Below are 461373 nucleotides of genomic sequence, written 5' to 3' on the forward strand. Positions count from 1 at the left end.
CATTTTCTGTAAAACCTCGGTATTCTGTAAGATAAATCCCTGGTCCTCTGCAATCTGAGCTGATAATTCCTGGAGAATCTTTTCAATTTCCTGTTTCTCTTCCACCTTTGCCGCCTGCAATTTATTATTTGATTCTACGACTGATTGCGGTTCAATAAATAAAGTTGCACCGGAAGATGACTGGTCGTGGACAATGCCGCCAAATGAACCCCGATATTCCTGTTTAACCGGCAGCACATAACGATCATTACGAATCGTAACGATAGCATCTGACAGCATCTTACTTTTTGATTTTGTATATTGTTCCAGGCGGTCTCTGACACTGTTTTCATGAGAGCGGATTTTGGAGCGGATTGACCGCAGCTTTTCACTTGCTCCATCCATGACATGGCCATGATCATCAATACAGGACTTAATATTTCGCTCCAGTTCGTTCAAAACAACAATCTGCTCTGTTCGTTCTCTAAGAATTGGGAGGGCAAGCTCCTCCTCTTCAATATCTGCTATAAATTGCTTAAGGATTTTGCCGGCTCTCATCGTACTGGCGACATCCAGACATTCAAAAGCTGTTAGAATACCCCCGATATTTGCCCGTTTCACATGGGGGCGGATATCAAAAATTCCACCCAGGGGGATTTGCCCTTTCAGCCGTAAAACCTGTCTGGCTTCATCTGTTTCCTCCTGCCATCTTTGAGCCTCCGGGAGTTGATTCGACGGGTAAAGCTTCGATGCCTCTTCTTTTCCCAGGGACGATCCGGCAAAGCCTATGAGCTGCTCTTTGATTTTATCGAACTCAAGTGTTTTCAAGACTCTTTCATTCATGTTGCCATTTACTCCTTTAACGTTTTTCCGTCCGAAAGAAATTGAGCTAATTCTTCCGTTGACCATGTATTTAATACCGTTTCCGGCTTTAGTTTTCCTTTTCTTGCAAAGCTTACTCCAATCGACATATCCTCAAGCATAGTATAGCTGTGGGCATCTGTATTAATTGCAATACGGACACCCTCCTCCTGTGCTTTCATCAGCCAGTTCCAGGCCAGATCAAGCCGGTTGGGATTCGCGTTTAATTCCAAAGCTGTATTTGTCTTTTTTGCATATTGAATAAGCTCTTCATAGTCTACTTCATATCCGGACCTTTTGCCAATCAATCTACCTGTTGGGTGGGCAATTATATTTACATAAGGGCAATCCATGGCATTTTTCAGTCGCTGCATAATTCTGTCTTTGGATTGTGTGAAGCTCGAGTGAATGGAAGCAATAACAAAATCCATTTCTTTCAGGAAATCCTCGGAAAAATCCAATGTCCCGTCCGGCAAAATATCCATTTCGATCCCTGCGAACACATGAATATCATCATATTTTTCATTCACACGATTGATTTCCTCTCTTTGTTTCCGCAGCCGTTCTTCGTTTAGTCCATTTGCAACTCGCAAATATTTTGAGTGGTCGGTAATAGCAATATAGGAATACTCCTTTTCTCTCGCCCTGATTACCATTTCCTCCAGGGACTGGGCACCGTCGCTCCAGGTTGTGTGCATATGCAAATCCCCCTGGATATCATCCTGGGAAATCAGGGTAAGAGGCGCACGGGCTTCTTCAATTTCACCGGTATTCTCACGAAGCTCCGGGGGTATGAATTCCAGACCAAAATGATGGAAGAATTCCTCTTCACTATCGAAGGTGATAATCTCACCTGTTTCAACATTCTCCACGCCATATTCATTGATTTTTTCATTTTGTTCCTTAGCTAACTGACGCATGGAAACATTATGATCCTTAGAACCGGTGAAATGGTGCAGAGTGGTTGCAAATTCCTGAGGTTCAACAAGTCTGAAATCTACAGATACCTCATAGCCCTCATTTAAAATGACGGTTATCTTTGTTGTACCCGCAGCCTCCACATGCTCAATATGATCCAGCTTTAGCAGCTGTTCCTTCACTTTTTCAGGATGATTTGTTGCGATGATAAAGTCTAAATCTTTAATGGTTTCTTTATATCTGCGAATACTGCCGGCTCGTGAAAATTGAATGATATGCCCGAAAGACGCCAGCTCGTCCTCTATCCTTTCCACAATAGGAAGCATAAACACGATCGGTAATCTTTCAGGTCTTTTGGAGTGATCCTCCAAAGCCTTCAGTATTTTTTCTGCCGTTTTCTTTCCAAACCCACTTAGTCCTTCTACTTTTCCACTCTCACATGCTTCTTTTAAGGATGGGGCATCGACAACGTCCAGCTCCTGATACAGCTTGGCAAGCTTTTTGCCTCCAAGCCCTTGTAAATCCAAAAGCGGAATAAGGCCAGGAGGAACATCCGCTTCAAGCTGCCTCAATGTTTCAGATTGACCATTTTCAACGAACTCCTGAATAACTGCAGCCGTTCCCTTGCCAATCCCTTTCATTTTTGTAAAATCATCTATTTCTGATAGGGAACGATCGTCTGATTCTAAAGCCTGTGCCGCTTTTCGATAGGCTGAAATTTTAAACGGATTTTCTGCTTTTAATTCAAGATACACAGCAATCTTTTCAAGCAATTGAATAACCTGTTTTTTATTCACATTCATTTTTATCACCTACTTTTATCGTGTCCAGTAAAGAAAAAACTTCTCTCAAATTAGGAGAAGTTTAGAAAGCCTCAGAGATATGGTTATCCCATAAATTCGTAATCTGCTCAGAGAATAACGGTGTATGTTCGATCATAAATTGAGCAATAGATGAATCACCCACATATTGCTGAATAAAATCAATGGGAATAAGTGCTGAAAAATAAAGAAGTATAAACAAAATAAAATACGTCTCGAAAAATCCCAGTACAGCTCCCAGAAGGCCATTAACACTATGTAAAATAGGGAGTTCGGCTATGAAATCGAGCATATTTGCGATAATCTGTAAAACAATTTTTACAATAAAAAACAAAATAACAAAGGCTATTCCATTATAAAAGGCTGTTTCCAAAGGCATATTGTCAAAAAATGCCCCGAAGCCCTCCTGTCCAAAATCAGGATAAGGAATCCACATTGTAAGAATTGGTGCCAGTTCGTCATAGTATAGTGCAGCGATGATAAAGGCTATAATAAAACCGGTCAGATGCATCACCTGCATGATAAATCCCCGTTTGAGGCCTACAAGTAATCCAACCAGCAAAACAGCCAGAAGTATGATGTCAACCATTTTTTCTCCGTTCCCCTCTTCTCGTTTGCTCCGTTAGCAATCGATATTCCTCTTGTAATTGTATGTATTCATTCATCGTATTTACCGCCGTTAACACAGCCAGTTTTGCTGTATCCAGCCGCGGATTGTTTTCCTGAATTTCCTTCATTTTCTGATCAACTAAATCTGCTACATGCTCTATGTGATGAGGAGGTTCATCACCAACAATTGTATATTTTCTATTAAGAATGTATACGGTTGTTCTATTCTGATCTGAATGAGACACTTACAAAGCCCCCTTATATAACATCCTAAAAATTATATTAACACGAATTTTCATAGATGGAAATCAAACAATAAAAGAATATGCAGAATGATTTCATTTGATATACTATAGTGAGACTTCAATCAAGGGGAACCCTTGATTGATAGCGAAACTTATCAGGGCATTACGAACTGTTTCTCCTCCCTATTGCCTTCGAGGAGAAATACAGTTCGTTTTAACGTGATATAGTGAGACTTCAACAAGGGAAGTTACCCCTGACTGATAGCGAAAGGAGATTCAATATATGTCACAAAGTGTAATAAAAGCTTCCAAAGAGGTTTTAAAGAAAATGGAAGAATATTATAAAGGTCAGTTAAAGTCCAATCCCCCTGTACATACCCTTTTTGCTGCCAAAGTAAACGGATGTTCCATCACTGCATACAAATCCGGAAAAGTTTTATTTCAAGGGAAAAGCCATGAATCTGAGGCTATGAAATGGGGGCATTCCCCTGATAAAAATCAGCACAGCCAGAATCAATCCCATGCAACGCCCCCTTCATTTGTGAATCAGAGTCACATCGGCTCAGATGAAGCAGGCTCAGGTGACTTCTTTGGTCCATTAACAGCGGCTGCGGCTTATGTAGCCGAGTCAAAAATCCCCTTATTAAAGGAATTAGGGGTTAAGGATTCAAAGGCCATGTCCGATGATAAAATTCAGGAGATTGCCAAACAAATCAAATTAGCTGAAATCCCTTATAGTTTAATGGTCTTACATAACGAGAAATATAACCGTCTGCAGCAAAAGGGATGGACGCAGGGGAAAATGAAGGCTATGCTTCACTACCATGCAATCATGAAGGTTAAAGATAGAACAGGTACAAACTCCCTGGATGGAATCCTCGTTGACCAGTTTTGCCAGCCAAGCGTGTTTGAACGCCATTTAAAGTCTGAACAAAAACGTATGCCTGACAAAATTCATTTTATTACCAAAGCTGAAAGTCATTCCATCGCAGTCGCAGCCGCATCGATTATTGCCCGTGCCAAGTTTGTAAAGGAAATGGATCGTCTATCCGGTGAAGTCGGTTTCCAGCTTCAAAAAGGAGCCAGTAAAAAAGTAGATGAGCAGGCGGCGAAAATCATACGAAGTCGAGGAAAACAGGCTCTTGATCAATATTCCAAAGTTCACTTTTCCAATTATCAAAAAGCAGAACAAATACTGAAACTAAAAAATGAACAAAGAAAAAGGAAGTGAACTGTTAAGACTATTGAAAGAAACCCCATGACAGCTGCTTTGCAGACAAGTCTATGGGGTCTATTCATCAGTCAGAATTAATCTCCTGCAAACATTCTTCAGTGAATTTTAAAGCATATATCATCTTTGGGTTACTTGTATATCATGCGATAATAATAATTTGTCATAAGAATAACAAACAGATGATAAATGTGATGATATCCTTTATCTTTGATTAATTGAAACATGTGAAATTGCTTCATCCCGTAATCCAGGACTTTTAAAGCAAAGAAGGATGATAAATAGCCTGTTAATGTCCCTTTAAAGAACTTAATGAATACAGAACAAATAAAGGAAAGAATCATTGAATATAAGGGTTCCACTTTGAAGTGTTTATGCCATGTAAAGGCTTTTCCCAGTAACAGCGGTAAATGGGATATAAACCACCTGTGAGAGAATTCCGCCTAAAACATTGTCATGATAGGGATTCTTTAAAAGTTTCGGTTTATATTGATAAGCTCTCAAATAATTTAAGATCAAAAATTCAAATAAACAGGCTAAACCAGCACTGGAAAGCAGGAGAATAAAAAGTTGCTTTTTGTTCTTATATTTGTAGAAGCTAAAGAATAACTGAATGAAATGTATCGTTACTAAAATATGATAAGGCACAGCATTCCGACTCATGCTCCGTTTCATATCCACCATCGTTTCTTTATATGTTTTATATGTAGGATAGTATCTGACGAATGAAGTGAATTTATGAGCTATCAAAAAAATGGTCCTGTTAAGGGATATCTCCCCCTTAACAGGACCATTCTCAATTATGACTAACCTCTCAGTTCTGCCTGGAAGCTATTTTCAACGGCATCAACAATTTGTTTTCGCGCTTTCTCTACTTGTTCATCTTTCAGGGTAGCCTCCGGGTCCTGGAACCTTACGTTAAAGGCAATGGATTTCTTTCCTTCTTCCATATGTTCACCCTGATAAATATCAAATACCTGAATATCCTTCAAATATGGCTGACCAGCCTGTTCAATGACATCCATCATATGTCTTGCAAGTGTATCTTCATCAACAACAAAAGCCAGATCCTGTGTAACGGATGGATAACGTGGAATAGGCTCATAGGATTCTTCATTCTCCATGGTGATTTCTAATAACCGATCAGCATCCAGATCAAAAACATACGTGTCTGTCAGGTCCATCTCTTTTTGCACAGCAGGGTGAATCTGACCAATAAAGCCGACATGTTCACCGTTAACCGATATCGCCGCAGTTCTTCCCGGATGCATCTCCTCCATTTTCAGAGGTTCAAATGAAGCATTCTGAATATGAAGGGTGTCCAGCAATCCTTCTGCTACACCTTTCAGCACATAAAAGTCTACCGCTTTGACTTCTTTTTGCCATTGCTGGTTTACCCATGTACCGGTAATGGCAGCACTCAGACGAAGCTGTTCATCTGGCTGCTTTGAAAGGTTTTCTTCTGTATTCACATAAATGGCTCCTAATTCATAAAGGGCCACATCCTGCTGACGTCGAGCTAAATTATATTGAAGACTTGATAACAGCTCAGGCAAAATACTTAACCGTAGATGGCTATGGGCTTCACTCATTGGCATCGCCAGCTTCACAGCTTTTGGCTCTTGTGCACGAATGGTTTGATCCATAAATTTAGCTGTGTTTTCTTCCCGTGTTAAGGAATAGGTCATGGCTTCATTTAATCCGGCACTTTGCATGTAGCGATGTATACTACGTTTCAATTTCTGCTTTTTCGTTAGGCCGCCTGCATTTGACGCTCCTTCAGGGAGTGTATAAGGAAGATTATCATAGCCATAAATCCGGGCAATTTCCTCCAGCATATCTTCAACAATCTGAATGTCTCCACGTCTTGATGGTGCGTAAACCGTAAAATGGGCATCCTTTTCTTCAAATGAAAAACGCAAACGATGCAGGATATGCTTCATCTCATCCACTGAAATATCCGTTCCAAGCCGGCTATTGATGGTTTCTGCATCAAATTCAACAATGGATTGTTCAATTTTCTGCTCATCAAACTCTGCGATGCCTGATAAAACTTCTCCGCCAGCATATTGCTCCATCAGCTGACACGCACGAAGTCCTGCTTCTTTTACACGTTCAGGGTCTACCCCGCGTTCAAATCGAATACTTGATTCACTGCGAAGACCATGATCTTTAGAAGATTTTCGTACAGTTAGTGGGTTGAAGTAAGCCGCTTCTACTAAGACTGTAGTGGTGTCATCCTTCACCTCAGAATCAGCACCGCCCATAACACCGGCAAGGGCCATTCCTTCCTTACCATTTGTAATAAGAAGGTGGTCCTCCTGTAAATCCCGCTCTTCACCATCCAGGGTAGTCATGGTTTCTCCTTTACGTGCTCTTCTGACAACTACTTCACTGGAATTGAAGCGGTCCAAATCAAAAGCGTGCAGCGGCTGCCCGTATTCCATCAATACATAGTTAGTAATATCGACTACGTTATTTATCGGACGGATTCCTGCAGCGATCAGGCGATTTCTCATCCATAATGGAGAAGGCCCAATCTGTATATTTTTGACTACATAGGCCCCATAGTAAGGGTTCAAATCAGGGTCCTCAACCTTCACCTGTACATAGTCAGCAGCACTTTCATCCGTTCGCTCTGCTTTCACGTCCGGCAGATGCAGATCTTTATCTAAAATGGCTGCCACTTCATAAGCCATCCCAATCATGCTGAAGCTGTCTGCCCGATTCGGTGTAATATCTAAGTCTAAAATGGTATCGTTTAGATTAAGCAAATCAACAGCATCACTACCTGTTTCCGCATCTTCAGGAAGGACAAAAATACCATCCTCAAATTCTTTTTGAACAAATTTCTGCTCGACTCCAAGCTCCTGCAGGGAACAAATCATACCATTGGATACTTCTCCACGAAGCTTCGTCTTTTTAATTTTCATGCCGCCTGGAAGTCTCGCACCTGGCTTGGCAACGACTACTTTCTGGCCTGCCGCAACATTCGGTGCACCACAGATGATTTGTAATTCTTCTTCGCCAACATCGACCTGGCACACATTGAGTTTATCTGCATCGGGATGCTGTTCACATGATTTCACATACCCAACAACGATATTTTTTAACCCTTCCCCAAGCTTTTCAACACCATCGACTTCAATTCCGCCTTTGGTAATTTTCTCAGCCAGGTCGTCCGGAGATATATCATCAAGATCTACATATTGTTTTAACCAATTTAATGATAAAAGCATTTTCCATTTCCTCCTTTATGCTTGATGGAATTGTTTTAAGAAACGAACATCATTGGTATAGAAATGTCTGATATCCTCAATTCCATATTTCAACATGGCAATTCGCTCAGGTCCCATTCCGAATGCAAATCCGGAATACTTCTCAGGATCGAAACCAGCCATACGTAAAACATTTGGATGAACCATACCTGCTCCTAAAATTTCAATCCATCCGGAATGCTTACAGACTGAGCATCCCTCTCCATGGCACATTTTACAGGAAATGTCCATCTCTACAGATGGTTCTGTGAAAGGGAAAAAGCTAGGACGCAGACGAATTTCGCGGTTCTGGCCAAACACCTGCTTAGCAAAGGAATTTAGAACACCCTTCAAGTCACTCATTCGGACATTTTCATCCACATACAAACCTTCAATTTGTGTAAATTGGTGGGAATGGGTAGCATCATCCGTATCCCGTCGATAAACCTTACCAGGGCAAATAATCTTAACGGGTCCTCTGCCTTCATGCTTCTCCATTGTTCTGGCCTGAACAGGGGACGTATGGGTGCGCATTAACAGCTCCTCAGTAATGTAGAAGGAGTCCTGCATATCACGGGCCGGATGTCCTTTAGGCAGATTAAGCGCCTCAAAGTTATAATAATCCTGTTCAACTTCAGGGCCTTCTGCTACTTCAAAGCCCATTCCAATAAACAAATCCTCAATATCCTCAATCAGCTTTGTCAGAAGATGAGGGCCTCCTGTAGGCTGGGAATAGCCTGGCAGGGTAACATCGATGGATTCCTCTGCTAACTGCGCTTCAAGTGCCTTCTGTTCCAACTGCTCCTGTTTTGTATCTAATTCCTTGGAGATGACTTCACGAACCTCATTTGCCAGCTGACCAATCACCGGTCGCTCTTCTTTCGGCAGCTTTCCCATTCCTCGTAGTACCTCAGTGATTGGGCCCTTCTTTCCCAGATAGGAAACGCGGACTTCCTGCAGCTGTCTGGTATCGCCAGCTTCAGCAATCTTCGTTAAAGCCTCCTGTTTTAGTTCCTCAAGACGTTCTTTCATTTTCCATCCTCCTTTATTTGCTTTAAACAATGAGACGGTGAACAAAGGCGGAAGCGCCCGTTTAGCGACGTACGGACTGGACTGAGCCGTAGGAGATAAAGGAAACACGACGAACTTTGTGAGTCGATGTTGACTTATCGTACGGAGGTGAAGGAAGTCTCGCTAGTCGCTGGGCGCTGGAGCCGGACGTGGCCAGCGCATTAAAAAAAGCCCCACCCCTTTAAAAAGGGACGAGACTCTACATTCCGTGTTACCACCCTCGTTGACATACGTATTCTGTATGCCCACTTCATTTTCATAACGGATAAACCGGTACACCTTTACTTGCATCAAGCAAGGTCCTGGTGTCAGCTCCAGAGCGAAATTTCAATCATGAGGCGGCAAAAATGCTTTCAGTCTGTGGCATTTCTCCCTGTCTGCCGCTTAGTCATCATTTACTGGACTCTTTCCACGCTTTTTCTCATCTTTAGTTATGATGATATTATAGAAAATCAGCAAAAAAATTGCAAGTTAGAGTTGAATTTTGTACATCATAATTCCTGCAGCAATACTAACATTTAAAGATTCGGCTTCACCTTTAATCGGAATGTAGACGCTTTGATCCGCCTTTTCCAACAAGCTCGCCTGTACCCCATTCCCTTCATTGCCCAGTATCACTGCCACCTTTTCCGGTACGGACTGCTCTTCTATCGACACGGCATTCCGTAATGCTGTAGCCCAGATCGAAAATCCATCTTCTTTTAAAGCATCCATTTCTGAATACAAGTCCTTAAACAAAATAGGAAGATGAAAAAACGAACCCTGGGTGGAACGTATAACCTTATCATTGAACAGATCCACACAGCCTCTCCCTAAAATAATTCCATCGAATCCCAGGGCATCTGCCGTTCGAATCATCGTACCCAGATTGCCTGGATCCTGTATCGCATCCAGCAGCACAAGCTTTCGGGCGTTCTCAGGTACCTTGGATTGCTTCATTTCCACTTCTGCCATAATTCCCTGTGGGGTTTCAGTGCTTGTCAGGGTTGTAAATACTTTTTCACTTACTTCTGTAACAGGAATAGCCTCAGTCTGAAGCAAAGAACGCTCATAATCGTTTTTGATAATGATTTCCTTAACTGTCCAATCGCTGTTTATAGCCTCTTCCAGCAAATGCTCCCCTTCAATTAAAAAAGAACCGTTTTTCATGCGATCCTTTTTTCTTTTCAATTTGTTCCAGTACTTCACCTTTTTATTTTGTAAAGAATCAATCATTGAATTTTTCACCTGCATCTTCAGTACTTTTGCATACGAATCCCCTTTATCATACATACTTTACTAATAAAAGGTCAAACTAAGGTTATCAAAGCTGAAAAAAATGAGGTGACTACGAAATGGATTTAGATTTGCGAAAAGCTGTCCTTCACAACATTTCAGGTAACAGTGCTGATGATTTAGAGGCAACCATTGTTGATGCCATCCAGGGAGGAGAGGAAAAGACCCTTCCAGGCCTGGGCGTCATTTTTGAGGTATACTGGAAAAATGCCGATGAATCGGAAAAAGAGGATGTTTTGCAGGTAATTGAAGATGGGTTGAAAAATCAATAAAAGTAAATTTTATCTTAATGAAACCTCGTTTCGTAATAAGTTGTCGCTTTAATTATGATGTATGTCGTGCCATAAATATTAGTATGACCTAAAATGAGCGTTCGGGCGGCTGGTGAGTCTCCTCATGCTATCGCACTGAGGGTCTCACCTTGCTAGGCCTTCCTCCCACGACGAACAGGACGTTCTAGTGTCGGTGTTTGGGCTTATAAAAAGAAGTATGTGCATGAAAGCTGAACACATACTTCTTTAATTTGCTTATTTTATTTTTCTTCGTTTTCCGGCTGTTTTGTAAAATACGATTGTACTTCTTCCTGCTTGGTTAACAACTGAATTCTCAGCACTTTTATCTGATTACTGCGTTCATCTGTCTGTACATAGGCCTGATTTCTATCATGCTCAAGTTCATTTAAAATAGAGAGTTCAGACAATAACAAACTGACTTGATCTCTTTCCTTAAAACGCTCCCACCAGTTTAAAGCCCCGAAAATGACAATTAAAAATAAAATCGGATCAGGCGAAATAAAAATAACAGGTAACAGAATAAGCAGGCCAATCAGCCAGATTTTCGTTGATAAAACCGTTACAATACGTCCTCCATCCAAACAGGAAATAAGGTGAATAAATTAATAAGTGCTCCTAATTGGAGCAATCCATCCCCATAAACTTTTGTTTGTTTTTGCCTTTGCCTCCAAAATATTCGCCTCCCCTTATATAGCGCATTTCCATAATTTCCTAATCAAACCACCATCTTTCTATCATAATTTGTTCAGCATCTTAACCCTGAAGAAGAACAAAAAGGAAAAAGCATATGATCTTTTAAACAAAGACCACATGCTTTTACATCCTTAGTCAAACTTGATTTCCTTTACAGTATCGGCGTCTAGGCCTTTAATGACCTCCACAATCAGCTTCACGGCATTTTCAAAATCATCACGGTGCAGCATGGCCGCATGTGTATGAATATAACGTGTTGCAATGGTAATGGACAGGGCTGGGACACCGTTAGCGGTTAAATGAATGGAACCTGAATCTGTTCCGCCACCTGCCATGGAAGCAAATTGATAAGGAATATTATTCTTATCAGCAGTATCCACAACAAAATCACGAAGTCCCTTATGAGAAATCATCGATGCATCATATAAAATAATTTGCGGGCCATCCCCCATTTTACTGGATGCATCTTTATCAGAAATACCCGGTGTATCACCAGCAATTCCCACATCTACTGCAAAGCCTACATCAGGCTGAATAGCATGGGTTGCAGTTTTAGCTCCGCGAAGTCCAACTTCTTCCTGAACCGTTCCAACACCATAAACTACATTTGGGTGTTTTTCTTCTTTAAGCTGCTTTAATACATCAATGGCAATAGCTAAACCAATACGATTATCCCAAGCCTTGGCCAGCAGCATCTTTTCATTGTTCATAACCGTGAAATCAAAATATGGAACTACAGAATCACCAGGGACAACACCAAATTCAGCTGCTTCTTCTTTACTGGAAGCTCCAATATCAATAAACATATCCTTAATATCAATTGGTTTTTTCCTTGCCTCAGCTGAAAGGACATGTGGAGGTTTAGAACCAATAACGCCTGTTACTTCACCTTTTTTCGTTAAAATGGTTACGCGTTGAGCAAGCATAACCTGGCTCCACCAGCCACCCACTGTCTGGAAATAAACAAATCCATCGTCATCAATACGGGTAACCATAAAACCAACTTCATCCAAGTGGCCGGCAACCATCACTTTAGGGCCATTCTCATCGCCCGTTTTTTTAGCGATCAGACTGCCTAATCCATCGGTGAATACTTCGTCAGCATATGGGGCTATGTATTTACGCATCACTTCTCTTGGCTCTTTTTCATGACCAGCAATCCCTTTTGCATCGGTTAAATCTTTAAGCATGGTCAGTGTTTCATCAAGTTTTACCATATGTCTGCTCCTCCTTTATATGTATACATCCATTCCTTATTATACCTGTCTTTCATACATTTAACAAAATAGAAGGATTAATATCCTGTATCCTGCCGCTGATGGTTCACTTCGTTCTTATTAACATAAGCCCTTTGAATCATTTCCTCCTCAAAGCCGAGACCCTCTCCCAATCGCAGAAAGGAATCGAACAACTGGTCATAAAGCTCCTGGTTCTGCTCGTTTTTAAACGTAATCGCCTTTTCGTAAACTAGAAGAAACTGGTCTGTTGTACTGGATTCTAATGCTTGTCCGCCTTCATGTAGACCATTATAGGTAAATCCAAATTCAAGACCAAGAGAAATGATAAAATGCAAGCCATCTACATACTCTTCAAGAATAACCGCCTGATCATTCGGACCTTTGTTACTCCAAAACTTAAAGCATCTGGTTTCATTGGCCAGCTCCCCAATTTCAACAAGCAATGCCAGGATTTTTTCCTGAACAATATTCTGATCTTCCAGCTTGTGTTCTTTTTTTATACGCTGATCTAATTCATTTTGCATTTGAAATAACAAATCCCAGTTCATACTTCCAATCTCCTTTTTATGTAGTGATGAGGTTAAGTCTTTTTAAGATAAATTTCTCATGTAATTATAGCAAAAATGAAACCTTATCTGCATACCAGTCGTAAACAAATATAATCAACAGGTCTAAATTTATATATGTAGGAGTCGATTTCACCATGATCATCATTTTATTTCGTTTATTGATCATTTTCGCTATTATCTTTTTTATCTATGCGGCTTATAAGTATATCGTAAATCCTAAACGTAAACTTGAAATCGCTCAGGAAAATCAATCCTTTTACTTCTATGATGAAGAAAATGTAAAAAAGAACTTTTTACTTACGTATAAAGGAGCTTTATTTGAAGGTGAGAAATACTTAGGAACCACAGAGGATGCTTTTGAAGTCGTCACCATATCGGTAAGCACCAGAAGTCCTGATCGTTTAGTAGGGATTTCCCGGGAGGATCTCTATTTCATTGAAAAAGAAATTCTCATCCGCTACCCCCACGCAAAAGTCGAATGGCGCCACCCAATCAAAAAAATATTTGATTAAACGAAAAGCGGAGGTGACTGTGCAAACAGCAGAAATCCCCTGTTCAGAACAAACACTGACAAAGGGGATTTCTCTATTTATACTAACTAACCCTGTTCATGGAGGGGGATCCCTGGCTTACTTGATGATCTTTACGGAAAAATTCCTCCCAGCTGACGACAATCTCTTTTTGTCTTAATAAGTAAATCATCGGAAGAATAACAATTACAGCAGCTGCCATAATTATTGGAGACAGGCTTGCAATCCACTGACCAAACGTTGTATAGACAACGGCTAACGGAACATTAGATAGGAATGATAGCTTAAAATACTCTTTATAATTCCGTGAAATTTCCAAAATACAAAGGGATAATAAATGAAAATGGATAAAGGGCATTAAACGCAACAGAAAAATCTGCCCTTTAGAAATCTGCCTTTTTTCTCCCAATATTTTAGCCTTCAATCTGATTAACCTTTTAAAGGTTTTGGGCATATAAACGAGAAAACGATAAAAGAACAGACTGGATAAAGTAATGCCTATCACCGAATAAATCGTGCCCGAGACCATTCCAAACAATATCCCGCCAGAAATACAAATGAAAGCTACAGGCATGAAAAAAAGGGGTCTTAATAAATGCATGCCAATAAATAGTACCGGAGCAAACATTCCACTGGACTCTACGATTGTAAATACCCAAGAAGTAAGCTGTTCCATGATGGAGCCCCTTCCCTGATGATGTTTGTTTTATGTATATGACATAAGACGAGCCTTTATGACAGTGTTGTTAGAAAAAGAAGTGCAGCTATTATTAAGAATGTTAAAAGCGGGAACCCCACTCTGAACCTCCATTTCTTTGTTTTGTGGCGAAAGACATACATCCCCATCGTACTTCCTAACGCACCACCAATAACGGCGATGAAAAACAGCTTAGCCTCCGAGGTACGCCATTTTCCTTTCATGGACTTCCGTTTATCCCAACCCATAGATAAAAATCCGAAAATATTCATCAACACCAGATAAATGATGAAAACTTGTTTAAGCAATGCTCTCTCCCTCTTTCAAAATCGTAAAAAATTTCTTTCCAGGCTGTAACAAAAACTGATATTTGGGACCAGAACAAAGGCGGAAGCGCCCGTTTAGCGACGTACGGACTGGACTGAGCCGTAGGAGATAAAGGAAACACGACGAACCTTGTGAGTCGATGTTGACTTATCGTACGGAGGTGAAGGAAGTCTCGCTAGTCGCTGGGCGCTGGAGCCGGACGTGGCCTCTCCTGTTTTTCTTATCCACAAATCGCTTATTTTATAATTTCCTAGACCATGAAAAAAGACTGGCATCAAGCCAGCCTTTCTCATTCTTAACCGTTATTATTTAAGTGCGTCTTTAGCTTTAGCAACCAGGTTAGCAAAGCCCTGTTCATCATTTACGGCAAGATCAGCAAGCATCTTACGGTTTACTTCAATACCAGCTTCTCTTAGACCGTGCATAAGGCGACTATAAGAAATATCATTCATACGAGCCGCAGCATTAATACGGGCAATCCATAGTTTACGGAAATTACGTTTTCTTTGTTTACGGTCACGGTAAGCATATTGACCGGATTTCATTACTTGCTGCTTTGCTGTTTTGAATAGTGCATGCTTTGAACCATAATAACCTTTCGCTAACTTTAGAACACGTTTACGACGTCTGCGTGTTACTGTACCGCCTTTTACACGTGGCATAGTTGTTCCCTCCTAATAATCTTATCTATCGTTGTTTTTTCTTACTTTTTAGGTAGCATTGAGCTGATGCGTTTCATATCACTGCTAGAAACAAGAGCGGATTTACGCAATTTACGCTTCTGTTTTGTGGATTTATTCGCAAACAAGTGACTTGTATACGCATGTGCACGTTTTACTTTACCATTACCAGTTTTCTTAAAACGTTTTTGTGAACCTTTATGGGTTTTCATTTTAGGCATAATGTGTGTCCTCCTTTGATTAATTACTGCTCTGCTGGACCAGCTTATTTTTCATTTAAAGGTGCGAGCATCATAAACATATTGCGACCTTCCATTTTAGGCTTCGTCTCAAGGGTAGCAATATCTTTACATTCCTCAGCCATACGATCGAGAACCTCTTGGCCAAGCTCTTTATGGGTAATAGCACGACCGCGGAATCGAACAGCCGCCTTCACTTTATCACCTTTTTGAAGGAATTTGCGGGCATTCCGTAATTTGGTGTTGAAGTCATGCTCTTCAATTGCAGGACTTAAGCGTACCTCTTTAACATTAATGACCTTTTGCTTCTTACGCTTTTCTTTTTCCTTCTTCTGTTGCTCGAAACGGTATTTACCATAATCCATAATTCGGCAAACAGGTGGTTTTGCGTTTGGAGCTACTAATACAAGGTCAAGATTTGCCTGATCTGCAATCTTCAAAGCTTCCTGACGTGATTTTACGCCAATCTGTTCTCCATCTGCACCAATTAAACGGACTTCGCGTGCTCGAATTCGCTCATTAATTAATGTTTCGCCTTTGCTAATCGTAAGCCACCTCCAAAAAATATTTGAGAAAATCAGGTCCGGCATCCGACATTTTTATTTCCATAAAAAAAGCGTCGGTACACATACTGCACCCACACTTCACATATTCTTCGGTAAAGAAGAAAAGTTGTTTTAGCCTGCCAACTGCTAATAAGCGTCGATCAGGCGAGAAGCGGGTGCTTCTACTTTCACATAGACCTTATTTAATTCACTCTTAGTATTATATGACGGACAAGACGTATTTGTCAACACTTTTTAATGAGAGAGGGAAATCCCCCCCTCTCATCTATTATTTTTTAGACATATGCTCGACGTCTTCTTTCATATCCTGAACGAATTGCTGCAGTTCTTTCGTTTCGGAGTCCTGCGCTCCGTATTTACGTACATTGACGGCATTTTGTTCAATTTCCTTATCCCCAACGACAAGCGCATAAGGGATTTTTTGGGTTTGGGCTTCTCTAATTTTATAGCCGATTTTCTCATCTCTTTCATCGACTTCTACACGGAAGCCTTCCTTGCGAAGCTGATCCTTTACCTCTTTTGCATAATCAAAGTGGGCATCCATAGAAACCGGGATAATTCTTGCCTGTTCAGGAGCAAGCCAGGTTGGAAAGGCGCCTTTATATTCTTCAATAAGAAAGGCTACAAACCGTTCCATGGTGGATACAACACCTCGGTGAATAACTACGGGACGATGCTCTTTACCATCCTCACCAATATAGGTTAAGTCAAAACGATTTGGAAGATGGAAATCAAGTTGTACAGTTGAGAGGGTTTCATCCTTACCCATCGCTGTTTTCACCTGTACATCAAGCTTCGGACCATAAAAAGCCGCTTCTCCCTCGGCTTCTACATATTCAAGTTCCATTTCCTCCATGGTTTCCTTAAGAAGTGCCTGTGCCTTTTCCCACATTTCATCATTATCCACATATTTTTCTTTATCTTCAGGGTCACGATAGGATAAACGGAAATAATAGTCGTTAATCCCGAAGTCCTGATAGACGGTTTTAATCAAGTTGACCACACGGATAAACTCATCTTTTAGTTGATCCGGACGGGCAAAAATATGAGCATCATTCAAAGTCATGGCACGCACTCGCTGCAAGCCTGCCAGTGCTCCTGACATTTCATGGCGGTGCATCGTTCCTAACTCTGCAATACGTACAGGCAGATTCCGATAACTGTGGAGTTCATTTTTATAAACCATCATATGATGCGGACAGTTCATAGGGCGTAATACGAGATCCTCATTATCCATTTCCAATGTCGGGAACATATCATCCTGATAATGATCCCAGTGTCCACTGGTCTTGTATAAATCTACACTGCCCAGTACTGGAGTATAAACATGGTCATAGCCCAATCTTTCTTCAATGTCTACAATATAGCGCTCAATGGTACGTCGGATGGTAGCACCTTTAGGTAACCATAGAGGAAGACCTTGTCCAACCTTCTGATTAACGGTAAATAAATCGAGTTCCTTTCCAAGCTTACGGTGATCCCTTTCTTTAGCTTCCTCCAGCATCTTCAAATGCTCTTCTAACTGACCCTTCTTCTCAAAGGCCGTTCCATAGATACGCTGAAGCATTTTATTATCACTATCTCCGCGCCAGTAAGCTCCGGAAATATTTAATAGCTTAAACACTTTAATTTTCCCTGTATGGGGAACGTGGGGACCACGGCACAAGTCAAAGAATTCTCCCTGTTTGTAAATGGTAATCGGATCACCCTCGGGAATATCATCAATGAGTTCCAGCTTTAGGTCATCCCCAATTTCACGGTACATTTCCTTAGCTTCCTCACGGGTAACCTCCACTCTTTGAACCTCATGAGCTTCATCCACAATTTTCTTCATTTCCTTTTCTATTTTTTCCAATTCTTCCGGAGTAATTTTTTCCTCCATATCCAGGTCGTAATAAAACCCATTTTCTATAACAGGTCCCACACCAAGCTTCACATCTTTATATAATCGTTTAATGGCTTGAGCCATTAGATGTGCCGTTGAATGACGAAGAATTTCTATTCCTTCCTCATTTCTTAATGTGACAATTTCAACCTTTGCATCCTTATCAATGGGTCTGCGTAAATCATACAGTTCTCCATTTACTTTACCTGCTACTGCCTGTTTTTTCAGACCAGGACTAATGGACTGAGCAATATCCTCACTCGTTGTGCCCTGGGGAAACTCCTTTACAGCACCATCGGGAAAGGTAATGTTTACTTGTTCTGCCACTGCAATCACTCCTTCTAAATCGTTTATTTATGCTGATAAAGTGAAACTTCCATCAGTGGGGTATTACGGACAGTTAATGCGTGATAAAAAGGAAGGCATTAAAAAAAGCCCGTCCCTCCAAAAAGGGACGAGCTTATCTTCACCCGTGGTTCCACCCTGGTTCCGTTCTTTTCAAAACGGCACTTAATGGGATCCGTAACGTGGATCAGCGCTGATTATTACTCTATTTTCACAATCAGGGTTCAAAGGTGGTAAACAATGACTCGTACTCAGGAAGCTCGCAGCCTTTGACTTCCCTCTCTGTTCAGCCGATTGACATTGTTCATGTCCTTATCCTTACCGCAATCATCTTCTTGTTTTGTAGTTATGAATGAATTATATGGATAATTCCCTTCTTTGTCAAGTCTTTTTCGTAAAGGACGTTAATTCATAATAAAAGGAAGTTTTTCCATTGATTGTACGCTTGCATGCTCCTGAAAAATATTTTGCAGAAAAATCACTTTCGGATCGGAAGGCTTTGATGTGTAAATGACGATTTTCTCTGGTGCAATACCAAGCAGGCAGGATAAAGGAAATTCAGATGATAATAAATCAATAAAATGTAAAGATTCCTTATTTTGCAAAGCCTTTAATTCACTTGTTGTATATGGCTTTCCTGTTTCTCTGAAAAACTGAAATTCATGATGATATGTAATAATAAGCAGGCCGGTCCTCGGCTCTCTGCTTTTAAAGTACCCTCTTAATCGATGAATAAAATCCTGATAATCCTCCTCCCGCTTCCACTCTTCAATGGCATATCCAGTAATATCAATCAGTTGCTCTCTAAAAAACTGCTGATTATCTTCCATAAAAAAGTCAAACGAGACAATCTGATTCCGGCTTACATGGTTCTCAAATATTTGATAAAACTCAGCGGCTGCCTTAAGGTCCGACTGTGTACCATAGCTTTTCGGATTTTGCATCACAGATTGTAATATAGGAATAATATGCATCAGTTCGTGTTCATCCGAGAAGTAGTAGACCTTTTTTAAAATATCCTTCGACAGAACCGGTAAACGGTACTGAATAAACACATAAAGAAGAGCATGAATCATCTTTCTCCACATATCACTTTTCCTGTCCAGCTGAACATCTGCTTTAATAAAATAAGATGGACCTTCCCCCCTTTCAAACTGAATACGATTGATTTCATCTTCACTGTAGATCTTATGAAAATATGCTTCTGCTTCATCTTCTTTAAAAAAGTGAATCACCAAACCCATGAACTTCATCCCTCTTTCCCATCAAACTGTTACATTATATGGGACAAACAAGGATAAAATGAACAAAAAATAAAAGTGAAACAGCTATCATTGGAATTTCCCCGATTCCTATGAGCCGTTTCACTTCTAACATTCGTTATTTCATTTTTTTTATTATGATCTTCTATTCTGACCCAGCATGGCCACTGGCTCACTTACCTGCCTGATACGCTCTATAATACGACGGGCCTTTAATTCCTCTGCTTCCACCTTACTGGCAGAGGCCAGCACCACTTCAAGTTCCTTCAAACTATAGTTGGAAGTAAAGAAAACAGGCAGCTCCTCCATCATGCGATACTGTAATATAGCTCCCAGCACTTCATCACGGAACCAGGGTGACTGATGCTCGGATCCAATATCATCAAGAATTAATACTGGTATCCGCTTAAAACGGTCAATTTTCTCATTAATGGTCGAGTCATTAATCGAGGATTTAATTTCTCTCACAAACTCCGGCATATAAATAAATAGAGTTTTAATCTCGCGCTCAGCTAACGCATTAGCAAGTGCACCTAATAAATAGCTTTTTCCCACACCAAAGGGACCGTATAAATACAGGCCTTTTGAAGGATTATGCTCTGCTTCATGCAGAAAACGTTCAATTTTACGAATAGCTTCGAAGCGCTCCGGGTCATCCAGCTCAACCTCGTCCAGTCGTGCCTCCAATAATCGCTTAGGCATGTATAAGCTTTGTACAAATGATTTTTTTCGAAGCTGCTCATCCTGCTGCATCTTACGGGAACACTTTTCATAGGTTAACTTAATCTGATTCCCTTCCGTAGAAATTTTGGGTGCATAGCCCCGGACGATATTACAGCATTCATTTAACGAAGAACACTTTTCACAATCCTTTGACTGGGATGTATATTCATAAAGCTTAATCAGCTGACGTTCAATGTCACTTCGGGTTAAATGCTGATTTTCATCTAAAAATTGCTTGATCTCAGGCGCCTGTAAAATTTCGCTCTTCATTTTTTCATAGGACTCCTGGAAGCTATTGCTTTCGCTCATCCACCTTCGAAGAGCAGATTGTATGGATTCCATTTCCGATCACCCTTAATGATTAAAAGATTTCGTTGACATATTTTTTAAAGCTTCTTGTAATTCCTGTTTTTCCTTCTGGATGTCCTGCTCACTTTTCTCCGGCTGTTTCGTTTTTTGCTGCTCCGATTGACTTTCTTTCTTGAACCATTCAGGAAGAACTTCTTTTTTCTTATGAGTATTTCTTTTCTTTCCCCATGACTGGTAGAGCTTTGCTTCTGATTTAGCCAGCTGCATGGCCTGTTTGGCGGTTTTTACATTTTTACGTGCCCAGTGGGTCGCTATTTTTTCTATATAATTCCGAGTTAGTTTCATGTCTGATTTTTGAAGGACATAATGAACCAGAACATTTATCACGCTCTGAGGCAGTCCATGGCGAAACATGGCGTTCGTAATCATTTTAACCTCCTGCTCGGATGCAACACCGGTTCTGGAGAAATCCTCCAGTATTTCACGATGAGTAATGTTTTCAAAATGCTGAATTAATTTTCCCTCTTTAGATTGAGGAACAGGTTTTTGATCATTGCTTTGTTCCTTTTTATTATTTATTTTGAGTTGAAGTTCTGGTTTTTCTGTATGGAAAGTTTTAGCATAATAGTCTTTGCAAACTTCATGCAATTCATCTTTTAATAGTTCCATATTTTCATTTACAGACCATAAAATGGCCTTCTCAAGATAAATTGTATCAACCTGATAGATTTCTGCAAGATTATTTATCAATGACCGGTTTTCAGTGGTAAATATTTTTGCGGTATTCATATTATTTTTCCGCAGGCTTTGCTCGAGCCATTCAAAGTCCACTTTCATTTCTTCTTCTAAAGCAGGTTCTGGAGTGCTTTCCTGTTCATGGGTGGAATCAGATGCCGGCAAATCTGCAGCTGGTTTTTGTACCGTCGAAAACACATCTTTAAATGACTTCGTTTGATCAGAGACCTGATCGGGTATAGTTGATGAGATGAGCTTTCGTTTCAAATCATTGTACGGTTTTTGTCCAATATGATGTTCCAGCAGAATAGAAAGCATGGAATCTTCAAAAAAGGCGGCAGTAGAAAATGGTGGGATTAAAACATAATAATAAGTGCGTACATCCGTATCCGCCATATATGTTTTCAACAATCCAATGGCCTCTAATTTGATTCTGGCTTCGTAAAAATCATCTAAATCAATGTTTACCATGTTCATAATATGATGATGGGTTGAACAATCACGATTCATCTTGGCTTCATTTACCATCGTAAGGTAAATGGAAACCGCTTGTATACCTATTAACGGCTGATACAAATGAGTCAAAGCCAATACATAGTCCTCATGACAAGATGCCTGAAGCTTGGTGTAATATCGATCATTGGGCAATAAACTTTTTATACGATCATTCATAAGGAACAGGCTCCTTTATCTCAATTATCATGACCATTTGTCCTTTTTATCAAATCCTCTAATTCCTGCATAAATACGTTTAAATCTTTAAATTGACGGTAAACCGATGCAAATCGAACGTATGCAACTTCATCAATTTCTTTCAGTCGGTCCATAACCATTCTGCCAATATCTTCACTTTGAACCTCGGAATCACCCTGGTTTCTCAACTCGTTCTCTACTTCGGTAACAACATTTTCGATTCTTTCCAGTGCTACCGGCCTTTTTTCACAGGCCTTGATTAACCCTCGTAAAAGCTTTTCCCTGCTAAACTCCTCGCGTGTACCTTCCTTTTTGACAACAATTAACGGAATTTCTTCAATTCGTTCAAATGTAGTGAAGCGATATTGACATTTTTCGCACTCCCGGCGTCTTCTAATCGCTCCACCTTCTTCAATAGGCCTTGAATCCAGCACTTTTGTATTTTTATAATGGCAGGTCGGACATCTCATTTATATCAACTCCGAATTAAATTTCATTCGACATCTATTACAATATTATAACATAAGTAGAAAAGCGGAGGCGACCGCTTAGGTGAGACCGCATAAGCAAACAGAAGCACCTGGACGAATCATCCAGGTGCTCTAAATCTAATAAGCTTCTGAATTTAACTGAATCGGCGCCTTGCCTCTGGGGATTTCTATCTTTTCAACTGACTTAGCTTCCAATGACTGCGTGATAAATTGAATGGCTCTTTTTGGCTGCATTCGTTCTCCACAGGTATATACATCTATGCTCGCATATCCATGTTCAGGGAAGCTGTGTATGGTTAAGTGAGACTCGGATATTAGCACAACGCCGCTAATCCCGTGTGGAGAAAATTTATGAAAGGTTACCTCGCGTACTTCTGCCCCGGCAATTAAAGCTGCTTCTACAAGCATTTTCTCATTAAACTCAAGACTATTTAATTTTTCAATGCTGCAATCCCATAGCTCGGCGATCACATGCGTCCCTATTGTATCCATTACCATTCCCCTGTACCAAAACCATATTTTCAAACTGCTGCGGGATCTATTTTTAATAATCGAACCACCAGCAGATTAAAGTTAAAACAAATAGATTCCATACGTTTTGCATGTTTAAAGTATCAAATAGTATAAAGTGTTCTAAGGTAGATTGCAATAGCTGGGTAACTATTTGTTCTTACCATTTCTTACGATTACACAGAAGGAATGGTTTCATTTGCCAGTCTGCTGCCTACATATTTTGCTAAATCAACAACACGGCAGGAATATCCCCATTCATTATCATACCACGCAAGCACTTTCACTTTATTTTCATCCAGGACGATGGTTGATAAACCGTCGATAATGGAAGAGGCGGACGTTGTTGTATAATCGATAGACACCAGGGGCTCTTCATTATAATCGAGAATTCCCTTCATACGACCTTCTGCTTCCATTTGAAAAGCTCTGTTAATGTCCTCAGCTGTTGCCGTCTTACGGATATCCACTACCAGGTCAACCAGTGAAACGTTTGGGGTAGGAACCCTCAACGCCATTCCGTGAAGCCTTCCGTTTAAATGTGGCAATACCTCTCCAATGGCTTTAGCGGCACCGGTTGAAGTAGGAATGATAGATTGTGTGCAGGAGCGTGCCCTGCGTAAATCTTTGTGCGGATTATCAATATTATTCTGATCGTTGGTAAAAGCGTGAACAGTTGTCATTAAACCATTTTCAACCCCAAAATGGTTATCCAGCACCTTGACTACCGGTGCTAAGCAGTTTGTTGTACAGGATGCATTCGAAATAACGTGGTCATAATCAGGATGATAATCCTCTTCATTGACACCGATTACAAATGTGCCATCGATATCTTTTCCTGGTGCCGTAATGATTACTTTTCTGGCTCCGGCATCTAAATGTAACGAGGCTGTTTCCTTTGTTTTAAACTTTCCAGTGGCCTCTATGACAATATCTACCTCAAGATCCTTCCATGGCAGCCATTCAGGATTACGCTGAGCAATGAGCTTCACGAACTCTCCATCAACTTCAATCCCATTCTCATGGGCTTTGACTTCCTTATCAAAACGTCCATGGGTGCTGTCATATTTTATTAAATGAGCGATCGTTTCAGGGGGATAACTTGCATTTATAGCTACAACCTTAAAGCTTTTATCCATAATTGCATTCCGGAACACCATCCGTCCGATTCTTCCAAATCCATTTATTGCTATCCGATGCTTTTCCATAGGACCCTTTCCTCCCCGACTTTTATTTATGTTACACTTTTTAATAATAGTATAACACAATATTTCAAAAAGTGTGAAGAAAATGTAGCTTAATTAAAGAATTAGAGAAGCTTCCTATTTAGTTAGAAATAATGAAATAAAAAGTTCATTCTATACGAAAAAATGCTGACTCCTATTTATTGAGTCAGCATTCTTTATATAATCTCCCATTTTCTCAGCAATTCATGAACCTGTTCATTCGTCTCCTGTATAGTTCCTTCATTATGAATCACAGCATCGGCCATTTCTGCCTTCTTCTCTGCAGATAGCTGCGAATGGATCCGCTGCAGGGCTTCTTCTCTTGAACTATTATCTCTTTCCATAAGACGCTTTAACTGTGTTTCCTCTCCCACGTATACTACTATCGTTCGATCGACAAAATGGGTAAGTCTGCTTTCAAACAGCAAAGGGATATCCATAACAACTGCCTTATATCCTTTCTTTACATACTCATCCCGCTGTTCAAGCATTTTGCGGCGTACTTCCGGGTGTACGATGGCATTGAGCTGCTCTCTTTTTGATTCATCAGTAAAAACAATCGAACCTAATTTTTTTCGATTCAGCGTCCCATCTTCATATAAAACTTCCTCTCCAAAGGTGTCAACAATCCCCTGATATGCCCTTTCACCAGGCTCCACAACGATTCTGGATATCTGATCCGCATCGACAATGGGCAATCCATGCTCTTTAAGTATGCTGGAAACTGTGCTCTTTCCTGTTGCAATACTGCCTGTTAAACCGATAACAATAGCCACTTTTCCGAACTCCTTTAATTATGATAATTTAAAAAAACCAAGCAAAATTAAAATAACACCAGGAAGAAACGCAAATTTCTCAACCCACTTCCACTTCGATAAAACGTATCCGCTTTTGGTACCCATAAACAGAAACAGACTGGACATAAAGGCAATACAGCCTGCCGTTAAGAAAGGAGAAAAGCCAAATATAGCAGCACCAATTCCGGCACCGAAAGCATCTAATGATAATGCGGTTCCTAAAACAAAGGCCTCAAGCCCCTTAATATCTCCTGAAGAATCCATATCTGCCTGGTTCGGATCCTTTAATATCTGGATGACAATGCCAAGGGATTTTATTTCCCACTTAAACAGATATACCTTAGAATGACTTTTGGCTTCCTTTTGATCACGAAAGAATTGATAAATAACCCATATCCCTATCCCGATAAATAACGTTCCGCCAATAATATCTGCAATGGCAGGAGAAAAAAGCCCAACGACCTGTTTTCCAATCAGCATTGCAAATGTAAAAACAATAGCTGTAACGAACCCTATATAAAGCAGTGATTTTACAGGAATCCTTACTTTACGAAGACCAAACGTAAATCCTGCAGCAAAACTATCAAAACTGACGGCAAAACTAAGCAAACCTAACGTTAACCATTCCGCCATAGGATCGGCTCCCTCCTGCAAATATCTAGACTATTATATGGAGGGAGCCCCTTCTTCGTGCCAATTCTGTTTATTTTTGCTTCTGACAATAGGGACATACATGAGTCCCCCGGCCACCAACTTTTATTTTTTCAATGGAGTGACCACGGCGTTTACAATCCTGTCCTTCTCGTCCATAGACAAAGAGCTGTAATTGAAACAGACCCATTTCACCCAGACTGTTTAAATAGGATCGGATGGTTGTACCTCCTGCAGCTACAGCATCATTCAGCGTATGAACGATTTCCTCGGCTAATACAGAGCATTCTTCTTTCGAGAGCTCTGAGGCAATGGTTAGCGGATGGATTCTGCTTCTGAATAAGGCTTCATCTACATAGATGTTTCCCAGTCCTGCAACAACGGTCTGGTCCAACAAGGTATTTTTTATGTTCCGGGTTGTCCTCTGACATTTCTGGTAAAGGTAGTCAGAGTTGAAATTTTCATCAAACGGTTCTGGACCAAGCTTATTAAGAGGGGGAAGTGACCATTCCTTCCCCTTTTCGTATAAGTGCATCGTTCCAAATTTCCTTACATCTTTATACCTCAGCTCGGTTCCATCCGCAAAATGAAAGATGACATGGGTATGCTTATCTACAGGCTCACCCTGGTCATAAATGGCGTACTTCCCTTCCATTCGTAAATGGGAAATGAGCACGTGATGATCTAAATAAAACAGCAGGAACTTTCCTTTTCGTCCCAGCCCCTCTATCGTTTGACCCTTGATTTCCTCCTGAAACGCCTCAGGTTCTTTTGGGTATTGTACAATGTTTTCCCAGCGTATCGTTACATCCTGTATTTTTTTACCAACCACAATCTGTTTCAGTGTTTTTTTTACAGTTTCTACTTCTGGCAGTTCTGGCATTTTGCTTCGCTCCCTGATTATTTCGCATCAAACCATGTTGTACCATGGGCAAAATCGACTTTTAATGGAACATCCAATTGAACCGTATTTACCATAACGTCCAGCACGGTCTGCTGAAGCTGTTCCACCTCATTTTCAGGTGCCTCTAAGATCAACTCATCGTGGACCTGAAGCAGTAATTTAGCCTCAAACTTTTCCTCTTCCAGACGAGCCGCTAAATCGATCATCGCTTTTTTAATAATATCAGCAGCACTTCCCTGAATAGGTGTGTTCATTGCTGTACGTTCTGCAAAGCTTCTCCGGTTAAAATTACGGCTGTTGATTTCAGGTAAGTAACGGCGTCTGTTCATAAGGGTTTGAACATAACCATTTTGTTTTGCTTCCTTCACAATTTCATCCATATACTTCTTCACGCCGGGAAAGCTCTCAAAGTAGGCTTCAATAAACGCCTTTGCTTCCTTTCTGGTAATGCCAAGACTTTGGCTTAAACCGTAATCACTGATCCCATATACAATTCCAAAGTTTACAGCCTTTGCCTGGCGCCTCATATTGGACGTCACATCATCCTCGCTAACGTTAAACACATCCATCGCTGTCTTTGTATGAATATCCTGGTTATTTCGGAAGGCATCAATCAGTTTTTCATCACCAGCTATATGCGCCAGTACTCTTAGTTCAATTTGGGAATAATCTCCTGCAAAAATGACCCAGTTTTCATTTGAAGGAACGAAGGCCTGGCGAATCTTTCTTCCTTCTTCAAGACGAATCGGTATATTTTGCAGGTTTGGTTCTGTAGAGCTTAATCGTCCAGTTTGTGTTAAAGCCTGATTAAATCTTGTATGAATTTTTTGTTCATCTTCATCAACGACTTTTAACAATCCCTCTATGTAAGTAGACTGTAATTTGCCCAACTGGCGATATAGCAGGATCTTAGGCATAATCTCATGTTTGTCCTTCAGCTGTTCCAGTACATCAGCTGCCGTTGAATAGCCCGTTTTTGTCTTTTTAATCACTGGGAGCTCCAGTTTTTCAAATAGGATAACGCCCAGCTGTTTAGGTGAGTTTATATTAAAGCGTTCGCCGGCTAATTCATAAATTTCCTGTTCCAGGGTGTCCAAACGCTCTTTTAACTCCTCGCCCATTTCATTAAGACGATTGGTGTCAACCTTTACCCCGTAATACTCCATTTCACCCAGAACGGTAGCTAACGGAAGCTCAAGCTCCGTATATAAGCGTTGCTGATCATTTTCTTTCAGCTTTTCTACAATCTGGTCTTTTAAATGAAAAATCGCGTTCGCCTTTCTCACCACATGTTCAGACAAGACCTCAGACTCCGGAACCTTCTGCTTTGCTCCCTTTCCAAATACTTCCTCATCATAGGAAAGGTTATGATAATTCATTCGCTGACTGATGGAGGGAACATCATGATGATTTTCTGCCGGGTTAATAATATAGGAAGCCAGCAGCATATCAAAGCTTAAGCCCTTGATATCAATCCCTTTCCGTTTAAGGGCTACCGTTACCCGTTTCGCATCAAATACAAATTTTTTCTTATCCTTGTTTTCAGCCCAGTTTTTAAATACGTCGGATTCCAATGCTGCCACGGTCGGGATGAAATAATGGCCCTGGTTATTTACCACACCAAAACCTAAAATCGTCCCATAGTAGTAATGTTCCTCAAGCATTTCAACAAATAATGCATCTTCACCTGTAAACATATCTGACTTAACGTCTTCTATAACTGTAAAATCAATATCTTCAAGAGCGTCGGCCTGCTCTTCTGTCTCAGCTTCTCCTCCATCAATTCGGGTCAGCAGTGAATGGAAGCCCAGTTCTTTAAAGAGTCCCAGCACCTTTTGTGATGGATAGCCATCATAGGTAACATCCGTCAATTTCACAGTTACAGGAGAATCCCGATTAATCGTAGCCAGTTCCTTACTCATAAATGCATCATCTTTATGGTTTTCCAGCTTTTCCTTTAATTTCTTTCCGCTTACTTCATCCATGTTTTCATAAATCGATTCTAGAGTACCAAACTGATTTAACAGTTTAACTGCCGTCTTTTCGCCAACCCCTGGTATACCCGGAATGTTGTCTGAACTATCCCCCATCAGTGCCTTCATATCGACGACCTGATCAGGGCGAATCCCCATTTTTTCCTCTAAGAAATCCGGTGTGTAATTTTCAATGTTGGTGACTCCCTTTTTGGTTAATGAAACATTCACATCCTTGTCCACTAATTGTAAAAGGTCCCGGTCACCTGAAATGACTTTCACCTCCATATCATCCTGCTTTGCAGACTTAGAGAGGGTGCCAATAATATCATCAGCTTCAAATTGATCTATTTCATAATGGGAAATCTCAAAGGATTCAAGTAATTCTTTAACTAGTGGAAACTGCTCAGAAAGCTCAGATGGAGTTTTCTGACGACCACCTTTGTATTCTGTATAGGTTTTATGACGAAAAGTTGTTTTCCCTGCATCAAAGGCCACCAGTAAATGGGTCGGCTTTTCTTCCTCCAAAATCCTTAAAAGCATTGTTGTAAATCCGTACACAGCATTTGTGTAAACCCCTTTTTCATTGTTCAGTAAAGGCAAGGCAAAAAAGGCACGATACAAAATACTGTTCCCGTCAATCAATACTAATTTTTGTGACATCTTCCCACTCCTCATATTCAATCAAAAAGACGTTTCTTTCCTTCTATTTTATCACGTATTGGATAAGAAGGAAAAAAACGTCTGTTTATTCATTATTCCCCAAAATAACCGAGCAATGTCCTTGCATATGGTGAGTCGTGAGGGAGAATGATGGTCGTCTGATCATCCACCGTTGTCTTGTAGGATTCAAGGGTGCGATATAAACGGTAAAATTCAGGATCTTTGGAGAATGCTTCGTTATAAATCTGAGCTGCTTCCTGTTCTCCTTCCGCCCGAATTTGTTCTGCATCTGCTCTTGCCTTGGACAGCATTTCCTGTACCTCACGGTCGGTTTCTGCCATGATACGGCTCTTTTCCGCTTCACCTCTTGACAAGTATTCCTGTGCTGTTGATTCTCTTTCAGAAATCATTCTCGTATACACGGATTGTTCATTGGCTTCTGGTAAGTCCGTACGTTTAATTCGCACATCCCTTACTTCTGCACCATAATCACTTAATAACTCATTAACCCTCTCCGTGATTCTGATATTCAAATCACTTCTGGATGACTTTTCATCATTAATGATTTCTTCATAATTCATTTGTCCTAGTTCCGTTCGAACCGTGGAGAAAATAAATTCTCCCATTCTGGACTGGGCCCCTACGACAGTTTTTGCAGTATTAATCATTCTGGTTGGATCAGTGATACGCCAAACTGCATAGTTGTCAATAATAATTCGCTTTTTATCAAGCGTGTTAATCTCCTGCTCTTCCATATCATAACTCATATTTTTGTTTGGCAATGTTGTTGTCGTCTGAATAAATGGAATCTTAAAGTGAAGCCCGGGTTCACCTTCTACATGTACAACCTCTCCAAACTGGCGGACCACTTTATACTCTCCCTCTTTCGTAATCATCATGCTGTTTAAAATCGTTATCAGCAGAATAATCAGTATGAGGATGGAAATTCCAGCCTTCATATATTTTCTGAAGTTCACAGGTTTTGACGTCTTCATGTCAAAAACATTTTCATCACTCATTGCTATTGCTCCCTTCTGCCTCATCTGTATTTTGCGATGTCTCGCTATCGCCCGGACGAATGGTCTGGGTATTTGCCTGATTCGTTAAAGGTAAATATTGAAGTGTATTTCCATCCTCATTCAGAATATAAACCTGTGCATTCGGCAATACATCCTCAAGGGTTTCAATGACCAGGCGATCTCTGGTTACATCAGGTGAGTCTGCATATTCTTCATATAAGGCATTGAACTGGGAAATATCCCCACGGGCCTTTTCAATTCTTTCTACTTTATCCCCTTCAGCGCGCGAAATGATTGCATCCTTTTCCCCTAATGCTTCTTCTACCTGTTGATTTTCATATTTCCTTGCCTCATTAATCTTTGTATTCATCGTTTCTCTGGCATCTGTTACTTTTGTGAATGCTTTTCGTACTTCCTGATTGGGCAAGTCTACTTCCTGCAGCTTCACATCAAGTATGGATATCCCAATGTCATAGTCTGATATGAGCTTCGTCAGTAAATCCCGAACGTCATTTTCTATTTCCGCTTTTCCGGAAGTTAAGGCTTCATCAATTTCAGATGTTCCGATAATCCCTCTTAAAGAAGCTGAAGTAGCGTTCTCTAAGACGCCTTTGGGGTCGGTTGAATTAAACAAGTATTTCTCAGGTTCTATTATTCTCCACTGAACGACCAGATCGGCCAGAACAATATTTTCATCTCCGGTAATCATCCTTATTACATCAGCATCCTCTTCACTGTCAGGATCATAACCGAAGTCCAGGCTAAAGGTTTCCTGTGACAGGGTTTCTACCGTCTGAATCGGCCATGGCAATTTGAAATGCAGACCAGGCTCCGTGTTCGTTTCCTCTGCTTCCCCAAGAGTGATGACCACTGCCTGCTCAGATTCGTCAACGGTATACCAGCTTGTAGCAACTGACAAACCTAGAATGATAATAATGATTACTATTCCGATCCACATATATATCCGACGTAAACTCATGTGGTGCCCTCCTATGTACCTATATATTTTTTTACAATTGTATTACGATTAACGTACAAAAAGGTTTCAATAACAACAAAAAAAAGATAGAGACTTTTAATCTCTATCAAACAGTTAATTCGGATGAAAGGGTTATTATATAGATTATCAGACGATTATTTAGCTGCTATGTATTTAAGATGAAGATTCTGTAAACTTCTTCGGAACCCTGACAGAAAATGTTGTTCCTTCATTAATTGTACTCTCTACCTCAATTTTCCCATCGTGTGCCTCTGCTATATGTTTAACAATGGCTAGACCTAATCCTGTCCCTCCGGAGTTCCTGCTTCTCGCCTTATCCACACGATAAAACCGTTCAAAAATTCTCGGAAGGTGCTCCTGTGGAATGCCAATACCTGTATCTGTTATGTTAATTTGGACCTCATTCCTGTTCTCTTCTGCTCCTATATTTATCTGACCGTCTTCTGGTGTATAGTGAATTGCATTTGACAGCAGATTTAATAATAGCTGTGTAAAACGAGTGGCGTCTGCTTCAAGCTCCAGCGAAGGGGCAACGTCCACTTTTACTTGAATTTGTTTTTCTTCAGCCGAATGACGTACAAGGGAGAGGACATCATCAATCAGACTTTTTAGTTTAATCCTGTCTATATTTAAGTGGAAATCCTCTTTTTCAAGTTTTGACAGCTCCAGCAAATCACTGATTAATAATTGCAGCCTTCCACTTTCCTTATGAATAATAGATAAAAATTTCTCTCGTACTTCAGGATCTTCCTGTGCTCCGCCTAATAGAGTTTCAGCAAATCCTCTTATGGACGTAATAGGTGTTTTCAGTTCATGAGAAACATTCGCAACAAAGTCCTTTCTCATTTCCTCAAGACGCTTCAAATCAGTAATATCATGAAAAACAAGGACAACACCCTTCCATCTTTTCTGGTGGTTGAAAATAGGTGCCCCGGAAATCATAAAAAAGCGTCGTTCAATATCAAAAGGAACAACCAGTGTCCTCTGGATATTCTCTTCAAACATAAATACATCTCTTACCGTATCATGTACCTGATTATAGGAAAGAGCCTCATAATATAAATAGCCTAAATAAGAGGCAGAATCTCCTTTAAATGTGTTAAGAAAAGAACGATTCACTAACTGAATATACCCTTTCTCATTTATTAAAATCAAACCGCTATCCATGTTTTCAACAACAGCCATTAAACGATCGTTTTGTATCTCTCGCTGCAAATTCATCTCATATAAATTTCTGGCCAGCAGGTTGATTGAATTTGTCAGTTTTCCCGTTTCCCCATACTGCGTTTCGTACGTGCGGGCATTGTAGTTTCCCTCTGCAAGCTGGTAAGCCACATGGGATGCACTCCGAACAGGCCTAACATATTTATCCATAAAGTGATAGCCAATAATAAAAATAATAATAAGTACCATAAATAAAACAACACCGATAAGCAGCCATATATTGGCTGTAATCCCACTCACTGATTTTATGGGCAGCACAAATATGAGCGTGCCTTCGTTATTATCCAGAGATTTTTTTGAATAATACAGCCCTTCATGCAGTGAGTGATCCTCGTTCTTTAAATCTGCCATGTTGCCTTGCAGAAATTGAATAATCTCAGATGGATTTTTATCCGTCACCTGTCCAGCAGTATTCAGAACCAATTCCTGTTCATGATTAAACCATAAAATGCCTAATTTCAGCTGATTACTTACCGTTTTTAACAAGTTAGCTTTATTTCCTTCTGCCTGTTCAGTATCATCCAATAATTGACCAATATATTCACTTTCTGCGCTGACTCTCTCATCAACAGCATCCAGCGTGAATTTCTTTGTAATTTGTACAAGCAAAAAACCAATAATGACCATACTGACGACAATTAAAACAGCATAAATCATAAACGTACGAGATGATGATTTATTCATTTATTTAGGAGCCTCCAATTTGTAGCCAAGCCCTCTAATCGTTTTAATATATGCAGGTTTTTTTGTATCAGGTTCAATTTTTTCCCGCAAATGACTGATATGCACATCGACAATCCTGGTATCACCAACAAAATCATAATTCCAGACAGCACTTAACAGCTGATCTCTCGACAGGACTTTTCCAAAATTCCGGGCAAGATATAAAAGCAATTCAAACTCTTTAGGTGTGAATTCCAACAACTGCTGATTCATATAGGCTTCATACTGATCAGGATAGATAACGAGGTCGCTGATAACAATCTTATCAGAACTGTCATCATGATCCTTTTTCTTAAAACGTCTTAAAATCGCTTTAATACGTGCGACTACTTCACGGGGACTGAAGGGCTTTGTTAAATAGTCATCGGCTCCGATTTCAAGTCCGAGTACTCTGTCAAACTCCTCATCCTTTGCTGTCAGCATTAGAATCGGTACTTCCAGCCCTCTTTGACGAAGAGTGCGGCACACCTCCATCCCATCTAATTTAGGAAGCATTAAATCGAGGATAATCAGATCAAAATCTTCCTTATCAGCAGCATTCAAGGCTTCTTCTCCATCATAAACGGCTTCTGCTTCAAAACCTGCCTGTTCAATATTATACTTTAAGAGCGTTACAATAGATTCTTCATCGTCTACGATTAAAATTCGTTTCCCCATTTAACCACCCCAACTTCTATTTACCTCCATCATATACCGTGCGAAAGAAAATAAAAAGAAGTCTAAATAAAAATTTACATGATATTTACATTGGTTCGATAAAGATTAGTTTGTACTCAGAAATCCATCCTATCCTAGTGAAAGTTTTCCAAAGAACGGCTGATGATCGACTCCGGCTGATAAGGGGGACAAACTTCAATTCTACCTTCTATAACGATATCCTGTTCTGAATCTGTGGCATAGATTTGCAGGATGGTACGATGGTTTCCTGTATCAATTTCCATAACTTCCAATTGCAGATGAATTTCATCATCATGATAGACCGGTTTCTGATAGGAAAGATGTTGTTCAGTTATATGGCTGCCAGGTCCGGGCAGCTGATTAGTTACTGCTGTTGAAATAAATCCGTTAAGCATGATGGAAGGAACAAGAGGACGTTTGTATGGTGTCTGCGAAGCGTAATCATGCTGAATATATAAAGGATTAGAATCATTCGTTAATCCTAAATACAGCAATAAATCCTTATCCTCCATTTTAACGTTCGTCTCATAGCTATCTCCTATTTTAAGGTCATTGATTGAATGGCCCAGCTTTCTTTTTTTAAAGAACATTTCAACACCTCCTATGTAAGCGTTTTCCTTAATGGTGTAAAAAGAATCCGGGGTATTTCCCGAATTCTTTTTCTAACGCTATGATAATACTTTTAGTACATTTTTAACCGAATCAGCTGATTTATCTAGATCGGCTTTTTCATCATCTGTTAAGTCTAATTCGATGACCTTTTCAATTCCATTGCCGCCAAGAATGGTTGGAACGCCAAGGTAAATACCTTCGTATCCGTATTCTCCTTCAAGGTAGGCGATGGAAGGCAACACTCTTCGCTGGTCCTTCAAGATGGCCTCTGTCATTTCAGTTAAGGAGGCTGCAGGGGCATAGTAGGCACTGCCATTACCTAATAAACCTACAATTTCCCCTCCACCTTTTCGGGTACGCTCAACAATTGCATTTATTCGATCCTGTGGCAATAGTTTCTCCAGAGGAATTCCTCCTGCATAAGAGTATCTGATTAGCGGAACCATGTCGTCGCCATGTCCGCCTAATACGAAGCCTGTAATATCTTTTACAGAAAGATTCAGCTCCTGAGCAACGAATGTTCGGAAACGGGCTGTATCCAACACACCCGATTGGCCGATGACACGGTTTTTAGGGAATCCTGATTCCTGAAACACTGCATAGGTCATTGCGTCTACAGGATTCGTTAATACCACAATCAGACAATCAGGAGAGTATTTTACAATTTCCTTTGTCACAGTCTTCATAATCTTTGCATTAGTGCTCACTAAGTCATCACGGCTCATCCCTGGTTTACGGGCAATCCCTGCCGTAATAATGACAAGATCTGAATCCTTTGTATCCTCATAATTAGATGTACCGGTGATATTGGCATCAAAACCTTGAACAGGGCCAGCCTCCAGCATATCCAATGCCTTCCCCTTTGTTGGATCTTCCATATCCGGAATATCCACAAGCACGACATCCGCAAGCTCCTTTTGAGCCACCATAAGAGCCGTTGTAGCACCAGTAAAACCAGCACCTATTACAGAAACCTTTTTACGCTTAATTGCCATGACGTATGCCTCCTTACTCCTGATTACTCATCCATATTCTTGATGAGCTCATCTCCAAATTCAGAACATTTCACTTCAGTAGCACCATCCATTAAACGGGCAAAGTCATAAGTAACAACTTTACTTGCAATGGTCTTTTCCATAGCTTTTGTTACTAAGTCAGCTGCTTCTCTCCAGCCAATATGCTCAAGCATTAAGACACCTGACAGGATAACTGAAGAAGGATTAACTTTATCAAGTCCCGCATACTTTGGAGCTGTACCATGTGTAGCTTCGAAAATAGCATGACCGGATTCAGAGTTAATATTTGCTCCTGGTGCAATACCGATTCCGCCTACTTGTGCAGCTAGCGCATCTGAAATATAGTCACCATTTAAGTTCATTGTAGCCACAACATCAAACTCTTTTGGACGAGTCAGTATTTGTTGAAGGAAAATATCAGCAATGGCATCCTTAACAATAAGCTTACCAGCTTTTTCTGCTTCATCCTGCGCCTGATTAGCAGCATCTTTCCCTTTTTCTTCTACAATACGATCGTATTCAGCCCAGGTAAATACTTTATCTCCGTATTCCTGTTCAGCTACCTCGTAGCCCCAGTTTTTAAAGGAACCTTCTGTAAACTTCATAATATTACCCTTATGAACCAGAGTAACACTCTTACGTCCTTCGTTAAAAGCATAGTCAATAGCAGCACGGACTAAACGTTTTGTTCCTTCTTCCGAGACGGGCTTAACACCGATACCTGAGGTTTCAGGGAAACGAATGTTATGTACCCCCATTTCATTTTGAAGAAAATCGATCACTTTTTTCACTTCAGGAGAGCCTTCCTGCCATTCAATACCTGCATAAATATCCTCCGTATTTTCACGGAAAATAGCCATATCTGTATCTTCAGGACGCTTTACTGGTGACGGTACCCCATCAAAGTAACGTACAGGACGAAGACACGTAAACAAATCCAATTCCTGACGAAGGGCAACGTTAAGAGAACGAATACCTCCACCAATAGGCGTTGTCAGAGGACCTTTAATAGCTATTTTATATTCACGAATGGTTTCCAATGTTTCGTCCGGGAGCCATTCTCCTGTTTTATCATAGGCTTTCTGTCCTGCCAATACTTCTTTCCATTCAATCTTTTTCTCACCATTATAGGCTTTTTCTACTGCTGCTTCTAAAACACGGGAGGCTGAAGCCCAAATATCCGGGCCTGTTCCATCCCCTTCAATAAACGGAATTACTGGTTGATTCGGTACATTCATTTTTCCATTTTCTACTGTAATTTTTTCACTCATGTTTATACCTCCTATAATGAATACTTGATGTCCAATTCTATAATATGTTACATCATGCTCCAATGCAAAAAGAACTCTATTTCCTATTTAACACTGAAGCAGAATTCACCATTTTCTCATGACTTTTGCTATAGACCAGCTTTGCTCATGACAAGAAGCCAAACGTGTTTGGCTTCTTGTCAGACTCTTATAAATCCTGTCTATCAATCTTTATCGATGTTCAATAGGCTCATACACCTGGTTTTCAGGACCCACGTATTCAGCACGGGGACGAATGAGTCTGTTATTTTCATATTGTTCCAGAATATGAGCTAACCAGCCAGATACACGGCTTACAGCAAAAATAGGTGTGAATAAGTCGTGTTCAATACCCAGACTATGGTATACAGAAGCTGAATAAAAGTCTACATTGGCTGGAAGGCCTTTCTCTTCCTTTATATAATTCTCAATTAAAACGGACATGTCATACCACTTTGATTGACCCGTAATTTCCGTTAAATGCTCTGACATTTTACGCAAGTGTTTAGCACGGGGATCACCCTGGCGATATACCCGGTGGCCCATTCCCATGATTTTTTCTTTATTTGCCAGTTTCTCTTTAATGTAATCGATCGCATTTTCCGGTTCTCCAATTTCAGTCAGCATCTTCATCACTCGCTCATTTGCTCCGCCATGAAGAGGCCCTTTTAATGCACCAATAGCTGAAGTGATACCAGAGTAAATATCGGACAAAGTAGCTACACAGACACGAGCTGTAAAGGTTGAGGCATTTAACTCATGGTCTGCATGAAGAATTAAAGCCTTGTTCATCGCTTCTTCTTCAATGTCCTCTGGAACTTTTCCATTGACCATGTACAGAAAATTGGCTGCAAAATTCAAATCTTTACGTGGTGCAACAGGTTCCTCACCCTTACGTATTCTTGCAAAAGCTGCAACAATTGCAGGCATTTTGGCCTGGATACGAGCCGCTTTTCTGCGATTTGCTTCTTCATCCATTACATCAGCTTCATCATCATATAAACCAAGCATAGATACGGATGTACGAAGAGCTGCCATTGGATGAACAGATTTTAAATCATAGGACTTTAAGTGATTAATGAGTTCATTTGGAATAGCCATATTCTCTGCTAAATCTTTTTTTAGATTCGTTAACTCATTTGAAATAGGTAAACGTTTGTTCCATAAAAGGAAGATTACTTCTTCAAAACTTGAATTTTCAGCCAAATCATCAATGGAGTAACCAACGTATGTAAGCTGGTCATTAATGATTGAACTGATGGAAGATTCCGTTGCGACGATTCCCTCAAGTCCCTTTGTTCCTGCCATGTAAACTCTCTCCTTTACGTAAAAATTTCCCCACTTGTTTTGAGAAAAGCAAAAAATAAAATGAGTACGTCACAAAAATGACGGAGGTTCATTTTTCTATACTTTTAAAACCTTTAGAGATTTTAAAAAAGTATAATAAAAGAAAACGCTTTTAAATATATCCATAGATGCATATAAAACTATAACAGCATCTATAACTAATTATAAACAAAATTCAGTAGAATGTGAAATTATTTTGTACATTTGAATCAGAATTTTTTAAATCAAATATTTTTTAAGTTACGGATATTTGCAACATTTACCAAAAAAGAACGGACTTCTGTTTTTATAAATAGCAGAATCCGTTCTTTTCTTTACAGATTGATCACTTATTTTTCTAAGCTAATAATTGGATAAAAAAGTCTACCCCTTTTATAACCAGAAATGAAATTCCCGCACCAATTAGTGGTCCTACAGCAACGCCATTAAATAAAACCACTCCTAAAATGGTTCCTATAACCAGCGCAGTTGTTAAATGGGGGTCACTTGATAAGAGTGTAAGACCATCTCTGGCAATATAGGCTACAAACACTCCTGCAGCTAAAGAAATCCATGCATAATAGCCCTTGATGCTTTCCAGCAATTCCTTAAATCCTATCTCTCCTGAAGCTATGGGAGCTAAAACAGCTACCGTAATCACAATGACCCCTATACTAATTCCTTTTGCCTCCAGATAAGGGAGTACCTTTTCTTCAACATTAAATAATTTAATCCCCAGCAAAATATATACAGCAATCATAATTGCCTGATTTTTTGCAATAAATCCTAATAGCAATAATATAAATAAAAATACAGTAGATTGAGATAGCATGTCTTTTCCTTCCTTTCACTTAACGCGATGACTGTCACATTCCAAAAAGATTTTAACACAGTCGTCAACAGGAAAAGGAAAGACATAAGTTCCTGACAAAAAAGGAGGTGATTGCTTGATCCAGAATATCTATGTACAAAGATTGCTCAGGATCTTTGCGGTTATTGGAGTTCTGACCGCCATTGTTGCTGTTTTTATCGTTTTATCCAAATATACATATCCATTCCTGTTTGCTATTTTATTTGCTTTTATTATGAATCCCTTTGTGAACTATTTGGAAAGACGAATGAAACTTCCCCGGCCATTGGCTGTCTTTCTGGTTATATTAATTATTCTGGCAATGATTATTTCTGTCATTACCGTGTTGATCGTAGAAATTGTCAGCGGCTTTGCCTATCTCGCTAAAGAAGTTCCTAAATATTTTGAAGAGCTTATCAGCTTTTTCCAGGAGCTGATAACAGCACAGGTCATTCCCATCTATGAGCGGTTAAGTGAAATGATGGACAGCCTTGATGAATCTTATCGAGCTGAGATTATGTCACAGATTAGTAATATGGGTTCCAGCATTTCAAATACCGGACAGCAGATAATTAAGAGTATACTAACATGGATTCCCAATCAGATTGCCGGGATCCCGAATTTGGCAACAGTCATGATTTTTTCATTGTTAGGGACATTCTTTATCAGTAAAGACTGGAATAAATTATCAGATGTAATCAAAAAGGTCACACCTGAGCGTGTAGCGGTTTCTGCCAAAAATGTCACAAGTGGTCTGCAACGGGCGTTAACCGGTTTTATCCGGGCCCAGTTTATTCTGATTTCCATCACAGCCGTTATCGTTCTCATTGGATTTTTAATTCTGCAAATTGATTACGCCATCACTTTAGCCCTAATCATTGGAGCTGTTGATCTGCTGCCATATTTAGGGACGGGCTTAGTGTTTGTTCCTTGGATTTTATATATGTTTTTTACCGGAAATTATTTTCTCACAATCGGATTGTCCATTTTATACGGAGTCGTTATCCTGCAACGGCAGCTAATGGAGCCAAAAGTATTATCGTCAAACATAGGATTAGATCCATTGGCGACATTAATCGCCTTATTTGTCGGTTTCCAGGTACTTGGCTTCGCTGGTTTAATCATCGGGCCTGTATCTCTGGTCATTATTAATACTTTTTATCAAACAGGGGTTTTCAGAGAGCTTTGGGAGTTTATAAAGGGGGGAAAGACGTAATTGACAAGGTGGAGAAGCTGATTCATGCTGAAGTTACCTCCACCTTCCAAAAACAGTTATGGTTCCTTTATTAAGCATGGTTCGGAATATATCCTTCATCCATCGTTTGATCGGCTTTCTTGTAAGAGGGAATAATAGGATAAATCCAATCGTATCTGTAAGAAAACCTGGAGTAAAAAGAAGGACAGCACCAATCAGAATAGCAAGTCCATCAAAAATCTCTTCTGTGGGAAATCGGCCATATTCAAGGTGTTCCCTGGCTCTTCCCAAGGTTTCCAGTCCCTGCTGCTTTGCTAATAGAGCACCTAAAATCCCTGTAAGAATAATACCTAAAACCACAAACCACACACTGAACAGATTGCCAAGCCACATAAAGACACCAATTTCAAGGGCTGACATTATGACAATAAATAAGAAAACAAAACGGAACATTGGCATCTCATCCTTTATTTAGAATAGAGGAGGAAAGCCCTCCTCTATAGTGCATTATAAAACACTTGCATGTCCTCGGTAAATATCACCGCGTGAAGCATCGATTGTAATTTCATCTCCGGTTTGAATAATTTTGGTTGCCTCACTTACACCTACAATCACAGGAATCCCCAAGCTTAACCCGACAACTGCAGCATGAGATGTTAATCCACCTTCTTCGGTGACAATACCTCCTGCCTTTTCAATAGCCGGCATCATCTCTTTATCCGTACTGTTTGTAACTAATATGTCTCCTTCACTAAGGCTGTTTTTACCTTCAGACGTACTATTTGTTACAAAAGCTCTGCCAAAGTTGTTTTTCTTGCCTACACCCTGTCCTTTTGCCATGACATCTCCCACGATATGAACCTTCATGAGATTGGTTGTTCCACTTTCACCAACAGGTACTCCTGCCGTAATAATTACCTTGTCTCCACGTTTAAACAGTCCTGTTTCAAGTCCACGATTAATTGCACTATCCAGCATTTCATCCGTACTTGATACGGTTTGCCCAGGTATAGCATGAACACCCCAGGCAAGGGCTAATTGGCGCTGAACCGATTCATGAGCTGTAACAGCTATAATCGAGGCTTTAGGACGATACTTGGAAATCATTCTTGCCGTATGACCACTTTCCGTTGGTGTGATAATTGCCCCAGCCTTAAGATTCTCAGCGGCAAAGGATACAGACTGACTGATGACATCTGTGACGGTAACCTCTACTTCTTTAGCCCGCTTTTCTGAAATTTGTTCATTATCTAAAGAACGCTCTACATGTACAGCAATATTGTACATGGTTTGAACAGATTCTACAGGATACTGGCCTGCTGCTGTTTCACCAGAAAGCATAATCGCGTCTGTCCCATCAAAAATAGCATTAGCTACATCGCTTGCTTCAGCCCGGGTTGGACGTGGATTGCGCTGCATGGAGTCCAGCATTTGCGTAGCCGTTATTACTGGCTTACCTGCTTTATTGCACTGTTCAATCAGGCTTTTCTGTACGAGAGGAACCTCTTCTGCAGGAATCTCTACACCTAAGTCCCCTCTGGCGACCATTAACCCATCACTTACTTCAAGGATGGCACCAATATTGTCCACGCCTTCACGGTTTTCAATTTTCGGGATGATATGAATATTCTCGGCTTTATATTCCTCTAACAATTCTCTGATTTCAAGTACATCTGAAGTCCTTCTTACAAAAGAAGCGGCGATGAAGTCAATTCCTTCTTCAATTCCGAAGATGATATCCCGGGCATCCTTTTCTGTTATTCCCGGCAGATTCACACTAACGTTAGGGACGTTTACACCCTTCTTATTTTTCAAAACTCCGGAGTTTAATATATCTGTGACAATTTCACCTGAATCCATCCTGATTTCTTTTACCTCAAGCTCAATAAGTCCATCATCCAGAAGAATTTTTGATCCGGGATAAACATCATTAATCAGTCCTGGATAAGTAACAGAAAAACGGGACTTATCCCCTTCTGTCTCATCCATTGAAACAATCACCTGTTCACCCTGCTCTAAATATACTTCTTCTGTTTTCATATTGCCTGTTCGAATTTCCGGACCCTTTGTATCCAAGAGAATCGCTACGGTTTGATTTTTGTTAGCTGCTGCCTGACGAATATTTTTGATTCGCTGGCGGTGTTCCTCATGATCTCCGTGTGAAAAATTCAGACGAGCAACGTTCATACCTGCATCAATCAACTGTTCAAGTTGTTCTACTGATTCTGATGCAGGTCCTATTGTACAAACAATTTTTGTCTTCTTCATGAATATCCTCCTCTTTCATTGAAGCCAAATCACTATCTTGTTAACAATTATATTAAATCGAAAGCTCTTTAGATAGCTGATACATGGATAGTTCAGGAGTACGCTTTGCATCCAGTATTTCTATAATATCGTGGTCGACAATCTGGTTATTTTGAATCCCAACCATCTTTCCACCTTTACCTTCCATTAGAAGATCAACTGCTTTGGCTCCCAAACGACTGGCCAATACTCGGTCATTGGCCGTTGGAGTACCTCCTCTTTGTGTATGGCCAAGGACGGTTACCCGTGTTTCCATATTTAAGGCATTTTTGATTTTTTCACTATATTCCACAGCACTGCCCACACCTTCAGCAACAAGGATGATACTATGACGTTTGCCACGATCATGACCACGTTTGATACGCTCTACAACCTGCTGGAAATCTTCATTTTTTTCCGGAATTAACACACTTTCAGCACCGGCTGAAACCCCGGCCCAAAGTGCAAGGTCCCCGGCATCCCGGCCCATAACTTCAATAACATATGTACGTTCATGGGAAGTAGCTGTATCCCGGATTTTGTCCACTGCCTGTATCACTGTATTTAATGCAGTGTCGAAACCAATTGTAAAATCTGTTCCTGGAATGTCATTATCTATTGTACCCGGTACTCCGATACATGGAAAACCTTTTTCTGTAAGTTTCTTTGCTCCACGGAAGGATCCGTCTCCACCAATAACGACAAGTCCTTCAATTCCTAATTTATTTAATTGATCGATTCCTTTTTGCTGACCTTCGCTGGTTTTAAATTCAGGACAACGGGAAGTATACAGCTTTGTTCCGCCGCGCTGAATAATATCCCCAACAGAACCCAGCTCTAACTTTTCGATACTGCCATCAATTAAGCCCTGATAACCATAATAAACTCCATATACTTCTATATCATGATAAATTGCTTTTCGTGCCACTGCACGAATCGCAGCATTCATACCTGGTGCGTCTCCACCACTTGTTAAAACTCCAATTTTTTTCATGTTGATCACCTCTGCATAAATTAAGGAGTAAATTGTACTATACTAAATTAGTCCCAACCGATACTATAAACAATTTTTTCGTAAATTTGAAGGAAAAGCTGCTAAAAAACTTATTTTTGTCATATATTCAGGATTTCACAGTCAATTCCTGTTTTTATCTTCAAAAAATAACGTGCAATCTTATGATTGCACGTTATTTCCTTTCTCATCAGAGGAAAAGGTGTACGTTCCAATCTTTTTATATTTTTCCCATCGTCCTTCTAATAATTCCTCCTTGGATAATCTTGATAAGTTTTCTAAGGATTGATGAAGGACTATATCAATCTTTTTCGCCTGTTCAGAAATATCACGGTGTGCACCGCCTCTGATTTCCGGAATAATTTCATCAATAATGTCCAGCTCTTTGAGGTCATAGGAAGTAATTTTCATAGATTCAGCTGCCTTTTGAGCCAGGTTGGAGTCCTTCCATAACAGCGCTGCAGCTCCTTCAGGTGATATTACGGAATAAGTGGAATTCTCAAGCATATGTATGCGATCTCCAACTCCTAACCCGAGTGCACCACCACTTCCCCCTTCTCCAATAACGATACAGACGATGGGAACCGTAAGTCCCGCCATTTCCGTTAAGTTCCTGGCAATCGCCTCACTTTGTCCCCGTTCTTCAGCTGCTTTGCCAGGGTAGGCACCTTTTGTATCAATGAAGGAAATGATGGGACGATGAAACTTTTCGGCTTGCTTCATCAGACGCAGTGCTTTGCGATACCCTTCAGGATGAGGCATCCCAAAATTTCTGCGGATGTTTTCCTTTGTATCTTTCCCACGCTGGTGTCCTATAACCGTTACCGGCTTATCCTTATACTTGGCAATGCCTCCTACAATCGCTTCATCATCACCAAAAGCTCTGTCTCCGTGCATTTCCAGAAAGTCATCAAAAATTTCAGCAATATAATCTAAAGTTGTAGGGCGATTGGCATGTCGTGCCATTTGAACACGATCCCAGGGCTGCATGTTGCCATAAACTTCAGCCTCAAGCTTTTCCAGTCGGCCTTCAAGCTTTTCAATCTCCTGTGTTAAGTCCACTTCACTCTCATTTGTGAATTTTTTTAATTCGGCTATCTTATTTTTCAGTTCCACTACAGGCTCTTCAAAAGGGAGTACCTGGTCTTTCATTCTGTGTCACCTCCCGGCTGATGGATATCCAAAATGGTGGTTAATGTATCTTTTAAATCGTGACGATGAATGACTTGATCCAATTGACCATGCTTTAGCAAAAATTCTGCTGTCTGAAAGTCATTCGGAAGTTTTTCCCGTATGGTCTGTTCAATGATACGTCTGCCGGCAAATCCAATCAGTGCATGAGGCTCCGCAAAATTATAGTCACCCAGAGATGCAAAGCTTGCGGATACACCACCAGTTGTAGGATGAGTCATAACCGAAATCATTAATCCACCTGCTCTGTTCAAACGCTCAATTGCAACAGAGGTTTTCGTCATTTGCATCAGACTGAGAACCCCTTCCTGCATTCTTGCACCACCCGAAGCGGTAAAGATAATAAACGGGAGATTTTCTTTTCTTGCATTCTCTACTGCTCGTGCGATTTTCTCTCCGACTACCGAGCCCATACTTCCCATTCTAAACCTGGCATCCATAACAGCCACCGCTGTCGGAAAACCGTTTATTTTCCCTTTTCCTGTAACGACAGCTTCATTAATATTTGTTTTCAGCCGATCCTTCTCTAATTTTTCAAGATAATCCGGAAAGTCCAAGGGGTTTTCGGAAATCATGTCGTGATCCCACTCTTCAAAAGAATCAGCATCAAATAACATATCTATCCGTTCCCGGGAACTCAATTGATGATGGTGTCCACAGTTAGGACATACCTGCAATTGGTTATCTAATTCCTTACGATAAAAAATCTGTTTACAATGTGGGCATTTCTTCATTAACCCCTCAGGAATATCCTGCTTAGCTTCATCCCGGGGAATGGTAGCGTATCTCTTCTTCTTCCCAAAAAAATTCCCAAGCAAGCCAATACCTCCTTTTGTGTGTAGAAAAGCGGAAGGGCCTTGGTCAGCTCCAACCGGATAAGACGAGCTCATGGAGTGGCGTTCTTTGCCACGCAATGAGTTTGGCTTATAACGGCTTGGAGCTAGGCCCTGCAGCTGGACAATAGAAAAGCGCAGGCGACCGGTTAGGCCCGACAGCATAAGCAAAATTCACGGAGTGGCATGTCTTTGGCCACATAGTGGATTTTGCTTATGTCTGCTTGGGCCTGGGAGCCGGAGCTGGACAATAGAAAAGCGGAAGGGCCTTGGCAGCTCCGACCGGATAAGACGAGCTCATGGAGTGGCGTTCTTTGCCACGCAATGAGTTTGGCCTATAACGGCATGGAGCTAGGCCCTGCAACTGGACAATAGAAAAGCGCAGGCGATTGTAGACGATGAGACAGAATAGACTACTTCTATCATAAAGAAAACATTCGATGAAATTTGTAAAAGCTTGTCTATCTTTCCTATAAAATTTTATAAATGATATAAATTCCCTATAATTAACTGGATTTCGTGCTCATCTTTATTCTCAATCGCCGCTAACAGCTCCTGACAAATCCCGTCACGAAATTCGTCTGCCACATCAACCGTTTTGGAAAATCCCTCTATTAATTGCCAAATATTCAACAGTAAATCATTTTTGCATAATAGAAATAGTTCCTGTATGAAATAATAATAACAATGATGTCCTGAATACTTCATAATGGTTCCATGTAAGCGTTTAATAGAAGTCTGATTAATGTGTTCCATTCCCAATTTGGCCGCATTCAGTTCAAGCAGCATTTTCACTTCAAGTAATTCTTCTTTTGTTCGTGTTCCATTTAATATAAACGTAGATAGAAGTGAAACCGTGTGATAGGGGCGATATGTCTTTATAAACGTTCCTTCACCATGTCTGGTTTCAATAAGACCTAGTAGTTCAATAGCCCTGAGTGCTTCGCGAATGGAGGATCGACTTGCATTCAATTCCTCTGTTAAATCACGTTCAGAAGGCAGGCGGTCACCGGGAGATAGCTGATGCTGCTCAATAAATAATCGTATTTTCTCCAGCACTTCCTGATAGACTTTTGCCTTTTCTGAGTTTGTCACCTGGATACCCCTCCAACTATGTCCAATAACGATGACTTATTGTTTTACTTAATTAGCGATAATTGTCTTGTTTTTTCCGCTACCTCTTCCGGATCTCGCTCTATTCTGGCCACTCCGGATTCCATTCCCGCTTTTGCAACACTGGCAGCCACTGCTGGTGCTACCCGCGGGTCAAAAGGTGCAGGAATCACATAATCCGGGTTAAGTTCATGATCTTCAATCAGGTTCGCGATAGCTTCAGCTGCTGCAATTTTCATTCGTTCATTGATTCGTGTAGCCCGGATATCAAGAGCTCCTCTGAAAATGCCCGGAAATGCCAGAACATTGTTCACCTGGTTAGGAAAATCAGAACGGCCTGTCCCAATAACACGTGCACCAGCTTCTTTAGCATCCTCAGGCATAATTTCCGGCTCAGGGTTAGCCATAGCAAAAATAATGGCGTCTTCTTTCATAGTCTCAACCATTTCCTTAGACAGCAGACCTCCAACCGATACTCCTATGAAAACATCAGCATCCTGGATAACCTCTTCCAGAGAACCATCGATTTTATCTTTATTGGTAATCTTGGCAATATCATCCTTCACTTCATTCATTCCAGTTGTTCGTCCTTCATATATAGCACCTTTGGAATCACACATGATAATATCACGAACACCAAAATGATAAAGAAGCTTAATAATCGCAATACCGGCAGCCCCAGCACCATTTGCTACAACTTTAATATTAGAAAACGATTTGTTTACCAGCTTTAACGCATTGATTAATCCGGCGATCGTTACAATGGCTGTTCCGTGCTGATCATCGTGAAAAATCGGAATGTTGGTTTCTTTTTTCAGTCTTTCTTCTATAATAAAGCAATTAGGTGCGGCGATATCCTCCAGGTTGACTCCGCCAAAGGTTGGTTCCATTGTTTTTACGGTTCGTACAATCTCATTGATATCATGAGTGTCTAAACAAACCGGAAAGGCATCCACTCCTGCAAAGCTTTTAAATAAAGCAGCTTTTCCCTCCATAACGGGAAGAGATGCTTCTGGACCAATGTTCCCTAACCCCAATACGGCTGAACCATCACTAACAACAGCCACCATATTGCCTTTCATTGTATATTCGTAGACGTCCTCTTTCTTATCATAGATAGACTTACATGGCTCTGCTACCCATGGAGAATATGCTAAGCTTAAATCCTGTTTGTTTTTAATAGGTACTTTGGAGTATGTTGCAAGCTTCCCCTGATTTACCCGGTGCATATGTAATGCTTCTTCCTTAAAATTAGCCAACAGAATCGCTCCTTTAATAAAAGATAACTTATAAATGCAAAATGGTCTGACCACTGGATATTCACATTATAACAAATGCTAAACGGGTGTAAAGCATAAGAATGGAATTTTAGAACTAAGCTGGACCGTTTAACGTTTTAAAACTACGGATGAATAGCCAAAAAAATTCTTTAATTTCTTTAGACAGGGACTTGAAGGGTTCAAACGGTATTGACTCGTTAATCGATACGTTTCCTTTTTTCGACTGGAATAAACCAAAATAGGAATCTGACCAGGAAACTCATTCGCCACTTGCAGCAAAAAGTTCAACTGCTTACGTTCATCTTCGTCTTTAAATTGAATATAAATACGCTGGTCCGCTTTTTCGGTCTTCAGAAGATCAGGATCAAATGGAGCGGCCTTTTCAACAATCCATTGTAATTGATGATTACGAGTATCTATTTTTCCTTCAATATAAATCAGCATTTCTTCCTGAAGCCACGGGTTAATTTCCCGGTAAACATTTGGAAAAATGACTGCTTCCATTTCATCGGTTTCGTCTCCAAAAGTAGCAAACGCCATTTGGTCGCCCCGTTTCGTACGAATAACCTTCAGTGACTGGACAGCTGCAACCCCCTTCATCCTTTTCCCTGCCTGAAATTCTTTAAGCCTTGAAATTGGGACCATACCTTGTGCTCTTAACAGCTCCCTGTATGTATTCAAAGGGTGACTGGAAACGTACATTCCCAGAACTTCCTTTTCGAGGGATAATTGCTTTAACATAGGGAAGGGCTCCGTTTCAGTATAAGAGGGTTCAACTAACAGCCCATCTTCAAAAAAGGATTCCTGACCTGTCATGCCACCAAACAATTCGCCCTGCTCCATTGCCTGATCGAGGGAAGCAAGTAATGTTGATCGTTGTTTCCCTGTTTCATCAAAGGCACCTGCCAGTACAAGAGCTTCAATAACAGAGCGGTTCAATACCCTTAGTGGGACACGCTGGCAAAAATCAAAAAGGGATTGAAATTTCTCATTTTTTCTGGCATCTAAAATTGCATCAACAGCCTGCTTCCCCACCCCTTTAATAACCGTCAGCGCCATTCGTATCCGATCTTTCCCTTCTACTGAAAATCCAGCATAACTTCGGTTTACAGAAGGAGGAAGAATTTGAATAGAAAAATTCTTTGCCTCACGGATGTATTGCTGAACTTTATCCTGATCAAAGGATACAGAGCTCAGGATACTGGCAAAAAAGTACGATGGATAATGAGCCTTTAAATAAGCTAACTGGTAGGATATAAGACTATACGCTACAGCATGACTGCGGTTAAATCCATAGTTAGCAAAAGCAACAATCCACTGATAGATTTCCTCTGCAATGTCCTGGCTGTATCCATTTTTTAAGCATCCGTCAATAAATTTTTCCCTCTCAGAAGCTAATATGTCTCGTTTCTTCTTACTTACTGCTCTTCTGAGTAAGTCTGCTTCTCCTAAGGAATAGCCTGCAGCACGGTGGGCGATTTGCATAATCTGCTCCTGATAAACAAGAACCCCATACGTTTTTTCCAAAATGGGCTTCAAATCTTCATGGGGATACGTTACCTTTTCTTTTCCGTGCTTCCGTTTGATAAATGTAGAAATAAAATCCATTGGCCCTGGACGATACAAAGCATTTACCGCTACAACATCTTCAAATTCTGTCGGCTTTAACTCCTGCAGAACATTGCGCATCCCGGATGACTCAAGCTGAAAAATTCCTGATGTCTGACCGGATTGCAGCAACGTAAAGGTTTCAGAATCCTGAAGAGGAATCTGCTCAAGTGTAAACGACCTGTTTTCCCCTTTTCGAATGCGATTGATGATCTGTTCCATCAGCGATAAATTCCTTAGGCCTAAAAAGTCCATTTTTAGTAGTCCAATATGTTCTAAGTCCCCCATTGGATACTGTGTTAAAGCCACCTTATTATCCTCTGACAAAATTGGCACCATTTCTGTAAGATTGCGGTCACTCAGGACAACCCCTGCTGCATGAGTAGAGTGATGGCGGGGAAGACCTTCTATTTTATGGGCAATCTTAAACAGCCTTTTTAATGTATCTGATTGCTTTACATATTCAGTTAACTCCGGTGCCTCCTTTAGCGCTTTAGCTAAAGAGGAGGCCTGCTGGGGAATATGCTTTATTAGAAAAGCTGCATCCTGTTCATCGATTCCCATCGTTTTGATTAATTCCCGTAACAGAGACCTTGGTCCAAAAGTTCCAAACGTAATAATCTGTGCTACACGATGACTGCCGTATTTTTCCTGTACATACTGTATCACTTCATCTCTTCGATGATCTGAAAAATCAACATCAATATCCGGCATATTTCTTCGTTCAGGATTCAGGAACCGCTCGAATAACAGCCCATAATGTATGGGATCAACCTGTGTTATATCAAGTAAGTAGGCTACAAGCGATCCTGCTGCAGACCCACGTCCAGGACCTACCATGATTTGCTGTGAACGGGCAAATTGAATAAAATCCCAAACAATAAGAAAATAATCACTGAACTTCATCCGTTCAATAATGGATAGTTCATGCTCCAGTCGATGCTGAACATCCTCATAATTTTCACCGTATTTATCCGGAATTCGATCATAGCAAAGTTTTCGTAAATATTCTTCAGAAGTTCGACCATCCGGTGTCGGGTAATGAGGCAGCAGCGTCTGTCCCGAGGCAATATCCACCTCACATTGATCAGCAATCACCTTCATATTGTCCAATGCTTCCGGCCATTCTTCTTCAAAGACCATCATCATTTCTTCAGAGGTCATCATATGTTTTCTCTGCTTAGAAAATTGTTCAGTTTGGGGAGACCATTTCTTTCCGGCTTTCATAGATTGTAAACAGTCAAAAGCTATATAATCTTCTGACTGTTCATAACGAACATCCTGCAGAGCGACAACTGCCTGATGATTCTGGTCACAAATATTTTTTAATACACGGTTCATTTGTCTTTCATCGATTGTTTGATGTGGACGTACGCCAATAAAAAATGAGGAAACGGGGAGAGAATTCGAAAAACTCTTTACAATTAATGCCCATTCATCATACTGTTCAGCAAACAGCAGATGATTAAATGCCGGCTGATTGGAAGGTAAAATCGTAATCAGCTCATCAGCATAGTGCTGATAATCTTCCATGGATATCGATTTTTGCTCCTGCCTGGACAATTCCGATGATAGATGAATGAGATTTTTATAGCCTTCTGTACTTTTAGCAAGGACTACCGTTTCATAAAGGGTTCCTTCAGAGAAGATATCCGTTTTCATGCCTATAATCGGTTTTATTCCTTCATTTCGACATCTTTCATAGAACTGAACGGCTCCATGAAGAATATGATCATCCGTTAAAGCAACAGCAGCAAAACCCTTTCCTTTTGCCGCTTTCACAAGTTTATCTATAGATAAAAGACTGTTCATAAAACTATATCCACTATGTACCTCAAGATGGATGATATCCATTTCAACGTCACACCTTTAATGTCTTCTTACATTCTCATTCTATTATATCCCAAACGTGTTCACCAATAAATCCAATCATACTACAAATAGTTCGTCCATAAAATGAATAAGAGATAGACTTCTACTATCAATATGGGGATGATAAACATGGAAGAACGCTTTATTCCAACTTTGGTTCAATGTTTTTTTATTGCATTTGGGGTGTTAGCTGGAGGATCACTAATTGGCAGTATAGGCGCTTATTTCGTTGGAGAACCTCCTTTAACCATTATGGCAAGATTGGCGAAAAGCCTGAGAATCTGGGCTATTGTTGCGGCAATTGGAGGTACTTTTGCAACGATTGAAACGCTCGAAAAAGGGCTTCTCCAGGGATCAACCATAGATATTGTGAGACAGGTTGCCTATATTATTTCGGCTATGACGGGGGTACAAACGGCTGTAACCTGTATTGAATGGCTGATTCAGGAGGATATCACATAATGCACATACCACCATATTATAAACGCAGGGGCTTTCAATATTTTTTTGCAGGTGTGATTACAGGCACAGTGATTGCATACTTGCTCTTTCTGTTTTTTTATGGTGAATACACTGAGATGCGGATTGAGGAAAATATTCGCCTGCGAGATCAAATTGCTGAATTGGAACAGGACCTGGAAAATATTACAGAAGACAAAGAAAATTTATCGAAGCAAAATGAACAAAATTTAACCATTCAGGAAATTCAGGTTGAATTGGAAAATGCTGAGAAATTGAAACTCGACCGGTTTATCCAGCATGAGTTAAAAGAAAATATAAAGGATGAAATGAGTTCTCTAAAGGGCAGAAACATTGAAACCATGCAGGAAAACCTGTCATTAATTGAATCCTCGGTAGAAAATAAAACCTACCATATTTCCGACTTTAGCTATAGCGCAACCATCACACGATTAATCATTTCCAAAACCGTTTACGTAAAAGTAAAACTAAGCATGGCAAGCTCTTTAGCAGCAAAGGCGGAGGCGCACGTTGGTCCAGCTGCGGCTCCCAGGCCCAAGCGGTCATAAGCTGAATACCCTACATGGCCAAAAAGCGGCCACTCCGGATATTCTGCTTATGCCGTCGGGCCTAAACGGTCGCCTTCGCTTTTCTTTGTCAAGCTGCGGCTCCTAGGTCAAGGCGGATATAAGCCAAAGCCATTACGTGGCCAAACCCATGCCACTCCATGTCTTGGTCTTATCCCGCAGGACCTGACCAGTCGCCTTCGCTTTTCTTGTCCAGCTGCGGCTCCCAGGTCCAGGCCGATATAAGCAAAAGCCATTACGTGGCAAAAAACACGCCACTCCATGTCTTTTGCTTATACGGCAGGACCTGACCAGTCGCCTCCGCTTTTCTTTTAAAATTGACGTTTTTCTGAAAAAAACTGCCATTTTATTCATTTTTTGCTGATATTGGGTAATATAATAATAAGAAGACATTTTATGAAGGGGTGAGTACGATATGCTGGTCCTAAGCAGAAAAAAACTTGTTGAGGAAAAAACAAATCAATTATTAAATGGCTATTCCGCTTATTCTGACAATGATGAACTCATCCGACTGCTTGAACGAAATATTTCACGTCACAATCTTGATGTATTTTGCGATAGAACAGATATTGGCTGCTGGTTTATTCCAAAAAATCATGATGAACTCGTTTAATGAGCATGAGGAGGCCATTTTCTCCAATGGCACTCCTTATTAATAAGCTTACGCAAAGCCTTATTTGTCCGAATGGCTCCCCTGGTGATACTCCTTACATACCTCTTCCAACTCACGCACAACATCAGCCGTTTCATCCCAAGTATTGACCGATGCACCAGAAGCCAGTGGATGCCCGCCCCCATTATACCTTGCTGCTATATGATTAATGGTTGGTCCTCTGGAACGTAATCTTACGCGAATTTCGTCCGGCTCTTCAATAAAGAACACCCAGGTAATGATTCCTTCTATATCACCGAGCAGTCCGACTAACTGGGACGTTTCAGCAACAGTTATCCCATACTCTTCCAGAATATTCGTTGTAATTTTAACAGTACTTAATCCATTTTCTGTTACCGTAAAGTTCTGCAGAATAAATCCCTTTAATCGCGCAATATTATGCTTCGTATTATAAAGATCATCATACAGCTTTGAACGATCAAATGGATACTTTACAAGCTCAGACACATACTGGAAAGTTTTTGCGGATGCACTGGGAAATAAAAATCTGCCTGTATCTCCCACAATCCCGGCATATATCAGCCGTGCTGATTCGGCCGTCATCTTAAAGCCATCCTCTTTCCCCTCTAGATATAATTCATAAATCATTTCACTTGCTGAAGATGCCTCTGTATCTACCCACTCCACATCACCATAGGAGTCTGTTTTGGGATGATGATCAATCTTTATCAGTTTATCACCTTGAGCATAACGCTGATCACAGACGCGCTCCTGATTAGCCGTATCACATACAATAACGAGGGCATTTTTATATTGATCATCTTCAATTTCGTCAAGCTCCGCTAAAAAACGTAACGAAGGGTCCTCTTTCCCGGTAATATAAACCGTTTTTTCAGGAAAAGAGGCTTTAATCAGCTCTGCCAATCCTGCCTGGGATCCATAGGCATCAGGATCAGGACGGACATGACGATGGATAATAATTTGATCATATTGTTTAATGGCGGAAATAATTTCTTTTTTAGACAATGACGGATGCCTCACTTCTTCAATTTTCTTATTTTTACCATATCATACTATAAGATAGTAGCAAAATCTATGCTGAACCTTTAAAATGAATAGGGTAAGAAAGTTTTAATGAATATACATAAACATAGGAGCGTAGAATATGATTATTTTTCCATTCATAATCGTCATTTCATTAGTGCTGTACATTTTCTTTAAAGTACGAATCTTCAGCCTTAAAGATGAGCTGCTGATGCGGTATACAAATTCAAAAGCCCGTATTTCTTTAGGGGTACTCTTATTTTTCTTCGGTATTAACCAATATTTATTTTATGAGACAAGATTGTCTTTATTTATAGGGATTATCTTCCTTTTCTTTGGCTTTATCCAGGCCCAATACGGAGTGAAACTATTCAAACACTACCGTAAAGAAATAGTTAGAAGAGGAGAAGTGACCGGATAAACCCAAAGACATTAAAAAACGCTCATTTCCGAGCGTTTTTTAATTTGCGGATAGACTGCACTCTGCTGTTGACCTGAACACTAAGGAATGCTCCAATGAATTATCATCGCAGAAGCAAGTGTACTTTCTTGCTTCGAGTCGCCTCCGCTTTTCTTTGTCCAGCTGCGGCTCCTAGGTCAAGGCGGATATAAGTCAAAGCCATTCCGTGGCCAAGCCCATGCCACTCCATGTCTTCGCCTTATCCCGCATGACCTGAACAGTCGCCTCCGCTTTTCTCTGTCCAGCTGCGGCTCCCAGGCCCAAGCGGTCATAAGCAGAATACCCTCCATGGCCAAAAGCGGCCATTCCGGATATTCTGCTTATGCCGTCGGGCCTAAACGGTCGCCTCCGCTTTTCTTAATCACCGATCAATAAATTGTGCCAGCATAAGTGCTTTTCCCATAAGGACTTCATCCGAATAAATTTCTACATCTATTTTCGTAAATTTACGTCCGATTTCAAGCGGGTTCGGTTTAATTTCCAGCATACTTCCCAGCTGCACCGGTTTCATATAATAAATCGATAAGTTTTCTACGACCAGATCGCCTTTTTTATACTGTCTCAGCATTCTTGTACTGGCCTCTGTTACAAATGATGTAAACACACCATAAGAAAGTGTTCCCAGATGATTCGTCATTTGTGGGGTGACTTCAGAAAAGTAGGTTGTATTCGTTCCATCCTCCAGGAGTTCCATTTGATTCGACACAAGGTCATCGATGGTCTCCCCAATTTGCGGCTGTCTTTGGAGCTGCTGTAACCCTTTAATGACATCCTGACGGGTAATAATTCCCTGAAAATGTCCTTGAAAGTCAACGACAGGAATTAACTCAATCCCTTCCCACACCATAGAGTGGGCTGTATTAGCCAAAGAAGTCTGGGTTTGTACAGTCATTGGATTTTTCGTCATTACCTTATGTATAGGGAGATCCTGGTCCTTTCCGATTACATCCTTAGAGGTTACCATTCCCACCACACGCTGTTCTCCATCAACCACAGGATAACGGCTGTGGCCTGTCTGTTCATTCAACTCATACCATTGTTTCACAGAATCGGATGATCTTAGAAAGTGGGCCTGATCGAGAGGTGTAAAGATATCATCGACAATGATAATCTCTTTTTTGATAAGCTGATCGTAAATGGCACGGTTAATCATAGTGGCAACGGTGAACGTATCATAGGTTGTTGAGATAATCGGGAGATCCTTTTCATTTGCAAGTTCTTTCACATGATCTTCAGTATCAAATCCCCCGGTAATGAGCACAGCTGCTCCTGCCTGTAAAGCCAGTTCCTGCGCCCGAATTCGATTTCCTACAATTAAAAGAGAGTCTGCCTCTGTATACCTCATCATGGCTTCTAACTTCATCGCACCTATAACAAACTTATTTAACGTTTTATAAAGGCCTTCTCTGCCGCCCAAGACCTGTCCATCAACGATGTTTATAATCTCCGCAAACGTTAACTGTTCAATATTATCCTTTTTCTTTGTTTCAATTCGAATGGTTCCAACACGTTCAATGGTACTCACATACCCAATATTTTCAGCCTCTTTTATCGCACGGTAAGCTGTACCTTCACTAACATTCAGTTCTTTTGCAATTCTTCTGACTGAAATTTTACTGCCAATGGATAATGACTCGATATACTCTAATATTTGCTCGTGTTTAGTTGCCATATTGGGTTCACCAAACTTTCACTATCAAATTAGACGTCTAGTCCTATTATACCTGTGAAAGCTGGGACCTTCAATTTTGTTTTAGAAAAATTCGCTTATTTTCACTGTATTCTTCTATATTTATAAATTGTCTTTTCTTTATATCTAATAAAGTCCCGATATTTGCACCTGCCACGAGCAGAAAAAACACGATCCATGCTGCCCAGAATATGGAGCTTGCAGGGGTTGTCATCTCACGAATGGAAGGCAATGCCAGGTACAAAAAATAAAAGGCCATCAACAGCTTTAACAACGCATTCCGCTTGTCCATAATCCATCTCCTCCCTCTGCATTTGTTAATTCATTATATGTACATCTGCACTGAAAAAATGTAAGAAAAATCCCTCCTGCTATTAGCAAGAGGGAAAAGTCCTATAATTCCAGCGCGTCTCCGGCATTCATTACCTTACCAGTACCCGACTTGAGTTTTTCTACATAAGCGTTTGGATCCTGCTGAATAACCGGGAAGGTGTTGTAATGTACTGGAACGATCTGTTTGGCCTGAATCCATTCTGCAGCGATAACAGCATCATCAGGACCCATTGTAAAGTTATCTCCAATAGGTAAAAAGGCTAAATCAATATCGTTTAATTCTCCTATTAATTTTAAATCGGAAAATAAGCCCGTATCTCCGGCATGATAAATGGTTTTTCCTTCTGCATAAAATAATATTCCTGCAGGCATTCCGGTATAGTGGACGGTTCCATTTTCATCCGTATAGCTGGAACTGTGAAAGGCCTTCGTTAATTTAACAGTTCCGAAATCAAAGCTTTGACTTCCCCCTAAATTAGCAGGATGAGTGTTTAACCCCTGTGAACTCAAATAATCCGCAAGTTCTACGGGAGCAAGAACCAGGGCATCATTGCGCTTTGCAATAGACACGGTATCTCCCACATGGTCATTATGTCCGTGGGTAAGTAAAATAACATCGGTTTTTACAGTATCTGCATTTAAATCACACTGGTCATTTCCTGAGATGAATGGGTCAATTAAAATGGTTTTGTTTCCAACCTCCAGTTTTACGACTGAATGTCCATGATATGAAACTTTCATTTTACCACTCCTTCTCTTTAATATCTAAGGAAAACATTCCCTATTAATAGTTTATCCATGCCTCTTCATATTTTTCAAGTAAATGAGGATCAATCAGAGTATTTGGTTCCAATGTAACAGGTTTTCCATTTTCAATGATTTCCTGATCTTCATCCTTGCCAAATCGGGTAAGACTTAAAAGCATATCCGTTGTTAAAAAGCGGGTATCAGCCTTAACCTGGAGCTGGTTCACATCTATATTTTCCCTGCTTGCCATGACAAATCCCCAATTACCAAAGCTTGGAACATCCACATGGAAGTTTTCCACATTCAGCCCTGTAGCCGACAGGGTTTCTGAAATGGTCCAATATACTTCAGGTGCAAACACAGGACTTGTAGCCTGAACCATCATTGCTCCATCCGGCTTTAAATGATTCCGGACGAGTGAATAAAACTCTTTGGTATATAATTTATTTAAGCTCTCATTATTCGGATCCGGCAAATCAGCGATGATTACATCAAAAAATTCCTTTGATTTTTCCAGGTACTCAAACGCATCCCTATGCATGACCGTTACTTTGTCGTCCTTTAATGCCCCTTTATTCAGCTCCAGCAGATGATAGCTGCTGTTGGCTAATTCAACGACTGCCGGATCCAAATCTACTAATGTAATGTCTCCTGTCTCCTCATACTTTAATAGTTCTCTAATGGCTAATCCGTCCCCACCACCTAAAACGAGAATATCATCATGGCGATCTGCCTGGGACATCACCGGATGAACCAGCACCTCGTGATAACGATATTCATCTGCAGAACTAAACTGAAGACTGCCATTAAGATATAACCGGGTATCTCCTTGCTCTTTGGTTAACACAATTTTTTGATACTGGGTATTTTCCATATAAATAATCGGGTCCTTATACATCTTTTGCTCAAACGAAAAAGCTAATTTTTCGCCAAAAAATAAGCCCCCAACCAGCAGTACTCCGATAAAAACACCCACGAATCCATGCTTTTTCCAGCCTTTGATTTCATTTCTGAAAATCCATAAAATATATAATGCTACACCTAAGTTTATACAGCCGACGAAAAATGCACTCTTTACCATCCCTAATCCAGGGCGTAACCAGAAGACAAATAGCAGTCCGCCTATAAGTCCTCCTGCATAATCGGAAAATAGTACTCGGGCGGTACTTTTATTTAATGTTACCCCCAATTGATTGGCTTTACGAATTAAAACAGGGAGTTCGACACCTGTTAACCCTCCGACAATCAGGGTAATTAAATATAAATATAACGACTCCGTTCCATTAGGAAGAAAGGCTGTAACTCCAAACATTGTGAAGCTGGAAAAGCCACCAAATACAGCTACCATAAATTCTATCCATACAAAGGAGAGAATTAAATTTTTATTCAGTCGTTCACTTAAGCTTGCACCAATCCCCATCCCTGTTAAAAACAATGAAATCGTCAGGGTGTATTGTTTTACGCCATCTCCTATGATGTAAGAACCCAGGGCACCAAATATAACCTCAAATATAATCCCGCAAATCGACACGATACCTGATGCCCAATAGATCATTTTGCTCTTTTTTTCTGCATTCAATTGTTCCACCACACTATTACGTAATTGACGCTCCGATGGTAAATCCTAGTCCAATAGAAACGGCTAAGGAAACAATTCCTACAGCCACGTTGCCTTCCTTCAGCTTTTCCTCAACTGAAAACTTACGTGTTAATCCCTCAAAAATAAAGTAAGCAATCAATTGAAGCAGCACACCATAGGCTCCCCAGATCACTGTCTCCCCTATATGTATACTTTCGTAAATCGCAAAGGCTAAAATAATGCATATCCCTATGATTTTACCTGATATAGATAAGGCAACTGCTTTATTTCCCTGCTGTACTTCTTCCCAGTCCTTATATTTTGTGACCAGTTCAAAAATTACAAGACCAACAATGACAACCAGAATTGCAATGACAAAGTATAAAAAAGTGTATAAAAAAGGTTCCATAATGAACGCTCCTCCTTTTATTTTCCTACGCCCGGACCTCCACCTCTTGAAAAGAAGCCCCGGAATGATCCAACATCTCCTGAACGATATTTTTTCGAATTCATATATCCGCCATAGCAGTCTCCCCCAGCACAGCGTCTGGTACGTTTTTTCGCCCAATCATCCACATCTAAAACATCATCAAGTAACCATAAGGCAAAAAATCCGTTGAAAAAATTAGGAGAATAATGATTACGGACAAATTCGGTTGTTGCAAGCTCCATAAGTAATAAACCATCTTCATTTTCATCCATTTGCAGGGTGAGTATATCATCCTGATAAATAAAAATCTGTTTTTGATCCTGTACATCACTGACCTCTTCAGGATCTGATCCCTGCTGTACTAATGATGAAAGTTCATCCATTGTAAATTGTTTGGTCGCATAGATTCTTGTACTCTCATTTGTGCCTTCCGAAATAACATCTACCAGTGTAAAGTTATCCTCTAACAAACTTTCGATATCCGCATATGTTTGTCCTCCTATATTTTCTTCCACCTGCTCCCTGGACTGCTGATCCAGTTCAGCTCCTGACATTCCCCGATTAAGTCCAAGGCTTCCACATCCGGAAAGAAAAAGGAGACTCAGGATAATTAAAAACACATACCGTTTCAAAACATCCCCTCCTTTCTATGAAATAAGTCCTTTCATCACATGAGACAGGTCTTAAGTAAAATTTTGCTTAAATAGAACGTATCACACTGAAAACAGAATAGCCAGACCACTTAAAGTGATCATGGCTATTAAACCTGATGTCTTATTCTTTGCCTAATTTCTTTTTTAAAGCGGAAAGCTCGTCATCAACATCACTGTTCTTTTCAAGCTCTTTGAACTCATCATCCAGCGAGCGGCTTTCTGAGGACAGGTCCTCACTTGTTTCCGCTTCAGCTTCATATTTCAGTACCTTCTCTTCCATTCGCTCAAAGCCCTGTCTCGACTCATCACTCCCCACAGAAGACATGGTTCTGTTCATCTTTGTACGAGTTTTCGCTGATTCTGCACGGGCTTTTAAGGTATCCTTTTTAAGCTTCATTTCCCGATACTCACTTTTCATCTCGTCAAGCTTGGAACGTAAATTGTCGGAATCCTGTTTGGCCCTTTCCCAGGAAGCCTTTAACTGTTCGGCCTGCTGTTCATGATTCTTCTTATCCTCCAATGCCCGGCGTGCTAAATCTTCATTTCCTGACTCAATAGCCGTTTCAGCCTGATTTTGGCGTTTATCCACCATTGCCTGTGCATCATCATATTTTCTTTTCAGCATTTTCTCATTCGCAATCTGTTTCGCAATGGCACTTTCGGATTCCCGAATATCCTCTTCCATATCCCTCATAAACTGATCCAGCATCTTAACCGGATCCTCTGCCTTATCTAACATGGAATTTAATTCTGAACTAACAACGGTTTTCATACGCTTAAAAAATTTAAACATTTCAAGTCCTCCTTCAAAATCTTTATATGACTATATAATCATGATCATTTTCCTAATGGGAACCAGCAATAATTTTAATTTCGTATTCCTTTATTGGATAGCCTGCACTCACTTCGATTTCCGGTCCCCAATTCTCTACACTTAAAAAATTCTCCTCCTCATCGTCAATATAGTCCCCATAATGCACCTGACGACCACTTAAAGGTTCGCTTCTGCCAAAACCTGTCACCTGTGCCTGACCATCTTCACTTAAATAATAAGTCGTTCCTTCATACTCCAATGTTTTTGGAAAAGGTTCCGTCACAGGCAGCTGAATCTTTTTATAAATGCCTACTTCAAGTTCATCATCCATTTCAGCCGATAGCCAGATAGAATCTCTTCCCTTAAGGAGCTGGTAAGCCGTCCATTTATAGCCGGAATCCCGATAATCAATTTTACCGGTAACCTCATAATCTTCCAGGTCATAAGTAACAATATCACCAACCTTCATATTCAGGACGGTTCTTTCTTCAATTTCCGGTTTATTATCTTTTTTTCCAAATAGCTTAGAAAAGATTCCCAAACCTTTCACCTCACTTAACTGTGATCAGGGGACCTTTAACAGTCGTACAATTCATATACGGTTTAAAATCCATCATGGTTTCAAAAGAACTAAACTTTTTATAAAGTGAAACTTCCATCAGTGGGGGGGTTCTCCATCCCCCACTGATGAGTAACAAATCCTGTAACAATTTTCGTTCACCATCGTTCATATTGCAACATAACGTAATCGGCCAGCCTTTATTTTTTAAGGAATCATTGATAAAGTCTAATTAAGAAGGAGGATACACAATGAATAACAGAATCGATCATCTATTGAAGCAAATGAATCAGGAGCAAATAGATAGTACATTGATTACATCAAAAGCAAACATTTATTATTTTTCCAATTACTTAACCGACCCACATGAAAGGTTAGTTGCCATATATGTGGATCAAAAGGGTCATACTCTGCTTATCCTTCCTGAAATGGAGGAAAAGGATGCAATAGCAGCCGGCTGGTCTAAAGATATTTTATCCTATAACGATGACACAGACCCATGGTTACTCTTAAAAAACTATGTAGAAAAAACCGGGCATGTACCTGGAAGTATAGCAGTAGAAAAAGAGAACCTGTCCCTGAGCCGTGGCGAAATTGTTGCCCAATCCTTTCCGAATACTGAAATAAAGGATGCAACCGAACTCCTGAATCAGCTGCGTGTACAAAAAGATCAAAAGGAATTTCAGTTATTGAAGCAGGCAGCACAGCTTGCCGATTTTGGAGTGAAAACCGGAGTTAAGGCCATTGAAGAAGGAAAGTCTGAAATGGAAATTGTGGCTGAGATTGAATATGCCTTAAAACGTGAAGGGGTCAGAGAAATGTCCTTTTCCACACTCGTGTTAGCGGGGGACAAAACCTCATCCCCTCACGGAAATCCAGGCAAACAAAAAATTGAGCCTGGCAACTTTGTCCTGTTTGACTTAGGTGTGGTATACGAAGGCTACTGCTCGGACATCACCAGAACGGTCGCATACAAGCATGCAACTGCTGAACAGGAAAAGATTTACAACACCGTTCTAAAGGCTGAAAAAGCAGCTATTGATGCCTGCGAAATTGGAAAACCCGTCGGTGATATAGATAAAACATCGAGACATTTAATTGAGCAGGCAGGTTATGGGAAGTACTTCATGCACCGTATTGGCCATGGACTGGGAATTGATGTACATGAGCATCCTTCCATGAGCGGAAATAACACTCTTCCATTAAAGGAAGGCATGTGCTTTACCATAGAACCAGGGATTTATATTCCCGAAGTTGGTGGCGTAAGAATTGAAGATGATATTTTCATGACAAAAAAAGGCCCCGAAATTCTAACATCCTATCCAAAAGACCTGCAAATTATTGGGTAGAGGTAGAAAAGCGGAGGGGCCTTGTCCAGACCCGACTGTGTAAGCAAGCCCCATGGAGCGGCTCCAGCCGCGTAGTGGGGCTTGCTTACATCAGCGAGGGTCTAGGCCCCATAGCTGGACAGAGAAAAGCGGAGGCGCACACTCAGCAAAATATGAAGGTTAAAAAGACTGACCTGTTCCCCAGGTCAGCCTTTGTATTTGGTATAGCAAATTATAAATTAGCTGTTTTGTGAATAAGTAATCAGTAGAGGCCACGTCCGGCTCCAGCGCCCAGCAACTAGCCGTGACTTCCTTCCCTTACTTTAATAAATTATCAATATGAGAGTATTCCAGTTGATGTGCCTGTGCTACGGCTTCATAGGTTACATATCCTTTTAATGTATTAATCCCCTTTTGTAAAGCCTGATTATCCTGGCAAGCCTGAACATATCCTTTGTTCGCAATTTGAAGAGCATACGGTACAGTAACATTTGTTAAAGCAATGGTTGATGTTCTTGGAACTGCACCCGGCATATTAGCCACTGTATAGTGCAATACCCCATGCTTCTCAAATACAGGATCATCATGAGTTGTAATCCGGTCAGACGTTTCAGCATTTCCTCCCTGATCAATAGCAACATCAACAATAACTGAGCCGTCTTTCATTGATTTCACCGTATCCTCTGAAATCAATTGAGGTGCTTTTGCGCCTGGAATCAGGACAGAACCAATCACTAAATCAGATTTTGTTACAGCTTCCTCAATGTTAAGCTCATTAGACATCAAGGTCTGAACAGAACTGCCAAAAATGTCATCCAACTCACGTAAGCGTTCAGGATCTAAGTCAAGAATCGTAACATCGGCTCCCATACCAGCGGAAATCTTCGCAGCATTCGTACCTACAACACCACCACCGATAATGGTCACCTTTCCACGGCTTACACCTGGTACTCCTCCTAACAGAATTCCTTTTCCTCCTTTAGGTTTTTCTAAAAATTGCACACCACTCTGTGCTGCCATACGTCCTGCAACTTCACTCATAGGTGTAAGAAGGGGCAGGGACCCATTTTTGGATTGAACCGTTTCGTATGCAATTCCCACGACTTTCTTATCAATAAGAGCCTTTGTTACCTCGGGCTCTGCCGCAAGATGTAAGTATGTAAATAAAATGAGCCCTTCATGGAAATAGTCAAATTCCTCCGGTAACGGTTCCTTTACTTTCATGACCATCTGTTTATTCCATGCTTCCTCTGCAGAAGATACGATAACCGCACCTGCCTGTTCATATTCCTCATCTGAAAAACCGGAGCCTGTGCCTGCATTCGTTTCAATATATACTTGATGGCCGGCATTCTTTAATGCTAAAACACCTGCCGGGGTTAATGCTACCCGATTTTCATTATTCTTTATTTCCTTTGGTACAGCAATTTTCATTTTTTCCTCTTCCTCCTTAAGCCCTTACTTATAGTCCTTTCAGCTTACCATCATGACTTGGAGCGTAAAATGTTTATGTTTTGTAAGCCTTTTCACTATATGAAGTCTACCATTTATTTCTTTGAAAATAAATAGATTATAAATGCCGGTGAATAACGTCCTTTCCGCCCGTTATATCAAAAACAGAGCCTGTAATCATATCTGATGAATCCTCGCACAAAAATAAAATGGCTCTGGCAATATCTTCGCCTGTACCGGAGCGTCCAATCGGGGTATTTTCATCAAACGATTCACGACTCTCCGAAATAGTGGCTTCTTTCATTTTACCCATGATATTTCCCGGACAAATCATATTCGATGTAATTCCGTTTTCAGCCTCTTCGTAAGCAATCGTTTTGGTCAATGAAACAAGGCCCACTTTAGCCGCACTGAATGCAGACCGATAAATCCAGCCAGGTGCATCAGCTGCCCCTTGGAAACCATAATTGATGATGCGGCCAAAATGCTGTCTTCTCATAATCGGCAACACCTCTTTTAACAAATAAAAAACAGCATCAAGATTTCCCCTGATCATCTGATTCCATTCTTCTATCTCATAGTCAACAAGCTTTTTTCGCTCAAATATGTAAGGACCCGCATTATTAATAAGAAAATCAATTCTTCCATAACGCTCCATAGCATGCTGTATCAGCAGGGATAACTGATCAGGATTCTGAACATCTGTCTGCACAATCTGCAATCGATCCTGACATGACTCATATTGCTGAGCTAACTGATTAGCTTTTTCCTTATCATTGCGGTATGTTGCCGTTACAGAATAGCCCTTTTCCAATAGGGATTCTGTTACTTTTCTTCCTAAGCCCTTTGTTCCCGCTGTAACAATGGCATGTCTCATACTCATCCTCCATCACTTACAATTTCTAATTCCAAAATTTACTCTGTATCACTATTTTATCATTATATTGAAACAGAAGAAAACAAGTGAGGCCGGGAAAAGTGTTTTACGGACGGAAATTGAACGATAACTGATACATTTATCTGTCTGTTTTACTCAGTCCACTTTTCGATCTCCTTTGTCCTCTGGTGTTAGTTGTACGTCCTTAAACAAAAGGAATGGCTTACCCTGAGTAAGCCATTCCTATTTCTGTAAATCCAATTTTATTTCCGGGGAAATTTATCATCTTTCCTAAAGATTTGACAAGCGTACTGTATCTCTTGCAATCATCACTTCTTCATTTGTCGGAATGACGATCACTTTTACTGGAGAATGAGGGTAATTAATAAACGTTTCTTTGCCGCGTACATCATTTGATTTCGGATCCCAATAAACACCCATAAATTCTAAACCTTTCAGGACCTTCTCCCTTATGCTTACACTATTTTCACCTACTCCAGCAGTGAAGATAATGGCATCCACACCGGACATTCTAGCCGCATAAGAACCGAGATACTTATGGATACGACCTGCAAAGACATCAAGGGCTAAACCTGCGCGATGATCGCCTTCTTTCTGAGCTTCTTCAATATCTCTTAAATCACTGGAAAAACCGGATAAAGCAAGCATACCACTTTCTTTATTCAATACATTAATGACTTCATCCGCACTTTTTCCTGTCTTTTCCATGATAAATGGAATGAGAGCAGGGTCAATATTACCAGAACGGGTTCCCATAGTTACACCTGCCAATGGTGTGAAGCCCATTGAAGTATCGATGGATTTTCCACCCTCAATAGCTGCTATACTTGCACCATTTCCCAAGTGACAGGAAATCAGACGAAGATTTTCGAGTGGTACATTTAATAGCTCTGAAGCTCGTTGTGATACATACTTATGGGATGTACCATGGAAGCCATATTTACGGATTCCATATTTTTCATAATATTCATAAGGTAAGCTATACAGGTAAGACTGTTCTGGCATAGTCTGGTGAAAAGCAGTATCAAATACAGCCACTGCAGGCGTATTCGGTAAAATTTCCTGAAAGGCACGAATTCCTACTAAGTTAGCAGGATTGTGCAATGGAGCCAGTTCAGATACCTCTTCTATTTCCTTTATCACTTCTTCCGTAATAAGGACGGAATCATTGAATTTTTCACCACCATGTACAATCCGGTGCCCAATCGCCTCAATTTCATCATAGGACTGAATGACACCAGTATTGAGCAGCTTCTCTAATAAGGTTTTTACAGCTACTTCATGGTCTGCAATATCCTTTGTTTCTGTATCCTTCTCATCATCTACTTCAATTGTAAAGACGGAATCGTTCAGCCCGATTCTCTCCACAAGTCCTTTCGTTAAAACCGTTTCATCTGGCATTTCGATTAATTGGAACTTTAACGAAGAGCTGCCAGCATTAATGGCTAACACCTTATTCACAGTACTCAACTCCTCTTGTAATTAGAAATTCACTTTTACCTTTCCCATTTAACCTTTTTCCATTGATGGAAGAAAAAGCTAAATAAGGAATCTATTCTATTCAGGTACCATACATACTTTAAAATACTAATATTCTAAGCACAAGAAAGAACCTTTGTTGAGTACGCTTTCAGCCGAATGTTTTTATTTTCTGTCATTTTTAAACCATTGATCAATTTCATTTAGCTTACGATCCATCGCATGTACATCTTTAAATGACGGCAATTGAGCCATTAAAACCTTGCCTGGATTTTTTGTCTCAATTCCTTTCTTCTGCAGGATAAAAATACTTTTTGCATTTTTTTCACTGGTGAACATGGACATAGGCAATTGTATGATTCCCTGAATATGTGCCTGTTCATTTAAATATTCGTGAAGCTTGTCTGATTGATCACTGTCAAACAGAAAATTAGGGATGAGTAAGAAAAGATACCCACCGGCCAATGTATAATGTAAGGACTGTTCAATAAACAGGTGATGCGCATAGGAATGCTGGTTATCTTCTGCTCTTAATTGAAAGGATTTAGCATTGTCATCGTCAGGATAATATCCTACAGGCAAGTCCGAAACAACGACGTCCACAGGTTCCAGTAACAGGTCTCTCAGACTGTCCTGATGGAACAGCTCAATTTCATGTTCCTGTAAATTTGCATTCATATAAGCAAGTTCAGTTAGTGTTGGGTCCACTTCACTGCCATATGCCTCAATTTTTTGTGAAAGCTGGTTGATGACACCAGTCAGCAGATTTCCGCTTCCACTTGCAGGGTCAAAAATTCTCAGTTCTTTCTTATGGCCCATAAATTTGTTCACTAAATAGCCCATGAATATGGCCACTGCATCCGGTGTAATATAATGCTGCTGCTGTGTTGCTCCTTTCATTCCCTTCAGAATCGCTAATTGCAGTGCTTTTCGAATTTCCTCTTTAGAATAATCATCTAACTTCTCAGCTTGAATTTGTTTAAGCAGGGTCTGTTTAAAAGGCTCCTCGATCTCTTCAGCTACATCCCCGCTAAAGAGCAGCCCGCATGCTTCAGCCAATCCATCTAAATAAGGAATGTTCTCTTCTTTTTCAATGATCGTGGTTGTTTCATCAAACCATTTAAACAGCTTCTCTACTTTTTCCTGATCCATATCCTATCCCTCAATTCACTTCTGATTCTATGTATAATGACAGACCAACTCCCGGCCTTAACCAAGAGCCGGGAGCTATGTATGTTAATGCTTTATTATGCCTTTGCTGCTTTCAAAGCGGATTCATAGTCTGGATGATCAGTTACTTCTGAAACATATTCTACATATGTTACTTTGTTGTTCTCGTCCACAACAAATACTGATCTTGCTAATAACCGAAGCTCTTTGATTAATGCTCCATAAGCTTGACCGAAAGAAGCATCCCGGTGATCAGACAGCGTGATGACATTTTCAACTCCTGCAGCACCACACCAGCGTTTTTGAGCAAAAGGCAAGTCCATACTTATGGTCAGTATAGTAACATCGCCCAGGTTATTTGCCTCTTCATTAAAACGACGGGTCTCTGCATCACATACGCCCGTGTCCAGGGAAGGAACTGCAGTGATAATCTTTTTCCCGGCAAAATCCTTTAAAGATTTTTCCTCAAGATCATTGTTTAACACTGTAAAGTCAGGGGCCTGATCTCCTACTTTCACTTCCTCCCCCAGTAAAGTAACGGGGTCTCCACCAAACGTAACATTTGCCATCTCGTCTCTCCTCCTCATCAAAGTTTCTTTTCAATATTTATTATGAAGGCATGGTTCTCATTTGTCTAATCATAAACTTATAACGTATCTGGCGGTGTATTACTGCCTCCGTCCTCCTTGCTTTTTTCCTCTTCTCCTTGTTTCTTTTCCTCATCTTTTTGTTTATCCTCTTCGCCTTTTTGCTTACTGTTCTGTTGCTTCTTTTTGTCACCCTGTTTTTTATCAGAGCTGCCTAATTGAGACTTTAATAAACTCTGAATTTTGTCAACAGCTTGAGGTGCTAAATCAAGAATACGTTCATAGAGATGTGTCTGCTGATCCAAATGAACCATTTGTGCACCATTTTCATTTACAATGACAAAGGCGATTGGGGTGATTGAAACACCTCCACCACTTCCACCCCCAAAAGGAAGGCTGCCACTGCTGCTTCCACCGCTGCTACTCTCACTATCACTCTCGTCATCAGAGTCAGATTGAGAAGATGACTGTGCATTAAATTCACTGCCACCCGCTGCAAATCCAAAGCCTACTTTTGAAACAGGTAGAATGACTGTCTTCCCATCCGGAGTTTGAATCGGGTCGCCAATGATGGTATTGACATCGACCATCTCTTTTAAATTTTCCATAGCAGTTGTCATGAGTCCCTGAATTGGATGTTCTGCCATTGTTTCGACTCCTTTCTGAACATTCTATTCCTTCATTTGTTCATTCTGATTTTGATTCCGGGCAATTTGCAGTATGGCGTACATAGCTTGCCCAATTCGGAAGGAAAGCATGCATTGCAGGTGAGTATTGATTAAATCCCTTTGAAAATTCGGCTGAATATTAATTTGAGGCGGGGCTAATACGTTCATATGCTGATACATTAAACCGGCTAAACTGCCTTTTACACTCCATAATAACCCTGAAATCACGCCAGTTATGGCAGCATCATTTTCAATACCTATATGAGTACTCCAGTAAAATTCGGAAATCCTGATTTTCTGAACAAACTCTTTTGCAATGGGAAAAGCCTGTTTAATGGATTCAAATCGGTTCTTCACTTTCTGAAAGCGATGAAATACCTTGCTTTGTTCACCATTTTCCTCTTCATCCTGATTCCTTTTCTGAAACGAAGCAGGCTGTTCCTTCACATCATCAAAAGACATCTGACGGTGAATACGGATGAACCTCCAGAATTGCAGTTGTATCGTTAAAAGGTCATTATCCTTCTCATGGGTGTAGCTAATCGAAATGTAAATCCTTGTACATAATAATAAAATCATCAATAAAACCAAAACAGCCAGGATAATCAGGATCAGTACCCACCAGTTCACCATACTCACCTCTTTACTATTCTTTTCCATTCACGACGGATTTAAACGAATACTCGTTTTATTTGGTTTTATTTCATTATTATGGTGTATCATGGAAATAGGACAGATAGAAGCAGGAGGGAGATTTATGGATACACGAAAAAATATTTATTTATTTTATGTAAAGGACAGTTCCGTGGAAAAGAAGCTTGTGCCCTTCGTTCAGATTGCAGAAGAAAATGGATTTGAGATTGTCAAAAATTCTGAGGATGCCAATATAATCATTAGTATTGGCGGGGATGGCGCATTCTTACAAGCTGTTCGTCAAACCGGGTTTCGTCAGGATTGTTTATACATGGGCATAAAGAATGATGATGAAGCTGGACTTTACTGTGATTTTGATTTGAATTCTTTTGACGAAATGGTGCATATCATGATGAACGAGGATCTGGAGGTACGGAGATTCCCGATTCTGAACGTATCCGTAAATAATGATGAGTCACAGTTTAATTGTTTAAACGAATTAAGTATTCGTTCTTCCATCATAAAATCGTTCGTACTGGATGTTTTTATTGATCATCAATTCTTTGAAACATTTCGGGGAGATGGGTTAATTGTTTCTACTCCAACAGGAAGTACAGGCTATAACAAATCCTCAAACGGAGCAGTTATGGACCCTAAGCTTCAGGGCTTTCAAGTCACAGAGCTCGCTTCACTGAACAACAATCGTTACCGTACTTTGGGGGCTTCCTTTATTCTTAGCGGAGACCGCACGTTACGTTTTGAAATTATCCAGGACGGAAATGATTACCCTATTATCGGCCTGGACAATGAAGCCTATTCCATTCGCAACATTAAAACCCTGGATATGTCCCTGAGCAAGAAACACATAAAGACCATCAAGCTAAAAAACAACACATTTTGGGATCGAGTAAAAAGAACGTTTCTGTAAGGCCTTCATACGTTATGAAGGCCCAATAGCATATTATTGGAAGCAAAACAGTCCTTCACAGAGGGTGAAGGACTGTTTCGCTGTGATTATTCATGCCGTTCATAAACGACGGTTTCGTCTATAATGGTCTGCTGAACCTTGGCGTTTGGAATTTCCCTCGGATCAATAGAGAACAGATCCTTATCCAGAACAGTAAAATCTGCCTTAAAACCAGGCCCAATCTTCCCCTGCTGATTTTCCATTCCAATGGCATAAGCTGCCCCTGTGGTATATAAGGATACAGCTTCGAATGGTGTTAAGCATTGCTGTTCACCATAAACCTGTCCATTTAAAGTGGAAACCCGGTTTACTGCCGCAGCCATCCCCTCTAATGGGTCAATTTCTTCTATAGGTGCATCGGAGCCCCCTGCACAGACAATTCCTGCATCTATAAAGGATTTCCATGGATATGCAAAAGGCAATCGATTTTCTCCAATTCTCTCCAGAACCCACGGAAAGTCTGAGGCAACAAAGGTTGGCTGAATATCTATAATGATATTTAAAGCTGACATTCGCTCAATTAATGCGGGATTGACTAACTGAGCATGAATAATACGGTCACGAACTCCTTCAGGTGGCGGGAACTGTTCAATCATGTCCACAACCATTTCAACAGCATGATCGCCAATGGCATGGACCGCAACCGGCATCTCCCGTTTCCTTGCTTTTTTCATCAGTTTTTTCATATGCTCCTCGGAGTAGATTTGAACCCCAAACTCATCAGGCTGATCAGCATATGGCTCTGACAGCCAGGCCGTTCTTCCGCCAAATGCTCCGTCAGCAAAAATCTTCATGGCTCCCAATTCAATCCAGTCTGTCCCCTGGTTAAAACTCAAATGATTTTCATCCATTTCTTCAATAACACCATTATGTACTAATAAATTTGCCCGAAACTTGTGTCTTTCTCCATCAATGGTTCTTGCAAATGAATCATAGGTTCGTTTGAAGCCTCCGTAATAATTCAAATCCTCGCTATGTCCGCCGACAATTCCATGCCTCACCAAATCTTCTACTGCTGCGTGAATGGCTTTTTCCAGATATCCTGTCGTTACTTCAGGAATATGGCTTTTTATTAACTCCTGGGCCGTGTCCTTAAAAAATCCAGTCAGCTCTCCCTGCTGATCACGGTCAATGATGCCACCATCCGGTTCTGGAGTTTGAGATGTAATACCTGCTATCTCCATCGCTTTCGTATTTGCAATAATCGCATGTCGGCAAATCCTCGTCAGCATAACCGGCCGGTCCGGGCAAATTTCATCCAACTCATATCGATGTATGATTCTGGGATCGCTCCAGTTGTTTTCATTAAATCCTTCACCAATTAACCACTGATCTTCAGGAAGTTCCTCAGATTTTCTCTGTACTAATTCCAGGACCTCCTCAGGTGACTTTGCATACGCTAAATCCAGTTGAAGCAATCGTTCACCATGGCCAATAATATGTAGATGACTGTCTGTAAAACCAGGATACATCACATGACCTTTTAAGTTATGCTTGTCAGTTATCTGATTTTTATAAAGTTTCTCCAGATATTCCCTTGTCCCTGTATCAACAATTTGACCTTGCTGGGTGAAAACGGCCTCAACGGTTTCACCTGGATCATGCATGGTGTAAATGGTACCACCAAACCATAACTTTCCCATTCGTGTCTCTCCTCTCCTTCACTTGAATATCCATTAAACTGCTTAAAGTGATAAAACATTGGTTAAAGTATAGTAAAACAATCATAGAAGTCGCAACTTTTAGCTGTTACGGATAAATAATATTCTTATTTTAAACACAAGAAAAGGGCAGTAAACCTGCCCCTTTCGTAGCTATATCCTATTTTATTGTGGTTGTTGTCCGCTAAATTGCTGTTGAGCTACACTTACAAGGCGCTTTGTGATTTCACCACCTACAGAACCATTAGCACGGGAGGTTGTATCAGCTCCCAGCTGTACACCAAATTCCTGTGCAATTTCTGTTTTCATCTGGTTAAGTGCTTGTTCAGCGCCAGGTACAACAAGTTGGTTTGAGTTTTGGCTATTGTTATTTGCCATGATGGAATCACCTCCTTGTCACCCATTATGATGTGAAGGTAAGGTGAACCTCATGCAAAAAAAGTACTGGTATTTATTTCTTACTTTGGCGCCTTATAATAAATCTTCAAACTCTGATTTTGTTTGGTCGTGTTCAGTTAATGTAATGGTCTCTATGCCATCTAACGCCTTCTCAATCTCCGGAGTGAAATCCACATGATGCTCGAACTGATGAATTTTCTCCCGGCTTGGTCTTGTTTTTGGCTGTTTAGGAACAAAAATGGTACAGCAATCTTCATAAGGAAGGATCGACGTTTCATAGGTTCCAATCCTTCTGGAGATATCAATAATATCCACTTTATCCATGGTTACCAGCGGCCTGATAACCGGATAATTGGTCACTTCATTAATCGCATTCATGCTTTCCATTGTCTGACTGGCAACCTGACCTAAGCTTTCCCCTGTTGTTAATGAAAGAATGTTTTCCCTCTCGGCCAGTCGCTCACTGACTCTCATCATTTGCCTTCTCATAACGGTCATTCCGTAATTTTCAGGAACTTCACGGAATATTTTTTGCTGAAGTTCTGTAAACGGTACAACATGTACACGAATTTCATGGCCAAACTTTGTTAATTCCCTAGCCAGGTCCAATACCTTTTGCTTGGCCCGATCACTGGTATAAGGTGGAGAATGAAAATGAATAGCCTCCACTTGTACGCCTCGTTTCATCGCAAGATACCCAGCTACAGGGCTGTCAATTCCACCTGACAGCAGCAAAAGAGACTTACCTGTTGTGCCTACTGGTAACCCACCGGAAGCAGGAATTTTTCCAGCCATAATATACGCAGCGTCGTGCCGAATTTCCACACGTATTTCAACATCAGGGTTATGAACATCAACGGTAAGGTTATCTGTATTGGATAAAAGATGACCTCCCAGAATCTGATTCATTTCCTGTGAAGAAACTTCAAAGTTTTTATTTGGACGTTTGGTAGTAATTTTAAAGGTTTTAGCCTGTTTTTCTTCCCTAAGAGCCCACAAAGCGCCTTCTTTTATTTGGTCTATGGAGTTTTCGACCCGAATCGCCAGGTTCAGGGATTGAATACCAAAAACCTCCTGGCACTTTTCAATCACAGGCTCGTGTTCCTGCCCATTTAATTTTATATACATTCGGTCACGTGTCTGAAACAGTTTTATATTGGAAAATGGCCTTAGCTTTTGCTTTAGATTTTCTCTAAGCTGGCCAATAAATTGCTTTTTGTTTTTGCCTTTTAAGGATAATTCGCCATAACGGATGACGATATGATCATATTGCATTATTATCTACCCCATTACATTGTTTAATTGATCCAAAACATGAATAAATGTTTTACAGAATTCACGGACTTCTTCTTCTGTATTTTGATAGGACAGGCTGATTCTTAATCCGAAATGAGAACGGTCCTCTCCCCATCCACATGCTGCCAGGACTGCACTTTCATCCGAGTGCTTTGAAGAACAGGCCGACTTTGTGGATATAAATATATTTTCCTTTCCCAAAGCATGGATCACTACTTCAGGTTTAAAATTGGGTACCGAAAAGTTTAAAATATGCGGCGCTCCATCCTCTGGGGAATTAATCACAATTCGATGATCCTGATGTAAAGCCGTGCGAATGATAGCTGACAATTTCTCAAGATGCTGATAAGAATGTCTTTGTTTTTCCATAGTTAATCTCATTGCTTTTACCATGGCCACTATACCCGCCAGGTTTTCAGTACCTGGACGTTGGGAGGATTCCTGTCCTCCTCCATGTAATAGTGGAAATAGCGTCGTTCCTTTTTGAATATATAGTGCCCCGGTCCCTTTTAAACCATGAATTTTATGACTGGACATGGAACATAAATCAATTCCGGGATGGGACAGGTCAAGAGGCACCTTTCCTAACCCCTGCACGTGGTCTACATGGAAAAACAGTTTAGGATACTTAGCAGCCAAATCTGCAATTTCCTTAATCGGCTGAATGGTACCCAATTCATTGTTTACATGCATGATTGATATTAAAATCGTTTCACCATCTATGGTTCTTTTCAGTTCATCCAGATCTATCTTTCCCTCATGATTTACAGATAGATACGTGACACGAAAGCCCAATGATTCCAATGCCGCGCAGGCCTCCAGGACGGAAGGATGCTCCACCTGGGACGTAATAATATGGCGTCCACGGTTCTGATGCTTGAGCGCAATCCCTTTTATGGCCGTATTATTACTTTCTGTACCCCCTGATGTAAAAAACAGTTCCTGTTCACTTACTTTTAAAAGGTCAGCCGCTTGTTTTTTAGATGTTTTCAGCAGTTTTTCTGCCTCTCCTCCAAATTGGTGAATGGAAGACGGATTCCCATAGTAAGTTTCTGAAACCTTTCTGAAACTCTCCAGCACTTCAGGATAAGGGCTTGTTGTCGCACTATTATCTAAATAAATCATGAGTCATTTCTCCTTTAAACCAATTTTGCAATCATTAATCTTACCACACCCTTGTTAACAATAAAAGTAAAAAAGGAGTGCACAAAAGCTGAAACTCATTTGTCCCAGAGCTTCAATATTACAATTCCCTAAGCCATAAAAAAGCTGACCTGTGATGTTACAAGGTCAGACTCTTTCATTTACGCTCATCTAAAAGACGTAACACCTGATCGATAGAAGCCACCCGGTCTACTGATTGCTCCTCAACCCAAGCATACGTTAATGCAGGGTTATCAGGAGAGGAATCTTCGCTACCCGCAGCAGACGATTTTAAGGTATTTTGAAAACGATCAGTTATGATTTTATGAGATTGATTCATCTTAACTTTTTCATGGAATGAAGCAAAACGATTAGGTTCCTGATCAGGTGCAGCTATAACCATTATGGTAAATATCCATATGCTAACAGCGAAAATGGAAAGGATGATCATAAGAATTCTTTTCATCTTATTCAATTCCTCGCAGCCGTTAATTCCTCGTTCAGGAACCCTTCTAAGCGTTGCAGTGCACCTGGTTCAATTTCCTCAAGTGCTGTTGAGGCTGTTTCCAGAGCCACTTCATAGTCCCAATTGCGGAAGGCAGACTCTGCTTCTGATAATTTAGCGGCCAGCAGCGGATATTGACTTCTGTACCGGTTCGCATATTGAATAACATACTCAGACAACTTCGCCTGCTCAATTAAATATTCTGTCTGTTCCTTTACCATTTCTGTGTCTTTTTCTGCTTTGCCCAATAGATGATTAATCTTTTCCATATTTAAAGGGTGCTGGTTTAACTGTTTTGAAGTTTCATCTATGTTTACAGCCACTTCACTCATTGCTTCGTAAATATATTCAGGGACACCAGGAAGGTTATTTTTCTGCAGATTTCTCCTTATCTGTCCCATTTCTCCCAGAAGCTGATTTATTTGCTTATTCGCCTGAATTTCATCATGCCTTAAGGACTGAATTCTCACAACAAATGACTCATGCTCCTGACGAATGTTTTCCCATTGAGATAACCAGTTTTCCAGATCCCCGCGAATATTTGCATAAGGCTTTTTATCCTTTTCCATTTCGCTTTGAATTTTATCCGCTAAGAGCTTCAGCTGATTCATTTGATTTTCCAATGAAACCAGTGTTTCCTGTTCTTCCTCAGTAAACTCATAATTCTCCTGCAGGGTCTTCACATCCGATTTGGTTTCCTGCAGGTTTTTGTCCATTTGAAAAAGTTCATTTTCCATAACCTTTAATTTCTTCTCCGTAAACTGCTTGGCTAATGCTTCCTGTTCTAATTGATCATATATTTCCTGAATGCGTTCTTCCACTTCAAGAATTTCCTGATCAACACCTTCAAGATTCCCCTGGTTTAATCGATCCAATAATAAAAGAAGACGTTCCTGATAGTCCTGGATTTCTTTTTCAAACCCATAATGCTGCAATTCATGGCCTGAATCCTTCATTTCTTTTAAACCACTCGTTAACTCATCTAACTGCTGGGGAAGCTTAATTTTACAGGCGTGATATAGTGCAGGAAAACTCTGCATTTTATCATTAAGAAGGTTTAGCCGTTCACTCACCTGTTGCACCAGGCTTTGGGCTTCTATGTAATTCCCATCAACCGTTAAATCGTCGAATTGTGAAATTTCCTCTTCAATTTCATCTAATTCCACATCAAATACAATATCAGCCTTACCAAACTGATAACGGTTTTGTAAAAGGTACTTTCTTGTTTCTTTAATACGCGGACGGATTTCCTCTACCTGTTTATGGCTGTCTTCCTTAGAGCTTACTAATTCTTCCACTTCATCAAACATCTGGTCTATTGATTGTTCCGTTTTTTCTAGGGTTTTTTGAGTATGGTCTAAAATACGTTTTGCTTTACGGAACAAATAGCGGTCAGCAGCCTCTTCAGCATCAAACAGATCCTCTTCCAGGTCAGGCATTTTTCTCGTCACGATATAATCCCAGTCATCTCTCCATTTTTCAAATCGAGTCTGGGTTTCTCCTGACAGATTCAGATCTTTAATCTTTGATAATTGTTTAGTCACATCTTTATTTATAACGGCCAATTTCCATTCTTCTAACTCATCAACACGATCATAGACTTTCTTTCGCAGGATGAGACCTATTATAATGAATATGATGATTAAAAGTATGGCTCCAATGATGTATTCCATTAAAAAGCCTCCCATCTCAGGTTCCACTTTCTATATTTACCGTTCCGTTTAAAAATTTTGTGTTGCTACTATAATATCATGTCTTCGCCTGTTTTTGCTAAATTTTTTCAAATTTCTTTGCCATAAAATCCAATTTTGTCATGAATGAACGATTTCCCTTTTTAAGTGTCCGTAAAATGAACTGAGATGGTGTGTAAGCTGCCCGTAACATCGGCCGAATTTTTACGCCGGAAAAAAGACACTTATGTATCTTTTTCAGATACCATAAGTGTCTCCAGCCATTGTTTTATGGATCGTTTATAGGTGTCTATGTATACGTCTGTAGATCGGTTCATCCCTACTACGTTCTTCCATTCGTATGACATATTAAAAGGAATATGCAGCAGACCATACAATTGAAAGAATAACATTTCTTTTTCTATAGTTGAGCGGGAAGATGAGGTGAATAAACGAAGAAAGACTTCCTCAAGTATAAACTTTTCTTTAGCAAGATAGGTAACCAATAACTCTCTTACTAAAATATTATCTTTAGATAGTTCTCTTTGTATAAAACTTGTAAATTGATGATGTTCATACTTGTAATGTATAATAACATCAATTAATTGATTCAGCTGGTCTTCGGGATAATCTGTTGTGTCGAATTCTGCCTGTGTATCTTCCAGCTCCTGCAAATAGGTTTCATAGTAGTCAATGATAAGGTGCTCCAGGAGTCCCTGTTTATTTTTGAAGTAGTAACTGATCATGGAAACATTCACCTTTGCACTGGAGGCAATATCCCGTACAGAGGTACCATGAAACCCTTTTAAATAAAACAAGTGCACAGCGGCATTCGCAACCTTTTCTTTGGTTTTTTGACTCATCCTATTCCCCCCTGTTTTATTTTTTCTTTTTATTGCCGGGGAATTCCTTTTATGAGTTTAAAAGAAATTCCGACAGAATCTCTTATAAGATCACAAATTATTTTGGGGAGGTCATTGTTTTGTTCCAGAAAGAAGCTTATACAGGGCAAGTTGAAAAAGATTATGAGTTAGTCAATAAACAATTGAAAGCCTTAATTGAAGATGAGTCAGATACTATTGCCAATTTAGCCAATGCATCTGCTCTCCTCTTTCAGTTTTTAGATGACGTTAATTGGGCAGGTTTTTACCTTTACAAAAATGGAGAGCTTGTTCTTGGGCCTTTCCAGGGTCTTCCGGCATGTGTAAGAATTGAATATGGCAAAGGAGTATGCGGCACATCACTAAAAGAAAGACAGACCGTTCGAGTGGAAAATGTTAATGAATTCCCCGGACATATTGCCTGTGATTCAGCCAGTCAATCAGAAATTGTCACCCCTATTTATAAGAATGATGAAATTATAGGTGTACTGGATATTGACAGTCCGAATCTGAATCGCTTTGATGAAACAGATCAGAAAGGTTTAGAAGAATTTGCCAGTATTCTTAGCAATCATTTGTAATTAACCCAATATTTGAAGAAAACGAAATCGTTATTAAAGCACGATTTCGTTTTCTTTTACAACTCGATTTTTCCCTTTTTCTTTAGCCAGATACAAAGCCTTATCTGCTCTTAAAAAGAGACTTTTGGTTTCCCCGTGTATTTTATCATCCCAATAAGAAACACCACAGGATATGGTCACTTTTGGATATGTTTTTTCCGACACTGTATGCACCAGCCGTTCAGCCACATGCTGAGCTTCCTTCATGGTTGTATTCGGTAAATAGATTGCCAGTTCTTCCCCACCCCATCTTGCAGCTATGTCATTTGCGCGAATATTTTTCCGGATAATTTCGGCAACCTGACATATAATTTCATCCCCGGTATCATGCCCATATTGATCGTTAATTTGTTTAAAATTATCAATATCCATCAGAATAAACGTTCCGTGCTTTCCTACTTTCAGATGTTTATTCATCATTTTATCCAAATAGTTGCGGGAATACAGTTTTGTTAAATAATCAGTTCGAACTAATTGTTCTAACTCCTCTTTTAACCGGTAATTAATAACCGTTAAAGCTGAATGCTGGACAAGGGATTGAAGCAGCTTATAGGTTTCAAATGAGAAAAAATACTCATTTGGATGCAGTACTGCAACGAATCCAATCACTTTTTCATCATGAATCATCGGCACTGCCATCACGGACTGATAAGGGATATCATGATCTGAATGAGTGCTGTTAAAATCACCAATAAAAATCGTATGGATGTTTTGTTTCACTTTGCTGTTTAAAAAGGAAAGGAACCATTTTCCCTCTTTAGTCGAGAAGAAGGATGTGCTTTCTTTCAGCACTTTATATTCACGGAAATCCTGTTGATTATTTCTCTCATCATAAAGAATAAACCCTACCTCTTCTGCATTAAATTTACTTATCATTAAGTCTTCCAGATAAGTAAATGTTGCGGATAAAGTCCTTTTAGAGTTAAGGGCCTGCGACGATTGGTTAATTAATTGCAAATCTGTAATGTATCTTTGGGATTGCTGATACAGACGTGCATTTTCCAGGGCATTACCGGCAGTTTTGGCAAGGATCGAAATAAATTCAATATCATTCTCGCTGAAGAATAGCGTATTAGGCTTCAGTACCTGTAAGACGCCATATGTTGCCTGCCTGCCAACTAAAGGTGCATATAAAGAAGCAGTATCACCGGAAATATCCTCGAACTGAATTTGCCCGGTAAGAAAGGCTGTTGTTACGGCATCCTTTTCATACCGATCATAGATGAGCTCTTTAATGGGTAAATCCTCAATCTGGAGGTTGTCCTGCATCAAAAGCAAATAAAAATCAAGCTCAGGATAGAGATCCGTTAAGGTCTTAATGACTTCCCGAAGGACGTCTTCTATGTTCATTGTAGAATGAAATTTAGACGTGACCTGATACAGTCGTTCATATTTGACTTCCTCATCAATGGATTGACAATAGCTCATGAGCGTATGGATAACCGGGCCTGTCTGCTCAGCTATTTCTAAGAAAAAGTCTGAGTCAGGAAAAGAATCATCATCGACAATCAATAGGATAAAACCATCATTTTCTTTTTTGATATGTAAAGGTATAATAACAGTCGAAATGGCAGTATCCGAAGACATTAAAATGGAACCCCCGTTCTTTTGGAAATAAACGGGTACAGACTCGGTCATTTTTTTAAACGTTTCGATAGTGAAGACATCCGTGTTAGCTGGAGCATCAGCATTGGATGAAAATAACTGATATTGCTGTGAAGATTCATTCAAGAGATAAATATTGCTTTCATTAACAGCCAAAACGTCTTTTAGCTGCTTAGATATTTCCAACATCATGGATGGAAAAGATCTATTTTGATGATGAATCATTAGATCATAAAATTTTGCTTTAAGAATGTCTCTAAGTTCGTTGACAGATTGGAATCCCGTCATTACTCATCACCTGAACTTTTTATATCATTAGGAAATTTTACCCATTATCATTCTAACATATTCTCATGCTAAAAAATGAAAAAAGTTCATAAATCGGATTAAAAAATAAAAAATCCACAGTAATAACGGAAGGATGATGAATTTACTTGACTTATTTGTAAATAAATTCTATAATACTCTTTGTGTAAAATAAAAGGTAGCTTAGGTGAACCGGCGTTGTTATCATTTTGTTCCTCTTAAACGAAGAGGTGTATCGCGTAACTCTCGGCTGCTGGGGCGAAGGTACATGAAAACAAAATGAGCATCGTTTAGGAACACAGTTTTATTTTATGCAAAATTTTATATCAAAGGAGAATGTCAAGTGGCTAGATACACAGGTCCAACTTGGAAAAAGTCTCGTAGATACGGCATTTCATTGAGCGGTACAGGTAAGGAATTGGAAAAACGTCCTTACGCACCAGGACAGCATGGTCCAAATCAACGTAAGAAGCAATCAGAGTATGGATTGCAAATGCAGGAAAAGCAAAAGCTTCGTTTCCTTTACGGATTGAATGAACGTCAATTCCGCAGCATTTTTGATCAAGCTGGTAAAATGAAAGGTGTTCATGGTGAGAACTTCATGATTCTTCTTGAATCCCGCCTTGACAACCTTGTTTACCGTCTGGGCTTAGCCAGAACTCGTGCTCAAGCTCGTCAATTAGTTAACCATGGTCACATCACTGTAGATGGTGGACGTGTTGATATTCCATCCTACCGTGTTAAACCTGGTCAAGTAATTGGTGTCCGAGAAAAATCCCAAAACTTGGCTATCATCGAAGAAGCTATGGAAGTGAACACATTTGTTCCGGAATACCTTTCCTTTGATGAGAATAAATTTGAAGGAACTTATAATCGTTACCCTGACCGCTCAGAATTGCCATCTGAAATTAACGAGGCTCTTATCGTTGAGTACTACTCTCGTTAATCTATATAGTTTGCAGGTTAACACACAAAAAACCCTTGAAATGTTGTTAAATCAACGTTTTCAGGGGTTTTTTATTTTTGTTTAATTTGCAAAATAATGCAGGACAATGCACTGATTTGGGGCCAACTGGGGCCAACAAAAATTACTAGCATGGGTGAAGGAATGGAAGGAAGAAGGAAAAACAAATACTACTTGAGATTACGGCCATAAAAATATACCACTGCTGGCATTTTTCTTATCGGTGATTGCCACTTGTTACGGCCTAATAAAGTAAGGGGAGATTAGACTTTTAATCCTTCCGTTATTTTAAATAATACCCTATTGGTAAATGCGGTTCGATTTTCAACAATCGTTACCCGTAACTTGAACAAACTCTAAGTGTTCTTTTTAAAGATACGCTTTAAATCAAAGAAAGTAATCGTTCCACAAATTATCACACTTACTATTAATAACGTTGCCATAAACCAATATTCTCCAAAAGTGGCAACAACACTACATAAGCAACCTATTGCTACAGCTAATGACGCATACTTTACTCTCCATTTTCAAGCTTAGATAGCTTTTTTCTATCCTCCCCTTTTAGGCAAAAGAAACAAGCGTTCCTACTTGTTTCAGAAACGCTCATCTTTACTTTAAGTACATTTTTTCACATAGTTATATACAAATAGATGTCGTTAATTACGTAGTATCCTTGAACTGCGCAGCAAATGACTTTGTATTATTACACTCCGTTTGTAATAAGAATTATCGAATATTACTTGTTGTAAATAACATACCAGTTACAGGATCTAAATAAATTAAGTCAACAGATTCACTTTTAATGTGCTGCAAGAACCGTCCACATGTGCCTATCTCCGTCTGATATTGCTCATTTCAAATCCACTTTTGGGTAGGGTTGGCATTTCATCTAAGCTATAGTTTAAGTCTTGGTTCGGGATGTCGTAATTAATTCTTTTAACTATAAACTCTAACGTTGCTTTCATTACCTCGAGCGTAACACCTTCTCCAGGACAACGATGCCCTTTAGCAGGGTCACCCCCACCCTGTGGAATAAAATTATAAAGACTGCCATTCCAATCTTTGAACCGACTTGGTTTAAACTCGTTAGGTTTTTCCCATAACCTTGGATCATGGTTTGTTCCATACATATCTAAAAATACAACTGTTCCTTTTTTAAATTGAAAGTTTTTCCAAGTAAAATCATTTCGGACCTTAGCACCTACAAATGGGCCAAAAGGATAAAAACGTCGAACTTCGTGAATAAAACTTTCCATGTCGTCACTGGTACTAGTCTCAAGCTTTTCTTTTTCATCTCTATATTGATAAAGAGCTAAGGCAGCGAATGTAATAAACGTTGCATTCGCCACAATTGGTCGTAACACGTTAATGAGTTCTACTGCTGCCATTTGGGTATCCAATTGTGTTCCATCGGGTTGTTTAAAAAATGCCATTTCATAAAGGGCTGTCCCTTTTTCCGATTGTAATTTTCCAGTTCGGACGTTATCGATGACTCCTCTAATCCATACCTCTGCTCGATTACGTGCTCTTCTACCTTGCCAATGTTCTGGCCCAACTTTTCCAAAGGCATAAATCATCGAAATAAAGTCATTGGCACGGTCCGTTATTTCTGACTCAGCTAGAGGAACCCCAGCCCACTGGCATACGACATTAGTTAGGATATTCTTCGCTTCCTCAAAAAGTACAATCCTTTCCGCATTCTCCCATCGTTCTAAGGCAGATTCCCAATGCTCACGAGTAAGCTTAGCAAGCTGTTGTTGGTTAGGCGGAGTTAATAAGGACATAAAAAGTAATTTCCGATGTAGATGCGCTTCCCCATCCATCGTTTGAATACCATTTTTTCCAAACAACGTTTCCTGTACGCGTTTTGGAGCCGCTCCTTTTCGTTGGAACTTTTCTGGATCATAAAACACTTCTGCAGCTTCTTCCCCTCTCATACAAATAGCATTTTTGCCTAGTACACGAGCTTCAAAAATATCTGATTCATATCGTTTTACTCGATTCTCGATAAATAGATAGCCTTCTCTTAATAACGCTAGACTGTTATCTAAACTGTCATCATGCGGAAGCGATTGATTCGTTACCATATTTTCGTTCTCTCCTTCGTGTTATCGTAATGATTCATGATCTTCGCTTAGTTGCTGCTAATGCTAATGCCCCTAATCCAATAACTGCCATGGTAGAAAGGATCGGATGTTTACTAGCTTTCACATAAAGACTCTCTGAACGAATCCAGCCGGTATTCGTTCCCCGTTCATGTAATCCGTAACCAGCTTGATATATGGCACTATTTCTATTCAAAGCTGGTCTGTTTGCGTACTGAGTAGGTGGCATCAAAAATTCAATGAGTCGATCAGTGAGTCTTGGAAGAAGTGTGCCCATCAGTTCTAGAAGTTTAGCTTGCGAGCCTACGTATATATCTCTTTTTGGGTGTTCCGCAGCGAATAGAATTGCTTCTGCAACAGCTTCTGGTGGATAAATCATCCCATTATGTACCGGGTGCTCGTTTAAATAACTGGTGGCATGCTCATTATACGGTGTATCGATTCTTCCAGGATGGATCAACGTAACGGAGACAGGGACATTTTCTTTTTCTAATTCCATTCTTAGACTTTCTGTCCATCCATGCACAGCAAATTTAGTAGGGGCATATGTGGATTGAATGATTGTCCCTCGATCGCCGAAAAGACTACCAACATTGATTAAAGCACCTGTGACTCCTCTTTCTTTAAAGTGATTCACAGCAACTCTACTCCCATAAACGACACCCCAATAGTTGGTATCGAGCATCCGCTTCATGTCTTCAATTGTTACATCCATCGCATAGCCATAGATCGTAACACCAGCATTATTCACCCATGTGTCAAAACGTCCGAATTGTTCAATTGCCTTTTGGGCAATTTTTTGGACATCCTCTTCACGTCCCACGTCCGCTTTTACATAAGTCGCTGGATACCCTTTTTCTCTCAGTTCTTCTGTGACTTTTTTTAATGCCTCTTCATTTCTAGCAGCCAATACGACCTTAGCTCCTTTAGAAGCCGCCATTCTTGCAGTGACCAGCCCAACGCCACTAGATGCCCCCGTAACAACAATAACTTGGTCTTTTAATTGCTTTAAGGGCGAGTTACTTCTTTTCTGAATTGTTGTTGTTTGATAATTCCATTGCTTGTTCTTTAGTTCTGCCATTCCTTTTAAATCTATCACCTTGTCATAATATTCATTTTTTTCATCCATCATCTCAATTCCCAAGGATGTACCCCCTTTTTCTCAAAATCTTAACCTCAGTATTTGTAATCAATTAAGAAAAATACATGGTTCACATACTAAATTTTAGTTAATTTCCATCGGTTTATTTTTTTAAAGGTAGGGGAAGTTATGGACTTTCTAAAATGTCATGAAAATGAAATGTCACGTAATAAAGAAAAAGGAAGTGGGATTAAATTTGAGCTTTCTCCAGCGATATATCATCGATTAATTCGACCTAAATGGATTAATCATATGTATATTCATAATAGAATTCAAAAGCATCTAAAACTACACGACAAAAATGTACTTGATTTTGGAGCAGGAACAGGTGCGAACTGTAATCTTTGTAAACCTGGCAAATATGTAGAAATTGATCCGGGTGGGAGAATAATAGCAATTGAGCCTTGCTTCTCTAAGAAAAGTAAAATTAGCAACAAGGTATCATGGATAAAAGTGATAATGGATTTTTTTATCAAAAACGAAGAAGGGTACTTTGACTACTTTAAAAGAGAAGGATTCCAATGCGAAACGATTCAAATGTTCAGAAAATTATTTCTCTATAATGAACTTTTCTTTACCGCTTATTATCCGAAGTTCATAACAATTATCTCCACCTTAGTTTTGATTTGTAAACTAAGGATTACCTATTCAAACACCAAAGATACCAACTAATTATGGGTGGTTTCTTTATTTCTATACTTTTAGCCTTTGAATAAGAAAAAGACGATTACTTTTGGGGTAATCGTCTCTAAGTTAGCCAGTATCGTTGTACTGCGCAGATTCCTCACTATTTATATAGATGTCTTCATGAATACTTCCTCGATCATATGTTGCAAACACAATTCCTTCTTCAAGGTTTTCTGGGAATTCAACAAGATGAGCTCCAGAGCCAATCTCAGCGAATTCTTGGTTTTGTTCAGACGTTTCTTCTTGCATCTGTTGTGAAGTTTCCATAGTTTCATTATCATTGTTGTTGCAAGCAGTAAGGGTAAGGGCTAGCAGTAACCCAAGAGTCATAATGAATCGTTTCATTTGGTTCTCCTCCTAATTTCATCTTATTATCTTGGTTCTTTCTTTTATTAGACCTTCTAGGCAAGTAGCCGTTCTGTTTTCATGTAAGTTTCTTACCGTTTACTAATGTTTCAATATGGTAATAACAATTCGTTCTCCCATAGCTAGTCTAGTTCAGAAAGCGAAATTCTGTATAACCTGTCATCATTCTCCTGTGGATTACCTCGCCCATCTCTATTATTACTAATGAAATAAAGATAGTTATCCTCAATGTGTACATCTCGAATTCTTCCAAGTCCGGTTATCACTTCACGGTATTCACCTGTTTCAAGTTCAAATTCTAAAACAGCAGATCCCCTTAAAGCGGCAGCATACAATTTGCCATTATAATAATCGATTCCGGACGGTGCCCAGGTTGATGCATCTCCAGAAGTGAATAGAGGTGAAACCATACCATCTTGTTCTTCATAGCCTTCAATAACTGGCCAGCCGTAATTTTGACCGGCTTCAATCCTATTTACTTCATCATTTGCATCGTTCCCGTGCTCACTAGCGTATAGCGTTCCGTCGGGTAACCAAGTAATCCCTTGAGGATTTCGGTGACCATAACTATAGACGTATGAATTCGGAAACGGGTTATCACTCGGAACCGTTCCATCTAAATTCATTCTTAGTATTTTTCCAGCTAATGTATTAGGTTCTTGAGAAATACTGCTTTCATATGCATCCCCGGTTGTCACATAAAGTTTTTCGTCAGGTCCAACTTTAAGTCTTCCACCATTATGCCAGGAGTTACCTGGAATCTTATCGAGAAGCAAGCTCTCCTCTCTCCAAACGTTACCCTCTAAACGAAGTGTTATGACACGGTTAAACTGTCCGGTGTTGTCCTCGTATGTATAATACCCATATGCAAGATTTGATTCTTGGAAATAAGGCGCGAGTACAAAACCCAATACCCCATCCTCTGAAGTCGTCGAAACTTCCTTTTCTAGTTCTACGCTTTGCCTCTCTACTTCTCCATTTTCTATCTTGACATGGTTCCGGGGCGTTCAGTCAGGTAGAATGTGTTGTTAAGTTTTTCAATCGACCAGGGAACATTAAGATCCTCAGCTATCACTTCTAATTCTTCATTCCCTTGTTCATTTCGACTATTTTCTTCATTATTGATTGAATCTTGTTGATTACTTGAAGAACAGCCAGCTAATATGAAACTAACTGCTAAATATATACCCAGAATTTCTCTCACTACTATTCACCTCTAATATTCAGATATTTTAAAGAAATTCACACTTCTAAAAATAACCTTTTCTATAATAAACTTACTAATTATAGTTAACTATAAGTCAAGAAGATTAATCATTTTCTCATATACCTAAAGTTATAAAACCAGGATTTGTCGCTAAGTCCTTACGGCGAAAGCCTAGTATTATGGACTTATAAACTCTTATAGTATAAAAAAGGGTGTCTTAAAAGCAAGCTTTTTAAGACACCTTTAATTCAAATTAAGGTTATATCATTTACCAGTTATTCCACAAAATCAAAACTTATCTTGTTCTCTAAGATTTACATAGTTCTTTTAATTCATGTTATCTTATAAGTATTGCCTTTTCACTGTCCATCAACTCTTTAACATCAATTAAGTTATTCATTTTACATTTTTTCCGTGAAAAATGATTCGAGCTTATCAAAAGGAATTTTATCCACCTGATCATACAAGTCAACATGATTTACATCTGGAACGACATAGATCTCTTTCGGTTCTGCCGCATTATCGTAGGCAGTTTCACTGAAATGTGTAGAATGTGCATTCTCACCCACGATAAACAAAATCGGACGTGGAGCGATTTCATTGATATGTGCCAAAGAAGGAAAATTCATCAGAGACAGCATAGATGTACTTGTCACATTGCCAAATGCATTAGGATGCCAGCCTCGGTCCATTCCATAAAAGGTAAAAAATTCCTCAGAAACCGGATCAAGTCCTTCTGGAATTTGATCTACAGGCTTTTCTGGAAAAGTAGGCTGAAATGCCGGCTTTCCATTTTCAAAGTCCGTCCATCTCTGCTGGCTCAGTTGATCCAACATCTCAAAACGAGCCTCACCTGTCATATCATTCCCCATACTACTAATATCGTACATTACACTTGTAGCAATTGCCTTAATTCGTGAATCCATAGCCGCTGCAGAAAGGGCAAAACCACCACTGCCACAGATACCGACTGCACCAATTCGTTCTTTGTCAACATATGCTTGCGATCCAAGAAAGTCCACTCCGGCACTGAAGTCCTCCGCATAAATATCTGTAGAACCGACCATACGCGGCTCCCCACCGCTATATCCATGATAAGAAGGATCAAAAGCTAGCCGATAAATCCACGCTGTGCCAACTGATTCGCATAAACGCCGGGGCTCTGTTCCTTGACGCCTCCAAATGGAGGACCAATCACTAATGCAGGATACTTTTGTGTAAGATCGGCATCATTTGGCATATAGAGGTCACCAGCAATTTCAATACCGAAACGAGCACTCCTTGCAGATCAGCTTTACAATGCGGACAATTTTCTTTACTGCTCTTCATCCATTCATATCCTTTCAGTTATTCCCCATTTTTCTCCACTATAAAGAATAAATCACATATATTACACCTTTGATGAAGATTATCATATTTGTACTGTGTAATTGCTTTTTATAGGAGTTCTTGTTCAACATAAGCCCCTTTTAGCACAATAAGGCTAAACTTTATTTCTTTCAATCCATTCAGTTTCTAAGATACTCATTTCCCATAAATTCCAATACTCATCACCTATTTTTCTTGCGTCTCTAAATAAGCCCTCTTTATCAAATCCTGACTTTTCATTTCTTCAACTCTCGCACCCGTTAACACAATAAACTCTGAGATACACTTTTGTAAAATTAAATATTTCATAATTAGGAATAAGGCAACTAAAAGCTTACACTAGTTCCGAATGAATATGGCCATTTTATCATCTATCAACTTGAGTAATAATCTATTTTGACTATATTAACTTCCAAAATATATCAGGATATTCTAACCATTATTCTCCAAAAATTTATAAAAATCTAATAATATTTAATCTAATTTTATGGACTAATCTCAAAATAATTCTTGTCTTTATTTAAACAAATGCTGAACAGATTATTTTTTTGTATTTCCTTTAAACTGGAGACAAAATATTGGAAAAATTATATAATTTGAATAAGAGATATCTCGAAAGATTTGTCCAAATCTAAATATCTATGGGAAAAGGTTGATTAAAATGTTTTAATAAACTTGTAGCTTTGACCACAACAATTTTAAAGCTCTCAACGTTATTTGTTACCAGTGCATTTGCTGCTGAAGATTGGCAATACACTAACTTTGTATGAAGATGGAACTTCTGTTGGCTCTGATGATCACTCAGCTTCTAGCCAATCTGAACTTGATTTCGGTGTTCGAGAAGAGTTTTATGAAGCTAATCTTTTTCACACACTTTGATATCGGGCTATGTATCATACGAGGATGGTAGTGATTCTGAAAGTCCAATAGCTGAAACTGGTGAATTGGTTATTTACTCATATTAAAATCTCTAATATCTGCCGTTTACAATTCTAAGATGCCCTGTATTTTGGGGCATTTATCATACATAATCATACAAAAGTAAGGATGATTTTGAATGAAAAAAAATATTATTGTTTTATTAGTGGTAATTGCTTTTGGTTTAACTGTCTATATTACTACAAACAACATGAATGAAAGCGAATCAGCACAGAACGAGAAAAAAGTGTCTGTGGAAGATCATTTAGAGGACCTCAAAGATTATAAAAAAAATGTTTTACAATCTACTGTACGAAAAGAATTTGAATCCTTATTTAATGTAGACATGAAAGATTTTAAATATAGCGATATAGGAAATACATTTCCTAGTGAATTTGTCGCGGAAGCTGTTTCTTTATCTAGTGATGTTGGTGACTATTATCCGTTAGGGTTTACAAAAGAGGATAAAGGATACATATTACTTTTGGAGCATGATGGAACTTATCGGATATGGACTTTACATAAACAAAATGAAGAGTGGGTATTGAAGAATAAAGAAGAAAAACAAGGGACTTATATAGATAATAAAGAAATAATGGATAAAGCCGAGCAAGAATTTCTAGAAAAACATCCAGAAGTATCACCCTCAGATCTATTTATTAGTTAATACAGGGGAATGCTCACTAACTATTTAGTTATGAACATTCTTAACAGCGAAGAGTTGGGGTTGATTTTAACTGAATGTAAATCATCAAAACTATATATTAGGGCAGCCTTTACATCCCTTCCGGATGGTCTGATGTATATTGAAGAAGGTGCTCGCTCTTTAAGGGGGAGTGAATAAAGAGATGCTCCCAAATAGTTTAAGTGCAATATTGACAAGCTTGCCATTTGATGTTGAATAGATAACCTCTATCAATCCACCTAAAATTTCCAATAAATTATTCCATATCTTTTTGGGCTGATACCTTCCGATTAAATTCTCTCGAACCGTTCTTAGGGATACTTAAAACAGTCCAATCTTTGTCCTTTATTTGTTTTCCAATATAAATAATTTGCCCTAAGTGATAGCTTATATGGGCTACTTCAGTCTGAATTGCCTGAAGTACACTTAATGGCTGCTGTCTCAGAAAAACAGTTTTATTTAAATCCTCTTGATTAAGGTTTTCAATTGTATTAAAAAGTAGATTCCAGCCTTCTTCCCAAATTTGCATTAGGTGTTCTTTTGATTCATTATGATCAACGAATTCCAAGTCTCTATTTCTATAAGACTTTTCTCCATCACTAGTTAGAAAATCTACCCAGCGTGAATTCATATTCCCACTTATATGCTTGATTATAATTGCAACGCTATTGGACTCTTCACTTGGCTTCCAGTGTATTTCGTCATCTGTCAATTGCTGTATGCCCTTTTCTGCACGTTCTTTAAAGTGTTTAAATTGCCCTGTTGCTAATGTAAGGTACTCCTTTTCAAAGTTCCTCAAAAATATTCCTCCTTACTAATTCAATATCGATCTGTATTTGAGTGGTAGTCCATCTTGCCGGACATGATTTTAGCTACCGTTTCTTGTTCAAAGCCATTATTCAACAAACTACCAACGTTCCACAGAAGCGCTGTTCTTCTTGAATAATTACAACCTCCCTAATTGAATAAAACTAAAGATAATGTACCTTTAAAATGTTTTCTTAAAATAAGTTGCGGATTCACTATAACCTATCGACCTATAAAACTTATCTGCTCTTCTTGTAGCAAGTGCAACCAATTTAGAAACACGTTCTTTAGATAGCTTCTCTACTTCTTCCATTAAATGCTTTCCGATATGCATTCTTCTATATTGTTCTAACACAAAAAGTTCTTCAACCCAGCTGATTAGTCCGTTTGCATAAAAAGCTGAATGGTGAAAGACCAATACATAACCAATAAGCTTTTGTTCCTTTTCAGCAACAATTAAATCAACATTTTCATCATCTAAAAGTGATTTGAAAACATCTAAAAAATCAAATTCATTTACATCAAAACTTGTTGCTAAACTCTTCGCTAACACATATAAATATTCCTTGTCATTAGTATTTGCCTTTCTGTAAACAATGTCCTTAATTGTTTCTACATTAATATGTTCTTGTCGCCTCACATAACTCACCTCATTTATTTATTCATCTATTTATTTATTCAATCTAATAGACACTTAACCCTTTTAAAATTACGACTTCACTTGGTAAATATGAAAAAGACTGTCAATACAAAAAAGAGATATGCAAGTTTACAAATGACGTAGCATACCTCTTTTTATAATTGCACTCTAAAATTGTATGACCTAATTGAGCATCAAGATCATTTATTCCAAACCACACCTAACAAAACCTTGCCGAACAGTACTATACCCCACTAGACCGTTCTGAACCTGACCGTATTCAGGTTTAACCTGCATGAACCCGTTTCTCATCAGTGATCAAGGAGGTACATATTCCTTGATTAGACTAGGGGAATCCTAGTTTCGAATTTTATACCCTTTCGTCCTCCCAAGTCATTTCTCTCTAATTAGGTGGAATGATTCCTACTTCAATCGCCCTTGCTGTTAGACCACGATGTAAATAGCAACTTCTTAATGCATGACAACTCTTGCATAGTGTTCTTAGTTCAGAAATCTTATTTGAACCCATAATGCCTGCATTCTTATGATCTATATGGCAATCAGTTAAAGCAACCTTTTCCTGACATTTAACACATCTTCTCTTATCCCTTTTCCATATAATAGGGCGAATTTTTTCACCCAAACATTATAAGGTTGACGACTTTTAGGCACTATTGTCGTTCCTTCCTCTCTGAACTTTAAAGGAACTAATTTTAAAACGTCCAAAGCCATTTGGTCTATTATCTCCAATACCAGCGAACAAACCTGCGTTATGACAGATACTTTCCATAAAATTTTGTTTATTAGTGAACCTTCCCAAACAATCGAAAAAATTTCCATTCACTGGAAGTAGCTAGTCTATACCGAATATGTGTTGCCGGGGTTTTCAGACATTTTTACACTCCTTATATTCCATCAACTTTATTAGCAAGGGTCAAGGGATTACATTCTATCACAGATAACACAACAAAATTGTGAAGCCATTCAAGTACCTAATGAATTATTAGGAAACATATTGTTCCAATTATTTATTAAAAAAAAAGGAAAAAGATGATTGGTATCAAACAAAATCAGGAAGTAATCATTAAACCGAAAAATACAATTATTGAAGAGAATGACCAGATTGTTGTACTCACTTCTTCAAGCAATTAGCGAGTCTATTTAACCTAATAACTAACTAAAAGGTATACAATTCTTATTTGAGTTGTACACCTTTCCGCTCTTCTCCATTCACCGTTTGATGTTAAAATAATGTCGAATGAATTTTTAGTTGGTTTAGCATCATTTCATGGATTTTTTAGACCACAGCCTTATGTATAAACATTTAATATTAAATCCTTGTCGCGAATGGTAGCTAAAAAGATGTCATTGAGGCGACGATAGCCCTTATGATTCAATTCACGTTTTAACCATTGTTCATCTATATTAGCAAGATGTAAATGCTGATGTTGAATTTCCCCCTCAATGATCACAGGGACAGCGAGTCCTTTATGATTATTTTGCTTCGATAGGATACTGATTTCCCCATTCGGTTCTAAGATAGCATAATCAATTTCACTGATATCAAAATAGCCAGCCGTACGAATCGCTGACAGTAATTCTGTCAGGGAATAACGACTCCGCTTTAAATTTTCGACTAATATATCCCCTTTCTGAATGATGAATGTAGGTTGTCCAACTAATAGCTTATTTAATTTGTTCCAAAGGGTTAGTTTGGCAATGAGTAAGTAAACGGCAACAATCATAATTCCTGCAATAAGTCCCTCGAATATCCCGTCTATTTTAATTGCACCAAATAGTATATAGGCTAAAAAGAATATGGCTCCAAAATCATGAGGGGTCAATTGAGCTAAAGCAGTCTTACCCAGAAATCGTATCGCACCTATATATAGAAGAAAGAGAAAGACTACCTTACCAATAAAGATAAGCATCAAACCACCTTCCTGATTTTCTACATTACAAAAAAACACATATTTTTAGATTTACACGCCCTGCCCATTTTTATAATCTAATAAAAAGAACAGAAGTCTTAATAAAGACTCCTGCTCTAAACGATACCTATCTAAAATCCATTATAAAAGTTTGAACCTGGTTGCATTTGATTCATTGGGTTCATTTGTTCCATCAGGTTTCCGATACTGTCACCAATAATCATCAAAATAATGACTATGGCGATATTTGTAAGAATAATACCATAAACAACATCAAGTCCAGATTCGCCTGTTTGCTGTGATTTAATGGAGAACAGCGCTGCAATCATGGAAATACTTAAGCTTTATATTAAGAACTGTGACGGATAAGGTAGTATTTTTTCTTTCCTCTTCTAATAATGGTAAATTTACCGTCAATTTTGTCTTCTGAAGTAACCGTATATTTTAGATCCTGCTCCCGTTCTCCATTAATGTAAACAGCTCCATTACTGATATCTTCTCGTGCCTGACGCTTGGATGAGGAGATTTTCGCTTCTACAAGCAGGTCAATTAAACCTTTTTCCTGTTCATCCAACGTAAAGGAAGGTACATCTTTAAAGCCCTGTTCAATTTCTGCTCCATTCAGGGACTTGATATCTCCACTAAAGAGAGCCTGGGAAATTCTCTGAGCCTGAGCAAGTGCTTCCTCGCCATGAATTAAGATGGTCATTTCCTCTGCCAGCCGCTTTTGTGCCACACGTTTTTCCGGCTGTGTTTCCACCTCTTTTTCCAGCTCAGACACTTCATCCTGCTCCATAAATGTAAAGTATTTAATAAACTTAATGACATCCCGATCGTCAGTATTAATCCAGAACTGGTAGAATTCATATGGAGAGGTTTTTTCCGGATCTAACCAAACTGCCCCACCTGCTGTTTTCCCAAATTTAGTTCCGTCAGCCTTTGTTATAAGAGGTACGGTCAGACCAAATGCCCTGGCATCTTCTCCATCCTCTGAGGTTCGACGAATTAACTCCAGACCTGCTGTAATATTGCCCCATTGGTCACTGCCGCCAATTTGCAGTGTGCACCCTTTTTCTTTATATAAAGTTAAAAAGTCAAGGGATTGAAGAATCATATAGCTGAATTCAGTAAACGAAATCCCGTTTTCGATTCTGGATTCAACGGAGTCCTTGGCCAGCATGTAATTAACCCCAAAGTGCTTCCCAATATCACGTAAAAATTCAATGATATTCATGCTGGATAACCAGTCATAGTTATCAGCAGGAATGACATCCGCTTCCTTTTCATTTGTATTTAATACCCGCTTCACCTGCGTTTTAAGTCCTTCACTCCACGCCCTTACTGTATTTTCCTCATTCAACTGTCTTTCCGTATTTCGACCGCTTGGGTCCCCAATCATTCCTGTTCCGCCACCTACAAGTGCAATAGGGCGGTGACCTGCCCTCTGAAACCTTTTCAGCATCAGTAATGGAACGAGGTGTCCGATATGAAGACTGTCAGCTGTTGGGTCAAAGCCGCAGTATAGGGTTACTGTATTCTCCTCCAAATGTTTTTTCAGGGCTTCTTCATCGGTAATTTGGTTTACAAGTCCCCGGTCTTTCAAATCCTGTATGATATCCATACAAATCCTCCTCAAAATTATATTTTAAGTAATGTGTGCACAAAAAAACCCCGTTCCTATCCAATAGACAGGGACGAGGTTTCCCGCGGTACCACCCTAGTTGCAGTACAACAGACTGCCACTTTGCCAAATCATAACGGTTTGGTCTCCGTTTTCTGCTATTAACAGAAAAATGCTCCCAGACGTAATTCGTTAACCTGTCCTGTACTGACTCACACCAGCCGCCAGCTCTCTGCAACAGAAACAGACCACTACTGCATCCTTTCCCAGCATTGATCATTTAGTTGTTGTTAATTATTAATATATAGCACAATAGGAAACATAATGTCAAGTACAGAAAAGCAGCGGAAATGAGCAAAACTTTACCGAACAGAACTAGTAAAATTCGAATCATCCACAAATATTATACTTAAACCCAATCACAAAACATCACTCACATATGCGCTTTTTCAAAATCAAGTAAATGCCATTTGTTTTTTGTATGACAGCATTCCTTCATACGTGCTCCGACCTCGACAAAATCACCATTTTTTCCTCCCTCATTAAAGCAACAGTATGATATAATATTCATGGTATTTTAGGGGGTGTATTATGAACGAGAAATTTAGCCAGTTCGTACATAAAGTTAAATCATGGTGGCAAGCAGGAAAACTGCAGCGGTTTTCACGTATCACCAGTGATGTAACTTGGAATATTATATTGATCATTTTAGTCTTTGGATTAATTGGGGCATTTTTTGTCGGAGGATTAGGAGTAGGATATTTTGCCTCACTGGTAAAAGATGAGCCTATCAGAAGCTATGCAGATATGAGACAGGACATTTATAACTACGAAGAGACGACCGAACTTTATTTTGCTGATAATAACTATTTAGGTAAACTGCGCTCGAATCTGCATCGTGAAGAGGTGGATGTTGAAGATGTATCCGATCACGTGATTAATGCTGTGATTGCCACTGAGGATCAACTGTTTAAAGATCATCAGGGAATCGTTCCTAAAGCAATCTTACGAGCATTATTCCAGGAATTCACGAACTCAACGACCCAATCGGGTGGAAGTACGCTGACACAGCAGCTCATTAAAAACCAGATTTTGACGAATGAAGTATCATTTGAGCGTAAAGCTAAGGAAATTCTGCTTGCTTTAAGGCTTGAAAACTTCTTTAAAAAAGAGGAAATCCTTGAAGCCTATTTAAATGTTGTACCTTATGGCCGTGATTCATCAGGTCGGAACATCGCGGGTATTCAGACAGCGGCACAGGGAATTTTTGGTGTAGACTCCAAGGACTTAAATATTCCTCAAGCCGCATTTTTAGCCGGGCTCCCACAAAGCCCATTCGGTTATTCTCCATTTTCCAACGGCGGGGAGTTAAAGAGTAAAGAAGGTCTGGAGCCAGGGTTTAACAGAATGAAAACCGTGTTAAGCCGGATGCTTGAAACAGGCTATATAACGGAGCAGGAATACCAGGATGCATTAAACTATGATTTAACGAAAGACTTTATTGATCCACAGCCTTCTCCGGTTCAGGAGTATCCTCATTTAACCTTTGAGATTGAAGAAAAAGCAGCAGGTATTCTGGCTGAGCGACTCGCTGAAGAGGACGGCTATACAAAAGAGGACTTAGAAAATAACGATCAACTGAAGGAACAATACAACATTATAGCCAAAAGAAATTTACAGCAGGAAGGCTATAAAATTCACACGACCGTCGATAAGAAAATTTATGATGCTCATCAGGAAATAGCGAAGAAATATGAACACTTCAAACCATCTCACACCATACTTGTGAAAGATCCGGAAACAGGAGAGATGAAACAGAAGAAAATTCAAGTACAGCCAGGTGCAATATTAATAGAAAATAAAACCGGACGTATTCTTTCCTTTGTTGGCGGAAGTGATTACCAGCAAAATCAAAATAATCATGCGCTGGATACCCCTCGTCCAAATGGTAGTACAATGAAACCATTATTGGATTTTGCACCTGCTATGGAAAAGGGAATGATTCAACCCGCTTCACCGGTTCTGGACGCAAAGGGTGAGGATGGCTGGTATCCAAGCAACTATGTGGCAAGCTCTGAATCAGGGATTACAACAGCACGTACAGCACTGACAAAGTCCCTGAACATACCAACAGCAAGAATTTACAAAAAAATGCTCGGCGATCAGCCACCACCAGCAACCTATCTTGATCGTATGGGCTTCTCAACTCTTATTGAGAATGAATACACAAGCGATTATGAAAATCCATCTATGTCTATTGGCAGTATGTCACTCGGGGTTTCTGTAGAAGAAAACGTGAATGCCTTTGCTACCTTTGCCAATATGGGAACGTTTGTGGATGCCTATATGATCGAAAAAATTGAAACCAAAGACGGAGAAGTCATTTATGAACATGAAACGGAAAAAGAGGAAGTGTTTAGTCCTCAGACCTCTTATTTAACGCTGGACCTTATGCGTGACGTAATTTCATCAGGAACAGGAACATACGTAAACAGTGTTCTAAACAATCCTGGTGTTGATTGGGCCGGAAAAACCGGTTCTACAGAAAATATTCAGGATGCCTGGTTTGTTGCTACAAATCCTAATGTAACCATTGGTACCCGTATAGGCTATGACACCTATGACAAAGACGGTGACGGAGACGGGTACGGACATCCAAATGATAACAAATGGAACGATCCTGACCGTCTGATTCATCTGAATTATAGTACAGGATCAGGGTTAAGTTATAGTAATCGGAACATTCTTTTCTGGGGACAGCTTGTCAATGCCGCCACTGAAATCCGTCCTGACTTAATGGCACCGGATCAAAGGTTTGGAAATCCTGGAGGCATTGTTACCAGAAGTGTCTGTGCAGTTTCAGGATTACTTCCTAGCGAGGCCTGTGAAGAAGCAGGATTAATTACAACAGATCTATTTAATGCTAAATATGTCCCGACTGAAGAAGACAACAGCTTAATTAAAGGTGATTACGTTAAGGTCGATGGCAAGTTTTATCCGGCTGCAGAAGGTACACCAGAGGAATTTACAGAGGAAGGCTTTATGTTAAACCCTGAATTTTTAGAAGAAAAGGGCTGGGATGATGTATCTAATTTAGAAAAAATCATTCCTAATAATAAAAAGTGGGAAAAAATACAAATCCCTGAGATGGAAGAGCTTTCTAATGATGGGAAGGTACCATCAGCACCAACAAATGTTTCGATTTCCGGAAAGACATTAAGCTGGAAGGCATCACCTGAAAAAGATGTCATTGGTTATCGTGTTCACATGGCAGGAGAGCCAGGCGAACCTGGTGAAGCGATTGGAAATACAAAGAAGACGAATTTTACTCTTCCTTCTAAGAACCAGGTTTATTATGTTACGGCTATCGATTACTTTGGTCAGGAATCAGCAATTTCAGAACCAGCTGTGCACGGGGATATCAACAACAATCCATTAAATATCAATAATTTATCCGCATCCGTAAGCAAGGACGTGCTGCGACTGACATGGAATAATCCTCAATCAGACGATTTTTCACACGTGAAGGTTACCAAAGATTCCAAAGTTGCAGGGAACCAAATTACAGGGAATTCTTATGTAGATAAAGATATTATGCCTGATAAATCCTATACCTACACCGTTATTGCTGTTGATAAGGATGGAGATGAGAGTCAGGGGAAAAGCATTAATGTAACGACAAAACCCGTGGACCAACCACCTTCAGACAATGGCAATAATGATAATGGAAATAATGGCAATGGGAACGGGAACGGAAATGATAAGGATAAAAATAATGAAGGAACCTGACCTTAAGCTCCCTATTCCTTCTATGAAAAACATTAAATAAGCAAGAGAACCAGCATACCAGCTTCCGTCAACTGGTATGCTGGTTTTTTGTCACGTATTAACTTGCCCTAATACCCCCACTTCAAGTTTTGAGGGTACCCCAACAAGACGAAGTGGGGGATAAACGGCCAGTAATAACCTGATAAGTTCAACTAACCATCAGTGGGGGATGGAGAAAACCCCCACTGATGGAAGTTTCACTTTATCTCTAAGTCCGTTATCTGTTACAAATTTGATGATATTTCACATTTAAAACGTCTCACTTTTCTGTATAATGGGAACTAAGCAAAGACATTTATTATGACTTAGGTGGTGTTGGAATGAAACATGAAAAGACTTATCATTCCACTAAAATTGAAACAGAAAACGAACCCATTACAATAGAAGGGCCAATTTCAAGTGATCAGTTATCTGAATATAAATTCCATGAGGGATTAAAGGCATTTCGCCCTCCCCAGAGGCAATTTGAGGCATTGCTGGATATTGCAGATTTTGAAGAAGGACGAATACTTATTGCACGAACACAGGATACCATCATTGGTTATGTCACCTTTCTTTATCCTGATCCACTTGAAAGATGGTCTGAATTTAAAATGGAAGATTTACTGGAACTGGGGGCCATTGAAGTTGCCTCACCATTTCGCAATTACAAAATCGGTTCAACACTTTTAAAGGTAGCTATGATGGATGACTATATGGAAAACTATATCATCCTGACAACTGAGTATTACTGGCATTGGGATTTAAAAGAAACGGGGTTAAGTGTCTGGGATTATCGTTATGTAATGGAGAAAATGATGGGTGCTGGCGGGCTTAAGCCTTACCCTACCGACGATCCCGAAATCAATTCCCATCCGGCCAACTGCTTATTAGTTTATATTGGTGAAAATGTACCAGAGGAATCGATTCAAAAATTTGACAAGCTTAGATTTCTGGGTAAGTACCAGCAAAGATGGTTATAAGGAGGATTGTTCATGTTAGTGGAAGAAGTCATGAAAAAGGAAGTTATTACGCTTCCTCCAGATGCAAAAATTGAAACCGCTTTAAAGCTGCTGAATAAACATCATATTCGGCACATTCCGATTGTAAATGATCATTATGAAGTGCTTGGCATCGTCTCCGATCGGGACGTACGTGATGCCAGTCCGTCTATCTTTGATCAGAACCATTCCGAACAACTCACCAATGAAATCCAGACCATTATGTCCCGCCCTGTAATCACCGTTCACCCTCTAGATTTTGTCGAAGAAGTTGCAGGAATTTTTTATGAGAATGAGATTGCCTGTGTACCTGTTACAGATAACCAGAAACTCATTGGAATTGTAACCGAAAAAGATGTCCTCTATACGCTTATTCAATTAACCGGCATACATGAACAAAGCTCACAGATTGAATTACGTGTTGAGAACAAAATCGGAACTCTCCCAAAAATTACCAACCTTATTGGAGAACATAAAGTAAATATTTCATCGGTATTCATCTATCCGGATAAACGTCATTCAGGTAAAAAAATCATTGTCTTCCGTATCCAGACGATGAACCCAATCCCGGTCATAGAATCTCTTAAAAACCATGGGTACGAGGTGCTATGGCCAAATATACCAGGGGTGACAAAATGAAGTGTTCAGCTGCCTTTATCTATTCAGATGAATATACACAATATCATTTTCATACTCATCATCCTTTTAATCAAAAACGGGTTCAGCTCACCTTTGATCTCTTAAAGGAAGCAAATGCATTGACGGATGAACAAATAATCCAACCGCGACTCGCTACGGATGAGGAGTTAGCTATGATCCATGACGAGGCTTATATAAAAGCTGTAAAAGCTGCCGAAAAGGGAGAGTTATCAGAAGAAAAAGCGGTTGAATTCGGTTTAGGCACAGAGGATACCCCTATCTTTAAGGGCATGCATCGGGCGGCTGCATTAATGGCTGGGGGATCGCTTTCAGCTGTTGACGCCGTATTAGAAGGCCGCCAGTCAAAGCATGCGTTAAATTTAGGTGGCGGTCTCCATCACGGCTTCCAGAGAAAAGCATCAGGGTTTTGCATTTATAATGATGCAGCTATTACGATTCAGTATATTCGAAAGCATTATAATCTGAAGGTTCTTTATGTTGATACCGATGCCCATCATGGGGATGGGGTACAATGGGCTTTCTATGATGATCCGAATGTTTGTACCCTTTCGATACATGAAACAGGAAGGTATCTCTTTCCAGGCACTGGAAATGTAAACGAAAGAGGTTTACGTGAAGGATATGGGTATTCTTATAATATCCCCCTGGACGCATTTACGGAAGATGAATCCTTTCTTGAAATCTATGAAACTGCCATGAAGGAAATCACAGAGCATTTTAGACCTGATATTATCGTGACTCAAAATGGTGCTGATGCACATGCGTTTGATCCTTTAACTCATTTATGCGGAACCATGCACATTTATGAATCGATCCCCGCCCTGGCTCATGAGTTAGCTCATGAATATTGTAATGGAAAATGGATTGCTCTGGGTGGCGGAGGCTATGACATTTGGCGTGTGGTTCCACGAGCATGGGCGCAAATATGGAACGTTATGTCTTTCAATCAAACCGGTCAAGGTCCGCTGCCGGAAAAATGGCTGGAAAAGGTTCAACAGGAGGCACCTGTCACATTACCACAGAAATGGCAGGATGATAATGATATCTATCAGCCTATTCCAAGGAAAAACGATATTAGTGAAAAGAACCATCAAACCTTAAAAAAAGCCTTGCAGTTTATTGAAAACCAAAAACAATTTAAGAATGGTCTATTTCAATAATCACTCAAGAACAAAGGCGGAAGCGCCCTTTTGTCCAGCTACGGCTCCCAGGCCTAAACGGTCGCCTACGCTTTTCTTGTCCAGCTGCGGCTCCTAGGTCAAGGCGGATATAAGCCAAAGCCATTCCGTGGCCAAACCCATGCCACTACATGACTTCGTCTTATCCCGCATGACCTGAACAGTCGCCTCCGCTTTTCTTATTAGCGACGTACGGACTGGACTGAGCCGGAGGAGATAAATTGAAACTTCAATCAGTGGGGGTTCATCCCCCGCTGATTGTTAGTTGAACAAATCGGGTGTTTACTGGCTTTTGACTCCCATTTATTTCTTACAGGGGGTCTTACAGCCAGTTAACACGCGGAAAAGGAAACACGACGAACAGCGTGAGTCGATGTTGACTTATCGGACGGAGGTGAAGGAAGTCTCGCTAGTCGCTGGGCGCTGGAGCCGGACGTGGCCTCTCCTGTTTTTCTTATCCACAAATCGCTTATTTATAATTTTCCAGACTATCAAAAAGACTCAATGACCTGTTTACCTGTCATTGAGTCTTTCGTGTTGTTATGAATTGTTTTTTGGCTCCAATATAATCATTTCCACCCTGCGATTTCTTTGCCAATTCTCAGGAGATGTGTTTTCTGCTTTCGGTCTCGTATCGGCATAGCCAACAGCCTGAAAGCGATTAGGCTTAACATTATTGTGATCAATAATATACCGAATGACACTGCTTGCTCTTGCTCCTGAAAGCTCCCAGTTGGAAGGGTATCGATAGGTGGCAATGGGACGACTGTCGGTGTGTCCCTCTACCCTTACATGATTAGGGATACGGTTTAACAGTACGCCTATTTTATCCAGAAATGGTTTACCCTCATCTATAATTTCTGCTTCACCTGTTTCAAACAGAACATTCTCCTGGAGGATTAATACAACCCCGCGGTCCGTTCGATTGGCAGAAACGACGTCAGTCAATCCTTCATTCTCCAGATATTTTTGTACTTCATTCAAAACCTTATCAAGCGAATCCTCATTTTCGCCTGATTGTCCAGCGTCACGTTCATCCTCCTTCTCGGATGCTGGCATATCTTCAAGTTCCCCGTTATTACTTTGATTATCCATGTCGTCACCATTTTCAGCCGGTTGATCTGCAGGGATAATGGAAGGCTGCAGGTCAAAGATTGCTCTTTCACGATAGGAGTCAGCCACAGCTTTAAATTTTTTCACATCAATTTGTGACATAGAGAACAGCAATATAAAGAAAACTAAAACTAAAGTGATCATATCAGCATAGGTATTTAACCAGCTGCTTTTGCCTTGGCCCGTGTTCTTTTTTCTGCGTTGAAATTTTTTATAGTCCATTGACAGACTCACCTGCAAATTGCTGTTCTTCCTCTACATCTTCCTCTTCGTCCTTCTCAAGATCATTTCTTTCCTCACTGGATAAGAATGCACTGAGCTTTTCCTCCAGTATTTTCGGATTCTGACCGGACTGAACCCCAATCACACCTTCAATGACTACCTGCTTTAAAAAGGTTTCCTCATCCGTTTTATTTTCCAATTTTCCTGCTAATGGATTAAAGACTAAGTTAGCAAGTAAAGTCCCATAAAAAGTCGTAAGTAATGCGACAGCCATACTTGGACCAATCGTTTCCGGATTGGATAAGTTATTAAGCATCAAAACAAGACCAATTAAAGTTCCAATCATTCCCCAGGCAGGTGCATACTCACCCGCCTTTTGAAATATAGCTCTTCCCCGCTGATGCCGCTCTTCCATGGCAACAATTTCTGCATTCATAATATCATTAATTACTTCTGGTTCAGATCCATCTATCGCTAACAGCACACCTTTTCGAATATATGGATCTTCTACTTTATCCACTTCATTTTCAAGTGCCAGTAAACCTTCTCTTCTGGCTTTTTCCGATAAACCGACAAATAAACGGATTAACTCTTTTAAATCATAGCTCTCATTGTTAAAGGCTTCCTTAAATACTCTTAGTGTCAGCTTCAAATCCTTCAAACTGAAATTAATAAGAATGGCTCCTAAAAGACCTCCTAATACTACAAGTATTGAAGACGCCTGTACAAATGAGGAGACTCCTCCAATCCCTCCATTTGTATATATACCGAAAAGAACCATTGTCAGGCCTAAAAAAATACCGATGGGTGTTAAAATATCCTTACGCTTCATAAAATCATTCTCTCCCTAATCAAAAACTTCTCTTATATTCTTTATCGGCATTTTTTTTATTTTGTTGAGTTTCTTTCAATCAATCGATGAGGAAGAATTACATTTTGTTCATCTACAGTTTCCTCGTTCATAAATTTCGTTAATAATCTCATAGAAACTGCACCAATATCATACATCGGCTGAATAACCGTGGATAGGGTTGGACGAACCATCGTGGCAAGCCGTGTATTATCAAAGCCGACAACCTCTATATCATCCGGAACTTTAAATCCTTTGTCCTGAGCTCCATGTACTACACCCAGAGCCATTTCATCCGAAGCAACAAACACAGCAGATGGCTGCTTGTCCTGCTCTATAAGCTTGGTAAAGCCATCATGACCTGATTGATATGTATAATCTCCCCGGAAAATAAGGTCTTCGTCTACCTCAAGGCCACCCTTTTGTAATGCGCGTTTATAGCCTTCCATTTTCTGATTGTTCATCGCCGTATCTAATGGTCCAGATACAAAACCGATGCTCCGATTTCCATTTTCAATCAGTCTGGAAATGGCTTCAAATGCGGCCTGCTCATAGTTTATATTTACAGAAGGAACCGTATTTGTTGGATCAATGGTTGCAGCCAAAACTACAGGGACAGGTGCTGATTGAAATTCTTTAATATGATCCTCCGTAATATCTCCACCCATAAAGACAATTCCATCTACCTGTTTCCCCAGCATTGTGTTAATCAGATGGAGTTCTTTATTTTTATTCTGGTCTGAATTGCTTAATATAATATTATATTTATACATCGTAGCAATATCTTCTATTCCTCTGGCTAGTTCAGCAAAGAAAATACTTGAGATATCCGGAATTATGACACCAACTGTTGTTGTCTTTTTACTTGCCAGTCCACGTGCTACCGCATTAGGACGATACCCTAAACTTTCAATGGCATTTAACACCTTTGTTCTTGTTGCTGGTTTTACGTTCGGGTTCCCGTTCACAACTCTGGAAACTGTAGCCATTGATACATTCGCTTCTCTTGCTACATCGTATATCGTCACATTCATTTCATTTATCCTCCTTAAAAATACCGATACTCATTTATTATATAGATATCATACGACAGATTAAAGCTTCAAGCAATGAAGAAAGGACAAAGATGCCTATTTATCATCTATTTTGTCAAAAATTTTCCATAAACATTCTCTTTGCACCATAAAAAGTATTGTGTAACAGCATAAAAACCCTTCACTCTCTTATTTAAGAATGAAGGGTTCTTAATAAATCCAGATAAAGTGAAACTTCCAGTGGGGGGGTTCTCCATCCCCCACTGATAGTTAGTTGAACTTATCAGGAATTGTATATTAACGTTGTTCCATTTTCTTCAATTCTGACATAAACGATTCGAATGTAGGGATATCCATTTGCTGCTGAGAATCAGATAATGCCACCGCTGGATCGGGATGAACCTCGGCCATGACTCCATCTGCTCCAATGGCTACAGCTGCCTTAGCCGCTGGCAGAAGCAAATCACGACGACCTGTTGAATGAGTGACATCCACAAATACAGGTAAGTGGGTTTCTTTTTTCAGAATAGGGACGGCTGAGATGTCCAGCGTATTACGTGTAGCCTTTTCATAGGTTCGAATCCCGCGTTCACAAAGGATAATATTTTCATTGCCCTGGGAGATAATATATTCCGCCGCATTAATAAACTCAGAAATTTGTGCAGCTAAACCTCTTTTTAGTAATACAGGTTTATTCACAGATCCTGCTGCCTTTAACAGCTCAAAATTTTGCATGTTTCTTGCCCCAAGCTGGATAACGTCAACGTAATCACAGGCCGTTTCAATATCGGCAGGATTTACAATTTCACTGACTACGGCTAAGTCATATTCATCGGCAACCTGCTTCAAAATCTTTAATCCTTCAATCCCTAAACCCTGGAAATCGTAAGGAGAGGTTCTTGGTTTAAACGCTCCACCTCTCAGCAATGACAGACCCTGCTTTTTAACGGCTTCCGCGACTTCTGCCACTTGCTCGTAGCTTTCAACCGAACATGGACCCATAATATATTGTAATTCACCGTTACCAATATGTTGACCCTTGATGTTAATAATGGTATCCTCAGGTTTTTTCTTCCTGGACACAAGGAGCGCCTTACTATGGTCATCTTCCTGGAGTTCAAGAGCCATTTTAAAGATTTCTTTAAATAAATGCTCAACTGTTGAATATTCAAAAGGACCATCATGTTCCTGTAATATATGGTTAAGCATTTCCCGTTCACGTACTGGATCAAAACGGTTCATTCCGTGTTTTTCCTTGACTTCACCAATTTGCTGAACAAGCTCTCCCCGCTTGTTGATGAGTGACAAAAGATCCAGATTCACCTTATCCAATTCGTTTCTTAATTGGTCCAACTGTTCATTACTCATAATTAATCCCCCATTCTTTACTTTAAATACGCAAGTTCGGTGGTTTTTTGTTAAAATAGAATATAAATAATTAGGCATTATTATAACGAATGTTTTTGAGATTGTCATCACCGTTTTTTGAATTTTTTATAATTAATTTGCATTTTTATACATATTTGCTTCCAGAGAGTAAGGAAAGGAACGGTTATTATGGGAGAGAGAATTTTTGCATTTGATATCGGGACACGCTCTGTGGTCGGTATGATTCTGGAGAAGGAAGAGAACCATTTTGAAGTGATCGATATTGTAACGGAGGAGCATCAGAAAAGATCGATGCTGGACGGTCAAATCCATGATATTGTTGCCGTCTCCAATGTCATCAACAGTGTAAAGGAAAAGCTGGAAGAGAAGCACGGAATCATTAAAAAGGTCTGTGTGGCAGCTGCAGGAAGAGCATTAAAAACACAGCAGACAGAGATTGAAACAGATTTGCGTCAGCACCCCATCCTGACGAATAATGACGTTTCCCATCTCGAATTAAGCGCCGTTCAGCAGGCCCAGTATGAATTAGCAGAACAGGGGGAAGAAACCACCCAATATTACTGTGTGGGATATTCCGTTCTCCATTATCAACTGGACGGGGATGAAATTGGGTCTTTAATTGATCAGCAGGGAACCACAGCCAAGGTTAAAATCATTGCGACTTTTCTCCCGGAAGTAGTCGTCGAATCTTTAATTTCTGCCCTTCAACGAGCCAACTTGGAAATGGATGCATTAACACTTGAACCCATTGCAGCCATCAATGTTTTAATCCCTCCTTCTATGAGACGATTAAATGTTGCTCTCGTTGATGTGGGTGCTGGAACAAGTGATATTGCCATTACTAACCATGGGACTGTTACTGGTTATGGCATGGTTCCTATTGCCGGAGACGAGATTACCGATGCGATCAGCCAGGCTTATTTACTTGATTTTCCACAGGCGGAGGAAGTGAAACGCCAAATAACTGAACACCAAAAAGCAGTTGCAGAAGATATTTTAGGAATGGAGACAGAAATTCATGATCAGGAACTGGTCGAGCGGATTTCAGATACCATCAATCATTTAGCTAATTCCATTTGTGAAGAAATTTTCACTCTGAACCATAAGTCACCACAAGCTGTTATGCTCGTAGGGGGAGGAAGTTTGACCCCTGAACTGACATCACGAATTGCTCATCATCTGAAGCTTCCGGAGAATCGTGTAGCCGTGAGAGGGACGGATGCCATACAGAACCTTAAAAAAGAACATGATCTCATTAAAGGTCCCTCCTTTGTAACGCCGATCGGTATTGCCATTGCAGCCAAGCAATCTCCTATACAGTATATCAGCGTTAAAGTGAATGAACGAAATGTTCGTCTGTTTGATCTTAAAGAACTGACTGTGGGAGACTGTCTGCTGGCTGCCGGGATCAGAGTAAATAAAATTCATGGAAAACCCGGAATGGCTCTTATGGTAAAAGTTAATGGTCGACAGCTTTCCATTCCGGGAACTCTTGGAGAACCGCCTTTGATTAAACGGAATCATGAACATGCGGATGTAAACAGTCCGATCAAACATGGAGATGAACTGACAGTTGAAGCTGGAAACGACGGAAAATCACCGGAAATAAGCATTAAGGAGTTAACAGAAGGATACAGCACCCAAAACATTTCCTTTCAGAATCAGCCTTATAAAATCCATCCCGAGATTATCCTAAATGGTAAGAAAGCAGACCATGATTACATCGTTAACGATGGGGATTCTATTGATATTCAGAGGGTTGAGACGCTGGGTGAGTTTCTGAAGAGCATTCATCAAATGGAATATACAGATAAAAATACTCCTTTTACTGTTTATATCAATGGTCAATTACATATGACGGATGAACAGGTTTGTACTTTATTTATTAACGGTCAAAAGGCAACCCCGACTTCTACGCTCCATGATGGAGATGATGTTTCCATTGAGTTAACTGAGGAACTCCCGTTAAAAGAGCTTTTAATTAAATTAGATTTAACGATGCACGAAGAAATTCCGATTACTTTTGATGCAAAAACCATTCTGTTACAAAAAAAGAAACGGGAATTCTTCAAAGATGCTGAAAAACTGCAGGATAGCAGTATGGTAACAGCCGGTGACCATTTAACAATGAAGGAATTTACACCTGAACCCTTTATTTTTCAGGATATTTTCCGTTATATCGACATTGATGTCACGAATGTAAAGGGAAAACAATTCAAGCTGTACATTAACGATCAGGAAGCCAGTTTTACAGATCAGCTATCCCCCCATGATGAGGTTCGAATTCAATGGATTGAAAGTTATACAAAAAGATAAAGAGCCAAATTATGAATTTGGCTCTTTTTTATTTGCATATTTAGTTTCCGCTTCCGTCAGAGCTTCTCTTGTAACATCCCAGTGAGATGCATCCCAGACCACCTGATTTTGATTAAAATACAGCGCCTGGGGAGATTCATGCTTTATTCCATAAGTATCTGCAATTTCATTTGATAATGGCCTTGCTTCCTGCACATGTAATATATATAAAGGAAGTTCAGTCGTCTCAGAAAATGCTTCAAATTGCTGTTTAGCCTCAGCACTGATTGGACACGTAAGACTATGTTTAAGAAGGAAAAAACGGTCCTGTTTTTGCAGAACCTCTTGAAAGTCCCTGTTATCCTCCAAAATTTCCATACCATCTGCCCTCCCTTTCTATTCTTTAGTATCCTCTTCGATAGCGTCGGCCGCTTCTTCTATTGTATCGGCGAGGGTTTCATCTGCATTTTTCTGACTCCTGAAATCAGTTACCTTGTCCTGAATTTGATCTTTTGTGTTTCGGACACGGTCGGTTAAATCTTTTGTACGATCCGTAAGTGTTGTGGAGAATTCACCTGACTTCTCCTGTGCCAACTGGCGCCACTCAGAGCTTTTTTCATAAGCGGCATCCTTCCATTCTCCTGCACGATCTCTTACCATACTTGCTCCCTCGTTTAAATCCTGGCGCAATTCCTTCCCTGGCTTCGGGGCATATAATAATGCAACAGACGCGCCAACAATTCCTCCAATTAATGTTCCAAGTAAAAAGTCCTTACTGTTAATGTTCTGGTTTTCTTCCTGATTACTCATATGAATCATACCTCCTCAGATTTTAGCAATAGACTTTATTTTTTATATCTTTTCCATAAGTCTAAAATGGCTTGTCCCCATTTAACTGTCTGGGCTGCTGTTTGCTTATGCTCCTCAGATTCCTTTACAATCTCGTCTGATATCTTCTGCAATGAACCATTAAATTGTTTTACGGAATCCCCAACACCCTGAATCCCTTCCACTAAATTGTTCAGTTTTTTTGATTTTTCCTGAACATCTTCAGCCAGTTGATTCGTTTTGTTTAATAATGCTGTCGTCTCGGTTGTTATACCCTGCATCTGCTGTTCAAGTCCCTCCAGCGTATTTGCCACATTGTGCAAGGTTCTTCTTGTCTCTTTCAATGTTCCCGCCAGATAAATGACTAATACAGCAAAAGCAACCGCTGCTATTAGTACAGCAATATAAAGTAGGATTTCCATCTTACCGCACAGCTCCTTACTATGTATTTTCACTATTTGGAAGTTAATTGGGAAATGTAACTTCATTTACCAATGATTCCTTATACATCTAATCTATACCTCAATAAATATTTCGTCAAACATTAGCAAAATTCCTACCTACCATTATATACAATTCACTAAAGATTTATGACTAGTGGTTGAACTTATCAGGAATTTACTAGCCGTTTATCCCCCACTTAAGTCTTGTTGGGTTACGTTCAAGTCTTGAAATACGGCCAGTTAATGCGTGATAAAAAGCTGCTCTTAAATTTTTTCCTTAAGAGCAGCTTCCCTGTTTAAACATTTTCGTATTTCCCCTGGTATTTCTGAACATCTCCGGCCCCCATGAAAATCAATACGCTGTTTTCATGGTCGGCTAATCCATCTGTATTTTCCAGATTCAGAATGGAACTCTCACTAACTTTCGCCTGTAAATCATTAATGGTTAAATTGCCCGACTTTTCCCGTGCTGAACCAAATATATCACACAAATATACATAGTCGGCAAGTTCCAATGCGTCCGCAAACTCCTGTAAAAATGTTTTCGTTCTTGTAAACGTATGAGGCTGAAAGATGGCCACAATTTTTTTATCAGGATATTTCTTTCGTGCAGCATCGATGGTCGCTTCAATCTCCTTTGGATGATGAGCATAGTCATCGATTAATATCTGCTTATGCTTCCATTCCTTTTCCGTAAATCTTCTTTTTACACCTTTAAAGGTCTTTATTGCTTTAATTCTTTCAGAGGAAATATCTTCATAATGACATAAAGCAATTACTGATAGTGCATTTAAAACATTATGCGTTCCATAAGTGGGAATTTCAAAGGTATCATAAAAAGTGTTACGGACAAACACATCAAATTTTGTTCCATTTTCTGTTTCTTCCACACTTTTCGCCTGAAAATCATTGCCTTCCGAAAGTCCATAATAAACAACAGGAACTTTTGGCTGTATATGCTGAAGTTCCTCATCGTCTCCGCAGGCAATAATCCCTTTTTTAACCTTCATCGCCATTTCCTGAAAGGCGTCAAATACATCATCTATACTGGTGAAATAATCCGGATGGTCAAAGTCGATATTCGTCATGATTGCATAGTCAGGTTCATAAGACAAAAAGTGTCTTCTGTATTCGCAGGCTTCAAAAGCAAAGTATTTACTATCTTTATGACCTGATCCGGAACCGTCCCCAATCAAATAAGATGTAGGCTCAACATGCTGCAGTACATGGGCCAGGAGCCCTGTGGTTGATGTTTTGCCATGGGATCCGGTTACCGCAATACTCACATAACTATTCAGCCATTCTCCTAAAAAATTATGGTAACGATAAAAAGGTAAATCTAATTCTTTAGCTTTTTGAATTTCCTCATGATCATCCGAAAACGCATTTCCAGCTATTATTGTTAGGCCTTCATGAATATTATTCTCTGAAAATGTCATAATTTCAATGTTCCGCTTTTCTAAAGCTTCCTGAGTAAAAAAACGTTTGTCAACGTCTGAGCCCTGCACATTCTCTCCTGTATCATGAAGGATCTGTGCTAAAGCACTCATTCCTGTTCCTTTTATACCAATGAAGTGGTATGTTGTCATAAATTGAACCTCCACATACGTCATTCTAATTTACTATATGTATCTGCCTATTCACTTGCTATTCATTTATATCGTAACAATCCAAATTCATGTTACAAAAGATCCTAAGCTCCTCTAAAAGTATAACAGATTCCAATCTGAGAGTGAATGTATGATTTCTATCCAGACTGTAAAACCATTTGAACGAAAAAACCCTTATCTCTATTTATTAGACAAGGGTTCGTATAAAGAGAAACTTCCATCAGTCGGGGATATCTCCATCCACTGATGGTTAGTTGAACTTATCAGGAATTTACTGGCCGTTTATCCCCCACTTAGTCTTGTTGGGGTACTCTCGACACCACCTGAAGTGGGGGTTTTACGGCCAGTTTATGCGTAATAAAAATTATGACTCGTCCTGTGGAATATATTCAACTTTTTCCAAACGTGGGTTGTACTGAAGCTTTCGTCCCTCTTTTGCTTCTGGTTCTCCGTTTAACATGACGCTGTCACCGGTAAATCCGATTTTCATTTTTAATAAGCTCCGGCCGACTCCATACATATCAACAGGTACGTTTGCTTCTTCAAATTTAGTGATTTTATCTTGTGTAAATCCGCCTGTAGCCATAATCTTTACATGATTAAATCCTTCATCATCTAAAGCTCTTCTCAGGGCGAAAATCAACTCGGGGTTTACACCTCTTGGATCAAAGGTTCCCATGACATCTGAGTTACGGAAGAAGTACTGGTCCACCATATTTCCTGATGTATCAACCCGGACACCTTTAAGTTCATCACCAAATTCTCTGGCCACTTTAAGGGCATCCGTAATGACGTCATTATTATAGTCAACAAGAGCCATCAGTTCATCATCCGGGAAGGTCTTCTGATAAGCATAGGTTGCTTTTACAATATCCCCATTAAATAATTGAATGAGTGCATGTGGCATCGTGCCCATCCCTTCTTTTCCCCACCATTCATTCATGGCGTGAGTAGCCTGTGCAGTAGAACCGCCAATATACGCTGAGTAGCCATCACCGGCCTGTTGCGTATAATGATCATCACGGTCCCCCATAAAAATGACAGGCTTTTGTTTTCCTGAGGTTCTTGCTGCTTTCACAACATTATAAACATTCGTAGCTACGGAAGTTCTTCTGGCTAGAATTCCATCAATGATTCCTTCCAGATAGCCAAAGCTCTGATATGGACCTGAAATTGTCATGACTGTTTCAAATGGGCTGATTTTATCGCCATCTTTCAAAGAATAGATTTCGAGTTCTTCCGGATTTTCCGCAAAGGTATGTATAAGAGCAATGGCCTCATCCGTTCCACATAAAACTGCATGCTGCTTTTGGAAAAACTGCATGGTAACCCTGTTCTCGGGCATTTCATTTTGGACAATATCTCTCGTTTTTAAAAAGTATACTGCTGAAAACCAGCCTTCTCCGACTCGTTCATCGAATTTAAAGGTTTTGTTTGTTAATCTTTTGATTTCCCCATTTAATTTACGTGTGATTTCCTTCATATAAAATCCCTCTTTATCACGAAATATGGTTGTTATCTTAATCGGTTTCATCATCCCGACTATTATACCACAAACCGGCTCAGGGAATAAGCAGGGGGCTTCTATATGTCTATTTATTTAAAAACATTTCCTGAGCCTGCTCCTGGTTCATCAATACTTCTCTCGGTTTGCTTCCATTCTGAGCGGAGATTAAACCGATTTCTTCCATGCGATCGATCATTCGTGCTGCCCGGTTATATCCAATACTCATTTTTCGCTGTAACAAGGATGTGCTTGCGCGACCTTCTTCCACGACCAATTCAATCGCTTCATTTAACAGATCATCCTCATGCTCTTCCAGGGAGTGGTGCTGTATTAAATCTTCCTGATCAAACAAATACTGTGGGGATGCCTGTTTTTTCACATAACTTGTTACTCTTTCCACCTCTTCATCAGAAACAAAGGCACCTTGAATACGTCTCGTTTTTCCTGATCCATTTGGCAGGAAAAGCATGTCCCCTTTTCCTAATAGCTTTTCCGCACCGCTTAAATCTATAATGGTCCGCGAATCAACCTGAGAGGATACACTAAAGGCAATACGGGTTGGAATATTTGCTTTAATCAAACCTGTAATAACATCTACAGAGGGTCGCTGTGTTGCAAGAAGCAAGTGAATTCCGCACGCCCTTGCTTTTTGTGCAATACGACTTATCGAATCCTCCACATCCTGTGGTGAAACCATCATTAAATCAGCGAGCTCGTCGATGACTATAATAATATAAGGCATTTTTTCTGATTGCCGATCGTCTTTTTTTATTTTTTCATTAAAGCGGTCAATATCACGTACACCTTCTGCAGCAAACTTCTCATACCGATCCTCCATCTCTGACACAGCCCACTTCAGGGAGGCAGTAGCTGCTTTTACATCGGTTATAACCGGTGCAACAAGATGAGGTAAATCGTTATAAGGTGCTAATTCAACCACTTTTGGATCAATGAGAAGAAATTTCACATCCTCATAAGATGCTTTATAAAGTAAGCTTACCAGCACAGTATTAATACATACACTTTTACCCGAACCAGTAGCGCCGGCAATCAAACCATGGGGCATTTTTTTCAGGTCTGTAACTACAGCCTCTCCTTCGATATCCTGTCCCAAACCAACGGCTAAATGGGATGAATGATTCTGAAAAGTGTCATCCTGCAAAATTTCCAGCATACTGACCATCTTAGGCTGTTGATTGGGGACTTCAATTCCAATTGCACTTTTCCCGGGGATTGGAGCTTCCATTCGAATATCCTGAGCAGCCAGGTTCAGCTTAATATCATCGGTTAAGTTGGTGAACTTATTTACTTTCACGCCAACATCGGGCTGTACTTCAAATCTCGTAACAGAAGGTCCTTTTTTAACATTCGTGACCTGTGCCCTGACTTTAAACTGGTTTAAAGTCGTTTCAAGCTTTTTCTGCTGACTTTCCAGCCATTCTGTATCATCAGCTGCTTTGACTGGGAGATCATTTAACAGATGGAGCGGAGGAGCCCCTGGACCTTGCACTTCCTCCTGATGCTGTTGCTCTTCCTGTTGCTCTTCCTTCTGCTGATGCCGCTGAAGATTTCTTTTGTCACTCGGTGTCATCATTACATTAAAGGGCCTTGCTGACTTTGGTCTTGAAGTGAACTGAAAAGAACCGGATTCTTCTTTTCGTGCAATGTCTTCTTTCTTTTCCTCAGGTTTTCGTGTATGTTCCCAGGGTTGTTCCTCCCTGTTTTGTTCCTGTCTGGTACCTGGTCCATCTTCTGTATCTGTTAAACTTGTCGTTTCTCTATCTTTTCTGGCTTGAAACGGAATTATATTTTTATGTATTTCCGAATTTGACGTTCCCTGCGGCGACTGCTTATCCGAAGCCTTTTCTTCTTTCAAATCCGTATGATCAGAACGATGCTTATTTTTCTCTGCTTTTAATTCATGAACATTTTCATAATTTGTTTCATTCCTTCTTTTGTATGCCGGAATTTCATTTATCTGATCATTTGTATCTTCTGATTTGCGTTTTTGAAATCCATAAATCGGTGATGGTACATCGGTTGGCTGAAAATTAGCCCTGAAATTTTCCTGTACTTTTTTTGGTGTTTCATAATTCTGAGTTTCATATAATTCGTGATTCTTATCTTCCTTCTCATCCATCCGCTTTCGTACAGACCGGTTCTCCTTTCGTGGTGACCGGCCAGAGTGTTCCGGAATCGTCGGAATTTGAATAGAAGTCTGCTCCGGATATTGGAACGACATTTTCGTTCTTACAGATTGAGATGATGAAGGTGATGAATGTATATCCTGATGAGGCAATCGATTTTCTGACATATCTGATTCTGTGGCTGTGGTATCCTCTGCAAAGATTTCCTTCAGCCATTTTTTCAATCGATCTAACATTGATGTATCACTCTTTCTTTCATAGTTTCACATTCTTTATAGATATTCTATCATTCATTATACTTGATACTTATAGAAATCGATAACCCTTATTGGGAAATAAAGATATTTATTTAACAAAAAAACCGCTTGGCAGCGGTTTTTTCTTAAAACTCAAATGGTTCTCCGGTTTTGTAGTCGTTATCCAGTACCAGAATTCCTTTTTCTTTTGGTGCATCAGGCAGTTCCAGTTCTTTTGCCGAGCATATCATACCAGAAGATGGAACTCCTCTTAATTCCGTTTCTTTAATAAGCATCCCACCAGGCATAACTGCTCCAGGCTTGGCCACAACCACTTTTTGACCCTGATCAACGTTTGGTGCCCCGCAAACAATCTGCAATTCCTCGCCACCAACGTCTACCTGACAGACACTAAGTTTGTCCGCATTTTTGTGCGGCTGCTTTTCTTTCACATATCCAACGACAAACTTTGGAGACAAATCCACATCTAATTTATCCTCTAATGAATTATTTTGGAAAATCTCATGAATTTGATCCACCCATTCCTGTGTGACGGATAAAGAGCCCTGTTCATCAATTGTGATATATTGAGATGCCTGAAAAATATTATAACCAAGAACTTCACTAGTTTCTTGCTGATAAATTTTCACAACATCACCATGTTTGGAAAACTGATGATTCAGTCCTGCCGGCTTAAATGAAATCATAAGTACATCGCCAATACCCTGTTTATTATAAAAAATTTGCATCATTTATTACTCCTTTCCAGATTGGTCATCCTTCTTTTTATTTTTCGCCATAATAAATATCGGCTCGAGCTTCTTATCTTCATATAAAAATGATAAAGAAGTAATCGGAATATGACCTTCTGTGAAAAACTTCATTGTCATTTGTGCCAGTACATCATAGCCTGTGGGATTTTGAATATCGGCTAAAATAAACACATCCTGGTGCGGAACAGCTAATGCCAATTCTCCTTTGGAAGTTGCTTTCATTTCTTCAAGAAAGGCTTCATTCAGGATCCGACTGGCATCGTATCCATCGTTAGTTGCAATAAAATAAAACGTGTTTCCGGCAACCTCATCTTTTTTATAATCCGTTGAAAGTGAACGAAGGTTGAATCTTGCTATTTCCTTCAGGCGATCCGCTGACCAATTTTCCGTCTCCATTAAATCCTCATCAATCAGCCGATAGGACTTACCAAGATCCAATGCATAATAAATTCGTGTTTCTGCTGTGTGCTCCTCGTAGATCATGGCTTTTCCACTCTTGGTTTCAGTCGGGAAGGAAGCGGAACGAATCACAGGAAATATGTTCTTTTCCTTCCCCTGTAAATCCTGTTCTTCATGCATAATTCGTAACGCCTCATGGATGTGACCGGACAGCTCATCCAGGGCCTGATCTTTTTTCGCTTCCCATTTTGATATAACCCCTGGTAGTGAGATATTCACCCCCATTTTGTTATCCTTCCACTCAACACGGAACAAATCTTTATCACGATCAAAGGAAGTATTCCACTCAGGATTTGCGAATATTTCCTCAAGCTTCTTTTTCATTTTAAGACTGGTCATTTTCATATTTAATCCTCCTAAAGCAAACACAAATCTGAATCTGCCTCAGCTCGCTTCTGTCATCTTTTATTCGTACAAAATCAAACCAACGTTTATTTTACCATGAAACATGTGTGACAGGAAATAGTCCAAGCCCTGAGCCGGATATACCTCTCCTGACTTCTTAACCGCAAATCAGCTTTCTCCTAATTTCCTGCAGTACAATGAAAAAGGCTGCTTTCAGATAAGCAACCTTTTTCTAATACCTGTTTCCTTAGTTTATTGAGCTCTGGTTCCTTTCATTTTTTCCTTTACACCTTCCAGAAACTCTTCCACTTCTTCTTTTGTTTTACGATTCTTACTTACAAAGTCGTCAACGACCTTTCCATCCTCAAGGGCAACAAAGCTTGGAATGCCAAAAACATTGTAAGTGGCACATAAGTCGATAAATTCATCCCGATTGACATAAACAAAAATAAAGTCCTTCTCATATTTTTCTTCCAGCTCTGGCATGAATGGCTCCAGATAACGACAATCCGGACACCAGTCAGCGGAAAATAGCAAAATTACATGGTCATTTGCAAAGTCTGTATTTAACTGTTGTTCTGATTTTAATTCAATCATGGTTGTTCCTCCTTCATGTAACTGACGACAATATCGTTTACTTATCTTCTCTAATCATAGATATTACCAAATCTCATGGAATAAAACGAATCATCTGCCTAATGAAAGTGAGACTTCCATCAGTGGGGGCCTTCCCCCACTGATTGTCAGCGAAACTTATCAGGAATTTACGCATAGTGATTGTAAATATATCCAAATAAATCTATAATAAAGTTATAATTTTCTACAAAATTCACCATTTTTCTTATTTTATTAACTATTAAAACTTAAGGGGTTATACGGACGATGAAGACAATTAAAGGGAAAGTTTATTTTATTTTGATTTTATCGATTTTAAGTTTATCTGCATTTATTCTTTTTTCTATTTACTACTTCAATGAACAGAGCAAAATGACTGTTGATATGCAGGACATACAGGCCACTCTCGCACAAAGCGAGGAATTAAAATTTGAAATGGCCAATACCCGCTATCAGCAGCAGGTATTTTCCAATCAGCCATCGGAGGAACAGGCTGAAATACTGCTTTCTTCCGCTGAATCTTTAGCTTCCAAAGCAGCACAATATGAAAAAGAAAATCAGGGGAACGAAGATATTGCAGCAAGCTTTGGTGTCATCATGGAAAATATAGATACATATCAAAATCAATTAGAAACATGGATCGAGTTACAAAGAAGGATAGGTTTTACAGAGGCAGATGGTCAAATGCAGGACGTAGCCTCTCATTATAGCAATCTTTATTCTCTGTTACGAGAACTCAATAATCCAGAATTTACACAGACAGCTTTATCCATGAGATTAAATGAAAGTAAATATCTTTCAACCGGAAACGTGATTAACTTTTCAAATTTTGAATCACAAAAAAATAGCCTTCTAGCAAATTTAAACAATGAGAACACAGGAACAAACGCAATAGGGGATATTGAGGAAGTCCTCAACAATTATCAGGAATCGATTGAAAGTGTTAGAAATACACTGAACCAGAGCGAGCAGATTACAGAAGAAATGAGTAAATTAACTGGCAGCATTAATGAAGAGGTACAAGCCATTAATGATATAACGGTTCAGCAGAGTCAGGAAATGATTCGTCAGCAGCAAAAATCCCAGCAACTGATTACTACGATATTTATCCTAACAGGGGTGTTCATCCTTCTTATTATCCTAATCGCTGGCTACATCTTAAATCGATCAATTATTCAATCTATCAATCATTTAAAATATGGAGCCAATCGTATGGAAAATGGCGATTTAACCTATCGTGTTGACATAAAGGGCAAGGACGAAATGGCTGATTTAGCTGAATCCTTTAATAAGATGGCCGATAAAATGAATCAATCCCTTGTTAAAGTATTAAAAGCAGCCAATATCCTAAGTCATTCATCAGGAGAACTAACCGATATTTCAAAAAAATCCTCTGTTCAGACGAATGAGGTAGCAGAAGCCATCAATCAGGTGGCTGTTGGTGCACAGGAACAGGCAAGTCAAATTGAAGAAAGCACAACCTTAATCAATCATGTTACAGAAGCTATTGATCAGACTGACATAGCAAATGGTGAAATATTGAAAGAACTAAAGAAAGCAGAGCAGGATAGTCAATTGGGGATAGAAAAAGTAAAAACACTGGAAGAAACCTCATCTTCGTTTATTGATCTGGCCAATCATTTAACAGATGAAGTACGTGAAGCTGCGGAACAATCCCAAAAAATTACCCAAATAGTCTCTACAATCCAGGAGATTGCAGATAACACCAATCTGTTAGCCCTGAATGCTGCCATAGAATCTGCAAGAGCAGGTGAATCCGGCCAAGGCTTTGCAGTTGTAGCAGATGAAGTCCGAAAACTGGCCGAGCGTTCAAAGGAAGAAGCTGAGGAAATTTACCAATTAATCAACAATATGAACAGACAAATGGCCAATCTTTCTGAGGAGGCAAATCAGTTTGGCGACTATCAAAAGCAACAGACACAATCTGTGCATGAAACAAAAACAGCATTTACAAGCATTACCGAACAGGTATATGGCATAAATGACAAAATGGAGGAGGTTTCCTCGTCTGTCAGTGATATCCGTCAATCCAACGCTGATTTGAGACATAAAATTAACGAGGTTAGTGTGATTGCTGAAGAATCAGTAGCTACTGCTGAGGAAGTCGCTGCATCGGGTGAAAACCAGGCAGAAACCATTGATCAGCTAAATCAGTCATCCCTTGATTTACACGCTCTGTCGCAGGAGCTGAAAGCTGAAGTCCATGAATTTTCAATCCACCAGGAAACAGATGATGAACCGCTTGAACAGGACATCGATCAACAGGAAGAAAAGGAAACCATTGAGGAGCAGTATCAAAGAGAAACTCTTCAGACAAATCTTCATGGACTCAGTGAGTCATCAGATCAGAACGTAAATGGTGAAGTATAAAGTGAAACTTCCATCAGTGGGGGTTCTCCATCCCCCACTGATGGTTAGTTGAACTTATCAGGAATTTACTGGCCGTTTATCCCCCACTTAGTCTTGTTGGATTACCCTCAAAACTTGAAGTGGGGGTATTACGGCCAGTTAATGCGTGATAAATTAAAGAGGGCCTTTGCTTAATGCAAAAGCCCTCTTATTTACTCTTGAGTCTCCTGAACCTTCATATCAACGGAATTTACAATGTCCATCATTTCTGCGGCTTTATTCTCCAATTCTTCTTTTGTTGTCATTGTGGTAATTTTTACGCCGCCAATACCAACCTGTAATTCATATTGTTCCTCTTTTGAATTCGGAAAAACAGCAATGTAACCAAAACGACTGTCAGCTTCAAAGGACTCCTGCAGAAGGCTATCTTCTCTTGCTTTAATTCCATCAAACAGATGCCGGCTTTCTGCTCCTTCAAACTGATTATAAAATAATAAGTATTGCTGATCTCCCTGCTTTAAAAAGACATTATTATTAGAACTGCCTTCAATTTTCACATCATCTGGTAAATGTAATGAAATCACGTCGATTTTCTGATTCGGTTCTGCAGACTCAGAATTAAAGGATTCCTCTGCTGCCTGAGCAGCATTCTCAAGAGCTTTTTCTTCAGATAATAAACAACCACTTAAAAATAAAACGGAACCCAGACTTACTAGAATTAAGAATTGACGTTTAACCTTTCTTAAATTCACGATTTTCCACTCCTGACCATTTTTATGTCGAAATCTCTCTCTTATTATCATACTATGGATATAAAATTTGACAAGTGGTAGTAATAAATGGAAGATATGAGTAGATATATATAAGAGGAGGTATAGGATGGAATTAACTGTCTACTTAGCTGGGGAAATTCATAGTGATTGGCGTGAGCAATTAAAATCAAAAGCAGCGGAAAGCGGGCTTCCTTTAACTTTTGTAGGACCCCAGGAAAACCATGACTTGTCAGATGCTATTGGGGAAAAAATTATTGGAAGTCAACCCAACAACGTTACCAGAGACGATGCCGCTTCCGGTATTAACAATCTGCGTACACAGGTTCTTATGCAAAAAGCAGATCTGGTTATCGCCCTCTTCGGTGAGAAGTATAAACAATGGAATACAGCTATGGATGCCAGCATGGCCTTAACATTAAACAAACCTTTAATCTTAATTCGGCCAGAGTCACTGGTCCACCCTCTTAAAGAATTATCCAATCGTGCAAATGTAACTGTAGAAACCGTTGATCAGGCCCTGGACGTATTACACTATATTTATCAATAAAACAACAAAACGGATGGTTTACCCATCCGTTTTATTATTAAAAAATTCATACTGCCCTTTTAACAGACTTACAACATGTGCAAACATGTCACCTCGACTAACCTGCTGATGGGTAAATATACCGATTGCCCCTTCATTTTTACGAATTTCCTGCTTCTGGGTATATTCATCCATCAAATCGCCCAGTTCTTTTCCCTTCTCAAGGCCTCTTCTTATTTCATCTGGAAGAGGGATTCGTGCACCACCTGCTGTAAATACATTCCCCTGTTCATCAATCAAGGAGCCCCAATTGCATAAATAAATACGATCCTCAAATTCCATGACACCACCTTCCAGACCTATTCCTATGACACCCTTTTCAATTTTTACACATTCTTTAGCACGGTTGATCGCGCCTTCAAGAGTTTCTTCATCTGAATAGGGCTGCGAAGATACACGGGTTTCTACTTCGAACCCTTCAACATCGATGTCTGAAAAAGCTTTTTTTACAGCATTTAATTTAGCCGGGTTCGTGGAGCCTACAATGATTTTCATGAGATCATCCCTTTAAGCTGAAGTATCATTCTAAGTTATTTGTTACTTATCGTATCCACTGTATTTTGGTCAGCAGATTTCACCAATTTAATAATTAACTCTTTGGCAGCTGCATAGTCATCTACATGAAGAATGGATGAATGAGTATGAATATATCTTGAGCAGACTCCAATTACAGCTGAAGGTATCCCGTTATTTGACAAGTGAACACTTCCTGCATCCGTACCACCATTCGATACAAAATACTGATAAGGAATATTGTTTGTTTCTGCTGTATCCAGGATAAAATCTTTCATACCAGGTAACGTAATCATCGAGCGGTCATAAATTCGTAATAGTGCCCCCTTACCAATATGTCCAAATTTACTGTCATCCCCCGACATATCATTCGCTGGTGAAGCATCCAATGCAAAGAAAAGGTCCGGGTTAATCATATTTGCTGAAACCTTTGAACCTCTTAATCCCACCTCTTCCTGCACAGTAGCACCTGAATACAATTCATTTGGTAAATCCTCATTTTGCAATGCCTTTAATAATTCAATCGAAAGTCCGCACCCGTAACGGTTATCCCAGGCCTTGGCTAAAATCTTTTTGTCGTTGGCCATTGGCGTAAATGGGCTAACGGGAACAATTTGCTGCCCAGGTTTGATTCCGATAATTTTGGCATCCTCTTCATCATCTGCACCAATATCAATTAACATGTCTTTCACATCCATAGGTTTTTTCCGCTGTTCCGGTGTCAGATTATGTGGAGGAGTTGAGCCAATCACCCCTGTAACAGGACCATTTTCCGTGATCACTTCAACACGTTGAGCGAGTAAAACCTGGCTCCACCAGCCTCCTAAGGTTTGAAAACGGAGCATACCATTTTTGGTGATTTGCGTGACCATGAATCCTACTTCATCCATGTGACCGGCCACCATCACTTTCGGGCCTTTGGCTTTTTTGACGCCAAATACGCCTCCTAAATTGTCCTGAATAACTTCATCGGAGTACTTTCCAAGTTCCTGTCTCATAAACTTACGTACCTGATGTTCATTTCCAGGTGCTGCCGGAAGCTCAGTTAAGGTACGAAATAATTCCATTGTCTCTTGGTTCATTATGTATCAGCTCCAATTCATCAATCTATACAATCAGAAATTAACCCTTTGTTGATCGTATTATCCGTAATTATGCATATACTTTCACGTTTACAAAAAATCATGAAATGAAATCCTGTGATAAGTATGTAACGATTCCACAACCTAACAGAAAAACCATGTCCCCTATATTCTAACGAAACATATTCAAACTTTCCAATCAAATTTATCAAACCGGAAAAAATCCGTTATAATGAAGAAAAGCGAAGGCGACTGTTTAGGTCATGCGAGATAAGACGAAGACATGGAGTGGCATGACTTTTGCCGCGGAATGGCTTTGGCTTATATCCGTCTTGGCCTGGGAGCCGTAGCTGGACAGTGAAAAGCAAAGGCGACCGGCTAGGCTGAATGACTGACTACAGTTATGGATAAGGAGTGAAAATATATGAATTTCAGGAATTTACTTATAGGCTTTGGAGTCGGCACTTCCATTGGATTTGCTCTGGGGAAAGCCATCCCTGATCCTTCTTTATCACCTGAGAAAGTCCTTAATATGACGAAGAGAAAGTTTAGAGAGGCAGGTACTATTTCAGGTTCCTGGATTTACATGAAGCCTGAACGATTAACCAGAGAAGATGTAAACGACCAGGTTTACAGAGGTGGGATCTCACGGGAAATTGATGGAGAAACGATTCAATATGAGTTTTACGCAGATGCGCGAACAGGCTCTATTATTGATATTTCCAGAATTCAATTAAATACAGAAACCCCCTTGCCTGAAGAAGAATAAACAAGGGGGTGTTCATGACTACTCATATGAATACCGTTGACGGGGTACCTGATTTATCAATTCACCTTTAGTATCAAATTTTAAAGCCCGATAATGTGCGTCATGATAAAACGTATACCAGGCCTTTTTAGCATACCCAGTCTTCATCCACTTCTCTTTTTGATGTACGGACGTTACTGGATAGTCATCGTAAGCTAAAACCCATAATGGATTTTGGTGTGCATGGGTCGGCATAATATCGGCCATATGGATAAACACCTCTTCCCCTTCTTCAAATACAAGTATGGCATGACCATCACTATGTCCACCTGTATGTATCATCATAAGACCTGGTACAACTTCCAACTCACCGGAGAATGTTTCCACTTGTTGCTGTACGGGCTTCCAATTATCTTCCCAATAGGTATTCTGTGAACGTAAATTGGGGTTTCTCATTTCATACCATTCCACCTCTGTAGTGTAAATGGTTGCGTTTTCAAAGGCAGGCACCAAATTCTCCTCCTGCCATTTCGTTAACCCACTCGCATGGTCAAAATGAAGATGAGTCATGAGTACACCATCAATATCCAGTGTTGTCATGGCTAATTCCTGTAAAGACTGCTCAACGTTTGACTGTTCCAAAACACCAAAGTTCCGAATTTGTTTTTCAGTAAATTTGTGAACACCAATACCTGAATCTATCAAAAAGTTTTTCCCATCAATCTGTAATAGAATCGGATCTGTTCGCAATTCAATCTGGTTTTTTTCATTTACAGGATACTTCCTGGTCCATAAAGGCTTCGGTACCACCCCAAACATCGCTCCGCCATCAAGATGATTCACACCACCATTTAACCACGTTAACTTAGCACGACCTACCTCTAACGTTTCCAAAATATCCCCTCCCAGATTAAGTTTAACATATAGTGTATCGAACAAGCAGTAGATGACTGCTTGTTCGTTTTTTTGAGAATAATGAATACTTCCTATGTGTACATAACGTCATGAAAAACGCACACGACAACGGTATATTCTTTGGCCTTTTTCCGAAAACTTCTCTTCATATTCAGTCATAACATTTAAAGGATCTTCAACAGCATGTAAATCCAGTGTTACCTCCTCAAGTTTCATTCCATATTGGGAAAAAGACACGAGGGAATACTCAAAGAACTTCTGGTTATCTGTTTTTAAGACAATCTCACCATCAGGTCTCAGGATATCCTCATATTGCTCTAAAAACGTATGGAAGGTTAACCGTCTTTTTTCATGCCGGTTCTTTGGCCAAGGATCAGAAAAATTCAAATAGATTTGGTCGATTTCATTTTGGGCAAAAAAGTCTCTTAAGTCCTTCGCATTTTCATTAATAAGACGCACATTTCTCACATACGCGGCGTCCACTTTCCTGATAGCACCAACAATGACATTTTTCACCCGCTCCATGCCAATGAAGTTAATATCAGGATGCTGTTTCGCCATATTCGCAATAAATTGCCCCTTTCCAGTGCCAATTTCCAAATGGATAGGCTGGTGATTTTCAAATAGATCCTTCCAGCTTCCTTTATGAGAAAGAGGTGATAATTCTGTTATGTGATGGTTTTCCTTTATAAAGTCATCTGCCCAGGGCTTATTTCTTAGTCTCATTTCTTCACATCCTAATCTGACGGATTTTAATTATGTTTAAAAGTGATAAAGTGGGGGGCATTACGGCCAGTTAATACGTGATAAAAAAATTCCCTATTATTTTGCAGCAAACAATAAGGAATTTATGATGCTTTTCATATAATTTTTAAAAGCCTATTTTACGGAAAAAAGTCTGGAGAGTTTTCATCCAGTTACTGACTTCCTGGAATTCATTTCGTTCAAAGTGCCATTGAATAAATGAGATGGATTGGACGACAACATACCAATTCATACGATATCGTAATTGTTCGTCCAGTTCAATACCGTATATATTCAGCCATTCCTGCCACTCATCCTCAGGTACATAGTTGTGTAATAACAATCCTATGTCCATGGCGGGATCAGCAATCATCGCATTTTCCCAGTCAATCAAATAAAGTTCATCATTTCTTGCCAGTAACCAGTTGTTATGATTGACATCACAATGACAGACCACCTTTTTCTGATTCCGGACATAAGGCAAATATTCCTGTAAAAACTTTAATCCCTTATGAATATCAAGACTTGTATCCAACTTACTCTGATCATGATGAATATCTTTTAAATGCTGTAAAATACTTTCAGGTTCAAGTGGTTTTTTTCCCATTCGCATAAACATGTGAAGCAGCTCTGAAGAATGGTGAATTTTGCTTAACAAAGAGGCAACCCGTTCATGCTTCATTTCTGTTTGCTCTAAATGTCTGCCTTCAAGCCAGTGCTGGGCTGTAATGACATCGCCATTTTCCAGACGCTTTGTCCAAACGAGTTTTGGAACAATTCCTTCCGCAGATAAAACTGCAATAAAAGGAGAAGAATTTCGCTTTAAGAATAGTCGTTTTTCCTGGTGCTGGGCATAGTAGGCTTCACCTGTTGAGCCTCCTGCTGGTGTTATTGTCCACTCTTTACCTAGTATTTGTTCCAATCTCATTCACCTTCTATCAGCAAACCTATCATCGTGCAGACTTGTATACGTTTGCTTTGTTTTAGAGCAATTTTTATGTTTATCGATATTATTTTCAACGATGTGACATATATTTCATTCATATTTCAAAAATAGACGAATTTTTTTAGAATAACGCATATTCATAGCTGATTTCAAGACCCATTTATAAAAATCTATGAATTTGTCTTGTCGAATTTTCTTTAGAAACCGTGCAGTTCGTGCATTTTCCTGAATTTCCGTCAACCTGATAATCAATCTTTTCATTTGTTTGTACCCGAATCGTTTCAGCTTGATAGACTTTCACTTCTTTAAAGGACAAATGTTTTCCAAAAAAGACTGTGAAGAATAAAAAGAGTACTTTTAACTTGGATATGTTTTCAATAATAATGACGTATAGATGATGGGGATGAATGGACGCGTCTGGTACAATTTTCATTCCACCACCAAAATACGGATGGTTGGTAATCGTCACCATAAAAGCATTTTCTACTTTTCTCTTTTTTCCATCTAATTCAAGTTCTAAATTTTTAGGCTGATAGGAAAGTAAAACCTGCAATAGAGCAATCACATATTGAAGCCTGCTCAGCTTTAACAGACTAAGAAGCTTTGTATAGCCTGCCTTATTGGTGGCGCTTGCCACTTCACCATCAAAGCCAAATCCGATACTATTAGCAAAATACAGGGCTTGGTTTTCAGATCTGATATTTTTAATCTTGCCAAGCCAATAAGGTCTCCATGATGGGGATTGTAATATCTGTTTAAAGAGGGACTCATTTTTTAAAGTCAGCTTACAGCCCCTGGCAAAGTCGTTTCCTGAACCAGCGGGGATAAACGCTAATTTCACATTTGGATACCGCTGGAGTCCATTAACTACTTCATGCAAGGTACCGTCTCCGCCTACGACTAGAATAGCGTTCACGCGATCTTTAAACATTTCTGCAAGCTGACTGGCCAAAGAGCGGGCGTGACCTTCATATTCGGTAAAAAATGCACGGCATTCCTTTTTCATATAAAGAGGTTCCTGCTTAATTTTTTCATAGACTTTCCTTCCCCTGCCACTTCCTGACACAGGGTTTACAATGAATAGATACATAACCATTCCCCTTAATCATTCACAATGGAACACGATTATTCTGCAAAACCGTTAAAAATTAAATACAGATGGGTCATCCTCATAAAACCATTCAGGCCGCTGGGTAAATACGGAATGACAATCCTTTAATAAAGCTTCAGCTGTTTTTAGTTGTATATGCTTTAAAGGAGATGTAAATGATCTTAATTGCTCAAACCACTCCTGATATTGTTCTCTGCCTATATATGCTGTTTTATAGGGCTCACTTTGAAATTTTATTTTATTATTTCTGGATAAAATGACTTTTGAAACAGGAATGTCGACGCTGTATTTCTTTAGTATACTTTTCACGATGTTTTCCGTACGCTTCAGACCAATCATCGGACTTAACATCCGTGTCTGAACACCCTCAAGCTCCTTGAACCATGTCCTTCCATCCTCAGGCAGAAATGTAACCTTATCATTTTCTTCGATAACCGTAAGACAAATCACCTGGACAGGGGTAATGAGAATGATATCCGCTTCTACCGATGCTTTTTGAAGCTGAAAAACTGGTTTATACATAACGAGGAACGTATCAGGAAACCTTTGCAAAAAATACCTTAGGCTGGCATCTGTTCTAAACTTGTCATCCACTGTGGAATACTCCCGGATTGTACTTGAAGCCCACTTAAGCTGAAATTTAAAGATATGATCCAGAAAATCATACTTCAATGTTTCTTTATCTTTAGGAGGAAGATAGAAATCCTGATGCTCTTCGGGGAATGGGGTAAAGACATTCTCTTCCTTTTTCCCTTTGAATAAATCTTTAATAGAAAATCGCTTTTTAGTGTGATTCGACTCTTCTGTTTTTTCCTGTTGGAGATCCACTGTTCCGGCAGCATATTCCTGTTCCCATCTTTCCAGAAGCTTCCTCCAGTTCTCCTGCTTTAGCCGGATAAATTGTCCAGGATATCGATATATATCTGTTTCATACCTTGAAATATAATCTTGAAGTTTGATTAATTGTGCCATGATTATCAGACCTTATTCTTTTAATTTTTTCGTCAAAATGGGCTTATATTTCACTTCTTTTTGTGGTTCAATCTGATAGATGTGAAATTCATCAATGAGCATCCTTTGTGTGATCGGTCCTGGCAGATTTCCTTTCAACTCTTCTCTAGAAGGTAAAGAAGAATCAGGATCCGCCCACTTTTTTGCCAGGGTTATATGAGGCTTATACGGCCGGTGATCCTGTTCAATTCCTAATTCGGATAGCTTTTCTTCAATTTGGTTCTGCAGGCCCAGTAACGATGGAGAGGGATCAACACCTGCCCAGACAACTCTTGGCTGAGACTTTTTTCCAAAGAAGCCCAGGTCACCAATTTCGGTAAAAAATACTTCAGGAGGTTCAAGGTTATCAATGAGCTCAGCCACCCGATCGAATTGAGCCGTATTCATCCCACCTAAAAACTTTAAGGTAATGTGAAAGTCCTCTTCGTTCGTCCATGTTTTATACATTGCAGCACTGGAGATTTCCTCCTGCCAGCTGCTCAGCCAGCTCCTTAGTTCTTCTGGAATAGGGATTCCGATAAAATAATGCGGATGTTGTCCCATAATCAAATTCCTTTCTGTATTGTATTTCTCCTTAGTTATCCTGCCTAAGAGAAACCGGTTCATTCTGAGCTATATGCATTTTTACATTATGACTTAGAAATTAATCTATCATAGGTCGTCTTATCACAAACTACGTATAACTTGGCATGATCCCTGATTGGTGATCCTAGCATACGGTTAATTCCTAAATTGTTACCATCCGCTATTAACGTTGCACCTTCCTTTAACAGTTCCTGAAAAGCATCGCCATAAGTATGCCACTCTGGCTTTTTAGGGATTTGATATAAATCGTCTCCATGCTTTCTTTGCAGCAATTGATCATATACCTCGGAAATTCCCCTTGAGAATATACTTCGAACGGCTAATGAGGATATGGTTTCATGAGAAAATATGAAATCATCCACTTGATTATGTTTGAAATTTTTAATATGAGATTCATCCATTACTTCAACCACGGTATGTACGTCAGGAGCAATAGATTCAACGGTCGATGCAATTAACAACGTCTTCCCATCTACTAATTGAGTCTCTTCAATCGAATCATCAGCGAAAATCAGTACGGATTCAGCTTCTTTTATATTCGCCTTATCCAAGGTTTCTGTTGAGGCAGCATATCCTCGAACAAAATAAATATGTTCACTAAGAACAGGGGCTTTTTCCTGTTCATCAATGATTACAATATCGATATCCTCATTCGTTTTCAGCATTTCCTGAAGGGCATAATTAGCTTTCTTTGACCATCCTATAATAATATAATGACCTTTTCCTTTATACATAATTTTTCCCTCCTCTCTTCTTATCCGGAAAGTTGACAGACCATCCACAACTTTTCCTATCACTACTCCAATGAGGCCTATTCCCAATATATAGAGGACCATAGCAAAAACTCTTCCCTCCATCGTTATGGGAGCATAGTCCCCATAGCCGACTGTGGTAACGGTTGTCATCACCCACCAGAGTGCTTCAAACCAGTTTGTAAAGGTTTCCGGATCTAATTTCATAATGAAAATCGTACTAAAGACAACCAGTAAGAAGCTGAACAGGAATAACAGACGATTACTCAAATCTACCATTTTGATAAAAAGCTTGCGCAAGATAAGCATTATTCCTTCCCTCCTTTCTAACGTTTTTTATCGTCTTATCTAAATTTTTTATAAATATTTAGATAAAAATTACGAAAAATTTTTGTGTTTTGGTATAATAATAATACAAACGGACACAACATCGATCCCTAAACAGCACAGAAGATCTTAAAATCCCTTAAGGAGTGGTTATTTGAATCGTTCAACCTCCCGAATGCTAGCGAGGGTAAAAGCTGTCTATCTTTACATAAAGGAGAATGGGACAGTTACAACAACAGATATAGCAGAGGAGTTTGGCATAACAGATCGAACCGTTCAAAGAGACCTTCATGTATTATCCTATAATGGCCTTGTCAGAAGCCCAAGTAGAGGAAAATGGACCACAACAAAAAAGAAAGTAAAAATTTCATAGAAAATCAGAAAAGCGGAAGGGCCTTGCTCAGACCCGACTGTGTAAGCAAGCCCTATGGAGTGGCTTGACTTTAGCCGCGCAATAGGGATTGCTTACATCAGCGAGGGTCTAGACCCTGTAGCTGGACAGAAAAGCGCAGGCGACCGTTTAGACCCGACGGCATAAGCAGAATCTCCGGAGTGGCCGCTTTTTGGCCATGGAGGAGATTTTGCTTATGCCTAAATTATATAATAAAAGATATTTAATTAGAATCAGCCTGTCTTCCAAGCAGGCTGAGCTCTTCATCGGTTAACTCCCTATATTCCCCTGGCTCAAGGTCAGCATCCAGGTGCAGCCGCCCCATTTGCAGCCTCTTTAACTCCAACACTTTTTTTCCTGTCGAAAGAAACATCCGCTTTACCTGATGGAATTTTCCTTCCATAATGGTTAATTCGATTTCCGAAACCCCACCAGCTGACAGGACTTTTAATTCTGCCGGCTTTGTGATATATCCATCATCAAGTTCCACTCCATTTGCAAAGGCCTGTACATCCTCTTCTGATACATTCCCGTCAATTTTCGCCCAATATTTCTTACCGACTTTTTTCTTTGGAGAAAGAAGTTCATGGGACAGCTTGCCGTCATTGGTGATCAACAATAACCCCTCAGTATCTTTATCTAAACGGCCCACTGGAAATGGATCAAAAATCTGGTCTTCCATCTCCAGCAGATCGACAACCGTTGTTTCAACATGATCCTCAGTAGCAGATATCACCCCCTTTGGTTTATTCATCATTAAGTAAATGTATTCTTTATATTCCACCAGTTCTCCATTGATCAGAATCTCCTGCTGATCAGGGTTGACCTGTGTTTTTCCGTCTTTGACTGTGGTCCCATCAACCTGTACGACTCCCTTTTTCATCAGCTTTTTAACGTCTGTTCGACTGCCAAATCCCATATTTGCTAAAACCTTGTCTAGTCGCATCGTTTTTTACCTCCAAAGGCCATTTTCTTATATAAATATGCGTTTTAACTTATTTGCACGACTGCCCAGGACTCTTTCTAAAAGAGTTGATTTGAAGCATAACCATAAGTATAAATATCCACCAATACCTGCACTTATAAACGTAATCATAATGGATGAGAACCGATTATCTTCCATAAAAATGAAGGAAGAAAGCAGCCATTTGATAAGCAGTACCACCAATGCCATAACGGCTGTGAAGATTAAAATTAATAATGTACGCTTATACAGAGCCTTAAATGGCATTTCGGTTGTCCGTTTAATTTTCCATACATTCAGGAAAGATGCAGTAAGCACTGCCAGGCCGGTGGCAAAAATCGCACCTTTAGCTTCAAAAAGGAAAATAAAAGGCATATTTAACACAAGCTTAATGCCAACCCCGACGCTTAATGATATCAGTGCAAAATTTTGTCTGTTAATTCCCTGCAATATGGAAGCACTGACAGTAAATAGGCCAAAAAACAATGAAACAGGGGCATACCAGCTTAATAGCTGTCCCGTAAATTCCGAATACTTATCAATGCCATAGAATGTTCCATATGCTTCGTAGCCCAGTATGGATAAGCCAACACCAGCCGGAATAATGATAAGCATAATAATTTGCAGAGCCTGATTAATTTGCTGAATATATAAATCTCTTTTCTGTGCAGTAAAAGAACTTGTAATAACCGGAAGCAATGCTAAGGATAAGCCTGTGGCCAATGTAACAGGAATAATGACTAATTTATGTCCCAATATGACGATAACGGAATAGGCCAAACCTACATGATCCTCGCCCATACCAATCGCTGACATCGCTCGCGGAAACGTTAACTGATCAATTAATTGATAAACAGGCGTTGCCAGCCCAACCAGAACAAAGGGGCCGGCATAACTAATGAGCTCTTTAAACATTTGCTTTGAATCAAAGTGTCTGGTTTTTACCTTTTGAGTATGAAGTTGCTGATCCAGATAGGGCTTCCTCACCTTCCAGAAGTAGCCTAATACAAACAGGGAACCCAATGCACCTACAAAGGTCGCAAAAGTAGCCATACCAATTGCATTCGTAATGGTCCCATCAAAAACCTTAAGTAAAAGAAAAACACTGCCAAGCAGGAAAATAATTCGGACAATCTGCTCCATGACGGTTGAAACAGCAGAAGGCCCCATAGATCCGTAGCCCTGAAAAAAACCACGCACAATACTCATGGCTGGAATAATTAACAAGGCAAAGCTGACCATTTTAATAACAAAGGAAACCTGGTCAACGGAATAAGGAAAGTTCGTTCCCTCACCTGATATAGCGATTTTTGCTATAAACTCTGAGCTGAAAAACAATAGTAAAAAGGCTAAAATGCCCGTAATCATCATCACTTTAATCGCCAGTCTGAACATCCTGCGTCCGGTTTGATAATCACCAAGCGTATTATATTTGGAAACAAACTTGGACATCGCAAGTGGAATGCCCATAGTGGATATACTAATTAAAATAGTGTAGGGTGTATATGCAAAGGAAAATAACGAAAATGCCGTCCCGCCTACTAATGCTTCAAACGGGATGACATATAAGATTCCTAAAATTTTTGATAAATAATTCGCACCTGTTATAAGCAAGGTGCCGCGTAGTATTTTTGACATGTTTTGACTTCCCCTGTATTTATTTCGTATACATAGACAAATTTATTTTATCACATTTCTATTCATAGTCGATACAGCAGGGAAATAGTACGGAAAGGATGGAATTCATTTTGGCATATGATGTTGTTGTCATTGGTGGTGGACCTGCAGGATTAATGGCGTCCATCACTGCAAGTAAAAACGGAGCGAAAACATTACTCATTGATAAAGGAAATAAATTAGGAAGAAAGCTTGCTATTTCAGGCGGTGGGAGATGTAATGTAACCAATCGACTGCCCGAATCCGAATTGATCGAGCATATTCCCGGTAACGGTCGCTTTTTGTACAGTGCCTTCTCGATTTTTAATAACGAAAGTATTATTGAGTTTTTTGAAAATCTGGGTGTCAAATTAAAGGAAGAGGATAAAGGAAGAATGTTTCCTGTCAGCAATTCCGCAAAGCAGGTAGTAGAAGTTCTGATTAATGAATTGAAAAGGCTTAATGTTGAAGTGAGAATGAACACGCCTGTAGATACCATTAACTATGGAGAACATACCCATCAAATTGCTCTCAAAAACGGCGAGGGCATTGAAACAAAGGCTGTTATTCTTGCTGCAGGGGGAAAATCCGTACCAAGAACCGGAAGCACTGGAGATGGCTATGCATGGGCACAACAAGCCGGCCACACTATTACAGACCTTTATCCAACTGAAGTCCCGCTCACATCCAATGAAAAATTTATAGGAGATCGTACACTGCAGGGCCTCTCATTACGGGATATTAATATCACTGTACACAATCCTAAAGGGAAAGCCATTAAAACACATCGTTGGGATATTCTTTTTACCCATCAGGGAATATCCGGCCCGGCTGCCCTAAGACTTAGTCAATTTGTGGTTAAGGCATTAAAAAAATTCAAAACGGAAGCTGTCGATGTAACCATAGATTGTTTTCCGGATCAGAATGAGGAGGAAGTTTTTCAAAAGCTCATAATGCTGGCTAAGGATTCACCAAAAAAGGCCATTAAAAACGTTTGGAGTGGACTGGTACCTGAACGCTACTTCTACTTTCTTTTATCCAGAACCGATATTGACCCGGGACAAACCTACAGCCACCTGGTAAAAACAGAGGTACGTAAAATGGCTCAGCTTCTAAAAGCATTCCCCGTCAAAGTAAACGGAACACTCTCCATTGAAAAGGCCTTTATCACAGGAGGCGGGGTTTCATTAAAAGAAGTCGTTCCAAATGAAATGGCGTCGAAAAAAATGCATGGCCTTTATTTCTGCGGTGAAATTCTCGATATTCATGGCTATACAGGTGGATTTAACATTACCGCGGCTTTTTCAACCGGCCATGTAGCCGGAAAAAGTGCAGCTGAGTATACTCAATACATGCAGGTTTAGACAGAACCTGGCAAAACGTACAGATCCATAAAACCAAACATCTTTTCTATTAAAAATCCCCCTTCCTATAATTCAGGAAGGGGGTTATGTAACTGGATAAGGAAAGTCTTCATAAATCAACAATACTTTTTTCTACAGCGGAATCCCAATTCGGAAAATAATGTAATGCACTTCTCATTAATTGTGGATTGGTACTCTTTACCTTCTTTTTACTCAAACTATGTCCACTTTCACTTAATTGTCTGATCTCTGACAACACCTCGAAAGAAGTCATATTTACATCCATTCTCCTTACCTCCTTTCCATGGGATTTAACTATATCATTAACCATAATTTGTAATTTATTCATTTTCCATGTTTTAATATAAAAAATTGCTCTGAATAATCAGAGCAATATGTTTTGTTTACAAAAGGGTCAGCACACTTAAAAAATGCATCACACTACCGGCAATAACAAAAAGATGCCACACTGCATGATGATATTTGAATCCCCTCCAAATGTAGAAAACAGACCCTAATGTATATAGTAATCCACCTATAATTAAGAAGTTTAAACCTTTTGGATCCAGATTATCCGTTAGTGGTCCCCATGCCAAAACAATGAGCCAACCCATTAAAACGTATAACCCGGTAGATGTAAATAAAAATCTTTTTACGAAAAAAGATTTAAAAACTGTTCCACCAATGGCCATTCCCCACACAATCCCGAAAATCGTCCACCCCAGCCAGCCGGGAACTGCTGTGAACATATATGGAGTGTAAGTCCCTGCGATAAAAAAGTAGATTGATGAGTGATCAAAGATTTCAAAAATATCTTTAACCTTAGTGCCTTCTGGAAATGCATGCAAAAGAGTTGAGGATGTATACATTAGAAGCATTGTAGACCCAAATATAGTGAAACTTACAACATGCCAGACGGATCCATACATTGAAGAATAGACAATCAATAATACTAATGCCACCATACTAAAAAGAATCCCTATAGCATGTGTAATTGAATTTGCAGCTTCCTCACCTTTACTGAAAGTGTGTGTGTTAGCCAATGGTATCGCTCCTTTTTATGTCTGTCAGCTATGAAGAAAAGAGTATCCTTGAGGAAATTACTGGCCGTTCATCCCCCACTTAGTCCTGTTTGGGTTACCCTCAAGAATTGAAGTTGCGGTATTACCGCCAGTTAATGCGTGAAAAATAAAAAATCCTCAGAATCATTAATGATATCTGAGGATTTCTTTAATTGCCCAGCAGCGTCCTACTCTCGCAGGGGAAGAACCCCAACTACCATCGGCGCTGGAGAGCTTAACTACTGTGTTCGGAATGGGAACAGGTGTGACCTCTCCGCCATCGCCACTGGGCCTACAGGATGTAGGTCGTTCTGCGTTGCTCACACTAGGGAATACTACGGGAGCATTACCTCGCAGAAAAAGCTTTGCTTTTTCGAGGACGTGAGCGCCCTTAGCAGAACTTCCTTATAATTCCTTATCATTATTAGCTTTGGTGACTAGCACCCTCAAAACTAGATAAGAAAGGCAATCATGTAAGCAGTTATTGGCTAGTAGTCCGTCTACGCTTTTCGTATTGTCCAGCTCCGGCTCCTAGGTCAAGGCGGATATAAGCCAAAGCCATTCCGTGGCCAAAACCATGCCACTCCATGTCTTCGTCTTATCCCGCATGACCTGAACAGTCGCCTGCGCTTTTCGTATAAGTTAAGTCCTCGATTGATTAGTATCCGTCAGCTGCACGTGTCACCACGCTTCCACCTCGGACCTATCTACCTCATCGTCTCTGAGGAATCTTACTCATTTAAAATGATGGGAAATCTCATCTTGAGGGGGGCTTCATGCTTAGATGCTTTCAGCACTTATCCCTTCCACACGTAGCTACCCAGCCGTGCTCCTGGCGGAACAACTGGTACACCAGCGGTGTGTCCATCCCGGTCCTCTCGTACTAAGGACAGCTCCTCTCAAATTTCCAACGCCCACGACGGATAGGGACCGAACTGTCTCACGACGTTCTGAACCCAGCTCGCGTACCGCTTTAATGGGCGAACAGCCCAACCCTTGGGACCGACTACAGCCCCAGGATGCGATGAGCCGACATCGAGGTGCCAAACCTCCCCGTCGATGTGGACTCTTGGGGGAGATAAGCCTGTTATCCCCGGGGTAGCTTTTATCCGTTGAGCGACGGCCCTTCCATTCGGTACCGCCGGATCACTAAGCCCGACTTTCGTCCCTGCTCGACTTGTAGGTCTCGCAGTCAAGCTCCCTTCTGCCTTTACACTCTGCGAATGATTTCCAACCATTCTGAGGGAACCTTTGGGCGCCTCCGTTACTCTTTAGGAGGCGACCGCCCCAGTCAAACTGCCCACCTGACACTGTCTCCGAACCGGATCACGGTTCTGGGTTAGAATGTCCGTACAGCCAGGGTGGTATCCCACCGGCGCCTCCACCGAAGCTAGCGCTCCGGTTTCGATGGCTCCCACCTATCCTGTACAAGCTGTACCAACATTCAATATCAGGCTACAGTAAAGCTCCACGGGGTCTTTCCGTCCTGTCGCGGGTAATGCGCATCTTCACGCATAGTATAATTTCACCGGGTCTCTCGTTGAGACAGTGCCCAAGTCGTTGCACCTTTCGTGCGGGTCGGAACTTACCCGACAAGGAATTTCGCTACCTTAGGACCGTTATAGTTACGGCCGCCGTTTACTGGGGCTTCGATTCAGAGCTTCGCCCGAAGGGCTAACTCATCCTCTTAACCTTCCAGCACCGGGCAGGTGTCAGCCCCTATACTTCGCCTTTCGGCTTCGCAGAGACCTGTGTTTTTGATAAACAGTCGCTTGGGCCTTTTCACTGCGGCTCATCCAGACCGAAGCCTGAACGAGCACCCCTTCTCCCGAAGTTACGGGGTCATTTTGCCGAGTTCCTTAACGAGAGTTATCCCGCTCACCTTAGGATTCTCTCCTCGCCTACCTGTGTCGGTTTGCGGTACGGGCACCCTCATCCTCACGAGAGGCTTTTCTTGGCAGTGTGAAATCAGGAACTTCGGTACTCTATTTCCCTCCCCATCACAGCCCGAGCTTACGATGAGCGGATTTGCCTGCTCATCACTCTCACTGCTTGGACGTGCATATCCATCAGCACGCTTCCCTATCCTCCTGCGTCACCCCATTGCTCAAACGGATGAAAGGTGGTACAGGAATGTCAACCTGTTTTCCATCGCCTACGCCTTTCGGCCTCGGCTTAGGTCCCGACTAACCCTGAGCGGACGAGCCTTCCTCAGGAAACCTTAGGCTTTCGGTGGACAAGATTCTCACTTGTCTTTCGCTACTCATACCGGCATTCTCACTTCTAAGCGCTCCACCCGTTCTTCCGATCGGACTTCGCTGCGCTTAGAACGCTCTCCTACCATTGTACCAACGGTACAATCCGCAGCTTCGGTGATACGTTTAGCCCCGGTATATTTTCGGCGCAGAGTCACTCGACCAGTGAGCTATTACGCACTCTTTAAATGATGGCTGCTTCTAAGCCAACATCCTGGTTGTCTAAGCAACTCCACATCCTTTTCCACTTAACGTATACTTAGGGACCTTAGCTGGCGGTCTGGGCTGTTTCCCTCTCGACTATGAACCTTATCACCCATAGTCTGACTCCCAAGCTCAAGTTGTTGGCATTCGGAGTTTGACTGAATTCGGTAACCCGATGAGGGCCCCTAGTCCAATCAGTGCTCTACCTCCAAAACTCGATTCTTGAGGCTAGCCCTAAAGCTATTTCGGAGAGAACCAGCTATCTCCGTGTTCGATTGGCATTTCACCGCTACCCACACCTCATCCCCGCACTTTTCAACGTACGTGGGTTCGGGCCTCCAGTAAGTGTTACCTTACCTTCACCCTGGACATGGGTAGGTCACACGGTTTCGGGTCTGCGACCTCATACTCATATGCCCTGTTCAGACTCGCTTTCGCTGCGGCTCCACATCTTCTGCTTAACCTTGCATGAGATCGAAACTCGCCGGTTCATTCTACAAAAGGCACGCTGTCACCCATTAACGGGCTCCAACTACTTGTAAGCACACGGTTTCAGGTTCTCTTTCACTCCCCTCCCGGGGTGCTTTTCACCTTTCCCTCACGGTACTGGTTCGCTATCGGTCACTAGGGAGTATTTAGCCTTGGGAGATGGTCCTCCCGGATTCCGACGGAATTTCACGTGTTCCGCCGTACTCAGGATCCACTCCGGAGGAAACCAGGTTTGAATTACAGGGCTGTTACCTTCTTCGGCAGGTCTTTCCAGACCGTTTCATCTACCTGATTTCTTGGTAACTCCGTATGGAGTGTCCTACAACCCCAGAAGGCAAGCCTTCTGGTTTGGGCTGTTTCCCGTTCGCTCGCCGCTACTTAGGAAATCGCGTTTGCTTTCTCTTCCTCCGGGTACTGAGATGTTTCAGTTCCCCGGGTTACCTTCCTTACCCTATGGATTCAGATAAGGATACTGCCCCATTACGGACAGCGGGTTTCCCCATTCGGAAATCTCCGGATCAAAGCTTACTTACAGCTCCCCGAAGCATATCGGTGTTTGTCCCGTCCTTCATCGGCTCCTAGTGCCAAGGCATTCACCGTGCGCTCTTATTCACTTAACTTATAACGCACACGGACATCATTGTCCGTTGTCTGCTCTTGATTGCTTTCTTATCTAGTTTTCAAGGTGCTCATTGCACATGGACGTGCAGGCTTCTGCGTTGTCACAGGACGTGACGAATTTAGCAGAAGTTCCTCTGAAGAATCCTTCGATCCTTCAAAACTAAACAAAACAACCGAGTACGCTCTTTTTTGGTCACGAAGTGACCTTATCTTCCTTAGAAAGGAGGTGATCCAGCCGCACCTTCCGATACGGCTACCTTGTTACGACTTCACCCCAATCATTGGCCCCACCTTAGGCGGCTGGCTCCAAAAGGTTACCCCACCGACTTCGGGTGTTGCCAACTCTCGTGGTGTGACGGGCGGTGTGTACAAGGCCCGGGAACGTATTCACCGCGGCATGCTGATCCGCGATTACTAGCGATTCCGGCTTCATACAGGCGAGTTGCAGCCTGCAATCCGAACTGAGAATGGTTTTATGGGATTAGCTTCACCTCGCGGCTTCGCTGCCCTTTGTACCATCCATTGTAGCACGTGTGTAGCCCAGGTCATAAGGGGCATGATGATTTGACGTCATCCCCACCTTCCTCCGGTTTGTCACCGGCAGTCACCCTAGAGTGCCCAACTAAATGCTGGCAACTAAGGTCAAGGGTTGCGCTCGTTGCGGGACTTAACCCAACATCTCACGACACGAGCTGACGACAACCATGCACCACCTGTCACTCTGTCCCCGAAGGGAACCCTCTATCTCTAGAGGTAGCAGAGGATGTCAAGACCTGGTAAGGTTCTTCGCGTTGCTTCGAATTAAACCACATGCTCCACCGCTTGTGCGGGCCCCCGTCAATTCCTTTGAGTTTCAGCCTTGCGGCCGTACTCCCCAGGCGGAGTGCTTAATGCGTTAACTTCAGCACTAAGGGGCGGAAACCCCCTAACACCTAGCACTCAACGTTTACGGCGTGGACTACCAGGGTATCTAATCCTGTTCGCTCCCCACGCTTTCGCGCCTCAGCGTCAGTTACAGGCCAGAGAGTCGCCTTCGCCACTGGTGTTCCTCCACATATCTACGCATTTCACCGCTACACGTGGAATTCCACTCTCCTCTCCTGCACTCAAGCCTCCCAGTTTCCAATGACCCTCCACGGTTAAGCCGTGGGCTTTCACATCAGACTTAAGAAACCGCCTGCGCGCGCTTTACGCCCAATAATTCCGGACAACGCTTGCCACCTACGTATTACCGCGGCTGCTGGCACGTAGTTAGCCGTGGCTTTCTGGTCAGGTACCGTCAAGGTACAAGCAGTTCCTCTTGTACTTGTTCTTCCCTGACAACAGAGCTTTACGATCCGAAGACCTTCATCACTCACGCGGCGTTGCTCCGTCAGACTTTCGTCCATTGCGGAAGATTCCCTACTGCTGCCTCCCGTAGGAGTCTGGGCCGTGTCTCAGTCCCAGTGTGGCCGATCACCCTCTCAGGTCGGCTACGCATCGTTGCCTTGGTGAGCTCTTACCTCACCAACTAGCTAATGCGCCGCGGGCCCATCTGTAAGTGACAGCATAAAAGCCGTCTTTCAACTTCCGACCATGCGGTCGGAGGTGTTATCCGGTATTAGCCCCGGTTTCCCGGAGTTATCCCGATCTTACAGGCAGGTTGCCCACGTGTTACTCACCCGTCCGCCGCTCGTTCCACAAGTTTCATCCCGAAGGAATCAACTTGTTTCACGCGCTCGACTTGCATGTATTAGGCACGCCGCCAGCGTTCGTCCTGAGCCAGGATCAAACTCTCCAATAAGTTTGGATGTTAAAATCCATAATGCTCATATTCAAAATGCTATTTAAATAGCGAATTGACGTACTGGTTGTTTTGTTCAGTTTTCAAAGTTCGAAGTCAGTTGCCTTTAAAGCAACTTAATTAGTATATCAAGTTATCAACTGAAAGTCAATAACTTTTTTAGTTTGTTTTGTTCGCCGTTTAAAGCGACAGATAATAATATAACATGCTTTGTGATTAATTTCAACAGCTAATTTATAAAGCATTGTCGCTTCAAATGCAACATATTTAAATGTAACACATGAACCAATGAAAGTCAAGATTAACTTCAATCAGCTATTATTAGCATTTATACATAATACAAGTATTATTTGCAATTACTATTCTATCACAAACAACTAAAACCCAGTAACAATTTGATGATTTAAATGCCCTTTTTCAACGGCAGAAATAAATATACCATGTGTATGATTTTTTATCAATACATTTAAACAGTCCACTTTTTACCATCTATCTAACGGGAGCCTATATCAAGAAGCGAAACTTTAATTTTCGGAGGGTTCTCGCTTCCATCAGTGGGGGTTCTTTCGTCGAACTTGTCAGGAACGTAATAAAAAAATCCTCAGATCATTATTCTGAGGATTTTTTTAAGGTTTAAAAGGTGACTTCACCTTTCCAATTTAACATGCCACCGGTCATATTTCGTACTTTATACCCTTGTTCCTGTAAATATTGAGATGCATTGTAGCTTCTTCGGCCTGAACGGCATACAAGCACATATTCTTCATTTTTATCTAACTGGTCAAGCGATTCAGGTATCTGTTGCAGAGGGATATGTTTTGCTCCTTCAATCATTCCCTGCTGAACTTCCTCATCTTCTCTTACATCGATAACAGTGTAGTTGTCTGTATGTAAGGTTTCCTCTACTTCCTCAGGGGTGATTTCTTTTATTTCATCAGCCATTTTTAAATCCTCCTTTTAAAAAGTCAAAAGGAAAGGGATAGAGAGAGTAAAAGTCTATCCTTTTCTTATCTTATATATGTTTAATTCGCTACAATATTGACCAATTTCCCTGGTACGGCAATAACCTTTCGAACCGTTTTTCCTTCTATCCACTCCTGAACACGTTCATTTTCAAGCGCCAGTTTTTCCATGTCTTCTTTCGATGCATCTTTCGGTATCATCATTTTTGCTCTTACTTTCCCCATTACTTGAACAGGGATTTCTACTTCATTTTCTACGAGCTTGGATTCATCAAATTGTGGCCATGGTTCATAACTGATGGTTTCTTCATGACCCAGGATGGACCATAGCTCTTCAGCAAGATGTGGGGCCACTGGTGATAAAAGCTTTACAAATCCTTCTGCGTATTCTTTAGGAATATGCGGTGCTTTATATCCATCATTAATGAATACCATCATTTGTGAAATACCTGTGTTAAACCGCAGCCCTTCAAAGTTTTCTGTCACCTTTTTGACCGTTTCGTGATAAACACGGATAAGATCATCATTTGGTTCATCCTTAACCGTTTCCCTAAGCTCTCCATTATCATCAACAAACAATCGCCACACACGTTCAAGGAAGCGACGTGAACCATCTAATCCATTGGCGCTCCAAGCCACATCTGCATCCAGAGGTCCCATAAACATTTCATAGAGACGGAGCGTGTCGGCACCATGAGTCGTTACAATATCATCAGGGTTTACAACATTCCCTTTGGATTTACTCATCTTTTCGTGATTTTCTCCAAGAATCATTCCCTGGTTAAAGAGCTTCTGGAATGGTTCTTTTGTCGGTACAACACCAATATCATACAGGACCTTGTGCCAGAATCTTGCATATAGCAGGTGAAGTACAGCGTGTTCTGCACCCCCTATATAAATATCAACAGGCAGCCATTTTTTCAGTTTTTCCGGATCAGCAAGCTGGTCACTGTTGTCCGGATCAATATAGCGCAGATAATACCAGCAGCTGCCGGCCCATTGTGGCATTGTATTTGTTTCGAGACGTCCTTTTTTGCCGGTGGCAGGATCCGTTATCTCAACCCAATCTTTAATATTGGCAAGAGGTGACTCCCCTGTTCCTGATGGTTTGATTTCATCTGCTTCAGGAAGCTCAAGAGGAAGTTTATCTTCAGGCCATGGTTCCAGGGTGCCATCCTCCCAGTGAATAATTGGAATCGGCTCACCCCAGTAACGCTGGCGGCTGAACAACCAGTCACGCAGACGATAGGTTACTTTTCTTTCACCATGTCCATGATCCGTAACCCATTCAATAGCCTTTTCAATCGCTTCTTCCTTTTCCAGACCGTTCAGGAAGTCGGAATTAATGTGCTTCCCATCTTCTGTATAGGCTTCTTTTTCAATATTACCGCCTTCCACAACTTCTTTAATAGGAAGATCAAATTTTTTCGCAAACTCGTAGTCCCGCTCATCGTGTGCTGGAACAGCCATTATAGCGCCAGTACCATAAGACATTAATACATAATCTGCAATCCAGATTGGCATTTGTTCACCATTAATAGGATTCACTGCATAAGCACCTGTAAATACACCGGTTTTATCCTTGGCCAGGTCTGTTCGCTCCAAATCACTTTTGGTCTCAATTTCTTTTAAATAGCTGTCGACAGCTTCTTTTTGTTCACGTGTGACTATTTTTTCAACCAGTGGATGCTCAGGTGCAAACACAGCATAAGTTGCACCAAATAACGTATCAGGACGAGTGGTAAATGCTTCAAATGTTTCCTCTGAATCTTTTACCGAAAACGTAATCTGTGCTCCTTCTGATCGGCCAATCCAATTGCGCTGCATGTCTTTAATGCTTTCCGGCCAGTCAAGGTCTTCCAAGTCTTCAAGCAGACGATCGGCATACTCGGTAATTTTCAGCATCCATTGTTTCATCGGTTTACGAACGACAGGGTGGCCCCCTCGTTCACTTTTTCCATCAATCACTTCTTCATTTGCAAGAACGGTTCCCAGTGCAGGACACCAGTTTACCGCTACTTCATCAATATAAGCGAGACCTTTTTCATAAAGTTTAAGAAAAATCCACTGGGTCCACTTGTAATAATCAGGATCCGTTGTATTGATTTCACGATCCCAATCATACGAAAAACCTAAAGACTTAATTTGCCGTTTAAAGGTTTCGATGTTCTGATCCGTGAATTCTTTCGGATCGTTTCCTGTATCAAGTGCGTATTGCTCAGCAGGGAGACCAAAAGCATCCCAGCCCATCGGATGAAGCACTTCATACCCCTGCATGCGTTTCATCCGGGAAAGTATATCCGTAGCGGTATACCCTTCAGGATGACCAACATGCAGGCCAGAGCCTGATGGATACGGAAACATATCCATGGCATAGAACTTCTCTTTTTCACTTTCTGTATTGGTTTTAAAGGTTTTGTTGTCCTCCCAGTAGGTTTGCCATTTCTTTTCAATCCTTCTGTGATCGAATGCCATACTCTTTTCCTCCTATCTAGTTTTCCTTCTCTTTATGTATATCTGTGAATATAAAAAACCCCCATCCCAGTCAAACATGGGACGAGAGTTGTATTCCCGCGGTACCACCCAAATTAACACATAGCAGTGTTCACTTGATGCTCTTAACGCGAGCTCACGTCAGATACTACTATGATGTTCATATCTGCAACTTTAAAGGCGAGTTCATGAACATCAAGGACAGCTCACACCAGCCGCTGTCTCTCTGGATTCTTGACCATTCATTACTATTCCTTCTCATCGTCATTTTCCCGTGGTTACTTATATGTATGATAATTGTAATGAAGGAGAGAAAAATTGTCAAGAATCGGCAAAAAATCAGGCAAAAGCCTTAAGCCTTCAGTCTCTTCTCCTCCTGATACAGATGCTCCATCCACTCAAGAACACTCATGTTTAATTCTTCTCTTATTTGTTCAACTGAACTTTTGGCTAAGAGCCTTCCTGCCTTTAACACCACTGCTTCATCCAAAACAGATTCCACTTCCTTTAATTCATGGGTAGTTAAGATAACGGTCTGCCTTGACAAATCAACAAATTGAATTAATCCTTTAATAATCGAAGCACGTACCATTGGATCCAGTCCACTAAAAGGTTCATCCATAATAATATACGGTGCGTTACGGGATATGGTCATTAAAAACTTCACCCTGCCCCGATTGCCTTTGGATAAATGTCCGATTTTTGTACCTGGATCAAGCTGTAAAAAGTCAATCATGTTCTCTGCTTTTGTGATGTTAAAGTCAGAAAATTGACTATGATAATAATTCATTAATTCGCGAATCGTAAAGTAAGGAAAATAATAATCCTGATCCGTTAAATAGGCAATCTTTTCACGTATTTCCCTTGATACATGTTCACCATCTACTGTAATATTTCCTTTACTGGGATTGAGAAGACCAGCGATTAGTCGTAACAGAGTTGATTTCCCGCTCCCGTTTTCACCTATAATGCCTATGATATTTCCTTTTTCTAAAGTAATACTAAAATCCTTTATGGCAACGTTTAGGAAGTACTTTTTATAGACGGCATCAAACTTAATCATTGTTATCCTCCCCCTCACTGGATTGGCGTATCCCATCAATCATCTCATGAACTGAAAATCCCATTCCTTGCATATCAGAGATAAAAGATTGAATGTATTGCCTTTTCATGTCTTCCCTCAACTGATGAAGCCGTTCCTGCTTTTCAGTAATAAATGTTCCCTGTCCTCTTCTGCTCTCAACGATTTCCATTTGCTCTAATTCTCGATACACCCTTTGTATTGTATTTGCATTCACTCCTACTTCCACCGCATATTCCCTTACAGATGTCAACTTATCCCCAGCCTGACGCTCCCCACGAATAATTTCACTGGAAATCCGGTCCATAATTTGCTGATAAATGGGCTTATCCGGTTTAAAATCTATCCCCATGGCTACACCTCCACTTTACGTTCAAGAAGGTACATGGATATCAGGTAAAAGATTAGACACAAAAACGCATAAAACAAAATCGTACCTGACTGAAATTGAATATCGCCACTCGAAGTAAGAGGGAATGCGGAATAGGTACCAAAATCAACGACAGGAAAGCCGGTTTCCCAGGTTACTGTTCCCCAGTTGGTTAAAGCATCATATAAGGCTGTATCATCAAATGCTCGAAACCCTTCATTAAAAACGTATAAAAACAGAATAATGGCAATAATTCCGATGGCTGTATGAAATTTCCGAACAACGTGATAAAGACTCCAAACAAGGAAAATAATCATTGTAGGAAAAACAGTAAGCAAGAGAATATTCGTCACAAGTAAAATCAAATTAATTACAAATTCAGCTGCAGGAATCTGACCATTTATCTGATTTATGATAAAGAGAATGATCCCCATTACAAAAGCATAGGAAACAGTCAATAACAACCCATTCAAAAATTTAGCCAAAATGACGTTATGTAAAGATTTATTCATATGTAAAAACTGCTGCATCTGAAGAGCTTCCGTATTTAAACTAAGCAAAAAATAAGCCGGAAACATAAACACACCAACACCAAGACTGGTAAAGCCTGATTCAAGCTCTGTTGTTACTCCAAACATTCCAATCACCAGTAACATGGCAATAAATAAAATAAAAGCAAAAGAATGCTTCATCATTTTCCATTCTTTTCTCCAAGCTCCCATAAAAGCACGCCTATTCATATCGAACGCCCCTTTGTAAAAATTGTACTAGTTAAATAGTACACTATGACAAAGGTGATGTAAAGTTGAATATATGAAAAAAATCGGAAGTGCCGCTTGCACTTCCGATCAATCTTCTTAGCTGTATTCATTAAGGTCGACTTGATCTAAATACATATCATTCAATACTTGGGAAACCTGGAGGTGTAACCTGTGCAACTGTTCTCTCTGCTGATGATTGGCACTTAACTTCATATGCTCAATCTCTGCTTCCGCCTGTTCTAAATTCGTTTGGGCATTGGTATATTCGCTGTCCACGTCATACCCATTGCGGTTGGTCTCATCCAGTTCCTTTTTTGCTGTATCGATTTTGTCTTTAATCTCTGTGATGAGTTGTTCCATGGAGTCGCGGGTTGCCATCAGCATCACCTCATTCTTAATGTAAACCAGTATTGTACATCTATACCGCAGATCAATAGCCAACTTTTCTCTTTTCTGGAAAGAATGCTAAAATAAATGATGAAAACAATAAGAACAGGAGCATTAGAAAATGGTCAAACAAGCCCTTCAATTCTCACATGAATTACTAAAACAGTCAGTGGAAAAAGGAGATATCGTTGTCGATGCCACAGCAGGAAACGGGAACGATACCCTGCTTCTTGCCAACCTCGTCGGAGAGACAGGTCATGTATTAGCCTTTGATATACAAGAGCAGGCGATTCAGAATACGCGTCATCGTCTTCAGGAGCACCACATTGAACACGCCACTCTCATTCATGATAGTCACAGTCAGCTGGACAGACATTTAAAAACACATATGCACAAAAATATCGGTGGGGCCATTTTTAATTTAGGATACCTGCCCGGCAGTGATAAATCGGTCATTACCATGCCCGAGTCGACAATCCCTGCCATACAGCAGCTGCTGGAAAATTTAAGAGAAGGGAAACTCATTGTTTTAGTCGTTTATTATGGACATCAAGGAGGAGACAAAGAGAAAGAGGAATTGTTAGAAATGGTCAAGCAGCTGGATCAGAAAGAGTTCAGTGTGCTGGAATACAGTTTTATTAATCAGAAGAATAACCCCCCGTTTCTGCTAGCTATTGAGAAGAGAAAAGCCCGCTAATGTTATCTTCGTAACAAAGCGGGCTTAATTTTATGATAAAGCTTCGTATTTACATAAAAGAACTTTGCTTTTGAACCAGCAACCTTTAAAAAGTTTTTGACGAACCGGCTTCCATCTTTTAATTGCTCTACTTTTTTATCGGCTAAATACAATCCCACCAAGCCTTTCTGTACCATTTGATGGAAGGCTTTATTCGGAATCGAATGCAAATGCTCTCCAGTCTGATTAAAAATGTACATGAACCGGGTTTCTAATTCCTGCTCATTTGAATAAAAGCTGCAAAAATTAAGATCACCCTCATTTGCATCCTCTTTTTGATCAATATAATAATCAAGCATAATGTGAAGACCCTGCAAATAAGGAAAATAACCGGAAAAAATGATATCTGCCAGCTCTGCAGAAGATTTACCACTTAAACCATAGGATACAAGACAGAAAACCCCTAATGTTGATCCGGTACAAGCAGAAAATTCATACCAGGTAAGGTCCGGACATTGATCCTGATGCGAATGGAACCAGTTGGTTAATCTGGAAACACGTTCTTCCTTTTTAACATGCTTGTGTACCTGCAAATCACGATATAAGGATGCCAAATGAATCAGGTAGGGGCTAAGCTCGTTGTAATTCTCAATTTTGCCCAGTATATTCTGACAGGTGCGCACCAATTCTGGTAAATAACCGCCGTCGTTTTGTTCCTCGCGATACGCATAATAATTCTTAACCTCTTCACCGGGAGATAATGCATCAAGCATGGACTGATGCAGCCATTCAAAATCCTGCGGGTCAAGTGACGTACTGCGATCACATAAATTATCCAGATAATCGCTGATTGTCTGGTATGCGACGATAAATTGAATAGCCTCCGGACGTTTTTCACTTGCTAACAAAGCATAAATCCCTCCGCCTTCACAATGAAAGGTTTTAGATTCAATACTTGCCAGAGCCTGTGTACGTAGCTCCTGATCAGGGATTTCTTTCGCTATTTGTTTCCATGCATCTAACTCTTTGTTCACATCCGGGAATATTTTTCGATAGACTGTAACCATTAAGGGTAATGGCTTTGTTGGTATATTGTCTTTCAACGTACATCCTCCATTGTCTTATTCAATCTTTTTGTTTACAAATGATTGTGTGAACTGAAAAACATCGTCTCTTTCCGGCTCATTAAAGAGTTCATGAAACAGACCATGCCATTCCATATACTTTTTATTTTGAATCGGAAGTTTTTTAAACCAGCGTTGAACTTCCTGCGCCTGTATAATTAGATCCTTCCCCGCCTGCAAAACTAAAGTAGGGATTTCCGGGTATTGGCTGACCTTTTGGAAAGCCTGTGCAATCGCACGTTCAAACTCATGATACCAGCGGATGGAGACCTTCTTCAAAAATAAAGGATCCTCCCTATTCCGATCATGCAAACGAGTATTTCTGGTAGACATAAAAGGGTGGAGATTGAGCTTAACCTGAAACTTGGGTATTCTTTTTTCCAGCATCCTTGTAAAAAACAAAATCCACTTAGGTGGTCTCGATGCGAAGCCCAAACCAGGTGAGGATAAAATCACCCCATTAAGGTCCGGTCTTGTTTCTTCCAGCATTCGGATTACTGCAAGGCCCCCCATACTGTGTCCAAACAGAAATACAGGCTTCCGATAGGTTTTTGCCTCATTCAGCCAGCCGGATATGGCCTCAATGTACTCATCAAATGAATCAATATGACCTCTTAATCCATCTGTTCTGCCTTGACCGGGCAAATCGTTGCAAATCACATTGAAGCCGGCTTCTTCCCATTTATCCGCCAGCCATTCATAGCGCCCTGCATGCTCAAACGCGCCATGGACAAGAACAATGGTACCTTTGCTTGATTCTTGAATTCTCTTCAAGAACAATGCCTCCTGTTCATTTGATATACTTATAGTAACATACTTTTTACAGGGAGGATTGTACATATGATTGATGAATATAAAGGATGGAACCCAAAGATTGATCCTTCAGCTTTTATCGCCGATGATGCTGTGATTACAGGAGATGTAACCATCGAAAAATACGCAAGCATTTGGTTTAAGACGGTTATTCGTGGCGATGTCTCTTCCGTAAAAATTGGTCAGAATACCAATATTCAGGATCAATGTATGCTTCATCAGAGTCCTGACCTTCCACTGATTATAGAGGATGGGGTAACGGTAGGACATCAGGTACTTCTTCATTCAGCTATAATACGTAAGCATGCCCTCATTGGAATGGGTGCCAAAATTCTGGATGGCGCCGAAATTGGAGAGGGAGCCTTTATTGGTGCCGGAAGTCTGGTTACACCCGGCAAGAAAATCCCTCCTCGTACAATGGCGTTTGGCAGCCCGGCTAAAGTTATTCGTGAATTAACCGATAAAGATATAAAAGAGATGGACCGGGTACGGCAGACCTATGTTGATAAAGGACAATACTATAAATCCTTACAGGAACGAAGCTGATGGTGATATTTTACTCTATTAGCAGAAAATCCATCACGTAAGCAGCCAAACCTTCCATAAGATAAGGGAGAGGAGGGTTCATCTTGTTCAATTTTCTTGTTCTTTTTTGTTTTTTTATGAGTATTCTTTTATGGAAGACAAAAAAATCATTTCCATCCTTTAAAAAAACAGCTGCAGCCTACAGCCGGTTATTTTTCATAACAGCTCTGGTACTTGTTATGGTAACCATTTCTGAATATAAACAAACATGGCCTTCTGGACCGGAAGCAAGCCGGCAAGGTTCAGACAAAGTAAATGCTGTTGCTGTATCAGCACACGAGGAAATCTCTCTTTCCCCTTTCGTTGAGGAGGTGGAGATCCAATCATCCATGAACATAAAAGCGCCGCACGTCCTTCAGTTACCTGAACTGCCCCGCGGCTGTGAAGTCACATCGTTAACGATGCTTTTGCAATATTATGGGATTGATGCTAATAAGATGACCCTCGCCAAAGAAATCACAAGAGACCCTTCTCGTTATAGAGAAGAGAATGGGAAAATCCATTTCGGAAATCCCCATATAGGATTTGTGGGGAATATGTACACGTTTAATGAACCAGGATACGGTGTTTATAACGAGCCACTTGCTGATTTGGCAGAAAAGTATGTCGGCAAGGAGAGAGTACAAAATCTTAGTGGCGAATCCTTTTACAGCGTTCTCAGGGCTTTAAACCAGGAGCAACCTGTTGTGGTCATTATCAATGCTAAATACAAAAAACTCCCAGAGTCGGCTTTCGAAACCTGGTACACTTCCAAAGGACCGGTCGAAATTACAATGAATGAGCATTCGGTGCTGGTAACCGGATATGATGAAGATTATATATACTTCAATGACCCATTGGATAAAAAGCAGAAAGCTCCATTTGATGACTTTGTAGAAGCATGGGAGCAAATGGGGAACCAGGCCATAACCATAAAACCACCTACATCAAAACAGGAAATATAGCAAAGACGGAAGCCCCGCTTGTCCACTTGGCAGTTGGACAACGGGTGCTTCCGCCTTTTTTCTTTATGAAATAGCAAGCTTGCTTTCTGTAAGGTCTTCATTTTGCAGCTGTTCAAAAGAATATTTGCCTTCAACATAAATTTGATGCCAAAGCATAAACATGAGTACAGTCCAGATTTTACGTGAATAATCAGCTTTACCTTCACGGTGCTGATAAAGCAGATCCAGTACAACCTTTTTATGAAGTAAATGGCCGGTCTGGCTCTCCTGAATCAGGTTCTCAGCCCAGTCAAACATTTCCTCCTTCAGCCAATGACGGATAGGAACCGGGAAGCCCAGCTTTTTACGATCTAAAACGTGATCAGGAACAATTCCCTTTACAGCCTCTCTTAAAACCGATTTTGTCGTTCCATTTCCGATTTTGTATTCGACTGGAATTTCACTGGCCACCTTCATGACATCTTTATCCAGAAAAGGTACGCGCAGCTCCAGCGAATGAGCCATGGTCACTCGGTCTGCTTTAAGTAAAATATCCCCACGAAGCCATGTATGAATATCAATGTATTGCATTTGATTTACATAAGGCTCCTGGTCAATTCGCTGATATAAATGTTTCGTTATTTGCTGGTAAGGATTAGCCTGATTGTATTGCTTCAATAGATGCTGCTTTTCAGCTTCATCAAACATTTTTGCATTTCCAATATAACGGTCACTTAAAGGTGTTGTTCCCCGCTCTAAAAAGCTCTTCCCTTTTACTCCTTCAGGAAGGGTTTGGGCCACTCTTCTCAATAAATCCTTTGCAGGTCCCGGAATCGAGTTGAAAATTTTTAAGGATTCGGGTTCCCGGTATATATTATAGCCTCCGAAAAGTTCATCGGATCCCTCACCTGACAGCACCACCGTCACATGCTTACTTGCCTCACGGGCTACAAAATAAAGTGGTACACAGGCTGGGTCGGCAAGTGGATCATCCATATGCCACATAATTTTAGGAAGCTTATTCATGTATTCCTCTGGGGTGATGACATAGGATATATTTTCCACATCAAGTTTTTCTGCTGTTTCCTTCGCTACATCAACCTCCGAATAGCCGTCACGCTCAAAGCCAACAGAGAAGGTTTTAATATTCGGGTTAAATTCTCTGGCCAATGCCACAATGATAGAGGAATCAATACCTCCTGACAGGAAAGAGCCTACAGGAACATCACTGCGCATATGAACATTCACGGAATTGTACAGCACGTTTTGAATCCGCTTCTTCCAATCCTTTTTATCCATCAGAAGAGGCTTAAACTGCACATGGAAATAACGATGAAAGCTTGGACGTTCACCTGGCCTCTGAATAAAGTAATGGCCTGGTTCTACTTTCTTTATTCCATCTGTTAACGTTAATGGCTCAGGGACGTATTGGAAGCTCAAATAATGCTGTAAAGCTTCCAAGTCCACTTTCTCCTGATTCAGGATCATGGAAAGGCTTTTCTTCTCAGAACTGAAGAAGGTACGTTCATCGTCTTCAAAATAAAACAATGGTTTAATACCAAAAGGATCCCGTGCACCAGTCAACATCTGCTCAGCTTTATCCCAGATTAAAATGGAGAACATGCCACGCAGATGCTCGAAGGTGTTTTCTCCATATTTTTGATACATGGCTAATATCACTTCTGTGTCAGACTCTGTCGTAAATTCATATCCTTCCTTTTGCAAGTCTGCTTTCAGTTCCAGATAATTATAAATTTCACCATTGAAGACCATCCAGTAGCGATCATCTTCATAGCTGAACGGCTGCTTTCCACTATCTATATCAATAATACTTAATCGCCTGAATCCTAAGGAAATAAATTCATCATGAAAGTAGCCTTCATCATCAGGTCCTCTATGTGTAATCATATTATTTTGCTGCTGAAACTGATTCATTTCCGCATCATTTAATTGTTTATTGCTGTGCCGAATCATTCCAATAAAACCACACATGATGTTTGTCCTCTCTTTCGTTGTTCTTACCCTTATTATTTTTAGTATATCATATTAATTATGTATTACGGTATACGACAATCCATATAGTGAAACTTCCAGCAGTGGGGGGCACAGGTGGTTAGTTGAACTTATCAGGAATTTACTGGTCGTTCACCCCCACACTCGATAAAACTGATGCTTTATGAAGGAAAGTATAAGAAAGCCCTTGATTTTAAAAATCAAGGGCTCAATCACTAAAGAGAAAATCCAATAAGTGGAGTTACCTTCCCACTGATTGTTAACGAAACACATCAAGGCACTTTCGATTTGTCCCCCATACTCACAATTCGTTTCACAAATCATAAAGGTGGGGGTTACAGCACATTACGGCATGATATAACTATACGCTAAGGGAAGCTTTTAATTCGTTTACTTTATCGGTCTGTTCCCAAGGGAAGGACTTATCCATGCGGCCGAAGTGGCCATATGCGGCGGTGTCCTTATAAATAGGTCGTCTCAGGTCGAGCATTTTGATAATCCCTGCTGGTCTTAAATCAAATGTATTGCGTATCGCCTGGACCATATCTTCCTCATTTACCTTCCCTGTTCCAAATGTGTGAACGGATATGGAAACCGGCTGTGCTACACCTATTGCATAGGCTAATTGAACCTCACAGGTGTCAGCCAGTCCTGCGGCAACAATATTTTTGGCTACATATCTTGCAGCGTAAGCGGCTGAACGATCCACTTTTGTCGGATCCTTACCACTAAAGGCTCCTCCCCCATGTCGCGCATATCCACCATACGTATCCACTATAATTTTACGTCCGGTTAATCCGGCATCACCCTGAGGACCACCAATGACGAATCGTCCTGTAGGATTAATGAAATATTTTGTCTGTTCATCCAGTAAATGATCCGGAACCACTTCATCAATGACAAGCTTACGGATATCCTGATTGATTTGGTCCAGCGAAATATCCTGATGATGCTGGGTAGAAATAACAATGGTATCCACACGAACGGGCTGATTGTTTTCATCATACTCGATTGTCACCTGTGTTTTTCCATCAGGACGAAGATACTCAATAATCCCGTCCTTTCTCACATCAGCCAGGCGTTTGGACAGCTTATGCGCTAAGAAAATAGGGAGCGGCATGAGTTCGGAAGTTTCGTTTGAAGCATAGCCGAACATTAATCCCTGGTCACCTGCACCAATAGCTTCAATTTCCTCATCTGACATACTGCCTTCTCTGGCTTCCAATGCTTCATTAACGCCCTGAGCAATATCCGGGGATTGTTCATCTATAGCCGTTAAAACAGCACACGTTTCTGCATCAAATCCAAATTTTGCACGTGTATAACCAATATCCTTTATCGTATTTCTCACGATGGCAGGTATATCTACATATGTAGTTGTAGAAATTTCCCCTGAAACAAGAACAAGACCCGTTGTCACAGTTGTTTCACAGGCTACTCGTGCATTCGGATCGTCTTTAATAATTTCATCTAATATAGCATCAGAAATCTGATCACAAATCTTATCAGGATGACCTTCTGTAACAGATTCTGATGTAAAAAGCCGGCGTTTTACAGCCATTTTTTATTTCCTCCTTATTAGCATCCAAAACTTAGCTGTACGAAGTTTTCAGACGCTATTCCGCAACAATAATAATAGCGCTAAGGAATCAGAATGTCAACCGCTCGACATAACGGAATCATCCATAAACTGAAACTTCCATCAGTGGGGTATTACGGACAGTTAAGCGTGATAAAAAAGATGCCATAAATTTTTTGCACAAATAGTATGGACGATTAATATAAATATGTTATACTAATTAAAAATAATATGACAGATTCATTCAAATATGTTGATAAAGGGGAAACGCGAAATGAACAAAGTGAGTCAAAAGGCCATGAAAACTAGTCTGGAAGATGTTATGGGCTCTATGCATACCAATTTATCTACTGCTGATTTAGTTGAAAAAATTTTAAATCGTAAGGAAGGAATTCTGACGTCTAACGGTGCGATACGAGCGACTACGGGAAAATATACAGGACGTTCACCTAAAGATAAATTTATTGTAAAAGATTCATTGAGTGAAAGTGCGGTGGAGTGGGGATCCATTAACCAGCCTATTTCTGAGGATATTTTCTTCAATTTGTATGATAAAGTTATGGATTACCTGAAACAACAAAATGAACTCTATTCTTTTAAGGGATTCGCTGGCGCTGATGCTCATTATCGTTTACCAATAGACGTAGTAACGGAACTTGCCTGGCACAACCTTTTTGCCCGGCAGCTGTTCATTAAGCCAAATGACGATGAATTAACTGACCATCAAACTGAATTTACTGTCATTTCTGCTCCAGGTTTTAAAGCAGACCCGAAAACAGATGGAACTCATTCAGAATGTTTTGTAATGATCTCCTTCGAGCATAAAATGGTTCTGATTGGAGGAACCGAATATGCAGGAGAAATTAAAAAATCGATTTTTTCAGTAATGAATTTCTTACTTCCTAATCAGGATATTTTGTCTATGCATTGTTCTGCAAATGTTGGTCGGGAGGGTGACGTAGCCTTATTTTTCGGTTTATCAGGCACAGGCAAAACCACTTTATCGGCAGATCCGGAGCGAAAACTGATTGGAGATGACGAACACGCCTGGTCCAATAATGGAGTTTTTAATATAGAGGGTGGTTGTTACGCAAAGTGTATTAATCTTTCAGCTGAAAAAGAACCGCAAATCTATAATGCCATCCGATTTGGCTCTGTGCTGGAAAATGTGATGGTTGATTTACATTCGCGATTACCCGATTATGACGATACAACTTTAACAGAGAATACCCGTGCCGCTTATCCGATCGATTACATTGATAATATTGTACAGCCAAGTATCGCCGGACATCCGAATACAATTATCTTCCTTACTGCTGACGCATTTGGCGTACTTCCGCCGATCAGCAAATTAACAAAAGAACAGGCCATGTACCATTTTTTAAGTGGCTATACCAGTAAGCTTGCAGGCACAGAAAGAGGAGTAACTTCACCAGAGGCTACGTTTTCCACCTGTTTTGGTGCACCATTTCTCCCTCTTCCTGCTGTGACCTATGCAACGATGCTCGGCGAAAAAATTGATCAGTTTAACGCAAACGTCTATCTCGTCAATACAGGGTGGACTGGAGGACCTTATGGTACAGGAAATCGTATCGATCTGTCTTATACAAGAGCAATGATCCATGCCGCTCTAAATGGAGAACTAAATCAGACAGAAACAGTCAGGGATGATGTGTTTGGGCTCAACATTCCAACTCATTGTCCTGGTGTACCAAGCAAGGTTTTGACCCCAAAGAAAACCTGGGATCAGCCGGAACAATATGATCAAAAAGCCCGGGAGCTGGCTGTGAAATTTCATGAAAACTTCAGGAAATTCAACCACATCACAGATGACATTAAAAATGCGGGACCACTTTATACCCCGCAATAAACTTCGCTTCTCTCATATCCTTTTATATAGATTTGAGGCTGCTTGCATAAATTGCAGGCAGTTTTTTTTGGTCACACAAATATAGGCATTCGCATAGGATACATCTAGATTTACTTAACAAACAAGGAGGATTTAAATACATGAGAGGTCTACGGGGTTTTGTAACGGTCGTATGCAGCCTTTTATTAGCAGCTGTTCTTGGAGCTTGTTCTTCCGATAACAGCCAGGATGAAAAATCATCCATTAAACTGGCTGAAGTCACAAGAAGTATTTTCTATGCACCGCAATATGTTGCCCTTGAAAATGGATTTTTTGAGGAGGAAGGCCTGAGTGTAGATTTAACCACTACCTGGGGTGGCGACAAAACAATGACTTCCCTGGTTTCCGGCAGTTCGGATATCGCATTGGTAGGCTCTGAAACCTCTATATATGTTCATTCTCAAGGTGCGAATGATCCAGTCATAAATTTTGCTCAATTGACTCAAAAGGATGGAACCTTTTTAGTATCCAAAAAAGCACACGATAATTTTTCCTGGGATGATTTGAGAGACAGTAACTTCCTCGGTCAGCGTAAAGGTGGAATGCCGCAGATGGTAGGTGAATTTGTTTTGAAACAAAACGGAATTGATCCTCACCAGGACTTGAACCTATCCCAGAATGTCGATTTCGGCAACATTCCCGGGGCATTTCAAAGCGGCGACTATGAGTACGTTCAGCTATTTGAACCTACCGCAAGTAAATTTGAAAAGCAGGGAGTCGGTCACGTGCTTGCTTCCTTTGGTGAAGCATCCGGGAAGGTTCCGTATACCGTATTCATGGCAAAGCAATCTTTTTTGAACGATAATCCGGAAACAGCTGAGAAATTTACAAGAGCCATTTTCAAAGCACAAAAATGGGTGGAAAACCATAGTAGTGAAGAAGTGGCAGAAGTCATTCAGCCTTACTTTGAGGATACTGATTCAGACATTATTGCTGATTCTGTGGAAAGATACAAAGATTCAGGAGCCTATGCCTTAAACCCGGTACTCGATAGAGAGGAATGGAATAATCTGAAGGATATCATGGATGAAGCAGGCGAACTTCCTGAGGATATCAAGCATGATACTCTTGTAAACACCGAAATCGCCGAAAAAATTATGAATGAGTAGAGGTGAAGATCATTGGCATATCTGACGGTAGAAGAAATCTCTCACTTATATTTTACAGAAAAGGATTATACAAAAGCTATTGAGGAAATCTCGCTGGATGTTAATAAAGGAAGCTTTGTATCAATTATCGGCCCGAGCGGCTGCGGAAAAACAACCCTGCTTTCCATCATAGCAGGGTTAATTAAGCCGTCAAAAGGAAGAATTCTACTGGAAAATGAGCCAATTGATCACCAGAATTCATCAATCGGCTATATGCTGCAGCAGGATTATTTATTTCCCTGGAAAAACATTATGGAAAATGTACTGATTGGCCCGCATATTCAAAAAAATATTACAGAGGAAATCAAACAAAAAGCAGCAAATTTGCTGGAGGAAATTGGCATTGGGCAAACGAAAGATGCCTATCCAGGCCAATTATCAGGTGGTATGAGACAGCGCGTAGCCCTGGCACGAACTTTGATTACAGATCCGAAGCTGTTGTTGCTGGATGAACCCTTTTCAGCTCTTGATTATCAGACGAAGCTTAAACTGGAAAACCTGGTACTGGAAATCCTGAAAAAATATGAAATGACCTCAGTACTTGTAACCCATGATATCGGAGAAGCTATCGCAATGAGTGAGCGTATTGTATTACTGAATTCAAATCCAGGTCGCATTGCACAGATATTTGATGTACCAAAAGAGATTGTAGAAACAACTCCTTTTGATTCCAGACAAAGCCCAGTATACTCCGATTTTTTCCAAACTGTATGGAAGGAGCTGGAGAGTCTTGAGTAATACAGATGATCAACGTCTATACGAAGAATACCGGCAAAAAAAGAAGAAGGAAAAACGTTTTGTGCTATCATGGCAGGGAATCATCTTCATTGTGTTTTTCATTCTGTGGGAGACAGCCAGCAGACTTCATTGGATTGACCCGCTCATCTTCAGTTCACCTTCCAAAGTAGGGCGTTTATTTATTGAAAAGATCAATGACGGATCCCTGCTAAGCCATTTGCAAATTACCGGACTGGAAACGATTGCAGGCTTTATTCTAGGCACCCTGCTTGGGATTATTATGGCGACCATTCTGTGGTGGTCTTCCACCCTGTCAAAAATCCTGGATCCCTATTTAGTGGTTCTTAATGCCATGCCTAAAGTGGCTTTAGGACCTATCCTTATCGTAGCACTGGGTCCTGGTTACACATCCATCATTTCCATGGGGATTCTTGTATCTGTTATCATTACCACTATTCATGTTTATTCGGCTTTTCGTGAAGTGGATCAAAACTATATTAAAGTGCTGCAAAGCTTCCAGGCTACCCGAGCACAAATCTTTAAAGAAGCCATTTTACCGTCCTCCTTCCCAACGATGATTTCCACATTAAAAGTCAATGTCGGTTTATCTTGGGTCGGGGTTATTGTGGGAGAATTTTTAGTATCTGAAAGAGGATTAGGTTATATGATTGTCTACGGCTTCCAGGTATTCGATTTTAACCTTGTCCTGTTAAGTCTTATTGTTATTGCCATTTTTGCCGCAGTAATGTACAAAATCGTGGAAGCCATTGAAAACAAACTTATTAACCATAAATCATAAAGTTAATGCGTGATAAACGAGACCGGAAGTGAAATAAAAAGAGGCTGTTCCTTAAGGTAAGATCAAATCGCAGAGCGAATGTTTACCTTAAGGAATTGGCCTCCATTTTTTTAATCACTTTTAAGCTTTGGGGTAATACAGCATCCTTCATCATAAAACTGAACAGGGAGCTTTCCTGAATATCTTCGGGAAGCGTATCTAAAAGTACAGGACCATCCGTTTCAAAATAAGTGGGCTGCTTTATCAGCTGATCGACCTCAGCGTAATAAACGTTTTTGATAACCTCCCCACCTTTTCCGTCCACAAAATACTGGCCGATATACTTAAGATTCGATATAATACCTCCTGTTTCTTCATAAACTTCTCGTTCAGCAGCGTCTTCAGCCTTTTCTCCTTCTTCCACTTTGCCACCCGGAAATTCCAACCCGCGGTCTTTATGTTTAGTCAGAAGCCATTGGTGTTTATATTTTGTAATGACCCATACATGCTTGGGCTGTTTAGAAAATGGATTTTTTGTAAAAGAAAGCTTAACATTATTTTGATAATAATCCTTGAACGTTATCATATATTATTCACTACCTTTATTAAGCGGGACTTATGAGGAGGGAGTAGCGCATGATGTTCCCTCCTGCACTTTATCAAAGAGCCCTGAGTCTCTTATAACATGTCAGGGGTAATATACATTATGAATAACCCAGCCTTTTTGCTCTTTATATTTGAACTCTATCCTTATCTTATAATTCCCATATAATTCGCTGCTATTAGACTGAACAATGGTGGCTTGTCCATTTTCTGTCTGTATATCATATGAGTTATCCGGGATAAACCAGGGTGGAGTTTCTGTTGGGATGATATATAATTGTTGATTCCGTTCTTTATAATATAAATCTACATACTTTTTTGCAAGCGATAAGCTGGCGATACTTTTAAGTTCCTGCACTAATTGATCCTTTGTATTGTATGAAAGAACCCTGTTTTCCTGATTCGTTTCCTGAACCAGGATATCCATAAATTTTTCTGTTAATCCTTTAATCTGTTCATGTGTTAAGTCATCAGCCTCCTTTATCTCTTCATGCATGGATGATGCATGACTCTCTTCTACTGGAATATTTTTCGTTTGAATTTCTTGTAAAATATTGTCATGGTGAGATAAGCTAATAAATGGAACAAAACTTACGATAAGTAATAGTGATTTTGTACCTAATAAGTCCAAGAAGAATACCTCCCATAAGTTATATACCTTGATTTCATATATATAAACTTTTGTCCAAATCTTTCATGATATTTTTATTTTAAGGAGGAAAATTTGTGAAAAGAATATTTATTCTGACGCTGCTTCTTGTTCCATTGTTTATAACAGGATGTGGAACAGCTGAGATACCGGAAGATGTCTTTCAGCAGGCATTAAAGGAAAGTGAAAATATACAAAGCTTCCAGGTAGATATGGAAATGGAGCAGAAGATCAAAATGTCTGACATGAATCAGTCGCTGCCAATGAGCATGACAAGCAAAACAAAGGTTCAAGTTGATCCGGAAGCCATGTATCAGGAAATGGATATGATGGGTCAGAAAGTAAAAGTATATTATGTAAATGATGAATTTTATTTAAAACCATCCGATGAGGAAAACTGGATGAAGGCTCCGCAAGAGGTAGTCGACCAAATCAATCAGTTAACACAGTCACAACACTCCCCAAATGAACAGCTTTCTCAGTTGGAGGAGTTTGTCGATGAATTAAATATGGAGGAAAAGAAGAACAATTACGTATTTTCCATTACAGCTTCAGGAGATAAAATGAAAAGCTATGTCCTGGAACAGCTTAGGCAAAATGAACTGCCAGATCAACAATTTACCGAAAAACAACTGCAAAATATTACTATTCATGACGTAGAAATATCCTTAGAAGTTGACAAGGAAACATACTATCCTCAAACCTATTCCATGTCAATGAAAACCAATAGCAAACAGAATGGAAAGACAACAAAAACAGATACGGCCATCGATGCTACCTACAGCCAATTTAATCAAATAGGTGATATTAAACTACCGGAAAACGTAAAAAATAATGCAAAGGAATTAAAGCCGTAAGAACAGGCGGAAGCGTAATTTCAGTAAAATAAAACAGCCCTTGTCAGTAATACTGGCAAGGGTTTTACTCTACTTATCATATGGTACTTCAGGTTTCATCTCTAATCATCCGGATTTTCCAGAACACCCATTGAAGCAATATGTTCCCTGGTCTGATCGTCACCTAAACGATAAAGCACTTGCAGAACATTAATGAGTCCATCATCAAAATCGTCATTCACTTCATCATTGTGGTATTCCCTGATTGGGACATGGGCACGCCAGAATGCACCTCGATCCGCGTCGTACATTTCATCAAATAACTCCCGAAGTTCAATGACTTCTTCCGGAGTTGCATATATGACAAAGTCCTCATTATTGAAGGCTTTTAAACGTGAAATTTCCTGAGTTCCCAGGCTTACATAATACTTTTCCTTGTCCATAACTATCCCTCCTATTTATACCTTTTACAATGGCGGGATAATTATGAATCGTTTTTTGCGTGGAATCTTTAAATTTAAATGAGCGCACTTAACCACCGCTGCGGGAATATACTTCGCTTTCACCCAAGGGCACAAGTGCGACATCTATTCAAACTCCCAAAGGTCGTTTTCATAGTGTCTTCTTTGCCGTGGGCGGCTGGTGAGCCTCCTCGCGCTATCGCGCTTGTCCAGTTACGGCTCCCAGGCCCAAGCAGTCATAAGCAGAATCCACTACGTGACAGGAAGCGTGTCACTCCATGGATTCTGCTTATGCTGTCGGGCCTAAACGGTCGCCTTCACTTTTCATTACGGGGTCTCACCTAGGCCTTCCTCCACGACGAACAGGACGTTCTAGTGTCGGTGTTGGCACAGGACGTGCCGCTTTTAACCGACCAGGAGTCTACGTATATTCCCTCCGCTAAGGTAGTGGGTAGTTCAATGACTTCCTAATAGTGGGGATATAAATGATATACGGATTTTCTCGTGCAATGTAAATTCACAGAGGCTTTCTTGTTGTCCAGAATAGAGAGACTTGATGAAATCTCACGTAAAAAAGCCCAAGTACACTAGACCTGGGCTATGCTTAATATCATTATTTATAAGTTACCTTGCTTTTTGCATCTCCTGCTTAATCAAACATCTTCCTTTACCGTGAGGGATGCACATTGGTGTACCGAATAAAGGATCATAGGTTACGTCGCAGGCCATACGGAAAACGTTCTGGACAAAGTCAATCGTTACAATATCTTCAGGTTTCCCCTGCTCCCATACTTTTTTATCCTTTAGGGCAACAATATGATCTGCGTATCGGCAGGCAAGATTAATATCATGAAGAACCATCACAATGGTACGGTTATCGGTTTCATTTAATTCAAATAGGAGATCCAGAATTTCTATTTGATGGGTCATATCCAGGTATGTTGTCGGTTCGTCGAGAAAAATAACATCTGTATCCTGGGCCAATGTCATGGCAATCCATGCCCTCTGTCTTTGACCACCGGATAAGGAATCAACCAGACGGTCCTTTAAATCCAGCATATTGGTGGATTCCAGAGCTTTTTCAACAGCTTCATCATCATCCTTACTCCACTTCTTCATCAGACCCTGATAGGGATAACGTCCTAATTTTACAAGCTGTTGAACAGTTAATCCTTCAGGTGTCGAAGGGCTCTGTGGAAGGATGGCCATTTCTTTGGCTACTTCCTTTGTACGCAAACTGGCAATATCCGTACCGTCCAATATAACCTCACCATTTTTAGGCTGCATTAAACGGGCCAATGAGCGCAGCAACGTAGATTTTCCGCATCCATTGCTTCCGATAAAAACAGTCATTTTTCCCTTTGGAATCGTAATATCCAAATCATCTATAATAATTTCGTCACCATATCCAAGTGTTAATTGATTGGCTGCAAGTGATTCCATTGAAACCTCTCCTTTGAAGTGAGAGAATAAAAATTGTAAAGTCCGTTAGTATTCAGCGTAAGTAGCCGGACTTTTTTTATGTTCGAACAAATTCTTCACAACTCATGTATATGAAAACTCTTCTTACTTTATACTTTAATTGAAAATGATTATCGTTTCAAGAGTTTTCTATCAATAATCACCTTCTTAAAGGGTCAATGTTCGAGTTGTCAAAAAATCTACATATTCACGGTCAATTTTAACACCTGTGCCATAGCCCTCAGGAACCTGAACTTCACCTTCTGTTACTTCAATTTTCTCAGTAATAATATCCCTTTCATAGTAACGATCAGAGGCTGAAATATCTCCTGGTATAGTAAACTGAGGCAAGGATGCCAGGGCAATATTATGAGCCCTGCCAACACCTGTTTCCAGCATACCCCCGCACCATAACGGAATATGATGGTCCGCACAAAGGTTATGAATGCTGAGAGCCTCTGTAAGTCCTCCTACTCTTCCCGGTTTGACATTGATGATTTCCGTACTTTTGAGCTGTATAGCCTGCCAGGCATCATGATAGCTTTCAATACTTTCATCAAGACAGATAGGTGTTTGCATTCGCTGCTGAAGCTGTTTGTGCAAAACGAAATCACCGGGCGGAAAGGGCTGTTCAATCATCAGCAGACCTAAATCATCAAGGGAAACTAAATGGTCGATATCCTTTTCGCCATACATGCCATTTCCATCAAACATTAGCGGTAAATTTGGATTGATTGACAGAACCTGATCCAGCAGATGACGTTCCTTTCCTTTTTCCACTTTAAGCTTATATCGTTTATAACCTGCCGCTTCATACTCTGCCAGTCTTTCCTTTAAGTCCTCACCCAGACTGATAACAACCCCGGCATCTATTTTATCTCTGACTCCTCCTATGCATTTAGCCAGACTCATCTTTTGCTGTCTGGCAAACAGATCCCATATAGCCGCTTCTGCACCTGCTTTTGCCATTTGATTTCCTTTAAAAGCCTTCAGCCGGTGCGCAATATCTGCAGGGTGCTCTATAGGCGCACTTAGGATCATGGGAATCAGTAAATCCGTTAATAACATCCAGGCAGTGTCAATGGTTTCGGCTGTATAAAATGGTGTGGCAAACGGAACACATTCTCCCCATCCGCTTGTCCCATATTCATCAACAGCTTCAATTAAAATAACCTCCCTTTCCTTGACAGCCCCAGCATGTGTAGTAAAGGGCTGTTTCAGAGGCATGGATATCTGATTAAGCTGTATATATTTAAGATTCATCATGGTTATGGATTCCTTTCGTCCACTCCAAAAGGGTTGATCTGAGCAATTTCTTAGATGCATTGCGAGGTAAAGTGTCCACAAAATAAATTTCTTTTGGGACTTTGTAGGAAGCAAGCTTTGTCCCGGCATACTCCATGATTCGGTCCTTATCCATCTTCTGGTTCTCTCTTCCCACAACAAAGGCTACTGGAACCTGTCCCCATTTATCATCTTCAGTCCCTACTACGCCAGCATCCTGAACCTCGTTTATTTCTTTTAATACAGATTCCACTTCAGCCGGGTACACATTTTCCCCGCCGGATATGATTAAATCCTTGCGACGATCCACTACATAGAGGTAGCCATCCTCATCAAGATATCCCAGGTCCCCTGTCTTCAGCCAATTCTGATCAAAAGACTTCCGGTTAGCCTCCTCACGTTTATAATACCCCTTTGTAACCATCGGACCTTTTACCATAATTTCTCCTGTTTCATGAGGTCGATTGCTCCCTTCATCTTCCTGTTGGATCCGAAGCTGTGCCGGGAACAGGGGTTTACCAGCAGAACCAAGTTTTCTCAGGGCATCTTGTGAGCTTAACGTAACAATTTGAGAAGCTGTTTCCGTCATCCCATAGCTCTGAAATACGGGTATATCTTTTGACTTGCATTTTTCCAGTAATGGCTTGGGAGCAGGTCCCCCTCCTAGTAAAAAACAGCGTAATGTATCCGGAATGGACCGATGACCTAATTGATCCACCATTTGTTCGAGCATAATGGTAACAACAGATGCAATGGTTACCCCTTCCTCTGTAATCTCACGGAAAGCCTCCTCCAGATTGAAGCTTTCATGTAAGTGAACAGGCATTCCATAGAGAAGACTTCTTACAAGAATCGAGAGGCCACTGACATGGAAGAGCGGAAGCATCGCGAGCCAGCGGTCATTTTCATAAAGCCCTAAATTTAACGCGGATGAAGCGGCACTCCAATAGTGATTTCCGTACGTAAGCTGAACACCTTTTGGAAAACCGGTTGTGCCTGATGTATAAATAATGGTAAACGTGTCCTCCAGATTCATTTCCTCGGGGATGGCGAAGGACTTGGACTGCTGCTGTTTGATTGTTTGAATGCTGTACATCTGATCAGGGTGTTTCTTTTGAATTTCTGTTCCCTTCTCTTCTAAATCATCCTGGTATAGGAAAAAGCTGCTTTCGGAATCTTCGTATTGATATAATAACTCATTTGCTGTTAAGCGCGTATTCAGTAACACTACGGTCGCCTGCAAATAGGTAATGGCATGGATGATTGTTACCATTTCATAGCTGTTTTTGGATAACAGAGCTACATGGTCATTTTGGGAAATGCCTATTTGATTTAATTTTCCGGCCATCTCAAGGGAATCCTGTCGCAGCTTTGAAAAGGGGATTTTCGTCCGGTCTTTTAATTGAATGGCTGTTTTTTCCGGCGTTAAATCGTAGCGCTTTTCCAGCCAGTGCGGAATATATGTCACTCGTTTGCATCCTTTCTTTGTTTCTGCTTAATTTCATTTTCGGGTTTAAACTTATTCACTTACAAAAACCCTTATCGCTGGATACGACAAGGGTTCTGTAAAATAAGGGAACGAAACCATTAAGGGAAACGCGGGAATTGCTTGAAGTCCGGTTTTCTTTTTTCTTTAAAGGCGTCTCGTCCTTCTTTTGCTTCATCGGTTGTATAGTAAAGAAGGGTGGCATCTCCGCCCATTTGCTGTAATCCGGCTAAACCATCAGTATCCGCATTAAAGGATGCTTTCAGGAAACGAAGAGCGGTTGAAGATTTCTCAAGCATTTCTTCACACCACTGAATCGTTTCAGCCTCCAATTGATCAAGAGGAACAACTGTGTTTACTAAGCCCATTTCATACGCTTCTTCAGCGGAATATTGACGGCACAGATACCAAATTTCGCGGGCACGCTTATGACCTACCATACGGGCAAGAAGACCTGCACCATATCCTGCATCGAAGCTTCCTACCTTTGGCCCTGTTTGTCCAAATACAGCATTATCCGCGGCAATAGTTAAATCACAGACTACATGCAGTACGTGACCGCCGCCGATAGCATAGCCGCTGACCATCGCTACAACCGGCTTAGGAATGACACGAATCAGGCGTTGTAAATCCAATACGTTCAGACGTGGAATCTGGTCATCTCCTACATAGCCTCCGTGACCGCGTACTTTCTGGTCACCGCCAGCACAAAATGCTTCATCCCCGGCACCTGCTAAAATAATCACACCTACGTCAGAGTTGTCACGAGCCCTGGAAAAGGCATCAATAAGCTCATTTACAGTCAGAGGGGTAAATGCATTAAGAACCTCTGGACGATTAATGGTAATTTTAGCAATACCATTATACGTTTCATACATAATTTCTTCATATTCGCGTTCTTTAACCCATTCAACTGCCATATAAAAATCCTCCTTCTAATCCTTAAAACTTATTTATGTAAGATGAAATCACTTACTATTTTACCAAAAATTCGGGGTCTTTCCACATGAATTGTATGGCCGGCATCCTTAATGATCTGATGCTGTGCATTGGGGAGCCTTTCCTGCATCTCATGATTAATGGAAGTGAATTTCGCATCAAGAGCGCCTGTCAATAATAACGTTTGTGCATGAACTTCACGTAGTTCCTTCCACCACGAGGGCTGTGTACCTGTCCCCATATAACGAAGCGAGGCTGCCAGTCCCTTTGGTTCATGACTGAGACGTTCCTGTTTCAGCTGATTTTGAACCCGCTTAGGAAGGGATTTCTGGGTTTCAAATAAAGGAATGGCCGACCAGTAATCCACAAACGAAGCCAGCCCTTCTGTTTCCACTTTTTTGGCCAGCTGTTCATCCCTATTTTGACGCTTCTCCTGCTCTTCCTGCGTCTTTAATCCTGGTGAGGCACTTTCCAGAATCAGGGTATTTATATTTTCCGGATAAAAACGGGCAAAAGATAGAGCCGTCCTTCCTCCCATCGAATAACCAAGCAAATGGACCTTCTTCAGACCAAGTTTTTTCAATACCTGATCTAAATCATCACAAACGCTTTCCATGGAAAATGGTTCTTGAACAATGGTTTTCCCATGCCCTGGAAGATCAAGGTTAATGACCTGAAAATTTTTTGACCATTGCGAAATAAAGGAAGCCCAGGTTTTCGTTGAACCTGTAAACCCGTGGAAAAGAACGAGGGGTTCCCCTGTTCCTTCCTCTTCTACCCAATATTTTTTTCCATCAACGTTCATATACATCAGTTTTCACCTGAAATTTCCAGGGCATACGCTTCGATTTCATTCCATTGCTTACGGTGCCACTCCGCATTTTCCTCTCGGTTGGTCTGAACCTCTAGAACCTTTAATCCTCCATTATTATAGGCCTGATTTAAAGAAGACTTTAAATGTTCCAGAGAGGTTATTCTTTCATAATGACCTCCATACATGGTCACCGCGTGCTGAAAGTCCAAGTCGAGAGGTGTACCGAATAAGACCTCAAAATGGTCCGATGATTCCTTCGCTTGTGGGAGGAAGGAAAATATTCCCCCGCCATTATTATTAATAACAATCACGGTTAAATCAATTCCATATTGTTTGACCGCATGTAAGCCATTTAAGTCATGGAAAAAGGTTAAGTCCCCCAGTAATAATGTAACCTTTCTCCCATGTGCCGCAGCTCCAGCAGCAGAGGAAATCGTTCCATCAATTCCATTTGCTCCCCGGTTGCCCGCAATGACACAATCCCGGTCAATAGCGGTAAAGAATGTATCCACATCCCTGATAGGCATACTATTTCCGACAAACAGAAGATGCTGATCCTTTATCACCTGATTAAGAATGGACACAGCATGACCTTCCGTTAATTCTTCCCCTTCTGCCCATTTCCGTCTTACCATCTGATTCAGTTTTTTCCATTTATCTGTCCAATCGGGATCCATTTCCATACCAGCACTGTAATCAGCGCTCTGTATGCAGAATTGGGCAGGGTCACTGTATATGTAATGTGTGTTTGTAAGGGTTGGTTCCCGATAGCCCTCATATGCCTCAACCACAATGTGAAGGATGTCCGGATTTTCCTCCATAAAGAAACGATAAGGCTTGGAAACAGGCATAGCACCAAAGCGTATAATGAAGTCAGGCTTTAGCGAACTGCGAACCTTGGAGCTTTTTAAAATAGAATCGTAGCTTTCAATCACGAGCTCTTTGGAATGAGGTCCTGTTCTGATCTGGGAAAGGGGATCCGCTAAAATCGGGATATTCCAGGTCTTAGCGAGCCTGGCAATACTCTCACGCAGCCCTGTATCCATTTGCGGACCACAGACTAATAACCCCTGCTTTCTGTCGGCAAGCTGGGTGAGTACTCGATCAAGCTGACGTTCATCCAATGTACGTATACCCGAAACATGGGGAAAATAAACATCTTTTGTCGGACTTTCCCAAATATCCGGAAGATGAAAATCAGGGACGAGAGGTTCGCGTAATGGAAAATTCAACTGTACCGGTCCGGGATTACCTTCATATGCTGTTGCTGCAGCACGGGAAGCCATACTTCGTGCATAATTCAGCATCGATTCATGCTTTTCCGGTAAGGCCATTTCATGAAACCATTTGACGTAATCCCCATACATTTTGATTTGGTCAATTGCTTGAGGAGCTCCCACGTCCCTAAGCTCATGCGGACGATCAGCTGTCAAAACAACCAGCGGAACCCTGCTGTAATAGGCCTCAATAATAGCCGGATAGTAATTAGCGGTAGCCGTTCCGGAAGTACAGACTAATGCGACCGGACGATTTTGTTCTTTTGCCATGCCTAAAGCAAAAAACGCTGCCGACCGTTCATCAAGATTGACCCAGTGTTTGATTGATGAATGCTCAGCGAACGTTAGCGCCAGAGGAGTGGAACGTGAGCCCGGAGAAATGACAACGTCTGTAATCCCACTTCTCGCAAGCTCATCTACGAATTGTGCAATATAATAGGTTAGTTTTTCCTGGTGGCTCATTGTAATCCTCCTAGCGCCATTAGCATAGGTGAAAATTTTATCTGGGTTTCCTGGAATTCTTTTTCCGGATCTGAATCCTTAACAATACCACAGCCCGCAAATAAAGAAGCTTCATTTTTTTGGATTAAACCAGACCGGATGGCTACAGCGAATTCACCATTATCCATCGCATCCATCCATCCAATAGGAGCTGAATACCAGCCTCTGTCCGCCTTCTCCTCTTCTTTTATAAATGATAGGGCTTCTTCACGGGGTACCCCTCCCATAGCCGGTGTAGGATGGAGACTTCTGACTACCTCTAATAAAGAATGTCCTTCCCGTAACTTCCCCTTTACTGGTGTATATAAGTGCTGCAGATTTCGAAGTTTGTACAGTACAGGAGATTCCGGCACTTCTACATTGTCACTGCAGGCTTCTATAGCTTGCTTAATCATATCAACCACAAAAGCATGCTCCATCCGATTTTTCTCATCATAAAGCAGTTCGTTTCCTAACACCTCATCCTCTTGGGGTGTTTCACCTCTCGGGGAGGTACCGGCGAGACAGGTGGAAAGGAGTTCTCCATTTTCCACCTTCACCAATCTTTCGGGAGTTGCTCCAATAAAACAGTCCTCTCCGCTTTCCAATGCAAAAATATAGCTTTGCTTTTGCTGCTCCAGCAGGTTTTCCAGCACCCTGGAAACAGGGATCGTCTGAGTAAAGGATACCCGCAATTCCCGAGCCAGGACTACCTTATTCATCTGTTTATTTTCAATACGTTCTGTTGCAGATCTCACCGTTTCTTTCCATTCCTCAGCACTTTTCGCCTGCTGATTTACACATTCAGGATCCTTAGAACCTTGTTGTGGATGCTGCTTCATTGTCTCTATCATCTGAGTAAATGACGCCCTGCAATTTTCTATATCCACTTGTCCATCGAACCGGATATGACAGGTTAGATAGGCGTCACTGTCATCTATCGTAATAATATACTCAGGTAACGTCATCTGACTGCTCGGATAATTTTCCCAAAGCTCACTGGATTCTTCAGGATCAAAGGAAAAACCACCCATGATGACGGGTCCTGTGCCAGGCTGGTTATATGGGTTATCGATGTAAACGGATTTCAGCAAGTCATTCCACTCAGAGTGGACATGTTCAAAACGGTCTCCGTTAGTTTTATTCTCTTTAAACTGATAGGCCGACCCTAAACCGATAAGGACCATTCCGTCTTCAGGACTTGTCCAGAAAAATCTCGATCCTTTGAAAGACTGTGTATATTGAAAAACAGCAATCGGGTTGATCTCCTCAACACCTGCTATTTTCTCTGTATAGCTAAACAGCTGTGGTGTATCCTTGTGAGCCTGATAATCAAGTGCTTCACTTATAGACTCGGTAAACCGTTGCTGTCGGGTTTCGATCATTTTCACTACCTCCAAAACAAAAGGGACTTCTTACACACACTTTTATTATTTTAACACGGAACTTAAAATCCAATCTTATTTTAATCCCTTTTTCACTGTATCTCAAGCAGTTCCCCTTACAACAGGATTGTGGAACGCTTCAATTGTTGACTGTTAAATTTTTACGGATGTTTCTTTGTAAAGAGTAGCACTTCCCATTCACGCATGGTAAACTAAATTTACGGTCAGTTAATGCGTAATAAAAAATTGCTCCGGGAGGGAAGAAACCATATGGATATGATGCAGACTTCCAATACAATGCTTGAAGCCTTAGATATCGAGATGGTTGAAATGAATCCAAATCGAGTGGTTTTATCCATGCCTGTAGGTCCCAAAACCCATCAGCCTTTTGGTTATCTGCATGGCGGTGCCAGTGTTGCGTTGGCTGAAACCGCTGCCAGCATTGGCGGTGCTTTAAATATTGACATCGAAACGCAAAACGTATTTGGAATTGAAATCAATGCCAATCATCTAAGAAGTAAGCGTTCAGGAATGGTGACAGGTACGGCTGAGCCAATACATATCGGAAGCCGGACCATGGTATGGGAAATTAAAGTTGAGGATGAGAATAACCAATTAATTTCCATATCCAGATGTACACTTGGTGTTGTCTCCAAACGTGACTAGAGCCTACAAAGGACGGAAGCGGCCGTTGATCCAGCTCCGGCTCCACTTCTTTTCTTTGTCCAGTTGCGGCAAGTTTATGAAAAAAGGAGTTATCTCTGAAAGGGAGACAACTCCTTTTTTTGTTGTATAGAAATTTTAAACGGAGGCTTCCACATTAGTTCTTACCTGGCCAGATTCATTTGCTTTTCCTCTATCCATGGCTTGATTTTTACAAATAAAGGAATCAGCAGCAAGGCAACAACTGCTCCCTTAATGGCATTAAACGGTAAAATCCCCACTAATACTGTGGATAATTTCACTGTATCACTCATCGTTTCCCAGCCCATGAACCATGAATAGGCAGGCAGAATGAGAAAATAATTTAAGACCGACATCCCAATAGCCATAATTACTGTACTTGTAACGATACCTGAAATAACACTTTTTACTGACTTATATTTGTGATACAAGATGGAAACCGGTAATACGAACATTGCACCGGCAATAAAATTTGAAACAACGCCTACCGGATCTCCTGCTCCTGAATAAAGAAAATAAATGACATTTTTCATTGCTTCAACAATTACACCGGCTACAGGTGAAAATATAAAGGCTGCTATAATTGCCGGCACATCACTAAAGTCAATTTTCAGGTACCCTGGTAAAAACGGCAAGGGAAAATTGAGCAGCATTAATACCATGGCAATAGTTGATAAGATAGCTAAAATAATAAGCTTTAATAAATTTGATGATTGTTGCATCGATCCTTCTCCTCCCTCACTTTACCATTCAAATCTCAAAAGTGAAGGGAAGCGACCCCCAAAACCTGCCAAAACATAATAAACCCTAAAGCTATAAGGGGCTTTAGGGTTTGCAAGCAGCGGGTAATAAAGTCCGGAGACATATGATGAACGTACTTCCACATAATCGTTTGTCCGTTATTTGCACAAAACTGGACAATTCAGCAATGGCCTGTATTAAAGGTTCTGAACCATATATAGAAGCCGTCAATGAGTACCAAAGCAAGCTTTTACATCCTGCCTTATCGTCTCCGCTTTTCCTATATCGCTTCACATCTTCTCCCATCCAGACTTTACTGTCGGTCCCAGATTCACACTGGCTCAGCCGCTCGGTTATTACCTCACGGGTCACGGACTTAGAACTTCAGTGAAGCTCATCACCGTCGGTCGGGAATTTCACCCTGCCCCGAAGATTGAATGGCTATTCATTTTTTTATTTATCTATATTATAGCGTACTTATCCTCATATGCATAGTGTTTTGCTTAAAGTTTTTAATGTTCGTCCTCCAATGGATTCAACGATTCATTCCCCTTTAATCCTTCAATCATATGAACGATTAAATCAATCTCTTCCTCCATATCCTTCATGCTGGCAGTTTCAACAGGTGAGTGCATATACCGAAGCGGCAGGGAAACCAGGCTTATAGGGACACCTGCACCTGTATAACGCATCTTATCTGCATCGGTACCTGTGTTTCTTGGTGTCAGCTCATATTGAACAGCCATATTTAAATTTTGAGCTGAATGCTGCAGCAGTTTGTTTATTTTACGATTAATAGGAGCCCCTTTCGCGAGTACAGGTCCTTTGTCCAATTGGATATCCCCATGTTTTGTCGTATTTACACCTGGGTAATCTGTAGCAAAGGTGACGTCACAGGCAATGGCCATCGTCGGCTTAATACCAGCTGCAGCAAAATAAGCTCCTCCCATATTGGTTTCTTCATTTACAGTGCTAGCCGCGTAAACCCCTACCTGAATGTCCTTTTCAGATAATTTTCGTAGCACTTCAGCAACCATAAAGGCACCTGTCCGATTATCGAGTCCTCTGCCTGTAATATATCGATCCATCAGTACTTCTGGTTCCCGTTTATAAATGGCCAGATCACCAATTTGTACAGATTTTGCGATTTCATCCTTGGATTTCGCACCGCAATCAATGTACAAATCTTCAAATTCAAGCTTTTCTTTCACGCCACCATGATGCTCGGCATTAGCCCCAATCACACCTGTTAACGTCTGGTTTTCTCCGAGAATATGTACCTTCATCCCAACTGCAATCTTAGGACTTATACCACCCATCTTGCTTATACGAAGAAAGCCATTATCCTCAATTCTTGTAATTACAAACCCAATTTCATCAGAATGACCGGCCAGCAAAACTTTGAACTTTGCGTCCGGGTTTAATACACCAATCACATTTCCGGCATGGTCAGTTTTAATTTCATCTGCATACGGTCTGATGTAGTTCATCCATTTTTTCTGAATTTCCATTTCCATACTGGATGGAGATGGGGTTTTTAATAAATCCATTAAAAAAGATTGATTTTCAAGCATAGGTTTCACTCCTTCATGTATGTATTGAAATGCTTTTAGTCAAACTAGTGCATATGAGAAAAAATAGCACATCTGGCCAAAAAAGTATATCAAACTTAACAGATCGTTGAAAGGTGCGGGGAAGAATGCTTCAAATGTTGTTTCGCTGGTATTTTCAGATTCCTATATATTTACGGCTTTTGTTAACGGTCATTTTCTTCATGTTTTTATTTGGCAGTGTCATGCATTTTGTGGAACCTGTTAATTTTCCCAGCCTTTTTGACGGGCTTTGGTGGGCCTTTGTTACGGGTTCAACGGTAGGATATGGAGATTTTGTACCCAATAGCATTCTGGGAAAGGTTATTGGTATTTTGATGATTCTTGCAGGAGGAGGAATTGTTACATACTACATGGTGACGGTAGCTTCAGGGGCCGTGGAACGTGAAAAAGAGATGGAAAAAGGCAATGTCGCTTATAAAGGAAAAAATCATGTCGTTCTCATTGGCTGGAATGAAAGGTCAAGGCAACTATTAAATATGATTAATGATTTTAAACCAACGGAAGAGGTTGTGCTGGTTGATAATTCCCTGAGCAAAAGCCCTAAACATCATTACCATTTCCATTTTATTCACGGGGACGCCTCTTTGGATGATACGTTAAAAAAAGCAAATATATCTGAAGCAAGACACGTGATTATTACTTCTGATCAATCAAGACCTGAAAAACAAGCCGATCAATTGGCCATATTGTCAACGGTTGCCGTCAGAGGAGTAAACCCCGAGGTACCGATTAGTACGGAAATTTTAACGAAAAACCAAATTCCTAATGCTGAGAGAGCAGGTGCGGATACGGTTATTCGGTCAAATGATTTTATGAGTACGCTTTTTTTCCATGAGGTTTACCGTGAACAGCCAGTCAAACCGTTTGACATTATGCTGGAGCAATTGGCCAGCCAGCAATATAATCAGCATGAACTGCCAGACGAGCAGATAGGACGGACATTTCTGGAATGCTCGAATGATTATGTAAAAAAAGATGAATTATTATTGGGAATCATCCGGAAAGGGGATGTACTGATTAATCCGCCCTTCCAGATGGATTTGGAAAAAGGAGATAAGCTGATTGTTCTCGTTTCCTTAAGAGAGTAATGCCTGTTCCACTGTTTTTATAAGCTCATCACCCTTGCTCTGAATATCCTCAGGTACTTCAGTATCAGGATCAACAGGGGATTGGAACTGGTTCACAATGGCTGTCATATTTCCAATCACAGCATCCTCATCCGTACCCGAAGCATACTGGTGTCCTAACAAAAAGGGTCTGCCTACTCTTACCTGGACACCCGGCTCATCCAATTGACCAATTTCTGCATTAAAGGGAATACGCAAAAAATAATAGGTACCCTCACTTTGCAGTTGATTATCAAAATAACCATGATCGTATTCCCAGTTACTGCCTATTGTAAAGTTAAGGGGTTTTAATTTATTTTCCAATTCATTTAACGAAAATACCTGATTTTCAATAGCTGAATCTAATTGAAGCATAACAACTCACCTTTTCTATAGGAATGTTAGGCATAGTATAACCGTTCCTTCTTGTTCCCATGAATATATGAGTTGCCATATTATGACTGGACCTGCTATTGGGGGTGGGGGCTGGATTCTGGAGTGCTCTGACGGATAAATCCGTATTACTGATTGATTAATCCATAAAACTGACGGATTGATCCATGATTTTGATTGATTAATGGAGGTTAATAACCGATAGGATTCCATTATACTGATTCATGTTGCATTTCAACTGATGTCATTGGAAAATCGGTGGATAAAGGCTTAATTTCGTGGATACCCTTCTACAGGTGACTGATATCAGCTCAAAATCAACTGATGGATTATTTTAAAATTGATCTTTGACTGATAAATGCAACTAGTTGACGCGATTAAAGTGTAAATCGGTCGATACCAAGGAGAAATCGACCGATAGAACTCGTAATTTGACGGATAAAAAATTCCGGCCACTATCAATCAGAGCCGAAATATGAAAAACCGCCATTCCATAAATATGAAATGGCGGTTTTTTAGATCCTGAACAGTCGTCTCCGCTTTTCTTTGTCCAGCTGCGGCTCCTAGGCCCAAGCAGTCATAAGCATAACCCCCTACGTGGCCAAAACCATGCCACTCCGGGGGTTATGCTTATGCTGTCGGGCCTAAACAGTCGCCTCCGCTTTTCTTCTTACTTAAATCGTTTTTCGAGTTTTTCTTTTTCCTCTTCAAAGCCTGGTTTGCCGAGGAGGGCGAACATGTTCTTTTTGTAGGCTTCTACGCCTGGCTGGTCGAATGGGTTTACGCCCATCAAGTATCCGCTGATGGCACAGGATTTTTCAAAGAAGTAAACAAGATAGCCGAATGTATAAGCATCCAGTTTCGGTACTTCCAGAATTAAGTTTGGAACCTGACCGTCTGTATGGGCGAGCAATGTACCCTGAAATGCCTTTTTATTGACATCATCAAAGGTTTTTCCTGCCAGGTAGTTTAATCCATCAAGGTTCTGGTCATCTTCCGGCATGTCAATGTCTGTACGTGGCTCATTTACCTGTAAGACCGTTTCGAACATTTGCTTACGTCCATCCTGGATGAACTGTCCCAGGGAATGGAGGTCTGTTGAGAAGTTGACGGATGATGGATAAATACCCTTATGATCCTTCCCTTCACTTTCTCCATAGAGCTGCTTCCACCATTCGGAAAAGTATTGAAGAGCCGGCTCATAGTTAACTAACAGCTCAATGGACTTTCCTTTGCGATACAGAATATTTCGAATGGCTGCATACTGATAAGCAGGGTTTTCAGACAGATCTTCATGGTTAAGATCTTTCGAGGCCTGTTCCGCCCCTTGCATCATACTGGAAATGTCCACGCCTGTTACAGCAATAGGCAGTAAACCAACAGCTGTCAGTACAGAATAACGGCCTCCGACATCATCCGGAATAACAAAGGTTTCATAGCCTTCATCGGTTGCCAGTTTCTTCAGGGCACCTTTTTCTTTATCTGTAGTGGCAAAAATACGTTTTTTCGCTTCTTCTTCCCCGTATTTATCAATTAAGAACTTACGGAATACACGAAACGCCATCGCAGGTTCCGTTGTAGTTCCACTTTTGGAAATAACATTCACCGAAACATCTTTACCTTCTAATACATCAAACAATTCCTTTACATAAGGACCACTAATGTTATTACCGGCAAAAATCACCTGTGGATATTTGCGCTGTTCACTGGATAGCATGTTATAAAAGGAATGGTTTAAAGCTTCAATAGCAGCTTTAGCCCCAAGATAGGAGCCCCCAATTCCAATCACAAGTAAAACATCGGAGTCCTGCTGAATCTTTTTAGCCGCCTGTTCAATTCTTGCAAATTCCTCTTTATCATAGTTCGTTGGAAGATCAAGCCATCCTAAAAAGTCATTCCCGGCACCCGTCTGGTTATGTAAAGTATGGTGAGCTGTTTTTACAGCATCTTTCATATAGTCAATCTCATGCTCCTGGACATAATCTGTTGCATAATTGTAGCGAAACTTAACATGTGTCATAGCTATTACTCCTTTGCTGTGTTGGTTCACTCTTATTATATCGCGAATAAACAAGGACAAACCGCAAAATTATAACGATTTGCGTAAAATCTCTAAAACGTCATCCTTTTCAAGCTTATGGAAGTTTCCGAATGCGCCGTTAAATATTGCGTGTTCAGCAATTTGATCAAATTTGGATTCATCAATATCATAATCTGCAAGACGATTAGGTGCACCCAGTGAATCCCAGAATTTACGGAGCTCATTGATACCTTCCAAGGCAATCTGCTCGTCCGATTTCTCTGCCGGATCCACATGAAAGACACGAACGGCTAATTGTTTAAAACGTTCTGTATTCACTTCAACATTATGCTTCATCCAATTTGGGAACAGGATGGCCAATCCACCTGCATGAGGAATATCATACACGGCTGATACGGCATGCTCAATATTATGAGTTGCCCAATCCCCTTTGTAACCCATTTGAAGCATGCCATTTAGTGCTATCGTACCTGCATACAGAATGGTCTCCCTATGATCATAGGATTCTAAGTCCTCCAGCAGTTTAGGTGCAGTTTCAATGATGGACTGAAGCACCCCTTCACACATTCTGTCCTGAACCGGTGAATAGGTTGGCTGATGGAAATATTGTTCAAAAATGTGAGTCATCATATCGACAATCCCGTAAACCGTCTGATTCTCAGGCACGGTGTATGTATTCTCCGGATCAAGTATGGAAAACTGCGGGAATAACAATGGACTACCCCAGCCATACTTTTCATTCGTTTCCCAGTTGGTAATCACAGCTCCGGCGTTCATCTCAGAACCTGTTGCCGCCAATGTCAGCACGGTTCCAAATGGTACAGCATCCTCAGGTCTGGCCTTTTTCGTAACGAAATCCCAAGGGTCTCCGTCGTATTTAGCTGCAGCGGAAATGGTTTTGGTACAATCAATCACACTGCCGCCTCCTACTGCAAGGATAAAATCAACATTCTCCCGTTTACAAATTTCAGCACCTTTTTTTACTGTTGCTAATCGGGGATTAGGTTCAACACCAGCTAACTCATGAATATTAAGATTCAGAGATGTCAGCTCTTCTACTACCTTGTCGTAAACTCCATTTTTCTTTATGCTTCCCCCACCGTATACGATCAATATATTTTTTGAGTGAGCAGGGATGAAGGTTTTCAAATTTTCCATTTGTCCTTTGCCGAATACAAGCTTTGTCGGATTATAAAAAGTGAAGTTTTCCATTGTATAAGCTCCTTTCTTAAAAAAAGCATCGATACTGATTGAGAATCAGTCGATGCCGTTTTTTTATCATGTACGAAATAGTACGTCTTAGTTCTTAATGACGATAGGTTTCCTCACGTTCTTTTGATTGCTGAATCCAGTCCTCCAGCTTGTCCTTAAGTGTGTTAAAGCCAACTGCCGCGTTTGTATCAGGCTGTTCTTTAGTACGTGCTGGTTTTTGTTCCTGGACCGGCTGTTTTTTAGGAGGCTCTTCTGTAGCACGAATTGAAAGAGAATACTTCCCCTCCTCTTCATTAATATTGAGAACCTTAACTTGGACGACATCCCCAATTTTTAAATGTTCATGAATATCTTTTACATACCCATGAGTAACCTCAGAAATATGAACAAGCCCCTGTGTTTGATCATTTAGTGCTACAAAGGCACCATAAGGCTGAATTCCTGTCACCTTACCTTCTATGACCTGACCAACTTCTATTTTCTCTTCCATCACAAAACAACTCCCGACTATTTTTTCTCGATTCTTTACGCAATATATGATTTTATCATAAACTGAGGTGGCAGGCAAAAGGACTTGCAGCCTGAATTTTATTTGGTACAGAGTATAATTTAGTTCGATTCACCCACAAAAAATTTAAAAAATCATGTTTAAGAATTGTATAATGCGGTTATATTATATAACGTAAGACTTTCTCGTATTCCCCCTGTGTAGCAAAGCGTTTTAGGCGCTTTGCTTTTTTTTGCTTTGCCTGACTTCTGTATGAATCATTTCTCTTTTTGTTCCTTATTCGTTATGATAATAATATCATATTGTAGTTAGGAGAGGTGATTAAAGTGGAAAAGTTTCAGCAGAAATGGGATCGTAAAGGAACCAGATCGGTGAAATGGGATTTAACGAAAACCTTCTTTAAAGATAAAGATGTACTGCCTATGTGGGTTGCTGATATGGACTTTCCTTCCGTCGATGCCGTTCAGGAGGCTATCACCGAGCGCGCTAAGCATAATATCTACGGCTACAGTGTGACTGACCAGCCTTTAAAGGACGCAATCCATGGGTGGGTGAACAAGCAGCATCACTGGGAAATCAATACAGACTGGCTTCTTTTCAGTCCAGGAGTCGTCACTTCTTTACATATGGTGGTTCAGGCTTTAACAAATGAAGAAGATCATGTTTTAATTCAGACTCCTGTTTATCCACCATTTTATGATGCCGTGAAAAAGCATAATCGTCATGTTGTAAAAAACAGTCTACAGTTAAAAGAAGGAAAGTACGAGATTGATTTTGATGATTTTGAACAGCAGATCATTGATCATCAGGTAACCATGTTTATTCTGTGCAGTCCTCATAACCCTTTGGGACGTGTCTGGACGAAGGAGGAGCTTACGACAATGGCTGACATTTGTTTAAAACATAACGTAACCATTGTTTCAGATGAAATACATGGGGATTTAACCTATAAAGAATATACTCATGTACCCATTGCCTCCCTATCAGAAAAATTCAGTCAGAATGCTGTTACCTGTATGGCACCTTCAAAAACCTTCAATTTAGCGGGGCTGCAGGGGTCCTATTTAATTGTCCCTAATAAAGATAAACGCCAAAAGATCAAGGACCAGTTTTCCAGCCAGGGTCTTGGTATGCTGAATACATTCGCGATTGTCGCAATGGAAGCTGCTTATTTACATGGCGAGGAATGGCTTGACAAGCTGCTTGAGGTATTACATGAAAACAAAGAATATGTACAAAAAGCTTTTCATGACAATACAAATCTCATAAACGTTTTAGATTCAGAGGGTACATATTTGCTATGGCTCGACTGTCGCAGCATGAATTTAAGCTCCAGTGAATTAAAACAGTTTTTCCAATCCAAAGCAAAGGTCGGATTAAACGACGGACTTTCTTTTGGGCATGAAGGTGATGGTTTTATGCGAATGAATATTGCCTGTCCTAAAGAAACCGTGGTAGAAGGTGTAAATCGTATTTTAGCAGCTTTAAAAGATATGTAATTAAATCCACAAAAAATGCTTGGGTAACCCAAGCATTTTTTACTTCCCATTCTTATTTATTCTTCTTTCTGCGGCCCATCATCAGCAGGGTTTGATGGCGTCTCTGATTCATTGCTTTCTCCTAACGTAATTTTTCCGCACGCCATACGCTTCCCAGAATTTCCTGCCGGCTGGGTAATTCCATCGTCCTGCTCTTCGGTAATAATCAAAGACGTCCCTTCGCCTTTTAATAACGATTTCTTTCCATCTTTTAATGTAGCTTCCTGCACAGTGACTTCAACATCGGACAGCTTTCCGTCCGGATCCGCTTCAATATTTGGCATATCTCCCAGATGCGGACCTTCCGGATGCATTAATCCGTGCAGCTTGGAATCAGGATTCAGATGGTTTCCCGCAGACTTAAAATCAGGGCCATCACATTTTGGGAATTCGTGAACATGAATTCCGTGCAACCCAGGTTTAAGACCAGATAAATTAAGCGTAATTTTAACTCCATTTGGATCCTCCGCTAAAGTGGCTTTGCCAAGGGAATCACCATCTGGATTGTACATGTCAATTTCAATAGGAGAACGGCTTTCATCCTGACAAGCAGTTAAAGCCATCAAAATCAAGAACATGAACAAGGTACGTACATATTTCACAACGAACAACTACCTTTCTCATCGTTAGGTTACAAGGGTAGTTTTACCAAAGAGCTGTTAAATTAAACCGGACAAAGAAAAACACCTCAACTCCAGTTTTTGAGTTGAGGTGAGTCATTTATTCATCCTGCTTATTCTGGCGGTTAATGTCCATTTTTTCACCATATTGTTCATCAAACTTTGCTTCTTCTCTCTTGGAAATTTTAATAAACATCCGTGTCACAATAACGGCAATAACACAGAAAAACAGAACAACAATGATTCCGGGGAAGTATTCCATTTTATCTTCAGGGAAATATAAAAATTCCATTCTGCAGTCACAACCTTTTTCAGTACCTATTTAAATGTATTATAACAAAAAACGAAAAAGAGCAAAATTGATTGACCCTTCCTTATTTGTGTTTCGAATGGGTATGTGATAATTTTAACTTAGATTAATCAGGAGGTAGATATTCATGAGTGTACATATTGGCGCAAAAAAAGGTGAAATAGCAGATAAAATCCTGTTACCCGGCGATCCGCTGCGGGCTAAATACATAGCTGAAACCTATCTTAAAAATCCGGTCTGCTACAATGAGGTTCGTGGTATGTATGGATTTACAGGAACTTACAAAGGTGAAAAAGTGTCTGTTCAGGGGACAGGAATGGGTGTCCCTTCCATATCGATTTATGTAAACGAGCTGATTCAGGAGTATGATGTTCAGAAGCTCATCCGTGTTGGATCCTGTGGTGCTTTACAGAAGGATGTAAATGTGCGCGATGTTATTTTAGCATCCACATCAACAACTGACTCCCAAATGAATCGAGTGACTTTTGGGAACATCGATTTTGCTCCTTCTGCAAATTTTCATTTACTTAAAAATGCATATGATGTAAGTACAAATAAAGATATCGCACCAAAAGTAGGTAACGTATTTACCAGTGACAGCTTTTATCGTGACAACGCACAGGAACTAAATCAGTTGTTAGCTAAATATAATGTGCTGGCTGTTGAAATGGAGACTACAGCACTGTATACACTTGCTGCTAAATTCAATCGGGAAGCCCTGTCCATCCTGACAGTGAGTGACCACATTATTACCGGTGAAGAAACGACAGCAGAAGAAAGACAAACCACCTTCAACGACATGATGGAAATCGCCTTGGACACGATTATTAAGTAGAAAAGCGAAGGCGACAGGTTGGGCCGAAAATTCAGTTAATCAATCACAATTCCCCTATCACGGCATGATCACCGTGATAGTTTTTTTTTTAATTAAATTATAAAAAGAGCTAATAATCGATTCAATGAATTTATTGGTCGATTTGCTTATGTATTCGTTCCGTGTCGTGCAAATATCCGTCAGGCAGCAAAATGTATCAATTAATTTCAAGCCTATATCGGCCAATAGTATAGAGGTTTCGGTCTTCAATAAACCTTTGCTATATTCCGGTTTATTAAGCAATAACCATGGAGCATTTTTTATAAATCCACTTTTTTACACACCCGCCTTCCTTCATCATATAGTGATGATAAAGGAGGCTGATACAATGCATTATTTGTTACCCCCTTACTTTTATATCCCTAGCTTTTTTCATACAGATCACAAGCCAAAAGTCTTCAGACAGAATCCCTATCCGGACATTGACACCACAAATTTCACAGAATCAGCTCAGGCATTTCAGGTTCTCATGCAGGATGCTGAAATCATTATTGAGGAATTTGCCCATTCAAAGGAATTTGCCTTTAAAGTTATGGATGCTGCGCAAAAATCAGAGCATGAAAAAGTTAAAAATCTCATTAACAGTCTGGATATTTCCCATCCGGCTGAAGTGGATTTTAATCCCGATAATATTCGGATTACCTTAATTGCACAAACAAAGGATATGGACTGCTGCAGGCTGGTTATGGAATTACACTGGTAAATGACCATTATTGTTAACCTTTTAAAATATGAAGTTGACAATAGGCGTGCTCCCCTTTAAGATATGTTATAAAGGAGTGAGGAGCATGGTTAACAGATCAAAAAATGACTTCCATACAATAGACTTAACACTTGGTGCCTTATTTGTAGGTTTGATGGCAATAGGTGCAAATATTGTTGTATGGTTGCCCTTTTTAAAGGTTACTTTTGGAGGTGCCACCGTAGAAATCACACTTCAGACATTCTTTGCAACTCTCGCCGGTTTAATGTTAGGCAGAAGACTTGGCGCATTTTCAATGTTTGTCTATTGTATGGTTGGAATTATCGGGGTACCTGTTTTTGCTGACATGCAGGCGGGCTTTGCTCAGTTAATGACGCCTACAGGGGGATTTATTCTGTCCTTCATTTTTGTTGCATGGATTGCCGGTTACATTGTGGAAAAAAGCTCTTCTCCCTCATTCGCTACATACATCACTGCAAGTTTTGCCGGACTTCTCGTAAATTATGGAATAGGAACTTCCTTTCTTTATCTTGCTTTAAACACCTGGATTGGAGGAGCTATTTCATACGGAGGAGCCTGGGTGATAATGCTGCCTTTTCTTATTAAAGACACCGGTCTGACATTTCTAGTGGCATCTCTGGCCGTCATTTTAGTCAAACGAGTATCCTTTATTTCAAAGCTGGCCTGATTTTCTTTCTATGATTTTTCAATCTAAACGCAACAAAGCGCTCAGTATTCGGAGCGCTTTGGCTGCTAATGCCACCAATTAAAGTTGTCTGGATACTTCTTTCATCAGTATTCCTTCATGGATTGCCCTTAGTTCTTTTTAATTCTTTCACGAAACACCTGCAGGGCTTCATTCTCATTGAGTTTATTCAGCGTTTCAGAAGTAAGGGTACCGTCGCCTTTTTTGACAACATAAACCTCTACCTTCCTTTTACCCCAGTGATCATAAACGTCTTCAACAGTCTCATAATACAAGTCAATTTTATTTCCCTGAATAGCTCCACCCTTATCAGCGACGACCCCATATCCATAATCAGGGATAAACAAAATCGTGCCAATAGGGAACTTATCCAAATCTGCAGCAATCGTTGAGTATAAGTCCCGGCGCACTTTCACACCTGAGTACGTAATTCCGTACAATTTATGGCCGGGGTTTTTCCCTGTCGATTCTGCACCTGCTGTATATCCTGTAGCCATTACTGTTTCTGTTGGATATTTTGAAAAATCAATAGCGTCACGAAGACTTTCTGGTGCATTTACCTTTTGACTCGAAATGTATCGTTTACTTGGACGTATGTTGTTAATATTCTTTTCCTTAAGGTCCAGTGTCTTCTTCTCATGCTTCAAATCATTCATACTTCCAGAGACTACTATGGTTTCCCCATCATTACGGAACCAGGCTTTTAAGTCCTCTGCAGATAGATTTGCAACGCTCATATACGTTGTGAACAAGGCACTTAAAAGAAGAATTCCAGTAATGGTTCCTCTCAAAATCTTCCTTTTCATGATAACACCTCTCTGGATGTCATCATGTCCACTTTACGTTTTTTTATACAAATTAGAGATTAATTTCTGCATTAAATAGAAAAACTTCGCCAACATTTTCTTAGCGAAGTTTTTCTGTCTGTTAAAACATTTGATAACCTTTTGACCTCAGGGTCCTGATTACAATACCCGAGACAATGGTTCCTATAAATCCCATAGATAGCATCACAATATCCATCATTTTTAATTGCAGCAAGTTCGTACCTAATTCCTGCAGAGCCCAGGCAGTATTTGTAAAATAATTTCCAAATGTAAAATCATCCACAATCAGAAATACAATAAAGGGATAAATAAAAGCCATTACCCAGGTTTTTCTTAAAAGCATATTCAGTATAAAAGCAATTCCAAAGAACAGGACAAAAAACAGTAATGAACCCACGATCAGATGCAGAATGTTAAACTCCAAAGTCTTCTCCCCCTACACATAGGTATGTATACTATAAAAGATATCACAAAAAAATAGCAAAGGCATCCAAAAGCCTTTGCTATTTCATAGACCTTATTTAACGATTAATGAAAAAAGTTAAACTTCCCTTTTTTCAGTAACAGACCAATTCCACCTAATTTCAGTAAATAACGGTTATCAATAATTTTTTTCATTGCGGATGCTGTCCAGCCATAAAGCTTCTTATCCCCAAAGACAACACCGATGGCATCACGTGAGCCCAGGGAAGCAACGGTACCTCGATTGTTAAATTCAAAGGACTCAAGTTCATTGCTGCCACGAACCAGTGCTTTCAGGTTATGAGCAATAACTTCAGCTTCCTGCATAGCAATTTGTGCAGTTGGAGGATAAGGACGGCCTGTTTCTTCATTCATAATAAGAGCACAGTCTCCAACCACAAATACATTATCATAATCAGGAGCACGCATATCATCACGTACTTCCACTTTTCCACGGTTCACTTCAAAACCGGACTCTGCTACGATGGAATTCGCCTTAACACCTGCAGCCCAGATGAAGTTTTTCGTTTTAATCTCTTCTTCCTGACCATCCTTCTCGACAATGATTCCGTCTTCAGTAGCTTCCTTAACAGGGGTACCAATTAAGAATTCCACGCCTTTAGCTTCCAGACGATTCATGGCATATTCCACTAACTCTTCATCAAAGCCTGCCAATGCAGTAGGACCAGCTTCAATAGTAAGGATACGTACCTTCTCACGTGGAATATCATATTCATTACATAGTTCAGGTACACGGTTGGCCAGCTCACCAACAAACTCCATACCAGTAAAGCCTGCTCCTCCAACAGCGATCGTAATCAAATCGTCACGTTTTTCAGGTTCATTGTTATAACGGGAGAAATTATATTCAAGATGTTCGCGAATTAAGCGGGCATTATTAATATTACTAATCATTAATGCATTTTCTTCTAAGCCTTTTATGCCAAAGGTTGCTGTTTCAAAGCCTAATCCTACGACCAAATAATCATATTCCAGTTCCCCATTCTCTAATTGAACCTTTTGAGATTTTGGATCAATAGATTCTACGGTATCCTGTACAAAGTTCACCTTGTTAAAATCAACAACATCTTTAATTGGAATTCTTGTCTGATCATGATGTAACGTACCAGCTGAATTTTCATGCAGCCATGTGGTCTGATAGTGGTAGTCATGCTTGTTCACCAAAGTAATATCTACTTCATTTGTTCCCACCATCTTTTGCAATTTGACAGCTGTCATGATTCCGCCATAACCGGCGCCCAAAATCACAACTCTGGGATTTCTCATTTTTTATCACATCCATTTGCTATTTTTGTTTTCCAGGTATACATAGCCTTAGTCTTATACGACCGCTTGTGACATCATTCACTTATGTAAATGTAAATAAAGATATAAAGACGAAAGCACTGTCACAAAAGTGTTATAATGATTTACCCATGACAATAATAGAACTTTTTTATGTTATTTTCAACCCTTTATAGTTCAATATCCATGTTGAAATTATTCTGATTATTCTGATATATTATAAATTTATATATCTTATTAATAAAATTCATGAATAGACATGAAACAAGAAAAGAATTCAAAATAACAATATGCTACAATATAGGATGTACGTTGTCTTTAAGCTCTTTAGCTCTTTACACTTATTCGGGATAAGTTTATTTTCATACACTGAATTTTTCAGATTGGGGGAATAACCATGTCAGATCAGATTTATGATATAACCATCATCGGCGCTGGCCCTGTTGGCTTATTCACAGCCTTTTACGGAGGAATGCGGCAGGCTAGTGTAAAAATTATTGAAAGTCTTCCACATGTAGGAGGGCAACTGTCCGCACTGTATCCAGAAAAATATATTTATGATGTTGCCGGATTTCCAAAGGTTCGCGCACAAAAATTAGTGGATGACCTGCTTGAGCAGGCCAATCAGTTTGATCCTGAGATTGTCCTGGAGCAATCGGTTGACACTGTTGACCGATTAGAAGATGGTACGATTAAACTGGTAACCAATAAGGAAGTCCATTACACAAAAACGATAATTATTACAGCAGGAAATGGTGCCTTCCAGCCTCGTCGATTAAAAATAGAAGACAGTGAAAGGTTTGAGGAGACCAACCTTCATTACCATGTTCCGAATATGGAAGCCTTTAAAGATCGTGAAGTCATGATTTGCGGAGGTGGAGATTCAGCAGTCGACTGGGCCTTAATGTTAGAGGAAATCGCCAAAAAAGTCACTTTGGTTCACCGTCGGGATAAATTCCGTGCTCATGAACACAGTGTAGAGCGTCTGATGAATTCATCAGTTGCAATTAAAACGCCTTATGCTCCAAATGAGCTGATTGGTGAGGATAAAATTGAAAAAGTCGTACTACAAAAAGCCAAATCAGAAGAAACAGAAACCATAGCTGTTGATGATATCATCGTAAACTATGGATTCATTTCATCATTGGGACCGATAAAAGATTGGGAACTTGAAATCGAGAAAAACAGCATCGTTGTCAATTCAAAAATGGAAACAAACATCCCCGGCATTTATGCAGCCGGTGACATCTGTACATATCCTGGCAAAGTAAATCTCATTGCATCAGGGTTTGGAGAAGGTCCAACAGCGGTAAACAATGCCAAACAATACATGGACCCAAAAGCAAAAATCCAGCCAAAACACTCCACAAGCATGTTCCCGCAGTAGATTTAAAAGCGGAGGCGAGCGGTTAGGTCCGACGGCATAAGCAGAATCTCCGGAGTGGCCGCTTTTTGGCCATGGAGGGGATTCTGCTTATGACCGCTTGGGCCTGCGAGCCGCAGCTGGACAATTAAAAGCGGAGGCGAGCGGTTAGGTCCGACGGCATAAGTAGAATACACCATTTATTGTGATAAAACCCCATTCACATTCTTTTCATGTGAATGGGGTTTTTGTTAAATAATAAATTCTATTCGCTATTACACACTATATTCCAGATTCTTATCTTCATCCGCATGCTTTTTCTCTGTACGATCTACAACTACAGCTCCGGCAGCGTCACCAATGACGTTTATAGAAGTCCGGAACATATCCAAAATACGATCCACACCGGCAATAAGCGCAATGCCCCCAAGCGGTAAATTGATATTCGTGAGTACGAGGGTCAGCATAATCATCCCCGCACCTGGCACCCCTGCTGTTCCAATAGAAGCTAATGTTGCAATAAGAACGACAGATAAAAGCTGTGAGATGCTTAACTCAATCCCATAGAACTGGGCAATAAAAAGCACTGCTACACCTTGATATATGGCCGTACCATCCATGTTTATGGTTGCCCCGAGTGGAAGGACAAAGCTACTGGTTTTCTGAGACACGCCCAGATTTTCCTGTGCGTTTTTCATGGTTAACGGCAATGTACCTGCACTACTGGCAGAACTAAACGCAAATAACCCGGCAGGAGCAATTCCTTTAAAGAAAACGAGCGGATTCATTTTACCGAAAGCTTTGACAACCATGGAATAGGTAATGATGGCGTGAAGAAGACAAGCAATAAGTACACCTAAAATAACTTTTAATAAAGGCAGAATAACACCAATACCATATTCTCCAACTACCGGTGCAATCAATCCAAACACACCAATAGGCGCAAGGAGAATAATCATTCCTGTGATTTTGTACATCACTTCCGCAAAGCCTTCAAAGAATCGGTAGACAGTCTGTGCTTTTTCACCGACGAGGGATATCGCTATACCCACAAAAAGAGCGAAAAAGATTATTTGGAGAATTTCTCCCTCAACCATAGCCTGAAATGGATTCTGTGGAATAATATTCAGAAGGGTGTCCGTCACGTTCTGTTCTTCCGTCACTGGTTCATCCCCAACAGATTCAGAAGGTATGTCAACTCCAGCTCCAGGCTGTAAAACATAACCAATTCCCAGTCCAATAGTGATAGCAATTGCCGAGGTTGCCAGGTAGTAAATAATGGTTTTACCACCCATACGTCCCAGTTTTTTCACATTTCCGGTACCTGCTACACCAACGATTAGTGTGGACAAAATTAACGGAACGATAATAAATTGAATGAGACGGAGAAATAAATCTCCCAAGGGCTGTACAACCTTAATATCCGGTCCTACTATTGCCCCCAAAATAATGGCAATAACAAAAGCCAGTAAAATTTGCGTTAATAAACTTGGTTTTTTCATAAAGTACCCTGCTCCTCTCTCTTCTTGGTAAATCTCCCTAACCTTCTGTGAACAACGATGATCCCGCAGAAATCTTTTGGAAAATACACTTGGACCTGTTTAAAGTTATCTGAATATGTAAATGTTATTAAATCATTCGAGTATGGCTGTTCATTTTTGAGAAGGTATTAACGTTTATTTCCAAATCTATTCATTCGGTTATTCCATTATCCTTATCACCTTGTCCATTTTTTCTAACACGTCCACATTTGTGAAAAATAATCTTTTGCCAAACAACACAAACCCTGTCACCGGAATTTTATTAAATAAAAAAAGTCTGCCTAAATGTGTATTTCATGAACATTCAGGCAGACTTTCAGCGGACATGTATTAGCACTTCTCCGGTGATCCTACATTTGTTTTCGTCTTAAATGAGGAGCCGCATCCGCATGATACAATGGCATTCGGATTATCAATCGTAAAACCGCCGCCCATCATGTTTTGTTTGAAATCAATCGTTGTTCCTTCAACAATAGGGATATCCTCTTTGCGAATGGCAACCGGAATGCCATTTACCTCCATTTGTTCATCTTCATCGGTAATATCATAGTCAAAACCAAGTGCATAGGATAGGCCACTGCAGCCTCCCCCTTTTACACCAAAGCGTAAATTCACACTTTGCTCGTCTTCATTTTTCATCATTTCATTAATTTGCATTTTTGCATTTTCCGTGATGGTTATAGCCATTTACTAAAACCTCCTTTTCTTAGTCAGTATAGTAACATTTTTAAATGGCTACTTCAATTTTCTGGTTCTCTAAATCGAAATAAAATGATGAATTTATCCATTTAACCAGTAATATTCCCCTTTCGCTACGGTTTCAGCAGGTCCTCTCATCCAGACATGACCATCGGCTGCCCATTTGATCCATAAATCTCCTCCGCCTAAATGAACACAAACCTCCTCGTTTTTACGACTGTATCCATTTAATATAGAAGCGACTACAGATGCACAGGCACCTGTTCCGCAGGCCTGCGTCACGCCTGAACCTCTTTCCCACACCCGAAAGTTAATTTCACGGGGATTAACAACTTCAATGAACTCACAATTAACACCTTCAGGGAAACGATGGTCGGTAGAAATAGAAGGTCCTAATTCATATAACGGGCTTTTTTCAATATCATCAACAAAAAAGACAGCATGTGGATTCCCCATTGATACAGCTGTTACTTCCAGCGTTTCTGCACCAATGTCAAAGGGCTCGGAAACAACCTTTTCCCTATTGGTTCCTATCATAGGAATATTCCTTCTATTTAGTTCGGGAATCCCCATATCAACGGTAATAGCAGAAACGTCACCATTTTCCAGCGTTATATAAGCATCCACAATCCCTGCTTTCGTTTCTATCGTAAAATGATCGGAATGGACCAGGTGATGCTCATAGGCATATTTAGCAACACACCGTAAACCATTTCCGCAGTTTCTGCCTTCAGATCCATCCTTATTAAAAATTCTCATGCCGACTTCCGCTTTGTCTGAAGGGGTAATGAGAATCAGCCCATCTGAACCAATACCCGTATTTATATTGGACACATCCACTGCAATGGAAGGGAGATCTTCCTCTTTTAACGTCTCCTGAAACATATTAATGTAAATATAATTATTTCCCAGCCCATGCATTTTGGTAAAATTGATTTTCACGACACCCACTCCATCCTTAAAATTAGCTGCTGGTTTGATTTTCTTTTACATTTTTGGCTGCAGACCTTTTTCCTCCAATTTGGAATAGATCGTTTTTAAGCGAGGATTCCCTTCTCCTGCAATCTCATCGTCTACAAGCACCAGGGGATAAAAAAACTCATCGTCTGCTACACGCCGGGCGAGGTCCTGTATTTTTTCATCTTCTGGAGGAGAAAATATATCCACATAAGTGTAATGAATATTGGCATCCCCATACTTACGTGCAATAGCAGCCTGAAGCCACTCATACGTATCCTTTGAACCGGGTGCATTCACACAGCTTGCACAAATCTGATCCGCACCATAAACCGTAATTGTAATCTCCTTTTCCATCGTTTGCAGTTCCCCCTTCATTCCTGGTTAATTATATTTTACAAAATACGCAGAAAAAGTTAAAATGATAATGATTCTCAAGTAATTTAAGATTCCTGGTCATCAAGAATAGATTTTTTCACGTAAACGTTTTATAATAAGTGTAAGAGTAAGAAAGGAGAAGATGGTTGATGTTTGAAGAAGTAAATGAAGTAATTGGCAAACTCCGTCCATTCTTACTTCGTGACGGCGGGGATGTGGAACTAGTTGATGTGGAAGATGGTATTGTACGTCTACGTTTGATGGGAGCGTGTGGAAGCTGCCCAAGTTCAACCATTACCCTGAAAGCTGGTATTGAACGCGCCCTGACAGCTGAAGTACCAGGCATTCGAGAAGTTGAACAAGTATTCTAAACTAAAAGCAGAGGCGCCCGGGATGAAGGAAGACTCGTCGGGCGCTTGAGCTGGACGCGGCTTTTCCTGTTTTTTATTTTATATTTTCCCAGATTAAACTAAGCTGGTGCTCAATGGCACCAGCTTAGTTTTTTTCGACACGGACTCCCTCGTCTTCCACCTTTAAAATTCTCCATTCCAAATCAGGTAAGTCTTCCTTCCACTTTTGTCCTTGCTCTGCCGGCCATCCTCTTTCGCATATACTAATCATCGTAGGGCCTGCACCGCTCAGAAACGTCCCATAGGCTCCTTCCTTTTTCATGTAGGCTGTTACTTCCTGATAGTGTGGAATCAGCTTCTTCCGATAATTCTGATGAAACAGGTCCTTTTCCATTAACTCTCCAAGTAACACATAATCCTCCTGAAATATAGCCGCTGCACAGACATTTCCGATGGCGCTTCCCTGAATCCCCTGCATAAATGGAAGCTCTGCAGGCAGAATTTCCCGTGCCATTTTTGTTCTCAGTTCAAAGGATGGAATCATGGCAACAAAATCTACCTTCTCCATTTCCTTTTTGTTCATATAATAAAGGTCATCATTATGATAATAAGCAACCACACATCCACCTGCAAAAGAAGGGGTAACATTGTCGGGATGACCCTCTAATTCAGAAGCAATAAGCATTTTATCTTTCAGGGATAGCTGGAGATTCAAAATCTGGTTGGCCATTTCGATTCCTGCAACTGTAATCGCACCGCTGCTTCCTAATCCCCGGGCTATCGGTATTTCACTTTCCACATCTACCTTATAAGGAGGCAAATCATAGCCGAACTTATCGGCAACAAATTTTGCACATTGATATAATAGATGATCCTTTCCCGTCGGCAGATGCTGCTTGGATTCTTCCTTTTGAACAAATCTCCATTCGTCACTCTCTGTACAGTAGATGGTTAAATAAAGATTTAATGCAACACCGATAGAATCAAATCCTGGGCCCAAATTCGACGTACTACCGGGAACTTTAATTTTAAAGGCATTTTTCTTCATGATGACACACGCCTTCTGATATTTTCGTAAATGACATCCGGATCATTAGGCAGTACCTTAGGTTCAAACTGATTGGTTTCGACAGCCGTATCAGGATCCTTGAGTCCATTTCCTGTTAAAACACAGGTAACCGTCGAACCTGGCTTTATTTTTCCTTGTTTGCTGGCCTTAAATAACCCGGCTATTGAGGCACAGGAGGCAGGCTCAGCAAAAATGCCCTCATGTTTTGCCAGCCAATGATAGGCTTCTATGATTTCCTCGTCCGTTACCTCATCAATATTTCCACCTGACTCCTGATAGGCATCTATGGCCATGTTCCAACTGGCAGGGTTTCCAATCCGGATGGCTGTAGCGATCGTCTCAGGCTGTTCCACTACCTGGTTACGGACGATTGCTGCTGCGCCACTGGATTCAAATCCCATCATCTTTGGCAAATCATAGTTAAATTTTTCATGAAACTCCTTAAACCCTTTCCAGTAGGCAGATATATTTCCTGCATTTCCAACCGGAATACACAAATAATCCGGAGCTGATCCCAATTGTTCACATACTTCAAATGCAGCCGTTTTCTGACCTTCAATTCGATAAGGGTTAATCGAATTAACGAGGGTAATCGGCTCTGTATCACTTACTGTTCGGACAATATTCAGGGCCTCATCAAAATTGCCTTCAATTGAAACAATTTCAGCCCCGTGCATGACGGCCTGCGCAAGTTTTCCCTGAGCAATTTTTCCGTTCGGGATCACAATAATGCATTTTAATCCAACTCTCGCCGCATATGCTGCTGCTGATGCTGAAGTGTTCCCTGTTGATGCACAAATGACAGCTTTTGAGCCTTCCTCTAATGCCTTGGCAATCGCGAGCACCATTCCACGGTCTTTGAATGAGCCTGTCGGATTTAATCCTTCAATTTTTGTGTAAACCTCTGTATTCAACTTGTCAGATAAACGATGAAGCTTCACTAAAGGGGTATTCCCTTCATGAAGCGTGTTGAGTGGTGTTTCGTTTCCAACAGGCAAAAATTCTTTATATTCCTGAAGCAATCCTTTCCATGCAGCCATTTTATTTCCCCCTAATCCCGGATGTATACACTTCAAAAGTACATTTGTTTATATATGATAGACATTATAACGCGAATGAAACAATGTATCAATAAGAAAAGTGCGAATTTTTGTTAAAATTTTATCAGTAATCAGGGAGATCAGGAACACTTTCGGCTGATTCCATCACGAGGCTCTTTCACTCAACTAATCTTTTATACAAATAAAAAAAATAGCCTATCAACCACTGGGTGAGTTGACAGGCTATATCCATCGTTATTTTCTAAGGAAGGAAAAACTGGCTTATGCCCATACAGCAGGTTCTTTCCTATTGAACAGGTGTCACCGGTTCTTCGCCTTTTAATATGTGATCAATATTCTTCAGACATAATTCAATCATCTTTGATCTGGTCTCGTAAGTAGCTGAACCAATATGAGGCAGGGCTGTTACATTATCTAATTTTAAAAGCGGGTGGTTTTCAGCAATCGGTTCATTTCTGAAGACATCCAATCCGGCCGCCTGAATATCATGGTTCTTTAAAGCTTGATATAAATCCTCTTCATTGACCACGCCGCCTCTGGATGTATTTATAAAAATGGCGGAGGACTTCATTTTTTTAAATACCGAATCATCAAACATATGTTCAGTTTCTTTCGTAAGTGGCGTCATACTGACAACGAAATCTGCTGTACGGATAAGTTCATCAAAGGATACATACTGTACACCAAGATTGTTTTCAACTTCTTCTTTACGACTGCGGTTATGATATAAAACATTCATTTCAAATCCTCGTGCACGTCTGGCTACAGCTTCACCTATCCTGCCCATTCCAACGATTCCTATCGTCTTATGATGGATATCCGCACCTGCCATAAGAAATGGAGTCCAGGTTGTCCACCTTCCGCTTCTGATAAATGCTTCAGCTTCGACGATTCGTCTTGCGGTGGCCATCAGGAGAGCAAACGTTAAATCTGCCGTTGTATCTGTTAAGACATCAGGAGTGTTGGTTACGACAATCCCTTTTTCCCGTGCATATTCAACGTCAATATTGTCATAGCCCACAGCCAGGTTTGCAACCCCCTTTAGATTTACTGCCTGATCAAGCAGCTCCCGATCCACTTTTTCTGTCAGCGTGGTAAATAAAGCATCTGCTTCTCTGGCATGCTTCAGCAGAACATCCCGTTCCACTACCTCATCTTCCTCCGGCCACATTTCAATCGTCCAACTGTCCTTATATGGCTCAATAAACCGGGAAGGAATTTTTCTGGAAATATATATCTTTGGCTTCATCATTAGACCTCCTGCGCTTATCGTAGCATATTCTTTAACTGTTAAAAATCCAGTCCATGACTTCTAAATCAAAACCGAGACTTCTTTCCATTTCGCGGGCAGCAAACTGAAGTCCTTTCTCATGACGGGATTGATGGTCTAATAGCTTTTGAAAATCATCGTAATCCTGCTGAGTTATTTTTTCTTTGCTTAAAACCTGTTCCGTGTAATCAATAAAATGAATCGGAAACGCCAGCCTGGCAAATAACAGTCTCCATCCAAAGACACTAAGTGAGCGATGATTCTGATAAGTATTCAGCATACCTGATAGATTAGAGTAACTTTCTATGCCTTGTGTAAGGATATAATAACGCATAACCTCAGCCAGGTCCCGGGATGGATGATCATGAACAATTCGATTGGGAAGAACAATCTCCTGATGAGGAAAGGGAGTCATCCGTTCAAATGTAAAAACAGGCTGGTCATACTGGTTATAAAGGTTTTCCTGCTCACTTTCCTGAAGAAACTGAATGGCATTCTCTCCTATGCCAATAAAATAAAAACAGCTTTCCAGCCATAACCGTTCCCAGTCTGATATGTAGGACTTTTCGATAATCACACTGCGAATCCATTCCAGCTGATTGATGATTTGCTCCCAGTTGCTTTTCCATTGTCCATATCGGTTTAAATGAACAGGTGAATACGGAAAGCCATGACCCGCCTGATGAAAGGAAGATAAAAAGGAAATCAGCTCCTGAAGATTCTCACCAGATGAAGGTATTGATTCTACATGACACGTATAAACAGAAGACTCTTCGTCAATCGGCACAATAAATTTTCCTTCATTCGAATACAAGGGCTTGGCAATATGTGAAAATCCACTCTGGTTCAAATAATCTGCAATAACATATTGTTCCGTAATAAAATTCTCATCTGTATAATCAGCGGGAATGACAACAGCATATCCATCTGAACCTCTATAGGCAGGAAAACCCAGCAGATTCGTCTCGGACTCGCTGTGGAATAAAAACTTCTCCTTCAAAAGCTCCCTCATTTTCATTCTCCTTTTTAAACAACAAAAAAATTCTTTCCTAAAGTGGACAAGATTTTTGTTCAAACTGACTATACTAACTATATGCGGAGAAATATTTATGAATGTGTAAGGTGGGTAAAAAATGAGCAAAAACAAGATGAAGCCTTTAGAGCAGAAAGCAAGAACCTGGATGGAGGAAAGAGGCGTAACCATTCACGATATCGGAGAATTAGTGCACTACCTTCAGTCTCCTTACCATGAGGAACTAACAATGGAAGAATGTGAGCGGCACATTGACAAAGTCTTAAAAAAACGCGAAATCCAAAATGCCATCGTTACTGGAATCCAGTTAGATCTGCTGGCCGAGCAAAATAAATTGGAGCAGCCCCTGCAGGATATTATCGAACGAGATGAAAGCTTGTATGGCGTGGATGAAATTATTGCGTTTTCCATTATTAACGTCTACGGGTCAATTGGCTTTACCAATTATGGATATATCGATAAACAAAAGCCAGGCATCCTGAAGAAGCTTAATGACAAATCCTCCGGGGAATGTCACACCTTCTTAGACGATATCGTTGGGGCAATCGCAGCCGCCGCCTCAAGCCGACTAGCCCATACCTATGAAGATGAGCTATTTCAGGATGATTAACCTTATTTATGAAGAACAAAAACCAGTCCCTATTCAGGGTACTGGTTTTTTCCATCTTTTCTATTTCATTTGATCGAGCCATTCCTTAAGATGATTCATCACATAAGTTGGCTGTTTTTCAACATGCTTTAAATCCTCTCTTTTCGTCACTCCTGTTAAAACAAGCAGGGTATCCAGGCCGGCATTCATTCCGGCTGAAATATCAGTCGGGTAGTTATCCCCTACCATTAATGTTTCTTCTTTAGGAAGTCCAAGCTTTTCCAAGGCCTGCTCCATAATAATCGCCTGAGGTTTTCCTATAAATGTTGGCTTTTGTCCTGTCGCAACCTCTAGAACAGAAGTCAGTGAACCATTCCCAGGTAAAAAGCCTCGTTCAGTCGGGATGGTTACATCAGCATTTGTAGAAATAAAACCCGCGCCATCATTAATATTCAAACAGCCCTTGGCCAGTTTTTCATAGGTAACATCCCTGTCGATCCCAATCACAACAAAATCAGCGTCTTCGTCCACAAGCTCGAGCTGATGGTCACTAAGTGCATCCAATAGCCCTACCTCTCCAATGGCATAAACACTGGCATCCGGCTTCTTTTTAGACAAAAACGTTGCTGTAGCCATACTGGTTGTAAAGACCTGATCTGTTTCAGCCGGAATATCCATATCCCGTAATTTTTTTGCTACCTGGTCTGGACGTTTAGAGGAGTTATTAGTCACAAATAAGTGAGGAAGCCCTTTCTCATTGAGGGCATTAATAAACTCCCGAGCATAGGGAATACGTTCTTTTCCAAGATATACAGTTCCATCTAAATCAATCAAATAGCCTTGATAATTTTTCATTCCAATCTCCTTATCAAACGTCGGTTTGTTCATCCGTAGATTTTGTAAAGGCAGTTACAGGGCCTAATTCATTCTCCAGATATGTACGAACCCTTTCACTAAACGTACTAAAAGCATTCAAATTCTTTTTAAGCACATTTTCTATCTTTTCATGATCCACATTTAAATAATCTCTTACCATTGTTTTTCGTAATTGAAACACTTCTTTATATTGATCCTGTTCATCAGCCGGAAGAACCTTTTCATCAACCAGAATATCAATAATGTCCTCATAACTGCCGGGATCACGCATAATAAACCCGTCAATCATCATATTTCCTACGTCAATAACAGATTCTATGAACATTTGAGCCATACGTTCCAGGGCCATCTTTTCCAAAAATGTCTCATAATGATTTTGCTGAAACTGCTGCAGCACCACTTCGTTATATAATAACGTCCGTTCAATTTTATCCCGATCAACAAAATACATGGTTAACCCCTCCAAATTAGTGGCTTCCTGAAGTTATTTCTCCATAACATCTTACCATAAATTAATTTTATTGTTGAATAAAGGAAGTTATATTTCATCTATCCCTTAAATTTGCTATGATAAGGAACAAGATCCAGTTACGAGCTGATAAGCGCCAACTTCACCGTTGTTTTCCACATATCTTGTGGCAAGAATTACAGCTCGTTCATTCGTAATAAAAGGAGTGTACGAACATGGCGGAAGAAAGATTCTTTTTGTATGATGAACAGGAACAGGCGGATATTCGTTATGTCAGTTTTATGGGACAGGATAGCCGTTATGATCTCGCTATTATTACAACAGATCGCTACTATGGGAAAAAGGTGGTCATGGATCTCCAGGGAAGTCGATTTGCCATAATTGGTGAGGATGATTTAAGAGAGAAGGGATACTTAGAGCATGCCTTCCATTTAACCGAAATTGAAGCAGAAGAATTCAGGGAGTTCCTTTTTGAGGTTCTTTGATTACTCATGAAAATCCCCTTCCCGGGCTATAATAATAGTTCAAAGGAGGGTTTTGCATTTGAGTTATAAACGTCGTGATCGTGAAAAGAAGGACTATGATGATTTTGCTAACGCCGAGGTCCAAAGAGAATATGCGGTACCTGAAGAATTACCTGATGGACCTTATGGATCACCCATCCGTAAACACTCAAAAGTTGAAAATAAAGAGATTGTTGAAGGACAAAGGCATTATACCGGCTTCAACTATGAAAATAAACACTTACATGAAGATTTACCAAGACAGTTCCCCCATTCACATCCTACCCACGATGAAGAAGACTGAAATGGATTACAGCAGAAGTTAATAAAACCCGTTGGACAACCACATCCAACGGGTTTTAAACATCCTGCTTTTTCATAACAAAATAGGCACAACCAAAGTTACAGTATTCATACAAGTAATCTTCCAGCGTGGAAATTTTCGTATCAAAGGATGCCTTGGGATTTTGATCATCATAGAAGCCTCGCATTCTCAGCTGTCCATAACCCCAATCTCCTACGATAAAATCATACTTCGTTAAAATATCACTAAATCTTTCCTTAACAGCATCCTCCTGAAAACCGTTTCGGTAATTATCCAGCACTTCATATTGTTTTCCGTAAAACTCTAACATCTTTATCACCTGTATACAGTGTATCATATTTTCCATTTTACAGGAGAGCATAATTCTTAGCATGAACAGAAATTTTTGAAACAAGCTAAGGGATAGTATGAATAGGATGGACCCATTCATTAGAACATTGAATATACAGGAGGTTTCGTCTATGAAAAAAGCCATTTTTTATGGTGGAATGAGTATCTTCATACTGTTTATGTCAGGATGTACCATGCAGGAGGGTGCTGACAATGGCACACTTAAGGGGAAAACACCTGATAATATGAATACTCGAACAACTGAAGAAAAACAGAATTCCCAATATGGATATGTCCGTTACAATGAAAAACAATTGAATACAGAAAGGGAACAGAACTTCGAGCCTGAAATCGATCGGGAGCAGATGGCAGATATGATTACGAAAACCTTACTGCAAATGCCGACTGTTGAAGAAGCTGCGACGTTAATAACAGACAGCCACACATTCATTGCCTATACTCCTTCTGAAGAATCAGAAGATACCGGGCATACAACCGAACAAGTCAAAAAAACAGCGATGTCCTTCCTCCCTCAATGGTACAATATCTACATTTCAACCGAATCTCATACCTTTGATGATTTACAGAGTTTAAGTAACAATACAACAACAGAGGACGGACCCAAGCGTGCAGTTGATGAATTAATTGAACAAATAAAGGAAGAAGCCCCTGAAGAGGGGATCCATGAAACAGAAAATCAAATGTAACAGGCCTAAGCAAAATAAAGTGTCACTTCCTTCAGTGGGGATTTCCCCATCCCCACTGATGGTTAGTTGAACTTATCAGGAATTTACTGGCCGTTTATCCCCACTTAGTTCTTGGTGAATTACCCTCAAGACTTGAAGTGGGGTATTACAGCCAGTGAATGCGTGAAAAAAACGTTCTCCCTTGTCAGAATCAGACAAGGGATTTCCTTTGATTCTAATCGCTTTTCATCTTATGGATCATAAAGGAATCACTGTCAGCCTTTTTATCATTAAGAAAGTTTAAATCCTGAGTTCACATTTCTCAAGGATAAATGTTCCAATTATGTTTTCCTATAACTATCAAATAATAGACATATCATTTGATTTTACGGGGTGAAAGTATGAAATTCGCAGTAAAAATTCTGGCCGTTATGATTGCAATCGTACTTCTTCCGCATTATACAATGGCTGAATCAGATACAGAAGAAAAAGAATTAACAGATGAAGAAAAACAGGAAATGCGCATGGCACTTTATCAAAAAGCAGAGGCCATTTCTCAAATCCCCTGGTATTACTATGCTGCCATAGATCAATATGAACGAAATATCCATGATGAATATGCTTCAGAAAGCGGGATTATCAGTATCACCTTTCCAAAAAATTTATGGAATGGCAAGACCAATCCTTCTGAAAATGATCAACAGCATAAGGCATTCATTGACCTCTTTAACGGAATTGGAGCAGACGGAAACGGTGATAACATTGCTGACAGAACCGATGATGAAGATATTATCCAGACGATGGCAGACTGGTTCTCCAGACGTGGTCATTCAAAACAGGACATTAAAATTGCTATTTGGGATTTTTATAATCGGGAATTATCTGTACAGACCATTATGAATACGGCAAAGGTTTATAAATCTTTTAAAACGCTGAATTTAGAGGAACACGCTTTCCCTTTACCAAAAGGCTACAATTACAGTTACCGTAATACATGGGGAGATCCACGCGGATTTGGCGGGAGACGTATTCACGAAGGTACAGATATTTTTGCCAATTATGGTGTCCCCGTCCGTTCCACCTCATATGGTGTAGTTGAGATGAAAGGCTGGAACCGTTACGGAGGCTGGCGCATAGGAATCCGGGATACACACAACATTTATCATTATTACGCTCACTTAAATGGATACGAGGACAATATTAAGGTCGGTCAGGTTGTTAAACCCGGGGATGTTATCGGATATGTAGGAGCATCAGGCTATGGTCCTAAGGGAACATCCGGCAAATTCCCTCCCCATCTGCACTATGGAATGTACAAAGACACCGGAGAAACCGAACACTCCTTTGACCCCTATCCTTATTTACGAAGAGCGGAGGCGAACGAATAGGGCTCGCGGGATAAGACGAAGACATGAAGTGGTACGATTTTGCCACGTAATGGCTCTAACTTATATCCGCGCAGACCTGTGAGCCGGAGCTTGACAACGAAGAGCGGAGGCGACTGATTAGACCCGACTGCATAAGGAGAAAAAAAGCTGCCTCACAAAAGTGAAACAGCTTTTTTCTCCTTATTTTTTCGTTTTGGCAACCTTTCTTGCGTAAAATACACTTCCAAGCAGGCCGCCCCAGATAATCACCCCACCGATAACGAACATTGCAATGGCGCTTCCTGTCATTATTGCGCAACCTCCTTATCTTCTGATGTTTCTACAGATGAATGGCGTTTATAATCCAAATCACGATTCGGCCATCTCTTTATGGTGATAACCGCTCCTAGCATCATTGCACCTAGAGCAACAATCCAGCCAAAGTTAAACAGGAACTCAATTGGATAGCCTTCATATGGCTCCCCTGTAACTTCATTACGTATGTTTTGCAGCATCATGTACCCCAGTACAATCGGAGTGATGAAACCAAGGCAGAAACGCCACCATCCGCCAAGTTGAATATCTGATACCGAATTGGCGTGGTTTTGCAGATCCTTCAATCCTCTGGCGAACCAGGCAACTGCAACTACCTCAAACAAGCCGGCCAGTGCTACACCGTAATTGTTGATAAAGTAATCAACGGTATCAAGGAGAACCAGACCACCTTGACTGGCATAGGCAATCGAAATAACAGCTGCAATACCGCCGCCAATGAGCACTGAAGCAGTTCTTGAAACATTAAATTTCTCCTGAACACCAGCTACATAGGTTTCAGAAATGGATATTAGCGATGATAAACCTGCTAATGTTAAAGAGGCAAAGAATAAGAAACCAAACAGACCTGACATTACCGGCATTTCATTAATAATTTGCGGGAATACCGAGAACGCCAGCATAACTCCTCCTTGAACTATTTCGGTAAACTCCTGACCAGTAGATTGTGCCATAAACCCAAGGGCACCAAACACACCTATACCTGCCAGTAATTCAAAAGAAGAGTTACCAAAACCTGTAATAAAGGCATTATTTGTAATGTCTGATTTCTTGCTAAGATAAGATGAATACGTAATCATAATAGCGAAACCAATCGATAAACTAAAGAAAATCTGTCCATATGCAGCTACCCAAACTGATCCATTCATGATTTCACTCCAGTTTGGCTGGAAGAATTCATTTAATCCTTCCGCAGCACCTGGAAGTGTTACAGCACGAATAACAATAATCAAGAATAATACCGCAAGTAGTGGGATGAAAATTTTATTAGCAAGTTCTATCCCTTTCTTTACACCTGCAAGCAGAATACCTAATACTAATACCCAAACGATTATGAGAGGTATTAGTATTGTTGGAACTAATCCTCCAAATGCACCCGCATCTGTCATTTGCAGGAAATCACCAGTAAAGAATCCTGTAGTATCATCTCCCCATACTTGCCCAAAGGAATAATAGGAATACATAATTGCCCATGCGATAATGGCTCCATAATATGTAGAGATGACAAAGGAAATTAATACCTGCCACCATCCAATCCATTCGAAGCCTTTACTTACACGGCCAAGTGATTTTGGTGCAGAGCCACGATACTTATGCCCAATTGTATATTCCATAATAAGCAATGGAATACCTGCTGTTAGTAATGCAAATAAATAAGGAACAAAAAATGCTCCCCCGCCATTTTCGTAAGCTGTTGCGGGAAAACGCCAGATGTTGCCAAGTCCAATAGCTGAACCCATGGCAGCAAGTAAGAAACCTAATCTTGTTCCCCATTGTGAACGATTTTGCATGAATAGGACCTCCCTTTATTTAGATTATTACCTGTTTTCAGATAATTTTAACTTGTCTGTATTATACAACAAATAGTCCTAGTGTCAAAGGATTATTTTTGAGTATGCGTTTTCAATGTCGAAATTCTTTTCATCATGACGAATAGAACAAAGGCGGAAGCGCCCGTTTATCCAGCTACGGCTCCCAGGCCCAAGCGATCATAAGCAAAATTTCCTCCATGGCCAAAATATGGCCACTCCGAAGATTCTGCTTATGCCGTCGGGCCTAAACGGTCGCCTCCGCTTTTAAATTAGCGACGTACGGACTGGACTGAGCCGTAGGAGATAAAGTGAAACTCAATCAGTGGGGGTTCGATTGTTAGTTGAACAAATCGGGTGTTTACTGGCTGTTGACCCCCACTTATTTCTTACAGGGGGTCTTACAGCCAGTTAACACGCGGAAAAGGAAACACAACGAACGTAGAGAGTTGATGTTGACTTATCGGACGGAGGTGAAGGAAGTCTCGCTAGTCACTGGGGGCTGGAGCCGGCCGTGGCCTCCCCTGTTTTTCTTATCCAAATATCGTTTATTTTATAATTTCCTAGGCCAAGAAAAAAGAGCAAAGCCTAAGCCTTGCTCTTCAGTATATTATCCTGCTATTCGTTTTAAAACCATAACAATGACAAGCAACAGTAAAATGGAAGCGAATAATGAAATCCATACAAAGCCGGTAAATCCTAAGATAAGATATCCTACCACTGTAACCAGTGCTGCAATGACGGCGTATGGAATTTGAGTGATGACGTGATCGATATGGTGCGAACCTGCTCCTGTAGAAGACAGAATGGTTGTATCAGAGATCGGTGAACAATGGTCTCCAAATACTGAACCAGCCAGCACCGCAGCCAGAGCTGGCAGAAGCATATTCACATCAATGGCAACGGCAATTTGCCCTGCAATCGGAAGCATAATGCCAAATGTTCCCCAGGAAGAACCTGTAGCAAACGCCATAAATCCACAAACGAGAAAAATAATTAATGGTAAATAAGCTAAACTTAATTCAGATTCCTGTACGACCTGTGCCAGATATTCGCCAGTCTGAAGGTTTTCAATAATCGTACCAATCATCCACGCCAGAATTAAAATATAGATAGCCGGAAGCATGGATTTTGTTCCTTCAGCAAGAACTTTAAGGGAAGGAGATTTCTTTCCACCCTGTAAGAGATAAAATAAAAATGCAAGTAAAACGGCTATAAGTCCTCCACTAAATAAAGACTTATTTACATTCGTATTTTCAAAGATTGTAAGCAATGTAGCGCCTGCCCCACTATTTTGCATACCTGTGATAATCATAGCTGAAACCGTGGAGATAACAAGAACAATAATCGGTACAAGAAGGTGGAAAATACGGCCGGACTCAACCTGTGCGAATTGATCCTTAAGGTCACCTGGTATATCTTTTCTTTCCGGATCAACTAAATCACCTGTTTCCTCTGCACGCTGTTCATGTTTTCTCATAGCGCCCAGATCAAGTTCGAACAGGGTGACAAAGAAGACCAATACGATAGCGATAATGGCATAAATATTCATCGGAATCATTTGAACGAAGGAACCTAACGCCTGAAAATTCGTCAATTCATGATCCGCAATGATAATTCCAATCGTACCAATAATATAAGCACCCCAACTTGAAACAGGTGATAATACCGCCATAGGTGCAGATGTTGAATCAATCAGATAAGCAAGCTTTGCCCGGGAAACTTTATGACGGTCTGTAAGTGGACGGGAAACTTGTCCAACGGCAAGACTATTAAAATAATCGTCAATAAAAATAATAATTCCTAAGACAGAAGGCAGTAATTGAGCTCCTCTTTTGGTCTTTATTTTCTTGCTGGCCCACGCTCCGAATGCCTGTGTGCCGCCTGAAGCAGTCATAAATGCCGTCATCATCCCAAGGAAAATTAAAAATAATAGCAAATAGAAATTGCCGATATTAAGGGCGTTTCCATCAATAAAGATTCCATAAAAAGAATTCCAAACTTCTTTCAGTGAATCACCTATATCAAATTGATGAATAAAGAGTGCCCCCAGAAGAATTCCTGCACCCAAGGAAAGGAGAACCTTCCTCGTTAGTAATACTAAGATGATCATAATAAGTGGTGGAATTAATGAATAAATCGTTCCTGTCATGATGTGTATCTCTCCCTTCAAAATTGTCAGGATTGATGAAGGAAGCTTACTGAGCATAAAAAAACGAGGCAATGATTAGCAACCAATCATTACCTCGCAGTAATATGTTGTCCTAATCACGATCAGTAGCGCTTCATGCAATCCATTTCCTTGCATGACAGTATATTTCCTATTTAGAAATATACCAGCGAAAACTCGGTGATCCTCATTTTCACTTCGGCAGACTTCCCCTTTCCTCAATGATCACCGTTTGTCATCCTCCCATTGAGTACTCTTGAAAACTGCACCTCTACCTCATCGTTCTGATAAGGTTAAAGTCATTATTCATTTTTCACTCTTAAATTCTATCATGACCTTTGAACTATTGCAAGGAATCATATGGAACCGTCACATCAGGGCTGCTGCCACCACCTTCACTTCCCCCACCATAAAATTCAGGAACATCTCCATGAATGACTCGTCTGTCCACCAGAACCTTTTGCGTAACCTTTGCAGTATCCGTTGAAAATGGTACAACAATACGGACGGAAACACGAAGTTCTACATACAGACTTAAAATAGCACCATTAATACCTAAAGGCTCGGATTCATCAACGATATCCGACTGCACATCACCTAATAGTTGAAAATGCACAGGTATTCTTGGGCCTAAATTTGCAAGAATCGTATTATTGGTTGCCTGACCAAGAGGGATATCAGCAATAGCAGGATGCTCATTAATATTTTCGGTATTTACACCACTTTCACTTTCCTGCTGGGCTTCAATATCCAGCGATTGCTCCGGGGTTATCTCCCCATTTTCGATTTTTTTTAAATAGTTCTGTACTCTTATTGTTGTATTTCTATGTACTTCATTGACTAATTCAGAATTCCAGCCTGCCCCGACAATATTTCCTTCATCATCAGTTCTATATTCGATCATGTTTTCATTTTCCAATTCATCTGCGGTTCGTTTATCAACTGCTTCATTGATTGCTTCTCTGGCAACCTGTCTGGTTTTTGTTTCTGCAATGTTCATCAGTGTTGGCTCGATGCCTTCATCAATCAGCCATAAAGTTAAGAACACAGTAGCAAAAAAAACTAATAAGGTTAAAATAAAAACTTGACCCACACGAGGCCGTCCTGGTCTACGTTGTAACAGCATTTTTCTCCTCATGAAATAGCCCCCTCTTGAGAAATATATATGCACAATTTCCTGAGGGGTTGACCACATTTTTAAAAAGCATGTTTGACGTTTAATTCCAAATTACAGAAGTATATCCATCAGAAGCGCCCGCTGAATGGCATTCATGAACCATCCAACGGGCTTTTATACGAAATTTATAAACGGAGCAAGGCCTCTTTTGCGTTCATGCCTTCCTCCCAGCCATGCTTCTCCTTAGCTGCAATGGTTACCTTATCAAGAGGGGCTTCAAGAAGCTGATCAATGGTTTTCACTCCTAAAGCCCGGCCGGCAACAATTTCCCTTTCATATAATCGATCACTTAATAAGTCAACATCCAGCGCGCCACACATAATGTACCCGACTTCATTCGAGACCACCAATAAATTTGTTTTCGGTAATTTAACCTGTACTGCTGTAAAAGGTTTATCCTTGATCCATAAAGGTTCAACGGTTACCAACATGCATCACGCTCCCTTCTGCTACAATGTATGAGGAAAGAGCGTGAAGGTGAACTAATTCTTTAATTTTTTTACGGTCTCCCCGAGCAGGTCCCGTATAAATTCCGGAAGATAGTAATTCTTATGCGAGGCTGATGCCAATGGAGGAAGGAGTCTCCCGAGTGTAAACATGTCAGCCGTTGCGACATCATATTCCTTCTTCCTTTCAATGGGAGTGTCATTGATCCAAACCTCATGAATATATTCATTTTCATCTTCATCTGTACTCACTTCAATGCCGGAAAAAATCATCTTTCCAATTACTTTTCCGCGGAAACCTAATCCAATCAGCTTGAATTCAGCGAACCTCTGAGAACGCACCATACGAATCATTTCAATAATGACTTCTCCTGTCAGCCGAACCTTACATGGGTTAATTGGATGAGGACATATCCGATGAAGATCTCCACGAGTGACCTTCCCCTTTGGAATGCCATCCAGAACAATCCCGGCATTAAGCATGGCAAAGTCAGCCTGCGTCCACTCTCTTAACGTGTGAACCAGCTGTTTCATGAGTTCGGTTTCTTCAAACCAATCAATATCATAGTTCTTGTTTATAATAGCAACAGGTTCATTTAAGACCTCGGCAGCCTTGTCTCGATAACGGCGAATCAAGTCAAAGGTTTCCGTATCATCTTCTCTTTCAAGGATATCTATGGCAGAACCCTCTTTTTTTATCAGCCTTTTTTTCTGATGATCCCAGACTAAATTCTTCCGACCCACATAACGTCCAAATTTCCCTACAGCACCTACTAATGTGTTATGGATGTGCTCACCATCTTTAAAAAGGTGATGCGTATGGCCACCTATAATCAGATCGATTTCATCATAGTTCAAACTGATGTACTCATCTTCATTTATACCTAAATGAGAAAGGAGTAAAAGAATATCACAGTTTTCTCTTAATTCAGGAATATACTTATCCAGCGCTTCATAAGGAGAATTCACGTGCCAGCCAATTTCCTCGTAATAAAGATTAAATGGAGCCGTTAGTCCCAGTACTCCAAGTTTTAAACCACTTTCAGCTGTAAGAATTGTATAAGGTTTTAGCCAGTCTGGTGATGGCCGGTCCTGTTTATGTAAATTTGCACACACGACTTCAAACTTGGCTTGATTGTAGAGATTATACAAATCTTCATCAGGTAATGTGATTCCTTCATTATTTCCAATCGTCACCGCATCAAACCGGGCTTCATTGAGAAAGTCTACATTTGCCTGCCCCAGAAAAGCCTCCGTAATAGGGTGGACACGATCTAAATGATCACCATTGTCCAGGATAAAATACGATTCTCCGTTCCGCTTATGTCTCTCGGTCTGTTCCTTTAAATAGTGGACAACCTTAGGCCAGTTTTCAAAATGGCTATGTAAATCACTCGTGAAATATAAATAAAGATGTTCTTTCATAGAGCATTCTCCTTACGTCAAAAACCTATCCTGATGTTCCATCTAAAGCCTTTATCCTTACAGATTTGTGTAACCATTCCATATGAGACGAATGCCTACGATGATCATGAGAATACGTAAGATCCATTCGATTGTATTTCCTTTTAAACGCTGACTTATGATGGCCCCTGCCGTCCCACCTATCCATGCACCTGGTATAAAAAACCAAATATATTCCCATATAATATGTCCCAGTGATATGTGGGCAATCGAACTGACGCTGCTGGAAACAAAGATCATAAACATGGATGTCGGTGCTGCAATCTTTGCCGGAAAACCAAATATCAGAATCATGGCAGGGACCATAAGAGAGCCTCCGCCAATGCCAAATAAACCTGAGCAGAAGCCTACAGCGTAAGAAATAATGAGAGCCAATGAAACAGGAAAACTGTAACGATATGTGACTCCATTTAATATGAACTCACGATTGATTCCACTTCCGTTTTTTATCAGAGGATTCGGATCCCCCTGTTTTCTGAGAAAAAACATAAGGGACAGGACAATCATTAAAATACCGAAATACAGTTGAAAGGAACTATCTTCAACAAAACGGTTGGTCCATACCCCGCTTAAAGCTCCCGGAATACTTCCTGCCAAAAAGATTCCACCGCTTTTTAAGTCTACACGCTTATATTTTAAATATGTATATGTCGATGAGAAACCTGTAATGATCATCACTAACAGGGACATCCCTACAACAACCTGCGGGGAAGCCCATGAAAAAAATGAGAAGTATTCGGAGAGCAGTAACACTCCTGGAACAAAAATCAGTCCTCCACCCAGGCCTGCTATACTTCCTACAAAGGCAGATAGAAATCCTAATGCTAACATTATAATGTATACCAAAATACCATCCCTGCTTTATGTCTATATGTTCTGCAAACAAGCTAAGCCTGCTTGCTTATGCGATCGTGTTCTGATCGGTCGCCTTCGCTTTTCTTATTACCCAGTTTACATGATTTGGTTTGTTTGGAAAAGAAAAACCCGTTTCGATTGGATAACCGGAAACGGGTTTTTCTTTATTTTATAATGTGTGTGAAGGATTAACCAATAGAACCTTCCATTTCGAATTTAATCAGACGGTTCATTTCCACTGCATATTCCATTGGAAGCTCTTTTGTGAATGGCTCAATGAAGCCCATAACAATCATCTCAGTTGCTTCCTCTTCAGAAATACCACGACTCATGAGATAGAAGAGCTGCTCTTCAGATACTTTTGATACCTTGGCTTCGTGCTCAAGTGAAATGTTCTCGTTTAAGATTTCATTATAAGGTATGGTATCTGATGTGGACTCTTTATCCATAATCAATGTGTCACATTCTACGTTGGAACGGGCACCATCTGCCTTTTTACCAAAGTGTACAATTCCGCGATACGTTACTTTACCACCATTTTTAGAAATGGATTTTGAAACAATAGTGGAAGAAGTATTTGGCGCTAAATGCATCATTTTCGCACCCGCATCCTGTAATTGTCCTTCTCCGGCAAACGCAATGGATAGTGTATTTCCCCGGGCACCTTCACCTTTAAGGTGTACAGATGGATATTTCATGGTTAACTTAGAACCAAGGTTTCCATCAATCCACTCCATGGTGGCATTCTCATGTGCTTCTGCACGTTTAGTTACAAGGTTATAAACATTGTTCGCCCAGTTCTGGATTGTTGTATAACGGCAGTACGCATCCTTCTTCACATAAATTTCAACAACCGCACTGTGAAGGGAGTTTGTTGTATAAACAGGCGCTGTACAGCCTTCAACATAATGAACAGAAGCACCCTCATCAACGATAATCAGCGTACGCTCAAATTGTCCCATATTTTCTGAGTTAATACGGAAGTACGCTTGTAATGGTGTGTCCGTTTTTACACCTTTTGGTACATAAATAAAAGAACCACCGGACCAGACAGCTGAATTTAATGCAGCAAATTTGTTATCGGAATATGGAATAACTTTACCAAAGTACTCCTTAAACAAATCTTCATTTTCCCGGAGAGCTGTATCTGTATCTTTAAATACAATTCCCAGGTTTTCAAGATCTTCCTTCATGTTGTGATAAACAACCTCTGATTCATACTGTGCTGAAACACCGGCAAGATATTTTTGCTCAGCCTCAGGAATTCCCAGTTTATCAAATGTCTGTTTAATCTCATCTGGTACTTCATCCCATGAACGCTGTGTCTGCTCGGATGGTTTTACATAATAGGTAATTTCATCAAAATCAAGTTCACTTAAATCTCCACCCCATTGTGGCATTGGTCTTGAATAGAAGTGTTCCAATGCTTTAAGGCGGTATTCAAGCATCCACTCTGGTTCTTCCTTCATTCTGGAAATTTCACGAACAACATTTTCAGTCAGGCCTCGTTCAGTACGGAAAATAGAAACGTCCCGATCATGAAACCCGTACTTGTAATCACCAATCTCTGGTGCCTTTTTAGCCATGTTTCATACCTCCTTTAATTTAGAAAAGAGCTAAACTCTCACTTCTTAAAAACGCAAGAAACCGAACTCCATTGCCAAATCCTATTCCTTACTGTCCTCTCCTACACCCTGTTCCATGGCTTTCCATGCCAGGGTTGCACATTTCACTCGTGCAGGAAATTTGGACACTCCTTCTAAGGCTTGAATGTCTCCTATATCTAAACCATTTGTATCAATTTCTTTTCCCTGAATCATATCAGAAAACAAGTTAGAAAGTGTTAATGCCTCATCTACGGATTTCCCTTTAATCGCCTGTGTCATCATGGAAGCAGATGACATACTGATAGAGCAACCTTCACCTTCAAATTTGGCATCCGTCACTTTTCCATCCTCTACCTGTAATTGAAGATGAATGCGGTCACCACACGTCGGATTGTTCATATCAATGCTCAAGTGATCTTCACCTTCCAAGGTACCACGATTCCTTGGGTTTTTATAATGGTCCATAATGACTTGCCTGTATAGTGTGTCAAGATTATTAAAAGACATCACCAAAAAACTCCTTTGTTTTTTGAAGTCCTGCTACTAGTATATCAATATCTTCCTTGGTGTTGTAAAGGTAAAAACTGGCTCTTGCTGTAGCTGTTACATTTAACCATTTCATTAATGGCTGTGCACAGTGATGACCAGCACGAACGGCAATACCATCCTGATCCAGTACTGTAGCCACGTCATGAGGATGTACTCCGTCCAGGTTAAATGTGACCAAGCCAGCCCGTTCTTTAGGACCGTATACCTCAGCACCTTCTATCTTATCAAATTGATCTAATGCATAAGCAGCAAGCTCCTGCTCATGTTTATTAATGTTTTCCAGACCTATATCTTCCAGATAGTCAATGGCAGCTCCGAGTCCAATTGCACCGGCAATAATTGGTGTACCGCCTTCAAACTTCCATGGCAGTTCCTTCCAGGTGGAATCGTATAAACCAACAAAGTCAATCATCTCTCCACCAAATTCAACAGGCTCCATTTCCTCCAGAAGTTCTTTTTTTCCATATAAAACTCCAACTCCACTTGGACCGCACATCTTATGTCCTGAAAAGGTGAAAAAGTCACAATCCAGATCCTGAACATCTACCTTTTTGTGAGGAGTGCTCTGGGCTCCATCCACAACCATAATTGCACCGTTACGATGAGCAATCTCAGCTGTTTCCTTTATGGGATTAATGGTGCCTAAAACATTGGAAACATGCCCCATAGCCACAATCTTTGTTCGTTCTGATACAGTGTTTTCCACATCTTCTAAACGAATCGTTCCATCAGATTGTAAAGGGAGATACTTCAGTTCTGCACCTACAGCTTTTGCCGCCTGCTGCCACGGGATAATATTACTGTGGTGTTCCATTGGAGTAAGAACAATTTCATCACCTTCAGTCAAATTGGTACGTGCATAACTGTAGGCAATGGTGTTAATGGATGTTGTTGTTCCTCTGGTAAAGATAATTTCCTTTGTACTTTTTGCATGAATAAATTTCCTTACCTTCTCCCTGGCCCCTTCATATCCTTCCGTAGCACGGTTGCCTAAGGTATGAACACCTCTATGCACATTTGAGTTGTGCATAGAGTAATATTCATTGATCTTTTCAATCACAGGCTGTGGCTTTTGTGAAGTTGCAGCACTGTCGAGATAAACCAAAGGATGGCCATTAATTTCCTGATTTAATATCGGGAAATCTTTTCGAATCTCTTTTACATCCATTAGTATACTTTCCTTTCAATAACTTCCGTAAGCTGATTCTTAACGGACTCAATAGGAAGCTGGTTTACTACGGGAGCAAGGAATCCATGGATAATAAGTCTTTCTGCTTCCTTCTTGGAAATTCCACGGCTCATTAAATAATATAATTGAACAGGGTCAACACGTCCGACCGACGCTGCGTGACCAGCTTCAACATCATCCTCATCAATGAGCAGAATTGGGTTTGCATCCCCTCTTGCTCCGTGATCTAACATTAAAACACGGGACTCCTGCTCGGCATTTGACTTGGAACCTCCATATTCAATTTTTCCAATTCCACTAAAGATTGAGCTTGCCTGGTCTTTCATAACCCCATGCTGTAAAATATATCCTTCTGTGAATTTACCATAGTGTGTAATATTGGAGACGAAATCCTGTTTCTGTTTTCCACGTCCTACAGAGACAGATTTTGCTTCAGAATAGGAATTATCCCCCATTAAATAAGTAAGATTTTCAGAAACAGTATTGCCGTCATTCATTTGTCCCAATGCCCATTCAATTTTTGCATCACGATAAGCAACACCACGACGGTTTACATAAGTTGTGGTTCCCTGTGCAAAATTATCAACTGAACCATATAGAACCTTGGACTGATCATGAGCAATAACTTCAGAAATAATATTTGCAACAGCACTCTTCTCATGGTTTTGAGAAAGGTAATTTTCAACATAAGTTACTTCACTGCCCTGGTCAGCTACAAGTAAAACGTGGTTGAACAGGCCGGATTCATTATCCTCCTGCCAGAAAATGGTTTGCAGAGGTTCTTTAATAACTACATTTTTCGGCACATAGATAAAAACTCCGCCATTTAACAATGCCGCATGAAGTGCTGTTAACCGATTGGTATCAACTTTAACTGCATCTTTCATGTAATATTTCTTAACCAGGTCTGCATGTTCAATCAAGGCAGTACGAATATCGGTAAAGATAACCCCTTTTTCCTTTAGCGATTCAGCTACGGATGAAAAGGCTACACTGCCGTTTCTCTGAATGATTACATTTTCAGGATCCTGATCTAAAAAGACTTTTATATCCTCTGGCAGTTCATCGATGGAATTTACCTTATCCCCGGAAACATTATGATCAAAGTTTGTAAAGTTCCAATTCTTAATTCTCGTTTTTTCCGGTTTAGGCATTGGAAGATTTTCAGCTTGCTCCAGTGCTTCTAAACGAAAATCTTTCATCCAATCCGGCTCGCCCCGTCCTTCAGAAAATTGGTTCACATACTCTTTATCGTATGGTAATTTCGTTTCTACGGCCATGATAACCCTCCTATCTGATTACGCTTTTTGTTCTACCGATTCGTCTTCAATTCCTAGTTCTTTCTTAATCCAATCGTACCCTTCAGCTTCCAGACGCTGTGCAAGTTCAGGACCGCCGGATTTCACAACACGACCGTTCATCATTACATGAACTTTATCTGGTGTAATATAGTTAAGCAAACGCTGATAGTGAGTGATGATCAAGCAGCCAAAGTTTTCATCACGCAGCTTATTAATTCCTTTGGCAACAATCTTCAAGGCGTCGATATCTAGACCAGAATCAATTTCATCAAGGATACCAATTTCCGGTTTCAGCATAAGAAGCTGTAAAATTTCATTACGCTTCTTCTCACCGCCTGAGAATCCTTCATTCAGGTAACGCTGTGCCATGTTTTTATCAATTTCAAGATAATCCAATGCTTCATCCATTTCTTTAATGAATTGCATAAGCGGAATTTCATCGCCTTCTTCACGCTGTGCATTAATGGAAGAACGCAGAAAGTCAGATGTCGTTACTCCGCTGACCTCACTTGGATATTGCATCGCCAGGAACAATCCTGCTTTTGCACGCTCATCCACTTCCATCTCAAGAACGTCTTCTCCATTAAGGGTTACACTTCCTTGAGTAATTTCATAATGCGGGTGCCCCATAATAGCAGAAGCTAAAGTGGATTTACCTGTACCATTAGGTCCCATTACCGCATGGAATTCTCCGCTATTTATTGTAAGGTTAACCCCTTTCAAAATCTCTGTTCCTTCAATTTCGACATGAAGATCTTTGATTTCTAATGTTGAACCTGCCATAACGATACCTCCATTTATTGTATTTAATAAAATAACTATTATTCTCAATCTATTCTCATTACAATCTTATAACAAATAGAAACTGGATTCAACAATGAGCACCTGTATTCCTATAAAGAAAACATGGGCAACCGAATCCATACAGGACCTCATTAGCAGAATAGGCGAAATATCCCACTTTTAACCAGGGAGTGAACCAGCGACATTGCATGATCCATGGTACAGGAATTCTCAGTTTGATAACTTGTCCACCATTGATATGTAAGCTTATAGAATTGAGAATTATATCTAAATTAACTATAACACTTTTTCGTTGTAATTAAAAAAATTATGAGAGGATCTAATGAAGTAAAACTTAAAAAGAAAAGGACTGAGACCAAATTCCGCTGGCCCAGCCCTTTTCCTTTAAAGTCTATCTGAATAATTGACGATCATATTCAGCAACAACCTGCCTGCTTTTCTGATAGCTCATTTCCCTTCGCTTTTCAACTAACATTCTTTTATCAAGCTTACGGCTATACTCCATATATCCCATCCCATGGGACTGCTGCATGGCTTTTTCCATTTCACCAGTATACTGTAATCCTAAACTGTCAGAAGAAATAACTAAATCATCCTTTCAATATTATATGTAAGAAGTATACCACTTCATTTCCTGTTAAAACAAAGGGCAGATTCAAATCTTAGAACATATAAAAGGAGATGTAACTTCTTATACGAAAATTACATCTCCTTTCTTTATAAATAGAACGTGATTCTTCCTATAACTCTACTGTTCTTTTTATTCGCTGACAGGAACAATAGCCCCGTTATATTTTTCTTCCATGAAAGATTGAATCTCTTCTGATCGAAGAACTTCCACCAATGTTTGAAGAGCTTCACTGTCCTTATTTTCACTCTTCGTTACAACAAGGTTCGCATAAGGGGACTCAGAACCCTCCAGGATTAATGCATCCTTACTAGGCTGCAGCCCTGCTTCAATCGCATAGTTTGTATTAATGGCAACAAGTACATCCTCTTCACGTTCGTAATATTGCGGAAGAGTAGCTGCTTCGTATTTTGCATCAAATTTCAGGTCTTTTGGATTCTCAGTAATATCATCCAACGTAGCAGATTGTGGATCAACACCATCTTTAAAGGAAATAAGTCCTTCACGCTCAAAAAGGGCAAGGATTCGTCCATGATCAGCTACAGAGTTACTTAAAATAACAGTAGTACCATCAGGAATTTCCTCAACACTGTTAATATTCTTGGAATAAACACCCATTGGTTCGATATGAATGCCGCCAAGGCTGGCAAAGTCATAGTCAAATTCTTCCTTTTGCTGATTTAAAAATGGGGTGTGCTGATAATAGTTAGCATCAATACGTCCTTCAGACAAATCACGATTTGGAAGGATATATTCATCATAGGTTTCGATATTCAGGTTAATGCCTTTTTCTTCAAGTAATGGTTTCGCTTCTTCTAATACTTCCGAATGAGGAATGGCTGTAGCTCCTACCGTAATGGTTGTCGCTTCTTCTTCACTTTCTTCCGCCTGCTCAGTAGTATTCCCTTCCGTTTGGCTATCATCGCCATTTGTGTCTTCCTGTGTACTATCTTGGCCACCACATGCTGCTAAAACAAAAACAAACAAGGAAACAAATAATAATGTGAACAATTTTTTCATTTTTTTCTCTCTCCTTTATCGTTTATCAATTTTTTTAGATAAGAAATCCCCTGCAAATTGGAAAATAAACACAATAATTACAATAAGTACAGTACATGCAAACACAACATCAAAGTCCCAGGCCTGAAACCCTTTCCGATAAGCTAAGTCTCCTAAACCACCGGCACCGATTGCTCCTGCCATAGCTGTAAAGCTAATTAAATTAATGGCTGTTACCGTTAAGCCTGAAATTAAAGCGGGCATAGATTCTGGCAAAAGAACCTTAAATACGATGTGTCTCGTTTTTGCTCCCATTGCTCTGGCTGCTTCAATTACCCCCTTATCCACCTCCTTCAGTGCAATTTCCACAAGCCTTGCATAAAATGGTGCAGCCCCAATGATAAGAGCTGGTAAAGCTGCCTTTGGTCCTCTAATTGTTCCCATCAGCCAATCTGTAAAAGGGAATAAGAGGAGGATCAATATAATAAACGGTATCGCACGAAAGACATTCACAATAGTAGCTGTAATAAAATTCAAACTCCTGTTAAGTATGCCCTGGCGATCCGTCAAAAACAGTAATAATCCAAGTAAAATTCCGAGAATCAATGTTCCAAGGACTGATATCCCTGTCATATAAAGTGTTTGATTTGTCGCGACTTTCAAATCTTCCATAACAACGTTCGGAAACAATTCTCTAAGCATTCTCTTCTACCTCCAGTTCTACCGAGGTTTGCTGTATATATTTAATAGCTTCATTCACTACTTCTTCTGGACCATCCATATGGACATACAAAGTACCATAGGCTCCATCTTTAGTCTGCGTAATGTTCCCCTGTAAAATATTGATTTCAACATTAAACCTTTTTACAAGTTTACTGATTATAGCCTGATTTGCTGTTTCACCAACAAAGTGAAGCCGGAGAACCTTGCCAGATTCATAATTCTTCACGAAATAATGAATGGGGCTCTGCTCCACCTGTTCGCCCATCACCTGCTGTACAAAACGGCGAGTCGTTTTCTCTTTCGGATGCATAAAGACCTCCAGAACCTCACCCTGCTCGATGACTTTCCCATTATCCATAACGGCAACCTGCTGACAAATCTTTTTAATGACATGCATTTCGTGTGTGATGACAATAATGGTAAGCCCAAGCTTTTGATTAATGCTCACCAGCAGATCCAAAATATCATCGGTTGTTTGCGGATCCAGCGCAGAAGTTGCTTCGTCACACAAAAGAACTTTCGGATCATTGGCAAGGGCTCTTGCAATTCCCACTCTTTGCTTTTGCCCTCCACTTAACTGTGAAGGGTAGTAATCTTCTCTGCCTGCAAGACCAACAAGCTCAATCAGCTCCTGAACCTTGCTTTTCCGTTGTTCCTTTGGTATCCCGGCAATTTCAAGTGGAAAGGCGATATTGTCAAATACAGTTCTGGACCACAGGAGATTGAAATGCTGAAAAATCATTCCAATTTTTTGTCTTTCATTACGTAATTCTTTATTACTTAAATTCGTCATGTCCTTTTCATTCATGATGATTTTGCCGTCTGTCGGCTCTTCCAAACGGTTAAGCAGACGAATAAATGTACTTTTACCGGCACCACTATAGCCGATAACTCCAAAGATTTCTCCCTGATTTATCGAAAGGTCTATGTTATCAACGGCCGTTACATCATCCCGGTTTTTACTTTTATATATTTTTGAAAGGTTTTTAATGGAAATCACTTTTACTCACCCTCTTCATGATTGCGTTTTGATTAGAACAAAGGCGGAAGCGCCCGTTTAGCGACGTACGGACTGGACTGAGCCGTAGGAGATAAAGGAAACACGACGAACCTTGTAAGTCAATGTTGACTTATCGGACGGAGGTGAAGGAAGTCTCGCTAGTCGCTGGGCGCCGGAGCCGGACGTGGCCTCATTTGTTTTTCTTATCCACAATTTGCCTATTTTATAATTTCCTAAACAATTATTAAAAAGCTTTTCCGTTCACAAGAGAACAGAAAAGCCTGGATTATCTTCTGTTCTCTTATCTGTCAAAGCTATACGCTTTGCAGGAATTGGCACCTTCTCAAACAAAACATTTTTGTCTGATGGTTGCCGGGCTTCATCAGGCCAGTCCCTCCGCCACTCGTGATAAGAGATCTATTCACTTATTCAATTAAAAATCCCTCTTCCATAAGAAGAGGGATAAACACAAACCGATTATCTCTCTTCTTATCTATCAAAGCCAGCGCTCTAACTTTGAAGGATTTGGCACCGTTTCAAATCATAGACAAAGAATGATTTGAAGGTTGCCGGGCTTCACAGGGCCAGTCCCTCCACCTCTCTTGATAAGACGAGATTCATATTTTTATTGAATAATTGATATATTAGCATAGTCTGTTAGAACCAGTCAACAGTTTTCGCTGAATATCTTTTGTTTTTTCACGTATTTATTTCCCGGGAAATCTGACATATGCTGTCATTCTTTGTCAGCTGTATACTTAAGCAGTTTCTCATACATAAATGGGACAGAATGGAATGCATAGGTTTTATCTAAAATCTGTCCTTCCTGTATAATAGCCAGACATGGAACACTTTCAATTTGATAGTTCTGCATAAAACCAGGGAACAGCGAGGCATTCATCGTATGAAAGTCTGGGAGATTTTCTATATTCTCCAGCGTCTCCAGCATTTTCCCCGCCACTTTACACGTCCCGCAAAAAGGTGTGTATAGAAAAATAAATTGCTTATATTGACTTTCCAGAATAATGGGCAAGTCTTTTTCGTTAATTTCCTGCATGATAACCATACCCCTTTAGAAAATCCGTGTGTACTTTAAGATTTGCGGATGCTAAGACAGAGGCTAATTCATGATTCGGGGTTGTTTCTACTTCCCGAAAAGAACGATCTACATATAAATGAATAGCATGGGGGAGCTCTTGTCTAAGTTGATTTCTGAGCTTATGTCCAGGATCATCTGCATCCACTAAAATATAAACTTCCTTGTCATTCAGGAAGTGTTCGTCTACAAGAGCTTCCAACCGATCCATACTTATCGTACCATTTGTGTAAAGAATCTGCAGAGGCTCGTTGATTATTTCTTTCACTTTTTTATAATCGGAACGCCCTTCGACAATGATGACTTTCTCTACCTCGATCATAACAATCACCACAACATTATATGTAATTATTAATCTTATAGATAGGAAAATTATAAGGCATTTACTGGCCGCTTATCCCCCACTTTGTCTTGTTAGGTTACCCTTAAGATTTGAAGTACGGGATTACGGACGGTTAATGCGTAATAAAAAGGCAGCGTGTGCACACTGCCTGTCTCTTTAAGCCACATATTATTCTTCTTCGTTGACCATTTTTTCATACGCTTCTGCTGACATTAATTGGTCTAACTTTGGCTCTCCGTCCGGTTCAATAACGATCATCCATGCTTTTTCGTATGGAGATTCATTAACAAATTCCGGACTATCATCCAAATCCTCATTAATCTCAACCACTTTTCCTCCTACCGGGGCATACAGCTCGGAAACGGTCTTCACAGATTCAACACTTCCGAATGGTTCATCGGCCTCTACTTCATCCCCCACTTCCGGAAGTTCCACAAATACGACGTCTCCTAATTCAGATTGAGCAAATTCCGTGATTCCTATACGAAGTTTATTCCCTTCCACTTTTACCCATTCATGTTCTTCTGAATAGTATAGATCCTTTGGTAAACTCATTCTATTCCCTCCAATTTATTCCTATATTATGAATTCCATGCTTGTTCAAATGAATCTTCTTTAAAACCTACCGTAACCTGGTCACCATCTGTAACAATTGGCCTTTTGATTAGCATTCCATCTGATGCCAGCCAATCAATCATTTCTTCATTCGTTGCCTCTTTTATCTTATCTTTTAAACCGAGTTCACGATACTTTTTTCCACTTGTATTAAAGAATTTCTTAGTAGGAAGACCGCTTTTCTCGACAAGAGATGCAAGCTCCTCTTTTGATGGTGGATTGTCGACGATATGTATGGATTCATAATCAATCTTATGTTCGTCCAGCCACTTAAGGGCCTTTTTACAAGTCCCGCATTTCGGATACTGATATACTTTTAAGGACATCGTTTTACCCCCTCCAGCTCAATTATCAATATTTTAACATATTCCTGCTCCCATTATCACCTTTCATGAATCAAAAGCGAGAGCGCCCGTTGGTCCAAGTCCATTGCCAGAGACCTAACAAAAAACAGACCCTTTACTTTTAGGGTAAAGGGTCCGTTTATCAGTCAAACAAAGCTTATACGGTATACTTCTCTTCATTAATGGCTGTTTCTGCAATTTCACGTTTCTTTGCAATGACATTCGTAGGGTCATGACGGGTAAGCTTTCTTAAGGCAGATAGCATCATGCGCAGCTGATCCCCTGTTTCACTGGCTACTAATGTTTCTTTTGCATGAGCTTCGATACGGTTAAATGCTTCCTGAGTAAAGACCTGTGTATATAGAAGCTTTTGCTTATTTTGTTCTTCACCTGTATTATTGATCGCTTTTTCCGTACGTAAAATGGCTGATTCCATATTATAGATTTCAGCAGCCATATTCGCAATATTGGCAAGTATTTCCTGTTCATTTTCCAACTTCTCGCCATACTTCTGAGCTGCAACACCTGCTGCAAGCAAGCCAATTTTCTTAGCATTCGTTAATAGATATTTTTCCTGTTCAAGTGTCTCATCGCCTACTTGCTCCGGCATCATCATCATAATTTCTTCCTGAAGGGCGGTTGCCTTTTGTAATAGAGGAAGTTCGCCTTTCATCGCTTTCTTTAATAATGTGCCTGGAACAATTAGACGATTAATTTCATTCGTACCTTCAAAAATACGGTTTATACGAGAATCACGATAGGCACGCTCAACTTCATATTCCTGCATAAATCCATAACCACCATGAATCTGTACCGCTTCATCCACCACATAATCAAGTAATTCTGTTGCACTATACTTGGTCATGGAACATTCGATGGCATATTCAGCTATGCTTTTCGCAACTTCCCCACCATCATTTAATTCTTCCTGAGAAAGATTTCCTAAGCGCTGTTCAAACAGACCCACTGTGCGATATACTGCACTTTCATTAGCATAAATTTCGGAAGCCATTGTACCGAACTTTTCCTTAGTTAGTGAAAACCCTGAAATAGGTGTCTTAAATTGTTTACGCTCATTCGCATATTTAACCGCTACTTCAAAGGCACGCTTGGATCCACCTACACCACCTATGGCAAGCTTATAACGACCAACGTTCAGGATGTTAAAGGCAATCACATGTCCGCGTCCAATTTCACCAAGTACATTTTCCACTGGAACTTCTGCATCCTCTAAAATGAGTGTACGGGTAGAGGAAGATTTGATCCCCATCTTTTTTTCCTCTGGTCCAGTAGACACACCAGGGAATTCTCTTTCAACAATAAATGCAGTGAACTTATCCCCATCAATTTTTGCATAGACAACAAAAACATCAGCAAATGCAGAGTTGGTAATCCATTGCTTTTCCCCATTTAAGATATAGTGTGTACCGGCTTCATTTAATTTTGCTGTTGTTTTTGCTCCAAGGGCGTCTGAACCTGAGCCTGGCTCTGTTAGCGCATAGGCGGCCAGTTTTTCACCAGTTGCAAGGTCAGGCAGATATTTTTTCTTTTGCTCATCATTACCAAAGAATACGATAGGAAGAGAACCAATTCCTACGTGTCCGCCGTGGGAAATCGAGAAACCACCTGCACGAGACATTTTTTCCGTAATGAGTGAGGAACTGATTTTATCCAGTCCAAGTCCTCCATACTCCTCGGGTACATCAGCCCCCAGCAGACCAAGTTCACCTGCCTGCTTTAGCAATTTGACAGATACATCAAATTCATGATTTTCAAGCTGATCAATTTTTGGTACAACTTCACCCTCAACAAAATCCTCTGTTGTTTTAGCAATCATATGATGTTCTTCAGAGAAATCCTCTGGAGTAATAATATCCTCACCAGCTAAATCCTCTACTAAAAAGCCTCCACCTTTAATTAACTTATCCTTCGTTTCACTCATGTTATTTCCTCCCCATTATAAAAGTTCAATTACACCAGCAGCTCCCATACCGCCGCCGATACACATCGTAACAACACCAAATTGCTCGTTTCTGCGCTTCATTTCATGGATTAAAGATAAGGTGAGCTTTGTACCGGTGCATCCAAGTGGGTGACCAAGAGCAATCGCTCCACCATTAACATTCACTTTATCCTCATCCAAACCAAGCTCTCTGATTACACGCAGAGATTGAGAAGCAAAGGCCTCATTTAATTCGAACAGGCCTATATCTGATAGACTTAGTCCGGCGATGTCCAGTGCTTTAGGGACTGCTTTTATCGGGCCGACACCCATGATTTCCGGTTCCACACCTGCAACGGCGAAGGAATGGAACTTAGCCAGAGGTTCCAGGCCTTCTGTGTTTGCCTTTTCACGATCCATAACCAGTACACTTGCGGCACCATCACTCATTTGTGATGAGTTTCCAGCCGTTACACTTCCATTAATGGAAAAGGCAGGTCTCAGCTTCCCGAGGACCTCCGGAGTGGTCCCCGGACGTACGCCTTCATCCTGTTTTAACGTGAATGTTTTTTCCTGAACTTTGTTGTCATCTCCCAGTTCACGAACGGTGACATCAACCGGAACCGTTTCTTCATCAAATTTACCTTCCTGAAGAGCCTTTGCTGCTCTTTCATGACTTCTTGCAGCGAAAGCATCCTGATCTTCACGGGAGATATCAAAACGCTTTGCCACTTCCTCCGCTGTGTGTCCCATTGACATATAATAGCCGGGTGCATTTTCTACCAATTCAAGGTTTGGTTTAATGACATGCCCTCCCATTGGGATAAGACTCATTGATTCAGCACCACCCGCAAGAACGGTATCACTGTGACCAAGCATAATCCGTTCTGCTGCATAAGCAATACTTTGAAGTCCTGATGAACAGTAACGATTAATCGTTATTCCAGGTGTATCAATGGATAAACCGGCAAGACCCGCAATATTACGTGCCATGTTCATCCCTTGCTCAGCTTCAGGCATTGCACATCCAATGACTACATCATCTATATTGCCCTCATAGTTATTTGCACGCTTTAATGTTTCCTTTACAGTAAGCGCCGCAAGATCGTCAGGGCGTGTGTTGGCAAGTGAACCCTTTTTTGCTCTTCCAACAGGTGTACGGGCACCTGAAACAATTACAGCTTCCTTCACATTTCTTCCCCCTCTGCTTATTGGAGTTTTTTCAACTAATTAATTGCGAAGCGGCTTTCCTTTTAAAAGCATGTGCTGCATACGCTCTTGAGTCTTTGGCTCTCCTATTAAACTAAGAAACGCTTCCCGCTCTAAATCCAGCAAATAATCCTCATCTACCAGTGTTCCTTGTTTTAATTTGCCACCTGCTAAGACGAATGCCAGTTTTTCAGCAATCTTAAAATCGTAATCAGACGCATATCCGCCGATGTTCAGCTGTTTGGCACCAAGCAACATGGCTGCATATCCTGCTTCCCCAACTACTGGTACTTTATCTCTCTTAGGTGCTTGATAGCCGGCTTTATCCAGTGACAGAACGTTTTGTTTTGCATCATAAATTAAATGATCCGGGTTGTTACTGATAGCATCCTTACTGTTTAAAATCCCATTCTCTCCTGCTTCCTCGGCAGACGTTGACACCTTAGCCATGGCAATCTTTTCAAATACATCATTGGCCACTTTTTGCAGGTCAAAGTCCACACCCTCAGGAAGTCCTTTTAATTCCTTGATATAATACTCCTTGTTACCGCCTCCTCCTGGGATAAGACCTACACCGACTTCAACAAGACCCATGTAGGATTCAGGAGATGCCTGAATGGAGCTAGCCGGCAGACATACCTCTGTACCTCCACCAAGTGTCATTCCAAAAGGAGCGGCTACAACAGGCTTTTCATTGTATTTGATATTCATCATGGCTTGCTGGAATTGCTTAATAATCATTCCTAATTCCATGAAGTTATAGTCCTGTGCTTCCATTAACATCATGCCTAAATTAGCACCGACACAGAAGTTCTTACCCTGGTTACCAATAACCAATCCTCGGTAATTTTGGTTAACTTCTTCAAGGGCTTTGTTGATCATCTGAATCGTATCTAAACCAATGGCATTGCTCTGTGAATGGAATTCCAGCAAGGCTACGTCATCACCAAGATCTATTAAACTGGCACCACTATTTTTCTTAATGACACCTGCCTGATCTTTGTGTAATTTTAGATTTATTTCCTTTTTATTTACTTGTTTTTCTTTGTATTCACCCTGGTCGTAATAATAGACTTTTCCATTTTCGGTTTTGTAGAAAGACTCATAGCCTTTGTTCAGCATGTCTTCTACCCATTGTGGAACAGATTCTCCCTCTTCCTTCATACGTTCAACAGATTTCCTTACACCAATGCTATCCCACATTTCAAATGGACCGAGCTCCCAGCCGAAGCCCCATTTCATCGCATCATCAATGGCAGTGATATCATCGGCAATTTCACCCAGAAGTTCTGCTGAATAGATGAGTGCTGGCTTAGAGATAGACCAGACTAAGTCTCCGGCACGATCTCCCTTTGCCGAAACAAGCGCTTTCAATTTACGTTTAGGTCCTTTTTCCTGTTTAGCTGCCTCTGTAGCAGAGGTTTTAAGTTTTTTACGGTCTTCGTACTCTAACGTTTCCGGATTCAGCTCATAAATAACGCTTCCATCTTTTCCTTTTTTCTTAAGGAAGAATCCCTGGCCTGACTTTGCACCCAGCCAGCCTTTTTCAAGCATTTGATTCATAAAGTCAGGCACTGCAAATACCTGCTTTTCTTCTCCTTCAACCTGGTCATAAACGTTTTTGGCTACGTGGGCAAAGGTATCCAGACCTACAACATCCAATGTACGGAAGGTAGCACTTTTTGGACGTCCAATTAATGGGCCTGTAACAGAGTCAACCTCACCGACACTGAATCCGCCTTTTTGCATTTCCCGAACGGTAACCAATAACCCGTACGTACCGATTCGATTGGCAATAAAGTTTGGTGTGTCCTTCGCTTCTACTACACCTTTACCAAGGACATCTTCTCCAAACTTTTTCATAAAGGATAATACATCCGGGTCAGTTTCCTTATTTGGAATAACTTCTAAAAGCTTTAAGTAGCGTGGCGGATTGAAAAAGTGTGTACCCAGGAAGTGCTTTTTAAAGTCATCGGATCGACCTTCAGCCATCCCTTCAATGGATATTCCTGACGTGTTTGAGCTGACAATCGTTCCTTCTTTCCGATATTGTTCTACCTGCTCAAATACCTTCTTCTTAATATCAAGATTTTCAACAACAACCTCAATAATCCAGTCCACTTCCCGAAGCTTTTCCATGTCATCTTCCATGTTTCCGGTTTCAATAAGATCAAGACTCTTCTTGCTGGTAATCGGCGATGGCTTCTGCTTTTTCAGCTGCTGTTTACTCTGGTTACTCATACGATTTCTAACTTTTGGATCCTCAAGGGTTAATCCCTTTTTCTTTTCGTCGTCAGTCAGTTCTCGAGGTACAATATCAAGCATTAGTACAGGAATCCCTAAATTCGACAAGTGTGCAGCAATTCCGGACCCCATCACTCCTGAGCCTAAAACAGCTGCGCGCTTGATTGATCGCTCCATGCTATTTCCCCCTATCCCTTTCGAATGAATACTCATTCATTTTTGTGCGAAAAAAATTAGATAGTTTCCTATCCAAGTCTTAATTTAACTATAAAATATATTCAGACTTTTCGCAACGGTTTTTTCTCAAAAATATGTGACATGCTAAAAAATAGTGACATTATTAAAAGGAGGCTATTGAAAATGACTCAGGAACAGCAAAATAATCAATATCAGCAAACCAATCCTATGCCAGCACCGCCAAATATGATCAGTACCAAAGATCAGTCCTACTTATCAGATATGCTTTCATGGAATCTGCTTGCAAGTAAAAAAGCACATTTCTTTGCTCAGCAGTGTCAGAATCAGGAAGTGAAAACAGCACTGGAATCCGCTGGTGAAATGCATCAGCGCCATTATGAGAAAATCCTGCAGTATTTAAATCAGAATCCCAGTCCTCAGGTAAATCATTAAAAGTGAATGATAGAAAGGGTGAATGATATGACAAACGAAGATCAATTAAAACAGCAGGCGCAGCGGAACATACAGATACAAAATCTACAACAGAGTCAAACCATTTCCAATCAGGAAACCCAAGTACCAAAAACCCCTCAAATGAACGAACGTGATTTTGTAAATGATATGCTTGCTACAGAAAAATACATGACCGCATCCTATACCACAGCTATGAACGAGGTCAGTAATCAGAGGTTATATCAGGACGTTTCCTTAATTTTTAAAGAAACTCAGGACTGCCAGCGCAACCTGTTCGATCTTATGTTTAAAAATGGCTGGTATAGCCTGGAAGTTGCCGACCAGCAGAAAATGCAACAAAGCTATCAGCAATACGCCGGTTACAAAAACCAATTGCCCTATTTGCAGTGAAGAAAAGCGGAAGGGCCCTGGAGCTGGACACAGAAAAGCGTAGGCGAGCGGGGAAGGGCTGGTATAAAAAAGATATAAGCCGTGATTGCTCCTATCACGGCTCTTTCTTATTGAATTTATACCTGAATCTGCCGGGACACACCTTCTCTCGGCGGATTCATTCTCCTTTTCATCTGAATCTACCGTGACTCTCCTTCTCTCGGCGGATTCACCCGTCATCCACAGCCAATCAAGCGTGAATCCCTAAATTTCACAAACAAAGCCTACCTAACACATAGCTGGATAGGCTTATCAATCATCTTATTAATTTTAAGAATTTCTTCATGCAGCCCTAATCTCACTTAACTCCCACAGCCTCGTTCTGCTGCAGGTGGGCTTTTTCTCTTCCTTTAAAGTTCACGATAATTATTCCCAGTGCAACCATTGCGATAGCCAATAATATGAAAATATTCAACTGTTCTTCCGGTATAAATATGGAAGAAAGTAGCGTACCGGCAACTGGAACGATGAATTTATACATACTGATAATTCCTGCATTGTTGTATTTCAGCAGTGAATACCAAAGGGTAAAGGCTATAGCTGAAAGGAAGGCAGAATAAATTAGTAAACCCCATCCAAAAGTTGTAAATACAATTGCACCCTCCGCTAATTGTGGAACACCAACGAGCAGCATAAGTATAGAGCCTAAGGACAACTGCCAGCCAGTGACAGCAATGGGATGGATACCTGTCGCGAGCTCTTTGGCCATGATTGTCGCAATTGCACTCGTAACACCTGACAGGATCATAAATCCTTCTCCATCCCATTGAAAGCTGAGCTGAAACTCCTGGCCCCAGTTGGCAATCACAATACCCGAAAAGCCGGCAAGCAATCCTACAACCTTCTTCCAGCTTAACCGGTCATTTTTATAATAAAAGTGTGCCAGAAGTACGGTAAAGAAGGTCCCGCTTGAGCTCAAAATAGCCCCCTGCATTCCTGAAACTTTGGCTAATCCATTATAAAAGAAAAAATATTGAAGGGCTGTTTGTACAATCCCTAAAATCAGTAAAATCATGAAGTGTTTACGGGAAACGAGAATGCTGGATGGATTCATAAAAACTAAAAATAATAACACAATAAGTCCGGCTAATAAGAAGCGCATCCCCGCAAACACAATTTTTGCAATGATATCATCTGCCGCCATTTGCATTTCCACATAGCTTATCTTCAGTACCGGAAATGCACTGCCCCACAGGATGGAACAAAACACAGCTATAGCAATAACCGACCATTTATTTTGAAGTATGCCTTTCATGTTGTCATCTCCTAAATCTATTCTTTTCAAATATAGTTATCGTAGGACATAGAAAGGCTTCAGGCAAGTAATATGTTTATGAACAAAAGCGGAAGCCTCTTCTGTCCAGCTACGGCTCCCAGGCCCTAGCCCTCATAAGCAGAATACCCTACATGGCCAAAAAGCGGCCACTCCGGAGATTCTGCTTATGCCGTCGGGCCTAAACAGTCGCCTCCGCTTTTCCCAATAATAAATCGTAACCATTATGATTTACAAATTAAAAATAGTTCGGTAAAATTAAATACGTTTTATAATGAATGATTTGTGACGACAATGATTACGATAGAGTTATGATCAGGATTCAGCTGATTTAAAACATATCATTTATCAGTAGTCGGTATCACCAGATTAAAAGGGAGGATTGGGAATGGATGCTTCTGCTCCTGTTCTATCAGTACAACAACTAGACTATAAGTACGAACAGCAGAATGTGCTTGAAGGTGTTAACTTTACGATTCAGCAAGGATCCTTTGCGGGTCTGGTCGGGCCAAATGGTTCAGGAAAAACGACACTTATTCAACTCATTCTTGGGCTTTTACGATTGCAGAAAGGAACAATTGAGTTATTCGGGACACCGATTCATAAGTTCAAAAATTGGAACAAAGTCAGCTTTGTATCCCAAAAGGCCAATACATTTAATCGTGGCTTCCCGGCTACGGTGTATGAAGTGGTATCCATGGGTCTGACCGGTAAAGTCGGCTATTTTCGTTTTTTAAATAAAGGACATAAAGCACAAATTTACCGTGCACTTGAAAACGTGGGAATGAGGGAGTATGCAGATCGGAACATCGGGGATTTATCCGGTGGTCAGCAGCAGAGAGTATTTATTGCCCGGTCTCTGGTCAGCCAGCCTGAATTGCTTATTCTGGATGAACCAACTGTAGGAGTGGATACAGAAAATGTGGAGCGTTTTTACAAAATGCTCGCCCGATTAAATGAAAAGGAAGGGATTACCCTTTTATTAGTCTCTCATGATATCGGAACCATCACATCCTATGTTTCGGATTTATTATGTTTAAATAAAACGATTCATTATCATGGAAATCCTTCTGAGTTTCATCAAAAATCAGATGATGAGCTGTCACAGTTTTACGGCCATTCCATGCACTCCATTTCTCATAACCATTAACGGGAGGAACAAAAATGATAGAAAGCTTTTTAGAATTTGAGTTTTTACGGAATACCTTCTATACAGGATTGTTAATCGGTCTGATTGCTCCTCTATTGGGTACCTTTATCGTTGTACGGCGTTTATCCCTGATCGCGGATGGGCTTTCCCATGTGACACTGTCCGGTATCGCCTTTGGTCTGTTTTTAGAAAAGAAAATAGCATTCCTAGCGATATCCCCTTATTATACAGGGATTGGTTTTTCTATTATTGGCGCCATTATCATTGAATATCTGCGGAGTGTTTATCAATCGTTTCAGGAAATTGCCATTCCAATTATTTTATCTGTAGGGGTCGGACTCAGTGTTATTTTTATTTCTCTGGCAGACGGATTTAACACAGATTTATATGCGTATCTATTTGGCTCTGTGGCAGCGGTTAGTCAGCAGGATTTATATTTTATTTTAGGGATTTCCTTATTTATCGTCGCTGCCGTCATCATTTTTTACAAAGAGCTGTTTGCTGTATCCTTTGACGAGGAATATGCCCGGGTTTCCGGAATTCATGCCAAATGGATCCACTTTTTATTTATCCTGTTAACCGCTCTTGCTATTTCGGCTTCCATAAGAATTGTTGGGGTATTGCTGGTATCAGCATTAATGACTCTGCCGGTTGCCTCCAGCATTCGAATGGCGAAAAGCTTTAAACAGGCGATTTTTTATAGTATCCTGTTTGGTGAACTTTCCGTTATTACAGGTCTTATCAGCGGATATTATTTTGAAATACCGCCTGGTGGCACTATCGTAGTAGCGTTAGCCCTTATTTTAGGGATTGTTCTATTTTTAAAATCACGAAAATAAGAGTGGTGTAAGACTTTTGTCAAAACTAATTTGGTTAGGGATTGCGATTGGTGGAGGAATTGGTGCTGCTTTGCGTTATGCATTATCAGTCATACTGGATGCTTCAGCCTTTCCTTGGGCCACATTAATGACCAATTACATCGGATGCCTCTTCTTGCCGTTTGTTCTGTTATTACCCCGTATGCACCCTCATTTAAAAAAGATTATAGGAACAGGTATGATTGGGTCCTTCACCACCTTTTCTACCTTCTCCACTGAAAGCATCGAGCTGCTCCAGAGTGGCAGCACATTGCTCTTTGTTTTGTATATTTTCGGAAGTATAATCGGGGGACTCTTTCTTAGCGGTTTGAGTTATACATGGATGGTAAAACGTATAGGAAGTGAACCATCATGATTGGCTATGTCTTTCTTGGAGGATGTTTGGGTGCCTTTTCCAGAGCATGGATAAGTCACTGGCTAAATAAATATGATTATCCATGGGGGACCTGGCTGGTCAATGTGGTCGGCTCGCTTCTGCTGGGGATTATTCTTGGAATCGATATTCAGCAACAATGGGTACATATCCTTGGTATTGGCTTTTGCGGGGCGTTTACCACCTTTTCAACCTTTAGTTTAGAAACCATCAAACTTATTGAACAGCGGGAATGGGCGTCTGCTTTTCTATATTTAACTACGTCAGTTGGTTTAAGTCTTATCATAGTGTTGAGTGTTTTTTATTTCTTCCAAATCTGAAGAGGAGGGTGACCGGTTTCCTACTGGTCATCCTCCTTCTTCTTTTCCCTGTTCATTAATTCCTGTTTCTTCTTGTCCAGTTCTTTCTTTAATCTTTTTACTTCCCGAGGTGTAGTCTCCTCTTCTCCATAACGTACCTTTTGATAAGTATCGACGGAAGATAAAGGCAAATCAATTCGCGTAAACCAATTCTCTATGGTTTCATGCGGCTTGCGACCAAATCCATGCTTTATGGCAAATTGCTCAAACTGAAAAAACAACCGCCGCGCCTGATGATTCGGTTTTCTGGAAAAGCGCTTTAAAAGTGAGGTTCGCAGACGATCGTTTTCACTACTTTCCAGTATATATTCAACATCAGACGGATTTTGTTTCGGTTGATAGCCAACGAGCTCCCTGCCGAAAAACTTCTTTGCAAGCAAAATAGCCACGATAAACAGCAGAATCATTCCAATCCATAACAATACATTTACGGACTGATTAATGACGGAAGCTGCCCCGTCGTTGACAAATTGATACTGATTTTGATTCATGTCTTCGTTCAAGGTATTCATAGAAGACTGCTCTGAATCCTCCACCTCTAACTCAGTTATGCCTGTTAAATCAATCCCAAGCCCGATAAACTGTAAAACCGCTGTGAGCATAACAGCTACTCCCTCAAGCATTAGCCGAAAAACCGCTCGTACAGGAGTGAAAACCATAAAAACGAGAAGGCCCATGGACAGAAAAATAATACCGAGCAGCCCGGGAAGCTTCATAACCTGCTGAACAGGGACATCCTCCGCTGTATGCCTTTGAATGGATGTATACTGCCTCACATAAAACCCTGCATACAGCAGAAAAAATTGCAGAACCGCTACCCAGATCACTTCAGGTCGGGAAAAAATCAGCACCTCTATAACTGCTAGTGAAAAAGTTATAAGCAAAACGTTTTTTTCGTTTTCGAAACTTCCCTCTTTTAGTTGATGGATAAATAAGAGGATCAGGGTGAGTGCCAGCACGATGGAACTGAACCAGGATAACTTTAATAATTGAGTACAAAACAGAATGACAACCGGTACTGTTAGAATATACGGAGCATACGTTTTAACCCTTTGCCTCATTTCAATCAGAACGAAACCGATGAGAAAAACCATCAGTAAATATTCCGGCAATGGCAAAAACTCATTCAGCAGATATAGGACAGGCACACCTATCAGATAAATCACGAGTGTCTGTTGCAAAAATAACAGGAGAGAGTTCCACTTATCCATACTGTTCACCTGCTTTAAGTGCCGGCTCCAGTTGTGCCCCGGATTCAAATTCCTTTACTTGATAGACATTCATGCCCTGCTTCTGCCATTTAAGCAGATAGAATTGATTTTCCTCATATAAATCCCCAAAGCAGACGACTGTTTGGGGCTGCTCCATTCGCTGGTCCACTTGCTGAAATAACCGGGAAGGATGAATGAGATTTTGTTCTCCCGATATTTTTGCCAATATCTCTAACGCCTTACGTAAATGCTCCTTTCCTATTCCTGATTGAAGTTTTCCCTGATTGGTATTGATACAGAGCTCATAGGAAATTCCCTTCCTCGTCAGGTACTGACAAACATAAGCTACATAAGATAATCGATTTTCCATATTTTCATCCCAATGAATATTTCCCAATCGTGTTCTGGCACTGAGGTTAACGATTAATACCCAGGTGTGATCCCTTGTCTTTTCAAACACTTTCGTCTGTAGATTTTGTCTTTTGGCCGATGCCTTCCAGTGAATCCGATGAAAGGCGTCATTGTGATAATCTCTTGTTCCAATTGGCTGCATTACATCCTCAAACGGTGAAAATCGGGCCCTCTGCTCCCCTATCGTGTCGTAATTGGTTTCCTCCATTCCAGAAACAGGTAGCGTGGCTGGATACACAAGTATTTCTGTCGGATAAAAGGGACGAAGCTTTAAGAAAACGGACTGGAAATGGATAAGATGCGGAAATTCGTATTGAATATTAGTCATTCGAGTAACCCCTCGGTTTACAGCCTTTATGGCGACCCTCAACCTTGTCTCACCTTTTGAAAGAACAGACAACGGAATTTCATAATGATTCTTGCCCCTCACCCTTGTTGCCTTAAACTTAACGACCTCGATAACATCCTCGGCCCGGAATGAAAGCTTTCCATTAACCATAGGAAGCTGGGATTGATGTTGAAAAACAAAATGAATCGTGGACTCCTGCCCGGGAAAAAGCCTGATTTGCTGCTTGGAGTCATCCAGCGTTAAGCCTTTACCTGCAATACGGTCATATCCCTTACTGAGTATGATTAAGGCCAGTAATAAACCTACAAGCAGAAACAATAAAGAACGCTGGAAAATTAAACTTAAAAAGAACGTGAGAACCGTAATAATGGTGAGAAGCTCATAATACTGGCTTTGGCTATCCTCAAACTGTTTGTCCCACTGCATATTACTCGCTTTCTCCAATCTCTACCGGAACTTCTATTAATTCCAGAATATCAGCGATCACCTTTGACGGATTCTTCTGCAGCGATGCTTCCATGGATAACACAAGCCGATGAGCAAAAACGTAAGGAGCCATTTCCTTTATATCCTCAGGTCTCACATAGTCTCTTCCTCTGATAAATGCTCTGGCCTGACAGACCCGCATAAGGGCAAGGGCCCCTCTTGTACTGATTCCGACCTCAACATCTGCGTGCTGCCTGGTTTGCCTTACAATATTTAATAAATATTCGGTGACAGCATCTCCCATACGTATGAGTTTGACTTCCTCCTGCAAAGACAAAATTTCTTCCTTTAATAAACTTGGCGAAACAATATCATTTAAGGGCTCGTCCGTCCGGTATATATGCAGAATCTCCTTCTCTATATCAAAAGAAGGATAATCCATACTTACCTTCAGCAGGAATCGGTCGAGCTGGGCTTCCGGAAGAGGAAAGGTTCCCTGATTTGACTCAATCGGATTCTGGGTTGCAATCACCATAAATGGGGGTTCCAAAACAAGGGTCTCCCCATCTATGGTCGTCTGTTTTTCTTCCATGACCTCCAACAGACTTGACTGAGTTTTAGGAGTCGCACGGTTGATTTCATCGGCTAACAGAACATTGGTCATCACCGGCCCTGCTCGTAATTCAAATTCCTGTGTCTTTGGATTATAAAATTGAATGCCTGTAACATCTCCAGGCAGAACATCCGGGGTGAATTGTACACGTCCAAACCGGCCGTCGACTACTTCGGCAAAGGTCTTCGCCAGCTTCGTTTTACCGGATCCCGGTACGCTTTCCAACAGAACATGACCATTGGCTAATAAGGCTGCAAATAAAAGCTCAATGGCATCATCCTGTCCCATAATTACCTTTTTGATTGCGTTGATTCCTTTGGTTATTTTAGCTTGTACTGAATTCATGATATCCCTACTTTCTTCTACAAATTAAATGACATCATTGCGGTTCTCCAGAATCCCTAAAGTCCAGAGTCTTATGCAGAGATTAATAAGAAAGAGATCATCAGGTTTATCCAGATCACAGTCGGTCAGTGATTCAATCTTCCGTAAACGGTAAAGGAGCGACTGCCGGTGCAGATTAAGCTCTCTGGCTGTTTGACTGACATTTCCCCTGTTCTTGTTATAAACTGAAAAGGTATGCACAAGATTAATGCCCCGCTCCTGATCATAGTTTAATAACGTCCCAATCGTCTGATCTGTAATGTTCTTCAGTTCCTTGTCATGAACAAGATTCATGAGAGCCCGGTCCACCCTCGTATCTGCATACATATTCTGAAAGCCGGGTCCTTTTTGACGACGACCTATTTCCAACGCTTTCTGTGCCTCCTGATAGCTTTCATAAAAACGGCGGAGGCCTGCCGTTTTACTAATTCCCCAGCTAAAAACCAGCTCAGGTATGAATTGATTTAACCGTTTATCCAAATGCTGAAAAAACTGTTCAACGGTTTCTGTAACCTGATGATGGTTTACCTCCAGATAAATAATGAAATGATTACGCTGAAAGGTGATCATCGTTTGACTGGCCATCGACTTTCCGGAATAATAAATTTCATCCTCAATTCTTCTCGTAATCGTCTGCTCCCAATTTTCATAGGTGGATTGGTCCAGGTTTTTCTGAAATACGTCCATAAAATTTTCAGGATAGCCAATGATGCACACATAGGGAAGATTTACATTGTATTTTAAGGACTTAGCCCTTGATAGCACCTGATCCCAGGAGGTATCCTTTTCCTTTGCTAAACTCCACACAAAATCATCTCTTAGCTTTAGTTCCGTCTCTATGATGGTATTTTCCTTTAAAAAACAGAGGGCTATGGCTGTGACGGCGTGCTCCAGCAGGTGTACGGTCTGCTGTCCCAATAAATAATCCACGTCATCATCTGTCAGCCCTTCCACAATGACAAAACCCTGGATTTCACTGGCTGAATGAACAAGAAATTGCAGGACATTTTTTCCTTCAATCGACATTACACGGGCATTCGGTGAAGTACTGTAAGGATGGTTATTTTCAAAAGAAGTGACCATGAAGCGATAGTCCTCTGATTGGAGAAATTCTGTCCAGGTTTTTTCCAGTTTTGATGCACCTCTGCTTTTTCCTTTTACCCGTCCTCTTGTATCCGTAATAATGACACCTTTACCCAGCTTCTTTTCAATATAATCCGCAACATCATACAGGCTGCCATTTTTTAAAATAAGGTTCAGCAGTTCTTGTTGGGTCTCTTTATTTTTTTCGACAAGACGCTCTTCCTCCTGTTTTAATGCATGCAGTACCACCTGGATGGCATCAGCAAACCGAATTTCCCAGGGCAGCAAAATAATAGGAAAGTCCTGCTGATTCGCAAAATGAATAATCCTTTCTGGCAGCTTATGAATGTATCGTCCAATCGCAATCGCGAGACCAGATGCCTCTGATTCAATTACCTCTTTCACAAACTGAAAGAGTAACTCCTCATCATCCTTACATCCCACACCTGTAGTTAGTACAAATTCATTTTTCCGGACAAAATTTTCTACCGGCATTTCAATCACAGATATCCACTCTACAATGGAATCACGAATGGTGTGCTCATCAGTAACAACGGAACCCTCATCAAGCAAATCCAGCTGTAAAATCTCCTCCATCGCCAGTCTCATCAGGATCCCTCCCGTTTCCTTTTGCAAAATGACAAAAGAAAAAAGAATATTTTCATACAAATTTGCGAATATTCAATTTTTTATTTGTATCATACCATAAAAATAAATCGATTCCTATCACATTATCTTTTACAGCAAACATCGCAAATCTCTTTGTTAAAAAAACTTTTTATTTCACAAATATGAAAGGAGAGGTTGACCCATGACAAAGGATCATAACCTGACAAATGCAACAAAAACCGTTTGGGCTGGCGAGAAAGAATATTTGGTTCATGGAGCCACACAGGTTCCGGTTGTACACAGCGTTTCCTTTGGTTACGAAGACATTGACGAATGGTTTGACGTAGCTATTGGAGAAAAAGACGGACATATTTACGGGAGAAATACCAATCCAACCGTGCAGTCCTTTGAGGATAAGGTGAAAATTTTAGAAGGAGCAGAAAGTGCCACAAGCTTCTCAACAGGAATGGCCGCCATCAGTAATTCCCTTGCTACCTTCCTGCAGCCTGGTGATCGGGTTGTAACGATTAAGGATACCTATGGGGGAACGAACAAGATTTTCTCTGAATTTCTGCCAAAGCTGAATATTGATGTCGAACTTTGTGAAACAGCCAACCATGAACAGATGGAAGAAGAAATTGCAAAGGGATGCAATATTCTCTATTTAGAAACACCTACAAATCCAACGGTCAAAATTACGGATATTAGAAGAATGGTTAAAGCGGCTAAAGCCGTGGATGCACTTGTGTTTGTTGACAATACCTTTGCAACACCTATGAATCAGAATCCGCTTGCACTGGGTGCTGACCTAGTGATTCACAGTGCTACCAAATTTTTAGGCGGGCATGCCGATGCTCTTGGCGGCGTCGTTGTTGGCAGTGAGGATTTAGTCGAGCAGATTTTCCATTACCGGGAAATTAACGGGGCCACCCTTGACCCAATGGCTGCCTATTTACTTTTACGCGGTATGAAAACACTTGATATAAGAAATGAACGCCAATGTGCTAGTGCAATGAAAATCGCCAACTATTTAAAACAGCATGATGCCATTGAGGATGTTTTCTATCCAGGACTTGAAGATCATCCGAATCATGACATTGCTAAAAAGCAAATGAGCAATTTTGGAGGGATGCTGAGCTTTTCCCTCAAAGATGGTCTGGATGGAGTAAGGGAATTCTTACCAAAACTTCAATACGCTAATCGGGCCGCCAACCTTGGTGCCGTTGAAACTGTTGTAGGTCCTGCCCGTACAACCAGCCATATTGAATGCACACCTGAAGAACGAAAAGCCCTCGGAATTCCTGAAGGGTTAATCCGTTACTCTGTGGGGATTGAGGACGTAAATGACCTGATTGCTGATCTTGAAAATGCCTTGTCCTATATTACGGTAAAAAGCTAGGTAAATGAAGCTTTGTTTCAAGGAGTGATCCTTTGCATGAACATACACCCGGAAGCTCAGGCGATTCACGATGAATTAATCAACATCAGACGAAACCTTCATCGTCAGCCGGAATTAAGCTTTAAAGAATATAGAACAACTGAATTTATTAAAAGATATCTTCAAAGCATCGAAGGATTAACCGTTCATTCAGGGAAAGAAGCGATTGGATTAGAAACAGGTGTTGTCGGTTCCATTTCCAATGGGAGTGGACCGACAATCGCCATTCGCGCTGATATCGATGCTTTACCCATCTTAGAAGAAAATCAGCATGAATACCGTTCACAGAATGATGGTGTGATGCATGCATGTGGTCATGATGCTCACACCACTATTGCCCTCGGTACTGCCAAAATCCTGGCACAAAAAGTAAGGAAAAAAGAGCTGACGGGAAAGGTCAAATTTATTTTTCAGCCTGCTGAAGAGGACACCGATGAAAAGGGATGGACCGGAGCCCCCTACCTGGTTCGTGCAGGAATTCTGGATGATGCAGATGCAGCGATTGCCCTTCATATGGATCCTGTTCAACCAGCAGGCACAGTTACAATCAATAAAGGATACAGTATGGCAAGTGTCGATACCTTTAGAGCCTCAATCTATGGTTCAGGTGGGCACGCCGCTTATCCACAGCAGACTTCCGACCCTATCAGAATGTTAGGCAGTATTTTACCTGCTATCCAGAGTATTTCAGGTCGGACGGTTTCTCCACTTGAACATTCCGTTTTATCGGTAACACACATTGGAACGACACCATCCTATAACGTCATACCTAATGAAGTCCATCTCCAGGGAACCATTCGCAGCTATCATCCGGATATTCGCAAACAGCTTAAAGCAGAATTGGAACAGACACTAAAAATCTCACAATCTATGGGAGGAAGCTATCAATTAGACATCACTCACGGGGAGCCTGTCCTGTACAACCATCCTGCTATCACAGACTGGTTTGAAACCACAGTCTGTGATTTATTCCCTTCGTTTACGATTAAGCATGAACCATTTGGGATGGCAGGAGAGGATTTTAGTCATATAGCTGAAACGGTACCGAGTGCCATGTTGTTTCTTGGAGCAAAAATAGATGATCAGCCAAACCGCGGGCTTCACATGCCTGAATTTGATATTAATGAGAAAGCTCTGATATATGGGGTTAGTATCCTTGCCGAAACAGCCTGCCGGTTTTTAAAAGGAAGCTATTCATTCATTCAATAAGGGAGGGAATGATTATGACCCATAAAATTGCCTTTATCGGCTTTGGTGGAGTCGGGCAGGGGTTATTGGACATATTGTTAAACAAAGGAAGAAATCTGGCGAACAATTTAGGATTAGACATCGAGGTTGTAGCGATTTCTGACTTAAAAAAAGGCTCCATTTACCATCCTGATGGCCTTGATTTACAGCGAATCGCTGCCATTATGGATGAATCAGGCCAATTAGAGGATTACCCCGAGGAAGATGGACTCATCAAAGGCTGGGATAGTTTAACGACCATTGAAAAGTCTAACGCAGACACCATTGTCGAAATCACCTATACAGATGTTCAGACGGGGCAGCCCGCAATTAACCACTGTAAAGCTGCTTTCGAGAATGGCAAAAATGTCGTTATGAGCAACAAAGGTCCCGTAGCCATTGCTTACGATGAGCTTAGTGAGCTTGCAAAAGATAGAGGTGTAAGCTGGGGCTTTGAAGGTACGGTCATGAGCGGAACACCCGCACTTCGAATGCCCCTGATTTCCCTGACAGGAAATGAAATACAGGAGATTCGCGGCATCCTTAATGGAACAACGAACTATATTTTGACGAAAATGGAAGAAGGAATGACGTATGAAGCAGCACTGAAGCAGGCCCAGGACCTCGGATATGCCGAAGCCGATCCGACAAGTGATGTGGAAGGCTATGATGCCCTCTATAAGGTTGTCATTTTAGCTAATGTCATTATGGGAATCCCTCTGACAAAAGAAGATGTACTCTGTAAGGGAATCTCCAGCCTGACCATAGATGATGTTCACGAGGCAAAGCAGGAAAACAAACGCTGGAAGATGCTCGGGCGCATCACCAGACAGGATGATCAAGTCTATGCATCCGTAAAGCCTGAAAAAGTAGATATGACGGATCCCCTTGCCGGTGTTCAAGGTGCCATAAACGCCACCACCTATGAATGTGACTTATCAGGACCGATTACTTTAATGGGCGCGGGTGCCGGCATTATTGAAACCGGATATTCTCTCTTAATTGACATCATTAATATGGAACGAAAGGTCATTCAATAGACAGTCCTTTATGGATGAAAATTTGAATCGAAAGGAGTGTTAAAGTATGAAGGCACAAGTGGAGCAAGTGAAAATGTGTATCGGCGGTGAATGGGTGAATCGTGAACAGAAGATTGATGTGTTCAATCCACAAAATAATGAACTGATTGCCAGTGTCCCCTCCGCAAGCAAAGAAGACATGATCAACACCATAGAGGAAGCGAAAAAAGGGGTGGACAATGCTGCAGAACTGCCTGTTCATAAACGAATATCCATCCTGAATCGGGCTGCCAGTCTATTATCTGAACGGAAACGGGAATTTGCGGAAACCATTGCGAAAGAAGGAAGCAAAACGATTACAGAAGCCAGTAGCGAAGTAAACAGAGCCATTGAAACGCTGCAGATCAGTGCCGAGGAAGCAAGGCGTATCAAAGGTGAAACCATATCCTTTGATCAGCGACCAGGCAGTGAGAATCGTGTAGGATATTACTACCGTTTTCCAATTGGACTCATTGCCGCCATCACTCCTTTTAATGATCCGCTAAATCTGGTCGCACACAAAGTGGGGCCGGCTGTAGCAAGTGGAAATGCATTAATTGTAAAGCCTGCATCCACAACTCCTTTAAGTGCTCTTAAACTGGCCGCTTTAATGGAAGAGGCCGGATTGCCCAAAAAAGTACTCAGTGTCATCACCGGCCGTGGAAGCGAAATAGGCGATTTACTGATTGAGCATGAGGATATACGAATGATTTCATTTACAGGAGGCGTGGAAACAGGCCAGGAAATTACCGCAAAATCTGGTGTGAAAAAACTTGGGATGGAGCTTGGCTCAAATTCCCCGTCCATTATCCTGGATGATGCCGATGTTGATCAGGCTGTTGAATCGACGATATCCGGATCCTACGCAGCTGCCGGTCAAAACTGTATAGGTGTTCAGCGTATCTATATAGCAGAAGGCGTTTACGAGGACTTTAAAACAAAATTTGTAGAGCGTACGAAACAGTATGTCACCGGCGATAAAATGTCACCGGAAACGGATATGGGTCCGCTCATTACAGAGAGTGAGGCCATCCGGGTCGAAAATTGGGTAAATGATGCCGTCGATCATGGAGCTGCTTTACTTTGTGGCGGTAAACGGCACGGAGCCTATTATGATCCTACCGTACTGGAGCAGTTACCTGATAACTGTATCCTTGCTTCAGAAGAGGTTTTTGGACCTGTCGTTATTCTTTATTCTGTCTCTGACCTTGATGAGGCAATCACAAAATCAAACAATGTTGATTTTGGACTGCAGGCTGGAATTTTTACAAAAAACCTGGAACGCGCATTTGAAGCGATTCATAAACTAAAAGTAGGCGGAGTTATGGTCAATGACAGCAGTGATTATCGCATTGACGCTATGCCTTTCGGAGGTGTGAAAAATTCAGGACTTGGCCGGGAAGGCATTCAATTTGCCATCCATGAAATGACAGACCCTAAAGTTGTTTGCTTCAATTTACCTTAAAGCATTTCAACCCGGTCAATAGGCTCTTTGATGTCAGAAAGCTGCACGAAAGGAGTGAAAAGGATGTTTACGGTGGAAGAATACAAAGAAAGAATGCGAAAAACAAAGGAAAAAATGAACGAACAAGGAATCGAAGTCTTATTGCTGGTTAATCCTTCAAACATGAACTATTTAAGTGGATATGACGCCTGGTCTTTTTACGTTCACCAGATGATTATTGTGATGATTGATGAGGAACAGCCGATCTGGATCGGCAGAGAAATGGATGCCAATAGTGCCCGCATTTCGACGTGGATGAACAATGATAACATTATCCCTTATCCTGATGACTATATACAATCCGACAATAAGCATCCTATGGATTTTGTAGCGAATATTTTAAAAGAAATTGGGCAGGCCAACCGATATATAGGAGTTGAAATGGAAACCCATTATTTCAGTGCGCTCTCTTATTTAAAATTAATCCATCATTTACCTAATGCAACTTTTAAGGACGCTGATCAGCTCGTCAATTGGGTAAGATGCATTAAGTCTCCACAGGAAATTGCCTATATGAAAAAGGCCGCTCAAAATGCTGAAATGGCGATGCGAAGAGCCTATGAAACGATTGATGCCAATGTCCGGGAATGTGATGTGGCTGCCAATATCTTTCAGGCGCAAATCAGTGGAACAGCCGAACATGGCGGCGACTATCCAGCCATTGTACCGATGATCCCGTCCGGAAGAAAAACATCAGCTCCTCACTTCACGTGGACCGATGAGCGCTATCAGGTGAATGATCCGGTTATTGTTGAACTTGCTGGCTGTTATAACCGCTACCATTCCCCTCTTGCCCGAACCATGGTCATAGGCGAACCATCCTATCAACTGGCAGAGACTTCTAAAGTCATTGTGGAAGCCCTTAATGAGACGCTTGATTTCATCAAACCCGGAGTAACCAGTGAGGAGATTGAGGAAGTCTGGCAAAGCAACATTGCAAAACATGGGTTCTATAAGCGATCACGACTCGGATATTCCGTAGGCTTAAGCTACCCGCCTGACTGGGGAGAGCATACAATCAGCATTCGCCCTGGAGATCAGACAGTTATTCAGCCAAACATGACCCTGCATTTAATCCCGGGATTATGGTATCACGATTTTGGAGTTGAAATCAGCGAGGCAATCAGGATCACCGATAACGGCTGTGAAACTCTTGCTGATTTTCCAAGAGAACTCTATGTAAAAAATCCAACCCCTTCCCTTTATGTAAATGGAACGACATTGCCGAAGTATTAGAGGGGTTCCGCTATAAGGGAAAACACAAAATTTTGCATCAACAACGACAATGAAATTCACATTGTATAAATATTAGTTATCACTATAAAAAGGGACTTGGAATTTTTCCAGGTCCCTTTAGCATGGAACTCCTTTAATTGAATTGAATGAACGCACCTGAGAGTTCACAACAATCCCTTTTATCCGTGAAGTCTATACCTCTATTCATTACCGATGCCCTTTTTTGAATTCAGAACAAACATTGATGCATCCTGACCCATGAATAGCTTGTTCCCAGTATAAAAAGTTTTGTATTGAATATCCCTATATAAGAAATGATGCTTCGAACATAAAGTGGCCATTTACCCAGACAAGCCCCGTTAGCTTATTACTCACTACGTTTTTCTAATAGCAAATACAGAATAACAACCAACATTATAAAATTAGCAATTTGGAACATTCCTGAAATGTCTAAAATACTTTGAACCAGTGGAACTTGATATAGTATAAACCCCAGAATAAGTGAAGCCAAGACTACTAAGACACTATAAAGCATAATTCCTCTCCTTATATTTCATCTATTGTTTTCTTCCAGATAAGTCCCTTAAGAACAAGAAGAAAAACTTTATTCTTGTCTTGATTTCCTAAATCCATAAAACGATCGAAAACCAAGTCCTTCATAAAATGAACGAGATGAACAATTTGCAAGTAATTCAATCCTTGTGGCTGGATATTCATTATGTAAGTAGTGAAGGAATTCTTTTCCTAATCCTAATCCCCGATACTTTTTATCAATTAGCAATTCACAAATAAACAGGCTTATACGAGTATCAGTAAATCCTCTTAAATAGCCAACTACTCCTTTACCCTTTATTTCAATAACAAAGGCTACATTTGAATTTTTCCACGCTTCCTTTGTATTCAAAGCATTTTCGACTAAATTCGTCCATCCTTCTTCTTTGTTTAAATCCTGTATTCTATTAAAGTCCTTTTCTTTATATGGTCGAATGACTCCCTTTATATTATCTTTCAAATCTATATCCATAATAAATTCCTTCCCTAAGAATTCTAATGTTCTTCTTTAAAAATCCTGTCAGATAGCAAATTGATTCGGAAAGTCAGCTATACCTTCTCGTCACTGTCAGACACCCTGTTCCTCATTTAACTTTGCAACCCGTTTACTTCTCAATACTGCGCCCTTCTTATTGAAAAAACACCACCCGTTTGTCGAACAAAGAGTTTCTTGCTATTTCCAAATCACTAAAAGCGTATGATCTGCAATATTTTCACAATCATCAAGTAAGTAATCCGTTCTTTCTGCAGTTTCGACCACTTCAATTGATTCACAAGTTGCAGTATTTATGCTCCCCTTCCCATATCTATCCCTTCGTATGTCGGATGTTGATATGATAGCATCACCATCATATTCAAGGTCACGAAGCACTGGGTCACCTTCTGTTGTATATCTGATTACCCTAATACTATCCTTCTGTCCCTTGTCAAAATTGTTTATAAATTTTTTAAATCTATCTATATTTTCAATGTCCCCGTGCATATCCACAATATCTTCAGATGAAGGATGGTAATCTGGAATGTTATCTTCTTTCTGATTTGTATTAGTTAAGTTTTCTGTATTCTGACAACCTGCCATTAACACTATAATTATTAAAACAAATAAAATCTTTGTTGGTTTCATATGTACCTATCCCTCCCATCAATTAGACGGCTTTCATCGAAGGAATGTTTCGTGTTATTCCAATGTTCTGCCTTAAACTGATGGGAGGGAATACCCTTGTTCAGCATCCATCACCCGTTAGCTTAATAACAAACCTCTCTAATCTTCTCTAATAATAAGCCAACAAGAAAATCATAACCTTTGGCTCCAAAATGAAGTCCATCATTTCTTATCCCTTTAAGCATTTGAGGATAGTTATCCAAAGCAATCATCTTTGAAAAAAAATCGATGAAATGGCATCCAGTTTCCACTGCTACATGATTAACTGACAAAGCATAATCGAATAAAACTTCATTAGTTCTCGCAAATTGAACTTTTTCATCAACTGGGGCTGGTGTTATTAAAATTGTTCTTTTAGGTTTAATCATTTGTGTGATTTTATAAATGTTCGTTTTATAAGTTTCTAAATCCACCATTTTATGAAATGCGGCATCATTAGCACCAAACATTACTGTTACTAAATTGGGGTTATATTTAATCACATCATTTTCAATTCTTGATAGAGCATCGTAAGTGTTATTACCTGATGCACCAGCATTTATTACTTCAAAACCTTCCAATTGCACAGCTAACTTTGTTGTAAGCATAGGTGTATCATAGCCTTCTTTTCTTGCCGTAATACTATCGCCAAAACATACTAATTTCTCCACATGACTTCTCCTAATATGTATTTTTTTGTTCAACTGTACTGATTCGTTTGGCCATTTAAGCTTCCTTCACTAATAATGAAACAAAGTTATAATAATGATTTGAAGAAAACTGATCCAAAATATATAAAACTCATACTTAAAAAGACAATTGCAAATGTTGTAATTCCTTTAGGCAATTTTCCATAAAAGTAAATTAAGGCTAAACCTATTGTTATGTGAATCAGTAAAAAAACGAACATTTTTTCCACCTACAGTTCTTATAAGTTAAACTCTTTGCCGAAAGCAGCAAAACTTTAGTCAAAACTAACGAATATGGTTGGAAGTATTAGTTCTAATACTAATATGCTTGTTATTTTAACTCTTTTGATTGAATGTTTATTAGCAATGATTATACACACCTTTTAATTATATTTGTTATACGAACCTTTGTTTCTACATTTCAATAGGAAAAGTCATTTTCCCTCTTGAAGGTTAGCCCCCTTTACTGAAATAATTAAAGAGTCTTATTAGCCTGTTGATTTCAAAAATCACGTCGTATTTCTCTTAAATAAATAGCCAATTACAACAATGCCGAGTAAAGTGGTTACCAAATGAGGTGTTGCAAATATCCAATGAGCTACAAAAGTGGTTGGTGGTGTTCCATCGGATATACCATTACCATTAAAGGCAAACCATAAGAATATAGCAGGTGCTTGAATTAACACCAAGGAAAAGACTATGACCATTTCTACAAAGTCCGCTATTTTATTCTTGTTTATTCCTAAGAAAACAACGATTCCTCCAACAACCAATTCAATGAAACCCCAAGTAATGACTATTGACTCTGTTGGACCAAAAACGCCTATTAAATAAAGCATTCCTGTTAAAATCGTTAATAACCCCAACAAAATTTCCAATTTAGCTAAGTTAATCATTTTTTTCACCCCTTATTACCATCTTCTTACTACTGCTTCTTTTTACAATATCAGGCTGTACCCCTTGTTCCAGATAAGCCTCCGTTTGTTGAAGAACACCTTTAATTATGTTTGGCAGACAACTGAAAGATGCTCTCAATTGTTTTTAGTACAAGAAAGCCTATCACAGAGCCTAAAGTGTTCAATATAATATCATCAACATCAATAGCCCTAATTGGCATCAATAGTTGTACTAACTCAATAAATGTAGAACTCAGTAAACCCACCAATCCAACTCTTAGTACACTACTTAATTTAATGAATTTTAATGCAAGCATAAACCCGAACGGCACAAACAAAATAATATTCCCAGCAATATTTCTTAAAGGTACCATAAAATAAGAGTGGCTCAGTAAGTCTTTTATACTTGAAAATGGTACGAAATTATTTGATGGACCATATCTATGAGGAATACCAATTTCAATAGGGAAAAGGGTCATTCCAATTATCCATAGTACACTCACCAAAAAAAGCAGATTGATTATTTCTTGTTTTAAATCAAATTTTTTCTTCCTATAAATGACGGTAATACCTTTGATAATAAACCATAGAACTATTATTACTATTGCTGGTAAAAGAAAGTATATCCTCAATTCCACACATCCCCGACAAATTTTTTCCCATATATAAACGACGATAAATATTCAAGTTAGTTTCATCCCTTATTAAAGTAACCTGCTCCGTTAGCTTAAGTACATTCCTTCACAAACTTTTACATCCTTCCCTTTTAGCGAAAGAATACAGCATAAATGATAAATGCCAATACCATAAAAAGAGCAAGAATTCCAGTTCCTTTCCAACCCAGACTCCCTGTTAAATCAACAAGACTTCCATTACTTGCTCTATTCGCAGCATCATTCATATCTCCAGCAGGATTTCCTCTTCCCTCCTCTTGTCTTAACCGTTCTCTTCTTTGTTCAGGAGTTTCCTGTTTTTCACTCATTAGCCACTCCCCCCCGTTCCTTTTAATCTATTACTTCATTACCGTCCCCTTGATTAAGAGAGGACAGTCCCCTTATATTAGGTTAATAAGCAATGATTTCCTTTGCAGTCATGACTCTGGTTTCCTGATTCTTGTTCACTTCCTGTGGCCTGGTTAAAATCACTTTTACTAGTTGTCCCTCGTTAAGGTTACTGAAACTCAATCGCTCTCCTGTTTTTGCCTTTATAATTGTTTCTTCGCTAATTTTCACCGTGCATAAATATTGAATGAGATTGTGCTTATCTTCTTCCTTTAAATGAAGATCATCGGTGCAACCTACCAAGACAGAATGATCTTCTGAATCTATCGTCACAATCTCCCCTTGAATCGATACAATTGCTTTTCCTTGTGAAGAAGAACATCCTGTCAGCATGACCATTAAAATAACTATGGCAATACGTATATTCCGGATTTTCGCCACCCCCTAATCCAGTAATGAATCCAATCACTAAACCTTCTATTGTCGATCGTTACTTAAACGTTCTCATTGACTCTACCCTTATGTTAACATAAAATTCCAAACCACTTTATTATTTTATAACCATTTTAGCTGCTCATATCGTGGACCCAACATTATCATTAATTCTCCAATCAGAATTTTTGTCACATGATACTGGACCCTTATCCTCATCGCCCTGTTTATTGAGGGGGGGTTGTTTTTGACTTCTTCCTTCAATAAGAGGATAATATTGAATAGCTATTTTTTTCCAATGGAGGTCATAACTTTGGAATCTATTATTTCTGTAAAAAACCTGAGGAAATCCTACAAGAATACGGAAGCGGTAAAAGGCATTAATTTTGAGGTTGAAGAAGGGGAAATTTTCGGCTTTCTGGGACCTAATGGAGCCGGAAAAAGTACAACCATCAATATGATCTGTACAATGCTGAAGCCTACATCAGGCAGCATTATTATTAATGACTACGATGTAAGTAAGGATAAGGATGCTGTACGTGGCAGCATCGGGATCATCTTTCAGGAAAATACACTTGATGAAAAGCTGACGGCCCATGAAAATCTTATGCTTCATTGTCGTTTTTATAAGGTTCCTAAAGAAAAACGGGAGGAGCGAATTCAGGAAGTCCTGGAAATCGTTGACCTCGTCAATGAACAGAAGCAGCGGGTAGAGACCTTCTCCGGGGGAATGAAACGTCGCCTGGAGATTGCCAGAGGTCTGCTTCATTATCCAAAAGTATTATTTCTCGATGAGCCGACAGTCGGCCTGGACCCGCAGACACGGGCCCATTTGTGGGAATATATTTTACGCTTAAAAGAAAAAGAAGGCATCACCATGTTCCTCACGACTCACTATCTGGATGAGGCTGAAATCAGTGATCGTGTGGCTATCATGGATCAGGGTGAGATTATTGCCATAGATTCTCCAACAGCCTTAAAGGACCAGCTTGGCGGCGATATTATTGAACTGTCTACAGAGGACAATGAGCAGGCCCTGAAGGAAATTAACGAAAAAGTGAAGGAAGCAAAGGTCACTGTTGAAGAGGATACGATTCACCTTAAAGTAGCGAGCAGTGATGCCTTTATCTCATCCTTTATTAAGACATTAAATATTCCAATTACCCGATTAAATATTCGTAAACCGACTCTGAACGATGTATTTTTAGCATTCACAGGCAGAAAAATCGGGGAAACGGTGAAAGAATAGGAGGCCTGATCATGGAAGGAATTATCGCCATTTGGCAAAGGGATCTGCTTAAGTTTTTCCGGGATAAAGCCCGGCTGTTCGGATCCTTCACCATGCCCATACTGTTTTTATTGATCTTCGGTGGAGGAATGAGCGGTTCGATGGAGACAATGATGGCCGGTAGTATGCCGAAAGGGGCAGAAGGATTCAACTATGTGGAATTCGTTTTTCCAGGAATTGTTGCCATGACCCTGCTTATGACCTCGATTTTTTCCGCCATGTCTGTAATTGAGGATAAGGATTTTGGCTATATGAAGGAAATTATGGTATCTCCAATTTCCCGAGTCAGCATTGCGATCGGAAAAATGCTGGGATCAGCGACTGTTGCCACCATTCAAGGAGTTATGCTCTTTTTGCTGATTCCGTTATTAGGGTTATCCTATGATGTGATGGCCTTAATTCAAGTGATCCCTTTTATGTTTTTACTGGGGTGTGCGCTGTCTTCCCTCGGCTTGCTTTTTGCCAGTTTAATCAATTCAACTCAGGGCTTTCAGTTAACTGTACAAATCCTGGTAATGCCAATGATTTTCCTGTCGGGAGCATTATTTCCGATTAGCAATATGCCCGCTTGGATGGATTTCATTGTAAAAATCAACCCTGTGACATACGGGGTCGATGTCATGAAGAAGGTTATGGTTGATATCGAAAATTTATCAGCACCCGTTCTGGATGCCATGGGGCTGAACATATCCTTATTCGGAAGACAGATTACGATTTTTGAAGAAGTTTTATTTATTGGTATTTTTACAACTATTCTTGTTTTATTGTCGACCGTCAGCTTTAAGCGCGCGAATGCCTAGGTACGTAGACCCCCCCGTATCCCATTAAAAGTGATACGGGGCTTTTTGTATTTAATATTTTTGGAGGGTCATCACTTTAATTCAGATTAATCAATGGCTTTTCTGGCCAGCATCTGAATGACGGCATCTTCCATCGGCGGGTTATGCAGGCCGGCCCGGACATCCCGATAATAGCGTTCAAAATCAAAATGCTTGGACAGGCCTCTTCCTCCAACGATCCTCATCGCTAAGTCCACTACCTTGCTGGCTGCGTTTGTCGCAGCTACTTTTACCGCAGCTAATTCAGTTCCCAGCTCCATACGTTTCTCAGGATACTGATCCCATTTTTCTGCAACAGCATACATAAATTGCCGTGCTCTTAGAAGCTCAAAGTCCATTTCTCCAATTTTCTGCTGAATATGGGGTACTTCAGAAATCGGTGTGTTTAGACTGTTCGGCTGATAGCTTTTGGCAAAATCGATCGCATCGTTACGGGCAGCAATAGCAATCCCTAAATAGCAGGCCGGAATATGGAGAAGCCATCCTTTAGGCTTTTTCGACTGCTGCTTCATTTCAACTAAGTGGTCCAGGTCGACTCGTACATCCTCTAATAGTAAATCATCACTGGCGGTTCCACGCATACCAAGTGTATCCCAGGTACGCTCTACTTTTATCCCTGAGGCTGTACTTGGAATGAGAAAAGACCCAATTTCCTCTTTATCCTCAACGTAGGCTGTCACAATATAGTAATCTAACACACTAGCCATCGTTGCAAAGTTTTTATGTCCATTGATGATATAGGAATCCCCCTCTCTTACAGCGCGTGTTTCCGGGATTCCTCCTCTCGATGGACTGCCAGTCGCTGGTTCTGACGCAATACGGTTTACGATTTTCTTTTCCTGGCTGAGTTCCTTGGCAAACCGGTCAAAGACGCTTTCATCCCATAGATCATCCTCTGCCAGTTCTTTGACAACCCCTAAATGCCACCCCATGGAAAGAGCAGTTGAACCGTCACCCTCCGCCAGTTTTTCCTGAACGAGAAGCAATTCATAAATAGAAATCTCCCTGCCCCCGTATGTTTTTGGTAAAGTCAGCGTGACATAATCGGTCTCTTTTAAATCACGCAGGTTATCTTCTGAAAAGGCAGCCTGCTGATCGGTTTCCTTTGCTCTCTTCTTTACACGACCGGATAATTCTTTTACCAGTTGATACAGTTCTTTATGCTGGTCTGTTTTTATAAAAGGGGAAAATAAGTCTGACAATTGAATTCCTCCTCAAAAGTTCATTCTGTTCATATTATTCCGATTTGTTTGATAGGGTTTATGCTATCTATTCTAAATGATTTAAAAAAATGGCACAACTTTTCTGATATCTTCAGTATTTCAGCCTTCTGTTTCCAAATTTATTTTAATCAGCCTATCGTCCCCTTCTTTAGGAGTACCCCGTCCGTCACGGTTATTCGTTATGGCATACAAGGAATCATTTTGAATAAAAATATCCCGCACTCTGTCTCTTTGATCATAAATGACCGTTTGTTCCTTTGTGTCTATATCAAATTCTATAATTTTTGTACCTCTTAATGCTGCAATATACAGTTTTCCTTCCCTGCTATCAATCCCCGATGGAGCCCAGGTTGTATTACCCGTATGATAAAAAGGGGGGATCATTCCCGCTTTTTCTTCACTCCCCTGAATCACTGGCCAACCGTAGTTATTTCCGGGTTCTATCCTATTGATTTCATCATGAGCGGTCTGTCCATGCTCGGTACTGTATAGCTGACCATCCTTATCCCACGCCAGTCCCTGAGGATTTCTATGACCATAGGAATACACATAGGAATTTGAAAATGGATTGTCACTCGGTATACTTCCATCTAATTCCATTCGCAAAATTTTTCCGCCCAATGAATGTAAATCCTGTGCCAGGTCAGCCTCTCCGGCATCACCTGTTGTTACATACAGCTTTTGATCAGGTCCTATTTTCAGTCTTCCCCCGTTATGGATCTGACCACCCGGAATCCCCTCCAGTAAAATGCCAGTTTCCACCCAGGTATCCTCCTGCAATTGTATGCGGATGACACGATTATAAAGACTTCCCTCCTGCTCGTATGTATGATAAGCCAGGGCTTCGTTTGTGGATTCAAAATCCGGCGCTAAAATAAAACCCAGGAATCCTCCTTCTCCGGCATGAACAATGTCTTTTGTAACGTTGATATTTTGTAAGACTGTCCTTCCTGTCTTCCCATCCACTTGTTGAATAGAACCCCCACGCTGGCTTAAATAAAATGTATCCTCAACCTTTGTGATATTCCAGGGGATGTCCAGGTTTTCAGCAATCACTTTGGGGTTTTCGGACTGAATCGTCTCCTTTGCCTCCTGTTTATCCTTTTGCCTGTCAGGAGCCTGCTCATTTTCATTTGTGCAGGCTGCCAGCATTATGATCAAAAGAAACAGCGCTACTCTTTTCATGATTAAATCCTGACCTCCCATTAAAATTCCTTTCCTTACATTTTAGTCATCAGGTACAAAAAATCCTTTTAACCTCCTGTTCCTTACACATACTACTTAAAGGATTACCTGAAATTCAGCTAAAAATAATTTCACGATGAAAACGAAAGGATGATCCAGTTTGAATCAATCCTCACAAAATCAGCCAAAAGCATTTCCTCCTCAGCACCAGCCTCAGCAGCCCGGAATAGAATCGTTAATGAATCCGCGTCCTTTAGTTGAGGATGTAGCATATAAGGGTGCTGATAAACTAAAAAACAAAGTTGCCATTATTACCGGCGGGGACAGCGGAATTGGGGCTGCTGCCGCTATTGCCTTTGCCAAGGAAGGGGCTCAATTGGTGATTCCGTATTTTTCTGATTATGAAAAGGAGGATATTGAGCGTACAAAACGCCGAATAGAAGAGCTTGGGAAAGAATGTCTGCCGATACCAGGGGATCTGAAGGATGAATCCCACTGTCAACATGTAATCAGTCAGACGATGAATCACTTTGGCCAAATTGATATCCTGGTCAATAATCATGCGGTCCAATTTCCTCAGCAAAATTTTCTTGATATTACCTCTGAACAATGGGATTTAACTTTTAAAACGAATATTTATCCATACTTTTACTTAACCAAGGCTGCTCTTCCATCGTTGCAGACAGGAGCAAAAATTATTAATACTACCTCCGTTGTCGCTTATGAGGGAAATGACCAGCTGATTGATTACTCAGCAACAAAAGGAGCCATTGTTGGTTTTACAAGAGCCCTGTCTCAAAACTTAGCCAAACAGGGAATCCATGTGAATGCAGTTGCTCCCGGACCTATCTGGACCCCTCTCATTCCAGCCAGTTTTTCCGAGCAGCATGTGAGCACATTTGGCCAAAACGTTCCCTTCAGCCGGGCCGGACAGCCTTATGAGCTTGCTCCCGCTTATGTATACTTAGCCTCAGACGATTCCGCTTATGTATCCGGGCAAGTGATTCATGTTAATGGAGGCACTATGGTCAGTTCATAACACAGGGCTTGGCGGTCTTCTTATCTGGGTGAAATGTCATTTTGGGCGTGGTGCAGGCACCTGTGACGGACACTCTCCTTGCCTTATGCTTGGGTTTTGGCCTTAATTCCCTCTATGAAGGCCATTCCGTTCTCCACTTTTTCCCTGAGTGTCCTTCATCAACCTGATGAAGGACACTTTAATAATTTTATCCTGCTCTTCCGGGCTTCATGGCTTCCTTTTGCCTGCTGCTCCCACCTTTAAAAAGAAGGCCTCTTAGTTAGGAGCTAAACGTAAACAAAGCGAGACTGGGACATAACTCATTCGCTTAGTCATAAACCGGATGATAGGCTACCTTAGCGGAGGACAGATACGTAGACTCCTGGTCGGCTAAAAGCGGCACGTCCTGTGCCAACGCCGACACTAGAACGTCCTGTTCGTCGTGGGAGGAAGGCCTAGGTGAGACCCCGCAGTGCGATAGCACGAGGAGGCTCACCAGCCGCCCACGGAAAGCGAAGTATCTTTCCGTAGCGGCGGTTCCTACTCCTATCATAATTCGAATTTACCTTTAGCGAATACACTTTGTCAAAGCCTCGCTTAACTACTGAAGACCTTATACGGCTCTATTAAAGGCTTTACCGATTTCGTTACAGGCCGCGAACCTAATAGAAGCGTCACTGCAATAGATAGCACAAGAAATAGCCACAGCTGGCCCGACTCCGTGATTGTTTCAAATATTGGCGTTAAATCCAGCGTTTTCACCACTAATCCATGCAGCAAATAAATGTAAAGGGTTCTCCCCCCTAGATGGGTAAATGGAAAACTTCGGTTCGGAATCAGTGAAAGCACACTAAAGGTCGCCAGGAAGACAGCTCCATAAATAAATAAACGCATCCATATACCATACGTTTCCTCAACACCAATATCTGCATAAGAGGAAGATGCCAGCAGCCAGTCCGTAGTTAAATCACTCAATATAGTATGATAGGAGATGAATAGCCCGATTAAAAATACAATAGCTGCTTTTTGATAAATTGGATTTCTTAAGATTTCAAAATGCTCTTTTTTCAGCTTGTAGCCTAAAAGAAAGACCGGGAAAAACACAAAGGTTCTGGATAAACTCAAGTACGTTCCAATCATTGGTACCATCCCAATAACAAGACCAATTATGAGTGCCAGTGTAAGGGAATAGGGGATTCTGGCAAAGACAATTAACAATAAATGCCAACCAAGCATACTTAGTAAAAACCATAAAGTCCATTCAGGATCGAATAAGGTAAACCCCTGATTCCCCTCTACAACAAGAAAAAATCCGGAAAAAATCGTCTGGAAAATAAAATAAGGGAGCAGTAGCTTTTTCATCAGCTTTTGAGTGTACCCTTTCCGGAATACGTTCTTGGCAAAATATCCGGCAATTAAGATAAATCCCGGCATGTGAAAGGTATAGATAAATTTATACGCCGTATCCAGTAGCTGCGAATGATCGCGATAAGGACTAATCATATGGCCAATCACCACAAGAAAAATAAGAATAAATCTCGCATTATCGAAATAAGGATCCCGTTTTGTTTCAGACCTCATCACGCTCACCTCTTTTTAGCAAAATCATGATCCGTTACAGTATTCGGATCCCTGATCGCCAGGATGGGGATACATCACATTACACTTCATTTACGGGTTTATTACGTGCAGATACCTTCCCCGATTTACATGCGTCAAAACGTATAACAGGAAAAATGAGAAAAAGGCCCATTTGGATAAAGGTTAGTCCTATATTCTGGTTATATATAATATTTCAAAAACAAAAGCATACCTAGCCACTTTGTGGATAGGTATGCCTTTTTAACACCGTGTTATTTCATTTTCATATCCGTTTTAAAGCAGGATTTCAACCTCATTATCTTCTCTTAGCTGATCAAACAGTTTTTGGACTTCTTCCTGCTGTTTTTGCTGTTTAATTGTAGAAACAATCATTTGCTTTACATCTTTAAGTTTAACGTCTTCTTCCGATGATTTTTTTATCTGTTCAAATGCTTTCTGAATTTCTTCTTCTGTTGGTTCACTTACCTCTGTATTTTCTTCAACATATTTACTGAATGCTAACTGATCCGCAATATTACTTTTTATATCTTCTTCTGTTAAATTATTCTTCTCTAAATCTTTTTGGAAGGCCTCATCACTATCATACTGAGATTTATATTGCTGATTTAACATTTCATTAATTTCTTTTTCCGTTGCTTCAAGGCCATTTTTTTCTGCCGCTTGTAACACTAGTTCTTGTCCAACAAATTGATCTAATGCTCTCTTCTCCAATTGTTCTTCAGAAACATCCTGTCCCTGAAGTCTGGAGGAAAATTGCTGATAAATTAAATTGAATTCTTCACCCTTCAATTCTTCACCATTAACTTTTGCTACTGTTTTATCATCATCAACTTGTTTCGTTACTTCTTGATCATTGGAATTTTGGCTTTCTTCCTTCTTGTCCCCATTTTCATCACCTGAACATGCTGCAAGGGTGAGGACCAGAATAACAGCCAAACTTAATAAAAGCTTTTTCATAAATGAATGTTCACTCCTCTTTTTAGAATGCAAATCCTATTGAATCATGTTTGGTTTCATAATTCAAGTAAGATCAAAAGCAGAATAAGGAAGTAATGGGCAATTTCGCGGTATAGCAAGGGATTATTTACAAATGTTTTACAATTACATATCATTATACAAAAAGGGCTGTTCAGCCTGAAAATAACCATTTACGCCAAACAGCCCGTTATTCTTTTATTTACTCCAAACTGCTTTCAATTTCACTGATCATCTCGGAAACGGAAACCAGACCGCCACCGGATAAATACCAGTAATTTGGATCTAAATAAGTAATATGGTCATTCTGATAGGCACGTGTCTTTCTTACAAGCTTGTTATCCAAAGCTTCTTCTGCCAAAACATCCCCGCCAATGGCTGCGGTTCGGTCAATGACGTATAAATGCTGAGGATCTTTTTCCACTAAAAATTCAAAGCTGATGCTCTGACCATGTGTGGATACCTTCAAGTCTTTGGCTACGGCCGGAAGACCAAATACGTCATGAATCAAACCAAAACGTGATTCAGGTCCATAAGCACTAAGACTTCCTTCATTGGACAGAACGACAAGTGAATTTTCCACCTGTTCTGCTTTATCCTGAATGTCCTTTATGGAATCTTCTACTTTCGCCAGTTCTTCCTTAATGAAGTTTTCCTGCTCATAGATTTTCCCCAGGGTTTTCATATTTTCTTTAAAGGATGCCATATATCTGGTCGTATCCACCCCAAGGAAAATTGTAGAGGAAATATCGTTCAGCTCCTCATATAAATCCTGCTGTCTTCCTGAAATAATAATCAGATCAGGATTGATTTCGGCAATTTTTTCAAAGTCCGGTTCTTTTAAACTTCCTATGTTCTCATATTCATCCGATTCAAACTTGGATAGATAAGGCGGAAGACTCGCTTTCGGTACGCCTGCTACTTCAACCCCCATCTTATCAAGGGAATCCAGAATACCATAGTCAAACACGACAACCTTTTCCGGATTCTTCGGTACATCAGTCTTACCTAGCTGGTGTTCAATCGTGATCGTTTCTCCTCCTGAAGTCTGTGATGAATCAGAATTTCCTCCACCACATGCGCCAAGTACCAATAAGGAAATGAAGACAACCCCTGCAATTCCCATCTTTTTGATATTCATATGACTCCTCCTCACTGAATCACTCTATGAAAAATACACACATATTTTATTGCCGTCGATGTTTTCGATATTAAAGTCCATTCCGTATACTTCTTTTAAAACAGATGGCTCAATGATTTCATCTGTGGTTCCTTCCTTCACCAGTTTCCCATCCTTTAATGCGACAATGTAATCGGAATAACAGGAAGCAAAATTAATATCGTGTATAACAATGACAATGGTCTTTCCCATGTCATTAACAAGCTTCCTGAGTGTTTTCATAATCTGAACCGAGTGCTTCATATCCAGGTTGTTAAGCGGCTCATCTAAAATGATATACTCTGTATCCTGGGCCAGCACCATCGCTATGTATGCACGCTGCTTCTGACCTCCACTTAATTCATGCAGATATTTATCCTGCATATCCTCAAGACCCATATAGGCAATGGCATCATCTACAAATTTCCAGTCCTCTTTTGTTAAACGCCCTTTTGAGTAAGGAAAGCGCCCAAATGAAACCAGTTCCTTCACACGTAAGCGAATATTAATAAAATTAGATTGCTTTAAAATGGCGATTTTTTTAGCAAGATCATTGCTTTTACAGCGGCTGATTTCCATTCCATCGATATAGACCTCACCTTCATCCCTTGCAATTAGACGAGCAATCATGGATACAAGGGTACTTTTACCAGCCCCATTCGGTCCGATAAAAGAAGTGATTTTTCCCTTTTGAATGTTTAATGATACATCTTCTACAACTGGCTTATCTCCATACTCTTTTAAAAGATTTTTTAACTCTACCATTTTTTACTCTCCTTTAACAAAAGATAGATGAAATACACACCGCCGACAAAGTTGACAATCACACTTAATGTTGTGGAGAAGGTGAAAACTCTTTCCACCAGCAGCTGGCCACCAATTAACGCGACGAAACTGATTAAAACAGCACCCAGAATTAAGTAATGGTGACGATAGGTTCTCATAAACTCATGGGCCACATTGGCAACCAGCAATCCTAAAAATGTAATGGGGCCAACAAGGGCTGTGGAAACAGAAACCATCACCGCAATAATAATCAGCAGACGCTTGATTACATAGTCGTAGTTGACGCCTAAATTAACAGCCTGGTCCCTACCTAACGAGAGAACATCCAGGTACTTAAGAAATTTCAGTGCGTATAAGGTTATCGCTGCCAGACCAATACTGGATATGATTAAAAGCTCATCATTGACATTGTTAAAGCTTGCAAACATCCGATCCTGAACGACCATAAACTCGTTAGGATCTAATAAAACCTGCATAAAGGTTGATAGACTTTCAAATAATGTACCAATCACTAGCCCGATTAATAGAAGAAAGTAAATGTTCTGCTGCTCGCCTTTAAACAGGAGTTTATATAACAGGCCCGCAAAAGCAATCATAAGTCCGACAGAAAGCAGGAAATTCATATTTTGATTGAGCATGGTCAACTTCATAGAACCAAATGCAAAAATCAAAAAGGTCTGAATGAGCATATATAATGAATCTAAGCCAAGGATACTGGGAGTCAGAATTCGATTATTTGTAATCGTTTGAAAGACAACGGTTGAAAATGCAATCGCAGCTCCTGTCAGGATTATAGCTGCGAGTTTTGTGATTCTTCTGGATAATATATAGCTCCAATTCCCGGAAATATCGGTAAATAAGAATACGAGAATAAGAATTGCGCTTAGTCCAGTTAAAACGGAGATCTTTGTCTTATAGCCCATATGCCTTTCTCCTAACTAGTAAATAAACAAATATTGCACTTCCAACAACACCTACTGTAAGTCCTATAGCGATTTCATAAGGATAAATAATGACTCTGCTTAAAATGTCACATGCAAGGACAAATATGGCCCCAAGCATCGCTGTGTGCGGCAGATTGTTTTTTAAATGATCTCCTCGATAAATGGTAACGATATTCGGGATGACCAGACCCAGGAAAGGAATCATTCCTACGGTTAAAACAACAACAGCGCTCACCATCGCAACTATGGCTAAGCCAATATTTACGACCTGACGATAATTCAGGCCTAAGTTTTTTGCGAATTCCTCTCCCATCCCGGCAATGGTAAAGCGATTAGCAAAAAAGTAAGCCAGGATCAGCAGCGGGATGCTTAGAAATAACAATTCATAACGACCCTGAATAATTAAAGAAAAATCTCCTTGAAGCCAGGACGACATGTTTTGGATCAGGTTATTTTTGTAAGCAAAAAAGGTCGATAATGAATTCACAATATTCCCGAACATTAAGCCTACCAGTGGGATGAATATCGTATCCTTGAATTTCACCTGGTCAAGGATCTTCATAAAGATAAAGGTCCCCAGTAAAGCAAAGGCAAAAGCAACAAGCATCTTTTGTAAGGGACTTGCTGAGGTGAAGACCATCAGCGAAACTAAGATCCCAAACCGGGCAGAATCCATCGTACCTGCTGTTGTGGGCGATACAAACCGGTTTCTTGTAAGCTGCATCATAATTAAACCGGCGACACTCATGCTCATCCCTGCAATAATAATGCTAATTAAGCGTGGCACCCTGCTTACATATAAGATTTGTACCTCTTCACTTTGCAGGTTCAATAAATCGGATGGTGAAATATCCGATACACCGATAAACAGTGATATCACGGAAAGAATCAGAAGTACAATGAGTAAATATCTCTTCTTCATGTAAATTCCTCATTACCTGTAAAAATTAAAATCATTTTAATCTGGACCAACGTTGATCTGATTTTTATCTGCCCACATTAGAATTATTTCAAATAATGAAAATGAGATTCATTATCAATTAGACATCTCCATTATAGCTCATTGATAATGATTGTCAATACATATTCAAGAGAACTTTTTTTGTTATTTTAGGAGAGTTTGTCGGTTGGGGATGTGGAGGTGCTCCTTCTGTGCCGGGAACAGGGCTGGTGGATATACATCTGAGGAATCAGCCGTTTAGTCTCAGTTTTTCCCTCAAAACTTGAAGTGGGGATATTACGGCCAGTTCATGCGTGATAAAAAAGCTTCCAAAGCAAATGACTTTGGAAGCTTAATCTCACTTCATCAACTGGCAGGACATTAGACGAACAGAATCCACAAAATAAAGGTAAAAACAAAAGCGACGATGCCCTGGAGGAGTGTGGCTGCTGTCTGGGCTTTATACGCCTGTGTCACGGACATACCACTGAATTCTTTTACCACCCAGAAATAACTGTCATTCACATGGGATACGACCATAGCACCTGCTCCAATGGCCATAACAACTAACGCAAGAGGAACAGCACCTGAAATACTTACTTCCATCAATAAAGGCGCAACAAGTGTAGATGTAATAACAATTGCAGCCGTTGAAGAGCCTTGAGCCGATTTTAAACCTGCTGCAATCAGGAACGGAATCAACAGGAACATGGCACCGGTAAAAAATGCATTGTCGCCAAATCCCTGAATATATTCTGCAACAGAAGTAGAACTGATTACATTCCCAAAAGCGCCCCCTGCTCCTGTAATAAGTAAGATTGGGGCTGCTTCCTTTATGCCCATTCCAATCCACTCAGACAAAGTCTCTTCATCGAATTTAGGCAATAGTAGAAAGGCAAACAGAACCCCTGCCAATAAAGCAACGACCGGTGAACCTAAAAATAGAAATATGTCAAAGATGGTACCAGACCACCCTGCGAATGTAATCACAGATCCAAATCCGATGAGCAGAATAGGGACAACAATTGGCATAAAGGATTTGGCAGCAGACGGCATTTCTCCAAACTGATCAATGATCGTTTGATAGTCGTAAGGAGATTGGTCATCAGCCTCTCCTTCAATTTTAATTTTTGTACCGACTTTCACAGACCATATATAGCCCATAATAATTGTCGGAATGGCAACCACTACACCAATCAGAATAATGGTTCCCAGGTAATTTTCCGCCCCAATGTTTCCTGCTGCAGCTATGGGTCCGGGAGTTGGCGGAACTAACGTATGGGTCGCAAATAAACCTGTGGCTAACGCAATTGCCATTGATGCGACTGCGACCTTAGCTTTTTTAGCCAATGCTTTTTTGAGTGACGACAAAATCACATAGCCTGAATCACAAAAAACAGGTACACTGACAATTGATCCGATCAGGCTCATCGCTAGTTGAGGCCGTTTTTCCCCAACTATACGCAGGATTACTTCAGCCATTCGAAGGGCAGCACCCGACTTTTCCAGAATAATTCCAATGATGGTTCCAAACACAATAACTAACCCGATACCACCCATTAAACCTCCAAATCCGCCATTAACAGCTTCAACAACATCCATTAACGGCAATCCGCCAAAGAGACCAATGCCAAACGAAGCCAGTATAAGTGATATAAAGGGATGAAGCTTCCATTTGGCCGTTGCAAAAATAATAAAGAGAACACCTAAAACAATCAGCACTAACAGACCGAAACCTTCCATGTAACCACCCCATTCATTTTTGTTAAATTATCATAAAATTATGAAAATTCCTTTACTAAGGCATATGTCTCTTGTCCGTTTTATATACGAAGATCCTTTCATTCACCCAACAGGTTACCTTTGCTTTTCTTTGTCTTCCGAATCGTTTACAATAATGGCAAAGAAGCTGTCAGTGAGGTGGTAGTTATGAAGATTATTTCAATTGAACCGACACCAAGTCCGAATTCAATGAAGATTATTCTGAGTGAACCATTGCCTGAAGGAGAAACATACAATTATAAACCGGATGACAATCTGGATAATGCTCCTTCATTTATAAAGGATCTGTTTGCCATTGAAGGGGTAAAAAATATTTATCATGTGGCTGATTTTATTGCGCTGGATCGGAATCCAAGGCTGGCATGGGAGGAAATCTTACCTAAAGTGCGGGAAGTATTTGGAGAATCCGGCGAAACGGAAAATACACAGGAAGCTGGTGCTCTGAACCGGGAGCCATTTGGTGAGATCAGTGTGTTTATTCAAATGTTCCGGGATATTCCCATGCAGGTAAAAATTGAGGACGGAAATGAAGAAAAACGATTCGGCTTACCTGAGCGGTTTATGAATGCCGTCATGAAAGCTTCAGCAGAGACACCATCTTTTGTAATGGAGAGAAAATGGGTGGAGCAAAGTCCTCGTTATGGAGCTCCCGAAGATATCGGAGAAGATGTTGTGGAAGAATTATCCGCGAGCTATGATGAAGAGCGTCTGGATGAATTGGCCGAACAGGCTCTTCACCCCAAACCGGAAGAAGAGTCTGCAAAAACGAAAGAAAAACATAAAGTCTCCTTGGAAACACTGGATCACCCGGATTGGAAGGTACGCTATGCAGCATTAGATCGAATGGATGATCCAGACTTGGAAGATTTGCCTGTTTTAGATAAGGCCCTGGATGATGAAAAAATGTCTGTACGAAGGATTGCAACGGCCTACTTAGGTATGATTGAAGATCGTAAAGTCCTCCCTTATCTTTATAAGGCGCTGCAGGACAGAGTCGTTACGGTTCGCCGGACAGCGGGCGATTGCCTTTCAGACCTTGGTTTTAAGGAAGCTATACCGGAAATGGTTAAAACCTTAAAAGATTCGAGTAAGTTGGTGAGATGGAGGGCAGCCATGTTCCTATATGAAGTGGGCGATGAATCGGCTCTTCCTGCCTTGCATGAAGCCGCGGATGATTCTGAGTTTGAAGTTCGTCTCCAAATTAACATGGCCATTGAACGCATTGAAGGAGGACATGAAGCTAAAGGTTCTGTCTGGCATCAAATGACTCAGGCGACCAATAACAAATAGATAACCAAAAAACACAGCCCGGAAATTTAGCAAAAAAATGAAACTGCACTCAAAGGATGATTTGATCCTTAAGGGTGCAGTTTTCTGCTTGATAGGAGAGCTTTAAGAATGAACGATTTCTATCTTACAATGAACTGTTTATTCCACACTTACCTGTTTCGCCTCCGTAATGACACTCTCCATTAATGTCTTTACCGTTTGATCTTTCGCAAGCCTTGGACTTTGACCGGACCATAAGGACATATACTCCGGATTCCCTTGTGATGCAGAAGCTTTCCTGATTCCTTTTGTTAAGCTATTCTGTACTGGATAATCAGGGATAGTAGCTTCCTTCTGACTGAACTCAGAAATAAACTGATTATGTATGCCTCTTGCCCATTTACCTGAAAAGGACCGGGTCAAAACAACCTGATCTTCCTGGGCTTGAAGGATTTCCTGTTTATGCAGGGGATTGGCTCCACTTTCCTTACATGTCAGAAATGCCGTTCCCATCTGTACCCCCTCAGCTCCTAAACAGAGAGATGCCATTAAGCCTCTTCCATCCATTATTCCTCCTGCCGCAATAACCGGGATTCGAACCTGGTCAACTACCTGAGGAATTAAAGACATCAAGCCAACTAAACCATCCTGATTATCCGGACTGAAATCCCCCCGATGTCCGCCAGCCTCACTCCCCTGAACAACAACGATATCCATACCGCTTCGTTCAATTTCTATTGCTTCTTTAACTGTTGTAGCTGTACCTATTAATATAATATCCTGACTTTTCAATTGCTTTACGGTATCCTTGGAAGGAATCCCAAATGTGAAGGAGCAAATCGGAACCTCTTCTTCCTGAATTACTTTCATTTGTTCCTGAAAGGTTTCCAGTAAATGATCAAATACAGGAGCATCCGTCTTATCATCAGGAATATTCAACTGGTTACGGATAGGTTGTAAGGCCTGATTTGCTTCTTGCCATTCCTTTTCGGTCGTATCAAATTCACCGGGAACAAACAGATTCACACCAAAGGGAGCATTCGTTAATTCTTTGATTTCTCTAATTTGCTTTCTCACTTGATCCGGAGTCATATAACCTGCTCCAATCATACCTAATCCCCCGGTATTCGATACCTCAGCAACCAATTCTGATGTAGTTACACCACCAGCCATAGGGGCCTGAATAATCGGATACTGAATAAGCAAACGTTCAGTCACCTTCGTTTTCAAATCCATCTATACACCTCATTTGTAAATGATTTAAAAAAGCTGGAAATCAATTTCATTTGACCTCCAGCTTTTCCCAAGATTATATCACAAAATCCGATTAGTTTTCAGAATTATCTATCACCTCATATTTTATTGTGTTCTGATGGAATCGTATCCTGATGATGAAGTTGTCAGTGAGGAAATGATGAATGAGATTTATCAGCTTCAACATAAATACGGATATAAGTAGGGAGCTATCTGTATATGATAGCTCCCTTTTCTATTACTGCTTTCGGTTATATTGCTCTTCAGCCATTTTTATCATTTCCCGTACCATGTTGCCGCCAATTTCGCCACCAATTTTCCCGGCATCCTTTGCTTTTAAATCCCCATTGTCACCGTGCTGAAGGGGTATTCCCTGTTCCTCAGCGATTTCATATTTAGCCTCATCGGGAGAATTGGTATGAGCAACTTGTGCCTTCAGATGGTCCAGGCCTTGGCGAGCCTCTGGTACAAGAATTTTATTGTTATTTCTTTCGGTCATCCGTATCTCTCCTCTTTTCCAGATTCGAGTATGACCTTTCTGCGGGGAAACCCTTGCCCCCTCTCATTATGTTTTACTGAATGGAGGGATTTATGAAATTTAATGGTGATGATGGTGTCCCTTTTTCGGATTTGTAACGACAAACTCTTCTTCCGGAACCTGGAAGAACTGAATCCAAATCCCATCCAGCCATTCTTCTTCCTGTTTACTTAATAAAATTTCTACATCTTTATCTGTCTTTACAATTTCATCATCTTCTTTAGGTGTATCGATACCAATATCATAATGGGCGTGATCTCCGTGTACATGGGAAACACTGACCCGTATCATTTTTCCTTCAGCTTCCTTGGTCGCTAACATACGTTTGAGTTCCTTACCGGCTAAGCGGTTGATTTTTACTTCCATGTTTAGTCCTCCTAAAAATTCATCTTTTCATATTATATCCTTAATTTTAGACAAAAATAAAGCAAAAGGGAATTTCAGCTATACTATTATGCACACAGGATGTTTCCGTATTATCAGGTTAGAAAATAGACTGAGGCAGCAATTTATACCGATATAGACGCACAATCATTTCAATAATAAGCTTTGGAAACTTTTTCGGGAAATATTTTAAGCGATAAAATTTCTGATAGGTGGCCTTTAAATCGTCCCACTGCCTGCATTCTTTGGTTTGTTTAAAGCGGGCAACATCAATAAGCTTTACCTGCCCATGACCGGTAAGAATGATATTTTTCAAGTGAGTATCAGAAGGGTTTAATCCCTTTGATTTGGCAAAATTCATCGCCTGATCTACCTGTTTTACCATCTCAGGAGTTATTTCAATTCCCTGACATAGGCATTCATAAAAGGTAATCCCAGATAAATATTCTAAGATAAAATAATTCCTGCCTTCACCATAAATAGCAGGGAAATACTGATCGTTATTTAATTGCCTGTAAATATTTATTTCCTGCTTTGCCAGGTATTCGCAGGAGGGATAAAATATTTTAACTGCCTTGTCTGTATTTGCAACTTTAAATACAGCAGCACTTCTTCCTTTACCGATTAAGATAAGCTCATCAGGATGTGAACGAATCCTTGTTTTGTGAAATGTCACCTTCTCAACCAAATCCCCAATAGGTTTCATTCTGGATTATCCTCTCCATTTCAGGTCTTTTCCACTGAACATTCCCGGGAAAAAGAAAAGTATGTGATTCGTTATCACATACCTTTCTTTTATCATATATTTTTTTCAATTGCATTTTATGTGCTTAAGCATTCTCCATTAAATGATCCTTTAACTGATCCCGTAGCGAACGTTTCAGGAATTTACCAACGGAGGTTTTTGGCAATTCATCCATAAAGACAATATCATCCGGAAGCCACCATTTCGCAAATTGAGGACGCATATAATCCAGCAGGTCTTCCTTTCCTATTTGATCCTTATAGGCATCTTTTAAGACGACACATGCAACAGGCCGTTCCATCCACTTCGGATGTGGAACGGCAACGACGGCAGCCTCGAAAACGGCTTCGTGTGCCATAAGTACATTTTCAATATCAACGGAAGAAATCCATTCTCCGCCACTTTTAATTAAATCCTTCGTACGGTCCACTAACTTAATATTTCCTTCCTCATCAATGGTTGCAATATCACCTGTATGCAACCAGCCATCCTGGAAGGCATCAGCTGTGCGCTCATCATTATAATATTCACTTGCAATCCACGGGCCTCTGACAAGCAGTTCTCCCATCTCTTTTCCATCTGCTCTGACTTCTCCACGATCGTTGACTACTTTCGCCTCCAGCCCAGGGACAATAATTCCCTGTTTGGAGCGGACATCAAGCTTCTCTTCTTCAGGTAAATCCTGCTGATAACTTTTCAGTCTTGCTGCAGTCACAACTGGAGTGGTCTCTGTTAAACCATAGGCATGTAAGAATGGGATCCCATGCTGTGATTCAAAGGCACGAATAATCCCTCGAGGGGCAGCTGATCCCCCGCAGACAACTGCACGTAAGCTGCTCATATCATAGTCGTGCTGCTCCAGTTCGTTTAACAGTCCTAACCAGATGGTTGGTACACCCGCTGTCAAAGTAACCTTTTCTTCTTCAATGAGTTCAGCTAACAGCTTTGGCGTGAACATTGGTCCTGGCAAAACCTGCGTGGTTCCAAACCATGTGGAAGCAAACGGAAGTCCCCAGGCATTCACGTGGAACATCGGTACAACCGGCATCAATACATCAGATTCGGACAGACCAAGCGTATCACTTAATCCTAATGCCATACTATGCAGGACGAGCCCGCGATGGGTATATTCCACTCCTTTAGGTTTTCCTGTAGTTGCAGATGTATAGCACATGGCTGCGGGATCATTTTCATCTAGTAGGTCAACATTATAATGATAGTCGGAATCCCCCTCAGCAATAAGGTCTTCATACGAATATACAGGTGAAAGTGATGTTGAAGGCACTTGATCTCCATCGGTCATAATGACATAAGCCTTTACAGTTTCCAATTTATCCTGAACCTGTTCAACCGCTGGAATGATATCTTCATCAATTAACAGTACTTTATCTTCCGCATGATTCAGGATGTAGCTCAAATGCTCCTGAGACAGCCGAAAATTAGCCATATGCAGTACGGCTCCCATGCAAGGTACAGCAAAATAGGCTTCTAAATGACGATGATGATTCCAGGCAAGTGTAGCCACACGGTCTCCCTTTTGAATCCCCAGCTTTTCCAAGGCACTGGATAGGGCACGTGCTCTCTGCCCGATATCTCTGTAGGTCAGACGGTGAATGGTTGAACCTGTCCGGGAGATCACCTGTTTTTTGCTGAAGTACTTTTCAGCCCGTTCAATCTTCTGAACTAACGTTAAAGGCGTATTCATCATTGTTTATCAACCCTTCCTGTAATTTGAAAATATTTAATATTCAGTAAATTTTAAGTAAAAAAATAAAACGGTTACCAACTGTATGCACTTTATATTGTATGCGTTTTCACAACTGATTGCAATAGTCTGTTTTCTAATCCTCCAAGTACCCAGCCAGGCACACCTTTATAAAAGGATCACCGATGGCTGCAATACCCAAAAATTAAGAAGGAGCAGATTCTGCTATGAACCTGCTCTTTTCTTACAAAAAAACGATTACTTTGTATTTTGCTCGATAAATGAACCTACTCTCTGCTGAAATTCTTCTGGCGCTACTGTAAATGCTTTAGTGTGTCCTGCATCCGGTACAATCCACAATTCCCTTTCCCCACCTGCTGCTTCATAAATCTCGTGTGCCATGTCAGTTGGAACGAGCTCATCAATCGCCCCATGGATAATAAAGAGCGGTTTTGTATTCTTCTTTACCTGCTCCATAGCCGAAGCCTCTTCAAAGGTATAGCCTGCCCGCACCTTCGTAAACAGACTTGTGAGATCCAGCAATGGGAATGAAGGCAATCCATATAAGTATTTTAATTGGTGGGTTAATTCCTCTTTGACCGTTGTGTAGCCACTATCAGCAACTATCCCCTTTACTTCTTCAGGCAGCTGCTCCCCGCTTGCCATTAAAACAGTGGCTGCACCCATAGAATTTCCATGCCAGAAGATCTGTTCAGCGTTTTTCTTTTCTATTAAAATATCAGTCCAGCCTAATATGTCCTTGCGATCATGCCAGCCGTAGCCAATATAGTCTCCTTCACTTTCCCCATGTCCTCGTGCATCAGGCATTAATATATCAAATCCCTGATCATAATAGAATTTCACATAATCATCCATCTGTTCTTTGTGACCGCGATAGCCATGAGCCAGTATCACTGCTTTACCTGTTGACTGCTCATTTTTCAGGAAGTCCGCTTTTAAGGTTAAATCGTCATAGGAGTTCTGTGTAATGGTTTCAAAAGATTGATTCTGGTACCACTGCTTTGCTTCCTGAAGAATTTGGTGTTCAGCTTCCACCTCTGCTGTTGCCGGCTCTGATCCTCGATAAAGCTCTACTTCCTGTCCACGCTTAACGGCCTCGCCATAAAAATAATTGACGGCAAATCCTGCGCCAATGATAACCAGTCCTAAAAAAATACTTGCGATAATGATAATCTTTTTCTTCATCCTGCTCCCTCAATTATATTCTATTTTTTATCATCAGTTTCTGATAACTCGTCTACCAGTCTCTCAGCCGCACGACGGTAAAAATTACTCATATTTACAAAAGAAGAAATAAGAAATACCTTTTTTAAGTAATCCAGATCCTCTTCATCCAGTTGATTGGCTATTTCCTCCACCTTTTCTTCACTATCTCTTGTATGATTGGAAAAGGTCTCCGCATTTTGTTCAGATAAATGAATGTAGCTGCGGTAAAATCGGTCGAGATCAAAGTCTCCCTCAGTCATTTTTTGATTGATACCTTCTAAGACTGCTTTTATATCATTGATAGATAAAGCGCCTTTAAGCTGATAGATTAAGCTGATTAATAATACATGGTCTTTGGAATATTTTTTATTTGTAATCGGAAAGAACAGCTTGCCCTTCGCATAATTATTTATCATCGTTTTGGTTAAAACTTTATCCTCTTCATGTCTCTTTGAATCTTTATATTTTTTCTCGAATAATTGAATCACCTGATCCATATATAAGTCCAGGTCCGGTATATCCTCCGGGGTTAAGTGGTTGTACAATTCCAATTCTTCAAGTAACTCATCGATATTTTCCATAAAATTTCCCTCATTAAAATGGTTTTATGATTCTATTATACGGGAACCTTTTTATACAGTAAAGGTTGACTGCATGTGATTATCATTGTATCATTATATGTAGTTATTAAAACTACATAACGTTTTGGAGGGATTTTGTGGGTGCATATATTCGTGAGCCAATAAATGGATTTACCCATTTATTCGGTGCTGTTTTTTCCTTTGCCGGTTTACTTGCTTTAGTCATAAAGGCTGCAATGAACAGCTTTTCGGCTGTAGATATAATGGCTGTTATTATTTTTGGGGTCAGCATGATTCTGCTATACTCCGCTTCAGCGACTTATCATATGGTCACGGCCAGAGATCATGTCATTGCATTTTTAAGACGGATTGATCACTCGATGATTTTCGTTTTAATTGCAGGTACGTATACACCGTTTTGTTTAATCAGCATGGAAGGTACATTAGGATGGGTTCTCTTTATTATTATTCAGAGCCTTGCTGTATTTGGGGTGGCTTATAAATTGATTTTCTTTCACAGCCCAAGATGGTTGTCGACGTCTATTTACATTGCTATGGGCTGGATGGTCATTTTCTTTTTCTCCCCTCTATCAGATGTGATCGGTACAGGAGGAATGACCCTTCTCATTGCAGGCGGGGTTTTGTATACCATAGGTGGCGTGATTTACGGGGCCAAGCCTAAGTTCCTGGAATTTAAACATATGGGCTTTCATGAGATTTTCCATATCTTTATTCTGCTCGGCAGCCTTGCTCATTTTCTATCGGTTTATTTCTATGTATTATAATGGAATCTTAAGGATTGTGAAAGGAGTCTGCTGATGAAAGCAGGCTTCTTTTTTCACTTCATTCTATCAAATTTTTCTATTATATGGCTTAGCCATTTTCGTAGTAATTCGTAATACTCGGGCAGTTGTTTAAAAATTTCCACTGCTAACTCTTCATTATAAGTATGAACCGTTAGATTTCGGTCATTTACCATTTTTAGCCCCAGTATGGTTTCTTCTTCAGTAAACATACCTATCTCCCGTGAATAACGAATAACCCCTTTTGGTGAACCTGCATCCAACCCTTCAATATCAAATAAGAACTGTTTCCCTGCCTTCCAGCATGCTTCAAAAGTAAATTCAAACCTTTGTATCGCGGCATCCCTTTCTACATTAGAGGGTTTTGATATTTCTAACACTTCACCAAAAGCTGTTAAGGCACGTTTAGCAAGTTTAATTCTTTCTTCTAATCTTTCCATAATACCCCTTCTTCCTTTACTCTTTCTTTAAGTTGCTCATTAGCAGCAGTTAAATCGACAAGATCCACATGATAGGGGATTGTTGATTCTTCAATACGATCTCGTAGTTCTACCCACTTTCTCATTGGAATTTCACCATCCGATTGTATCGCAACATCTATATCTGATGTTTGTTTTTCTTCTTCACGGGCCCAAGAACCAAAAAGATATACTTTTACCGGTTCATCTTCTAATGTTTTAACGACAATATCCCTTAAATCAATTAATAATTTTTCTCTAAGTACGTGATTACGACTCATGGTTGTTCACCTCAATTCTCAATCATGAAATAACAAGCACAATCCGTTAAATTTAACATCTTCCCTATCTTAATTATATCAATATTTAACGGCAAAAACGAACCCCTACCGCTGGGGTTCGTTTTTATGTGCAAAGACCTTTTCCAGTTGCTCTGCTCCTTCTCTTAATGCCTGCTCTGATTCAGGAGAAAAGCCAATGAAGTTTCCAAAGCCATGAATAAGTCCGTCATAATTTTTATAGAAAACGTTGACACCGCCTGACTTTAACTCATCAGCAAAAGCCTTTCCTTCATCACGCAACGGATCATACTCTGCCGTCAAAAGTGTTGCGGAAGGGAGTTTATCTAATTCCTTAAACATTATAGGGGAGGCATAGGGATGGTTGCGTTCCTTTGGATGATTGAAATAATGCTTACTGAACCACTGCATCATTTCCAGCGTTAGAAAGTAGCCGTCTGCGTTTTCCATCATGGATGCAGGTGGTGTTTCTCCTTTAAATCCTGTTGAAGGATATAAAAGGAATTGATGCTTGATGTCAGGACCTCCCTGTTCATAAGCTTTGATACAAGTTACAATAGACAGATTTCCACCGGCACTGTCGCCACCCACCGCAATTCGCTGTCCATCCATATCAAATGCTGAGGCATGCTCGGCAACCCAGACGAGCGAATCATAGGCATCTTCAACAGCAGCCGGATATTTATGCTCAGGTGCAAGCCGATAATCTACAGAAACGACCACACATTTAGCCTGATTAGCGATCAAACGACAAATGGAATCATGACTGTCCAGATCGCCAATCACCCATCCACCGCCATGATAATAAACCAGTCCCGGATATGGAGCCTCTCCTTCCACTGGTGTATAAACACGAACCGGGATGTCTCTGCCTTCAAGAGACAGTACCCGGTTTTCCACCTTCTCAACACGCTCTCCCCCTTGAGCCATAGCAAGCATCTGCTTTTCCTTGGCCCGGTACTGCTCAGGGGTCACCTGGTCCATATCAATCTCAGGTAACGCCTTAAGATCATCCAGGAATGCCTGAATGCTTGGAACCACCGCCATTTTACTCTCCTCCTTTTTTTTATAACAAAGACGCAAGCGCCCGTTTAGCGACGTACGGACTGGACTGAGCCATAGGAGATAAAGGAAACACGACGAACCTTGTGAGTCGATGTTGACTTATCGTACGAAGGTGAAGGAAGTCACGCTAGTCGCTAGACGCTGGAGCCGGACGTGGCCTCTACTAATCACACCACTTTAAATTTCATATAGCGTAAAAAAACATTATTCCTGATTTATTTTTACAATTTGCTTCCCTAAATTTTCACCTTTAAAGAGACCGATAAATGCCTGTGGAACATTTTCAAATCCTTCTACAATTGTCTCTTCATATTTTAACTTTCCTTCTGAGAGCCACTGTCCAAGATCCCTTGCTGCCTCCTTAAATCGTGGAGCATAGTCGCTTACAATAAATCCTTTCATCAAGGCCCGTGTTTTAATCAGCTTAGGCTGAATACGAGGACCCATATCCTCACTGAGACTTGTGATATTGTAAGAGGAAATAGCCCCGCAAACCGGTACTCGCGCAAAATCGTTCAGCAGGCTGGTCACCGCATCTGAAATCGGACCGCCAACGTTATCAAAATAGACATCCACTCCATTCGGGCACGCCTTTTTCACAGATTTATAGATATTTTCCGTTGTTTTATAGTTAATGGTGGCATCAAATCCCAGCTCTTTTTCCAGGTATTCTGTCTTTTTATCTGAACCGGCAATCCCTACCACTCGTGTGCCCTTCATTTTGGCGATTTGTCCGACAGCCATACCAACTGCACCGGCAGCACCTGAGATAACAACCGTTTCTCCCTCTTTTGGCTGTCCGATATCCAGCAACCCAAAATAAGCGGTCAAACCTGTTGTTCCCAGAATTCCAAGATAGGCTGACAGAGGAGCGAGCTGTTCATCCACTTTCCGAATCTGAGAAGCATCCATTGCATTATATCGCTGCCAGCCAAGCATACCTGTCACCTTATCGCCAGCCTTAAGTTTGTCACTTTTGGATTCAACTACTTCCCCTACAACACCACCAGATATCACTTCATCCACTTTAAATGGTTCGATGTAGGATTTTGCTGTACTCATCCTTCCTCTCATATATGGATCCACAGATATATACAGGGATTGAATCAGAACTTGCCCCTCTTTTAATTCCGGTACTTCTGTCTCTCTAATTTCAAAGTTATCCTCTGCAGGTGTTCCTTCTGGTCTGGATTTTAATAAAATTTGTTCATTTTTCATATTTCTGCTCCTTTCTTTTATGCGTAATTGGCCACAGCCTTTTTAACATTCTATTTATATAACTTCTTGGTTCATGAGGATTATCCTTTAATTAATTGAAAATTCAATTTTTGTCCTGCGAATTGCAGGTGAAAGTGCTTACAAGTCGAATACATAGAAGGAATGAAAAATATACATTAGAAAAATAACGTGGGTTCCATTTAGGGGGGAGACCATATGAACTATGACGTTATTATCGTAGGAGCTGGTCTGGCAGGGCTGACGGCTGCGGCTGAAGTAACGGATTCAGGAAAAAAAGTATTACTGTTAGATCAGGAACCAGAAGCATCTTTAGGCGGACAGGCATGGTGGTCCTTTGGCGGGCTATTTCTGATTAATTCCCCTGAACAGAGGCGAATGGGAATTAAAGACTCTAAAGAATTGGCGTGGCAGGACTGGCTGGGTACTGCCGGTTTTGATCGTGAAGATGATGAGGATTATTGGGGAAAAAAGTGGGCTGAGGCTTATGTGGATTTTGCGGCTGGTGAAAAGCGGGCCTGGTTAAAATCCTTAGGGGTCCGTTTTTTTCCTGTTGTAGGCTGGGCCGAGCGTGGGGGCTATCTGGCTGAAGGACACGGAAATTCCGTTCCCCGATTCCATATTACCTGGGGAACCGGTCCGGGGATTGTGGAACCATTTGAACATAAATTACGTGAAGCCATGAAAAAGGGACTCGCTGATTATCGTCCACGGCACCAGGTGGATGAGCTTATCACTGAAAATGGTAAGATCGTGGGGGTAAGAGGCTCAATTTTGGAGGAAAGTGACGCTTCCAGAGGGGAAGAAAGCTCTCGAACTGTGGTTGATGATTTTGAATTTAGTGCAGATGCTGTGATTGTTTCAAGTGGTGGTATTGGGGCTAACTTTGAGCTCATTCGTGAAAACTGGCCTTCCCCACTAGGTAAGCCACCTGGAAATATGATTTCCGGAGTGCCAGCACATGTAGACGGGCGCATGCTTGCCATTTCGGAAAAAGCAGGAGGGAAAATTGTCAATCGGGATCGGATGTGGCACTACACGGAAGGTATTAAAAATTGGAGCCCCATCTGGCCGGAGCACGGTATACGAATTCTTCCCGGCCCCTCCTCGATCTGGCTTGATGCGAATGGCAATCGCCTGTCGGTACCCAATTTACCCGGGTTTGATACATTGAGTACGCTGAAAGCCATTCTTTCAACAGGCTATGATTATTCCTGGTTTATTTTAACAAAAACCATTATCGAACGTGAATTTGCCTTGTCCGGATCCGAGCAGAATCCTGATTTAACCGGAAAAAGCATTCGCAAGGTCCTGTCACGTGTGCTGCCTGGTCCTCCTGGGCCTGTGCAGGCATTCATGGATAAAGGTGAGGATTTTATAGTTGCCAAAGACCTTCAAGAACTCGTTAAGGGAATGAATGATCTTACGGGAGAACAGCAGCTTGATTACTCTCATATTAAAAGGCAAATAGAAGCTAGAGACCGAGCGATGGATAATTCCTTTTCAAAAGATTTACAGGTAACAGCTTTACGAGGAGCACGCCAATACCGCGGTGATCGTCGAATTCGTGTAGCAAAGCCTCACAAAATTTTAGATCCAAAACACGGACCACTGATTGCGGTACGTCTTAACATTTTAAGCCGTAAAACCCTCGGTGGACTTCAGACCGATCTCTCAGGCAGAGTGTTAAATGATGAGGGTGAGCCTGTCAAAGGACTCTATGCCGCCGGGGAAGTGTCCGGTTTCGGCGGTGGCGGTGTTCACGGGTATCGCTCCCTGGAAGGAACCTTTTTGGGCGGATGCTTATTTTCTGGCAGGAAAGCAGGTCGGGGTGTTGTGGAAGATATCGGGCGTTAGGGATTAATGTAAAGCTTTAAATGGTAACGAAAATTTTAAAACAGGCTGGTTTCTGGCTTTGACAGTCAGGCAAATGAACCATCCTGGAGTCTGAATTAGATTTCCAGGATGGTTTTTTGCGTTTTTGCAGGGAGTTGGCTGGTTGGATTTTGTGATTCGGGGGTGGTATCCGCCGGTTGGAGGATTCTATCAATTAGTTTTGGGGTTTTATCCACCGATTTTGAAGTGAATCACGTCTTTTTTTAAATCTATCAACCTTTGCTATTCAGGCTGTTCTTTAATCGGTTCATTTGGCGTGGTTATCTGTCAATTGCTGCTGGGTATCAATCAAGTCTGTTTATATTCAAGGCTGTTTGCTGGTTTTATCAATCAGTTTCTTAGATTTATCAATCAAAACTGATCTACCACTTCTGATCCCTGCATTTATCCACCGATTCATGCTGGTTTCAAGGCTGTTCACTCTATGTATCCGTCATTTCCACACTTTTATCAATCACTCTCACTCATTTATCCATCAAATTCAATAATCTATCCATCCCCCCATCCAGTACAATAAAAAAAGCCTGATCCCTTCATCATGAATCAGGCTCTTTCATTTATTCATTAGGCTACAACATCATAGCCCTGTTCTTCAATGGCTTCATTCATTGCTTCTACGGTAACCTTGGAGTCATCATAGGTTACGTCGACTTTGCCAGTGCTTAGGTCGACCTCAACGGATGACACTCCATCAAGGCTTTCTAAAGCACCTTTTACAGATTGTACGCAATGTCCGCATGACATTCCCTGTACGTTTAATATTGTTTGCATGATTCATTACCCCTTTCAAAATTAAATATTTTATATCTTCACTCGCTTCAATCGAAGTGAGTTAGACACCACACTAACTGAACTTAGAGCCATCGCACCGCCGGCAATCCATGGAGCCAGCAGTCCCAGTGCCGCAACCGGAATGCCGGCACTGTTATAGGCCAGAGCCCAAAATAGATTCTGACGGATGTTTTTAATGGTGGCTTTACTCATTTTAATCGCTTTAGGAATGAGTAATAGTTCGCCTCCTAAAATGGTGACATCCGCTGCTTCGATAGCGACCTCTGTTCCTGTTCCGATGGCAATCCCGATGTCTGCAACAGCTAATGCAGGCGCATCGTTTATGCCATCTCCTACCATCGCTACTTTATTCCCCTGGAGCTGTATTTGTTTTACCTGATTGGCTTTTTCTTCCGGGAGAACCTGGGCAATGACCTGATCAATTCCTACCTGATCGGCAATGGATTCTGCGGTTCGTTTGTTATCGCCTGTGAGCATGATTACCTTAAGCCCCAGTTCTTTCAGTTCTTTTATTGCTTCGATAGCTGTTTCCTTAACGGTATCGGCTACTGCAACAATGCCGCGGTACTCACCGTCTACAGCGATAAGCATAGCGGTCTTTCCATTGTTTTCGTAATCAACCAGCTGCTGTTCGGCATTTTCCACCCTTACTTCATTTTCTTCCATAAGGGTTCTTGTTCCGACAAGAATGGTTTTCCCGGATACGACTGCTTTAATACCCCTTCCAGGTATGGCGTTAAAATCGTCTGTATCCAGTAAACGAATTTCCTGTTCTGTCGCATAGGAGACAATGGCCTCAGCTAAAGGATGCTCAGAGCCTTTTTCTGCACTGGCCAACAGGCGCAGGGTTTCCTCATCGCCAGTAAAATCAGTGACCTCAGGCTTACCCTTAGTGATGGTTCCTGTTTTGTCCAAAATAATCGCATCTAAATCGTGGGTTCTTTCCAAATGCTCTCCGCCTTTGAACAAGATCCCGTTTTCCGCTGCTTTGCCTGTTCCAACCATGATGGAGGTAGGGGTGGCCAGGCCTAACGCACATGGGCAGGCGATAACTAACACCGCAATAGCTGCGACAAGGGATGCTTCAAAGTTGCCTGGTGAAACGAAAAATATCCAGACAATAAAGGTTAGTGCAGCGATCCCTACAACTATCGGAACAAAATAGCCGGAAATCACATCGGCCAGACGCTGAATGGGCGCCTTTGAACCCTGGGCATCCTCAACAACTTTTACAATGGAAGCTAAGGCGGTATCCTTGTCTACTTTTGTTGCTTCCATTTCGATGGTTCCGTTTTTGTTCATGGTCGAACCGATGACTTCCGCATTCGCTTCCTTTTCAACAGGAATGGATTCACCTGTGATCATCGACTCATCAACAGAGGTTCTTCCTTTAACGATGGTACCGTCTACGGGTATTTTCTCGCCGGGCTTAACCATGAGGCGATCCCCGACTGTAACCTCTTCCACCGGTATCATCACCTCTTCTCCATCTCTGATGACCCGGCCCTGCTTTGCCTGCAGGTTCAGCAGTTTAGAGAGCGCGACAGTGGTTTTACTTTTCGCGTTAGTCTCCAGATATTTTCCAAACAGGATCAGCGTAATTAAAATCGCACTCGTTTCAAAATAGAGATGGGGGGTATAGGCTGAGTTTCCTATCGTTTTTAGCCCTTCATACAGACTGTAGAAATAGGCTGCACTCGTTCCTAATGCAACCAGTACATCCATGTTGGCACTGCCATTTCGCAAATTCTTATAGGCCCCAACATAGAACTGCCAGCCGATGATAAACTGAACAGGTGTCGCCAGGGCAAACTGGAACCATGGATTCATGAAAATATCAGGAATGTCTGCCCCAAATAAGTGCACAAGCATGGTCACCAGTAATGGAGCGGATAACAAGGCTGACACGAGCAGCCTCGTTTTCATTTGTTTAAGCTGCTTTTCCTTCTGTGACTGTTTCCCTTCCTGATCGGCTTTAACCTTTGCATCATAACCGAGCTTCTGGATTTTTCCGATAAAATCATTTTCTTCAATGAACCCGGGCGTATATTCAATCGTTGCACTCTCGGTGGCAAGGTTGACACTTGCCTGTTTGACGCCCTTTTGTTTATTTAAAACCTTTTCAATTCGATTGGAACAGGCTGCACAGGTCATGCCCATCACATCGAGTTCGGCTTTTTCGGTTTGAACCCCATAGCCCAGTTTTTCGATTTTTTCGCTTATATCATCAACGGATGCTGTGGATGGATCATAATCGATACTTGCTTTCTCCGTGGTCAAATTCACCTGAGCATCGACACCGTCCATTTTATTTAAGACCTTCTCAATTCGGTTTGAGCAGGCTGCACAGGTCATCCCTGTGACACCAAGGGTTGTATGCTCTTGTTCACTCATGCTTCTCCCTCCTTACTGAACATGATGGGAAGTCACTTTTCAAAGCTTTATTTAGAGAATTGCTTCATGACTTCCATCAATTCATCGATTGCTTCGTCACCATTCCCTGATTTTACTGCGTCACTGACACAATGCTTGGTGTGTCGTTCTGCAATAGAGAAGCCCACTTTTTTCAAGGCTGCGTTAATGGCACTGATTTGAACCAAAATATCCGGACAATAACGATCTTCCTCAACCATTTTTTGAATTCCCCGGACCTGCCCTTCAATACGTTTTAAGCGATTGACTACGGCTGCTTTTTCATCGTCCGTTCTGGGGGTTACCGGATGATCATGCAGGAATTCACCCACTCAGCATCCCTCCTTATCTATTCTAATTATACTATACCCCCCTATAGTATTAGTTGTCAAATGAGATGTTCCTTTATTATAAAGATTAGTATAAGCGTTCCCGCACAAAGTATTTCTTAGTTATATTAAACCAAAAAAGTCAGGAGTGTTCTGTGATTTCAAACACTCCTGACTTTAAAATTCACTATTTTTCTATTCTCAATTAAATAAAACCACTTGTTTTGCCGTTATTTCCCCTGCAAAAACTTTTATTTAAGAAACCATTTAATCCTTTTTACACCGTTTTTCATCGTCGGATATCGGAAAGGGATATCGAATAAGTTCGTCTGTTTTACGATACTCTTCTTGTGGGAAAAGGCATCAAAATTACCCTTCCCGTGATAGGAGCCGATTCCACTGGATTTTACGCCGCCAAAAGGTAAATAAGGCGAGACAAAATGATAGACCGTATCATTAATACAGCCGCCTCCAAAGGAAATTTTACTCAGCACTTCTGACTGGATATTTTTTTCGGCTGTAAATAAATACAGGGCCAATGGATGAGGATGCTGATAAACACCATCAATGACCTCATCTAAATCCTGATATTCCATCACGGGTAAAATCGGACCGAATATTTCATCCTTCATCACGGGATCCTCCCATGAAATATCCGTCAGCACAGTTGGCTCCATAGCAAGTGTTGTGGAATCAATCTGTCCTCCCATAAACGTTTCGCCATCTTCAAGAAACATTTTCAGACGGTTAAAGTGTTTTTCACTGACGATATGTGTATAATTTTCATTTTTTAAAGGCTCCTCACCATATAAATGGTGAACCGCCTTTTTAAATTCCTCCAAAAATTCCGTTCTGATATTTTCATGAACATACACGTAGTCAGGGGCAATACACGTTTGACCGGCATTGGTAAATTTACCCCAGGCTATGCGCTTGGCAGCTAATTTCAGGTTGGCATCCTCGTGTACAATACAAGGACTCTTTCCTCCTAACTCCAAGGTGACTGGTGTCAGGTTTTTGGACGCGGCCTCCATCACAATCTTTCCTACGGGCACACTTCCGGTAAAAAAGATATAATCAATATTCTGATTCAATAACTCCTGACTTGCTTCTACCCCACCCTGAACAACGGAGACAAATTCCTCTGGATAAAGCCTGGCAATTAAACGTTCCATAAAGTCTGACGTTTCCGGTGTATATTCCGATGGTTTAATGATGGCTGTGTTTCCGGCCGAAATCGCTCCAATCAGAGGAACCAGTGCCAGCTGAAATGGATAGTTCCAAGGGGAGATAATCAGGGAAACCCCATATGGCTCAGAGTAGATATAGCTGGAAGAGCCAAAATGTGTAATCGGTGTTCTTACCTTTTTGGGCTTCATCCACGAACGCAGTCGCTTTAATGTAAAGCCAATTTCCTCCAGTACAATTCCGATTTCTGTTGAATAAGCTTCAAATTCCGACTTATTTAAATCAATTTTCAGGACATCCATAATTTCCTTTTCATTATCCTGAATCGCACGCTTTAATTTTTCGAGCATTTCCACGCGAAAGGAAACCTCTCTTGTTTTCCCGCTTTGGAAAAATTCCCTCTGTTTCCGTACAAGTGTCTGGTAGCCTCCCAATGTTCTCCTCCTCCCTATTCCATAATGGTATGATACAAGAATTGCATATCTTTTTTTCCGAAAATCTCTGGAACAGGATAAAGCGGGTTGGCTTCAGAAAGTGCACGTTTAACCATGAATGGAAGATCATCCTCCTTAATTCCGCCTATTTTGTCCGGGATTTCCATCCTTTCATTTAAGCCCTTAATCTCCTCAATAAATTTCGCTGCCTTTTGCTCCTCATTATCTGATGGATCCCCAATGTTCACTAAATCAGCAAGTTCAGCCAGAGGTTTATTCACAGTGCTTCCGTAGTACTCAAGCACATGAGGTAAAATAACGGCGTTTGCCAGGCCATGAGGAACCCCATAAAACCCACCCAGGGTATGAGCAATCGCATGTACATTTCCAACATAAGCCCGTGTAAAAGCGACACCTGCCAAATAGGCGGCCCGCTGCATATTGGCCCTGGCCTCCAGATTTCCACCATTTTCATAAGCCTCATAGAGATTATCGAAAATCAGCTTCACCGCTTCCCGACTGCTCTGTTTTGCTTTTTCCGAGGCCCCGTGATTTGTGTAGGCTTCAACCGCATGAGTCAGAGCATCCATTCCTGTTGTAGACGTTATGTGTGGAGGCAGTTTCTGGGTCAGCAATGGATCGAGCACAGCGAATTGGGGAATCAGGGATAAATCCATAATGGCATACTTTTCATGGGTGTCAGGATTGGAAACTACCGATGCAACAGTTGCCTCACTCCCTGTTCCCGCTGTAGTAGGAACCGCTATAAGAGGCGGGATTTCCTTTCGTATTTTAAGCAAGCCTTTTAACTTTGGTACAGGTTTCCCTGGCCGGGCTACTCTTGCACCTACGCCCTTGGCACAATCCATAGGAGATCCCCCGCCAAAGGCAATGATCCCTTTGCAGTTATTGTTCTTATAAACCTTTAAAGCGTTTTCAATATTCCCAATGGTTGGATTAGGAACAACTTGATCATAAATGACGTAATGAATGCCTTCTTTCTTAAAAGCCTCAAGCATTTGATCCATTAATCCTATGGATCGAATCCCTTCATCAGTGACAATTAAAACTTTATCAAGGTGCTTTCTTTTTAATAATGGCGGCAGCTCACTTAAACTGTTTTCTCCTTCCAGCAAAACAGGTTCGCGCCATGGTAATAATCCCATTACGATACGGCTTACTCGCTGGTATACCCTGCAAAATAACTTAAACATAAATGCCCTCCTCTGCATCATGAATACACGGCTTCTACAAATAATGTAAGCGCTTAACTTTTGCTATGAAAAATCAGGCTGAAAAGTGTCACCTCCCGCTAAAACTGTGTAAAATCAGATTCATTAAGTCCTTCTCATATAACCTTCTTCACTTTAATATATAAATAATTTTCACAATATTCAATCACTTATTATGTATAATAGTCTTTTAGCTCATGGGAAAAAGGGGTACATTTATAGGGGAATCCTTTCTGCAGTAATCAGACAATTGACGGGAGAACAAAGATATAAAGTGAAACTTCCATCAGTGGGGGGTTCTCCATCCCCCACTGATGGTTAGTTGAACTTATTAGGTTTTTACTGGCCGTTTATCCCCCTCTTAGTCTTGTTGGGTTACCCTCAAAACTTGAAGTGGGGGTATTACGGCCAGTTAATACGTGATAAATGTACAAGCGCAGGTACCCATTTGTCGAGGCTAAACGGGTTCCCGCGCTTTTCCTTGTCCGGCTGCTGCGCTGGACTCACTTAATTATTTAAGCTATAGGAGTGCCATCAGGGACCTGTTGATCAGGCTGCAACAGGACAACATCCCCTTCACGAGGTACGCCTCCAATCACCAGAACCTCTGACTTATAACCGGCAATACGCATCGGTGGAAAATTGACGACTGCAACCACCTGTCTGCCAATAAGCTGCTCTGGTTCATAGCGTTCTGTGATCTGAGCCGACGATTGCTTCACACCTAATTCTCCAAAATTAATTTCAAGTTTAATGGCAGGCTTTCTGGCTTCCGGAAAAGGTTCAGCTTTTTTCACAGTACCAATACGAATATCCAGGTTCTGAAAGTCTTCCAATGTGGCCATAACGTTCTCTCCTTTTTAACAAGCATTCTACTATTTCATTCATTATTTTTTAAAGAATCCCTTCTTAATGATAGGATTATTTTAAGAAGAGGAACGATGAAAACCTGACGATGGAATGAAAGATAAAAAATCGGGTAAAGTTATGAAAGGAAAACTACTATTTTACGGGAAGTTGGGAATATGAGCGTATACATTTTCTTAGTCATTGGGTTTATTTTTTTAATTAAGGGTGCTGATTTTTTCGTGGATGGAGCCTCTAATATTGCAAGGCTGCTACGTGTGCCGTCGATTATCATTGGCTTAACCATTGTTTCCTTAGGTACCAGTTCACCAGAAGCAACGGTAAGTATTGTTGCTGCACTGGAGGATAGTGCTGAGGTTTCACTCGGGAATGTTATCGGCAGTAACATTTTTAATTTAACACTTGTGGTTGGTACGGCTGCTATAATCTTCCCTTTAAAGGTGGAGACAGAAACCGTCCGTAAAGAGATTCCTTTCACTTTACTGGCAAGTGTAGCCTTACTGGTGGTTATGAGTGATGTCACATTGGAAGGTTTAAATGATAATTTTATTACCCGCAGTGACGGTCTCATTTTCTTACTGTTTCTTTATATTTTCATGTCCTATGTCATTGAGGTTGCACTCAAAAACAGAAAAAACACAGAAGCGGACGCGATGGCCGTTGATGTCACGTGGGGAAAAAATATTCTGGTTACCATTTTTGGATTAACGGGCATCATTATTGGGGGCGAATTGGTTGTCTCTAATGCGACTGAAATTGCCTACCGATGGGGGATGAGCGAAACCTTAACAGGTCTGACGATTGTTTCCATTGGTACGTCTCTCCCTGAACTGGTCACTTCTGTTACCGCTGCTTTGAAAAAGGAAAGTGAGATTGCTCTGGGGAACATTGTAGGAAGTAATATTTTTAATATTTTATTTGTACTTGGAGTTTCCTCGGCGATTACACCTCTTGCCGTGAACGGAAAAGTTTTCACAGATGTGTATCTTATGCTGCTTATAACGGTTGTTTTACTGATTTTTTCCCGTACAAACTTCAGGGTTGGAAAACGGGAAGGGCTGATTCTCATCGCCTTTTATATCGCCTATATGGTTTATATTATTTTGAGAAATTAATGCTTATGGGTTAAAAAGAACCAGTGCGGGCACGGGCCCGCCTGGTTTATCACACGAGGTGTCCTTCCGCCTGAACGATTATGATTTCTGTTTCTAGCGCTTATTCATATCGTTTGGATGAGGTCCATTTCGTCTGTTTCGATTAAGCTGATGCATCCCATCCATTTCTTCAGCTGTGAGCTCAAAATCAAATACATTAAAATTCTCTTCTATTCTGGATGGTGTAACGGACTTCGGAATCACAATCGTGTTATTTTGCAGATGCCAGCGTAAGATTACCTGGGCAGGGGTTTTCTGATGAGTTTCAGCAATTTTGTTTACTGTTTCATCACGCAACGCTTCCCCGCCCTGATCCAGAGGACTCCATGCTTCTACAAAAATGTCATGCTTGGCACAGAACTCTTTCATTTCATTTTGGGCAAGATAAGGATGACATTCCACTTGATTAAGCACAGGCTTTACTTCACATTCTTCAAGAATACGTTCTAAATGCTCAATTTCAAAATTACATACTCCAATCGCTTTTACGCGGCCATCGTTATAAAGTTTCTCCATTGCTTTATAAGTATCCACATAATCATCAAACTCAGGTGTCGGCCAGTGAATCAAGTATAAATCCACATAGTCGAGCCCCAGTCTTTCAAGGCTTTCATCAAACGCACGGAGGGTATTTTCATAGCCCTGGTCACTATTCCAGACCTTCGTAGTGATAAATAGATCTTCACGGGGAACACCTGAATCTTTAATGGCTTTTCCGACGCCCTTCTCATTCTGATAAATCATCGCTGTATCAATCGAGCGATAACCTGTTTCAAGTGCTTTTGATACGGCTTTGGTTGCTTCGTCATTTTCTACCTGCCAAACACCAAAACCGAGCTGTGGCATTTTGATTCCGTTGTTTAAGGTAACATAATCCATGATGCAAATCTCCTTTCGGCGTATTATAGAATTCCTAGTGTCATTTTTCCACAACATCAATAAAATACCATAATAAGGTCAGGTATGTCATTTTCGGGGTGCTGTATATCAGTATTCAGTATATATGAGGTGGCAGCATAAAGGGACAAGGAGCCTGTCCCCATGTCCCTATACAATCTGCTTTGTGGTTTCACTTGTTAAGTATCCATGGACCTGTTCGGCAACTTCCTGTCCTTCACGAATGGCCCAGACTACAAGGCTTTGACCACGGCGTGCATCACCTGCCGTATAAACCCCTTCTTCACTTGTACGGTAGTCCTTCATTCCGTCGGCCGTCCATATGCGACCCCGTTCATCCGTTTTCAGACCAAAATGTTCTAAAACCTCTTGTTCTGGACCGGTAAAACCGATAGCTACTAAAACCAGATCAGCCTCCCACACCTGTTCCGTACCCGGGATTTCTTTTGTTACCAGTTTCCCATTTTCATAAACCTTTTCCACATTCAGCGTGTGCAGGGCTTTCACTTGTCCCTGTTCATCCTGCTCAAAGCGCTGGGTTAAAATTTCATATTTACGCGGGTCTTCTCCCTGGGCATTGACGCCTTCCTTATACCCATAATCCAATTTGAACGTCATCGGAAACTCAGGCCATGGATTGTCATCTGTCCGCTCTTCCGGACTTGCCGGATGCTTGCCGAACTGAACGACCCGCTTACAATTTTGGCGAAGGGCCGTGGCTACACAGTCCGCTCCTGTATCCCCGCCACCGATCACAATTACATTTTTGCCTTGTGCTGAAATTGGTGTATCTTTCGGGTCGGTTTCAAGGGCCTTTGTCGCAGCGGTTAAATAGTCCATGGCAAAATGAATGCCGTTACTATTACGATTCTCTAAAGGAATATCCCGTGGGTTCTGAGCTCCTGTACACATAATGACGGCATCGTACGAGGCATTCAATTCCTCCCGGGTAATATCTGCACCGACCTCTGTGTTACATGTAAACTCAATCCCCGATTCCTTCATGACGTTGATGCGGCGGTCAACCGTTTCCTTTTCCAGTTTCATATTCGGAATCCCGTACATGAGCAAGCCGCCCGGCCGGTCATCCCGTTCAAACACCGTCACATGATGACCCATTTCATTCAGCTGATCAGCCGCCGCCAGTCCAGCAGGTCCTGAGCCGACAACAGCTACACGTTTCCCTGTACGGCGTGCCGGAACTTTAGCTTGCACCCAGCCATTTTCAAATCCTCGTTCGATAATCTCATTTTCAATTGATTTAATAGTTACAGGATCATCATTAATGGCTAGAGTACAGGATCCCTCACACGGGGCCGGACACACGCGGCCAGTAAATTCCGGAAAATTATTTGTTTCCTCTAACCGTGCGAGCGCCTCCTGCCAGTTTTCCTCACTCACAAGCTCATTCCACTCAGGGATAAAATTATTCACAGGACAGCCGACATACGCACCTTCCCATTCCGCACCTGTATGACAAAAAGGTGTTCCGCAGTCCATACAGCGTGAGCTTTGTCGCTTTAATTCCTCATCATCAAAGCGAAGGACATACTCTTCCCAGCTTTTGATACGCTCGATTGGATCGCGAACTTTCTGGTCTTTTCGGCTGAATTCCATAAACCCTGTTAAATAACCCATGCTGTTCCCCTCCTTTGTCGTTTATTGCACCACTTTTTCATGACTCGAATCTTTGTCACGCGCCAGCATTGATTTATATTCTTCAGGTATAATTTTCACAAATTGGCGAACTGCAGCATCCCAATGATTCAAGAGATACTTCGCCCGTTTACTGCCTGTATATTGCACGTGCTTAAGCAGCATCTCTTTCACTGCATTTTGTTCCTCCCGATCATCGAGCTTTTCGAATAATACCAGTTCTTTGTTACATTTCTTTTTTACTTCCTTGATATCGTTCGCCCAGATGTAAGCAATTCCACCTGACATTCCGGCTGCAAAGTTTTTCCCAATAGAACCGAGAACGACGACACGACCGCCTGTCATATATTCACATCCATTATCTCCAACACCTTCGACAACAGCATGTGCACCGCTATTTCGGACGGCAAAGCGTTCACCTGCACCACCATTGATATAGGCTTCCCCAGATGTGGCACCAAATAAGGCAACATTTCCGATAATGACCTCTTCCATACGATGCAATGCAGAAGGTAAATTTGGGCGGAAAATGAGCTTGCCACCGGATAATCCTTTGCCTGTGTAGTCATTTCCATCCCCTTTTACACGCATGGTTACACCGCGGGGAACAAACGCACCAAAACTCTGACCCGCTGATCCTGTAAAACGAAGGTCAATGGTATCCTCCTTAAGACCTTCTTCACCGTAGCGCCTGGAGATTTCATATCCAAGTGTGGTCCCCACTGTTCGATTTGTATTCTCTATGGGCAGATCTAACTGAAGCGGCTTTTCATACTCTAATGCATCCTCCAATTGCGGGATCAATTGAAACGTATCCATATGCTGTTCATCAAAAACATTTACTTCTTTCCGCTCAGCTTCGAGCCAGTCAGCATCCGCAGTGAATAACAATGGTTCAAAGTCAAGCTGATCAGCCTTTGGATGGTCCGCTTTTTTGGGACTAAGAGTTAATAAATCTGTGCGTCCGATTAGTTCATCTAGTGTGCGGACACCTAATTGGGCCATAATCTCCCGCATTTCTTCAGCAACAAAACGCATATAGTTCACCACATGTTCAGCCTTACCAACGAATTTGTCCCGAAGCGCAGGATTTTGTGTCGCAATCCCAACAGGGCATGTATCCAGGTGACAGGCACGCATCAGAATACAGCCAAGTACGACCATTGGCGCCGTTGAAAAGCCAAATTCCTCGGCTCCAAGCAGGGCAGCCTTCATCACATCACGACCGGTCATAAGCTTACCGTCTGTCTCTAAACGAACTCTTTCTCGTAACCCGTTTAAAACTAAGGTCTGGTGAGCCTCGGCTAAGCCAAGCTCCCATGGCAATCCTGCGTGACGTATACTTGTTTTAGGAGAGGCACCCGTGCCCCCTTCATAGCCACTGATAAGTATGACATCAGCCTTTCCTTTAGCCACACCGGCTGCAATCGTTCCAACGCCTGATTTTGAAACAAGCTTTACATTCAGGCGTGCATCCGTGTTTGCATGCTTTAAGTCATAGATTAATTGAGCGAGATCCTCAATCGAATAAATGTCATGATGCGGCGGCGGAGAAATCAGTCCGACACCTGGTGTGGATTTACGTACGTCAGCGATCCATGGGTGTACTTTTTTACCTGGCAGATGGCCCCCTTCTCCTGGTTTTGCTCCCTGAGCCATTTTAATTTGGATTTCATCAGCATTGGTTAAATAATAACTCGTAACCCCAAAGCGTCCAGAGGCAACCTGCTTGATGGCACTTCTTCTAAAATCTCCATTTTCATCTGGTGTGAAGCGATTCGGATCTTCTCCACCTTCACCGCTGTTACTTTTTCCGCCAATACGGTTCATGGCGATGGCCAGCGTCTCATGTGCCTCCTGACTGAGAGCACCATAGGACATGGCCCCGGTTTTAAACCTCTTCCAAATGGACTCTGCTGATTCTACTTCTTCAAGTGGCACGGATTCAGATTTATCAAAATTAAAATCCAGCAGGTCTCGTAAGTACGTCACTTTTTCGTTTTCTACTAAATCAGAGAACTTTTTATACAAGGTTTTACTGTTCATCCGTGCGGCATGCTGAAGAGTATGAATGGTTTGTGGGTTAAACCCGTGGTACTCCCCATCATGACGCCATTGCATGTCACCACCGGATGGTAATGTGGAACGTCTGTCTTCATAGGCGATACGGTGCCGGGTCAGAGACTCTTGGGCGATGGTTTCGAGACCAATGCCTCCAATCTTTGAAGATGTACCATAGAAGTACTTATGAATGACTTCACGGTCAATACCAATTGCTTCAAAGGTCTGTGCTCCCCGGTAGCTTTGAATGGTGGAAATCCCCATTTTTGACATTACTTTAACGATACCGGAAGTGGCTGCATCCCTGTAGCGCTCTATGGCCTGCTCGTAGCTATAGTCCTCAACAAATTCATAATCCACCAGGTTTTGAATGGAACGATAAGCTAGATATGGATAAATAATATCTGCACCATATCCGATTAAGACGGAGAACTGATGAACGTCCCGTGCTTCAGAGGTTTCCAAAAGCAAGCTTGCCTTTGTCCGTAATCCCTTACGAACCAGGTAATGGTGTAAACCACTAACAACCAATAATGATGGGATCGCCACTCTCTCACTCGATAGATCACGATCTGTTAATACAATCATGGAAACCCCTTGTTCTATAGCCCGCTCCACCTGCTGAAAAAGGGATTCCAAAGCAGGTTCCATTCCACTTGCTCCGTGTGAAACCGGATAGGTCATGGATACTTTTTCAAAGCGGAAGTCACTTCGGCTGTTATGAATCACTGCATCAAACTCCTGCTTTGTCAGAACCGGTGTATATAGCCGAATTCGTTTGCAGTGCTCTGGTCCATCATCTAAGAAATTATGACGGGGACCCAGATAGGATGTCGTTGACGTTACCCCTTTTTCCCGAATGGCATCAATGGGTGGATTTGTCACCTGGGCAAATAACTGCTTAAAGTAGTTAAACAGGAGCTGCGGCTGCTCTGATAGTACAGCTAACGGAGTATCATTTCCCATGGATCCAATTGGGTCTTTCTTTTCGGTGACCATGGGTAAAAGGTTTTTCATCATTTCTTCTTTTGTATAGCCATTCGCCAGCTGAAACGGAAGAAGTTCATCCTCGGATATTTCCTCAAAGGCGTCTGTTTCCGGTAATCCTTTTAACTGCACCTGTGAATCCTTCAGCCATTCACGATACGGGAATTTTGATGCGATCTCCCGTTTGATATCTTCATTAAACATGACCTGATGCTTATCTATGTCAACTAAAATCATTTCCCCTGGTGCCAGTCGTCCTTTTTGAACGATCCGCTCCGGCTCAATATCTACAACCCCTACTTCCGAAGACAGCACAATGCGATTATCCTCTGTAATATAAAAACGTGCCGGACGGAGCCCATTACGGTCCAAGGATGCTCCAATTTGCTTTCCATCTGTATACGCAATGGCTGTAGGTCCATCCCATGGCTCCATGATGGTACTTAAATACTCAAAACAGGCCCGTTCAGGATCCTGCATCTGTTCATTCAGATCCCAGGCCTCAGGCACCATCATCATCGCCGTCTGTGACATGGAACGTCCATTGGTCACCAGATACTCAAAAGTCTGGTCGAGCATCCCCGAGTCACTGGAATCCTCATCAATAATCGGCAGCAATTCCTTATGACGTTCCTCAAAAACATGAGATACAGCGGCAGTTTCCCGGGCCTTCATCCAATTCACATTTCCTGTAATGGTATTAATCTCCCCATTATGCATTAACATACGGTTCGGGTGTGCCCGCTCCCAGGAAGGAAACGTATTCGTACTATAACGGGAGTGGACCATACCAAATGCGGTTTTAGCGACTGCATTCTTTAGGTCCAGGTAAAATTCATCCATCTGTTCCGGGGTTAGCATTCCTTTATATACAATGGTCTCAGGAGAGAGACTGGCAAAATAAAACGGGCCTTTTTTAAGCTCTTCCATATTATGGACACGCTTTTCAATGATGCGCCGAATTAAGTAAAGCGATTGTTTAAATTTTTCATCAGAATACAGCTCTTCAGGCTTTTTAATAAAAACCTGGCGGATGTATGGCATGGTGGATGCAGCAGTCTCTGATAGAATGGACTCATTTACAGGAACGGTCCGCCAGCCAATGAGTTCATGATGTTCCTCTTCTATCACCCGCTCTATAACAGACTCGGCTTTCTTCCTTAAATGTTCCTGTTGTGGCAAAAACAGCATCCCAACAGCATAATCTCCCTGCTTCGGGAGCATCTGGTTCCATTCTTTCCGGTACAATTCATCCGGAATCTGCATCATGATTCCTGCACCGTCACCTGTATTTGGATCCGATCCTCGCCCCCCACGATGCTCCAGGCGACAGAGGATCGTAATGGCATCCTGAATCATTTGATGGGTTTGGTGACCATCTATATTTGCAATAAAACCTATACCACAAGCATCACTTTCAAATTTGGGATCATACAGTCCCTGCTGTTTCGGAAGCCCTGTCTGAATCATTGCTTAATCCCACCTTTTCCATTGATTTAAATAAGAACTGTAACTGACAGATCAAATCATAGAACCTTCCGAATGCCAATCGAGAAAAATCGCTCGCAGACATTCTTATGTTCTTAGAAAAAATAAACTCGCCAGATGCGAGTGTCTCTTCCATGTTTCCAACAAATTTGAATTTATTTAAAAAATTATAAAAAGTACGACAACAAGGTATTTATATCCTATAATTTTTCTGTTATGCTTTCAATACATATATGAGATATGATTCATCGCAAAATGAGATAACAGTTCATTAAAGGGTGAGAGGATGGAACTCAGGCAAATTAAATATTTTATAAAAGTCGCGGAATTGGAGCATGTGAGTGAGGCCGCTCTGGAATTACACGTCGCTCAGTCAGCTGTAAGCAGACAGATTGCGAATTTGGAGGATGAACTTGGGGTTAAGCTGTTTTTACGCGGGGGGCGGAAGATTCAGCTCACATCAGTCGGAGAGCTTTTCCTTGAACATGTGGAGAGGGCGATGCTTGAGTTCGATAAGGCAGAAAAAGCGGTTTATGATTTCTTAAATCCGGAAAGTGGTACCATCCGGCTCGGCTTTCCGATAAGTCTGGCGGCAAAAACTCTGCCGAATGTGATCTCTGCCTTTCGAAAGGAACATCCGCAGATCGGCTTTCAATTACATCAGGGAACCGTAAAAGAATTAACAGACGCAGTAATTTCCGGTCAAATCGATATTGCCTTCGTTTCTCCTGTTCCAACCAGCCACGATGATGTGAAAGGGCACATCTTCTTTACCGAAAAAATGATGGCCTTATTACCAGCCAGTCACGAATTAACAAACGAGCCCTATTTACGACTCATGCAATTACGACATGAGCCTTTTGTCATTTTCAGACAGGGATATCATATTCGGGATATTATTATGAAGGCCTGTACGCAGGTTGGTTTTCAGCCAAGAATTGCTTTTGAAGGGGAAGATGTGGATACGATTAAAGGGCTGGTTTCGGCCGGACTTGGTGTGAGCATCCTTCCCGAAATCACCCTGACTGACCTGCCGATGCGGGATACCAAATCCATTGAAATTATTGAGCCGAACGTCTCACGTACCGTCGGAATTATCCTGCCATCAAAACGGGAAGTCGCCCCATCAGAGCAGGTGTTTTTTGAATTCCTTAAAAACTACTATGAGAGACTGAATCGATTTGGATATTAAAAATAGGTGCCTGTCACTTTTTCCCTTGTGCAAAAGTGACAGGCACCTGAATTTTATCATAATTCCAATATAAATCAGTGGTTAGCCGAACAGGATTTCCAAAAAAGAATCGTTCATATTGGGTCTGGCGTGTGCCAAAAGCGCTCATGGTTAAATCCCAGGCTAACCGAAATAATTTCACCCGATGCGCAGCATTTTTCGTTGCGCTTTGTAAATACTGATGTAAATCTCCCCTTATTTCCGAAGCAAAGTCCTCTTCACCGGGGAGCATCACAATCCCACTGGAACCAAGCAGCTGTATGATTTCCACTAATCGGGGATAGACTTTCGGGAAATAACTTATAGCAACTTTGAGTGGTTCTACCTCAGGCCTCATAAGTCCAAATTGATCAATAGCAGCGTTCACCTCAGCCTTGGTCAGCAGGGCTTTCATTGATTCCAGAGCTATGATAATTTCTGAAACCTGCTCCTGCACATGTTGATATTCACTGATATTAATGGTGTGTACAATAGACTGGGCAACACCGAGAATGAATTCAACTTTAACCACTTGTCTGGATACCACTTGGTGGAGGGTAAAGGGAAGAAATGTACTTTGTTCCTTAAAGGTATTGGCAACCTGAATATTATTGTAGAAAAAAAACACGATCCCATGGAACCAATACATCATCAAAAACAACAATGGTATCCATTTCCTCAAAACGGGAACTCAAAGGATAATTATAAGTGGAATCCCCATTCACAAAAGTTTCTCTATTAATCGGAAAAAACAAACCAAAAAGCGATTCATAACCTGGAATGGAAAAATCAAATAAATGGCTGGTTTAATGGAGGGCTTCAAACAAAGATAGCAGGATTGAGAAGGTGTTTTATGAATATTAGACATAAAAAAACCACCATATTATGTATGGTGGAGACGGTGGGACGTGCACTTCCATGCTTTCGTCATGGCACTGACTATATCTTGAACCTGTTCCTCAGGTCCTCCGGCGTCTTATGTGAAATTTAGATTTACCGGTTGCCCCGGCAGCATTTCACATCCTAGTACTACCATTTTAGAATGGCAGCCTATAAGTCGATACACAGCTGTTGGATTGCTCCACATACTGCTCGGTATTGCCTTATCACCCGTATGGTGACTTAGGTTTCACCGATAAAGCCGGATTTTCACTTATGTGTTACCACATAAGGCGACTATCGTCTAATCGAACCCACGTCCAGAGATATCGTCACTCGGGTATCTACGTGTGTAGTCGTTATATTGTCCTTCGCCAGCTTTTCAGCCTAACGACTGGCTTCCAAGTGGCTAGTCTGATTAGAATTCTTCTGTCAGCCTCAGACGGCGACTAACAGCATAGCCCACTATAGTTTGAGACCCTTCAATCTGCCACATGGGCGATAGCAGGAAGGATCCTAGCAGAGCTTACGCTGCTGCTAGAGTAGTGTTATTATTGTTTCCAGTTATATTTAACTGAGTAACGTTTTACGAGACGTAACCTCGACACGCAACCCAAGCTCGATCTACCCCTGTCGAATCCGTAACGTCCCCGGATTATTTTAAGAGATAGCGACCTTGAGTTCGCCAATGTCGTCTCTTTCAACGACAATACTTATTATAACACATCAGCAGCGATTTTCAACAGGCTGAAGCTGGTACTTCCTGTTAAAACTGATTCTTCATCGCCCGCTCCATATCCCGCTTGGCCTGCTTGCGTTTTAAGGTTTCCCGTTTATCATACTTCTTCTTCCCCTTACCGAGGCCAATTAAAACCTTTGCTACACCGTTTTTGATGTACATTTTGAGCGGAATTAACGAATACCCTTCCTGCTGGGTTTTCCCGACTAATTTGTCTATTTCCTTACGATGAAGCAGCAGCTTTCTCGTACGTACCGGATCATGGTTATACCGATTGCCCTGTTCATACGTGGAAATATGCATATTATGAAGAAAGACCTCCCCACGTTCAACCCGGGCGAATGAGTCTTTAAGATTGACACGGCGATCCCGGACAGATTTAATTTCCGTCCCTTTTAACACAATACCTGCCTCGAACGTTTCTTCTATAAAATAATCATGATTGGCTTTACGATTTTGCGCTATGACATTCCCTTGACCTTTTGGCATAGCAAAACCTCCTATTCGTCACATACCCCTTATTTTAACACAAAAGTCACCCTTCATAAAAAGAAAACAAAGGTTATAATAAGCGTGTAAAAGAACTCTTCACATATTTCAAACATTTTCATGGACTTATTTTTTTCCTTTATGAGAATATAAGGAGGGGAAATTATACTTAGGGGGTCCTTCATCATGACCAATCGACTGTTGCAAATTCGCAGACTGAATGACAATGATTTTGAGTATTTAACAAATATGAAGACAGGGATTGAAGATGATTATGTAGTCCGGATTTTCCAAAAGCTTATTCATAGCGATGAGCATGCTTTATACGGTCTGTTTGATAGAAACCAGATGCTTACGGTAGCCGGGTACTCCATCTACTTGCGTCAGTATGCGATGCTCGGCAGACTCCGAAGCGATCGGCGTTTTTTAGCTAAGGGCAATGCGACTGAGCTCCTTAAACATATCATCAGGGATTTAAAAGAAAGAAAGGATATTAAATGGATTGGAGCCAATACAGAAATTCATAACAAGCCTGCTTTAAAAGTTCTTGAAAAGCTCGGGTTTCCATCTCACCCTCCATTATATCCAGTAAAACTTAATAATGGGGAAACGGTTAAGGGAACAGCTGGGCCTCTATGGGATCAGCTTGAAACCACAGAGGAAAAGCGTGAGATTTTAAATTTATTTGAGAAAAGTGATTTTGAAGTTTTTCCTTATCAGTGCTATTATCCATTCCCTTATCAGGATAACTTCCTGACAAACGAAGATTTAGCGGAATCACTATTTTTCGCCAATAAAGATCGAACCCGTTTCTTTATCATGAAAGAGGATCAGAAGAAAGAGCTTTATGCTATGGTGATGTATCCGTGGAATGATCACTTTGAACAGCCTGGTTTCTGGGATACAGTTATGAATCAACTGGAGACAAACTTTACGGAACACAGACTATGGATTGACTTCATGCAGGAAGGATTGGACCGGGCAAAAAACCTTGATTCATTCGAAATCCGTAAGCCATGGGTATTACACGGAGTCTGGAAGGAAACAGATGGGAAACGTTCACCATAATCTAATGTGGATATAACGAAATTTATAAACCATTTTAGCGCAGGAAATATACGTAGACTCCTGGTCGGCTAAAAACGGCACGTCCTGTGCCAACGCCGACACTAGAACGTCCTGTTCGTCGCGGGAGAAAGGCCTAGGTGAGACCCCGCAAAGAAAAGTGAAGGCGACCGTTTAGGTCCGACAGCATAAGCAGAATCCATGAAGTGACACGCTTTTTGTCACGTAGTGGATTCTGCTTATGACTGCTTGGGCCTGGGAGCCGTAACTGGACAAGTGCGAAAGCGCGAGGAGGCTCACCAGCCGCCCGCGGAAAGCGAAGTATATTTCCGGAGCGGTTTTAAACACCAACCCTAATTCAGAAACTTCTTAAAAGAACAATTTGTTCCAGCTTTTTTTACTTCTTTTTCCCTTTTTTCGGTGCACTTTGATAAAACGGCTTATGCTTTGACTTCTTACCGCCCTTTTTCTCCTTCTTAGGACCGTTTTTGCTTTCTTTCGGCTTCGACTTCTTTTCTTTCGTTTTAATCACCGTAGGCCGTTCTTTTACAGGTCTCTCTTTTCGCGGTTTCATGCCGACAATTTCAAAATCAATATCACGCTCTTCAATATTCACATTGACACAGCGAACCGTCAGCTCGTCACCAATTCTGAAGACATTACCTGTCCGTTCACCAATCATGGCATAATGACGTTCATCAAAGTGGTAATAGTCATCGGTTAAAAAGCTGACGTGAACAAGACCTTCAATCGTATTTGGCAGCTCGACAAACAGTCCAAAACCGGTAACTGAACTAATCACACCGTCAAATTCCTGTCCAATTTTCGTCTTCATAAATTCACACTTTTTGAGGTCATCCGTCTCACGCTCTGCATCGACAGCCCGTCTTTCCATAAACGAGGTGTGTCTCGCAATCTCAGGCAGCTTATCCTTCCACTTTTCCCTTGTATTCTCGTCCATTTTCTCTTCAACAAGGTACGTCCGGATCAGGCGATGAACCGTTAAATCCGGATAACGTCGGATTGGTGATGTAAAATGGGTATAAAACTCTGTTGACAGCCCGAAGTGACCTAAGCTTTGAGGATCATACTTCGCCTGCTGCATGGAACGGAGCATCAGTTTGGATATCACCATGTCCTCCTGGGTCCCTTTTACTTCCTCAAGGACAGACTGCAAAGCCTTCGGGTGAATGTCATTAGCGGTTCCCCGGACCACATAGCCAAGATTGGCGATAAACTCAAAGAAATGCTCCAGTTTTTCCGGTTTTGGATCCTCGTGAATACGATGGATAAAAGGAACCTGCATCCAATGGAAGTGCTCAGCTACGGTTTCATTGGCAGCCAGCATAAATTCCTCAATCAGCTTTTCACCAACGGAGCGTTCTCTTAACACGACATCTGTAGCTTCTCCTGCCTCATTCACCTCGACCTTAGCTTCTTTAAAGTCAAAGTCAATTGCACCACGTTCCATCCGCTTCGTCCGGAGAATCTGTGCCAAAGCCTCCATATCCTTAAGCATTGGTGTGATATGCTCATACTTCTGCTTCAGTTCCTGATCCTCATTGACTAAAATTTCATTTACATCATGATAAGTCATGCGCTCGGTTGTTTTAATAACACTCTGAAAAATATCGTGATTAACAATCTCACCTTCATCCGTGATTTCCATTTCACAGGATAGCGTCAGGCGATCCACACGGGGATTCAATGAACAAATCCCGTTAGACAGACGATGCGGGATCATCGGAATGACTCGGTCTGTTAAATATACACTGGTACCACGTTCCAATGCTTCCTTATCAATAGGCGAATCTTCTTTTACATAGTAGGAAACATCCGCGATATAGACGCCTAATTTGTAGTTCCCATTTTCCAGTCGATTAACCGTAACCGCATCATCCAGGTCTTTCGCATCGGCACCATCAATGGTAATAATCAATTCATCCCGAAGATCCCGGCGATTTTTCAATTCAGACGGGTCAATGGTATCCGGAACCTGGGTGGCCTGCTCCATCACTTCATCCGGAAAGTCAGATTTAATTCCATGCTTATAAATAACGGATAAAATATCAATGCCAGGATCGTTTTTGTGACCAAGAATTTCCACTACTGCCCCCTCGGCACTCATGCGGTCCTCGGGATATTTCGTAATTTCCACAATTACCTTATGGCCATCAACGGCCCCGCTTGTCATGCCTTTTGGGATGAAAATATCGTTAGGAATTCGTTTATCATCCGGAATGACAAAACCAAAATAACCATTGTCCTGGAAAGTGCCGACAATACGATTTGTGTTCCTTTCCAGAATACGTATAACCGTTCCCTCAGGGCGTTGGCCACTAGTTGCCCCTGACTCAATCCGTACTAATACCCGATCATCATTCATCGCAGAATTTAAATCGCGGTGATTAATAAATACATCATCTTTTTCTTCCTCATCAGGGATTAAAAAGGCAAATCCCTTCGCATGCATCTGAATGGTTCCACGGATTAAATTCATTTTTTCAGGCAATCCATAGCGATTTTTACGTGTCCGAACTAGCTCCCCTTCCTGCTCCAGTTCGTTTAACGTTTTGACTAAATCTTTAAAAGATTCTACATTCTCATCTAATTCAAGAACTTCCTCAATTTCATGTACAGACAGTGGTTTGGCATTTTCATTAAAATAGGAAAGAATTTTTTCCTTAATTTCACTCATGTTCTCTCACCTTCCTTTGAAGGGGGAATGTTTTTCATCGCTTTTTCGCCTTCGTTGTTCTTTGTCCAGCTGGGGTTCCCAGGTCAAAACGGATATAAGCCAAAGCCATTACGTGGCAAAACCACCATGTCTTTGTCTTATCCCGTATGACCTAACCGGTCGCCTCCGCTTTTCTTTGTCCAGCTACAGGGGCCAGAACCTCGCTGATGTAAGCAATTCCCATTACATGGCCAAAAACTCGCCACTCCATGGGACCTGCTTACACAGTCGGTTCTAACCAGCCCCCTTCCGCTTTTCTACCTAGTATGTCCAATCGAGGGATTCGAGAAACTGATAAATGTCTTCGTATAGTTGTTCTTTTTCGTTGGATAGGGTAATGACATGGGTAGAGTCTTCATACCATTTGATTTGTTTTTCGTCAGTTTCTACCTGATCATGAATGTAATTGGCACTTTCCGGGTTAATCATTTCGTCTTTTCCGGCCTGAACAACAAAGGTTGGCGTATAAATTTCATCAATATGATCATGAACGTCGGTTATAAATTCTCCAAGTTTTTCAAATGTATGTGTGGAATTTTCCATCAGTTGGCGGACTTCATCCTTAATCTGATCACTATCCTTTTCTTCCAGCTGTTTATATTCCTTGGCAAACTGCTGAAAACCTTTGGACAGCTGTGAGGTATTATCAAAGAACATAGGGGCACACATAGGTGCAACACCCATGATTGGTTCAGAATAGGCAAGCTTTAGGCCCATAACACCTCCCAGTGACAGCCCGGCAACAGCTATTTCATCATACCCAAGGATACGCAAGTGATGCAGCGCCTGCTGAACGTCTTCCCACCAGTTATCTGTATCATATTTAATTAACTCCTCCGGGGGTGCACCATGTCCACGATAAATAGGTGCATGACATGTATAGCCTTTCTTTTGCAGGAATCGGCCAAGCATCCGGACATCAGCAGAGTGACCGGTAAATCCATGGAGCAGGAGCACCGCACGTTTTCCAGCTTCAAATGTAAATGGTTCAGGTGTTTTGATTTTCATGTTTGTCAACTCCTCTTTCGTAGCCTATGTAATTTTTCGCCTTATCATTTTTCGCCCATTAGAAAGACACGAATCTCACCAGTACTGGGAAATTCGGTGTATTTACCTATACCTTATTTAACATATAAAAAAACAGCAAGTAAATCTTGCTGTTTACTGAACAATATAACCTAACGCAAATGTAATGACAAAAAAGAGTATTCCAGCAACAATCGTTGCACGGTGAAGTACAGCATCAATTCCACGTGCCTTTTGCTTCCCGAATAACTGCTCAGCACCACCCGAAATCGCTCCAGACAGACCAGCACTTTTTCCTGATTGTAATAAAACGAGAACAATCATAATAATAGCGTCAATAATTAGTAACGTAACCAGTGTACCATACATGGTATTTCCTGCACCTCCAATAACATGCGGGACAACTTATATCAAAAAAGTAATATAAAAACACTCAATCCCTATTTAGCATATGTTTATATCTCTACTAAATGTAGCATAAAAACATATACGTAGCAAGGTGAAACCATAGAAGCAAGTAAAGAGAACAATTTGTGAACAAAATGTCGTTTTTTGATGAAAAGTAAGTGATTTTCATTGATATTCATATTGGCCTTGCGATAAAATTATAGAAGTGATTAAAGGTTTGTCTACTGAATTCATTTTTAACCCTAAATACCGTATAAGAATATTTACCATTAAGTAGATGAAACTAAAAGAATGAATAACATTGCTCACTTATGAATTCGGTAACAAACATAAAGAAACAATAATATAGGAGGAAATCACTATGGTCGAAAAAACTTTTAAAATTACAGCAGCTGAAGGGGTTCATGCACGCCCTGCCACTTTATTGGTACAAAATGCAGGTAAATTTAATTCAGATATAAATATGGTATATAACGAAAAGTCAGTAAACCTGAAATCCATTATGGGAATTATGTCTCTCGGGATTCCAACTGGCGCAGAAGTTAAAATTACAGCTGAAGGTAACGACGAAGAAGACGCGATTAACGCACTCGCTGACGTAATGAAAAATGAAAACCTGGGGGAGTAATTTTATGAGTCAATTAACAGGGATTGCGGCTTCTAATGGGATTGCCATTGCAAAGGCTTACCTTTTAGAAACACCTGACCTTACGTTTGAGACGAAAAAAGATCAGAATCCGGAAGAGGAGATTCAACGATTAGAAGCCGCAATTGAGAAATCAAAATCAGAGCTGGAAAAGATTAAAGCTCATGCAAAGGAAAAAATGGGTGATGAACATGCTGAAATATTTTCTGCTCACCTATTAGTATTAGATGATCCTGAGTTAATCCAGCCGATTGAAGATAAAATCAAATCAGATCAGGTAAACGCTGAGGCTGCACTGGATGAAACCGCTAATATGTTTATCACAATGTTTGAAAACATGGATAACGAATATATGCGGGAGCGCGCAGCTGACATCCGCGACGTTACCAAACGAATCCTTGCTCATTTATTAGAACGGCCATTTCCAAACCCAGCCTTAATTGATGAGGAGGTTGTTGTGGTTGCCCAGGATTTAACTCCATCCGATACAGCCCAGTTAAACAAGCAGTTCGTCAAAGGGTTTACAACCGATATTGGAGGACGTACTTCACACTCCGCCATCATGGCAAGATCTTTGGAGATTCCTGCTGTAGTTGGTGCAAAGGAAGTCACCCAAACCATTAATGATGGAGATATGGTTATTATTGACGGATTGGATGGTACAGTTCTGATAAATCCTGATGATAGTGAACGAAAGGCCTATGAACAAAAGCAGGCACAGTTTGAAGAACAAAAAGCAGAATGGGCCAAATTAAAGGATGAACCATCTGTAACTGCTGATGACAAACGTGTCGAGCTCGTTGCCAATATTGGTACTCCGGATGATGTAGAAGGTGTTCTACGTAATGGTGGCGAGGGTGTAGGTCTTTACCGTACCGAATTTCTTTATATGGGAAAAAGCAGTCTTCCAACAGAAGAGGAGCAATACGATGCCTATAAAGCCGTTCTCGAAGGTGTAGGCAGTGACAAGCCTGTCGTTGTTCGTACTCTTGATATTGGTGGAGACAAAGAGCTTGATTACCTGGATTTACCTAAGGAATTAAATCCATTCTTAGGATTTAGAGCGATTCGTTTCTGCCTGGAACGTGACGATATTTTCCGTACACAGTTACGTGCCTTACTACGTGCAAGTGTCTATGGCAACCTGAAAATTATGTTCCCAATGGTGGCTACCATTGACGAATTTAAACAGGCAAAAGCCATTCTTCTTGAGGAAAAAGATAACTTGAAACAGGAAGGAAAAGAAGTTTCTGATGATATCGAAGTTGGTATCATGGTTGAAATTCCTTCCACTGCAGTTATTGCCAGACAATTTGCCAAGGAAGTCGATTTCTTCAGTATTGGTACAAACGACTTAATCCAATACACTATGGCAGCAGACCGTATGAATGAAAAGGTCTCATACTTATATCAACCATACCATCCTGCTATTCTAAATCTGGTCAGCAATGTGATTGAAGCGGCTCACGCAGAAGGAAAATGGGCAGGTATGTGCGGCGAAATGGCCGGGGATCCTATTGCGATTCCAATTCTTTTAGGCTTAGGTCTGGATGAATTCAGCATGAGCGCCACCTCTATTTTACCCGCACGCTCACAGCTGCTGAAACTATCTAAAGAAGAGATTTCCTCTTACAAGGATGAAATCTTATCAAAATCAACAGCAGAAGAAGTTGTTGAGTTCGTAAAAAACATTACGGAATCATAATGATATAAAACCGGCAGACAATCGTTTGCCGGTTTTTTATATTCTCTAAAAACTAGATTTTAAATCAAGGAACTCGGAGATCCCCCCTGCACAATGAAGATAGAAAGAATCACCATTGGTAAGGCAGATTTCCAAAACAGGGAGGATTTTATGATGATGAGTTTACAGCTTTTTCAATTAGCTCTGATGTGATGGGAATCAGTCCGACGTTTATTTTCGTTATTGCCATTCAGGCCCTTGCAATAACCGTAATTTTAAGAGCACGAGGAGGCTCACCGCTCACCCATAGAAAGCGTAGTGTATTTCAACTGCGGTGGCTAGAGCAACAAACTAAGTTAAAATAGCCTTTTATAAAATATCAATGATTTTTTCTCCCATTCATTAACAACCTAATTAGTAGTTGAATATCCTGGAAATGAATGAAAAGAAGGGAGAGATTTACAAGTGCATCACTATAATCAAATGAATCCTTATCAGACTCAAACTCAGGGAAGTTTTCAGCCTGACCACATGAAAAACCAATGTCAAACGTATATGAATTATCATGTTATCGTACAATTAAATGATGGTTCACAGTTCGATGGGATTATCGACGACATCGATGCGGAAAATGTCGTCATATTAGTCGCAGAAGACATTGACGGAGAAATCACAAACAGACAATTTGGCTATGATTATGGAGACAATGATTATGGGTACGGCTATAATGGAGATGGCTACGACGGATACGGTCGTCCCCGCCGGAGAAGATATCGCCGATTCCGCAGACAACGATTCCCATTCCGCTTTATAGGAAGAATGTTCCCATACCCATATTTCTATCCTTTTTCCCCTTATGGATACGGCGGCGGATACTAATCAGGTACAATATGATTTTCATTGAGGCAGCTTAAAGGCTGCCTTTTACTTGCCCTCATCAAACATTTATAACTACAGAAAAACGGCACCCAAAAAGGATGCCGTTTTTTATATCAATCATTATTTATTCAGGTTGTAAAAGGCTTCTGCACCTGCATAGTTTGAGGTTGCACCAAGAATATCTTCAATTCTTAGAAGCTGATTATACTTAGCTACTCGATCGGTACGGGATGGGGCACCGGTTTTGATTTGGCCTGCGTTGGTAGCAACGGCAATGTCTGCGATGGTTGCATCCTCTGTTTCCCCGGAACGGTGGGAAATAACAGCTGTATAGCCGGCCGTTTTCGCCATTTCAATGGCTTCGAAGGTTTCGGTAAGTGTTCCAATCTGGTTTACTTTAACAAGAATGGAGTTACCTACGCCCTGCTCAATACCACGTCCAAGGCGTTCCGTGTTGGTTACAAACAGATCATCTCCTACTAGCTGCACACGGTCACCGATACGTTCGGTAAGCTGCTTGTGGCCTTCCCAATCATCCTCATCAAGACCATCTTCAATGGAAACAATAGGGAATCGGTTCACAAGATCTTCATACCATTGAACCATTTCTTCAGAGGTACGAACAACGCCTTCCCCTTTAAGATTATATTTTCCATCCTCATAAATCTCAGAGGAAGCAACATCCATGGCAAGCTTCACTTGTTCACCTGGTTTATAGCCAGCTGCTTCAATTGCTTCTACAATCGTGGATAGGGCCTCTTCATTTGACTTAAGGTTTGGCGCGAACCCACCTTCATCACCAACACCAGTATTATAGCCTTTGGAGCTTAGCACTTTTTTCAGGCTGTGGAAAATTTCTGCTCCCATACGAAGAGCCTCTTTAAAGCTTGGAGCACCTGCTGGCATAATCATGAATTCCTGAATATCCACGTTATTATCTGCGTGCTCACCACCGTTTAAGATATTCATCATTGGAGTTGGAAGCACTTTTGCGCTGAATCCACCTAAGTACTGGTAAAGAGGAAGACCAACATAGTCGGCAGCCGCATGTGCAACAGCCATGGATACACCTAAAATCGCATTGGCTCCCAGATTGCCTTTATTATTTGTGCCATCTAATTGAATCATAATTTCATCAATGTCCACCTGACGAGTGGCATCATATCCAATGAGTTCCGGTGCAATAATTTCGTTTACGTTGCTTACTGCGTTGGAAACTCCTTTACCAAGATAGCGGTCTTTATCTCCGTCACGTAATTCAACAGCTTCGTATTCACCTGTTGATGCACCACTAGGTACAAGTGCAGAACCGTAAGCACCTGATTCTGTATATACTTCAACTTCAACGGTTGGATTGCCGCGTGAGTCCAATACTTCGCGAGCATAAACATCTGTAATGTATGGCATATTGATACTCTCCTTTTTCTATTCATTTCATGTATGATTTCGTTATGTTGACATTCAATCCTGTCAGCCAAATCATTTTTTATTTTTTAATTAACGATTCACCTGTCATTTCAATCGGTTTTTCAACGTTCAGTAAATCAAGGATGGTTGGAGATAAGTCTCCCAAAATCCCTTCTTCACGTAATTCCACGCCCTCTTTCGTAACGATAACAGGGACTGGATTTGTCGTATGAGCAGTCATTGGTTTATCATCCAGCGTAATCACTTCATCTGAGTTGCCGTGATCGGCTGTAATAACTGCATGGCCACCCTTTTCTAAAATTTTGTCCACAACTTTTCCTAAACATTCATCAACCGCTTCAATTGCTTTTATTGTAGGCTCTAACCTGCCGGAATGCCCGACCATATCAGGATTTGCAAAGTTTAAGAGAATTACATTGTGCTTATCCTCGTCAAGGTCCTTCAGCAATGCATCTGTGACTTCATAGACACTCATTTCCGGTTTGAGGTCATAGGTTGGTACTTTAGGCGAATTTATTAAAATTCGGTCTTCACCTTCAAAGGTTTGCTCACGACCCCCACTCATAAAGTAGGTCACATGCGGATATTTTTCTGTTTCTGCAATGCGCAATTGAGTTAAACCTTCTTTTGAAACAACCTCACCTATCGTATTCTTTAAGTTATTCGGACCAAAGGCAACGTTGGCATCAATGTCATCACTGTATTGAGTAAGCATGACAAACTGTACATTCTTCGGTGCCTTTTCTCCTAAATCAAATCCGGCAAAGTCCGGGTTCGTAAAAGTTCTGGTCATCTGGGAAGCCCGGTCCGGACGGAAGTTATAAAAGATGATGGCATCCTCATCTTCAATGGTTGCAACAGGATCGCCGTTTTCATCCGTCATAACCGCCGGAATAACAAATTCATCAAAGACTTCATCCTCATAGGCATCTTCTAATGCTTCGTGAGGATTATTGAATTTAGGTCCTTCGCCATAGACCATCGCACGGTAAGCAAGCTCAATACGCTCCCAGCGTTTATCACGGTCCATTGCGTAATAACGGCCGGAAATGGTAGCAAATTCCCCTACACCGTATTCCTTCATTTTTTCCTCGGTCTGATTAATGTATGTCGAACCGGTTTTTGGACCTACGTCACGTCCATCAAGAAACGCATGGACATACACTTTTTCCAGGCCGTTGTCAGCTGCCATCTTAAGAAGCGCGTATAAATGCTCAATATGGCTGTGAACCCCGCCATCAGATAAGAGGCCAAAGATGTGAAGGGCTTTATCCTTACTTTTTACATGCTCAACAACGTCGTTAAATTGTTCATTCTGGAAAAAGCTCTGATCCTCAATAGATAGGTTAATTCGAGTCAGACTCTGGTAAACCACACGTCCTGCGCCAATATTCAGGTGGCCTACCTCAGAGTTCCCCATCTGGCCATCAGGAAGTCCTACTGCTTTTCCACTTGCCTGCAATTGTGTGTGCGGAAACTGGCTCCAGTAACGGTCAAAATTAGGTGTGTTTGCCTGTTTTACCGCATTTCCTTTTTCCTCGTCCCTTATTGCAAAACCATCTAAAATAATTAATGCTGCTAATTTATCCTTACTCATTTTTGCCTGCCTCCACTAATTTTAAGAAGGAGTCAGCCTCAAGACTTGCACCGCCTACAAGCGCACCGTCGATATCGGATTGTGCAAGTAATTCATCAACATTTGCCGGCTTCACGCTGCCGCCATATTGAATACGAATGGCATCTGCTGCTGTTTCAGAAACGGCTGATTGAACGACATCACGGATATGTGTGCAAACCTCATTTGCCTGTTCGGAAGTTGCAGTTTTGCCTGTACCGATGGCCCAGATAGGCTCATAAGCAAGAACAACTTGTTTTACCTGCTCTTCAGAAAGACCCTCAAGAGCGGCTTTTACCTGCTTTTCAACATGAGGTTTCGTTTCATTGGCTTCTCGTTGCTCTAACGTTTCTCCAACGCAAACAATAGGTGTCAGTTCATGGGAAAAGGCTGCATGAACCTTTTTGTTTACGGACTCATCGGTTTCATTAAACATTTCCCGGCGCTCGGAATGGCCTAAAACTACATATTCAACGCCAAGATCCTGAAGCATGACAGGACTGACTTCACCTGTAAATGCGCCATTTTCTTCAAAGTGCATATTTTGTGCCGCAATTTTCACATCTGTTCCTTTTGCCTGCTCTACTAAAGCTGGAAGGGATACGAATGGTGCACATACAACACTTTCAACCTGATCTGAAGATGGAACGTTTTCTTTGACGTCACTTAAAAACTGTTTGGCTTCAGAAACCACTTTATTCATTTTCCAGTTTCCTGCAATAATCTTTTTGCGCATTCGATCACCTCATCAACAAATTCTATTTTAAATAGGAATTACTCCTTATCGTTTAAGGCTGCAACACCTGGAAGAACTTTTCCTTCCATAAATTCAAGGGAAGCACCGCCACCGGTTGAAATATGGTCCATACGGTCAGCCATGCCAAACTTTTCGACAGCTGCTGCAGAGTCCCCACCGCCGATAACGGTATAAGCATCCGTTTCAGCAAGAGATTCGGCAACAGATTTTGTACCATTGGCAAACAATTCGAGCTCAAATACACCCATTGGTCCATTCCAAATCACCAGTTTGGAGTCTTTAATAACCTGGTCAAAGGTCTTCCGTGTTTCCGGTCCAATATCCATACCTTCCCAGTCAGAAGGAATATCTTCAATGGAGACCACCTTTGTATTGGCTTCTTCAGAAAAGTCATCGCCTACAACAACATCCTTAGGAAGGTATAAGTTTACGCCCTTCTCTTTGGCTTTGTTCATGTAATCCTTGGCCATATCAATTTTATCTTCTTCTAATAATGACTTTCCAATCTCATGACCCATGGCTTTAATAAATGTGTAAGCAAGGCCCCCGCCAAGGATTAAATGATCGGCTTTATCAATCAAGTGATCAATAACTCCAATTTTATCTTTAACTTTGGCACCACCAATGATGGCTGTAAATGGACGATCTGGATTTTCTAATGCATTGCCCAATACTTTCAGCTCTTTCTCCATAAGGAATCCGGCTACAGCTGGGAGATATTGAGCCACACCTTCAGTGGAAGCATGGGCACGGTGAGCAGCTCCGAATGCATCATTCACATACAAATCTGCTAAATCTGCAAAGGCCTTCGCAAGCTCTGCATCATTTTTCTTTTCTCCTGCTTCAAAACGTACATTTTCAAGTAAAACAACATCGCCATTTTCCATTTCCTTAATCGCCTGATTTACTTCATCACCGTAAACCTGATCCGTTTTGGTAACCGGTTTGTTGAGATGATCACTCAACCGTTGGGCAACAGGATCAAGACGTAATTCATCAACCACTTCACCTTTTGGACGCCCCAGGTGACTGGCCAGAATAACTTTAGCACCATTTCCAACAAGGAATTCGATGGTTGGCAAGGCTGCCTTTATTCTGGTTTCATCGGTGATTTCTCCATCCTTCATCGGTACGTTAAAATCAACACGACAGAAAACCTTCTTCCCTTTCACATCAACATCACGGATTGTCTGTTTGTTCATGACAAAGCCCTCCTTTTGTTGAGCCATATGTATAAGCTATTTTAAAAACATTACAAGGAGGAGGGATATTCCCTTCCTCCTTTTGTGTTAAATCTATCCTGTTAGGGGAGGTTATTTTCCTCTACTGGTATTATAAACCTTTGCTGGCAATATATGCAGCCAGGTCTACACAACGGTTGGAGTAACCGGACTCGTTATCATACCAGGAAATAACCTTAACCATGTTGTCTTCAAGTACTTGAGTTGTCAGCGCATCAATGGTTGAAGATTCTGTGCTTCCGTTATAGTCACGGGAAACTAATGGCTCTTCGGAGTAACCAAGTACACCTTTAAGCTCACCTTCAGCAGCTTCCTTAAGCGCAGCATTTACATCTTCAGCTGTTACATTTTCATCAAGCTCGGCCACTAAGTCTACAAGGGAAACGTTTGGTGTTGGCACACGCATAGCCATACCATTTAATTTGCCTTCAAGCTCTGGAAGTACAAGGGAAACAGCTTTTGCTGCACCAGTTGTAGTTGGAATAATATTTTCACTTGCTGCACGGGCACGACGATAGTCTTTATGTGGTAAGTCCAGGATTTGCTGGTCATTTGTATAAGAGTGAACAGTTGTCATAAGTCCACGCTTAATACCGAACTTATCATTTAGCACTTTCGCAAATGGTGCCAGGCAGTTTGTTGTACAGGATGCATTGGAAAGTACGTGATGACTTTCAGGGTCATACTTGTCTTCGTTAACGCCCATAACGACTGTAAGGTCTTCCTGCTTAGCTGGTGCAGAGATGATAACCTTTTTCGCACCTGCATCAAGGTGTTTCTTAGCATCGTCACGCTGAGTGAAACGACCTGTGGATTCGATAACAATCTCAACGCCAAGGTCTCCCCAGCCTAAGTTTGCAGGATCTCTTTCAGAAAGTACTTGAATAGTTTTACCACCTACGACAAGGTTTTCACCATCAACAGTTACTTCCTGGTCAAGCTTCCCATGAACAGTATCGTATTGAAGAAGGTGGGCCAGCATATTAGCATCAGTTAAATCATTGATAGCCACAACCTCTACATCATTGTTATTTAGTGCTGCACGGAATACGTTACGACCAATTCGGCCAAAACCGTTAATCCCTACTTTTACCATTTATAATTCCTCCTTAGAAATTTAAATCATATTTTATGTGAAAGGGTTATCCCTTTAACAGCTTTTCTGCTGCAGCTTCATCGGTTATAAGAACATTGCTTTGCCCTTGCTTGAAATAGGATTCAATCGCATCAGCTTTGGATGTTCCACCTGCTACAGCTATAACTTGGTTTATCTTTTGCAAATCTTCCATCTGCAATCCAACGGTCCGGACTTTGTGTACAATGTTTCCGGATTTATCAAAGTAATATCCAAAAGCTTCTCCTGCACCGTCAGCTTCCTTTATTTTCTCCAACTGACTTTTCGGCGTTTTTCTTCTGTTCGCCATCGTGATCGCATCACCGATTCCGTGTAAAACGATATCTGCATTCTGAATTTCATTGGATATTTCCTTCACAGCTGGTTCTTCTATAATGGATTGATAGGCTTTTTCACTGATTGGATCGGGTACATAAAGAAGCCGGTATTCCCCTTGGGCTCTTTTGGCCATTTGTGCACATATGGTGTTGGCCTGATTTTCAACCTGCTCCCCAAGACCACCACGGGAAGGGACAAACAGGCAATCCTTTTTATTTAAAGGTGTCATAGATTCAGCAACCAGTGACATGGTGCTACCACCTGTAACCGCTATGGTCATGTGGTCCTTAATGACATCCTTCAAGTAGGAAACACAAGCCTTACCTAACTCTTGTTTTACCCTTCTTTCCTTGTCACTATTACCTGGTACCACTATTACTTTATCCAGCTGGAGTTTTTCCTTTACCTGGTGCTCAAGAACCTTCACACCGGAAATCTCTCTCATAAGCTGCTCCAGCTGTTCGGCAATCCTTGCTCCTTCTGTTGTCATATGTATTCCCTTTGAAGTAATGTCCACAAAGCCCTGCTTCTGGAAAAATTCAACTTCCCCGCGCACGAGTCGTTCCGTAAGCTTGACCTGTTCGGCTAAGCTTCTTCGCCCAATAGGCTGTAACAACTCTATACTTTTTAATAAATTTGTGCGCCGTTCCATAATTTCCATAACTTCCGGGAAAACTTTCTGTTGTAAAGAAATCAGGTCTTTCATGTGCAAGCCCCTTTTAAGTGATACATCAGTGTGACCAAGCCTTTGCTGACCATCGGGTTGTTTTCGTCCCACCATGGACTATTTTGTCCCGAATGCTGCAAAAAAATACATCAATTCTTAATTCTTAGTTTATCAATCCACTTTTCATTATGCAATTATCTTAGCTTTTTGTCAAAAACTTTTCTTATTTGTTGAAGATTCATTTGCGAGCCGTCGATTTCTTCCCCATCCACACGAATAACAGGGATCGAAATCTGATATTTCTCCAGTAGCTGATCATCCTGATAAATATCCTTTTCCTCTATATTAAACTCATATTCCGTCTGCAGCAGCATTAAAAGGCTGCGTGCTTCATCACATAGCGGACAATTCTCTTTGGTATAAAAAATAATGTTGTTCTTCATTTGTTTCGTCTCCTTTTTCGTTTGCTCGAGGAAGGCAGCTTAAGTGCTAATCGGTATTTTGCCACGGTACGCCTTGAGACTTCAATCTGAAACTCATTTTTCAGCATTTCTGATAGTTTCTGATCAGATAAAGGCTTTTGCTTATCCTCATGCGAAATCATTTCCTTAATAAGATGTTTGATTGCATAGGCACTCACATCACCTGTTCCCCCCTGAAGTCCGGGCTGAAAGAAAAACTTCACAGGAAACATGCCATGAGGGGTTTGTAAGTATTTTTCCTTCACAGCACGGCTTACAGTAGAAACATGTAAGCCTGTTTCTTCAGCGATCTCCCGCAGTACCAGTGGTTTCAAATGCTCAGGACCATAATCAAAGAAAGCAATCTGTCGTCTGACAATGGATTTAAAAACCCGATCAAGACTGTCCAAACGCTGGGAAAGTGCTTTTTGCAGCCATTTCCCCTCTTGTGTATACTTTTGAAAAAAATCTCTTTCTTCCGGGGATAATCTGCTATGATCTATAGAATAGTCAACAATCGTAATCGTCGGACTGTTCCAACCAGTCAGTGCCACCTTCCAGACCCCATTACTTTGAAATACCTCGCCATCAGGAATGATTGGAGACGATGTATTCCCGGCAACCAGTATGCCCGGTTTCGGATGAAGGCTTTGGATATCCTGAATCGCCTCCTCAATGGCTGCTTCAGAAACTCCATACTCCATCATTAAATCTTCCACCCGGTCATCAGCAATCCAATCCAGGTGGTTGGTAACGATATTTATAGCCAGGCGACTGGGCGCTGAACTCCGAAAAAGCTGAAGAGCAAGACACTCCTGGAGGTTTCTGGCCCCTATGCCCGCCGGATCCAGACTTTGAATCAGCTCTAAGGCTTCTCCTATCGTTTCCTCATCTGTCTGAAAAGCAAATTGCCAATCGGTTAATGCAATCGTTAAATAGCCATTTTCATCCAGGGAATCAATGCCATACTCTACAATCTGCTTAAATGTAGGTGACAGTTTCTTATCCAGCAACTGCTCTTTTACATATCCGGCTAAATCCTGGCTATCATCGATCCAGAAGCTCTCATCAAATCCCATTCCACGTTTAGCAGGTGTATAATCAGGTACCGTCCTCTCCGTTTCTACTTCTATCAGGGGATTTTCCTTCATTTGCTTTTCTAAAAACTGCTGAAGTTGAAAACCATTATACTGCAGGAGTTCAATAGCCTGCCCGAGCTGCTGTGTCAGCTTCCAGGTGAGCTTTTGTTCCTGCGTTAATTTTGGCTTCATCCTTACGCCTCCCCTTTAAAAAAGAAGTTTATCTATATAAATTATACCAAAAAGTTGCCTTCCTAAGAGTTTTAAAATTTTGCATAAATGTTCCACTTTTTTACATCCTAAAAGTAAGGACTTTTAAAGGAGGTTCAAAATATGAATGGTCTGCAAAGATTCGCATTGTTTTTAACCATTGTCGGAGCTATTAATTGGGGATTAATCGGGTTCTTTAATTTTGATCTGGTAGCTGCACTATTAGGAGGCGGTGATCAGGATGAATTATTACCCCGTATAATTTATGCCGTTGTCGGAATCTGCGGATTGATTTGTCTGCCGTTATTGTTCCGCTCGGATGAGGAAGTGTAATCAAGGGCGGAAATGACGCTGGGTGGCCTCTTAAGATTTCCGAGCAAAAATCCACTAAATTGTAAATACAAAAAAGGCAGCTGTAAAAGCTGCCTTTTTTTGATTAATGAGCGCCCTCGAAGGGAATCGAACCCCTATTACGAGAACCGGAATCTCGCGTGCTATCCGTTACACCACGAGGGCATATTTTTATGTTAAGAAGAAAGCGACATATTTTATTATAAAGCTGAAAAAGGAAAAACGCAAGGGGGGAATAAGAAGCTGTTCAATAAAGTGAAACTTCCATCAGTGGGGGTTTTCTCCATCCCCCACTTAGTCTTGTTGGGTTACCCTCAAAACTTGAAGTCGGGGTATTACGGCCAGTTAATACGTGATAATTAAATATTATCATCAATCAAAGACATTTCACCCTATATACCTGATGAAATTCCCCTTGTATATCTCTATCCTATACAGGAGAGGATAGTAGGGATTAGTTTCTGATGTGATACATATAATTTAAGGTAAAAGTCTGGCAGGAAAGATAAAGAAAAGCACGAATGAAAACAATAAAGAGAATGAATGTTTTTCGTTTGACCTTTATTGACCAATTAGGTATGATAAACATGTCAACAAAAAAATGACCAGTAAAAGCTAGCTAATCAGTTAGCCAGACGAAAATACTTAGGAAACAAGGAGGATCACTTTATGAATTTAATCCCAACGGTTATTGAACAAACCAATCGCGGTGAACGTGCTTATGATATTTACTCAAGACTGCTGAAGGACCGTATTATTATGCTGGGAAGCGGAATTGACGACAATGTTGCCAACACTGTCGTAGCCCAAATGCTTTTCCTTGCAGCTGAAGATCCGGATAAAGATATTTCCCTTTACATTAACTCTCCGGGTGGTTCCATCACTGCAGGTATGGCGATTTACGATACCATGCAGTTCATTAAACCTGATGTTTCCACCATCTGCATTGGTATGGCTGCATCCATGGGTGCATTCCTGCTTAATGCCGGAGCAAAAGGTAAACGTTATGCCCTTCCAAACAGTGAAGTCATGATTCACCAGCCACTTGGTGGAACACAAGGGCAGGCTTCTGACATTCAGATTCATGCAGAGCGTATTCTTGAAATGCGTAAAAAGTTAAATCAAATCCTGTCTGAGCGTACAGGACAGCCAATTGAAGTCATCGAGCGCGACACAGACCGCGACAACTTCATGTCCGCTCAGCAAGCCGTTGATTACGGACTTATTGACCAGGTAATGGAGACAAAGAATTAAGCAGTTTAGCTGAAAACCGAAAACACCGTACAAAAGGCATACCAATCGCTGTGATTGGTATGCCTTTTGTTTTTGTCTTTCAATGTGTGCACTCACTCCACCATAACGAATGTGGCTAGTTCATTTATGGCATCCTGTTCATCGGATCCATCGGCCTGGAGAAGAATTTCCTCACCGCTCCCAATAGCCAGGCTCATCAATCCCATAATACTCTTGCCATTTATACGTTTTTGATCTTTTTCAATAAATATATCTGCTGAAAAGCGATTGGCCTCCTGCACAAATTTTGCAGCCGGCCTTGCCTGCAAGCCTGTTGACAATTCAACCGTAACCTTTCGTTCTACCAATCTGTATTCTCCTCTCTGCTCTCCATATCTATGTTTGTATAATATATGTACAATGGCTATCCAAAGGAATAAACCAGCAAAAAATCATTTATGAAAGCGTTTTAATTAAAGCCATTATACCATGGAAAAGGCAAAAAGAAAACGAAAAAATAAAATGAATATTCATTCATTTTAAGATGGAACAAAGGCGGAAGCGCCCGTTTGTCCAGCTGCGGCTCCCAGGCCCAAGCGGTCATAAGCAGAATAACCTCCATGGCCAAAAAGCGGCCACTCCGGATATTCTGCTTATGCCGTCGGGCCTAAACGGTCGCCTCCGCTTTTCTATTAGCGACGTACGGACTGGACTGAGCCGTAGGAGATAAAGTGAAACTTCAATCAGTGGGGTTCATTCCCACTGATTGTTAGTTGAACAAATCGGGTGTTTACTGTCTGTTGACCCCCCATTTATTTCTACAGGGGGTCTTACAGCCGGTTAACTCGCGGAAAAGGAAACACGAGAAACCTTGTGAGTCGATGTTGACTTATCGTACGGAGGTGAAGGAAGTCTCGCTAGTCGCTGGGCGCTGGAGCCGGACGTGGCCTCTCATGTCTTTATTATCCACAAATCGCTTATTTTATAATTTCCTAAGCAACAGCAAAGGACATGGGTACTGACCCATATCCTTTGCCTAACCTTTTGTATTACACTTCACTTATTTCTCCACGTCTTAGTTTTTCAGAAAACTCATCAATCTTTTTCAAACGATGATTAATACCCGACTTACTGATTTTACCTGTCGAAACCAATTCACCCAGTTCTTTCAAAGAAACATCCTGATGTTTCAATCGAAGTTCAGCTATTTCCTGCAAGCGGTCAGGCAGAGCTTCCAGACCAACCGTCTGCTCAATATATCGGATATTTTCAACCTGTCGGAAAGCTGCACCGATTGTTTTATTTAAATTGGCGGTTTCACAGTTCACCAGTCTGTTGACCGAATTCCTCATATCCCTCATAATCCGCACATCTTCAAATTTCAGCAGTGCCTGATGAGCCCCTAAATTAATTAAAAGCTCCGTAATCTTGTCTGCCTCTTTTAAATACGTAATGTAACCCTTACGTCTCTCAAGCGTTCTTGCGTGTAAGTTGAACTTATTCATGAGGCCACATAAGGCTTCATTGTGATCTTCATGTAACGATGAAATCTCCAAATGATATGAGGATGTTTCAGGATTATTTACAGATCCGCCAGCCAGAAAAGCCCCACGTAAATAGGAACGCCTGCAGCAGGTTTTTTCCATGTACTTTTCGGCTATTTCATGGTTGAAGCTAAACGGAGAATCCAGGATCTCAAGCTGCTCGAGGAGAGGCTGAACGTCTTTTTTGAGCCGGACAATATACACATTATTCTTCTTCAGCCGCATTTTCTTTCGTACCAGTAATTCAATCGGATGGCTGTATAATTGTTTTAGTAAGGTGTACATTCTCCGGGCAATCGCAGCATTTTCCGTCTGGATATCCAAAATATATTCCTGATTCGATATGGAGATGGACCCGTTCATTTTAATTAATGCCGACAATTCCGCTTCAACACAGCATGCATCAACTTCGACCTTCGTTAATTCTTTTTTGATATCTGAAGCAAATGACACTTCCCGCACCCCCTCACACTCATTTTTCCATTAATGAATATAATAGTTTTGCAATTTTATCTGTATCATGTCGTAATTTTACTTTCGTGTGGTCAATAATGTCCCCCTCGATAATTTCCAGTCCCATCTTAAGCAGGCGTTGAATATCATAGACAACCGGTTCTGCCTTTTCTTCTTCGTAAAGCTTTTGAACATCATGTTCGATGGGCGCATTGTGAACAACAATAGAATCCACACACTGATCTCCAGTATGATCCTGAATCGCCTGCACATGATCGGCAGCTGTATAGCCCTGTGTTTCTCCGTATTGAGTCATAACATTACAGACATATACCGTTTTACCTGTCCGCTTTTTCAGAGCTTCTCCAATTTCAGGAATAATAATATTGGGAAGGATACTTGTATAAAGACTGCCCGGGGCAATCACAATTAAATCCGCATTTTTAATAGCCTGAATCGCTTCAGGAAGTGGTTCAATATGATCAGGGCTTAAAAATACCCGTTTAATCGTTTTATTAACTAAAGGAATTTGGGATTCACCTGAGATGATACTTCCATCCTCCATTTCCGCATGGAGAAACATATTCTGGTTTGCAATCGGGTAAATCCTGCCTTTTACATTTAATACACGGGAAATTTCCTTAATTCCTTTGTAAAAATCACCGGTAATCGAGGTCATGGCAGCGAGCAGCAAATTCCCCAGTGAATGCCCGGATAAACTGTTCCCATTTTCAAATCGGTGCTGAAACATCTGTAATATCATCGGTTCTGCGTCAGACATGGCTGCAATCACATTACGTATATCACCAGGAGCAGGAATGGCCATTTCGCTGCGCAGGCGTCCGGAACTTCCTCCATCATCAGCTACCGTTACGATAGCAGATAAATCTAATGGATAGTCCTTCAGTCCGCGTATTAACACCGGCATACCTGTACCGCCGCCAATCACCACTACATTGGGTTTCCGTTTATCTCTCATAAACATGGCTATCCTTTCTTTTTGTCAATCTCTCGGTGCGTTACATATGTGTCATATTCGCTTTGGAAATAGTCGGCTATTTTTTCGGCAATAGCCACAGAACGATGCTGTCCGCCTGTACAGCCTACACCCACAACCAACTGACGCTTACCCTCTTTTTTATATTGCGGGAGCATAAAGGACAGCATATCTAACAGTTTATTCATAAAAGTGTCTGTTTCAGCCCATTTAAAAACATATTCCGCAACTTCAGCATCCTTTCCAGTTAAAGGACGCATCGATTCTACATAATGGGGGTTGGGAAGAAAGCGAACATCAAAAACCAGATCGGCATCAATCGGAACCCCATGCTTAAATCCAAAGGAAACGACGTTCATGGAGAAAACATGCTGGGACTGATCCTTAAAAGCCTGCAGAATTTCCTCTCTTAATTTTCGTGGTTTTTTATCAGATGAATCGATAATAATTTGTGCTCTTCCCTTTAGCTCATCGAGTAACTCGCGCTCTTTTTTAATCCCCTCTAAAGGAAGGCCATCCGGAGCTAAAGGATGGGAACGACGCGTTTCTTTGTAGCGGGAAACCAGTACATCATTATCTGCCTCCAGGAAGAGGATTTGTTCAGAAATCCAGTCCTCTTTCCCGACCTGAACTAATGTATCAATTAATGTATCAAAAAACTCTCTTCCTCTTAGGTCCATCACGACAGCTACTTTAGGTGTACGCTGATCGTTTTCTTTCATTAATTCCAGAAACTTCGGAAGCAGTGCGGGCGGTAAATTATCCACACAAAAATACCCTAAATCTTCAAAGCTCTGTACGGCCACTGTTTTTCCTGCCCCTGACATTCCTGTTATAATCACCAGCTCCACTTTTTGTGATTGTTCGCTCATAGGATTGCCCCCTTTACTGCTTAATCGACCTGAAATGAGATAAGTTCATCGTTTGATGTATATGTAAATGTACCATATAACACATCATTTCGATTTAGTATATGTTTATAAATCACCTGGTCTCCTTCAGCCATGTCCTTGTTCAGCACATCACTGACCGGTACCCATTCCAGTTCTCCTTCTCTGCAATATTCATTTAACGTACCCTGATATTGCCGACCGGAAAAGGTAAACATCATCCACTCATCAATCGTCTGATCATCTTCCTTAATAACAAATGTAAAAACACCCTTTAATTCCGGGTCCACGAGTGTTAATCCTGTCTCTTCCGAAAACTCCCGCCTGACTGATTGCTGAATATGCTCACCAGGCTCCATTTTACCTCCTGGTGCGGCATACCAGTTTCTTCGCGGTTTCTTCAACATTAAAATATGATCTTCATATTGTAAAACACAGTTTGTTACGCGCTGCAAATTCATCACCTCAAATGGGAAAGTCACACACCATCATCCTTAATTACAGCTCGTTGTGCGTGGAAAAAATCCATCAGGGTGTGTTTCCCCCTTGTCTCTCCCTTTATTATACTACGAAAAAATAGGAAAACCAATGAACCCGATATGAAATCCCACTGTTTATAATTGCCAGGCTCGTCTTTATTAAAGTCAGGGTATAATGAAGAAATACAAAAATAAAGCACAGGCTATAAAATGGCCTGTGCCTAATAGTGAATCTATCTTTTAAAAGGGGGTCAATTTTTTCTTAATTCTATTGTACCCAAAAATTATTTCACACACATTACAACAGCATTAAAAGGAAATTACGTTTCAGTAAATCTCCTTTAAAATCTGTATTACTGTTCAACCTTCAATTCCTCTAACAGGTTTTCCACATATACCTGTGCAGATTGAGCAGCAATACTTCCGTCACCTGTTGCTGTTACAATCTGGCGTAAATCCTTTTCACGAATATCTCCGGCTGCAAAAATCCCTGAAATTTCTGTTTCCATGTTTTCATTCGTTTTAATATAGCCTTCCTCGTTCGTGATTCCCATATTTTTAAATGGTTCATTAAGCGGGAGCATACCAATGTAGATAAATGCACCATCGATATCCTTCTCATACGTTTCTTCTGTTTTATTATTATAAAGAGTTACGCTGCCCACTTTACCGTCTTTTCCGTTAATCTCTTTCACTTCGGTATCCCAGATAAAGTCGATTTTTTCATTATCAAACGCTCTTTGCTGCAGAATCTTCTGCGCACGCAGTTCATCACGACGGTGTACAATCGTTACTTTATCTGCAAAGCGGGTTAAATAAACGCCTTCCTCAACAGCAGAATCTCCGCCGCCCACAACGATAAGGTTACGACCTTTGAAGAATGCACCGTCACAGACTGCACAGTAGGAAACGCCCCGGCCACCCAGTTCTTCTTCACCAGGTACACCTAATTTTTTATATTCAGCACCGGTTGAAATAATAACGGCACGGGCTTTATATTCCTTTTCACCTGCTATAACCGTTTTATATTCCTTCCCGTCCTTGATTTCCTTTATATCTCCATAGCCATATTCTGCACCAAACTTCTTCGCATGCTCGAACATTTTATTAGACAAATCAGGTCCTAAAATATGGTCAAAGCCCGGATAGTTTTCAACGTCCTCTGTATTCGCCATTTGACCACCCGGAATTCCTCTTTCAAGCATTAGCGTATCCAGGTCGGCACGCGACGTGTAAACAGCTGCTGTAAGACCAGCTGGACCTGCACCGGCGATAATGACATCATAAATTTTGTCCTCGGAAGCCATTGCTATCATTCCCTTCGTTCATACATTTCTTTACCCTTTAGTATTATCGTATTAGATAGGGATTTAAACGTCTATTGAAATGCTCAATCATTTCTTTCAATAGGATGCTGCCTGCCGATTTCTTTTAAACGGGGATGTCGATTGCATCCTTCCTTCCAGACTTCAACAGCCTTTGATTTCAATCCCATCTTATAAGCAGCAATACTGTACCATTTATAGTAAGAAAGGTGATTTTTCAGTTTATGCCTCGGTAAATCTTTAAAACGTTGATATGCCAGCTCATAATGTTCTGTATGGGCAAAAGCTGTTGCAACTTTAAGCCGTTGCTGATCATGTATAGGATAAACATTTTCCAGCCATTCTATGTACTGGCCGGATGTATCCTGTTCACCCATTTCCCAATGAAATATCGCTAAATTTACAATGCTGTGAATGCTGGAAGGGTCTTCTTCATAGGCTTCTTTTTCGAGTTTCAGCGCTCTCTCCTGCTGACCTGAAAAGAACAAGGCCCAGGCAAAGTCATGCTTCGCCAAAACATAGTCAGGATAGCGGGCCATCATGTGCTCTATAATTGGAAGTGCCTGCTCCCAGTCATGATGCTCAAGATAATAAAAAGCCGATTCCTGATAAGTTAATAATTCATCCTCCTCATCAAAAATCCACTCATCCTCATCTTCCTCAATATCATCATTATAAGCCTTTAATAATTCCAGTAACTCCTTTGCCTCATCTGCAAATTCTCCATTTGGGGCTTTATTCAAATAAATTTCTATATTTTTTTGAGCATCCTGAAACAGACCAAGATGAGCATAATTATTAGCCAGTAAATAATAACAATCTACATAGGACTCGCCAAAATCATCAAGAACCTTCATAAGCATCTGGTTCGCCTGATCATAGGCTTTTGTTTCAGTATATAGTACAGACAGCTGGCTTGGGTAAAGTGGATTGTCCGGTTCCAGTTCAATCGCCCGCTTCAGCCATTTCTCTGCTTTTTGAAAGTTATGCTTTTGAAAGGCTTTTACACCTTGTGAAAAATAAAACTCCCCTTCCAATAAGAACGGGATGACATTTAATTGATTATCAATTTGGTGATTCTCGGTATTTGCCATGAAGTGCCTCCTATCAACACATATAACCATTAAAAGTATAACACACTCAGGTGAGGAATAAAATGATTGAGAAAATCGTTTTACAACAAATTTCCCGGTTCAGAAGACCGTTTCCATATATTTATTATTGAGTCATTTGATATCTTGAAGCAACGTCAACGACTGGGTAAAATAGTAATAATATTACATAAAAAGGATGTGGCTGGTATGAAAAGGAAATGGATTTTGTTTTCAGCCATTTTGTTATTATCATTCCTCGGCGCATGTAAAGGTGATCAGGTGACACCGGATGAACGCCTGTCGGAATACATCAGCCTGTGGAATGAACAGAATTTTGATCAAATGTATGAGGATTATTTGTCAGCAACGGCTAAAGAGAACTATGCAAAAGAGGACATGGCTGGTCGCTATAAGGATTTATACAGTGACTTGGAAATAAACGATATTAAAGTCAGTTTTGAAAAGCCGTCGGACGATGAACAGCCCGATTATGAAAAAGTGAAAGAAGCTTCATTTCCCATACATGTGGAAATGAAGTCCATTGCAGGTCCTGTCTCTTTTGACCATGAAATGACACTGGTGAAAGAAACCCGTAACGAAGAAGAAAACTGGTATGTAAATTGGGATACCACTTATATCTTTAAACAACTTGAAGATGGAGATGAAGTCGGCCTCGATACAACCGCCGCTCCCCGCGGACAGATTTTTGACCGGAATGGTAATGGATTGGCGATAAACGATACGTTACCTCTAATGGGCATTAAGCCTTCAGCCATGGAAGGACATGAGCAGGAAACAATCAAGGCATTGTCGGAGCAATTGCATTTAGATGTGGAATACATTAAACAACAGCTGAATCAGGATTGGGTACAGCCCGATTTATTTGTTCCGCTTCGAACCATCAATCCAAATGATCAGGAGCTATTTGACGAACTAATGGCCTTGCCGGGCGTCTTTTACCAGGATCAGGTCGGACGTTACTATCCGTTAGGTGAAGCGGGCGCCCATCTCGTCGGATACACAGGCGATATTACAGCAGAGGAATTAGAGGAGCATGAAGACGGCGGTTATTCTGCCCAGGACAAAATAGGAAAACGAGGACTTGAACTCTTATATGAAGAGGAACTCAGAGGTGAACCGGGAGCAGATATTTCTATCAAAAAGGCCAATGGGCAGAAAGTAACCGTTGCTTCTAAAAAGGCAAAAGCAGGCCAGGATATTCACGTCACTATTGATTCAAAGGTCCAGAAGACGATTTATGAAAAAATGAATCAGCGACAAGGATCGGCCGCTGCCATTCATCCAAAAACCGGGGAAACACTTGCCCTTGTCAGTTCTCCGTCTTTTGATCCAAACGGACTAACGTCCAATGCCTATGCTAAATTATTGGAAGATAAGACCAAACCATTACTTAACCGTTTCACATCCTTATATGCTCCAGGATCAACATTTAAGCCTGTAACAGCGATGATTGGATTGTCATCGGAAGCCATCACACCTGAACAAACCCGAAATATTCAGGGGGAAACGTGGAAAAAGGATGGCTGGGGAAATTATGCCGTCCGCAGAGTAACCGATCCGGGCCACCCTGTAAACCTGGAGGATGCACTGGTTTATTCAGATAACATCTACTTTGCACAAACGGCCTTGGACATTGGTGCTGATAATATGGTTTCCGGACTTAAGAATTTTGGGTTTAATGAAGATATCCCTTACCCCTATGGAATTCCGCAATCCAAAATTTCAAACAGCGGGAACTTGGATGAAGAAATTATGCTTGCTGACACCGGATATGGGCAAGGAGAACTGCAGGTAAGCATTTTGCACCTGACAGCCATGTTTACTCCTGTTTTAAACGAAGGAAATCTTATCAAACCACAGCTTTTGGCGGAACAGGAACCCAAGGTCTGGAAAGAAAATCTGGTCAGTGCTGAACATGCAGATTACATTCACCAGGCTCTGAGAAAAGTCGTTTCCAGTACAAACGGAACAGCCCGGGAAGCAAACATCCAGCAGGTTCCTCTGGCCGGTAAAACAGGAACTGCCGAGCTAAAGGCAAGTCAGGATAAAGAAGGAAAGGAAAACGGTCTCTTTGTTGCCTATGACTCCGAAAACCAGGACCTTATGATTTCTATGCTGCTTAAAAATGTCCAGGATGATGGAGGCAGTGCTTTAGCTGTAGAGCGTGTGAAGGAGGTTTTTGAAGAACTTTATAAATAGTAAATGAGCACTCTCAATATATAAAGAAAGGCTGACCTTAAAGTGTGGTCAGCCCTTCGTATAAAGTGAAACTTCCGTCAGTGGGAGGTTTTCTCCCTCCCCCACTTATGGTTAGTTGAACTTATCAGGAATTTACTGGCCGTTTATCCCCCACTTAGTCTTGATGGGGTACCCTCAAGACTTGAAGTGGGGGTATTACGGCCAGTTCATGCGTGATATGATTAATCTTCTTCCACTGGATGTGTGGCTTCATACATTAGCTGTTCAAGCTGTTCGGTATATTCTTTCTTTTGATCATCAGACCAAGTAAATTGCTTAGCCATATAGGTGATCACCGAATCTTTATGCTCACGAACCCAGTTAATATCAAAGAATAAAGCACCTGTACGTCTTATAAAGAAATCAACCGGTTTATAAACAAGCTCCTGCTCAATGCCGTATCGAAGCATGGCATAGACTACGGGGTCCAGATTTTCAGCTTTGGCTGTGTCCTGCTCATTCTGATATATATCATAAATAGAATCAATATTAGAACCATAGCGTTTAACCAGAGATTCTGCAACGCCTTCATCAAGGCCGGCTTCTGCTCCTTCACGAATCTTCTGAGGGACAAATCTTTCAAAGCCTGAAGAACCTCCTACGTCTCCACCGGAAATTCGTAACTCTTTCGTTTGTGTTCCCGGGAATGATCTACCTTCTTCTTCATGAAGCTGTTTCCCAACCAAATCAACAATGCTTTCGGCCATTTTACGGTAGCCAGTTAATTTTCCGCCTGCAATGGAAATGAACCCGGAGTCCGAAACGAAAATTTCATCTTTACGGGAGATTTCGGAAGGGTCTTTCCCTTCTTCATGGATAAGCGGACGTAAACCTGCCCAGCTTGACTCAATGTCCTCGGCTTTAATTCCAACAGTCGGGAACATATAATCAATCGCCTTTAAGACATAATCCCGGTCCTCTACCGTCATTTTGGGATGTGCAATATTGCCCTCATAAACCGTGTCCGTAGTCCCTACATAGGTTTTTCCTTCTCTCGGAATCGCAAAAACCATACGGCCATCAGGGGTGTCGAAGTAAATGGCCTGCTTCAGAGGGAAACGGTCCTCATCAAATACAAGATGAATCCCTTTTGTAAGATGCAGGTATTTGCCACGCTTGGAGTTGTCTTTTTCTCGTAAGGTATCAACCCATGGACCTGCTGCATTGACAATTTTTTTCGCATATAGCTGGTCATGACTTCCATCGGTTTGATCCTCTGTTTCTACACCTACAACACGGTTATTGTCATAAATGAGATCTGTCACTTTTGTATAGTTCAGGGCAAGTGCTCCCTTTTCTACAGCCTTTTTCATCACTTCAATCGTCAAACGGGCATCATCGGTTTTATATTCTACATAGTAACCTGCCCCCTTAAGACCCTTTGCATTTAACAGTGGCTCTCGATTTATGGCTTCTTCCGGTTTAAACATCTGCCTTCTTTCTGTCTTTTTAACGCCGGCAAGAAAATCATAAACACGTAAACCAATGTTCGTGGTGAATGGACCGAATGTGCCGCCTTTATAAAATGGCAGCATCATCCATTCCGGAGTTGTAACATGAGGACCATTTTCATAAACAATGGCTCGTTCCTTACCTGTTTCGGAAACAACCCCGATTTCAAATTGTTTTAAGTAACGAAGACCACCATGAACGAGCTTTGTTGATCGGCTTGATGTACCTGCTGCGAAGTCCTGCATTTCCACTACAGCTACCTTCATTCCTCGTGTTACCGCATCAAGCGCAATACCTGCACCTGTAATTCCTCCCCCAATAACAAGCAAATCCAGAGATTCGTCCTTCATTTTCCCTTTCATTTCTTTACGATTTAGACTTGAGAACATCGTCCATCGCTCCTTTTATCATAAAAAACTCTTAATAATATGGTTAACCTTTATTGCAAACGGATACAACCAAAAAAGAGACCACAAATGTCCCCTATACAATGTATAGAGTATTTGTGGTCTCTCAGGATTCTCCGTCCAAACTATTAACTTAATTTTATTATAACACGCGAACCGGTTTATGGGAAGTCATTTTAACGATCTCGTGTGCGCGGGCAGGGTTCCCCATTAGGTGTGTTGTAGGGGATTGACAGAGATACAAATGACTCCCTTAAAACCGAATTTATCTGTTAATTACTTGAATGCACGGGTTGCAGAAACAGCTTTCTTCCAGCCCTCGTATAGTTCATTACGTTTGTTATCATCAAGATTGTCTTTAAATGTACGCTCAATCTTCCACTGCTTTGCGATTTCCTCTTTGTCGTTCCAGTAGCCCACAGCCAAACCAGCAAGATAAGCAGCACCTAGGGCAGTGGTTTCATTAATGACAGGCCGGTCTACCTGAACGCCTAAGATATCACTTTGGAATTGCATGAGGAAGTTGTTTTTAACCGCCCCACCATCGACACGCAGCGATTTAACGTCGATTCCTGAATCAGCGACCATGGCATCAACAAGATCTTTGGACTGATAAGCCAGTGACTCAAGGGTAGCACGAACAAAATGCTCCTTGGTTGTACCGCGAGTAAGTCCAAATACCGCTCCTCGTGCTTCACTATCCCAGTAAGGAGTACCTAAACCAACGAAAGCTGGTACTACATAGACACCATCTGTGGAATCTACATTTGTGGCATAGTCTTCACTTTGTGGTGAATTATCTATGATTTCAAGACCGTCACGAAGCCACTGAATCGCAGAACCGGAAACGAAGATACTTCCTTCCAAAGCGTATTCAACTTTTCCGTCAACACCCCAGGCAAGTGTGGTTAATAAACCATTTTTCGATTTAACGCCTTCTTTCCCTGTGTTCATGAGCAGGAATCCACCTGTACCATAAGTGTTTTTAACCATTCCTTCATCAAAGCAGGCCTGACCAAACAGGGCAGCTTGCTGGTCACCGGCAATACCTGCAATTGGAACCTCTTTGCCAAAGAAGTGATAGTCAACCGTATTTGCATAAACTTCAGAGGACTGGCGAACTTCCGGAAGCATGCTCTTCGGTACAGTCAGAATATCGAGAAGCTCATCGTCCCATTTCAGGTCATAAATGTTAAACATTAGTGTACGGGATGCATTGGAGTAGTCGGTAACATGAGCCTTACCACCGGAAAGCTTGTAAACCAGCCAAGTGTCAATGGTACCAAATTGAAGCTCACCTTTATCAGCCTTTTCTCTCGCCCCTTCAACATTATCCAGAATCCATTTTACTTTTGTACCCGAGAAATATGGATCCAGAAGAAGTCCGGTTTTCTCATTAAACAGATCGTTGTGTCCCTGTTCACGCAGCTCCTGACAAATGCCTTCTGTTTGACGGGATTGCCAGACAATCGCCTTGTAAATTGGCTTACCTGTGTTCCGATCCCAGACTACAGTAGTTTCACGCTGGTTTGTAATCCCAATTCCTGCTACCTGATCAGGTTCAACGTCTGCCTTTCTAAGTACTTCTGAAATACAGGACAGAACAGATGTCCAGATTTCATTGGCATCATGCTCCACCCAGCCTGGCTTTGGAAAGAACTGCTCGAATTCCTTCTGGGCGGTTTCCACGATTTCCCCTTCATGGTTAAACAAAATCGCCCGTGAACTTGTTGTTCCCTGGTCTAAAGATAGAATAAATTTACTCATAGTGTCTCTCCTCCTTATAATGATTGTGAAGCTTTATGATCAACTGGAGCTTCATTGGCTTTTTTCAGTTCTGTTCCCGCTGCCGCTATTAATACCACAGCTACAATAGCACTTACTGCCCAAAATGCTCCAGAATACTCACCTGTAAAGATCGCTGCATAGAACAATGCACCGTAAATACCACCTAATGCCGGACCTAATACTGGTACCCATGCATATCCCCAGTCAGAACTTCCTTTACCTGGTATGGGTAATACAGTGTGTGCAATTCTTGGCCCTAAGTCACGAGCCGGGTTAATGGCATAGCCGGTAGGTCCCCCTAGAGACATACCAATCGCAACAATGAGTAAACCGACAACTAATGGATTTAAGCCTTCTGTGAATTCGTTAGCTCCGATGAAAAGTAATCCCATAACAAGAACAAATGTACCAATCAGCTCTGTAACAAAGTTTGATAACGGACTGCGAACCGCTGGATCCGTTGAGAAGACAGCTAACTTCAGGCCTGCTTCTGATGTTTCTCTCCAATGGGGTAAATAAGCGAAGAATACGATAATGCCTCCAATGAATGCACCTATGATTTGTGCTGAGATATACATTGGTACCTTTTCCCAAGGGAAATCTCCAATCGATGCAAATCCTAACGTAACAGCTGGATTAATATGTGCGCCTGATACACTTCCGACGGCAAAAACGGCTAAAGCAACTGCAAGTCCCCAGCCAAGTGTGATAAGCACCCAGCCGCCGCCTTCCCCTTTTGATTTATTAAGTACGTTACTGGCAACAACGCCACCACCAAAGATGATCAGGATCATGGTTCCAATAACTTCTGCAAGAAATTCAGACATCTCCAACACTCCCCGATATACTATTTTATAAAACCAGATTCAACAAGTTTTTAGCACGTGCTGTGATAGAACAATAAAAAAACCACACCTTTCCTGCATACTTCTTTCGTAAAAGATAGTACGGTAAAAGTGTGGCTCTCATTATCTCCATCACGATCATTAACTTGTTATCTATCATATTACACGAATATGAAAACGCTGTCAATAAGTATTTTCATAATTTATTCAGATTTAATAGTTTTTTATTTCCAAAGCTCATAGTTGGAGGTTGTCACAGCTGCAGCACCGCTCTCCAATGCATCATCAATATCCTGCTTTGACCGAATCAATCCGCCTGCAATAACAGGAATACCTGTTTTTTTATAAACCTCTTTGATGATTTTAGGAATAATTCCAGGTAAAACTTCGATATAATCCGGCTGGACCCGATTACAGATTTTCAGATTATGTTCCAGTGCGTGGCTGTCGAGAACAAATAATCGCTGAATGGCAAAGATGCGATGCTTTTTGGCTAATGTAATAACATTTCCTCTCGTTGAAATAATCCCATCGACTTTAATGTTGTTAATTAGAAACTCGATTCCGTATTCATCTGCCTTCAGTCCCTGAACAAGGTCAGCATGAATAAATACCTTTTTTTCTCGCTGATGCGCATATTTGACCAATCCTGACAATTGTGAAAGCCTTGTTTCAAGTAACACAAGAATTTCATGGTCACTTTCCAACATTCGTTCAAAATCTTTATTATTCCGAAGTGCAGGAACAATTTTGCTATTAAAATCCCCCAAAAGGACACTCCCCTCTTTTTAGTACTTCTGCTTTTACAATAATACTCTATATAAAAGAATCCCTCCATAGAGAGCAATCTATACATCTCTGGAGGGAACCTCTTTATGTCATTCCATTTCTTCTAAGACGCTTTGAGCAGCCTTTTCAACTTCCTCTAATGTTTTTCCCATTCCTGATTCCACCGCAGCAACGTAAGATCCTTCCAGCAGTGGTGCTTTCACGACTTTCACCTGATCGTAATCCGCCATTTCAACCGCTAATTCCGCATTCATCATGGCACTCCCCAAATCGAAAAAGAGGAGTACACCCTTTTCACTGTAGGCATTTTCAATGGCCTGTTGAATTTTTTCCACATTGGTACCAATGGAATCATCATCCGTACCCCCGGCGGGTTCAACAGGTACATCCGGAACCATTTGCCGGATAATATCTTTAATTCCTTCTACAACTTTTGGGCTGTGTGAAATCAGTACAATTCCTACATATGACATGATGAGTTAAGCTCCTTCGTCCAGCACTTCCGCAAGTGCCGAGAAAATGTAATAGGATGAGACAGAACCAGGGTCTAAATGACCGATGGAACGTTCTTTTAAGTAGGCAGCACGACCTTTTTTCGCTTCGATGTCTTTGGTTGCTTCCATTGCTTTTCTTGCTGTGGAAGCAAGTTCTTCTGCTTCAAGGTCTTCCTGATTCTGTAACAACTCTGCAACGGGCTCCCATACATCAAGCATGGTTTTTTCACCCTGATTTGCTTTTCCCCGCTGCTTCACACCATTAACTGCCTCCTCTACTGCAGTCCTGAACCGGGGAAAATCAACGCTCTCTGTTCCTTTTACAGCAGTAGACATTTTCAGAAAAGCCGTACCATATAACGGGCCTGATGCTCCGCCTACTTTTGACAAAAGAGTCATGGATACGTCTTTAAGAATATCAGAAACATTGGTATAGTCAGATTCCGTAACTTTATTTACGACCTCCTGAAATCCCCGGGCCATATTAAGCCCATGGTCCCCATCACCGATTGCCTGATCAAGGGACGTTAAGTATTCTTTATTGGATTGTATTTTTTCGTTGGCTTTTTCCATCCAGGTTATCACGTGTTTGACTTGTAATTCCATATGGTTCCCCCCATTTTAGCGACGAAATGCCGGAGCCTTGGAATCTGCTTCTAAAAGTTTCTTTAACTCCTGATCCACTTTAAGAAGGGTTACAGAGCACCCCGCCATTTCTAACGATGTCATATACTCTCCGACAAATGAGTCATAGATTTTAATTCCTTTATCGGAAAGCAGCTCATTTACTTTCCTGTTCACAATATATAGTTCCATTTCAGGGGTTGCGCCGAGACCATTCACCATCACAGCGATTTCTTCACCGCCTGTAAGATTCATATCATCTAATACTTTTTCTGTTAGCTCGGTTGCAATATCATCAGCACTTGTGATTTTTTTGCGCTCAATTCCCGGCTCTCCGTGGATACCAATACCCACTTCCATTTCGTCTTCCTCTAAGACAAAGCTCGGTTCACCGGCAGCAGGAACGGTACATGGGGTCAGGGCCATTCCTATTGAGCGGACGTTTGCAACCACTTTATCGGCCACAGCCTTTACTTCATCTAAAGAAGCACCCTGAGCAGCCTTAGCTCCTGCGATCTTATGAACAAAAATTGTACCGGCAATTCCCCGGCGTCCTGTCGTAAATGAACTATCCTCAACAGCTACATCATCATTTACAACGACCTGCTGGACTTTAATTCCTTCTGCTTCAGCCATTTCAGCTGCCATCTCAAAGTTCATTACATCGCCTGTATAGTTTTTAATAACCAAAAATACACCTGATCCACCGTCAACGGCTTTAATCGCTTCAAATACCTGATCCGGAGTAGGGGAAGTAAAAACCTCACCGGCAACCGCAGCATCCAGCATCCCTTCGCCTACATAGCCGGCGTGTGCGGGTTCGTGACCGCTTCCTCCTCCACTCACAAGGCCCACTTTATTTGATACAGGGGCATCTTTTCGTGCAATAACGGTTGTACCTGGTAATTGCTTAACATCATCGGGATGTGCAGCAACAAATCCTTGCAGCATTTCTTCAACAACTTTGTTAGGGTCATTCACAATCTTTTTCATAGAAAATATCCTCCTCAAGGATTTTGAATGCTCACACCAGCATTCAAATCATTAGATTCTATAACCCTGCCGCGTACTTTTATTCTATTATATAAATGTGAGAAATACTAGAATTTTTGCTCAATTTTCCTTGACATTCTATTAAAGTTTTATCACGTATTAACTGGCCGTAATACCCTCACTTCAAGTTTTGAGGGTAACCCAATAAGACTAAGTGGGGGATAAACGGCCAGTAAAAACCTGATAAGTTCAACTAACCATCCGTGGGGGATGGAGAAAACCCCCACGGATGGAAGTTTCACTTTATGAACGACTGGTTGCAGGTCGAATTGAACTATAAGTCATGCTATATACTCAAGACGTATCAAACCTGAATGTTATGGCCTCCCTGGAATCCCATAAACGATCCTCGAAATAAAAAACGCAGGCCCTATGAACCATTCCGTTCATAAAACCAGCGTTTTAAACCTCTTTATGAGAAAAATAGGTATCCTGTTTTCTCCGTTCATCCATTTCCTCTTTTGTATAAATCAGCTGCATCGGATTACCGCCTACAAAGCTCCCGGCAGGTACATCCTTGTGGACAACGGTACCTGCGGAAACAATGGCATGATCACCGATTTTGACTCCGGGAAGTATGGTGGAATTGGCTCCGATCATCACTTCATCTCCAATTTCCACTTTACCGAGACGATATTCCTTTATTAAATATTCGTGGGCTAGAATCGTTGTGTTGTAGCCAATGACCGTGTTTCGGCCCACGGAAATTTTTTCGGGAAACATCACATCAAGCATGACCATTAAGGCAAAGGAGGTCTGTTTCCCCACATTCATCCTCAGAAACTTTCGATACATCCAATTTTTCATGGATAAAAAAGGCGTATACCGTGCCAGTTGAATGACAATGAAATTTTTGACGACCTTCCAGAACGGTACAGTCTTATAAACATGCCACAAGGAATTCGCTCCCTCGACACGGTATCGGTCTGTTCTTCTCACATCATCACTTCCCTGCAATCGTTAGCAAATCCTGCATATTATCAAGCATATAATCCGGATTCAGGGACTCTAAGGTTTCTCTTCCCTTAATCGTCCACGCAACACCGGCAGTCTTCACACCCGCATTTTGTCCGGCAAGGATATCATGGGTATTATCTCCCACCATAATGGCTTCGTCAGCTTTTGCATCCAAAGCTGATAAAGCCTGATAAATCGGTTCGGGATGAGGTTTTTCGTGCCGGACATCATCCAGTCCGATCAGAACATCAAAGTAAGCGGCCAGTTCTGTAACCTTTAGTCCTCTTTTGGCGGTATCCCCAACTTTTGTTGTGACAATTCCGAGCTTATAGCCATCCTCTTTCAGTTTCTGAATCGTTTCAGGCACGCCATCATAGGCAACCACAAAGGAATCATGATGCTCCAAATTATGTTTTCGATAGGTCTCTACCATTTCATCCACTTTGTCCGGCATAACCTGACCAAAGCTATCCCATAAGGAAGGGCCGATAAAATCGTATACGTCCTCTCTCTTATACTTACCAGGAACATACTGCTCAAGTGTATGCAGAAAAGAAGAGATAATCAGTTCATTTGTATCAATTAAGGTGCCATCCAGATCAAACAGAAGTGTACGTATGCTCATGTGCTGTCGTATCCTTTCTCTTATGAAGTTCCATGCGATTCCAGATTAAGCCAATTGTTGCGGTAAGAATGATAGCCGTTATCAGCCTGATGAGCAGTAATGGCCAAAGTGGAATCCCAAGTGGTGCAAAGACAAGTGTATCCTCTACAACTGCGTGACAGGATACAAGGAATATTAAAACCAGAGTCATATCCTTTTTCGAAATTCCCTCTTCCTGAACAGCCTGAAACATAAGGCCGGCACCATAGGCTAAACCAATCGTCAGACCTGTAACAAGGGTCATCGATGCATTGCGCTCAACTCCTAATATTTTCGTGAAAGGAGCCAGCCAGTTGGACATAACGGTGAAGTAGCCTTTTTCCTTTAACCACTGCATAACCACCATTAATGGAATGACAATAGCTGCTAATTGAAGAATCGCAATAACGGCGGTTTCCAGACCTAAATAGAGAATTCCACCCCAGGTTTCCGGTTCAGGACCGGATGAAATAAGCCCATACTGAGCCATTTCCTGTCCGCCGCTCCAGAACAGGTTGATGATGACCGCCGAGATGACCGCAAGTCCGATTCGAATGCCTGAAATCAGCCACCAACTTACGCCAACTTTGGAAGCTATGGACGATTCAATCAATAAGTTATGAGAAAATGATAGCATAATGGCCATTATAAATACTTCTTTTACCGTAAAATCAAAGGTGATAATCGCACCAATACCGGCGTAAAGGTTAGAAAAATTCCCCAGTACCAGTGGAACTGCAGCTTCGCCAGGAAGTCCCAGCAGCTTCATCAGAGGTTCCAGCCAGTCGATAATGATTGGAAAAAAAGGCGTATGGCCAATAATGGTAATGATTAACGTGACAGGAAATATAATTTTTCCGAGCATCCACGTTAACGAAAGTCCACTTTTAAGTCCACGCTGTAAAATTCCTGACACAACATAACCTCCTATTTTTTAGATGGTAATTGCCCATTGTAATGTACATTTGCATAGCCTTTTTTACGACGAAAGTACATTAGCGCCACACTGGCGGCAATCAGTAATACCGAGATGAGCCGAGCTACACGAATATCTGTTCCCATTAGATATAAACTATCTGTTCGTAATCCCTCGATAAAGAATCGCCCAAAGGAATACCAGATTAGATAGCTGAAAAATAGTTCTCCGCGTCTTGGATTAACCTTACGTAAATAAAGCAGCAGAATGAGTCCTAAGATGTTCCAGACAGATTCATATAAAAAAGTAGGCTGATACATGACACCCTCAATAATCATTTGATTGGTAATAAAATCGGGAATGTACTGAATGAAATTGTTATAGGCGTCTTCAGTCACAGGACCTCCGTGAGCCTCCTGGTTCATAAAATTACCCCAGCGGCCAATCGCCTGACCTAACAAAAGACTTGGTGCGGCGATATCTGCCAGCATCCAAAAGGATATTCCTTTCACTTTGGCAAATAGCCAGGCGGTTAAAACAGAACCAATCAGGGCTCCATGAATGGCAATACCACCTTCCCAGACAGCAAAAACTTTCCACCATGGCGCGCCGGCATAGCGATCCCATTCAAAGATGACGTAATAGATTCTCGCAAACAGGATCGCTGCAGGAATCGCAAATATAAGTAAATCAACAAAAATGTCTTCCTTAAGACCCAGTCGTTTTGCCTCCCGGGTTGCCAGCCACAAACCAAGTGCAGCACCGGTAGCGATGATCACGCCATACCAGTAAATAGGGACAGGTCCTAGTTCAATAAAGACTCGGTCATAGGGTTGTATGTTGAAAAACATGATTTCCTCTCCTTATTTTTCGTATTTATCATCATCAGAATCAATCATCTGCGTAAGACGTTGAGTAAAATCTCTGGCAGCATTAATCCCCATTCGTTTCAGGCGGAAGTTCATCGCTGCTACCTCAATAATAACAGCTAAGTTCCGTCCAGGCCGGACAGGAATCGTTGCCTGTGGCAGTTCAACATCCATAATTTTCATCGTTTCTTCATCCAAACCAAGTCTATCATACTGTTTATCTTTATCCCACAATTCGAGGTTGATCACGAGAGTTATTCTCTTATGGCTGCGCACTGCACCGGCACCAAACAGCGTCATCACATCGATAATCCCCAGACCGCGAATTTCCAGTAAATGTTCAATAAGTGGCGGGGAATTTCCGATAAGAGTATCAAGATCCTCCTGGCGTATCTCCACACTATCATCCGCAACCAGGCGATGCCCTCTTTTAACTAACTCTAATGCCGTTTCGCTTTTCCCCACCCCGCTTTGACCGGTGATGAGAACACCAACCCCGTAAATATCCACAAGCACCCCATGAATAGCGGTGAAAGGGGCAAATTTTGATTCCAGGTAATTCGTCATTCGACTAATCACACTGGTCGTTTTAAGCGGGGATCTCATAATAGGAACTCCTGCATTTTGTCCCGCTTCAATCAGCTCCTGTGGCACGTCCATTGCCCGTGAAATGATAATCCCGGGAGTTACGTCTGTACAAAGCCTCATCACCCGATCCTGCCTCATATCATCAGATAATTCACTGAAAAAAGAAATTTCGGTTTTTCCTAATAACTGAATACGTTCAGCGGCATAATGCTTAAAATAGCCTGCCATTTCCAGTCCGGGCCTTGAAATATCACTTTTTACAATCTCCCGGTGAATGCCATTTTTACCTGCAACCAGTTCAAGATTAAACCGTTCTATAATATCTTTCGTGCGTACTTTAGCCATATGTATTTTTCCTCCTACATGCGTTCCATTGCTGCTCCTTATTTTAGCACGATTTATCGTTTATTTTACACTAAAGCTTTTGGTTTCACAAAAAGATCAGGAAGTTTAACCAGCTGGTGATTCTATTCCCTTATGAGGAGGAGCAGGCTTATTTTTTAAACGCATCTACGACCAGCTTTTGCAGCAATACATTCAGCACAGATAATACAATTGCAGCCAGGATTGCGGTTCCAAAACCTTCGATGATAAAGGCATCCCCGATAATCGCCTGGGTGATCATCAGTGTGATGGCATTAATCACAAACAGGAAAAGCCCCAGGGAAAAAATTGTGATTGGCAGAGTGAAGAAAACTAAAACAGGTTTAACAATGACGTTTAGCAGAGACAGAATCAGGCTTGCAAGAATAGCCGTTACAAAATCCGTTACAATCATGCCATCAAATAATTGCGCAGCCGCCAGTATGGCCACGGCGTTTAACACAATGGATAACGCCCAGTTTTTAATCATAGGTTTTCCTCCTTCCAAGCTTTTACTTAGTCAAGTGGACTTACCTTCACTGTACCCGTTTTGGATTCGGCTTCTAAATACAGTACAGGCTCATGTCCATTGGTCTGGAAATGCATGGATTTCTTCAGCACTTCCTTTTCACTTTTGAGCATAGTGTGGCCGGGTAAATAGCATTGAACGTTTCCGACACTGGATGAAAGCTCTCCATCCACGGATTGATCGGAAGGGACAAACAAGGATATGGAGCCTGTGGTCGACTTAAAGTATCCACTTTTCGCTTTCTCTCCTCGTAAATAGCCTTTAATACTGCCATTAATCACCTGGGACTCAACTTCCTCCCACTCGCCATCTACAAAGATCGATCCGTTTAAGGTTTCAATTTCACATTGGTTCCCTTTTACATTGTCAAGGCGGATGTTGCTGTTGACCGATTCCACCTCCCACTTTTCACCTGTCATATTACTTAATTCAATTTTTCCGTTTGAGGTTTTCACTTTCAGGTTCGGAACCTTCATATCCTGCACGTTAACGGAACCATTAAAGACTTTTATGGAAGATGCTTCATACATATGCTCCGGAATCCATATTCGAAAATCTGCTTTTATTCTTTTTGCATCAAGGTTAACCTTCAGTTGCCCGGTATCGATATCCACTGACATTTCCTTCAGCAGCATTTCCTTCGCCTGTTTTTCATCGTTTGCTTTGTACACTTTGGCCTTACATTCCAGTCGAATATCCTTCTCATCCCACGACTTAACCTCTATGCCTCCGTTTTCAACATCTATTTCAAATGATGAAACAGAGGTATCCTGGTACTGAAAAATGTGCGAAACCTGCTTATGAGGCCCAAAGTTAAAATCAATATCTGCTTTTTTTATTTTTTCAACGGTGGCATCAATAAAGTCAAATATCTTCTCTTTCGTCGAGGCCTGTCTGGATGTTTCATTCCTCTCCCGGTGCTGATTTTCCTGATCCTCATGAACAACAGTTGAAGGAAACTGCGGTTTACTGCTTTCTTCCTTTTCCTTTGCCTGTTCAGCATCATCAAGTGCCTGCAGAAGCTCATTTGCTTCATCTGCGGACAGTTTCCCTTCTTCAATCAGCTTTAAAATCCGTTTTCGCTCCTGTTCCATCATGATTCTCCTTCCTGAATCGCTTCTTCTCTTAAAGTACTAAAGTGTCAGTGGAAACACAAGAGTTATTTGAATCATCTGAATGGGAGCCGGACGTGGCCACTCCTGATTTTTTATCCATAAATCCGTAATTTTATAATTTCCTACAGCAATAAAAAATCAGCGTACGCATACGCTGATTAGTTATTAAATGTCCATTTATAAAATTCCTCTTGCTTAAATCGTTCTAATACGTCCTCATATTGCCCTTTAAAGTCAGGGCTCTGCTTTATTTTCTGGAACATGCCTTCAAACTGGGAGCGGTGCGCCTGAATGGCCGAGAGTTTTATATCGAATTCGTCCGCGACATTGTTTACAATTTGCGGACGGCCTAGCTTTTCATAGCGTCTGTTGGTAATCGCCTGAGCCCAGACTTCCGGACGCTCCTCAGGATTGATCCGCTTTACAGCTTCAATTGCTGCGGCACCCATGGCATCATGATCAGGATGGACCGCTTCCCCAGGATAATGGGTAATCACAAGGGTAGGCTTTAGTTCATCCAAATAACTCTTCAGATGCTCGGCCATCTCATCCCTTGATTCAAATTCAATCGTTTTGTCACGATACCCCAGCATTTTTACATCAACATCCAGAATTTCACAGGCATCAAGCAGCTCTTTTTTTCGAATATCTGGAAGGGTTTCCCGGTTGGCAAAAAAGGGATTCCCCATATTTCTGCCCATTTCTCCAAGCGTTCCACACAGATAAGTGACCGGAACCCCTTCTTTCCGAAATTGTGTCATAGTTCCTGAACTTCCAAATGACTCATCATCTGGATGCGGATAAATGACAACCACATGTTTATGCACGACTAAATTCCCCTCTCTTTTCATTAATACCGAAATGGATTTTTGCTAATCTGAAGGGCTACCATTAACCGTCCCTCTGCGTCATGGCCTGCCAGCAGCAATTCTCCATTTTCATTCCATTCCCAATCGGTAAGACCTTCTGCGTAAATCCAGCCTTTTTCCAGCTTCAGGCCGACACGAAATGCATCCTCTGCATCCACAATTTTGGCCTGTGTATATTGAACCTGTGTATTACGGACATAAGCACCAACGTTATGGGCGTTACGGTCAAAATGCTTTGCGTACGCCCCATTGGTGGTTTCCACATGGATATATACATCCTGTTCAGCATACTGTTCCAGTGCTTTCTGGACTTCATCCATTTCAATTGCTTTCATCAAAAAATCTCCTCTCTTCACCTATAATCACATGCTCCTCTATGAAGTGGCCTTTTCCTTCACCATATCCTCCATACGTTTGCGATCACGCTCCAATATGGGCTTTAAGTATTTTCCGGTATAAGAAACGTCCTCCTGGTCAGCTACCTCCTCTGGTGTTCCGGCAGCGACAATGCTACCTCCACCTTCTCCACCTTCAGGACCTAAATCGATTAAATAATCTGCAGTCTTAATGACATCCAGATTATGCTCAATGATTAACACGGTATCTCCATTCGCCACCAGACGCTGAAGAACCGTCAGCAAGCGTTTAATATCATGAACATGTAATCCGGTTGTAGGCTCATCCAGAATGTAGAGGGTTTTCCCATTGGAACGACGGTGAAGCTCACTGGCCAGCTTCATACGCTGAGCCTCCCCGCCGGATAATGTGGTTGCCGGCTGTCCAAGCTTGATATATCCCAGTCCGACATCGGCAATCGTCTGAATCTTCCGCTTGATTTTCGGAATGTTTTCGAAAAAGTCGAGCGCTTCCTCTACACGCATCTCTAAAACATCAGCAATCGTTTTTCCTTTATATTTGACCTCAAGGGTTTCACGATTGTAGCGCTTGCCATGACAAACCTCACACGGAACATACACATCTGGTAAAAAGTGCATTTCTATTTTTATGATTCCGTCTCCATGACAGGCTTCACAGCGGCCGCCTTTGACATTAAAGCTGAAACGTCCTTTCTTATACCCGCGAATCTTAGCCTCATTCGTCTGGGAAAAGACATCGCGAATATCATCGAAGACGCCTGTATACGTAGCCGGATTAGATCGGGGCGTACGTCCAATTGGAGACTGGTCAATATCAATGACTTTATCCAGGTGCTCCAGACCGTTGATTTCTTCAAATTGACCTGGCTTCACTTTACTTTTATACAGCTGCTGAGACAGGGATTTATATAAAATTTCATTGATCAGCGAGCTTTTCCCTGATCCGGAAACACCGGTCACGACATTCAAAATCCCAAGCGGAATTTGAACGTCCACATTTTTTAAATTGTTTTCCTCCGCACCTTTAATTTCAATAAAGCGGCCATCCGGAGTTCGCCGTTCATTCGGAAGCGGGATGAATTTTTTGCCGGATAAATACTGCCCGGTTAATGAACCCCGTCTTTTCATGACCTGCTTTGGCGTACCGCTGGCGACAAGCTCCCCGCCATGAGAGCCTGCTCCAGGTCCAATGTCCACTATATAATCAGCAGCCAGCATCGTGTCCTCATCATGCTCGACGACAATTAACGTATTATCCAAATCACGCATCTGCTGCAGTGTGGAAATCAACCGGTTGTTGTCCCGCTGATGCAAGCCTATTGATGGCTCATCCAGTACATACAGCACTCCGGTTAAAGCCGAACCGATTTGAGTCGCAAGCCGGATCCGCTGAGCTTCCCCTCCTGAGAGTGTGCCTGCTGAACGGGATAAGGTCAGATACTCCAGACCGACATTTTGTAAAAAGGTGAGACGATCGGAAATTTCCTTTAAAATCATGCGGGCAATCTGCTCTTCTTTTTCAGATAAATGGAGGGTCTGGAAAAACTCACGGGCTTCTGCAATCGAATAATCCGTCACAAAGCTGATATGTTTTCCATCGATTTTAACGGATAAAGCCTCTTCGCTGAGACGATATCCCTGACAGGTTGGACAGGCTTTATGAACCATATATTTTTCCATTTGTTCCCTGACCCAATCCGAAGTGGACTCTCTGTAGCGTCTTTCCACATTCCGTATGACACCTTCAAAATAAACGTGATTATCCCGGACGTGGCCACGGTCATTCGTATAGTGGAAATGAATACGTTCTTTTCCGCTTCCATATAAAATCTTATTCATTTGATCTTCCGGAATATCCTTCACAGGCACATCCATCGGAATATCATAATGCTCACATACACTCTTCAGGAGCTGCGGGTAATATTGATACCTTGTTGGCTCCCATGGGGCAATGGCGTGTTCATTTAGAGACAGGTTCCTGTCCGGAATGACCAGATCAACGTCCACCTCCAGATTCGTCCCCAGTCCATCACAGGTAGGGCAGGCACCAAACGGACTGTTAAAGGAAAACATCCTAGGCTCCAGCTCATCAATGGAAAAACCGCAAATAGGACAGGCATGCTTCTCACTGAACAGCAGTTCCTCATCACCAATGATATCAATGATAACCTTTCCGTCCCCATGTTTCAGAGCGGTTTCTACCGAGTCACTCAAGCGGGATTCGGCCCCTTCCTTTACAATGACGCGGTCAATCACCACCTCAATGGAATGTTTTTTATTTTTATCAAGGTTCAGTTCATCTGTGACCTCGTACATTTCCCCATCTACACGAATCCGCACGAAGCCTTCCTTTTGTAAGTTCTCAATGACCTGTTCATGTTCCCCTTTTCGGCCGGAAACCACCGGTGCTAAAATCTGCATCTTTGTCCGCTCGGGATATTCCATAATCCGGTCCACCATTTGCTCTACGGTCTGTGAGGTAATCTCAATCCCGTGCTTCGGACAATACGGTTGTCCTACTCGGGCATAAAGCAAACGCAAATAATCATAAATTTCAGTTACGGTTCCTACGGTTGAGCGGGGATTTCGGCTGGTTGTTTTCTGATCAATGGATATGGCTGGTGAAAGACCTTCAATGGCATCCACATCAGGCTTATCCATCTGTCCTAAAAATTGTCTCGCATAGGCTGATAAAGACTCTACATATCTTCTCTGCCCTTCTGCATAAATCGTATCAAAGGCCAGAGAGGATTTTCCCGATCCGGAAAGACCGGTCATCACAACAAGCTTATTCTTAGGTATATCTACATCTATATCCTTTAAATTATGGGCTCTTGCCCCTTGTACCTTTATTGACTTCATTGCCATGTTACACTCATCCTTCCGCCTTTAACTCCAAGATAATATCTCTTAATTCTGCTGCCCGTTCGAAATCGAGATCTTTCGCTGCCTGCTTCATTTCCTTTTCCATCTGTTCGATGGTCTTCTGCTTTTCTTCCTTTGATAGGTTTGTCAGCGACTGAACCTTATCCTCTTTTTCCTCTTCTTCTGCAGCTGTTGTTGCCTTGATCACATCATGAATATCCTTTTGAATCGTCTGTGGCACAATTCCATGCTCTTCATTATAGGCAATCTGCTTTTCCCTGCGTCGATAGGTTTCATCGATAGCAATCTGCATGGAATCCGTAATTTTATCGGCATACATAATGACTTTACCCTGAGCATTCCGGGCAGCACGACCTGTTGTCTGAATCAGGGAGCGCTGTGACCTCAGGAATCCTTCCTTATCCGCATCAAGAATTGCTACCAGGGACACCTCAGGAATGTCCAGCCCTTCCCTGAGCAGGTTAATTCCGACTAATACGTCATATTTTCCGAGGCGTAAATCCCGGATCACTTCAATTCGTTCAAGGGTTTTAATCTCAGAATGGAGATAGGCAACTTTAAATCCAACATCCTTTAAGTAGTCGGTCAGATCCTCAGCCATTTTAATCGTTAAAGTTGTGACAAGTACACGTTCATTCCGCTCCGAACGCTCCTTCACTTCACCGATTAAGTCATCAATCTGTCCTTTGATTGGACGGACGTCAATTTCCGGATCCAGCAAGCCGGTTGGCCGGATAATCTGCTCGGTCATTTTCGGTGTATGCTCAAGCTCATACGGACCTGGTGTTGCGGATACAAAAATCGATTGGTTAATATGCTTTTCAAATTCCTCAAATTTTAACGGACGGTTGTCCAAAGCGGATGGCAGACGGAAACCGTGATCAACCAGCGTCTGCTTCCGGGCTCTGTCCCCATTGTACATTCCCCGTACCTGAGGAAGGGTTACGTGTGACTCATCCACAACCAGAAGAAAGTCATCCGGAAAGTAATCAAGCAATGTATAAGGTGTTGCTCCCGGTTCACGGAAGGTCAAATGCCGGGAATAGTTCTCGATTCCGGAACAGAAGCCCATTTCCCTCATCATTTCCAGATCATAGTTGGTCCGCTGCTCTAACCGCTGAGCTTCCAGAAGCTTGTTATTGGCTCTAAGCTCGGATAAGCGCTCCTCCAGCTCCTTCTCAATATTCGTAATCGCACGCTTCATTTTCTCTTCCCGGGTGACGAAGTGGGAAGCCGGGAAAATCGCCACATGCTCACGGTCCCCAATAATTTCACCGGTTAAAGCATCCACTTCCCGAATCCGATCAATTTCATCACCGAAAAATTCCACCCTCAGGCAATGCTCTTCACGGGAGGCCGGAATAATTTCGACGGAGTCTCCACGCACACGGAAGGTCCCCCGCTGGAAATCAATATCATTACGGGCATACTGAATATCAACCAGATCACGAAGCAATGCATCCCGATCCTTTTCCATACCTATACGTAAGGAAACTACCATTTCCCCATATTCCTCCGGGGAACCTAAGCCATAAATACAGGAAACACTCGACACAATAATGACATCCCGGCGTTCAAATAAAGCAGATGTCGCCGAGTGCCGCAATTTATCAATCTCATCATTAATGCTTGCATCTTTTTCAATGAAGGTATCTGTCTGCGGCACATAGGCCTCAGGCTGATAATAATCATAATAGCTCACAAAATATTCCACAGCGTTGTTGGGGAAATACTCCTTAAACTCACTGTAGAGCTGGCCTGCCAATGTTTTATTATGGGCAATTACAAGGGTAGGCTTATTCACTTCCTTAATCACGTTCGAAACTGTAAACGTCTTCCCTGTCCCCGTAGCACCAAGCAGTGTCTGATGCTTCGTGCCTTTCTGAATTCCACCCACCAGCTCTTTAATAGCAGTAGGCTGATCTCCCTGTGGACTGTATTTTGACTCCAACTGAAATTGCGTATCCAATCACCGAACCTCCATTCTCCGACAACCAATGTATAATCAAAGCCTGTTTCCCAGTACTTTGTTCCGAAATCGACGTTTCACATATTTTTTTCGTTGGCTCATCAAGTCTTCCTAAAGTATAACAAAAAACGAACAAACATTCTATTTTTTTACACTTCTTTTCTGTTCTATTAATAGGATATGTTTTTTTGCAGCGTATTGCAAAGGAAGTGGAAAGGCAATGAAGGACTATAGCCTGCAGGTTGTTCACCAAAGTTACCTTCATCCCCTGGTTGAAGGCAACCAGCCAGGGATTCTTATATTTAAATGGCCTTCATTCCCTTTATGAAGGCCATTTCCCCTATAAAATATTGCACAGATGGCCCTCACCATTGCACCTGTCTCCAACTCCAGAATCAGCAAAAACCCCGGCCACCACGCCGGGGTTTTCACTCCTATCCAATGATCATCATCTATTAATCCGATTCCTTCACATAATCCAGCAGGCGGCGAATGAGCTGGGCCCGGTTTTTCACCTCCATTTTTTTCAGTAGCTGACTGACATGCTTTTTTACTGTTATCTGACTTACGGATAATCGATTCGCAATCTCTCCGTTTGTCAGCCCCTCTACAATTAATTCAGCAACCTCGAATTCTCTTGGTGAAAAGGGAAGACTTTTTTTCGGCAGATTCAGGTTGGTCTGCCGTGCAAGGCTTGAAGCCAGTTCATCTAAATAGGAGACAAGCCGGGGCCCTCGGACATCCAGTATAAACGTAGGAGATGGGACATTAGGACCGTAATCAAAGTGGGTAGCACCTTTTACCTGCTGAAAGCCCAGCCGCTGCAGCATTTCCTGATACATTTTTAACGGTGTGGATGCGATGATGCGTCCCCCGGATAATAGCAGAGGCATAAGTCTGTACAGCAAATAGGATCGTTTCACCGGGTCTTCAGGGTTATGAACATCAATCATCCGGATAAACCAGCCGGCCACCTCATCCTCAGCCACCTTTAATTCACTCAGCTCTCCTACTGAAAGTCTATTAAAATAGCTTCTCGTAACCGGCATATTCTTTAAAGTAGGGATCGTTTTACGGTGGATGGGGATGACTATCGATATGCCAACCGTTTTTCCTTTTTCGTCCTTAAGCATTTTAAAAACATCATAGCCGAGCTGCTTCAACGTCTGAACGTCAATTAATTCATTTTCACGCTGATTGTGTTCACTCGACACCCGAAATTGATGATTCTGATCCGTACCTGGATGATAGTAATCCACTTCATAGTTGGGCGCATGCCCCTGACGCCCCTCAAAATACTCTGCAATCTCGAGAAAATTATGCCGGCTTCCGGTTTCCAGACGATAATTCGAGCCTTCAGCCAAATCAAACAAAGACGTACCTATTAAATCATCCCCTAAATGATAAATAAATTCCGAAATATAGTATTCGAGATTTTTCCGGCCCGAGCTGGAAAAGATTTTCTGCCGATAATAAGCGGCAGCCCGCTTGGATATTTCTTCAAACCGTTGGGGGTGGCGGTGTTTAAAATATTCATTCATCACCTGCCGAATGAAAGGGTCCAGAAACCAGCCATTTTTGCCCTGCCTGACAAAGGACAATGTAACCAGACGATCAAATTGTAAACTCGACACTTCCTTATTATTAATATAAGACAGACCTTCCTCATTAAAGCTGTGCAGGATGGTGGAAATCTCCAGTAAATAGCGGAACTCCGGGTCCCGTTCAACTTCTTTCAAAAATGCCTGAACCAGATATTCGATGACCTCAAACTGTTCACGGAAATTCAGCTCAGCACTTTTATCTCTTACCAAAGCCGCTGTGAATAAGGACAGAGCAAGCGGGTGCCCTTTTGTAAAATGCCATAATTTATAAATCGTCGAGGTTTGATGAAAGCCTCGACGTTTCACATATTCCTTCACTTCTTGAAAGGATAATTTTTTTAATTCTATCGTCTGAATGGACTGCTGCCAGGCTGGTGATGCCAGCCATTCACCACGGAGTGAATTCCGTCCGGCCAGGATAATTTTTACATCGTCCGGAATTTCCGTGATGACATGCTCCTGAATCCATTCTGCAATCAGATTTTCTTCATCATAATGATCAATAAATAAAAGAAAAGGCTTATTCTGCCGTTGTGTAAAGCCTGGAAAGCTCTGAGAATGATTGTTCAGGATATCCTCCAGTGATTGGGTAAATAAGTCAGGAATAGCCTTTAACCCTCTGCAATCCAGCGTAAAAAACGGAAGCTCTTCAAGGGACAGTCGATACTGAAGCATCCTGACCAGGAGGGTTTTTCCAATTCCGGCAATCCCATGGATATAAATCATTTTATACGGCGATGTTTCAGGTAAAGTCAATAATTCTTCCAATTCATTCAGTTCCTCTTCCCGTCCAATAAAAAAATCGTAATCGGATGGATGAAAGGAGGGAATTCGATTTTGCTGGTTCGAGTTTTTAAAGGCCATATGACGAAACGACCACCTTAAAATATTTAAAATATTTCGAAAACAGTATACCATATGAGATATAACGAACACCACCAAGAATATGGTGGTGTTTTGTCGATTCGGCACTATTTTCCTTTATATACTCTTGCCTCATATGGCTTTAATGTAAAAGAACCTGGATGACTTTGATCATCAGCATAATTGCCAATTAATCGTTCTTCCGGTTCAAATTCAATCTCCTCAGGAAGAGAGAAATCCACCGGTTCTTCACCGAAATTTGTAATAACCAGCAATTTTTCTCCTTCGTAATGGCGAATATAGGCGTAAATCTGCTCGTGCACCGGAAGAATTAACTCGTAATCCCCATAAACAATGATGGGTTGCTGTTTCCGAAGCTGAATTAATTGACGATAATAATGAAAAATGGAATCTGGATCAGCGGTCGCTTTCTCTGCGTTAATGTGTTTGTAGTTTGGATTTACTTTGATCCACGGTTCTCCCGTTGTAAAGCCGGCATGCTCCAGGTCGTTCCATTGAAAAGGCGTACGGGCATTATCCCGGCCCTTGGTATAAATCGATTCCATCACCTGGTCGTGGTCTGCATTTCCCTCCACCACTTTTTCCTTGTACATATTCCGAATTTCGATATCCTGATAATCTTCAATATCTTCAAAATGAACATTGGTCATTCCGATTTCTTCCCCTTGATAAATATAAGGGGTTCCCTGCAGCATATGGAGGAAGGTGGCGAGCATTTTGGCTGACTCCACACGATATTCCTGATCATTGCCAAACCGTGAAACGACACGGGGCTGATCATGATTATTTAAGTAAAGACTGTTCCATCCGGCTCCATTTAAGCCATTCTGCCATCTGGAAATGCTCGCTTTTAAGTCCCTTAAATCCAGTGGCTTTAAATCCCACTTGCCGTCCGGTCCGGAATCTAAATCCATATGCTCAAACTGAAAAACCATTTGGAGCTCATTACGCTCAAAATGGGTATATTTTTTTGCTTCTTCAACGTCAACCCCCGGCATTTCCCCAACAGTCATCACATCATAATGGGCCAGCACTTCCTCATTCATTTCCTGCAGAAACTCATGAATGCGAGGCCCATTTTTAAAGTAGCGGCTGCCGGATACATAAGGTTCTCCATTTGGGTTGGGAGCGTCCGGCAGACCAGGAACTTTGGAGATAAAGTTAATGACGTCCATGCGGAACCCGTCAACCCCTTTATCGAGCCACCATTTCATCATCTTATAAACGTCCTGTCGAAGCTCCGGATTTTCCCAGTTTAAGTCAGGCTGTTTTTTACTGAAAATATGTAAGTAATAATCGCCCGTCGCTTCGTTATATTCCCAGGCTGAGCCGCTGAAGGTCGACTTCCAGTTGTTCGGCTCCCTGCCGTCTTTCCCTTTACGCCAGATGTAATAGTCTCTGTATGGATTGTCCTTCGATTTTTTCGCCTGCTGGAACCACTCATGTTCATCGGAGGAATGATTCACAACCAAATCCATAATGAGTTTCATCCCCCGGGCGTGGATCTCATCCAGCAAACGCTCCCAGTCCTCCATCGTTCCAAAATCATCCATAATGTCATAGTAATCCGAGATGTCGTAACCATTGTCATCATTTGGGGATTTATAAACAGGAGACAGCCAAATGACGTCGATGCCCAGTTCCTTTAAATAATCCAGTTTTTCGATGATTCCCTGAATATCTCCAATTCCATCCCCATTGCTGTCATTAAAGCTTCGGGGATAAATCTGATAAACGACACTTTCCTTCCACCAGGTTTTTTCCATTTTTATTTATCCTCCTATGTAACAGTTCTTGTTGTTTACCTGTCTTATAGTAAAAAGCTGCCTGCAGGAGACAGCTTTCATGTTTACACTCGTCTGGCAAAGTCCACAAAGCGAAACTTATCCGGACGATGCCGTGATTCTGTATATTGAAAAAGACTTGTATCCTCTAAATAAACAAGACTCTTAATGACGACGATACTGGAATACCCTTCTAAATCAAGAAGCTCTGCATCCTCTTCAGTTGGTTCTTCCACGGTAATTTCCTTTTCCGCAAAGCTGATCGTTAAGCCTAATTCCCGTTCGGCATAATCGTAAATCGAGCTCTCACAAATCTCCCGGGGCAGAAGGGGACAAACTCAGACAGAAAATAGTCTTTGTCCAGAATGATTTTTTCCCGGAAATTTCTCTTACACGGTCAACCTTCCAAATTTGACTTTTATCCGTCGCTTTAAGAATCTTATGAACATCAGAACCCGCTTCCAGTACATTCATTCCCTTTACATGTGTCTTACTGTCAAGCTTTAGGCGATCAGCCAGTCCTTTATAGCTGACAATTCCGGAAACAGGAAAGGAAAAATTACTTAAATCAAGCACAACCGACCCTTTCCCGTGAATCTTTTGAATGTAACCCTCCTGTGAAAGTAAATCCAGCGCCTTCCGAATCGTTTCTCTGGAGGTCGCATATTCACCAGCCAGTTCATTCACAGAAGGAAGCAATGTAGAAGCGGCTAAAGTATGCTCCCTGATTTTTTGGATTAAATCTTCATAAATAGCAAGATATTTCTTCTTCATTCCCCATCCCTCATGATTTCACATGATACACGACCGATTCATAAGGTCTTAGCTGCAAAGAATCCAATGCTGTGGACGAATCGTCATAATTGGAAATGAGAATCTCGATACTTCCTTCAGCGTTTACCGGAAGCTTTACATTTGCTTCCTGCCCGTAGAAGTTGCTTACAACAATCAGCTGCTCATTCTCCCAATTACGTGTATATGCAAAGATTTGTGAATCATCTTCCAACAGTAACTGATAATCTCCATACGTAATAATATCATACTTTTTGCGCAATTGAATCAGCTGCTGATAGTGATAAAAAATTGAATTTGGATTCTGCACAGCGTTCTCTGCATTGATTTCCTGATAGTTATCAGCCACACCAATCCAAGGTGTCCCCTCGGTGAATCCTGCATTTTCGCTACTGTTCCACTGCATCGGTGTACGGGAATTATCCCGGGACTTCTGCTGAAGAATCCCGATAATTTCTTCGTCAGATTTTCCTTCCTGCTGCAGAAGTTTATAGGCATTTAAAGACTCCACATCCCGGTACTGATCGATCGATGTAAACCCGGGATTGGTCATGCCAAACTCTTCTCCCTGATAAATATAAGGGGTTCCCTGCATCATATGAATGGTGGTTCCCAGCATTTTCGCCGATTTCTCATGATAGTTCTCCACATCACCAAAACGGGAGACGACACGAGGCTGGTCGTGGTTACACCAGAAGAGTGCATTCCAGCCCCCGCCTTCATGCATGCCTTTCTGCCAATAGGAAAGAATTTTTTTCAGCTCCAGAAAATCAAAAGGTGCCTTCGTCCATTTTTCCCCATTCGGATAATCCACCTTTAAATGATGGAATTGGAAAGTCATATCAAGCTCTTCCCGCTCCGGATTGGTATACAGCACACAGTTTTCCAGCTTGGTTGAGGACATTTCCCCAACGGTCATCATGTTGTAAGGAGAAAAGGCTTTTTGATTCATCTCATGTAAATATTCGTGAATACGGGGTCCGTCCGTGTAAAACTTCCGGCCATCCCCTGTATCATCACTTGGGAAATCCTGATTCTTGGAAATCAGATTGATGACATCCAGACGGAAGCCATCGATGCCTTTTTCCGCCCAGAATTTGATCATGTCATAAAGCTTTTCCCGAACAACGGGGTTTTCCCAGTTAATATCCGCCTGTGTTACATCAAACAAATGAAGGTAATATTGACCACTCTTTTCATCAAACTCCCAGGCTGGTCCGCCGAACTTGGATTGCCAGTTGTTCGGCATGTCTCCATCAACAGGATCCTTCCAGATGTAAAAGTCCCTGTACTCGTTGTCTTTTGACGAAGCCGCCTGTTTAAACCACTCGTGTTCAGTTGACGTATGATTGATGACGAGATCCATGATCAGCTTCATACCCCGCTTATGGGTTTCCGTCAGCAGCTCTTCAAAATCCTCCATCGTCCCGTACTGGGGCTCAATGGAATAATAGTTGCTAATATCATAGCCATTATCTTTCTGCGGAGACTTATAAACCGGTGTCAGCCAGATAACGTCGACACCAAGCTTATGAAGATAGTCTAATTTCTGAATAATCCCCTGAATGTCTCCCATTCCATTTCCTGTCGTATCCCGGAAGCTTTTTGGGTAAATCTGGTATACGACTGCTTTTTTCCACCATGCTTCTGACACGTGACTCACTCCTGTTGTTCGAAATTAACGAAATTTTCTTCTGGCAATGAAGTAGGTAATCACAAACGGAATCATGAGGACTATTACAATTCCGATAATGAAGGACCATACTCCGGATTGAATGGATAGTGGTGCTGGCAGACCTCCAATTCCAATCGAGCTTGCTAATACATCCTGGAAGGTAATAAACGCACCAGCGATAGCTGTACCGGAAATAGCGGCATAGAATGGATATTTATACTGTAAATTCACACCAAACATCGCCGGTTCCGTAATTCCGAGCATTGCGGAAATTCCCGATGTTCCGGCCAGACCTTTGACTTTTTCATCTTTAGCCGCCAGCATAATCGCAAATACGGCAGCACCCTGAGCAACATTCGAAAGAGCGACGATTGGCCATAGGAAGGTTGTGCCCGTACTTCCGATAAGCTGTAGGTCCACAGCCAGGAATGTATGGTGCATACCGGTAATAACGAGCGGTGCATAAAGGAAGCCATAGAGCAGACCACCGATAATAGGTGCAACCTCAAATACCCATACAACGCCATCTGTAATCCACGTACCCACTGTATATGTGACGGGTCCTATAATGATAAAGGCAAGGAATCCAGTAACTAAAAGAGCAACTGGAGGAACAATCAACAGCTGCAGGGAGTCCATGACCCGTTTTTCCAGCCAGACTTGGATTCTCGCAAGTACCCAGCCTGCTACTAATACGGGCAGAACCTGACCCTGATAGCTTAACTGATTAACTTGAAATCCAAATAAATTCCATGTTTCCCCTTTTCCCTGAGCAAAATCACCGGCAGGGGTTAAATCCGGGTGAACCATGATTAAACCTAAAACAATACCTAATAGCGGATTTCCGCCAAATCGTTTCACGGCCGACCAGCCGATCAATGCTGGCAGGAATGTGAAGGCCGTATTGGCGATAATGTTAATCATGTCCGCAATTCCCGACCAGGATGGGAACATTTCAATGATGGATTCATCCGTAAAGATCGGGTTAACCAGTATGTTGTTAATACCAAGCAGTAAACCGGCCGTAACAATGGCAGGAAGAATCGGAATAAAGATATCAGCAAGTACTTTTACACCGCGCTGTAATGCGTTCTGCTGCTGGCCTCCTGCTGCTTTTACATCCTCTTTAGATGCTTCTTCAATTCCTGTCTCTTTGACCATCGCTTTATAAACCTTATCTACCGTTCCCTGTCCAATGACCACCTGATATTGACCATTGGCAGCAAATTGACCTTTGACCAAATCCATGTTTTTCAGTTTTTCTTCATCGACTTTCTCTTCATCGGATAAAGCAAAGCGAAGTCGTGTTACACAATGTGTGGCGGCCATGATGTTGTCTAAACCACCAACAGCATCAACAATTACCTTTGCCTCATCATTATACTGCCCGCCGCTTTGATTTGAAGCCTGGGCCTGTGGCTGTTCAGCCGGCTTTTCTTCCGCCCCTTCATCTTCCGGTTTTTCACTATCCTGATCGCCCTTCACCTTTGCCTGGAAAAGTGGTGATTCTCCGGCTGTTACGTTTTCTTCCTCTGTTTTTTTAAACACTTCCAAAGCATCGCCATTGGTAATCACAACGGGCGTTATATGACTGGCCGCTTTTTCCTTAATAAACTCCAGATCAAACGTTACAAGCGGGTCGCCGGCTTTTACCTTATCCCCTTGCTTTACATGGGCTTCAAAGCCTTCCCCATCTAATGCAACGGTTTCCAGTCCAATATGGATGAGCACTTCAATACCTGACTCACTGCGAAGACCAACGGCATGTTTGGTAGGAAAAATTTGTACAATCTCACCGGCTACAGGGGCGACGACTTTACCCTCTGTTGGCTCAATCGCCATTCCATCCCCCATCATTTTCTGGGCAAATGTGGGATCCGGTACATCCTCAATATTTTTAATCACACCACTGAGAGGCGCAACAATCATTTCCCGATCATTTCTTTCTTTATCGATCACCAGAAAGACCTCCTAAATCTATTCCAGATTATTTTGTGTTATATAACTTGTACATACAAGTTATGCAAAGGTTTTCATCCATCGTTCAACAATTTCTCACACATTTTGTAGTTTTAGGTTTACCTTCCAGGGAAAATTCATGTTCATTTTTTGCTGGAATAGAGGTTATCGTTTTTTAAAGGATAGTCTGGACGTTGATTCGTGGTTAGAGATTAAATGGATATTGGGAGACATTTGAGCGGAGATTTTGAGAATTGATCCATAAGGAAGCGAATCCTGCCAAATAGGGATGGATTCATCGTTCTTTACCTTAATTAAGCTTAAAACAAAAAAACCTGGACGAAAGCATCCAGGCAAAGGTTTATACCTATTAGAATTTATCATCAATGGGGCATTAATTAGGGGAGCCAATTTGTACATCGGCTGCAATTTGTGTTTCATCTTCCGCTTCTGGAATGAGTGAACCGGAAAAATACTCATTCTCGCCTTTTTCAGCTTGAATGGTCAGCATGCCATTAATGTTGGTCTCGGCTACAATTTCATAGCCATTGGATTCAGCAAATGTTTTAAAATCATCCATAGCCTTGTTAATGTCGCCTGAAAAGTTATAGCTCACCGAATCTATTTCCACACCCTCCCGTGCCAGATCATTCATTTCGGATACCGCAATCAGTTCGGCTCCACTTGGCATCGGAAAATCCTTGGGAAAGCTTTTGGGCAAAGACACATTCTCTCCGGATTGACTACTGAATGAGGTCTCTCCATCCGAGGAGGAGATTGTAGCCGATTCCCCATCTGAACTCATTTCAAAGCTTTCTTCATTTCCTTCCGAAGCCTTCATTGATACATCTACATTTCCATCTTCAGTCTCTGATAGATCAATTTCCATTTCCTCACCGTTTTCACCAGGTATCGTGATAGAGCTGCACCCAATGGTAAATACCATAACAAGCATAATCAAAAAACTTATTGATAAGACTTTTTTCATTTTCTCCATTCCCCTTCCTTCTCGTTTCTCACATAACATACCACGTAAGGAAAAGGGTGGAAATTATACTTTGGTATACTTTTTTGTTTGAATTGGTCCATCTATTAGCTACCAAAAAAACCAGGTGCTGTGAACACCTGGTCCTCGTTCTGTCCATTATACAACATGATTAGGTAAATCCTGATACAATCTGAATCTCGGCTTTTCTTTCACAAACACCAGCCCCAGCTCATGGTGATCTCCCTGATACATCGGTCCCTGTACAAAGCGGATTTCTCCATGAACATCCCGAACCTCAAGCTTACAAAACGTCCGGCTTTCCTGCAACGCATCGTAAAATTCAATTTCGTTTGTGACGGGGATCTGGTGTACCTTTTCCACTCTTTCACCGGTTTTCAGTCCCATCTTATCGGCCGGTGAATCCTTAATAACGGCTAAAATAATTAAGCCGTCTGACTGCGGTCTGAAAATGCTTGTTTTTTCCCGATCTACAAACCGGACATATAATTGTATGATCGCCCGTCCTAATATCGCGACAGCCGCACCTATATAGATAAAGAGCGGGTCATAAAAGCTTCCAGCCGCAAAAATACCGGTAATAAGCCCCAGCGTCAGCACCCATTTCCCAAACAGTTTTCCACCCTGATTGGAGAAGTGACCCTGAAATGCCTGCTGTATACCCATGAGAAAAGGAAACAGCATGAGTCCATAACCATGATCACCAATGGGAAGAAGCGGCCACCAGGAAAACAGGCCGTCAATCGCCCCGCCAGGAACAGGCACAAGCATAGGTACAACACTCAATCGCTTCACATTGTGCAAGCCAATATACTTTCCCCTCTTTCCTTTAATAAGTTTAGGAAAAGCATACTCCTTATCGGCCGTAAACCATAAAATAGATTCTATAATTAAGAATACGGCGGTTAAAGCGAGGATAAGAGGAGGACTGACATTCATGAGTTCCTCCATCCACTGTGCCGGCAGCACATCAATGGTCAGCGTATACTGCTGCATAACAGCCAGGAGGATAACCGTGATTCCCATAAGATATCCGGCCGAAAGCAAATAGAGACGTCCAGTAATGGTAACGATGATCGATAACACGGAAATCAGTAACCAGACAGGATAGGATAAAATTCCGCCCGTAACAATCAGGGAAGCAGAAATCACGATGCCACTAATGACGCAGAGCAGCCATGTTCTCTTCCATTCTGTACCAGACTTATAAACACTGGAACCGAAGTCCGTCCGCTCCTGTTTTCTTCGATAGTAAGATGTAAGGATGGTTAACACAATCGCCCAATATAGCAGGGGTTGTCCAATCAACCAAATGAAGCCCTCTCCAATTTCCGTAAGCCAAAGATTTATCATGTTGTACCTCCGATTTGTAATGCATTCGTTATTATAAATTCTACAAAATATTATCTAATCCTGCTAGTCCCAGATATTGATTCTTGGAGAAGAAATTTTTAAACAAACAGCCTGTCACTCCTTCCGAATGACAGGCTGCCTCTCTATAACTGCTATTGGTATAAAACTTCTAAAGCTCGGTTCAATTGACGGTCATTTTCCGGTGAAGAAACAGCTTCAATGACGAGTGTCTGAATTTCTTCACCTGTTTTCTGATTCACCTCTCCGGTAACCTTAAGATCATGATCCTTTTGAAAGGCTTCCACAGCTTCTACCGTTTGTTCACTGAAGTAGCCGTCCGTTCTGCCCGGCTCATAACCAATGCCCTCCAGCATCTTCTGAATGTTTGCTACACTTTCATTATTCATGTTGTAGGTTAATGAATTGTTAATATCGACAGGTGTCGTGTAGAAAAATTCAGGCTGCTTTACTTCAACAGTCGGCTTGATTCCTTTTTCATTAATCCACTTGCCATCTGGTGTCAGCCACTTGAATGTTGTCAGTTTAATCTGGCTTCCATCGCCCATACCGAGTGTTTTCTGCACGGTACCTTTTCCATAGCTCTTTTCCCCCACAACAGGATAGCCCGCTTCCTTCATTGCAGCGGCTAAAATTTCCGAGGCTGATGCACTGCCCTGGTTGGTGAGCACGGTAATCGGGTAATCTTTTTTCTCCTTCGTTCCAGAGTAGTAGCGTACTTTTTCTCCATTCTTTTCTTCAAAAATGACGTAGGGCTGGTCCTCAGGGATGAAATTCTCCAGTATGGTTTCCACAGATGTAAACAACCCGCCTGGATTGCCTCTTACATCAATGACTAAGCCTTCAATGCCTTTATCCTCTAAATCAGAAAGAGCCTTGTTAAATTCCTCCGCTGTTTTTTGAGAGAACGAGGTAATTTGAATGACTCCTGTTTTCTTACCGTTCTCATTTTTTACTTCAGGATAAACGGTTTCCACTGGAATATTATCACGGACAACAGATACTTTAATCGTATCCGATATACCTGGACGCTGAATGGTTAATTCAACCTCCGTCCCTTTTTCACCACGTATTTTTGCCACAGCCTCATTCAGGCTGAGCCCTTCAAGACTATTTCCATCCACCTTCAGTATTTGATCTTTCGGCTGCAGCCCTGCTTCCTCCGCAGGGGAGCCTTTAATCGGGGAAACAATGGTAACATGTCCATCGCTCATGCTTACCTCCGCCCCAATCCCCTCAAAGGATGACTCAATACTCTGATTAAATTGATCAACCGTTTCTTTGTCCATATAAACGCTGTGGGGATCTTCCAGTGAATCGAGCATTCCACGGATCGCGCCTTCGATCATTGTTTTCTGCTTCACGTCTTCAACATAGTTGCTTTCAATAATGGAATATGCACGCATCACTTTTGAAAAAGCATTCATGTCACCGAACTCTTCAATGATTTCCTTCTTTTCTTCATCTGTGCTTATTTCTGATTGTCCACCATTTTCGGCCTCACCGGATTGCCCCAGGCCCACTACCTCTGTACCTACATAAGTCAGAGCAGATCCCAGAACCATAGCTACAATCACAAGTACAGCCAAATAGCTCTTTTTCACGTTCATTTTCTCTCACCTCAACAATAACCACTCATCCTGGCTGTGGAAGATTTGTGTATGAATCCTTCTCCAATATGTAAAGGCATCCCACCGTAAATATGTGCGATGCCTTTAATATTACTATATGAACTTGTCACCGTAAACATGTCTGCTTTAGAAGCTGATGTATTTACGAGGGTTGACAGCATAACGCTTGTCACTTGTCCACGGTCCTTCATGCAATTCAAAATGAAGATGCTGTCCTGTAGAATTACCAGTATTACCCATATAACCGATCACTTGTCCTTTTTGTACGTACTGACCTTCAGAGACCGTATAGTATCTCATATGTGCATATAAGGTTGTATATTGCTGCCCGCCCATACTATGCGTTATGTAGACCACATTTCCATATGAGGATGAGCGATATGCCCGATAAACCATACCTGATGCTGATGCTACAATAGGAACTTTCCCATATTTAGAAACGTCTATACCATAATGCATTCTTCCCCAGCGACTTGCAAATTCTGACGTTACCATCGCTTCTGCGGGTACTGTAAATTTACCACTCGATATAGGTGGAGTTCCACTTCCGCCACTATTATTATTGGCTGGTGGAGTGCTTAACTGTTCTAATTTTTCTTTTTTCTCTTCAATCATGCGCTTGTAAGCTTCCTGTTGCTTTTGTAAAATCTCCTGTTCTTCCTGAAGTGACATTTTATGCTTATGAAGCTCTTTTTCTTCTTCTTTTAACTTAGCAACAAGAGCTGCTTTTTCCTCTTTCTGCCGATCAAGTTTAGCTTTTGCAGATTCAAGCTCGTCTTTCTTAGCCACAAGCTCCTCTTTCTTCTTCTCTACTTCAGCTTTGTCCTTTTCCAGCTGTTCTTTTTCTGCTTTTTGCTCTTCCAGGATTTTCTTATCAGAATCCATGATTTTAGACACAGCGTTTGTACGAGTCAGGAAGTCCCCAAAGTCCTGAGCACCTAGCAGAACCTCTAAATAGCTCACGGATCCCCCATTTTGCTGCATTGTGCGAAGACGGTTTTTCAAAAGCTCGTCCCTCTCAGCAATCCGTTTTTCAGTTTCTTTGATGTTTTCTTTTAATTTCTTTATTTCTATTTCTGTCTGGCTGATTTCCTGTTCAGTATTTTCTATATTCTTTTGTGTTTCCGCTACTTCCTGATCGATTTCTTCAATCTGGCTCAGGATACGATCCTGTTCAGCCTGATTTTCTTCTATTTTTTCTTCTATTTCCTGTTCACTGTTCTCCAGTTCCTCTTTTTCTTTATTGGTATTATCTTTCTTATTTTCCAGATCATCAATTTCATCTCGAAGTTCCCCTTCAGAAGTGGCATAAGACTTTTCCACACCTGAAAAAGAAAACGTTACTGCGAGCAGCATTAAAATACTCAGTACGGAAAAAATTCGATTTTTCAAGGCTCTGACTCCTCCCCCAAACAACATTTTATCTATGAAACTTAAACTTTAAGGAATTTTCGTACACTCATAATACTTCCCCAGACCCCGATAAAGGCGCCAATTCCTAATAGAATCAGAGAAACCTGCCATACAAAGGGGTTAAACGGTATAAGCTCAAAAAATGGCACGAATGTCTTGTCCTTCATATTTTCAAATAAGTAATAATACCCGCTTACGACGAAAATAATCGGAATGATCGAACCGAGAATCCCCATTAATAGTCCTTCAATAAAGAAAGGCCAGCGTATAAAACCATTTGTCGCACCAACCAGCTTCATAATTCCAATCTCTGTACTTCTGGCCATAATGGTAATTTTGATCGTATTAGAGATTAAAAAGGCGGCTGTTAAAACCAGTGCGGTAATTAAGCCAATCCCTATATATCTCGCATACTCATTAAAGGTGAAAAGCTTCTGAATCACCTGGTCGCCATATTCCGTCGAAGAAACATGGTCCAAAGACTCTACTTTACTGGCAACATCAAATGTATCAAGGGGATCTTCCGTTTTGATAATGAATGCATCATTTAACGGATTATCCTGATTCACCATCGCCATCATGTCTCCGTCAGCACCTAAGCTAGACATTAAGTTTTTCAGTTCCTCTTCTTTTGAAGAAAATTCAATTGTGGAAACTTCCGGTATGTTCGTGATCTCTTTCTTTAAGGAATCAATATCCTCCTGATTCGCTGCCAGATCAATAAAGGCCCGAATTTGCACGTCCTCTTCCACTTTTTCTGCCATTTCATTTAAGTTCAGCATAATGACGAGGAAGACGCCTACTAAGATCAGCGTTGTGGTAACCGAAGCTACGGATGCAAAAGTCATCCAGCCGTTACGAAAAATATTCTTGCTTCCTTCTCTTAGGTGACGCTTGAATGTCCTAGCTTTCATATCCGTAGTCACCTCGCTGTTCATCACGAACGACTCGTCCATGTTCAATTGCTATGACTCTCTTTTTTAATGTGTTAACGATATCTTTGCTGTGGGTTGCCATAATCACGGTCGTTCCTCTCGCGTTGACTTCCTCAAATATTTTCATAATTTCCCATGAAGTATCAGGGTCGAGGTTTCCTGTTGGTTCGTCAGCAATCATTAAATGAGGATTATTCACAATAGCACGTGCAATGGATACACGCTGCTGCTCACCACCGGAAAGTTCATCCGGCTTAAAGCGGGCTTTATTTTTTAAATTTACCAGATCAAGAACATCCATCACCTTTCGACGGATTTTTTTGGGCGAATCTTCTATAACTTCAAGGGCAAAGGAAACATTTTCATAGACTGTCAGAGAGGGTAAAAGCTTGAAATCCTGATAAACAACCCCAATGCCCCTTCTTAAATGAGGGATTTCTTTCTCTTTGATTTCTGCTAAATTGTGGCCGTTTATCACGACATCACCACTTGAGGGCTTAACCTCCCGATACATGAGTCGAATGAACGTTGACTTCCCGGCACCGCTGGGTCCAACTACATAAACGAATTCCCCCTGCTGAATGTTAACATCTATTCCCTGAAGAGCCGTAACACCATTGTGATACGTTTTTCTTACATCTCTTAATTCAATCATGTTTCATACCACCTATGCCTCTCCGGTTGTAATTCTGTTGTAGCTGTATGTTTATGTACTTCCATTGCATGTCCATTCTCACGAAAAATTTTGGTTTTTATATAACGTTGTTGAAACTACGGCCAATTTATCGGTTAGTGTAATTTTACTATGTTCTATTATAACATCAATCTACAAAATTTTTAGGGGGAATTTTATTACAGTTGTATTTCAATGGAAAGAATGTGTTGTGTGGTGAAGGAGGTTATCGGAGGAAAGGGTAATTATCGCCTGGAAAAACCGTATGATATGGGGATATCGGAGAAAAAAAAGAAAACCCGAAAAATGGGCTTGGCCAAATTTCAGGTTACTTGTTTATTATTATTTTTTAGTAGCTAACCATGATGCAACGGTATTTGCATCTTCTTCACTGATGTTTACAGGTGGCATACCGCCTTTACCATTTTGAATAACGTCTACAATTTCCTCTTTTGAAAGTCTGGATCCAATGGTCGTCAAGTCAGCTGCATTTCCCTGTCCGGAGAGATCTCCGCCGTGGCAGGTTGCACAGTTGTTTTGTGCGATTTTTTCAGCAGCTGCGGTATCAACAGTTCCGCCATCTGCATTCCCTGTGTCGCCATTTTCTTCTGCCTGCTGCTCAGTACCAGCATCATTGTTGCCAGTGTCTTCACCTGCATTATCATCACCACCGCCACAAGCTGCAAGTACCAGAGCAGAGCCGAACAGCATGGCTATTAGTGCTTTTTTCATTTGAACAAATCCCCCTTCTTCGTATATTGAAATGCCAAATACTGCATCTCATGGATATTATAACCTATTCATTGTTTTTTAAAACCCTCGCCAAGTACCTCTGCTGCAGACATGGCAATGACGAATGCCTCTGAATCAACCTTGTTCACGGTTTTTGTCAATTTGGTGAATTCTTTTTGATCGACCACGCACATCATAATGTTGCGATTTTCTCTCGTGTATCCACCTTCCCCGCGCAGGATGGTGACACCTCTATCTATTTCTTCAAAAATAGTTTTCCGCATTTCTTCCAGATTATCCGTAATAATCATGACATTTTTTGAAGTCGTAAAACCAACCTGAATAATATCTATCGTCCGGCTGGTCATAAATAATCCAACCAGTGCGTAAAGGGAATGCTCAAGATTAAAGACAAACGCCGCTGATGTGACAATCAACCCATCAATGAATGCCATACAGATTCCCAGAGAAATACCGGTAAATTTATGTAAAATAGCAGCCGCTACATCTGTTCCGCCGGTAGACGCCCGCCCACGGAAGACGATACCAAGACCTGCCCCGACTAAAATTCCACCAAACACCGATGCTAAGAGCGGATTTAGCGTTGCAGGATCCCACTCTCTTGTTAAATAAACAAAGATCGGTAGCATAATCGTTCCAAGAAATGATTTGAGCCCAAAGTTAGCCCCAAGAATAACTACGCCGGCGATAAATAAAGGAACATTTAGAAATCCCTGCACAAACGCCGGTTCCCAGCCGAACAATTCATCTGTTAACGTACTAATCCCGGACACTCCGCCGGAAGCCACCCCATTAGGAAGCAAAAATAAGTTGAATCCAATCGCAACAAAAAATGAACCTAAAATGACATATAAATATTCCAATGCAACAAACTGCATACGATTGCCTTCCCGGTTCTCCATCATTTAGAAACACCTCTTTTTCCGTCAAACCTTTGCGTACCGCTAAAAACTATAACATACGAAAAAACGCCTGTGAACGCCGGCAAATTAACGCTTTACAGTAGTAACGCGGTGAACAAGTGAGAGGTCGGGGGATTTTTTCATGGGCCGGGCAGGCTGAATTCCGGTCGATATGGATAAATAACAGTCGATCAGGTTTAATCCTGACTTGGACGGATCAATCCGGTCATATAAGGACGAATGATGCTGTGTTGAGATTCATTTTCCACTTTTACGATTAATCCGGCGAAATTCAGATTAAATTCCCCGATTCCGGATTAATTTTTCCAAATGCAGGACAGATTATTTTTAAAACAGGTTTAATTATTTTCAAAACTGGTTGAATTCCCTGTGGTACAGGCACAATTCATAGAATTTTGATTTAATTATCTGCATTTTGGAATAATTCTTTTTATAAAAGTAGTATTGGGCTTCCCGCTGTTCAATCAAGCAGAGGATGGATTAATCCAACTTAAGAAACCAAAAAAACCAGAGGGCAAAACCAAAAAAACCAGAGGGCAAATTCCCTCTGGTTTCCCATTTATTAAATAAATTACATTTGCGAACGTAAATAAGCATCGATAAATGGATCAATGCGCCCATCCATAACTCCCTGTGTATTGCCAATTTCAACGTTGGTTCGGTGGTCTTTCACCATGGAGTACGGGTGGAAAACGTAGGAGCGGATCTGGCTTCCCCAGCCAATCTCCTTTTGTTCCCCGCGAATTTCATCCAGCTCTGCCTGCTGTCGTTCAATTTCTTTTTGATACAGCTTGGATTTCAGCATTTTCATGGCCTGTTCACGGTTTTTAATCTGAGAGCGTTCGGACTGACACGTGACCACAATGTTTGTTGGCAGGTGGGTAATCCGAACGGCTGAATCAGTTGTGTTTACGTGCTGACCACCTGCCCCGCTGGAACGGTAGGTGTCAATTTTTAAATCCTCCTGCTTAACGTCAATTTCAACATCATTATCGAATTCAGGCATAACCTCGCAGGAAACAAAGGATGTATGACGACGGCCTGATGAATCAAATGGAGAGATGCGCACCAAACGATGAACGCCCTTCTCCGCTTTCAAATAACCATAGGCATTATGACCTTTAATTAATAGCGTTACACTTTTTACGCCGGCTTCATCGCCCGGCAGGTAATCCAGTGTTTCTACTTTAAAGTCCTTACTCTCCGCCCAGCGGGTATACATACGGAGCAGCATACTCGCCCAATCCTGTGATTCGGTACCGCCGGCTCCCGGATGAAGCTCGAGAATCGCATTGTTTTTATCATACGGTTCACTTAAAAGTAAGTAAAGCTCGAATTCATTTAAATCATTTGTTACAGTTTTAACTTCCTCTTCCAGCTCTTCTCTAAGCTCCGGATCATCTTCTTCTTTTACCAATTCATACGTGGCTTCAAGGTTCTCCAGACTTTCTTCATTTTTTTCGAACGACTGAACGAGTTCTTTTAGACTGTTCACCTCTCCAATGACTTTCTGGGCCGTTTCCTGATCATCCCAGAATCCCGGAGCGGTCATTTCCTGTTCAAGCTCAGCTATTCGCTTACGATCCTCTTCTAAGTCAAAGAGACCCCCTAAAGTCATCGATTCGCCTGTTCATTTTGTCAATTTCCTGTTTAATATCTGTTAAATCCATCATTATCACCTCTAAAATCAATCTCTAATTTACTATAACCTGCACTGCTTCTATCCTAACACAGACAATTCAAGAGACACTCCAAAGATGGGGATGGAGTGTCTCTTGAATTGTTATGCACCATGGCAGTGTTTGTATTTCTTACCGCTGCCGCATGGGCATGGATCATTACGACCGACAGCCTGGGATTTTACGTATGGCCTGCGTTTCTTCTGCTTTTCTTCGCCTCCGCCTGATACAGCCTGAGTCCCTTTAACAACCTCCTGACGCTGCAGGTTGTCACGGATCTGGGCTTTCATAATATAGCGGGAGACCTCTTCCTCGATATCGGCCACCATTTGCTCAAACATGGAGTAGCCTTCCATTTGATACTCGCGGAGTGGATCGTTCTGTCCATACGCGCGCAGGTGAATACCCTGACGAAGCTGATCCATCTGGTCGATGTGGTCCATCCATTTCGTATCAACCGTACGCAGCAGGATTACTTTTTCAAACTCACGCATTTGCTCTGAGGAAATTTCCTGCTCTTTCTCATCATATTTTTGCTTAATCATATTGATAATATGCTCTGTGATCTCTTCCGGCTCAAGACCCTTCAGCATATTTTGGGAAAGCTCATTTTCCTCCAGAAGATTACTGTTCACGTAAGAAACTAGGCCATCCAGGTTCCATTCTTCCGGTACATCCTCGGCTGTATAGGATCCAACCACACGTTCAACGGTTGACTGAATCATGCCCTCAACAATTTCCCGGAGGTTGTCTGACTCAAGCACCTCATAGCGCTGCTGATAAATAATTTCGCGCTGCTGACGCAATACATCATCGTAGGCAAGCAGGGTCTTACGGGCATCGAAGTTATTTCCTTCCACCCGTTTCTGAGCAGATTCCACTGCACGGGAAACCATTTTACTTTCAATCGGCTGATCCTCATCCATGCCGAGACGCTCCATCATGGATTTCATGTTATCCGATCCGAAGCGGCGCATCAATTCGTCCTCAAGAGATAGGTAGAACTGGGATATACCCGGATCTCCCTGACGTCCGGAACGTCCACGGAGCTGGTTATCGATTCGCCGTGATTCGTGACGCTCGGTACCAATAACCGCTAAACCGCCGCGTTCCACAACTCCATCTCCGAGTTTAATATCCGTACCACGACCGGCCATGTTGGTTGCAATGGTCACGGCACCCTGTTTCCCTGCCTCTAAAATAATTTCCGCTTCACGGAAGTGGTTTTTTGCGTTTAACACGTTATGCGGAACACGGGCTTTTTTAAGCATTTTCGAAATTAATTCCGAAGTCTCAACCGCAACCGTACCCACGAGCACAGGCTGTCCCTTTTCATGACGCTCTTTAATATCGTTGACGACTGCACGAAACTTGCCGTCCATTGTTTTGTAAATATAGTCAGGGCGGTCATCACGGGTAATCGGCTTGTTGGTTGGAATCACAACGACATTCATGTTGTAAATATTCCGGAATTCCTCTTCCTCTGTTTTCGCGGTACCGGTCATACCGGCAATTTTCTGATACATACGGAAAAGGTTCTGGAAGGTAATCGTTGCAAGGGTCATGCTTTCCTTTTGAATCTGCATGCCTTCCTTCGCCTCAATGGCCTGGTGCAGACCATCACTGTAGCGACGTCCCTTCATCAGACGGCCGGTGAACTGGTCAACAATGACAACCTCGCCTTCCTGCACCACATAATCCGCATCACGCTGCATAATCACATGGGCTTTTAACGCCTGAGTGATGTGGTGAGTCAGGGATACGTTGGATAAATCATACAGGTTGTCGATATTGAAGAAGCGCTCAGCCTTGTTGTTTCCTTCCTCGGTCAGCTGTACGTTTTTCGTTTTCTCATCGTAGGTATAGTCTTCTTCATTTTTTAATGTACGGACAAATTGATCCGCACGAAGATACATATTTTCAGAACGGGAGGCAGATCCGGAAATAATCAGAGGTGTACGGGCCTCATCGATTAAGATTGAGTCTACCTCATCAATGATGGCATAATTTAACGGACGCTGAACCATCTGCTCTTTGTAAAGCACCATATTGTCACGCAAATAATCAAAACCAAATTCATTGTTGGTTCCGTACGTAATATCCGCTGCATAGGCTTCCTTCTTCTCTTCCTTGGACATGCCGTTCGCGTTCAGGCCTACCGTTAGTCCAAGAAACTGATAAAGCTCGCCCATTTCCTTCGCATCACGGTCGGCCAGGTAATCGTTGACGGTAACAATATGAACGCCTTTGCCTGATAAAGCATTCAAATAGGCGGGCATAGTGGAGGCAAGCGTTTTTCCTTCACCTGTTTTCATTTCTGCGATATCACCGTTGTGAAGGGCAATCGCTCCCAGCAGCTGTACATGGAAAGGACGCATATTCAAAACACGTCTTGCTCCTTCACGGACAACGGCATAAGCTTCTACTAAAATATCATCTAAGGTCTCGCCCTTTTCGAGACGTTGTTTAAATTCCTCTGTTTTTTTCCTTAATCCATCATCTGATAATTTTTTGATTTCGGGTTCAAGTGCTTCAATCTGTTCTGCTGTTGTTTCCAGTTTTTTAAGCTGGCGTGTATTTCCATCGCCAAAAACTTTTTTCAATAATCCTCGCATACATTCGCACCTCTATTTAGTAAGATCACACTTTATTATAATAGTCCTCACTACATCATAACACTAAAGGATTCATCATGACAATAAAAGGCGTAGTGCACATAGATTGCGACCCTATAAAAAAGAAAAAATGCAGCGCAGTGGCTGCATATATTGAGGAACCGTATTCAAAACGGAATGGAGAGGTGTGCAGGGAGCGGATAGCCCCCTGCTGGAAACCGTGGAATAAGAGGAATCAAACTTTTTTTACATGCCTTTTTTCCAAATCGGTCATACGCTGATTCATTTTAGCAACATATTCAACCAGTTGTGCTATGTACTTTTCATGCTGTTTGATCCGGTTCTCTTGTCTTTGGCAGTGAGGGCAGCTTTGGTGGGACATGAATACGCCTCCTTTGCTTTCGTTAAAATAGTTATACCACGAACAGGAAAGGAAGAAAAATCGCTGAAATTAAAAAACAGGGTCGGATTTTGACGGTTTTGTGGCGAATTTTGTCAGTTTTAGGGGTATTACATGAAGTTTCTTTAGTTAAAATTAAATTTTGGACAAATTTTCAAAAGGCAGTATTTTTTTGGAATACATATTTTAAACAGCATTTGTATAATCTATATAGGGCAGAAAGAAACGAATCCGAAAGAGCCAGAGGATGAAGGAAGTCTCGCTTGTCGCCGGGCGATTGAGCTGAATGCGGACGTTCCTGAATGATTTAATTCTATAAAGGGAAACATCCATCAGTGGGGGTATTACGGTCAGTTAATGCGTGATAAAAAAGAAAAAGCCCTGTACATAGGCAGGACTTAACTAAAGCATAAGGATGTATCATATATTTGATTAGCTGGGCTCAATTAAACCGTAACGTCCATCATTTCGACGGTAAACCACATTTGTATCACCTGTCTCCGCATTCGTAAATACGAAGAATGTATGTCCAAGCATATCCATCTGGAGGATAGCTTCTTCAGATGCCATTGGTTTCAAGTCAAATGTCTTTGTACGTACTATTTCAAAATCGTCGTCTTCTTCGTATGCTTGATCCTGATCAAAAATCTCTTTTTCCATTTCTGCAAAGACATATTTAGGTGCGCCCTGCTGACGGAATTTTCGATTGATTTTTGTTTTATATTTACGAATTTGACGTTCAAGTTTATCTACAACCAAATCTATTGCCGCGTATAAATCGGAATGATGTTCTTCAGCTCGTAATAGGAGGTCTTGCATAGGTATCGTTACTTCAATGCGCTGTTCTCCCTCATAAACACTAAGGTTCACATTCACATCAGAAGTGATTTTGCTGTCAAAGTACTTTTTCAGCTTGCCGATCTTTTTCTCTACATACTCCTGAATTGCATTTGTAACTTCAAGATTTTCGCCTCTTATGTTAAAGTTCATAAGAAGTTCCTCCTTTCATCCTTATGTATTGTTTATTCTACCATTCCCCCTAAAATTCCTCTATAAACGAAAAAGTTTGTTTGTGAGGATCTTGTGTCACGTTTTGTCGAACACCGTCTGATTTCCTTGTCTCCAAACCCCACACTTCCTTAAGTGAAACCCCTGACACGAACTCATCATGACAGGGGCTTGCAACTCTTTATCTATTCGATTTTAATGCGCAATCAAAGGCTCAATCCGATCATCCATATCCTGTTTCCAGTCAAGAAAAGCAGGGATCACTTCATTGGATAATAGAGCCGCTTTATCCACATCCTGCTCAAACCATTTCGACATGGACTGGACGAGCCTGTCGAATTGGTCAAGGGTTTCTACGTTAAGCAGAGGGGCCAGCTGATCATGACTGGCATGAAGCTGCTGCATGCCTTTGACTAAATCGGCAAAAAGAGTTTCAGCTATACTGGACTCTCCAACATCCGGCATCTGGCCAAGATGCTCCAGGGCTTCACTCATCCCCTCCAGCAGTTCATGATATTTTTGCAGGAATTCCACTTCTTGTACTTCTAAATTTGCCACCATTTCACCTAATTTCTTTTATCAAAAAACATCCCATCGACTGTGGATACATTTTGATAAGGATTAATGTATTTCTGGTTGTTTCGTTTTTGACTCTGAATTTGCTTCATGGATCCTTTCAGCTGGGTAAATTGCTCCTGGAAAGAATCTTCAATTTCACGGTCCATACGAACGATCTCTTTCCCCAGCTTTTTTTCCTCATCTGTATAAGGAGGTTTGATCTGATTCATGAACGTTTCTCTCTTATTCAGGAAATCAGTCAGGCTTTCCAGTAACGATTCCTGATCTCTGTCCAATTCCTGCTGATAAAGATAATTGTAAAAGTCTGTGGTGATTGTATGTAGTTCCTTTACAGCGCTCATTAAGCATTCCCGCCCTGGCCATACTGCTGCTGACGGGTGATCTGAATAACCTCTTTCCAGGTGTCCCGGAATTCTGTCACAAGCTCGGACGCCTCATCTAAAATCTCAGGGTCATTTTCGATATTCGCTTCCATAAGACGACGGTTAATGTAATCATATAGCGGCATGACCTGATCGGAAATGTCGCTTTCAGGATCCATGGTTACCATTAACTCCTGAATGATTCGCTGGGCTTTTTGGATATTTGTATTTTTTGTCTCATAGTTCTTTTCATTCATGGCTTTTTTGGCATGTCTTATGAATTTGAGACAGCCATTATAAAGCATCAAGGTTAACTCTCCTGGTGATGCGGTGTTGACAGCGTTATTCTGATAGGCCTGCTGTTTAGCTGCATATGGATTTGCCACGGTAAGGTCCTCCTTCTCTCATTCCATTGTGCCACCTTTTGTATTTCAAAAAAAGCGGCTTTCTTGCTATCTATCACGTATTAACCGGCCGTAATACCCCACTTCAAGTTTTGAGGGTAACCCAACAAGACTATGTGGGGGATAAACGGCCAGTAAAACCTGATAAGTTCAACTAACCATCCGTGGGGGATGTAGAAAACCCCACTGATGGAAGTTTCACTTTATACTTTTTCATCAACAATAAATCCCATAAATTCCGCCATGGCTGCATAAATATCCAGCATTTTCTTAGGTGGAATTTCTTTGATGACTTCATCAGATTTCTCATCAACAATCGTCACATAATAATCTTCCAGTTTCTCGTGATATTCATATCGAATCGAGGTATCTGTTGGTTCTAAAAACTTATTTAATCCTTCAATCATGTGCTTTGCTTCTTCACGGCTTAACGTTTTTGCATATGAATCCTCTGCTTTTTGATCATCACTACGTTTCCCATCCGCATTGGTACTCTCTCTAGTTGATGAAATATTCATATGATGCTCGGACCGCTGCAGGAGTTGGGACCCAGATAAAACTTTACCTACATCCATGCTCAGCAACTCCTCAGTTTTATTTCTAATCATTATATCGGTAATTTTTTTAATAGTTTTAGCCCACTCAAAAGAAAAACTAATAATCTTTACTGCAGAATTTAAAAATTTGACGTTTTTATGAAAAAATCTTAATCTTTTAGTGGTGGACTAAAAGTTTCATATAAAGGAAATTTAAGGATGTTTGTGAGAGAAAATAGACCTATTCCATTCCTTCTGCTGACATATTCTGTATATCCATGTACCGAATAGTACACGAACAGCAAATACAGCATGAAAATGAGGTGTAAAGATGAAAGAAAAATTTCCGTTTAACATTCGATTTCGATTCAAAACATTAAAATCCAAAATATTATTTGGGTTTTCCATTATTATGGTCCTTGTCCTCATCCTAAGCAGCTATAACTTTGTTGCCGTGGACAACTCGAATCAGGAAGTAAAACAAATCCTGAATGAGGATTTACCCTTACTCACAGTTAGTGAAAAAATGGCTTATAACATCGCAGAGAGAACCTTATCCTTACGAAGCTTTTTATTATATAACGACAGCTCCTCCCGCCAGGACTATAACGAACTGATGGAAATCAATAAGGAACTGGAAAAAGAGATGCTGTCCCTCACGGATTCTGAGCAGGCACAGGAATTTATTAATAAGAAGAAAGAATGGGATCAGAAAATTGCAGATGTTTTTACGGCCTATGACAATGGCAATGAAGAAGAGGCCATGCATATCATGAACTTACAGGTTAGTCCCGGAGCCCGGCAGATTATGAGAAACTTTGAAGAAATGGGGGCCAACCAGGAGAGTGTGATTGAAAAATCCGGAACATCCGTTATAGCGACCGGACAAACAGTGTGGATTGCGGGCGGCATTATGGCTATCGTGATCATCATCGTTGGTATCATCGTAGCTTTACTGACATCCCGCAGCATTTCAAAACCGATTACAAAAGTGATGGATCGAATGAAGGCGATTGCGGCCAGGGACTTATCTCATGACTACTTGGACATTCAATCCCATGATGAAATTGGGCAATTAGTCAAGGCTACGAATCAAATGAACGAAAATACACGGGAGCTGTTGCAAAAAATCCATTCTGTAACTGAAACCGTATCCAATCAGAGTGATAAATTAACGAAATCTGCGGATGAAGTGAAGCAGGGCTCAGAGCAGATCGCCGCTACCATGGAGGAAATCGCCTCAAGCTCTGAAACACAAGCCAACCATGTCCAGACTTTATCCTCAAATGCCACATCATTTACCTCCAATGTTCAGGAGGCGAATTCACGAGGGGAGCAGATGGAACAGACTTCAACCCATGTGTTACATATGACGGAAGACGGCGCTAAGCTTATGGAAGAATCCGTACAGCAAATGAAAAATGTAGATACCCTTGTGCAGCGTTCCGTAGAAAAGGTTCAGGAATTGGACCACCAGTCACAGAAGATTACCCAGCTTGTGACCGTCATTCGTGATATTGCTGAACAGACAAACCTGCTGGCCTTAAATGCAGCCATTGAAGCCGCGCGGGCGGGAGAACATGGACAAGGGTTTGCCGTTGTAGCTGATGAAGTGAGAAAGCTGGCCGAGCAGGTGGCGAATTCCGTGACGGATATTACGGAAATTGTAGGAACCATCCAGGGCGAAACGAGCGGAGTTGTGGAATCCTTGGAAAATGGCTATTCTGAAGTTGAAAAAGGTACCCGTCAAATCCAAAACACAGGGCAGACCTTTAGCCAAATCAACCAGGCTATGGAGGAAATGGCAGACAGTATCGATACCGTTGCCAATCACCTATCCAACATGGCTTCTGCCAGTCAGCAAATGACATCTTCCATCGAGGAAATTGCCACTTCCTCAGAAGAAACGGCATCTGATGTAGAAGAAGCATCGGCATCAGCACAGCAGACCAATAGCTCTATGGAAGAGGTATCCAGCAGCTCAGATGAACTATCCAAACTATCCGATGAATTACGGAACCTGGTCGAGCGGTTTAAACTTTAATAGGTGCCTGTCACCACCCGGGTTTGTCACCACCCGAATTTTGTCGAAAGAAACTCTCCATTCAAATATAATAATAAAACGTCCATCTGCTGAGCAGATGGACGTTTTCGCTTACTTAAGCTTTTACATCAATTGAGCTTCCTAAATGAGGCTGGGCCGCATGCTGCATCGTCTTCACATTAGATTCTTCCAGCATTTTAATCATGTTCTGACCTTTAGATTCAGCCTGATTCATCGTTTTATTCATGAGCGATAACCCTACATCCTGTTTTAGGCCTGCATGGTTTAAGCCCATTGACATAGCAGGTATATCCATATGTAAACCCTCCTTTGATATCATCATAATAGACTCATCGTAAAGATAAAAGGATAACTTCCAATGATTCCCTTAGTGTACTAAAAAACAACCTCAGCAAATCTATTCATATTTATTAATAAACGAATGCTTCGACCATGCCGGCTTGTCCAGCAAGGTTTTCTCATCAATCAATTCCTCTGTACGAGCTTGAAAAGGGATATCTGATTTTGCCTGCAATTCCTCTTCAATCGTTGCTCTGGTCGCTTCACGTTTGTCCCCAACAATTTGATAGACAAATTCATATCGATCCTTATATACATTTACTTGCCAGCGCACAGGGACATAAGTTAAGGTATACACCATTTCCTGAAGTTCATATAGGGAAATCGTTTGACCCTGATAATGAATTTCATCAGAGCGTCTGCCATAATGCATTAAAACAGGATGTGAATTGCCACAGCCACAAGAGCTGCTCTGCTTTCTTTCAACAATATCCTGATTAGAATATTTAACCAGAGGCATTCCTTCTCTTTTTGTTGAAATTAAACAATACCCTTTTTTATCTTCTCCAAGTGGTTCATGATGTTCATTTACAATCTCAATGATGACATCTTCCCGGTCCATATGGTAATTTCCGTTTTCACAGGTTGTATATAATCCCCCTGTTTCCGTACTTCCAAACAGTCCATACACTGGAACTCCCCATAGACGTTCAAAATGTGCCTTTCGAGCTGGTGAGATAAGTTCCCCAGCCAGTACTAGAGCTCTAAGTTTAGGTGAAGGATTTTCCGCTCCAGCCTGTCTGGAAACTTCATATAACTTCTCTGCTTCTGAAGGCAGACAACATAGAATGGTTGGTTCCGTTCGCTTCATCAATTCAATCACTCTAATGTCTGGTGTAATTTGCAGTAGTTTATCTGCTGCTAAGTGACCAGCACCTGTTTTTTGACAGGCCCAATACATAATAAAACCTGGTATGGCCAGAGCAAATGGAAGTCGGGTTAAAACTAAATCCTGCTCATTTAAGTTTAATTCAGATCTAATAATCGTTTCAGCTTCTTTTTCCACATCATTATGAGAATACCAGCTTGGTGTAGGCGTTCCCGTTGTACCACTAGTTTCATGATAGGTGGCTACCTGAGAGAAATCAGTACCTAATAGATCCAATGGTTCCACTTCACGTAATTCTTCTTTCGTAGTGACAGGTAAATTATCCCAACTCATCGGATTCTCATTCGCAAATTTTGTTTGATAAAAACTGGATTTTAAAGCATTTGTGTAAAAATTTTTATGTTGCATGATTGACTAAACTCCTATTCTTCTTTATCATTCCTTTTCAATAGTAAAAGGTTGATAGAATTCTTTCTCTTTAAATGGACGAACCCGCACCCAACCTTGAAGTTATGGCTCCTAACTGACGATGGAGTTCCTCAATTTTGTCATATAATTGTTTGTCTGCTTCCACAAGCTCCACAACACTTTCAATCTTCTCATTGCCGCTTTCCTGGAACTTTTTCGTAAGCTGTGTAATATTGATAACTTCATCTGTACTTGCTGTTAATTCCTGCAATGAACTGGATACATTTTCAATTTGCGTTGTTAAATGATTGATTGTGTTTTCAATTTTACCGAATGAGTGATCGGCCTGATTAACAAGATCAAGACCTGCTGTGACTTGGGTTTTTCCTTCTTTCATAAACTTCACACTGTTTTTAGATTCGGTCTGTATAGCTTGAATTAACTCTTCAATTTTTTTCGCTGATGTGGCTGATTCTTCTGCCAGTTTTCGAACTTCCTCTGCCACTACTGCAAAGCCTTTTCCATTTTCACCTGCTCTTGCTGCTTCAATACTGGCATTTAGAGCTAACAGGTTCGTTTGTTCTGAAATACCCGTGATAACATTGATAATATCCCCGATGTCACCAGAATGCTTATCTAATCTCATAATGACATCTGACAATTGTTGGAAGCGTGCATCGATGGATTCCATTTGATTCATGACATTACTTATGGAGGAACTGCCTTCCTGAGAAGTATTCAGGGCATCGTTGGCGTAGTCCGTCACGTGTTGAGTCGTTTGGGAAATATCCGAAACCCGATCCACGATATCTGTCATTAAATGGATGCTTTTATCCACATTTTCTGACTGTAAATTTCCACCTTTTAAAACATCCTGTGCACTAGCGCTTAATTCCTGATACGTTTGGTTTTCGCAAGTACTGGCCAGTTCACTTTGGATGGATGTCAATTCAGTCAATGTGTCTGGTGCAATAGCCGATTCCATTTGTGGACGTACCTCAGGATTTTGAACAGCCTGATAAAGATCCTTCCATTCTTTTGGTAAGGAACGATGCAAGTTAATATCCGTCTCCTGCTTATCATCGCTTAAAAAACCATGAATATTTTTAAGGGGTTGCATGACCTTTTTATGTAAAAATACAAATGCTATTGCAATGATCAAAAGTGACAAAACGATACTCAGCGTTAAAATTAAAATGGAAATCTCCTGTTTACCAATAGAATACAATAAGATTGTTGGTAAGAATGTTAGACATAGTGTAATGAGTAAAAATTGATTTCTTAATGATTTCATGTAATAAATCCTTCCTCTCAGAAAATAGGTGCCTATATATATATATCGGTTAGAAATGGAAGATGTTGAGGAAAAGAAATTAAAAAAAGGATTAGAATCTAATTTAATAGATTCTAATCCAATAAACATGTATAGAGCCCGTCACCTGTAGCATCAAACACGGAAACGCCCGATTTCCTGCTGCAGGGATTCAGCCAGCTCTTTCACATTTTCGGAATGGTTACTCAGCTCTTCAACGACGGACAGTTGCTCTTCCGCTGATGCTGAAACTTCCTCAGAACTGGATGCCGTTTCCTGACTGGAAGCCGCAAGTGATTGAATCACATCGGTCATTTCATTCTTTTTCGCAAGCATCGTGTTCGAGTAGTCGGATACTTTTCCTGTGTTTTCCGTCAAGGTCTGAACAATGGTGGATAGTTCATTGAACAGCTCTTTCGTTGCATTGACTTTTTCTTCATTCTCATACGTGAAGCCTTTCGTTTTATCGATGGATTCTACAGCTTGTCTGGACTGGCTCTGTACCTTGCTGACAATCGATTTAATCTGATCGGCAGCCTGCGCAGATTCATCCGCCAGTTTGCGAATCTCATCCGCAACCACAGCGAATCCTTTCCCATGTTCACCAGCCCGCGCTGCTTCAATCGATGCATTCAACGCCAGGAGATTTGTCTGGTCCGTTATTTCTAAAATCGTACTTGTAAAGTTTCCTATTTCCTGAGATAGCTGGTCCATATCATCAATTACCTGACTCACTTCATCCGTGGATGCACGGTTTTCCTCCGTTTTATTCATCAGGTCCTCAACGGTTGTCAGACCACTTTCCTTCAGGCTGTTCATTTGCGCAGTTAAATCATTGATGACGTTATTTTCATTGGATACTTTTTCAATCTGCTCATTTAACGCCTGCAGGTTCGATTCGCCATCCTCAAGGTTCTCTGCTTGTTCGGATGCACTTGTCGCTACCTGGTTAATGGCCTGTGAAATTTCAGTCGTGGCTGTACGTGTCTGTTCCGTGCTTTCAGCTAATGTTTTGGACGAGTCAATCACGGTAAGTGCAGAATCACGCACTTTATTCAGCAGGCTGCGCACACTGCTTTGGGTCGTCTTCAGAGCATTAGCCAATGTTCCGGTTTCATCCTTCCGCTGGGCCAGCTTATCAGGGACTTCCTCGGAAAAATCACCGGACGCCATGGTCTGCAGATGGCCGACAACCTGTAAAATCGGATTGGAAAAACGCTTGGCCATTATATAAGCAAAAATAGCCGCCATAATAGCAAACACCGCTGATATAATCAGGATATAAGTATTAATTTCGTTTACCTTATCCCCAATTTCTGATTTTTTCTGAACGGCGATAAGCTTCCAGCCGGTTTCCGGAGAGGTAAAGACATTCATGAAATGCGGCAATCCATTAATGTTCCCCTCAAGCGTCTGGTCATCCATGCTGGCTATGTTTTGCAGCTTAGGAATATCCAATTCACTGATGTTTTTAAAATTGGTCTCAGGATTATTCGGGTTCGTCAGGATGGTCCCGTCTGCATCCGCGAGCATGACATAGCCGGTCTCTCCAACCTTTATATCCTCAACCATGCTCGTGAGACCCTCAAGACTCACATCAAGTCCCTGCATGCCAATCACATTACCCTCTTCATCCTCAATGGTCCGGACCGTACTGATAATTTCGGAGTCATCGGCCGCAAAGTAATACGGACTTGTCCGAACAACCTCACCCGGGTTCTCCATAGCTTTTTTATAGAAAGGACGCTCTCTTGGATCATAATTTTCGTTTGTATCCCCTTCCGGCCATTGTACATAGCCACCATCCTCCGTCCCCATGTAGGCATAAGCTGTATTCGGGTGAGAGGCGGCAAAATTCTTGTACACATTAAAAATCTCAGCTTCAATACCACCATTTTCAGACGGGGTCATGGTGATATTTCCATTAGCCTTCGTTGCGTTTATGTAGGTGGTGATGCTGTCATCCGCCTGCCTGATGGTCGCATGATCCGCCAGCAGGTTGACATTCTCCTCAACCCCTTCGAAATAGGTGTTGATCGACTCATTAATCAGCTGAACCTGTGACTGTGTCGAACTCTTAAAAGATTCTTCCAATTCTGTTGCTGTCTTGTTGCTCAGCGTTAATCCAATAATGACGATTGGTATGAGAGTGATTAACAGGAAGGATATAATCATTTTGGATTTCATTGATGATAAAAATTTCATAGTTGTTGTCTGGCTCCTTTATTATGTATAGTCTTGCTGGATTTTTGCGGCGATCATTGCTTTTCTGTCAATCCTCATGCCTCCTTGTCCCATTGTATGTAGTTTTTGAATGAACCTTTGATTAGGCACAATGTCAATATCGGTAAAATTTACTATTGATTTAAAGTATATAAAAAAGAAAATGTGATGATTTTGTGACATGCGGGAAGGGTTAATTTTCAACATAAATTGCGAGAAAACTGAGGAAGAGTAGTTTCAGTAGTTTTTGAGAGGAGAGAGATCATTTACTGGAAAAGTTATGCTTGAAAATAGTTAAAGTGAGCTAAACGCTCACTTTAACATTGGTTTTATATTCATAAATTTTCCCCTGTTATTACTGACTTCTATTATCCAAATTGCTGCATGAGATAGTTTGATTGGGAGTTCATCCGCTGAATGGCCTTTTCCATTTCAGTGAACTGGCTCCAGTAGCGGTCCTCAACCTGTACGAGTCGATCTTCAAAGGCACTTATCCGGTCATTCAGGTCATCAAGTCTTCTTCCCATCGTATATTGCTGAAGAGTCTGACCGCCCTTTCCTGCCCGTTCGGAAATTCTGTCTCTAACCCCTTGAAGAGAGTCCTCCAGCCGATTTAAAATCCCTCTGGACTCACCTTCTACATCATTGTTAAATAACTTTTGAACAGCTTCAGGGTCTTCGTTAATGGCATTCCTTAATTTATCTTCATCAATCGTTAATTTACCGCCATCAAGATAGTTGCTGGTCGTTTCAATTCCGACCTCGGCAACTTGAGAGAATTTGCTGCCCGTATCTACATTCCCATACCATGCACTGCGCATATCATACAGACTGTTACTAAGAATGCTATCACTTCTCAGAAGACCGCTTTTTGCCTTTTCATTCCACAGCTCTATCTCATTTTCATCCATTTCTTCTTTCTGCTTATCTGTTAACGGCTTATAGTCACGATAACGATCCTCAGTCAGCTTGCCGTTAACCTTTTCAATCACTTCATTATACTTCTCAACAAATTTCGTGATTTTCTCTACGGCATGATCTGTGTTATTCGTGACAGACACTTTTACATTGTTGTAAACATCAGGGTCCGAGGTTGCGGTTGTATTGTGAAAATTAAAAGTTACGCCATTTAAGTTATACTGGTTATTGTGTGTCTCAATAGTCAGGGCATTATTATACGTAAATTTTGCATCCTGACCCCCATCTTCATTCAGCTCCCATTTTCCTTCTGCGTCGTTATAATTTCCATTTTTCACCTGCAATGTGTCAGATAGAAACGAAGCTGTCTGACCATTAAAACCAATCTCGGCCCCTAAAAACCGGCTTGAATCCTGATTGAAATTGCCCGTTTCAGTTCGCTCCAGCACAACTTTATCTGATTCTGTATTATAAAAGGCTCTGACCCCAATATCACTATCACTAATTTCGCCTAAAACATCGTTTAAAGACATATCCTCTGTTACATTTACGGTTAACGGATCATTGGGATTGCCATCTTCATTATAGGTAACAATTTCAAACTCACCGTATTCAATCGGATTTTTAAACTTATCCGCCTGAGATGACAAAGACTTATCCGGATCAATTTGTTCTCCATCAGGCTTAGATATCCCTGAATCACTTACATTAATAGCGGCAGTAGCCAAACGTTCGACTTGTATATTGTAGTTCCCTTCTGTGGCTGTGGTATTGGCTGTTGCCGTCACAGCTGCTGAATTTGAGGATGAGGTCGATTTACTTTGAAATGTATCCGACATTTTTAAATCAAGGGCCATCTGATCAAGATTAAACAATGACGTGTTCATTTCCCGATAGGCGTCCCGTTTCCAGGTCATCCACTTTTGATCCTGCTCCATCTTTTGAAGCGGCATCCGCTCCGCCTTCATCAGGTCATTCACCATCTTATCTATATCCATACCACTTGCCAGTCCACCGATTCGCATATCGCTCATCTATGATTCACTCCTCAGGTTATCATTCCGTGTATTCTTCTACTATGAATATCGGCAATTACTCAGAAATCTTTAGTTTGTGTTTATATTGTATTTTATCAATCAATTTAACTTAATAGAACGGAGATTCGCGATTTAAAATTTCTCATTTCAGATTGGATATATTAATGTAAAAACTGTCAACATCTATAAATATATTAATTGAGTTATTTTTGACAAAGTATATTATATTTATAGGAACACACGTTTGTAGAGAGGGGGGAGCTAGCTGCTGATAATGCATTTAAATCTAAAATGATGGGGAAACTGCTTGGGGATGGTTCCATTACCAAAACAAAAAGGTAGAAAGCCAAGATTTCAGTTCACTCATACCTGTAAAGATGTTGAATGGGTATGTCATTGCTATGATGAACTAGAAAAATCTATACCTTTAAACCAACCGAAGCATCGTAAAACAACCAAGTAAAATACGGATTTACAGAAAGTTTCTATGTTTTATCTATAACGTCATCTATGGTTACTGAACTGGAGTCTATCTAGTATAACAATCGCAAAAAGATTATTCCTTTTCCCTATTTATATCAGTATTTTAATCGGATTACTGACATAGGTATCAGGATGACGGCAACTTAAAAATAGATACTCATTCAAACGTACCTAGAAAGATTATTCTATCAAAAGAGAACTTCTCAACATTTGAAAATCTAGGATTAATCGATTTATTAAAAATGATTTATCGTCACTTTCTGTGAAAAATATACAATAAACATGAAAAAACCCGCTATTTCTTGGCAATCCTTTTCATAGAGACCAATCAATGAAATGGAGGAAATAGCGAGTGCAAACTAATATAAGTTTACCACTAGGATTGCCGGAATTTATGATTTTAAAACAGACCATTCAAGAAAAAAGAATACTACTAGAGGTGGAAACGATCGAACCACCAAATCGATGCATTCACTGCGGTTTTTCAAACCTTAAACGACACGACAAACGTCTACGAAGAGTAAGGGATATGAATCTATTTCATAAACATTTGCATCTACTCATTCATGTCAAACGATAGCGTTGTCAGAACTGCAAGGAAGTGTTTAGTGAACCTTTATCATCTGTACCATCTGGAAGCCATCAAACCTATCGATTGCAGGAACACATATTTGAACAATGTCGTGATACAACGATTAGTTATGTGAGCCGTCAATTGGCGATGAGATACAAAACAATCGAACGTATCTGTTACAAAATGGCAAAGAATGAAATACAAGATGAACAAACTTCTGGTGTAGTTGGCATCGATGATGTTGCCGTTCGAAAAGGCCACCGTTACGAAACCGTTGTGACAGATATTATAACGGGTAACGTCCATGAAATGGGCACAGACCGTGAATATCAATCAGCTCTAGAGATCCTTGAAAGTTTGGAAGACAAAGGGTTGAAAACCCTTGTCATGGACATGTGGGGGCCATTCCATAAAGTAGCCAAACAATTATATCCAGATGTCCCAATCGTGATTGATAAGTATCATGTAGTTCAAAAAGTGAATCACGCCTTTGATCAAGTCAGAAAAGCTCATAATGCCCAGATTAAAGGACTTAAAAAGGGTAGATTTGCGTTATTAAAGAGCCCTTTTCGTCTAACCGAAAAACAACATCAAAAGCTGAAAGAATACCATGAGGAATCACCTGAAATCGCTCATGCTTATTACTTAAAAGAATGGTTTTATGACTTCTATGAACAATCAACATATGAAGAGGCTGAAGCATTTTTAAATACTTGGATTGAGCAAGCAAGGATGAGCCCTTTCTCAGCGTTTCATGAGTATACAAAAACGCTGGATACATGGAAAATTCATATCCTAGAATATTTTCGGTTACCCTATACAAATGCCAAAACAGTAGGTACGAATCACAAAATCAAAAATAGAAAACGGATTTCTTACGGATTTAGAAACCGAGAACATTTTCGAATTAGAGTAAGGCTAGAGTCTCTCAGAGTAACAAAGAGTTACATCCTTCTTCGGCTTCCAAAAGCGTAGTTGATGTCACTTAAGCGTCAAGCCAAAAGCGCTTGACCCTTGCGCTCCATCAACAAAATGGTTGGTAAGCGAAGAAGGGATTCTACTGGCCTATGGAAAGGCCTAAAACAAACATTAAACAGCCGAAACAATTATATGAATATGGCTACAAACTTTAAAGTGAGTTTACACAACTTGTTAGTCATCATTATCCAAGCTACAAATCTTTTTTCAAGGACTTAAATAGTAAAACATCTAGAGGATTTTTTTATAACTTTCCATCACCATATTTCTAAAAAATATAGATGAACAAAAATGTATTAAGACAATAATATAACAAAAGTGCCCCTTTGAATAAAGCAGAGGAAATTATAAAAGAAGTGAAAGAAAGTGGCTATTGGGACAATCGATACCAGCAAGAACGTAATGACCTCATTCGCTCTTATATAGACTTTGTAACCAAATTGAAGACGAAGTTGAAAAATTGAAAGAAAAGCTAGAGACGTCTTAATTCAGGAAACAAATTATCCTATTAAAACCATAAGTGGTATAGACACCATTATAGCTGCTACACTTATCGCAAACATCGGAGACATTAATCGGTTTCCAAACAGTGCAAAGTTAGCCAAAATTGCAGGAATAGTGCCTGTAGAGAACAGTTCTGGTCAAAAGATAATAAGTATGCGAAAGAATGTCGAAAGAAGAAACAAGCAATGGTGTATGTGGAGCGACGGTTGGTGAATATTGTGTTTAGTATTATGAAAAATAAAAAGCCTTATGTACAACCTGAGCCAAAGATCGAAGACGAAAGTGCTTAAAATAAGCCTCTTATTATTACTGAAGAATTGAGTATAATTGCTGTTGCAAATCAAGCACTTCACTTTTCAAGATGTCCATTTTGGCATTTAGCCTAATCGACTCTATTGTTGTTAGGTCATGTTCAATAGCGTATTCTGCTATTTTCCTCATTTCATAAAGTTTTATTTCCATTTGTTCTAATAGATTATCCTGTTCCTTGCACCATTGCAGTTGTATTTCTAAGAAATTTTTATGTTCTTGATGGTTATTATCCATTCCCGTGTCTCCCTACAAAAATTGAATTTAATAAAGAAAGAGACCCTAGCTATACTAGAGTCTCTTCTATATAATTTAACCTTATTGAAGTAACTGTAGTACTCCTTGTGGTTGTTGGTTGGCTTGCTTTGCCGCTATGTCTTTCAATCATAGAATAGACTATATCTTCACCCACCATTGTTTCATTTGTGGGGCTAGGCACTTCGAATGGCTGTTGCCACCCTACGAGATTCATAGTCATAGTTTTTACCTTAGACCGTGTTCTCTAGTCGTTGAACCTTATCCAGCATTTCTGCACAGGAGCTTGGCTGCTGATTATCCATGTATCTCTTTCCTTTTTGAACCTTCACGCTTGCCATTTCCAGCTACGTTGTGATGAAAAGAGTTTTAGGAAGTTCCAGCAATTCACCTAGTTATGCTCTTATCTATTACTAGATAAGACGCCCTGCCAACAATTACTGTAGAAGTTGTAGTACTCCTTGTGATAATTGCTGGGCTTGAGCCAAAATTGATTGTGATGCTTGGCTAAGAATTGAATTCTTAGTTTGTTCCATCATTTCTTCCGCCATATCTACATCACGGATACGAGACTCAGCAGCAGTTAAGTTCTCTGCAGAGGTATTTAGGTTATTAATTGTATGTTCAAGACGGTTTTGTGATGCCCCTAGCTCTGAACGGAAAGATGATACTTTCGCAATGGCATCATTATAAACTTCAATTGCTGCGGACGCTTTTTCATGGGTAGACACATCTAAGGCATATTCTACCACTTCATTATCCGTCCCATTTGTTACACCGCTAGACGAATCTGAATTATTAATTTCCGTATAGTATGCTTTTGTTTCGCCATCCTCTGCAGTAACTTCTTCTCCTGCTCCACCACTAACATTTAGAGCATCAGCACGCATATCCTTTAGATTGATGCTCATACTTTGTCCTGTATTAGCACCTATTTGTAAGTTAATAGTTGACGATACATCACTTGCATCTGGTAGAGTGGCATTAAAATTCTTTGAAACTTGACCTTCTGTAACACCTGTTGTGTTATCAAAGACATTTTCAGCAGTAAGAGCGGAACCTCCGTTATCAGAACCACCTATAGGACCCGTATCTGCTTCTGCACCATCTGTAAAGTTAATAAAACCGTCTAGTGCAGCTGCATCTAATGAGGAAAAATTAGATACAAAGGCACTAAAATCTGCAGCTGAAGTATTACCTACAATTGCAGATTCAACCGCTTCGCTTCCTGTCTTAGCACCTACCGATGACTTAATATCTCCCATTAGATCTGCCATCGTTCCAGTTGCCTGATCATCAACATATTTCATGATTAAATATCCTGCTGCATAATCTTTACTGTCTCCATTCCATTCAGCACCGTTTAAAAGATCTGTTGCATGTGAAACCATATCATCTACCTTATCAGAATCAAGACCACCTACACCATCTGAAATGTAACCCTCTAATCTTTCGTCTCCACCCTGAATTAACTCAGCTGAACCTTCTTTAAACCAACTTGCCATTTCAATTGTGTCTTCTACACCAAATTCCGAATTCATTGTTGCGTGAACCATTTCATGGGCTAAAATTCGATCACTATATCCTGCCCCACCCGTTCCATTATCCCCACTATTACCAGAGCTTGGAGTGAAGTCACTTACATCAATGGTAAGGGTTTGGTCTGTTGTTCCCGTCGAACCTGTTACGTAGGCTGCTGTTCCACCGGGAGAATCAGTTTCTAACTTTATTTCAAGATTTTCTCCATTCCCTTTTAAACCGAACTCATTAAAAATACGATCCTCGGCTTGAGTCAACCAACCTTTATTCTGAATTCCATCTAATATGTTATTCACAGTATCAGAATCACTTACACCAGCATTTAATAGATTTTTCGTATTAAACTCCGTCGTATTCCCTATGCGATTAATTTCCGATGTCAATTGATTAATTTCCTTTTGAATCTCTTGACGATCTTCAGTTGTATTCGTATCATTTGCTGCTTGTGTCGCTAGTTCACGCATCCGTTGTAATATGGAATGTGTTTCATTTAAGGCACCTTCAGCAGTTTGAAGCAAAGAAATACCATCTTGGGCATTTGTTTGCGCTTGTTCTAACCCTCGTATTTGCCCACGCATTTTTTCGGAGATTGCGAGACCCGCTGCATCATCAGAAGTATTATTAATACGAAGACCTGACGATAACTTTTCCATTGAGCTTTGTTGTGCATTATTTGCTGTGCCTAATTGCCGGTAAGTATTAAGTGCCGCTATATTATGATTGATTCTCATATTCATTTTCCTCCGAGTTTAATCTAAAAAAGAGACCTTAGATTTAATAGAATCTAAGGTCTCTAAACTAAAACCTTGCTAGAAGTTATAGATTATTGTAGAAGTTGTAAAACTCCTTGTGGCTGCTGATTAGCTTGAGCCAACATACTTTGTGAAGCTTGAGAAAGAATCGAGTTCTTCGTTTGTTCCATCATTTCTTTTGCCATATCTACATCACGGATACGAGATTCCGCAGCAGTTAGGTTTTCAGAAGATGTACCTAAGTTATTGATTGTGTGATCTAGACGGTTTTGAACCGCACCTAGTTTTGAACGTTCTGCAGAAACAGCATTAATAGCATCATCAAGTACAGAAATTGCAGCAGATGCATTCTCATGAGTAGATACATCTAAACCAGCTTCTACTCCTGTATTATCAGTGCCGTTTGTTACATCTGAATCACTTGAAAAAGTAGCAGTAACCTGTTCACCATCAGAATTTGTTACAGTAATAGACCCATCTTCAGAACCACTAATACCTAATGCAGACGCACGCATATCATTTACTTCGATTCCTAGGCTTTGACCTGTATTAGCTCCAATTTGGAAATTAGCAGAAAAGCCATTTCCTTCAGCTTTTGTCATTTCAACTTCTGGTGCTCCATTAGTTTCATCAGCAGAGGATTGAACAAGGTTAATAGTTGATCCTGAACCACCTGCAGCATTATAATTACCGCTTAAAGTTGCATTTCCATCAATGGCTGATCTTAGATTTGATGCTGTAGCATCAGAGTCTGCACCAATTTGTACATAACCAGCTCCGGTTTGTGAAGGATCATCTGTAAATGTAAACTCTTCACCATCAATTGAAATCTTATCGTCTGCTTTAGGTTGTGACAAATCAAAGCTATAATCGCCAGCGGTTGCTGATCCTCCAAGGGTAACAGTCGGTTCATTACTACTTGGATCTGCTGCAGTTTTCTGAGTTAGTGTAAAAGTACCGTCTGATTCAGAGACATTATAATTACTAGTACTAGTACCTAATGCAGTCGCTATATTAGATGCTGTTGCTTCTTTATCTTCACCAATTTTAAACTCATTGGCACTTGTAGACGCTGCATCTGCAGCTACAGCTGTAAGAGTTTGGTCATCAACTGTAATTTGGTCCCCAACTCCAAATTGTGTGTCAATGGAGAAATCGAATTTTTCTGGTGTTGCATCAGCCCCTGAAACGTCATCCGTAGTCCCAAAGCCAAAAACACCCTCTACTGAAGTACTGCCATCAGTAGCAGTAGCATTTGTGACTGACACACTAACGTCTGTACCAGAAGCAGCATTTTGAGCTGTGATTTCTAACTTTCCATCACTGTTAATCTTTACATCAGCAACTTCTGATAATTTTTCTCCACCACTTGATTCTGCTTTACCTAGTTCTGTTGCTAAATCAGCTTCACTTGTAGACGATAAATCACCAAGTCCTGCAATCGCAGCATTATCCATAGTATAAGTAGTTGATCCAACAGTAACATCTATACTTGCACTAGTAATACCGGAGAAATCACCTGAAGCATCAGCAGTATTTTCGGCAGTTGATGAAGCTTTTGTACCTGCATCATACTCACCTTTTGCCGTAACATCACTAATTTCCCCGGTAACAGTTGCATTAGCAGCTTCAACAGCAGTGGCATTAGTTGTTATATCAACCGACGAAGTACTCTCACTACCACCATTTAATAACTTCTGCGTATTAAATTCAGTAGTATTACCAATACGATTAATTTCAGAAGTCAATTGGTCCATTTCTTTCTGAATTTCACCACGGTCTTGTGCAGTGTTTGTATCGTTTGATGCTTGAGTAGCCAGCTCACGCATACGTTGTAAAATGCTGTGGGTTTCATTTAATGCACCTTCTGCAGTTTGAACCATAGAAATACCATCTTGTGCGTTTGTTTGTGCTTGTTCTAAACCACGGATTTGTCCACGCATTTTTTCGGAAATAGCTAGACCAGCTGCATCGTCTCCAGCTTTATTAATACGAAGACCTGATGATAATTTTTCCATTGAATTTTGTTGTGCACTTTGTGCACTACCTAACTGACGATACGTGTTAAGCGCCGCTATGTTGTGATTAATTCTCATTATAAAATTCCTCCTTGAAATTTAACTTGCCACGTCCCTGTGGCTTTAATTTGGTAGATACTAAAGTCGGCCGCCTTTAGTAATAAATTTAACTACACTTTTTATATCGACACGATTACCACTTGTTTTAGTCTTTTTGATAATTTTTTTATGGTTCCAAGTCAAATGTTGGGGTGAGCACTTCGCTCACTCCTAATTTATGCGACCCGAACTTTTATATTTTTGTACTGATGATGTAATAACACCTTTAATCTAAAGCGACTAAACCGTCTAAAACCAAATGCATTTCGTTTAATGACTTTGGTTTGATTATTAATGCCTTCTACGAAGCCATTATGTAGATTATACGCAAAACTGTTCATAATCTCTTTCTGCCAGTTATGAAAGGTTTCAATCGCTTTTTCAAATTCCTTCATCCCTGAAGTCCTGACCAGATCATAAAATTGGTATAAGTGCTCTTTAATATCTTTTAACCCATGCGGGGCCAATTGCTTCGCTGTTTCAAACCATAAGCGATAAGCTTCCTTTAGTTGATAAGCTCTGTTTAACTCACTTGATTTTTCCCTGTAGTAATTTAAATACCATAACTGCTTGTCCGTTAAGTTTTCATAATGCTTATAAAACACGTGGCGCATTCGTTTGCACTTCTTACGATCGTAATCATCAAACTCATTTTGTACCTTCCTTCGCACTCTTTCTAGAGCCCAATAGATATACCGGCAAAAGTGAAATCGATCAGCTACTACAACCGGTCGTCCCAGGGCTTGATCAACAGCTGCTTTGAAGGAATGACTCATGTCCATGACCACAACCTCTACGTTATCTCCATGTTCCCGTAAATAAGCCATTAGCGTCTCTTTTTTGCGGTCTTTCAAGATCTCTAATGGTTTTCTTTCAACCGGATCGGCAATAATCGTTTGATACTTTTCGCCACCTGCATCCCCCTTATATTCATCTATCGCAATAACCTCAGGTAACTTCTTTGTTTCGCTTAACATCGAAGCACTAACCTGATCAAAACGGCGCATAACCGTTGTAGGAGAGGTGTCGAAGCGTTCCGCTACATCCTTAAAGTTCTTACCATTGATTAACTCAATACCTATCGCCTGGTTAAACTCTAGGGACTGCCTTTGATAACGCTCCACAATCGAATTATCTTCATAAAATCGTTTACCGCAGTTTTCATTTTCACAAGCATACCGACGTTTCCGGTAAAATAAGGCTGTTCGTCTACCAAAGATTTGATTATGTTTAATCTTTTGTATACGATAATCATGAACTCGATCCGTTACCTCTTTACAAGAAGGACATAAGTGGGGTACACGCTCCAGTTCCACATGAAGTTGGTAATATCCATCTTTCTCGAATGATTTGGTAATGATAAACCCTTCTAATCCTGGTAAAGAAATGTTAGAATTCAATTGCACGCATCTCCTTTTTGTGGTTGTTTGTTTATTGGTCTAAACAAAGTCTAACAAAATTAGGAGATTGCGTGTTTTTATTTGTCTGAATTTTTTCTGTACCCCAACATATATTTTAGAGCCATATTTTAGAGCCTTTTTTTATTTTTTCGTCCAAATAAAAAGCCTGATATTAATGTCCTTTAAAAACATTAATATCAAGCCTGCACTATTTCCCCGACAGTAAATCAATCACACCTCTCGTCAACTGACTCGCTGCCTTATTTTCTTCCTGTATCATCTGATAAATCTCCTGCCTGTGGATATCCACATGTTTAGGAGCATCAATCCCAAGTTTGATCTGATCCCCATCCACGCCAACAACTTTAATAGTAATGTCATCGCCAATTTGGATGGATTCACCGATTTTCCGCGTGAGTACTAGCATGGGCCTGTCCCTCACTTTCTGGCTGGAGTGGGTGCTTCGTTTTATAATTTGTATCGGTTAGAACGACCTGTTTTCCCCTATTATTTTTCACATTGATGACTACAGGTGCCTGCAGATTCAAGGTGGAATTTTTCAGAGAATCATGTAATGTCACGATCGAATAAACGGTAACATCCTCTGGTTTTTCAATCTCTAATTGACTGACGGTTCCCTGATCTAAATCAAACTCGTAATCCTGATAAGTAAAATACGGAACGGTTAAAACAAACGCCAATTCCCGTGTATGTACAGACTGCAAAATTTGAAAGGCCTGATTGTCGGGCAGGTTTAATAGCGTATATTCCTGTTCGTCCTGGAATCCCGGCAGGCCATTTTCAAAAGTAATCACCTTTTCCTGATCAATATTTATTTCGCCAAAATATAACGTATCAATTTTCATTTTACACCACTTCTTTTATAGAATTTGAGCTCTTATCTCTAAACCTTAATGGAGACAAAATCAATTTGCAAATCCGCATGCTGTTTCAATTGTGTTTCCACTGAACCAGGCTGATAATTGATGATGGGCTTTTGCGGCTGCACTGATATACTTGGTTCGTTCCGTTTGAATTCTGTCGTTACCTCAGCTGGATCAAAGTTAATTTTCACTGCGTTATGTGATGGAATCCAGCCGATGTTGAATTCCTTCATCGGTTCATATGCATTTCGTTTGGCCTGACTGGCAATAGGGTTGCCACCATTTTCGATTTTCATAAGTTCATCGCCTTCACGGGCCCGGCGTGCGGTTCCTTCCATAGCTGCCTGACGTCCGTCCTGGCCCAAGTTTCTGGCAAATTCAACAGGATTCACCATGCCCATGTCCCGCCAGGCCTGTGTTTGATCAATTGAGAGCTTGCTTGGTGTTTTTTGAATTTGCATATCCGCTTTCGGCTGTTCAATCGACAGGGTCGCCTTTCGCTGTTCGATTGATTGTGCAGCAGGGGTTTTATTTAGCTGGATTTTAGCATCCTGTGATTGAATACGTATTTGTGGTATGTTCAAGTTTATCCCTCACAATCCCAATTCAGATATGGAAAAAGCTATCTGATCAAGGCAGATAGCTCTTATCTTAAGAAATCCATTAATGTCGGCTGAATGATCCGGGCCCCTGTGGATAAAGCTGCCCGATGGACACTTTCCTGCGACTTCAGGTTCATAATCACTTTTTCCACATCTACATCTTCATTGTCCGATAAAACCTGGGTAGTGGTGATTTCCTGTGAGTTCAGGCGATTCTCAATCATGTCAACACGATTCATCCGGGCCCCGAGACTGGCACGTTCATTGACCACCTGATTAATGAAGCCATCGATGTTTTCAATGTGGTCATCTAATTGGTCACCGGTTTCTCCGGTTTCTCCACTTTCCAAATCTGTGGCGAAGTTTTCCAGGGCTTCCATCATGGATTGACCACTCTCGGAATCAACGAAAATATTGGATGGGTTCGTATTGACGCGAATTTTCACACCATCTGATACTTCAATGTTTACCGCCGCACTGTTTGCATTTGCAGTATCCAGATTTCCGTCCTTATCAAACCGGGGATTCGTAGTGGATGTCCCATTAAAAATATGTTTGTCATTCACCTTTGTATTTCCTAAATCGATCAGATGCTCTTTTAATTGGCGCACCTCTTTGGCAATATTTGCACGCTGGCCTTCTTCATACGAATCATTACTGGCCTGAACAGCCAGCTCCCTTGTCCTTTGAAGGGCCTTCGTCATTTTGTCCATGGCCGCATCGGAGTTGTCCATCCACGTATGAACCTCACCTAAATTACGCTGATACTGCTGGACTTCCGTTAGCTCTGTGCGATAATTCATACCCTTCATTGCCACAACAGGATCATCCGAGGGTTTGGTCACCTTTTTACCTGTACTGAGTTGCTCCTGATATTTTCCCATTCGTTCATAGCTGTTGCTTACATTCCGTAAAAAATTACTGCTGAGCATCGATTGCGTTACGCGCATGGGTCATTCACCTACCTTCCTACCAGTCCCATTTGGTTAATAATTCTGTCCAGCATTTCATCCACTGCAGTCATATTCCGTGCGGCCGCGTTATAGGCGTGCTGAAATTTAATCATGTTGGACATTTCTTCATCCAGAGACACCCCGCTGACTGATTGGCGTCTCGTTTCAACGGCCTGCTGCAGGGTACTCGCATTATCCGCCATACGGTTGGCCTCCTGAGCCTGGACCCCTAAGTCACCAATCATACCTTCATAGTAGCTTTGGACGGATGTGTTTTCACCTAAGAATGCGTTCACTTTTCCTTTAACATCAGCCAGAGCCTGAGCATTTTCCCCATTACCGAAGTATGAGCCTGCCTCGACCTGGTCCGGTGCCAGAGGATTGCCACTTTCATCGACTAATAAAGCGGCAGCAATATTGTCTTCACTGCTTTTAACGTCTGATGTCAGATCCATTTCCGATGCATAGCCAATATAGTCATCTGTTGAATAGGATCCTGTGTCAAAAAAGGCTCCACCCTGCTTTGGTAATCCATCTGTATTTTCTGTCAAAGTGTATCCTTTCTGATGCTGAATGTTAAAAGAATCTGCGAAAGCATAGGCTATCTTATCAATATCCTCAAGCATAGATACATAGATTCCTTCTGCTTCCTTTTGTCCGCTGTCAGTTTCGATCTGATAACCATGAGATTCAATCAGGCCTTTTAACTTTCCGTTCGATGAAAAATCAGATGGCGTAAAATCTTCCTGACCGATTTTATTTCCATCCTTATCCATCTGGTTAATTTGGATATTCGTTACAAGCCTCTGCCCGCTGTCATTATTTTTCACGGCAACATCCAGCTGATTGGCCACATTGTCCTTTGTTAATAGCGCGCCACCTTCTATCGCCTTCACTTCACTGTTCTGAAGCGTGATGGAAGCTATCCCCTGTGCAATATCCTTCGCGCTGTCACTGCTGGAGTTATACTCTACATCAATATTCACCATATTGGAGAGCTCATCAATCAGACGGTCACGCTCATCATACAAGTCATTAGGGAGATATCCATGGGGCTCTACGGCCTTGATTTGATCGTTCAAATCTTTTATCTGGCTGACAACCGAATTAATATCCTTCGTTGTTACGTTAATCTCATTTTCCAGATCCTTTTGCACAGCTGTTAAGGAATCGGATATGTAGTTGAAAGTATCCGCGACGGCAATCCCGCGCTGCTGAACAACGGAACGGGCACCTGAATCTTCAGGGTTTCCGGCAAGGTCATTTAAAGACTGCCAAAACTGGTCCATAGTGTCCGATAAGCCTGTTTCACTCGGTTCATTCATAATCTGCTCCATTTGGCTTAAAGCGTCTGCCCGTGATTCCCAGTAGCCGGTTTTATTATTTTCGGCCCGATATTGCAAATCAATAAACTGGTCCCGCACGCGCTGAACCGATCCTGCTTCCACTCCCTGTCCAATCTGTCCTTCAATTTCCGGACGGTTTCTTCCCATCGCCGGATAAGGACTGGTCTGTTCAAAATTCACCCGCTGGCGGGAGTATCCGGGGGTATTGGCATTGGAGATATTATGGCCAGTTGTACTTAAGGCACTCTGCTGGGTAAATAAGGCACGTTTGGCGACCTCTAATCCACTGAATGTTGAAGACATGCAAATTTCCTCCTAAGCTTTCGAGTCAAATACGGATCGGTTCTGGGCCGGATTTCCGAATTTCTGATTATCACTGTAATTCATATTTTTCATGGTAGGCTGAAGCATATCCAGGGATAACTCCACAAACTGCAGGGACTGCTGTAGTAAATCCTTATTCAGCTGCTCCTGCTGCTTCAATTCCGCTACGGTTACAACCATATTTTCAAAGATGGCATTGAGTTCGTCCTTCTCCTCACCATCCTCCAAAGTTTTCAGCATTTCTGACACCGTGTGTTCATGGCCGGCCAGTCCCTGCTGTAAGAACCATTGCTCCGTTAAGGCTACTCGTTTTTCTTCAAGTTGACGGACAGCTTGTACATGTTTATTTTCATTGACCAATAGCTTCTGGAAGGCATCGATCTTTCCTTCCTTCAATAAATCTGTTTTTTCATAGGAAAGCTTTAATAGACTTTCATGCAATGACTTTAACTTTGACATGATGGTGATCACTTCATGTGCTGACAAGCTGTCGTCCTCCTTATCCGCGGTTCGTCCAGAAATCAATCATTTTCTGTGCGGTTTCCTGATAGTTGATTTTATAATTTCCTGTTTGTACGTCATGCTTAATCTGCTGCACCTGCTTCTGACGGGCTTCTTTTACCTCATTGCCCTTCAGCATATTCTGTGCCTGGCTGGAAATTTCCAGTTTATCAGCAGCTGGCTTTGCCTGATTCGTGGCTTGCTGCTGCTTCTGATACTGTTTTTGATACGGATTCAGATGAGTCGAGTTGGATCCGTTAATTTTCATACATTTCACCTCTTTAATTACCGTTCCGTTCTTCTATTCAGTATATCGGCTAAGACATGAAAAAGTTTAATTAATGGCGCCTGAATTTTTGGTCCACATTAAAATACGTCCGGGATTTATCTTTCCCCTGTTGTTCCTTTATCGATTCAGCTGCTTCTTCCCTGGCTAAATCCCGCTGCAATTCATCACGGCAGTTCCCGCAGATTTTCCCTTCCTGAATAGGGTTCCCGCATCGTTCACAATCATAAGCGAGGTTGGGAAATTGACTGGTATGGAGACGTCTTTCCTTTACAAATTTCATAATCAGACGTTCCTCTACACCTGTTGCCTCAGCTACTTCAGAGAGTGTAGCCCGGCGATTTTCTTTTTTTCTTATATAACTATAAACCTTTTCAAAGGCTGCTTCCTCTTCCTTATAACATTGATCACAGACGCTTCGTGCTCCTTTAACAAACAACGCTCCACAGTTTGGGCAATTCGCTAATTCCCCCATGAGCTCTCCCTCCGTTCATTTCTCTATCTCTATTATATCTATAATATCGTCAGGGAACAAAAAATTCTTTAGCTTCGAATTAAGGTAAAGCTGTACACCTCAGGAGTGCCGTTGGATTTCAGGATGAAAGCTGCCCAGTGCAGGGTCGCACCGGTTGTGTAAAGGTCATCAATGAGGAGGACGGGGGACTGAACCGTTTGAGAAATCTGAAAAGGATTGGGGGACTTCAGCCGTTCAGCACGGGATTTTTTCGCCTGTTTTTCATTTTTTATTCTTGTCAGGGCAGGAGTTTGGGGCAAGTTCAGTAAACCCGCAATGGCTTCCGCCTGATTAAATCCTCTTTCCTTTTGTCTGGCTTCACTTAACGGAATCGGCACGGCCGTCAACTCCTGCTTTTGTAATTTTTCCTTATAACGCTTCTGAATGCTGTTCTTAAACATATGGACCAGCTCATAATCGCCGCGATATTTCCACTTGGCCATCACTTCCTTCATAAAAGGAGAGTAGCTGTAGACGGATACATTCCGCTTTAACACCCCTGAAAGGTTCGGATGGGATCTCCATTTCAGGCAGTCCGGGCACAGGTTCTCCTTTTCAGAGGGCCTTGAACAACCAGGACAGACGGATCCTTCAATCAAAGGGAGTTTTTCCTGACAATCTGCACAAAGCGGAGGGGGTTCTGCAAAAAATCGGAAAACATTCCCCCACGTAATTTCCGGAATCATTTCTTCATGACACCATAAACAGTACATCTCACTTCCTCCTTGCCAGCCGGTTCATCATCGTAATCATCTTCCTGGCTCCTTTCATTCCTTTCGTTAATCCCTGATGGAAGAAGACCACATCCCCATCAGGGTCCGCTGCATTTCTGCCGGCACGTCCGGCAATCTGTACGAGTGCGGCTTCATCAAAGACGTTGTGCCCCGCATCAATCACAGCCACATCAATGGAAGGAAACGTCACCCCGCGCTCCAAAATTGTCGTTGTGATTAAAGCGTTCATCTCGCCCCTGCGATAGTTCTCAATTTTATTGATTCGATCAGGGTCGGCTGCATCCACACATTCGATGCCCCTCATTTTGGACAGGTTTTCAGCCATCTCAATGGTTGGGACGAATAACAGGAATCGTCTTTTCTGGCGGTGCTTTTCCTGAATCCAGGCTTGAATCGTCTTAGGAAGCTTATTTTTGGAAAGAAGCTTTGCGAAACGGAAGGTGGAAACAAAACGGGGAATCGGGAGCGGATGCCCATGATAACGGGCGGGAACAAACACGACAGGTACCCACTGCAGCCGGGCCTTCCATTTCAGCCCTTTTCTTGGAGTTGCCGTTAAGTAAATCAGACTGGAGGATGTGCGCCTCGCCCGCTCAGAAGCAAAGAACAGGGATTTATCCGCATGGTAGGGAAAGGCATCCACTTCATCAATGATCATTACATCAAAAGCCGCTTCAAACCTGAGCAGCTGATGGGTCGTGGAGATTACAAGCTGAGCACCCTCCCTTTTTTCTTCAGACCCGCCGTACAGGGCCGAAATGGCTACATCGGGAAATGCCTCCCTAAACCGGGGAACAAGTTCGCGGACGACATCAGCCCTTGGTGTGGCCAGGCAGATTCGGTCTCCTCTCGTGATGGCGTCCGTTAATCCTTCAAACAGCATCTCGGTTTTCCCGGCTCCACACACCGCCCAGACCAGCAGCTGCTCACGGTCGGCCATGGCTACTTTAATTTTTTCGGAGGCGGCTTCCTGGAATTTTGTCAGGCTCCCATCCCATTGACAAGGATTCTCAACCTTTGGACTTGGCATTTCCGGGCCTGTCCATCTGTATAAGGGCTCAAACGTACTGACACGCCCCATTTCTATACATTTACGACAGTAGACAGCCTGGATGGGCCCTTGAGGAATTTTTCCAAGCCAGTGACGGCTCTGATTGCCGCAGCGTTTGCACACATGTCCGGTTATTGTTTCCTCAATGCCCGGGATTTCCTGAATATATTGTTTTATTATGAGATCCTGGAATTCTTCATCTGAGGCGGGGATTTCCTGTCGCAGTAAGAGCTTGGATTGGCAAAATACGGTGATTGGATATAAAGGGTGATCTGAGGGGATTAGCTCCGGGGACTCAGGAGAGTGTTCTGGTACAATAGTATTCATTTTTCAACACTCCTTTTGGGGATATAAGAGGAAAAGGGTTATTTAAGTGACTGCGGAAAGTTTTTTGTATATCTTTTCAATGAGAGGATTAATAGCAGACCCTGAGACGCTGCTCAGAGTCTGCATCTTGAAAGGATAAATCATATAATTGCTATTTATTTTTCATACCAGGTCAGTCCGATGGCGCCTTCCCCTAAGTGGGTTCCAATAACAGGGCCAAAATAGCTGATTTTGCAGGTTACGTTCTCATATTTGCTCTCCAGATCCTGCTTCCACTGCTTAGCTTCATCCTCGCGCTGGGAATGAATCACACAGGCTTCAATCTGTTTACCGCTACTGGCGTCCTCATCAAAAAGCTCACGCACCCGGTTTAAGGCCTTTTTACGTGTGCGGATTTTTTCAAATGGTTCAATTTGTCCATCAACAAAGTGCAGGATGGGTTTTACCTGAAGGAGACTTCCCAGCATGGCCTGGGCTGTATTCAGGCGTCCTCCCTTATGTAAATTGGTTAAGTCATCCACCATAAAATAAGCTTTGTTTGAGGCTTTTACTTCATCTAGTCGGGCAATGATTTGTTCTGGAGGGGTGTTCTTTTCTGCAAGCTCAGCTGCTTCAAGGGCCATAAATCCCTGTGCCATACAGCTAATCTCAGAGTCATACGCATAAACATCTAGATTTTCAACTGTCTCTCCTGCCGCAACGGTTCCCTGCAGCGTTCCACTGATGCCGCTGGAAAGATGAACCGCAATGACCGCGTCAAAATCCTCACTCAGCTCCTCCAACTTTTCTCTCACTAAACCAATCGATGGCTGAGAGGTCTTCGGAAGCTCCTCCACCTCGCGCATCTTCTGGTAAAATTCATCTGTCTCAATATCTACTTCCTCCTGATAGGATTCATTGCCGAAAATCACATTCAGGGGAACCATATATATATTCCACTTATCACGGAGATCCTTGGGAATATAAGCCGTACTATCGGTCAGCACCGCCGTCTTCACCATATTCACTCATCCTTCCCATCTATTTTTAGAATTCTCTATCTCTCATTTCCATTTGTACGTTATACCTTTCTAATATTTTACACATATTCATTAGAAATTGCATTAATGAAGACGGAATTTTATTGGAAAATGTGGAATCAGGTGTGGGGTTAGGGCTGAGGCGGTGGGGATTAGGGGTGATTTGGAGGCTGGGGTTGAGGTTTGGATTATTAGTGAGATTTTGGGATGAATTGGATGGATTTGGGCTTAATTCGGAATGATCACGACAAACGCTGCACTTATTGGGTGAATTGGATGGGTTCCGGCTTAATTCTTAATTATCTCGACAGTTCCCGCTCTTCCTGGACGAATCGTACATTTACCGGACGAATTCTCTTCCTCCAGTATAAATTCTCCCATTTCTGGTTTAATCATTTACAAAATTGGTTCAATTATTTCAGAAACTGGACGAATTATTCTCATTTTAGGTTGAATAATTACTAAGACAGGATAAATCCCGATTTTATCGGTTTAATACTGCGAATCTGGCTTAATTCGACTCTAACAGGCCGAATACTTGTATACACACAGACTCACTCACGCTCCCAAGCCAAATCAGACGCTGGTCCCGCCCCGAATCCTGCAGCACTACCATCATTCAAGCACAACGAAAAAACAGACCCCAACAAAAGGGTCTGTTTTCCAATTGATCTCTATTTATATCTTACTGCACTTCCACCCAGCCGTTCTTAATAGCCTGTACAACGGCCTGGGTTCGATCGTTGGCGTCCATTTTCTGCAGAATATTAGATACATGGTTTTTGACGGTCTTTTCACTGATATACAGCGACTCAGCAACTCCCCTGTTGCTTTTTCCGTCTGCCAGCAGCTGCAGCACCTCACACTCACGCCTCGTAAGCAAATGAAGAGGCTTGCGGTGCTCGGCCCTTTTCAGAGCATTGGCCCCATTGTTTCCGTTCGCCAATCGACGGTATTCCTTTACAAGATTGTGAGTAATTTTCGGATGCAGGTAAGATCCACCGTTATAAACGACTTTTATGGCATCTATAAGCTCGTCCGTTTCCATCTCTTTTAGTAAATATCCCTGTGCTCCTGTTTTCAGGGCGTGTGTGACGTAATTTTCATCATCATGGATAGACAAAATAATAACTTTTAAATCTGGGAATTGATTCACAAGATTTTTAGTGGCTTCAACACCGTTAATCGAAGGCATATTAATGTCCATCAACACCACATCCGGATGATACGTACGAACTAAGTCTATTGATTGGTTTCCATCATCACCTTCAGCAACCACTTCGAAATCTTCTTCAAAATCCAGAATGCGTTTAATGCCTTCACGAAAAAGCTTGTGATCATCAATTAATACGATTCTTGCCCCCACTTCTCCTCGACCTCCTGACGAAATAAAGTAATTCCAATCCGGATATGTATATAACTAGCTTAACTGATTAGTTTTCTCTCTCTATCCTTTTATTATACATGAGTCTGTTCCAACAATCTAACCCTTATTTAAATCCTCAGTTAATTTTTTAGTGGAACCTGAATGATAATTTTCGTTCCTTTTTGTGGTTCGGTATTAATTTGAAGCGTTCCACCGAGCATTTCGATTCGTTCTCTCATTCCAATCAGACCAAAAGAGGATTTTTCCTTTTCCTCCAGGTCAAACCCTTTCCCATTATCAGCAATAAGAATGTTGACCTTATCTATTTTCATTTCCATATGAACCTGAATAAGGCTTGCCTCCGAATGTTTCACTGCATTTTGAACGGCTTCCTGCACTAAACGAAAGAAGGCTATTTCATATTTTGATGCCAGACGCTGCTCCTGACCTCTTGATGTAAATTTAATATGTATGCCACTATGCTCAGAAACGGAGTCTAAATACTTGTTCAGTGTAGGATAAAGCCCAAGATCATCTAATGCCATTGGTCGTAAATCATATATGATGCGGCGTACTTCATACAAAGCTGTTCGGACAAACTGTCGAACCTGCTGAACCTCTTTAATTGCCTCTTCAAGTCCGCGCTCACGGAACGTTCTTTCAATCAGATCTGATCGCAGCATGACATTGGCCAGCAGCTGTGCCGGGCCGTCATGAATTTCTCTGGACAGTCTTCTTCTCTCTTCTTCCTGAGCGTCAATGATTTTTAGTCCAAAAGTCTCTTTTTCCTTGGCGGTTTCAATCGTGTCATAGACGTCCTGCAGATCATCGGTCAAATAATTTAAAACAACAGAGATTTTCCCCAGTAAATTCTCTGCCCTCTCCACCGTATTGGATATGGAGATTAACCGTTGCTCCAATTCACTGCGACGTGTCTTTAACTGTTCTTCCTTTTCTCTTAAAACGAACAACTCTGATTGAAGTTTGTGGGTTTCATCATAAACCTCTTTCACTTCAGCTTCTGGGTATTGATGAAAATTTTTGCTCACTTCGGAAAGGCGAACGCGGGCTTTCTTCACCTGTTTTTCCAGTTCATCACCCTCGTCAATAACATTTACGGCATCCGCTTTGACCTGTTCCAATTCCTTTTCCACCTGTTCATACTCTTTACGGGATTGCTCGCCTATCTCAAAAATTTCATCCTTACTATTGGTCACAACTGAAACCATATCTTCCAAAACCTTGTTCAGAGCATTTGACTCGACTTTAGAGCTAGTCATTTCCATTCCTCCAATTACACATTACGATAGACCTATATCTTTTTGTGGGGATTGACTACAAAATTCTTTTTCATTTATATGTTTCCGTTCCTGTGCTATTCTTTTACTTAATCATACTTTTAAGTAAGACCTTTCTTTAAATAGCTTTTTTTCCTTTAAATATTTTTATAATAAATATTAGCGACCATTACCATTATATTCTAATTAAACAGGAGGTCTAAATCTTGTTAACTAAATATTTTACTATAAAACAGGAAGGCTCGCACGAAATCGTCATTCAGAAATCCCGTTTTATTGGCTATGTAAAGCGCACGGAAACAGAGGAAGAAGCACAGGCATTCATCCAGCAGATAAAGAAAAAACATCATGATGCGACTCATAACTGTTCCGCGTATATGATTGGAGAGCGGAATCAGATTCAGAAGGCTCATGATGATGGGGAGCCTAGTGGTACAGCCGGTGTTCCTATGCTGGAAGTTTTAAAGAAAAAAGACCTGAAAGATACAACCGTTGTGGTAACCCGATATTTCGGTGGGATTAAGCTTGGTGCAGGCGGACTTATTCGTGCTTATTCCAATTCGACATCAGAGGCGATTGACCATGTCGGTGTTGTTAAAAGACAGCTGATGAAGCAAATGAAGGTTACAGCTGACTATACCCTTTTAGGCAAGCTTGAAAACCAGTTACGTTCATCTGATTATTTGTTAGAAACCATCGATTATTTAGATAAGGTTACCTTCCACGTTTATGTAGAATCAGGAGAGGAAGAAGCATTTACAGACTGGATGGTCAATCTCACAAGTGATCAGGCCGACATCGCTGAAGGGGATGAAACTTATATGGAAATAGAAATTTGAGGCTGTTCGCAGGGTTAGTGCCACAGCCGATGATTTCAGGTTGATAATCAGTGGGAGATTTTCCACTGATTTTTTATTGTTAAGAAAGGTTAACGATTGATGACTTCCGAATAGAATTCAGGGATGAAATGGCCACGTGCGGTTCCATATTACACTCAACTCTGTGAGAGGCTGAATTAAATCGAAAAAAACCGACAATATTTCCCGGGAAATGCTGTCGGTTTATGTATGTTTAATTTTTCGAGTTTTTGTCGGCAAATGGTTTTCATTTCATAAAGTGAAACTTCCATCAGTGGGGGGGCTCCATCCCCCACTGATGGTTAGTTGAACTTATCAGGAATTTACTGGCCGTTTATCCCCAAATTAGTCTTGCTGGGGTATCCTCAAGACTAATTGGGGGGGTACGGCCAGTTAATGCGTGATAAAAAAAGGGCTGCCCTTGTAAAGGCAGCCAAATACAGTAGCGTCTAGTTATTCCATAAAATGATCGAGGATGTCTTTATTGTAATATACCAAACCCCTTCAGGCAATGGTTTCAGGGTTGAGAAAATCATGATGAAAGTGGCGGTTTTTTCATCATTTCAAGAGGCGATTTTCTCAACTTTATCCATTGTAAGGAAATAAAACACTATTTTTTCAAGTTATTTCATCTTTTTTCCTTTTCTTTTCCTTAAATAAACAGAAAACATGCCATAGATGAACACACCTGCCACGGCCCCAATCGTATCAATGATGACATCCCCTATATATGGAGTACGGTTTGGGGTGATTCCCTGATGAAATTCGTCGAACACTGCATAGAGTACAGTGAGCAGAAAGGACCAACTCACCATCCATTTTGCCGGAAGCGCTGTCGATTTTTGAAAAGCCAGTATAAACAAAAACACAAGGATGAAAAACACTCCAAAGTGGGCTCCTTTGCGAATGAAAAATTCGACAAACCCATTGATCCCCAGTGCTTGTACACTGACCTCACTGTGATGATAAACAAAGGAAATCCGGTCCACAATCGGAATTAAAAATGAGAAGTCCATATATTCACTAAAGAAAGGCTTAAGATTCTGTTGTTCATAAGGCTGTGATGACGAGAAGAAAATAATCCCCATCCATCCGACTGGAAATAGCCAGTACCACCATTTCCTCATTGTATCTAACTCCTGTCCCTGTTATTTCTTCATTTATTGTAGCAGATATTCCGCGACACCATGAAAACATTTCCACTTTTAATATTCATAACCGTCTTTAAATATTGCTTTCAGTGGTATAGACGACTGATTTGCTGTCCATAATGAAAGGTATATGAAATGATGATCGTGCAGGATGGTGGTTAGATGAAGAAAGTCATTTTCACTGGATTTTTGTTTATGTGTGGTGTGATTTTTTATTACGTAGATCCGATGCAGTTATTTTCTGTCGCAGATGATAAATTGAATGAAATTGTCGATGATGAGTTTGATCTGGATACACCTGAAAAGGAGGTTTCCAGTCAGCGGCAGGATCCATTCCAGCAAAATATTCAGAACAGGAAACTTAACGATACTGCATTGGACGAAGAGAGCTCAGCCCAATCCATTATTGATAACTATAAAGATACACTTCTTGATTTGAAAAAGCACGTAGAGGAAAAACTGAATCAATTACTGGAAGAGGCCCACCAGGAATATGAACAAGGAGATTCAGCCAATCTTCCCGGCTTATACCTGAAGTATAATCAGGCGATTCAGGAGTTGGAGCAAAAAACAGACCAATCCTTTCAGGAAGTTTACCAGCGGCTACAGGAGGAGTTAGAAGACAATGGCTATGATCCGGATAAAGCAGACGCAGTTAAAGAGGAGTATGAACAAATTAAAAAAGAAACACGCTCCGTAATGACAGAGCGTGTAATGGAGAAGTTTGAGGTGTAATCAAAGGCGGAAGCGCTCGGGGGTCTCTCCTGAATTTCCCGGCCACAAATCCTCCATCATTAAGAAAACCGCTGCGAAATGCAGCGGTTTTCCCATCAGGAGTCAGAATTAAAATCCTTGATCATATCATGAACCTTTTGCTGTTCTTCATCGGAAACCATTAAATACCAGATGGGACCAATAAACTGTCCGTCACCTTTTACCTGGTAATTGTTTATGTTTTTCCTTGTATTTCGGTAGTTTCTGAAAATATCCTTCATTTCATTGAATGTCATGTTGGTACTTACATTGTCTCCCATTACTTCCAGGATATCATCAATTTTTGTCACAGACCCTACACTTGCCCCTTTATCAATAATCGCTTCAATAACCAGGCGCTGGCGTAAGTTACGTCCGGCATCGCCATTCGGATCCTGCTTACGCATACGGGCATATCCCAGTGCTTCTGGTCCGTTCAGAGTGATTTCTCCTTTTTTATAGTGGTAGCCTTTGATGTAAGCTTTGCCATTATCAACCCATTCAATTGGATTATCCACGGTAATTCCACCAACCGCGTCGACAAGGTCACTCAATCCCTGCATATTGATTTTTACATAGTAATCAAGCTCGACATCCAGGAAATTTTCCACGGTAGCTACCGTCATATCTGCACCGCCATAAACATAGGAATGGTTTATTTTATCCTGTTTCCCGTAGCCCACAATCGGAACATACGTGTCACGGGGGATACTGACCATTTGCAGACTGTCGGTGTTTGGATTTAAGGACATAAGAATCAGTGTGTCTGCACGCCCGGTGTCATTCTCTCGTTCATCGACACCCATAAGCAGTATATTTAAAGTTTCCTGGCCTTCAGAAGCTTTTTTCTCTGAGGATTCATTGGATATACTTTCAACTTTCTCATGAATATCTTCTTTGACTGTATCTCTAACCTGATCATAAACATAAACAAAATAGACGCCAACAGCTAAAAAGACTGTTGCCAGCATCCATAAAAAGATTTTTAAGGGCCTTTTCCTGCGCTTTTTCGCCTGTATATATTCCGTACGTTTACCCATCTATCAGACACCTCATTTAAAAGTTAAACTGCAGTCTTCTACAAAATTAGACGAATAACTTCTTAATATGTTGCCATTTTTTTAATAATTAAGCAAGAAAATGTTCGACGCTTTAGCGCTTTAAAGCATGTGGGGACAGTCCCGAAAAAAAGCTCCCAGTGCGAGGGAGCTTTTTTCGGGACTTTATTTTTTCTGATTAAATTCGGTAATCATTTCATGGATTTTCTGACGTTCCTGGTCAGATACAATCAGGTAATAGATATCATCTATATAGGTTCCGTTCCCCTTCACCTGATAAGATGAACTGTTTTGACTGGCACTTCGGTAATCGGAAAAGAGATGTTTCATATCATCAAAGGTCATATTGGTTTCTACGTTCTTTCCAATGACATCGAGGAATTCATCGATTTTCGTAATGGAGCCAATCGATGCTCCTTTATCAATAATGGCACGGATAACCTCTCGCTGTCTTTCGTTACGGCCAAAGTCACCATTAGGGTCCTTATACCTCATACGGACAAAGCCCATTGTCTGCTCACCGTTTAACTCCAGTTCACCCTTGGCATAATGGAAGCCTTTCTCATAATAGCCAGAATCATACCAGTCCAGCTTATTTTGAACGGTAATGCCACCTAAAGCATCCACAAGTTCCACTAAGCCTTCCATATTCAGCTTCACATAATAATCCAGCTCAATATCAGCAAAGTTTTCCACCGTGGAAATGGTCATATCTGATCCGCCGAATGCATACGAGTGATTGATTTTATCCTTAAATCCCATGCCCTTTATCAGGGTACGACTGTCCCTCGGAATACTGATCATCTGCATTTTATTAATGTTAGGGTTGATGGACAAAATGATGAGCGTGTCTGCCCGTCCCTTGTCATGCTTTCGTTCATCTACCCCCATCAGCAGAATATTCAGTGTTTCCTCTTTGGTAATCTTTTCTTTTTGTTCCGGGGTGTGCTCAATACTGTCGACAGGCTTATGAATTTTCTTATCAACAGTGTCCTTTACATCATTCCAAATACTATATGCATAGGCACCTGTTCCGGCGAAAAGGACCAGAACAATGCCAAGAATTATTTTTAAATATTTTGATTTACGCGATTTCCTGCTTTTTTCACGCTTATCTTGTCTGCTCAATGAATTCACCTCATTCACCTCATCTAAGATTAAATGGGTAGCATGATAACTTAACTTACAATATAGTATTCTACCATTTTACAGGAATTGTAACAACATGCGCTTTAGCACTTTAAAGTATGTGGGGACAGTCCCGAAAATTTATGAAGGAATTTGCAAAAACATGTTGAAATGTATTAAAAAATGGAGGTGATGTTTTTTGCCGAGAAAGCTACGAGTTTGGCATCCGGGGGAAAATTATCATATTACGGCCAGGGGGAACCATAAGGAAAAAATATTTCTGGACACCCGGGATTATCGTAAATATTTGTCGTATCTCACCGATGCCCAAAAGAATTACCCTTATCGTCTTCACGCCTACTGCCTCATGCCCAATCATGTCCACTTGCTGATGGAGATGAGCGAAGTCCCACTCAGTCAGGTTATTAAAAACATCCATACACGCTATGCTATGTACTTTAATTTTAAGTATGATAAGGTTGGTCACTTATTTCAGGATCGCTTCAAATCCAAAATCGTTCATTCTTCAGATTATCTCCTGAAAGTCTCCGGTTACATTCATTTGAATCCTTCTAAAGCAGGGTTGCTAACTAAAGCAGAAAACTATCCCTGGAGCAGTTACTATTATTACCTTAATAATCCCCATCCATTATCTTCTCCACCATTGTTTCTTCCCGATATCCTGACGCAAAAAGTATTATCTTATTTCCCTGACAAAAATGGGCTCGATTATCATGGATTTGTAAATAGCCATTTAAATGAAGACAACGGTGAAGAACTTTTAATTGTAGAATAAAAAAGGTGGATGCGCCCGTTTGTCTAATTGCGGCCCCCAGTCAAGCAATCATCATAAGCATAAGCATAACTTCTCCTGGCTCAAAAGCAGCCTCTATGCTTATACCAAAGATAAGGCCGTTGCAATACCAGCAACGGCCTAAATAACACTTTAGCACTTTAACGCTGTATAAAATGTGGGGACAGTCCCCAACTATTAAACCCACCACATTTCCCCGACGGATTCTTTTACCATTACTGGCTTTAGGGTTTCGACAGCTTTGGTGAAGCCTTCATCCACTGACATTAGACCATCCTCATGTTCAATGCTCACCACATGGTCGTATCCGTACAGTCTTAAAGCACTTATCATATCGGACCATTCTTTAGAATCATGTCCAAATCCGACTGTGCGGAAATACCAGGCACGATCTTTCATTTCAGAATACGGTGTCATATCAGTAAGACCATTCCGATTCATATTGGGCTGATCAATAATGGTATCTTTTGCATGAAAATGATGAATGGCGTCTTCCCTTCCTAAAATTTTAATAGACTCAACCGGGTCAATTCCCTGCCACCACATATGACTCGGGTCAAGGTTAGCTCCTATAGCCGGACCACACGCCTCTCTTAATCGCAATAAAGTGGCAGGTGTATGTACCGAAAAACCTCCGTGTAATTCCAAGCCGATCTTCACATTATATTGTTCCGCCAAAACCGCTTTTTCCTTCCAGTAAGGGATTATCTTTTCTTCCCACTGCCATTTCAAAATTTCCTGATAATCATTAGGCCATGGAGATACAGGCCAATTCGGGTATTTAGCATCTTCATGGTCCCCCGGACATCCCGAAAATGTATTCACAACCTGCACACCTAATTTATTAGCAAGCTGTACTGTCTTATCAAACAACCGATCTCCCTCCAGGGCAATATGTTTTTGAGGGTGCAGAGGATTCGAATGACAGCTTAAAGCGCTTACAATTAAACCACGTTTCTCAATACTCTCCTGAAATTTCGCTAGCTTTCCCTCATCCTCCAATAATTCATCAACATTACAATGAGCATCTCCAGGATAACCCCCTGTTCCAATTTCAACAGCTTCAATTCCTTTACCTGCTACATAATCCAGCATTTCTTCAAAATTCTTATCAGAAAATAAAACAGTAAATACACCTAATTTCAAAGTAAGTCCCTCCTAATATTTTTCAGAATTGACTGAATTGTAATCCATTACATTATAGGTTAAAAGAATACTTGTAAAAAATCAATATTTTCTTCTTTTAAATTCAGTTCATCCGTACGTTTATGAAACATCAACCCCTCTCATCCCTTGATAATAAGGCTTATAATCCATTTGAGACTTTTTAAATACTCAAAATTCCTCACACCTGATTCAAAGAATTTTCAAAATTTTATTGACAAACATTCCGCTAAATTATATATTCGTGATGTAATCGATTACAATAATTTTCATTTTGTATGGATTCTGTGTATCTACATTACCACCTACATACTTAATAATCAGATGAAAAAAGGAAGGAAACATCATGGCAAATATTCAGGAAGTAGCACAGAAGGCTGGAGTTTCAGTAGCAACAGTTTCGAGAGTTCTTAATCAGCATCCAACTGTAACAGCAAAGACAAGACTTAAGGTTGAAACAGCAATTGAAGAATTAAACTACGAACCTAGCATGCTGGGCAGAAACTTACGGAATTCAGAGAGTAGGTTACTTCTTGTCCTTATTCCAAGTATTTCTAACCCGTTTTACACAGAAATTATTAATGGGATTGAGGACACAGCGATCACAAATGGCTATAATATTCTCTTATGCGATACCGACTCAAACCCGCAACGAGAGCATATCTATTTCAATATGGTCAAAAACAAATTAGCAGATGGAATTATTTCTATGGATCCCGCGGTAGATATGGAAAAATTAAATGGCTTAGCTATGCAATACCCTATTATTCAATGCAGTGAGTATGACGAAAAAGGAACGATTCCATATGTAACCATTGATAATCAACTTGCTGCTTACCGGGCTGTTAAGCATTTAATTAAACTGGGACATAAAAAAATTGCACTTATAAATTCAGACGAAAGGTTTCTATACGCAAGGGAACGCAGAGCAGGATACGAACAGGCCCTTCGTGAATTTAACTTACCTATACAGGAAAAATGGATCTACCACACAAATCACCTTGAATTTGAGTTCGGTCAGCAGGCGATGAGGAAGCTGTTACAAACCGACGAAAAACCTACAGCTGTTTTTTCAGTCTCTGACACTCTGGCTATTGGTGCTTTAAAAGAAATAAACGCGCATGAACTGAACGTCCCAGAAGATATCGCACTCGTTGGCTTTGATAAGATTAGCTTTTCAAATATGACCAATCCTACTTTAACAACTGTTTCCCAGCCAATGTACAAAATGGGATGTACCGCAGCAGACATGCTCATCAAGAAAATTCATAACAAGGATGTTGAAAGTGTCATTCTGGATCATGAATTAGTGATTCGAGAGTCGACCATGGGCTAATCCACGGTAAAACGGGTGTTCAAGAAACCCGTTTTTTAACAAAATAAAATGAAAACGATTACGTGGAAAACAAACATTTCTTAACTTTACAAAGGGGGAATTTTTCATGAAGAAATGGTTAACATTTTCATTAGCTCTTTTACTAACAATTGGACTTTTCGGTTGTTCTGGTGAAAGTTCAGGAGGTTCGGATGATAGCTCCGGTGATTCGGGAGATGATGAGGTTGTGCTTGGCATTGCCCTTCCTTCTGCAACACACGGATGGATGGGAGCACTCATTCAAAATGCCGAGGAAAAGGCACAGGAATTAGTGGATAATGGGACGATTGATGATTACGAATTTACGACTGCTGAAAACCCGGCAGATCAGGCAAATAATGTGGATGACTTAATTGCACAAGGGGTAGATGCTATTGTCATGCTTCCAATTGAGTCTGAAGCTTTGTCACCAGCAGGGCAAAAAATTGCTGATGAAGGAATACCATTAGTGGTTGTTGACCGTGAGCTTACCAATGATGCCGCTGATGTTCTTGTTAAAGGGGATAATACAGGAATTGGCGAAAACGCCGGTGAGTATTTTGTAGAGCAATTAAATGGAAGTGGTAAAGTTGTTGAAATCGCCGGGCCATCTAACTCTGTCACACAACAGCGCAGTGATGGTTTCCGACAGGCGATTGAAGGATCTGACATCGAAATTATAGCCTCTCAATCTGGAGAGTTTTCAAAAGAGACTTCCCTTCAGGTTATGGAAAACATTTTAACCGCTCAACCTGAAATTGACGCTGTTTATACTCAGGATGACGGGATGGCTCTTGGTGTTATTCAAGCTATTAAAGAAGCTGGCCGTGAAGACATTCAATTTGTAACAGGGGCTGCAGGAAGTAAGGAAGTTTATGAAAATATTAAAGAAGATGGATTAATTTCCGCAACCTTCCTCTACTCACCGCTAATGGTTAGAGACGGTGTAGAAGTTGGGGCAAGCCTCGCGAATGGAGAAGAACCAGAAAGTAGTGAAGTGATTCTCGAAGCCACACCTGTTACCAAAGAAAATGTTGATGAGCACTATGATCCTGATTCTGTCTTTTAAAAATAATAAATAGGTGAAATACGGTAGATTCTCTATGTCTATCGTATTTCCTATTTCTTTGATTTTAGGAGGAAACAACATGGCGCAAGAGACCATTTTGGAAATGAACGGCATCAAAAAGTCTTTTAATCAGGTTGAAGTACTGCATGGGATAGACTTCTCGCTATATAAAGGGGAAATCCATGCACTCCTTGGTGAAAATGGAGCGGGAAAATCCACACTTATGAATATCCTGGGGGGCATCCATCAACCAGATGAAGGACAGATCTATTTAAACGGCCAGCCCATGACGATGGATAGCCCTCGTACTTCACAGGAGCAAGGCATTCGTTTTATACACCAGGAGCTTAACGTAGTCACTGATCTAACGGTTTATGAAAATTTGTTTCTGGGTTCAGAGCTTCGAAATAAATGGGGGCTTTTAGATGTCAAGGAAATGTGCAGACAAACCAATGATGTTTTAGGGAAACTGGGCATCTACGTACATCCTAAAACTTATGTAAGAGATTTGGAAACCTCTTATAAACAAATGATTGAAATAGCTAAAGCACTGTTAAGAGATTCGCAAATCATTATTATGGATGAACCGACCACGGCCCTAACAGACAATGAGGCGGAGCGATTATTTGAATTTATGGAGTCCCTTAAAGAATCTGGTATTTCCATCATTTATATCTCCCACAAACTAAAGGAGATACAAGCTGTCTGTGATCGATATACCGTCTTACGTGATGGTTCCTTTGCGGGAAATGGCAACATCGAGAATACGAATTTAAATGATATTACAAAATTGATGGTCGGAAAATCTGTATCTACGGATGCACTCTATCATCAAAACTCGGTCGGGGAAACCATTCTTAATGTTCACCGCCTATCGAATGAAAGTGATTTTCAACATATTAATTTTTCCGTTTCAAAAGGTGAAGTCGTTGGGTTTACAGGCTTAGCCGGAGATGGGCGTACAGAACTGTTTGAAAGTATTTTTGGTCTCAGGAAAAAAAACGACGGAGAAATTCAAGTTAACGGAAAAACAGTTAAAATCAGCCATCCTAAAAAAGCTTTACAGGCAGGGATTGGGTTTGTCCCGAAAAACCGTAAAGAAAATGCAATCGTGAAAGACTTAAGTGTTATTGAAAATATGAGTTTATCCTCTATTGGCCACTTCGAAAAGAATGGATGGATTAAAACCAGGGATGAACGTAACAAATTTGCAGACTATCAGAAAGAATTAAATATTAAAGTTCACAATCCTAAAATCAACATTGACTCTTTAAGTGGCGGAAATCAGCAAAAAGTGGTCATTTCCAAATGGCTTGAGGTTAACTCAGATATTATTATTTTTGATAATCCTACTCAGGGGATTGACGTAGGAGCAAAGAATGAAATTTATCAGCACATTATGAATCTGGCAGAACAAGGAAAAGCCATCATTGTTCTATCTTCTGAAGCTCCTGAAATTTTACGGATATGTGACCGGATTCTCGTAATGTTCCAGGGTGAAATTACAGGTGAATTTCGTCGTGAGGATGCAACAGAAGAACTATTAATGGAATATGCAACCGGGGCAAAGAAGGGAGAGAAACAGATTGGCTAATATCAAGACGAATGAAAACCAGACTTCCTCTAAGGGAATAAACTTTGGATGGATATGGAGCGAATATAGTGTCATTATCGCATTTATTATTATCTTTGCAGCTGCAACGATTATGAATGACCGGTTTTTGTATTTTGAAAATCAAATGAACATTCTTATGCAAGTATCTACAATTGGCGTTATTTCATTAGGGATGACTGTCGTGATGTTGTCCGGGGGGATTGACCTGTCCGTGGGTTCTGTACTTGCGATGGCAGGTGTATTTTCCATTCTTTCCCTAAACGCCTCAGAGAGCATTCTAATTGGTGTGATGACAGCACTTGCAGTGGGAGCGCTGGCAGGCCTGATTAATGGGCTGCTGGTTGCAAAAGGAAGAATTGCATCGTTTATTGCTACCCTTGGAATGATGGCCGGAGCCCGTTCCATCGCTTTATATTATTCAGATGGCGGCAGTATAGCATCTGAAGTCAGTTCATTTATGTATATCTCCAATAGCGCTCTTGGACCTGTGGATACACCAATCATTATTTTCTTAGGCTTAACATTAATTATTTACATCCTTATGCAAAAGACCCGTTTTGGACGTTATGTTTATTCTTTAGGAAGTAATGAAAAAGCGACACTCTTTTCGGCTATACGAGTCGATCGAATTAAAATTGGCGTTTATACTCTATGTGGATTTTTAGTTGGTATCGCAGCTTTAATTGAAACGTCTCGTTTAAATTCCATTTCTTCCTCCAGTTCAGGTAATCTTTACGAGCTTGACGCGATTGCAGCTGTTATTATCGGCGGTACTAGAATGACAGGAGGAAAAGGAAAAGTTATCGGAACTTTCTTCGGGGTACTGTTATTGGGTGTTCTCAATAATATGATGAATCTAATGAACATCTCCCCGCACTTACAAGGTCTGGTCAAGGGACTCATTATTGTCATTGCTGTACTTTTCCAAAAGAGAGATTAAGGAGGATTGGCTATGAATACGATTAAAGTAGGAATTATTGGTTGCGGATCGATCACACGCTTTAGGCATGCGCCTGAATATGCTGAAAATCCTTATGTGGATGAAATCGTTTTTTATGACCGGCATGTTGAACGTTCAAAGGCTTTAGCTGAAGAATTCGGTGGACGTTTTGTCGTGTCTGTTGAAGAACTATGGAATGATCCTGAAATCACAGCCATTAGTGACTGCTCTTCAAATGAGAACCACCATCTCAATACGTCAGAAGCACTTAGAAACGGAAAGCATGTGTTATGTGAAAAACCATTGGCGGTCAGTGTAGACAAAGCTGAGCAGATCCTGGAAGCTCAGCAGAAATCAGGAAAGAAGCTGATGGTCGATCATAATCAGCGTTTTACAAAAGCACATCAAAAAGCAAAAGAATTGATTGCATCTAAAGAACTTGGGGAAGTATTGACATTTAAAACTTCATTTGGGCATCAGGGACCCGAGCATTGGGGAGTAAATAAATCCAATTCTACATGGTTTTTTAAAAAAGAACGTTCCCATTCCGGAGTAGCCGGAGATTTGGGTGTACATAAAATTGATCTTATTCATTATTTGCTGGATGATGAAATTACAGATGTGCATTCTTTTACAGGGGCTCTCGACAAGGTGGATGAAAACGGAAAGCCCATCGAAGTGTGTGATAACGTAGTCTGTGCGTTAAAGACACAAAAAGGCCGTTTAGGTACCGCCTCCTTTTCCTGGACTTACTATGGTTCTGAGGATAATACCACAACCATTTATTGTGAAAAAGGAATTTTAAAAATCTATCATGATCCTGAGAATCAATTAATTGTGGAGACTAAAGATGGAGAAGTTATTCAGTATCAACTGGAACCTATTCAAACCAATGATAACCAGACAAAAACCGGAGTGATCGATGCGTTTATTGATGCAATTATCCAGGATAAAGAGCCCGTAGTAACAGGGAAAGATGCCGTCAGTTCACTAAAGGTACTGGAAAAAATACTCCAATAAAAAACCGGACGCTTCATGCGTCCGGTTTTTTATTGGCGCTTTAGAACTTTAAAACATGTGGGGACAGTCCCTAGCCTTTCACCGACCCGGCAAGTAATCCGCGGACGAAGTATTTTCCGAGAATCATATAAACGAGTAAGGTTGGCAGGGCGGCGATAAATGCTCCGGCCATTTGAACGTTCCATTGGACAATCTGGCTTCCGGACAGGTTCTGCAAAGCGACCATAACCGGCTGCTGATCAGACTGGGTAATCGTTACAGCGAACAGGAATTCATTCCAGATATTTGTGAACTGCCAGATCGCTACCACCACAAAGCCTGTAATCGACAGGGGAAGAATAATATGCCGGAAGATTCCTAAAAACCCTGCACCATCGATCCGGGCTGATTCCAGCATTTCATCCGGTATATTCGCATAAAAGTTCCGGAACATAAGTGTCGTTATCGGAAGGCCATATACGACATGAACAAAAATCAGTCCTAAAATGGAATTATATAAACCGATCGTATCAAGAAACTGAATTAACGGGATTAAAATACTCTGGTAAGGAATAAACATCCCAAAAAGAATAACGGTAAATAAGGTTTCCGATCCTTTAAACTTCCATTTGGAAAGCACATAGCCATTCATAGCTCCCAGCAGAGCCGATAATAATGTCGCGGGAATGGCCAGATAAAAGCTGTTCAAAAAGTTCGGCCCTAATTCTTCAAATGCCTGTACATAACTGCTGAAGTCGATTGAGGTTGGGAGTGCCCACATTTGTGACAATGAAATTTCATCAAGGGGCTTCAGACTCGTGACCAGAATGACGTAAACAGGCATTAAGAAGAATAATGCCAGAACGATGAGAATGAAATATTTTAATAGTCTTGCAAAGTAATGGGATGGTGTCGTCATTATGAATCAGCCCTCCTATTGTTCCACAAGTAAGGAACGATGAAAATGGCAACCGCAAGCAGCATGATAATGGCAATGGCCGCTCCGTGTGCATAATAGTTCCCTCTGAATGTGGTCTCGAACATATACAAGCCAGGTACGTCTGTGACAAAGTTTGCTCCAGGACCTGTCATAGCATAGATCAAGTCGAATATTTTCAGTGAAATATGGGCCATCATAATAACCACACTGGCCGTAATCGGGCGTAACTGCGGAAGGATAATCTTCCGGTAAATCTGAAGCTCACTGGCCCCATCCATACGAGCTGCTTCTCTCAGCTCCTCAGGAATTCCGCGCAGTCCTGCCAGATACATTGCAAGCGCAAAGCCTGTCATCTGCCAGGCAGAAGCAATCACAATGGACAGAATAGCGACCGGGACACCGAATTCTATTTGTCCCCATTGGAAGCCGGCTAAAATATTTGTATCTGTATACCATAACGGCTCTATGCCAAAGGTCTTTAAAAAGTTATTCACCCCTGTAGAAGGGTTTAACAGCCACTGCCAGACAACCCCGGTAACGACGAACGACAGAGCCATCGGAAACAGGAAGATATTCCGGAAAAACGATTCTCCTTTGATTTTTTTATCCAGTAAAATCGCCAATCCTAATCCGAGGATAATAACCGCACCGATGAATAATATGGTGAAAAAGAGCATATTCCGTAAATCTGACTGGAAGCGGAAGTCACTGAATAAATACAGGTAGTTTTTCAGGCCGGCAAAGGAAAAGTCCGGAACGATGGTATTCCAGTTACTTAATGACACATATCCTGTCCAGCTGATAAATCCATAAACGAATACTAAAATTAAAAGAATGGAAGGCGCAAGAAATCCTATTGCCAGCCACTGATCTTTGCTGAATTTCTGTTTCGTTTTCTGTTTTGTTGCCATCACCTTGCCTCCTTAAGTGGAATCGGAATGAGCGATTCCAGACGAAACCTTCATGCCCATTCAAAAGTAGGAAAGAAACACCCCATTCCCATCAAACCATGGGATGGGGTGTTTATAAGAGCCGTAATCGTTCAGCTCATTAAAACTCTGAAGAAGCATTGACTAATGCACTGACTAACTGATTAACGTCACGTTGTGTAACAAAGATATTTACAGCCTGGTTCATCTTCGTCAGGAACCCTTCAGGTGCAGCGGAGCCGTGCGCGATACTTGGCGCAAGGGCATCTGCATTCTTGAAGTCATCCATGGCATCTTTACCATATTCGTCATACTTGGATTCATCTGCATCCACCCGGGCCGGAATGGAGCCTTTTAATGGATTAAAGGTGTCCTGTCCTTCAACAGAAGCCAAGACCTTCAAAAATTCCTTCGTTTCTTCTTCATTTTCAATTCCTTTAGGCAAGCCGAATGTGTCGGTGATGACCATAAACAACCCTTCAGTCTCCGGAGTTGTCACATAGCCAAAGTCTTCGTTAACCGTTAAGTTTAGATCATTACTAAAGTATCCTTTTGCCCAGTCTCCCATTACCGTCATCGCTGCTTCTCCTTCTGCTACGAGCTGTGCAGCATCCTGCCACACACGGGAAGCATGGTCATCATTAATGTAATCAAGCATTTGACCAAATGTTTCAACAGATTCTACAACTCTTGGATCATCAAAAGCGACATCACCAGAGAATAATCCTTTATAGTCATCCGGACCTAGTTTAGCCAGTAAAATGTTCTCGAGAATTTGTGTAGCCGGCCAGGAGTTCTTATCCCCTAAAGCCAATGGAGTAACCCCTGCTGCTTCCAGCTCATCAGCTGCTGCGAAGAATTCATCAAATGTAGTAGGTACTTCAATACCGTTCTCTGCAAACACAGCTTTATTGTAGAAAATTACATTACTGCGATGAATATTTACGGGTACGGAGTAAATATTTCCATCATCACTGACCAGGTCAATTAAGTCCTGAGGAAATTTATCCATTAAATCATTTTCCTCATAAAAGTCATTTAATGGTTGCATTTTACCTGCTGCCACCCAGCTGGCGTTCAGCTCTTCACCACCGTGCACCTGGAAAGTGGATGGTGGATCGTCCCCTTGCATACGGCTGGCAAGAACAGCTTTTGCATTCGTTCCTGCACCCCCGGCAACCGCTGCATTTTCCACCTCAATATCAGGATGCTTTTCCTTGAATAAATCAATTAATGCCAATAAACCATCCTCTTCACCTGCACCTGTCCACCAACTGAAAATTTCAACGGTCGTTCCTTCTTCGCCGCCCTCACCACCGTCTGATTCTTCATCAGAGCTTGCAGCATCATCGGAACTGCAGGCAGCAAAGATCAGGGCAGTCATAATCAGTACTGTTAATACCCAAATCTTTTTCAATTTGTGTTCCCCCTTCATCTTAATATATGATAACGTTTACAATTCCTATTATATAAATCTATGAAACAACCCAGGCATATAAATTCCTACACTATTTTATGAATTTCTTCATATTTTTAAGATTTGCTTCTGGAATTGTTTAGGGGAAAGCTGTTCATGCTTTTTAAACACCCGGCTGAAATAATTAGGGTCCTTGTAACCTACTTTGAAGCTGATTTCCTTCAGGCTTAATGTATTTTCTTTCAATAGTTGCTTGGCCTGCCGCAAACGAATATCTGTCACATAATCGATAAAGGTCTGCCCTGTCTCTTCTCTGAACATATTTGAAAAATAATTGGCACTAAGGTCCACATACTGAGCAACCTCTTCTAAGGATACAGGACGGTGATAATGCTCGCCGATATACTCCTTTGCCCGTTCAATATACCGGTAGGATTGATGGTGCTGCTGAATTTCAAGGCAGCAGTACCCAATAAATTTCTTCCATTCCGTCTCATTCTTATAATCTTTTAAACGGATCTCTTTTATATCAATTCCTGATGCTTCCAGCCTGTGCTTGACTTTAAAATAAAGCTCCTCCAAATCCTGTGGGGATTGAGTGAATAAAAGCTCTTCTATCACCATGGTTGCCTGCTGTTCATGGCCCATCTGAATGGCTGACAGGAACTGCTCAACCATTGCATCAGCATCCTCGGCCTGTTTTCCTTTAGGCAGGCCATAGCCGGACTTCTGAGAACTGAGCAATTGCTTGCATGCCTTCACCGATTCATAATAGGATTGGGAGAAATCCTTCAGCTGAGCATACGGAAAACCTGCTCCGATGGATACGCTGGAATCCAATTTCAGATAGAGCAGGCGGGCAAACAGCAATATGTCACTTTTCTGCAGCTGCGTTTCCGCAAGAAGAAGGATGACAAGCTGATCATTCTGCCTGTGCGTGATACAGGATTGTCCATTCATCTCCTCTACATAGTCGTCCACTTTATCCATCAAGTCATCATGGATGGGCTCCAGGATGAAAAAGCAGCCACTTTTCACATTCGGGAAATACTCCTTCTTAAGCCTCTTTAATGATTCATCATACTCATAGCGGGTGATTTTTAACAAAAAATGCTCCTTTGCGATCAGTTCTGACTCATCTTCCTTTTGTGCCCATTGCTTCTCCCGTTCGATTTCTTTCCGGATTCGGGAAATGGCCTTAATCGTTTCCTCCTTTTTACTCGGTTTTAAAATATATTCCTTAACCCCAAGCTTCATGGCTGTTTTGGCATAATCAAAGGAATCGTAGGCAGAGGCAATGATAAACTTCATCCGGGGAGCCAGCTGCTGAATGGCTTTTATCGTTTCTAGACCATCGATTCCAGGCATTCGAATATCCACAATCATAAAATCAGGGGACAGTTGCCGGGCCATTTCTATAGCTTTTCGCCCATTTGGAGCTTCCTCAACCGTTAAACCAGGAAAGCTTTCCTCTAAAAATTTTCGCATCGCCTTGCGCTCTAAGTATTCATCCTCGACAATGATTGTTTTCATGCACTTGCTCCCCCCTTTTCCCTGCTTATCGTGTTCGGAAGTTTTAAGCGAATCATCGTTCCAGCTCCCACTTCCGAATCAATTTCTACTATATCCTCCCGCTGGTAAAATAATTGCAAACGCCGCAGTACATTTTTCAGTCCGAGACCTGTGGAATGCCCCGTATGTTCATCCACTGGTTCCTCCTTCGACAGATTGATAAACGGTTCGATTTGTTCAGGGGACATCCCTGCACCATTGTCGGATATTTCTACCATGATATGATCCTGTTCTCGATAGACAGTTAAGGAAATCCTTCCACCCTCTTCCTTTTTCTCAATGCCGTGAATAAACGCATTTTCAATTAATGGCTGCAATGTGAGACGTGGAACAGGGATGTCAAGACAGGATTCATCCACCTTCTGTAAAAACGTCATTCGATCCGCAAATCGCGTCTGCTGGATATAAAAATATTCTTCTACCACCTGTACCTCATCCCGCAAAGCAACGGATTTATCCAGATCCCCTAAACTGTGACGGAGAATGGTGGAGATCGACTCAATTAATCTTGTTGTGGACGTTGCATTTTCCAGGTAGGACATCCGGGCAACCGTGTTCAGAGTATTAAATAAAAAGTGAGGATTGATTTGATTTTGCAGATGCTTTAACTCGAGTTCTTTTAACAGCTGGTCAAGCTCGGACTTCTCCTTGATTTCCTGAAACAGTCGCTGGATATTCGTGCGCATCTGATTAAAGGTATCCCCCAGTAGCTTCAGTTCATCATTGGACTTAATCTCAATTTCAGGACCATTCAGCTTTCCCTTTGAAACCTCTCTTGCTCCATGCCATAAGGAGCGGATGGGACGATTAATCCCTCTGGAAAACCAGAGAGCAGCTCCAATGGCCAGCAATACTGTCGTTAAGAACAGAAAGATGGTAAACGATTTAAACGCTTCATTCCGCTGGGCCAGTTCCTGATAGAGATCCTGATATTCGGTCAGTTCAAGATCGATTAATTGAAGGGTGGTTTCCTGAATATAATTGGACGTCTCCCGGGCTTCCTGCAGATGGAGGGTGTATTTCTCTATATCGTTTCTCAGCATAAAACCTGCTGTCATTTCGGTTTCCTGTACGAGCGTTTCAATCATATGGATATGCTTATTCAGCTGCACATCCTCCACCCCTGTCAGCTGTTCATTAAGCCGCTCCTTTTCCTGAACGATTTCTGACTTTGTCTTATAGAAGGCTTCAAAATCCTGCTCTTCACCGGTTAAGACAAACTGATTGACCTTATCATATAAGTCAATTGATTTCTGGGATACACGATTTAAAATTAAAAATCGTTCAATACTCGTATGATATTCATTCAGGAGCCGGTCACTGCTGAAATAAATCAGGACCGAAACGACGTTAAAGAGGAGCACAAATACAAAAAAATAAGCCATAAGTTTACTGCGAATTGATTTCATAGCTGTACTCCTCCCCATACTTGGCTTTATGGATGTCCTCTTTGTATAAAATGGATGAAGGTGTATATTGAACAGGCTCAACATACTTGCTGTTCCCCGCATCTAAAAGAAGGTTAATTCCGGTTTTCCCCATTCTGTACGGATGCTGAACGATGGTCGCATCGATGATTCCATCCCTCATCAAATCCAGCGTCTTCGGCAGGGTATCGAATGTAACAATATATGGGTTCTGCTTTCTGTTCGTCTGCGTGATCGCCTGGGAGATTCCAATCCCGGCCAATACGTTCGTTCCAAAGAAACCATTAATCTCTGAATGTTTTTTCAAAGCCTGATAGGTTGCCTGGGCAGCTCCAACAATGGAAATATTTGATTCCTCAATCGTTATCACCTGTACCCGCTCTTCATTATCAATCGCCTTCTGAAAGCCTTCAATGCGCTTTTGCTGATTAGGGGATTCCGAGCGTCCGATAATGATAGCAACGTTCTGTTTTCCTGTTGTCTCATTCACAAAGGCTTCTCCAGCCAGGTAGCCCGCACGAAAATTATCCGTGCCTACATAGGCATTCCGCTCACTTTTTGGATTATCCGCATCCACGGTAACGACAGGAATCCCTTTTTCCCGGGCCAGATGAACCAGTTCGACAAAGCGTTCTCCTTCCATTCCTTGTGTCAGGATTCCGTCCACCTTCGCATCAATCGCCTTATCCAGTGTCCGGAACTGCTCCTCCTCACTGGTCTGGGCACCTCCCACGTATTCCAGATAAGCATGATGCTGTTCGGCTGTCTCCATGGCTCCCTCTCTGACCAGATGCCAGTACTCACTTCCTTTTTCTTCAGGAATAAGGACAAAATGATAATCATAATTCTGGGCTTGGGATACCTCCATCTGATCTAAATGAAACGTCTGCTTGCCAAAGTACAGCGTATAGCCAAAACAAATAATAAATAGAAGAAAACCAATCGAATAGCCTAAATAAACGGAAATATCCTTCATCCTCATCACCTTTTAGTTCGTTAAAGCGTTTGCAAAAATCGCTGCAACGCACGCCTTCCTTCTGCATTCTTTTTAAAGACCCCGGCATGCTCGAGGACCGTCTGAAACACCTTACCTGTCTCATGCTTTAGCATCGTATGGATATTATCCAAACCGGACATATCATAGGTTTCCATAAGACGTCGTGCCCAATCGCTATGTTTTTGTGTATCTGGATCCTTCCTGATTTGGGAAAGGGCATCTGGTCCAGAAAGATAGTGGGCCAGTTTTTCCAGTTCACCCTTCAGGCGGCCAGGCAAAACAGCCAGACCCATCACCTCTATTAATCCAATATTCTCTCTTTTAATATGATGAACCTGCTCATGGGGATGAAAAATTCCTAATGGGTGCTCCTCACTTGTGCGGTTGTTGCGCAGAACGAGATCAAGCTCATAAAATTCATCTCTGCGCCGTGCTATAGGCGTAATCGTGTTATGACGCTCCCCATTCGTCTCCTTCAAAATTCCTGTCTCAGGATCCTCATAATCCACCCAGTTTTGCAAAATATGATCCGCTGCAGCTGTAAGGTCAGCCTTGGAGAATCCCTGGAGCCGAATCACAGACATCGGCCAATGAAGAATTCCCGCCTTCACTTCAGGAAATTTTTTGATGTGAAAAGTTTCTTCATATCCGGCTTCAGCCATTGGAAATTCATGCTGTCCCCCCTGATAATGGTCATGATTTAAAATGGAACCACCTACAATAGGTAAATCCGCATTGGACCCGAGGAAAAAATGCGGAAATTGCTCCACAAAGGCGAGCAATCTCCGGAACGTCGATGCTGATATTTTCATCGGACGATGCTCTGCCGAAAATACGATGGCATGCTGGTGATAATAGACATAGGGAGAATATTGAAGATACCACTGCTCCCCATTCAGTGTTACAGGGATCACCCGGTGATTCTGCCGGGCCGGGTGCTGACTGCGCCCGGCATAGCCCACATTGTCCTTACACAGCACACAGGCGGGATAGTTGGAATTATCTTTCTTTGCCCTGACAACATCCCGTGGATCCTTTTCCGGCTTGGACAGATTGATAGTGATTTCCAGCTCCCCATACGGCGTCCTGCTGAGCCAATGCTCGTTACGTTTCACACGATTGGTCCGAATATAATTGACATCCCGGCTCAGCTGATAAAAATAATCCGTAGCCCGTTCCATTCCAAGCTCTGAACGGATTTTCTCAAATTTGTGAATGACCGTGGATGGGTGAGGAACGAAAATTCCCATTAATCTGGTATCCAGAAGGTCACGTTCAGTAACCGTATCCGGCGAGAAACGTCCATGCTTAGCAGCCCAGTTCAGAATCGATTGCAAAACAGGGACAGGGTTGTCAAGCTGCTCATTCTCCACTTCAACCCTTTCCCAGTTCTGCAGGTCTAGAGCGTCCAGCAGCTGATTGCGGACAAATTCCACATCCCATTTTTCAATTAGTCCTTTTTCAAGTCCGTATTGGATTAAACGCTCCAGCTCTTTATAAATATGGATACTCATCTGAAGCCTCCCTTTCATGTGGGATTTTGCCAAATAGCTTCCTTCGCTTATTTACAAAAAAAGCCCCAAAATCACAGGGCTTCATTCCATGCCAGTTCTATCAAGTATTAATCCTCATAGCCACCAGGATGATTCCGGAACCAGTTCCAGGCAGAGCCGATCATCTCGTGCAGGCTCTCACGCTTTGGATTCCACCCGAGGATTTTCTTCGCTTTTTCTGATGAAGCCACCAGTTTAGCCGGGTCACCTGCACGGCGCGGAGCTACCTCAGCAGGAATCTCCTTCCCTGTTACCTCGCGAGCCGTTTCAATGACCTCTTTCACACTAAAGCCCTGGCCACTTCCCAGATTGAAGGCACCACTTTCACCACCGGCCTTCAAATTCTCCAGTGCAAGAATGTGGGCATCGGCTAAATCCGTCACATGAATATAGTCCCGCACACAGGTACCATCGGGTGTATCATAGTCATCCCCGAAAATGGAAATGCTGTCCCGATTCCCCAAAGCAACCTGCAAAATAATCGGAATGAGGTGGGTTTCCGGATGGTGATCCTCTCCCAGCAGTCCATTGGTATGAGCACCCGCCACATTGAAATAACGAAGCGCTGTGTACTTCAACCCATGAGCCTGAGCGGACCATTTCATCATTTTTTCGATGGCAAGCTTGGTCTCCCCATAAGGATTGGTTGGTTCAGTTGGATCCGACTCGAGAATCGGAATATGTTTCGGTTCGCCATAAACGGCTGCTGTGGATGAACAGACAATCGTATCCACGTTAAACTTTTTCATCGTCTGCAGCAGCTTTAAAGCACCATAAACGTTATTATCGTAATAGCTCAACGGCTGCTCGACACTTTCTCCTACAAGAGAGTTGGCTGCGAAATGAACGACGGCTTCTATTTCATTCTCCTCAAAAACCCTATGTAAAAAATTTTCATCACGGAGATCTCCACTGTAAAATTTTGCCTTATTCAGCACGGCCTTTTCATGACCCTTCTGAAGGTTGTCGATGATAATCACTTCATAGCCTTTATCCATAAGTTCAATAGCGGTGTGACTCCCTACATAACCAGCGCCACCAGTTACCAACACGGACATTTTCACATTCCTCCTGTTTATCGCAATCTTCATTCATCTATCTTTATTTTAGAGTTCACGGGCCCCGTCTGCAATGGCAACAGCGTAAAAGGATGGCTCCAGGCCGGTTTTTTCCCGATATTTCCGGAACACATTCCTGATAAATTCCTCCTGCCTGGATGATTCCACCACGTTCACCATACAGCCGCCAAAGCCCGCACCCGTCATTCGGGCTCCAAGCGCTCCATATTCCCAGGCTGCTTCCACTAATGTGTCCAGCTCCGGACCTGTCACTTCATAGTCATCCCGCAAAGATTGATGAGATTCGTTCATTAACTGCCCAAAACGTCCAAGATCCCCGTTCACGAGAGCATGATGGGCATTAAGGGTGCGCTCATTTTCTGAAATCGCATGGCGGGCCCGCTTCCGGTCTGTTTCATCGGGAATCATCTGCTCACACTGCCGGAATTCATCAAGAGTCAGGTCACACAGATTCTGAACATTATACGCCTGCTGCAGCGCCTGTAACGCCCGTTCACATTCCTGCCTGCGCTCATTGTATTTTGAATCAGCCAGTCCCCTTTGTTTATTCGTATTTGCAATCATTAAGGTCAGTCCATCGAGTTTGATTGGACTATAAGAATACGCAAGGGTCTTGCAATTTAATAGTACGGCATGATCCTTTTTCCCAAAACCTATCGAAAATTGATCCATAATTCCGCAATGAACCCCGACAAATTGATTTTCTGCCTTTTGAGCCATTTTCACAAGCTCCAGCATATCCAGGTTAAAGTGAAATAGCTGATTGACCAGCACAGCTGTGGCAAGTTCAATGGATGCTGATGAGGATAGCCCAGCACCATTGGGGATATTTCCTTCAAACACAACCTCAAACCCTGAATTAAGTGTGTACCCAGCCTGCTGAAACTGTGCAATGACACCTTTGGGATAATTCCCCCAGTCATCCTCGTCCCGGTAATATACATGTTCCAGGTCAAATTCGATCCGGTTCTGGTCGGGAAAATTAACCGAATACATTTGAACCCTTTGATCCGGACGCTTACGGACAGTTGCATAAGTCCCAATGTTTAAGGCACACGGAAATACATGGCCTCCATTGTAATCCGTATGCTCACCGATGACATTTACACGCCCGGGTGCAAAAAAACTGCGTGTGTCTTCCAGGCTCCCAAATAATCTCTGGAAAGCTGAATCTCGATTCTCCATGCTCCTCACCCGCCTTTTTCCATAGTAATTAGACCTCCGTCCATGATTATGGGAGGCTGTCTCCATTTTTTACGAATCAATGCGTTCTTCTGTTTCTTTGTCAAAGAAGTGAGCCTTACTCATGTCAAAGGCAAGCTGAATCGTTTCTCCACCCTGAAGATCTGTACGGGAGTCCACGCGAGCCACAAATTCCTGCTCCCCCACCTTTGAATATAAAATCGTCTCAGAACCCATCAGCTCTGCCACTTCAATATTTGCAGATATGGCTGTTTCAGGAGACGCTTCCAGAAAGGCTGTATCATCATGGATATGCTCCGGACGAGTACCCAGAATCACTTCTTTCCCCACAAGCTGTTTCTCTTTTAAAACGTCCAAGCGCTCTTGCGGAACTTTTATCTTTTTATCCTCCAACTGCAGAAATCCATCCTCTGTTAATGTACCTTCCAGAAAGTTCATGGCCGGCGATCCGATGAATCCGCCCACAAACATATTATTCGGCTTATCATAAACCTCTTTCGGAGAGCCCACCTGCTGAATGACCCCATCCTTCATCACCACAAGTCTGGTTGCCATCGTCATGGCCTCCGTCTGATCATGGGTAACATAAATGGTCGTCGTCCTGAGGCGCTGATGCAGCTTCTGAATCTCCGCACGCATTTGGACCCGCAGCTTAGCATCCAGGTTCGACAAGGGCTCATCCATTAAAAACACCTTGGCATCACGGACAATCGCACGACCTAAAGCCACACGCTGGCGCTGACCACCTGACAGAGCCTTAGGTTTCCGTTTTAAATAATCCTCAAGCCCCAGGATTTTGGCCGCTTCCTGGACACGCTCATCAATCTCTTTTTTATTAAACTTCCGCAGCTTTAATCCAAAAGCCATATTGTCATAAACATTCATATGGGGATAAAGGGCATAATTTTGAAACACCATCGCGATATCCCGGTCTTTCGGGGTCACATCATTCATGCGCTTATCATCAATATAAAGAACCCCATCGGTAATTTCCTCCAGACCCGCAATCATACGAAGAGTGGTTGATTTTCCACAGCCTGACGGACCGACAAACACAATAAACTCCTTATCCTGAATATCCAAATTAAAATCCTTAACTGCCTCTACATCTCCATCATAAACCTTATACACATGATCCAGTTTTACATCTGCCATAGGTTAACCTCCTCAATTATGTAAACGCTTTTTCATCTTATTATCAGTCTACTTAACTTCTTCAGGAAACGAAATAGACACTGTGCACAAAAATATCCGGCTTATTTGTGCAGGCTGCCTTGGCGGGGATTCTATTTAACAAAATTCCGGTACAGGAGGAGAGTGATATAAGCATGAGATTAGGGCAGGGTGTGAATTTCAAAATTGAGGGTATAGGCGGCTCGTATGACAACAAAAATCCCTTTCCGGCCATTTTATTAAATGATCAGAAAGGGATTACTCTTCGACCTTGTTTAATGTATCCATCAGAACCTTACTACCTCCATACTATCAATTTTTATTTATCATTGTTGATCACCTCAATTTAATAGTAGATGGTTTATAATCTTCTTGACTCAATTAAGCTTTCCATTTCATAAATATTCATTTCCATTCTCCTTTCTGTTTTAAATTTTTCCTAACGTTACTTGATCCGTTTTTCTCTGATCAGCCGTTCCAGTTCATAAATCGTATACTGCATGTTTCTCACCTCTTGTAACTTGATGAGTTCAGTATACGTTCTCCCCGCCTTTTGCTTAACGGCAGGCAGCACGAAATTCATTCAGCCTGAAGACCGATATTGTTATGAGACCATTGTCCGGAGTTTGTCAGGAATTTTACTGTTTCAGGCACTGGAGCGAGGGTAACGAAAAAAAGCCAAAAAAATACCGGATTAAACATCCAGCATTTTTAAGGCTAAATAACAGACGATTGCTCCCTGAAAGGTTTTAATATCAATCTGTGTCCGGTCTATAAATTTATCAATTCGGTATTGAAGACTATTCCGATGCATGTACATTCGTTTTGCCGCTTCCGTTATATTTGAATTTGCTTCCAGATAAGTCTGTACCGTTCTTAACAGCTCCTGATCATCCTTTGCTTCTTTCAGGAGGAGGGCGGCTACTCGTTCTCTTTCTTCTCTGGCAAGCTTTGAAACCAGTAATGGAGGAAGAACATCTGCAAGTTCCGACACGTATTCCGTTGAGTGCTGAAACGCAAAATCTGCGGTCTGCTTCATCCATGTAAATGATTTCCGGACATCGGTTCCATCCATCTCCGGCAATCGTTCCCCAACAAACAAATGAATATTGACGGATAAATCACTCATCAATAGTTCTATCACATTGTGCAGATCAACTACGTCTTCTCTTCCACCTTCAAATTCTTCAACAATCACACCGGACTGCTGATCCAGCCACAGCAGAGAGACTTCATGAGGAAAAATTCCTTTTAACCCTTCATCTATTAAGCTTGCGTCTATTTGTCCGGTATTCAGTCTGAAGAAAATAAACCGGAAAGGACGATCAGCCGGGGTACTTCCATTTCCCTCCCCGAGCAAAGTCTGACTCCAGAACCTTTCCTGCTCGGTTCGTTCCCGCTCTACTGCCTCAGCTCTTTTTAAAACAGAGGCTAACAGGATCTCGTCATGATCGGTCAATTCCTCCTTGCTTATCCCAAATACCTGACCCTTCTCCCCTTCAAACCAGGTATATCCATCAACATTCAGCTCCATATCCGGTCTCCACCTGATTAGCGACGGATACAACTCCTTCACCTTCTCCCAATTCATATAAATCCTCCCCCTTTTTCGGGACTGTCCCCACATGCTTTAAAGCGCTAAAGAACTTCAAATGTGATGAAATTCAATATTCATTGATGCTTTCAAGGCTTTTTTTGAGTTTCTTAGAAGGAAACTTTCATGTTTGAACACGCATACAAAGCAACGATCCTTTTTCACGAACTGTACGCCATGTACCGATCAATGATAAAATATAGAAAATAAACGTCACGAACTTAAATCCTGGTGTCTGATCTGTGTTTTCAATAGGAGGCCGCAAAACAATATGCTAAACGAAGCGACAAACGTATTAAATCAAACATTTGGGTACACCGAGTTCCGAACCGGACAAAAAGATATTATTCAGCAAATGCTGGATCAGCAAAACACACTTGGCATTATGCCGACAGGCGGCGGTAAATCCCTGTGCTACCAGATTCCGGCCTTAGTTCTTTCGGGGACAGCTATCATTATATCCCCCCTGATTTCCCTTATGAAAGATCAGGTGGACGCCCTGCATGCCAATGGAATCTCGGCTACATTTATTAACAGCAGCCTGACTGTTCCGGAGATTGATCAACGTCTGGAGGACATCCAGGCCGGTATGTATGAAATGGTGTTTGTGGCCCCGGAACGATTTGAATCCCGCTTTTTCCTGCAGACGATTCAGGAGACGGAGATTTCCTTAATTGCCTTTGATGAGGCCCATTGTATTTCCCAGTGGGGACACGATTTCCGGCCCAGCTACCGGTCTATTATTCCGGTCCTCAAAGAACTGAATCAGCGTGCACCTCTCCTTGCCCTGACAGCAACAGCAACAAAAGAGGTTGCCCGGGATATTACCGAATTACTCGACATCCCGCGTGAAAATGCCGTGTTTACAACCTTTGCAAGGGAAAATCTGTCTTTTCAGGTTATCAAAGGAGGCAATAAGCGGGATTTTATTCTTAATTATATCAAAAGACGTCCCAATCAATCAGGCATTATTTATACTTCCACCCGAAAAGAAACCGATCAGCTCTATGAATTCCTCCGTAAGCAAAATTTTTCTGTCGCGAAATATCATGCAGGACTTTCAGAAGAGGAAAAGAAGGAAGCCCAGGAGCAGTTTATTCTTGATAACATTTCGATTATGGTAGCGACAAATGCTTTTGGTATGGGCATTGATAAATCCAATGTGCGGTTTGTAATCCACTACAACATGCCCAGGAATATCGAATCCTATTATCAAGAGGCTGGAAGGGCTGGAAGAGACGGGGAGGATAGTGAATGCTATCTGATGTTTTCCCCGCAGGACGTTCAAATCCATAAATTTTTAATTGAGGAGAGCAATCTAAACGAGACGCAGCGGACACAGGAATACGCCCGCCTTCAGCAAATGGTGCAGTATTGCCATACTGAAAGCTGCCTGCAGTCCTATGTGCTAGAGTATTTCGATGATCCAAGTTCGTTCCATCGATGCGAAAAATGCAGCAACTGCACCGATCAACGGGAGCAGGTCGACATGACGAAAGAAGCCCAGATGATCTTTTCCTGTATTAAACGAATGAACGAAAGATTCGGGGTTACCCTCGTTGCCCAGGTATTAAAAGGGTCCAAAAATAAACGAATGAGAGAGCTCGGCTTTCAGAACCTTTCTACATACGGGCTTATGAAAAATCGCCGGGAAAAGGAAATCGTGGAGCTGGTCAATTATTTACTGGCGGAAGGGTATTTAAAATTAACCGATGGAAAATATCCCGTTGTTCAGCTTACACAAAATGTCCTACCTATCCTTAAAGGGGAAGCCAAGGTTTATAAGAAAATGACCATTGTTAAACAACAGCAGACGGAAGGTGATGAGGAGCTCTTTGAAAGATTACGAACTCTTCGGAAACAGCTGGCTGATGACGAAGGAGTTCCACCTTATGTCGTTTTTTCTGATGCAACCTTAAAGGAAATGACAATGTACTACCCGGAGGACCAAAACCGTTTGCTGGCGATTAAAGGGGTAGGACAGGCTAAGCTTGATAAATATGGAGAGATCTTTTTAGAAGCTATCCACTCCTATGTCTCGGAAAAGGATATGGATGCAGTAAGCAAATCGTAAATAGAACTTGGTAAACAGGAGGAGAGGAACATGGAAAATGAAATCCGGATACGTCCACTGGAAAAAGACGACATCCCTTTCATGCACAAATTGTATAACCAGAAAAGCATTATGGACTACTGGTTTTTGGAAGCTTATTACCCGCAGGACAGAATTACGAGTGGGTATGAACAGATGAAGGAATCGGACAGGCATCGACGTTTTGTCATCTGCAAGGATGAAGAGAACATCGGGCTGACCGGTCTTTATGATATTGAGCCGATCCATCGTAATACAAAATTCGGCATTATGATGGACCCTGCCTATCAGGGAAAGGGCTATGCAACAAAGGCTACGGAAATGATGGCAGACTATGCATTCCGTATCCTGAATTTACATAAAGTGAAACTTCCATCGGTGGGGGTTTTCTCCATCCCCCACCGATGGTTAGTTGAACTTATCAGGTTTTTACTGGCCGTTTATCCCCCACTTAGTCTTGTTAGGTTACCCTCAAAACTTGAATTGGGGGTATTACGGCCAGTTAATACGTGATAAAGTCCATCTGGTCGTAGCCAAAGAAAATAAAAAGGCGATCCACATTTATGAAAAAATCGGCTTTCATATAGAAGGAGAGATGAAAGAGCATTTCTATTTGAACGGAAGCTACCATGATGCCTATATGATGGCGATTTTTCAGGACGAATGGACTGGGAAAAGCTTGAATCAGTGAAGGCTTTCTATATCCCCCACTGATGGTTAGTTGAACTTTATCAGGAATTTACTGGCCGTTTATCCCCACTTAGTCTTGTTGGACTACCCTCAAGACCTGAAGTGGGGGTATGCGTGATAAAACCTGCTACTTAGAGGGGATTATGTTTTGTTTCACTAAAGTCATCTATTGCTAAGTACATACCATAATATATGGTTGAATTATTGATTATTCCTCACATCCTCACTGGATATTTCATACTTTCCCGAATAAGCATTCTCATAAAAATCAACAATCCATTGGTTTTTATCAAGAATGAAATGACTGACTAACATGGCAAGAAAAAATGATATGGTCGGAAAGCTGGTTGTCAGTGTTCCTGCAACAACCCGGAATAAAAATACTGATAAAAATATAAGCGCAATGAAATAGACTAACCCTTTTTTCATGAATATCCCCTCACATCACATTTATTATTTATTAAATAAAAAGAACTCCTATTAAAAAACTACTAACTTTCTTAAAGATTAACCTCATTAGCGGATGAAAGGGGCCATAAAAGCATCAAAACTGAACAGGAAATCAGAAAAATACCGACTTTTTTCGGAAGTATTGCTTTTCCTTTCCCCTTATAAAATCCAGAAAATTGAAGTTTATTTCTATACAACACAAAAAGCAAAATAATAATTGCAAGCCCTGCTAACCAAGAGCCATTGGTGTTATTTAAACTTATCCCCATACTTGTATAAACAATCTTCAATAAACCTCCTATTGCAACACCGAAGAATAAGAATATAGCCATTATACGCAATAATTCTAAAAATACTCTAATCAAATTCTTCACCTCATTATGAGTTTACAGAAAAACTTTTCTTTTAATATCCTGCTTCGTTAACACAAAATCCTTTCCACTTAATTTTAACACAAAATTCTAACAACTTTTTGCAATAATTATGGGCCGACCTTTGTGATCCTGATTTTTTAAAATACCAAGAGTTAAATAAGAAACCCATTTAGAGCAAAAAAATAGCACCGCTTCTCCTGCTCAGCCACAGGAGAAGCGGCGCATTATCATTTTCGGAGTTATTCATGTTCGTTACAAATAATAGAAATGTCATACGCTGTCCTTAACTATGCACATGCTCCCGAATATGAACACATGCTTCTTCATCCGCAATAATCGTAACCTGCGGGTGCTGTTTCAATACAGAGGCCGGGAAGTCTTCACTGATTTCCCCATTTATTAATCTGGCCAGTGCCTCTGCTTTTTTTGCACCTGATACCAGTAATACGATTTCCTTACTTTCCATAATGGATTCAATGCCCATGGTGATGGCCTGCGTTGGAACATCCGCTTTTGATTCAAAAAATCTTGCATTCGCCTCGCGGGTGCTTTCATCTAAATCCACCACATGGGTCCTGCTTGAAAACGGAGTCCCTGGCTCGTTAAAACCGATATGGCCGTTTAACCCAAGTCCTAAAATTTGCACATCCACATCGCCGGCCTGCTTAATGGAAGCTTCATAATCCCGGCATTCCTGCTGAAGATCACCAGCTGCGCCATTAGGCAGATGCACATTTTCGATGGAGAGATCTACATGCTTAAATAATTTTTCATTCATATAATAATGATAGCTGTTCGGATCCTTCCTCTCCAAACCGACATACTCATCCAGGTTAAACGTTGAAACATCCTTGAAGGAAACCGCTCCTTCCTGATATTTTTCAATCAGCTGCTTGTACAGGCCTTCAGGGGTTGACCCGGTTGCCAGTCCAAGAACAGGCTTTTGGGCTGCCTGAATTTTATCTACAAGATACCCGCATGCTTTTTCACTCATCGTCTGATAATTCTTAACCCTAATTATATCCATCGCTCATTCTCCTTTATATGCAATCGTTCCCCGACACAGACTGTATTGAATATTCAAATCATCATCTATGAGTAAAATATCTGCATCTTTCCCCTTCGAAATGCTTCCTTTCCGGTCATAAACATCGACTTGTTTTGCCGGATTCACAGCCGTCATTTTAATGATGTCCCGGATGTCTGCATCATTAATCTCGAGCATACGCTTGGCAGCATCCCGCATTTTTAAGATACTACCGGCCAATGTCCCGTTTTCCAGCACTGCTTTCCCATTCGAAACGATGACAGGCTGGCCTCCTAATTCGTAATCACCATCCGGTAAACCTTTTGCCCGCATCGCATCGGTGATTAAAATTAACCGATCGCTACCGACATTCCGGTAAATTAATTGCAGCATTTCCGGAGCTACATGGACACCATCTGCAATCAATTCCGCTTGCAAATTCTCCAGCTGGAATGCGGCCCCTACAGCACCAATGTCCCGATGATGAATCCCATTCATTTGATTACAAAGGTGGGTTAATTGATGCAAGCCAAAAGGAATAGCTCTTTTTATTCCTTCAAAATTCGCATCTGTATGACCCGCAGAGACATTCACACCTTGGGAAGCCAATTCCTGCATAAACGAACCATCCGTATCGTGCTCAGGGGCCATCGTAATGGTTCGAATCGTATTTCCGGACATCTCCTGCCATTTCTTAAACTTTTCTAAATCCGGCTCTAAAATGTGTTCCTGAGGCTGAGCACCCGCTTTGGATTTCTCAACAAACGGACCTTCCAGATGCACACCAATCATCTCTGCATACCCGTCCTTCTGTTTATAATTCTCAGCATTGGCTAATGCTTTCTCAATGTTTTCTGTGGAGTTCGTCATCGTGGTAGCCAGAAAGCTTGTTGTCCCTTCTTTTGGTAAAAAGGACGCCATCGTATCCAATGCTTCCTCTGTGGAATCCATAGCGTCCGCTCCATATGCCCCGTGAATATGTCCGTCAATAAAGCCCGGAATCGCTGTCATTTCAGAGCCATCAATGATACGGGCATCTTCCGGTATGGTCTCACTTTCCTCGTTCATTCGATCAATTGATTGGATAACACCATTATTAATAAGGATGTTTCCATTAGAGATAGCTTCATCTTCTGTATAGATTGTTACATTTTTTATAAGCAAAGGTTGATTGCTCAATGTCATTCTCCCCTTTCAAACACTTCTAGTGGTCTAGACCTCAAGTTGTACATTTTTATAATTTTTTGATAAAATTTCTCATATTAAAAGACTTACATTAGGGGATGCTTAAGATGATTAATAAAAATTCACCCATACCTATTTATTACCAGCTGGAACAGGAAATAAAGACATTTATCGAAAGCAATATATACGCACCTGGAGATTTTCTTCCCTCCGAACGTGAACTGGCAGAAAAGTACGAGATCAGCCGTATGACTGTACGACAGGCGATCAATAACCTGGTCAACGAAGGACTTCTATACCGTGAAAAAGGCAAAGGTACCTTTGTTGCTGAGAAAAAATTTGAACAGGACCTGTCCGGCCTTACCAGCTTCAGTGAAGAAATGAATAACCGTGGCTTAACGCCATCAAGCCAGCTGCTGAATTTTCAGCTGATGTACGCAGATCGCAAAGTTGCTGCTGCCTTAAACATAGATTCATCCGATTTAGTATATGAAATGAAACGCATACGCTTTGCAGATGATGAACCTGTAGCCCTGGAATTCACTTACACACCGCAAAAAAGAATAGGTGAATTGACACAGGAAGATATTCATATGTCTTTTTATGAATTCATGGAAAATAAACGCCAGTTCTCCATTGCATATGGCGATCAGTCCATTGAAGCATCTCTTGCCAATGAAGAAGAAATTCAGCTGCTAAAAATTGATCATGGAGATCCAGTACTCGTTATTCAACGGACGACCTATCTGGAAGGCGAAAATACACCCATTGAATATACAAAATCAGTTTACAGGGCCGATAAATACAAGTTTAATATTCGAATGCCCCGGAGTTAGGTGGATTTATCCCTATCATCCGATTCGAATGTATGCTTGATTTGAAGGACTCATTTAGTAGCTTCCCCCATAAGTCCACTCCTACAATATCTTGTTTCATTTTTATTTTAACGCCTTACAGGTTAAAAATCAAACTAGAAGTATACATGTCTATACCAGTTATGTGATATCTCACTTTTTTTATAAGAAACTTCACTCACTTAATGTCATCTACCGGATGGTCTTATTACCAAAAATAGAGACGGTAATGATAAAACATTACCGTCTCTATTAAAGATGAAAACTTGCTTTACTTTAAAGAAGTAGTATTAATAGATTCCAACCTGATCAAAGCCATCTTTTACAGCCATTACTTCCTCGCTGCTCTCCCCATATAAATCTTCTGCTGACTGTACGATTGCCTTCCTTGCATCACTGAAGTTGGAAGTTGGTGTTAAATAGGTGGTCAGGGCACGATAATAAATGTGGCCGAGCTTGTCCTTTCCAAGCTGTTCACCAATGAGATAGGCAGCGTGATTAGTGATGGATGAATTAATATGAACCCCGCCATTATCAATATCAAGTGGCAGATCATAAAATTCATTCATATGTTCAGGATACTGGCCATCACCAAAAGGAGCGATGTCATCAGATACCGGATACTTATCAGGGTTACTTAAGCTGCGCAAAGATGTCCGGCCACTTTCTTTTGCTTCAGAAGCCATGATATCCTCCCCAACTTCCCAATCATCCGCATCAATAAGAGCGCCAAACACGTCGGCAAAGGACTCATTAAGAGCACCGGATTGATTACGATAATTCAGGTTAGCTGAGTGAGTGATGACTCCATGGGTCATTTCATGTGCGGCCACATCAAGACCTGCGGATAAAGGAACCATAAATTCACCATCTCCGTCACCATAAGTCATAAAGCGGCCATTCCAGAAAGCATTGTTATAGTTTTCACCAAAATGAACATAGGAGATAATCGGCATTCCTTCCCCATCCAGAGAGTTTCGGTCATGTTCATTTAAATAATAGTCATATACCTTTTCAGAATTATAGTGAGCATCCACGGCTGGGCTAGCATAATCAGACACCCATGCGTTACTATTATTTTCAAAAAGATCACCTGTATTATGGTCAAATGTGTAAATACCCTCTAAATTCTGATGAGTTTCGTCGTAGAGTTTAAAAACACTCTCCTGTCCAGATTGTGTTTCTTTTGTCGTATGAAGAGTTCGCTGTTCTCCATGAACCCCTTGTCCAATTCCATTTATCGCTTTTTTCTTCATGTCATCGGCATGCAATAACGCATTATACTGATCGACAACTTCTCCTGTATTCGCATCCACAAATACAAACCAGTTTCCAGGTTGATCACCGAGGAAGTTTAAGTTTACTTTGTACGTTAACGTATTTTGGCCTTCAAAGGTATAGACCACTAGTTCTGAAGTTGGCTTATAGGTTAGAGATTCAGGTGCTTTGACAGCTGACTTTGCAATGGTTACGGCTTCACTTGCTGTTAAATCGGCATTTGTTTTTACATCAGCATTTTTTACCGCCTGATTGTGATGCCCATTCACCGCAACCACTTCATTCTGTTTATTGAAGTGAACGATAATTTCCGTTCCCTCAACAGGTACATCCTTTTCTGTCTGCTGGAAGCGAACGTGAGTCATACCCAGCTTATCCTTTTGAACATTTTTCACCTTAAAATTTTTCTTCGGGTTCCTGATCCCCAGCTTTTTCTCATTTTCAGCCAAATAATTAAGAGCATGTTGCGAGGAGCTGCCTTTTTGCTTCTCAGCCAGTTTCTCTTCTACAAACAGGGGAACATTCGCATTTTGATTCCACACAGTCCCGCTTTCTGCCTTTGCTGTTTCCAGAGAGTTCTGCGGCTGAGCCAGTACACTATTCGCAGATCCTAAAACAACCGCTGACGATAGAATAATTGGTAGTACAAACCTTTTTTTCAAATAAATACCTCCTTTGATTTATGAACTATATTATAGAATAATAGTTTATCTATTGCATGATTATTTTGAATTGTTTTTATTTTACAAACTATTATAAATTTCCTGGTTTAATAGTCTTAGTAGAAGGTTAAGTGAATGCGCGTAGGATTTAGTAGTGGTGGGATGTGTGCGGGATCCTTAAAGTTATTCTGAAATATAATAAAGGAGGACAAAAAAATACACCTGCAAATTCAGGTGTACTAGAGAACCTTTGATCTTGTTAAAAATCGTTTGCCTTCAGGGCCCTCCAGAGAGAACATTCCCCCACGTCCATCAACCACGTCAATAATCAACTGGGTGTGCTTCCAGTACTCATATTGATCTTTGGAGATGTAAAAAGGGGTATCTCCAATCGTCCCTATTTTTACATCTGAATTCCCTGTTCGAAACTCATCCCGGGGATAGCACATCGGCGAACTTCCATCACAGCAGCCACCGGATTGATGAAACATCAGCGGCCCGTGCTGCTCTTTTAAGCTCTCAATCAGTTCAAGCGCGGCATCCGTGGCCACTACTCTTTCCTTCTCCGTCATTTTTCACATCCTTTCTTAAAGGATTTTATGGTAGCTGAGTTTTCAGGATAGGGGGAGCCACAGTCGACTCCCCCTGTTAAAGACACACAAGGTTAATTAAAATAATCCTTGAGCGTCCTTGCTATAGCTTACGAGCAGGTTCTTTGTTTGTTGATAGTGTGAGAGCATCATTTGGTGATTTTCACGCCCAATTCCGGACTTTTTATAACCGCCAAATGCTGCATGGGCAGGATAAGCATGGTAGCAGTTCGTCCAGACACGTCCGGCTTCAATTCCTCGTCCAAAACGGTAAGCCTTGTGGAAATCTCTTGTCCATACACCTGCACCAAGGCCATAAAGGGTGTCATTGGCAATATCAAGGGCTTCTTCATCATCTTTAAAGGTAGTTACGGATAGAACCGGTCCGAAAATCTCCTCCTGGAAGATGCGCATCTTATTGTTTCCTTTAAAAATGGTTGGCTTGACATAGAATCCTTTTTCAAGGCCTCCGTCCAGGTAGTTCCGTTCACCGCCAACAAGCACCTCTGCTCCCTCCTGCTTGCCAATATCCAGGTAGGAGGTGATTTTTTCCATTTGCTCTGTTGAAGCCTGGGCGCCCATCATTGTTTCTGTATCCAGTGGATGACCGATTTTAATTTCGTTCACCCGTTTTAATGCTTTTTCCATGAACTTATCGTAAATGGATTCGTGGATCAACGCACGGGATGGGCACGTACATACCTCCCCCTGATTCAGGGCAAACATAACCATACCTTCAATCGCTTTATCCAAGAAGGCATCGTCTTTATCCATCACATCGTCAAAGAAAATATTTGGTGACTTGCCTCCCAGCTCGAGGGTAACCGGGATAATATTCTCTGAAGCATACTGCATAATTAACCGGCCAGTAGTGGTTTCTCCGGTGAAGGCGATTTTTGCAATTCGATCATGTGAGGCTAATGGTTTACCAGCTTCCACACCAAAACCATTGACGACATTTACCACACCAGCTGGCAGCAGATCCTGAATCAGCTCTAAGAACACATGGATAGAGGCAGGGGTTTGCTCAGCAGGCTTCATGACTACACAGTTTCCGGCGGCAAGGGCAGGAGCCAGCTTCCACGTTGCCATCAAAAGCGGGAAGTTCCACGGAATAATCTGCCCTACCACACCGAGTGGCTCATGGAAATGATAGGCGACAGTATCATCATCAATCTGGCTAATGCCTCCCTCCTGGGCACGGATGGCACCTGCAAAATAGCGGTAATGATCCACGGCCAGTGGAAGATCAGCAGCCAATGTTTCTCGTACAGCCTTTCCGTTATCCCATGTTTCAGCTACCGCCAGCGTTTCCAGGTTCTCTTCCATGCGATCAGCAATTTTGTTGAGGATGTTGGCTCTTTCTGTTGGTGAGGTTTTCATCCAGCTCGCTGCCGCTTCATGGGCAGCATCTACGGCCATATCAACATCCTCTGCTGTTGAACGGGCGATTTCACAAAAAACTTCCCCAGTTACCGGCGATACATTTTCGAAATACTTCCCCTTTACCGGAGCCTTCCACTCACCCCCGATAAAATTGTCATAACGCTCCCGAAACTCAACGACTGCACCAGGATGATTCGGCGCTTCATACTTCATTAAAAATTCCTCCCTTTCCTGAAATCAGTTATAGATGTAATAACTTGGACAAAAGATGATCTATATTACATATATTAGAAAAGGGATGGAATTATTCGTAAAATCGTATGGTGCCTGTCACGCCCCGGATTTTGTCGAATAGCCTTATGGTGATGGTGCCTGTCACGCCCCGAATTGTGTCGAATAATATTTAAATGGCTGGGCAATGGGGTGTATAAAGGACAGAGCAATCCGGAAAAATTGAGGTAATGGCCTTCATAAAATCATTGAAGAACATCATAAGGCTTAAGTAAAGTGGAAGTGGCCTTAATCACATTGATGAAGGCCACTTCCATACAAAAACAAAAGAAATATGGTCTTCACTCCTGGAAAAACGACTGCATTGTGCTTTAATATCGGAACCAAAAATGCCTGGATCATTTGAAATCCAGGCATTCTTCATGGAATATTCTCAAGTCGACATTTATCGACAATATCCGGGTGGTGCCAGGCACCTACTCCAGCTGGCACCTACTCCACCCTCTTCAGCACCGCATCTTTCACTTGCTCAAGCCGCTGTTCACTTTCTTCTCGTGTTGCGCCTCTCACTCCAAAGTAAAACTTAATTTTAGGCTCGGTTCCTGATGGACGCAGACAGCACCAGCAGTCATCTTCCAGTAAAAACTTCACAACGTTGGATTTTGGTAAATCAATCGTTTCCACACTACGATCCGCTAAGTACGTACGCTCTGATGTCGCATAATCTTCAACAGCTTGAACCTTTAAATCACCCGCTTTTTCAAGGGGATGTTCACGGAAATCAGCCATCATCTGTTCAATCTGCTCTGTTCCGGAAATTCCCTTAAGCGTAATGGAATGTAGGTCCTCTAAGTAGTAGCCATGACGCTGATAAATTTCATCAAGAGCATCAAAAAGGGTTTTCCCTTTAGATTTCCAGTAAGCGGCCAGTTCAGCAGCCATCATCGCAGCCTGAACGGCGTCTTTATCCCGGGCAAAGTCACTGATTAAATAGCCGTAGCTTTCTTCATAACCAAACAGGAACTGATGGGCTCCTGTCTTCTCAAATTCGAGGATTTTTTCTCCAATAAATTTAAAACCTGTCAGAGTATCCAGCGTATCCACTCCATAATAGGCGGCCACTGCTCGTCCCAATTCTGAAGTCACGATTGTTTTAATCATTATGCCATTGTCAGGTAATGGGGTTTTATTGGCTAAAATATAGTCGAGCATGAGACTGCCCAGCTGATTTCCTGTTAAAACGGTATATTCACCATCAGAGCCTCTCACTGCCACACCTAATCGGTCAGCATCCGGATCGGTTCCAATTAAAATATCCGCATTTTCCTTTTTCCCATACTCAATCGCGAGTGTAAAAGCCTGGTGCTCTTCAGGATTGGGTGAATCCACCGTTGAAAACTCAGGGTCCGGTTTGGCCTGCTCTTCCACAATGGTCACCTGATGAAAGCCCAGCTGATCCAGACCCTCTTTTACAAATTGATAGGCAGTGCCATGTAAAGGAGTAAACACAATCTTTAAGTCATCCGCCTGACTCTGAATAACATCAGGATTTAACGTAATGGATTTTAAATGACTCAGATAGGCTTCATCAACAGCATCATCCATCCATTGGAGCAATCCCTTTTCCTCTAATTCTGACTGTTCGACAATTTCGATGGCTAACTCATTATCTACGGCATTAACTTCCTCTACAATGCTCTCAGCCTGTGCGGGAGGTACCTGCCCTCCGTCTTCATTGTAAACCTTAAACCCATTATATTCCGGCGGGTTGTGACTTGCCGTAATGACGACTCCTGCAGCTGTCCCCAGATGACGAACAGAAAAGGAAAGCACAGGAGTAGGACGTAACGACGTAAACAAATACGTTTTAATTCCATGGGCACCCATGACCTTAGCAACTTCTAAGGAAAATTCAGGTGACTGATGACGGGAATCATGGGCCACCACAACCCCTTGCTTTTTCGCTTCTTCTCCTTGGTTTTCTATGTATTTAGCTAGTCCTTCAGCCGCTTTACGAATGGTATAGATATTCATTCGATTAATTCCTGGGCCAAGCTCCCCGCGCATCCCGCCTGTCCCAAATGTGAGCGGTTTATAAAATGCTTCTTCTAAACGGGTCTCATTTGAAGATAATTCATCCAGCTGCTGACGCAAATCAGGATCAAGTTCCTTAAATTCCTTCCACCGCTGATAATCATCCTTCCACGCCATTTAATCTCCTCCTGTTAACAACTCAAGTATATGATTAATATGATAATTATTTTTATTTTAGCATCTATTGTAGACCACCACCACCCCTGGATAGAACGCTATAATAACTGAAATTTTGCAACATTCGGAAGACATAACCCCCAATTCATGCTACCATTAAACGTAGCATTAAATCATACAAAAGGAGGATGTCTAATGGCCAGTCGTACAGAAGCCATCGTTCAGTATTCATTGGATGCCTTGCTTGAAGATGAAACCTTTTTGCCAAATCTGACGGGAGATGCACGTAAACAGGCCTTCACCTCCCTGGCATCGATACTCTCCACACCGAACCATATACATAAAGCCTTTTTACGCGTTGCTCTGGAAAATAAAAAAGTGGTGCGCATACCCGCCTTTCGCGTCCAGCATAATAACACCCTTGGACCGTATAAAGGCGGCATAAGATTTCATGAATCGGTCAATGAGGATGAGGTAACGAATCTGGCAGCACTTATGACCTTAAAAAATGCTCTCCACGAAGTTCCTTTTGGTGGCGGAAAAGGTGGAGTCATCATCAACCCGAGGGATTTTTCCGAAAAAGATCTTCATAAAATTGCGGTGAAATATGTTCATTACTTTAGTGACGCATTAGGAACTGATAAGGATATTCCTGCGCCTGATATGGGCACGGGCGAAAGAGAAATGGACTGGATGATGGCCGAATATAAAAGCATCAAACCAGGTGAACCCTACCGGGGAAGCTTTACCGGAAAAAGTGTTGTTAATGGAGGATCCTTAGGCCGGCGGGAGGCAACAGGGAAAGGTGTCTATTTTACCTTCCGTTATTTAATCCATGATTTTGTTAACCAGCAGCATCAGCTTTTAACGAACACAGATAACCGCTTTGCCAAAACAGCACTTGAGACTGCCAACCGTCCACTCAAAATGGCTGTACAGGGCTTTGGGAATGTAGGCTCTGTTGCCGCTTTGGAAGCCTATCAGTGTACCCATTTGCAGAACAAGGTGGTTGCAGTCAGTGACCGGAATGTAACCCTTTATAATTCAGAGGGGCTGAATATCCCGGGGCTGATTGATTTTACCAGACAGAATCAGGGCGATCTCCCTGCCACAGAAGAACAGCTTGAAAAATCCGGTGTAAAAGCAAGTATCCTGGGCCGGGAGGAAGTTCTGTATTTAGAGGTGGATGCGTTAATTCTGGCTGCCCTTGAAGACCAAATACGTGAAGACAATGTCCATCAAATCAAAGCTCCTGTGATCGTGGAAGGGGCAAATGCTCCCGTAACAAGTGCGGCGGACAAAGTGTTAAGTGATCAGGGCGTGATCATTGTCCCTGATATACTCGCTAACGCTGGTGGGGTCATTGTATCCTACCTCGAGTGGCTGCAGGGGCGCGAAACCCAGTTTTACACAGAAGAACAGGTCTTTAAAATGCTTCACGATAAAATGCAGCATACCCTTGATGCGATTTTGCCACAGTTTTTTAATGACCCGTTTCCGTTACGGGAAAATTGCTACATCCATGCGGTTATGAAACTGTCTACCATTGTGTATCGTCACGGGAAATTTTATTAACGTGCATATAGGCCGGGACATGAATATTTTCGCTAAAGATAAAATGAAACTTCGATCAGTGGGGATTTTCTCCATCCCCCACTGATCGTTAGTTGAACTTATCAGGAATTTACTGACCGTTTATCCCCCCACTTAGTCTTGTTGGGGTACACTCAATTCTTGAAGTGGGGGTATTACGGTCAGTTCATGCGTGATAACGAAACTACTGACCGAATTGAAGATAAGCTTAAAAAACAGATTTTATCGGAACATTTATGTCAGCGCGGGTATAAGTTATAATAAGAGTATAGATTAATGGAGGTGCATAATATGTCTACTCCCGATAAAATTATTAAGGAAATTGACATGTTGAGTGAGGCAGAAAGGCAAAAGGTACTCGATAAAATTAAAGAAAAATATATGTCCAGAGATGTTATATTACTAAGTGAAAATTATGCCTGGTGGGATAATGAGGAGGATGACATCTACAATGAGCAGTAGGATGAAACAGGGTGATGTTTGGTTAGCGGATGTCCTTTTTAAAGGAACTCGTCAGACTAAGCAGCGCCCTGTTATTATTGTCGGAAATGAATTGGCACTGGATGTAGATGTCATTATAGCTCCAGTAACCAGTCAACAGCCGGGAAATCAGTTTGATGTTGTTTTGGAATATTGGAACGAAGCTGGATTGTTAAAACCATCTATGGCACGTACTTCGAAAATTATTTCTGTGCATGGACCTGAATTAAAACGCCAGATAGGTGAATTACATAAGCATGATCTTGAACGTGTACTTCATATGTGCAGGAATTAGACTTTTTCATCTCCCAAAAACCCTTAACAATATAAATCAAATTTCTTTGACATTCCTGATACAACAAAAAAGCAGAGGCAACAATCCTCTGCTATCCATGGAAAATCGATGATGAAATCGGAAGGGTCATCGAAGGGTTATGCCTCTCTCCTTAAACAACAATCTCTCTTCCTGTCATTTGCCGTACGATTTCCCTGCCTATTTCCAGGGATGCGGTTGCTGCGGGTGATGGCGCATTGCATACGTGCAGACTCTGCTTGCCATGTATGATCTCAAAATCATCAACAAGCGTGCCATCTGATCTCAGTGCCTGCGCCCGAACGCCGGCACCTCCTGATACGACATCCTCCAACTTTATCTCAGGAATTAACCTCTGCAGCTCTTTAACAAATTTTTCTTTGGACAGAGAACGGGCCATTTCACTAAGTCCTTCCCGCATATATTTTCGGGCAAGCTTCCAAAATCCTTTGTAACGCATAAACTCCCCAAAATCCCTTCGATCAAAATCAGAAAAAGTATATCCTTCACGCTTAAAGCTTAGCACCGCATTAGGTCCTGCTTCAACCTCGCCATCGATCATTCTCGTAAAATGTACTCCCAGGAACGGAAAATCCGGATTAGGGACTGGATAAATCAGATGGTTGACCAGCTCCCGTTTTTCAGGCTTTAATTTATAATATTCACCTCGAAAAGGAACAATCCTGAGATCGATGTAGTAGCCCGCCAAGTAGGCAATTCGATCACTGTGCAGCCCGGCACAATTGATCAGAAAACGTCCGTTAAAGGTATTCTTGTCTGTTTCGACGGTAACCTGGTCTGATTGCTCAGTGATCGACTGGACCGTTTCCCCACAGCGAATCTCACCATCCTGCATTCTAATCAACTCAGCCATTTGATTTGATACCTGCTTATAATCAACAATACCAGCAGAAGGAACCTTAATGGCCTCAATCCCATTAACATGTGGCTCTCGTTCCTGCAGTTGCCGGCGATTCAGCCTTTCTATGTTTAATTGATTTTCCATTCCTCTCTGATAGAGCTTTTCCAGCTGGGCCTGCTCATCACGATTCGTTGCGACAATCACCTTTCCGCAAACCTCATAATTGATTCCATGCTTCCGGCAGAACTCCACCATTGACTGATTTCCGCTTTTCGCCAGACGCGCCTTCAAACTGCCCGGTTTATAATAGATTCCGGAATGGATGACCCCGCTGTTATGCCCGGTCTGGTGAGCCGCAAGTTCCTTTTCCTTTTCTAAAATGAGTACTTTTTTGGACGGATGCTGTCTGGTTATTGCCAGGCCCACGGACAAACCAACAATGCCCCCTCCAACAATTATAAAATCGTACATGGGTTGATCAGCTCCTTTGCCAGGTTGTTATTTAAGAGTTTGTGAGATTGTTGCTTTGAATGGTTCTTTATGATGGATATGGTCTGCCACAATGGTTTAATACATGGAAATTCATTTTGTACGAGGCCCATGCAAATCTATTTATTCAACTGCCCATCCAAATACTCAACCACAGCTGCACGATCTCCTAAAACCTTCGCCTCCCGCTCTTCATCTTTTTTCAGCTTATTCTGTGCCTTCTCATAAACCTTTTCAATCCGGTCCTGGGGAACACATACCACACCGTCCTCTTCAGCTACAATGAGGTCCCCTGGATGCACCACCACACCGTTGAAGGAAATGGGCTCATTGATGCTTCCGTGTCCATGCTTAAATCCTGCAGCAGGTGTCGATCCTGCACAAAATACCGGAAAGTCCAGGTCCCGTATCTCTTGTATATCGCGGACAGCACCATTAATAATCGCACCTGTGAATCCCATTGTCTGTGCAAGTCCCATGATAAAGTCCCCCGCTGCTGCACGGTCCACGTAGCCACCTGCATCCACAATGAGTATTTCCCCCTCTTGTGCTTCACGAATCGCTTTCAGGACCAGCTGATTGTCTCCTGGTGGGATTTGCACAGTCTTCGCATAACCCACAGCTTTTTGAGTCTCCTTTACTGGTTTAATGGTTGGCCACAAATGATTATACTTATCCAACCCATCTGAAACCGCCGTAACAGGCAGATCCTGAAATTTCTCCAGCCAATTCGTCATTTGATCTTCACCTCTGTACATGATTTGTCTATTGTCAAATATATTCGCCAGACTTTTCTGAAAACCTCCTTGTATGAAGACAGTTTTTCACCTTATTCCATAATAAAAAAGAGACGTGCTGCCACGCCCCTGATCACTTATATTTATAAACATCCACATATTTATCTGCAGCCGTTATATACCACCCGCTGATAAGCTGATACATCGCATATCCGTCTACAATCAGCTTTCGTTTTACTGTGAAAATATAGTTCTCCTCGACAATCGGCCCTGTTTTATCCTCCCAGTCCGGAGTTCCATAAGTATGAAGACCTTCTCTTCTAATTTCTCCAATATCCTTGATTCGAATTTGCTTCACATTCGTTGGAATTTCACGAACCTGTGGCTTTCGCCGGTGAATGTTACCGGAAGAAACTCCTTCTAACTCCTTCGTTACGTCCTTTATAAAATGTGCAAAAGTTATCCCATGTTTATTTAACGCTTGATGAGGATCTGTCCTGCGTCCAGGATCCAGCGTGGCATGAGCAATAATATCCTTCCGGGGATTCAGACCAAATTTCCGGCAGAGATACGTATGATACCATACATACCGTTTGTAGGCTTCTTTGAAATCAATATTTCCGCCATAGCAGAGCTCGACTCCGATGGCCGCATCATTGGCATCCACTCCAAATTGATGATTATCCTTGCTTACATTATAGCGGACATGCCAGGCCTTTTCTCTTAGCGGAATGATTTCCAGTATTTTACGGTCATCGATAAACGTATGGGCCGATGCATTTGGCTGGGTATACTGAAAATAGCGCCGGTTTCCTGCTGCTGTGGAACCTGGATTTCCCGTATCATGGGCAACAATAAAGTGCACCTTCTGAATCTCCTCTCCGCTTCTGGCCGGCCCCTTTTGTATGTAATTTCTCGTAATGGAAAACTTCTTTTGATGAAAGGACATAAAAATCCCCCCTTGATTATTTTCTACTTCTATAATCGCAGGGAGGAAAAAAATAGTGTCTATTTTGCAGAACGTCTTTATTCCATACGAAACCGCTTAAAGCCTTTTTCCGTTTCTGATCGGGTCACTTCCATATTCTCCACACGAATAAATGGACTCAAACCCTTTTTAACATCTTTCAAGTAATCTTCAACGCTGTCCTCAGGGCCCTCTATTTCCATTTCCACAGTGCCGTCTGGAAGATTACGGGCATAGCCGTTCAGTCCGTATTCACTTGCCTTCTGCCAGGCAGTCGCCCGGAAACCAACACCCTGGACTCTGCCGCTGACAATGACGTGTGCATGCATGTCTATCACCTCGGTTTTTACTAGAAGTATAGGATAGAACAGTTCGTACATCAAGACAGATCCACCTGTAAAACTTATGGCTCAAATCCTAATCTATTCATCTGAAATATTACACGCCTCAGCTAATAATTCGACTAAATGGACGACTTCCATCTGGTCGCCTGCATTCTCCCGTTCTATCCCCAGTTTCATTTGCAAATGACAGCCGGGATTTGTCGTAACGATGACTTCCGGTTTCACCATTGTTGCATGCTTCATTTTTTTATCCAGAATATCCATCGATTCATCATAATGAACAAGATTATAAATTCCTGCAGACCCGCAGCATAAATCCTTTTCGGGCATTTCTATATAGTGAATACCAGGAATTTGTTTCAACAACTGTAATGGTTCGTGAACCCGTTTTTGCACATTTGTCATATGGCAGGACGGCTGATAGGTGACAGCTTTGGGTATTTCTTTTTGCAAGGGCAGCTCGAGCTCATTCAAAAGCACACTAATTTCAACATTTTTCTCTGCAAATGCCCGTGCACGATCCTTCCAGTCCGGATCACCCGCAAATAAATGGTCATATTCAATCAGCATAGCACCACAGCCGCCAATACTGTTCACAATATAGTCGAAGTCATACTGCTCAAAGGCCTCGATGTTCCGCCTGGCCAGTTCCTTCGTCGTTTCGGTCTCCCCGCTATGGTGTTGAATCGCTCCACAGCAGGTTTGCTCATCAATCATCGTTACTTTACACCCGGCTGCCTGTAATAGTTTCATCGACAATGTATTAATGGAGGAAAACATCGTATCCATAATACAGCCCTTAAAAAATCCCACTTTGTACACGGGTTTGTTTGCCGCCGGATAGTCTTTTTGACGATTTCTTTTTTTCATCGGTCCTTCGACAGCCGGCAAAATATTTTCAAAGGCTGACAGATGCTCAGGAAATACGTTCATTAAACCTGATTTCTGAACGACCTTCTGTAAACCTGATTTCTGATACACGGCCAGCCCGGTGCCCATGGAATTCAGAACCCGTTCTTTCGGCATCGCTTTTTGATACATGAAATTTTGCAGCATTTTTACCCGATTGGGCATGGTTTTCTTTTTCTCCTGCTGTAAAACATGTTTGGCCGAATCCAGTATGTCTCCATACTGTACATTGGTTGGGCAGACCCGTTCACACGCACGGCAGCCCAGGCATAATTCAATCGGTTCTTCCAAATCGGACAAAGGAATTTTTCCTTCAGCGGCCATTTTCACTAAATGGATGCGTCCACGAGGGGAGTGGGTTTCTTTTCCCATAGTCAGATAAGTTGGACAGGCTGGTAAACAATAGCCGCACTGGACACAATCAAACGTCTTTTCGTAGGCTAATGATTCATGACTCATCCGTTAACACAAGCCTTTGCCCAGGATCGGGAAAAATTTTTCCGGGATTTAAGATATGGTTGGGATCCCAGCTATTCTTAATTCTTTTCATCATATCCACTCCCACTTCACCTAGTTCCATCTCTAAGAATGGGGATTTCATGGTCCCAATTCCGTGCTCCCCTGACAAGGTTCCACCAAGCTTAATGGCCGCTTCAAAAATTTCCTCTACCGCTGCTTCCACCCGCTTCATTTCCTCCTCGTCCCGTTTATCGGCAATAATATTCGGATGGAGATTGCCATCCCCCGCATGGCCAAATACAACTAAGTCCACTTGATGTTTTTCCTTTATTTCCTTTAATGTTTGAAATAAATCCAGTATTTTGCTTCTGGGAACGGTGGCATCCTCAGAAATCTTCGTCGGCTTAACCCGAACAATGGCCGGGGATACAAGCTTTCTTGCCTTCCATAATTCCCGGGCTTCATCATTTGTCTGAGCTACCTTTACTTCCCGGGCTCCTGCCTGCAGACAAATCTGTTTTATCTCTGTGATTTCCTGTTCAATCGCTGCCGGGTGTCCGTCTAATTCGATGAACAACAGAGCCTCCACATCGGTGGGTAAACCTAATGGCTGATAGTTCTCTACTGCCTGTATGGACGCCTGATCCATCATTTCCATTTTAGAAGGCAGGATACCACCACTCAAAACCTGGGAGATGGCCCGACCGGAATCAACAATATCATCAAATAGGGCCATTAGTGTCTCTGTTGCCGGCGGTTTAGGGGACAGGTGTAAAATGGCTTCGGTAATAATCCCGAGCGTTCCTTCCGATCCTACGATTAATTTGGTCAAATCGTATCCGGTTACATTTTTAATCGTCCTTCCTCCAGTTTGAATAACCTCACCTTCCGGGGTTACGACTTCCAGCCCAATCACATAGTCTTTGGTTACTCCATACTTTAACCCCCGGGGCCCACCGGAGTTCTCCGCCAGATTTCCGCCGATGGTTGCAACATGGGAGCTGCTGGGGTCAGGGGGATACATCAGACCTCTCTCCATTGCAGCCTCATTAATATCCGCTGTTAATACTCCCGGAGAAACGACCGCCACCATATCCTCTGCATCAATTTCCAGCTTTGAATCCCATTTTGACAAATCGAGTACGACCCCGCCCTTCACTGGTAAAGGACCTCCACTCAAACTCGTCCCCTGACCTCTGGGATAAATGGGAATATCATATTGATTGGCCAGCTTCATAATTGCCGCGACTTCATCTGTATGTTTCGGCTGCACTACTAGTTCCGGAACGTGCATGCCAAATGATGCATCAAAGGAATAGCTATACAAATCGGCTTGATCGGTTAAAACTCTTTGATCTTCCGGGATCAATTCACGGATGTATTCTATGAGTTTTTCATCCATAATCTAATGCGCCCCCTCTCCCGTTATTTTCTCTCCCAATTCCGAAGTTCTGATTTTTTTATAAAGAAAATGTAAATAGCCTAACCTTAGACGTCCTTACTTATAAAGCTTTTACTAAACCACCATCAACAACAAATGATTGCCCTGTTATATAGGTATTCGCTTCGGAGGACACCACCATTTTGGCAAATTCATCAGGTTGGCCATACCTGCCCATGGGAATGGAGGCTTCTGCCTGCTGACGTACTTCATCAGGGGATATCCCGAGCTTCTCTGCCCGAATTTCATCCAGACTCGCAACTCTATCCGTCCCAATCCGGCCCGGTCCCACCGTATTAATCAAAATTCCATCCTGTGCCAATTCCTGGGAAAGGCTTTTGGACAACCCTACTATGCCAGCCCGAAATGTATTGGACAATAATAGATTATCCAGGGTTTGCTTTATCGATGACGAGGCAACTTTAACAATTCTGCCTTCCTTATTTTTACGCATGGAGGGTAACACTTCACGAATCAGCCGAACAAAGCTTAATAAATTTAATTCGTAAGCGTTTTGCCAGTCCTCATCTGTAAATTGATCAATCCCGCCAGCAGGGGGTCCGCCGGCATTATTGATTAATACATCTACCGTGCCGTACGTCTCTGTTGTATAGTTTACGAGATTTTTAATGTCTTCAGGGTTGGTAATGTCACAAACTTGATCCATTACATTTTTATTTCCTGTATCCTCTATAATTTCAGCCGCCGTTTTTTGTAAAGCCTCTTTACTTCGACTTGAGATGACGACATTGGCACCTTCCTCAGCAAACTGTTTTGCTGTTGCTTTTCCAAGACCCTTGCTTGCTGCTGTGACAATGACGGTTTTTGTTTTTAGGTTTAAGTCCATGATTAGAACCTCCTATGGAAAAATGTAAGGTGATTGTTATTATTAGAGAACAAGAACTATCTACCTTCTCTTTTTCGATTTCAGATTATTTAACTATTCTACTAAATAAACTTCTATAACAGTTCTTAAAAATCCTTTGAGATTAAAAGCTTAACAGACAAAACTCCACGATGTAATAACACCGTGAAGTTTTAGTTTCTAAATATAAGTGATTCGATACCAATCCACATAAAATTACCAATAAATTATGGCGGTTTTAAAAATTTACGTGACCGCAATCTCTGGATAATCCTTATAAGTGTTTAAGCCCGTTCCTAACGCAGTTCCATCCTGGTTCATGATCTTGCCCGCAGAGACTCAAAGCTAAGTGAAAAAACTGCATGTAGTACTACCTTCCAAGAGAGTGCAAATAAACCTTGAATACTATAAATTTGACGATGTTCCTTAAAAATTTGTTCAGTTTAGTGTTCACATATCATGTCACCTATATACGGCTACTCTCCCCCACCCTCCTCTTTCAAAACCGTCTTTGCAATATTCCCATCTAATTCTTCAAATTCAGCCAACGAGTTGATATCTATCATACAGTTCTTTGCGCGTATGCATATCAGAAAGCCCATTTTTCTGGGTTCCTTCTTCGATAATGAGCTGGAAGATTCGCTCATAGGCTTTTGCAGCTACCCTTAAGGACTTAACAGGATAAATTACCATACGTAAGCCCATATTCTGAAATTCCTGTGCGGAGAAATACGGTGTCTTGCCAAACTCTGTCATATTAGCAAGTAGTGGAGCATCAATCTTCTCTGCAAATAGACGAAACTCCTCTTCTGTCTGTAATGCCTCTAGGAAAATAGCATCTGCGCCGGCTTCCTCATAAAATTCTGCCCGTTTTATTGCCGCATCAATACCTTCAACTGCTTTTGCATCCGTACGTGCCACAACGACTAAGGTAGGTGCTACTTCTTTGATTGCTTTAATTTTTTGTGCCAATTCCTCTTTCGTAACGAGTTGTTTCCCATTTAAATGCCCACACTTTTTTGGAAGTTGCTGATCTTCAATTTGAACAGCAGCTACTTTCGCCTCGACCATCTCAACAGCAGTGCGGGCTACATTCAAAACACCGCCAAATCCAGTATCGATATCGACAAGGACGGGAAGATTAGTAGCCCGAACCAATTCCTTAGCACGGTTTGCCATTTCTGTTGAGGTAATCAACCCCAAATCTGGGAGTCCAAGGCTTGCTGTATAGGCACCACCTGAAAGATAAAGGGATGAGAAACCCGTCTTTTTGGCGACAAGAGCAGCCATGGCATCATGGGCTCCAGGAATTTGCAGGATATCAGCATTCTTCATTCGTTTCTTAAACTGACTCGATAATTCTTCTTGTGTTGCTAACTCATCAATCATCCATACCATTGTTAGGATCCTCCTTCGCATTGGACAGATACAATTCCCATTTAGATCTGAAAAACATATTAGCTATCCCAGCATGAATCTATTCCTACCAGACCCGTAAACTATCAAATAATCTTATAAAGTGAAACTTCCATTAGGGAGGGATATTCTCCATGGACCACTGTGGTTAGTTGAACTTATCAGGTATTTACCGGCCGTTTATCACCTACTTAGTCTTGTTGGTTTTCCCTTATGACTTGATGTGGGAGGATTACGACCGGGTAATGCGTGATAAAAAGTGGAATTCCTTATATATTACGTTAAAAACAAGTCAACAAACTTATTTACGTCCATTGCTGAAAGCTTCTGATAATCATAGCTTACAGCTTCTATTTTCTCTACCTGTTTTTTTGTAAATTTTGTAGAAAGATTGTCTTTGTATTTCTTCCGTATTTTAGGGATCGCTTCTTCTCGGCGGAACCGGTGTCCAAGTGGGTATTCACTAGCCACGTTTTCCGTTGCAGTACCGTCCGTATAGAAGACTTGAACAGCATTTGCAATTGATCGTTTATTCGGATCAAGGTAATCTTTCGTGTAAGCTTCATTTTCTTGTATAATCATTTTTATCTCGCAATTCATCGATTTTCGGATCAGCAGCCGCTTCATTTTCATAGTCTTCTGCTGTAATCCCCCCTTTTATAAGCCCAATAGCTGTGATGTACTGGATGCAGTGATCCCAATCCGCCGAGTTATATAAAGGCCCCTTTTTGTCGATAATCCTAATGGCGGACTCATGAGTTGTAATTTGAATAGAATCAATTTCATTTAGACGATTTCTCACATCCGGGTGTAACTGTACAGCCGCTTCTGCTGCAGTCTGAGCATGAAATTCGGCTGGATAGGATACTTTAAATAGCACGTTTTCCATGACATAACTACCAAGGGGCTGACTAAGTACAATGTTTTGGTTGTTAAACAGGACATCCTGGAACCCCCATTTTGGAGCACTTAAGGCAGTTTCATAGCCCATTTCTCCATTGACCGCCATCATGGCCAGCTGAACCCCCCTGCTGGTAGCATCCCCGGCAGCCCATGATTTTCGAGACCCGGTGTCGGGTGCATGCCGGTATGTACGGAGACTGGAATTATCAATCCAGGCGTTGGACAATGCATTGATTATTTCTTCCCGTCCACCACCTAGCATTTTAGTTACCACGGCTGTAGTAGCGACTTTTACATATAATACGTGATCAAGTCCTACACGATTCAGGCTATTTTCCAGTGCAAGGATTCCCTGAATTTCATGAGCTTTAATCATCATTTCCAGTACTTCTTCAACACGTATCGGGTTTTCTCCCTTGCTAAGTCTTCCTGACTGACATAGTCAGCAACGGCCAGAATGCCTCCGAGATTATCAGATGGGTGACCCCATTCAGCGGCAAGCCAAGAAATTGCATTCTAAAACCATTCCATCTGTTCTTCTTCACCTAACCTTTCCATTCCTTCTGGTTCGTGGTCTTGGAAATACGCATGATGTAGCCACTTCTCTTTTGTCATCACTCTTTTACTTGAATCTTGAGATGACCGGAGACGGCAACTATAGATAATTGGGAAGTAATCCTGCAAAAATTTCCCTTCTGCATGGGCAGTTAGGGCAATAATTTGAAAGCCTAGTTGTTCGGCAACGAAAAATACCGGGTTTAATACATGATCACTGGATGCTTTCCCAAATGGGTTATCCAAAATAACGGCTCGATGTCGTTTCATATTCGACTGTAAATGCTGCTTTTTCTCCGCTACATAATTCAAAATCCCTAAGAAAAGAGTCATATTTTTACTCCACTTTTCTCCTCCAGACCAAACGTTACTCTGTTCCCATGAGTACGACCGGGATGTCACTTTATTATCATTGGTCACTTTTCGGCAGCTAACTTTCATTACTTCTTGATTCATGACGATTTGCAGCAATGATTTGGTTTGCAGCCACATTTCTACATCTTGTCTAACTTTCCCTTCATCTTGCAAGCCCTGGTCATTAATAAAGCGCTCAGACTCTAACTGATGCAGGATCCATTCGATGTGATCTCTGATTCTTGTCTTTCCCTCTTCTTCATCCCACTCCGGAATGGAAAACGTAAAGATTTGTTTCCAATGATCGAGCACTTTCACTTTTGTCTTATTCGGAATCTGTTTTAATTCGTCCACCATATTTTTTAAATGGGTATGAATTTGATTAATAAATAGCTGTAAATCCTCATCACTTTTCCTAATATGTTCATTAGCATATTTCGAGATTCGATTGATGCTAGTAAACATATTATTCTTAAAAGTAATCACATCTTGATAGGTTTGTTTATGCTCCAGTCCATTAATCGCCATCTGTTGGAGCTTAATATCTGAGATCTCTTTTCTACAAAAATCACGAACATCGGCTTTTTCTTCGTCTACTTGGGTTGCTTCTTGGTCTACTACTTGTTTCGCATTTTTCATTTCCTCCATCACAGCTCGAACGTACTTTTTACGCTGATAATTAAAATCAAGCTTTTGTTCATCCGTTAAGTCAATTTCCTGCAAATCAGGTGCGTTAAAGTGATGGCTCTCGATGTATTTTTCTAGCTCCCGTTCTGCCTCTTCTATACTATCTAACTGCTTATGGTTTCGCTGATATTGTTGCTCCAAGAATGCTTTCCTTTCGGATAGTTTCTCCTTTTCCTTGTGTAAAGCTGTAGCAACATCATCTAAGGATTGTTCAAACACTTCTAACTCTTGGTCTGGAAAATCTGACTCAAACTGCTCTCGTTTTAATTTGTATTTACCTATTTGTTGTTCTTTATCCGATAATGCTTGTTGAACGTCCCATTCAATGGTTTTTAGCTCGTTCGTTAAATCCACTATTTTTCCCCATAAGGTATCCATCCATTGCTGCCCGTCACTCGGAAAGGCCTGGTTTTTATCCACATCGCTCTGTAGCTTACGAATCTCCTCCATTTGTGCATGTATTTTATTCATCGCATCCATGGCAGCATCTCGTTTCGCGAGCCATTCCCCTTGGGTAACCGTGATCTTATCCATACTTTTTTTAAAATCCGCAATCTTATCTTTTAGGCTTTGTTTACTTTCACCAGAATAGATAGGCTCCAGGGATTCCACCTTTTTATAATCATCTTCCCCTTTCACAATTCCCAAATGGATACTTAAATCGTTAATCCGTCCTTCTAACTCTTCTTTTTCATCATTAAAACTCTGCAATAGCCTCGCCTGTTTCAACTGATCCTTTTCCAGTTGTTGCAAATGTGCAGACGCGCTCTCTTCTCTTTTTTGCTCCTCTTCTACTTCTTTCTGATAGGAAAGAAATCTTAGCCCATCCTTTATTTTTGCTTGTAAGCCTTGCATCTCATCCGTATGATTGTTTATCTTGCTTCGATTAGCATCCACCAACACATGAGTTTCTGCCATTTTTTCCTTTTTAGCATTGATTTGGATAGCCACATCTTCTAATCGATTTTTCCACTCCGATAGCTCCGAGTTTAAACGGGAATAGGATGCATAGGGATACTTATTTAAAAATTGCTGAAATGCTTTCCAGCCATCTTCCCAGTTTGTTAGTTCCTTTTCCTTCTGTTCTCGATCTGCGGTAGTTTGTTTGGCATCCGCTTCTATCTGTTTTTTCCAATCATTAAAAGCATCTAGTTCGAGATTAGTCTGCCAATGTTGGGGTGCAATCCACGCCTGCTCTTGGGTTTCGTCCACTCGCAGCGCCTCTTCTGTCGTCAAAACGGTGATGGGAAATTGCAAGCGATCCGCGATGGATTTTAGCTTGTCCAACAGTTGCTGCTTCGATTTATTGGTGGTCACAAGGGTTAACGGCCAGAGGGCAAAATCCTTTTTCTTGTTTCGTTCTTCCTCCGTTACATTTTGTAGATATTCAACACCTGTTACGACATAATCGAGCTGATTTTTCCATGAAGCTAGCTGTTCTTCTAGAAAAGTATCGCCAAAGAAGAAATCCTGTTGACCATAATCATCTACAAAGCGATAAGCTAAGCGTTCCCGATACAAAAGCTTGTTCCGTTCCTTTTTCAGCTTTTCGATTTGTTCGAACAATCTGGTTTCAATCGTTTGTTGGATCGAATACATATCCTCTACACTAGCCCATTGGGGACGCAAGCTTGCTAAGCGGATAATCACATTCCCTTGGGCATCCTGTAATTCATTCAACTGAAAGGACACTTCATTCTTGTTCTTCTCTAGTTCTGCTTGCTCTTTCAATAGCTTATCCTTTTGCTCATCAGCTTCCTGAACGTCTCTATTTAATTGCTTTATTTCCTGATTCAAACGGACAATTTCCTCATCTAACTCATTACTACGGGCTTCCCACTTCTTAAATTCGGTGGCAACCTGTTCTTGTTGTGGGTTAGCAAGAAGTTGTTGTTCGAGCTTTTCCATGTCTTCTGTTCTTGCAGTAATCGTTGCCTGAATTCGAGACAGCTGCTGTTTCACACCCACAATATTTTCAGCCACTGCCGCTTTACGATTGGTTACCTGTTCCATTTGCTCTAAAATCGGATTCAGTTGATAGGTAAGTCCCTGTTTTTCTCCTTCTATTTTCTCGATTTCTGTTAGGTAACTTCCTAACAAGGCTTGTTTTGTTTCCTCTAATTCTCCTTGTAAGTCAACTAATTCCTCATCTTGTTCCAAATCGGCAAGCTTCTCATTGGCAAGCGTTAACTTATCTTGCTCCTCTTGCCACTCTAATTTATGTTTAGCCAATTTTAACGAATAAAAATTCTTTTGATGATGCTTTCGTTCCTCTTCTTTATCTAACTGATGGGCGTATTTCTCCTTGTATGCTGATTCTTTTTCATTCCATATTGCCTTCTCTACCCCAATTTTATAAGAGGCTGTTTGCAGCTTATGCTTATAATCATCTGCTTCCCATTCCGTCATCATCCGCTCGATTTCCATTCGTTCATCCATCATTTGCTGTTTTTGCGAAAGGGTTAAGTTCCATATCCCTTTTGCTTGTTGTTTGATTTTCCGATATGCTTGTTGCTTATGATGAAGCTTTTCAAAGGCCATCACATAGTTCGCTAGCTTCTCTTGTATTCGCTTATTTTCCTCAATCGTTTCTTTTAACTTTTTATAATTCTTAAAGCTTTGGTGCTGCTTTTCAAACATATCGGCAAACATCGCTTTATCATAGCCAACAATCGAGTCTTCCACCGTAGGAATTAATAAACGGTCAAACAACTGATTCGTACTCTTACAATCGTCAAAAAAGGCCTCGACGCCACCCTCTGTACTATTAATTTTCACAATACTTTCCCATTCACTGGAGATAATATGGTATTGCTTTTCGATAAAGGCTCGGTATTCCTTGATCGTGTCAAACGTACGAGCAAAGAAGGAAGACTTCTCCTTCATGCCACTATAGTAATCTTGCATTTCTCCCCGCTCTGCTGGGCGTTTCCCTTCTTTCCCCTCTCTTACAAATGGTATGCCTTCAATCCCATTCGGGTCACCTGCGTCATATTCATATACGTAACGTAAGGAATCTAAGCCATACTTCGTTAAAAAAAGGGTAACAGCGGTCACAACATAGCGCCTCGGATGATCATGGTCAATCCACTCAATGGCAATATGAGCGGGAGCATTTTCTAATAACAGGGTATTCTTTAATTTTCGGTCTGCTAAATCAACATGAGGCAGGACAGCTTGTAGGGCCGTTTGAATCAGTACCGTTTTTCCTCCGCCATTTTCTAATAGAATGCCTCCATTGTGGCCATCAAATAAAAACAACTCGTCATTATATCGTTTATTTCCATCCTCATACACCACGTTGGTTAACCGAATTTTACTAATAGCTGGCATTTTCCTGCCCCCTTTCCAACCCATAAATAAATTCAAATATTCCTTTGTTATACTCGATTTCCATAAAGAAGCGCTGAATGATGGTCTTCGCCTTTTCCGTAATCGTTAATTCATCATTCCCGATTTCTTGAATTAAGCCTTGGTCTACGAGAAATTTTTTCACCGTATCGATAAAGCTGAGACGACTGATGGTATTGCCCGCCTGTTTTTTGGCGGTTTCCTTAATCGCATCCATATCATCCCACTTCTCAATAATTAAGCTCCAATTATAGGAAAACTCTTTTTCCAGCTCCTTTAACTCCTCTTCGTCATGGGCTTTCAGTTGTTCGATTCGCTCTTGAATCGATGCTGCCCATTCGTCTAAACGAAGGAACTGTCTTGTGGGTGCTTGGCTATGATAGGAATCATAGAATGTCCCAAATAGAATAATACTCGCAAAATATAATAGATAGATATCCCCATTAGTAGCTCCTGAGCGCAAGTAGTTTCGCTTGATCCAATCATTACGAACATGGAAAGGGGACAGCCTCGTCTCAGGAATGAGAAACATCTGCTCACTCGTCGTCACAATCACACAGTCTACCTCTCGACCAAAGGCTTCCAACAAGCCACGGATCGCATCATCGGCTCGGTATTGTTGGACCGCTTCCGAATCAGCCACCCCATCACGGGCAAGTGTTGTATAAATTTGAAAAGCTTTCATCACTTTTTGTTCAGGATATTGCATCATATTCATCCTCCAAACGAATCTTCATTTCCTGTATGGAATAGCGCTGCACACGGTTAATAATTCCTTCCCCTTCTGTAATCGTTAACGTCCTATCACCAAGCAATCGAAGTGCATCACCTAACAATGTTTTGCCTTCCTCTTCATCCTCTATTTGCCCTTGGACAATCGGGGAACGCTGATGAAGAATCATCCAAAAATCATAAAAATACCGTTTTTCAAACATGGTTGATTGCCCTATTTCCTCCAAATAATCCATAAAACGAGATAAAGTATCGACTGCTTCATTGTCAACCGCATCGAGATAGGAATGCATGATTAATTTAAATTGTTGCATGAGCCTTTTTCGATAAGGATCATCCTTATCTCCATCCTCCACTTCCACAAAGCCTTGCTGACTATCGGTCTCCCGTTCTTCGGTGATATTTTGTTCCGCGAAAAGGATTAACGGCGACCAGCTTTGTTTCTCTTCCACCTTTAGGAATGGATGAAGGATTCCTTCCATAGATTCAAGTGGTAAAGGATTCGAAACAATAGGAGAGACAAGGTCCTGGTCAAAATTAAACGCCTGAATCCCTGTATAATAAAGGGATTCCTGGGCGGTAACGAGTGTGGTATTCTTTAAAGTTAGTGTTTGTTCAAGTAATCCAGAGTGCTCATAGTGTACGGATTCTAGTTCACTAGTTATTTGAATCACAAGTTGATAGGTTTTTTCTTCTTTCTTATGAACATCCTTGGAAAAAAGTCGTTCCCGTGTTTCTTTGACAAATTGACGGAGCTCTTTAAACTCCTCATCTTCTCGCGTTAGCCTTCCATAGATATCTTCCAACAACTGCTTATACCTTTCAAAGGTTTCCTCAGAGACGATACTACGCTGAATTTCATGCTTAAGCTTTACCATTCGTTCCTGCAAATTCTCCACATCGATATGCATTTCATTAATTTGCCTAAGCGCCCCTTTAAACTCCCCTTTATCCAATTGCTTACGGAGCATTAATTGATTAATAGATAATTGAAATTCACTATAAAATTCCTTGGTAGCAAAAACTAGCTCAAGCCCATCCTCATCAAGCGTATAATATTGGGTATTGGTTTTCACATCAAAATTATTCGCTTTTAAAATCGAATACCCGACCTCCTCACTCACAGAAGATTCCCAGTTAAAGAAGGAGTAACTACGCTTTCTCCCGGTTGTCGGCCGAAAAGTCTGTATGATTGTCCGTGCCAAACGCATATAATCGGATGTGTCCAACTGATACTTCCCAGCGGTTAACTGCTGTAAAAAGGCCGCCAACTCTTTTATCCCCGTCTTATAGTGACGCATTAACTTCTGTTCAAAAAAGAATAATAAGGTTAACAACCCAAGTCCCTTCATATCAATAGAAACCTTGGCTTGGTCTATTTCTCGTTTCCGGTCCAAATCAAATAAGGGATCAAATAGAGCAAGTCTACGCATTCGTTCCCGATAACCGCTCGTGATATCTTGTAACTCTAACTTGTCCAATTCGACTCCCTCCAAACCCTTTGCAGTTCTCTCGTTTTTAACGTCTCTTGCGGATGATAGTATCCATTTTCCAGCAATGCGTGGATTTGTTGTTGTTCTTCCGCATTGAAAAATGATAAAAACGTTTCCTTCGCTTCTTGATTTACCCTTTGATATTCTTTACCCATGGCACTCTCCTTTTCAAGACTAGCCCGGTAAAAAGGCAAAGCTAGTCTAATAGGTTGCTTGTTATACAAGGAATACCAAATCGATATCCCATCTTTATCCAAATCCCCAAAGTAATAAAAGTGGTGATTGGACTCTACCGGATATTGCAAGGGGAATTGTTCCATACTTTTAATCACCGCTTTTCCAGCCCCATAAATTAACGTAGCAAAGACCGTTTCACTTAAGGCTGGAAGTAACCCCTGATACGTCGTCTTATTTTCGACAATAAGATGGTATTGGTTCGAATCCTTTACTCTATTAACATTAATCGCAAACATCAGTGGCTCCGAAACAGGAATAATGTTCAATCGCTCCCAAAGCCCTACTCTTTCCAATAGTTCTTTTCCCCCTTTTTCCGTAATCCACTTCTCGTCACCAACTAATTCAAAGCTCTGTTCTGGTGCTGGTACCGGTTCTATTGGTAGATCCGCTGATTTTAAATAGTCATCTAGTTTCAATATGTACCCTAAATCCTTTTCCCAAACAGCCGGATCCTGATTATAAAAATAATCAATATTAATAAGAGGGTGTAACTGCATTCGATATTGCTGCAATTGTTTATGATGGTCTTTAGCCAAGTAATTTTTATTAATCCGATATTGAAAAGCTAAGGCCGGCACTCTAGAGGTCCTCCCTTTAGACTTGACCATATCTAAAATGCCTTCATCCTCCATTTGTAAAACAGAATTAGCAAAGTCCTCATATGTATGAAATTGTTGCTTCATTAAGTCTTCCAATTCAGCCAAGCGAATCGTTTTCCTACCAAACCTAGCCAGTTTTAATTTCACTGATTCCAATCGACACACACCCCTAATTTTTTACAATGTTTATATGAATATTGTACTAGATTACAGCGGAAATCGCAGTAGGATAATGAAGAAAAAAAGCTCAGTCCCCCCACCACACTAATACTTTAGCGCAATAGGGACTGACCTTGTTACAGCATCCAAAACTATTAACCTGCCAATAACATTCAGTATTTTCCTGACAGCAAAAAAGCCTGGAAACAACGCTCCAGGCCAACAAAGGTATCAAGATGGAATTCCTCCCATGCTTGATCCATCCCTTAAAGTTAAAAGTAATTAAATGAAAGATTACAAAAAGCTGCCGATTAAACCCAATAACGCTCCAAAAGCTCCACCAACTACAAAGGCTTTAAAAGAAACATACTCAGGATTGATCATTTCCGAACTCCCCCTTTGGCAGAAGTTGTACTTGATCGAAAACCCTCATCAGCTTTTGTATCTTTCTTTCTAGTATTATGGTAACATATTTACTAAATTTTGAGACTTTTGAACGATAACTTTTTGTTAGCGTTTTTACAATACCACCTGTGTCCCAACGGAGTGTCCCTTACTAAAGGAGATGAGACTTCCCTTCTCAGTACCATCCAGTATGACGACTTCAGGGACTTTATACATTAAAGCATCCAAAGCGGATTGAATTTTGGGGATCATCCCTTCTTTAATTACACCATCAGCTATCATCCCCTTTGCCTCAGGCTCTGATATGTAGGGAAGCACCTTTTTTTCACCATTTTCTTCACGGTAAATTCCGGGAATATTACTGACAAAGCAAAGACTGCCGCCTAATGCTTTGGCCATAGCGGCTGCGGCTACATCCCCATTGATGTTGTATCGCTCCCCACTTAATCCAGCACCCAGGGGAGAAATGACCGGAATAAAATCTCTATCCATCAGAGACTGTAAAATCTCTGTTTGTACGGCTTCCACCTGTCCGACCTGGCCAAGCTCTGTTTCCTCTACCTGTCTTGCCTGAATGAGGTTGCCGTCCACTCCGCTTATGCCTGCTGCCCGGCCGCCTGCCTGTGTAATATTGCGGACGACTTGTTTGTTCACCTTTCCGCTCAGCACCATTTCAACAACATCCAAAACCTCATCTGTTGTTTTTCTCATTCCATTGACAAACTCGGTTTCCACCGCTAATTGTGTGAGCATCTCTGTAATCAGCGGACCTCCGCCATGAACAATGACTGGCTTCCATTTGCGACTTTTATGTAACTGAACGATATCCTGATAAAATGCAGGAGGGAGCTCCTCCAGAACGCTCCCTCCAAACTTGATTACTAAAGGTTTCATATGCGACACCACCTACGTCCGATATGAGGCATTGATTCGTACATAATCATAGGATAAGTCACAGCCCCATGCATTTCCTGTCCCTGTACCCTCATGAAAATCAATATACAGGGTGACATGCTCCTTTTGTAATTCCTCACGTGCTTTGTCCTCATCGTATGGCAGTGGAAGTCCGTTTTCCACAACCTTTACCGAGCCGATGGAAACCGTTAAGTCATTCGGATTCAAAGGAGCATCACTGTATCCAATTGAGCAGACAATGCGTCCCCAATTTGGATCCTCGCCATGAACAGCTGTTTTGACCAGGTTGGAGGAAATCACACTTTTCGCAATCTGACGGGCTCCCTTATCGCTCTCAACTCCACTCACCTGAACCTCAATCAGCTTTGTTGCACCCTCTCCATCTCTGGCAATCTGTTTGGCCAGTGATTCGCAGACAAATCGGAGCCCCTCCAAAAAGGTTTCCCAACTCCTATGATCCTTCGTCAGACGTTCATTCTGAGCCAGACCATTGGCCAGCACAAGGACCATATCATTCGTGCTCGTATCGCCGTCGACCGAAATACAGTTAAATGTTTGATCTGTGACCTGTTTTAAGGCGGCATGTAAATCCTGTTGATCGATACTGGCATCCGTAGTAATAAAGCTGAGCATGGTCGCCATGTTAGGGTGAATCATTCCGGATCCTTTTGCTGCGCCGCCAATCGTAACGGTTTTCCCACCAATATTCATCTGGACAGCTACATTTTTCGTAAAGGTATCAGTAGTCAGAATTGCCTTTTCAAAATGATCCGGTTCATTTTGCTGCAGAGCGGAAGGAATTTGCTGGATGCCCTGATTGATTTTCTCCATTGGCAAAAGCTCACCTATAATTCCAGTTGACACTACCGCAGCATAATGCTCTTTTATACCTAAGGAATCGGTAAATGTTTTGCGCATTTCATAGGCATCCTGAAGACCTTGTTCACCTGTACAGGTATTGGCTTTGCCCGAATTGACGATGATTCCCTGGAGCTTTCCTTCCCGGGCAATACTGTCCTGGGTGACCACTAAAGGAGCACCCTGAAACCGATTCGTCGTATATACGCCCGCAGCCTCGGCTGGAACTTCCGAATACAGCCAGCCCAGGTCTTTTCGTTTAAATTTTACTCCACAGTGCATTCCTCCGGCGGTATAGCCTTTGGGTGTGGTTACGGACCCCGCTTCTAACACATGTAAATGCTCCAATTTTTCAGCTACCTGATAAAATGTACTCAACCGTTCTCTCTCCTTTCCTATTAATCTTCGTTTTATTTTTATGGATAAACCGGAGAATGCCGGAGTCCAGCATCCACATCCCAGCCATTTAACAGATTCATATTCTGAACCGCCTGACCTGATGCGCCTTTGACGACATTATCGATGACGCACACAATGGTCACTTTCCCGGTCCGTTCATCCACGGTTACACCAAGGTCGCAATAGTTTGAGCCATAAACCTCCTTGGTAGAAGGCCAGGTTCCTTCAGGGCGCACCCGGACAAATGGAGAGCTATCATAATACGATTCAAAGGTATGAATGACATCCTTTGCCGAATAGGCTTCCTGTAAATCGGCATAAATCGTACACATAATCCCACGAGTCATGGGAATAAGATGTGTCGAAAACGTTACCTGAATGGGCTCTTCGGAAACCTCTGTTAAAACCTGCTCCATTTCAGGGATATGCTGATGCTTGCCAAGTTTATAAGCTTTGACATTTTCATTCACTTCTCCAAATAACGTTGTAAGTGAAGGCTTACGTCCAGCACCGGAAGTACCGGATTTGCCATCAATAATAATCGACTCTGGGGAAATTAATTTCTTCTCCACCAAAGGAATAAGGCCTAGTAAAGCAGCCGTCGCGTAGCATCCGGGGTTGGCGATCACGTGTGCACGCCTGACTTTTTCCGGGTAGACATCAGCCAGTCCGTACGTCACTTCCTGCAGGTAAGCCGGATTTGTGTGCTCAGCCTTGTACCATTGCTGATAGACGTCCGGGTCCTTCAGGCGAAAATCTCCGGAAAGATCGATACACTGGATACCTTTCTCTGCGAAAGCGGGCAGCCAGTCCTTGCTCACCCGGGCTGGTGTAGCAAAAAAGACCAGGTCCACCTGGCTTGCCATCTTGTCTGTGTCCAATGTTTCCAGTTGCTCTTCGTAAATGGCCTGCAAATGCGGATATAGTTCTGTGATGGGTGTTCCACTTGTTGAATGCGAGACAATGAGGTTCAGTGTGACATGTGGATGTTCATGGAGCAGTCGTATCAGTTCAATTCCGCTGTAGCCATTTGCACCAATTATTCCAACCCTCAAAATGCTTCACTCCTAAAATTTTTATTTTTCGGATAATTATACTTTCTTATTAATATTTATGCAATAGGTTTTTGTGATTTTTCAAAAAATTCGGGACTGTCCCCGGTTGTTTTAAAGTGTTAACGTGCTAAAGTTCAGTGCGTCAAAAAATCCTCTACGGTTTTTTCCGTAGAGGATTAATATCTTACTTTTTATAGTGATTGTTGTTCACCAGCTCCTTCAAGGTTTCTCTTTTTCCTACTGGAGATAGTACCCACAACGAAAATAGCAATAAGAATCACTACAACAACTAGAGCGAACAATACAGTTGAAGAGAACAGCTGAATTGGATAACCTAGTGCTACGCCAATAACTCCAAAGTCTGCATCACCAAAAGTAGTACCTTCAAATCCAAGAGAACCTAATACTGGAAGCAAAATGGCTGGCAGGAAGCTGATTAATACACCATTCGCCATTGAACCAAAGATTGCTCCTTTACGTCCGCCCGTTGCATTACCAAATACACCTGCAGCCGCACCAGTGAAAAAGTGTGGAACTAATCCTGGTACAATGACTCTTAACCCTAGCAAAGGTAAAATAAACATACTAATTAGTCCAGCAATAAAGCTAAAGATAAAACCAATAACTACTGCATTATTAGCAAATGGGAAAACGGCAGGACAGTCAAGAGCCGGAATAGCATTTGGTACGATCTTGTCAGCGATTCCTTTAAATGCCGGAACAATTTCAGCTAAGATCATACGTACACCGGCTAAAATTACATATACACCTGCAGCAAATGTAATTGCTTGAATAAGTGAAAATACCAGGAAGTTGGTGCCTCCACTAAGCTCTCCTTCAATAAATGTAGGACCGGCAAATAAGGCAACAACGAAGAACAGAATAGCCATTGTCAAAGAAACGGAAACCGAAGTATCTCGTAGAAATCCGAGTGATTTTGGAACTTTTAGCTCTTCTGTAGATTTAGAATTCTTCCCTACTGCATTTCCTACAGCACCTGCTACTAAATAACCAAAAGAACCAAAGTGTCCGACAGCAAAATCATCTGATCCCGTAATTTTACGGGTAAATGGCTGTAGCATAGCCGGCATAAGTACCATTAAAGAACCTAATATAAAGGAACCCAGAACTACTAGTAAAGTTCCATCTATACCACCAGTAGTTAAAATGACTGCTACTAAACAAGCCATAAACATCGTATGATGACCTGTCAGGAAAATATACTTAAAAGGAGTCAGACGTGCTAAAACAATATTAAATAACATTCCAAATAACATAATCATTGCTGTTTCAGTACCAAATGCATCCTGTGCCAGCGCAACAATCGCTTCATTGTTTGGAATAACTCCCTCTAAGTTGAAAGCCTGGTCAAACATGCTGCTGAAATGACCCAGGGAACCCGTAATAACACCGGCCCCCACGTCAAGTATGACAAAACCCATGATTGTTTTTAAAGTACCAGAAACTACATCGGCCACTGGCTTTTTTTGTAATAGGAGACCAAAGAAAGCAAATAGTCCAACAAGTATAGAAGGAGTACCTAAAATATCATTCATAATTAAATCAATCATAGCAATTATTCCTCCTTAAAGTGCTGTTCGAGCGCTTCTTTTAATTCATTTTGGTCCATTAAATTGTTTAGCTTTATTACGTTTCTGGTTCCGTCATCCAAAGCTTCTATAATTTCATTAGACCCTAGATAATAATCTGCTTTTTCTGTTTTACTTGTTGTTAAATCCGTATGGGATACATCTGCTTCTACTCCCATTCCCTTCAAAATCTTTTTCACATTCATTTCTACTATAAAACTACTTCCTAAGCCATTACCACAAACAACTAGAATTTTACTCATTTGTTCTCCCCCTTTTAATTTGAATATTTATCAACCAGACCAATGACTTCATCTTTACTTGAAGCATTAATCAAGTAATCAACATTAGAATCCTCAGAAAGCATATTCGTCAGCTGCGAAAGGGCTTTCAAGTGTGTTTCATTATCAACAGCCGCTAATACAAATAATAGATTGGCTTTGTGCTTTTCCTGTTCAGAAAAAGAAACACTATTTTTTAATTGGAGCATACTAAGGCCAACCTGATTCACGCCATTCTCAGGACGAGAATGCGGAATCGCAATTCTTGGTGCAATCACTATATACGGACCCAAATTTTTGACATCTGAGATCATTGCTTTCACATAATCACTGGTGATAAGGTTTTGATGAAGCAATGGCTCAGCAGCTATTTCAATAGCCTCTTCCCAATTTGAAACACTGTCTTTCATCTGAATCATATCTACTGTTAACAAATCCTTTAGCATGGGCTTTCCAAACTCCTTTAGCTCCTCTTTGCTATCTAAATTAAAATACTTTGTCAAATCATGAAAAAGAGCTGTTTCATCTGAAATGGTTGCATGTTTTTTTACCAAATTTATTAATTCGGAAATAGAATTTGCATCTTCTACATCATGATTTGTGCTTAACAAATTAAATTGCCTTAAAATATATTCTTTTTCTTTTTCATTTAATATTGGATTAATAACAAAAACAGGTATCGATGAGCTTTGAATTGGTGTCGTAGAGAAAATCACATCTACATCTGAACAGCTTTGCTGATGAAATTGTCTAACTGAAACATTGTCTACAATATCAATGGATGAGATTAACTCTTCAAGTTGTACACGCAGTATATTAGATGTACCTACCCCATTCTCACAAACAATTAAGGCCCTTTTTCTCGGCTTTGGTCTTTTGCCTTCCTTCTTAAGCCATCCGCCAAAATGGATAGTAATATAGGCAATTTCCTGTTCTCCAACTGATTTATTAAGGAGTGCTTCTAAGTGTGAAGTCACTTTAGCTGTTAATTTATATACCTCTGGATACTCTTCTTGCACTGATTCTGTCAAATTATTATGAATCTCAACAT

419 protein-coding genes, 1 tRNA gene, 3 rRNA genes, 1 other RNA gene, 8 pseudogenes, 4 riboswitches and 4 other annotated features (2 of these 440 running past the window's edge) are annotated in these 461373 nt (G+C 41.3%); of the genes and pseudogenes, 90 read left to right on the top strand and 342 right to left on the bottom strand.

What is annotated here, in order from left to right:
• The 4 genes from ACZ5OK_RS12320 to zapA form a co-directional block, all read right to left on the bottom strand.
• Positions 1-822, bottom strand: partial view of an endonuclease MutS2 gene (locus ACZ5OK_RS12320; RefSeq protein WP_343837424.1) — the start only. 1530 nt of this gene lie to the left of the window's left edge; only the first 822 of its 2352 coding nucleotides appear in the window; its start codon is at positions 820-822; its stop codon lies off the left edge, out of view.
• Between the two features lie 8 nt (positions 823-830).
• Positions 831-2561, bottom strand: a complete 1731-nt coding sequence (polX, locus tag ACZ5OK_RS12325) for a DNA polymerase/3'-5' exonuclease PolX (RefSeq protein ID WP_343837428.1) — start codon at positions 2559-2561, stop codon at positions 831-833.
• A gap of 61 nt (positions 2562-2622) precedes the next feature.
• A complete protein-coding gene (locus ACZ5OK_RS12330; protein WP_343837430.1) occupies positions 2623-3168 on the bottom strand; it encodes a CvpA family protein in 546 nt (181 codons plus the stop codon).
• Positions 3161-3433 carry a cell division protein ZapA gene (zapA, locus tag ACZ5OK_RS12335; RefSeq protein WP_044158476.1) on the bottom strand — a complete coding sequence of 91 codons (273 nt, stop codon included), beginning with the start codon at positions 3431-3433 and terminating at the stop codon, positions 3161-3163. The genes ACZ5OK_RS12330 and zapA overlap by 8 nt, the downstream gene beginning before the upstream one ends.
• A gap of 283 nt (positions 3434-3716) precedes the next feature.
• Here zapA and rnhC point away from each other — a divergent pair, with 283 nt between their 5' ends.
• Entirely contained in the window at positions 3717-4664 is a 948-nt protein-coding gene (gene rnhC / locus ACZ5OK_RS12340; RefSeq protein WP_343837434.1) for a ribonuclease HIII, read from the top strand.
• A 131-nt stretch (positions 4665-4795) separates the two neighbouring features.
• Here rnhC and ACZ5OK_RS12345 read toward each other — a convergent pair whose 3' ends face one another.
• The 4 genes from ACZ5OK_RS12345 to ACZ5OK_RS12360 form a co-directional block, all read right to left on the bottom strand.
• Positions 4796-5026, bottom strand: a complete 231-nt coding sequence (locus ACZ5OK_RS12345) for a hypothetical protein (RefSeq protein WP_464758195.1) — start codon at positions 5024-5026, stop codon at positions 4796-4798.
• A gap of 444 nt (positions 5027-5470) precedes the next feature.
• On the bottom strand, positions 5471-7903 hold the full coding sequence (gene pheT, locus ACZ5OK_RS12350; protein ID WP_343837437.1) for a phenylalanine--tRNA ligase subunit beta: 2433 nt from the start codon (positions 7901-7903) through the stop codon (positions 5471-5473).
• 15 nt (positions 7904-7918) lie between these two features.
• The gene (pheS, locus tag ACZ5OK_RS12355) at positions 7919-8953 is read right to left on the bottom strand and encodes a phenylalanine--tRNA ligase subunit alpha (RefSeq protein ID WP_343837439.1); all 1035 of its coding nucleotides are present in this window, start codon (positions 8951-8953) and stop codon (positions 7919-7921) included.
• A 223-nt stretch (positions 8954-9176) separates the two neighbouring features.
• Positions 9177-9413: a binding site (T-box leader), on the bottom strand.
• 50 nt (positions 9414-9463) lie between these two features.
• The gene (locus ACZ5OK_RS12360; protein WP_343837441.1) at positions 9464-10207 is read right to left on the bottom strand and encodes a TrmH family RNA methyltransferase; all 744 of its coding nucleotides are present in this window, start codon (positions 10205-10207) and stop codon (positions 9464-9466) included.
• A 119-nt stretch (positions 10208-10326) separates the two neighbouring features.
• Between ACZ5OK_RS12360 and sspI the strand changes: the two genes are divergently transcribed.
• Complete coding sequence (gene sspI / locus ACZ5OK_RS12365; protein WP_343837444.1) at positions 10327-10539, top strand: small acid-soluble spore protein SspI; 213 nt, start codon at positions 10327-10329, stop codon at positions 10537-10539.
• Between the two features lie 260 nt (positions 10540-10799).
• Here sspI and ACZ5OK_RS12370 read toward each other — a convergent pair whose 3' ends face one another.
• From ACZ5OK_RS12370 to ACZ5OK_RS12380, 3 genes are all read right to left on the bottom strand, one after another.
• Positions 10800-11141 carry a hypothetical protein gene (locus ACZ5OK_RS12370; RefSeq protein WP_343837446.1) on the bottom strand — a complete coding sequence of 114 codons (342 nt, stop codon included), beginning with the start codon at positions 11139-11141 and terminating at the stop codon, positions 10800-10802.
• Between the two features lie 243 nt (positions 11142-11384).
• Complete coding sequence (locus tag ACZ5OK_RS12375) at positions 11385-12470, bottom strand: M42 family metallopeptidase (RefSeq protein ID WP_343837449.1); 1086 nt, start codon at positions 12468-12470, stop codon at positions 11385-11387.
• 77 nt (positions 12471-12547) lie between these two features.
• Complete coding sequence (locus ACZ5OK_RS12380; protein WP_343837451.1) at positions 12548-13039, bottom strand: dUTP diphosphatase; 492 nt, start codon at positions 13037-13039, stop codon at positions 12548-12550.
• Positions 13040-13194: 155 nt separating this feature from the next.
• Here ACZ5OK_RS12380 and ACZ5OK_RS12385 point away from each other — a divergent pair, with 155 nt between their 5' ends.
• Positions 13195-13572: a sigma-w pathway protein ysdB gene (locus ACZ5OK_RS12385; RefSeq protein ID WP_343837453.1), complete on the top strand. Its 378-nt coding sequence runs from the start codon at positions 13195-13197 to the stop codon at positions 13570-13572.
• A gap of 82 nt (positions 13573-13654) precedes the next feature.
• Here the strand turns inward: ACZ5OK_RS12385 and ACZ5OK_RS12390 are convergent, their stop codons facing one another.
• The 25 genes from ACZ5OK_RS12390 to ACZ5OK_RS12510 all read right to left on the bottom strand — a co-directional run bounded on the left by ACZ5OK_RS12390 (position 13655) and on the right by ACZ5OK_RS12510 (position 38985).
• Positions 13655-14266, bottom strand: coding sequence for a TVP38/TMEM64 family protein (locus ACZ5OK_RS12390; protein WP_343837455.1), 612 nt, complete (start codon positions 14264-14266; stop codon positions 13655-13657).
• 56 nt (positions 14267-14322) lie between these two features.
• Complete coding sequence (locus ACZ5OK_RS12395; RefSeq protein ID WP_425542179.1) at positions 14323-14595, bottom strand: DUF1294 domain-containing protein; 273 nt, start codon at positions 14593-14595, stop codon at positions 14323-14325.
• Between the two features lie 324 nt (positions 14596-14919).
• A complete protein-coding gene (rplT, locus tag ACZ5OK_RS12400; protein WP_044158494.1) occupies positions 14920-15276 on the bottom strand; it encodes a 50S ribosomal protein L20 in 357 nt (118 codons plus the stop codon).
• A 41-nt stretch (positions 15277-15317) separates the two neighbouring features.
• On the bottom strand, positions 15318-15515 hold the full coding sequence (gene rpmI / locus ACZ5OK_RS12405) for a 50S ribosomal protein L35 (RefSeq protein WP_044158495.1): 198 nt from the start codon (positions 15513-15515) through the stop codon (positions 15318-15320).
• A gap of 44 nt (positions 15516-15559) precedes the next feature.
• The gene (infC, locus tag ACZ5OK_RS12410) at positions 15560-16123 is read right to left on the bottom strand and encodes a translation initiation factor IF-3 (protein ID WP_343837458.1); all 564 of its coding nucleotides are present in this window, start codon (positions 16121-16123) and stop codon (positions 15560-15562) included.
• Between the two features lie 14 nt (positions 16124-16137).
• Positions 16138-16272, bottom strand: a sequence feature (ribosomal protein L20 leader region).
• Positions 16273-16367: 95 nt separating this feature from the next.
• Complete coding sequence (gene thrS / locus ACZ5OK_RS12415) at positions 16368-18311, bottom strand: threonine--tRNA ligase (protein ID WP_343837460.1); 1944 nt, start codon at positions 18309-18311, stop codon at positions 16368-16370.
• A gap of 422 nt (positions 18312-18733) precedes the next feature.
• Positions 18734-19573: a sporulation protein YtxC gene (gene ytxC, locus ACZ5OK_RS12420; RefSeq protein ID WP_343837462.1), complete on the bottom strand. Its 840-nt coding sequence runs from the start codon at positions 19571-19573 to the stop codon at positions 18734-18736.
• 153 nt (positions 19574-19726) lie between these two features.
• Positions 19727-20656, bottom strand: a complete 930-nt coding sequence (gene dnaI, locus ACZ5OK_RS12425; RefSeq protein ID WP_343837463.1) for a primosomal protein DnaI — start codon at positions 20654-20656, stop codon at positions 19727-19729.
• 12 nt (positions 20657-20668) lie between these two features.
• The gene (locus tag ACZ5OK_RS12430) at positions 20669-22030 is read right to left on the bottom strand and encodes a replication initiation and membrane attachment family protein (protein WP_343837465.1); all 1362 of its coding nucleotides are present in this window, start codon (positions 22028-22030) and stop codon (positions 20669-20671) included.
• Between the two features lie 20 nt (positions 22031-22050).
• A complete protein-coding gene (gene nrdR / locus ACZ5OK_RS12435; protein WP_343837468.1) occupies positions 22051-22521 on the bottom strand; it encodes a transcriptional regulator NrdR in 471 nt (156 codons plus the stop codon).
• A gap of 138 nt (positions 22522-22659) precedes the next feature.
• Positions 22660-23034 carry an adenosylmethionine decarboxylase gene (gene speD / locus ACZ5OK_RS12440; RefSeq protein WP_343837470.1) on the bottom strand — a complete coding sequence of 125 codons (375 nt, stop codon included), beginning with the start codon at positions 23032-23034 and terminating at the stop codon, positions 22660-22662.
• A gap of 194 nt (positions 23035-23228) precedes the next feature.
• Positions 23229-24260, bottom strand: coding sequence for a glyceraldehyde-3-phosphate dehydrogenase (locus tag ACZ5OK_RS12445; RefSeq protein WP_343837472.1), 1032 nt, complete (start codon positions 24258-24260; stop codon positions 23229-23231).
• Positions 24261-24454: 194 nt separating this feature from the next.
• Positions 24455-25054, bottom strand: a complete 600-nt coding sequence (coaE, locus tag ACZ5OK_RS12450) for a dephospho-CoA kinase (protein ID WP_343837475.1) — start codon at positions 25052-25054, stop codon at positions 24455-24457.
• An 18-nt stretch (positions 25055-25072) separates the two neighbouring features.
• Complete coding sequence (gene ytaF, locus ACZ5OK_RS12455) at positions 25073-25708, bottom strand: sporulation membrane protein YtaF (RefSeq protein ID WP_343837477.1); 636 nt, start codon at positions 25706-25708, stop codon at positions 25073-25075.
• Between the two features lie 70 nt (positions 25709-25778).
• On the bottom strand, positions 25779-26609 hold the full coding sequence (gene mutM / locus ACZ5OK_RS12460) for a DNA-formamidopyrimidine glycosylase (protein WP_343837479.1): 831 nt from the start codon (positions 26607-26609) through the stop codon (positions 25779-25781).
• Between the two features lie 17 nt (positions 26610-26626).
• Positions 26627-29266 (bottom strand): DNA polymerase I, encoded by a 2640-nt coding sequence (gene polA / locus ACZ5OK_RS12465; protein WP_343837481.1) that lies wholly within the window; start codon positions 29264-29266, stop codon positions 26627-26629.
• Between the two features lie 92 nt (positions 29267-29358).
• Positions 29359-30285, bottom strand: a complete 927-nt coding sequence (hflC, locus tag ACZ5OK_RS12470) for a protease modulator HflC (RefSeq protein WP_343837483.1) — start codon at positions 30283-30285, stop codon at positions 29359-29361.
• Positions 30278-31264 carry an FtsH protease activity modulator HflK gene (hflK, locus tag ACZ5OK_RS12475; protein ID WP_343837485.1) on the bottom strand — a complete coding sequence of 329 codons (987 nt, stop codon included), beginning with the start codon at positions 31262-31264 and terminating at the stop codon, positions 30278-30280. The genes hflC and hflK overlap by 8 nt, the downstream gene beginning before the upstream one ends.
• Positions 31265-31438: 174 nt before the next feature.
• Positions 31439-33193, bottom strand: coding sequence for a two-component system histidine kinase PnpS (gene pnpS / locus ACZ5OK_RS12480; protein WP_343837487.1), 1755 nt, complete (start codon positions 33191-33193; stop codon positions 31439-31441).
• Complete coding sequence (locus ACZ5OK_RS12485; protein ID WP_343837489.1) at positions 33194-33889, bottom strand: response regulator transcription factor; 696 nt, start codon at positions 33887-33889, stop codon at positions 33194-33196.
• Positions 33890-34023: 134 nt separating this feature from the next.
• Complete coding sequence (locus tag ACZ5OK_RS12490; RefSeq protein ID WP_343837492.1) at positions 34024-34500, bottom strand: MaoC/PaaZ C-terminal domain-containing protein; 477 nt, start codon at positions 34498-34500, stop codon at positions 34024-34026.
• A 78-nt stretch (positions 34501-34578) separates the two neighbouring features.
• Positions 34579-35517, bottom strand: a complete 939-nt coding sequence (mdh, locus tag ACZ5OK_RS12495) for a malate dehydrogenase (RefSeq protein ID WP_343837494.1) — start codon at positions 35515-35517, stop codon at positions 34579-34581.
• Positions 35518-35540: 23 nt separating this feature from the next.
• Complete coding sequence (gene icd, locus ACZ5OK_RS12500; RefSeq protein WP_343837773.1) at positions 35541-36815, bottom strand: NADP-dependent isocitrate dehydrogenase; 1275 nt, start codon at positions 36813-36815, stop codon at positions 35541-35543.
• Between the two features lie 204 nt (positions 36816-37019).
• Positions 37020-38135, bottom strand: a complete 1116-nt coding sequence (gene citZ, locus ACZ5OK_RS12505; protein WP_343837497.1) for a citrate synthase — start codon at positions 38133-38135, stop codon at positions 37020-37022.
• A 376-nt stretch (positions 38136-38511) separates the two neighbouring features.
• Positions 38512-38985, bottom strand: a complete 474-nt coding sequence (locus tag ACZ5OK_RS12510; protein ID WP_044158532.1) for a DUF441 domain-containing protein — start codon at positions 38983-38985, stop codon at positions 38512-38514.
• 115 nt (positions 38986-39100) lie between these two features.
• Between ACZ5OK_RS12510 and ytvI the strand changes: the two genes are divergently transcribed.
• A complete protein-coding gene (gene ytvI / locus ACZ5OK_RS12515) occupies positions 39101-40219 on the top strand; it encodes a sporulation integral membrane protein YtvI (protein WP_343837501.1) in 1119 nt (372 codons plus the stop codon).
• Between the two features lie 33 nt (positions 40220-40252).
• Here ytvI and ACZ5OK_RS12520 read toward each other — a convergent pair whose 3' ends face one another.
• From ACZ5OK_RS12520 to dnaE, 8 genes are all read right to left on the bottom strand, one after another.
• On the bottom strand, positions 40253-40651 hold the full coding sequence (locus ACZ5OK_RS12520) for an FxsA family protein (protein ID WP_343837503.1): 399 nt from the start codon (positions 40649-40651) through the stop codon (positions 40253-40255).
• Positions 40652-40705: 54 nt separating this feature from the next.
• Positions 40706-42466 (bottom strand): pyruvate kinase, encoded by a 1761-nt coding sequence (gene pyk, locus ACZ5OK_RS12525; protein ID WP_343837505.1) that lies wholly within the window; start codon positions 42464-42466, stop codon positions 40706-40708.
• Positions 42467-42518: 52 nt separating this feature from the next.
• A complete protein-coding gene (gene pfkA, locus ACZ5OK_RS12530) occupies positions 42519-43478 on the bottom strand; it encodes a 6-phosphofructokinase (protein ID WP_343837507.1) in 960 nt (319 codons plus the stop codon).
• Positions 43479-43658: 180 nt separating this feature from the next.
• Positions 43659-44648: an acetyl-CoA carboxylase carboxyl transferase subunit alpha gene (gene accA, locus ACZ5OK_RS12535; protein ID WP_343837509.1), complete on the bottom strand. Its 990-nt coding sequence runs from the start codon at positions 44646-44648 to the stop codon at positions 43659-43661.
• Complete coding sequence (gene accD, locus ACZ5OK_RS12540; RefSeq protein ID WP_343837512.1) at positions 44645-45505, bottom strand: acetyl-CoA carboxylase, carboxyltransferase subunit beta; 861 nt, start codon at positions 45503-45505, stop codon at positions 44645-44647. Before accD ends, accA begins: the two co-directional genes overlap by 4 nt.
• A 495-nt stretch (positions 45506-46000) precedes the next feature.
• Entirely contained in the window at positions 46001-46615 is a 615-nt protein-coding gene (locus tag ACZ5OK_RS12545; protein ID WP_343837513.1) for a FadR/GntR family transcriptional regulator, read from the bottom strand.
• Positions 46616-46659: 44 nt separating this feature from the next.
• Positions 46660-47862 (bottom strand): NADP-dependent malic enzyme, encoded by a 1203-nt coding sequence (gene ystJ, locus ACZ5OK_RS12550; RefSeq protein WP_202925693.1) that lies wholly within the window; start codon positions 47860-47862, stop codon positions 46660-46662.
• Between the two features lie 159 nt (positions 47863-48021).
• Positions 48022-51375, bottom strand: a complete 3354-nt coding sequence (gene dnaE / locus ACZ5OK_RS12555; RefSeq protein WP_343837516.1) for a DNA polymerase III subunit alpha — start codon at positions 51373-51375, stop codon at positions 48022-48024.
• A gap of 147 nt (positions 51376-51522) precedes the next feature.
• Here dnaE and ytrH point away from each other — a divergent pair, with 147 nt between their 5' ends.
• The 3 genes from ytrH to ACZ5OK_RS12570 all read left to right on the top strand — a co-directional run bounded on the left by ytrH (position 51523) and on the right by ACZ5OK_RS12570 (position 53052).
• Positions 51523-51855, top strand: coding sequence for a sporulation membrane protein YtrH (ytrH, locus tag ACZ5OK_RS12560; RefSeq protein WP_343837519.1), 333 nt, complete (start codon positions 51523-51525; stop codon positions 51853-51855).
• On the top strand, positions 51855-52421 hold the full coding sequence (ytrI, locus tag ACZ5OK_RS12565; protein ID WP_343837521.1) for a sporulation membrane protein YtrI: 567 nt from the start codon (positions 51855-51857) through the stop codon (positions 52419-52421). The genes ytrH and ytrI overlap by 1 nt, the downstream gene beginning before the upstream one ends.
• A 433-nt stretch (positions 52422-52854) precedes the next feature.
• Positions 52855-53052, top strand: coding sequence for a hypothetical protein (locus ACZ5OK_RS12570; RefSeq protein ID WP_343837523.1), 198 nt, complete (start codon positions 52855-52857; stop codon positions 53050-53052).
• Positions 53053-53112: 60 nt separating this feature from the next.
• On the opposite strand, the gene ACZ5OK_RS12575 is transcribed toward ACZ5OK_RS12570, so the two are convergent.
• Positions 53113-54078 carry a DHH family phosphoesterase gene (locus ACZ5OK_RS12575; protein WP_343837525.1) on the bottom strand — a complete coding sequence of 322 codons (966 nt, stop codon included), beginning with the start codon at positions 54076-54078 and terminating at the stop codon, positions 53113-53115.
• Between the two features lie 139 nt (positions 54079-54217).
• Between ACZ5OK_RS12575 and ACZ5OK_RS12580 the strand changes: the two genes are divergently transcribed.
• Positions 54218-54517 carry a YtpI family protein gene (locus tag ACZ5OK_RS12580; RefSeq protein WP_343837527.1) on the top strand — a complete coding sequence of 100 codons (300 nt, stop codon included), beginning with the start codon at positions 54218-54220 and terminating at the stop codon, positions 54515-54517.
• 400 nt (positions 54518-54917) lie between these two features.
• Here the strand turns inward: ACZ5OK_RS12580 and ACZ5OK_RS12585 are convergent, their stop codons facing one another.
• From ACZ5OK_RS12585 to ACZ5OK_RS12620, 8 genes are all read right to left on the bottom strand, one after another.
• Positions 54918-56228, bottom strand: a complete 1311-nt coding sequence (locus tag ACZ5OK_RS12585) for a DRTGG domain-containing protein (protein WP_343837528.1) — start codon at positions 56226-56228, stop codon at positions 54918-54920.
• A gap of 70 nt (positions 56229-56298) precedes the next feature.
• Positions 56299-56538, bottom strand: a complete 240-nt coding sequence (locus tag ACZ5OK_RS12590; RefSeq protein ID WP_343837530.1) for a hypothetical protein — start codon at positions 56536-56538, stop codon at positions 56299-56301.
• A 101-nt stretch (positions 56539-56639) separates the two neighbouring features.
• A complete protein-coding gene (locus ACZ5OK_RS12595) occupies positions 56640-57320 on the bottom strand; it encodes a metal-dependent hydrolase (RefSeq protein ID WP_343837532.1) in 681 nt (226 codons plus the stop codon).
• A 43-nt stretch (positions 57321-57363) separates the two neighbouring features.
• Complete coding sequence (locus ACZ5OK_RS12600) at positions 57364-58914, bottom strand: polyamine aminopropyltransferase (protein ID WP_343837534.1); 1551 nt, start codon at positions 58912-58914, stop codon at positions 57364-57366.
• A gap of 7 nt (positions 58915-58921) precedes the next feature.
• Positions 58922-59314, bottom strand: coding sequence for a DUF350 domain-containing protein (locus ACZ5OK_RS12605; protein ID WP_343837536.1), 393 nt, complete (start codon positions 59312-59314; stop codon positions 58922-58924).
• 17 nt (positions 59315-59331) lie between these two features.
• Positions 59332-59967: a DUF4247 domain-containing protein gene (locus tag ACZ5OK_RS12610; RefSeq protein WP_343837539.1), complete on the bottom strand. Its 636-nt coding sequence runs from the start codon at positions 59965-59967 to the stop codon at positions 59332-59334.
• 142 nt (positions 59968-60109) lie between these two features.
• Positions 60110-60781 carry a PspA/IM30 family protein gene (locus tag ACZ5OK_RS12615; protein ID WP_343837541.1) on the bottom strand — a complete coding sequence of 224 codons (672 nt, stop codon included), beginning with the start codon at positions 60779-60781 and terminating at the stop codon, positions 60110-60112.
• 52 nt (positions 60782-60833) lie between these two features.
• A complete protein-coding gene (locus ACZ5OK_RS12620) occupies positions 60834-61343 on the bottom strand; it encodes a DUF4178 domain-containing protein (protein ID WP_343837543.1) in 510 nt (169 codons plus the stop codon).
• Between the two features lie 269 nt (positions 61344-61612).
• Here ACZ5OK_RS12620 and ACZ5OK_RS12625 point away from each other — a divergent pair, with 269 nt between their 5' ends.
• Positions 61613-62710, top strand: a complete 1098-nt coding sequence (locus tag ACZ5OK_RS12625; RefSeq protein ID WP_343837546.1) for a M24 family metallopeptidase — start codon at positions 61613-61615, stop codon at positions 62708-62710.
• A 297-nt stretch (positions 62711-63007) separates the two neighbouring features.
• Here ACZ5OK_RS12625 and ald read toward each other — a convergent pair whose 3' ends face one another.
• From ald to ACZ5OK_RS12660, 7 genes are all read right to left on the bottom strand, one after another.
• Complete coding sequence (ald, locus tag ACZ5OK_RS12630; RefSeq protein ID WP_343837548.1) at positions 63008-64123, bottom strand: alanine dehydrogenase; 1116 nt, start codon at positions 64121-64123, stop codon at positions 63008-63010.
• Between the two features lie 136 nt (positions 64124-64259).
• Positions 64260-65018 (bottom strand): SDR family oxidoreductase, encoded by a 759-nt coding sequence (locus tag ACZ5OK_RS12635; RefSeq protein WP_343837550.1) that lies wholly within the window; start codon positions 65016-65018, stop codon positions 64260-64262.
• Positions 65019-65309: 291 nt separating this feature from the next.
• Positions 65310-66500 (bottom strand): acetate kinase, encoded by a 1191-nt coding sequence (locus ACZ5OK_RS12640; RefSeq protein ID WP_343837553.1) that lies wholly within the window; start codon positions 66498-66500, stop codon positions 65310-65312.
• A gap of 183 nt (positions 66501-66683) precedes the next feature.
• Complete coding sequence (locus tag ACZ5OK_RS12645) at positions 66684-67670, bottom strand: class I SAM-dependent methyltransferase (RefSeq protein WP_343837555.1); 987 nt, start codon at positions 67668-67670, stop codon at positions 66684-66686.
• A gap of 95 nt (positions 67671-67765) precedes the next feature.
• Positions 67766-68257, bottom strand: a complete 492-nt coding sequence (gene tpx / locus ACZ5OK_RS12650; RefSeq protein ID WP_343837557.1) for a thiol peroxidase — start codon at positions 68255-68257, stop codon at positions 67766-67768.
• Positions 68258-68334: 77 nt separating this feature from the next.
• Positions 68335-68922, bottom strand: a complete 588-nt coding sequence (gene ytfJ, locus ACZ5OK_RS12655; RefSeq protein WP_343837559.1) for a GerW family sporulation protein — start codon at positions 68920-68922, stop codon at positions 68335-68337.
• Between the two features lie 24 nt (positions 68923-68946).
• Positions 68947-69603, bottom strand: coding sequence for a DUF2953 domain-containing protein (locus ACZ5OK_RS12660; protein WP_343837562.1), 657 nt, complete (start codon positions 69601-69603; stop codon positions 68947-68949).
• A 97-nt stretch (positions 69604-69700) separates the two neighbouring features.
• On the opposite strand from ACZ5OK_RS12660, the gene ACZ5OK_RS12665 reads away from it, so the two are divergent.
• Positions 69701-70504, top strand: a complete 804-nt coding sequence (locus tag ACZ5OK_RS12665) for an NAD kinase (protein WP_343837565.1) — start codon at positions 69701-69703, stop codon at positions 70502-70504.
• An 86-nt stretch (positions 70505-70590) separates the two neighbouring features.
• Here ACZ5OK_RS12665 and ACZ5OK_RS12670 read toward each other — a convergent pair whose 3' ends face one another.
• The 7 genes from ACZ5OK_RS12670 to refZ all read right to left on the bottom strand — a co-directional run bounded on the left by ACZ5OK_RS12670 (position 70591) and on the right by refZ (position 78080).
• Entirely contained in the window at positions 70591-72186 is a 1596-nt protein-coding gene (locus ACZ5OK_RS12670) for an amidohydrolase (RefSeq protein ID WP_343837567.1), read from the bottom strand.
• Positions 72187-72369: 183 nt separating this feature from the next.
• Complete coding sequence (locus ACZ5OK_RS12675) at positions 72370-72582, bottom strand: alpha/beta-type small acid-soluble spore protein (protein ID WP_093136201.1); 213 nt, start codon at positions 72580-72582, stop codon at positions 72370-72372.
• Between the two features lie 93 nt (positions 72583-72675).
• On the bottom strand, positions 72676-73878 hold the full coding sequence (thiI, locus tag ACZ5OK_RS12680; protein WP_343837571.1) for a tRNA uracil 4-sulfurtransferase ThiI: 1203 nt from the start codon (positions 73876-73878) through the stop codon (positions 72676-72678).
• A 6-nt stretch (positions 73879-73884) separates the two neighbouring features.
• Positions 73885-75024, bottom strand: a complete 1140-nt coding sequence (locus ACZ5OK_RS12685) for a cysteine desulfurase family protein (protein WP_343837573.1) — start codon at positions 75022-75024, stop codon at positions 73885-73887.
• Between the two features lie 175 nt (positions 75025-75199).
• Entirely contained in the window at positions 75200-75508 is a 309-nt protein-coding gene (locus tag ACZ5OK_RS12690) for a hypothetical protein (RefSeq protein ID WP_343837575.1), read from the bottom strand.
• A gap of 5 nt (positions 75509-75513) precedes the next feature.
• Positions 75514-77220 (bottom strand): septation ring formation regulator EzrA, encoded by a 1707-nt coding sequence (ezrA, locus tag ACZ5OK_RS12695; RefSeq protein WP_343837577.1) that lies wholly within the window; start codon positions 77218-77220, stop codon positions 75514-75516.
• 242 nt (positions 77221-77462) lie between these two features.
• On the bottom strand, positions 77463-78080 hold the full coding sequence (gene refZ, locus ACZ5OK_RS12700; RefSeq protein ID WP_343837579.1) for a forespore capture DNA-binding protein RefZ: 618 nt from the start codon (positions 78078-78080) through the stop codon (positions 77463-77465).
• A 119-nt stretch (positions 78081-78199) separates the two neighbouring features.
• Between refZ and ACZ5OK_RS12705 the strand changes: the two genes are divergently transcribed.
• Complete coding sequence (locus tag ACZ5OK_RS12705; protein WP_343837582.1) at positions 78200-78679, top strand: GAF domain-containing protein; 480 nt, start codon at positions 78200-78202, stop codon at positions 78677-78679.
• A 33-nt stretch (positions 78680-78712) separates the two neighbouring features.
• On the opposite strand, the gene ACZ5OK_RS12710 is transcribed toward ACZ5OK_RS12705, so the two are convergent.
• Positions 78713-80611, bottom strand: a complete 1899-nt coding sequence (locus ACZ5OK_RS12710; RefSeq protein ID WP_343837584.1) for a sensor domain-containing diguanylate cyclase — start codon at positions 80609-80611, stop codon at positions 78713-78715.
• 361 nt (positions 80612-80972) lie between these two features.
• On the opposite strand from ACZ5OK_RS12710, the gene rpsD reads away from it, so the two are divergent.
• The gene (rpsD, locus tag ACZ5OK_RS12715; RefSeq protein WP_343837586.1) at positions 80973-81575 is read left to right on the top strand and encodes a 30S ribosomal protein S4; all 603 of its coding nucleotides are present in this window, start codon (positions 80973-80975) and stop codon (positions 81573-81575) included.
• A gap of 848 nt (positions 81576-82423) precedes the next feature.
• On the opposite strand, the gene ACZ5OK_RS12720 is transcribed toward rpsD, so the two are convergent.
• On the bottom strand, positions 82424-83680 hold the full coding sequence (locus ACZ5OK_RS12720) for a cytochrome P450 (protein ID WP_343837589.1): 1257 nt from the start codon (positions 83678-83680) through the stop codon (positions 82424-82426).
• A gap of 34 nt (positions 83681-83714) precedes the next feature.
• Positions 83715-84842, bottom strand: coding sequence for an SDR family oxidoreductase (locus tag ACZ5OK_RS12725; RefSeq protein ID WP_343837591.1), 1128 nt, complete (start codon positions 84840-84842; stop codon positions 83715-83717).
• A 156-nt stretch (positions 84843-84998) separates the two neighbouring features.
• On the opposite strand from ACZ5OK_RS12725, the gene ACZ5OK_RS12730 reads away from it, so the two are divergent.
• Positions 84999-85511, top strand: a complete 513-nt coding sequence (locus ACZ5OK_RS12730; RefSeq protein WP_464758196.1) for a hypothetical protein — start codon at positions 84999-85001, stop codon at positions 85509-85511.
• An 81-nt stretch (positions 85512-85592) separates the two neighbouring features.
• Here the strand turns inward: ACZ5OK_RS12730 and ACZ5OK_RS12735 are convergent, their stop codons facing one another.
• The 5 genes and pseudogenes from ACZ5OK_RS12735 to ACZ5OK_RS12755 form a co-directional block, all read right to left on the bottom strand.
• Positions 85593-85871, bottom strand: coding sequence for a hypothetical protein (locus tag ACZ5OK_RS12735; RefSeq protein WP_343837596.1), 279 nt, complete (start codon positions 85869-85871; stop codon positions 85593-85595).
• A 143-nt stretch (positions 85872-86014) separates the two neighbouring features.
• Positions 86015-87096, bottom strand: a pseudogene (locus ACZ5OK_RS12740) (PQQ-dependent sugar dehydrogenase).
• A gap of 404 nt (positions 87097-87500) precedes the next feature.
• Positions 87501-88166: an alpha/beta hydrolase gene (locus ACZ5OK_RS12745; protein ID WP_343837598.1), complete on the bottom strand. Its 666-nt coding sequence runs from the start codon at positions 88164-88166 to the stop codon at positions 87501-87503.
• Between the two features lie 44 nt (positions 88167-88210).
• Entirely contained in the window at positions 88211-88339 is a 129-nt protein-coding gene (locus tag ACZ5OK_RS12750) for a hypothetical protein (RefSeq protein WP_343837601.1), read from the bottom strand.
• A 243-nt stretch (positions 88340-88582) separates the two neighbouring features.
• Positions 88583-88705, bottom strand: a pseudogene (locus ACZ5OK_RS12755) (GNAT family N-acetyltransferase); the annotation flags it as partial.
• Positions 88706-89524: 819 nt separating this feature from the next.
• On the opposite strand from ACZ5OK_RS12755, the gene ACZ5OK_RS12760 reads away from it, so the two are divergent.
• Positions 89525-90052: a hypothetical protein gene (locus ACZ5OK_RS12760; RefSeq protein ID WP_343837603.1), complete on the top strand. Its 528-nt coding sequence runs from the start codon at positions 89525-89527 to the stop codon at positions 90050-90052.
• Between the two features lie 274 nt (positions 90053-90326).
• Here the strand turns inward: ACZ5OK_RS12760 and ACZ5OK_RS12765 are convergent, their stop codons facing one another.
• The 6 genes from ACZ5OK_RS12765 to tyrS form a co-directional block, all read right to left on the bottom strand.
• Complete coding sequence (locus ACZ5OK_RS12765) at positions 90327-90869, bottom strand: DUF1572 family protein (protein ID WP_343837605.1); 543 nt, start codon at positions 90867-90869, stop codon at positions 90327-90329.
• A gap of 189 nt (positions 90870-91058) precedes the next feature.
• Positions 91059-91517, bottom strand: coding sequence for a GNAT family N-acetyltransferase (locus ACZ5OK_RS12770; protein ID WP_343837609.1), 459 nt, complete (start codon positions 91515-91517; stop codon positions 91059-91061).
• A 403-nt stretch (positions 91518-91920) separates the two neighbouring features.
• The gene (locus ACZ5OK_RS12775) at positions 91921-92160 is read right to left on the bottom strand and encodes an HNH endonuclease (protein ID WP_343837611.1); all 240 of its coding nucleotides are present in this window, start codon (positions 92158-92160) and stop codon (positions 91921-91923) included.
• A 667-nt stretch (positions 92161-92827) separates the two neighbouring features.
• The gene (locus tag ACZ5OK_RS12780) at positions 92828-93448 is read right to left on the bottom strand and encodes a DUF421 domain-containing protein (protein WP_343837613.1); all 621 of its coding nucleotides are present in this window, start codon (positions 93446-93448) and stop codon (positions 92828-92830) included.
• A 131-nt stretch (positions 93449-93579) separates the two neighbouring features.
• The gene (locus tag ACZ5OK_RS12785) at positions 93580-93777 is read right to left on the bottom strand and encodes a hypothetical protein (RefSeq protein WP_343837616.1); all 198 of its coding nucleotides are present in this window, start codon (positions 93775-93777) and stop codon (positions 93580-93582) included.
• 20 nt (positions 93778-93797) lie between these two features.
• Entirely contained in the window at positions 93798-95069 is a 1272-nt protein-coding gene (gene tyrS, locus ACZ5OK_RS12790; protein ID WP_343837618.1) for a tyrosine--tRNA ligase, read from the bottom strand.
• A gap of 66 nt (positions 95070-95135) precedes the next feature.
• Positions 95136-95346: a binding site (T-box leader), on the bottom strand.
• Between the two features lie 314 nt (positions 95347-95660).
• On the opposite strand from tyrS, the gene ACZ5OK_RS12795 reads away from it, so the two are divergent.
• The 4 genes from ACZ5OK_RS12795 (at position 95661) to ACZ5OK_RS12810 (ending at position 101697) form a co-directional block, all read left to right on the top strand.
• Positions 95661-98858 (top strand): transglycosylase domain-containing protein, encoded by a 3198-nt coding sequence (locus ACZ5OK_RS12795; RefSeq protein ID WP_343837620.1) that lies wholly within the window; start codon positions 95661-95663, stop codon positions 98856-98858.
• A 359-nt stretch (positions 98859-99217) separates the two neighbouring features.
• Positions 99218-99859, top strand: a complete 642-nt coding sequence (locus ACZ5OK_RS12800) for a GNAT family N-acetyltransferase (RefSeq protein WP_343837623.1) — start codon at positions 99218-99220, stop codon at positions 99857-99859.
• A gap of 12 nt (positions 99860-99871) precedes the next feature.
• On the top strand, positions 99872-100516 hold the full coding sequence (locus ACZ5OK_RS12805; RefSeq protein ID WP_343837625.1) for an acetoin utilization AcuB family protein: 645 nt from the start codon (positions 99872-99874) through the stop codon (positions 100514-100516).
• Complete coding sequence (locus ACZ5OK_RS12810; protein WP_343837627.1) at positions 100513-101697, top strand: acetoin utilization protein AcuC; 1185 nt, start codon at positions 100513-100515, stop codon at positions 101695-101697. Before ACZ5OK_RS12805 ends, ACZ5OK_RS12810 begins: the two co-directional genes overlap by 4 nt.
• A 558-nt stretch (positions 101698-102255) precedes the next feature.
• On the opposite strand, the gene motS is transcribed toward ACZ5OK_RS12810, so the two are convergent.
• The 4 genes from motS to ACZ5OK_RS12830 form a co-directional block, all read right to left on the bottom strand.
• Positions 102256-103050, bottom strand: coding sequence for a flagellar motor protein MotS (motS, locus tag ACZ5OK_RS12815; protein WP_343837629.1), 795 nt, complete (start codon positions 103048-103050; stop codon positions 102256-102258).
• Entirely contained in the window at positions 103040-103882 is an 843-nt protein-coding gene (motP, locus tag ACZ5OK_RS12820) for a flagellar motor protein MotP (RefSeq protein WP_343837632.1), read from the bottom strand. Before motP ends, motS begins: the two co-directional genes overlap by 11 nt.
• 56 nt (positions 103883-103938) lie before the next feature.
• Positions 103939-104934 carry a catabolite control protein A gene (ccpA, locus tag ACZ5OK_RS12825; RefSeq protein WP_343837634.1) on the bottom strand — a complete coding sequence of 332 codons (996 nt, stop codon included), beginning with the start codon at positions 104932-104934 and terminating at the stop codon, positions 103939-103941.
• A gap of 297 nt (positions 104935-105231) precedes the next feature.
• Positions 105232-106302 carry a bifunctional 3-deoxy-7-phosphoheptulonate synthase/chorismate mutase gene (locus tag ACZ5OK_RS12830; protein WP_343837636.1) on the bottom strand — a complete coding sequence of 357 codons (1071 nt, stop codon included), beginning with the start codon at positions 106300-106302 and terminating at the stop codon, positions 105232-105234.
• Positions 106303-106491: 189 nt separating this feature from the next.
• Here ACZ5OK_RS12830 and ACZ5OK_RS12835 point away from each other — a divergent pair, with 189 nt between their 5' ends.
• Positions 106492-108639 (top strand): cell division protein FtsA, encoded by a 2148-nt coding sequence (locus ACZ5OK_RS12835; RefSeq protein WP_343837638.1) that lies wholly within the window; start codon positions 106492-106494, stop codon positions 108637-108639.
• 9 nt (positions 108640-108648) lie between these two features.
• Here the strand turns inward: ACZ5OK_RS12835 and ytxJ are convergent, their stop codons facing one another.
• The 9 genes from ytxJ to ACZ5OK_RS12880 all read right to left on the bottom strand — a co-directional run bounded on the left by ytxJ (position 108649) and on the right by ACZ5OK_RS12880 (position 117563).
• Positions 108649-108996, bottom strand: coding sequence for a bacillithiol system redox-active protein YtxJ (ytxJ, locus tag ACZ5OK_RS12840; protein ID WP_343837640.1), 348 nt, complete (start codon positions 108994-108996; stop codon positions 108649-108651).
• 18 nt (positions 108997-109014) lie between these two features.
• Positions 109015-109428 carry a YtxH domain-containing protein gene (locus ACZ5OK_RS12845; protein WP_343837642.1) on the bottom strand — a complete coding sequence of 138 codons (414 nt, stop codon included), beginning with the start codon at positions 109426-109428 and terminating at the stop codon, positions 109015-109017.
• A gap of 35 nt (positions 109429-109463) precedes the next feature.
• Positions 109464-109868, bottom strand: a complete 405-nt coding sequence (locus ACZ5OK_RS12850) for a DUF948 domain-containing protein (RefSeq protein ID WP_343837644.1) — start codon at positions 109866-109868, stop codon at positions 109464-109466.
• 317 nt (positions 109869-110185) lie between these two features.
• Complete coding sequence (gene murC, locus ACZ5OK_RS12855) at positions 110186-111478, bottom strand: UDP-N-acetylmuramate--L-alanine ligase (RefSeq protein ID WP_343837646.1); 1293 nt, start codon at positions 111476-111478, stop codon at positions 110186-110188.
• Between the two features lie 385 nt (positions 111479-111863).
• A complete protein-coding gene (locus ACZ5OK_RS12860; protein ID WP_343837648.1) occupies positions 111864-112982 on the bottom strand; it encodes a nicotinate phosphoribosyltransferase in 1119 nt (372 codons plus the stop codon).
• Positions 112983-113091: 109 nt separating this feature from the next.
• Positions 113092-115389, bottom strand: coding sequence for a DNA translocase FtsK (locus tag ACZ5OK_RS12865; protein ID WP_343837651.1), 2298 nt, complete (start codon positions 115387-115389; stop codon positions 113092-113094).
• A 146-nt stretch (positions 115390-115535) separates the two neighbouring features.
• Positions 115536-116138: a YtpR family tRNA-binding protein gene (ytpR, locus tag ACZ5OK_RS12870; RefSeq protein ID WP_343837653.1), complete on the bottom strand. Its 603-nt coding sequence runs from the start codon at positions 116136-116138 to the stop codon at positions 115536-115538.
• 6 nt (positions 116139-116144) lie between these two features.
• A complete protein-coding gene (locus ACZ5OK_RS12875; RefSeq protein ID WP_343837657.1) occupies positions 116145-116966 on the bottom strand; it encodes a DUF1444 domain-containing protein in 822 nt (273 codons plus the stop codon).
• A gap of 252 nt (positions 116967-117218) precedes the next feature.
• A complete protein-coding gene (locus tag ACZ5OK_RS12880) occupies positions 117219-117563 on the bottom strand; it encodes a thioredoxin family protein (protein ID WP_343837659.1) in 345 nt (114 codons plus the stop codon).
• A gap of 285 nt (positions 117564-117848) precedes the next feature.
• Here ACZ5OK_RS12880 and ACZ5OK_RS12885 point away from each other — a divergent pair, with 285 nt between their 5' ends.
• Positions 117849-119972, top strand: coding sequence for a methyl-accepting chemotaxis protein (locus ACZ5OK_RS12885; protein WP_343837662.1), 2124 nt, complete (start codon positions 117849-117851; stop codon positions 119970-119972).
• A 191-nt stretch (positions 119973-120163) separates the two neighbouring features.
• Here the strand turns inward: ACZ5OK_RS12885 and ACZ5OK_RS12890 are convergent, their stop codons facing one another.
• A complete protein-coding gene (locus ACZ5OK_RS12890) occupies positions 120164-120703 on the bottom strand; it encodes a hypothetical protein (RefSeq protein WP_343837664.1) in 540 nt (179 codons plus the stop codon).
• Between the two features lie 127 nt (positions 120704-120830).
• Between ACZ5OK_RS12890 and ACZ5OK_RS12895 the strand changes: the two genes are divergently transcribed.
• Positions 120831-121271 (top strand): YtoQ family protein, encoded by a 441-nt coding sequence (locus ACZ5OK_RS12895; RefSeq protein ID WP_343837666.1) that lies wholly within the window; start codon positions 120831-120833, stop codon positions 121269-121271.
• Between the two features lie 18 nt (positions 121272-121289).
• Here ACZ5OK_RS12895 and ACZ5OK_RS12900 read toward each other — a convergent pair whose 3' ends face one another.
• Entirely contained in the window at positions 121290-121805 is a 516-nt protein-coding gene (locus ACZ5OK_RS12900; RefSeq protein ID WP_343837668.1) for a DUF84 family protein, read from the bottom strand.
• A gap of 35 nt (positions 121806-121840) precedes the next feature.
• Entirely contained in the window at positions 121841-122905 is a 1065-nt protein-coding gene (locus ACZ5OK_RS12905) for a M42 family metallopeptidase (RefSeq protein WP_343837671.1), read from the bottom strand.
• Positions 122906-123329: 424 nt separating this feature from the next.
• Here ACZ5OK_RS12905 and ACZ5OK_RS12910 point away from each other — a divergent pair, with 424 nt between their 5' ends.
• Positions 123330-123674 carry a PepSY domain-containing protein gene (locus ACZ5OK_RS12910; RefSeq protein WP_343837673.1) on the top strand — a complete coding sequence of 115 codons (345 nt, stop codon included), beginning with the start codon at positions 123330-123332 and terminating at the stop codon, positions 123672-123674.
• Positions 123675-123692: 18 nt separating this feature from the next.
• Here the strand turns inward: ACZ5OK_RS12910 and ACZ5OK_RS12915 are convergent, their stop codons facing one another.
• The 7 genes from ACZ5OK_RS12915 to ACZ5OK_RS12945 all read right to left on the bottom strand — a co-directional run bounded on the left by ACZ5OK_RS12915 (position 123693) and on the right by ACZ5OK_RS12945 (position 130026).
• The gene (locus tag ACZ5OK_RS12915) at positions 123693-124547 is read right to left on the bottom strand and encodes a YtnP family quorum-quenching lactonase (RefSeq protein ID WP_343837676.1); all 855 of its coding nucleotides are present in this window, start codon (positions 124545-124547) and stop codon (positions 123693-123695) included.
• Between the two features lie 108 nt (positions 124548-124655).
• Positions 124656-125294, bottom strand: coding sequence for a tRNA (guanosine(46)-N7)-methyltransferase TrmB (trmB, locus tag ACZ5OK_RS12920; protein WP_343837679.1), 639 nt, complete (start codon positions 125292-125294; stop codon positions 124656-124658).
• A gap of 145 nt (positions 125295-125439) precedes the next feature.
• Positions 125440-126234 (bottom strand): phosphotransferase family protein, encoded by a 795-nt coding sequence (locus ACZ5OK_RS12925; RefSeq protein ID WP_343837681.1) that lies wholly within the window; start codon positions 126232-126234, stop codon positions 125440-125442.
• 184 nt (positions 126235-126418) lie between these two features.
• A complete protein-coding gene (locus ACZ5OK_RS12930; RefSeq protein ID WP_343837683.1) occupies positions 126419-127348 on the bottom strand; it encodes a diacylglycerol/lipid kinase family protein in 930 nt (309 codons plus the stop codon).
• Positions 127349-127399: 51 nt separating this feature from the next.
• Positions 127400-128341 carry an NERD domain-containing protein gene (locus ACZ5OK_RS12935; protein WP_343837684.1) on the bottom strand — a complete coding sequence of 314 codons (942 nt, stop codon included), beginning with the start codon at positions 128339-128341 and terminating at the stop codon, positions 127400-127402.
• Between the two features lie 12 nt (positions 128342-128353).
• Positions 128354-128923: an RNA 2',3'-cyclic phosphodiesterase gene (thpR, locus tag ACZ5OK_RS12940; protein ID WP_343837686.1), complete on the bottom strand. Its 570-nt coding sequence runs from the start codon at positions 128921-128923 to the stop codon at positions 128354-128356.
• Positions 128924-129009: 86 nt separating this feature from the next.
• Positions 129010-130026, bottom strand: a complete 1017-nt coding sequence (locus tag ACZ5OK_RS12945) for a potassium channel family protein (protein ID WP_343837689.1) — start codon at positions 130024-130026, stop codon at positions 129010-129012.
• A 172-nt stretch (positions 130027-130198) separates the two neighbouring features.
• Here ACZ5OK_RS12945 and ACZ5OK_RS12950 point away from each other — a divergent pair, with 172 nt between their 5' ends.
• Positions 130199-130417 (top strand): DeoR family transcriptional regulator, encoded by a 219-nt coding sequence (locus tag ACZ5OK_RS12950; protein WP_044158685.1) that lies wholly within the window; start codon positions 130199-130201, stop codon positions 130415-130417.
• A 241-nt stretch (positions 130418-130658) separates the two neighbouring features.
• Here the strand turns inward: ACZ5OK_RS12950 and ACZ5OK_RS12955 are convergent, their stop codons facing one another.
• Both ACZ5OK_RS12955 and ACZ5OK_RS12960 read right to left on the bottom strand, forming a co-directional pair.
• Positions 130659-131381 (bottom strand): pseudouridine synthase, encoded by a 723-nt coding sequence (locus ACZ5OK_RS12955; RefSeq protein WP_343837693.1) that lies wholly within the window; start codon positions 131379-131381, stop codon positions 130659-130661.
• Between the two features lie 27 nt (positions 131382-131408).
• Positions 131409-133037, bottom strand: a complete 1629-nt coding sequence (locus ACZ5OK_RS12960) for a putative polysaccharide biosynthesis protein (RefSeq protein WP_343837695.1) — start codon at positions 133035-133037, stop codon at positions 131409-131411.
• A 110-nt stretch (positions 133038-133147) separates the two neighbouring features.
• On the opposite strand from ACZ5OK_RS12960, the gene ACZ5OK_RS12965 reads away from it, so the two are divergent.
• Positions 133148-134419, top strand: coding sequence for a BaiN/RdsA family NAD(P)/FAD-dependent oxidoreductase (locus ACZ5OK_RS12965; protein WP_343837698.1), 1272 nt, complete (start codon positions 133148-133150; stop codon positions 134417-134419).
• A gap of 109 nt (positions 134420-134528) precedes the next feature.
• Here the strand turns inward: ACZ5OK_RS12965 and ACZ5OK_RS12970 are convergent, their stop codons facing one another.
• The 11 genes from ACZ5OK_RS12970 to ACZ5OK_RS13020 all read right to left on the bottom strand — a co-directional run bounded on the left by ACZ5OK_RS12970 (position 134529) and on the right by ACZ5OK_RS13020 (position 146883).
• On the bottom strand, positions 134529-134705 hold the full coding sequence (locus tag ACZ5OK_RS12970; protein ID WP_343837700.1) for a hypothetical protein: 177 nt from the start codon (positions 134703-134705) through the stop codon (positions 134529-134531).
• Positions 134706-134823: 118 nt separating this feature from the next.
• Positions 134824-135462: a PAQR family membrane homeostasis protein TrhA gene (trhA, locus tag ACZ5OK_RS12975; protein WP_343837702.1), complete on the bottom strand. Its 639-nt coding sequence runs from the start codon at positions 135460-135462 to the stop codon at positions 134824-134826.
• Between the two features lie 193 nt (positions 135463-135655).
• Positions 135656-135771, bottom strand: a 5S ribosomal RNA gene (gene rrf, locus ACZ5OK_RS12980).
• Between the two features lie 347 nt (positions 135772-136118).
• A 23S ribosomal RNA gene (locus ACZ5OK_RS12985) occupies positions 136119-139048 on the bottom strand.
• A 220-nt stretch (positions 139049-139268) separates the two neighbouring features.
• Positions 139269-140832, bottom strand: a 16S ribosomal RNA gene (locus ACZ5OK_RS12990).
• The 16S, 23S and 5S rRNA genes sit together here, the layout of an rRNA operon.
• Positions 140833-141465: 633 nt before the next feature.
• The gene (locus tag ACZ5OK_RS12995; protein ID WP_343842741.1) at positions 141466-141774 is read right to left on the bottom strand and encodes a rhodanese-like domain-containing protein; all 309 of its coding nucleotides are present in this window, start codon (positions 141772-141774) and stop codon (positions 141466-141468) included.
• A gap of 80 nt (positions 141775-141854) precedes the next feature.
• Entirely contained in the window at positions 141855-144269 is a 2415-nt protein-coding gene (gene leuS / locus ACZ5OK_RS13000) for a leucine--tRNA ligase (protein WP_343842739.1), read from the bottom strand.
• Positions 144270-144343: 74 nt separating this feature from the next.
• Positions 144344-144558: a binding site (T-box leader), on the bottom strand.
• A gap of 81 nt (positions 144559-144639) precedes the next feature.
• On the bottom strand, positions 144640-145350 hold the full coding sequence (locus ACZ5OK_RS13005; RefSeq protein ID WP_343842736.1) for an ABC transporter ATP-binding protein: 711 nt from the start codon (positions 145348-145350) through the stop codon (positions 144640-144642).
• Positions 145343-145720, bottom strand: a complete 378-nt coding sequence (locus tag ACZ5OK_RS13010) for a GntR family transcriptional regulator (protein ID WP_343842735.1) — start codon at positions 145718-145720, stop codon at positions 145343-145345. Before ACZ5OK_RS13010 ends, ACZ5OK_RS13005 begins: the two co-directional genes overlap by 8 nt.
• Before the next feature lie 2 nt (positions 145721-145722).
• On the bottom strand, positions 145723-146478 hold the full coding sequence (locus ACZ5OK_RS13015; RefSeq protein WP_343842733.1) for a hypothetical protein: 756 nt from the start codon (positions 146476-146478) through the stop codon (positions 145723-145725).
• A 117-nt stretch (positions 146479-146595) separates the two neighbouring features.
• Positions 146596-146883, bottom strand: a complete 288-nt coding sequence (locus ACZ5OK_RS13020; protein WP_464758197.1) for a DUF2524 family protein — start codon at positions 146881-146883, stop codon at positions 146596-146598.
• Between the two features lie 124 nt (positions 146884-147007).
• Here ACZ5OK_RS13020 and mnmM point away from each other — a divergent pair, with 124 nt between their 5' ends.
• Positions 147008-147583 (top strand): tRNA 5-(aminomethyl)-2-thiouridylate-methyltransferase MnmM, encoded by a 576-nt coding sequence (mnmM, locus tag ACZ5OK_RS13025; protein ID WP_343842730.1) that lies wholly within the window; start codon positions 147008-147010, stop codon positions 147581-147583.
• 2 nt (positions 147584-147585) lie between these two features.
• Here the strand turns inward: mnmM and ACZ5OK_RS13030 are convergent, their stop codons facing one another.
• Both ACZ5OK_RS13030 and ACZ5OK_RS13035 read right to left on the bottom strand, forming a co-directional pair.
• On the bottom strand, positions 147586-148665 hold the full coding sequence (locus ACZ5OK_RS13030) for a tetraprenyl-beta-curcumene synthase family protein (RefSeq protein WP_343842728.1): 1080 nt from the start codon (positions 148663-148665) through the stop codon (positions 147586-147588).
• Positions 148666-148683: 18 nt separating this feature from the next.
• Entirely contained in the window at positions 148684-149460 is a 777-nt protein-coding gene (locus ACZ5OK_RS13035) for an alpha/beta hydrolase (protein ID WP_343842726.1), read from the bottom strand.
• Between the two features lie 66 nt (positions 149461-149526).
• On the opposite strand from ACZ5OK_RS13035, the gene ACZ5OK_RS13040 reads away from it, so the two are divergent.
• Both ACZ5OK_RS13040 and ACZ5OK_RS13045 read left to right on the top strand, forming a co-directional pair.
• Positions 149527-150045 (top strand): gamma carbonic anhydrase, encoded by a 519-nt coding sequence (locus ACZ5OK_RS13040; protein WP_343842725.1) that lies wholly within the window; start codon positions 149527-149529, stop codon positions 150043-150045.
• 83 nt (positions 150046-150128) lie between these two features.
• On the top strand, positions 150129-151028 hold the full coding sequence (locus tag ACZ5OK_RS13045; protein WP_343842723.1) for a C39 family peptidase: 900 nt from the start codon (positions 150129-150131) through the stop codon (positions 151026-151028).
• A 63-nt stretch (positions 151029-151091) separates the two neighbouring features.
• Here ACZ5OK_RS13045 and asnB read toward each other — a convergent pair whose 3' ends face one another.
• Together asnB and metK are read right to left on the bottom strand one after the other, a co-directional pair.
• Positions 151092-152999, bottom strand: a complete 1908-nt coding sequence (asnB, locus tag ACZ5OK_RS13050; protein WP_343842721.1) for an asparagine synthase (glutamine-hydrolyzing) — start codon at positions 152997-152999, stop codon at positions 151092-151094.
• A 382-nt stretch (positions 153000-153381) separates the two neighbouring features.
• The gene (metK, locus tag ACZ5OK_RS13055; RefSeq protein WP_343842719.1) at positions 153382-154581 is read right to left on the bottom strand and encodes a methionine adenosyltransferase; all 1200 of its coding nucleotides are present in this window, start codon (positions 154579-154581) and stop codon (positions 153382-153384) included.
• Positions 154582-154873: 292 nt separating this feature from the next.
• On the opposite strand from metK, the gene pckA reads away from it, so the two are divergent.
• The 4 genes from pckA (at position 154874) to ACZ5OK_RS13075 (ending at position 159193) form a co-directional block, all read left to right on the top strand.
• Positions 154874-156469 carry a phosphoenolpyruvate carboxykinase (ATP) gene (gene pckA / locus ACZ5OK_RS13060; protein WP_343842717.1) on the top strand — a complete coding sequence of 532 codons (1596 nt, stop codon included), beginning with the start codon at positions 154874-154876 and terminating at the stop codon, positions 156467-156469.
• 140 nt (positions 156470-156609) lie between these two features.
• Positions 156610-157617: an ABC transporter substrate-binding protein gene (locus tag ACZ5OK_RS13065; protein WP_343842715.1), complete on the top strand. Its 1008-nt coding sequence runs from the start codon at positions 156610-156612 to the stop codon at positions 157615-157617.
• 12 nt (positions 157618-157629) lie between these two features.
• Complete coding sequence (locus ACZ5OK_RS13070) at positions 157630-158394, top strand: ABC transporter ATP-binding protein (protein WP_343842714.1); 765 nt, start codon at positions 157630-157632, stop codon at positions 158392-158394.
• A complete protein-coding gene (locus tag ACZ5OK_RS13075; RefSeq protein ID WP_343842712.1) occupies positions 158387-159193 on the top strand; it encodes an ABC transporter permease in 807 nt (268 codons plus the stop codon). Before ACZ5OK_RS13070 ends, ACZ5OK_RS13075 begins: the two co-directional genes overlap by 8 nt.
• Before the next feature lie 82 nt (positions 159194-159275).
• Here ACZ5OK_RS13075 and ytkD read toward each other — a convergent pair whose 3' ends face one another.
• Both ytkD and ACZ5OK_RS13085 read right to left on the bottom strand, forming a co-directional pair.
• Positions 159276-159758 (bottom strand): RNA deprotection pyrophosphohydrolase, encoded by a 483-nt coding sequence (gene ytkD, locus ACZ5OK_RS13080; protein ID WP_044163339.1) that lies wholly within the window; start codon positions 159756-159758, stop codon positions 159276-159278.
• A gap of 102 nt (positions 159759-159860) precedes the next feature.
• Positions 159861-160406, bottom strand: coding sequence for a hypothetical protein (locus ACZ5OK_RS13085; RefSeq protein ID WP_343842708.1), 546 nt, complete (start codon positions 160404-160406; stop codon positions 159861-159863).
• Positions 160407-160501: 95 nt separating this feature from the next.
• Between ACZ5OK_RS13085 and ACZ5OK_RS13090 the strand changes: the two genes are divergently transcribed.
• Positions 160502-161281, top strand: a complete 780-nt coding sequence (locus ACZ5OK_RS13090; RefSeq protein ID WP_343842707.1) for a DUF6612 family protein — start codon at positions 160502-160504, stop codon at positions 161279-161281.
• Between the two features lie 101 nt (positions 161282-161382).
• Here ACZ5OK_RS13090 and ACZ5OK_RS13095 read toward each other — a convergent pair whose 3' ends face one another.
• From ACZ5OK_RS13095 to ACZ5OK_RS13130, 8 genes are all read right to left on the bottom strand, one after another.
• Positions 161383-161703: a hydrolase gene (locus tag ACZ5OK_RS13095; protein ID WP_343842705.1), complete on the bottom strand. Its 321-nt coding sequence runs from the start codon at positions 161701-161703 to the stop codon at positions 161383-161385.
• 642 nt (positions 161704-162345) lie between these two features.
• Positions 162346-163164 carry an ABC transporter ATP-binding protein gene (locus ACZ5OK_RS13100; RefSeq protein WP_343842703.1) on the bottom strand — a complete coding sequence of 273 codons (819 nt, stop codon included), beginning with the start codon at positions 163162-163164 and terminating at the stop codon, positions 162346-162348.
• A gap of 186 nt (positions 163165-163350) precedes the next feature.
• The gene (menC, locus tag ACZ5OK_RS13105; protein WP_343842700.1) at positions 163351-164448 is read right to left on the bottom strand and encodes an o-succinylbenzoate synthase; all 1098 of its coding nucleotides are present in this window, start codon (positions 164446-164448) and stop codon (positions 163351-163353) included.
• A complete protein-coding gene (locus ACZ5OK_RS13110) occupies positions 164435-165934 on the bottom strand; it encodes an o-succinylbenzoate--CoA ligase (RefSeq protein ID WP_343842698.1) in 1500 nt (499 codons plus the stop codon). The genes menC and ACZ5OK_RS13110 overlap by 14 nt, the downstream gene beginning before the upstream one ends.
• A 119-nt stretch (positions 165935-166053) precedes the next feature.
• Positions 166054-166872, bottom strand: a complete 819-nt coding sequence (gene menB / locus ACZ5OK_RS13115; protein WP_343842696.1) for a 1,4-dihydroxy-2-naphthoyl-CoA synthase — start codon at positions 166870-166872, stop codon at positions 166054-166056.
• Positions 166873-166901: 29 nt separating this feature from the next.
• Complete coding sequence (menH, locus tag ACZ5OK_RS13120) at positions 166902-167702, bottom strand: 2-succinyl-6-hydroxy-2,4-cyclohexadiene-1-carboxylate synthase (RefSeq protein WP_343842693.1); 801 nt, start codon at positions 167700-167702, stop codon at positions 166902-166904.
• Positions 167702-169444: a 2-succinyl-5-enolpyruvyl-6-hydroxy-3-cyclohexene-1-carboxylic-acid synthase gene (gene menD, locus ACZ5OK_RS13125; protein WP_343842691.1), complete on the bottom strand. Its 1743-nt coding sequence runs from the start codon at positions 169442-169444 to the stop codon at positions 167702-167704. The genes menH and menD overlap by 1 nt, the downstream gene beginning before the upstream one ends.
• Positions 169441-170847, bottom strand: coding sequence for an isochorismate synthase (locus ACZ5OK_RS13130; RefSeq protein ID WP_343842688.1), 1407 nt, complete (start codon positions 170845-170847; stop codon positions 169441-169443). The genes menD and ACZ5OK_RS13130 overlap by 4 nt, the downstream gene beginning before the upstream one ends.
• Before the next feature lie 279 nt (positions 170848-171126).
• On the opposite strand from ACZ5OK_RS13130, the gene ACZ5OK_RS13135 reads away from it, so the two are divergent.
• On the top strand, positions 171127-171513 hold the full coding sequence (locus tag ACZ5OK_RS13135; RefSeq protein ID WP_343842753.1) for a hotdog fold thioesterase: 387 nt from the start codon (positions 171127-171129) through the stop codon (positions 171511-171513).
• Positions 171514-171674: 161 nt separating this feature from the next.
• Here ACZ5OK_RS13135 and ACZ5OK_RS13140 read toward each other — a convergent pair whose 3' ends face one another.
• Both ACZ5OK_RS13140 and ACZ5OK_RS13145 read right to left on the bottom strand, forming a co-directional pair.
• The gene (locus ACZ5OK_RS13140; RefSeq protein ID WP_343842685.1) at positions 171675-172253 is read right to left on the bottom strand and encodes an ECF transporter S component; all 579 of its coding nucleotides are present in this window, start codon (positions 172251-172253) and stop codon (positions 171675-171677) included.
• A gap of 309 nt (positions 172254-172562) precedes the next feature.
• Positions 172563-172710: riboswitch (FMN riboswitch) on the bottom strand.
• 74 nt (positions 172711-172784) lie between these two features.
• Positions 172785-173846, bottom strand: coding sequence for a M20/M25/M40 family metallo-hydrolase (locus ACZ5OK_RS13145; RefSeq protein WP_343842682.1), 1062 nt, complete (start codon positions 173844-173846; stop codon positions 172785-172787).
• 125 nt (positions 173847-173971) lie between these two features.
• Here ACZ5OK_RS13145 and ACZ5OK_RS13150 point away from each other — a divergent pair, with 125 nt between their 5' ends.
• Positions 173972-174973 (top strand): potassium channel family protein, encoded by a 1002-nt coding sequence (locus tag ACZ5OK_RS13150; protein ID WP_343842680.1) that lies wholly within the window; start codon positions 173972-173974, stop codon positions 174971-174973.
• Here the strand turns inward: ACZ5OK_RS13150 and ACZ5OK_RS13155 are convergent.
• From ACZ5OK_RS13155 to yugI, 4 genes are all read right to left on the bottom strand, one after another.
• Positions 174962-175366 (bottom strand): YugN-like family protein, encoded by a 405-nt coding sequence (locus ACZ5OK_RS13155; protein WP_343842677.1) that lies wholly within the window; start codon positions 175364-175366, stop codon positions 174962-174964. The genes ACZ5OK_RS13150 and ACZ5OK_RS13155 overlap by 12 nt on opposite strands.
• 688 nt (positions 175367-176054) lie before the next feature.
• Positions 176055-177404 (bottom strand): glucose-6-phosphate isomerase, encoded by a 1350-nt coding sequence (locus ACZ5OK_RS13160; RefSeq protein WP_343842674.1) that lies wholly within the window; start codon positions 177402-177404, stop codon positions 176055-176057.
• A gap of 69 nt (positions 177405-177473) precedes the next feature.
• Complete coding sequence (locus ACZ5OK_RS13165) at positions 177474-178637, bottom strand: iron-containing alcohol dehydrogenase (RefSeq protein ID WP_343842671.1); 1164 nt, start codon at positions 178635-178637, stop codon at positions 177474-177476.
• A gap of 94 nt (positions 178638-178731) precedes the next feature.
• Entirely contained in the window at positions 178732-179127 is a 396-nt protein-coding gene (yugI, locus tag ACZ5OK_RS13170; RefSeq protein ID WP_044163313.1) for a S1 domain-containing post-transcriptional regulator GSP13, read from the bottom strand.
• 344 nt (positions 179128-179471) lie between these two features.
• Here yugI and ACZ5OK_RS13175 point away from each other — a divergent pair, with 344 nt between their 5' ends.
• Positions 179472-180644, top strand: coding sequence for a MalY/PatB family protein (locus tag ACZ5OK_RS13175; RefSeq protein ID WP_343842666.1), 1173 nt, complete (start codon positions 179472-179474; stop codon positions 180642-180644).
• A 56-nt stretch (positions 180645-180700) separates the two neighbouring features.
• On the opposite strand, the gene ACZ5OK_RS13180 is transcribed toward ACZ5OK_RS13175, so the two are convergent.
• A complete protein-coding gene (locus ACZ5OK_RS13180) occupies positions 180701-181285 on the bottom strand; it encodes a superoxide dismutase family protein (RefSeq protein ID WP_343842750.1) in 585 nt (194 codons plus the stop codon).
• Between the two features lie 118 nt (positions 181286-181403).
• Positions 181404-181595: a hypothetical protein gene (locus ACZ5OK_RS13185; RefSeq protein ID WP_343842663.1), complete on the bottom strand. Its 192-nt coding sequence runs from the start codon at positions 181593-181595 to the stop codon at positions 181404-181406.
• A 145-nt stretch (positions 181596-181740) separates the two neighbouring features.
• Here ACZ5OK_RS13185 and deoD point away from each other — a divergent pair, with 145 nt between their 5' ends.
• From deoD to ACZ5OK_RS13200, 3 genes are all read left to right on the top strand, one after another.
• Positions 181741-182448, top strand: coding sequence for a purine-nucleoside phosphorylase (gene deoD / locus ACZ5OK_RS13190; protein ID WP_343842660.1), 708 nt, complete (start codon positions 181741-181743; stop codon positions 182446-182448).
• Positions 182449-182815: 367 nt separating this feature from the next.
• Positions 182816-183190, top strand: coding sequence for a YuzC family spore coat inner layer protein (locus ACZ5OK_RS13195; RefSeq protein WP_343842657.1), 375 nt, complete (start codon positions 182816-182818; stop codon positions 183188-183190).
• 85 nt (positions 183191-183275) lie between these two features.
• Entirely contained in the window at positions 183276-183878 is a 603-nt protein-coding gene (locus ACZ5OK_RS13200; RefSeq protein WP_343842654.1) for a biotin transporter BioY, read from the top strand.
• 128 nt (positions 183879-184006) lie between these two features.
• Here the strand turns inward: ACZ5OK_RS13200 and ACZ5OK_RS13205 are convergent, their stop codons facing one another.
• From ACZ5OK_RS13205 to ACZ5OK_RS13215, 3 genes are all read right to left on the bottom strand, one after another.
• A complete protein-coding gene (locus ACZ5OK_RS13205) occupies positions 184007-184702 on the bottom strand; it encodes a 3D domain-containing protein (protein ID WP_343842652.1) in 696 nt (231 codons plus the stop codon).
• Positions 184703-184823: 121 nt separating this feature from the next.
• Positions 184824-185147, bottom strand: a complete 324-nt coding sequence (locus ACZ5OK_RS13210; protein ID WP_343842649.1) for a YuiB family protein — start codon at positions 185145-185147, stop codon at positions 184824-184826.
• Between the two features lie 104 nt (positions 185148-185251).
• Positions 185252-186472, bottom strand: coding sequence for an NAD(P)/FAD-dependent oxidoreductase (locus ACZ5OK_RS13215; protein ID WP_343842646.1), 1221 nt, complete (start codon positions 186470-186472; stop codon positions 185252-185254).
• A 415-nt stretch (positions 186473-186887) separates the two neighbouring features.
• Here ACZ5OK_RS13215 and ACZ5OK_RS13220 point away from each other — a divergent pair, with 415 nt between their 5' ends.
• Positions 186888-187877 (top strand): NAD(P)/FAD-dependent oxidoreductase, encoded by a 990-nt coding sequence (locus tag ACZ5OK_RS13220; protein WP_343842644.1) that lies wholly within the window; start codon positions 186888-186890, stop codon positions 187875-187877.
• A gap of 251 nt (positions 187878-188128) precedes the next feature.
• On the opposite strand, the gene ACZ5OK_RS13225 is transcribed toward ACZ5OK_RS13220, so the two are convergent.
• From ACZ5OK_RS13225 to ACZ5OK_RS13240, 4 genes are all read right to left on the bottom strand, one after another.
• Positions 188129-189355, bottom strand: coding sequence for a dicarboxylate/amino acid:cation symporter (locus tag ACZ5OK_RS13225; protein WP_343842641.1), 1227 nt, complete (start codon positions 189353-189355; stop codon positions 188129-188131).
• 369 nt (positions 189356-189724) lie between these two features.
• The gene (locus tag ACZ5OK_RS13230) at positions 189725-190081 is read right to left on the bottom strand and encodes a HesB/IscA family protein (protein WP_343842639.1); all 357 of its coding nucleotides are present in this window, start codon (positions 190079-190081) and stop codon (positions 189725-189727) included.
• Positions 190082-190174: 93 nt separating this feature from the next.
• Positions 190175-191035 (bottom strand): diaminopimelate epimerase, encoded by an 861-nt coding sequence (gene dapF, locus ACZ5OK_RS13235; RefSeq protein ID WP_343842637.1) that lies wholly within the window; start codon positions 191033-191035, stop codon positions 190175-190177.
• 45 nt (positions 191036-191080) lie between these two features.
• Entirely contained in the window at positions 191081-191407 is a 327-nt protein-coding gene (locus ACZ5OK_RS13240) for a YuzD family protein (protein ID WP_343842634.1), read from the bottom strand.
• A 170-nt stretch (positions 191408-191577) separates the two neighbouring features.
• Between ACZ5OK_RS13240 and ACZ5OK_RS13245 the strand changes: the two genes are divergently transcribed.
• A complete protein-coding gene (locus ACZ5OK_RS13245; RefSeq protein WP_044163291.1) occupies positions 191578-191799 on the top strand; it encodes a NifU family protein in 222 nt (73 codons plus the stop codon).
• 124 nt (positions 191800-191923) lie between these two features.
• On the opposite strand, the gene thrB is transcribed toward ACZ5OK_RS13245, so the two are convergent.
• The 4 genes from thrB to ACZ5OK_RS13265 all read right to left on the bottom strand — a co-directional run bounded on the left by thrB (position 191924) and on the right by ACZ5OK_RS13265 (position 196190).
• The gene (thrB, locus tag ACZ5OK_RS13250) at positions 191924-192826 is read right to left on the bottom strand and encodes a homoserine kinase (protein WP_343842627.1); all 903 of its coding nucleotides are present in this window, start codon (positions 192824-192826) and stop codon (positions 191924-191926) included.
• Positions 192823-193887, bottom strand: coding sequence for a threonine synthase (gene thrC / locus ACZ5OK_RS13255; RefSeq protein ID WP_343842624.1), 1065 nt, complete (start codon positions 193885-193887; stop codon positions 192823-192825). Before thrC ends, thrB begins: the two co-directional genes overlap by 4 nt.
• Positions 193888-194194: 307 nt before the next feature.
• Positions 194195-195160 (bottom strand): 2-hydroxyacid dehydrogenase, encoded by a 966-nt coding sequence (locus tag ACZ5OK_RS13260; RefSeq protein WP_343842621.1) that lies wholly within the window; start codon positions 195158-195160, stop codon positions 194195-194197.
• Between the two features lie 31 nt (positions 195161-195191).
• Positions 195192-196190: a protein kinase family protein gene (locus ACZ5OK_RS13265; RefSeq protein ID WP_343842618.1), complete on the bottom strand. Its 999-nt coding sequence runs from the start codon at positions 196188-196190 to the stop codon at positions 195192-195194.
• A 121-nt stretch (positions 196191-196311) separates the two neighbouring features.
• On the opposite strand from ACZ5OK_RS13265, the gene ACZ5OK_RS13270 reads away from it, so the two are divergent.
• Positions 196312-196821, top strand: coding sequence for a phosphatidylglycerophosphatase A family protein (locus ACZ5OK_RS13270; RefSeq protein ID WP_343842615.1), 510 nt, complete (start codon positions 196312-196314; stop codon positions 196819-196821).
• A gap of 60 nt (positions 196822-196881) precedes the next feature.
• Here ACZ5OK_RS13270 and ACZ5OK_RS13275 read toward each other — a convergent pair whose 3' ends face one another.
• Together ACZ5OK_RS13275 and hepT are read right to left on the bottom strand one after the other, a co-directional pair.
• A complete protein-coding gene (locus ACZ5OK_RS13275; protein ID WP_343842612.1) occupies positions 196882-197655 on the bottom strand; it encodes a TIGR01457 family HAD-type hydrolase in 774 nt (257 codons plus the stop codon).
• Positions 197656-197668: 13 nt separating this feature from the next.
• Positions 197669-198127 carry a type VII toxin-antitoxin system HepT family RNase toxin gene (gene hepT / locus ACZ5OK_RS13280; protein ID WP_343842609.1) on the bottom strand — a complete coding sequence of 153 codons (459 nt, stop codon included), beginning with the start codon at positions 198125-198127 and terminating at the stop codon, positions 197669-197671.
• A 233-nt stretch (positions 198128-198360) separates the two neighbouring features.
• On the opposite strand from hepT, the gene ACZ5OK_RS13285 reads away from it, so the two are divergent.
• Both ACZ5OK_RS13285 and ACZ5OK_RS13290 read left to right on the top strand, forming a co-directional pair.
• Complete coding sequence (locus tag ACZ5OK_RS13285; RefSeq protein WP_343842606.1) at positions 198361-198630, top strand: DUF3055 domain-containing protein; 270 nt, start codon at positions 198361-198363, stop codon at positions 198628-198630.
• Positions 198631-198688: 58 nt separating this feature from the next.
• Positions 198689-198952, top strand: coding sequence for a cytosolic protein (locus ACZ5OK_RS13290; RefSeq protein ID WP_343842603.1), 264 nt, complete (start codon positions 198689-198691; stop codon positions 198950-198952).
• Positions 198953-199007: 55 nt separating this feature from the next.
• On the opposite strand, the gene ACZ5OK_RS13295 is transcribed toward ACZ5OK_RS13290, so the two are convergent.
• A complete protein-coding gene (locus tag ACZ5OK_RS13295; RefSeq protein WP_343842600.1) occupies positions 199008-199283 on the bottom strand; it encodes a YutD family protein in 276 nt (91 codons plus the stop codon).
• Between the two features lie 151 nt (positions 199284-199434).
• On the opposite strand from ACZ5OK_RS13295, the gene ACZ5OK_RS13300 reads away from it, so the two are divergent.
• Positions 199435-200010: a YhcN/YlaJ family sporulation lipoprotein gene (locus ACZ5OK_RS13300; protein ID WP_343842597.1), complete on the top strand. Its 576-nt coding sequence runs from the start codon at positions 199435-199437 to the stop codon at positions 200008-200010.
• Positions 200011-200390: 380 nt separating this feature from the next.
• On the top strand, positions 200391-201377 hold the full coding sequence (locus ACZ5OK_RS13305) for a M23 family metallopeptidase (RefSeq protein WP_425542229.1): 987 nt from the start codon (positions 200391-200393) through the stop codon (positions 201375-201377).
• A gap of 180 nt (positions 201378-201557) precedes the next feature.
• On the opposite strand, the gene ACZ5OK_RS13310 is transcribed toward ACZ5OK_RS13305, so the two are convergent.
• The 23 genes from ACZ5OK_RS13310 to ACZ5OK_RS13420 all read right to left on the bottom strand — a co-directional run bounded on the left by ACZ5OK_RS13310 (position 201558) and on the right by ACZ5OK_RS13420 (position 226100).
• A complete protein-coding gene (locus ACZ5OK_RS13310; protein WP_343842594.1) occupies positions 201558-201665 on the bottom strand; it encodes a MetS family NSS transporter small subunit in 108 nt (35 codons plus the stop codon).
• Positions 201665-203200, bottom strand: coding sequence for a sodium-dependent transporter (locus tag ACZ5OK_RS13315; protein WP_343842591.1), 1536 nt, complete (start codon positions 203198-203200; stop codon positions 201665-201667). Before ACZ5OK_RS13315 ends, ACZ5OK_RS13310 begins: the two co-directional genes overlap by 1 nt.
• 628 nt (positions 203201-203828) lie before the next feature.
• Positions 203829-205370 (bottom strand): Na+/H+ antiporter NhaC family protein, encoded by a 1542-nt coding sequence (locus ACZ5OK_RS13320; protein ID WP_343842588.1) that lies wholly within the window; start codon positions 205368-205370, stop codon positions 203829-203831.
• 118 nt (positions 205371-205488) lie between these two features.
• Positions 205489-205670, bottom strand: a riboswitch (Lysine riboswitch).
• A gap of 61 nt (positions 205671-205731) precedes the next feature.
• A complete protein-coding gene (yunB, locus tag ACZ5OK_RS13325; protein WP_464758201.1) occupies positions 205732-206526 on the bottom strand; it encodes a sporulation protein YunB in 795 nt (264 codons plus the stop codon).
• A gap of 164 nt (positions 206527-206690) precedes the next feature.
• Complete coding sequence (locus tag ACZ5OK_RS13330; RefSeq protein ID WP_370521696.1) at positions 206691-206996, bottom strand: YunC family protein; 306 nt, start codon at positions 206994-206996, stop codon at positions 206691-206693.
• Positions 206997-207047: 51 nt separating this feature from the next.
• Positions 207048-208436, bottom strand: coding sequence for a bifunctional metallophosphatase/5'-nucleotidase (locus ACZ5OK_RS13335; protein ID WP_343842583.1), 1389 nt, complete (start codon positions 208434-208436; stop codon positions 207048-207050).
• Between the two features lie 57 nt (positions 208437-208493).
• Positions 208494-209306, bottom strand: a complete 813-nt coding sequence (locus ACZ5OK_RS13340; protein ID WP_343842581.1) for a sulfite exporter TauE/SafE family protein — start codon at positions 209304-209306, stop codon at positions 208494-208496.
• A gap of 212 nt (positions 209307-209518) precedes the next feature.
• Positions 209519-210916 (bottom strand): Fe-S cluster assembly protein SufB, encoded by a 1398-nt coding sequence (gene sufB / locus ACZ5OK_RS13345; RefSeq protein ID WP_343842578.1) that lies wholly within the window; start codon positions 210914-210916, stop codon positions 209519-209521.
• An 81-nt stretch (positions 210917-210997) separates the two neighbouring features.
• Positions 210998-211444 (bottom strand): Fe-S cluster assembly sulfur transfer protein SufU, encoded by a 447-nt coding sequence (gene sufU, locus ACZ5OK_RS13350; protein ID WP_343842576.1) that lies wholly within the window; start codon positions 211442-211444, stop codon positions 210998-211000.
• The gene (locus tag ACZ5OK_RS13355; protein ID WP_343842574.1) at positions 211434-212654 is read right to left on the bottom strand and encodes a cysteine desulfurase; all 1221 of its coding nucleotides are present in this window, start codon (positions 212652-212654) and stop codon (positions 211434-211436) included. Before ACZ5OK_RS13355 ends, sufU begins: the two co-directional genes overlap by 11 nt.
• Complete coding sequence (sufD, locus tag ACZ5OK_RS13360; RefSeq protein ID WP_343842572.1) at positions 212654-213955, bottom strand: Fe-S cluster assembly protein SufD; 1302 nt, start codon at positions 213953-213955, stop codon at positions 212654-212656. Before sufD ends, ACZ5OK_RS13355 begins: the two co-directional genes overlap by 1 nt.
• Positions 213956-213973: 18 nt before the next feature.
• Positions 213974-214759, bottom strand: coding sequence for a Fe-S cluster assembly ATPase SufC (gene sufC, locus ACZ5OK_RS13365; RefSeq protein WP_343842570.1), 786 nt, complete (start codon positions 214757-214759; stop codon positions 213974-213976).
• Positions 214760-215171: 412 nt separating this feature from the next.
• Entirely contained in the window at positions 215172-215324 is a 153-nt protein-coding gene (locus ACZ5OK_RS13370; RefSeq protein WP_343842569.1) for a hypothetical protein, read from the bottom strand.
• 216 nt (positions 215325-215540) lie between these two features.
• The gene (locus ACZ5OK_RS13375; RefSeq protein WP_343842567.1) at positions 215541-216428 is read right to left on the bottom strand and encodes a MetQ/NlpA family ABC transporter substrate-binding protein; all 888 of its coding nucleotides are present in this window, start codon (positions 216426-216428) and stop codon (positions 215541-215543) included.
• Between the two features lie 15 nt (positions 216429-216443).
• Positions 216444-217109, bottom strand: a complete 666-nt coding sequence (locus ACZ5OK_RS13380; protein WP_343842566.1) for a methionine ABC transporter permease — start codon at positions 217107-217109, stop codon at positions 216444-216446.
• Positions 217102-218130 carry a methionine ABC transporter ATP-binding protein gene (locus ACZ5OK_RS13385; RefSeq protein ID WP_343842565.1) on the bottom strand — a complete coding sequence of 343 codons (1029 nt, stop codon included), beginning with the start codon at positions 218128-218130 and terminating at the stop codon, positions 217102-217104. Before ACZ5OK_RS13385 ends, ACZ5OK_RS13380 begins: the two co-directional genes overlap by 8 nt.
• Before the next feature lie 298 nt (positions 218131-218428).
• Positions 218429-218545: riboswitch (SAM riboswitch) on the bottom strand.
• A gap of 71 nt (positions 218546-218616) precedes the next feature.
• Positions 218617-218742, bottom strand: a riboswitch (SAM riboswitch).
• 124 nt (positions 218743-218866) lie between these two features.
• Positions 218867-219187 carry a thioredoxin family protein gene (locus ACZ5OK_RS13390; protein ID WP_343842562.1) on the bottom strand — a complete coding sequence of 107 codons (321 nt, stop codon included), beginning with the start codon at positions 219185-219187 and terminating at the stop codon, positions 218867-218869.
• Positions 219174-219548 carry a toprim domain-containing protein gene (locus tag ACZ5OK_RS13395; protein WP_343842559.1) on the bottom strand — a complete coding sequence of 125 codons (375 nt, stop codon included), beginning with the start codon at positions 219546-219548 and terminating at the stop codon, positions 219174-219176. Before ACZ5OK_RS13395 ends, ACZ5OK_RS13390 begins: the two co-directional genes overlap by 14 nt.
• A gap of 189 nt (positions 219549-219737) precedes the next feature.
• Entirely contained in the window at positions 219738-220124 is a 387-nt protein-coding gene (gene gcvH, locus ACZ5OK_RS13400) for a glycine cleavage system protein GcvH (protein ID WP_343842557.1), read from the bottom strand.
• Between the two features lie 26 nt (positions 220125-220150).
• Positions 220151-220510: an arsenate reductase family protein gene (locus tag ACZ5OK_RS13405; protein ID WP_343842555.1), complete on the bottom strand. Its 360-nt coding sequence runs from the start codon at positions 220508-220510 to the stop codon at positions 220151-220153.
• Positions 220511-220685: 175 nt separating this feature from the next.
• On the bottom strand, positions 220686-222470 hold the full coding sequence (locus tag ACZ5OK_RS13410) for an acyl-CoA dehydrogenase family protein (protein ID WP_343842553.1): 1785 nt from the start codon (positions 222468-222470) through the stop codon (positions 220686-220688).
• A gap of 15 nt (positions 222471-222485) precedes the next feature.
• Positions 222486-223661, bottom strand: coding sequence for an acetyl-CoA C-acetyltransferase (locus tag ACZ5OK_RS13415; protein WP_343842551.1), 1176 nt, complete (start codon positions 223659-223661; stop codon positions 222486-222488).
• A 39-nt stretch (positions 223662-223700) separates the two neighbouring features.
• On the bottom strand, positions 223701-226100 hold the full coding sequence (locus ACZ5OK_RS13420) for a 3-hydroxyacyl-CoA dehydrogenase/enoyl-CoA hydratase family protein (RefSeq protein WP_343842549.1): 2400 nt from the start codon (positions 226098-226100) through the stop codon (positions 223701-223703).
• A gap of 183 nt (positions 226101-226283) precedes the next feature.
• Between ACZ5OK_RS13420 and ACZ5OK_RS13425 the strand changes: the two genes are divergently transcribed.
• The gene (locus tag ACZ5OK_RS13425) at positions 226284-226553 is read left to right on the top strand and encodes a hypothetical protein (protein WP_343842547.1); all 270 of its coding nucleotides are present in this window, start codon (positions 226284-226286) and stop codon (positions 226551-226553) included.
• 141 nt (positions 226554-226694) lie between these two features.
• The gene (locus ACZ5OK_RS13430) at positions 226695-226964 is read left to right on the top strand and encodes a spore coat protein (RefSeq protein WP_343842743.1); all 270 of its coding nucleotides are present in this window, start codon (positions 226695-226697) and stop codon (positions 226962-226964) included.
• Between the two features lie 337 nt (positions 226965-227301).
• Here ACZ5OK_RS13430 and ACZ5OK_RS13435 read toward each other — a convergent pair whose 3' ends face one another.
• Positions 227302-228258: a DMT family transporter gene (locus ACZ5OK_RS13435; protein ID WP_343842545.1), complete on the bottom strand. Its 957-nt coding sequence runs from the start codon at positions 228256-228258 to the stop codon at positions 227302-227304.
• Positions 228259-228664: 406 nt separating this feature from the next.
• Here ACZ5OK_RS13435 and ACZ5OK_RS13440 point away from each other — a divergent pair, with 406 nt between their 5' ends.
• From ACZ5OK_RS13440 to ACZ5OK_RS13455, 4 genes are read left to right on the top strand one after another with little or no spacing between them, the layout of a single operon-like run.
• Positions 228665-229426: a metal ABC transporter ATP-binding protein gene (locus ACZ5OK_RS13440; RefSeq protein ID WP_343842543.1), complete on the top strand. Its 762-nt coding sequence runs from the start codon at positions 228665-228667 to the stop codon at positions 229424-229426.
• A gap of 14 nt (positions 229427-229440) precedes the next feature.
• On the top strand, positions 229441-230265 hold the full coding sequence (locus ACZ5OK_RS13445; RefSeq protein ID WP_343842540.1) for a metal ABC transporter permease: 825 nt from the start codon (positions 229441-229443) through the stop codon (positions 230263-230265).
• A gap of 16 nt (positions 230266-230281) precedes the next feature.
• The gene (gene crcB / locus ACZ5OK_RS13450; RefSeq protein ID WP_343842538.1) at positions 230282-230659 is read left to right on the top strand and encodes a fluoride efflux transporter CrcB; all 378 of its coding nucleotides are present in this window, start codon (positions 230282-230284) and stop codon (positions 230657-230659) included.
• Positions 230656-230997 carry a fluoride efflux transporter FluC gene (locus ACZ5OK_RS13455; RefSeq protein WP_343842536.1) on the top strand — a complete coding sequence of 114 codons (342 nt, stop codon included), beginning with the start codon at positions 230656-230658 and terminating at the stop codon, positions 230995-230997. The genes crcB and ACZ5OK_RS13455 overlap by 4 nt, the downstream gene beginning before the upstream one ends.
• Before the next feature lie 20 nt (positions 230998-231017).
• Here the strand turns inward: ACZ5OK_RS13455 and ACZ5OK_RS13460 are convergent, their stop codons facing one another.
• Genes ACZ5OK_RS13460 through ACZ5OK_RS13475 form a run of 4 tightly spaced genes read right to left on the bottom strand, consistent with a single transcriptional unit; the run spans position 231018 to position 236122 of the window.
• The gene (locus tag ACZ5OK_RS13460) at positions 231018-232247 is read right to left on the bottom strand and encodes a hypothetical protein (protein ID WP_343842534.1); all 1230 of its coding nucleotides are present in this window, start codon (positions 232245-232247) and stop codon (positions 231018-231020) included.
• Positions 232240-233433: a DUF58 domain-containing protein gene (locus ACZ5OK_RS13465; protein ID WP_343842532.1), complete on the bottom strand. Its 1194-nt coding sequence runs from the start codon at positions 233431-233433 to the stop codon at positions 232240-232242. The genes ACZ5OK_RS13460 and ACZ5OK_RS13465 overlap by 8 nt, the downstream gene beginning before the upstream one ends.
• 1 nt (position 233434) lies before the next feature.
• On the bottom strand, positions 233435-234391 hold the full coding sequence (locus ACZ5OK_RS13470; protein ID WP_343842530.1) for an AAA family ATPase: 957 nt from the start codon (positions 234389-234391) through the stop codon (positions 233435-233437).
• Positions 234392-234415: 24 nt separating this feature from the next.
• Positions 234416-236122, bottom strand: a complete 1707-nt coding sequence (locus tag ACZ5OK_RS13475; protein WP_343842527.1) for a PucR family transcriptional regulator — start codon at positions 236120-236122, stop codon at positions 234416-234418.
• Positions 236123-236324: 202 nt separating this feature from the next.
• Between ACZ5OK_RS13475 and ACZ5OK_RS13480 the strand changes: the two genes are divergently transcribed.
• The 5 genes from ACZ5OK_RS13480 (at position 236325) to ACZ5OK_RS13500 (ending at position 242585) form a co-directional block, all read left to right on the top strand.
• A complete protein-coding gene (locus ACZ5OK_RS13480; RefSeq protein WP_343842525.1) occupies positions 236325-237521 on the top strand; it encodes a cystathionine gamma-synthase family protein in 1197 nt (398 codons plus the stop codon).
• Between the two features lie 36 nt (positions 237522-237557).
• On the top strand, positions 237558-238769 hold the full coding sequence (locus ACZ5OK_RS13485; RefSeq protein ID WP_343842523.1) for a M20 metallopeptidase family protein: 1212 nt from the start codon (positions 237558-237560) through the stop codon (positions 238767-238769).
• Positions 238770-238783: 14 nt separating this feature from the next.
• Positions 238784-239827: a homoserine dehydrogenase gene (locus ACZ5OK_RS13490; RefSeq protein WP_343842522.1), complete on the top strand. Its 1044-nt coding sequence runs from the start codon at positions 238784-238786 to the stop codon at positions 239825-239827.
• A 46-nt stretch (positions 239828-239873) separates the two neighbouring features.
• The gene (locus tag ACZ5OK_RS13495; protein WP_343842519.1) at positions 239874-241310 is read left to right on the top strand and encodes an aldehyde dehydrogenase family protein; all 1437 of its coding nucleotides are present in this window, start codon (positions 239874-239876) and stop codon (positions 241308-241310) included.
• Positions 241311-241373: 63 nt separating this feature from the next.
• Positions 241374-242585, top strand: coding sequence for a M24 family metallopeptidase (locus ACZ5OK_RS13500; RefSeq protein ID WP_343842516.1), 1212 nt, complete (start codon positions 241374-241376; stop codon positions 242583-242585).
• Positions 242586-243189: 604 nt separating this feature from the next.
• Here ACZ5OK_RS13500 and ACZ5OK_RS13505 read toward each other — a convergent pair.
• From ACZ5OK_RS13505 to ACZ5OK_RS13535, 7 genes are all read right to left on the bottom strand, one after another.
• On the bottom strand, positions 243190-243609 hold the full coding sequence (locus ACZ5OK_RS13505) for a GNAT family N-acetyltransferase (protein WP_343842514.1): 420 nt from the start codon (positions 243607-243609) through the stop codon (positions 243190-243192).
• A 201-nt stretch (positions 243610-243810) separates the two neighbouring features.
• A complete protein-coding gene (locus ACZ5OK_RS13510) occupies positions 243811-244260 on the bottom strand; it encodes a DUF4362 domain-containing protein (protein WP_343842512.1) in 450 nt (149 codons plus the stop codon).
• 122 nt (positions 244261-244382) lie between these two features.
• The gene (locus ACZ5OK_RS13515) at positions 244383-244949 is read right to left on the bottom strand and encodes a GDSL-type esterase/lipase family protein (protein ID WP_343842509.1); all 567 of its coding nucleotides are present in this window, start codon (positions 244947-244949) and stop codon (positions 244383-244385) included.
• A 527-nt stretch (positions 244950-245476) separates the two neighbouring features.
• Positions 245477-245863, bottom strand: a complete 387-nt coding sequence (locus tag ACZ5OK_RS13520) for a hypothetical protein (protein WP_343842507.1) — start codon at positions 245861-245863, stop codon at positions 245477-245479.
• A 101-nt stretch (positions 245864-245964) separates the two neighbouring features.
• A complete protein-coding gene (locus tag ACZ5OK_RS13525; protein ID WP_343842505.1) occupies positions 245965-246495 on the bottom strand; it encodes a VanZ family protein in 531 nt (176 codons plus the stop codon).
• Positions 246496-246629: 134 nt separating this feature from the next.
• On the bottom strand, positions 246630-246845 hold the full coding sequence (locus ACZ5OK_RS13530; protein ID WP_343842503.1) for a DUF6366 family protein: 216 nt from the start codon (positions 246843-246845) through the stop codon (positions 246630-246632).
• Between the two features lie 82 nt (positions 246846-246927).
• Entirely contained in the window at positions 246928-247305 is a 378-nt protein-coding gene (locus tag ACZ5OK_RS13535) for a hypothetical protein (RefSeq protein ID WP_343842501.1), read from the bottom strand.
• A gap of 304 nt (positions 247306-247609) precedes the next feature.
• Between ACZ5OK_RS13535 and ACZ5OK_RS13540 the strand changes: the two genes are divergently transcribed.
• Positions 247610-248545, top strand: coding sequence for an ATP-binding cassette domain-containing protein (locus tag ACZ5OK_RS13540; protein WP_343842498.1), 936 nt, complete (start codon positions 247610-247612; stop codon positions 248543-248545).
• An 11-nt stretch (positions 248546-248556) separates the two neighbouring features.
• On the top strand, positions 248557-249384 hold the full coding sequence (locus tag ACZ5OK_RS13545; protein WP_343842496.1) for an ABC transporter permease: 828 nt from the start codon (positions 248557-248559) through the stop codon (positions 249382-249384).
• Positions 249385-249470: 86 nt separating this feature from the next.
• Here ACZ5OK_RS13545 and ACZ5OK_RS13550 read toward each other — a convergent pair whose 3' ends face one another.
• Positions 249471-250625: an acyl-CoA dehydrogenase family protein gene (locus tag ACZ5OK_RS13550; RefSeq protein ID WP_343842493.1), complete on the bottom strand. Its 1155-nt coding sequence runs from the start codon at positions 250623-250625 to the stop codon at positions 249471-249473.
• 120 nt (positions 250626-250745) lie between these two features.
• Positions 250746-251831 carry a PQQ-dependent sugar dehydrogenase gene (locus ACZ5OK_RS13555; protein WP_343842490.1) on the bottom strand — a complete coding sequence of 362 codons (1086 nt, stop codon included), beginning with the start codon at positions 251829-251831 and terminating at the stop codon, positions 250746-250748.
• A 160-nt stretch (positions 251832-251991) separates the two neighbouring features.
• On the opposite strand from ACZ5OK_RS13555, the gene ACZ5OK_RS13560 reads away from it, so the two are divergent.
• Positions 251992-252870, top strand: a complete 879-nt coding sequence (locus tag ACZ5OK_RS13560) for an SDR family oxidoreductase (protein WP_343842487.1) — start codon at positions 251992-251994, stop codon at positions 252868-252870.
• Between the two features lie 576 nt (positions 252871-253446).
• Here the strand turns inward: ACZ5OK_RS13560 and ACZ5OK_RS13565 are convergent.
• The 7 genes from ACZ5OK_RS13565 to ACZ5OK_RS13595 all read right to left on the bottom strand — a co-directional run bounded on the left by ACZ5OK_RS13565 (position 253447) and on the right by ACZ5OK_RS13595 (position 260998).
• The gene (locus ACZ5OK_RS13565) at positions 253447-254430 is read right to left on the bottom strand and encodes an acyltransferase family protein (protein WP_343842484.1); all 984 of its coding nucleotides are present in this window, start codon (positions 254428-254430) and stop codon (positions 253447-253449) included.
• Positions 254431-254724: 294 nt separating this feature from the next.
• Complete coding sequence (locus tag ACZ5OK_RS13570; RefSeq protein ID WP_343842482.1) at positions 254725-255408, bottom strand: SurA N-terminal domain-containing protein; 684 nt, start codon at positions 255406-255408, stop codon at positions 254725-254727.
• Between the two features lie 220 nt (positions 255409-255628).
• The gene (locus tag ACZ5OK_RS13575) at positions 255629-256561 is read right to left on the bottom strand and encodes a siderophore ABC transporter substrate-binding protein (protein ID WP_425542234.1); all 933 of its coding nucleotides are present in this window, start codon (positions 256559-256561) and stop codon (positions 255629-255631) included.
• A 30-nt stretch (positions 256562-256591) separates the two neighbouring features.
• On the bottom strand, positions 256592-257350 hold the full coding sequence (locus ACZ5OK_RS13580) for an iron ABC transporter ATP-binding protein (RefSeq protein ID WP_044163184.1): 759 nt from the start codon (positions 257348-257350) through the stop codon (positions 256592-256594).
• Positions 257344-258294, bottom strand: a complete 951-nt coding sequence (locus ACZ5OK_RS13585) for an iron chelate uptake ABC transporter family permease subunit (protein ID WP_343842474.1) — start codon at positions 258292-258294, stop codon at positions 257344-257346. Before ACZ5OK_RS13585 ends, ACZ5OK_RS13580 begins: the two co-directional genes overlap by 7 nt.
• Entirely contained in the window at positions 258284-259237 is a 954-nt protein-coding gene (locus ACZ5OK_RS13590) for an ABC transporter permease (RefSeq protein ID WP_343842471.1), read from the bottom strand. Before ACZ5OK_RS13590 ends, ACZ5OK_RS13585 begins: the two co-directional genes overlap by 11 nt.
• Before the next feature lie 399 nt (positions 259238-259636).
• Positions 259637-260998, bottom strand: a complete 1362-nt coding sequence (locus tag ACZ5OK_RS13595) for a GntP family permease (RefSeq protein ID WP_343842468.1) — start codon at positions 260996-260998, stop codon at positions 259637-259639.
• Between the two features lie 186 nt (positions 260999-261184).
• Here ACZ5OK_RS13595 and ACZ5OK_RS13600 point away from each other — a divergent pair, with 186 nt between their 5' ends.
• A complete protein-coding gene (locus tag ACZ5OK_RS13600; RefSeq protein ID WP_343842465.1) occupies positions 261185-262327 on the top strand; it encodes a conserved virulence factor C family protein in 1143 nt (380 codons plus the stop codon).
• A gap of 138 nt (positions 262328-262465) precedes the next feature.
• On the opposite strand, the gene ACZ5OK_RS13605 is transcribed toward ACZ5OK_RS13600, so the two are convergent.
• From ACZ5OK_RS13605 to ACZ5OK_RS13635, 7 genes are all read right to left on the bottom strand, one after another.
• Positions 262466-263542, bottom strand: coding sequence for an NAD(P)H-dependent flavin oxidoreductase (locus ACZ5OK_RS13605; RefSeq protein WP_343842462.1), 1077 nt, complete (start codon positions 263540-263542; stop codon positions 262466-262468).
• A 256-nt stretch (positions 263543-263798) separates the two neighbouring features.
• Entirely contained in the window at positions 263799-264059 is a 261-nt protein-coding gene (locus ACZ5OK_RS13610) for an alpha/beta-type small acid-soluble spore protein (protein ID WP_343842459.1), read from the bottom strand.
• Positions 264060-264158: 99 nt separating this feature from the next.
• A complete protein-coding gene (locus tag ACZ5OK_RS13615; RefSeq protein ID WP_343842456.1) occupies positions 264159-264464 on the bottom strand; it encodes an iron-sulfur cluster assembly accessory protein in 306 nt (101 codons plus the stop codon).
• 118 nt (positions 264465-264582) lie between these two features.
• A complete protein-coding gene (locus ACZ5OK_RS13620) occupies positions 264583-265188 on the bottom strand; it encodes a serine/threonine protein kinase (RefSeq protein ID WP_343842453.1) in 606 nt (201 codons plus the stop codon).
• A gap of 124 nt (positions 265189-265312) precedes the next feature.
• The gene (locus tag ACZ5OK_RS13625; protein ID WP_343842451.1) at positions 265313-266935 is read right to left on the bottom strand and encodes a long-chain fatty acid--CoA ligase; all 1623 of its coding nucleotides are present in this window, start codon (positions 266933-266935) and stop codon (positions 265313-265315) included.
• Positions 266936-267190: 255 nt separating this feature from the next.
• On the bottom strand, positions 267191-268138 hold the full coding sequence (locus ACZ5OK_RS13630; protein ID WP_343842449.1) for an alpha/beta hydrolase: 948 nt from the start codon (positions 268136-268138) through the stop codon (positions 267191-267193).
• 20 nt (positions 268139-268158) lie between these two features.
• Positions 268159-268740, bottom strand: a complete 582-nt coding sequence (locus ACZ5OK_RS13635; RefSeq protein WP_343842447.1) for a DUF1836 domain-containing protein — start codon at positions 268738-268740, stop codon at positions 268159-268161.
• A 137-nt stretch (positions 268741-268877) separates the two neighbouring features.
• Between ACZ5OK_RS13635 and trhA (ACZ5OK_RS13640) the strand changes: the two genes are divergently transcribed.
• Entirely contained in the window at positions 268878-269525 is a 648-nt protein-coding gene (gene trhA, locus ACZ5OK_RS13640) for a PAQR family membrane homeostasis protein TrhA (RefSeq protein ID WP_343842444.1), read from the top strand.
• Positions 269526-269578: 53 nt separating this feature from the next.
• Here trhA (ACZ5OK_RS13640) and ACZ5OK_RS13645 read toward each other — a convergent pair whose 3' ends face one another.
• From ACZ5OK_RS13645 to ACZ5OK_RS13660, 4 genes are all read right to left on the bottom strand, one after another.
• The gene (locus ACZ5OK_RS13645) at positions 269579-269983 is read right to left on the bottom strand and encodes an HI0074 family nucleotidyltransferase substrate-binding subunit (protein WP_343842442.1); all 405 of its coding nucleotides are present in this window, start codon (positions 269981-269983) and stop codon (positions 269579-269581) included.
• Positions 269971-270282, bottom strand: a complete 312-nt coding sequence (locus ACZ5OK_RS13650; protein ID WP_343842440.1) for a nucleotidyltransferase family protein — start codon at positions 270280-270282, stop codon at positions 269971-269973. Before ACZ5OK_RS13650 ends, ACZ5OK_RS13645 begins: the two co-directional genes overlap by 13 nt.
• 105 nt (positions 270283-270387) lie before the next feature.
• Positions 270388-271347 (bottom strand): alpha/beta hydrolase, encoded by a 960-nt coding sequence (locus ACZ5OK_RS13655; RefSeq protein WP_343842437.1) that lies wholly within the window; start codon positions 271345-271347, stop codon positions 270388-270390.
• A 222-nt stretch (positions 271348-271569) separates the two neighbouring features.
• Positions 271570-272583 carry an NADP-dependent oxidoreductase gene (locus tag ACZ5OK_RS13660; protein ID WP_343842434.1) on the bottom strand — a complete coding sequence of 338 codons (1014 nt, stop codon included), beginning with the start codon at positions 272581-272583 and terminating at the stop codon, positions 271570-271572.
• A 216-nt stretch (positions 272584-272799) separates the two neighbouring features.
• Between ACZ5OK_RS13660 and ACZ5OK_RS13665 the strand changes: the two genes are divergently transcribed.
• Positions 272800-274458: an FAD-binding dehydrogenase gene (locus ACZ5OK_RS13665; RefSeq protein ID WP_343842431.1), complete on the top strand. Its 1659-nt coding sequence runs from the start codon at positions 272800-272802 to the stop codon at positions 274456-274458.
• 603 nt (positions 274459-275061) lie between these two features.
• Here the strand turns inward: ACZ5OK_RS13665 and copZ are convergent.
• From copZ to csaA, 6 genes are all read right to left on the bottom strand, one after another.
• Entirely contained in the window at positions 275062-275268 is a 207-nt protein-coding gene (copZ, locus tag ACZ5OK_RS13670) for a copper chaperone CopZ (RefSeq protein ID WP_343842429.1), read from the bottom strand.
• A 30-nt stretch (positions 275269-275298) separates the two neighbouring features.
• Positions 275299-277683 (bottom strand): heavy metal translocating P-type ATPase, encoded by a 2385-nt coding sequence (locus ACZ5OK_RS13675; RefSeq protein ID WP_343842426.1) that lies wholly within the window; start codon positions 277681-277683, stop codon positions 275299-275301.
• Between the two features lie 47 nt (positions 277684-277730).
• Entirely contained in the window at positions 277731-278033 is a 303-nt protein-coding gene (locus tag ACZ5OK_RS13680) for a metal-sensing transcriptional repressor (protein WP_343842424.1), read from the bottom strand.
• 248 nt (positions 278034-278281) lie between these two features.
• The gene (locus tag ACZ5OK_RS13685) at positions 278282-279652 is read right to left on the bottom strand and encodes an aldehyde dehydrogenase (RefSeq protein ID WP_343842422.1); all 1371 of its coding nucleotides are present in this window, start codon (positions 279650-279652) and stop codon (positions 278282-278284) included.
• A 14-nt stretch (positions 279653-279666) separates the two neighbouring features.
• Positions 279667-280866, bottom strand: a complete 1200-nt coding sequence (locus ACZ5OK_RS13690; protein ID WP_343842419.1) for an iron-containing alcohol dehydrogenase — start codon at positions 280864-280866, stop codon at positions 279667-279669.
• A gap of 533 nt (positions 280867-281399) precedes the next feature.
• Entirely contained in the window at positions 281400-281729 is a 330-nt protein-coding gene (gene csaA, locus ACZ5OK_RS13695) for a chaperone CsaA (protein WP_343842416.1), read from the bottom strand.
• A 180-nt stretch (positions 281730-281909) separates the two neighbouring features.
• Here csaA and ACZ5OK_RS13700 point away from each other — a divergent pair, with 180 nt between their 5' ends.
• Positions 281910-282866 (top strand): calcium/sodium antiporter, encoded by a 957-nt coding sequence (locus tag ACZ5OK_RS13700; RefSeq protein ID WP_343842413.1) that lies wholly within the window; start codon positions 281910-281912, stop codon positions 282864-282866.
• Positions 282867-282959: 93 nt separating this feature from the next.
• Here ACZ5OK_RS13700 and ACZ5OK_RS13705 read toward each other — a convergent pair whose 3' ends face one another.
• The 3 genes from ACZ5OK_RS13705 to gltB all read right to left on the bottom strand — a co-directional run bounded on the left by ACZ5OK_RS13705 (position 282960) and on the right by gltB (position 289976).
• Entirely contained in the window at positions 282960-283784 is an 825-nt protein-coding gene (locus ACZ5OK_RS13705; protein WP_343842410.1) for an aldo/keto reductase, read from the bottom strand.
• Between the two features lie 168 nt (positions 283785-283952).
• Complete coding sequence (locus tag ACZ5OK_RS13710) at positions 283953-285440, bottom strand: glutamate synthase subunit beta (protein ID WP_343842406.1); 1488 nt, start codon at positions 285438-285440, stop codon at positions 283953-283955.
• A 21-nt stretch (positions 285441-285461) separates the two neighbouring features.
• On the bottom strand, positions 285462-289976 hold the full coding sequence (gene gltB, locus ACZ5OK_RS13715) for a glutamate synthase large subunit (protein ID WP_343842404.1): 4515 nt from the start codon (positions 289974-289976) through the stop codon (positions 285462-285464).
• Between the two features lie 304 nt (positions 289977-290280).
• On the opposite strand from gltB, the gene ACZ5OK_RS13720 reads away from it, so the two are divergent.
• Positions 290281-291186 (top strand): LysR family transcriptional regulator, encoded by a 906-nt coding sequence (locus ACZ5OK_RS13720; protein WP_343842401.1) that lies wholly within the window; start codon positions 290281-290283, stop codon positions 291184-291186.
• Between the two features lie 13 nt (positions 291187-291199).
• On the opposite strand, the pseudogene ACZ5OK_RS13725 reads toward ACZ5OK_RS13720, so the two are convergent.
• The 3 genes and pseudogenes from ACZ5OK_RS13725 to smpB all read right to left on the bottom strand — a co-directional run.
• Positions 291200-292010, bottom strand: a pseudogene (locus tag ACZ5OK_RS13725) (4-hydroxyphenylacetate 3-hydroxylase C-terminal domain-containing protein); the annotation flags it as partial.
• A 378-nt stretch (positions 292011-292388) separates the two neighbouring features.
• Positions 292389-292727, bottom strand: a transfer-messenger RNA (tmRNA) gene (ssrA, locus tag ACZ5OK_RS13730).
• Positions 292728-292849: 122 nt separating this feature from the next.
• Entirely contained in the window at positions 292850-293311 is a 462-nt protein-coding gene (gene smpB / locus ACZ5OK_RS13735) for an SsrA-binding protein SmpB (RefSeq protein ID WP_044163128.1), read from the bottom strand.
• 186 nt (positions 293312-293497) lie between these two features.
• On the opposite strand from smpB, the gene ACZ5OK_RS13740 reads away from it, so the two are divergent.
• A complete protein-coding gene (locus ACZ5OK_RS13740; RefSeq protein ID WP_343842396.1) occupies positions 293498-294379 on the top strand; it encodes a GNAT family N-acetyltransferase in 882 nt (293 codons plus the stop codon).
• A gap of 394 nt (positions 294380-294773) precedes the next feature.
• Here the strand turns inward: ACZ5OK_RS13740 and rnr are convergent, their stop codons facing one another.
• From rnr to secG, 3 genes are all read right to left on the bottom strand, one after another.
• A complete protein-coding gene (rnr, locus tag ACZ5OK_RS13745) occupies positions 294774-297074 on the bottom strand; it encodes a ribonuclease R (RefSeq protein WP_343842394.1) in 2301 nt (766 codons plus the stop codon).
• A 300-nt stretch (positions 297075-297374) separates the two neighbouring features.
• Positions 297375-298121 (bottom strand): alpha/beta hydrolase, encoded by a 747-nt coding sequence (locus ACZ5OK_RS13750; RefSeq protein ID WP_343842391.1) that lies wholly within the window; start codon positions 298119-298121, stop codon positions 297375-297377.
• A 153-nt stretch (positions 298122-298274) separates the two neighbouring features.
• Positions 298275-298508 (bottom strand): preprotein translocase subunit SecG, encoded by a 234-nt coding sequence (gene secG / locus ACZ5OK_RS13755; RefSeq protein ID WP_343842388.1) that lies wholly within the window; start codon positions 298506-298508, stop codon positions 298275-298277.
• 400 nt (positions 298509-298908) lie between these two features.
• Here secG and ACZ5OK_RS13760 point away from each other — a divergent pair, with 400 nt between their 5' ends.
• From ACZ5OK_RS13760 to ACZ5OK_RS13770, 3 genes are all read left to right on the top strand, one after another.
• On the top strand, positions 298909-299175 hold the full coding sequence (locus tag ACZ5OK_RS13760; protein ID WP_343842386.1) for a phosphocarrier protein HPr: 267 nt from the start codon (positions 298909-298911) through the stop codon (positions 299173-299175).
• 4 nt (positions 299176-299179) lie between these two features.
• Positions 299180-300898, top strand: coding sequence for a phosphoenolpyruvate--protein phosphotransferase (ptsP, locus tag ACZ5OK_RS13765; RefSeq protein ID WP_343842383.1), 1719 nt, complete (start codon positions 299180-299182; stop codon positions 300896-300898).
• Positions 300899-301342: 444 nt separating this feature from the next.
• Positions 301343-301756, top strand: coding sequence for a hypothetical protein (locus tag ACZ5OK_RS13770; RefSeq protein WP_464758202.1), 414 nt, complete (start codon positions 301343-301345; stop codon positions 301754-301756).
• Positions 301757-301876: 120 nt separating this feature from the next.
• On the opposite strand, the gene eno is transcribed toward ACZ5OK_RS13770, so the two are convergent.
• The 8 genes from eno to rpoN all read right to left on the bottom strand — a co-directional run bounded on the left by eno (position 301877) and on the right by rpoN (position 310649).
• Positions 301877-303163 (bottom strand): phosphopyruvate hydratase, encoded by a 1287-nt coding sequence (gene eno / locus ACZ5OK_RS13775; RefSeq protein WP_343842376.1) that lies wholly within the window; start codon positions 303161-303163, stop codon positions 301877-301879.
• Positions 303164-303242: 79 nt separating this feature from the next.
• The gene (gpmI, locus tag ACZ5OK_RS13780; RefSeq protein WP_343842373.1) at positions 303243-304781 is read right to left on the bottom strand and encodes a 2,3-bisphosphoglycerate-independent phosphoglycerate mutase; all 1539 of its coding nucleotides are present in this window, start codon (positions 304779-304781) and stop codon (positions 303243-303245) included.
• Positions 304774-305535, bottom strand: coding sequence for a triose-phosphate isomerase (gene tpiA / locus ACZ5OK_RS13785; RefSeq protein ID WP_343842370.1), 762 nt, complete (start codon positions 305533-305535; stop codon positions 304774-304776). The genes gpmI and tpiA overlap by 8 nt, the downstream gene beginning before the upstream one ends.
• 38 nt (positions 305536-305573) lie before the next feature.
• Positions 305574-306758: a phosphoglycerate kinase gene (locus ACZ5OK_RS13790; protein ID WP_343842367.1), complete on the bottom strand. Its 1185-nt coding sequence runs from the start codon at positions 306756-306758 to the stop codon at positions 305574-305576.
• A gap of 130 nt (positions 306759-306888) precedes the next feature.
• Positions 306889-307893 (bottom strand): type I glyceraldehyde-3-phosphate dehydrogenase, encoded by a 1005-nt coding sequence (gene gap, locus ACZ5OK_RS13795; RefSeq protein WP_044163105.1) that lies wholly within the window; start codon positions 307891-307893, stop codon positions 306889-306891.
• Between the two features lie 46 nt (positions 307894-307939).
• Positions 307940-308956: a sugar-binding transcriptional regulator gene (locus ACZ5OK_RS13800; protein ID WP_343842363.1), complete on the bottom strand. Its 1017-nt coding sequence runs from the start codon at positions 308954-308956 to the stop codon at positions 307940-307942.
• 155 nt (positions 308957-309111) lie between these two features.
• Positions 309112-309360, bottom strand: a complete 249-nt coding sequence (locus ACZ5OK_RS13805; RefSeq protein ID WP_343842361.1) for a glutaredoxin family protein — start codon at positions 309358-309360, stop codon at positions 309112-309114.
• A complete protein-coding gene (gene rpoN / locus ACZ5OK_RS13810; RefSeq protein ID WP_343842358.1) occupies positions 309357-310649 on the bottom strand; it encodes an RNA polymerase factor sigma-54 in 1293 nt (430 codons plus the stop codon). Before rpoN ends, ACZ5OK_RS13805 begins: the two co-directional genes overlap by 4 nt.
• A gap of 141 nt (positions 310650-310790) precedes the next feature.
• Here rpoN and ACZ5OK_RS13815 point away from each other — a divergent pair, with 141 nt between their 5' ends.
• A complete protein-coding gene (locus tag ACZ5OK_RS13815; protein ID WP_343842356.1) occupies positions 310791-311000 on the top strand; it encodes a DUF378 domain-containing protein in 210 nt (69 codons plus the stop codon).
• Positions 311001-311111: 111 nt separating this feature from the next.
• Here ACZ5OK_RS13815 and ACZ5OK_RS13820 read toward each other — a convergent pair.
• Positions 311112-311183 (bottom strand) — tRNA-Arg (locus tag ACZ5OK_RS13820).
• A 504-nt stretch (positions 311184-311687) separates the two neighbouring features.
• Here ACZ5OK_RS13820 and clpP point away from each other — a divergent pair.
• On the top strand, positions 311688-312272 hold the full coding sequence (clpP, locus tag ACZ5OK_RS13825) for an ATP-dependent Clp endopeptidase proteolytic subunit ClpP (protein WP_343842355.1): 585 nt from the start codon (positions 311688-311690) through the stop codon (positions 312270-312272).
• Positions 312273-312364: 92 nt separating this feature from the next.
• Here clpP and ACZ5OK_RS13830 read toward each other — a convergent pair whose 3' ends face one another.
• The 7 genes from ACZ5OK_RS13830 to ACZ5OK_RS13860 form a co-directional block, all read right to left on the bottom strand.
• A complete protein-coding gene (locus tag ACZ5OK_RS13830) occupies positions 312365-312619 on the bottom strand; it encodes an HPr family phosphocarrier protein (RefSeq protein ID WP_343842353.1) in 255 nt (84 codons plus the stop codon).
• Positions 312620-313300: 681 nt separating this feature from the next.
• Positions 313301-314248 carry a DNA-binding protein WhiA gene (gene whiA, locus ACZ5OK_RS13835; protein ID WP_343842351.1) on the bottom strand — a complete coding sequence of 316 codons (948 nt, stop codon included), beginning with the start codon at positions 314246-314248 and terminating at the stop codon, positions 313301-313303.
• A gap of 19 nt (positions 314249-314267) precedes the next feature.
• A complete protein-coding gene (locus ACZ5OK_RS13840; RefSeq protein WP_343842349.1) occupies positions 314268-315227 on the bottom strand; it encodes a gluconeogenesis factor YvcK family protein in 960 nt (319 codons plus the stop codon).
• Between the two features lie 8 nt (positions 315228-315235).
• Positions 315236-316117: an RNase adapter RapZ gene (gene rapZ / locus ACZ5OK_RS13845; RefSeq protein ID WP_343842346.1), complete on the bottom strand. Its 882-nt coding sequence runs from the start codon at positions 316115-316117 to the stop codon at positions 315236-315238.
• 20 nt (positions 316118-316137) lie between these two features.
• A complete protein-coding gene (locus tag ACZ5OK_RS13850) occupies positions 316138-316599 on the bottom strand; it encodes an 8-oxo-dGTP diphosphatase (RefSeq protein WP_343842344.1) in 462 nt (153 codons plus the stop codon).
• 368 nt (positions 316600-316967) lie between these two features.
• Positions 316968-317930, bottom strand: coding sequence for a thioredoxin-disulfide reductase (gene trxB, locus ACZ5OK_RS13855; protein WP_464758203.1), 963 nt, complete (start codon positions 317928-317930; stop codon positions 316968-316970).
• 74 nt (positions 317931-318004) lie between these two features.
• Entirely contained in the window at positions 318005-319033 is a 1029-nt protein-coding gene (locus tag ACZ5OK_RS13860; RefSeq protein WP_343842338.1) for a tetratricopeptide repeat protein, read from the bottom strand.
• Positions 319034-319240: 207 nt separating this feature from the next.
• On the opposite strand from ACZ5OK_RS13860, the gene ACZ5OK_RS13865 reads away from it, so the two are divergent.
• The gene (locus ACZ5OK_RS13865) at positions 319241-321253 is read left to right on the top strand and encodes a penicillin-binding transpeptidase domain-containing protein (protein WP_343842335.1); all 2013 of its coding nucleotides are present in this window, start codon (positions 319241-319243) and stop codon (positions 321251-321253) included.
• A gap of 221 nt (positions 321254-321474) precedes the next feature.
• Here the strand turns inward: ACZ5OK_RS13865 and ACZ5OK_RS13870 are convergent, their stop codons facing one another.
• From ACZ5OK_RS13870 to flaG, 39 genes and pseudogenes are all read right to left on the bottom strand, one after another.
• Positions 321475-323133 carry a glycerol-3-phosphate dehydrogenase/oxidase gene (locus ACZ5OK_RS13870; RefSeq protein WP_343842334.1) on the bottom strand — a complete coding sequence of 553 codons (1659 nt, stop codon included), beginning with the start codon at positions 323131-323133 and terminating at the stop codon, positions 321475-321477.
• 294 nt (positions 323134-323427) lie between these two features.
• Entirely contained in the window at positions 323428-324918 is a 1491-nt protein-coding gene (gene glpK, locus ACZ5OK_RS13875) for a glycerol kinase GlpK (RefSeq protein ID WP_343842332.1), read from the bottom strand.
• 14 nt (positions 324919-324932) lie between these two features.
• Positions 324933-325766: an MIP/aquaporin family protein gene (locus ACZ5OK_RS13880; RefSeq protein WP_343842330.1), complete on the bottom strand. Its 834-nt coding sequence runs from the start codon at positions 325764-325766 to the stop codon at positions 324933-324935.
• Positions 325767-326008: 242 nt separating this feature from the next.
• Positions 326009-326554: a glycerol-3-phosphate responsive antiterminator gene (locus tag ACZ5OK_RS13885; protein WP_343842327.1), complete on the bottom strand. Its 546-nt coding sequence runs from the start codon at positions 326552-326554 to the stop codon at positions 326009-326011.
• 108 nt (positions 326555-326662) lie between these two features.
• A complete protein-coding gene (dhaM, locus tag ACZ5OK_RS13890; RefSeq protein WP_343842325.1) occupies positions 326663-327046 on the bottom strand; it encodes a dihydroxyacetone kinase phosphoryl donor subunit DhaM in 384 nt (127 codons plus the stop codon).
• A gap of 6 nt (positions 327047-327052) precedes the next feature.
• Positions 327053-327673, bottom strand: a complete 621-nt coding sequence (gene dhaL, locus ACZ5OK_RS13895; protein ID WP_343842323.1) for a dihydroxyacetone kinase subunit DhaL — start codon at positions 327671-327673, stop codon at positions 327053-327055.
• A 15-nt stretch (positions 327674-327688) separates the two neighbouring features.
• Complete coding sequence (dhaK, locus tag ACZ5OK_RS13900; RefSeq protein WP_343842321.1) at positions 327689-328684, bottom strand: dihydroxyacetone kinase subunit DhaK; 996 nt, start codon at positions 328682-328684, stop codon at positions 327689-327691.
• Positions 328685-329146: 462 nt separating this feature from the next.
• A complete protein-coding gene (locus ACZ5OK_RS13905; protein ID WP_343842318.1) occupies positions 329147-329683 on the bottom strand; it encodes an acyltransferase in 537 nt (178 codons plus the stop codon).
• Between the two features lie 4 nt (positions 329684-329687).
• Complete coding sequence (gene ppaX, locus ACZ5OK_RS13910) at positions 329688-330326, bottom strand: pyrophosphatase PpaX (protein ID WP_343842315.1); 639 nt, start codon at positions 330324-330326, stop codon at positions 329688-329690.
• Positions 330301-331260: a nucleoside recognition domain-containing protein gene (locus ACZ5OK_RS13915; RefSeq protein ID WP_343842312.1), complete on the bottom strand. Its 960-nt coding sequence runs from the start codon at positions 331258-331260 to the stop codon at positions 330301-330303. The genes ppaX and ACZ5OK_RS13915 overlap by 26 nt, the downstream gene beginning before the upstream one ends.
• Before the next feature lie 11 nt (positions 331261-331271).
• Positions 331272-332111: a prolipoprotein diacylglyceryl transferase gene (gene lgt / locus ACZ5OK_RS13920; protein WP_343842311.1), complete on the bottom strand. Its 840-nt coding sequence runs from the start codon at positions 332109-332111 to the stop codon at positions 331272-331274.
• Positions 332112-332123: 12 nt separating this feature from the next.
• A complete protein-coding gene (gene hprK / locus ACZ5OK_RS13925; protein WP_343842308.1) occupies positions 332124-333062 on the bottom strand; it encodes an HPr(Ser) kinase/phosphatase in 939 nt (312 codons plus the stop codon).
• 148 nt (positions 333063-333210) lie between these two features.
• A complete protein-coding gene (locus ACZ5OK_RS13930; RefSeq protein ID WP_343842306.1) occupies positions 333211-333570 on the bottom strand; it encodes a phage holin family protein in 360 nt (119 codons plus the stop codon).
• A gap of 26 nt (positions 333571-333596) precedes the next feature.
• A complete protein-coding gene (locus ACZ5OK_RS13935) occupies positions 333597-334706 on the bottom strand; it encodes a DUF4097 family beta strand repeat-containing protein (RefSeq protein ID WP_464758204.1) in 1110 nt (369 codons plus the stop codon).
• Between the two features lie 176 nt (positions 334707-334882).
• The gene (gene bshB2 / locus ACZ5OK_RS13940; protein ID WP_343842300.1) at positions 334883-335551 is read right to left on the bottom strand and encodes a bacillithiol biosynthesis deacetylase BshB2; all 669 of its coding nucleotides are present in this window, start codon (positions 335549-335551) and stop codon (positions 334883-334885) included.
• Positions 335552-335574: 23 nt separating this feature from the next.
• The gene (locus ACZ5OK_RS13945; protein WP_343842297.1) at positions 335575-335928 is read right to left on the bottom strand and encodes a YojF family protein; all 354 of its coding nucleotides are present in this window, start codon (positions 335926-335928) and stop codon (positions 335575-335577) included.
• Between the two features lie 39 nt (positions 335929-335967).
• Entirely contained in the window at positions 335968-338838 is a 2871-nt protein-coding gene (gene uvrA, locus ACZ5OK_RS13950) for an excinuclease ABC subunit UvrA (protein ID WP_343842295.1), read from the bottom strand.
• A 7-nt stretch (positions 338839-338845) separates the two neighbouring features.
• Positions 338846-340825: an excinuclease ABC subunit UvrB gene (uvrB, locus tag ACZ5OK_RS13955; RefSeq protein ID WP_343842293.1), complete on the bottom strand. Its 1980-nt coding sequence runs from the start codon at positions 340823-340825 to the stop codon at positions 338846-338848.
• A gap of 455 nt (positions 340826-341280) precedes the next feature.
• Positions 341281-343293: a LuxR C-terminal-related transcriptional regulator gene (locus tag ACZ5OK_RS13960; RefSeq protein ID WP_343842290.1), complete on the bottom strand. Its 2013-nt coding sequence runs from the start codon at positions 343291-343293 to the stop codon at positions 341281-341283.
• A 107-nt stretch (positions 343294-343400) separates the two neighbouring features.
• Positions 343401-345080: a glycoside hydrolase family 13 protein gene (locus tag ACZ5OK_RS13965; RefSeq protein ID WP_343842288.1), complete on the bottom strand. Its 1680-nt coding sequence runs from the start codon at positions 345078-345080 to the stop codon at positions 343401-343403.
• Between the two features lie 83 nt (positions 345081-345163).
• Positions 345164-345872, bottom strand: a pseudogene (gene treR, locus ACZ5OK_RS13970) (trehalose operon repressor).
• Positions 345873-345882: 10 nt separating this feature from the next.
• Positions 345883-347544 carry an alpha,alpha-phosphotrehalase gene (gene treC, locus ACZ5OK_RS13975; RefSeq protein WP_343842285.1) on the bottom strand — a complete coding sequence of 554 codons (1662 nt, stop codon included), beginning with the start codon at positions 347542-347544 and terminating at the stop codon, positions 345883-345885.
• A 24-nt stretch (positions 347545-347568) separates the two neighbouring features.
• Positions 347569-349494: a PTS system trehalose-specific EIIBC component gene (treP, locus tag ACZ5OK_RS13980; protein ID WP_425542233.1), complete on the bottom strand. Its 1926-nt coding sequence runs from the start codon at positions 349492-349494 to the stop codon at positions 347569-347571.
• A 424-nt stretch (positions 349495-349918) separates the two neighbouring features.
• The gene (locus tag ACZ5OK_RS13985) at positions 349919-350479 is read right to left on the bottom strand and encodes a hypothetical protein (protein WP_343842280.1); all 561 of its coding nucleotides are present in this window, start codon (positions 350477-350479) and stop codon (positions 349919-349921) included.
• Between the two features lie 189 nt (positions 350480-350668).
• Positions 350669-351883, bottom strand: a complete 1215-nt coding sequence (locus ACZ5OK_RS13990; RefSeq protein WP_343842278.1) for a PDZ domain-containing protein — start codon at positions 351881-351883, stop codon at positions 350669-350671.
• 152 nt (positions 351884-352035) lie between these two features.
• Positions 352036-353511: a S41 family peptidase gene (locus ACZ5OK_RS13995; protein ID WP_343842277.1), complete on the bottom strand. Its 1476-nt coding sequence runs from the start codon at positions 353509-353511 to the stop codon at positions 352036-352038.
• Between the two features lie 147 nt (positions 353512-353658).
• A complete protein-coding gene (locus tag ACZ5OK_RS14000; protein ID WP_343842275.1) occupies positions 353659-354924 on the bottom strand; it encodes a murein hydrolase activator EnvC family protein in 1266 nt (421 codons plus the stop codon).
• Positions 354925-354965: 41 nt separating this feature from the next.
• Entirely contained in the window at positions 354966-355859 is an 894-nt protein-coding gene (gene ftsX / locus ACZ5OK_RS14005) for a permease-like cell division protein FtsX (protein ID WP_343842273.1), read from the bottom strand.
• Complete coding sequence (ftsE, locus tag ACZ5OK_RS14010; protein WP_343842272.1) at positions 355849-356535, bottom strand: cell division ATP-binding protein FtsE; 687 nt, start codon at positions 356533-356535, stop codon at positions 355849-355851. Before ftsE ends, ftsX begins: the two co-directional genes overlap by 11 nt.
• A gap of 360 nt (positions 356536-356895) precedes the next feature.
• Positions 356896-357285 carry a cytochrome c551 gene (cccB, locus tag ACZ5OK_RS14015; RefSeq protein WP_343842270.1) on the bottom strand — a complete coding sequence of 130 codons (390 nt, stop codon included), beginning with the start codon at positions 357283-357285 and terminating at the stop codon, positions 356896-356898.
• 68 nt (positions 357286-357353) lie between these two features.
• Complete coding sequence (locus tag ACZ5OK_RS14020) at positions 357354-358211, bottom strand: YitT family protein (protein WP_343842267.1); 858 nt, start codon at positions 358209-358211, stop codon at positions 357354-357356.
• A gap of 589 nt (positions 358212-358800) precedes the next feature.
• Positions 358801-359899, bottom strand: a protein-coding gene (gene prfB, locus ACZ5OK_RS14025; RefSeq protein WP_343842266.1) for a peptide chain release factor 2 whose coding sequence is annotated in 2 segments (ribosomal slippage) — positions 358801-359826 and positions 359828-359899 — 1098 coding nt in all. Because the reading frame shifts where the segments join, the coding sequence is not laid out codon by codon here.
• A 113-nt stretch (positions 359900-360012) separates the two neighbouring features.
• Complete coding sequence (gene secA, locus ACZ5OK_RS14030; RefSeq protein ID WP_343842265.1) at positions 360013-362523, bottom strand: preprotein translocase subunit SecA; 2511 nt, start codon at positions 362521-362523, stop codon at positions 360013-360015.
• Between the two features lie 235 nt (positions 362524-362758).
• Positions 362759-362905 carry a hypothetical protein gene (locus ACZ5OK_RS14035; protein WP_343842262.1) on the bottom strand — a complete coding sequence of 49 codons (147 nt, stop codon included), beginning with the start codon at positions 362903-362905 and terminating at the stop codon, positions 362759-362761.
• A 450-nt stretch (positions 362906-363355) separates the two neighbouring features.
• Entirely contained in the window at positions 363356-363913 is a 558-nt protein-coding gene (hpf, locus tag ACZ5OK_RS14040; RefSeq protein ID WP_343842260.1) for a ribosome hibernation-promoting factor, HPF/YfiA family, read from the bottom strand.
• A gap of 213 nt (positions 363914-364126) precedes the next feature.
• Positions 364127-364492 (bottom strand): DUF8042 domain-containing protein, encoded by a 366-nt coding sequence (locus ACZ5OK_RS14045; protein WP_464758205.1) that lies wholly within the window; start codon positions 364490-364492, stop codon positions 364127-364129.
• Between the two features lie 5 nt (positions 364493-364497).
• The gene (gene fliT / locus ACZ5OK_RS14050; protein ID WP_343842257.1) at positions 364498-364851 is read right to left on the bottom strand and encodes a flagellar protein FliT; all 354 of its coding nucleotides are present in this window, start codon (positions 364849-364851) and stop codon (positions 364498-364500) included.
• The gene (gene fliS / locus ACZ5OK_RS14055; RefSeq protein ID WP_343842255.1) at positions 364851-365258 is read right to left on the bottom strand and encodes a flagellar export chaperone FliS; all 408 of its coding nucleotides are present in this window, start codon (positions 365256-365258) and stop codon (positions 364851-364853) included. The genes fliT and fliS overlap by 1 nt, the downstream gene beginning before the upstream one ends.
• Before the next feature lie 221 nt (positions 365259-365479).
• Positions 365480-365851 (bottom strand): flagellar protein FlaG, encoded by a 372-nt coding sequence (gene flaG / locus ACZ5OK_RS14060; RefSeq protein WP_343842252.1) that lies wholly within the window; start codon positions 365849-365851, stop codon positions 365480-365482.
• 292 nt (positions 365852-366143) lie between these two features.
• Between flaG and ACZ5OK_RS14065 the strand changes: the two genes are divergently transcribed.
• Positions 366144-367856 (top strand): methyl-accepting chemotaxis protein, encoded by a 1713-nt coding sequence (locus ACZ5OK_RS14065; RefSeq protein ID WP_343842249.1) that lies wholly within the window; start codon positions 366144-366146, stop codon positions 367854-367856.
• A gap of 115 nt (positions 367857-367971) precedes the next feature.
• On the opposite strand, the gene ACZ5OK_RS14070 is transcribed toward ACZ5OK_RS14065, so the two are convergent.
• The 5 genes from ACZ5OK_RS14070 to ACZ5OK_RS14090 all read right to left on the bottom strand — a co-directional run bounded on the left by ACZ5OK_RS14070 (position 367972) and on the right by ACZ5OK_RS14090 (position 374940).
• The gene (locus tag ACZ5OK_RS14070) at positions 367972-368172 is read right to left on the bottom strand and encodes a YjfB family protein (RefSeq protein WP_343842248.1); all 201 of its coding nucleotides are present in this window, start codon (positions 368170-368172) and stop codon (positions 367972-367974) included.
• A 102-nt stretch (positions 368173-368274) separates the two neighbouring features.
• Entirely contained in the window at positions 368275-369453 is a 1179-nt protein-coding gene (locus ACZ5OK_RS14075) for a phenylacetate--CoA ligase family protein (protein ID WP_343842246.1), read from the bottom strand.
• 70 nt (positions 369454-369523) lie between these two features.
• A complete protein-coding gene (locus ACZ5OK_RS14080) occupies positions 369524-370747 on the bottom strand; it encodes a methyl-accepting chemotaxis protein (RefSeq protein ID WP_343842244.1) in 1224 nt (407 codons plus the stop codon).
• 153 nt (positions 370748-370900) lie between these two features.
• Positions 370901-372952 carry a methyl-accepting chemotaxis protein gene (locus ACZ5OK_RS14085; protein ID WP_464758206.1) on the bottom strand — a complete coding sequence of 684 codons (2052 nt, stop codon included), beginning with the start codon at positions 372950-372952 and terminating at the stop codon, positions 370901-370903.
• Positions 372953-373356: 404 nt separating this feature from the next.
• Complete coding sequence (locus ACZ5OK_RS14090) at positions 373357-374940, bottom strand: flagellar hook-associated protein 2 (RefSeq protein WP_343842238.1); 1584 nt, start codon at positions 374938-374940, stop codon at positions 373357-373359.
• Positions 374941-375820: 880 nt separating this feature from the next.
• On the opposite strand from ACZ5OK_RS14090, the gene ACZ5OK_RS14095 reads away from it, so the two are divergent.
• From ACZ5OK_RS14095 to ACZ5OK_RS14105, 3 genes and pseudogenes are all read left to right on the top strand, one after another.
• Positions 375821-376006 (top strand): transposase family protein, encoded by a 186-nt coding sequence (locus ACZ5OK_RS14095; RefSeq protein ID WP_425542232.1) that lies wholly within the window; start codon positions 375821-375823, stop codon positions 376004-376006.
• A gap of 12 nt (positions 376007-376018) precedes the next feature.
• Positions 376019-376975, top strand: a pseudogene (locus ACZ5OK_RS14100) (ISL3 family transposase); the annotation flags it as partial.
• Positions 376976-377494: 519 nt separating this feature from the next.
• Positions 377495-377695: an IS110 family transposase gene (locus ACZ5OK_RS14105; protein WP_464758798.1), complete on the top strand. Its 201-nt coding sequence runs from the start codon at positions 377495-377497 to the stop codon at positions 377693-377695.
• A gap of 93 nt (positions 377696-377788) precedes the next feature.
• Here the strand turns inward: ACZ5OK_RS14105 and ACZ5OK_RS14110 are convergent, their stop codons facing one another.
• The 17 genes from ACZ5OK_RS14110 to ACZ5OK_RS14190 all read right to left on the bottom strand — a co-directional run bounded on the left by ACZ5OK_RS14110 (position 377789) and on the right by ACZ5OK_RS14190 (position 395041).
• The gene (locus tag ACZ5OK_RS14110) at positions 377789-378028 is read right to left on the bottom strand and encodes a hypothetical protein (RefSeq protein ID WP_343842236.1); all 240 of its coding nucleotides are present in this window, start codon (positions 378026-378028) and stop codon (positions 377789-377791) included.
• Positions 378029-378483: 455 nt separating this feature from the next.
• The gene (locus ACZ5OK_RS14115) at positions 378484-380316 is read right to left on the bottom strand and encodes a flagellinolysin (protein ID WP_343842233.1); all 1833 of its coding nucleotides are present in this window, start codon (positions 380314-380316) and stop codon (positions 378484-378486) included.
• A 92-nt stretch (positions 380317-380408) separates the two neighbouring features.
• Positions 380409-382433, bottom strand: a complete 2025-nt coding sequence (locus ACZ5OK_RS14120) for a flagellin N-terminal helical domain-containing protein (protein ID WP_343842231.1) — start codon at positions 382431-382433, stop codon at positions 380409-380411.
• A 197-nt stretch (positions 382434-382630) separates the two neighbouring features.
• Positions 382631-383860, bottom strand: a complete 1230-nt coding sequence (locus tag ACZ5OK_RS14125; RefSeq protein ID WP_464758207.1) for an ISL3 family transposase — start codon at positions 383858-383860, stop codon at positions 382631-382633.
• Between the two features lie 202 nt (positions 383861-384062).
• On the bottom strand, positions 384063-384281 hold the full coding sequence (gene csrA, locus ACZ5OK_RS14130; protein WP_343837791.1) for a carbon storage regulator CsrA: 219 nt from the start codon (positions 384279-384281) through the stop codon (positions 384063-384065).
• On the bottom strand, positions 384253-384720 hold the full coding sequence (fliW, locus tag ACZ5OK_RS14135; protein ID WP_343837793.1) for a flagellar assembly protein FliW: 468 nt from the start codon (positions 384718-384720) through the stop codon (positions 384253-384255). Before fliW ends, csrA begins: the two co-directional genes overlap by 29 nt.
• A gap of 38 nt (positions 384721-384758) precedes the next feature.
• Positions 384759-385322 carry a DUF6470 family protein gene (locus tag ACZ5OK_RS14140; RefSeq protein ID WP_343837795.1) on the bottom strand — a complete coding sequence of 188 codons (564 nt, stop codon included), beginning with the start codon at positions 385320-385322 and terminating at the stop codon, positions 384759-384761.
• A 62-nt stretch (positions 385323-385384) separates the two neighbouring features.
• On the bottom strand, positions 385385-386290 hold the full coding sequence (flgL, locus tag ACZ5OK_RS14145) for a flagellar hook-associated protein FlgL (RefSeq protein WP_343837797.1): 906 nt from the start codon (positions 386288-386290) through the stop codon (positions 385385-385387).
• Positions 386291-386301: 11 nt separating this feature from the next.
• Complete coding sequence (flgK, locus tag ACZ5OK_RS14150) at positions 386302-387942, bottom strand: flagellar hook-associated protein FlgK (protein ID WP_343837799.1); 1641 nt, start codon at positions 387940-387942, stop codon at positions 386302-386304.
• A gap of 12 nt (positions 387943-387954) precedes the next feature.
• On the bottom strand, positions 387955-388449 hold the full coding sequence (locus tag ACZ5OK_RS14155) for a flagellar protein FlgN (protein ID WP_343837801.1): 495 nt from the start codon (positions 388447-388449) through the stop codon (positions 387955-387957).
• 13 nt (positions 388450-388462) lie between these two features.
• Positions 388463-388732, bottom strand: coding sequence for a flagellar biosynthesis anti-sigma factor FlgM (gene flgM, locus ACZ5OK_RS14160; RefSeq protein ID WP_343837804.1), 270 nt, complete (start codon positions 388730-388732; stop codon positions 388463-388465).
• A gap of 70 nt (positions 388733-388802) precedes the next feature.
• Entirely contained in the window at positions 388803-389225 is a 423-nt protein-coding gene (locus tag ACZ5OK_RS14165) for a TIGR03826 family flagellar region protein (RefSeq protein ID WP_343837808.1), read from the bottom strand.
• Between the two features lie 68 nt (positions 389226-389293).
• Entirely contained in the window at positions 389294-389977 is a 684-nt protein-coding gene (locus ACZ5OK_RS14170; protein WP_343837811.1) for a ComF family protein, read from the bottom strand.
• Position 389978: 1 nt separating this feature from the next.
• Positions 389979-391376 (bottom strand): ATP-dependent helicase ComFA, encoded by a 1398-nt coding sequence (locus tag ACZ5OK_RS14175; protein ID WP_343837814.1) that lies wholly within the window; start codon positions 391374-391376, stop codon positions 389979-389981.
• Positions 391377-391531: 155 nt separating this feature from the next.
• Positions 391532-392374 (bottom strand): DegV family protein, encoded by an 843-nt coding sequence (locus ACZ5OK_RS14180; RefSeq protein WP_343838991.1) that lies wholly within the window; start codon positions 392372-392374, stop codon positions 391532-391534.
• Positions 392375-393080: 706 nt separating this feature from the next.
• On the bottom strand, positions 393081-393761 hold the full coding sequence (locus tag ACZ5OK_RS14185; protein ID WP_044162986.1) for a response regulator: 681 nt from the start codon (positions 393759-393761) through the stop codon (positions 393081-393083).
• A 140-nt stretch (positions 393762-393901) separates the two neighbouring features.
• Positions 393902-395041, bottom strand: a complete 1140-nt coding sequence (locus ACZ5OK_RS14190) for a sensor histidine kinase (RefSeq protein ID WP_343837819.1) — start codon at positions 395039-395041, stop codon at positions 393902-393904.
• Between the two features lie 224 nt (positions 395042-395265).
• On the opposite strand from ACZ5OK_RS14190, the gene ACZ5OK_RS14195 reads away from it, so the two are divergent.
• Positions 395266-395898 (top strand): YigZ family protein, encoded by a 633-nt coding sequence (locus ACZ5OK_RS14195; RefSeq protein WP_343837822.1) that lies wholly within the window; start codon positions 395266-395268, stop codon positions 395896-395898.
• A 641-nt stretch (positions 395899-396539) separates the two neighbouring features.
• On the opposite strand, the gene ACZ5OK_RS14200 is transcribed toward ACZ5OK_RS14195, so the two are convergent.
• On the bottom strand, positions 396540-397043 hold the full coding sequence (locus tag ACZ5OK_RS14200; protein WP_343837826.1) for a VanZ family protein: 504 nt from the start codon (positions 397041-397043) through the stop codon (positions 396540-396542).
• Between the two features lie 186 nt (positions 397044-397229).
• Between ACZ5OK_RS14200 and ACZ5OK_RS14205 the strand changes: the two genes are divergently transcribed.
• Complete coding sequence (locus tag ACZ5OK_RS14205) at positions 397230-397802, top strand: hypothetical protein (protein WP_343837828.1); 573 nt, start codon at positions 397230-397232, stop codon at positions 397800-397802.
• A gap of 95 nt (positions 397803-397897) precedes the next feature.
• On the opposite strand, the gene ACZ5OK_RS14210 is transcribed toward ACZ5OK_RS14205, so the two are convergent.
• Entirely contained in the window at positions 397898-398860 is a 963-nt protein-coding gene (locus ACZ5OK_RS14210) for an LCP family glycopolymer transferase (protein ID WP_343837830.1), read from the bottom strand.
• Positions 398861-399043: 183 nt separating this feature from the next.
• Positions 399044-400006, bottom strand: a complete 963-nt coding sequence (locus ACZ5OK_RS14215) for an LCP family glycopolymer transferase (RefSeq protein ID WP_343837832.1) — start codon at positions 400004-400006, stop codon at positions 399044-399046.
• Between the two features lie 199 nt (positions 400007-400205).
• On the opposite strand from ACZ5OK_RS14215, the gene ACZ5OK_RS14220 reads away from it, so the two are divergent.
• The gene (locus ACZ5OK_RS14220; RefSeq protein ID WP_343837834.1) at positions 400206-400802 is read left to right on the top strand and encodes an REP-associated tyrosine transposase; all 597 of its coding nucleotides are present in this window, start codon (positions 400206-400208) and stop codon (positions 400800-400802) included.
• A gap of 195 nt (positions 400803-400997) precedes the next feature.
• On the opposite strand, the gene ACZ5OK_RS14225 is transcribed toward ACZ5OK_RS14220, so the two are convergent.
• Positions 400998-401966 (bottom strand): sugar phosphate isomerase/epimerase family protein, encoded by a 969-nt coding sequence (locus ACZ5OK_RS14225; protein WP_343837836.1) that lies wholly within the window; start codon positions 401964-401966, stop codon positions 400998-401000.
• Positions 401967-402330: 364 nt separating this feature from the next.
• Between ACZ5OK_RS14225 and ACZ5OK_RS14230 the strand changes: the two genes are divergently transcribed.
• From ACZ5OK_RS14230 to ACZ5OK_RS14250, 5 genes are all read left to right on the top strand, one after another.
• A complete protein-coding gene (locus tag ACZ5OK_RS14230) occupies positions 402331-403320 on the top strand; it encodes a LacI family DNA-binding transcriptional regulator (protein WP_343837838.1) in 990 nt (329 codons plus the stop codon).
• A gap of 106 nt (positions 403321-403426) precedes the next feature.
• A complete protein-coding gene (locus ACZ5OK_RS14235) occupies positions 403427-404407 on the top strand; it encodes a substrate-binding domain-containing protein (protein ID WP_343837840.1) in 981 nt (326 codons plus the stop codon).
• Between the two features lie 79 nt (positions 404408-404486).
• Positions 404487-406001: a sugar ABC transporter ATP-binding protein gene (locus tag ACZ5OK_RS14240; protein ID WP_343837842.1), complete on the top strand. Its 1515-nt coding sequence runs from the start codon at positions 404487-404489 to the stop codon at positions 405999-406001.
• Positions 405994-406962, top strand: a complete 969-nt coding sequence (locus ACZ5OK_RS14245) for an ABC transporter permease (RefSeq protein ID WP_343837844.1) — start codon at positions 405994-405996, stop codon at positions 406960-406962. Before ACZ5OK_RS14240 ends, ACZ5OK_RS14245 begins: the two co-directional genes overlap by 8 nt.
• A 12-nt stretch (positions 406963-406974) precedes the next feature.
• Positions 406975-407982: a Gfo/Idh/MocA family protein gene (locus tag ACZ5OK_RS14250; RefSeq protein ID WP_343837847.1), complete on the top strand. Its 1008-nt coding sequence runs from the start codon at positions 406975-406977 to the stop codon at positions 407980-407982.
• Between the two features lie 70 nt (positions 407983-408052).
• Here the strand turns inward: ACZ5OK_RS14250 and ACZ5OK_RS14255 are convergent, their stop codons facing one another.
• From ACZ5OK_RS14255 to ACZ5OK_RS14305, 11 genes are all read right to left on the bottom strand, one after another.
• Positions 408053-408880 (bottom strand): carbohydrate ABC transporter permease, encoded by an 828-nt coding sequence (locus ACZ5OK_RS14255; RefSeq protein WP_044162967.1) that lies wholly within the window; start codon positions 408878-408880, stop codon positions 408053-408055.
• A complete protein-coding gene (locus ACZ5OK_RS14260) occupies positions 408880-409812 on the bottom strand; it encodes a carbohydrate ABC transporter permease (protein ID WP_343837850.1) in 933 nt (310 codons plus the stop codon). The genes ACZ5OK_RS14255 and ACZ5OK_RS14260 overlap by 1 nt, the downstream gene beginning before the upstream one ends.
• A gap of 139 nt (positions 409813-409951) precedes the next feature.
• Positions 409952-411265: an ABC transporter substrate-binding protein gene (locus tag ACZ5OK_RS14265; RefSeq protein WP_425542182.1), complete on the bottom strand. Its 1314-nt coding sequence runs from the start codon at positions 411263-411265 to the stop codon at positions 409952-409954.
• Positions 411266-411355: 90 nt separating this feature from the next.
• Entirely contained in the window at positions 411356-412780 is a 1425-nt protein-coding gene (locus ACZ5OK_RS14270; protein ID WP_343837852.1) for a response regulator, read from the bottom strand.
• On the bottom strand, positions 412777-414228 hold the full coding sequence (locus tag ACZ5OK_RS14275) for a sensor histidine kinase (protein ID WP_343837855.1): 1452 nt from the start codon (positions 414226-414228) through the stop codon (positions 412777-412779). Before ACZ5OK_RS14275 ends, ACZ5OK_RS14270 begins: the two co-directional genes overlap by 4 nt.
• Entirely contained in the window at positions 414209-415222 is a 1014-nt protein-coding gene (locus ACZ5OK_RS14280) for a sugar-binding protein (RefSeq protein WP_343837858.1), read from the bottom strand. Before ACZ5OK_RS14280 ends, ACZ5OK_RS14275 begins: the two co-directional genes overlap by 20 nt.
• A gap of 20 nt (positions 415223-415242) precedes the next feature.
• Entirely contained in the window at positions 415243-416751 is a 1509-nt protein-coding gene (galT, locus tag ACZ5OK_RS14285) for a UDP-glucose--hexose-1-phosphate uridylyltransferase (protein ID WP_343838995.1), read from the bottom strand.
• A 113-nt stretch (positions 416752-416864) separates the two neighbouring features.
• Positions 416865-417854, bottom strand: a complete 990-nt coding sequence (galE, locus tag ACZ5OK_RS14290) for a UDP-glucose 4-epimerase GalE (protein ID WP_343837861.1) — start codon at positions 417852-417854, stop codon at positions 416865-416867.
• 48 nt (positions 417855-417902) lie between these two features.
• Entirely contained in the window at positions 417903-419060 is a 1158-nt protein-coding gene (locus ACZ5OK_RS14295) for a galactokinase (protein WP_343837863.1), read from the bottom strand.
• 69 nt (positions 419061-419129) lie between these two features.
• Positions 419130-420233: an ABC transporter ATP-binding protein gene (locus ACZ5OK_RS14300; RefSeq protein ID WP_343837866.1), complete on the bottom strand. Its 1104-nt coding sequence runs from the start codon at positions 420231-420233 to the stop codon at positions 419130-419132.
• Positions 420234-420945: 712 nt separating this feature from the next.
• On the bottom strand, positions 420946-421842 hold the full coding sequence (locus ACZ5OK_RS14305; RefSeq protein WP_343837871.1) for a PucR family transcriptional regulator: 897 nt from the start codon (positions 421840-421842) through the stop codon (positions 420946-420948).
• Positions 421843-422116: 274 nt separating this feature from the next.
• Here ACZ5OK_RS14305 and recQ point away from each other — a divergent pair, with 274 nt between their 5' ends.
• From recQ to ACZ5OK_RS14320, 3 genes are read left to right on the top strand one after another with little or no spacing between them, the layout of a single operon-like run.
• Positions 422117-423919, top strand: a complete 1803-nt coding sequence (gene recQ, locus ACZ5OK_RS14310) for a DNA helicase RecQ (RefSeq protein ID WP_343837873.1) — start codon at positions 422117-422119, stop codon at positions 423917-423919.
• Positions 423920-423949: 30 nt separating this feature from the next.
• The gene (locus ACZ5OK_RS14315) at positions 423950-424450 is read left to right on the top strand and encodes a GNAT family N-acetyltransferase (RefSeq protein WP_464758208.1); all 501 of its coding nucleotides are present in this window, start codon (positions 423950-423952) and stop codon (positions 424448-424450) included.
• Positions 424416-424628: a hypothetical protein gene (locus tag ACZ5OK_RS14320; protein WP_464758209.1), complete on the top strand. Its 213-nt coding sequence runs from the start codon at positions 424416-424418 to the stop codon at positions 424626-424628. The genes ACZ5OK_RS14315 and ACZ5OK_RS14320 overlap by 35 nt, the downstream gene beginning before the upstream one ends.
• A 200-nt stretch (positions 424629-424828) precedes the next feature.
• Here the strand turns inward: ACZ5OK_RS14320 and ACZ5OK_RS14325 are convergent, their stop codons facing one another.
• The 4 genes from ACZ5OK_RS14325 to nagA all read right to left on the bottom strand — a co-directional run bounded on the left by ACZ5OK_RS14325 (position 424829) and on the right by nagA (position 427663).
• Entirely contained in the window at positions 424829-425056 is a 228-nt protein-coding gene (locus ACZ5OK_RS14325; RefSeq protein WP_464758211.1) for a short-chain dehydrogenase, read from the bottom strand.
• A 71-nt stretch (positions 425057-425127) separates the two neighbouring features.
• Positions 425128-425409 (bottom strand): hypothetical protein, encoded by a 282-nt coding sequence (locus ACZ5OK_RS14330; protein ID WP_343837882.1) that lies wholly within the window; start codon positions 425407-425409, stop codon positions 425128-425130.
• Between the two features lie 325 nt (positions 425410-425734).
• Positions 425735-426478, bottom strand: coding sequence for a glucosamine-6-phosphate deaminase (gene nagB / locus ACZ5OK_RS14335; RefSeq protein ID WP_343837884.1), 744 nt, complete (start codon positions 426476-426478; stop codon positions 425735-425737).
• A gap of 3 nt (positions 426479-426481) precedes the next feature.
• The gene (gene nagA, locus ACZ5OK_RS14340) at positions 426482-427663 is read right to left on the bottom strand and encodes an N-acetylglucosamine-6-phosphate deacetylase (protein ID WP_343837887.1); all 1182 of its coding nucleotides are present in this window, start codon (positions 427661-427663) and stop codon (positions 426482-426484) included.
• A 107-nt stretch (positions 427664-427770) separates the two neighbouring features.
• On the opposite strand from nagA, the gene ACZ5OK_RS14345 reads away from it, so the two are divergent.
• Positions 427771-428499 carry a GntR family transcriptional regulator gene (locus ACZ5OK_RS14345; RefSeq protein WP_343837890.1) on the top strand — a complete coding sequence of 243 codons (729 nt, stop codon included), beginning with the start codon at positions 427771-427773 and terminating at the stop codon, positions 428497-428499.
• A 308-nt stretch (positions 428500-428807) separates the two neighbouring features.
• Here ACZ5OK_RS14345 and ACZ5OK_RS14350 read toward each other — a convergent pair whose 3' ends face one another.
• The 4 genes from ACZ5OK_RS14350 to ACZ5OK_RS14365 all read right to left on the bottom strand — a co-directional run bounded on the left by ACZ5OK_RS14350 (position 428808) and on the right by ACZ5OK_RS14365 (position 434875).
• The gene (locus ACZ5OK_RS14350) at positions 428808-430457 is read right to left on the bottom strand and encodes a M4 family metallopeptidase (protein ID WP_343837893.1); all 1650 of its coding nucleotides are present in this window, start codon (positions 430455-430457) and stop codon (positions 428808-428810) included.
• A gap of 239 nt (positions 430458-430696) precedes the next feature.
• Positions 430697-431029, bottom strand: a complete 333-nt coding sequence (locus ACZ5OK_RS14355; RefSeq protein WP_343837895.1) for a DUF779 domain-containing protein — start codon at positions 431027-431029, stop codon at positions 430697-430699.
• Positions 431030-431125: 96 nt separating this feature from the next.
• Positions 431126-432646 (bottom strand): aldehyde dehydrogenase, encoded by a 1521-nt coding sequence (gene adh, locus ACZ5OK_RS14360; RefSeq protein WP_343837898.1) that lies wholly within the window; start codon positions 432644-432646, stop codon positions 431126-431128.
• Between the two features lie 510 nt (positions 432647-433156).
• A complete protein-coding gene (locus tag ACZ5OK_RS14365; RefSeq protein WP_343837900.1) occupies positions 433157-434875 on the bottom strand; it encodes a phospho-sugar mutase in 1719 nt (572 codons plus the stop codon).
• A gap of 195 nt (positions 434876-435070) precedes the next feature.
• Here ACZ5OK_RS14365 and ACZ5OK_RS14370 point away from each other — a divergent pair, with 195 nt between their 5' ends.
• From ACZ5OK_RS14370 to ACZ5OK_RS14380, 3 genes are all read left to right on the top strand, one after another.
• Positions 435071-436450, top strand: coding sequence for a Glu/Leu/Phe/Val family dehydrogenase (locus ACZ5OK_RS14370; RefSeq protein WP_343837903.1), 1380 nt, complete (start codon positions 435071-435073; stop codon positions 436448-436450).
• A gap of 309 nt (positions 436451-436759) precedes the next feature.
• The gene (locus tag ACZ5OK_RS14375) at positions 436760-436930 is read left to right on the top strand and encodes a hypothetical protein (RefSeq protein WP_343837905.1); all 171 of its coding nucleotides are present in this window, start codon (positions 436760-436762) and stop codon (positions 436928-436930) included.
• A gap of 1 nt (position 436931) precedes the next feature.
• Positions 436932-437243, top strand: a complete 312-nt coding sequence (locus tag ACZ5OK_RS14380; protein ID WP_343837907.1) for a type II toxin-antitoxin system PemK/MazF family toxin — start codon at positions 436932-436934, stop codon at positions 437241-437243.
• A gap of 151 nt (positions 437244-437394) precedes the next feature.
• Here ACZ5OK_RS14380 and lhgO read toward each other — a convergent pair whose 3' ends face one another.
• From lhgO to ACZ5OK_RS14475, 19 genes and pseudogenes are all read right to left on the bottom strand, one after another.
• A complete protein-coding gene (gene lhgO / locus ACZ5OK_RS14385) occupies positions 437395-438594 on the bottom strand; it encodes an L-2-hydroxyglutarate oxidase (RefSeq protein ID WP_343837909.1) in 1200 nt (399 codons plus the stop codon).
• 137 nt (positions 438595-438731) lie between these two features.
• Entirely contained in the window at positions 438732-439370 is a 639-nt protein-coding gene (locus ACZ5OK_RS14390) for an RraA family protein (RefSeq protein WP_343837911.1), read from the bottom strand.
• Positions 439371-439782: 412 nt separating this feature from the next.
• Positions 439783-440298: pseudogene (locus tag ACZ5OK_RS14395) on the bottom strand (peptidoglycan recognition protein family protein); the annotation flags it as partial.
• A 77-nt stretch (positions 440299-440375) separates the two neighbouring features.
• Positions 440376-440696: an acylphosphatase gene (locus ACZ5OK_RS14400; protein ID WP_343838997.1), complete on the bottom strand. Its 321-nt coding sequence runs from the start codon at positions 440694-440696 to the stop codon at positions 440376-440378.
• A gap of 42 nt (positions 440697-440738) precedes the next feature.
• A complete protein-coding gene (locus ACZ5OK_RS14405; protein WP_343837914.1) occupies positions 440739-442028 on the bottom strand; it encodes a (Fe-S)-binding protein in 1290 nt (429 codons plus the stop codon).
• Entirely contained in the window at positions 442018-443430 is a 1413-nt protein-coding gene (locus ACZ5OK_RS14410; RefSeq protein WP_343837916.1) for an FAD-binding oxidoreductase, read from the bottom strand. The genes ACZ5OK_RS14405 and ACZ5OK_RS14410 overlap by 11 nt, the downstream gene beginning before the upstream one ends.
• A 100-nt stretch (positions 443431-443530) precedes the next feature.
• Positions 443531-444316 carry an SDR family oxidoreductase gene (locus ACZ5OK_RS14415; RefSeq protein WP_343837917.1) on the bottom strand — a complete coding sequence of 262 codons (786 nt, stop codon included), beginning with the start codon at positions 444314-444316 and terminating at the stop codon, positions 443531-443533.
• A gap of 494 nt (positions 444317-444810) precedes the next feature.
• Positions 444811-445732: pseudogene (gene prpB, locus ACZ5OK_RS14420) on the bottom strand (methylisocitrate lyase).
• Positions 445733-446026: 294 nt separating this feature from the next.
• Positions 446027-447160: pseudogene (locus ACZ5OK_RS14425) on the bottom strand (bifunctional 2-methylcitrate dehydratase/aconitate hydratase); the annotation flags it as partial.
• A 9-nt stretch (positions 447161-447169) separates the two neighbouring features.
• Positions 447170-451582 (bottom strand): coiled-coil domain-containing protein, encoded by a 4413-nt coding sequence (locus ACZ5OK_RS14430; protein ID WP_343837919.1) that lies wholly within the window; start codon positions 451580-451582, stop codon positions 447170-447172.
• The gene (locus ACZ5OK_RS14435) at positions 451569-452309 is read right to left on the bottom strand and encodes a DUF6063 family protein (RefSeq protein WP_343838999.1); all 741 of its coding nucleotides are present in this window, start codon (positions 452307-452309) and stop codon (positions 451569-451571) included. The genes ACZ5OK_RS14430 and ACZ5OK_RS14435 overlap by 14 nt, the downstream gene beginning before the upstream one ends.
• The gene (locus tag ACZ5OK_RS14440) at positions 452296-453813 is read right to left on the bottom strand and encodes a replicative DNA helicase (RefSeq protein ID WP_343837922.1); all 1518 of its coding nucleotides are present in this window, start codon (positions 453811-453813) and stop codon (positions 452296-452298) included. Before ACZ5OK_RS14440 ends, ACZ5OK_RS14435 begins: the two co-directional genes overlap by 14 nt.
• Entirely contained in the window at positions 453801-454808 is a 1008-nt protein-coding gene (locus tag ACZ5OK_RS14445; RefSeq protein ID WP_343839001.1) for a Wadjet anti-phage system protein JetD domain-containing protein, read from the bottom strand. Before ACZ5OK_RS14445 ends, ACZ5OK_RS14440 begins: the two co-directional genes overlap by 13 nt.
• A gap of 531 nt (positions 454809-455339) precedes the next feature.
• Positions 455340-456119, bottom strand: a complete 780-nt coding sequence (gene argB, locus ACZ5OK_RS14450) for an acetylglutamate kinase (protein WP_343837924.1) — start codon at positions 456117-456119, stop codon at positions 455340-455342.
• A gap of 12 nt (positions 456120-456131) precedes the next feature.
• Positions 456132-457376, bottom strand: a complete 1245-nt coding sequence (gene argJ, locus ACZ5OK_RS14455; protein WP_343837927.1) for a bifunctional ornithine acetyltransferase/N-acetylglutamate synthase — start codon at positions 457374-457376, stop codon at positions 456132-456134.
• A 38-nt stretch (positions 457377-457414) separates the two neighbouring features.
• Entirely contained in the window at positions 457415-458455 is a 1041-nt protein-coding gene (gene argC / locus ACZ5OK_RS14460; protein WP_343839003.1) for an N-acetyl-gamma-glutamyl-phosphate reductase, read from the bottom strand.
• 188 nt (positions 458456-458643) lie between these two features.
• On the bottom strand, positions 458644-460023 hold the full coding sequence (locus tag ACZ5OK_RS14465; protein ID WP_343837929.1) for a PTS ascorbate transporter subunit IIC: 1380 nt from the start codon (positions 460021-460023) through the stop codon (positions 458644-458646).
• Between the two features lie 5 nt (positions 460024-460028).
• Positions 460029-460304, bottom strand: coding sequence for a PTS sugar transporter subunit IIB (locus tag ACZ5OK_RS14470; RefSeq protein ID WP_343837931.1), 276 nt, complete (start codon positions 460302-460304; stop codon positions 460029-460031).
• A gap of 14 nt (positions 460305-460318) precedes the next feature.
• On the bottom strand, positions 460319-461373 hold the 3' portion of the coding sequence (locus ACZ5OK_RS14475) for a BglG family transcription antiterminator (RefSeq protein WP_343837933.1). The gene runs 1060 nt beyond the window's last position; 1055 of the gene's 2115 nt are visible here — the last part of the coding sequence; its start codon lies beyond the right edge, outside the window — the gene reads right to left on this strand; its stop codon occupies positions 460319-460321.

Source organism: Salinibacillus aidingensis (assembly GCF_055393355.1).

Coding starts and splice junctions, on each gene's coding strand:
- polX (WP_343837428.1), bottom strand. CDS start 2,561: ATGAATGTGAATAAAAAACAGGTTATTCAATTGCTTGAAAAGATTGCT.
- ACZ5OK_RS12330 (WP_343837430.1), bottom strand. CDS start 3,168: ATGGTTGACATCATACTTCTGGCTGTTTTGCTGGTTGGATTACTTGTA.
- rnhC (WP_343837434.1), top strand. CDS start 3,717: ATGTCACAAAGTGTAATAAAAGCTTCCAAAGAGGTTTTAAAGAAAATG.
- pheT (WP_343837437.1), bottom strand. CDS start 7,903: ATGCTTTTATCATTAAATTGGTTAAAACAATATGTAGATCTTGATGAT.
- pheS (WP_343837439.1), bottom strand. CDS start 8,953: ATGAAAGAACGTCTTGAGGAACTAAAACAGGAGGCTTTAACGAAGATT.
- ACZ5OK_RS12360 (WP_343837441.1), bottom strand. CDS start 10,207: ATGATTGATTCTTTACAAAATAAAAAGGTGAAGTACTGGAACAAATTG.
- sspI (WP_343837444.1), top strand. CDS start 10,327: ATGGATTTAGATTTGCGAAAAGCTGTCCTTCACAACATTTCAGGTAAC.
- ACZ5OK_RS12375 (WP_343837449.1), bottom strand. CDS start 12,470: ATGGTAAAACTTGATGAAACACTGACCATGCTTAAAGATTTAACCGAT.
- ACZ5OK_RS12380 (WP_343837451.1), bottom strand. CDS start 13,039: ATGAACTGGGATTTGTTATTTCAAATGCAAAATGAATTAGATCAGCGT.
- ACZ5OK_RS12385 (WP_343837453.1), top strand. CDS start 13,195: ATGATCATCATTTTATTTCGTTTATTGATCATTTTCGCTATTATCTTT.
- ACZ5OK_RS12390 (WP_343837455.1), bottom strand. CDS start 14,266: ATGGAACAGCTTACTTCTTGGGTATTTACAATCGTAGAGTCCAGTGGA.
- rplT (WP_044158494.1), bottom strand. CDS start 15,276: ATGCCACGTGTAAAAGGCGGTACAGTAACACGCAGACGTCGTAAACGT.
- rpmI (WP_044158495.1), bottom strand. CDS start 15,515: ATGCCTAAAATGAAAACCCATAAAGGTTCACAAAAACGTTTTAAGAAA.
- infC (WP_343837458.1), bottom strand. CDS start 16,123: ATGCCGGACCTGATTTTCTCAAATATTTTTTGGAGGTGGCTTACGATT.
- ytxC (WP_343837462.1), bottom strand. CDS start 19,573: ATGGGTTTGGTGATTCACTTTTTTAAAGAAGATGAAGCAGAAGCATAT.
- dnaI (WP_343837463.1), bottom strand. CDS start 20,656: ATGGAATCCATACAATCTGCTCTTCGAAGGTGGATGAGCGAAAGCAAT.
- ACZ5OK_RS12430 (WP_343837465.1), bottom strand. CDS start 22,030: ATGAATGATCGTATAAAAAGTTTATTGCCCAATGATCGATATTACACC.
- nrdR (WP_343837468.1), bottom strand. CDS start 22,521: ATGAGATGTCCGACCTGCCATTATAAAAATACAAAAGTGCTGGATTCA.
- speD (WP_343837470.1), bottom strand. CDS start 23,034: ATGGATACAATAGGGACGCATGTGATCGCCGAGCTATGGGATTGCAGC.
- ACZ5OK_RS12445 (WP_343837472.1), bottom strand. CDS start 24,260: ATGGAAAAGCATCGGATAGCAATAAATGGATTTGGAAGAATCGGACGG.
- ytaF (WP_343837477.1), bottom strand. CDS start 25,708: ATGGCGGAATGGTTAACGTTAGGTTTGCTTAGTTTTGCCGTCAGTTTT.
- mutM (WP_343837479.1), bottom strand. CDS start 26,609: ATGCCAGAACTGCCAGAAGTAGAAACTGTAAAAAAAACACTGAAACAG.
- polA (WP_343837481.1), bottom strand. CDS start 29,266: ATGTCACAAAAATTAGTATTGATTGACGGGAACAGTATTTTGTATCGT.
- hflC (WP_343837483.1), bottom strand. CDS start 30,285: ATGAGTGATGAAAATGTTTTTGACATGAAGACGTCAAAACCTGTGAAC.
- hflK (WP_343837485.1), bottom strand. CDS start 31,264: ATGAGTTTACGTCGGATATATATGTGGATCGGAATAGTAATCATTATT.
- pnpS (WP_343837487.1), bottom strand. CDS start 33,193: ATGAATAAATCATCATCTCGTACGTTTATGATTTATGCTGTTTTAATT.
- ACZ5OK_RS12485 (WP_343837489.1), bottom strand. CDS start 33,889: ATGGGGAAACGAATTTTAATCGTAGACGATGAAGAATCTATTGTAACG.
- ACZ5OK_RS12490 (WP_343837492.1), bottom strand. CDS start 34,500: ATGTTCTTTAAAAAAAGAAAGCTGGGCCATTCAATCAATGACCTTAAA.
- mdh (WP_343837494.1), bottom strand. CDS start 35,517: ATGGCAATTAAGCGTAAAAAGGTTTCTGTAATAGGTGCTGGTTTTACT.
- citZ (WP_343837497.1), bottom strand. CDS start 38,135: ATGGCAGGAACAAAGGGACTTGAGGGAATCGTCGCAACGGAATCTTCC.
- ACZ5OK_RS12510 (WP_044158532.1), bottom strand. CDS start 38,985: ATGCTATCTCAATCTACTGTATTTTTATTTATATTATTGCTATTAGGA.
- ACZ5OK_RS12520 (WP_343837503.1), bottom strand. CDS start 40,651: ATGTTCCGTTTTGTTTTCTTATTTATTGTCATAATGTCAGCCCTTGAA.
- pyk (WP_343837505.1), bottom strand. CDS start 42,466: ATGAAGAAGACAAAAATTGTTTGTACAATAGGACCTGCATCAGAATCA.
- pfkA (WP_343837507.1), bottom strand. CDS start 43,478: ATGAAAAAAATTGGAGTTTTAACAAGTGGTGGAGACGCACCAGGTATG.
- accA (WP_343837509.1), bottom strand. CDS start 44,648: ATGAAAGACCAGGTACTCCCTTTTGAAGAGCCTGTAGTGGAACTGAAA.
- ystJ (WP_202925693.1), bottom strand. CDS start 47,862: ATGCACCGGGTAAATCAGGGGAAGCTTGCAACATACTCCAAAGTACCT.
- dnaE (WP_343837516.1), bottom strand. CDS start 51,375: ATGGATATCATCCATCTTGAGGTACATAGTGGATATAGTTTTATGAAC.
- ytrH (WP_343837519.1), top strand. CDS start 51,523: ATGGAAGAACGCTTTATTCCAACTTTGGTTCAATGTTTTTTTATTGCA.
- ytrI (WP_343837521.1), top strand. CDS start 51,855: ATGCACATACCACCATATTATAAACGCAGGGGCTTTCAATATTTTTTT.
- ACZ5OK_RS12570 (WP_343837523.1), top strand. CDS start 52,855: ATGCTGGTCCTAAGCAGAAAAAAACTTGTTGAGGAAAAAACAAATCAA.
- ACZ5OK_RS12580 (WP_343837527.1), top strand. CDS start 54,218: ATGATTATTTTTCCATTCATAATCGTCATTTCATTAGTGCTGTACATT.
- ACZ5OK_RS12585 (WP_343837528.1), bottom strand. CDS start 56,228: ATGGCAACTAAACACGAGCAAATATTAGAGTATATCGAGTCATTATCC.
- ACZ5OK_RS12590 (WP_343837530.1), bottom strand. CDS start 56,538: ATGGACAAGCGGAATGCGTTGTTAAAGCTGTTGATGGCCTTTTATTTT.
- ACZ5OK_RS12595 (WP_343837532.1), bottom strand. CDS start 57,320: ATGAAAGTTTCATATCATGGACATTCAGTCGTAAAACTGGAGGTTGGA.
- ACZ5OK_RS12605 (WP_343837536.1), bottom strand. CDS start 59,314: ATGGAACCTTTTTTATACACTTTTTTATACTTTGTCATTGCAATTCTG.
- ACZ5OK_RS12615 (WP_343837541.1), bottom strand. CDS start 60,781: ATGTTTAAATTTTTTAAGCGTATGAAAACCGTTGTTAGTTCAGAATTA.
- ACZ5OK_RS12625 (WP_343837546.1), top strand. CDS start 61,613: ATGAATAACAGAATCGATCATCTATTGAAGCAAATGAATCAGGAGCAA.
- ald (WP_343837548.1), bottom strand. CDS start 64,123: ATGAAAATTGCTGTACCAAAGGAAATAAAGAATAATGAAAATCGGGTA.
- ACZ5OK_RS12635 (WP_343837550.1), bottom strand. CDS start 65,018: ATGAGACATGCCATTGTTACAGCGGGAACAAAGGGCTTAGGAAGAAAA.
- ACZ5OK_RS12645 (WP_343837555.1), bottom strand. CDS start 67,670: ATGGATCAGGAAAAAGTAGAGAAGCTGTTTAAATGGTTTGATGAAACA.
- tpx (WP_343837557.1), bottom strand. CDS start 68,257: ATGGCAAATGTTACGTTTGGTGGAGACCCCGTTACTTTACTGGGGGAG.
- ytfJ (WP_343837559.1), bottom strand. CDS start 68,922: ATGGCAGAACATCCAATTCAGGGACTCATGACAACTGCTATGGAAAAT.
- ACZ5OK_RS12660 (WP_343837562.1), bottom strand. CDS start 69,603: ATGGAAAAGAATAGTAAAGAGGTGAGTATGGTGAACTGGTGGGTACTG.
- ACZ5OK_RS12665 (WP_343837565.1), top strand. CDS start 69,701: ATGGATACACGAAAAAATATTTATTTATTTTATGTAAAGGACAGTTCC.
- ACZ5OK_RS12670 (WP_343837567.1), bottom strand. CDS start 72,186: ATGGGAAAGTTATGGTTTGGTGGTACCATTTACACCATGCATGATCCA.
- ACZ5OK_RS12675 (WP_093136201.1), bottom strand. CDS start 72,582: ATGGCAAATAACAATAGCCAAAACTCAAACCAACTTGTTGTACCTGGC.
- thiI (WP_343837571.1), bottom strand. CDS start 73,878: ATGCAATATGATCATATCGTCATCCGTTATGGCGAATTATCCTTAAAA.
- ACZ5OK_RS12685 (WP_343837573.1), bottom strand. CDS start 75,024: ATGATTTATTTAGATAATAGTGCGACAACAAGCCCTTATCCTGAAGTG.
- ACZ5OK_RS12690 (WP_343837575.1), bottom strand. CDS start 75,508: ATGAAAAGAATTCTTATGATCATCCTTTCCATTTTCGCTGTTAGCATA.
- ezrA (WP_343837577.1), bottom strand. CDS start 77,220: ATGGAATACATCATTGGAGCCATACTTTTAATCATCATATTCATTATA.
- refZ (WP_343837579.1), bottom strand. CDS start 78,080: ATGAGTCAAAAAACCAAAGAAAAGGTTGCGAATGCCGCTGTGCACTTG.
- ACZ5OK_RS12710 (WP_343837584.1), bottom strand. CDS start 80,611: ATGACGGGATTCCAATCTGTCAACGAACTTAGAGACATTCTTAAAGCA.
- ACZ5OK_RS12720 (WP_343837589.1), bottom strand. CDS start 83,680: ATGGTAACGAATCAATCGCTTCCGCATGATGACAGTTTAGATAACAGT.
- ACZ5OK_RS12730 (WP_464758196.1), top strand. CDS start 84,999: ATGTCACGTAATAAAGAAAAAGGAAGTGGGATTAAATTTGAGCTTTCT.
- ACZ5OK_RS12735 (WP_343837596.1), bottom strand. CDS start 85,871: ATGAAACGATTCATTATGACTCTTGGGTTACTGCTAGCCCTTACCCTT.
- ACZ5OK_RS12745 (WP_343837598.1), bottom strand. CDS start 88,166: ATGGTCGGTTCTACAGATATTTATGCGGAGGACTTCAGTGCCGGAGTG.
- ACZ5OK_RS12750 (WP_343837601.1), bottom strand. CDS start 88,339: ATGCCAAATGATGCCGATCTTACACAAAAGTATCCTGCATTAGTGATT.
- ACZ5OK_RS12760 (WP_343837603.1), top strand. CDS start 89,525: ATGAAAAAAAATATTATTGTTTTATTAGTGGTAATTGCTTTTGGTTTA.
- ACZ5OK_RS12780 (WP_343837613.1), bottom strand. CDS start 93,448: ATGCTTATCTTTATTGGTAAGGTAGTCTTTCTCTTTCTTCTATATATA.
- ACZ5OK_RS12785 (WP_343837616.1), bottom strand. CDS start 93,777: ATGATTGCAGCGCTGTTCTCCATTAAATCACAGCAAACAGGCGAATCT.
- tyrS (WP_343837618.1), bottom strand. CDS start 95,069: ATGGATATCATACAGGATTTGAAAGACCGGGGACTTGTAAACCAAATT.
- ACZ5OK_RS12795 (WP_343837620.1), top strand. CDS start 95,661: ATGAACGAGAAATTTAGCCAGTTCGTACATAAAGTTAAATCATGGTGG.
- ACZ5OK_RS12800 (WP_343837623.1), top strand. CDS start 99,218: ATGAAACATGAAAAGACTTATCATTCCACTAAAATTGAAACAGAAAAC.
- ACZ5OK_RS12805 (WP_343837625.1), top strand. CDS start 99,872: ATGTTAGTGGAAGAAGTCATGAAAAAGGAAGTTATTACGCTTCCTCCA.
- ACZ5OK_RS12810 (WP_343837627.1), top strand. CDS start 100,513: ATGAAGTGTTCAGCTGCCTTTATCTATTCAGATGAATATACACAATAT.
- motS (WP_343837629.1), bottom strand. CDS start 103,050: ATGGACTATAAAAAATTTCAACGCAGAAAAAAGAACACGGGCCAAGGC.
- motP (WP_343837632.1), bottom strand. CDS start 103,882: ATGAAGCGTAAGGATATTTTAACACCCATCGGTATTTTTTTAGGCCTG.
- ccpA (WP_343837634.1), bottom strand. CDS start 104,934: ATGAATGTGACGATATACGATGTAGCAAGAGAAGCGAATGTATCAATG.
- ACZ5OK_RS12830 (WP_343837636.1), bottom strand. CDS start 106,302: ATGAGTAATGAACAGTTGGACCAATTAAGAAACGAATTGGATAAGGTG.
- ACZ5OK_RS12835 (WP_343837638.1), top strand. CDS start 106,492: ATGGGAGAGAGAATTTTTGCATTTGATATCGGGACACGCTCTGTGGTC.
- ytxJ (WP_343837640.1), bottom strand. CDS start 108,996: ATGGAAATTTTGGAGGATAACAGGGACTTTCAAGAGGTTCTGCAAAAA.
- ACZ5OK_RS12845 (WP_343837642.1), bottom strand. CDS start 109,428: ATGAGTAATCAGGAAGAAAACCAGAACATTAACAGTAAGGACTTTTTA.
- ACZ5OK_RS12850 (WP_343837644.1), bottom strand. CDS start 109,868: ATGGAAATCCTACTTTATATTGCTGTACTAATAGCAGCGGTTGCTTTT.
- murC (WP_343837646.1), bottom strand. CDS start 111,478: ATGACAACATACCACTTCATTGGTATAAAAGGAACAGGAATGAGTGCT.
- ACZ5OK_RS12860 (WP_343837648.1), bottom strand. CDS start 112,982: ATGAAGGAAATCACACGTAAATTAAATGGGGAAATCAAAAGATTAACA.
- ACZ5OK_RS12865 (WP_343837651.1), bottom strand. CDS start 115,389: ATGTTAGATCGATTGAAAAAATGGCTGAAGGAAATCTTTGCAGAGGAT.
- ytpR (WP_343837653.1), bottom strand. CDS start 116,138: ATGCAAATTTTTTATAATAAACAGGGTATTGGCGATGTACTTATGATT.
- ACZ5OK_RS12875 (WP_343837657.1), bottom strand. CDS start 116,966: ATGAAAATGACCAGTCTTAAAATGAAAAAGAAGCTTGAGGAAATATTC.
- ACZ5OK_RS12880 (WP_343837659.1), bottom strand. CDS start 117,563: ATGATTGAATTAAAATCAGAACAACAGTTAAATACAGACTTTGCAAAT.
- ACZ5OK_RS12885 (WP_343837662.1), top strand. CDS start 117,849: ATGAAGACAATTAAAGGGAAAGTTTATTTTATTTTGATTTTATCGATT.
- ACZ5OK_RS12895 (WP_343837666.1), top strand. CDS start 120,831: ATGGAATTAACTGTCTACTTAGCTGGGGAAATTCATAGTGATTGGCGT.
- ACZ5OK_RS12900 (WP_343837668.1), bottom strand. CDS start 121,805: ATGAAAATCATTGTAGGCTCCACGAACCCGGCTAAATTAAATGCTGTA.
- ACZ5OK_RS12905 (WP_343837671.1), bottom strand. CDS start 122,905: ATGAACCAAGAGACAATGGAATTATTTCGTACCTTAACTGAGCTTCCG.
- ACZ5OK_RS12910 (WP_343837673.1), top strand. CDS start 123,330: ATGAATTTCAGGAATTTACTTATAGGCTTTGGAGTCGGCACTTCCATT.
- trmB (WP_343837679.1), bottom strand. CDS start 125,294: ATGAGACTAAGAAATAAGCCCTGGGCAGATGACTTTATAAAGGAAAAC.
- ACZ5OK_RS12930 (WP_343837683.1), bottom strand. CDS start 127,348: ATGTATCTATTCATTGTAAACCCTGTGTCAGGAAGTGGCAGGGGAAGG.
- ACZ5OK_RS12935 (WP_343837684.1), bottom strand. CDS start 128,341: ATGGCACAATTAATCAAACTTCAAGATTATATTTCAAGGTATGAAACA.
- thpR (WP_343837686.1), bottom strand. CDS start 128,923: ATGGGACAACATCCGCATTATTTTATCGGAATCCCTATTCCAGAAGAA.
- ACZ5OK_RS12945 (WP_343837689.1), bottom strand. CDS start 130,026: ATGCTTATCTTGCGCAAGCTTTTTATCAAAATGGTAGATTTGAGTAAT.
- ACZ5OK_RS12955 (WP_343837693.1), bottom strand. CDS start 131,381: ATGCGACTAGACAAGGTTTTAGCAAATATGGGATTTGGCAGTCGAACA.
- ACZ5OK_RS12960 (WP_343837695.1), bottom strand. CDS start 133,037: ATGTCAAAAATACTACGCGGCACCTTGCTTATAACAGGTGCGAATTAT.
- ACZ5OK_RS12970 (WP_343837700.1), bottom strand. CDS start 134,705: ATGGATGTAAATATGACTTCTTTCGAGGTGTTGTCAGAGATCAGACAA.
- ACZ5OK_RS12995 (WP_343842741.1), bottom strand. CDS start 141,774: ATGGCTGATGAAATAAAAGAAATCACCCCTGAGGAAGTAGAGGAAACC.
- leuS (WP_343842739.1), bottom strand. CDS start 144,269: ATGGCATTCGATCACAGAAGGATTGAAAAGAAATGGCAAACCTACTGG.
- ACZ5OK_RS13005 (WP_343842736.1), bottom strand. CDS start 145,350: ATGATTAAGTTTGATGCCGTCTATAAAAAGTACTTCCTAAACGTTGCC.
- ACZ5OK_RS13010 (WP_343842735.1), bottom strand. CDS start 145,720: ATGGGGATAGATTTTAAACCGGATAAGCCCATTTATCAGCAAATTATG.
- ACZ5OK_RS13015 (WP_343842733.1), bottom strand. CDS start 146,478: ATGAATAGGCGTGCTTTTATGGGAGCTTGGAGAAAAGAATGGAAAATG.
- ACZ5OK_RS13020 (WP_464758197.1), bottom strand. CDS start 146,883: ATGCTGATGGCAACCCGCGACTCCATGGAACAACTCATCACAGAGATT.
- mnmM (WP_343842730.1), top strand. CDS start 147,008: ATGGTCAAACAAGCCCTTCAATTCTCACATGAATTACTAAAACAGTCA.
- ACZ5OK_RS13040 (WP_343842725.1), top strand. CDS start 149,527: ATGATTGATGAATATAAAGGATGGAACCCAAAGATTGATCCTTCAGCT.
- asnB (WP_343842721.1), bottom strand. CDS start 152,999: ATGTGTGGTTTTATTGGAATGATTCGGCACAGCAATAAACAATTAAAT.
- metK (WP_343842719.1), bottom strand. CDS start 154,581: ATGGCTGTAAAACGCCGGCTTTTTACATCAGAATCTGTTACAGAAGGT.
- pckA (WP_343842717.1), top strand. CDS start 154,874: ATGAACAAAGTGAGTCAAAAGGCCATGAAAACTAGTCTGGAAGATGTT.
- ACZ5OK_RS13065 (WP_343842715.1), top strand. CDS start 156,610: ATGAGAGGTCTACGGGGTTTTGTAACGGTCGTATGCAGCCTTTTATTA.
- ytkD (WP_044163339.1), bottom strand. CDS start 159,758: ATGATAACGTTCAAGGATTATTATCAAAATAATGTTAAGCTTTCTTTT.
- ACZ5OK_RS13095 (WP_343842705.1), bottom strand. CDS start 161,703: ATGGACAAGGAAAAGTATTATGTAAGCCTGGGAACTCAGGAAATTTCA.
- ACZ5OK_RS13100 (WP_343842703.1), bottom strand. CDS start 163,164: ATGGAATCACTTGCAGCCAATCAATTAACACTTGGATATGGTGACGAA.
- menC (WP_343842700.1), bottom strand. CDS start 164,448: ATGATGAATCTTAAATATATACAGCTTAATCAGATATCCATGCCTCTG.
- menB (WP_343842696.1), bottom strand. CDS start 166,872: ATGGCAGTTGAATGGGTTAAAGAACGCGAATATGAAGAAATTATGTAT.
- menH (WP_343842693.1), bottom strand. CDS start 167,702: ATGTATATGAACGTTGATGGAAAAAAATATTGGGTAGAAGAGGAAGGA.
- menD (WP_343842691.1), bottom strand. CDS start 169,444: ATGAGCCACCAGGAAAAACTAACCTATTATATTGCACAATTCGTAGAT.
- ACZ5OK_RS13130 (WP_343842688.1), bottom strand. CDS start 170,847: ATGATCGAAACCCGACAGCAACGGTTTACCGAGTCTATAAGTGAAGCA.
- ACZ5OK_RS13135 (WP_343842753.1), top strand. CDS start 171,127: ATGCAGACTTCCAATACAATGCTTGAAGCCTTAGATATCGAGATGGTT.
- ACZ5OK_RS13140 (WP_343842685.1), bottom strand. CDS start 172,253: ATGCAACAATCATCAAATTTATTAAAGCTTATTATTTTAGCTATCTTA.
- ACZ5OK_RS13145 (WP_343842682.1), bottom strand. CDS start 173,846: ATGCTTGAAAATCAATCTTTTTTAATGGATTTATTAAAAACCCCATCT.
- ACZ5OK_RS13150 (WP_343842680.1), top strand. CDS start 173,972: ATGCTTCAAATGTTGTTTCGCTGGTATTTTCAGATTCCTATATATTTA.
- ACZ5OK_RS13155 (WP_343842677.1), bottom strand. CDS start 175,366: ATGCTTCAATTAGATTCAGCTATTGAAAATCAGGTATTTTCGTTAAAT.
- ACZ5OK_RS13160 (WP_343842674.1), bottom strand. CDS start 177,404: ATGACACATGTTAAGTTTCGCTACAATTATGCAACAGATTATGTCCAG.
- ACZ5OK_RS13165 (WP_343842671.1), bottom strand. CDS start 178,637: ATGGAAAACTTCACTTTTTATAATCCGACAAAGCTTGTATTCGGCAAA.
- yugI (WP_044163313.1), bottom strand. CDS start 179,127: ATGGAAGAGAAAATAGAAGTTGGTCAGGTCATAGAAGGTAAGGTGACA.
- ACZ5OK_RS13185 (WP_343842663.1), bottom strand. CDS start 181,595: ATGGAATTTTTATATTTCCCTGAAGATAAAATGGAATACTTCCCCGGA.
- deoD (WP_343842660.1), top strand. CDS start 181,741: ATGAGTGTACATATTGGCGCAAAAAAAGGTGAAATAGCAGATAAAATC.
- ACZ5OK_RS13195 (WP_343842657.1), top strand. CDS start 182,816: ATGCATTATTTGTTACCCCCTTACTTTTATATCCCTAGCTTTTTTCAT.
- ACZ5OK_RS13200 (WP_343842654.1), top strand. CDS start 183,276: ATGGTTAACAGATCAAAAAATGACTTCCATACAATAGACTTAACACTT.
- ACZ5OK_RS13205 (WP_343842652.1), bottom strand. CDS start 184,702: ATGAAAAGGAAGATTTTGAGAGGAACCATTACTGGAATTCTTCTTTTA.
- ACZ5OK_RS13215 (WP_343842646.1), bottom strand. CDS start 186,472: ATGAGAAATCCCAGAGTTGTGATTTTGGGCGCCGGTTATGGCGGAATC.
- ACZ5OK_RS13220 (WP_343842644.1), top strand. CDS start 186,888: ATGTCAGATCAGATTTATGATATAACCATCATCGGCGCTGGCCCTGTT.
- ACZ5OK_RS13225 (WP_343842641.1), bottom strand. CDS start 189,355: ATGAAAAAACCAAGTTTATTAACGCAAATTTTACTGGCTTTTGTTATT.
- ACZ5OK_RS13230 (WP_343842639.1), bottom strand. CDS start 190,081: ATGGCTATAACCATCACGGAAAATGCAAAAATGCAAATTAATGAAATG.
- ACZ5OK_RS13240 (WP_343842634.1), bottom strand. CDS start 191,407: ATGGAAAAGGAGATTACAATTACGGTTTATGGTGCGGATCAGATTTGT.
- ACZ5OK_RS13245 (WP_044163291.1), top strand. CDS start 191,578: ATGTTTGAAGAAGTAAATGAAGTAATTGGCAAACTCCGTCCATTCTTA.
- thrB (WP_343842627.1), bottom strand. CDS start 192,826: ATGAAGAAAAATGCCTTTAAAATTAAAGTTCCCGGTAGTACGTCGAAT.
- thrC (WP_343842624.1), bottom strand. CDS start 193,887: ATGGCTGCATGGAAAGGATTGCTTCAGGAATATAAAGAATTTTTGCCT.
- ACZ5OK_RS13260 (WP_343842621.1), bottom strand. CDS start 195,160: ATGATGAAGCCAAAGATATATATTTCCAGAAAAATTCCTTCCCGGTTT.
- ACZ5OK_RS13265 (WP_343842618.1), bottom strand. CDS start 196,190: ATGAGGGAGCTTTTGAAGGAGAAGTTTTTATTCCACAGCGAGTCCGAG.
- ACZ5OK_RS13270 (WP_343842615.1), top strand. CDS start 196,312: ATGAGCAAAAACAAGATGAAGCCTTTAGAGCAGAAAGCAAGAACCTGG.
- ACZ5OK_RS13275 (WP_343842612.1), bottom strand. CDS start 197,655: ATGAAAAATTATCAAGGCTATTTGATTGATTTAGATGGAACTGTATAT.
- hepT (WP_343842609.1), bottom strand. CDS start 198,127: ATGTATTTTGTTGATCGGGATAAAATTGAACGGACGTTATTATATAAC.
- ACZ5OK_RS13285 (WP_343842606.1), top strand. CDS start 198,361: ATGGCGGAAGAAAGATTCTTTTTGTATGATGAACAGGAACAGGCGGAT.
- ACZ5OK_RS13295 (WP_343842600.1), bottom strand. CDS start 199,283: ATGTTAGAGTTTTACGGAAAACAATATGAAGTGCTGGATAATTACCGA.
- ACZ5OK_RS13300 (WP_343842597.1), top strand. CDS start 199,435: ATGAAAAAAGCCATTTTTTATGGTGGAATGAGTATCTTCATACTGTTT.
- ACZ5OK_RS13305 (WP_425542229.1), top strand. CDS start 200,391: ATGAAATTCGCAGTAAAAATTCTGGCCGTTATGATTGCAATCGTACTT.
- ACZ5OK_RS13310 (WP_343842594.1), bottom strand. CDS start 201,665: ATGACAGGAAGCGCCATTGCAATGTTCGTTATCGGTGGGGTGATTATC.
- ACZ5OK_RS13315 (WP_343842591.1), bottom strand. CDS start 203,200: ATGCAAAATCGTTCACAATGGGGAACAAGATTAGGTTTCTTACTTGCT.
- ACZ5OK_RS13320 (WP_343842588.1), bottom strand. CDS start 205,370: ATGACAGGAACGATTTATTCATTAATTCCACCACTTATTATGATCATC.
- yunB (WP_464758201.1), bottom strand. CDS start 206,526: ATGAGGAGAAAAATGCTGTTACAACGTAGACCAGGACGGCCTCGTGTG.
- ACZ5OK_RS13330 (WP_370521696.1), bottom strand. CDS start 206,996: ATGTTGGTAACCGTTGAACCTTTATGGATCAAGGATAAACCTTTTACA.
- ACZ5OK_RS13335 (WP_343842583.1), bottom strand. CDS start 208,436: ATGAAAGAACATCTTTATTTATATTTCACGAGTGATTTACATAGCCAT.
- ACZ5OK_RS13340 (WP_343842581.1), bottom strand. CDS start 209,306: ATGTTAGCATTAGGATTTCTATCTGCCTTTGTAGGAAGTATAGCAGGC.
- sufB (WP_343842578.1), bottom strand. CDS start 210,916: ATGGCTAAAAAGGCACCAGAGATTGGTGATTACAAGTACGGGTTTCAT.
- sufU (WP_343842576.1), bottom strand. CDS start 211,444: ATGTCTTTTAATAATCTTGACACACTATACAGGCAAGTCATTATGGAC.
- ACZ5OK_RS13355 (WP_343842574.1), bottom strand. CDS start 212,654: ATGGATGTAAAAGAGATTCGAAAAGATTTCCCGATATTAAATCAGGAA.
- sufD (WP_343842572.1), bottom strand. CDS start 213,955: ATGGCCGTAGAAACGAAATTACCATACGATAAAGAGTATGTGAACCAA.
- sufC (WP_343842570.1), bottom strand. CDS start 214,759: ATGGCAGGTTCAACATTAGAAATCAAAGATCTTCATGTCGAAATTGAA.
- ACZ5OK_RS13370 (WP_343842569.1), bottom strand. CDS start 215,324: ATGGAAAAAGCCATGCAGCAGTCCCATGGGATGGGATATATGGAGTAT.
- ACZ5OK_RS13375 (WP_343842567.1), bottom strand. CDS start 216,428: ATGAAAAAATTGTTCACATTATTATTTGTTTCCTTGTTTGTTTTTGTT.
- ACZ5OK_RS13380 (WP_343842566.1), bottom strand. CDS start 217,109: ATGCTTAGAGAATTGTTTCCGAACGTTGTTATGGAAGATTTGAAAGTC.
- ACZ5OK_RS13390 (WP_343842562.1), bottom strand. CDS start 219,187: ATGCAGGAAATTAACGAAAAAGACTTGCCCATTATTCTGGAAAGTCAA.
- ACZ5OK_RS13395 (WP_343842559.1), bottom strand. CDS start 219,548: ATGATCGAGGTAGAGAAAGTCATCATTGTCGAAGGGCGTTCCGATTAT.
- gcvH (WP_343842557.1), bottom strand. CDS start 220,124: ATGAGTTTACCAAAGGATCTATACTATTCAGAAGAACATGAATGGGTA.
- ACZ5OK_RS13405 (WP_343842555.1), bottom strand. CDS start 220,510: ATGTCCTTAAAAGTATATCAGTATCCGAAATGCGGGACTTGTAAAAAG.
- ACZ5OK_RS13410 (WP_343842553.1), bottom strand. CDS start 222,470: ATGAGTGAAACGAAGGATAAGTTAATTAAAGGTGGAGGCTTTTTAGTA.
- ACZ5OK_RS13420 (WP_343842549.1), bottom strand. CDS start 226,100: ATGGAGCGATCAATCAAGCGCGCAGCTGTTTTAGGCTCAGGAGTGATG.
- ACZ5OK_RS13425 (WP_343842547.1), top strand. CDS start 226,284: ATGACTCAGGAACAGCAAAATAATCAATATCAGCAAACCAATCCTATG.
- ACZ5OK_RS13430 (WP_343842743.1), top strand. CDS start 226,695: ATGAACGAACGTGATTTTGTAAATGATATGCTTGCTACAGAAAAATAC.
- ACZ5OK_RS13435 (WP_343842545.1), bottom strand. CDS start 228,258: ATGAAAGGCATACTTCAAAATAAATGGTCGGTTATTGCTATAGCTGTG.
- ACZ5OK_RS13440 (WP_343842543.1), top strand. CDS start 228,665: ATGGATGCTTCTGCTCCTGTTCTATCAGTACAACAACTAGACTATAAG.
- ACZ5OK_RS13445 (WP_343842540.1), top strand. CDS start 229,441: ATGATAGAAAGCTTTTTAGAATTTGAGTTTTTACGGAATACCTTCTAT.
- ACZ5OK_RS13455 (WP_343842536.1), top strand. CDS start 230,656: ATGATTGGCTATGTCTTTCTTGGAGGATGTTTGGGTGCCTTTTCCAGA.
- ACZ5OK_RS13460 (WP_343842534.1), bottom strand. CDS start 232,247: ATGGATAAGTGGAACTCTCTCCTGTTATTTTTGCAACAGACACTCGTG.
- ACZ5OK_RS13465 (WP_343842532.1), bottom strand. CDS start 233,433: ATGCAGTGGGACAAACAGTTTGAGGATAGCCAAAGCCAGTATTATGAG.
- ACZ5OK_RS13470 (WP_343842530.1), bottom strand. CDS start 234,391: ATGAATTCAGTACAAGCTAAAATAACCAAAGGAATCAACGCAATCAAA.
- ACZ5OK_RS13475 (WP_343842527.1), bottom strand. CDS start 236,122: ATGAGACTGGCGATGGAGGAGATTTTACAGCTGGATTTGCTTGATGAG.
- ACZ5OK_RS13480 (WP_343842525.1), top strand. CDS start 236,325: ATGACAAAGGATCATAACCTGACAAATGCAACAAAAACCGTTTGGGCT.
- ACZ5OK_RS13485 (WP_343842523.1), top strand. CDS start 237,558: ATGAACATACACCCGGAAGCTCAGGCGATTCACGATGAATTAATCAAC.
- ACZ5OK_RS13490 (WP_343842522.1), top strand. CDS start 238,784: ATGACCCATAAAATTGCCTTTATCGGCTTTGGTGGAGTCGGGCAGGGG.
- ACZ5OK_RS13495 (WP_343842519.1), top strand. CDS start 239,874: ATGAAGGCACAAGTGGAGCAAGTGAAAATGTGTATCGGCGGTGAATGG.
- ACZ5OK_RS13500 (WP_343842516.1), top strand. CDS start 241,374: ATGTTTACGGTGGAAGAATACAAAGAAAGAATGCGAAAAACAAAGGAA.
- ACZ5OK_RS13505 (WP_343842514.1), bottom strand. CDS start 243,609: ATGGATATAGATTTGAAAGATAATATAAAGGGAGTCATTCGACCATAT.
- ACZ5OK_RS13510 (WP_343842512.1), bottom strand. CDS start 244,260: ATGAAACCAACAAAGATTTTATTTGTTTTAATAATTATAGTGTTAATG.
- ACZ5OK_RS13520 (WP_343842507.1), bottom strand. CDS start 245,863: ATGATTAACTTAGCTAAATTGGAAATTTTGTTGGGGTTATTAACGATT.
- ACZ5OK_RS13530 (WP_343842503.1), bottom strand. CDS start 246,845: ATGAGTGAAAAACAGGAAACTCCTGAACAAAGAAGAGAACGGTTAAGA.
- ACZ5OK_RS13545 (WP_343842496.1), top strand. CDS start 248,557: ATGGAAGGAATTATCGCCATTTGGCAAAGGGATCTGCTTAAGTTTTTC.
- ACZ5OK_RS13555 (WP_343842490.1), bottom strand. CDS start 251,831: ATGAAAAGAGTAGCGCTGTTTCTTTTGATCATAATGCTGGCAGCCTGC.
- ACZ5OK_RS13565 (WP_343842484.1), bottom strand. CDS start 254,430: ATGAGGTCTGAAACAAAACGGGATCCTTATTTCGATAATGCGAGATTT.
- ACZ5OK_RS13570 (WP_343842482.1), bottom strand. CDS start 255,408: ATGAAAAAGCTTTTATTAAGTTTGGCTGTTATTCTGGTCCTCACCCTT.
- ACZ5OK_RS13580 (WP_044163184.1), bottom strand. CDS start 257,350: ATGGTAGAGTTAAAAAATCTTTTAAAAGAGTATGGAGATAAGCCAGTT.
- ACZ5OK_RS13585 (WP_343842474.1), bottom strand. CDS start 258,294: ATGGGCTATAAGACAAAGATCTCCGTTTTAACTGGACTAAGCGCAATT.
- ACZ5OK_RS13590 (WP_343842471.1), bottom strand. CDS start 259,237: ATGAAGAAGAGATATTTACTCATTGTACTTCTGATTCTTTCCGTGATA.
- ACZ5OK_RS13595 (WP_343842468.1), bottom strand. CDS start 260,998: ATGGAAGGTTTCGGTCTGTTAGTGCTGATTGTTTTAGGTGTTCTCTTT.
- ACZ5OK_RS13600 (WP_343842465.1), top strand. CDS start 261,185: ATGAAGATTATTTCAATTGAACCGACACCAAGTCCGAATTCAATGAAG.
- ACZ5OK_RS13605 (WP_343842462.1), bottom strand. CDS start 263,542: ATGGATTTGAAAACGAAGGTGACTGAACGTTTGCTTATTCAGTATCCG.
- ACZ5OK_RS13610 (WP_343842459.1), bottom strand. CDS start 264,059: ATGACCGAAAGAAATAACAATAAAATTCTTGTACCAGAGGCTCGCCAA.
- ACZ5OK_RS13615 (WP_343842456.1), bottom strand. CDS start 264,464: ATGGAAGTAAAAATCAACCGCTTAGCCGGTAAGGAACTCAAACGTATG.
- ACZ5OK_RS13620 (WP_343842453.1), bottom strand. CDS start 265,188: ATGAAACCTATTGGGGATTTGGTTGAGAAGGTGACATTTCACAAAACA.
- ACZ5OK_RS13625 (WP_343842451.1), bottom strand. CDS start 266,935: ATGATGAATACGCCTTTAACGTTAGTTCAGAAGATTGAACGGGCTGAA.
- ACZ5OK_RS13630 (WP_343842449.1), bottom strand. CDS start 268,138: ATGAAGAAAAAGATTATCATTATCGCAAGTATTTTTTTAGGACTGGTT.
- ACZ5OK_RS13635 (WP_343842447.1), bottom strand. CDS start 268,740: ATGGAAAATATCGATGAGTTACTTGAAGAATTGGAATTGTACAACCAC.
- ACZ5OK_RS13645 (WP_343842442.1), bottom strand. CDS start 269,983: ATGGAAAGATTAGAAGAAAGAATTAAACTTGCTAAACGTGCCTTAACA.
- ACZ5OK_RS13650 (WP_343842440.1), bottom strand. CDS start 270,282: ATGAGTCGTAATCACGTACTTAGAGAAAAATTATTAATTGATTTAAGG.
- ACZ5OK_RS13655 (WP_343842437.1), bottom strand. CDS start 271,347: ATGGCGGTGGTTCCAAGCATTCAGGCATTCCTGGATGATCTTAAGGCG.
- ACZ5OK_RS13660 (WP_343842434.1), bottom strand. CDS start 272,583: ATGAAAAATGAACAAATTTTATTAAAATCCAGACCAGAAGGAACACCT.
- ACZ5OK_RS13665 (WP_343842431.1), top strand. CDS start 272,800: ATGAACTATGACGTTATTATCGTAGGAGCTGGTCTGGCAGGGCTGACG.
- copZ (WP_343842429.1), bottom strand. CDS start 275,268: ATGCAAACAATATTAAACGTACAGGGAATGTCATGCGGACATTGCGTA.
- ACZ5OK_RS13675 (WP_343842426.1), bottom strand. CDS start 277,683: ATGAGTGAACAAGAGCATACAACCCTTGGTGTCACAGGGATGACCTGT.
- ACZ5OK_RS13690 (WP_343842419.1), bottom strand. CDS start 280,866: ATGTTTAAGTTATTTTGCAGGGTATACCAGCGAGTAAGCCGTATCGTA.
- csaA (WP_343842416.1), bottom strand. CDS start 281,729: ATGGCCACATTGGAAGACTTTCAGAACCTGGATATTCGTATTGGTACT.
- ACZ5OK_RS13700 (WP_343842413.1), top strand. CDS start 281,910: ATGAGCGTATACATTTTCTTAGTCATTGGGTTTATTTTTTTAATTAAG.
- ACZ5OK_RS13705 (WP_343842410.1), bottom strand. CDS start 283,784: ATGGATTATGTTACCTTAAACAACGGAATCAAAATGCCACAGCTCGGT.
- ACZ5OK_RS13710 (WP_343842406.1), bottom strand. CDS start 285,440: ATGGGTTATTTAACAGGGTTTATGGAATTCAGCCGAAAAGACCAGAAA.
- gltB (WP_343842404.1), bottom strand. CDS start 289,976: ATGATTCAGACAGGGCTTCCGAAACAGCAGGGACTGTATGATCCCAAA.
- ACZ5OK_RS13720 (WP_343842401.1), top strand. CDS start 290,281: ATGGAACTCAGGCAAATTAAATATTTTATAAAAGTCGCGGAATTGGAG.
- smpB (WP_044163128.1), bottom strand. CDS start 293,311: ATGCCAAAAGGTCAAGGGAATGTCATAGCGCAAAATCGTAAAGCCAAT.
- ACZ5OK_RS13740 (WP_343842396.1), top strand. CDS start 293,498: ATGACCAATCGACTGTTGCAAATTCGCAGACTGAATGACAATGATTTT.
- rnr (WP_343842394.1), bottom strand. CDS start 297,074: ATGAGTGAAATTAAGGAAAAAATTCTTTCCTATTTTAATGAAAATGCC.
- ACZ5OK_RS13750 (WP_343842391.1), bottom strand. CDS start 298,121: ATGAAAATCAAAACACCTGAACCATTTACATTTGAAGCTGGAAAACGT.
- secG (WP_343842388.1), bottom strand. CDS start 298,508: ATGTATGGTACACTGGTTACGTTACTAATTATTGACGCTATTATTATG.
- ACZ5OK_RS13760 (WP_343842386.1), top strand. CDS start 298,909: ATGGTCGAAAAAACTTTTAAAATTACAGCAGCTGAAGGGGTTCATGCA.
- ptsP (WP_343842383.1), top strand. CDS start 299,180: ATGAGTCAATTAACAGGGATTGCGGCTTCTAATGGGATTGCCATTGCA.
- eno (WP_343842376.1), bottom strand. CDS start 303,163: ATGCCATACATTACAGATGTTTATGCTCGCGAAGTATTGGACTCACGC.
- gpmI (WP_343842373.1), bottom strand. CDS start 304,781: ATGAGTAAGGATAAATTAGCAGCATTAATTATTTTAGATGGTTTTGCA.
- tpiA (WP_343842370.1), bottom strand. CDS start 305,535: ATGCGCAAAAAGATTATTGCAGGAAACTGGAAAATGAATAAAGTGGTT.
- ACZ5OK_RS13790 (WP_343842367.1), bottom strand. CDS start 306,758: ATGAACAAACAGACAATCCGTGATGTTGATGTGAAAGGGAAGAAGGTT.
- gap (WP_044163105.1), bottom strand. CDS start 307,893: ATGGTAAAAGTAGGGATTAACGGTTTTGGCCGAATTGGTCGTAACGTA.
- ACZ5OK_RS13800 (WP_343842363.1), bottom strand. CDS start 308,956: ATGAAAGACCTGATTTCTTTACAACAGAAAGTTTTCCCGGAAGTTATG.
- ACZ5OK_RS13805 (WP_343842361.1), bottom strand. CDS start 309,360: ATGAAGAACAACATTATTTTTTATACCAAAGAGAATTGTCCGCTATGT.
- rpoN (WP_343842358.1), bottom strand. CDS start 310,649: ATGAAGCCAAAATTAACGCAGGAACAAAAGCTCACCTGGAAGCTGACA.
- ACZ5OK_RS13815 (WP_343842356.1), top strand. CDS start 310,791: ATGAATGGTCTGCAAAGATTCGCATTGTTTTTAACCATTGTCGGAGCT.
- clpP (WP_343842355.1), top strand. CDS start 311,688: ATGAATTTAATCCCAACGGTTATTGAACAAACCAATCGCGGTGAACGT.
- ACZ5OK_RS13840 (WP_343842349.1), bottom strand. CDS start 315,227: ATGAGAGATAAACGGAAACCCAATGTAGTGGTGATTGGCGGCGGTACA.
- rapZ (WP_343842346.1), bottom strand. CDS start 316,117: ATGAGCGAACAATCACAAAAAGTGGAGCTGGTGATTATAACAGGAATG.
- trxB (WP_464758203.1), bottom strand. CDS start 317,930: ATGATAGCAATGGCTTCCGAGGACAAAATTTATGATGTCATTATCGCC.
- ACZ5OK_RS13860 (WP_343842338.1), bottom strand. CDS start 319,033: ATGGCAAATACCGAGAATCACCAAATTGATAATCAATTAAATGTCATC.
- ACZ5OK_RS13865 (WP_343842335.1), top strand. CDS start 319,241: ATGAAAAGGAAATGGATTTTGTTTTCAGCCATTTTGTTATTATCATTC.
- ACZ5OK_RS13870 (WP_343842334.1), bottom strand. CDS start 323,133: ATGTTCTCAAGTCTAAATCGTAAAGAAATGAAAGGGAAAATGAAGGAC.
- glpK (WP_343842332.1), bottom strand. CDS start 324,918: ATGAGTAAATTTATTCTATCTTTAGACCAGGGAACAACAAGTTCACGG.
- ACZ5OK_RS13880 (WP_343842330.1), bottom strand. CDS start 325,766: ATGTCTGAATTTCTTGCAGAAGTTATTGGAACCATGATCCTGATCATC.
- dhaM (WP_343842325.1), bottom strand. CDS start 327,046: ATGTCATATGTAGGAATTGTACTGATTTCACACAGCCCAAAAGTTGTA.
- dhaL (WP_343842323.1), bottom strand. CDS start 327,673: ATGGAATTACAAGTCAAACACGTGATAACCTGGATGGAAAAAGCCAAC.
- dhaK (WP_343842321.1), bottom strand. CDS start 328,684: ATGAAAAAGATTGTGAATGACCCTAACAAAGTTGTTGAAGAAATGCTG.
- ppaX (WP_343842315.1), bottom strand. CDS start 330,326: ATGAGCATACGTACACTTCTGTTTGATCTGGATGGCACCTTAATTGAT.
- lgt (WP_343842311.1), bottom strand. CDS start 332,111: ATGTTTTTCAACATACAACCCTATGACCGAGTCTTTATTGAACTAGGA.
- hprK (WP_343842308.1), bottom strand. CDS start 333,062: ATGGCTAAAGTACGCACGAAAGATATTATAGAACGGTTTAATCTTGAA.
- ACZ5OK_RS13930 (WP_343842306.1), bottom strand. CDS start 333,570: ATGATTAAAAACTGGGCGTTATCCATTGTGTTAAACGCCGTGGCCATA.
- ACZ5OK_RS13935 (WP_464758204.1), bottom strand. CDS start 334,706: ATGATGGAACAGGAGCGAAAACGGATTTTAAAGCTGATTGAAGAAGGG.
- ACZ5OK_RS13945 (WP_343842297.1), bottom strand. CDS start 335,928: ATGAAAGCAATTGAAATGGATGAAGTCCAGAAAGCACTGGAACAGTAT.
- uvrA (WP_343842295.1), bottom strand. CDS start 338,838: ATGGCAATGAAGTCAATAAAGGTACAAGGGGCAAGAGCCCATAATTTA.
- ACZ5OK_RS13960 (WP_343842290.1), bottom strand. CDS start 343,293: ATGGCCTTTAAAAACTCGAACCAGCAAAATCGAATTCCCTCCTTTCAT.
- ACZ5OK_RS13965 (WP_343842288.1), bottom strand. CDS start 345,080: ATGGAAAAAACCTGGTGGAAGGAAAGTGTCGTTTATCAGATTTATCCC.
- treP (WP_425542233.1), bottom strand. CDS start 349,494: ATGATTGTTGCGCCTCTCAGTGGTGTGATTAAAAATATTGAGGATGTA.
- ACZ5OK_RS13985 (WP_343842280.1), bottom strand. CDS start 350,479: ATGCTTGTTATGGTATTTACCATTGGGTGCAGCTCTATCACGATACCT.
- ACZ5OK_RS13990 (WP_343842278.1), bottom strand. CDS start 351,883: ATGATAAATCTTTGGCTTACGGAAATTGGAGAGGGCTTCATTTGGTTG.
- ACZ5OK_RS13995 (WP_343842277.1), bottom strand. CDS start 353,511: ATGAACGTGAAAAAGAGCTATTTGGCTGTACTTGTGATTGTAGCTATG.
- ftsX (WP_343842273.1), bottom strand. CDS start 355,859: ATGAAAGCTAGGACATTCAAGCGTCACCTAAGAGAAGGAAGCAAGAAT.
- ftsE (WP_343842272.1), bottom strand. CDS start 356,535: ATGATTGAATTAAGAGATGTAAGAAAAACGTATCACAATGGTGTTACG.
- cccB (WP_343842270.1), bottom strand. CDS start 357,285: ATGAAAAAAGCACTAATAGCCATGCTGTTCGGCTCTGCTCTGGTACTT.
- ACZ5OK_RS14020 (WP_343842267.1), bottom strand. CDS start 358,211: ATGATGGAGAACCGGGAAGGCAATCGTATGCAGTTTGTTGCATTGGAA.
- secA (WP_343842265.1), bottom strand. CDS start 362,523: ATGCGAGGATTATTGAAAAAAGTTTTTGGCGATGGAAATACACGCCAG.
- ACZ5OK_RS14035 (WP_343842262.1), bottom strand. CDS start 362,905: ATGTCCCACCAAAGCTGCCCTCACTGCCAAAGACAAGAGAACCGGATC.
- hpf (WP_343842260.1), bottom strand. CDS start 363,913: ATGAACTTTAACATAAGAGGCGAAAATCTTGAAGTTACAAATGCAATT.
- ACZ5OK_RS14045 (WP_464758205.1), bottom strand. CDS start 364,492: ATGGTGGCAAATTTAGAAGTACAAGAAGTGGAATTCCTGCAAAAATAT.
- fliT (WP_343842257.1), bottom strand. CDS start 364,851: ATGAGCGCTGTAAAGGAACTACATACAATCACCACAGACTTTTACAAT.
- flaG (WP_343842252.1), bottom strand. CDS start 365,851: ATGGATGTAGGTAAAGTTTTATCTGGGTCCCAACTCCTGCAGCGGTCC.
- ACZ5OK_RS14065 (WP_343842249.1), top strand. CDS start 366,144: ATGAAAGAAAAATTTCCGTTTAACATTCGATTTCGATTCAAAACATTA.
- ACZ5OK_RS14070 (WP_343842248.1), bottom strand. CDS start 368,172: ATGGATATACCTGCTATGTCAATGGGCTTAAACCATGCAGGCCTAAAA.
- ACZ5OK_RS14075 (WP_343842246.1), bottom strand. CDS start 369,453: ATGCAACATAAAAATTTTTACACAAATGCTTTAAAATCCAGTTTTTAT.
- ACZ5OK_RS14080 (WP_343842244.1), bottom strand. CDS start 370,747: ATGAAATCATTAAGAAATCAATTTTTACTCATTACACTATGTCTAACA.
- ACZ5OK_RS14085 (WP_464758206.1), bottom strand. CDS start 372,952: ATGAAATCCAAAATGATTATATCCTTCCTGTTAATCACTCTCATACCA.
- ACZ5OK_RS14090 (WP_343842238.1), bottom strand. CDS start 374,940: ATGAGCGATATGCGAATCGGTGGACTGGCAAGTGGTATGGATATAGAT.
- ACZ5OK_RS14095 (WP_425542232.1), top strand. CDS start 375,821: ATGATTTTAAAACAGACCATTCAAGAAAAAAGAATACTACTAGAGGTG.
- ACZ5OK_RS14110 (WP_343842236.1), bottom strand. CDS start 378,028: ATGGATAATAACCATCAAGAACATAAAAATTTCTTAGAAATACAACTG.
- ACZ5OK_RS14115 (WP_343842233.1), bottom strand. CDS start 380,316: ATGAGAATCAATCATAATATAGCGGCACTTAATACTTACCGGCAATTA.
- ACZ5OK_RS14120 (WP_343842231.1), bottom strand. CDS start 382,433: ATGAGAATTAATCACAACATAGCGGCGCTTAACACGTATCGTCAGTTA.
- csrA (WP_343837791.1), bottom strand. CDS start 384,281: ATGCTAGTACTCACGCGGAAAATCGGTGAATCCATCCAAATTGGCGAT.
- fliW (WP_343837793.1), bottom strand. CDS start 384,720: ATGAAAATTGATACGTTATATTTTGGCGAAATAAATATTGATCAGGAA.
- flgL (WP_343837797.1), bottom strand. CDS start 386,290: ATGCGCGTAACGCAATCGATGCTCAGCAGTAATTTTTTACGGAATGTA.
- flgK (WP_343837799.1), bottom strand. CDS start 387,942: ATGTCTTCAACATTCAGTGGATTAGAGGTCGCCAAACGTGCCTTATTT.
- flgM (WP_343837804.1), bottom strand. CDS start 388,732: ATGAAAATTAACGGATCCAACTCGACTCATCTGAATCCGTATCAAAAA.
- ACZ5OK_RS14165 (WP_343837808.1), bottom strand. CDS start 389,225: ATGGGGGAATTAGCGAATTGCCCAAACTGTGGAGCGTTGTTTGTTAAA.
- ACZ5OK_RS14170 (WP_343837811.1), bottom strand. CDS start 389,977: ATGTACTGTTTATGGTGTCATGAAGAAATGATTCCGGAAATTACGTGG.
- ACZ5OK_RS14175 (WP_343837814.1), bottom strand. CDS start 391,376: ATGAATACTATTGTACCAGAACACTCTCCTGAGTCCCCGGAGCTAATC.
- ACZ5OK_RS14190 (WP_343837819.1), bottom strand. CDS start 395,041: ATGACTAGCTCTAAAGTCGAGTCAAATGCTCTGAACAAGGTTTTGGAA.
- ACZ5OK_RS14200 (WP_343837826.1), bottom strand. CDS start 397,043: ATGAGGAAATGGTGGTACTGGCTATTTCCAGTCGGATGGATGGGGATT.
- ACZ5OK_RS14205 (WP_343837828.1), top strand. CDS start 397,230: ATGAAGAAAGTCATTTTCACTGGATTTTTGTTTATGTGTGGTGTGATT.
- ACZ5OK_RS14210 (WP_343837830.1), bottom strand. CDS start 398,860: ATGGGTAAACGTACGGAATATATACAGGCGAAAAAGCGCAGGAAAAGG.
- ACZ5OK_RS14230 (WP_343837838.1), top strand. CDS start 402,331: ATGGCAAATATTCAGGAAGTAGCACAGAAGGCTGGAGTTTCAGTAGCA.
- ACZ5OK_RS14235 (WP_343837840.1), top strand. CDS start 403,427: ATGAAGAAATGGTTAACATTTTCATTAGCTCTTTTACTAACAATTGGA.
- ACZ5OK_RS14240 (WP_343837842.1), top strand. CDS start 404,487: ATGGCGCAAGAGACCATTTTGGAAATGAACGGCATCAAAAAGTCTTTT.
- ACZ5OK_RS14250 (WP_343837847.1), top strand. CDS start 406,975: ATGAATACGATTAAAGTAGGAATTATTGGTTGCGGATCGATCACACGC.
- ACZ5OK_RS14255 (WP_044162967.1), bottom strand. CDS start 408,880: ATGACGACACCATCCCATTACTTTGCAAGACTATTAAAATATTTCATT.
- ACZ5OK_RS14260 (WP_343837850.1), bottom strand. CDS start 409,812: ATGGCAACAAAACAGAAAACGAAACAGAAATTCAGCAAAGATCAGTGG.
- ACZ5OK_RS14265 (WP_425542182.1), bottom strand. CDS start 411,265: ATGAAGGGGGAACACAAATTGAAAAAGATTTGGGTATTAACAGTACTG.
- ACZ5OK_RS14270 (WP_343837852.1), bottom strand. CDS start 412,780: ATGAAAACAATCATTGTCGAGGATGAATACTTAGAGCGCAAGGCGATG.
- ACZ5OK_RS14275 (WP_343837855.1), bottom strand. CDS start 414,228: ATGAAATCAATTCGCAGTAAACTTATGGCTTATTTTTTTGTATTTGTG.
- ACZ5OK_RS14280 (WP_343837858.1), bottom strand. CDS start 415,222: ATGAAGGATATTTCCGTTTATTTAGGCTATTCGATTGGTTTTCTTCTA.
- galE (WP_343837861.1), bottom strand. CDS start 417,854: ATGTCCGTGTTGGTAACTGGTGGCGCTGGTTATGTAGGGAGTCACACC.
- ACZ5OK_RS14295 (WP_343837863.1), bottom strand. CDS start 419,060: ATGGAGAATCGAGATTCAGCTTTCCAGAGATTATTTGGGAGCCTGGAA.
- ACZ5OK_RS14300 (WP_343837866.1), bottom strand. CDS start 420,233: ATGGCAGATGTAAAACTGGATCATGTGTATAAGGTTTATGATGGAGAT.
- ACZ5OK_RS14305 (WP_343837871.1), bottom strand. CDS start 421,842: ATGAATTGGGAGAAGGTGAAGGAGTTGTATCCGTCGCTAATCAGGTGG.
- recQ (WP_343837873.1), top strand. CDS start 422,117: ATGCTAAACGAAGCGACAAACGTATTAAATCAAACATTTGGGTACACC.
- ACZ5OK_RS14315 (WP_464758208.1), top strand. CDS start 423,950: ATGGAAAATGAAATCCGGATACGTCCACTGGAAAAAGACGACATCCCT.
- ACZ5OK_RS14325 (WP_464758211.1), bottom strand. CDS start 425,056: ATGAAAAAAGGGTTAGTCTATTTCATTGCGCTTATATTTTTATCAGTA.
- ACZ5OK_RS14330 (WP_343837882.1), bottom strand. CDS start 425,409: ATGGCTATATTCTTATTCTTCGGTGTTGCAATAGGAGGTTTATTGAAG.
- nagB (WP_343837884.1), bottom strand. CDS start 426,478: ATGGATATAATTAGGGTTAAGAATTATCAGACGATGAGTGAAAAAGCA.
- nagA (WP_343837887.1), bottom strand. CDS start 427,663: ATGACATTGAGCAATCAACCTTTGCTTATAAAAAATGTAACAATCTAT.
- ACZ5OK_RS14345 (WP_343837890.1), top strand. CDS start 427,771: ATGATTAATAAAAATTCACCCATACCTATTTATTACCAGCTGGAACAG.
- ACZ5OK_RS14355 (WP_343837895.1), bottom strand. CDS start 431,029: ATGACGGAGAAGGAAAGAGTAGTGGCCACGGATGCCGCGCTTGAACTG.
- adh (WP_343837898.1), bottom strand. CDS start 432,646: ATGAAGTATGAAGCGCCGAATCATCCTGGTGCAGTCGTTGAGTTTCGG.
- ACZ5OK_RS14365 (WP_343837900.1), bottom strand. CDS start 434,875: ATGGCGTGGAAGGATGATTATCAGCGGTGGAAGGAATTTAAGGAACTT.
- ACZ5OK_RS14370 (WP_343837903.1), top strand. CDS start 435,071: ATGGCCAGTCGTACAGAAGCCATCGTTCAGTATTCATTGGATGCCTTG.
- ACZ5OK_RS14375 (WP_343837905.1), top strand. CDS start 436,760: ATGTCTACTCCCGATAAAATTATTAAGGAAATTGACATGTTGAGTGAG.
- ACZ5OK_RS14380 (WP_343837907.1), top strand. CDS start 436,932: ATGAAACAGGGTGATGTTTGGTTAGCGGATGTCCTTTTTAAAGGAACT.
- lhgO (WP_343837909.1), bottom strand. CDS start 438,594: ATGTACGATTTTATAATTGTTGGAGGGGGCATTGTTGGTTTGTCCGTG.
- ACZ5OK_RS14390 (WP_343837911.1), bottom strand. CDS start 439,370: ATGTACAGAGGTGAAGATCAAATGACGAATTGGCTGGAGAAATTTCAG.
- ACZ5OK_RS14400 (WP_343838997.1), bottom strand. CDS start 440,696: ATGTACGAACTGTTCTATCCTATACTTCTAGTAAAAACCGAGGTGATA.
- ACZ5OK_RS14405 (WP_343837914.1), bottom strand. CDS start 442,028: ATGAGTCATGAATCATTAGCCTACGAAAAGACGTTTGATTGTGTCCAG.
- ACZ5OK_RS14410 (WP_343837916.1), bottom strand. CDS start 443,430: ATGGATGAAAAACTCATAGAATACATCCGTGAATTGATCCCGGAAGAT.
- ACZ5OK_RS14415 (WP_343837917.1), bottom strand. CDS start 444,316: ATGGACTTAAACCTAAAAACAAAAACCGTCATTGTCACAGCAGCAAGC.
- ACZ5OK_RS14430 (WP_343837919.1), bottom strand. CDS start 451,582: ATGCCAGCTATTAGTAAAATTCGGTTAACCAACGTGGTGTATGAGGAT.
- ACZ5OK_RS14435 (WP_343838999.1), bottom strand. CDS start 452,309: ATGCAATATCCTGAACAAAAAGTGATGAAAGCTTTTCAAATTTATACA.
- argB (WP_343837924.1), bottom strand. CDS start 456,119: ATGAAACCTTTAGTAATCAAGTTTGGAGGGAGCGTTCTGGAGGAGCTC.
- ACZ5OK_RS14465 (WP_343837929.1), bottom strand. CDS start 460,023: ATGATTGATTTAATTATGAATGATATTTTAGGTACTCCTTCTATACTT.
- ACZ5OK_RS14470 (WP_343837931.1), bottom strand. CDS start 460,304: ATGAGTAAAATTCTAGTTGTTTGTGGTAATGGCTTAGGAAGTAGTTTT.